Source organism: Herbiconiux aconitum (genome assembly GCF_024979235.1).
Taxonomy (GTDB): domain Bacteria; phylum Actinomycetota; class Actinomycetes; order Actinomycetales; family Microbacteriaceae; genus Herbiconiux; species Herbiconiux aconitum.
The window spans coordinates 574489-1030406 of the sequence record NZ_JANLCM010000001.1 but is presented as its reverse complement, the minus strand read 5'-3'; the positions used below and the strand labels follow the sequence as shown (position 1 = coordinate 1030406).

The following is a 455918-nucleotide window of genomic DNA, read 5'->3' as shown; positions in this document are numbered from 1 at the left end:
CTTCGGCGATTGCAACTTCGCTGAGCTGCTCGTAAACGGCCCTAAGTGAGAACCCGGCAGCCAGGATGCCCTGCGGAACGGTTGAGGTCTCGGTGAGTCCGGGCAGGACATTCGCCTCAAGGAACCACGGCACACCGGCGTCGTCGATGATGAGGTCGATGCGCGAGATGTGCCGCAAGCCGAGGGTTTCGTAGATGGACAGCGCGGTAGCACTCGCGCGAGCGGCGACGTCTTCTTCGAGCCGAGCCGGCACGTAGAAGCTTGTCTCGCCGGCGTTGTAGCGAGCTTCGAAGCTGTAGACGCCAGATCGTGGCTCGATCTCGACCGGGGGGAGTGCGAATGCGCCGTCACCCAGGTCGATGATGCCGATGGACACCTCGATGCCCCGCGCTCGCTGCTCGATCAGTGCCACCTCGCCATAGGTGTAGGCGTCGACAACGGCGCGAGGCAGGTCATCCGACGAGGTGATGACACCGACACCCAGAGCGGAACCGCCCATCGCGGGTTTGACGACGAGTTCCGATCCGAGGGAGCGTGAGACGAGGTTCAAGACCTGTGTGGCGCCGAGCTCACGGAAGGTGTCGCGCGGAAGCGTGAGCCAACGCGGAGTGGCAAACCCTGCGCGCTCAACCAGCACCTTGGCGGTCGGCTTCTGCCAGGCCAGACGAGAGGCCTTGGCTTGGGATCCGACGAAAGGGATGCCGAGCACATCGAGGAGCGCGCGCAACGCGCCATCTTCTCCGCTCGCCCCGTGCAGGGCGGGCCACACCACGTCGGGGCGAGTGTCATCCAGATACTGCAGGAGGGTGGCATCCGGATCCCGGAGGATGACCGTGTGGCCACGCTCGGCGAGGCTGTCCGCGACACGCCGACCTGACCGCAGGGAGACATCGCGCTCGTGGGAGATGCCACCGGCCAGAACGACGACGGTGCGAGGAGTGGAGGAATCGGTCATGATCTCAATCCAGATTGGGAGGAGGAGCGGAGAAGTTGCGGTCGCGCGCGGTGCCGAGGGGGCCGGTGGCGGAGAACGTTTCGAGGAGGTCGAGCTCGCCGTTGATCACGTTCTGCAGGCGACGGATGCCGACCCTGATCGCCTCGGGTGTCGGATAGCAGAACGAGAGCCGGATGTTGTTGCGTCCGCCGCCATCCGCGTAGAACGCTGTTCCGGGCGTGTACGCCACGAGTTCCTTCACGGCTCGCGGGAGCATCTGCTTGGAATCGAGATAGCTCGGAAGGGTGAGCCAGACGTAGAAGCCACCGTCAGGATCCGTCCATTGAAGATTGGGGAGGTATTCAGTTAAAGCCCCGATCATGGCCTCTTTTCGCTCCCGGTAAACACCGCGGAAGCGATCGACCTGCGCTCGCCAGTCGATGGTGTCGAGGTACTCCGAGATCACCAGCTGGCTGAACGAGCTGGGCGACAGCACGGCGGCCTCGTTGGCCAGGATCAGCTTCTCGCGGATGGCATGAGGCGCCAGTGCCCAGCCCACCCGGAAACCGGGAGCGAGCGTCTTCGAGAAGGTACCGAGATAGATGACGCCTTCTTGCTCAACCGACCGGAGGGCCGGGGGAGGTGGGGCATCGAAGTGCAGCAAGCCGTACGGGTTGTCCTCGAGCACGAGGATGCCGTTCTCCTTCGCGATCTGAAGCACTTCGAGACGGCGTTCCCAGGAGAGCGTCACGCCGGCCGGGTTCTGGAACGAGGGGATCGTGTACAGGAACTTGATCTTCTTGCCGAGCGCCTTCAGCCGCGCGATGTTCTCGCGGAGGGATTCGGGAATCATTCCGTTCGCATCCATCGCCACGTGATGGGTCTCGGCCTGAAAGGAACGGAAGATCACCATGGCGGTGACGTAACTCGGACCCTCGGCGAGAACGACGTCGCCCGGATCGATGAACAACTTCGTCACCAATTCGAGAGCATGCTGCGAACCGGTGGTCACCACAACATCGTCGGCACTGGCGCGGATGCCTTCCATCGCCATGACGTCGAGGATCTGCTCGCGAAGAACGGGCACCCCCTGACCGGAGCCGTACTGCAGAGCGACCGAACCCTGCTCGCGCATCACGCGATTCATCGACTCGATCACGAGTTCTTGAGGCAACGCGGAGACGGCCGGCATGCCGCCGGCGAGCGACACCACCTCGGGGCGGGACGCCACGGCGAAGAGGGCGCGAACCTCAGAAGCCGCGAGGCCGGCCGTTCGCTCGGCATAGTTGGCGTACCACGGGTCGAGATTGTTACCCGCGGACGAAGGGGGTTTCTGGCTACTCACTCGTACATCCCGACCTAGACCGAAATTCCATCGTATGACATGCAAAAGTGGCCCGCTGCACGAATGCGGCGGGCCACTTGTCACGAACTGGCCGTCAGGCCATTCGGAAGGGTGATGCGACTCAGATGAAGGCAGCGAGGTCGGCTTCGAGGGCCGCCTTCGGCTTGGCACCGATGATCGTCTTGACGACCTCGCCACCCTGGTAGACCTTCATCGCAGGGATCGACGTGATCTGATACTTCATGGCGGTCTGCGGGTTGTCGTCGACGTTCAGCTTGACGATCTCGATCTTGTCGGAGTGCTCCGAAGCGATCTGGTCGAGGATCGGGGAGACCGCGCGACACGGCCCGCACCACTCCGCCCAGAAGTCGACGAGGATGGTCTTCTCGGACTTCAGGACGTCGGCATCGAAACTGGCGTCAGACACTGCCTTTGCGTTGGACATTGTTCCTTCTTTCGTGTGGTCATCATCCGGTGCCCTGACACAGGCCCGGGTTCGTCTACTTGGCGGGAACCAAGTCGTCTATGTGGCGCTCCGCTTCGGCCTGGTCGAGAGCGGCGAGGAACTGCTCGGCGTCGAGGGCCGCCACTGTTCCGGACGCTGCCGCAGTGACCGCCTGGCGGTAGTGCGGGTCGATGACGTCGCCGGCGGCGAAGACACCGGAGAGGTTCGTCTTCGACGAGCGGCCGCGCACCGCGATGGTGCCGTCGGCCGTGAGGTCGAGCTGACCGTGCACGAGATGCACACGGGGGTCGTTGCCGATGGCCACGAACAGGCCCTGCACCGGGAGTTCCGACTGATCGCCGGTGACCGTGTTGCGGAGCGTCAGAGCTTCGACAGCGTTCTCACCGGAAATGCCGACGACCTCGGAGTTCCAGACGAACTCGATCTTCTCATTCTGGAAAGCGCGCTCCTGCATGATCTTCGATGCACGGAGCGTGTCCTTACGGTGTACGACGTACACCTTCTCGGCGAAACGCGTGAGGAAGGTCGCCTCCTCCATCGCCGAGTCGCCGCCGCCGACGACCGCGATCGTCTTGGCCTTGAAGAAGAAGCCGTCGCAGGTGGCGCACCACGAGACGCCGCGGCCGCTCAGACGCTCCTCATCGGCGAGGCCGAGCTTGCGGTAGGCCGATCCGGTGGCGAAGATCACGGAGCGCGCTTCGAAGGTTCCGCTGTAGCCCGTGTGCACCGTCTTGACATCGCCGTCGAGGTGAAGGCTCGTCACGTCGTCGAGGATGACCTCGGTGCCGAACTTCTCGGCCTGCTCCTGCAGCTTCATCATGAGCTCGGGCCCCTGGATGCCGTCAGGGAAACCGGGGAAGTTCTCGACCTCGGTGGTGTTCATCAGCTCTCCACCGGCTTCGACGCTCGAAGCGAGCAGAAGGGGCTTGAGTCCGGCTCGGGCGGCATAGATGGCTGCCGTGAATCCCGCGGGCCCCGACCCGATGATGATGATCTCGCGCATGTCGTTCCACTCCTGAGGATGATCGTGGGCACACCACCAGTGCACTCACTGATCGATACAACACATCCTAACCGCGGAGTATTCCAGTGGACCCGGCGGCCGGAGGCGTTCGCGGGGTGTGTTCGGGAGGGCTTCCGCTAGCGGTTCAGCCGGGCGCGGATGGGCGCGAGCGCCACTCGGAGCTCAGGGGAACGGACGAGGAACAGGGCGCCCAGATAGACGGCCGACATCACCGAGCCGATGACCACCAGGGAGACGATCGAACCCATCACCGAGGAGCTGCCGAACCCGTCGGCGTCGCCGAGCCCGAACACGATTGCGAGAACGACGCCGGCCGCAGTGGAGGGGATGGCCGCCCCGACGAACCGGAGGAAGCTCACCGCCACCGTGCGCCCGCCCACGCCTCCCAAGCGGGTTCGGATCAGCACGGCGGCCAGGATGGTCTGCAGGATGCCCGCGACCGAGAGGGAGACGGCCACTGCGACGCCCACGAGATCCTTCGGCACGAAGAAGAGCACGACGAGCGCGGCTGCGGAGAAGATCACGGCCTGGAAGACGGTGATGAAGAACGGCGTGCGGGTGTCGCCCAGCGAGTAGAAGGCGCGCTGGATGACGAAGAGCATGCTGAAGGCCGGCAGGCCGATGAGGAACCCGATCAGCACGTTGCCCATGGTGACGGTGACCGGGAACGAATCGGTGAAGAACCGGCTGAACGGATAGGCGCAGACGATCAAGCCGATCATGGCGAGAACCATGAAGGCCGTGATGACGCGCAACGACGCGGAGAGATTGGCGCGCACGCTCGCCAGATCTCCTTGATGAGCGAACTCGCTCATCCTCGTGAAGTAGGCGGTGGCGATCGACACCGCCACGATCGAGTGCGGCAGCATGAACACCAGCCAGGCGTTGGTGAGCACGTTGGTGGAGGCGTTGTCGCCGCCGGCCGCCGTGGCGACGACGTTCGTCTCCACGAGCCCGGCGAGCTGCGTGACGAGGAGCATGCCGAAGGTCCACCCGGCGATCTTGCCGGCCTGGCCGAGGCCCACGCCCCGCCACCGGAAGTCCGGGCGGTAACGGAGGCCGATCCGCTTCCAGAAGAGGAACAGCACGAGCGCCTGAATCGCCACCCCGAGCGTGGCGGTGCCGGCCAGCCAGATGACCTTGTCCGGCGTCCAGTAGGAGAAGGTGTCGCGCTCGATGGCGGTCGGCGCGAACACCAGGTTGAACCCGATCAGCCCGAGGATGGCGACCACGTTGTTGAGCACCGGGGCCCAGGTGAACGGTCCGAACGACCGTCGCGCGTTCAGCACTTCGCCGAGCACCGAGTAGAGACCGTAGAAGAAGATCAGCGGCAGCGTCCAGTAGGCGAAGGATGCGGCCAGGTCGAGCACGGATTCCGGTGTGTCGCCGGCCAGACCCGCGACGACCCGCACCAGAACGGGTGCGAGCAGAGTCGCGATGATGGCGGCACCGGCGAGCACCGTGAGCGCCAAGGTGACCAGCTTGTTGATGTAGGCGCTGCCGCCGTCGGTGTGCGACGACGCCCGCACGATCTGCGGCACGAGTACCGCGTTGAGCATGCCACCCGCCACGATGACGAAGATCGTGTTCGGCAGCTGGTTCGCGATGGCGAAGGCGTTGCCGCCGAGGCTCACCGCACCGATGGTCTGCACCAGGATGATGGCCTTGACGAAGCCGAGAACCCGCGAGACCGTCGTTCCGGAGGCCAGGAGGGCGCTGGCGCGACCGATTCCGGCGTTACTCATGGGGCGTCACTCCCGCATCCGGGGCCTCGACGGCATTCTCGGGATTCTCGGCGGCCGCCGCGTCGTCGGTTCGGCGCTTCTTGCGGCGCCGCAGGATGTTGCGCACGATTCCGAAGCCGAACACGATCACCACCAGCACTCCGAAGAGCACCGTGCCCCAGGTCTCCCATTCGGCGCTGACGTTCACGACCACGGGCGACGGGGTCGAGATGAGCACGCCCGTCGGGCTGAGCAGCTGGATGTTCAGGGTGACGGCCCCGTTCGCGACCGCGGTGACCGGAATCTGCGCCCCCTTGCGCGAGGTGGCCTCGATGGTCACCTCGACGTCGTTCTGCTCCACCAGCAGACGGCCGTTCGAGGGTGTGACGTGCACCAAGACCGTGACGGGGTAGGGCAACTCGTTGCTGAGGGTGACGGGGAGCGGTGCCTGGTTCGACAGCAGGTTGATGTTCGACCCGTCGATCATCTGCACCGAACCGAGCGTCTTCGCGGTGGCGTCGACACTGCCCTGCACGGCGACGTTCCATCCGCCCTCGTTCGGAACCCAGCTGTTCGAGAGTAGGGCGAGCAGATCGGCGCGGTTCTGGCCGGTGAGCACCTGCGGATCGGCGAGAACAGATGAGAAGGAGTCGATCGAGCCGGAGCCCCCGAGGAGTCGCTGGATCTGGCCGATGCGGTCGGCCGATTCCGGGGCGTCGATCAGCGTGGCGGCCTGCCTGGGGGTCTGTGCGAGCAGGTTCTGGAGCGGAGCGGTGCCGGCCCAGGGCAGGGACTGGAGTGCCCCGAGAACCTGGTCGAGGTCGGTGAGGTTCATTGCGGTGCGGTCGAGCACGGCGAGCACGGTTCGACCGGATGCGTCGGAGCCGGCATCCGTCGCACGCCCCGCGCCCGCCGCGATGGCGAGAGAACCGGAGAGCTGGGAGAGCGCCTGGCCGCGGCGCGCGTCGGAATTGGCGGCCAGCGCATCCTGGATCGCCGCCGACACACCGTGGTCGGCGACGAGGGCCGTCTGATCGCCCACCGACACGACGGCGTCGAGAGGGTCGCCTTCGGCGGAGAGCTGCGACGAGTCGATGATGCTCGTGGTGAGGCCCGACTGCGAGAAGAACGGCAGGTCGGCTGCGACCACGGAGCCGGTGCGGGGCCACGCGATTGAGGTGCTCGTGTAGTCCCAGTCGGTGAGTTGTTCGAGCGTGGGAACGGCGGGAGGCGGGGGCGTGGGATCCGTGCTCGGAGCGGGCGTCGCCGTCGGGTCGCCGGGTGCCGAGGGACTCGTTGTCGGGGTCGCCGTCGGTTCGATCAGCTCGTCGACGCCGATGAAGTTCGCCGGATCGAGCGCGTATGCGAAGGAGGTGGGCGCGAGGACGCCGGGTGCTCCCGCCTGGTGCTCGGCCGCGATGTCCGAATCGGCGAAGGTGAGCGGGATGATCGGATTCGAGGCTGCCTCGAGCCGCTCGAGCCAGCCGACGGCCGAATCGGGAGCGGTCGATCCGAGAGCGCGGATGGACACGATGATGCGCGGATCGACCGCGATCGTGACCGGGCGGTCGATGACCGCATCCAATTCGCGGGTGAGTACGCCGGTGTCGCTCGTGAAGGTCTCGAGGGCCGGGGCCTGGATGAGACCCGTGGTGCTGGCGATGCTCGTGAGTGGTGCGATGACGGTGACACCGGCGGCGGGCGGTGCGTCGGCCGTCGGATCGTTCCAGACGATCGTGGACCGCGTCTCGGCGGCCACCGCGCCGCCCTGGGTGAGGCGGGCACCGAGCCCGTAGCTGCCCCAGTCGCCGAGGGCCAGCTGGTCGGCCGGCACCGTGAGCTGCACCGAGTGGGTCGCACCGAGTGGAACGGCCGGCGAAGCGGCGGTGGCGAGCGTGACGAGATCCTCGTCGGCAGCCGCTGCGTCGCCGTCTGCTGCGCCGCCGCCGGCCACCCAGGAGTCGTAGGCGGTCGCGGATGTGAGCGGAGAGCGGTCGAGCACGATGTCGATCGTGCCGTCGGCGACCTGGTCGGGGCCCGGATTCGCGATCTCGACCGTGATGGCGAGATCGGCTCCGGGGGTGACGACGCCGTTGCCGGCGGGAGCGATGGAGAGGGCGACGGTCGGCGCGGCCGGGTCGGGGGCATCCGTCGCGCTCGCTGCCATCGGGGTCGCGAACACTGCACCGGCGATCAGCGCGCTTGCGGCGATCGCGGGCGCAACTCGAAACAATCGACGCGCTGGGTTCATAGGTAGTCATGGGTGCGCTGGTGGCCCCGCATCCGTACTGCCGATTCTAGGAGAAGCGGCCTGGGAGAACCGGGAACCGCCCTGGCCCGGCGGAAGGCGCGGCTAAAATGGGCCGGTGCAGTCGGTTCAGCAATCCCTCGAGTTCCTGGGGAACCTCGCGGCGAGTGGTCCTGTCGCGACCCTCGCGGCAGCGTTCGCCGACGCCGGCCACGAGCTGGCCCTCGTCGGCGGCCCGGTGCGCGACGCGTTCCTCGGCCGCCCGATCACCGACCTCGATTTCACGACGGATGCGACGCCCGACGAGATCCTGGCCCTCGTCACGCCCATCTCGCAGGCGCAGTGGGATGTGGGGCGCGCCTTCGGCACCATCGCCGCCCGCATCGACGGCGAGACCGTGGAGATCACCACCTACCGCTCGGACAGCTACGACGGCACCAGCCGCAAGCCCGCGGTGGAGTTCGGCGACAGCCTCGAAGGCGACCTACGGCGCCGCGACTTCACGGTCAACGCCATGGCGCTGCGCGTGCCCGAGCTCGTGCTGGTCGACCCCGCGCACGGCATGGACGACCTGATCGCCGGCGTGCTGCGCACCCCGGGCGCCCCCGAGGTCTCGTTCGGCGACGATCCGCTGCGGATGCTGCGCGCCATCCGCTTCAGCGCCCAACTCGGCTTCACCGTGGCCCCCGACACCGCGATCGCCATCTCGGAGATGCGCGACTCCATCGGCATCGTCTCGATCGAGCGGGTGAACGACGAGCTGTCCAAGTTGCTGAAGACGGATGCGCCGCGCGTCGGCGTCGAATTGCTGGTCGAGAGCGGGCTTGCCGAGCTGATCATCCCGGAGATCCCGGCGCTGCAGCTCGAAGCCGACGAGCACCACCACCACAAAGACGTCTACCAGCACAGCCTCACGGTGCTCGATCAGGCCATCGACCTCGAGAAGTCGCGCGCGGCCGCCGGAACGGGCATCGTGTCGCCCGACTTGGTGCTGCGGCTCGCGGCGCTGCTGCACGACATCGGCAAGCCCGCCACCAAGCGCAACGAGCCCGGCGGTCAGGTCAGCTTCCACCATCACGACGTGGTGGGTGCCAAGCTCGCGAAGCGGCGGCTGCGCGAGCTGCGCTTCGACAACGACACGATCGCCGCGGTCGGGCGCCTGATCGAGTTGCATCTGCGCTTCTTCGGCTACACCGACGGCGACTGGACGGATTCGGCCGTGCGGCGTTACGTGCGCGACGCCGGCGACCAGCTCGAGCGGCTGCACATCCTCACCCGCGCCGACGTCACCACCCGCAACCGCCGCAAGGCCGACCGACTGTCGTTCGCCTACGACGACCTGGAGGAGCGCATCGCGACGCTGGCCGCACAGGAGGAGATGGCATCCGTTCGGCCCGATCTCGACGGCGAGCAGATCATGGCCATCCTGGATCTCAAGCCCTCGCGCGCGGTCGGCGAGGCCTACGCCTACCTGCTGGAGGTGCGCCTCGACGAGGGCCCGCTCTCCGAGGAGGAGGCCACGGCGCGCCTGAAGGAGTGGTGGGCGGCGCGCTCCGCCGGATGACCGCGATGTCGGCGGCATCGGGGAGACTGGGCACATGACCCTCGATCTCCCGACCGTTCCCACCCCGGTCGCGTCGGAGATCCTCACCCGGGCAGCACTTTTTCCGCGTTTGCGCTACATGGGGTCGAAATACCGGCTGGCCGGCTCGTTGCAGCGCGTGTTCTCAGAGTTGGGCGGCTCGTCGGCGCTGGATGCCTTCAGCGGCTCCGGCTTCGTGTCCTACCTCCTCAAGGCGCAGGGCTATGCCGTCACCTCGAACGACTTCCTCACCTTCTCGTCGATCATCGCCCGCGCCACCGTGCAGAACTCCACCGTCACGTTGCCCGACGACGCGGTCGAGCAGCTCTGCGAGCCGAACGCCGACGGGCGCGACTTCATCGCCCGCAAGTTCGCGGGGCTCTACCTCTCGCCCGCCGACCTCGCCTTCCTCGACTCGGCGTGGAGCCACGTCGATCTGCTGGCCGGAGCCGAGCGCGACATCGCGATCTCGGCGCTGGTGCTCTCGGCCGCCCGCAAGCAACCGCGCGGGGTGTTCACCTACACGGGCAACCGCTACGACGACGGCCGGCGCGACCTGCGGCTGAGCATGGAAGAGCAGTTCCGGTTGCGGGTGGCCGACTACAACCGCACGGTGTTCGACAACGGGGCGTCGAGCGCGGCGCTGAACCACGACGTGGCCGACATTCCGGCGGGGCCCTACGACGTCGTCTACCTCGATCCGCCCTACGCACCGCCATCCGACGATGCCGATTACATGAAGCGCTACCACTTCCTCGAAGGTCTCTCGGTCTACTGGCGCGACCGCGTGATCATGGAGGAGACCAAGACGAAGAAGATCGCGAAGAAGTTCACGCCGTTCGCTTACAAACGCACGGTGGAGGATGCGCTCGCCGCCACCTTCGAGAAGTTCCGCGATTCCGGTGCGATCGTGCTCTCCTACTCCTCCAACGCGGTGCCCGGGCCGCAGCGCATCCTCGAACTGCTCGCGGCGGTGAAGCCGCACGTCGAGCTGCGCGAGATCGACCACTCCTACAGCTTCGGCACCCATGCGACGGCGGCGCGCAACTCGGTGCGCGAATACCTCTTCATCGGGCGCGATTGATGGGCGACATCCCCTCGTTCGACGAGTATCTGTCGACGCTCGGGCGGATGTCGCGGCACGTCGACCCGACCCTGCCCACCGCTGCGGCACAGGTGATCCACGACGCCACCGAGAGTCTCGCGCGTCTGGCGGAGGGGGGGATCGAGGCCGAGGACGGCTTGCTCGCCGGGCTCGACGGGGACGCCGGGGGCGGCCTCCACGTCGCGGGTCTTGCGGCGTGGGCGCACGCGCATCCCGAGTGGGTGCCGGCGCTCGGCCTCACCGTTGGCCTCTCGCAGGAGCGGCTGAAGAACTCCCTGCGGCACGAGTTCGACACCCCGAGCTGGGCCGCCCTCGCGCGCACCCGTCCGGTGGCGCTCGTGGAGTACCTAGACCGCGATTTCGGGCTCATCCGGCTGCTCGAAACGCAGCTCGGGCGAACATATACCTTCTCCGACATATTGGTGGCGCGGGCCGGTAGCCGCGTCGCCGCAATCAGCGCGGGCGCGTCGGGGCGGCGCCTCGAAGACGAGATCGAGGCCATCGCCTCCGACCTCGGGCTGAGCTACGGCACACGCACGCGCTTCTCGGGCCGCAATCGCCGCACGGCTCCCTGCGATCTCGTGGTGCCCGCCACGGGCGAGGCGCAGATCGTCGTGGCGGCCAAGGGCTTCGACTCCACGGGATCGAAGCTGACCGACGCCGTGCGCGAGATCGAGGAGATGGCCGACGTGCGGTTGCCGCAGCAGTTCGTGATCGCGGTGATCGACGGCATCGGCTGGAAGAGCGGTCAGGCCGACCTGCGGCGCATCCATGCCCTCTGGGAGTCCCATCAGATCGACGGCATGTATTCGCTGAACACGCTTCCCGTCTTCCGGGCCGATCTGGAGCGGGCGGCGCGGCTGCGCGACCTGCTCTGACCGCGGGCGAGGGCGCGAGGGCGCGGGGCCGCTACGCGGGGGTGTTCGCGGCGATGAACTCCTCGAGGCGCGTGCGAGCCACGTCGTCGGGCAGCTGCACCGAAGGCGACTTCATGAAATAGGCGCTGGCCGACTCGACCGGGCCACCGAGTCCGGCGTCGAGCGCCAGCTTGGCGGCGCGCACGGCGTCGATGATGACGCCGGCCGAGTTCGGTGAATCCCAGACCTCCAGCTTGTACTCGAGGTTGATCGGGGCGCCGCCGAAGCCATGGCCCTCGAGCCGCACGAAGGCGAACTTGCGGTCGTCGAGCCACGGCACGTGATCGCTCGGACCGATGTGGATGTCGCGCTCGGGCAGATCGATGTCGATGTTGCTGGTCACGGCCTGCGTCTTCGAGAGCTTCTTCGACTTCAGGCGCCGGCGTTCGAGCATGTTCTTGAAGTCCATGTTGCCGCCGACATTGAGTTGGTAGGTGTGGTCGATCTGGATGCCGCGGCTCTCCATCAGGCGTGCGAGCACGCGGTGCGTGATGGTGGCGCCGACTTGGCTCTTGATGTCGTCACCCACGATCGGCAGGCCCGCCGCCACGAACTTGGCCGCCCACTCCGGGTCGGAGGCGATGAACACGGGCACGGCGTTCACGAAGGCGACGCCCGCATCCAACGCCGCCTGGGCGTAGTGCTTGGCGGCATCGTCGGAGCCCACCGGTAGGTAGCAGACGAGCACCTCGGCACCGGACTCGCGGAGTGCCGCGGCGACATCCACGGGCTCGACGTCGGACTCCTCGATCATCTCGACGTAGTACTCGCCGAGCCCGTCGAGGGTCGGGCCGCGCTGCACGGTGACGCCGGTCGGCGCGACATCCGCGAACTTCAGCGTGTTGTTCTCGCTCGCCCAGATGGCCTCGGCGAGGTCGACGCCCACCTTGGCGGCGTCGACGTCGAACGCCGCCACAAACTCGAGGTCGCCCACGTGGAACGGCCCGAAACGGGTGTGCATGAGCCCCGGGATGCTCTCGTTCTCATCCGCATCGGCGTAATACGTCACGCCCTGGATGAGTGAGTTCGCGCAGTTTCCGACGCCGGCGATCGCGACCTTGATGCTCATTCGGTGCAGCCCTTTTGTTCTGTTGTTGTCGATTCGGTTGTTGTCAAAACTCAACGATTCTATCCATCGGTGCTGGGTGAGCCGACCGTGGCTCTCAGAACACGCGGAGGAACCACTCGACCGTGCCGATCGGATGCCGCTGTACTCCGCTCAGCACGAAGGTGTCGCCGTCGATGCTGAGCTGAGTGCGATGGGCGGCCATCGCGCGGGTCTTCTGCGCGAGGGTGCCGGTTTGCGTGAGGTCGACTTCCAGCAGGGCCCCGTCGGTGCGGGCGTCGGCTGCGGCGTCATTCATCCCAGCCTCCAGCCCCGAGCCTGGAGCGCGGGGCTCCACGATGGCGAAGTACGGAATGCCCAGGCGGCGCGCGACTTCGACCCCGGCGTCGTGCATCCGCACGTGGTCGGGATGCCCGTAGCCGCCCTGCGCGTCGTAGCTGACCATGGCCGACGGCCGGGTCTCGAATGCGGCCGCGAGCACGTCGTCGACGACGACGTCGAGCGGGGCGAGACTCAGCGAGGCGGGGCTCGCATCCCCGGCAGCCTCCGCGAATCCGTCGGCACCCCAGCGCATGCCGGAATCGGAATACACCCGCTCGGGCCGGCCGGAAGCACGCGCAGGCGCGGCACCGAGGAAGGCATGGGCGGGCTCGCCGAGCGCACCGAGCGCATCCGCCAGCTCGCCCACCCGATGCGGGCCAAGCAGTTCGGTGCCCTCGAGGCTCTCGAGTTCCCCCGGCACGACTTCGCCCCGTTCGCCGCGGGTGCCCGTGAGGATCGTCACCGGGACGTCGTTCCGCAGCAGCGCCGCGATCGTGCCTCCCGTCGAAATGGACTCGTCGTCGGGATGGGCGTGCAAAAAGAAGGGGCTGTCGCCGAAGGCGACAAGCGGATCGGTCATAGAGGTCATTCTGACTCCTCGGCATGCGCGCGGCGTTCGAGCAGGTCGTCATAGAAGGCCGCGAGGTGCTCGGCGGTGTGCGGCCAGCTGTGGGTTCTGCCGTGCCGGAGCGCGCCCGCGCGGAGCGCGGCGAGCCGGGTGGGGTCGTGCAGCAGCTCGTCGATCACCCGGCCCCAGACATCCGGAGACCTGTGGTCGATGAGGAGCCCGCTCACGCCGTCGTGCACCGACTCGACCAGCCCTCCGGTGGCCGCGGCGATGACCGGGGTGCCGCTGGCGGCGGCCTCGAGCGCCACGAGGCCATAGGTCTCGGAGTGCGAGGGGATGAGGAGAAGAGTCGCCTCGCGTAGGAGGCCCGCGGCGGCCTCGCGCGACTGGGCGGGCAGGAACGAAACGTCGTCGTGCAGGGCCAACGCGGTCACGAGTCCGTGCAACCCCGACGTGTACGCCTCGTGGCCCGGGCTCGTGCCGCCTGCCACGATGAGCCGCGGGCGCCGCCCGTGCGGGATGGCGCCGATGGCCCGGATGGCGAGGTCGACGCCCTTGAGTGGCTGGATGCGCGCCAGCACGAGCACCGTCGGCCGCGCGAATCGACGGAGATCGGCGCCGAGAGCGGGTTGAGACTCCGTCGGAGTCGTCAGACGAGCCGAATCTCCGTCGTTTCGGCTGCGCGTGAGGCGGTACGGGGGCGCGGCGGGGTGGAACAGGTGGGTGTCGACGCCGGGGGCGACCACCGCGACCCGGCCCGGGGCCGCAGCCGTCGCCCGGAGGATGGCGGCACGCTCGGCCTGCGTCGCCGCGATCGTGAGGTCGGAGTCGTGCACGAGTGCCGCCTCGGCCCGCAGCCGCACGGCAGGCTCCGGCACGTCTCCGGGTGCGAGCTGCTCGTTCTTCAGGGCCGCGACCGTGTGCAGGCTGAGCACGTGGGGCGCACGCTGAGCGCGAGCCACCGGAAGTGCCGCGGCGCCGGACAACCAGTAATGCGAATGCACGAGATCGAACGGCGGCAGTTCGGCCATCGCGCGGCCGAACTCACCGGTCAGTGCTGACAGCTCCGACTTCGGCACGGATGCGCGGGGCCCGGCCCGCAGGAACCGCACCGGCACGCCGTCGTCGGTGTGCGCATCCGCTCGCCCGTCGCCTGCGTCGCGCGTCAGCAGCTCCACGTCGTAGCCGCGTGCGCGGAGTGCGCCGGCGAGTCCGACCAGATAGACGTTCATCCCGCCCGCGTCGCCGCTGCCCGCCGTCGCCAGCGGCGAGGTGTGCAGGGAGACCAGTGCGATACGACGACTCACGTTCACACCTTCACACATCTACCCGGTCTGATAGGCTACCCAGGTTGTCTTGTGCCCAGTGGAATTCTCCACGCGGGTGCAGGACCGATGCAGAACCCTCCTGTCACAGACCGTCTGTGACCGTTCAAGTCCGAAGGAGGTGGGTTTGTGACGCATCAGTACGAACTCATGGTGATCCTCGATCCTGAGATCGATGAGCGCACCGTGGCTCCCAGCCTCGACAAGTTCCTCAACGTCATCCGCAACGATGGCGGCACTGTCGACAACATCGACATCTGGGGTCGTCGTCGCCTGGCCTACGAGATCAACAAGAAGACCGAAGGCATCTACGCCGTGGTGAAGCTCACCGCGAACGCCGACGCCACGAAGGAACTCGACCGTCAGCTGAAGCTGTCGGAAGCCGTCATGCGCACCAAGGTGCTGCGTGCCGAAGAGGCCATCGCGCAGGTCGCCGCCGCCACGAAGCTCGCCGAGGAGAAGGCCGCCCGCAAGGCTGCCAACCCCAAGGCCGCTGCACCGGCCGCTGCTTCCGCGTCGGCTCCGTCGGCTGCCGCTGCTCCGGCTGCTGCCGTCAAGGCTGCTTCCTCCGCTCCCGCCAAGCCCGCCGCGGCTGCTGCCGCTCCGGCCGAGGCCAGCGAGTAGTCCGTCATGGCCGGTGAAACCGTAATCACCGTGGTGGGCAACCTCACCGCCGATCCCGAGCTGCGCTACACGCAGAACGGGCTGGCCGTCGCGAACTTCACGATCGCGTCGACCCCCCGCACGTTCGATCGCGCGTCGAACGACTGGAAAGACGGCGAGGCCTTGTTCCTCCGTGCGAGTGTCTGGCGTGAATTCGCCGAGCACGTCGCCGGATCGCTGACCAAGGGCAGCCGCGTCGTTGCGACCGGTCGTCTGCGCCAGCGTTCCTACGAGACGAAAGAGGGCGAAAAGCGCACCTCGATCGAGCTCGAGGTCGATGAGATCGGTCCCTCGCTCCGCTACGCGACCGCGCAGGTCACCCGAGCCACCAGTGGTGGCGCCGGTGCCGGCGGCGGGTCGTTCGGTGGTGCAGGCGGCGGCGGAAACCGTGGTGGCCAGCCTGCCGTCGACGAGCCCTGGGCGGCATCCGCTCCGGCGTCGTCGGGCGCGGGCGGCGACGTCTGGAACACTCCCGGCAGCTACGCCGACGACACCCCCTTCTAAACTTCTCTTCTTTCAGAACAGGACAGTAAAACAATGGCTGGAAAGTCAAGCGGCGACCGCCGCAAGCCGCTCCGCGGCGCCAAGGGCGCGAAGAACGCCGCTCCCGCGAAGTCCATTCGCGTCGGAGTCATCGATTACAAGGACGTTGCGACCCTTCGCAAGTTCATCTCGGAGCGTGGAAAGATCCGCGCTCGTCGTATCACGGGAGTCTCCGTCCAGGAGCAGCGCCTCATCGCCCGTGCCGTCAAGAACGCCCGCGAAATGGCACTTCTGCCCTACGCCGGCTCGGGCCGTTAAGGAGCAGCATCATGTCGAAACTCATTCTCACCCACGAGGTGACCGGACTGGGCTCCGCCGGCGACGTCGTCGACGTCAAGAACGGCTTCGCTCGCAACTACCTCATCCCGCAGGGCTTCGCCGTGGCGTGGAGCCGCGGTGGCGAGAAGCAGATCGAGTCGATCAAGGCGGCACGCGCCGCCCGTGAGCTCGCCACGATCGAAGAGGCCCAGCACCTCAAGCAGACGCTCGAGAACGCCACCGTCAAGCTCACCGTCAAGGCGGGCCAGGGCGGTCGCCTCTTCGGTTCGGTGAAGACCTCCGACATCGCTGACGCGGTGTCGGCGGCCGGCATCGGCTCGCTCGACAAGCGCAAGATCGAGATCCCGAACGCCATCAAGGCCACGGGAACCCACGAGGCCACCGTGCGCCTGCGCGACGACCTCTCCGCCACGATCACCCTTCAGGTGGTCGCAGCAAAGTAGTCACTCCGAGAAGGGGTGTCAAGGGTTTTCACGACTCTTGACGCCCCTTTTTCGCGCCCGATTTCTCGAACGCTGTCCCCAGCCCTGTACACAGGGAGCAACGAGTTTTCGAAGCTTCAAGCACTGGTCGAAGGATGTCTCCACTCACAGACTGTGGGAATATTAAACCCCTGGTCAGAATCTTATTCGGGGTCACGTGGGCGAACTTGTCCACAGGCTAGTCCACAGATTACACACACCAGTTCCGGCGTTTCGCGCACATCTTCCACAGGCTTATCCACAAGGCTGTTTGTGTGGGTAGATGCCCTCTTCTTAGTCTTGGGCAGCGCCTAGGGGGAACCTCCGATGTCAGTGGTCGGAGTTATGAATGAGGCGTGCATCAGGTGCGCCGTCATGTCACGGCAGATCAGGAGTAATACGTGTCGATCGCCCATCTCGGACTCGCGGGGGAACAGCGGCCGGGGGAGACCCGTCAGGGCGACCGCACGCCTCCGCACGACCTGCTCGCCGAGCAGAGTGCGCTCGGTGGCATGCTGCTCAGCAAAGACGCTGTGGCCGATGTGGTCGAGGTCATGCGCTCGGTCGATTTCTACGTTCCGAAGCACGAGGTGATCTTCGAGGCCATCCTCAACCTCTACTCGCACGGCGAGCCCACCGATGTCATCGCGGTGACCGATGAGCTGACGAAGACCGGTGAGCTGAACCGCGCCGGTGGCGCCGAATACCTGCACACGCTCACGAGCCTCGTGCCCACAGCCGCGAACGCCGGCTACTACGCGTCGATCGTGGCGGAGAAGGCGGTGCTGCGCCGCCTGGTGGAGGCCGGCACCCGCATCGTGCAGATGGGTTATGCCAGCGAGGGCGAAGTCACCGACCTCGTCAACAACGCGCAGGCCGAGATCTATGCGGTGAACGGTGGAGTCGAGGTCGAAGACTACGTGCCGCTCACCGTGGCGGTGACAGCCGCGATCGACGAGATCGAGGCCGCGGCCGGCAAAGACGGGCAGATGACCGGTGTGCCCACCGGCTTCGCCGATCTCGACAACCTGACCAACGGTTTCCACCCCGGCCAGATGATCATCGTGGCGGCGCGACCGGCACTCGGAAAGTCCACCCTCGCACTCGACTTCTGCCGCGCGGCGTCGATCAAGAACGACATGCCGTCGATCTTCTTCTCACTCGAGATGGGGCGCTCGGAGATCGCGATGCGTCTGCTCTCGGCCGAGGCATCCGTTCCCCTGCAGAGCATGCGCAAGGGCCGTATCGAGGGCCGCGACTGGACCACGTTGGCCTCGACCCGTGGGCGCATCAACGACGCCCCCTTCTACATCGACGACAGCCCGAACATGACGCTCGTCGAAATCCGTGCCAAGTGCCGGCGGTTGAAGCAGAAGGTGGGCCTCAAGCTCGTGGTCATCGACTACCTGCAGCTCATGACGAGCGGCAAGAAGGTCGAGAGCCGGCAGCAGGAGGTCTCGGAGTTCTCCCGTGCCCTGAAGCTCATGGCGAAGGAGCTGCAGGTGCCGGTCATCGCCCTCTCGCAGCTGAACCGTGGGCCGGAGCAGCGCTCCGACAAGAAGCCCGCCATCAGCGACCTCCGCGAGTCGGGTTCGCTCGAGCAGGATGCCGACATGGTCATCCTGCTGCACCGCGAGGGCGCCTACGAGAAAGACAACCCGCGCGCCGGCGAGGCCGACTTCATCGTGGCCAAGCACCGCAACGGCCCCACCGCCACCATCACGGTGGGCTTCCATGGTCACTTCTCCCGCTTCGCGGACATGCCCCCGGCCTAGCCGGCGCAACCTCCGCCGCCGCAACGACGGAGAAAACCGCGGAAGATCGGAAACGACGGATGCTCAGCCCGAAACTCGTGCGCGGGTCCGTCGTTTCGGAGTCAGGTCACTCGAGAGGGGCGTCGACCGCGGTGCGGTAGACGTCGATGACCCGGTCGAGGAACGAGGCGATCACGTCACGCTCCTCGGGCGGCAGCTCGTCGACCAAGCGGGCGACCCCCACGATCACCGGCATCAGCTCGTCGATCGCCCGGTTCACGGAGGAACGGGTCGGCACCACCACGATCTTGCGCCGGTCGTGCTCGTGCCGGTGCCGTTCCACGTGACCGAGCGCCACCAGCCGGTCGACCACCAGCGTCGACGCCGCCGTCGTGACACCGAGGCGGGCCGCGAGGTCGCTCGGCGTGAGTGGGCCCTCTTGGATGAGTCGTTCCATCGCCGCCAGATCGGTCGGATTCACGGCGAGCACCGCTCCGAGCCGGCGCTCGAACGCGCGGGAGACGGAGTTGATCTCGCGCAACGAGTTGCTGATCTCGTTGGTCTCCGGAAGGCCGGTCGCGGGCAGCTCTTCGCGCGTCCAGACCTCGGTGAGGTTGCGCGCATCCGTCATGACTGACATGCTAATACTCTAGGTAGCTAAGTTGCTTAGCAAAAATGAAACGGAGACGACAGGATGCGCGCGATCGCCCGATTCGTGAGCGGACTGACCGCTCGCGGCACCGCTTGGATCACCCTCGGGCTCTCGGTCGTCGCCATCGCAGCGCTCTTCGCGCTGCTGCCCACGAGCTCTGCCGACAGCTTCCCGCCGAGCGGTCTGCCGGACTCCAGCGAAGCCGCCCAGGTCACCGCTCTGCTCGACGATTTCCCGAGCGCCGACACCACCGCCGGCGTGCTCGTCTGGAGCCGTGACGGCGCCGCGCTCACCGATGCCGACAGGGCCGCCATCACGGCCAACGCCGCCACCCTCGCCGAGCAGTCCATCGCCCCGCAGGCCGTGGTGCCGCAGTTCAGCGACGACGGTACGGCGGCGCTGGTCGCCGTGCCCCTCGACGCCACCGAGGCCGAAGACGACTTGGCCGCCACAGCGACGGACCTCCGTGCGACCGCGAACAATGACCTGCCGGAGGGTCTCGAAGCCCTGCTCACCGGGCCTGTGGGCTTCCAGGCCGACATCTCCAACGCCTTCGCGGGGGCCGACTTCCGACTGCTCCTCGTCACCGTCATCGTGGTCGCCGTGCTGCTCATCATCACGTACCGCAGCCCCGTGCTGTGGATCGTTCCGCTCGCCGTGGTCGGCATCGCCGACGGTCTCGCCCGCGTCGTCGTCACAGCCCTCGCCGAACCGCTCGGCATCACCATCGACGCCTCGATCGGCGGCATCCTCTCCGTGCTGGTCTTCGGCGCGGGCACCAACTACGCCCTGCTGCTCGTGGCGCGCTATCGCGAGGAACTGACGCGTGAAGAGAACCGGCATCGCGCCATGCTCACGGCGGTCACGAGTGCCGGGCCGGCCATCGCCGCGAGCGGCGGCACCGTCGCGCTGAGCCTCCTCACCCTGCTCCTCGCACAGCTCTCCGGCAACCGCGCGCTCGGTTTCGCCTGCGCCATCGGTGTGGTCATCGCCATCCTGTTCGCTCTGCTGGTGCTGCCCGCGGCGCTGGTGGTCTGCGGGCGCGGGCTCTTCTGGCCCTTCGTGCCGCGGGCTCCACGACCGGACGGCGACGCTTCGAGCGGCCAAGCCCACCAGCACGCCGCCGCCAAACAGGGTGTCTGGATGCGCCTCGGCCGGGGAGTCGCGCGCCGCCCGGCGGTCGTGGCGATCGTCGCCACCCTCGGCATCGGCGTGCTGGCCCTCGGGCTCTCCGGCTACCGCGTGGGTCTGTCGCAGACCGATCAGCTGCTCGGCGACCCGGAGTCGGTCACCGCGCAGGAGGTGATCGACGGCTCGTTCTCGGCCGGCCTCACCGGCCAGACCATCGTGCTCACCCCCGACGACGCGGCCGAACAAGCCACCACCCTCGCCGAAGGGGTCGACGGCGTCGAATCCGTGCGCCCCGGCGAGAGTTCGGGCGGCCTCACCCGCCTCGACGTCTCGCTCGCGAGCGAGCCCGAGAGCGAGGCTGCCTTCGCGACGATCGAGGGGCTGCGGGATGCCTATGCGAACGCCGACGGAGACGTGAGCCAGACCCTGGTCGGCGGCAGCGACGCCACCGCCCTCGACACGAACACCGCAGCGGCGGCCGATCAGGCACTGATCATCCCGTTGATCCTCGCCATCGTGTTCATCATCCTGGCGCTGCTGCTGCGCTCCCTGGTGGCGCCGGTACTGCTCATCGCCAGCGTGCTCGCCACCTTCTTCGCCAGCCTCGGCGCCTCGAACGTGCTCTTCCAGAACGTGCTCGGCTTCCCGGCCTTCGACTCCAACGTCATCCTCTTCGCCTTCCTCTTCCTGGTGGCGCTCGGCGTGGACTACAACATCTTCCTCACGACCCGCGCCCGCGAGGAGACCGTCGGGCACGGCACCAGGGAGGGCATGGTCAGGGCCCTGAGTTCCACCGGCGGGGTGATCACGAGCGCAGGCATCCTGCTCGCCGCCGTCTTCGCCGTGCTCGGCGTGCTGCCCGTGGTGGCGCTGACCCAGATCGGTGTGATCGTCTGCATCGGGGTGCTGCTCGACACCCTCGTGGTGCGTACGGTGCTGGTGCCCTCGCTCGTCTTCCTCACCGGAGACCGCTTCTGGTGGCCGTCGAAGCCGGCACTCGCGAGGCACTCAGCCAGAGCGCAATAAACTAAGGGCACGAGCACGACCTGAATCGAGGCCCCCGGAGTGACCGACTCACCCCGCACGACCGTGCGGTCGCCCTACTGGGGTGTGCCCGTGGCCCGCGCTGTGCCGTTCATCGTCACCGCCCTCGTCATCACCTTCTCGCCGAATCACTCCGCCCAGGCGGGACTCCTCGCCTACGGCGTCTTCGCCATCGTCTCGGGCATCATCGTGGGCACGCTGTCCTGGCGCACGGTGCCCGAGAAGTCGACCCGGGTGATCTTTGTCATCCAGGGCGTCTCCAACGTGCTGTTCGGCGCGCTCGCACTCGGCTTCAATGCCGGCGGCCTCGGCTTCTTCTTGTTCTGCGCCACGATGAACTCGGCGATCTGCGGCTTCCTCGAGCTCTACTCGGGCCTTCGGCAGACCAAGAATCCGGCCAGCCGCGACTGGGCCATCGTCGGGGCGCTCACGGTGGTGTTCGCCCTCGTGCTCATCTTCTTCCCGACCGACCCGGTGTTCGCCGTGGGGATGTTCGGTGCCTATGCCGCCATCGTCGGGCTGTTCCTCGTGATCGCAGGGCTCTCCCTGCGCTGGGGAACCCAACCGTCCCCCGCTACCCGAAGCGGGCGGCAACACCCCACAACGGGAAAGAGATCGTGAACGAACCCTCGAGGCGCGATCGGCTGAAGCCGGTCGAACTGCTCGTCCTGTCCGCCGTCATGTCGCTGTTCGTCGGACTGGTGGTGCTGCTGTCGACGCGCGAACTCATCCTCTCGGCCATCTTCTTCGGAGTGGCCTTCATCGTGTCGCTCGTGATCCTGGCGATGTTCTCGCTGTCGATCAAGCCGAACGACGCCGAGCAGCACGAGATCGACGACGACGAACAGCCGAAGCCCTCAGCGCACTGAAACGACGGAGCCTCAGGCGCGATGCGGCCTGAGGCTCCGTCGTTTCGGCGAATCGGCGCCGAACTCCGTCGTTTCGCGCTATTCGGCGGGGGGCAGGATGTGGTCGACGAGCTGCGACGCCAGGCCGGTGTAGCTGGCGGGCGTGAGCGCCACCAGGCGCGCCTTCGCCTCGTCGCCGATGTCGAGACCCTGCACGAACTCCACGAGCTCGGCCTGCCCGATGCGGTGACCGCGCGTCAGCTCCTTCAGGAGCGCGTACGGGTCGGCGATCGAGGAGCGCCCGGCGGTCACTTCGGCGCGCACGACGGTCTGGATCGCTTCGCCGAGCACCTCCCAGTTGGTGTCGAGATCGGCCGCAAGGGCGTCGGTGTTCAGCGAGATCTGCCCGAGCCCGCCGCGGATGTTGTCGAGGGCCAGCAGCGAGTGACCGAGCGCCACGCCGATGTTGCGCTGGGTCGTGGAGTCGGTGAGGTCGCGCTGCAGCCGAGAGGTGACGAGCGTCGCGGCCAGTGAGTCGAGCAGGGCCGAGGAGATCTCGAGGTTGGCCTCGGCGTTCTCGAAACGGATCGGGTTGATCTTGTGCGGCATCGTCGACGACCCGGTCGCGCCCGCGACGGGGATCTGCGTGAAGTACCCCATCGAGATGTAGGTCCAGACATCGGTGCAGAGGTTGTGCAGGATGCGGTTCGCGTGGCTGATGCGGTTGTAGAGCTCCGCCTGCCAGTCGTGCGACTCGATCTGCGTGGTGAGCGGGTTCCAGACCAGCCCGAGCGAGGTCACGAAGCCGCGCGAGATGGCCTGCCAGTCGGCGGTCGGATCGGCCACGAGGTCGGCCGCGAAGGTTCCGGTGGCGCCCGAGAACTTGCCGAGGTACTCGGTGGCCTCGATCTGCGCGCGCACCCGTGACAGGCGGTGCACGGTGACCGCGAACTCCTTGCCCATCGTGGTGGGGGTGGCCGGCTGGCCGTGGGTGTGGGCGAGCATCGCGTCGTCTCGGTGCGCGACGGCGAGGGCCCGCAGCTCGGCGATCACGGCGTCGAAGGCCGGCAGCCAGACCTCCGTCACGGCCTCCCGGATGGTGAGCGCGTAGGAGAGGTTGTTGATGTCTTCGCTCGTGGCGCCGAAGTGGGTGAGCTCCGCGATCTCGGTGAGCCCGAGATCGGCGAGTTTACGGCGCACGTAGTACTCGACGGCCTTGACGTCGTGCCGGGTGGTGGCCTCGAGCTCGGCGATCTGGTCGATGTCGGCCTGACCGAAGTCCTGGATGACCGACCGCAGCCGGCGCGAGAGTTCAGGATCGAGCGGGGTGGAGCCGAACATCGAGTGGTCGGTGAGGTAGAGCAGCCAATCGATCTCGACGTGCACCCGCGCCCGGTTGAGACCGGCCTCGGAGAGGAACTCGCCGAGTTCGGAGACCGCGGGGCGGTAGCGTCCGTCGAGCGGGCTGATGGGCTGGGGAGGCAATGGAGGCATGGTGTCTTTCGAGTGACGGGATGGTCGGTCGGGCGGCCGGATGCCGCGGAGGAGGTCGGAGCGTCAGAGGGCGAGCCGTGACCGGCGGAAGGCCGGTTCGAGCTGCCGGAGCAGGGCGCGGCAGGAGTGCTCGATCATGGTGAGCACCGAGTCGAACATCGCCGCATCGGAGTAGTAGGGGTCTGGCACATCCGATCGCCCCGCGTATTCCGGGTCGAAGCCGAGCAGCAGGCGCACCTTCGAGCGGTCTTCGTCGGTGCGGGCCCAGGAGCGGAGCACCCGCTCGTGACTGCGGTCGAGGGCCACCACGAGGTCGAGTGAATCGAACCAGCTGGGGTCGAACTGCCGCGCGCGGTGCGTGCTGCCGTCGAAGCCGTGCGACTCGAGGGCTGCGATGGTGCGGGGATCGGCGTGCTCACCGACGTGCCACTCCCCCGTGCCCGCCGAGCTCACCGACACCCGGTCGCCGAGCCCCGCCTTCTCGACCAGATCGCGCAGCACGATCTCGGCCATCGGCGAGCGGCAGATGTTGCCCGTGCAGACCATCGAGATGCGGAACGCCTCGTTCTGCGGCTCGTCGGGCGGAAGGGGCATGGTGTCTATTCTCGCATCGGCGCCGTCGACCCGCTGAGCGCTAGGAACGCTTGCCGGCGAGCGGGCGGAGGATGGCGCCGATGATGGCACCCAGGATGGCGAGCACCAGGCCGCCGAGCACGGCCCACCAGAAGTTCTCCACCGTCAGGCCGAAGCCGAAGAGCGAGGAGATCCAGCCGGCGAGCAGGAGCAGCAGAGCGTTCACGACCAGCGCGATGAGGCCCAGGGTGAGGATGTAGAGCGGGAACGCGACGATGCGGATCGCCGTTCCGATGATGCCGTTCACGACGCCGAAGATGAGGGCGACGAAAAGATAGGTGAGAACGGTGGAGAGCACTCCGTCGTCGGTGCCGAACGCGTCGACTTTCACTCCTGCGACGATCAAGGTGGTGAGCCACAGTGCGATGGCGTTCGCGACGAGGGAGACCAAGAATCTGCGCATGCCCCCACTATCCCAGACGCCCGCGATTCGCGAAACGCCCCTTCCGGGTGCAGAGTCGGAGCATGGTCCGTATCCCCTGGGCGCCCGGGTACCCCGTCGCCACCGCGCGCCTCGATCTCCGGCCGCATCGCCTCGACGACCTCGACGATCTGCACCGCTACCACTCCGACCCCGAGGTGGTGCGCTACATCCCGTGGCCGGTGCGCACGCTCGACGAGACGCGCACTGCGCTCGAGTCGCGCACCCACCAGGGCGTGGTGTTCGAGCCTGGGCAGTGGCTGGTGCTCGCGATGGAGGTTCGCGAGACCGGCCGGGTGATCGGCGAAGTGCTGCTGAAGTACGACAGTGAGACGGATGCGCGGGGCGAGCTCGGCTACGCGATGGCCGCCGACATGGCCGGCCAGGGCTATGCGACGGAAGCCGCACGGGCGGTGCTCGCCCTCGCGTTCGACGACTTCGGCCTGCACCGGGTGATCGCCCGCCTGGACGCCAGGAACGCGGCATCCGCTCGGTTGCTGCACCGGCTCGGGATGCGTCAGGAGGCCCTGTTCCGCCAGGACGAGTGGTTCAAGGAGGAGTGGACCGACACCCTCGTTTTCGCGATGCTGGGCGAGGAGTGGCGGGCGTCTGACGCTCCGGACCGAGCCTGAACATATTCCGGAGAAGCTTTCATACCGAGAACTAAGATGAACGGATGAGTTCCGACCCCGGCACCCCGTTGCACTTCCCGGTGAAGATGCGCCCCGAGATCCTCGCGCTCCCCGCTTACAAGCAGGGATTGGCCGCGCCGACCGGGTTCAAGCTCTCGTCGAACGAGAACCCCTTCGATCCGCTGCCCGGTGTGCTTGACGCCGTCGACGCCGCCACCAGGCAGCTTCACCGCTATCCGAATGCCGCAGCTCCGGAGATCACGGCGCGGTTGGCCGCGGAGTGGGGTGTCGAGAACGACGAGGTGATCGTGGCCGCCGGTTCGGTGGCGCTGCTCGTGCAGTTCGCTCTCGCCTCGGCCGGGCACGGCGACGAAGTCGTCTACTCCTGGCGCTCCTTCGAGGTGTACCCGTGGATGACGGTGCTTCCGGGCGCCACGGCGGTTCCGGTCGCGAACACGCCCGACCACCGGCACGACCTCGTGGCGATGGCGGCGGCGATCACCGATCGCACCCGGCTCGTGATCGTCAACTCTCCGAACAACCCCACCTCCACCGTGGTGACGAAGACCGAGTTCGAGACGTTCATGGCGGCGGTTCCGAGCGACCTGCTCGTCATCCTCGACGAGGCCTACGCCGAGTTCGTCACGGATGCGGATGCGGTGAACGGCCGGGAGCTCGTGGGCCGCTACCCGAACCTCGTCATCCTGCGCACCTTCTCCAAGGCCTACGGACTGGCGGGACTACGGATCGGCTACGGCATCGGCCCGGCTCCCATCCTCGGCGCCGCCCGCACCACGATCACGCCCCTCAGCCTCACCGACCACGCCCAGGTGGCCGCCATCGCCTCGCTCGACCGCAGCGAAGAACTGCACGAGCGCGTGGCGAACATCGCCGCCCGGCGCGAGACGGTCTGGCAGGCGCTCGTGGCGATGGGCTGCGACGTGCCCCGGCCGCACGGCAACTTCGTCTGGTTCCCGACCGGCGACCACACCACGGAGGCCCTCGAGGTCTTCCGCTCCCACGACATCACCGCGCGCGCCTACCTGCCCGACGGCGTGCGGTTGACGATCGGCGAAGAGGAATCCGTTGAGAACGTCCTCGCCGCCGCCGAGAAGATTGCGAGATTGATCGGATGAGCGACTTCGCCACCGACACCCAGACCGAGACCGTCCGGTTCCTGAACCCCGAGGGCGTGCTGGCTCCGAGCGCCACGGCCGAGGAATACGCCCCCTACCTCGATCGGCTCAGCGAGGCCGACCTGACGCAGTTCTACCGCCACATGGCGGTGGTGCGCCGCTTCGACCAGGAGGGCACCAACCTGCAGCGCCAGGGCCAGATGGCGCTCTGGGTGCCGAGCCATGGCCAGGAGGCCGCCCAGGTGGGTTCCGCCTTCGCCGCCAAGCCGCAGGACCACATCTTCCCCTCCTATCGCGAGCACGCGGTGGGTCTCGTGCGCGGGATCGACGTGCTCTCGATCGTCGAACTGCTGCGGGGCAACACGCACGGCGGTTGGGATCCGACCGATCCCACGAACGGCAACTTCCACGGCTACACGCTGGTGATCGGGTCGCACACGCTGCACGCCACCGGCTACGCGATGGGCATGCAGCGCGACGGCGTGGTCGGCACCGGCGACGACGAAGTGGATGCCGCGGTGCTCTGCTACTTCGGAGACGGCGCCACGTCACAGGGCGACGTGAGCGAGGCCTTCGTCTTCTCCGCGTCGAGCCAGACGCCGAACGTGTTCTTCTTGCAGAACAACCAGTGGGCCATCTCGGTGCCGGTGCGCGTGCAGTCGCGCACCCCTCTCTATCTGCGGTCGCGCGGCTTCGGCATCCCGAGCGTTCAGATCGACGGCAACGACGTGCTGGCCAGCTTCGCGGTGACGGCCAAGCACCTCGACGACGCGCGTGGCGGCCGCGGCCCCCAGTTCATCGAGGCGCTGACCTACCGGATCGGGGCGCACACCTCCTCCGACGACCCCACCAAGTACCGCGACGAGGCCGAGTACGACTACTGGGTCGCACGGGATCCGATCATCCGGTTCGAGAAGTATCTGCGGTCGCTCGGTCAGTCCGACGCGTTCTTCGCCGAGGTGCGCGCCGAGGCCGAGGACTTCGCCGCCGACATCCGCCACCGCACCCTCACGCTGACCCCGCCACCGATGTCGACCATCTTCGATCGCGTGTATTCCGAACCCCACCCCGTGATGGCCGAGCAGAAGCTCTGGCTCGAACGCTACGAGGCCTCGTTCGAGGAGGAGCAGGCATGAGCTCGATCGACACCACCGCACCCGGCACCGCACGCCCCGTCGCCCGGGTCGAAGAACTTCCGATGGCCCGGGCACTGAACGCCGGGCTCCGGCAGGCGCTCGCCGACGACCCGAAGGTGCTGCTGATGGGTGAGGACATCGCCACGCTCGGCGGCGTCTTCCGCGTCACCGAAGGCCTGCAGGCCGAGTTCGGCGACCGCGTGATCGACACCCCGCTGGCCGAGTCGGGCATCGTCGGCACCGCGATCGGCCTGGCCCTGCGCGGTTACCGGCCGGTCTGCGAGATCCAGTTCGACGGCTTCATCTACCCCGGCTTCGACCAGATCACCTCGCAGCTCGCGAAGCTCACCAACCGCGGCCAGGGCGCCTTCTCGATGCCCGTGGTCATCCGGGTGCCCTATGGGGGCCACATCGGCGCCGTCGAGCACCACCAGGAAAGCCCGGAGGCGTACTTCGCCCACACGGCGGGCCTGCGTGTGGTGAGTCCGTCGACCCCGAACGACGCCTACTGGATGATCCAGGAGGCCATCGCCTCGAACGACCCGGTGATGTTCTTCGAGCCGAAGAGCCGCTACTGGCCGAAGGGCCCGGTCGACTTCGCCGGAACCGCTGCCCCGCTGCACGCCAGCCGCGTGGTGCGCACCGGCACCGATGTCACTCTGCTCGCCCACGGCGCCATGGTGAGCGTGCTCATGCAGGCCGCCGAGATCGCGACCGAAGAGGGGGTGAGCGCCGAGGTGATCGATCTGCGGTCGCTCAGCCCCATCGACTACGGGCCCATCCTCGACTCGGTGGCCAAGACCGGCCGCCTCGTGGTGGCGCAGGAGGCCTCCGGCTTCGTGAGTGTGGGGTCCGAGATCGCCGCCACCGTCGCCGAGCGGGCCTACTACTCGCTGCAGGCACCCGTGCTCCGGGTGTCGGGTTTCGACACCCCCTTCCCGCCCGCAAAGCTCGAAACACTGTTCCTCCCCGACGCCGACCGCGTCATGGAGGCAATCGACCGGGCCATGGCCTACTGAGGATTCAGAAGATGACGACGTCGCAGTTCCACCTGCCCGATGTGGGCGAGGGCCTCACCGAGGCCGAGATCGTGTCGTGGAAGGTCGCCGCGGGCGACACCATCGAGATCAACCAGGTCATCGTCGAGATCGAGACGGCCAAGTCACTGGTCGAGCTCCCGTCGCCGTTCGCCGGCACCGTCGAGGGCATCCTCGTGGCCGAGGGCGCGACCGTCGACGTGGGCACGCCCATCATCTCGGTGGCCGCGACCGACGGGCAGGAAGCTCCGCCGCCGCCCGAACCGGTCGACCATCACAAGCTTCCGGCGCCCGGCGCCGACCTCACCGCGGTGCGGACGCTGGCCAGCACGGCGGAGCAGGTCTCCGCCGCCGAGGCAGAGCCGGAGGAGACCTCCGGCGCCGTGCTCGTGGGCTACGGCATCAAGGGTCAGGTCTCCAGCCGTCGCACGGGCCGGATGGGCGCGCGAGCGAGCATCCCCGCCATCGGCGAGGCCCCGGATGCGAAGGTGCCCACGCAGCGCCTGGCGCGCATCCATCAGCCCATCCCCGGCGTGCCGGTGATCGCGAAGCCCCCGATCCGCAAGCTCGCGAAAGATCTCGGTGTCGATCTCAACGAGGTCACCCCGACCGGGCTGATCGGTGACATCACACGCGATGACGTCATCCGGCACGCCGACCAGGCGAAGGTGTTCCACAACATCGAGACCCCGCAGTGGGCACCGGTGCGCGAAGAGCGCATCCCGGTGAAGGGCATGCGCAAGCAGATCGCGAAGGCGATGGTGGCGAGCGCGTTCACGGCGCCGCACGTCTCGCTCTTCGTCGACGTGGATGCGAGCCGCACCATGGAGTACGTCAAGCGGCTGAAGACCTCGGCCGATTTCGCCGGCGTGAAGGTGTCGCCGCTGCTCATCATGGCGAAAGCCGTGATCTGGGCCGTGCAGCGTAACCCCATGGTCAACTCGGCCTTCACCGAGAAGGAGATCGTGGTGCGCAACTACGTGAACCTCGGGATCGCCGCGGCGACGCCCCGCGGGCTCATCGTGCCGAACATCAAAGACGCCCAGGACATGTCGATGCGCACGCTCGCCGAATCGCTCGAGCAGCTCACGCTGACCGCGCGCGAGGGCCGCACCTCGCCCGCCGACATGGCCGACGGCACCATCACCATCACGAACATCGGGGTGTTCGGCATGGACACCGGAACCCCGATCCTCAACCCCGGCGAAGTGGGCATCATCGCCCTCGGCACCATCAAGCAGAAGCCGTGGGTGGTCGACGGCGAAGTGCGGGCGCGCTTCGTCACCACCGTGGGCGCCAGCTTTGACCACCGCGTCGTCGACGGCGACGTGGCGAGCCGTTTCGTGGCCGACCTCGCATCCATCCTCGAGGAGCCCGCCCTCCTCCTCGACTGAGGGGGTCAGGCGGCGGGCTTCTCCGACTGGGCGACCTGGGTGCGCCACCAGGGGGTCTCGATGAAGCCGCGCTTCAAGAAGAGCAGCTCCATCGACGCGGTCCAGCCCTCCACGCCGCCGAGCTGCGAGAGCGTCGAGGTGATGAAGCCGTAGAGGTCGTCGGTCGAAGGCACGATCACCTCGCAGAACAGCGAGTTCTCATCGAGCGTGGCGGCCAGGTAGCGGATGGCCGGATGCTTGGCGAGTTCGAGAGCGACGGCGTCCATGCGCGAGGGGGTCACCTTGACGGTGAGCAGTGTCTCGGCCCCCATGCCGAGCGCGGGCGCCGGCACCAGGGTGAGGATGTCGATGCACTTCGACGAGCGCAACCGCTCGAAGCGCCGGCGCACGCTCGACTCGTTCATGCCCACCCGGTCGGCGATGGCCTGGAAGGTCTCGCGCCCGTCGTCGCGCAGGGCCTCGATGATCTTCCAATCCGAGGCGTCGAAGTGCGCGGGGCTGCAGCTCTCGGGCTCGACGTGGCGCTGGAAGTCGCTGTCGACATCCGGCAATGCCAGTGTGTCGGCGAAGAGCTGGCGGCCCCAGTCGAACGAGACCTTGTAGATGTGCATCACGAGGTCGCTGCGCCAGCGCTCGACGCCCTCGATCGACTGCAGTTCCTCGAGCAGCTGCGGGTAGTGCGTCGCGCCACCCTGCACCACGAGCTCCGCGATGATGTCGTACTGCCCGGTGACCACGGTGATGAACCGCACGTCTTCGTGGGCGACGAGCTGCTCGGCCACCATCAGCTGGGTGCCGGGCGCGCAGTTGATGCGGATGAAGAAGGAGTCGACCTGGCCGGCCGCTCCGAGCGCGGGGTTCACCGCGACCTTGATGACTCCGGAGGCGATCAGCGACTGGCCGCGCCGCGCGACGGTGGCGGTCGACGAACCGACCATCTCGGCGATGGCCCGCCAGCTCGCTCGCCCGTCGTGCTGCATGGCGACCACGATCCGGCGGTCGAGGTCGTCGAGGGTGTCGAGAGCTCGCACCGTCAGAGCTCCGTCGTGCTGTCCTTGCCCGTGGGGGCCACGCGGTGCAGGAAGTCCCGAACTGTCGCTGTCCATAGCTCGACCTCTTCGATCTGCGGAGAATGCCCTGATTTCTCGAACACCACGAGCTCCGAGTCGGGAATGAGGCTCGCGATGGTTTCGCTACACGATACCGGCGTGATCCAATCCGTGCGCCCCACGGTGATGAGCGTCGGTGCGGTGACGCCGGGCAGCTGCGGCTTGAGGTCGTAGTTCGGCAGGTTCTTCGAGAACGCGTAGTTGTGCGCTTCGTAGCGGTAGGGGGTGGCCGCCACCTTCTTCTCGACGGATGCCGGGTCGTAGTGGAAGTCGTAGAGCGGCAGGATCTCGCGCCAGCAGTCGCGCAGGTCGTCGTCGTCGGCCACCCGTCCCTCGTCGATGCGGTCGAACTTCTCCATGTCGATGGTGACCCGGTCGGAGGCGAGCGCGTTCTCGCGGGCGAGGTGGGCGTTGCCGTTGTCGGCCGAGGTGTCGCGCAGCACCATGGCGGTCACCCGCTCGGGGTAGCGGACGGCATACTCCATCGACATGAAACCGCCGTAGGAGCCGCCGGCCATCACGATGGTCTTGGCGCCGATCCATTCGCGCAGCCCGTCGATGTCGGCCGCCCACTGCTCGTGGCTGAACTCGCCCGAACCCTCGCTCTCGCCCGAGCCCCGGGCGTCGAACACCACCACCCGGTACTCGTCGGCCAGCCGCCCGAAGCTCGCGCGCGGCTCGGCGCGGCTGCCGAGGCCGGGAGCGCCGTGGTGGGTGATGATCACCGGCGCCCCCTCAGGGCCGAGCACCTCGACGGCCAGTTCGTTGCCGTTGATGGTGACACGCTGGGCGGTGGTGGTGGCTGCCGCGAACTCCGGCGAGACCGCGGTGGTGTTCTCGTTCATGGGTGACTCCTGTCGTTCTGTGGATCTGGTGGGGCTGTCGTGCCGGTGGTGCGTGATCGCCCGCTCAGAGCGGGATGGTGCAGTCGTCGAGCCCGCGCGGGAACGCGGTGAGCGGTTCCGACCCGGCCTCGGTCACGAGGATGCTGTCGCTGATGCGGTAGCCGGCGTGCCCCGGGATGTAGATGCCCGGCTCGTTCGACACCACCATCCCGGGCGCGAGCAGCGTCGGGTCGCCGGCCTCGAGCCACGGCGGCTCGTGCATGCCGAGCCCGATCCCGTGCCCCTGGCGGTGCCGGATGAAGTGCCCGAGTCCGGCGTCTTCGATCACGGCGAGGCAGGTGGCATTGGCCTGACGGCATTCGGCACCTGGCCGGATGGCCACACCGCCGACCTCCTGCGCCCGCCGGATCGTCTCGTGGTAGAGCCGCTGCTCAGGCGACGGCGTGCCGAGCACGAAGGTGCGCTCGCCCTCCACGAAGCGGCCGCCCACGGCGCAGCCGAGCGAGAGCATGAAGGTGTCGCCGTCGCGCAGCCGGTAGCCCGAGGGCAGTCCGTGCGGAAAGGCGGAGTTGGCGCCGGCATAGACCAGGGCCCCGGCGAGGGGCGACACCACCACCACGTCGTCGTGCTCGGCGTACATCGTGCGCACGCCGGTGCCCGTGACGTGCGAGTTGAGTTCGGCTTCGCTCGGCAGCTGACCACCGGATGCCACGGCCTCTCGAACGAGGGACACCCCCGCCTCGAGCATCACATCGGTGACCCGGGCGGCCTCGCGGTGCAGGGCGATCTCCTCGTCGAACTTGAGGTAGCGCGCCTCGGTCACGATCGTGGTGGGCAGGTACGAGGCGTCGGGGAGCTGCGCGGCGGACGCCGTGAGCCGCTCGTTCGTCATGTGCGTGGTGAAGCCCACGCGCATCCGGGAGCCGCCCCCGATGCGGTCGACGACTCGCGCCAAGGAGGCGAACGGCGGTTCGATGCCCGGGAACTCGGCGTAGGAGACGACCTCGGCCCGTGCGTTCTGCCGAAGGGCGTTCTCGCGTTCCAGTTCGGGGGTCATCAGCACCACGCGACCGGAGCGTTCGAGCCACACGGCCACGGGGCGCTCGCAGGGGTGGTGGAAGAAGCCGGTGAGGTAGGCGACGTCTTCGGGGTCGTCGGTGAGGAGGGCGTCGAATCCGTTCTCCTCCAGCGCGGGCAGCAGACGCTGTTGCACGCGATCGAAGAACTCCGGCGCGAGACGCTGGGTGAAACGGGGCGGGCTGTCGATCAGGGTCACGGATGCTCCTACCGGGCTCGGTTGCGCGGGTTGCGCGCGTCGTTGTAGGCGATCGACAGCAGCGTTGCCGAGAGCACGAGAAGAAGGATGGCGATGGAGGGGAACAGGGTCAGCCACCAGGCGCTCGACATGGCTCCGGATTGCTGCGCCTCGTAGAGGATGCGCCCCCACGACCAGGTGGTCGGGTCGCCCAGCCCGAGGAACGCCAGCCCCGCGGCCGAGAGCACCGCGCGCGAGGCGGTGACGACCACCGAGACCACGATCACCGGTGTCACGGCGGGCACGATGTGGCGCGAGATGATCCAGAGCGGCGAGGTGGTCATCAGGCGTGCCGCGTCGACGTAGGGCAGATTCACGATGGTGAGCGCTTGCGAACGCACCAGACGGGTGACTTCGGGCCAGGAGAACGCGGCGACCACGGCGATGATCGTCACGGTACTCGGCCCCACGAGAGCCGCGACCAGGATCATCAGCGGCAGCACCGGCAGCGAGAGCGTCAGGTCGACGATCACGCTGATGAACCCGTCGAGCTTCTTGAAGTAGGCGCCGAGCACCGCCACCAGCGTGCCGAAGGCGATGGCGATGACGGATGCCGAGATCGCCACGAGCAGACTCTGCTGCGTTCCCCAGATCACCTCGCCGAGCACGTCGCGCCCGAGCGAGTCGGTGCCGAAGGGGTACTGCAGACTCGGTGCCTTCAGCACGTCGGTGCCATAGCTGCCCGGGTAGGGCGCGAGCAGCGGAGCGGCCACCGACACCACGACGAGCAGCCCGAGGATGACGAGCGACGCGATGCCGAGCGGCTCTTTGCGGAATACCCGCCAAGTGGCCAGGCCTGCCCGCCCGTTCTCGGTGGCGACGGGCTCCGCGGGGGCGGACATCCCGGCCGTGACGGCGGGGTCGAATTCGAGAGAGGTCATGATGTCTTCACCCGGGGGTCGAGGAATCCGTAGACGATGTCGGTGAGCATGTTGGCGAGCACCACGGTGATCGCGAGCAGCAGGAACGCGCCCTGCAGCACCGGGAAGTCGAGTTGGGTCACGGCCTCGTAGATGCCGCGGCCGATGCCGGGGTAGGCGAACACCGTCTCGGTGAGAACGGCGCCACCCACCAGGAAGCCGAGTTGCAGGCCGATCAGGGTGGTGGTGGGCAGCAGCGCATTGCGCAGCGCGTGCCGCCAGAGGATGCGCCGGTAGGGCAGGCCGTTGGCCTTCGCCAGCGTCACGTAGTCCTCACCGAGGGCGTCGATCAGCGTCGAGCGCATGGTGAGCACGTAGGAGCCCAGCTGGATCAGCATGAGCGACACGGCCGGCAGCACGAGATGGGACGCCACGCTCCCGTACCAGGCCGCGCCGTAGGCATCCGTGTCGTAGGCGCCGCCGATCGGCAGCCAGCGCAGGGTGAGGCCGAAGACGAACAGCAGCAGCACGCCGATCGACGGCACGAAGATCGACTGCCCGGTGACGCCGATCACCTGCACCAGCTTGTCGAGGAAGCCGCCGCGCTTGGAGGCGGCGAGCACGCCGAGCGGGATGCCGATGGCGGTCGTCAGCACGAGGGCCGTCATGGTGAGCAGCAGCGTCCAGGGCAGCCGCTGCAGCAGCACGTCCATCACCGGGATGGACTGCGTGAACGAGACCCCGAAGTTCCCCTGCACGAGCTGCACGAGGTAGAGGCCGTACTGCACGAGCAGGGGCTTGTCGAGCCCGTACTGGGTGAGGAGGGCGGCCCGCGCGTCATCCGTCATGTTCGGACTGGCGACGGCCAGTGCCGGATCTCCGGGGAGCAGCCGCAGCAGGAGGAACGTCACGGTCACGGCGAACCAGATCGTGAACAGTGCCCTGCCGAGGCGCCGGAGAATGAATGATGAACGAGGCACGCGGGCCGCCCTTTCCCTTTGTCGACCGGGTGGTTACTGCACCTTGTGGGCGCTGGCGAGTGACTCGGGGTTCACGATCGACAGCAGCTCACTCGGCTGGGTGATGAATCCGTCCCATTTGTCGCTGTGGGCGAAGTACAGATTCTGCGTGTACATGATGTTGTCGTAGACGTTGTCGTGCACGATCTTCGCCGCTTGACGCATGATGTCGATCTTCTCGTCCTGGTCACTCGTGACAGCGCCCTGGGCGATCAGGTCGTTCAACTCGGGGTCGTCGACGTAGGTGTAGTTGATCGCGCCGCCCGGCAGGTACGACAGGGTGAAGTTCGTCACCGGGTCGTCCATGATGGCGAAGTTGCCGGCGTAGATGTCGAAGTCACCCTTGTTCGTCTGCGCCAGGTAGGTGTTGCGCTCCGTTCCCTGGAGTTCGATGGTGATTCCGGCTTCGGCCGCCGAGTCCTTCACGAGCTGCGCCCACTGGCTGGTCACGCTGTCCTGCAGCGAGTAGATCAGCCGGAACGAGACCGGGAAGTTGCCGTTCGCGTCGGCGGTGTAGCCCGCCTTCTCCATCAACTCGCGCGACAGGTCGGTGTCGAACTCGTACTCGGTGAGCGAGTCGTCGTAGTAATCGCTGAGCACCGGCATGAGCGGGCTCGACCCGGTCGACACCGCCTGGTCCTGCAGCACGACCTTGCGGATCGCCTCGTAGTCGACCGCGTGCGCCAGCGCCTGGCGCACCTCGACCTTCGCGAGGTCGGGGTTCTGCATGTTGTAGGTCATGTGCGCGTAGCCGAGGCCCGTGACCTCTTCGACGGCGATGCCGGGAGAGTTCTTCAGCTGGTCGACCTGTGCGGGCGGCAGGGCGTTGGCGATCGCGTCGACCTCACCGCTCTGCAGAGCCAGGATCTCGGTGTTGACATCCGGGAACACGCGGTAGACGACCTTGGCCGGGATGGGGGTGCCGCCCTCGACCAGCGGGTAGTCCTCCACGCGGTCGAGTTCGTAGCTCTGCCCCACCTGCACCTTCTGCAGCGTGAAGGGGCCTGCGCCCACCCAGCCGCCGTCCGATCCGTCGTTCGGGAAATCGGCGACCGAGGCCGCCTTCTCGAAGACGTGCTTCGGCACGACGTTGCCCCAGAACCCGATCTCCTCGACGATCGAGGAATCGGGCTTGGTGAGCTTCACCTCGACGCGGGTGTCAGAAACGGCGGTGGCCGACTCGAAGTTGGCGAGCTGGCCGTAGAAGGTGCCCGACGGGGCATCCTTCTTCACCGCGTTCATGGTCCAGGCCACGTCTTCGGCGGTGACGGGCTCGCCGTCGCTCCAGGTCATGTCGTCGCGGATCTCGTAGTATCCCGTGGTGTCGTCGACGTAGCCCCACTTCGTGGCGAGCTCGGGCGTCTTCTTGCCCGTGTCGTCGATCGACATGAGGTGCGGGTACATCAGGTTGGTGATCCAGTAGTCGCTGCGGCTGTTGCCGATCAGCGGGTTGTAGTTCACCACATCCGTCGTGGTCGCGATGGTGAGCGTGTCGGTGCCGGCGGCTGCCGCGCTCGTCGACGCTTCGGGGGGAGCCGAGGGCGCACAGGCGCTCAGCGTGAGGGCGACGCTCGCTGCGAGCGTCGCGATTGCCAGACTTCGTTTACGCATTAAACCCAGACCTCCTTCAGGACCCGCATGGTGTTGCCTCCGACGACGGCGCGGATTTCGTCGTCTGAGTAGTCGTGCTTCACGAGCCAGCCGATGATGTTGAAGAACTCCTCGGCCGGGTTCTCGATGCCGTCGACGTATTCCACTTCCTCGTATTCGACGTGTCCGTGCGCCTGGCTGATCGAGAGGTTCGACGAGAAGGCGTGGTGCAACCCCACGTGGTCACCGAACAGCGTGTCAGGTCCGAAGCTGACGTGCTCGAGACCCACCAGGTCGACGCAATACTGGAAGTGGTCCATCACCGATTCGAGCGAGTGCGACGGATGCGCCGGAGAGAGCGTGGTGTGCGGCGCCGCTTCGATGCCGATCACGCCGCCGCGCCTCGCGCACTCGATGATGGTCTCGTCGGTCTTCATCCGGTTCGTGGGCCAGAGGCCGCGCGCCCCGGCGTGGGTGATCAGCACCGGGTACTTCGACGCCTTGATCACGTCGACGCAGGTGCGGTCGCCCGAGTGCGAGATGTCGATGGCGATGCCGAGCTTGTTCATGCGCTCGACCGCGCGCTCGCCGAAGTAGGTGAGTCCGCCGTCTCCGCGCTCCTTGAGGCCCGAGCCGAGCGTGTTCTGCTCCGAGTAGGCGATGCCCATCTGGCGCACTCCGAAGCCGTAGAGCACGTCGAGCCGGTCGACCTCGTTCTCGATCATGGTCGCGGCCTCGAGGGCGAAGACGTGGGCGACCTTGCCCTCGGCCTTGGCCCGCTCGATGTCCTTCACCGACTCGGCTTTGATCACGAAGTCCTGGTGGGCCAGGTCGGCCATCCGCACCCCGAGGTCGAAGAGCACATCCTGGTACTTCCAGCCGGCGTCGCTCGAGATGCAGCAGGTGCCGTCCATCCCGTTGTCGAAGACCGCGGTGATGCCCGAGCGCGAGAGACCCTCGTAGCCCGTTGGTTCGCGACCCTGGCGGATGTGGTCGCGCAGTTGCGTCATGTCTTCGGGAAAGACCTGCACGTGGTCGTGCAGCGAGATGACGGTCTCTTCGCTCAGGAGCTTGCGAGTGCGCTCCTCCTCCGCCGCGCTGAGACCGAGTCCCTGGTAGGCCGGCACGCGGCCGATCTGCTTCGCGTAGGTGAACTCCTTGTAGTCCTTTCCTGCTTCCAGGTAGTCGTAGGCGGTGTAGCCCTTGTAGGCCGCGGCGGGATCAAGCATCTGATCTCCTTTTCTTGGGAAAGTTCGGCGTTGCTGTAGACAACATCCTCGATTTCCGGCAAGTTTGTCAACACCAGTGATTCATATCGGCACAGATTTAGCATGCTTGAAACAATTCGGTAACGATGAGGGGCGATGATGGAGCCGTGGCAGACGAGATGACAACGGCCGGCACCCCCTCGCTGCGGGTGCGCGACCTCACCGTGACCTTCACCGGCGGCGGGCGCGAGATCCGCGCCGTGCGAGGAGTCGACCTCGACGTGGCCCGAGGCGAGTTCGTGGCGCTGCTCGGTGAATCCGGGTCGGGCAAGTCGGTGACCGCCCGCGCCATCATGGGCCTGACCGACGAACACACCCGGGTCTCGGCCGCCTCGCTGGAGGTCGCCGGCACCGACATCCTCGCGCTCTCCGAAGAGGAACGGCGGCTGATGCGCGGCGAGCGGATGAGTCTGGTGCTCCAGGATGCGCTCTCGGCGCTGAACCCCGTGATGACCATCGGCAACCAGATCGGCGAGCTGTTCAAGGTGCATCGGGGCGCGACGCGCAAGCAGGCGCGAGCGGCGGCGATCGAGCTGCTCGGTCTGGTCGGCATCCCGGCGCCGAGCAACCGGGTCGACGACTACCCGCACCAGTTCTCCGGCGGCATGCGCCAGCGCATCCTGATCGCCATGGCCATCGCGCTCGAACCCGAGATGCTCATCGCCGACGAGCCGACGACCGCGCTCGACGTGACCGTGCAGGCGCAGATCCTCGACCTGCTCGGGCGCCTGCGCGACCAGCTCGGCATGGGCGTGCTGCTCATCACCCACGACCTCGGCGTCGTGATGGAGGTCGCCGACCGCCTGGCAGTGATGTATGCCGGTCGCATCGTGGAGCGCGGAGACGCCGACACGGTGCTCGACTTGCCCGCGCATCCGTACACCCAGGCCCTGTTGCGCTCGGTTCCGGATGCCGCGGCGCGCGGACACGATCTGCTCACCATCCCGGGCTCCCCGCCGAGCCCCGCCCAGGCCCCGCCCGGATGCTCGTTCAACCCGCGCTGCCACATGGCCATCGACATCTGCCGCACCGAGCGGCCGCCGCTTCTCGACGTGGCGGCGGGCCGCGCATCCGCGTGCCACCGATCGGAGGAACTGCTGCATGAACTCGTCAGCTGACGTCATCGCCGGCGCTGCGCCGGGCGCTTCTGCCTCTGTCGGCCCCGACTCCACACCCGAGGGCCGCGTGGTGCTCGAGGCCACCGATCTCCGCCGCACCTTCACCGGCGGCTCGCGTCTGCGCCCCACGCACGTGTCTGCCGTCGACGGCGTGAGCCTCACCCTGCACGCCGGCGAGACGCTCGGCATCGTGGGCGAATCCGGCTGCGGCAAGTCGACCCTGGCCCGTATGCTCGTGGGTCTCGAGAAGCCCGACGGCGGCTCGCTGCTCTACCACGGCACGGATGTGACGAAGGGCCGGGCGAGCGATCGCAAGCTGCTGCGCCGCGGTGTGCAGATGATCTTCCAAGACCCGTACACCTCGCTCGACCCGCGGATGAACGTGGGCGACATCATCGCCGAACCGATGGCGGCGACGCGGTCGGCCCCCGCTGCGGCGCGGCGCGAGCGGGTGGCGGAACTCCTGGGACTGGTGGGGCTCGCTCCCGACATGATGGGGCGCTACCCGCACCAGTTCTCCGGCGGCCAACGCCAGCGCATCGGCATCGCCCGCGCGCTCGCGCTCGATCCTGACGTGCTGGTGTGCGACGAAGCCGTCTCGGCGCTCGACCTCTCGGTGCAAGCCCAGGTGATCAACCTGCTCGCCGACCTGCAGCGGCGGCTCGGGGTGGCGATCCTGTTCATCGCCCACGACCTTTCGGTGGTGCGGCACATCGCCGACCGGGTGGGCGTCATGTACCTCGGGAGGATGGCGGAACTCGGCGACACGGAGACGGTCTACGACTCGCCCGCGCATCCGTACACCCAGGCCTTGCTCTCGGCCACTCCGTCGCACAGCCGCGCTGATCGGGGCAAGCTCTCGCGCCGCCGTGTGCTCGGGGGCGAGCCGCCGTCGCCCGTGAACCCGCCCAACGGCTGCCGCTTCAACCCGCGCTGCTGGCTCGCCACCGACGAGTGCCGCACCGTTCAGCCGCCGCTGCGCTCGCTCGAGCTCCGCGACGTGGCCTGTCACCACGCCGAGCAGGCGCTCGCCGAAGCGATGGTGTGAGCCTGCTGAATGCCGCCGTGCTGATTTTGACAATCATTATCAATTAGCTAGCGTGGAGTCGTTCCCGAACTAGACAGGCACTCCCGTGAAACGACACGTTCTCTCCACCGCCCTGGCCGCCTCCGCGGCCGCACTCGCCCTCGGCCTCGCCGGCTGCTCCGCCGGCACCGTGGCCGAGACCCCCGACGCGAGTGGCGGCATCCGCATCGTCGCCTCCACCAACGTCTACGGCAGTCTCGCCGAAGCCGTGGGCGGCGACTTCGCCAGCGTCACGTCGATCATCGACAGCCCCGACAAAGACCCGCACGAATACCAGGCCGACGGCCAGAACCAGCTCTCGCTCTCGAAGGCGCAGGTCGTGATCGAGAACGGCGGAGGCTACGACGACTTCGTCGACACCATGCTCTCGGCCGCCGACAACTCCGAGGCGACCGTGCTGAACGTGGCCGACATCTCCGGGTACGACCAGGAGCCCGCCGACGGCGAGTTCAACGAGCACCTCTGGTACGACTTCCCCACCATGCAGAAGCTGGTCGACTCGCTGGTGACCGAGCTCTCGGCACTCGACGCCGACGACGCATCCGTCTTCCAGGCCAACGGCGAGAGCGTGAAGGCGCAGCTCACCAGCCTCGAGGCGACCGAGACCGACATCGCCGCGAAGTACTCCAGGTCGGGAGTGGCCATCACCGAGCCCGTGCCGCTCTACCTGCTCGACGCGGCCGGCCTCGAGAACCGCACTCCGGATGCTTTCAGTGAGGCGATCGAAGAGGACACCGACGTGCCGCCGACGGTGCTGCAGGAGACCCTCGCGCTCTTCGACAGCCACGCCGTGAAGCTGCTGGTCTACAACGAGCAGACCGGCGGAGCGCAGACGGATGCGGTGACCGAGGCAGCGAAGAAGAACGACATCCCCGCAGTCGGTGTCACCGAGACGCTTCCCGACGGGGTGGACTACTTCGGCTGGATGAAGTCGAACCTCGACGCCGTCTCGGCCGCGCTGGCCCAGTGACGGCCGGGCGGCGGCGGGCCAGCGGGCAGTAGGGTGTGACGGTGACCGATCCGGTGCTGACACTGCGCGACGCGAGTCTGTCGTTCGGGCCCCGCACCCTCTGGTCGCATCTCGATCTCGATGTGCAACCGGGAGAATTCGTCGCGGTGCTCGGGTCGAACGGATCGGGCAAGTCGAGCCTCCTGAAGGTCATCCTCGGGCAGCAGAAGCTCTCGACCGGGAGCATCTCCTTTCTCGGGGCGCCCGGCCGGCGCGGCGACCGGCGCATCGGCTACGTGCCCCAGCAGAAGCTCGCCGACGACGGCACCCCGCTGCGGGCGCGCGATCTCGTCGGGCTCGGACTTTCCGGCCACCGCTGGGGACTGCCGTTGCCCTCGGCAACCCGACGTCGTGAGGTGGATGCGCTGCTCGCGGCCGTCGGCGCCACCGACTACGCGAACGTCGGTGTCTCGACGCTCTCCGGTGGCGAGCAGCAGCGGGTGCGCATCGGCCAGGCGCTTGCCGGCGACCCGCGGCTGCTGCTCTGCGACGAGCCGCTGCTCTCGCTCGATCTCACGCACCAGCGCGCGGTGAGCGAGTTGATCGACCGGCAGCGGCGGGAGCGCGACTTCGGCGTGCTGTTCGTGACGCACGACATCAACCCGATCCTCGACATGGTCGACCGGGTGCTCTACCTGGCCGGCGGCGGCTTCCGCGTCGGCGCCCCGTCGGAGGTGCTGCGCTCCGAGGTGCTCAGCGAGCTCTACGGATCGCGGGTCGACGTCATCCGCACGCACGGCCGCGTGATCGTGGTGGGAACTCCGGATGGCGCGCACGGGCATCCCGACGACCAGTTCCACCACCACGACGAGCACGACGGCGGCACCTCCGGCCCGTCGACCTCCTCGACGGGCCTTCTCGGAGGACTGCCGTGAGCGGCGACTTCTGGGGCGAGATCTTCAACTTCGCCAACTACGGCGAGCTCGTGGCACTGCTGCAGAACTCGATTATCGCGGGTGCGGTGCTCGGAGTGGTCGGCGGGCTGATCGGCGTCTTCGTGATGTCGCGCGACATGGCGTTCGCCGTGCACGGCATCAGCGAGCTCTCGTTCGCGGGGGCCGCCGCGGGCCTGCTGTTCGGAGTGGGAGTGGTTCAGGGGTCGATCTTCGGGTCGCTCGTCGCCGCGCTCCTCATCGGTCTCCTCGGCACCCGGGCGCGCGACCGCAACTCGATCATCGCCGTGCTGATGCCGTTCGGACTCGGTCTCGGCATCCTGTGCCTCTCGCTCTACCCCGGCCGCTCGGCGAACAAGTTCGGCTTGCTCACCGGCCAGATCGTGGCGGTCGACGATCCGCGGCTGAACTCCCTGATCGCGATCTCGATCGTCGTGGTCGTCGGACTGCTGCTGGTGTGGCGGCCGCTCACCTTCGCGAGCGTGGATGCCGACGTCGCGTCGGCCCGCGGAGTGCCGGTGCGGGGGCTCTCGATCTTCTTCATGCTTCTGCTCGGCCTCGCCGTCGCGGTCTCGGTGCAGATCGTGGGGTCGCTGCTCGTGCTCTCGATCCTGGTCACCCCGGCGGCTGCCGCCCTGCGACTCTCGTCGTCGCCGGTGCTCGTGCCCGTGTTGAGCACGGTCTTCGCGGTGACCTCGCTGGTGGGCGGCATCATGCTCGCGCTCGGCGCGTCCGTTCCGATCAGCCCCTACGTCACCACCATCTCCTTCCTCATCTACGTGGTGTGCCGGGTGATCGCCTGGCGGCGCGGTGCCGGCACTGGAAGGATTCAGGATGCGGGGCTACCGTTGCCCGTGAGAGAGGTGGAGCAGTCGTGAAGAGGAACACCTGGCAGCGCGAGGCCGTGCGCAGTGCGCTCGGAACCCAGATGGGCTTCGTGAGCGCGCAGGGCCTCCACTCGTCGCTGAAGGGCACCGGCTCGCAGATCGGGCTCGCCACGGTCTACCGTGCGCTCGCCGATCTGGCGCAGGAGGGCGAGGCCGACTCGCTCCAGTCACCCGACGGTGAGGCGCTCTACCGGGCCTGCTCGATGGTGCATCACCATCACCTGATCTGCCGCAGCTGCGGCCTCACGGTCGAGATCGAGGCCGACGAGGTCGAGTCGTGGGCCCAGAAGACCGCCGCCCTTCACGGCTTCAGCCGCCCCGAGCACGTGGTCGACATCTTCGGCTTCTGCTCGGCCTGTGTGCCCCCGGCCTCACACTGACCCGTTCCGGGTGCCCCCGCTCTCAGCGGGCCAACGAGGGCAACTTCGCGACTGCATCGACGACCTCGGTTGCCATGTCACGGGTGTCGGCATCCTGCCCGGCCAGCTGATCGCGCGCGGTCTCGAAGGCACCGACGGCCTCGCGCCGCATCCGAGCGAGGGTTTCGATCGCGGTCTCGCGGTCGATCCCGAGTGTCGCTGCAGCCTTCACCACCTGGGGCTCGCCGATGGCCTCAAAGCGGTATTCGCCACCGATCTGCATCGCCGAATAGGTGGTGGCGGTCGATTTGTAGGGTGCGAAGGTGAGCAGGTCGTAGAGCGGCGCCAGGATGGCGCGGTCGCCGAGCAGAATGACCGAGTAGTTCTTCGCGTGGGCATCCGTGCATTCCAGCACGGTGTTGAACACCAGTGCGCTGAAAAAGGAACTCGCGCAGGATGCGCGGTCGGCGGGCACGGGCAGGGATTTGAACAGCGAGGCGATCGCTCCGACGCCAGGGCCACCATCGGTGCGTTGGTACTTCTTTTGCGGGGGCACCGCGAGCGACTGACAGAGGTCTTCCTGATGGATGCGTAGCCATCGGCCGTCGAGGTGCCGGCGATCGTAGCGACGGGTGACGAAGGCGCGGCGCGAGCCGAAGGTCAAGAGTTCGGATTGAGCGACGGTGAGACCGAGCGCTTCGGCTGCGCGCATGGACAGGAACTCCACCACGTCGAGCCGACGGAAAGAGCCGGCGACGGGTTTCAGGATGTGCGTGGTGGGCGTCGACCCGGTGGGCACGCCCCACACGCCCTCGGCCGAGCGGTGCAGCGCGATTTTCGGCTGGGCTCCTGCCAGGCTGAACCGTTGGGTGAGGCCGGGTGAGGGCATCCCTTGGCTGTACTCCTCGATGACGCCGTCGAGTTCGGTCTCGATGTCGAGTTCGCCGATGGGGGCGCTGCCACCGCGGGGTAGCGTTCCGTCAGGCGAAGCCGTTCCCCGTGGAACGATCTGGATCGCGCCGGCGACGTCCGCTCCCATGTGCCTGATGAGGGCGAACGGGTTCTTGGGCGACTCATCGTATTCTCGGCCTATCGCGGCGAGGGCGTCGTCGTTGTCGGGCAGAAGACCCGCGAGGAACGGGCGGATGCTCGCGTTGCGGTGGTGCGGGCGCGAGAGGGGCATCGAGAGTGAGAGCGGTGTCGCCGCCGAATCTGCCCGGTAGCCCTCGTCGTAATCGAACCCGAGGTCGCCGGCGGACGACTGGGAGACTGTGCCGCACATCCGGCCGTCCATGTAGACGTCGAGAGACTCGGTCATTCTGCTTCTCCTCCGAACAGACGGCGGAGCAGGTCGTCGTTGCCGCCGTCTCGGCCGTCGGGCACGACATCGAGCGTCATACCCAGCGCTCCGACCACGTCGAGAACGCGCGCGAGATCGACGTTCGGTTTGCCCTTCTCGAACGCCACCAGCCACTCCCGCGACACCCCGGCGCGCTCTGCGAGCTCGGCTTGCGTCAGTTCTCGCTCGAGGCGGAGCTCACGGACGTAGCCACCCAATTCCCGTGCGGATTTGAACATGCTTCTCCCTGGTGTGAACGATCATCCACCTCCGTGAATGTGGACGATCATACACAACGATACATGTGGACGATCGTCCACACAAGCCTTCCCGAGAGGCCGAGATTTGGCGGAAAGGCGGGGGTCGCCTACCATAGACAGGTTGGGTGGAATCCTCCGCCCATTGTGAGGTGCCCGCATGGTGCATCTCGCCGACAAGTCATCTTGGGTGAGGCAGTCGTCTCACGGTAACCAAATGGAGGAAACAATGGCAGCAGTCTGCCAGGTGACAGGAGCCGTTCCCGGCTTCGGTCACAACATCTCGCACTCGCACCGGCGTACCAAGCGCCGCTTCGACCCGAACGTGCAGAAGAAGACGTACTACGTGCCGTCGCTTCGCCGTAACGTGACGCTGACCCTGTCGGCCAAGGGCATCAAGGTCATCGACGCCCGCGGCATCGAGTCTGTCGTCAAGGACATCCTGGCCCGTGGGGAGAAGATCTAATGGCAAAGCAGCAGGACGTCCGTCCGATCATCAAGCTCCGTTCGACGGCAGGCACCGGTTACACCTACGTGACCAAGAAGAACCGTCGCAACGACCCCGACCGTCTCGTGCTGAAGAAGTACGACCCGGTCATCCGCAAGCACGTCGACTTCCGAGAGGAGCGGTAACCACATGGCCAAGAAGAGCAAGATTGCCCGTAACGAGCAGCGCAAGGTGATCGTGAACCGCTACGCGGCCAAGCGCCTCGAGCTGAAGAAGGCTCTCGTGAGCCCGACGTCGACCGACGAGGAGCGCGAAGCCGCTCGCCTCGGTCTGCAGAAGCTCCCCCGCAACGCATCGCCGATCCGTGTTCGCAGCCGCGACGCCGTCGACGGTCGTCCCCGTGGTGTTCTCACCAAGTTCGGCATTTCGCGGGTTCGTTTCCGTGACATGGCGCACCGGGGCGAATTGCCGGGCATTACGAAGTCCAGCTGGTAAATTACCCACGGTCATACCGACCAACCGAACTGGCCCTGGTGGCCGGGACCGTTCCAAGTAAACAGCTGCATCCGCAGCGAAAAGGTCCGAGGAGGACACCTTAAATGGCTGACAAGTCACTGAACAAGACCGAGCTCGTCGCAGCCGTCGCCGCCGCTTCCGGCCAGACGCAGGCTTCCGTCAACGAGGTTCTTGACGCTCTCTTCTCCACGCTGGCCGACTCGGTTGCCTCGGGCACCAAGGTCACGATCCCGGGCTGGCTCGCTGTCGAGCGCACCTCGCGCGCCGCTCGCACCGGCCGCAACCCGCAGACCGGCGCCACGATCGAGATCCCCGCGGGTCACTCCGTCAAGATCTCGGCTGGTTCGAAGCTGAAGGCTGCCGCCAAGTAAGACAGCAGTCCTTCGGAAGGGTGACGACTTCGGTCGTCACCCTTCCGTGTTTAACGTCAGGAACGGACGCGTAAGGTGGTCGAGTGCTGAGAGTCGTTCGGATCGCCGGACCAGCCACACTCGTGGCGGTCGCGTTCGCCGCACTCCTGGTAGCGCTGGCCATCGGCGGTGGCGCCGCCCCGCAGCTGCTCGAAGACCCGGGAGCCGTGGTGCGCTTCGGTCTGCCGACCTCCACGATGCTCGTGAACCTCGCAGCCTCCGGCATGATCGGCGCGATCGGCCTCGTGCTGTTCGCCATCCCGCCCGCCAGCGCCGCCTACGGCCGGGCACTCGACGTGGCGGCCGGCTCCGCCGCCGTCTTCACCGTCGCCGCCGCGTTCACCGGCTTCTTCAGCTATCTCAGCGTCACCGCCCGCGCGCTCAGCTTCGACGACACCTTCAGTCAGGGCCTCGGCCAGTTCCTCACCCAGATCGAGCTCGGTCAGGCCTGGCTGCAGACCACCCTCATCGGCGCTGTGGTCACGGTGCTCTGCTTCGCGGTTCGCAACCGCACCGCGCTCTTCTTCGTCGGGCTGCTCGCCGTCGCCTCGCTGGTTCCGATGGCGCAGCAAGGGCACGCCGCCGGCACCACAGGCCACGACGCGGCCATCACGGCGCTCGGTCTGCACCTCATCTTCGCGGCCGCCTGGCTCGGCGGTCTCACGGTGATCGCTCTGATCAGCCGCCAGATCGAGACCCCGAAGCTGGTCGACATCGTCACCCGCTACTCCAGTGTCGCCCTCGTCTGCTTCATCGTGGTGGCGGCATCCGGATATGTGAGCGCCGAACTGCGGATCGGCTCACTCGATCGCCTGCTCACCCCCTACGGCCTGCTGGTGCTGGTGAAGGTCGGCGCCCTCATCGCTCTCGGGGTGGTCGGTGCGCTGCACCGCCGCATCGTCATCAAGAAGCTCGGCGACACCGGACGCCGCCGCCACTTCTGGTGGCTGATCGTGGCCGAGCTCGGGTTCATGGGCATCGCTTCCGGCTTCGCCGCCGCCCTCGCGCGCACCGCGACCCCGGTGCCCGAGACGGTGCCCACCGTGCAGACGGCGGCCGAGATCCTCACCGGCTCGCCCCTGCCGCCCGAACTCACCGTGTCGAACTTCCTCACCCAGTGGAACTTCGACCTGATCTGGATTCTGGTCTGCGGCTTCGGCATCGTCTTCTACGTCGCCGGCGTGCTGCGTCTGCGCCGACGGGGCGACCGCTGGCCCTGGTATCGCACCGTGCTGTGGATCGCCGGCCTCCTGCTGCTGTTCTACATCACCAACGGCGGGCTCAACGTCTACGAGAAGTACCTGTTCAGCATGCACATGTTCGGGCACATGACCCTCAGCATGGCGGTGCCGCTGCTGCTCGTTCCCGCCGGGCCCGTGACCCTCGCGCTCCGGGCCATCCGCAAGCGCGACGACGGCACGCGGGGCATGCGCGAGTGGATCCTGCTCGCCGTGCACTCCCGCGCCGCGACCGTGATCGCGAACCCGATCGTCGCCGGCGTGCTCTTCGCCACCAGTCTCGTGGCCTTCTACTACACGCCGTTGTTCCGCTGGGCGACCGAAGACCACCTCGGCCACGAGTGGATGATCGTGCACTTCCTCATCGTGGGCTACCTCTTCGTGCAAGCGCTGATCGGCATCGATCCGGTGCCCTACAAGCTGCCCTATCCCTTCCGGCTGCTGCTCCTGCTCGCCACGATGGCGTTCCACGCCTTCTTCGGGCTCGCCCTGATGAGCGGCACGGGGCTGCTGCTCGCCGACTGGTTCGGCGCGACCGGTCGCACCTGGGGGGTCAGCGCCCTCGAAGACCAGCAGGCCGGGGGTGGCATCGCCTGGTCGATCGGTGAGATCCCGACCTTCATCCTGGCTCTGGTGGTGGCCGTGCAGTGGAGTCTCAGCGACAAGAAGGAGACGAAGCGCCGCGACCGCAACGCCGATCGCACCGGCGAGGCGGAGCTCGGGGAGTACAACGCGATGCTCGAGAAGCTCGCGTCGCGCGACGGTCGCTAAGCGCGGGGCGAGAACTGCACCGAACCGTCGGGCTGGATGGTGAGCGAGAAGGTCACCTCGAAAGGCACCGAGGCGTCGAGCGACGTGACGGTGCCGTCGAACAGCGAGCGGATGTCCACTGTGATGCGAGCAGCGCCCGCCGCGTTGGGCACGATCCAGTTGTCCTGCCCGGCCAAGATCGTGAGCGTCGGGTAGCTCTCGATCGACCAGGCGGGGTCGGAGGCGATACGGTCGTTGACGTCTTGCCCGAAGGGGCAGCCGGCCGGGTAGAGCGCCGTCTGTTCGGCGCAGTCGTCGAGGAACCCGTTCACCGAGGTCTGCACCTCATCGAGGAAGGTCGTGGTCGGCTGCACGTCGACGATCGCGCTGATCGACGACTTCGGCGCCGTCGCGGCCATCGCCGTCGGGTTCGCACCGAGGTATTCGGATGCGTGCGAGAGCACGTAGAGGCTCGGCACGAGAACCTGGAAGTCCTGGCTGGCGTGGAAGGCGGCCGGGTCGGCGGTCTCGACCTCTGCCCGGCCGGCGGTGAACGTCGAGGCATGAGAGATGGTCACGGTGGCCGTGGCGACGGGCGAACGCGCGAAGCGCCACTCCGGGAAGAAGAGCCAGCTGGTGCCGGTCTGCACCACGTCGAACTCCGACTGCGCGTAGGTGCGGTGCTGATCGAGGCCCGAGAGGGTGTAGCCGTAGACCATCCGGTAGCGCCCCGGCGCCATCTCGGTGTCGCTGAGCTGCTTCACGTCGTGGAGCCCGCCGAGCGCATCCGGGGTCACGAGGGCGGCCGACCCGGTGCCGGGCGCGTCGTCGGTGCCGAGGTCCACACCGGGGGTGGCCAGCGCCGCATCCACATCGTGGTGGGCGACCGCGTCGAGGTAGATGCGCACGAAGGCCGAAGCGCTGTAGAGCTCGCGGTTCAGGATGCCGATGGCCGAGAACAAGGCAGCCACGATGAGCAGGAACAGGCCCACCCAGATCACGACCGATCGGTGCAGCGCGGTGCGCTCGTCCCCATCCGCCGTACTCATGTCCACAGTTTAGGCGGGCTCAGTTTCCGGGCACCCGTGGGCGGGTAGATTGGACGGATGACCAGGCCCACCCTCTCTGCCGAGCAGCAGCGGGTGTTCGACAAGATCGAGGGCACCCGCAAGCACGTCTTCGTCACCGGCCGAGCCGGCACCGGCAAGTCGACGCTGCTGAACCACCTCTCCTGGAACACCGAGAAACAGCTCGTCATCTCGGCCCCGACCGGGGTCGCCGCGCTGAACGTGGGCGGTCAGACGATCCATTCCCTCTTCCGCCTGCCGATCGGGGTCATCGCCGACCACGACATCGAGCAGAACGGTGACGTGCGCAAGCTCCTCAACACCATCGACACCTTGGTGATCGACGAGGTGTCGATGGTGAACGCCGATCTGATGGATGCGATGGACCGTTCGTTGCGGCAGGCCCGGCAACGCCCGCTCGAAGCCTTCGGCGGCGTGCAGGTGGTGCTGTTCGGCGACCCGTACCAGTTGGCGCCCGTGCCTGGCGACGGCGACGAGCGCGCCTACTTCGCCGACCACTACCGCTCGATGTGGTTCTTCGATGCGAAGGTGTGGGACGAGACGGAGCTCGAGATCGTCGAGCTGACCGAGATCCACCGCCAGCACGACGACGATTTCAAGTTCATGCTCAACGCGGTGCGGTTCGGCATGGTCACGAAGGAGATCGCCGATGCGCTGAACGCCACCGGTGCGCGCTCGCCCGCTCCCGACACGGCCATCACCCTCGCCACGCGCAACGATGCCGTGAACCGCATCAACCAGACCGCCCTCGGCAAGCTGCCGGGCCGCGTGCTCTCGGCGAAGGCCGAGATCAGCGGCGACTTCGGCGGCCGCACCTACCCGGCCGACGTCAATCTCGAGCTGAAGGTGGGTGCGCAGGTGATGTTCCTCCGCAACGACGCCGATCAGCGCTGGGTGAACGGAACGGTCGGCACGGTCACGAAGATCGATTCGACGGTGTGGGTGGATGTCGACGGCGAGGTGCACGAGGTCGACCCGGTGGCGTGGGAGAAATACCGCTACTCCTACGCGCCGGAGTCGAAGCAGCTCTCCAAGGAAGTGATCGGCGAGTTCACCCAGTTCCCCCTCCGGTTGGCCTGGGCGGTCACCATCCACAAATCGCAGGGCCAGACCTACGACGAAGCGGTGGTCGACCTCGGATCGCGCGTCTTCAGCCCCGGTCAGACCTACGTGGCGCTCAGCCGTCTGACCTCGCTCGAGGGTCTCTACCTCACGCGACCGCTCCGGCCGAGCGACATCATCGTCGATCAGAACGTGCTGAATTTCATGCGCCGCAGATCGTCAGACCCCAGTTCGGGGGCGGCTCAAGGGGCCTGACCGGGCAACGCCAGCCGATACTCTTCTGTGAGGGGTGGGAGAGGGAACTCATGGCAACGTTGCTTTATCGCATCGGGCGATTCGCCGCTAGACGGAGCATCGCCGTCATCGTCGGCTGGGTCGTCATCCTCGGTCTGTTCGTCGGAGGAGCCCAGCTGCTCGGCGGAACGCTCTCGACCTCGTTCGAGATTCCGGGTACCGAGTCGCAGCAGGCGATCGACATGCTCGATCAGCGTTTCCCACAGGCATCCGGCGGCACGGCCAAGGTCATCTTCGTGGCTCCGACGGGCGGTCAGGTCAGCTCGTTCGAGTCGCAGATCGCCGCGGCCGACACCTCGCTGGCCGCGCTCGATCACGTGACGAGCGTCACCGGCCCCTTCGATGCGAACGTGACCGGTCAGGTCAACGACGACGGAACCATGGCGTACTCCACGATCCAGTACGGCGTGCCGACGACATCCCTCACGCCCGCCGACGACGCGGCCGTGGTGGCGATCGGCGACCAGGCGGCGACCGGCGGAATGACGGTGGCCTACGCGAACGTGGCCGATCCGCCGGCCGAAGGCATCGATTACACCGAGGTGATCGGTCTGGTGGTGGCGTTCATCGTGCTGCTGATCACCTTCGGTTCACTGCTGGCCGCCGGGATGCCGCTGGTCACCGCGGTGATCGGCGTCGCCATCACGACGACCACCATCACGATCGCCTCGGGATTCGTCGACATCTCATCGACCGCTCCCCTGCTGGCGACCATGCTGGGGCTCGCCGTCGGCATCGACTACGCCCTGTTCATCGTGTCGCGGCATCGGGCACAGCTCATCCGCGGGATGGACCCGAAGGAATCCGCGGCGATCGCCGTGTCGACCGCGGGCAGCGCAGTGGTGTTCGCGGCGCTGACGGTGATCATCGCGCTGCTCGGCCTCTCGGTGGTGCAGATCCCGTTCCTCACCGTGATGGGGCTCGGCGCCGCCATCTCGGTAGTCATCGCCGTGATCGTGGCCCTCACCTTGCTGCCCGCCATCATGGGCCTGCTGGGCAAACGGATGACGCCGAAGCCCACGTCGCGGGCCGCGCGACGTGAGCTCGCCGCCGACGGAACCCACCGCACCATGGGTGCACGGTGGGTGAAGCTCATCACCGCGAAGCCGATAATCACCGTCGGTGTCGTCGTCATCGGGCTCGCGATCGTGGCGCTGCCGGCCGGATCGATGCGGCTCACGCTGCCCGACGCGGGATACGACCCGCCCGGCTCGCAGTCGCGCGAGGGCTATGACCTGCTGGCCGAGGGTTTCGGGCCCGGGTTCAATGGCCCGCTCCTCGTGACCGCCGACATCTCGAAGACGCTCGACATCAGCGGCGCGCTCACCGCGCTGCACGACCAGTTCGCGGGGCTCGACGACGTCGAATCGGTGAGTCAGGGCATCCCGAACACCACGGCCGACATGGCGATCGTGTCGATCATCCCCGACAGCGCACCCGACAGCGTGCAGACCGAAGATCTGGTGAACACGATCCGGGGCATGGCGCCCGGCTTCGAGGAGGCCAACGGATTCACCTACCAGGTGACCGGCACCACCGCCCTCGGCATCGACGTCTCGGCGAGGCTCGCCGACGCGCTGCTGCCGTTCGCGATCGTCGTGGTGGGGCTGTGCATCATCCTGCTCACCATCGTGTTCCGCTCGCTGGCGGTGCCGATCTCGGCCACCATCGGCTACCTGCTCTCGGTGGGCGCCTCGTTCGGCATCGTGACCGCGGTCTTCGAGTGGGGCTGGTTCGCCGACCTCCTCGGCGTGGCGAAGGTGGGGCCGGTGATCAGCTTCTTCCCCATCCTCTTGATGGCGGTGTTGTTCGGGTTGGCCATGGACTACCAGGTCTTCCTGGTGTCGCGGATGCGCGAGGAGCACGTGAAGGGTGCCGACCCGCACACCGCGGTGCGGCACGGGTTCATCGGCGCCGCACGGGTGGTGACGGCCGCCGCCTGCATCATGTTCGCCGTGTTCGCGTCGTTCGTGCCGGGCGGCAGCGCGGTGCTGCAGCCGATCGCTCTGGGCCTTGCCGCCGGTGTGTTCATCGATGCGTTCCTGGTGCGGATGACATTCATTCCCGCGGTCATGATGCTGCTCGGCCGGCTGGCCTGGGCGCTGCCGGCGCCGCTCCGGCGCATCCTGCCGAACGTCGACCTCGAGGGCGAGGGGGTGCGGGAGATGCTCGACGCGACCGCGTGGCGTCCGCTCGACGAGGGCGAGCATCCGTTCGCCATCGCCGCCGAACGCACCATCGTCGAAGCCGCCGACGCCGCATCGTTCGGCGTGCGCGCCGAGCCCGGCGACCTCGTGGTGGTGACGGGGGCGGCGTCGACGCATCCGGATGCCGTGGTGGCCGCCATCGCGGGGCGCCAGCGGGTGCTCTCAGGCCATCTGCGCGTGCTCGACAATGCGCTGCCGTTCCAGGCGGCGGCCCTGCGTCGCCACTCGGTGTTGGTGGAGCGTCCGGTCGACCTCGACGCCCCCGCGGTGCGGCTCGCGCTGCCCCCCGGAGCGCTCAGCGTGCTCGAACGGCTCCGGCGCGACCTCGGCGAGGAACTCGACGACCTCTGGGGTACCGCCGCCGCGGCCGAGTGGACCTACCAGGTCGCGCTCGCTGCGGTGTCGAAGGCGCGTCTCGTGGCCATCGACGGCACGGGCATCCCGACCGCCCACCTCCAGCACGCGCTCGGCATCGTGCACGGAGCGTTGCCGCTCGGAACGACGCTCGTCGTCGCCCACCACGGCGCACGGCTCGAGGCGGGTGCACGACCGGTCGTGGTGGTCGAGCTGCAACCGGCGCCCCTGGTGCCGGAGCCCCTTCCTGAGATCGCGGAACTCGTGCCTGCCGCGGGGGCCCCGGATGCCTCCACTGCCGATGACCCATCGCCCGCCGGCGACGAACACCCGACCCAGAACCCGACCCCCGAGCCGGGTGCGACCAGCAGTGCGACCAGCACAGAGAAGAGGTGACCGCATGACGAGCCTGTCTTCCCTGGTGCGCCGCGGCGACACCGGATCCTTGACCCCCGTTGCCCGGCGCGTCGCCATCGTGCTCGCCGTGCTCACACCGCTGCTGATCGCCGGCGTGGCGGTGACCGCCCTGGTCTCGCCGACGCAGTCGGCCGCCGCGCCCTCCGGCCCAGCACTTCCGGCCGCCGTGGTGAATCAAGACGTCATGGTCGACGTGCCGCAGAGCGACGGCACGACCACACCGGTGCTCGCCGGCAAGCTGCTGGTGAGCGAGCTGACCTCCGGCACTTCGGGGCAGGGTTTCACGTGGAACGTGACGGATGCCTCCACCGCCGCCGGCGGACTGAAGTCGGGTCAGTACGCGGCGGTCGTGACCATCCCCTCGAACTTCTCGGCGTCGTACGTGTCGATCTCGGGCACCTCGCCGGTGCAGGCTGAGCTGCAGGTGCAGACCAACGGCGCCAACAGCTACGTCACCGAGATGCTCGCCAGCGCGCTCTCCACGAACCTCCAGGCGGCCTTGTCGACCCAGGCCACGAAGCAGTTCGTCACCACCACGCTCGGCGCGTTCACCACGCTGAACGGATCGATCGGCCAGGCGGCTTCGGCTGCCTCGGAGCTCGCGGGCGGGGCCGATCAGCTCACCACGGGAGCCGGGCAGCTCGCCACGGGTCTCGCGACGGCAGCCACCGGCGGCGCCGAGCTCAACACGGGTGCGCAGGCGCTGGCGGGTGGTTTGAACGAGATCTCAACGGCGACGGCCGACCTGCCGGAGTACGCCGACCTCCTGGCCGAGGGCACGGCCGGGGTCTCATCGGGCATCACCTTCCTCAAAGGGCGCCTTGCCGACGAGACAGTGAACTCCTACGGCATCGATCAATCGCAGAAGGATCTCGAGTCGACGATCGCGGCACTCCGCAGCGAGGTCGCGGGAGGCTTGCCGACCGACGAGATCGTACGGAGGCTCGACCGGATCGAGCTGGACGCTGCCGGCATCAGGGTGCGCTCCTTCGGGGTCACGCTCGGTCTCGGTCTCGACGCGCTCGGTGTCACGGCGCTCGAGGGAGCATCGAACCAGGTCAGTGCCGGGGCCGCGCAGTTCGCGGCCGACATCCCGCAGCTCACCGACGGCATCTCGCAGGCTTCCTCCGGCGCCACCCAGCTGGCGGCCGGCACAGCGGGCCTCTCCGACGGCCTGAACCAGCTCTCGGCAGGAGCGGCGCAACTCACCCCCGGGGCCGCACAACTCGCATCCGGAACCCACCAGCTGGCCGACGGTCTGCAGCAGGCCACCGACCAGATCCCCACGTACACCACCGCCCAGGAGGACACGATCTCGACCGTGGTCGCGAACCCCGTGGTGACCGAGCAGTCCGACATCGCTGCTCTGCCGAGTCCGGCGGCCGCGATCGCCGCCGTCGCCGTGCCGATGGCCCTCTGGATCGGCGCCTTCGCCATCTACCTCCTGCTGACGCCCTTCACCCGGCGCGGCCTCGCCTCCACCGCCTCCACCTTCCGGGTCGTGGTCGGCTCGCTCTGGCCGGCCGTCGTGCTCGGGCTCGTGCAGGCGGCGGTCGTGGCGACCGTGCTGTTCTTCGTGGGTGCCCATCCGGCACACGTCGCGGGGAGCATCCTGTTCTCCCTCTTCATGTCGTTCGCGTTCGTGACCCTGCACCAGGGGCTCGTGGCCCTGTTCGGACAGGCGGGGCGCTTGCTCTCGCTGGGGCTCGTCGTGGTGCAGATCGCGGCGGCCGCCGTCATCATCCCGAACGGATTGAGTTCCCCGCTCTACACCGGACTTTCGAGCCTGCTCCCGCTATCGCATGCCATCACGGGCATGCAAGCGTTGATCGGTGGCGGTTCCCTCGCCGTCGTGGCGCAGGAAGCCGTCGTGCTCCTGGTGTTCGCGGCGATCGGGCTCGCTCTCAGCCTCATCGCGGTGACCCGTCACCGATCGCGCAGCCTGGTGCAGATCGTGCCTCTGGCACCCTCGCCGGTCGCCACCTAAACTGGGCGCCATGGCGACCAGAGCAGCGAACATCTCGGCCATCGAGAAGGCCACCGAACAGCCGTGGGACGAGTGGATGTCGTACCTCGCCTCGATCGATGCGGCGAACCGGTCGCACGCCGAGATCGCCCGAGAGGTGTACGAGCGTCTGGCGGCGACGCATCCGAACAGCGGATGGTGGGCGCAAGGCATCACGGTGGCCTACGAGCAGGAGATCGGGCGGCGGGAGCCGGGTCAGAGCTGCGACGGAGACTTCACGGTGGGTGCGAGCAAGACCCTCAGCGCCTCGCTGGACGAGGCCCTCGAGGCGTGGGTGAGCTTGGCCGGCGATCGCACGGAATTCAGTGGCGTGCCGATCACCCGCGAGGGCCAGGCGAGCAGTTCGGGCAAGTGGCGCTACTGGCGGTGCGGACTCGACGACGGCACTCTCGTGGCGATCAACATCTACGAGAAGGCACCCGGCAAAGCGTCAGTCGGCGTGCACCACACGAAGCTCGAATCGGCGGTGGCCGTCGAGCACTGGCGCGGCTACTGGAAGGGGCTCCTGAAGGAGCTCTGAGCGCGCCGGCAGGCTTACGCCGCGGCCGATGCCTTGGCCTCGGCGAGGTCGAGAAAGAGCTCGGTGTTGAAGCGGTAGGCCACCATCACCTCGTCGATCACGCGGTCGCGTTCGGCGTCGTCCCAGTCGACCGTGTCGAGCTGGGCGCGATAGGTCTCTTTGAACTCCTTCGGCTTCGCGATGTCGCCGAAGAGGTAGAAACCCACGCCGTTGGTCTCGAAGCCGAACTGACGCTGCATCAGGGTGCGGATGATCTGCCCGCCCGAGAGGTCGCCGAGGTAACGCGTGTAGTGGTGGGCGATGAACCCGCCGTTCCAGGTGGCGGCGACCTCGTTGATCCGCTGCACGTAACGGGCGGTCGTCGGCAACGGTGTGACCTGCTCGCGCCAGTCCTCCCCGATCAGAAAGCGCAGGTCTTCTTCGATCGCGGGCAGTCGGGTGAGTTTCGGCGAGATGAAGGCGGCCGCGACGGGGTCGTTCTTCATGCGGTCGGCCGCTGCTTCGAGCGCCTCGTAGATGAAGTAGTGCTGGGCGACCAGCGCGATGTAGTCGTCGCGCGTTCCTTTACCGCTCATCAAGTCGGTCATGAAGCCCGCGCCCTCGCTGTCGCTGTGGCCGGTCCAGGTGCGCTCGCGGAGAGCTTGCGAGAAGGGGATTACAGCAGCCATACGCTCATTCCACGACGAGTTAGTGTTGCCTAACTTTAGCGGAGGAAGGCTCCGCGGTCTCTAGGGATTTCCCCCAAAACGGTCACGCGTGCGGCCGCGGCTCGATGCCGAGCACCGCGCAGGCCTCGTCGTAGAGTGCCACGATCTCGCGGCGCACCTCGGGGCGGTCGGCGATCGGGCCGTTCGGCCAGGCGACGGATGCGCGTTTCGTCACGCCACCGCCGGTCACCTCCCACACGCCCTCGTCGCCGTCGAAGCCGACCATGGTGCTGGCGTCCGCGGCCGGATCGACGAAGGCTCGCGCGATCAGGAGGTTGTCGTCGCTGTGGTCGCCGTTCATGTGGCGGAGGACGGCGTCGACGATGTCGGGAGCGAAAAGGGTCACGACGCCCAACGCTAGTCGAGAACGGTGTCAGTCGAGCAGCTGCGCCTGCAAGAAGTAGGTCGAGCGCGCGAAGGCCAGCGCGGCCGCGTTCTTGTCGAGCAGTTCGAGCATCGTGGCGTTGGCGAAGCCGTCGGCCGTCGCCGAGTAGGTGTACTGCGTGACGGGGGTGCCATGCTCCTTCAGGCGGCTGACGAACTCGTCGACGTCGATGTCTCCCGCCCATCCGGTGCCCTCTGGCCGGTGCATCAGCACGGCGCAGGGGATGATGCCGGCCTCCTCGTGGCCGAGCACCGCGTAGTAGGCGACCACCGCATCCGCCTCCCCGCGCTGGGCGAGCCGGAGAGCGAGACGCCCGCCGAGCCCGAGGCCGATCAAGCCCACGCGATTGGCGCCGTGACCGCGTCCGAGCGCGACTGCGTCGTCGAGGGTCGCGAGGGCGAATCCGTCGTCGATGCGGTCGGCGAGTTCGGCTGCGCCTTCAGGCTGGATGGTCGCGACGCCGTGGAAGAGATCGGGCACCGTCACGAAGAAGCCCTGATTCGCGAGCGAGCGGGCGTACGCCTCGAGGTAGGGCAGCCGCCCATAGGAGTCATGCACGAGCACGATCGTGGGGCGGCCCGGTTCGCCGTACTCCAGAGGCCAGCCCGGAGACGGGATGTCGACGAATTCGGCCACGGCTCCTCCGGTCGTTGCCTCGATTCTTGCACGGCTCGCGTGTTCCTGATCGAGTGGGCACGTTTCGTCGCACACCGAGGGTGATGGGCACGAATCGTGCCCACTCGATGCGAGGTCAGCGCGCGGCGAGGTGGTCGACGTGCATCTGGGTCTGGGTGAGGGCCGATGAGAGGAAGAAGCCGCGCATGTTGGCCCAGCCGGCGGTCCAGTGGATGCGTGACGCGATCTCCCAGATCGTGGCGTGTGGATGCGCGTCCAGCACCGCGGCGACCTGGGCCGAGCGGGTGAGATGGTGGCGTCGGGTGGCGGCGACGCGTTCCGCGAGGCCGCGGAAGCGGTAGCCGTGACCGGGAAAGACAGAGGTTGCGCCGGTGTCGAGGGCCGCCACCTGGTCGAGGGAGCGCAGGTAGTCGCCGATCGGGTCGGCAGCCGGCCCGCCGAGACCGATGCCCGGGTAGATCGAGGGCAGCACGTGGTCGCCGGTGAACAGGATGCCGTGGTCGAGGTCGTGGAGACACACGTGCCCTGGTGTGTGCCCCGGGGTATGGAGCACACGGATGCGCCGCCCCGGAATCGCCAGCAGCTCCCCGTCGTCGAGCAGCAGGTCGGCACGGAGGGAGGACTCTGCGCCGCCGCTGGCCGCGCGATCGGCGGCCGCGGCGAGTTCGGGCATCCGTTCGGCCGGAACCCCCCAGCCCGCTGCACGCTCGGCCTGGATCTCGGCGTGCTGCGGCATGGCTTCGAGCAGGCGGCCGAGCGACGCCTGCTCCTCGCGGTGCAAGGCGACGGGAACACCCGTCTCGCGACGCAGGCGCTCGGCCATGCCGAGATGGTCGCGATGCAAGTGTGTGACCGTGATGGAGGCGAGGGCGGGGGCTTCATTCACGACGCCGGCACTACCCGCGCTGCCGGTCTCGCGGGCGATCTCGCCGAGCAGGGCGGACAGCCGCGCCCGGTTCTCGTCACTGTCCAGCCCGGGATCGATGAGGTGCAGACCACCGTGGGCGTCTCGAACCAGGTAGCTCAGTGAGTAGTGCGGGGAGTACTCGTTCGGCATCGGCTGCGGCAGCACCCAGACGTCGTCGGCCGCGCGGGCCGGCGCCGGAGCGGTGCCGCCGCTGGTCTCGGCGGCGAATTCGGGTTCGCTCAGGGCCCGCATCACGGCAGGCGCGCGATGGTGTCGAGAAAGAGCCGGGCGTAGCGGGAGCGATCGACGTCGAGAGCGACGTCGACGAGGGTGGTGCCGGGCAGGGTGCCCGCGCTGCCCGATCCGGCGGCTGCACCGGCGTGGATCGCGTCTTCACCCACCCGCTGGCGGCGGTCGACGATGGTCTGACCGCGTGCGAACCCGGCGAGCTCGACACGCACCGGGCGACGCTCGATGCGGAGGGCGCCGGGGTCGACCAGGGCGCAGAGGGCTCCGGCATCGCCGATGTGACCGGTGTACGACGGGGCCGCGTCCGCGGCTGCAGCGCTTTCGTTCGGCGCATCCGGGTCGTCGCCCATCGGGAACTGCAGCAGTCTGCCCGCGAGGCGAGCGGATGCGCCGGGCGCGGCCAGGAGGGAATCGGCGTCGGCCCGGTCGATCGTGACCTGGTTGAAGACGTCGAGGCCGTACATGAAGGTCTGCACGCTCGAATCGAGCACGATGGCCGCGGCCTCCGGGTCGTGCCAGACGTTGAATTCGGCGACGGGAGTCGCATTGCCGACCCCGGCTGACCCGCCCATGAAGAGGATGCGTTCGATCTGCGGCGCGAGTTCGGGATGCTGGCGGAGCAGCAGCGCGAGGTTCGTCTGCGGGGCCAGCGCCACGATCGTCACCGGCTCGGCGGCGGAGAGCAGCAGATCGCGCAGCAGGTCGACCGCGTGCCGTGGGTCGGCCGCTCGGAAGGAGTGCGGATGGGCGAAGTCCGGGTCGGCGCTCAACTCCCCGAAGCCGTCGGAGCCGTGGGCGTGCGAAGCCCGCGCGGCCTCGATCAGCGGTCGGATCGCTCCGCCGGCCACGGGAACGGGCGGAGCGTCGGCGACGTCGAGCACGCGCAGGGTGTTGGCCACCACGTTCTCGAGGGAGGTGTTGCCGGCGACGCAGGTGATTCCGAGCAGCTCGATCTCGGGATGCGCGACCGCGAAGAGGATGGCCAAGGCATCGTCGACACCCGTGTCGACGTCGAGCAGAACGGGGTGCGTCACGCGCTCAATCTATCGCGATGCGGGAGTGCCTGAACCGGCCAGGGTGTGGCCGGTGCCCGGCTCCGTGGTGGTGCCCGTGACCTCGCGCACGAAGTGCTGCAGCCGCTGGTAGACCTCCTGTGACTCCGGGTAGCGGTAGTTCTGCTGCCAGGTGTGCAGGGTGTTGGCGTTGTCGCGATCGTAGATGAGCGCATCCACCCGCACCTGGTGCTCGCGCAAGCGGGCGATGAAATTGAGGTTCGCGGTGTAGAAGTAGTCGCGCTCGGAGGTGGTGACGAACACCGGCGGGAACTCCGAATCGAGCCACTCGATGGGCGAGAGGTAGTCGGCGGCGCGGCGTAGTTCGCCGCGGCTGCGCGTGCTGCGGAGGGGGCCGGGCAGCAGCATCCGGATGAAGCCGAGGCCCAGGATGAAGCCCCGCTCGAACATCACCGAGAAGTCGACCACGCTGCAGTGCTGCACGAGGCCGCGCAGATGAGTGCGAGGAACGGCCGGGGTGATGTCGTAGTGGTCGGCGAGCTCGTCGCGGAAGTGCGCTGCGGCGAGCAGGGCGGAGAGCTGGCCGCCGGCGGAGTCGCCGCCGAGCACGATGCGCTCCGGGTCGCCGCCGAAGTCAGCGATGTTGGCCGAGACCCAGGCAAGAGCGGCATTGGCGTCGTGCACCATGTGCGACATGGTGAACTGCGTCGCGCGCCGGTAGTTGACGTTCACCACCACCATGCCGCCGAGAGCCTGGCTGGCGCAGTACTTGGTGAGCGCGTCCTTGTCGCCGGAGGTCCAGCCTCCGCCGTGGAAGTAGACGTAGACGGGCAGCGGGGTGGCCGGATGATGGCCTGCGGTGCCCAGGCGCGGGCTGATGACGTCGAGCCGGTGCGCGCGGATGCCGTCGCCCACGAAGTCGATGTCGAGCCGGTAGTCGACTGCGGTGATCGGATCGACGTTGAACCGGGTGCGTTCGCTACGGCTCACGGTGTGCATCAGCAGCCGCCATACCCACACGGGAAGGCGCTGCACGAAGCCGGCGTTCTTGATGGAGGCCCAGCTCCACCGGCTGCGCCCGGGTGCGATCGTAGTCATCCCGTCACACTACGAGCCCCGACCGCACACCCCCTGTGCGCGCCCCGTGAGCCAGCCGCATGCGTCCTTGCTGAAATGAGAGAAGCTCGATAATCTCATTTGGTGTCCACTCCATTCGGCGACTACGTCGTCTACGTCGACGAGAGCGGCGATCACAGTCTCGTGAGCATCGATCGCGAGTACCCGGTCTTCGTGCTGGCGTTCTGCATCTTCCATGTACCCCACTACGTGCGTCGCGTCATCCCCGCCGTTGAAGATCTCAAATTCCGGTACTTCGGACACGACATGGTGGTGCTGCACGAACACGAGATCCGTAAGGAGAAGGCGCCGTTCCAGATCTTGCGCGACAGTCAGTTGCGGTGCGACTTCCTGGCCGATCTGACGCGCGTCATCGTCGAGGCCAGGTTCGGCGTGGTCGCGTCGTAGGGAGTTCAAGGCGCGGGTGGGAAATGACATCAGCCCATACGACGTCGCACTCATGTTCGGATTGGAGCGTGTCTTCCTGCAGCTGCAGTCGCGCGGCCAAGCGGGGCGCCGCACCTTCGTGATCTTCGAAAGCAGGGGCAAGTCGGAAGACTCTGCGCTGAAGGCGGAGTTCGAGCGCATCATGGCAACGACGAGGATGCGTGGGATGCCGCAGACGTTGGAATTCATGATTGCGAGCAAGCAGGTGAACAGTCCCGGTTTGCAGTTGGCCGACATGGTGGCACGGCCGATCGGCGTGCATCTCATCCGCCCGCAGCAGACCAATCGCGCCTGGGATGTCGTGTGCCGCAAGATCGCCCGATCGAAGACGGGTGAAGTACTCGGCTACGGGCTCAAGGTGTATCCGTGACGAACTCCGGTTAAAGCGAAATGCTCCCGACGAATCGAGAGCCTGACGCCGACCGGGATAGCCCAATCCACTTGAGATAAGCATACCTCATCTAGCGCTCGGTCAAACATCCGGATGCCACTGAGGGGTGGACTTCGGAGGCGCGCCGCAACAGAATCAAGCATGGGCCCGACCGAAGCCCGCATCCGCACCCCCGACCAGCGGCTGCGCGTGTTCGTCTCCTCCACGCTCAAGGAGCTCGCTCCTGAGCGTCGATCGGCGCGCACGGCGATAGAACGACTCCAGCTGGCACCGGTCATGTTCGAGCTCGGTGCTCGGCCCCATCCGCCGCGCGAGCTCTACCGCGCCTACCTGGCACAGAGCGACGTCTTCGTGGGCCTGTACTGGGAGCGCTACGGCTGGGTCGCCCCCGAGGAAGAGGTGTCGGGCCTCGAAGACGAGTACCTCCTCGCCCCGTGGTCGATGCCGAAACTCATGTACATCAAGCAGCCGGCACCGGCGCGCGAAGCCCGCCTCGACACGCTGCTCGATCGTGTGCGCGACGACGACACCGCCTCCTTCAAGTACTTCTCCGATTCGCGAGAACTCGGCCGGTTGCTCACCGCCGATCTCGCGACACTGCTCGCCGAACGGTTCGATCAGAGTCGGGGGATGTCGGCCGTGTCGCCGGTGCCCGCCGACCTCGCTCCGGGGGCGTCCGATACAGCGGGTGCGAAGGCGACATCGGCTCCGCCCGCACCCGCCGACGAAGCGCCCGCCGCCTTCTCCCCCACTCCCCCGGCTCGCTCCGTTCCGCTGCCCGCTCAGGTCACCGCGCTGATCGGCCGCGCTCGCGAGGTCGACGACGTGTCGGCCATGCTCCGCCGGCCCGGCACGCGGCTCATCACACTCACCGGCCCCGGCGGAATCGGCAAGAGTCGCCTCGCAATCGAAGTCGCCGAGCGACTCGCCCCCGACTTCGCCGACGGCGCCGCCTTCATCGATCTCTCCGCGGTGCACGACCCCGCGCTCGTGCCACTCGCCATCGCGCAGTCGATCGGCGTGCGCGACACCGGCGATGCCCCGCTCCTCGAGAAGGTCGAGACCGCACTGCGGGAGCGGCGCATCCTGCTCGTGCTCGACAACTTCGAGCAGGTGCTCGACGCTGCGACACTACTCGCCGCGCTGCTCGCGATGGCGCCCGGAGTCGTCGCCGTGGTCACGAGTCGTTCGCTACTGCACATCTCGGCCGAGAAGAGCTACGAGGTGGGCCCGCTCGGTCTGCCCGACTGGGAGCGGCACCCCAGTCTCGGCGAAGTGACGGGCTGCGCATCCGTCAGTCTCTTCGTGGAGCGCGTTCATGCCGTGAAGCCCGACTTCGAGATCGACGCCGACAACGTCGAGGCCGTCGCCCGGATCTGCGATGCACTCGACGGCGTTCCCCTCGCCCTCGAACTCGCCGCGGCCCGGATGCGTGTGCTCACCCCGACCGACATGCTCGCCCGACTCGACCGCCGGCTCCCGCTGCTGGTCGGGGGTGCGCGCGATCTTCCGGCGCGCCAGCAGACGCTCCGGAGCACGATCGAGTGGAGCACCCAATTGCTGGGCGATTCGGAGAAGGCGCTGCTCGCGCGCCTCGGCGTGTTCGAGGGCGGGTTCTCGCTGGAGGCGGCTGAGGCGGTGTCGGGCGCATCCGGCCCCCTGCCCGCCTTGCCCGACACGCTGTCGCTGGTCGGGCTGCTCGTCGATGCGAGCCTGGTGAGCCAGCACGACCGCGGCACCCGCTCACGCTTCTCGATGCTCGCCACCGTTCGCGAGTACGCGCTGGAACAATTGGGAGCCCAGCCCGACGATGCGCTCGACATATTGCTCGAACGGCATGCGGAGTTCTACATCGCCCTCGGTCGCGAGAGCGAGTTCGCGCTCGAGGGCCCCGAGCAGCGCGACTGGATGGCGCGGCTCACCGACGACCGCGACAACCTGCGGGCCACCGCCCGGCACCTGCTCGACACCGGCGAACTCGACCGGTGCGCCGACTTCGCCTGGACCCTCTACGTGTACTGGTGGGTGGGCGGCCACCTCGGCGAAGTGCGGGGGTGGATGCAGGAACTGCTCGACGCATCCGAGGGCCGGCCCTCTCCCCGCGCTCGGGCCATCGCGCTCTACTTCACCCAGGCGATCACCTTCTGGCAAGACCCGGACGGCCGCGTCGCGCAGGGTCTCACCGAGAGTGCCGAGCTGTTCCGCCAGGAGGGTGAACCCTCCGGTGAAGCGCTCGCGCTGGTGTCGCTGGCTCTCGCCGTGCTGGCGAACGAGACCCCCGACCCGGCGCGCGCGGACGACGCCCTCGAGACCAGCCTCGGTCTGTTCCGCGACAGTGGCGACCAATGGGGTGAGGCGATGGCCCTCGTGAGCCTCGGCCGCGTCGCCCTGCTGCAGCAGAAGACGCACGCGGCACTCAACCGGTTCGAAGAGAGCCTCATGCTGGCCCGCAAGCAGGGCGATCAACTCGGCGAGACGATCGCGTTGCACCACCTGGGCTGGGCGCGGCTGCTGCTCGGCGACGTGCCTGCAGCGGGCCAGGACTTCGGGCTCAGCCTCGAGAGTTCGGCGCGGATGGGTCATGACGAGGGAATCGCGTACGGTCTCGAAGGGCTCGTGGCCCTGGCCGCGATGGCCGGTGACGCCGACCGGGCCGGGCGATTGGAGGGTGCGGCCACGGTGCTGCGCGAGCGGTCGGGAATCTACAACGCGCCGGCATTCACGTTCCACGCGCCGCTGGTCGCGCAACTCCGGGCTTCGTCGCCCGAGGCGGCGCGGGCCTACGACCGCGCGCAGCGGGCGGGGCGCGAGGAGCCGACGGACGCAGTGGTGGGCTACGCGCTCGCCGGAGTCCCGTCGGGCGAAGCCGACGCCCGCGCCGCTGCGCCCCCGCCCGCAGCTACGCCCCCGCCCCTCAGCGAGAAAGACGCCTGATGAGCAGCCATCCGCCGCCCGAGCCCGCCGCCACCCCGGTGCGGCCGGGAACCGCATCGACACGCGGCGACCGCATCCTGCCCTACACCCGGGTGGTCTCGGCCATCATCATCCCGTTCCTCGTGGTGGCGAGCGTTCTGCTCTACATCCTGCCCGGCCGCACCGACGAGCTCTTCGCCTGGACCATCGTTCCGCCGATCACCGCCATGCTCCTCGGCTGCGCCTACATCGGTGGCATCTGGTTCTTCGCCGCCTGTCTCCGGCTTCGACGGTGGCATGCGGTGGGCTGGGGCTTTCCCGCCGTCTTCGTCTTCGCGAGCCTCTTGGCCATCTCCACCTTCCTGCACTGGGACAGATTCCATTTCGGGCATATCTCGTTCATCGTCTGGGTGACCCTCTACGTCACCACGCCCGTGCTGGTGCTGGTGGCGTTCATCCTGAACCGCCCGCAAGACCCCGGAACCCCGGATGCGCGCGACTACACGATTCCGCGCTGGTTGCGCGGCCTGCTCGCCGTGGTCGGGCTGATCGCCACGGTCACCGGGGTGGTGCTGTTCGTGGCGCCGCAGCTCGCGATCGACATCTGGGCGTGGGAGTTGACCCCTCTGACTGCGCGCGTGGCGGGAGCCATCCTGACCCTCCCCGGGGTGGTGAACGCGTGGTTGTTCGTCGACTCGCGGTGGAGTGCGTTCCGTTCGGTGGTGCAGGCAGAGTTGATCAGCCTGGTGTTCATCGTGGCGTCACTGATCATCCGCTGGAACGACCTGCTCTGGGATCGGCCGTCTGCACCCCTGTTCTTCGGGGGCATCGTGGTGTCGCTCCTGGCCTACGCGGCGTTCTACGTCTATTGCGAACGGCGACTAGCGGCGGCGGGTCGACCACAGGGCCCACGCGACCAGCAGGGGCTGGAACAGTAGGCGCACCGCGCGCTTGCGGTCGTTGTCGAGACCGAACGCGTCTCGGCCGTTCACCCACTGCGAGATGTTGCCCGGGAAGACCGCGGTCAAGAACAGGGCGGCCACGGTGCCAACGGCCTTTTGATGCTTCGACAGCACGGTGAGTGCTGTTCCGAGCGTGATCTCCACGGCACCGGATGCGAGCACGACGGCGTCTTTGTCGAACGGCACCCAGTCGGGCACCTGGGCTTGGAAGTCTTTGCGGGCGACGGTGAGGTGCGTGATTCCTACGGCCACCAGCGTGAGCCCGAGTGCGACCCGGGCGACGGTGCGGGCGACGGAGCGCTTCTGAGTCATGTGCCCATCCTGCACCCGCCGCCGGATGATGTCAGGAGTTTTCTGAGAGCGGATGACGGGAATCGAACCCGCGCTATCAGCTTGGGAAGCTGAAGTTCTGCCATTGAACTACATCCGCGTGCAGTCGAGAATAGCAGTCGGTTCGAGAAACCCTAGACGGAGACGGGTGTCGTGGCGCCCGCCGGTGCGGTCGTGTTCGCCGCCCGGCTCGGACCCGGATCGACCTTCGCCGGCCGCCGTCGCGACAGGCGCAACGTGGCCACGAACCACACGCCCAATCCCACCACGCCGACCGAGGCCCACGCGATGAAGAAGACGAGATCAACCCCCGCACGCATGCGACCTCCCCCGAATCCCCCAGACTGCACAGCCTAAATCGCCTTATCGCCCACCGCAATGGTGTCCTGATGCACCGTGCGGCTGTTCACGGCGGTCGGTGTTCGGGCGTCGGCCCCCATTACACTGACTGCGTGCTCCTCTCCGACCGCGACATCCGCACCCAGATCCGTGAGAACCGCGTCAGCCTCGAGCCCTACGAGCCGGCGATGCTGCAGCCGTCGTCGATCGACGTGCGGCTCGACCGCTACTTCCGGTTGTTCGACAACCACAAGTACCCGTTCATCGATCCGGCCGAAGACCAGCCCGAGCTCACGCGGCTGATCGAGACCAAGCCCGATGAGCCGTTCATCCTGCACCCCGGCGAATTCGTGCTCGGTTCGACCTTCGAGCGCGTCGGTCTGCCCGACGACGTCGCCGCCCGGCTCGAGGGCAAGAGCTCGCTGGGCCGGCTCGGCCTGCTGACCCACTCGACGGCCGGATTCATCGACCCCGGCTTCTCGGGCCACGTGACCCTCGAGCTGAGCAACGTGGCGACGCTCCCGATCAAGCTCTGGCCCGGGATGAAAATCGGGCAGCTCTGCTTCTTTCAGCTCTCGAGCCCCACCGAGCGCCCCTACGGGTCGAGCCAGTACAGCTCCCGTTACCAGGGCCAGCGCGGCCCGACGGCCTCGCGCTCGCACCTCAACTTCCACCGCACCGACGTCACTCCGGTCACCGAGGGCGCTCCCGGGGAGTGACGCCCCCGCGTCACCGGCACCGCCCGCCCGAAACGACGGAGGATGCCGTGCACTTCGGGCTGAGCATCCGTCGTTCCGGACAAATCGCCCGAAACTCCGTCGTTTCGACCCGGGCGGGGCGCCGGACGAGCGCGGCAGGCCGGCTCAGGCGTGCGGCAGGCCGGCCGCGCCGAGGCGGGTGGCGCCGCGCGAGCGGGCGCGCTGCTCCTCGAGGGCTTCGGCGAAGCCCACTTCCCAGGCGTCGTCGACATCGATGCCCAGACGTCGGGCCTCCTCCACGCTGAGTTCCTTCGGGAATCCGTGGGTGTCGGAGAGCCGGAAGACGTCGGCCCCCGTCAGGGTGCTGCCCGAGTATTCGGCCAGCGCATGCAGCCCGCCCTCGAGGGTGCGCCGGAACGCGTTCTCCTCTTTGACGAGCACCGCGATCACTTCGTCGCGCGAGGCGGCGACCTCCGGGTAGTCGGCAGCGTAGAGATCCGCGATCACCGGCACGACCGCCTCGAAGAAGTTCTCGGTGAGCCCGAGCGACAGCGCGAGACGGATCGCGCGGCGCAGCAGGCGCCGCATGACGTAGCCCTGCTCCTTGTTCGAGGGCCGCACGCCGTCGACGGCGAGGAAGGTCGCGCCGCGCAGATGATCGGCGATGATCCGCATCGAGGTGGTCTCGTCGTCGTAGGAGCGGCCGGAGAGATCCTGCAGCGCGACGATGATCGGCCAGAGCAGCGAGATGCGGAACACGTCGTCCGACCCGATCGACGCGGCCGCGATGCGCTCGAGGCCGCCGCCGAAGTCGACGTTACGGCGGGCGAGTTCCTCGAACGAGCCGTCGCCCAGCCGTCGATACTGCATGAAGACCTGATTGCCGATCTCCATGAACTGCCCGCCGTCGCTGGCCGGATGGGCGTGCCCGTACGACGCATCCTGGAACTCCGGCCCGAAGTCGTAGAAGACCTCGCTGTCGGGGCCGCAGGGGTCGCCGATCGGCGTGGCCGCGAGTGAGCCGCCGCGGCTCCACCAGTTCTCGCCGCCGTCGTAGAAGAAGATGCGCTCGCCGGGATGCACCCCGCGGGCATCGCCATCCGCCTGGCTGCCGATCACGGCGACCTCGGCGGTGATGCCCCGTTCGGCGAAGACCCGCTGCCAGATGTCGGCGGCCTCGGTGTCGCGCGGGATGCCGTTCTCCTCGTCGCCGATGAAGCAGGTGACGAAGATCTTCGAGGCGTCCAGCCCCACGACGTCGACCAGAAAGGTGAAGAACCAGCGGATCTGGTCTTCTTTGAAGTAGTCGCCGAGCGACCAGTTGCCGAGCATCTCGAAGAAGGTGGTGTGGCGGTTGTCGCCGACGTCGTCGATGTCCTGCGCCCGCACGCAGGGCTGGCTGTCGGTGAGGCGGTTGCCGTTCGGATGCTCGGCGCCGAGCAGATAGGGCAGGAGCGACTGCATCCCGCTGCCGTTGAACAGCGTGCTGCTGTCACCACGGGGCACGAGCGGTGCGCGTTCGATCACCGTGTGACCGTGCTGCTCGAGAAACGCTAGATACGAATTCCGGATCTCGTGGGCATCCATGTGCCCAGCATTACAGCTGGGGCAGCTGAAGCGCCAGCCACGGGCTGAACGCCCACGGGGTCAACGACACCGCGAGCTGCAGCTCGGCCGTGTCGGCCCAGCGCCACTCGGCCACCTCGGCCGGGTTCGCCAGCACCGCACCGGCCGCGCGGGCGGTGTAGACCGGGCAGATCTCGTTCTCGACGATTCCGGATGCGTCGATCGCGAGATAGCGGAAGTCGGGCAGCACGAGTTCCAAGCCGGCCAGTTCGAGACCGAGCTCTTCACGGGCTCGGCGGGTGACGGCATCCGCCAATTCCTCGTCGGGGCCGGGATGCCCGCAGAACGAATTCGTCCAGACCCCAGGCCACGCCCTCTTCGTGAGCGCCCGGCGGGTGACCAGGATGCGCCCGGTCTCGTCGAAGACATGGCAGGAGAAGGCGAGGTGCAGCGGCGTGTCGTCGGTGTGCACCTCGTGTTTGTCGGCGACGCCGATGGGCGCGCCGTCGTCGGAGAGCAGAACCACCTGTTCGGTATCGCTGGTCATTTCACTATTGTCCTTTATTACAAGGTTGCCATGTAAGTTGGAGTCGTGGACACTCACGATCTGCTCGCCGTGTCGCAACGCCGACACCAGCACGTCGAGCGCGTCTTGGCGGTCTTCTTCAGTGACTCCCACTATCGGGCGAAAACGCTGGGCGCGCCATACGCCGCGCTGTGGGAGACACTCGAGCGCAATGCCTCGGGGGGCAAGCGTGTTCGCCCGCGCATGGTCATGGCCGCCTACGAGGCCCTCGGCGGCACCGACCTCGATGCGGCCGCGCACGTCGGAGCGGCGTTCGAACTGCTCCACACGGCATTGATCGTGCACGACGACGTGATCGACCGCGATTTCGTGCGGCGCGGAGGGGTCAACGTCTCGGGCCGGTACCGCGACATCGCGACGACCGCGGGCATCCCGCTTCCCGATGCCGAGCATCGCGGTATGTCGGTCGCCATCATCGCGGGCGACCTCGCGCTCTTCAACGCCTACCGCCTGATCGATCGCTCAGGCGTCGACGGCATCCTGCGCACTCGGCTGCATGACCTGCTCGACGAGGCGATGTTCGTCTCGGCGGCGGGTGAACTCTACGACGTCGACTTCGCGCTCCGGAGGGCGAGCGCGACCGGGAGCGGAGGCGGCGCAGGAGGCGGTGCGGGCGGACCTGCCGAACTGCCCACCGTCGATGAGATCCTCGAGATGGAGCGCCTGAAGACGGCCGTCTACTCGTTCGAGACGCCGCTGCAGGCGGGAGCGGTGCTCGCTGGCGCGTCCGCCGCAGCTGTCGCAGCGCTCGGCACCTTCGGCCGCAACATCGGAATCGCCTATCAGGTCGTCGACGACCTGCTCGGCGTGTTCGGCGACGAACGCGACACCGGCAAGACCACCCTCGGCGATCTGCGCGAGGGCAAGCGCACCGTGCTGCTGGCCCACGCGGCTTCGCGCCCGGAATGGGCGGAGGTCGAGGGGTTCATCGGTTCCCCCGATCTCACCGCAGCCCAGGCCGGTCGCATCCGCGAGGTGCTCGAGAAGACGGGGTCACGCCGGTTCACCGAGGCGCTCGCCCGGGATTTCGCGAATCGGGCCTGGGAAGCGCTCGTCGATCCGGAATTGCCGGATGCGGCGCGCGAGGAATTCCGCCCCGTCGTGGCCTCGGTGCTCGGTAGGGTTCGATGACACGAGCACTCCCTGGAGCGCGGTCAGGCGCACCGGAGCTCGACGGCACGACGATCGGGGTGAGATGAGCGGCAAGAACTCGGGGCGCTGGGGCGGCGAGCCGAGCCTCTACGACCGGGTGGCCATGGAGGCCTCGTCCGTTGTAATCCGCCGCTACTCCACGTCGTTCGGGCTCGCCTCGCGCCTGCTCGCCCAGCCGGTGCGGCAAGACGTCGAGAACATCTACGCCCTCGTGCGCCTGGCCGACGAGGTCGTCGACGGAGTCGCGGCGTCGGCCTCACTCGACCGGGTGGAGATCGAACGACGCATCGATGCGCTCGAACGCGAGACCTGCTCGGCCATGTCCTGCGGCTACAGCACCAACCTCGTGGTGCACGCCTTCGGCTGGACCGCGCGTCGTGTCGGCATCGGCGAAGACCTCACCGCTCCCTTCTTCCGGTCCATGCGAGCCGACATCTCGGAGACCCGGCACACACCGGATTCGTTCGACGACTACGTCTACGGATCGGCCGAGGTGGTGGGACTGATGTGTCTCGCCGCTTTCCTCAAGGGCGTGCCGGTGACTCCGACGCAGCACGCCACGCTCGTCGACGGCGCGTGCCACCTGGGCGCCGCCTTCCAGAAGATCAACTTCCTCCGCGACCTCGCCGCCGACTTCGGCACGCTCGGCCGCAGCTACTTCCCCGGAATCGACGTGACCACGTTCACCGAGGCCGAGAAGAAGCGGATCATCGCCGACATCGACGAAGATCTGCGGATCGCGCGCGCCAGCCTCCCCGGACTTCCCACGACCAGTCGGCGGGCCGTCGTGCTCGCCCAGGGCCTGTTCGAGGAGCTCACCGGCCGCCTCCGCGACACGCCCGCAGCCGTACTCGCCCGCACGCGTGTTCGGGTTCCGAACCCGGTCAAGGCGAGAATAGCTGCAGGGGCGGCGCTCGGCCGGCTCCCGCGTTCGAGCTTGCCGAGACGCGCGACGGCAGAGCACACACCATCCGGCCCGGCCGGACGGTATGCAGAAGGAGACACGATCGAGTGACGACGACGGCGAAGACAGCGATCGTGATCGGCGGCGGAATCAGCGGACTGGCGAGCGCAGCGCTCCTGGCTCGAGAGGGTCATGCCGTGACACTGCTCGAGAAGAACGAACGGGTGGGCGGCCGCGCCGGCGTGTGGGAGCACGACGGTTTCCGCTTCGACACCGGTCCGTCCTGGTATCTGATGCCCGAGGTCTTCGACCACTTCTTCCGTCTGCTCGGCACCAGCGCGGCCGAACAGCTCGATCTGGTGAAGCTCGATCCGGGCTACCGGGTCTACTTCGAAGGCGAGTTCGCGTCGATCGACATCGCCGCTAGTCGCGACGAGAATCTGGAGCTGTTCGAGACGATCGAGCCGGGTGCGGGGGTGCGGATGTCGGGCTACCTCGATTCGGCGGCCTCCACTTACGAGCTGGCGAAGGAGTACTTCCTGTACTCGACCTTCGAGAAGGTGTCGCCGCTGTTCACCGGTGCCGTGCTGAAGCGGCTGCCTCGACTGACCCGGCTGCTGACCGAGCCGCTGGCCGGGTTCGCGGCGCGCACCGTGCGTGATCCGCGACTGCAGCAGGTGCTGGGTTACCCTGCGGTCTTCCTCGGCACTTCGCCATATGCGGCTCCGAGCATGTATCACCTGATGAGCCATCTCGACCTCGACGAAGGAGTGCTCTACCCGCGCGGCGGGATCGCCGCCGTGATCGACGCGATCGAGCGCCTGGCCGTCGCCGAGGGCGTCACGATCGTGACCGGGGCCGAGGTGTCGCGCATCGTGATGGAGGTCGAAAGCGCACCGCCGGCAGCGCCCGGCCCGGTCGATGTCTACGACTACGAGACCACCGAGTTCGACACCAACGTGATCGACCGCGACGAACTGCGACGGATGCTCTCGGGCGAGGAGCCTGCGCCGACGCGGTCAGCGAGCGGGGCAGCCGCAGCCGCGCCGGATGCTCGCGCCGTCTCGAACGCCGCCCCGGTCACCGACATCCCGACCCCCGCCTCCACCCGGCCGCGCGTCGGCGGCGTGCACTACACCGACGCCGACGGTCGTGCGCATTCGCTCGAGGCCGGCCTCGTGGTCTCCACCGCCGACCTCTGGCACACCGAGACCGCCATGCTGTTGCCCGAGCTCCAGACCTATCCCGAGGCCTACTGGCAGAAGAAGGTCGCCGGGCCGAGCGCTCTCCTCGTGATGCTCGGTGTGCGCGGCGAGCTGCCGCAGCTCGAGCACCACACCCTGTTCTTCACGAAGAGCTGGAAGAGCGACTTCGAGAAGATCTTCGGCACCGGCACCGGGGCGACCCCGCATCGCACGTCCGTGCCCGATCCGGCCTCGATCTACGTGTGCCGGCCGAGCGCCACCGACGACGCGGTGGCGCCGGAGGGGCACGAGAACCTGTTCGTGCTGGTGCCGATCCCGGCCGATCCCTCGATCGGCGCGGGCGGGATCGACGGTGCCGGTGACGCGCGGGTCGAGGCCCTGGCCGACGCCGCGATCGCCCAGATCGCCGACTGGGCAGGCATCCCCGACCTCGCGGAACGCGTGGTCGTGCGTCGAACCGTCGGCCCGGCCGACTTCGCGGCCGATCTCAATTCCTGGAAGGGAACAGCGCTCGGCCCAGCTCACACCCTGCGTCAGAGTGCCTTCTTCCGGGCCCGCAACGTGAGCACGAAGGTCGACGGCCTCTACTACGCCGGTGCGTCGACGACGCCCGGAATCGGGTTGCCGATGTGTCTGATCAGTGCCGAACTCGTCATCAAGCGGCTGCACGGCGACACCTCCACCGGGCCTCTGCCGGAGCCGCTCGGCGCCGTGCGTCCGGGCGCCCCGGTCGATCCGCAGCCCGGCGCGCCGGCCGACCGACGCTGATTCGAGCGGCCGATCATGGGCATCCTCTATCTCGCCGCGCTGCTCGTTTCGCTCGGGGGGATGGTGGTGCTCGATCGCCGCTTCCGGCTGTTCTTCTTCGATCGTCCACGGCGGGCGGCCGTGGTGCTGGCCGTGGGCGTGGCCTTCTTCCTGCTCTGGGATCTCTTCGGCATCGGGCTCGGAATCTTCTTCCGGGGCGAGACCGCATTCATGACGGGCATCCTCATCGGCCCGGAGCTGCCCCTCGAGGAGCTCTTCTTCCTCACCCTGCTCTGCTACCTCACGATGAACGTATTCCGCGGGGTGCATATGATCCTCTTGTCGGGGCGGGTCAGACGAGGGCAGGGGCTCGGATGACGTACTGGGCACTCAATCTGGTCTTCCTGGCGGTGGTTCTGGCCGTGGTGGTGGTCGCTTTCGTGGTCGTGCGCCGCCGGCCGACGGATGCGCGGCGCGGCGTCATGGCGGCGTTCGGCGTCACCCTCGGTGTGCTGCTGGTGCTCACCGCGGTGTTCGACAACGTCATGATCGCCATCGGGCTGGTGGGCTACGACGAAGCCCGCATCAGCGGGGCCTTCGTGGGCATCGCACCGCTGGAGGACTTCGCCTACGCGCTCGCCGCCGTGTTCTTGCTTCCGTCGTTGTGGCTGCTGCTCGACCGGCCCCGCGCCGCGCTGACGGGCGACCGCGAGTGATCCGCCAGCTCCTCCTCTCCTCCCGCCCGCTCTCCTGGGTGAACACGGCGTTCCCCTTTGCGGCCGGCTATCTGCTCACGACGCGAGAGCTCGACCTCGTCTTCGTGCTCGGCACCCTCTACTTCCTGGTGCCCTACAACCTCGCGATGTACGGCATCAACGACGTGTTCGACTACGAGTCCGACCTGCGCAATCCGCGCAAGGGCGGCGTCGAGGGCGCGGTGCTCGACCGCTCCCTGCACCGCGTGACGCTATGGGCTGTCGTGGTCACGAACGTGCCCTTCCTGGTGTTCCTGGTGCTGGTGGGCAGCCCGCTGTCCTGGCTCGTGCTGGCGGTCAGCGTGTTCGCCCTCATCGCCTACAGTGCACCGCGTCTGCGCTTCAAAGAGCGGCCCTTCCTCGATTCGCTCACCTCCAGCACCCACTTCGTGAGCCCCGCCGTCTACGGCCTCGTGCTCGCGGGCGCGGTCTTCACGCCGAGCATCTGGGCCGTGCTCGCCGCGTTCTTCCTCTGGGGCATCGCCAGCCACGCCTTCGGCGCGGTGCAAGACATCGTGGCCGATCGGGAGGGCGGCATCGGCTCCGTGGCCACGGTCATCGGGGCCGCCGCGACCGTGCGTTTCGCCTTCTCCGCCTATCTCCTCGCCGGCGTGCTGCTGCTGTTCACCTCGTGGCCGGGCCCGCTCGCGGCCCTGCTGATCCTGCCCTATGCCGTGAGCGTGCTGCCGTTCTGGTCGCTCCGCGACGCGGATGCGGAGCGCGCCAACGCGGGCTGGCGACGGTTCCTCGCGCTGAACTTCGCGACGGGGTTCCTCGTGACGCTGCTGCTCATCTGGACCTGGTTCCTCTATCCCGCGGGCCATTACGTGCTGGTGCCGTCGGGCTGAGCAGCTCCGTCTGCCTAGAATCGGTGGATGACGCGCCCGGCCTGGTGCTCGAACGGCGCGCCGGCGAATCGCGCACGTCGGCAGCCTTCAGCTTCGGTCACACCACCGACAGGGCGGTGCCGAGTGCGGGAGCGCCGATGGACGCCAGCATGCGCTTGCCCTTCGAGCTCGGAGTGCCGGCGGATGCGTTCCGTGTGCACATCCGCAACTGGCAGTTCGATTCGGAGGAGGCTTTTCCGACGCCGGTGACGATCACCGGTGTCTACGTCGGTGAGCAGGTCGTGGGAGGCGAGGCCGGGCCGAGCGGAGTCTTCGCGTCGACATCGACCGGTGTCGCCGGCACCGCGAACCTCTCCACCGACGGATTCGTGAGCGACTAGATCGAACCCGATCAGTTCTCGATCGACGCCCATACCGGCTACCTGCTCTCGCTCGGCTGGACGGCTCCCGCCGGAGCCGTGCTCGCCACGAATCCGGGGCTCTCCTGGATCACCACCGACGCCGGCTCCTCGCGGGCGAACGCCGACGGCGCACCGGGCGTGCTCGGCTACCTCAGCTACTTCGACGTCTGGATCGAGTACGTCTACTCGGGTCACGCGCCCCTTCTGGTAAGCATCGGCCATTCCCTCAACGCCCCCGGCAGCTATCAGACCGCCGCGTTCCCGACACGCGGCGAGCAGACCGCGTGGCCGCAGCAGTGGGCGTCGAGCAACGATGCGGCGGCTGTCTCGTTCGCCTCGCCGGGGGCCGAGACGACGGTGTTCGCGCCCGGCGCGGCGAAATGGGACGAGTTCGGCGAGCTCGATCCCGACATCGTCACGATCTGGGCGGCGTCGAACGACATCGCGCACGGCCGCCCCCTCGCCGACATCGAGCGGGACTGGGGCGCGGTGGTGACCCAGGTGCACACTCTCTGGCCCGATGCGACGGTGTACGCCCTCACCGAGCCGCCGCGCGACCTGGGGGGAGCGGCCGAGAAGACGCGACTCGACTGGAACGCCTGGCTCGCGCTCGGGCCGTACGGCGTCGACCGGGTGCTCGACGCCGACTACGCGCTCCGCGACCCGCTGAAGCCGTCGGTTCTCCGGCCCGACGTGAACGCCGACGGCATCCACTTCACGGCGCGGGGCCACTCGATCGTGGCGGGGTTGATCCCGGCGCCGCGCGTGGGTGAGGGCTAGATATCGCCGCGGGAGACCGCATCCCGCAGTCCTTCGAAGTCGCCGAGCGACTGATCGGCGTAGGCGAACGACCAGTCGACCACCGCCTCGTCGAACTCGCGGGAGCCACCGAGATATCCCGCGATGACGGGGGCGTCGAGGCTCTGCGCGTGGGCACGGGCGAGCACGGTGCCGCACCCGGCGACATAGGTGCGGAATTCCGATGGCGGAAGCGTCGAGGCGTCGATCGACCCCTTCATGTCGCGGAACTGCCGCACATAGAAGTCGCGGCCGCCGAAGCGCAGATGACCGAGGAAGGAGTCGGAGACGGCCTGCAGGATGCGCTGGTTGTCGACCACGCGCTGTCCCTCGGAAGCGTGGTCGTGCGCCGAGACCGCGCCGCCGAAGTTCTGCAGCACCGATCGCTGAGCTTCCTTGACTTGCAGGATCAACGGTTCGCCCGCCGGGCCGGAGAGGATGAGGATGTAGCACCGCGTGCCCACACTCCCGACGCCGACCACCCGCATGGCCACGTCGTTGAGGGTGAAGTGCGACAGCAGCAAAGCGATGTCGGCGGGCACGGTGCTGCGATACCGCTCGAACAGCGCCTCGACGTCGGACTCGACCGCTTCGGGCACGTGGGTGAGCACCGGGGGGTCTTCGATGATCAGCAGGGTGCCGTCGTCGTCGCGGGCCGTGATCTTCTCGAGGTAGGCGCGCGAGGTGCGTCGGCGTGCCTGGCGGGTGGCCTTGCCGAGCACCTTCTGGGCCGCCGAGTCGAGCTCGGGGTGCAGTTCGTCGGTGTCCACGCGGGTGTAGTAGCGCTCGAGGGCGTCGATCTTCATCATGTCGCGGAGTGCGGTGCGGTAGGCGGATGCCGTGGTGAGCGCCGCGCGACGAACCTGCTTCTCGCTGTGGCCGGCATCCCCGGCTCCGATGACGACGCTCGCGACGAGGCGCTTGACGTCCCATTCCCAGGGCGAGACCGCGGCTTCGTCGAAGTCGTTGAGGTCGAACACCAGTGTGCGCTGGGGGGAGGCGAACAGGCCGAAGTTGCTGATGTGCGCGTCGCCGCAGGCGACCACGTCGATGCCCGTCGAGGCGCCGGCGGCGAGATCGGCCGCCATGATGCCGGCGGTTCCGCGGTAGAACGCGAAGGGGCTCGTGAGCATCCGCTCGAGGCGCAACGGAACGAGGTGGTCGAGGCGCGTCGCATTCTGGGCGGCGAGGATGCCGAGCGGGTCGCGCGGGGCAGGTGCCGCGGTCAGGTCGCGGTGCGACGACCGCGGAATCTCGGCGCGCAGAGCCCGCCCGGCTGCCAGGGCCTCCGCGATGGTGAGGTGCCGGGCGCGGGTGCTCTGCAGGCGGCTGACGTGCGTGCTCATGTCGCAACGCTAGTGGCTCCGACGGGACCCGATCGTGAGCCGTTCACCGAGGGGCGGTAGGGTGCCGGTCGTGTCCGGTTCCGCATCCGTCTCCCCACCCGCCTCGGCACCGCTCGCCCGCCGGCTCGGCCTCGGCGACGCGGTGTTCATCGGACTGGGCGCCATGATCGGCGCCGGAATCTTCTCGGCCTTCAGCCCGGCGGCCACGGCGGCGGGGTCGGGGCTGCTGATCGGGCTGGTGGTGGCCGCGGTGGTCGCCTTCTGCAACGCGACCTCGTCGGCGCAGCTCGCGGCCGTGTACCCCTCGGCGGGGGGAACCTACGTCTACGGGCGCGAACGCCTCGGCCCGTGGTGGGGTTTCGCCGCCGGCTGGAGCTTCGTCATCGGCAAGACGGCGAGTTGTGCGGCCATGGCGCTGACGTTCGCGGCCTATGCGGTTCCGGATGCGTGGGCCCGGCCGGTCGCAGCGCTCGCCGTGGCAGCGCTGGTCACGGTGAACTACTTCGGGGTCACCCGCACGGCGCGGCTGGCGCGGGTGATCGTGGTGGTGGTGCTGGCGATCCTGGCGGTGGTCGTGGCATCCGGGGTCGTGGCGGGCGTGTCGGGCGTGTCGAGCTCCGGCGGCGACTCGGGCGGTGGTCTTGCCGGATTCAGCGGCGACGGTGTCGGCGGCTTCGGCCCGGGCGGGCTGTACGGCGTGCTGCAAGCGGCCGGTCTCCTCTTCTTCGCCTTCGCGGGCTACGCGCGGATCGCGACGATGGGCGAGGAAGTGCGCGACCCGGCCCGCACCATTCCCCGGGCGATCACGATCGCGTTCCTCGTGGCGGTCGTGGTCTACGCGGCGATCGCCGTGGTCACCCTCGGCGCTCTGGGGCCTGCCGGTGTGGCCACGACGCCCGATCCGCTCACAGCCACGGTCGAGGCAAACGGGTGGGCGTGGGCCGTTCCGGTCGTGACGGTGGGGGCGGCGCTCGCGTCGCTCGGGGCGTTGCTCGCCCTGATCGCCGGCATCGGGCGCACGACGCTCGCCATGGCTCGCGAAGGCGACCTGCCTCGCTGGCTGAGTGCGGTGCATCCGCGATACTCGGTGCCGCATCGGGCCGAGCTGGTGCTGGGGGCCGTCGTGGTGCTGCTGGTTCTCACGGTCGATCTGCGCGGGGCGATCGGGTTCTCCTCGTTCGGTGTGCTCCTCTATTACTTCGTGGCGAACCTGTCGGCGTTCACGCAGCCTCGGGCAGAGCGCCGCTACTGGCGCTGGCTGCCGGTGCTCGGAGCGGTGGGCTGTGTGGTGCTCGTGGTGACGCTGCCCCCGCTCGCGGTGGTCGTGGGCGCGGCGGTGCTCGCGGCGGGCATCCTGTTGCGCCTGGTGGTGCGTGCGCGGTCCCGCCTCCGCCCCTGAGTACCGAGGGGTTTCACGCGGACTTCTCCAAACGTGACGCCGACCGCTCCGCCAGAGAGGCGAGGTGGGCGGCTCGTTTGGAGAAGTCCGCGGCAACCACGTGCGTTCGCGCGGTCGGCCGCGGCGGAGCGCGCGTGGGGTGACGCGCCGTGGGCAGGCCGAAGCGGGGCGTCGTCGGTGGGCGACGCCCCGCGCGGTCGTGCTCAGCGCCGGGCGCTCAGCGGGTCGAACCCTCGCCGCACGCGCTGCGGCGCGTGAACGCGATCAGTCCGAGACCCACCAGCATCAGCAGCAGGAGGCCGCCGACGAGTGGCAGCGGGTTGCCTCCCGTGAGGGCGAGGCTTCCGGATGCGGTGCCCGAGCCGCCCGCGAGAGGCGAGCTCGAGGAGCCGGCGGGCACCGAGGTGCCCGCATCCGTCGGCGATCCCGGGGTCACCGGCGTGCCCGGGTCGACCGGGTTCGTCGGGGTTCCGGGGTCGGTCGGATCGGTCGGGTCCGTGGGACCAGTGGGGTCCGTGGGGTCCGTGGGGTCGGTGGGATCGGTCGGGTCGGTGGGATCGGTCGGGTCTCCCGGATCGGTCACCGTCGAGCCCGTCGTGGTGCAGTCACCGACGACGCAGACCGCGTTGCCGCCGACCGTGATGGGCAGCTCGATGCCGGGGATGATCTGGTTACCGCCCAGAATCCCGTCGTCTCCGCTGGTCACCGGGTCGCCGCTGCCGGAGCCGGTCGTCGTGGTGACGACCGAGTCCGAGGTGTCCGCGTCGCCGATCACCGAGACGGCGTTGCCGCCGACGGTCACCGGGATGCCCAGGTCGGGCAGCACCTGGTTGCCGGAGACGATGCCGTCTTCGCCCGTCGTGGTGGCGCCGTCTCCGGAGCCTGTGCCGCCCCCGGTGGTGGTGCTGACGTCGGAGCCGGTCGCCGAGGAGTCGCCGATGACGCTGATGCCGTTGCCACCGACCGTGACCGGTGCGGTGACGTCAGGGGCGACCTGGTTGCCGGAGACGATGCCGTCTTCGCCCGTCGTGGTGGCGCCGTCTCCGGAGCCTGTGCCGCCCCCGGTGGTGGTGCTGACGTCGGAGCCGGTCGCCGAGGAGTCGCCGATGACGCTGATGCCGTTGCCACCGACCGTGACCGGTGCGGTGACCGCGATGGGCAGCTGGTTACCGCCCGCCACGCCGTCTTCACCGGAGGTGGTGAGGCCGGAGCCCGTGACCACGGAGGGCGCCGTTCCTGTGGTGGTGTTCGAGGCTTCCGTCGATTCCGCATCGCCGATGACCGAGATGGCGTTGCCACCGACGATCACCGGGATCGACACGTCGACCGGCACCTGGTTGCCGCCGGCCACACTGTCGTCACCGGAGGTCTCGACCGGAGTCGCGGCCGGAGCCGGCGCGGGATCAGCGGGCGGAGCTGCAGGCGCAGCATCCGGGGCGGCCGCATCCGTCGACACCGCCGAGTCGGTGCTCGCCGAGTCGCCGACCACCGAGATCGCGTTGCCGCCGACCGTGATCGGCATGTCGACATCGACGATCGCCTGGTTGCCGCCGATCAGCGAGTCTTCACCGTCGGTCGAGACCGACACGGGAGGCTCCACGGGAGCCGAGTCGACCGAGGCCGACGAGTCGCTGCTCGACGAGTCCCCGATGACCGAGACACCGTTTCCGCTGAGGTCGATGGGCAGGTCCACCTGGATGATGGCCTGGTTGCCGGATGCCGCGCCTTCGTCGCCGCTGGTCTCAGCGGCGTTCGCGACTCCCGCACCGAGGGCACACAGGCCCCCGGTGATGAGGACTGTCCACAGCCCTCTCGAGACGTACTTGTTCATGGTGATATCTCCGTATCGATTGAATGAGGTGTGCTCCCGCAGGGGGAGACTTCGGTCCGTGCACCGCAAGGCGGTGCCGGGCTCATTCAGTCGGGAGAGACGTCGGTGTCGTAGCTGGGCGACGACGGTAACGCGTCATCGGATGCGCCGCCGGACAGCGTCGCGAAGGCTCGGGCAACGAATCCGCCGCCCGCGAGATCGGAACTCGTCGTGGCCCCACCGTGGGCCGTCATGGCAGCGCCGGCGTTCGACGAACTGGATGACGGCAGTGCGCCACCGCCGGGCCCGAACGGCCCGGAACCCCCGGGTGACCACGGCCAACCGCCTGAAGGCGTGCCGGAGGAACCAGCGGCTCCCGGAACGAGGCCCCAGCCCGCGGCGGCCCCCGAACCGCCCGCGCCCTCGTTCGGGGAGCCCTGGCCGCCCCGATCCGTTTCGCGAGGGGCGCCAAGCGCAGCCCGCAGCGCGCCCCACGAGGCAGAACCACTCGCCACCGGCGCAGAATCCACGGTGCCGGGACCCGATCCGGAACCGCCTTCCGCGCCGATGGCGACATCTTCTCCGCATCCGTCGTCCGGGCCCGCGGACCCACCCGGGGTTCCGGGTCCGGGCGACCCCGGCGATCCGGGCAGCGCCGGCAGAAGCCCGGTCGCGCCGCCCGTCACGGGATCGACGACCGTGTGCACCGTCGGCGAAACGACTGCGCCCACTCCCCCGAGTGCGACATCCACCACTCCGACGACAGGTGACGTCAGCGACCCGACGGGCGCCGAACCGATCACATCAGGCACGACCGGAAGAGCGGCGACCACACCGTCGACGGCGCTGGTCACCGGCTCCACGACGCTCGATACCGGATCGGACGCGGCGACCTCGCCGAGCGCATCCGTCACCTGGGGAACTGTTGCAACGACCTCGGCGACCGGCTCCGGCAGCACATCGGCCACCGGTTCGACCACGGGCGTGAGCACGGGGTCGAGCACCTGATCGCCCACGCCCGACACGATGTCGCCGACCGCGGAACCCGTCGAATCGAGGAGGTCGGAGACCGAACCGAGCAAGGAAGTCGACGAGGATGACGCGGGCGGTGTGCCCTCGTCGGCAGAAGCCGATGACGAACCGACCACCGCACAGAGCACCAGCCAGCCGGCCGTCACCCCGAGAGCTCCGAGCCCCAGGCGCAGAAGACGTCGTGACCGCTCTTCAGTTGCTTGTTCCACGACAGTCACCCCCTGCGCAGGAACCGGTCACCCCTCGTCGGATGCCCCGCCGCTATCGACTTTTCTCCCCTGAAAAGCCGATGTCAACCCCTTCATCCGATTCGAGGTGGGGATTTCTCACCGCGGCATCGCTCGAGACAGACACGCCAAAGGGGCCGCCGCGCTCAGCGATCGGCCCCTTCGAACGGGCGGGCGTCAGGCGATCAGGTAGTCGTGCAGCGACTCGTCGCGCAGCATCGCGAGAGCCCGGCGCTGGATCTGACGCGCGCGCTCACGGCTCACACCGAGGGCCTCGCCGATCTGGTCGAACGACATCGGGTCTTCCCCGTCGAGACCGAAGCGCATGCACACCACGCGAGCCTCCCGGGGCGGCAGGGTCGCCAGGGCGACGGCCAGATCGTGGTGCTGCAACGAGGCGGCAGCCGCGTCGAAGGGCTGCGCCTGCGAGGTGTCCTCGATCAGGTCGCCGAGCTCGGCGTCGTCGTCGCCGACGGGGGTGTGGATCGACACCGTGTCGCGACCGTGGCGCAACAATTCCTGCACCTTCGCGGGCGGGAGGTCGACGGCGCTCGCGACCTCGACGATCGAGGGCTCACGGCCGAGCTCGATGACGAGACGACGCTGCATCCGCGTGATCGACGAGATCTTCTCCGAGGTGTGCACCGGGATGCGGATGATGCGGCCGCTGTCGGCCAGCGCGCGGTTGATGGCCTGCTTGATCCACCACGAGCCGTAGGTCGAGAACTTGAAGCCGGCCTGGTAGTCGAATTTCTCGACCGCGCGCACCAGGCCGATGTTGCCCTCCTGGATGAGGTCGAGGAAGGGCAGTCCGCGCTCCAGGTAGCGCTTGGCGATCGACACGACGAGTCGCAGGTTGGCCTGGATGAGCTTGCGTTTGGCAGCCTTGCCGTCGCGTGCCAGCCATTCGAGCTCGCGCTTCAGCGTGGCGTCCATGACGGGGTTGCTGCCGAGCTTCGCGTCGGCGAGCACGCCGACCTCGATGCGGCGGCCGAGGTCGACTTCCTCCTCGGCGGAGAGCAGTGCGGTGCGGCCGATCTGGCGGAGGTAGTCCTTCACCGGATCCTCCGAGGCTCCCCGGATGTTCGCGAGGCGTGCCTCGGGCTCCCCCTCGTCGATCTCTTCGTCGGGGGCTGTAGTCGTTACTCCTGAGCGCGACATCTTCATCTCCGTAACTGATCCGTATCCCGGTTGTTCGTCACGTTATCGCCGCAACTGCAGACCCCCAAAATGGGGTCGAGGGGGTTGACAACGGGCAGTTTTAACGGCATGTAGCTAGTCCACCTAGCATTTCGCGGTTGAATGCATCGTGATTCTTCTAAGCTGGAGAGGCATTCGGAGCGCGATCCGAATGACGATGCGGAGGCCGGCGTGAGCAGCAGAGGGGTGCGGGTCGCTCGCGGCCTGACAGCTGCCGCTGTCGCTGTCTTCGTGGCCGCGTTCTCGCATGCGGCCGCAGGAGCGGAGGCCCCGGGTGCAGTCGGAGTCACGCTGGCGGTCGCGTTGTCTGCGGTGGTCTGCGTCGTGTTGGCTCGGCGACAGTTGTCGCTGCCCGCGCTGGCCGTTTCGGTGATGACCAGCCAATTCGCCCTGCATCTGTTGTTCGGGGTGGGCGCCGGTTCGGCCTCCGGAATTTCGCTCGGCCAGACCACCCATCACGGACACGTCGCGATGACAGTGGTGACGGATGCGGCGACCGGGCCCGCGCATCCGGGCCACGATTCCGGATGGATGTGGGTGGGGCACGCGCTCGCCGCCCTGGCGACCATCGCTCTGTTGCACCGCGGCGAACGCACGATCCGCGCACTCCTCGGCCTCGCGCGGGCACGTTTCGAAGCCGTCTGGTCACTCGTGCGCCTCGCGTTCGCGGAGCCCGGGTGGGTGGGGTCGCATTCGCGCGCGGTCGGTCTGCCGGTGATCGATCTGCTGCGCGACCTCGGCGTGCTGCTCGGCAGCCGCCGCCATCGTGGTCCGCCGGTGGCGGCCGCCGCACACCTCTAGACTCCGTCGGTCGACACCGGTGGGGTGTCGGTGTGCGCGCCTGCACACTTCTCATCTCACCGAAGGACCGATCGATGAACACACGTACCCTCGCGCGCGCCGCAACAGCCGGCGCCGCTGCCACCCTGCTCGCGACCGCAGCCGTCGTCGCCGGCGCGCCCCTCGCGGCCTCCGCCCACGTTCGCGTCGACCCGGGGCACGCCGCGCCGGGCAGTTACACCACCCTCACCTTCAAGGTGCCGAACGAGTCGGCCACCGCGAGCACGGTGCGGGTCGAGGTCGACCTGCCGGCCGACACCCCGTTCACGAGCGTCTCCTACCAGCCCGTGCCCGGCTGGAGCGCCTCGGTCGTGGTCGGCACGCTGCCGAGCCCGATCACCGCGGGCGACGCGACCATCACCGAAGCGCCCCTCTCCGTGGTGTGGACCGCGGATGCCGGCACCGCGGGTGTCGCGCCCGGCCAGTTCCAGGAGTTCCCGCTCTCGGTCGGGCCCGTGCCCGACACGGCGCAGGTGGTGCTGCCGGCGCACCAGGGCTACTCCGACGGCAGCACCGTCGACTGGGCCGAGCCCACGCCGGCCTCGGGGGAGGAGCCGGAACATCCGGCGCCGACCCTGTACATCACCTCCGCCCCACCTGCCGACGGGGTCGCGACGGTGACGGCCGGCGCGGAAGGCGGGTCGCCGGATGCGTCGGATGCCTCTGGCGCGGACGGCACCGCTTCGCTCGCACTGGGCTTCGGCATCGGCGGCCTGGCGCTCGGCACGCTGGCGCTCGTGCTGGCGGCCGTCGCGGTCCTGCGCCGGCCGGGCTCGCCGGACGCGACGGACGCCCAGTGACGCGCCCGACGGGCGTCCGGCGCGCTGCGATCACGATGCTGACGCTCGCACTCGTAGCCGGGGCGACGATCGGCGGCGCGGAGAGCGCATCCGCTCACGACTATCTCGTGTCGACGAACCCCGTCGCCGACTCGACAGTCACCGAGACGCTCAGCCAGGTGTCGCTCACGTTCAACGAGCCGCCGCTGGCGGATGCGAGCGCCGCGATCGCGATCGAGTTGCACGACCCGAGCGGCGCGAACGTCGCAACCGGCGCGGTGTCGATCGTGAACAGCACGCTGAGCATCGACGTCGCGCCCACCACCCCGGGGGCTTACACCGTGCTCTGGCAGAACGTGTCGGCCGACGGTCATGCGGTCTCGGGCGAGTTCGGGTTCGACTACGCCGGTCCGGCGGTGGGGGGCGGTTCCTCCACCCCTGAGCCCACCACGGCGGCGGGCAGTTCCGCCACCCCCGAGCCGGCAGCCGCCGGGACGGGCGCGGGTGGCATCCAATTCCCGCTCGTGCTGATCGGCATCGGCTCGGCGGTCGGTGTCGTGGTCATCGTGGCCGCGATCCTGCTGATCCTGCTCCGCCGCCGGTCGCGCCCAGGCCCCTGACCTGCCGCACCACCGAGTGACGTCACTTTCCGCGCGACGATCGACGGATTTCGCGCGGAAAGTGACGCCTCAGGCTGCGGCGCCGCTCAGAACGAGCACGCGGTCAGGGTGGCCACCGCGGGGCTCAATGACGCGGTCCCCCCGAGCAGCACGACGTTCTTCATGGCGTTCTTGCCGAGCAGAGCGAGAACGCCCTGAGGAACGCATCCGGTTGGCACGACGAACATCGGGGAAGACGTCTTCGCAGCCAGGACGCCGCCCGCAAGCGCGTCGGGAAAATTCGCGCCGGTGACCAGGTAGACGGTCGAGTAGTCGGGGCCGCCGAACTCGGTGATGTTCAGCGACACCTCATAGCGGTTCGCCCCTGATATGCGTGGCACCCACGCTTCAGGAAGGATCGTGTTCTGAACTCCCGTCGAGACCGAGAGCGGGCCACCCACGATGGTCACGACACCCACTCCCAGACTCCGTAGCAGCCCCGTCGTCAATCCGTCGGCGGCGGGCGTGGCGCCGTCGACGAGCAGAACCGGCATGCCGAGCGCACCCGCGACCGCCCCGGCGGATAGAGCGTCGGGGAAGTCGCGGCCCGTCGCCACCGCGGCTCCCGAGACCGTCGTGAATGCGTCGTCGACGACCGCGCGGCTGACGGCGTAGCGATCGACGCCGTCGATGCGAGTCACGTGGGCTCGCGGAACGAGACTGCTCACGCGGTCCACCACGGCCTGGGAGACGGAGGCGGTGCCGCCGATGACCTTGACCACCAGCGGGTCGAGCCGGGTGAGCGCGGCCGCCGCAGCAGCGGGCACGAAATCCGGCGCTACGAGCAGCAGGGGCCCGAAGCTCGCCGCAGCGGCCGGCCCGGCGCTCAGCGCGTCGGGAAAGCTCGCCCCGGAGGCCACGTAGACGACGTTCGACGCTGCCGGGCTGACGCGCTTCGCGATCTCGGCGGCGATCTCGTAGCGGTCGGCTCCCGCGATCCTCGACACCGTGATCGAGCCGAGTTCCGGCGGGGCGGGCGGAAGTCCGTCCGGGCCGCCCGCGTCCATCGGCATTGCTCCGGCGGAGGCCCCACCCAGCACGCCCGCCGCGACGAGACCCACGAGAAGCGCCGCCACCCCTCCGGAAAACCTCAAGCGCCTGACGCGTCCTGTGTGACGGCGTGCGGAAGCAGCTGATTGAACACCCATTGCGAACTCGATTCCCCATCATGGCCCTCTGCCCCCCAAGCAGTCCCCGACCCTGATGGCATGACGATATCGACCGGCATGCAATAAGTCGAGAATAGCTCGACGCCCCAGTTAGGGGGCCAGACGCGCAACGCTCTCGCGCAAGATGACAGATCATCGACTTCGCGCTAGGGTCTGCTCATGGCTAACGCGCGGCGGATCGGCATCCGCTCGGCTCCGACACCGGCGGTCGTCGCGGGTGCGGTGCTGTCGGCTGCCCTCACCGTCGGGATATCCGTCGGGCTCTCCGGATGCGCGGCGCCGGGGCCGAGCGACGGCCAGCGGGTCGCCGACTGGGTCGCTGAGCAGGAGCACGTCACAGGAGCCGACTCCTACGTATCGGAGGACCCCTGGAACCAGTTCCTCGACCTCACGATCCTGGTCGATCCTGCGATCTCCGACGACGATCTCGTCACGCTCAGCGAGGCCGTCGAGAACCGGGCGGAGGATGCCGGCTGGGAGCATCCGTTCCTCACGTACACCCTCGGCGACGGGCGCAGTTTCTCGAATCTCGGCGGTGCGCCCACGCTCGGCGTCTTTCTCGGCATCCGGAACGACGACGACTACGTGATCGCCAGCGCCCGGGGAGACGGTGACTGCGGGGGCATCTTCTGCGTCACGCTCGACGCCGATTCCCCCGAAGCTCTCCTGGTGGAGGTGAACGCCATGCTCGACCTCGCCCGCGAGAGCGGAGGCGTGCAGACCAACCTCGACTTCACGGCCACGAGCACCGACGGGCGTTTCCGGGTGAGTGCGGAGCCGCTCGCCCCGATCGACGACGCCGTGGAATTCTGGCGTCGCATTGCCCCCCGGGTGTCGATCGACCATGGCAGTGCCTGGTCGATCGAGCCCGTCGGAGACATCCCGCCGCACCAGTTCCTCGATCTCACGGTGCCCGACGAGGTCACGAAGGCGCAGGTCGAGACCTACGCGGCGACCCAGACGCGCGTCGAGGTGCGCGTCGAGGTCGCCTCGTGAGCCTTCCGAGAAGATCGGCTGCGTCGGCGGCTAGAAGATGCGGTTGCCGATCTCGGCCGGAGCCGCGAGCAGGCGCTCGATCTCGTCGTCGAGCCGCACCAGGGTGATGGATGCGCCGGCCATGTCGAGCGAGGTGCAATACTCCCCGACGTAACTGCGCGCCACCGTGATGCCTAGCGCGGCGAGCTTCTCATGGGCGATGCCGTAGACGAGATAGAGCTCGCTGATCGGCGTGCCACCGAGTCCGTTCACCATCAGCGCCACCCGATCGCCGGAGACGAACGGCAGGTCGGCCACCACCGGGTCGAGCAGCTCGTCGACCAGCTCGTTCGCCGGCGCCATCTTCGCGCGCCGCCGCCCGGGCTCGCCGTGGATGCCCACGCCCACCTCGATCTCGTCGTCGCCCAACTCGAACAACGGCGACCCCTTCGCGGGAGGCGTGCACGCCGTGAGCGCGAGCCCCATCGTGCGCGTGACGGAGTTGACCTTCTCGCCGATCCGCATCACCTCGTCGAGGTCGGCTCCCTCCTCCGAGGCCGCCCCCACCGCTTTCATCACGAAGAAGTTGCCGGCGACGCCACGTCGCCCGACCGTGTAGGTGGAGTCCTGCACCGAGACGTCGTCGTCGATGAACAGGGTGCGTACGTTCACGCCGTCGGCCTGGCTCATCTCCTGCGCCATGTCGAACGCCATCCGGTCGCCGGTGTAGTTGTTCACGAGCAGCACCACGCCCTTCGGCGATGCGAGCAGCTTCGTGGTCTCGTACACGTAGTCCATCGGGGGAGCGGCGAACACGTCGCCCGGACACGCGCCGTCGAGCATCCCCTTTCCCACCGTCATCACGTGGGCCGGTTCGTGACCCGAGCCCGAGCCCTGGATGATCGACACCTTGTCGTCGCGCGGCGCATCCGTTCGCATGATGAGGTTGTACTCCGGCACGTACTTCAGCGTGTCGGGGTTCGCGAGCGCGAGGCCTTTGAGCATCTCGGGCACGTACTGCTGCGGATCGTTGACGAACTTCTTCATGAGTTTCTCTCCCGTGTTTCAGTGAGGCAGGTCAGGGCTTCGTCGCCCAGACGGAATCGAGTCGTTCGAGGATGACGGCGACCGCGACGGCGCCGGCATCCGGTGAGCCGATGCTGCGCTCGCCGCTGTAGCTGGCACGGCCGCGCTTGGCGATCATCGTCGAGGTGGCGTCGGCAGACTCGCGCGCGGCGACGGCCGCGGCGGCCACCGCTTCGCCCGAGGTGGCCCCGGATGCGACGGCTCGCTCGAGCGCATCCGTCATCGGCACCAGGGCGTCGAGCAGGGTCTTGTCGCCGACATCCGCGTTTCCGCGCGCCTTGATGCCTTCGATCGAGGCGCGCAGCATCGCGACCACGTCGGTTCCCGAGATCTCGTCGCGACCCTTCGCGACGCCGCCGGCCCGGATGAACGCGGTGCCCCAGATCGGACCGGAGGTTCCACCGATGCGGCTGGTGACGGCCACCGCGATCTTCTGCAAGAAGGTGCCGATGTCGGTGCGGTCGTAGCTGTCCCAGTCTTTCGTCACCACCTCGAAGCCGCGCGCCAGGGAGTAGCCGAAGTCGCCGTCGCCGACCACCGAGTCGAGGTCGCCGAACTCCTTCTCGTTGTCGAGGCAGGTCTGCGCGATGGTGCGCACGACGAACTCGGTGTCGGCGAAGCTGGTTGATGTCATCGTTCCTCCGAAAGCGGTGGGCGGGGTCGGGTGCGGATCTCTTCGACGTCGCCGAGCGTGACGACGCCGTGCGGGTGGATGCCCAGCGGGTCCTCGAGCGCGGTGGCGGGCTCGTCGGGGTCGCCGAGCGAACTGACCACGAGCGACGCCCCGCTGAAGTCCTCGTCGACGGTGTAAGCGCTCACGGTGACGACGGTGCGGAGACCGGCGGCGAGGGCGGCGAGCATCCCGTTCGCGCTGTCCTCCACCACCACCGCGTCATCCGGGTCGGCGCCGAGACCCTCCAGGGCGAGCAGGTAGATGTCGGGCGCGGGCTTCTTGTGGGCAACGACGTCGCCGGCGTAGACCGCGAAACGCGCTGCGAGATCGGGCCCCACGGCGTGTTCGAGAACGGCGCGAACACTCGGCTCGGCCGAGGTGGAGGCGACGGCGAGCTGCCAGCCCGCGGCATCCGCTTCGGCCACGACCCGCGCGATGCCGGGCCGCGCGGGCAGTTTGCCCTGCTCGACGAGCTGAGTGTAGATCTCCGTCTTGCGCTTGTGCCACTTCGCGAGCATCGCCTTCTGGCCCTCGGGATCGGTCGGCAGCCCGTTCAACGCCACGAACTCGGGCGTCAGGAGGCTCGCCATCCGCTCCTTCCCGCCGCCGATCTTCACCTTCTCGGCGTAGTCGGCGTCGCTCCAGCGCACCGGAACGCCGAACTCCAGGAAGGTCTGGTTGAAGGCCGGCAGATGGCCGGTGCGCTCGGTGTCGGCGAGCACGCCGTCGCAGTCGAAGATGAGCGCGGGCACGGTCTCACCAGGCCTTGCCGGCGCTGCCGAACTTCGCCGCCAGTCCGGTGGTGAGCGCCATCACGTCGGTGCGCACGTGCGCGAAGAGCGACGGCGGGTCCCACTTGTTCTTCTCCTCCGCCGTCTTCAAGAAGGCCAGGTTCGACTTCATGTAGGTGATCTTGAGGTCGGTGGAGATGTTGACCTTCGCGCATCCGCGGGAGATCAGATCGGTGAACTGGTCGTCGGTCATCCCGCTGCCGCCGTGCAACGCGATCGGCACGCCGGTCGCCTCGACCAGGTCGGTGACACGCTGGAAGTCGAGGTCGGGCTTCGCCGAATAGACGCCGTGCGCGTTGCCGATCGACGGGGCGAAGACGTCGACGCCGGTCGTCTCGATGAAGGTGAGAGCCACCTGGAGCGACTGCCGATGCGACTCGGTGTCGCTGCCGATGCCGTCTTCGACACCCTGGATGGCCTCGATCTCTCCCTCCACGTGCGCTCCGTGCCGGCGTGCCTCGGCCACCACCTCGACGGTCTGGCGCTGGTTCTCCTCCACCGGCAGGGTGGAGGCGTCGAAGAGCACCGAGTTCCAGCCCCGGTTCAGGCACTGGGTAATGACCTCGCGCTCCGGGCAGTGGTCGAGGTGCAGGGTGACCGGCACCTCGATGCCGGCGGTCATCGATGTCCACATGGCGTAGAGCACGTCGTAGCCGATCGATTTGACGGTCTTCACGGATGTCTGCACGATCACCGGCGAGTTCGCCTCGACCGCGCCGGCCAGCACCGCTTCGAGCGTGAGGTCGTTCACGATGTTCACGGCCGGAACGCCGTAGCGCTCGGCGAACGCGCGATCGACGATCTCCTTCAATGACACGACGGCCATGAGAACCTCCTCGTCCCCGACTCAGGCTAGGCGCGGGGTGTCCCGCGCGACATGGGGCCTTACCCCACCCCCGAGGTAGGGCACCCCACTCGCGGGTCAGCGGCGGGCGAGGGCGCGGCGGTTGGGGGCGCCCGTCTTGCGCAGGATCGCACCCACGTGCTTCTCCACCGTCTTCACCGAGATGTCGAGGGCCGATGCGATCTGCTTGTAGGGCAGCCCCTGCTCCACGAGGGCGCGCACCTCCCGCTCGCGGGCGGTCAGATGCTCGCCGCCGGCATCGCCGACACCCGCCGAACTGCTGAACAGCTCGACCGTCATCAGCGAATCCCCCCGAGCGGCCGCGACCACGGCGCGGGCGAGCCCCGCAGCATCCACGTCGTGTTTCACGAATCCCACCGCACCGGCCTGCGCGGCCTCCCGCACGCCGTCGTCCGACACGGAGTCGACGAGCAGCACCGTCGCCGCCACCGGGTCGGCCGCGCGCAGGTAGGAGGTGAGGCGCACCCCGTCGATGTGCGGCATCCGCAGGTGGGTGAGCACCACGTGCGGGCGCAGCAACTCGTAGGCGTCGACCACCTGGGTGGAGTCGGCGATCTCACCGACGACCTGGATGTCGGGCTCGGCGAGGGCGAGCATGCGCACCAGTCCTGCCCGCACGACCGGGCTGTCGTGCACCACGAGCACCCGCCAGCGCGATCGCGCCCGGTCGATCGGGTCGGCCGGCGCCGACGGGATCTCGGCCCGGATGCGCGTGCCCCAGCCCGGCGTGGAATCGACCAGCAGAGAGCCGCCCAGGTGCCGCGCCCGGGCGACGAGCCCGTGCAGACCCAGCCCGCCGGGGGAGCCGTGGGCGGCCGAGGGGTCGAACCCGCATCCGTCGTCTTCGATCAGCGCGACCGTGCTGTCGCTGCCGTAGACCAGGCCCACCCGCACACTGCGGGCCCGGGCGTGCTCGATGACGTTGGTGAGCGACTCCTGCGTGATGCGGAACAGCTGCCGCGCCGCGTCGGGGTCGAGCGGCGTCGGCTCGCCGATCACCACGAGCCGGGTCGCGAGAGCGGCCGTGCTCTCCACCCACGCCAGTTCGAGGGCGATGGCTTCACCGAGCGAGTTGCCGTCGAGGAGGGCGGGCCCGAGGCCCAGCACCGTGCGCCGTGTGTCGGTGAGGGCGGCATGAGCGGATGCGCGGGCTCCGGCGACCGCGGATCGGGCCCCGGCGTCGGGTTCGAGCCGTCGCTCGGCGTCGTCGAGGTGCAGCAGTACCGCGGCGAGACCACGGCCGACCGTGTCGTGCACGTCGCGCACCATGCGTTCGCGCTCGGCCATGATGGCGGTGTCGCGCGCCCGCTCGGCGGCGAGGGCGTGCAGGCGGGCGTTCGTGATGGCGATGGCGGCGTGGGTGCCGAAGAGTTCGAGCAGGGCGGCGTCGTCGGCCGTGAAGCGGCGGCCAGGGTCGCGGCTGAACACGACGCAGCTGCCGATGATCGAACCGTTCCAGCGGATCGGCACCCCGATCACCCCGTGCAGCAGATCGCGTTCGGGGGCCGGGATGTGCCCACCCGGGATGTCGGCATATTCGGTGAAGATCACCGGGCTCCGCCGCCGCACCACCTCGCCGGTCACGCCCTCGTCGAGCGGGAACGTGCGCCCCGACTGGCAGCCCACCCCGAGGTCGACCTCTTTGCGGTAGGTGCCGGCCACCTCGTCGACCGTGCAGATGGAGCCGCTGTCACCCCCGAGCAGTTCCATGGTGTGTGCCAGGATGCGTTCGAGCAGAGGTTCGAGGCTGAACTGGCCGGCCAGGTCGGTCGCCATCGCGGCCAGGGTGTCGAGTTGCCGGCGCATCCGGTCGGGCAGTGGCGCTTCTTCATCCATGGGCGTGACCTCAGATGCCGGTGGGCGGCCTCGGTGCCGACCTCGTTTCCATCTTCTTCCGCGGAGGCGGGAGAATCCAGTGTTCCGGGCGAACCCGGTACGCTGGAGGCAGCGATCCGTTCGCTACGGCGGTGGGGCTCACCGTACCCAACCTCGACCAGGCCGAAGGGCCAGGGTCGACAACAGTCCCTATCTCAAGAGTTCAGCGCGCCTCGGCGTGCCCGGAGATAGGAGCCCAGCATGACCGATTCGCAGAGCACGAGTGGGGTTTCGTCGGCGGCGCTCGTGGTCGGTGTCGTGCCGGGCCAGCCGCCCGCGGTGGTGGCGACGGCCGCGCAAGTTGCTGCGCGCTATTCCGCGGAGCTGGTCTGCGGCTACGTCGACGCCGGACGGTATCCGATCGTCCGGGCTGACGGAACCACCGACGCGCAGTCGATCGACCCCGACCTGGCACTCGATCCGCCGGTGCTGTTCGACGAGGCGCTGACCCGCGAGATCGCGGTAGTTCTCGCGGCGTTGCCCGCGGGGTCGCCCGGGTCGGGCATCCGGTGGTCGATGCGATTCCTCAGTGGCGACCCGGCGCACGCGCTGGCGGGGCTGGCCGACGAGCTCGACGCGGCGATGATCGTGGTGGGCACCCGGGATGCCACGATGCGCGCGAGCATCGCCGAGTTCTTCGGCGGATCGGTGGCCGTGCACCTCGCCCATCGGCAGCATCGCCCCGTGCTCGTGGTGCCGCTCGACCCGCAGCCGCCCGAGGCCGGCTGGCCGGGGCCCGCCGACCCCACCGGGGGAGTCGGTGGTGGGGCCGCGGATGCCGCATCCCGCCCGACCGGGTCGGAGCAGGCATGACCGACGACGACGCCGTCACCAAACACCCCTGGACCGGCGACACCAACACCGAGCTGCCGATGGACAGCGATGTCGAGGCCGCCACTGTCGCCTCGCCCCGTCCAGCGCATCTGCGGATCGGTTACCTGGGGCTCGTCGCACTCGGCGGCATGGCCGGCACGGCGGTCCGTGAGGCGATCAGTCTCGGCATCGCGCCGATCGGCGGCTTTCCGATCGCGATCTTCGGAATCAACGTGCTCGGCGCCTTCGTGCTCGGTGCCCTGCTCGAGCTGCTCGCTCTGCGCGGGCCCGACGAGGGGCGGCGACGGCGCATCCGGCTGCTCGTCGGCACCGGCGTGCTGGGCGGCTTCACCACTTACAGCTCCTTCGCCACCGACACCGCGCAGCTCCTCGCCGACGGATCGGCCGGGATCGCCATCCTCTATGCGTTCCTCACCCTTCTCGCCGGAGCGCTCGCGACCTGGGCCGGAATCGTGGTGGCGATGCGGCTCGGGCGGCGGCGACCCCGCCGGCGACGCGAGGCGCGCTCGTGACGCCGCTCGTCTTCCTCGCCCTCTCGGCGGCGGGAGGAGTGGGCGCGGCGGCGCGCTTCTTCATCGACGGCGCGGTGAAGGCGCGCATCCGGGGCAGCTATCCCGTCGGCACGACGATCATCAACGTGACGGGATCGCTGCTGCTCGGGCTGGTGACCGGACTCGCTCTCTCGCACCTCGTCACCGACGACTGGCGGCTGGTGCTCGGCGGCGGCTTCCTCGGCGGCTACACGACGTTCAGCACGGCGAGTTTCGAGACCGTCCGGCTGGCGCAGAACCGGCGTTGGGGAGCGGCGCTCGCCAACGGGCTCGGCATGATGGTGGCATCCGTCGCGGCGGCCGGCCTGGGGCTCTGGCTGGGTTCGCTCGCCTGATCTCCCCGGGTTGGCGGGGACTTCTCCAAACGAGCCGCGTACCTCGCCGCTATGAGGTTGCGGTTCGCTCCTCGTTTGGAGAAGTCCGAGCCAACGGGCCGTGAATCCTACTCGGCGGGCGTCGCGGCGCCCTTCTCGGGCCCCGACTTCACGGGAATGAGCAGCAACAGCCCCACCAGCAGCACCAGCACGATGCCGAGGATGCCCCAGTACTGCACGTTCGCATCCGCACCGTAGATCGCGGCGCCGATGCCGATGAAGAGCGTGAACATCGCCGGAGCGAGGAACGTGGCGGCCTTGCCCGTGGTGGCGTAGAGGCCGAAGATCTCGCCGTTGCGGCCCTCGGGGATGCGCCGGGCGAGGAACGAGCGGCTGGCCGACTGCGCAGGGCCCACGAACGCGCAGAGGGCGAGGCCGAAGGTCCAGAACACGATCTGCCCACCGTCGTGCAAGAAGAATACGGCGGTGCCGCAGATGACGAGCCCGATCAGTGAGACCACGATCACGGGCTTGGCGCCGAACTTGTCGTCGAGCAGCCCCACCAGGATGGTCGACGCCCCGGCCACGATGTTCGCGGCGATGGCGAAGATGATGACCTGGCCCGACGAGAACCCGAACGAGCCTGCGGCAAGCACCCCGCCGAAGGTGAAAACGCCCGTGAGCCCGTCGCGGAACACGGCGCTCGCGATGAGGAAGTACGCGGTCTGCCGGCTCTCCCGGAAGAGCGAGCGGATGTCGCGGAAGAGGATGCGGTACGACTCCACGATCCCGACCCGCCCCGCCGCCGTCGCGGCCTCCTGCTTGGGCGAGCGGTACTCCGGAACGGAGAGCAGCACGGGTAGGGCGAAGAGACCGAACCAGATGGCCGAGACGAGAACGGTGACGCGGATCGGCAGACCGTCGCTGTCCGGCACCCCGAACAAGGCGGTGCCGCCGATCGGGTCGATGAAGCCGAAATAGACGATGAGCAGCAGCACGATGCCGCCCACGTAGCCCATGCCCCACCCGAACCCCGACACCTTGCCGATGGTCTTCGGGGTGGAGACCTGGGTGATCATCGCGTTGTAGTTGACGCTCGCGAACTCGAAGAACACGGTGCCGGCGGCCAAGAGGAAGAGGCCGAGCCAGAGATAGCCGGGGTCGGGGACCACGAAGAACATCGCCGCGCTCAGCGCGACCACGATGTAGGTGTTGACCGCGAGCCAGAGCTTGCGGCGGCCACGGCGGTCGGAGCGCTGGCCGGTGATGGGGGCGAGCAGGGCCACGAGCACGCCGGCGATCGTCATGGCGATGCCGAGTTGGGCCGAGACGGCGGTCTCCCCGCCGAAGGCGTCGCTCGTGAGGTAGACGGTGAAGACGAAGGTCGTTATGACGGCGTTGAACGAGGCGGAGCCCCAGTCCCAGAGCCCCCATGCCAGAACGTGCGAGCTCTTCGGGCGGGCGCCCGGCGCGGCTGGGGCCAGCGGCGGGGGCGAGAGTTCGCTGGACGCGGGTCCGTCGGTCATGCAGCCACAGTAGTGGCAGGCGGTGAACAATCCGTGTCGTTTCGCCCCTCGCGGCCCTTCGGGTTCAGGCGGGCACGGATGCCGCCGCGGTGCACTAAGATGAGTGAAACTCAGCAGTGATGCTTCGGAGGTGCTCATGGTCGCTTTGGTGGTGTCCAGCCTGGTGGTGCGCGTGGTCGGTACCGAGAGGGGAGCCGGGTTCCGGCTGGTGTTCGAGGGCGAGATCGCGGGCGACGTCGAGGGGGCCCCGACGGTCGGGAGTGCGGGATCGACGGATGCGTGCTCGGGCCCGAGCGGGTCGGGCACGGTGGTGGTCGCGATCGCTGCTCGGCGCGGTGCGGCACGCGCGGAGGCCCGCGGTGAGCTGGGGTCGATCGTGCAGAGGCGGTTCCGTCTCCAGTCGGGACTGCTGGGCGGAGCCGGAGAGTACGCGTTCCGCGTGTCGCTCGAGGAGCAGCGGCTCTATGACGGAAGTGTGACGATCGAGCGGGCCGGCGTGGGGTTCGCTGTGGCCGCCGAGAACCTGCTCGACTCGGCGACCCTGTGGTTCGACGACTCGGGAACCGCGGATGCGCCGGTGCTCAGCTGCAGCTTCTGGTGTCCGGCGGCTGCATCACCCGGCAGCCCGCCCAGCGCCGCAGACGGGGGTGCCGGAGCGATCTCCGATCTGAGTGCTGCGCTGTACCACAACGGCCGGCTGCTCGTCGGGCCGGAGGAATCGGGCGAGGGGAAGATGCCGGTCGAGTTGCGCATCATCGACCTGCTCGACGGGCCGGATGAAGCCAAGCCATTCCGGCATGTCCAGGCGCGTTTCCGGGGCGCGCGGGCCTTCGTGTCGGGGGTGGTGCCTGGCGTGCACGACCTCAGTGCGCATCCGGGGGTCTACGCCATCCGGGTCACACGGGGGCGGGAGGTGGTCGCGCGGGTTCCTTTCGAGATCGATTGGCATGGCGTGCTGCGCGAAGCGGGGTCGGTCGAGTGCCGCGCAGACGGGAGGCGCGTGATGCTGGTCGGGCGTGGGCGGCGCTTCGGCCCACCGCCCGCCCGTACCACCGCCACTCTCGATCCTGTGTATGCGCGCCATTTCGCGGCACTGCGTGGCCCCGAGCGGGTCGTCTTGGATGCGCTGCACCGCCGCGCGCTCGATCGACTTGTCTCCGATCTGGTGCTGTGCGACAGCTTTCGCCTCCTCGATGCCGAGGTAGAGCGTGCGGCGCTCCATGAATTGCTGACCAGGGTCGAAGAATTCGAGAGCGTGCTGCCGGGGGACTACCCGGTGGCGATCGGTGGCGAGGAGGTGCCCTTCGAGAGGATGCGGCCTTTCGTTCTCCTTCAACTCGCGGAGCTCGATGGGGGTGCTGCCGTCGTGCCGGCGCGCGGCTGACCGCGCGCGTCGATGTTCGCTCGCGGCGAGTGTGTCACAGGGAACTCTTACCTTTCGTCCAGGCTCGATGCGACCGGGCGCGCTGTGATGGATGAGCGCCGCAATGCGCATCCACTCTCAGCTAGGACACCCCATGAACGACTCGAGCCCCGACTCCGGCCCCGCCACCTCCGCTTCGACCGATCCGCACCATGCGTCTCAGCGCACTCTGTCGCGCCGCGGTCGCACGGCGCTCCTCGCAGGCGCCGCCGGGCTCGCTCTGATCACCGGGCTCGGCGTCACCGGTGCCGCGTTCGCAGCCGCCCAGCCGTCGTCGTCGCTCGCCCATGGCACAGGCGGCAACGGCGCATCAATCGTGCTGAACTGGGGGCACTCGCCGAACGGCAGCGCCCAGAGTGGACAGAGCGGCTCGAGTGGCCAGAGCGGCTCGAGCGCGCGGAGCCCCTACGGCACTCACGGGTTCAACCCGTCCCAGACGCGTGGTGGCGCCCGCACCTCGTCGGCGACGGATGCGGTGCCCGCGACGGCGGGGCAGTCCACCGGCGTCGTCACCATCGTGTCCGACCTCACCTACCAGAACGCCCGCTCGGCCGGCACGGGAATCGTGCTAACCCCTGACGGACTGATTCTCACCAACAACCACGTGGTCGAAGGCTCGACGGCGACCGAGGTCACCGATGAGAGCACCGGGCAGAGCTATAAAGCGACGGTGGTCGGAACGGATGCGACGCACGACGTCGCCCTGCTGCAGCTGCAGGGGGCATCCGACCTCGGCACAGCGCAGCTCGACACCGACGACGCCGCTCAGACCGGCGACGCGGTGACGGCGGTCGGCAACGCGGAAGGCACGGGCGACCTCGTCGCCGCCATGGGTACGGTCACGGCGACCGGCCAGAGCATCACCGCCCAGAGCGAGAGTGGAACCGACGGAGAGAACCTGACGGGCCTGATCCAGGTCGACGCCGACATCGTGTCCGGTGACTCCGGCGGCCCGTTGCTCGATTCCGACGGCGAGGTCGTGGGCATCGACACCGCCGCCTCCTCGTCGGGTTCACCCCAGGTCACCGGGTTCGCGATCCCGATCTCGACGGCTCTCGACATCGCCGCGCAGATCAACCAGGGCGCCGAGACCGACACCATCCAGATCGGTTACCCGGGCTTCCTGGGCGTCGAGGTGGGCTCGAGCCGCACGGGCGCGAGCGGAGCGGTCGTGGCCGGCGTCGTCGCCGGGACCCCGGCCGAGGATGCGGGACTCGCCGCCGGCGACACCGTCACCAGCGTGAACGGCACGGCCGTCGCATCCGGCGACCAGCTCTCGGCACTTCTGGCCGGGATGGAGCCGGGCGAGCAGATCACCCTCGCGTGGACCGATGCCTCCGGCGTCTCCCAGGAGGCGACTCTCCACCTGGTGGCGGGGCCTGCTGCGTAAAACGACGTAGAAGCAAACTTGAGCCGAGCTAACTCAACTTTTGCTGTGAAAACTTGACTTGCGACAGTCGGCCTGGAAAACTTGAACCCACAAGGCTCAAGTCTTGGCAGACTTTTCGCTAATCAGGTAAGACAACAGAAGGAGAACAGCCGATATGGCTCGTGCAGTAGGCATCGACCTCGGAACCACCAACTCGGTGGTCGCCGTGCTCGAGGGTGGAGAGCCCACCGTCATCGCGAACGCGGAGGGATTCCGCACCACACCGTCGGTGGTCGCATTCACGAAAGACGGCGAGGTTCTCGTCGGTGAGACCGCCAAGCGGCAGGCCGTCACCAACGTCGACCGCACCATCTCCAGCGTGAAGCGCCACATCGGCACCGACTGGAAGGCCGATGTCGACGGCAAGAAGTACACGCCGCAGGAGATCTCGGCCCGCATCCTGGCCAAGCTGAAGCGCGACGCCGAGAGCTACCTCGGCGACACGGTGACCGATGCTGTCGTCACCGTTCCCGCCTACTTCAACGACTCCGAGCGCCAGGCCACCAAGGAGGCCGGTGAGATCGCGGGCCTCAATGTTCTGCGCATCATCAACGAGCCCACCGCGGCCGCGCTCGCCTACGGCCTCGACAAGGGTAAAGAAGACGAGCTCATCCTGGTCTTCGACCTCGGTGGCGGAACCTTCGACGTCTCGCTCCTCGAGGTCGGAAAAGACGACGACTTCAGCACCATCCAGGTGCGTTCGACCGCCGGCGACAACCGCCTCGGTGGCGACGACTGGGACCAGCGGGTCGTCGAATACCTGATCAAGCAGTTCAAGGACACCACCGGCGTCGATGTCTCGAAGGACAAGATCGCCCTCCAGCGTCTCAAGGAGGCCGCGGAGCAGGCCAAGAAGGAGCTCTCCTCGGGCATGTCGGCCAGCATCACGCTGCCCTACCTCTCGCTCACCGAGAACGGCCCGGCCAACCTCGACGTCACGCTCACCCGCGCGAAGTTCGAGGAGCTGACCAAAGACCTGCTGGCCCGCACCGAGAAGCCCTTCAAAGACGTCATCGCCGAGGCGGGCGTGTCGGTGAACGACATCGCTCACGTCGTGCTGGTCGGTGGATCGACCCGGATGCCGGCCGTCGTCGAGCTCGTCAAGAAGCTCACCGGTGGCAAGGAGCCCAACAAGGGCGTCAACCCGGATGAGGTCGTCGCCGTCGGCGCCGCCCTGCAGGCCGGTGTGCTGAAGGGCGAGCGCAAAGACGTCCTCCTCATCGACGTCACCCCGCTCTCCCTCGGCATCGAGACCAAGGGTGGCATCATGACCAAGCTCATCGAGCGCAACACGGCCATCCCCACCAAGCGCAGCGAGACCTTCACCACGGCCGACGACAACCAGCCGTCGGTTGCCATCCAGGTCTTCCAGGGCGAGCGCGAGTTCACCCGCGACAACAAGAACCTGGGAACGTTCGAGCTCACCGGCATCGCTCCGGCACCCCGTGGCATCCCGCAGGTCGAGGTCACCTTCGACATCGACGCCAACGGCATCGTGCACGTGTCCGCCAAAGACAAGGGCACGGGCAAGGAGCAGTCGATGACCATCACCGGCGGCTCGTCGCTGCCGAAGGAAGACATCGACCGCATGGTGCGCGAGGCCGAGGAGCACGCCGCCGAAGACAAGAAGCGCCGCGAGGCCGCCGAGGTGCGCAACCAGGCCGAGACGCTCGCGTACTCGACCGACAAGCTCATCAAGGACAACGACGACAAACTGCCCGACGACGTGAAGTCCGAGGTGCAGGCCGACGTCGACGCTCTGAAGTCCGCTCTCGCGGGTGAAGACGACGACGCCGTGAAGACCGCGTTCGACAAGCTCAACGAGAGCCAGCAGAAGCTGGGCCAGGCGATCTATGCTTCTGCTCAGGCCGACGCTGCTGCGCCCGAGGCGGGCGCAGAGGAGCCGACCGAGTCGTCGTCTTCGGATGACGACGTGGTCGACGCCGAGGTCGTCGAAGACGAAGACGAGCCCAAGAAGGACAACTGAATTCATGACTGACGACAAGAACGGTCGCCCCGGAGACGATTCCGAGGGCCCCGAGGAGCCGATCATCCGCGACAAGCGGCGCATCGACCCCGAGACCGGTCAGGTTCGTCAGCCTGCTGCGGAGTCGGGGGCGCCTGAGGGCGCTCCCGACTCGGGCTTCATCCAGGCTGAAGGACCGGATGTGGAGACCACGTTGACCGATGCCGATCTCTCGTTCCTCTCGGGCCAGACGTCGGCCGACGAACTGGCTGCGGAGCGGCTCGCCGATCTGCAGCGTGTGACCGCGGAGTACGCCAACTACCGCAAGCGCACCGAGGCCAACCGCGAGATCGAGCGCGAGCGCGCGGTCGGCGAGGTCGTGAAGGTGTTGCTTCCGGTGCTCGACGACCTCGACCGGGCCGAGAAGCACGGCGACCTCACCGAGGGCGGCCCCTTCGCGGCCATCGCGACGAAGCTGCGCTCCAACGTCGAGCGGGTGGGCCTCAAGCCTTTCGCCGCAGCGGGCGAGGAGTTCGACCCGCAGGTGCATGAGGCGATCTTCCAGCAGCCGAGCGCCGACGTCGAGACGCCCACGATCGCTGACGTGGTCGAATCCGGGTATTACCTCGGGTCAACGCTGCTACGCGCCGCGAAGGTCGTAGTGGCGGTGCCCAATGGCTAGCCAGGACTGGTTCGACAAAGACTTCTACAAGGTGCTCGGGGTGTCGAAAGAGATCTCCGACGCCGATCTCAAGAAGGCTTATCGCAAACTGGCCCGGCAGTACCATCCCGACTCGAACCAGGGCGACGCCAAAGCCGAGGCCCGGTTCAAGGAGATCAGCGAGGCCTACTCGGTGCTCTCCGACACCGAGCAGCGCAAAGAGTACGACCAGATCCGCGCCATGGGCTCCGGCGCTCGCTTCACGGCGGGCGGCGGAGGCCAGGGCGGTGGTTTCGAAGACGTCTTCGGCGGCATGTTCGGCCAGGGCGGCGGCGGTGCTCGCGGTCAGAGCTACAGCTACCAGCAGGCTCCGGGCGGCTTCGACGACATTCTGGGCGGTATGTTCGGGCGCGGCGGCGGTGGGGGCTTCGGCGCCTACGGCCCCACTCGAGGCCGGGATGTCACGGCGCGCACCACGATCGACTTCATCACCGCGGTCAAGGGCGACACCATCAAGCTGCAGACAGCGGATGGCAAGCCGATCACGGTGAAGATCCCGGCCGGCGTGGCCGACCAGCAGAAGATCAAGCTGCGCGGCAAGGGCGAACCTTCGCCCGACGGCGGCGAGCCCGGCGACATCGTGCTCACGGTATCGGTGCGCAAGCATCCGGTGTTCGAGCGCGACGGACTGAATCTCCGCGTCAACGTGCCCGTCACGTTCGTGGAGGCGACGCTCGGAGCCACCATCGAGGTGCCGACGCTCGGTGGGCCTCCGGTGAAGTTGAAGGTCGCCGCCGGCACTCCGTCGGGCCGTGTGCTGCGCGTCAAGGGGCGCGGCGTGGAGTCCTCCAAGGGCAAGGGCGACCTGCTCGCGGTGGTGCAGGTGGCGGTGCCGAGTCATCTCTCGGCGGCGCAACGCGAGGCCCTCGAAGCGTTCCACTCCGTGGAACCCGCCGAGAACCCCCGCACCGAGCTCCTCGCCAAGGCGCGGGAGTAAGCAGTACTGGCCGCCAACCGTCCCAACCCTGAGTGATGGGGCGGTTGGCGGAAAGAGTTCGAGAGAAGGGAGCGAGACATGAGCGACGTGGATGAGAACTCGCCCCTTTTCGCGATCGCGGTCGCCGCCGAACTCGCGGGGATGCACCCGCAGACCCTGCGGCAATACGACCGGCTGGGGCTCGTGAGCCCCACGCGCACGGCCGGCAAGTCGCGCCGCTATTCGATGCGCAACGTCATGCAGTTGCGCGAGGTCGCCCGCCTCTCGTCGGAGGGTGTGTCGCTCGAGGGAATCGCGCGCATCCTGCAGCTCGAGGATCAGGTCGTCGAACTCGGCGCCCGCGTGCGCGAACTCGAATCGGCTCTGGCCGACGAGTTGCTCAACCGGCCGGGTCGCCGCGTCTTCGCCGCCGGCGTGGAGGGCGAGGTCATCTCGCTGAAGCACGGCACCCGCACCCAGCGCCGCACCGAACTCGTGATCTGGCAGCCCGACCGGCCCGAGTGAGCCGCGGCACCGCGTACGGTTGACGCGTGACAGAGTTCTCCTTCGACGCCCTGCGGCGCGCGCCCGACATCGAAGCCGACAACCTGTTCGCGGTCGACGCGAGCGACCGCCTCATCCTCGACGAAGCGGCGGCCGCCCTCGACGACACCGTCGGGCATCCCGGCACGGTCGCGGTGATCGGCGACAACTACGGCGCCCTCACACTCGGTGCCGCCGCAGTGCTCGACCTGCACGGCATCCGGGTGCACCAAGACGCCCGGTCGAGCGAGCTCGCGCTCGCCGCCAACGCCCGGCGGGTCGTCGACGTCGACCTCACCGGCCGCTACACCAACCACCCCCTCGGCCGCGAGCTGCTCGAGGGGGCCACCGTCGTGCTCGTGCAGCTGCCCCGCAGCCTCGCCGCGCTCGACGACATCGCCCGCGCCATCGCCGGCTACGCCGATCCGTCGGTCGTGGTGTACGCCGGCGGCCGTGTGAAGCACATGACGCCGGCGATGAACGAGGTGCTCAGTGCCTCGTTCGACGACGTGAGCGCCTCGCTCGCTCGCCAGAAGTCGCGCGTTCTGGTCGCGCGGCGCCCCCGCGACGGGGTCGGCGTGGCACTGCACCGGCGCGAATTCCACGCCGACCTCGATCTCTGGGTCTGCGCATCCGGCAACGCCTTCGCCGGCACGAAGATCGACATCGGCACGCGCCTGCTGATCGATCATCTCGGTGAGATGGCACCGGATGCGCACACGGCGATCGACCTCGGCTGCGGCACCGGCGTGCTCGCCGCCCTGCTGGCGCGCGACCGGGGCGAGCGCGGGTTGCGGGTCATCGCCACCGATCAGTCGGAGGCCGCCGTCGACTCAGCGCGGGAGACAATGCAAGCCAACGGCCTCGCCGACCGCGTCGACGTGGTGCGCGACGACGCCCTCGGCGACTTCGACGACAACAGTGCCGACCTCATCGTTCTGAATCCGCCCTTCCACGTCGGATCGACGGTGCACGCGGGCATCGCGCTGAAGTTGTTCGAGGCCGCGGGCCGGGTGCTCCGGCCCGGCGGCGAGCTCTGGACCGTGTTCAACTCGCACCTCTCCTACCGCGCGGCGCTGCAGCGGGCGGTCGGGCCGACCCGTCAGGTCGACCGCAATCCGAAGTTCACCGTGATGGTGTCGACCGGGCGCTGAGGCATACACGTCGAGTCTCCGCGGCGAGCCCGGTCGCCGGCCTCAGTTCGAGATCGACGGAACTCGCAGCCCGCGCACGGCGACCGTGCGCCGGGTCACCATCTCGGCCGATATCAGCACCGCGGCCACCCCGATGATGGCCGTGCCGATGACGGCGACCGGGATCATCGTGTCGGGCTCCAGGCGCGGGATGAGATCCATCGGCTCGGCCAGCCCGATCAGCATGAAGAACGCGGTGGCGTAGAGCACGGTGCGGATGCGCCACAGCCGGTCAACCCCGATGAGGGCGAGCAGGGTGAGCATCCACAACCCGTACCACGGGTGGATGACGGGAGACGCGATCACGATCACGGCGAAGCAACTGCCGAGCAGCCACAAGGGATCAGCGCGCCGCTTCGTGACGAGCAGGTAGACGGCGGCCGCGCATCCCGCAGCCAGCAGCACCATCTTCACGGCCACCTGCGCGGCGTCGCCCGATAGCCCGAGCCCGTTCGCGAGGCCGCCGATGCTGATGCCGAGGATGTTCGCGGGGGCATACCACGACGAGATCGTGACCGGGGTGGCGAGCGCGCCGATCCAGCCGACGCCGACGCCGATGCCCCAGCCCAGAAGCACCACACCGCCGATGCCGACGGCGGCCACCGCGCTCCACCGGCGGATGATCGCGGCCCAGCCGACATTCGAACCGGCCCAGATCAGGCCGATGATCGGCAGGGCGATGAGCGCGATCGGTTTGACGCCGATGGCGAGTGCCACGAAGACCGTGCCGAGGAGCGGGCGGTCTTTCAGCGCATAGTAGACACCCGCGACGATGAAGCCGAGCATCAGGGAGTCGTTGTGGCCGGCCACCACGAAGTTCATGAGCACGAGCGGGCTGGCGGCCACGATCCAGAGCACGCCGGCCTGGTTGAGCCCTCGGAGCCGCGCGATCCGCCAGGCGTAGAACGCCAGCATCGCGAGGCCCACGACGGCCAGGAAGCGGAAGGCGCCGATCGCGACCTCGGGAGGAAGAGCATCCGTCGACATCACGACGATCTTCTCGAGCCAGACGAAGACCGGTCCGTAGGGGGTCTGGGTGTCGGCCCAGAGCGGGTCGACACCGAGGCCGAACCAGCCGGGGAGGTCGGCCATGCCGGTGGTGTAGGGGTTGAGACCTGCCGCCATCAGCCGGCCTTGGCCGACATAGGCGAACATGTCGCGGCTGAACAGGGGGAGGGTGAACAGGAGCGGGATGCTCCACGCGGTCGCCGCGATCGCGACCTCGCGAACCTGCATCGAGGTGCGGCTCGCATCCGATTCGCGCGGTGCTTCCGCCGACGCCGGAAGGGTGCTGCCGCGCGAGGACCGTCGTTCGAGCAGGGAGACGCCGAGGGACACCCAGGCGGCGAGCAGCAGCAACGCGCCGACCACGACGAGCAGTCCGCTCAGGGTGGCCGCGCCGCGTGAGTTGCGCAGCAATTCGAACACGGCCCAGCTCCGGAGCACAGACGCTGGTCCGAGCCAGCCGACGCCCAACGACCCGATGGCGATGCTCACGGAACCGATGACTCCGAGCAGCAGACGCACGCGTGGAGAAAGGACATGCACGATTACGTCTTATCACGCCGAGTTGAATGGCTGTCGTACCAGTGGTGCGAGAACGGCCGTTCTGCTAAACTTGAGCCACGTCAACTCAACTTTGAAGGGGAAGTCTCGAGAATGGCCAATCAGCCCAATCAGAACGGCGAGGAGCAGAAGAGCGCCCTCGAGCAGTACGGCGTGAACCTCACCGAGATCGCGGCGAGCGGCAAACTCGACCCTGTGATCGGGCGTGACGCCGAGATCCGGCGGGTCAGCCAGGTGCTGACGCGGCGCACCAAGAACAATCCCGTGCTCATCGGCGAGCCCGGCGTCGGCAAGACTGCCGTGGTCGAGGGTCTCGCCCAGCGGATCGTGGCGGGAGACGTCGCTGAGTCGCTGAAGGGCAAGCAGCTCGTCTCGCTCGACCTGGCGGCGCTGGTTGCGGGGGCGAAGTACCGCGGCGAGTTCGAAGAGCGGCTGAAGGCGGTGCTGAAGGAGATCAACGACGCCGACGGCCAGATCATCACGTTCATCGACGAGCTGCACACCCTGATGGGCGCGGGCGGCGGTGAGGGTTCAGTGGCGGCATCCAACATGCTGAAGCCCATGCTCGCCCGCGGTGAACTGCGGCTGATCGGGGCGACGACGCTCGACGAGTACCGCGAGTTCGTGGAGAAGGATGCCGCGATGGAGCGACGTTTCCAGCAGGTGTTCGTGGGGGAGCCGTCGGTCGAAGACACGGTCGCTATTCTGCGCGGGCTCAAGGAGCGCTACGAGGCGCACCACAAGGTGGCCATCGCCGACTCGGCGCTGATCGCCGCCGCATCGCTGTCGAACCGGTACATCCCGGGTCGACAGCTGCCCGACAAAGCGATCGACCTGATCGACGAGGCCGCGTCTCGGCTCCGGATGGAGATCGACTCGGCGCCCGTCGAGATCGACGAGCTGCGGCGCGGCGTCGACCGCCTCCGTCTGGAGGAGTTGGCGCTGAAGAAGGAGAAGGACGACGCCTCCAAGGAGCGCCTCGCCGCGCTGCGCGAGACTCTTCGCACGCGCACGGCGACTCTGGCCGAGTTGCAGGAGCGCTGGGATCGCGAGCGCGCCGCCCTCAACCGCGTGGGCGAACTGAAGGAGAAGCTCGACCGGGCACGCATGCAGGCCGAGCGCGCGCAGCGTGAGGGCGACCTCGAGCGGGCCTCCCGGCTGCTCTACGGCGAGATCCCGGTGCTCGAGCGCACGCTGGCCGAGGCCGAGCGCGACGAGGAGTCGGAGGAGCAGGGCGAACGGATGGTCAACGACCAGGTCACGAGCGACGACATCGCCGCCGTGATCGCCGCCTGGACCGGCATCCCGCTTGCCCGGCTCACCCAGGGAGAGACCGAGAAGCTGCTGAACCTCGAGGCAGAGCTCGGAAAGCGGCTGATCGGCCAGAAGCGGGCCGTGCACGCGGTGGCGGATGCGGTGCGCCGCTCGCGCGCGGGCATCGCCGACGCGGATCGGCCCACCGGGTCGTTCCTCTTCCTCGGCCCGACCGGCGTGGGCAAGACCGAGCTCGCGAAGGCGCTCGCGGAGTTCCTGTTCGACGACGAGAAGGCGCTGGTGCGCATCGACATGTCGGAGTACGGCGAGAAGCACTCGGTGGCCCGGCTGCTCGGTGCCCCTCCCGGCTACATCGGCTATGAGCAGGGTGGTCAGCTCACCGAGGCGGTGCGGCGGCGGCCCTACTCGGTGATCCTCCTCGACGAGGTCGAGAAAGCGCACTCGGAGGTCTTCGACGTGCTGCTGCAGGTGCTCGACGACGGGCGGCTGACCGACGGGCAGGGTCGCACGGTCGACTTCCGCAATACCATCCTCATCCTCACGTCGAACCTCGGGTCGCAGTTCTTGGTCGACCCGACGTTGTCGCTGGACGAGAAGGAGGCGGCCGTGCAGGGCATGGTTCGCCAGGCCTTCAAGCCCGAGTTCGTGAACCGGCTCGACGACATCGTGATTTTCCAGACCCTCACCGAAGAAGATCTGGCCCAGATCGTCTCGCTCTACGTCGACCGCCTCTCGCGCCGCCTCGCGCAGCGGCGTCTGATGCTCGCGGTGACACCGGATGCGCGCACCTGGCTTGCTGAGCGCGGCTACGACCCGATCTACGGTGCGCGGCCGCTGCGGCGCCTGATGCAGCACGAGATCGACGACCAACTCGCGACCGCCCTGCTCTCGGGTGCCGTGCGCGACGGCGACACGGTGCGTGTCGATGTGGCGCCCGACGGTGACGGGTTGACGGTGGGGGCGGCGTAGCGACTCTTGAGTAGAAAGTACTCGCGCTGCCCACGGGGGTGTGACGTGCAGTCTTGAAATCGCCGATCGTCGGCGGTGAGAGAGGTTCGTCATGCGGCATCCGCGTTTCATTGTCGGCGTCTGCGCTTTCGGGGCGGTGCTCGCCATCGTCGCCGGAGTGCCCTTCGGTGCGGGGTCGATCGCACATGCGTCCTCTCCTGAAGCCGTCATCGAACCGCTGAATGCGGGATCGAGGGTGGCGGAGTTCGATTCGACGGGCGCAAATCCCATCGACGTGGTCGCGGGCGCCGATGGTTCGGTCTGGGTCGCCCTTTTCACGTCGAAGAAGGTCGTGCAACTCGACAAGGCGGGAAATCCGATGCGTTCCGTCGCGCTCGCGGAGTCGCCTTCGAGCCTTGCCACAGACGGAGCCGGAGGCGTGTGGGCGACCGAACTGAGCGGCAACGCGATCGCTCATGTGACCGCTGCGGCGACACCGGCAGAGTTTCTCATCCCGACGCCCTTCTCCTATCCGGCCTCGGTCTACGACAGCGGAGATCTCGTCTTCTTCGCCGAATCCACGAAGCACCTCGGCCGGTTGAACGAACTCACCGGGCACATCGACGAACTCGCCTTCACCGGGACCACCTCACCGGTGGTGGTGACTGGCATCGGCAACCAGGTATGGGTCGTCGACGACAGGGGCGATACCTGGGCGCTCGACCAGAACGGTGAGAACCCGGTGGCCGTCAACCTGCGAGGAGTGAAAGACCTCCAACTCACCGGTCTTGACGCAGGAACCGTTCGAGGGCTCACGACGACGAACGAGGGTGTCTTCGAATTCTCCCGATCGGCGACAGACCTGCAGAGCGCGAGGGTCGTCGGTGATCGGACGGAGATCACCGGGGTCGCCGCGCTGAACGGCGCCACATGGTTCGCCGACGCCGGGACGAACACGATCGGCTGGGTCACGGCGTCGGAGCAGGCGGAGTACGCGGTACCGAAAGCAGACAGCGGATTGTCCGGCATGACGGTCACCGAGGGGCGCTACATCTGGTCCGCCGAACGGTGGTCGGGCAAAGTGGTTCGGATCGACACCCAGGCTCCGGATGTCGAACGTGTCGGCGGCGCGGATCGGTACGAGCTCGCCGCCAACATCTCCAAGGCGAGTGACTACAGCGGGGGCGACAACACCGTCTTCGTGGTCAGCGGCGAGACCTTTGCTGATGCGTTGAGCGCGGGGCCGATCGCCGCTGCGCACACGGCGCCCGTGTTGTTGACCGCCCGAGCGACCTTGCCCGGAAGCACCAAGAGCGAGCTCATGCGGTTGACTCCGCGGCGGGTGATCATCGTCGCTGGGCCGGCGTCGGTGTCGTAGGCGGTGCTGGATTCGATCAAGGCCGCCGTGCCTGCGGCGACCGTCGAGCGGGTCGAGGGCGCAGACCGATACGCCGTCTCTCGTGCCCTGCTCATCGGTGATCTTGCCCGAGACGACTCTCCGACCCTTTACGTCGCGAACGGTGGCAACTTCCCCGATGCGCTGTCGAGCACGGCGGCGGCCACACACCTCGATTCCGCGACGTTGCTGGTCAACGGATCGGCCGCGAGTCTGTCGGCCGCGGAGATGGCGATAATCGGCAGGTTCGCGGGCGCGGGCAAGTCGGTGAAGATCGCGGGCGGGCCCAATTCGGTCAGCACAGGCATCGAGACGCAGATCCGAACCGTAGCCACCGTGCAGCGCCTCGGCGGTGCAGACCGCTACGAGGTCTCGCAAGCGATCGTGCGCGACGCGTTCACCGGGCCCACGTCGCGGTTGGTCTACCTGGCCAGTGGCGCGACGTTCCCCGATGCTCTGGCCGGTGGTGTCGGTGCCGGGCTGAACGACGCGCCGGTGCTCCTCGTGCATCCCGACTGCGTGCCTCAGCCTGTGGTCGACCTGATCGCGGGCGGCACCACCCGGAAGGTCACCCTCTACGGGGGGCCGCTCACCCTGAACGGCGAGGTCGAGAAGCTGACGGCCTGCCGCTGAGCGCGAATTGTTTTCTTGCTCAGCGCTGGCCTGCGCGGCGCAGCGCACGCCGGTGCGGGTCAGCGGACGCCGGCTCGGTGCTTGCGGATGCGGGAGAACGCGAACCAGGCGACTGCGGCCACCACGGCGGCGATGACGACCCACTGCAGGATGCCCGCGTACTCTTCCACGACGTGCCACTGCTCGCCGAGGAAGTAGCCCGCGAGAATCAACGTGGTGTTCCAGATGAGGCTCCCGGCCACTGTCAACAGCCCGAACTTCAGGAGTGGCATCCGTTCGATGCCGGCTGGGATCGAGATGAAGCTGCGGAAGATGGGCACCAATCGGCCGAAGAAAATCGCCTTGCTTCCGTGTCGGGTGAACCAGTCTTCGGTGCGGTCGACGTCTTGCACGTCGACGAGTGGAATGCGGCGGGCCAGTCGGCGCATCCGGTCTCGGCCGAGCCAGGCGCCCAAGCCGTAGAGAGTGAACGCGCCGAGGAGTGACCCGAGCGTGGTGAACACGATGGCGGCCACGAGGTCGAGTTCGCCCCGGCTGGCGGTGAATCCGGCGAGCGGCAGGATCACTTCGCTCGGGATCGGCGGAAACAGGTTCTCGGCGAAGACCGCGAGACCGGCGCCAGCGGCACCGAACGTCTCCATCAGGCCCACCACCCAGTCGCCGACCGCCCCCAAACCACTTCCGCCGCCGCTTTCGCGCGTGCCGACACTGACGCTCACCCCTGCGCTCATGCCCCCACGCTACGGATGCCGCCTGAGCCGCCCCTGAGCGTTCGCGCGCGCCCGAATCGCCAAAACACGCCGCTACCCCAGCGACCATTCCGTCGGATTCTGGCGATTCGGTGCGGAGTAGCGTTGGCGTGTGGATGCGGAGCAGCAAGCGGGAGCCGTGGTCGAAGCGCTCGCGGCGGTCGCCGACGCGGGGGATGCCGAGTTCCTGGGCGGGTTCTTCAAGACCGGGCCGGGGCAGTACGGCGAGGGCGACGTGTTCATCGGAGTGCGCGTGCCCGCGACCCGAAAGGTGGCGAAGGCCTTCCCGGGCATCGATCCGGCGGCCATCGACATCCTGCTCGACAGCCCCGTGCACGAGCACCGGCTGGCCGCGCTCTTTCTGCTGCGCGCCCGCTTCGACCGGGCCCGCGCATCCCGCACGGCCGATCCGTCGATCGAAGCCGCCGCCGTCGAGCAGTATCTCGCGGCCGTGCGACGCGGGCGGGTCAACAACTGGGATCTCGTCGACTCCTCGGCCGACCAGATCCTCGGCCAGTGGCTGCTCGACAAACCACGCGACCTGCTCTTCGAGTTCGTGCGCAGCGACGTGCTCTGGGAACGACGGGTGGGAGTGCTCGCGACCTTCGCGTTCATCCGGGGCGGCGACGCCTCGACCACGCTCCAGATCGCACCCCTCCTGCTCGACGATCGGCACGACCTGATGCACAAGGCGGTGGGCTGGATGCTCCGCGAGGTCGGCAAACGCGTCGATCGGTTGCTGCTCACCGGCTTTCTCGACGAGTACGCCGCACGCATGCCGCGCACCATGCTCAGCTACGCCTGCGAGCACCTCACCCCGGAGGAGCGGGCGCAGTACCGAGCGCTCCGCTGACCCCTTCCGCACAGAGGCTGAGGAGGAGGTCAGCCCCGCGGCTCAGACCTTCGGCGCCGGCTCCTCGACCTCGATCGCGACGGCCCAGGCGACCGTTCCGGCCAGCAGGCACAGCGCCCCGAAACCGGCGCAGAGTCCGCCCGCGACCGAGAGAACGCCCGCGGTCGCGAATCCCTCGTGGGCCGGGTCGGCGGCGAACACCGACGCCACGGCCCCGAGCACGATGGCCACGATGCCGAGGCCGAAGAGCCAGTGGCGGAGTTCGATTCGATGCTCCATTGCATCTCCTTCGTTCAGGTGTCACGAATTCTACGACGACCTGACGCCCAAGACAGCCCTACGACCGCACCAGCCGCGCGATCGCATCCGACGCCTCTTTGAGCTTCGCCTGCGCGACATCGCCGCCCTCGGCCACTGCCTCGACGACGCAGTGGTTGAGGTGGTCGTTCAGCAGTCCGAGCGCCACGGATTCGAGGGCGCTCGTCATCGCCGAGACCTGCGTCAGGATGTCGATGCAGTACTTCTCGTCGGCCACCATGTTCTGCAGGCCCCGCGCCTGGCCTTCGATGCGGCGCAAACGTTTGAGGTAGTCGTCCTTGTTCGTGATGTAGCCGTGCGAGGCGTGCTCGTGCTCGGCGGGCGCGTGGTCGCCGGGGGGTGCATCCGTTTCCATCGTCATGCTCCGATTCTCGCCGGTCGCAGATCGAGCCGGCGCAGCAATTGTGCGTTCGCGGCCACGATGATCGTGGACAGCGACATCAGGACGGCTCCCACTGCCATCGGCAGCACGAATCCGATCGGCGCGAGCACGCCCGCGGCGAGCGGCACCGAAATGAGGTTGTAGCCGGCCGCCCACCACAGGTTCTGCGTCATCTTGCGGTAGCTGGCCTTCGAGAGGGTGATGACCGAGAGCACGGAGCGCGGGTCGTCGCTGGCGAGGATGACCCCGGCCGAGGCGATGGCGACATCCGTTCCCGCTCCGATGGCGATGCCGACGTCGGCCCGCGCGAGCGCGGGGGCGTCGTTCACGCCGTCGCCCACCATCGCGACCTTGCGGCCCTCGGCCTGCAGTTCGGCGACCTTGGCGGACTTGTCGCCGGGCTTGACGCCCGCGAAGATGCGAGTGATGCCGAGTTCGGCGGCGACCGCGCGGGCCACCGGTTCGGCGTCGCCCGTGATCATGACGACCTCGATGCCGCGTGCTCGCAGGCCCGCGACGGCCTCGCGGGACTCGGGGCGGATCTCGTCGGCCAGGGCGATGAGTCCGATGACCTCGTGATCGCGCAGCACGTGCAGCACGGTCTGGCCCTCGTGTGCGCCGTTCGAACTCGCAAACGTGCGGCCATCCGAGGCGCTCTGGGCGCCGGAGGCGTTCACGTTTGCGGTTTCGAACGCGATCTCGGCAGCACCGTGCTGCTCCAGCAGGGCCGGTCCGCCGACGTGGATCGTCACACCATCGACGACAGCCGAGACACCGACCGCCGTGGAGGCCTGGAAACCGGTGGCGACGGGCACGACGAGTTCGCGCATCCGTGCCGCCTGCACGATCGCCCGGGCCAGCGGATGCTCGCTGTCGGCCTCGGCGGATGCGGCCAGTGCCAGCACCTCGGCCTCGTCGTGACCCGGTGCCGCGACGATCGTCGTGACCGCCGGCTCGCCCTTCGTGAGGGTTCCGGTCTTGTCGAAGAGCACGGTGTCGACGGTGCGCATGGTCTCGAGGGCGAGCCGGTCTTTCACGAGGATGCCCGCCTTCGCGGCGCGCTCGGTGGCGATGGAGACGACGAGCGGGATGGCGAGGCCGAGTGCGTGCGGGCAGGCGATGACGAGAACCGTGATGGTGCGGATGACGGCGTCGTCGGGGCTGCCGACGAGGGTCCAGACGATGGCGGTGATGACGGCGGCGCCGAGCGCGAACCAGAACAGCCAGCCGGCCGCGGTGTCGGCGATGCGCTGGGCGCGCGAGCTCGAGTTCTGCGCTTCGGCCACCAGACGCTGGATGCCGGCAAGCGCGGTGTCGTCGCCGACGGCGGAGATACGGATGCGCAGGGCGGTGTCGGTGGCGACGGTGCCGGCCACGACGTGGTCACCGGGGCCGCGGGAGACGGGGCGCGACTCGCCCGTGATCATCGACTCGTCGACATCCGCGGTGCCCTCGATCACGTCGCCGTCGGCGGGAACGAGGCCGCCGGGGCGCACGATGACGAGGTCGCCGATCGTGAGGTCGGCGGGCGCGACCTTGCTGACGGTGCCGTCGGCGTCGAGGCGTTCGGCCTCGTCGGGGAGCAGGGCGGCGAGCGAGTCGAGGGCCGAGGTGGTTTGGGCGAGGGAGCGCATCTCGATCCAGTGGCCCAGCAGCATGATCACGATGAGGAGGGCGAGCTCCCACCAGAACTCGAGCTGCTCGTCGAGGAGGCCGAGCGTCGCGCCCCAGGAGGCGAGGAAACCGACCGTGATGGCCAGAGCGATGAGCAGCATCATGCCGGGCTTGCGGGCGCGGAGCTCGGCGACGCCGCCGGAAAGGAAGGGGCGGCCGCCGAGCACGAAGAGCACGGTGCCGAGCACGGGGGAGATCCAGGTGGTCCAGCCCTCTTCGGGGATCTGGTAGCCGAGGATCATCGAGAACGTCGAGCTGAAGAACACCGTCGGCAGGGCGACGACGAGCATCACCCAGAAGAGCCGGCGGAACTGGCCGACGTGGTCGCCGTGGCCGCTGTGGCCGGAGTGGTCGTGACCCGCGTGCCCGCCGTGGCCGGCGTGTGCGTCGTGGCCGGCGTGGGCGTCGTGGCCGGCGTGGGCGCCGTGGCCCGCGTGGGCGTCGTGATCGGCGTGTGCGTCGTGGCCGGCGTGTGCGTCGTGGCCGGCGTGACCGGCGTGCCCCGCGTGCGCGTCGTGGTCGTGCCCGGCATCGGTCGTGGTGGCGTGCGGCTGCTCATCCCTGGTGCTCATGGCGCCAAGTTATACCCCCTAGGGGTATTAAGCAACCCGAGTTCGCTCCGAGCGAGAGGGAATCCGGTTCGATCTCGGTGGAGATGGCTCCCGGGCTCGAACCGGGCCCGATGGTACCGTGAGCGCGTGTCAGCTTCTGATCCGGCGACTCCCGACGAATCGCGTGCTGCAGCAGCGGCATCCGGAGCGGCAGCCGGCGAAGCCAGACGCGCGGCACGCCGCACCGACGCCGGCTCCCGGGCGACGGGCGTCATCGTCGTGGGCATGAGCATCGCGATCTGGTGGCCGGCCTTCACGCTCGGCGCGTGGGGTGACTTCTTCTTCGATCAGATGCTCACGGTGTGGGCCGCGTCGGTCGGCGCGTTGATCGTGGTGCTCATCCAGCCCCGCGGAAAGCCGCGGGTGGGGCGCGCGATCGCCCTGCTCATCCCGAGTCTCTGGCTGGCGCTCTCGTTCCTCACGGCCGACGCCGACCCCGACGACCTGGTTGTGGCACTCGTCGCCGTGCTCGGAGCGTTGGTGGCGATCCTCGCGGTTCCGGCAACGATCTGGGTGCTGGCGCGCATCATCTGGCCCGAGTTCGCCGAAGACATCTCGTGGCGCCGCCGTCTGGCCGTGATCGGTGCGGTGCTGCTGATCGCGGTCGCCTCGTTCTTCTTGGGCGCGAATCAGTCGAAGTTCCTCACCTGCGGCGACTTCACCATCAGCGGCAACTCCGAGCCGCCGGGCTGCACTCCGGGCGATCCGCAGTAGCGGGCGGCTCATTGATCTGCGGCAACTACAATCGGCTGCGTGAACAACGAGCACACCCGACTCTCCCGACGATTTCTCGGCACGCTGATCGTGGTGGTGTTCGGGGCTCTCGGTGCCCTCGCCTCGCTGGTCTTCCTCTATCCGGCCCACTCGGAGGCGACCGGGATCGTGCTCGACGTGACGCTCGCCATCAGCCTCGCGGTGTTCGTGGGGGCGGGGATCTTCGCCATCGTGACCTCCCGACGCATCACCGCGCTGAATCGGGCCAGCAGACCGAGGCGCTGAGTGGCGGGCCGCCGGGCGGCTCAGCCGGCCGAGACCACGGACAGCTCCGCCCGCAGGGCTGCGGCGAACGCATCGATGTCGGCCTCCGTCGTGTCGAAGGCGCACATCCACCGCACCTCGCCCGTGGCCGGGTTCCAGTCGTAGAACCGGAACGACTCACGTAAGCGGTCGGCCACCCCGGGCGGCACGATCGCGAACACCGCGTTCGACTGGGTCTGCTGCGTGAGCTGCACACCCTCGAGATCCGCCACCGCGGAACGCAACCGCTGCGCCATCGCGTTGGCGTGCGACGCCGAGCGCAACCACAGGTCGCCTCCGTAGAGCGCGATCAGCTGCGCCGACACGAACCGCATCTTCGACGCCAGCTGCATGTCGAGCTTGCGCAAGAAGGTGATTCCGGTGGCGGCAGCAGGATTCAGCACCACCACCGCCTCGCCGTAGAGCAACCCGTTCTTCGTGCCGCCGAGCGAGACCACGTCGACCCCGGCATCCGTCGTGAATGCCCGAAGGGGCAGCCCGAGCGAAGCCGCCGCGTTCGAGATGCGTGAGCCGTCGAGGTGGAGGGTCATTCCTCGCGCGTGCACGTGATCGGCGATCGCTGCGATCTCGTCGGCGGTGTACGCCGTGCCGAGCTCGGTGGTCTGCGTGATCGACACGGCGAGCGGCTGCGCGCGGTGCTCGTCGCCCCAGCCCCAGGCCTCGAGGTCGATGAGATCGGGGGTGAGCTTGCCGTCGGGTGTCGGCACGGTGAGGAGCTTGAGACCGGCGACCCGTTCCGGCGCGGCGTTCTCGTCGGTATGGATGTGGGCCGTCGTCGAGCACACCACAGCGCCCCAGCGCGGCAGCATCGACTGCAGGCCGATGACGTTCGCCCCGGTGCCGTTGAACACCGGGAACGCCTCCGCCTGCGCACCGAAGTGATTCCGCGCCACCTTCTGCAGCTCGGCCGTGTAGACGTCCTCGCCGTAGGCGATCTGGTGACCGCCATTGGCCGCAGCGAGCGCCTCCAGCACCTCGGGGTGCACCCCGGCGTAGTTGTCGGAGGCGAAGCCGCGCAGCTCGCGGTCGTGCAGGGGGAATTCAGCGGGAGTCTCGATCACCGCACAAGTCTCTCAAACCCCGCCCGCGCATCCGCTGACCGCGAGGGCGACGCGCCCGGCCCGACAGCGGAAGGTGCCCGCCTCCTACGCAATTGCTTCTTCCGCGCTACGTACCGGTACGCCCGACGTGCTCCGACGCGCTCCGGCGTCGATACATTCGCGACATGAGCAAACAGTTGAACCCTGAGGACGTGGCCGCTCACGCGCGGGAACTGGTCGGCGAATCGACCATCCCTGACCTCGAGCTGCTCTGCAGTCTCACGGTCACCGGCAACAACGAAGCGATCGCCGAAGAAGACTTCACCGACGCGCAACGCCTGCATCGCGAGGCGTACGGATCAGCGATCGAAGGCGGCTGGTCGAAGAGCCAGCTGCGCGCCCTGGGCATTCGAACGCCCAGCAGGCCGGTGCGATTCACGATCGTCGAACCTGGAGCGTCCGGGTCCTCAGCGATCCACGCGGTCGGCTGACACCCGGGCGAGTTCCGATCGTCCGCGAATTCCGAGCTTTTCGTACACGCGCTGCAGATGGGTCTCCACGGTTCTTACGGACAAGACGAGCCGGGCCGCGATATCTCGGTTGGAGAGCCCATTCGCGGCCAACGTCGCGATCTCGTTCTCACGCTCGGAGAGACGGTCTACCTTGACGTCGAGTGTCAGCGGGAGATGTTCGACGCCGCAGGCCGTCATCTGCTCGCCCAGTCGGCGTGTTGATGCGGCCGCCTCGCGCGGTGATTCGGTGGCGGCATGAAGGTGTGAGGCGTGCGCGAATGCTTCGGCGGCGATCATGTGCACTTCGATCGAGGCCGCGGCTTCGCCGATCTGGTCGAGCTCGTCGGCGAGGAGTCGGGTATCGGGCAGGTCGCCGGGAGACAGGGCTTCCAGGTGGGCGAGGGCTCGGGTGTAGCGAACGATCAGCCCGGCGTACTCGCCTTCCACGACGTCGGCAAGAGCATCCATACGAGTCGAAGCGGTCGCCGCCGATCGCACCCGCGCGGCATCGCCAAGTGCATGCAGGCTCGCCAAATAGAAGCCTTGGGCACCGAAAGTGTCTGCTGATTGAAGGAAGGCGGCAGCTGCTTGGGCGTGATGCCCGGCCGCGGCGGCGACCCACCCTTCCGCGTGCAGGAGTTTCCCGAAGCCCTGCCCGGGTGGCGGGGCGGGGGTGCCCTTCAGCACGTCGGCGGCGGCCGATGCGTCGCCTGCGAACGCGAGCGCTATAGCAAGATCGCTGCGTGCCGTGCGCCAGGTGCCGCCCGACAGGCCAAGATGCTCCATCATCTCGACGGCCAGCTGGAGCTCGTTGACGGCTTCGGGCGCACGCCCAGCGAAGATGAGCAATGTGCCCAGCGCCCACCTGCAGAGCGCCTGGGCTGCCGGTCGGCCGTACGCCGTGGCGGCATCACGGAACTGCTCGACCACGGCGACCGACTCCGAGATACGGCCGCGGAAGACGTTCACGTTGGCGCGGAGCACGTGGACGGAGGAGGTGTCTGCCCCGGTCGTGCTCAAGGCCGCTTCCGCGGCATCGAGTGACCTGCTCGCCACGCTGAGGCGGCCGGTGAGGAATGCGGCGGTAGCCACCACCAGTTGTGCCTGGCCCAGGGTCTCGCCGGTGAACTCTGCGAGAGCGGGTTCGACCAGGTGGGCGGCGCCGATGGTATCTCCCAGGGTGAAGAGCATGAAGCCTTTGAGGGCGTCGAGCCGGGGGCTCGGCACACCGAGGAGAGTGCCGGCGCTGAGTTCCAGGTCGGTCAAGATCTCCGGATCGGATGCGCGGTGAAGAACCTGCTGCGTCATGGCCCTCAGAGCTTCGCTGAACTGCTCGTCTCCCTCGGCTTCGGCGACCAGTCGGCGCAGTCTGTCCAGTGCGTCATCGGCTCGGCCGTTCTGGGCTTCGATAGCAGCCAAGGTCATGCCCGCCTCGAAGCCACCGTTCTGCTCGACGGCCGCGCTGGCCAATCGAAGCGAGAGAAGCGCGTCGGGGTAGCGCAATGACGTCGTCGCCGCCCTGGTCAGGGTTTCCGGCTCGATCGTGAGGCCCAGTGCGAGACTGTGCCGCGCGTAAGCGACGAGCTCGCCGGCACTCAGCTCCGCCGGCGCCACTCGACCGAGAACAGCTGTAGCCGCCGACGTCAACCGGCGCCGACGCAGCGCGGCGACGGTCTGCTGCAGGAGGAGCTCGACGAGACCGTCACGGAACCGCAACCGGGGCCCGCTCGCCTCCTCGAGGATCTCGAACACACCCGCCTCTTCGAACCGCTCGAGTTCCGCGACCGCGTCTCCTTCCAGCTGGAGTTCTGTTACGAGCTCGATCGCGGACTTCCAGGACAGCTCCGGAGTCAACGCGACGGTGTCAAGCAGCGTCGCCGCGAGCATCGAGCCTTCGGCCGCCCCGGCATGAGTCTGCAGCAGATGCCGCACCATCTCACTCGGCTGCGGCGGGGCGACCAGCCCCCAAACACCGTTGCGTTTGGCGAGTGCCCCGGTGGATTGCGCCTCCACCAGGGCGAGGCGGAGCGCGGCGAGATCGGAGCCCCTTCGAGCGGGGATGAAGGTGCTTGCTGCGGCGGGATCGAGACGGCCGCCGAGAATGGTCTGAGCCACGCCGAGAAGTGCTTGTGGAGGGATGGGCCGTAGCTCGATTCGCACGAACGAGCCGGCCTGCCACAGCTGGACGATCGCCTCCGGGAGCGGCCGATGATAGGCCGATGTCACCACCGGCAGGATCTCGCCCGACGTGACGGCTTTGCTGAAGCGCTGCGCGCCCTCGTCGTCGAAAGCGAGTGGGCGATCTGCTACCCACAGCCGCGCTCGGGTGCTTTCGTCGAGTTGCATGATGAGGGCCGTGACGAAGGTGGTGCGGCCCGAGCCAGGCGGGCCTTCGAGGAGCACTCCGGTTCCCGAATGGAGAGCAGCACGCGCGGCCTGGAACTCCGCCGCGCGAAAATCGTCGGAGAAAGGTCGCTGATCGCTGATCGTGTGCCCCATGGTTCACCCCTCGGTTTGGGTGATGCCAGTGTGGTGCCAAAGCACGCCCGTGCACCAGATCCCGAGACGTGAGTCGGCGCCAGCTCCGTATTGAGTAGTGACTACTCATGGTTGGTGGGTGTACAAAGAGTCACCCGGCGCGGTCGTGTCAGCGTTCGGATCACCGTTGGGGGACGGGATGGACCAGGCAACGACTCACTCAGAGCGAGACAGCTCCACGGTCACCGAGACGTCGTTGCTGAGATCTCCGCAGCGCCCCCCTCGCGGGTACGTACCCACGCTCGCGCTCTCGCAGTTCGGCATGTACCTCGCGCTCATCGCGCCGACCATCGGTGGACTGTCGGTGAAGATCCAAGGGCTCGTGGGGCTCGAAGCAGCTCCCGGTCAGCTCGGTTTCGTCACCGGCATCGGGGCGCTGTTTGCTTTGGTGGTGCAGCCTCTCGCTGGGCGGCTGTCGGACCGCACAACGTCACGATTCGGTATGCGCCGCCCTTGGATCGCCGTCGGAGTCATCGGCATGGCACTCGCTCTCGTCGGCTGTGCCCTCGCTTCGAGCATCCCGTTGCTGCTGGTCGCCTGGTGCGCAGCTCAGTTGTTCGCGAACTTCGCCTTCGCAGCACAATCGGCCTCGATCGCCGATCAGGTTCCTGAACCCAAGCGAGGCGGAGTGTCGGGCATCATCGGCGCAGCCACCCCCCTCGGTGTCCTCGTGGGCGCCGTGCTCCTGGCGCTGCTGCCGAACGACGTCTTGCGCTTCACCGTCCCGGCCGTCATTGCGTTGATCGTCGGACTCCTCTTCGCCTTGGCCCTGAAGGATCGTGTGCGCGCGACCAAGCCTGCGGAGCCACTCAGCGTGCGGCAACTGCTGAGCTCGTTCGTCTTCGACCCTCGAAAGAATCCCGACTTCGGCTGGGCGTGGCTGAGCAAGCTCCTCATCCTTCTCGGTTACATGAGCATCTCGACCTACCTCACGCTCTATCTCGCATCCGCCTACGGCATGGAGATCGATGAGCAGCTCGCGTTCAACTCCCTCGCCAACGTCGTCGGTGTGAGCGCGCTGATCGTGTTCAGCGTGCTCGGCGGATTCCTCTCCGACCGGGTCGGACGCCGCAAGCCGTTCGTGGTCGCGTCGGGGCTGGTCATCGCAGTGGGCGTTGCGCTGATCGCCGGGTCGCCCGCGTTCGGCGCAGCCGGCCTCGGAACCATCCTGATCGGGGAGGCCATCCTGGGCGCCGGTGCCGGTTGCTTCTTCGCCGTCGACCAAGCCCTCTGCATTGCACTCCTTCCCGACCCGGAGCACACCGCCAAAGATCTCGGGGTTCTGAACATCGCCAACACCCTGCCCAGTTCGATCGCTCCGCTCCTCGGCGGCGTGCTCGTCATCCCGCTCGGAAACGCCCTCTTCGCCGGCGGCGGTTACACCCTCTGGTTCGCCGTTGCCACCATCATCGCGATCGTCGGCGCATTCCTGGTCTTGAGAATCCGAGGAGTTCGCTGAGCCTCGCTGCGATTCGGGAGGAGCTGCGTCTCACGAAGCCCGCACAGGGGGGTCGTCGCGCGCTGCTCCTCCCGAAACGGCGAGACAGAGCCGGACACGGCTCGAGACGCAGGACAACGGCCCCGCGTCTCGAGCTCAGCCCTTCAGCGCATCGCGGAGCTTCACCCGCGCGCCCGTACGGAGCAGCGAGTTCGCGTAGATGCGCGAACCGATCGCGATCACGATCACCGTGGTCAGGGCCAGGATCCCGAGCGACAGGAGCGGCTCCCACCACTGCGCGTCTCCCAGGAACAGTCTCAGCGGCATCCCGACCGGCGCCGAGAACGGCACGTACGACATGATCGCCATCACGGTCTCGTTCGAATTGAAGAAGATCACGAGGAAATAGGGGATCATCACGAGCATCGTGACGGGCGAGGTGACCGAACCCACGTCTTCCTGCCGCGACACCAGCGCAGCCGTGGCCGCGTAGAGCGCGGCCAGAAGCACGAAGCCGAACACGAAGAACACGATGAACCAGGCGATCGCGGGGCTCAGGGCGCCGAGCAGCGCCGACTGCCCCGTTATGGTGAGGCCGAGTGCCGAGATCACGGCGATCACAGCGATCTGCCCGAACGCCAGGATGCTGTTGCCGAGCACTTTGCCCGCCATCAGCTCGCGCGCGGTGATGGTGGAGAGCAGGATCTCCACCACGCGGGTCTGCTTCTCCTCCACCACGCTCTGCGCGATCGTGGCGCCGAAGGTGATGGCCGACATGAAGAACACGATGCCGAAGGCGATGCCGATGATGTAGGAGAGGAAGCCGTCGTCGGACGCATCCGGGTCGAGCAGCTGCACCTCGGGCGTGACGCTGAGCAAGGAGACGACGGATGCGGGCGCCTCGCTGAGCGCGACCACCTGGTAGTCGAGTGCGGGCTGGCCGGGTGGGGTGGAGGCATCCGTTGCTCCGTCGGCGCGCGGCACGATCGCGGCGTCGACCGTGCCGTCGCGCACCAGCTGCTCGGCCGCGTCGACGGATTCGGCCGACGACACGTCGAGCCCTTTCACACCGTCGACCACGGCCGAGGTGGCCGGCACCACCGCGACCTTCGGCGCCGAACTCGTGGCGCTGAGCAGGCCGCCGACGATGATCGACGCGAGGATCGCGAGCATCAGGATGCCCGTGGAGATCAGGAAGGCCTTGCTGCGCAGGCGCATGGTGATCTCTCGCCGCGCGACGAGCCAGGTGCTGCGGGCGGCGCTCTGCGGGAGGGCTCCGGTGGGACGGCGGCGCGCGGGGCGGCCGGCCGGTGCCGGTTGGGCCGGCGTGGTCTGGGTCTGTGTGCTCATTTCACGACCTCCGTGAAGATCTGGGAGAGGGTGGGGTGAACGGGGGCGAAGCGGGAGACGGGCCCGGTTTCGAGGGCGCGGCGCAGCACCGACTGCGCCGCATCCAGCCCCCCGTCGCCGCGCTCGACTTCGAAGAGGGCGTAGGCGCCGTCGAGGTCGACCACATCGACGCCCGGCATCTCGCGCACCCAGCCGGCGTCGCCGGAGCCGCTCACCTCGATCTCGAATCGTGGTTCGGAATGTGTCGAACGCAGATCTTCGCGGGACCCGCTGGCCCGGATGCTGCCGTCGGCGATCACCACGAGGTCGTCGCAGATGCGTTCGACGATGTCGAGCTGGTGCGAGGAGAAGAGCACGGGTGCGCCGCCGGCCGCGTGCTCCGCGAGCACCGCCTGCACGGTCTGCACGGCCATCGGGTCCAGTCCCGAGAACGGCTCGTCGAGCACGAGCACGCTCGGATCGTGCACCAGGGCGGCGGCGATCTGCGCTCGCTGCTGGTTGCCGAGCGAAAGGCTCTCGACCGTGGCGTTGGCGCGCTCGCCGAGGCCGAGGCGGTCGAGCAGGTGGGTGGTGCTCTTCGTTGCGGCGGCGTCGGACATCCCGTGCAGCCGGCCGAGGTAGACGATCTGCTCGGCGACCTTCATCTTGGGGTAGAGGCCGCGTTCTTCGGGCATGTAGCCGAAGAGGGCGCGATCGGCGGGGGTGAGCCGGGTGCCGTCGAGGGTGACCGATCCGGAATCGCTCGAAAGCACCCCGAGGATGATGCGCATCGTCGTGGTCTTGCCGGCGCCGTTGCCTCCGACGAACCCCGTCATGCGGCCGTCGCCCACCGTGAAGCTCACGTCGTGCAGCACTTTCCGGGCCCCGAAGGAGCGGGAGACGGCTTCTACTTCGAGCATCGTGCCTGCCTTTCGTCGTGTCGTGACTCCACGCTAGGCGGGCTCCGGATGACGCACATCACCCGTGTGGCGGGCGTCGCCTCCGTCGCGCGGGGGAGATCGTGGTCGGCCCGACTCGGCTGACAATCCGCCCATTCGGCAGGAATCCACGCCGCCAGGGCATACCCTTCGGATACCGAGCCACAGTGGCTCCGATGGAGGAATCACCATGGGCGAGAAGTCCGCAAAAAAAGCTGTTGCCAAACCCGCCGCACGCTCACTCAAGGAGAAGCGCGCCGACAAGAAGGCCAAGAGCGACAAGTTCGATCACTCGGCCGACGCGGTCACCAACGTCAAGAAGAAGTAGCGCCTCACACCCGGCCGGGCACGGTGACGCCGTTCTCGTAGGCGAACACGACCGCCTGGATGCGGTCGCGGAGCCCGAGCTTCTGCAGGATCTTCGAGACGTGCGTCTTCACCGTGGCCTCGCCGAGGTAGAGCGCCGCGGCGATCTCGGCGTTGGATCGCCCGGCCGCGAGAAGCTCGAGCACTTCGCGTTCGCGCTCGGTGAGTTCGGCGAGCTGCGGGGCCGGGATGATCTCGGCTGGCCCATCCGAGAGGGCCTGCCCGCCTTGCCGCCCGCTTCGCCGCGCGCTGAACCGCTCGATCACCCGCCGGGTGACATCGGGTGACAGCAGCGCGTCACCACGCGCGATGATCTGCACCGCCGCCACGAGCTCTTCGGGCGAGGAGTTCTTGAGAACGAACCCGCTCGCCCCGGCCTCGAGGGCCTCGAAGAGGTAGTCGTCTCGGTCGAAGGTGGTGAGCACGAGGATGCCCGCGGTCGTTCCGGCCGCCACGAGTTCGCGGGTGGCGGCGAGTCCGTCGAGGCCAGGCATCTGCACGTCCATGCACACCACGTCGGGTGCGAGGGCCGTGACGAGGTCGACGGCTTCGCGGCCGTCGCGCGCCTCGCCCACCACCTCGATGCCGTCTTCGGACTCCAGGATGATCCGAAGCCCCACGCGCACGAGATCCTGATCGTCGGCGAGCACGACGCGGATGCCGTCGGTCGGCACGTCTGTCATCAGCTCGCCCCGCCCACTACGGCAGACATCGGCGGCGAGGGCGCTGCCGGCGACGGCGCCAGGGGCAACCGGGCGCGCACGAGGAAGCCGCCGCGTGGCTTCGGCCCGATCTCGATCTCGCCGCCGACCGCCGCGGCGCGCTCGCGCATGCCGATGTGCCCGAGGCCCATCGTGGGGCCGGCCGATTCGGGCGATCTCACCGGGGCGGCGGACGCTCCACCCACCCCGGAGTCTGACACCTCGATCTCCACCACCTCGTCGAGGTAGCGCAGTCGCACATCCGCGGTGGCGCGGGGCCCGCCGTGCTTACGCACGTTGGTGAGCGCTTCCTGCGCAATGCGGTAGACGTTCAGCCCCACGACCGCGGGGACGGCCTGGGGTTCGCCGATGGCCGAGTAGGTGACGGGCAGCCCGGATGCGCGGGCTTCGCCGACGAGTTCGTCGAGCTGGGCGATTCCGCGGGTGCTGGCCGAGCGGCTCGCGTCGTCGGCCGGGGTGAGAGGGTCGTCGCCTTGCCGCAGTGCCCCGAGCATCCGGTGCAGTTCGTCGACCGCTTCGCGCGCGTTCGACTCGATCACCGAGAGCGACTCCACCACGCGCGGATCGGTTTCGGCCGCGCCCTCCTTCTTCGCGAGAACGCGCCGGGCTGCGCCCGCCTGCACCCCCATGACGGAGACGTGGTGGGCGACGACGTCGTGCAGCTCGCGGGCGATGCGCACCCGTTCGAGCGTCACGGCTTGCCGGCTCGAGACCTCGCGTTCTCGTTCGAGTTCGTGCGTGCGCTGCTCGAGGGCTTCGCGCTGGCGAGCCGCCGTCCACGCCGAGTTGCCGAAGACGTAGGCGGCCCCGAAGTAGAGCAGGTTCGTGATGATCGAGATGAGTCCGATGGCGAGGAACTGCGAGGGGAAGCCCTCGTGCGAGACGTCGGGGGCGAGTTCGGGGTGGAGCGCCTGGAAGATCAGTGCGCCGACGAGCCAGAGCAGCATCCCGATGACGATGACGACGCGCACGACCTTCGCGAGCATCCGGTTGCGCCCCCAGGCGCCGACGGAATAGAGGGCGAGAAACAGGCAGATGTTGCTGAACAGCACCTCCCAGACCGACGCGTACTGCCCGATCACGAAGGCGGCAGCCACGACGAGGGCCACCGGTTCGGGCCAGCGCCGCCTCACCGCCAGTGGTGCCGCGATCGCCACCGCCCAGATGAGCATGCCCCACCACGGCGCCGGCGTTCGGTCGGCCGCCTGCACGGAGAGCGCAGCACTCCCGAGCGCCGCCAACACGAGCGCCGCCGCGACGATGGTGTCGCGCCGGTACCCCGCCGGCCCGGGCCGCGGCCGCACCCAGTCGTCTGCAGTCGAACTCATGCCCTCAACGCTACAGACGCATGCCCGACCAGCCATCCCTCTCGCGGATGATCATTCCGTCGCAGGTGAGTCGAAAAGAGCAGTCGCCACTGATGCGGATTCGCCGGACCTCGCAGATGCGGGAAGCGGCCGGATCGTGACGATGGCAGAGCCGCTTCCTGAACGGTGGGGGAAATCGGGCGCCTAGCGGGTGCCCCCTGTGCGCCCTTTCGACCCTGTGGCTTCGGCGCGGAGGCGGGCGACTTCGGCCTGGTCCGCGGCGGCCAGCGCCTCCTCGGCGCGGCGCGACGCACGGTAGCGGCTCGCCTTCATCCGGTTTCCGCAGCCGGCCATCGAGCACCAGCGCGCGGAGTTCGGCTTGCTGTGGTCGATCAAGAACTTGGTGCAATCGGGGTTCTCGCACGGGCGGAGGCGGCCCGGCAGATCAGTGGTGACCCGGCTCCACTCGAGCACGGCGCGAGCGGCGGGAAGGGCATCCGCCGGGCCGTCGAGCGACCAGCCGACACCCGCTGCGGTGAGGCTCGGGCGCTGGATCACCGACTCGACGAAAGGTGCCAATGCCGCTGCGGGCTTCTGCCCGCGGATGACCGCCTGCAGTTCGTCGCGTGCCGCTGCCAAGAGGAGTGCCTCCTCATCCGTTCCGGCGCCACCGATCGACTCGAGCAGTGGGCCGGCGGACTGCGGGTCGGCAAGCCCGTCGACGATTGCGCCGTCGACGCGGGGAGCGCTGTTCAGCACCGTCAGCAATGCCTCCTCGGATGCGCGTGGCCATTCCATCAACGTTCCTTCCCTCGTGCCTAACCACTATAATCCATTTGACAGGTTATTTGTAGATGGTCTATGGTCGAACTCCGTAACCAGTAAAATCGTCTTTAGGAGTTACTTTGTCGGAGACCATCGTCGATCGTCGTCCCACGCCGACGGCCGTCACGGAGGAGGGCCCCCCGCGCATCCCGCTCAACACCTTGGCGATCGGCCTCGGGCTCGCAGGTGTCGCCGAAGTCTGGTCGGCGGCAGTTCGGGTCATCGGACTCCCGGTCGGGCTGGCCGAGGTGTTCTGGGCCGTGGCCGCGATCGCCTGGATCTGGCTGATCGTCGCGCACCTCGTGCGCGGGCGCCGCAGCGGGCAGTCGCTGACCGAACAGTTGCGGCACCCGGCTCAGGGTCCGCTTGCGGCGATCGTGCCCGTGGTCGGCATGCTCCTCGGCAGCGACCTCGCGCGGTGGTTGCCGGCGGTCGGGACAGTTCTGGTACTCGTGTCCTTGGCGGCGGCCGCCTTGTTCGCCTCGTGGCTCGTGAGTACCTGGATCTCGGGCCGCATCGAATTGGGCGCCGTTCACGGAGGCTACCTGCTGCCGACGGTCGCTGCCGGATTCGTGGCCGCCGCCGCCGCACAGTCCATCGGCCTCACCGGTCTCGCTTGGGGCGCCTTCGGCGAGGGGATGCTGTTCTGGATCGTCATGACCACCGTCGTCATCCTCCGCTTCACGACCCGCCCGGCTCTCCCCGACGCGCTGGTGCCGACGCTCGCAGTGATCGTCGCGCCGCCCGCGGTCGGCGGCATTGCACTCTTCGCTCTCACCGACGACGCGGTCACCCCGTTCTCCCTCGCCTTCGCCGGGATCGGCGTGGTGCTCGTGCTCGTGCAGCTCTCGCTCATCCCGCGCTACCGTCGGCTCTCGTTCTCACTCGGCTTCTGGTCGTTCACCTTCCCCACGGCCGCCGTCGTCGCCTACACGATCGACTGGCTGTCGGTGGGCGCCGGAGATGCCGCGCCGATCCTGGTGTCTGTGGTGAGCGCCGTGCTCGCGGTGGCGCTGTCGATCTTCGTCGCGACCATCGGGTTCTTCTCGCTGCGGATCGCGGTCGACGCCCGCACGCGCCGTCGCGCCGAGGCTGTTCTCACCCGGGCCGACGACATCGGCGCTGCCACCACGCGCTGAGCCGCGCATTCCGGCCGGGCGTCAGGGCAGACGGATGCGCGCCCCGTCGAGCTCGCCGGCCGGGGCGTCCCACAGACCCACGACGGCGGCCGCCAGGGTGCCGACCTCGGTGTAGCCGGGGAAGGTCTTCTCGGGGGCGGCCGCGCGCATCCGGTCGTCGACCAACGCCTTGACCACGAACACCACTGCGGCCGCGCGCAACCCGCTCTCGCCTTGATCGCTGCGGAAGCCATGGGCCAGCGATCGCATCCAGGACTCCGAGGCAGCCTTGCCCGCGGCGTAATCAGCTGCGGACGCCGTGGGGGAGTCGACTGCCGTCGAGGAGACGATCGCCACCCGGCCGGCTTCCGATGCGACGAGCGCCGGGTAGAACGCGCGGGAGGTGTTGCGGAGGGTTCGGAACGAGCGCTCGATGCTCGACCAGGCGTCATCCGTCTGCCCCGGGATGCCGCGACCGCCGACCCAGCCTCCCACCAGATGCACGAGGCCGTCGACCGCACCCGAGGCGCTGAGGCGCAGTGCGAGCGTGTCGACGGCCGAACTGTCGCTGAGGTCGCAGACCTCGGTCGCGATGCCCGGCACGTGGAGGGCGAGCTCGTCGAGTCGGCCCGCGTTCGAGCCGAGGGCCACGACGGTCGCGCCCGCGTCGGCCAGGGCAGCGCAGGTCGCGGTTCCGGACGCGCTCGTCGCGCCGGCGACGACCACCCGACGCCCACCGACACCGAGACCTGTGAACTCGTGCATCTCGCTCATGCCTTCATCCTGGCCTCACTCCCGCGCCGCGTCGATGCCGAATTCCGAGCTCGTCGGCCCGCCGTGCCGCGACCCCGCTCGCTCGGCTCGCCGGGTGGCCCGATCGTGCGACCCTTCGCCCCGTTGCGGCGCATTTGCGCTACCCCCGGGAAGGCGCGGCGACGCCACGCGCGAGGGGGCAAGGGAGGCACGGGCGCACGACGCGGCGCTGGGGCACCACGCGCCGCGGGGCGAGGGCGCAGGGGCACTACGCTGCGCGCGGCGAGGGGGCGCGGCCGTCAGGCGCGACCCGTGATGCCCGCCGTCGACGCGATCACGTCGTGCATCTTCTTGTCGAGCGCCTCGTAGAACATCGAGAGGGGGAACTCGTCGTCGAGCACGGCATCCGTCAACCCGCGGGGCGGGCCGTCGAGCGGCAGCGCCGACGGGCCCTGCGCCCACACGGAGGCCGGGTTCGGCGTGAGCGTCGACGTGACCAGGTCGTAGGCGGCGAGCCAGTGCGCCGTCTTCGGCCGGTCGATCGAGCGCCAGTAGAGCTCATCGATCGCGTCGCCGAGCGCCGTCACCGCATCAGCCACGTCAGGCCAGTCGATGGTGAGCTTCGTGTCGGTCCAGTGCAGCACGCCGCGCTGGTGCAGCCAGGCGAACAACAGCTGCCCGCCGAGCCCGTCGTAGTTGCGCACCCGCGAACCCGTGATCGCGAACCGGAAGATGCGGTCGAAGAGCACCGCGTACTGCACCAGCTTCGCGTGGTCGAGCAGTTCGGCATCCGCGGGACTGAGCGGATCGCTCACCCCGAGTGGCTCGCCGGAATCGGCCGCCTGCGCCGTGAGCCGTCGCTCGATCTTCACGGCCTCCCGGAAAGCCGTGAGGTCGCACCGCAATTCCTCGAGCGAGTAGAGGAAATACGGCATCCGCTGCTTGATCATGAACGGATCGAACGGCAGGTCGCCGCGCATGTGCGTGCGGTCGTGAATCAGGTCCCACATCACGAAGGTGCGCTCGGCGAGCTCCTGATCGTCGAGCAGGCGCGACGCATCGTCTGGCAGCGTGAGTCGGGTGACGGATGCCGCCTCCCGCACCACCCGACGGAAGCGCGCGGCCTCGCGATCGGCGAAGATCGCACCCCAGGTGTACTGCGGGATGCGTGACGTCGCCACCGACTCCGGGAAGAGCACCGCGGAATTGGTGTCGTATCCCGCGGTGAAGTCGAGGAAGCGGATCGGCACGAACAACGCGTTCGAGTAGTCGCCCGCCTCGAGTTCGCCCACGAACCGCGGCCACAGCACCTCGATCAGCACGGCCTCGACGTGGCGGTCGGTGCTGCCGTTCTGGGTGTACATCGGAAAGACGACGAGATGGCGCGCGCCGTCGACCCGGTGGAGCTCGGGCCGGAACGCGACGAGCGACTCGATGAAGTCGGGCACACCGAAGTCGGCCGACGCCCAGCGCTCGAAGTCGGCCCGCAGTGTCACGAGGTAGTCGTGATCGTGCGGGAAGTGGTGGGAAAGGCGAGCGATGTCGGCCACGATCGTCGCCACCGATCTGCGGGCCGCCGGGTGGTCGACGGGGTCGGGAACCGACCCGTCCTTCACCTGCAACGGCTGAAGCGCCGTCACGGCCGCCTTCAACGAGACCCAGGCGGCGGAGTGCGTGAGCGCCGCGTCTTCGACGACCTCGGGTTCTCCGATGATGGCCTGGGATGCGAGCGTGGTGCGTGCGCGAGCGGACATGGTCGAACCTCCAATCGGTCGTCTCTTCGAGACTAGGCGCAACGCATCCGCGCTTCCTTGTTCGAGCATCCGCTTTCTTGCGCAGAAGGCCCGATCTGGCGGCGATTTCGTGCACGCACCGCACACCGCGGCCTCCCAGGCGTGCGAGAACGCCCCAGGTAGCATGGGACGCGATGGAGAAGCAGACGGCCGCGGCCACCACGACGGCGCCGGCCAGGGCGACTGCGGCCAGCCGTGCCACGAAGCCCGACCACTTCCTTCCGCACCTCCAGGGTCTGCGTGCCATCGCCGTTCTCCTCGTCGTGGTCTACCACTTCTGGCCCGGCCGCCTCACCGGCGGGTACATCGGTGTCGACGTCTTCTTCGTGATCTCGGGCTTCCTGATCACCCAGCAACTCACCCGCCAACTCGAGCGCACCGATCGCATCGCCCTGCCGAGCTTCTACGCCAAGCGCGCCCGCCGACTGCTGCCGGCCGCCGTCACGGTGCTGATCTTCGCGAGCCTCGCGACGCTGTTCATCATGCCGTTGTCGAGTCTGACCGAGAACGTGCGCGAGATCCTGGCCTCCACCTTCTATGTGGAGAACTGGGTACTGGCCCTCAACTCTGTGGATTACTTGGCGGCGGCCAACGAGGCGAGCCTCGTGCAGCACTACTGGTCGCTGTCGCTGGAGGAGCAGTTCTACCTGTTCTGGCCCGTGCTGCTGCTCGGCGCATCCGTCGTGGCCATGAAATTCCTCAAGGGCAAGCGCTGGCTCGCGCTGATCTCGGTGCTCGGCATCGTGGGCGTCGTCTCGTTCGTGCTCTCGATCGTGACCACCGCGGCCGATCCGGCCAGCGCGTATTTCGTCACCTACACCCGGGTGTGGGAGTTCGCGGTGGGCGGCGCGCTGGCACTGCTGCCACGGTGGCGGCCGGTGCGCGCGTGGCAGTCGAACATCCTCGGCTGGGGCGGCATCATCGTGGTGCTCGCCTGCGGCTACCTCTTCACTGCGGCGACGCCGTTCCCGGGCTACATGGCGGCGATCCCGGTGCTCGGCACCGCGGCCATCATCGTGGCGCACCACCGGGCGAAGCCGTGGGACGCCGGACGCGTGCTGAGCTTCCGCCCCATCGCCTTCATCGGCGACATCTCCTATTCGCTCTACCTCTGGCACTGGCCGCTCATCATCATCGCCCCCTACATTCCGGGGTGGGGCCTGAGCATCTGGAACCGCATCGCGCTGTTCCTCTTCTGTTTCGTGATCGCCTGGGCCACCAAGCGCTTCATCGAAGACCCGACCCGGCGTTGGACGTTCTTCACCAGCCGCCGCCCGCGCGTAACGATGATCGGCGTCGTGGCCGTCATGGCCGTGTCGAGCCTGTTCGCGGGCACGGCCTGGGCGGTGCAGCAGCCGAAGTACGACACCGAGGCCGCTCAGTTGGCCGACACGCTCGCGAACCCGCCGGAGTGCTTCGGTGCGGCCTCCGGACCGACGGACGGGCTGAACCCGATCGATCCGCTCTGCGTCAATCCCGCGCTCGAGGGCCAGATCATCCCGAGCCCCGGATTCGGCAACGCCGACCGCCCGCGGCACCCGGATTGCCTCAGCACCCTCAACGACCCCACGGTGCGCGACTGCCAGTTCGGCAGCGATGCTCCGGATGCGCCCCAGATCGCGCTGATCGGCGACAGCCACGCTTATGCCCTGATGGACCCGTTCATCGACATGGCCGAGCAGAACGGCTGGCACCTCACCACCTATCTCAAGGGCGGTTGCCCCTGGACGACGACGCCGCTCCTGGCCAAGGACGCCTTCGCGGCGTCGTGCGACAGCTGGCGCGCGTCGCTCACCGCGTCGCTCGCCGAGCATCCGCCGTTCGACGCCGTGTTCACCGCTGCGCTGACCGACCGCAACGTGCCGGGCACCTCCGACGACGAGCAGGCGGCCGCCGTCGGCTACGGCGAGGCCTGGCAACAGGTGCTCGACCAGGGAACGCCGATCGTGACCGTGGTCGACAACCCGGCGTGGGAGGACGACCCGAACAAGTGCCTCCGCACCGAGGCGGAAGCCGACTGCACCGAGCCGCGGGATGAGGGACTGGCGGAGTTCGATCCCATCGCGCTCGCCGCATCCGGAGCTGCCGGCCAGGGCCAAGACGTGACGCTGCTCGACTTCAGCGACACCTTCTGCACGGCCGAGGAGTGCCCCGCCGTGATCGGCGGTGCGAACGTCTACCGCGACACCGACCACCTCACCCGCACCTTCGCCTTCACGCTCGAGCCATTCCTCGCGCGGGCGATGACCGCCGCGATCGCGCGCTGAGCCGCCTGGCCGGAGCGGCGACATGCTGGGGGTGCTGACCGGATTCGGGATCATCGGGTTCGTGATCCTCGTGGGCTACGTGCTGCAGCGCTGGCACGTGCTGCCCCCGACGACGGGGCTGGTGCTCAACCGGGTGGCCTTCTTCGTGGCGATGCCCGCGTTGTTGTTCACGGTGCTCGCTCGCTCGCATCCGGCCGCCATCTTCTCGATGCCGACCCTCGCGTCGCTCTCGGCGATCGTGGTGGCGGCGGTGCTGTACATCGTGGCTTCGCGGATCTGGTTCCGCCAGTCGTTCGCCGAGACCACCGTGGGAACCGCGGGCGCCTCCTACGTGAACGCGAACAACATCGGGCTGCCGGTCGCCACCTACGTGCTCGGTAGCCCGCAGCTCGTGGTGCCCGTGCTGCTGCTTCAGCTGATTCTGATGGCGCCGGCCCTGCTCGCCGTGCTCGACATCAGCTCGCGCGGATCGGCGTCGGTGCGCTCGATCGTGACGCAGCCGCTCCGCAACCCGATCATCATCGCCTCGCTCGCGGGGATTCTGGTGGCGGTGTTCGGACTGCAGATTCCGGATGCGGTGATGGCGCCTTTCGAGCTGATCGGCGGGGCCGCGGTGCCGATGGTGCTGCTGGCATTCGGCATCTCGCTGGTGGGCCAGCGGCCACTGCAACCCGGCACCGGGAGGCGCGCGATCGTGGTGGCCAGCACCATCAAGATCGTCATCATGCCTCTGGTGGCATATGTCTTCGGACGCTTCGTCTTCCAGCTCGATCCGGAGCACCTGTTCGGCGTGGTGGCGCTCGCCGCACTGCCCACCGCGCAGAACATCTACAACTACGCGGCGCGGTATGAGCGCGGAGTCGTGCTCGCGCGCGACACGGTGCTCATCACCACGATCGGCGCGGTGCCGGTGCTGGTGGTGGTGGCGGCGCTGCTGGCGCCGTGATCCTCCCGAATCTCCAGCGGGCGGCTCAGGGGAGCTTGTCGTAGCGCTGGCGGGCCCGCGTTGCAGCGCGGGCCGCAGCGTCGGAGGCGCGTTGTGCCGCTGCGCGCTCCTTGCGCAGTGAGGCGGCGAGCATGTCGGCCGCGGAGACGGCATCCTGCAGCTCTTCGATCCGCTGCTTCAGTTCGCGGAGTTCGGATGCCTGCTCGCGGCGTTCGTCGGCGGTGTCACGGATGCGCAGATCGAGCGTCGCCAGCTCGGCCTCGGCGGCCTCGGCGTCTTGTCGCGCCTCTTCGGCCTCCTGTTTGGCCAGCCGCTTCGCCTCGCGGCGGGCCTCCCGGCGCGCCTCGAGCTCGTCTCCCTTGTGTCGCTTCGGTGCAGGGTTCTCGTCGCCCTCGTCGCGCCCGTCGGCCGTGCCTGGGGCGGACCCGCCGTGCGTGCCGCGCGCCGGGCCGTCGGCCGCGCGAGCGGGCCGGGCGGCCGCGGCCTCACCCAGAGCATCGGGCACCGCGACAGCGCCGGCGAGGTCGACGGGGTCGAGTCCTGATCCGCTGAAGGTGCGCACCAGGGTTCCATCGCGCACAGCGCCCGCCGCGGCTTCGTCGCCCATCGCCGCCTGGAGGGTCTGCTGCAGTTCGAGGGAGGCCGATTCCGAGACGGTCGTGCCGAGCTCGTCGCCGAGGTCGCGAGCCGAGCGGCCGATCTCGGCGAGCATCCTCTGCCGGTCGCGTCCGAGCTCGCGGATCGTGTCGCGATCGAGTGCATCCTGTGCCGCCCGCAATCGCTCTCCCAGGTCGAGGAGGGCGTCGACCTCCTCGAAGCGGTGCCGCACCAGGGCGTTCACCGCCCAGGCCGCCACCGAGGGCTTCGCGAGCGAGCGGATGCGCTTGGACAGTGCACGGTCGCCGTCGTCGGCGACCTCCTTCGCCCGGGCGTTGCGTGCGGCCGTGAACTCGCCGGGGTCGAGCGCGTAGAGCTCGCGAGCGATCGCGGCCAACGACTCCATCCGCCGCTCCCTCCGTGTCTTCGTGCACCGTGCGCACTCCGTCTGGCCCCGAGCATACGGTGGGCCGTCTGCGCAGGCGCGGTGCCGCGCATCCGGGTCGTTCATTGGCCGCACGACGACGTCGTGCTACGCATGAGTCATGACCGACCCGAAGCACGCGACCCCCTCCCACTCGACGCCCGAGGTGACCGGACGCATAGACGCCGTGCCGGGCGACGGCCGCGACGAGACCGAGAACGAACGACTCGACCGCAACTGGAACGAGATGCTCCAGGAGCTGCGGGTCATTCAGACGGGAACGCAGATTCTCACCGGCTTCCTGCTCGCGGCAGTGTTCCAGTCGCGGTTCGAGGAGCTCGACGACTACCAGCGCACCGTGTACCTCTGCCTCGTGGTGACGTCGACCCTCACCACCGTCTTCGGCCTGACGCCGGTGAGCCTGCACCGCGCCCTGTTCCGGCAGCGGAAGAAGGCGCAGGTCGTGCGGGTGACCGACCGCATCCTGACCTTCACGATGATCGGGGTCGCTCTCACGCTCGCCGGCACGGGCATGCTCATCTTCGACTTCGTGCTCGGGCGCGTGGGTGGGATCGTGGTCGGGGCCGTCATCTTGCTCGTAGTGGCCGGGTTGTGGATCGTGGTGCCGCGGATCGTGCGCCACTCGGTGCACATCGAGCCGCGCGCCTGAGGCCCGCTCACGCTCCCTCGGGGGTGTGTCCTGGCGAATATCGGCGAGTCGCGAGGAGGGATGGCGCGCGGTCAGGCGTGGGAGTGGGCGGGGGCGGGGCGGTCGGCGCGGCCGGGGCGGCTGTGAGGCCCGCGCGGACGAGTGCGGCCGTGGCTGTCGTGGCCTCGTCGAGCGGCACGCCGTCGAGCAGGTGGCTCGTGGCCAGAGCCGCCAGACCGTGCACGGCGGCGAAGGCCGCGAGCGCGAGGCGATCGGGGTCGCCGCCTATCACCTCGCCGGTGGCCTGGGCGGCACGGAGGAGATCAGCGGTCTTCGCGAGACCGGCGTGACCGACCTCGCGCAGCCGCGGGCTCACATCCGGAGAGCGTCTCGTGGCGTCCATCACCTGCACCAGCCCTCTGCGCTCCACGGCGAAGGCGACATGAGCGCGCGCCATCGCGCCGAGCCGGTCGCCCACCGTGCCCGGAGTCGCCAGGGCCGCGTCGAGCCGCTCGTTCAGGGCCACGAAGCCGTCGTACGCGAGTGCGTCGAGCAGCGCCTGCTTGTCGCGAAAATGCCGCCCCGGTGCCGCATGACTCACCCCGAGGTCGCGGGCCAGCTGCCGCAGCGAGAGGCTCTCGACGCCGTCGGTCTCGATCGTCTGTGCGGCGCGTTCGAGCAGGGCCGGGCGCAGATTGCCGTGGTGGTAGCTGCTCCCGCCGGCGTCGGCGCGGGTCGTGCTCATCCCCACATCCTATCGGCGATGTAGGCGGTGGCAACACTGTCGCGGCGCGCGGCGCGCGGCGGGTGTGGGCGGCGCCTCAGGCGACGAGGCGGCGCACCAACTCCTCCCAGCCGTCGGCGAGGCGGGGCACCGTGATGCCGCGCACGGCGCCGGGCGGAAGGATGAGGATGGCCTCGAGCATCGAGATGAGGTTGAACGCCAGTACGGGCAGATCGCCATCGACGTGGGCCTGCCGCAGCAGGCTCATCACGTGCACCTCCGTCACCTGGCGGGCCGGCACGCCGTAGCGCGCCTCCGGCGGCGCCTCGGACTCGCGCAGCAGGTCGCCCTGCGTGGTGAGCACCTCGATGCGCGCGCGACCGAAGGCGACGAGCCGCTCGATCGGATCAGCCCCTGGTCCGAGCGGCGGTGGGCCGGCCATCATGCGGATCTGGAAGTCACGTTCGGCCTCGTCGAGCAGCGACCGGAACACGCCCGTGCGCGATCCGAAGCGGCGGAAGATGGTGCCCTTGCCGACGCCGGCTTCGGTGGCGAGCAGGTCCATGGTGAGATACTCGATGCCGTCGCGGGCGATGACCACGCGGGCGGCGGCGAGGATGCGTTCGCGGTTGCGTGCAGCATCCGAGCGCTCCGGAGGCGGCGTTCCTCCCAGCAGGCTCACGCCAGGCCGGATGCTCGGGGGTAGGCCGAACACCGTCTCGGAGGGGGCGCTCGGCGAGTCCATGCACGGACTGTAGCACGCGCGGGAATAAACGGACCGCGGTCCGGTTGAATGGACCGTACACCGAGCTCGCCGGCATCCGGCAGCCACCTCTCACTTAGGAGAAGCATGACTGACATCCTCGTTCTCGTCGGCAGCCTGCGGGCCGCATCGACCAACCGCCAGCTCGCCGAAGCGGCCGTCGCACTCGCGCCCGAGGGTGCGAACCTCAGCATCTACGAGGGCCACGGCGCCTTGCCGCTCTACAACGAAGACGTCGACGTCGAGGGCCAGCTCCCGGCCGCCGTCGTCGAGTACCGCGCGGCCATCGCTGCCGCTGACGCCGTGCTCGTGGTGACCCCGCAGCACAACGGAACCATCCCCGCCAACCTCAAGAACGCCATCGACTGGTCGTCGCGTCCTTACGGAACGAGCGCCATCTCCGGCAAGCCCGTCGCCATCATCGGCACCGCCTTCGGCGAGCACGGTGGGGCATGGGCGCAGAACGAGGCCCGCAAGGCCTACGGCATCGCCGGCGCACGCGTGGTGGAGAGCACCTCCGTCGCCGTGCCCCTGTCGGTCGTGCGTTTCGCAGAGACCCACCCGCAGGACGACGCGGAGATCGTGGAGCAGCTGAACGTATTCCTCGCGGAGTTCGTCGCCGACCTCGAGTCCGAGTCCGAGGCCGTCGCCGCGTAGGCACCACCACCCGCCGGTTCGATCCGGACGACGAAAAGGGCGCCTGCACATCATGTGCGGGCGCCCTTTGTGGTGTCGACCGGCGACGGATGCGGGATGCACATCCGTCGGTCGGTCGGAGTTACTCCGCGGGAGTCGTCTCGGCGGCACCGTCACCGGCGGCCTGCTTGGCGACGGCCTCGGCGTAGTCCTTCTTCACGGACTCCATGTCGAGGGCGCGCACCTGCGAGATGACGTCTTCGAGCACCTGGCCGGGGAGGGCGCCGGGCTGCGCGAAGATCGGGATGCCGTCACGGTAGCCGACCAGCGTCGGAATGGAGGTGATTCCGTACGACGCGGCGAGCTGGCGCTGATCCTCGGTGTCGACCTTCGCGAAGGTGATGTCGCCGTGCTCGTTCGAAGCCTTCTCGAACACCGGGGCGAACTGCTTACAGGGGCCGCACCAGTCGGCCCAGAAGTCGATCAGGACGATGCCGTCCGCGACCGTCTCGTCGTGGTTCTCAATGGTCAAGGTCTTAGTGGACATAACGTCATTAACGACCTGGCCGCGCCGAAATTCCGGGCGTCGAGCGGATGCCCAGGATGGGCGCCCGCAGACGACCCTCAGCTGACATGCACCTCGGGCCGGTGTCGCCGGTCGCGTTCGGCCCGCCGCAGCACCTCGCGGGTCACGGGAGCGACCTCTCCGGTGCCGGTGACGAGGTATTTGAACATGTTGGAGATGGGGCTGCCCTCGGTCCACTCGAAGTAGATGTTGGGCACGACGCCGGTGATGTCGCGGATCTCGAGCAGCACGGTGGCGATGGTGTTCGGGATGTTGCCGCTCGTCACGCGCAGGATGCGGTAGCCGTGCGCCGTCTCACCACGCACCACCAGGTCTTCCTCGAAATCGGAGGAGTCGGACTGGTAGACCTCGAGGAAGATGACGGGGGAGCGCTGTGGGATGCCGCTGTCACGCCGCTCCTCGGCGATCTTCTGACTGTATTCGCGCCTCGATCCGTCGTCGGGCTCGTTGGCGATGATGCGGATCGAGTCGTACTCGTCGGCATCCGTCAGCACGAAGTCGACGGCCGCCGGATCGAGGGTGACGGATGTGGCGCGCAGCTGGAACGAGCGCTGCACCCGCGAGATGATCGAGACCACGATGATGCCGATGATGAACAGGGCGGCGATGCGCACGCCATCCGGTCGTTCGATGATGTTCGCGATGGTCGTGTAGAGGAAGACCACCGACACCACCGCGAAACCGACGGCGGCGGCGCGTTGCTTCTTGCGCACGGCGGAGAGGGTGACGGCGACGGATGCCGAGGTGATGAGCACGAGCACGCCGGTGGCGTAGGCCCCGGCCTGGGCGTCGACGTTCGCGCCGAACCAGAGCGTGATGATGACGGCGATCGTGGTGAACACGAGCACGAGCGGGCGCACGAGTCCGGCCCAGTGCGGGGCCATGCCGTAGCGGGGGAGGTACCGCGGAACGAGGTTGAGGAGTCCGGCCATGGCGGAGGCCCCGGCGAACCAGAGGATGGCGATGGTACTGATGTCGTAGACCGTGCCGAAGACCTCGCCGAGGTATTCGTGGGCGAGGTAGGCGAGGGCTCGGCCGTTGGCGGGGCCGCCGGCCTGGAAGGCCGCCTGCGGGATGAGCAGGGTCGTGACGACGCTCGACGTGATGAGGAACGCGCTCATGATGAGTGCGGCGGTGGTGAGGAGACGTCGGGCGCCCTGGATGCGCTTCTTCGGGTAGCTCTGTTCGTCGCCCGGGCTGCCCGTGATCTGCGGCATCACAGCCACTCCGGTCTCGAAGCCGGAGAGGCCGAGGGCGAGCTTCGGGAAGGCGATGAGAGCGATTCCGACCATCACCAAGGGGTTGCCGTGGCTGGCCGTGAGTGCGCTCCACCAGTCGTCGATGACGAGCGGGTTCTCGGCGACGTGGGTGAGGCTCACCACGATGACGACGGCGTTCAGCAGGAGGAAGACCGCCACGAGAACGACGGCGATGTTGATGGCCTCTTTGAAGCCGCGCAGGAAGACGACGGCGAGGGCGGCGATCAGCACGAGGGTGATGATGACCTGCTGGCCTTCGAACCAACTCGGGGCGAAAGGGTTCTCGATGGCGTGCGCCGTGGCATCCGCGGCGGAGAGCGTGATGGTGATCATGAAGTCGGTGGCGGCGAAGCCGAGCAGCACCAGCACCACCAGTTTGCCTCCCCACCAGGGGAGAAGTCGCTCGAGCATGGCGATCGAGCCCTCGCCACGGAAGCTCTCGCGAGCCACCCGGCGATAGACGGGGAGCGCGCCGGCGAGCGTGACGAGCACGAGGATGATGGTGGCGACCGGGCTCAGCAGCCCGGCCGCGAGGGCGGCGATGGCGGGCTGGTAGCCGAGGGTGGAGAAGTAGTCGACGCCGGTGAGGCACATGACGCGCCACCAGGAGTGCGTCTTCTCCGGTCGCGCCGCGCCCGGGCCCGGGTGGCGGCCGGTGTTGTCGGTGAGGCCGACGGTGAGCCAGCGGCGCAGGCGCGCCCTCGCACGCGGGTCGGCGGCCGGGGCCTCGCGCGGCACACCCGGTGTCATGTTCGAGCCGGCGCCGACCGTGGATGAGGACATGCTCCATGTATACCCGCTCCGGGTGACTCCGCGGTCGCGAGTCCGACGGCACCTTGACTCTCGCGCGAAAATGAGGAAACATCACTCTGTTATCAGACGACCACCGTTTGAAGAGGAGTTCTCATGCGTGCAAGCATCTCGGCCCGCGGTCGCGTTGCAGTCGGCTTGGCCATCGCGTTGGCCCTGATCGCGAACGCCGCAACGAACAGTGCATCGGCCGCAGCGCCCGCCCTCGGAACCACCGCCGTCGCCAGTGTCGACTCGGGCGGCGCCGCCGTGACAGCAGCATCTTCGGCGATCTCGGCGAATGGCCGATTTATTGCCTTCGTGACATCCGCCACGGTCACGGGGGTACCGTCCGGAAACAGGCTGCAGATCTATGTCAGAGACCTGCAGAACGAGACGACGCGGCTCGTGACGAGGGACTTCGAGCACCCGGATCGCGCCGGCAATGAGATTTCGTTCGACCCGGTGATCTCCGCGGACGGGCGGTTCGTCGCTTTCGCGTCGAAGGCGACGAACATCTCGACGGATGTGCGGTCGACGAGTGTGAACAGCCAGGTCTACGTGAATGATGCTGATTCCGGCACGACGCGTCTGGTGAGCGTGAACGCGTCGCACACGGATGGCGGCGATGCCCTCAGTGGCAAGCCTTCGATCTCGGGCGACGGCAGCCGAGTCCTCTTCGAGTCGTGGGCCGGCGACCTCGTGGCGGGACTGTCCAGCCCCGGTCAGCAGGTCTACGCAGCCCTGACAGCAACATCTGCGGTCGCGCTGGTCAGCCGGGCGGGACTGTCGGGCGCACCGGCGAACAACGGCGCATTCGCCGGATCCCTGTCTGCCGATGGAACGACGGCGGCGTTTACCTCAGCGAGTTCGAACATGACGCCCGACGACACGCACGGGAATTTGCAGATCTATGTGCGAAATCTCATGTCGGGCGCGAATCAGCTCGTCAGCGCAGGGGCCCATGGAGGCGGCGCAGGCGGTCAGTCGTATGGACCGTCGTTGTCGGCCGACGGGCGGAAGGTCGCCTACGCGTCGCGGGCGAAAGATCTCACCGGTGCCGTTCTCGATCCCGGGCTTCTCGATCAGGTCTTCGTTCGCGACTTGGGGGCATCGGTGCAATCGACCCTGGTCAGCGTTGACGTCGACGGGTCGCCTGGAAACAATGAGTCCATCCTTCCGGCGATCTCCGCCGACGGCTTCTCGACGTCGTTCACGTCGCTCGCCGATCATCTCATCGAGCCTCGCTCGACCACCGGGCATCAGATCTACCATCGAGATCTGCGAAAGCAGACGACTGTCCTCGTCAGTTCGATGGTGGCGGAGCCGTCGAAGCGCGGCGACCAGCGGTCGTACGGGTCGGCGATCTCGGGCGACGGGAGACTCATCGCTTTCGTCAGCGAGTCGTCCGGGCTGACGACGAGCAACGTACCCGCCGGAAGCGCCGTCGCTTACGTTCGTGCGATCGACGGCCCGAAGGTGATTCGGGTCAGCGGGGCCGACCGCTACGAAGTGTCCGCCAACGTGTCCGTCGACGGTCAGAAGGCCGGAGTGCCCGTCGTCTACGTCGCTTCAGGTCAGGTGTACCCCGATGCGCTCGCGGCTTCGGCCGCGGCGGGAATCCAGGGCGCACCAGTGCTGCTCGCAACTCACGACACCGTCCCGGCGGCGGTCCTGACTGAACTCGCCCGGTTGCGGCCGGGCAAGATCATCGTGCTCGGCGGCACGAACACGATTTCGGCGGCCGTCGAAGCGCAGCTCAAAGCCTACTCCCTGTCGGTCAACCGGATCGCGGGGGCCAATCGATTCGAGGTCGCCGTCGGTGTCTCGAAGGCCCTCATCCCCACTCGTGCGCCGGTAGCGTACGTGGCATCAGGGGAGGTGTTCCCTGATGCGCTCGCGGGTGCAGCGGCGGCCGGGCACTTCGGCGGGCCGATTCTGCTCGTCTCCAAGAACAGCGTTCCCGATGTGGTGAGCGACGAATTGCGACGGATCCTGCCCACGCGGATCGTGGTGCTCGGCGGGTCGACCACGATCTCCGATGGGGTCGTCGCCAGCCTCGGCGCGATCGCATCGACCAGTCGAATCGGAGGGCCCGACCGATTCGCGGTCGCGGCGGCGGCCTCCGCCGATGCCTTCCCCACCGGCGCCTTGACCGTGTACGTCGCGTCGGGCACCGTCTTCGCCGATGCCCTGTCCGGCGGTGCCGCGGCAATCGTCCGAAAGGGCCCGGTGCTGCTCGTCACGGCCGAGAGTATCCCCGCACCGATCGCTGCCGAACTGGACAGACTGAATCCCACCACGATCGTCTTGCTCGGCGGCACCACGAGTGTGTCCAGCGGCGTGCAAGCCGCGCTGGAGCGGTTCCTGGCCCGGGATCGATGATCCATGTCGATCCGAAAATGCTCGGCACTATCCCCTGCGGCGTTGCGGTGCGTTTCGCCGACCAGGGCTAACCGAAGATCATCGGGCGATCGTCATCTTCTTCGGCAGTGGCCGGCAGGTCGAGGTCGACCACGACCGGCACATGATCGGAGGGAGCGTCGCCCTTGCGCTCGTTGCGGTCGATGCGGGCTGCCGTCACCAGCTCGGCGAAGGGGTGGGATCCCATGATGAAGTCGATGCGCATGCCCTCGTTGCGGGGGAAGCGGAGCTGCTTGTAGTCCCAATAGGTGTAGCCGGTCGGCACGAGAGGGCGCACGACATCCGTAAGCCCGATCTGCTCGAACTCCGCGAACGCCGCGCGCTCGGGCGGCGAGACGTGGGTGGCGCCCTCGAAGAACGAGAGGTCCCAGACATCCGTGTCGAGGGGCGCGATGTTCCAGTCGCCCATCAGGGCCAGCGGCTGCGTGGGGTGGGCGGCCAGCCAGGCCTTCGTCTGCTCGGCGAGGTCTTTCAACCAGGCGAGCTTGTAGACGTAGTGGGGGTCGTCGAGCATCCGGCCGTTCGGAACGTACAGGCTCCACAGCCGAACGCCGTCGACCGTCACGCCGAGCGCGCGCGCCTCGAGTGGCAACATGCCGTCGTCGAGCGGCTTGCCGAACCCGGGCATGCCGGTGAAGGTGTTCGCCATTTCGGTCATCGGCAATCGGCTCGCGAACGCGACACCGTTCCACTGGTTCAGCCCGTGCAGCACGACCTCGTAGCCCGCGTCGTGGAACGCCTCGAACGGGAACTGTGACTCCTTGCACTTGATCTCCTGCATGGCGAGCACATCGACGTCTTCGCGCACCAGCCAGTCGACCACCCGCCCCACTCGCGCACGGATCGAGTTCACATTCCAAGTGGCAACACGCATGCGTCCACGCTATCGCTAGGCTGACCGCATGGGCGAAGACCCGACCCTCCGCGACCGCCTCGAACAGCACTTCGAAGAGCCGATCGCCCGAGTCACCACGATCACCCAGCACACGCTCGCACTCTTTCCTACACGGGTGTGGCGGCGCTTCCTCGCCGGCAACGGATTCCTGCTCTCGTCGGGCATGAGCTATCAGGCGCTGTTCGCCGTGTTCGCGGCCGTGTACATCGTGTTCGCCGGCGCGGGCATCTGGTTGACCGGCTCTCCCGAGACGATGGATGCCCTCATCCAGTTGATCAACACCTACGTGCCCGGCCTCATCGGCACCGACGGTTCGCCCGGTGTCATCTCGGCCGACGACCTCACCACCGTCACCGGCTCGAGCATGTCGGTGCTCACCGTCACGGGCATCGCCGCGTTCGTCGTGCTGGTCTGGACCGCCATCGGCTGGATCACGTACTCCCGCATGGCCGTGCGGGCCATCTTCGGCCTCCCGAAGGATCACCGCTCGTACGTTCTGTTGAAGGCGCGCGACTTCCTCGTGGCCCTGGTGCTCGGCGCGGCCCTGTTCGCCGCCGCCGTGCTGAGCGTCGCGAGCACCGCCGCCATCGACTGGCTGCTCTCCCTGCTCGACGAACCCCTCAAGGACTGGTCGTCGCTCCTCGTGGGCGCCGCAGGCCTGGCGGTGGTGTACCTGATCGACATGATCGCGCTGATGGTGCTGTTCCGCTTTCTCGCCGACGCCCACCTGACGATCAAGCGGATGTCGGGCGGAGCCCTTCTCGGCGGTGCGGCCCTGCTCCTGCTGCAGGTGCTCGGCGGGCAGCTGCTCGGCGGGGCGACGCGCAACCCGTTGCTGTCGACCTTCGTGGTGTTCATCGCGCTGCTGCTCTGGTTTCGGCTCACGAGCATCGTGACGCTGGTGGCGGCGTCGTGGATCGCGGTGGCCGTCGAGGATCGGGGTCAGTCGCTCTACGAGCCGACCCCCGAGGAGCAGGCTGCGCTCGAACACGACGCTCTCGTGCTCGCCGCCCAGGTGCGTCTCCGCCAGGCCACCCAGGCGTTCGAGGCCGCGTCGTGGTGGCGGCGACCCGCTGCCCGCTGGCGTCGCGATGCTGCGGAAGAGGAACTCGAGTCGCTGCAGCACCCGCCCCCGCCGACCGCCACCCTCCGCTAGCGTCCGGATGCGCAGCCCGGCGTCAGCGGCGCGCGGCCGGGTAGGTGAGGTGGCGGAAGAGGGTGAGTTCCCAGCCGCGCGAGCCCCGTTCCTCCTCGGCCTGGGGAGCAGGGTGCGCTGCCGATCGCGCGGCGACGGGGCGCTCCGTGCCGGCGGCGGGAGCGGCGCTGGCGGGGCGGCCGGTGTCGGCAGCTGCGCGCTCCGTCTCCAGGGGGCGCACCGGGCGTGCCGCCGGAACCGCGGTGACGGGGAGCGCTGGGCGCTCCGCCTCCACCGGGCGCACCGGGCGCGCCGCCGGAACGGCGTACGCCGTACGCGTCGGCCACCCCGACGGCACGACCCGCGCGCTACTCCTCATCGTGTGCATCCGAGCGGGCATCCGTCGACGTCGCAGCCGCGACCCGGCGCGAGCGAGCCTGAGCACGCCGCACCAGCACGAACGCCGCACCCAGGAGCAGGAGCGCCACCGCGATCGCGACGGGCAGCCCGACCGTGAGGCCGGTCGCGGCCAGCGCGCCCGAGCTCGTTCCGGAGCCCGACGAGGCCGCCGGCGCCGGCGTGGCCGGGGTGGTGGGGTCGGCGGGCGTGCCCGGATCTCCCGGTTGCCCGGGGTCGCCGGGCGCAACCACGGCGGCGAGCTGCGCGAGCGTCAGCGCGGGCACCAGCGCATCCCGCTTCTTCTGCAGGTTGCCCCACGGCATGTGCTGTCCGTACCGGGCGGTGGCCCAGTAGGGCGTGTTCTCCGCCACCGCGAGCGTGCGCTCCTCGACCGGGCCCGGGGTGTCCAGTTCCGGCGTCGGGATCATCTCGTACAGCAGCGGTTCGGTCTCGAACACGGTGCTGCCCACGCCCGCCGAGAGGTCGAAGCCGGGGCTGTGCACGTCGACCCGGTTGCTGACCGTCAGGGTGATCGGGTTCGCGGTGTCACCGGTGGCGGGGCGCGCATCCATCGTCATCCAGAAGTCCTGCGCGATCGACGGGTTCTCGGCGCAGCGGTTGGGGCCTGCGTTGTCGAAGGCGGCGAGCACAGTGCCCGATCCGTCGTCCGACACCACATCGACGTGCGCGACGCCCGTGAGGTCCCAGTTCTCCGCGGTGTCGCCCACGTCGTAGAACTCTTCGGCGAACACCATCGGGCCGGTGCAGAGCTTGTACTGCACCCGGGGCTCGATCGGCATGGTGGCCGCGTTCGAGACCACGACGTCGACGGTGGACGGGTTCGCGGCGTTCGGCGTGATGGTGATCGACGACGGCGGCAGGATGTCGGCCGTGAACGTCGTCGAGATCTCCTGCGTCATGGCGCCCGAGGCGTCGACCACCCAGAGCGTGGCCGTCAGCGAACCGGGCTGCACGGCGAACGGGCCGGTGCGGAACGTGTAGTTCGGGGCATCCGAAGGCGCTTCCGCCCGCTCCGTGGTGTCGGTGTAGACCTTGCCCGAGTCGGATTCGAGCCGCACCCGCAGGTCGCCCTTGCCGACGAAGGTGACGTCGAGCGAGACCGTGGGATTGCCGTCGAAGTCGTGGTTCACCCAGGGGTCGAGGTGCTGCGCGACCACGTCGGTCACCACGAAGTCGGCGGTGACCGCGTCGTCGGCCGTGGCGATGGTGAGCGTGTGGTCGCCCAGCGCGATGTCGGCGGGCAGCACGAGGTAGCGCCAGAGCGATCCGCTGTCGTCGACGACACCGGTCGTGACGGGTTCCGAGCCGGAGTCGAGCTTCACGGTGTACGGGGAACCCGGGGTCAGTCCGGCGGCGCGGACGGACGTGCCGTCACCGGCCCGCAGCCAGAACGGGTCGACGGATGCGACGGGTTCGTCCGACGCGGGCGGCACCTCGGGCGAACCCGGCGTCGTGACGGTGACGACCGTGTTGTGGCCGGTGTTGCCGTAGGAGATGCGGCCGAGGTAGCTGCCGCCGGGTGCGAGCCCCGACCAGGAGGCCGTGACCGTCGAGGTTTCGCCCGTGACCGTCGAGAGCGACGTCGGCGTTACCGCGAAGCTCCCGGTAGCGGCAGCGGGGTCGAGCACCGAGGTGGTGAGGGTGTACCCGAGGTCGCCGGTTCCGGCGAAGAAGTCCACCGCCACGATGTAGTGCCCGGGCTGCAGCATGTCCGCGTCGAGGTCGACGCGCTCGTCGGCGGAGCCGGTGGCCGACTGCCCGACCAGGTAGCTGTGGTTCAGGCTGTCGACCGAGTAGACGCTGAGGTCGAGGTCGGCCGAGTCGTCTGCAGCGTCGAGGTCGAAGCGCGCGAAGGTGCTGCCCTCGGGCACGTCGAACACGAAGGCCTGCGTCGAGCTGCCCGCGGCGCCGTTGCCGCGCGCCACCTGTCCGCGCGCGAGCCCCGAGGACGCGATTTCGTAGGTGGCGGTGTCGCCGCCGAGCACGGGCACGTCGACCGATCCGGTGGCCCCGTCGCCGACCGCTTCGGCGGGCGCGTCGAGCGAGATCGGGCGCACCGCCAGCGGGCTGCGCACGGAGGCTCCGGTGGCGTCGTCGGCCCAGTCGAGGTAACCGGTCGAGAAGGCGTCGAGCGGCGCATCCGTTCGGGTGAAGGTGACGGTGTAGCTCTGCTCCTCGCCGGCCGCGCCGAAGCTCAGCGTGGTGGGGGAGACGGCCACGTCGATGCCGGGCATCGAGACGGGCGCGGCGGTGTAGCTGCCGGCTGCCGTGGCCGTCACTGTGCGGGTGACGGTCTGCGTGCCCGGCAGGCCGCCGATGCCGATCGATGCCAGGTTGAGGTCGCTGGGGTCGAGCGGGTCGCTGCCGAAGCCGGTGTAGCCGAGTGCGTCGGTGTAGGCCATCCAGTCGTCGACGTCGTTGAGGTAGAGGAGGCCGGGCTCGAAGAAGCGCGTGGGGTCGACGTGGCCGGCGCCCTGCGCGAACGGGTCTTCAGCCGGGGCGCCGCTCGCGTCGAGCGTGTCGTAGGCGGTGGTCATCATCGCCGACTTGATCTCCGCGGGTGCGGCATCCGGATGCACGCCCAGGTAGAGCGCGGCGAGACCGGCGATGTGCGGTGAGGCCATCGAGGTGCCGGACATGAACTCCCAGGTGCCCGCTTCGCCCTCGGGGTTGGCCCCGGCGGCGAGGATGGCGACACCGGGTGCGGTGATGTCGGGCTTCAGCATGTCGCCGCCGTCGGCGAGGATCGGGCCGCGCGACGAGAACCCTGCCACCTGCGGGCTGGGCGCGGAGGGCGTGCCGGTGGTGTTGCCGTTCTCGAACGTGACGGTCGCGCCCGGGGTCGCCGCGTAGGCGGTGACGGCCTCGTAGGCGTCAGCGTTCACGTGCACGGTAGGAACCGTGTGGGCGTCGAGGTCGAGGGAGCTCTGCGTGGGGTTCACGAGCAGCATGCCGATGCCGCCGGCCCGAGCGACCTCGGCCGACTTCAGGGTGCGGTCGATGACTCCGCGCTCGCAGAGCACGATGGCGCCGGCGACGGCGGCCGGGTCGAGGGTGTCGGGGCCACAGAGCTGCGGGTCGGTCGCGCCGGCCGCGGCGGCGGCGGTGGCCGCCACCAGTCGTCCGCTGATCGTGCCGTCGGCCGGCAGCGTGATCGACGCGCCGACGAAGGCCTGGCCGTCGCCGAGGCGGGCGGTGGCGTCACGGGTGGGGATGGTGCTCGCGGCGACCGTGGTGATCCACGGCGAGGCGTTGTCGGCAGTCGACGCGGCGTCGCCGTCGTTACCGGCCGAGGCCGCGACGAAGATGCCCGCGGCCGCGGCGTTGAAGAAGGCCTGGTCGGTGAGCGAGACGGTGGTCTCAGCGGCTCCGGCGCCGATCGAGTAGTTGATCACGTCGACCCCGTCGGCCACGGCGGCGTCGATGGCGTGCAGGATGTCGCCGGTCGCGCATCCGTCGTCCAAGGGCGAGACGGGGTCAGGACCCTCCCAGCAGACCTTGTAGGCGGCGATCTTCGCGGCCGGCGCCACACCCGAGATCTCACCCAGTTCGGTGCCGGCGACGGTGGCGGGCACGTCGTGCTGTCCGGCGGCGGTGCTCGCGGTGTGCGAGCCGTGGCCCACCCCGTCGCGCGGGGAGAGGTATTCGCCGATGGCCGGGTCGCCGATGTTGCCGACGCCGAAGTTGTCGACGAAGAACTGCGCTCCCACGATCTTCGTGGAGCAGTCGTCGGTCGTGAACTGCACGCCGGCGACGCAGGTTCCGTGGAACTCGGAGCCATCGGCCTTGTCGAAGACGATCGTGTCGCCGTCTCGGTAGGGCGCGTCGCCCGGCGTGGTGCCGAGCGGATCGCCGGCGAAGGAGGGGTTCTCGGGCGCGACGCCGGTGTCGATCACGCCGACCACCACGCCCTTGCCCGCGTTCTCGACGCCGCCGATCGCGGCCCACACGCCGTCGTCGCCGTCGAGGCCGAGGAACTGCGTCGACGACTCCGGCTCGTCGAGCCGCAAGATCTCGTCGGGAACCACGGCCGCCACGCGCGGGTCGTCGGCCAGCTTCTGGGCCTGCTCCGCGCTGAGCTCGCTCGAGAAGCCGTTGGTGGCGAGCGTGTAGGAGGTCGTGACGGATGCGCCGACCTCGGCCGCGAGGACGTCCTGCGTGTCGGTGAGGTGGGCCGAGTAGCTCTGCGCTGCGCGGGAGGTGGCGTCGAGGTCGGAGCCGCCCTTGGCTCGGGTGGCGCGGAGGCCGGCGATGCCGCCGGCGTAGCTCGCGACCGCGGGGTCTTTGAGGGTGACGATGTAGCGGCCGGCCTCGTAGCCGCCGGCGGGCGGCGTGGCGGGGGTCGCGGCGGTAACCGCGCCGATCGTCGGGGCGCCGAGGGCGGTCGCAGCGACCGGAGTCGCAGCGCCGGCAGCACCCGTCGGCAGCAGGCAGCCGAGGCCGACGAGAGCAGCCGAGGAGAGCGCGGCGAGGGCTCCGGTCAGGCGGCGGGATCGACGCGGGCGTCGGGTGCGGGCGAGAGAACCGGTCACGGTGGAGACCTCCGGGGTGTTGGGCCGCAGCGCGCGGCGCCTCCCAGTTTGGGGGTCGCACGCATCCCGTTCATGGCCTCCGGCGGCCGCTGGCCGCAGGCTGCCACATCCTGAAACACAGCCGTAACGGCGGTGTCACACCGCGGTCACAACGCGGTCAGATCGGGGTCTGCCCGCGGTCTGTCCGCACTCAGACCCAGCCCCGGCGGGCCGCCTCCACGCCCGCCTGGAAGCGGTTGTCGGCGCCGAGCTCCACCATCAACTGATGGCTGCGCCGCCGCAGCGAGCGTGTCGACATGCCGAGCCGGCGGGCGATCACCTCGTCTTTCAGGCCCGCGCCGATCAGCGCCAGGATGGCCTGCTCCTCGCGGGTGATGCGGCGGGAGGGCACGGTCGCGGTGGGGGCGGGAGGGGGTGCGGGGTCGGCGGCGGCGGGGTTGAGCATCCGCTCGCGCGCCTCGGGCAACGGCAACGCCCGCGCCCAGTAGAACTCGAACAGATCGCAGAGCGCCGCCACCATCGGCGCCGCCTCGGTGACGATCGCGTCGCTCTTTCCCTCTTCGACGCTCAGCGAGACGAGCGCGGTCGTGCGGTCGGCTATTGCGAGCTTCACCGGCAGTTCGGAGACGATGCGCGCCTGCTCCCCGTGCTCGGCCAGCCGCTCCGCCTCCTCCCAGCTGTCTTCCCGGCTGAAGCTCTCGCCGGTGTAGACGGCGCGCCAGGAGACTCCGCGCCCGAGCACGACGGCCTCGAGCGGTTCCAACGACGACGACACGTAGGGCGGCCGGTCGAACACGAGCAACTCGCGGGTGGCCTGGTGCTGCAACCGCACGTACCAGCTGGCCACGGCGTCGCGATCGCTCAAGATGCGGGTCTCGGTGGTCTCCTCGTCGCTCGTCGCCCCCTTGTCGAACTGGTCGGCGAGAGTGGGGATGAGTTGCCGGATGCGCCCCACCCCCTCGCTCAGCTGCTCGACCATCGAGGTGAGCGAGTAGCGCGGATCGACCGGCACATAGAACCCGGCATCGCTGCGTTCCCGCGAGATGAGGCCGAGGTGCCGGAGCGCCTCGAGCTGCTCTGCGGCGGGGCCGTCGTCGAGGTCGAACCGCGCCGTGACGTCGGAGAGGAGCGTCTTGCCGCGGTGGATGACGAAGAGGTAGATCTGCTCGGCGGTGTCGGAGAGGCCCGCCAGAGCGAGCACGGAAGGTGTCGTTGTCACACCTCAAGCTAAGCGCGTTCCGCGGCCCCGGATAAACTGGCCCCGTGACCGACGCGCGAAGCCAACTCATCGACTACATCAAGACGGATGCCGTGTTCCACGGCGACTTCACCCTCACGAGCGGCAAGAAGGCGTCGTACTACGTCGACCTGCGCAGGGTCTCCCTCGATCACCGGGTGGCTCCGCTGATCGGCCAGGTCATGCTCGACCTCATCGCCGGCATCCGCGACGTCGACGCCGTGGGTGGGCTCACGATGGGCGCCGACCCGATCGCCGCCGCCGTGCTGCACCAGGGCGCCGCGCGCGGTCTCTCCTACGACGCCTTCGTGGTGCGCAAGGAACCGAAAGACCACGGTCGCGGCCGCCAGGTGGAGGGGCCGGATGTCGCGGGCAAGCGTGTGATCGTGCTCGAAGACACCTCGACCACCGGAGGCTCGCCGCTCGCCGCGATCGCCGCGCTCGAGAAGGCGGGCGCCGTCATCGCTGGCGTCGCCGTGGTGGTCGACCGCAACACCGGCGCCGGGGAGCGGATCGAAGAGGCCGGCTACCCCTACCACTACGCGATCGGATTGGCGGACCTCGGTCTGGAGTGACATGAGCCTGCCCCCGAACGACCCGCAGCGCCGCGACGACGCCGTCCCGCCCGCGGGTGCGGCGGGTGCGGCCACGGGTGGACACGGGGCACACGCCGCCCCGTCCGCGGGTGGCGAGCCGGCCGGTGGCGCGCGCCGGCCCGATGGGGCGCCGGCCGACGGCGGTACCCATGCGGCGCACGTGGCCCCGGGCGGTGCACGGCAGGCCGATGGAGCGCCGGTCGACGGCGGTACCCACGCGGCGCACGTGGCCCCGGGCGGTGCACGGCAGGCCGACGCGCCGGTCGACGGCGGTACCCACGCCGCGCACGTGGCCGACGGGGTGCCGGTCGACCACGGCGCATCCGCGACGGCGCCCGCGCACGTCGGCGCGCACCGGGCGCCCCCACCCACGCCGGTGGGCGGGGGACTCAGCCGCACGACGTGGCTGCTGATCGCGGGCGGTGTGGTGGTGCTCGCCGTGATCGTGGGACTGTTCTTCGTCGGGCTGAGGGTCGGGAGCAGTGGCGACGCCGCGCCGGCCGCAGGCGAGACCCCCGCGACATCCGCGACCGACGGCGGCGCAGCATCCGCCACGCCGACGTCCACCGAGACCCCGACGCCCACTGCGCCCGCGCCCGCCGCCGACGCCGCACCGGCGGGGCCGCTCGCCCCCGGAGTGCACGACTGGAACGCCCTGCACGGTGGGGAGTGCCTGAGCGGCTACACCTCTCCGTGGGAGCTGCAGTTCACCGTGGCCGACTGCGGCGGCGAGCACAACGCGCAGCTCGTGTCGAAGGGAGCGTTCGCCGAAGACGCGGCGGCGCCGTTTCCTGGCGAAGCCGAGCTGGTCTCGCGACTGAACCTGCTCTGCACCGCTCCGACCGTGCTCGACTACGCGGTGGCGCAGACCGTTCCCGACATCCAGTGGCAAGGCGCCTACCCTGCGAACGACGCCCAATGGGCGACCGGCGATCGCGCCTACTTCTGCTTCTTCTCCCGCACCTCGGGCGAGCCGCTCGGGGCATCGTTGGTCGCACCACCTGCCGGGTGAGTTTTCCTCCACAATGTCGGCGTGCCCCACTAGAGTGAGGTCACATGCATAAGGTCGCCCGCCTCCTCCGAGTCCCCGTGTTCGGGGCTCTCGTCGCGGTCGCGCTCGCCCTCGGAGTGGCGCCGGCCGCGTTCGCTGCGAGCGGGGCCCCGAGCGCGGAGACGGATGCGTCGAGCACGTCGGTCGACCGCGGTGGCGTCGCGCCGGTGGCCGCTGTGCCGGGCGATGTCAACGACTTCAGCTTCGCCTCCTTCGACGCCCGCTACGGCCTCGGCATCGACGCCGAGGGCCACTCCACCCTCACCACGGTGGAGACCTTCGTGGCTGTTTTCCCCGAAATCGACCAGAACCGCGGCATCCAGCGAGCCATCCCGCTGACCTACCAGGGGCATCCGACCCAGCTGTCGCTGACGTCGGTGACGGATGCGTCGGGAACGCCCCGCGAATACGAGAGCGAGACCGACGACGAGAACCTCATCGTCACGATCCGGGGCTCCGACTACGTGCACGGCGAGCAGAGCTACGTGCTCACCTACACCCAGAAAGACGTCACGGCGTTCTTCTCCGACACGAACGACGACGAGTTCTACTGGGACACGAATGGCACCCTGTGGCGTCAACCCTTCGCGGTGCACACCACGACCACCACGGTCCCGGCGAGCCTCGTGGGCGCGCTCACCGGCAGCACCGCCTGCTTCGTCGGGCCGGAAGGCTCCACCACGCCCTGTTCCATCGACCGCACCGACCAGGGCGACAGCGCGATCTTCACCACGCGCAACGAGAACCTGACGCCGGGCGAGAACGTGACCATCGGCATCGCGTTCCAGCCGCACACCTTCACCGAGCGCGACTCGTCCTATCTCGCGGCGGGCTCCAGCTGGGTGCAGCTGATCAGCACGATCCTCGCCGTAGCGGCAGCCGTCTTCGCGGTGATCTACCGCATCATCGGGTTGCGGGATGCGCCGGGCCGGCCGGTCATCATCCCCGAATACACGCCGCCGCCGGGCGCCGACATCCTCATCGCCTCAGCGGTGATGAAGAAGACCCCGCGCGCTGCCGCGGCATCGTTCGTCGACTACGCGGTGCGGCACAACATCCAGATCGTCGAGCAGGAGCAAGACGCGGTGTTCGGCTCGAAGACCGTCTACTGGCTACGGCTGCTCACCTGGCAGGGCCTCAACCCGAGTGAGATCGAGTTGGCGCGGGCGTTGTTCGGGCCCGAGCTCGCGCCCGGTACCTGGCGCGAGCTGAAGAAGAACGACACGAGCCTGTCGAAGTCGATCTACGCCGTCATGCAGGCCACGAAGAAGCGTGCCCTCGCCGAGGGCTACCTGAATTCGGGCATCCGCCTCGCCGGCAGCCTGCTGCTCATCGCCACGATCGTGCTGGCGGCGATCGGCTTCGTGAGTGGTGCGCTCTCGCTGAACGATGCCTACGGCGGCGGCTTGCCGATGCTGTTCTTCGTGCTCGGGTTCATCGCGGTCTTCGTGGTGGGTGGCGCAGCGTTCCGCAATCGACTGACCGCCAAGGGCTCGGAGCTGCGCGACTACATCCGGGGCATCGAGATGTACATCGACTGGGCCGAAGAAGACCGCTACAAGATGCTGCAGTCCCCAGAAGGAGCCTTGAAGACCGGCGTGAACGCGCCTGACTGGGGCCAGGTGGTGAAGCTCTACGAGAAGCTGCTGCCCTACGCGGTGTTGCTGGGCCTCGGGGCCGAGTGGGCGAAGGTGCTCGGCACCTACTACGAGAGCCTCGGCAACCAGCCCGACTGGTATGGCGGAGGCTCGGGAGCCTTCAACGCCTACCTCTTCGCATCGAGCATCGGAGCGCTCTCGTCGAGTGCCGCGTCAGCCTACTCGGGCAGTTCCTCGAGCAGTTCGAGCGGCTTCTCGGGCGGCGGCGGTTCGTCGGGCGGGGGCGGCGGCGGAGGTGGAGGCGGGGGAGTCTGACCTGACCAGACTCCCCGACCTCTCTCGCCCCCCGGGATGCGCGTTCGCGCGGTCGCGGCGGACGGGTCAGTTGGCGCCCAGTGCCGCGCCGACGACGGCGAACCCGGCCAGTGCCACCCAGAAGGCGGCGATGAGGAGCCAGCCGGCCAGGGTGACGTAGCCGAGGATGAGTCCGGCGAGCGTGAGACCGCGGCCGTCTTCACCGGTCTTCTTGATCTGATTGAGCGCGATGTGGCCGGTGATCACGGGGATCACACCGAAGCCCAGGATGCCGAGCACGAGCGTCACGATGCCGAGGATGTTGGTCTTCGGCTGCGGTGGGTAGAGCTGGGCGGGCTGCGGAGCGGCAGGCGGCGCAGGCTGCTGCGGGGCCTGGTGGCTGGGGTAGATGGGAACGGTGCCGGCGGCAGCGGGGGTGCCGGTGCCGGTCGCGGCCGCCGGAAGCGTGCCGGTCGCGGCGGGCGGCAGAGTCGCGGTCGCGGTCATCGCGCCGTCGAGGGTCTCGGTGGCGCCGGTCTCGGTGGAGGTGGAGGTGGGGGACTCGGGGGTGGGGGTGTTGTTCGTCATGGTTCAACGCTACGAAGGGCGCGGTCATCGGGCATCCGACCGCGGACTCATCCTGGTGGTACCGCGGGATGAGTGCGGGTCTCCCGAAACGACAAGTGGTGTCCGGGAGGACTGCCGATTGACCTCTTTCGGCGGTTGCTAGTCGGAGAAGGCGCTCGCGCAGGTCTGCTCGGCGGCTGTCTGGCCGGTGAGCCCGTCGATGACCTCCGGGGCTGCCTCGACCGGGGCGCCGGTGGCCGGCGCATCCGTCGATGGCACGGCCGGGTCGACCGGGGTCGCCGGGTCGACCGGAGTCGCCGGATCGGCCGGGGTCGCCGGATCGGTGGGCACCACGGTCGACCCCGTTCCGGTCGAGTCGTCGGCGAGAGTGAACGGCTGGTCGGCCTGCACTTTCGCGAAGAGCTCATCGGCGAGATCCTGCGAGGGAACCACTTTGCCCGGGAAGTCGGCCGAGGAACCCGAGGGGTACTGCACGAAGACGATGTTGTTGAGGTCGACGTCTTTCATGGTGAGCGCGAGCGACACCATCGAGTCGAGGCTCGACAGCGAGGTCGAGAGCTTGATGTTCGACGCCGCAGCCTGGGCCAGACCGTAGAGCTTCGAGATGTCGGTCAGGGTGTTCGCGCTCTTCAGCGTGCGCGCCATCGACGAGAGGTACTGCTGCTGCGAGGCGATGCGCGCCAGGTCGCTGCCGTCTCCGACGCCGTGACGGTTGCGCAGGAACGACAGGGCCATCTGACCCTCGATGGTGCTGGTGCCTGCGGGCAGGTCGAGGCCGGAGTCGGCGTCGAAGATCGGCTCGTTGAGGCACACCGGCACTCCGCCGACCGCGTTCGTCATCTCGATCACGCCGTCGAAGGAGGTGGCGGCGGCGTAGTTGATGTCGAGCCCGGTGAGGTTCTCGATGGTGGAGTTGACGCAGGCCAGGCCGCCGCGCTCCCAGGCGTCGTTGAGCGGCTGCGCGCTCATCGCATCGAAGACCTCCCCGGTGTCGGGGTCGGTGCACTCAGGGTGCGAGATGACGAGGTCGCGCGGAAAGCTCACGACCACGGCGTTCTTGTGGTCGGCCGAGACGTGCAGAAGGATGTTGACGTCGTTCAGGGTCGCATCCCGCTCGCCGAAGCTGTCGCCCTGGTTCGGGTCGTTGTCGGTGCCCACGACGAGCAGATTGAACCCGCCCTCGAAGGCGCCGAGAACCGGCGGGGGCGGGGGTGCCGCCTCGGTTCCGCCGCCGAGGTCGACGGCGTTGGCCGTCACCTGCTGGGCGAGGTTGTTGATCGCGTAGGCGGCGACCGAGCCGATGCTCACGAGTGCGACGGCGAGCACCACGGCGAGCCCCTTCAGAATCGCCGAGAACGGCGATGGGGTGCGTTGACGACCGTGCCGGATGGGCCCGGAGCTCTGCCGCCTCGGGCGTCCGCCGCTGTCGTTCAAATGGGTGTCCTTCGGTTGTGATCCTTTTCGACGGTCGAGCATAGTCGACGGATTCGCCAGTCCATCGGGGGTTTTCCCAGGTGGAGCAGTCGGGTGTCCGGTCGCCAAGTAGCGCTAAGTCGTGCCTGAACCGCGCTCAGGGGCGACTTAGAGCGACCTCGCGGGCGCACGCCCTGGCAGGAATTCGACGAAGGGTGGCATTGCGCCTACTCGTGGCGGTTTTCCCGTGCGCATAGCGTTACTGCCATGACAGTTGCATTCGTAGTCCTCGGCATCCTGGCCCTCATCGGCATCGTCGCCACCGTGCGGAGCGTCGCGCTCGACGGCTACCGTCGAGCCCCGCTTCGCGGCTCCTCCACGCGGAACGGGGAAGGTCACTTCGCCGCACATTGACCCTCCTGACCCCCTTGCGGGGGTGACTAAACCGGTATAGCGTCGCTCTAAACCGGTTCAGACCGGTAACTCGACGGCGAGTTGATCGCCGCACCGAGCAGCACCGGGAGGTCGGCGATGAAGCGCAAAGCGACGATCAACGACGTCGCCAAGGCGGCCGGCGTCAGCAAGGGCCTCGTCTCGTTCGCGCTCAACGATCGCCCCGGCGTCTCACCCGAGACCCGCGATCGCATCCTCACCGTCGCCCGCGATCTCGACTACCGGCCGAGCCTCTCGGCACGATCGCTCTCCACCCGAACCTCCTACGCCTTCGGCTTGGTCATCGCCCGCGATCCTGAGATCCTCGGCGCCGACCCCTTCTTCCCCTCCTTCATCGCGGGCGTCGAGCGCGTGCTGCTGCACGAGGGCCGCGCGCTCGTGCTCAGCGTCGTCGCCGACGAGCAGCACGAAGCCACCGTCTACCGCACCCTCACGGCCGACGCGCGGGTCGACGGCGTCTTCATCACCGACCTGCGTCACGACGATTCGCGCATCCCGCTGCTGCGCGAACTCGGCATGCCCGCTGTCACCCTCGGTCGCCCTGAGGGCGCCCAGCACGGCGACGCGGATGCCTTCCCCGCGGTTTGCCTCGACGACACCCCCGGTATCGTGGCCGCCGCCCAGCACCTCATCGATCTCGGACATCGCCGCATCGCGCACGTCATCGGGCCGCGCCGGATGCTGCACGCCACCCGTCGCAACGGCGCCTTCGCCGCGACGCTCGAGGCGGCAGGGCTGCCGGCCGACCTCGTGATCGAGACGGACTTCACCGCCGCACAGGGCGCATCCGCCACCGAGGCCCTGCTCGACCTGGCCGATCCGCCCACCGCCATCGTCTACGGCAACGATCCGATGGCCATCGCCGGCATCGGGGTGGCGCACGAGCGAGGGCTGAACCTGCCTGGCGACCTCTCGATCACAGGCTTCGACGACTCCGAGCTCGCCCGGTACGTCTACCCCGCCCTCACCTCCGTGCGCACCGATCCCCTCGCCTGGGGCGAAGCAGCGGCCCGCACCCTTCTCCGGCTCACCACCACCGGTGTCGCCGACGACGTCGATCTCGAACCCGCGCGTGTCATCACGCGTTCCTCGACCGGGCCCGTCCGGGCCTGACGAATCGCGGCCTCCGTGGCCGCCACCGAAAGGAGCACCATCGTGCAGAAATCCTCAGCGAAGAGGTCGAAGCGCGTTCTGGCCGTCGCCCTGGCGGCCGTCGCGGGAATCGGCCTCGCAGCCTGTTCGGGCGGAAGCGGAGGCGGGGGCGGCAGCGCCGCAAGCGACCTCACCGCCACCGGCCCCATCACCATCTGGTACTCCAACAACGCCACCGAGCTCGAGTGGGGCAAGCAGATGGTGGAGGCCTGGAACGCCGAGAACCCCGATCAGGAGATCACCGGCCAGGAGATCCCGGCCGGCAAGTCGAGCGAAGAGGTGATCGGCGCCGCCATCACGGCCGGCAACGCCCCGTGCCTCGTCTTCAACACCGCCCCGAGCGCGGTGGGCCAGTTCGAGAAGCAGGGCGGGCTGGTGAACCTCAGTGAGTTCGACGACGGCGCCTCCTACATCGAAGAGCGCTCCGGAGACATCGCGAAGCAGTATCAGAACGCCGACGGCGACTACTTCCAGCTCCCCTGGAAGTCGAACCCCGTCGTCATCTTCTACAACAAGGATCTGTTCACCCAGGCCGGTCTCGACGCCGAGAACCCGAAGCTGTCGACCTACGACGACTTCCTCGCCACCTCGAAGACCCTGGTGGATTCGGGCGTCGCGCCCTTCGCCATCCTGCCCGCTCCGACGAGCGAGTTCTTCCAGATGCAGTTCGACTTCATGCCGCTCTATGCCGCGGCCACCGGCGGTACGCCGTTGATCGAAGACGGCAAGGCGACCTTCGCCGATGACAAGGGCACCGAAGTGGCGCAGTTCTGGCGCGACCTCTACGACCAGAAGCTGGCCGGCCAGGAGGCCTTCCAGGGTGACGCCTTCGCCGACGGGCAGGCCGCCATGGCCATCGTGGGCCCGTGGGCGATCTCGGTCTACGACGGCGTGAACTTCGGCTCCGTGCCGGTGCCGACGCCCGAGGTGACCGACGCGAGCGAGGTCTGGACCTTCAGCGACGCGAAGAACGTCGGCCTGTTCAGTGCTTGCGAGAACAAGGGCACCGCGTGGGATGTGCTGAAGTTCGCCACCAGCGAGGAGCAGGATGGCGCCTTCCTCGAAGCTACCGGCCAGATGCCGTTGCGTCAGGATCTGCCGACCGTCTACGCCGACTACTTCCAGGCGAACCCGGCCTACCAGGCCTTCGGCGACCAGGCCAGCCGCACGGTCGAGGTGCCGGGAGGCCCGAACACCGTGCAGATCATGCAGGCGTTCCGGGATGCCTGGAGCAAGTCCGTGATCTTCGGAGAGGGTGAGGTGGGCCAGTCGCTCACCGATGCCGCCACGAAGATCGATCAGCTGGCGTCGCAGCCCTAGGCCGTGCGATGACTTCCACCGTCAGTGATCCCCGCGCCCCGGTGCCCTCGCGCACCGGGGCCGCGGGCCCGGATTCAAGCAAGGGCAAGGGCAACGGCAACGGCAACGGTAAGGACCGCGCCAAGCGCTCCGTCGCGCACCGCATCTTCGGGCGTCAGCCCCTCGGCCTCTTGTTCAGCTCCCCCTACTTGGTGTTCGTGCTCGCAGTGTTCGCGTTCCCGATCGTGTACTCGGTCTGGATCTCGTTCCACGACTTCTTCTTCGCCGCCCCCGGCGCCAACCCGGCCCGCCCCTTCGTGGGTCTCGACAACTACGTCGCCGCTTTCAGCAACCCGGCGGTCATCCGCTCCTTCGGAAACGTCGGCATCTTCCTGCTCATCAACGTTCCGCTCACGGTGGTGCTCTCGCTGCTGCTCGCGAGCGCGCTCAACAAGGTGGTGCACGCCCGCACCTTCCTGCGGGTGAGCTTCTACGTGCCCTACGTCACGGCGAGTGTCGCCGTCGTGGCGGTGTGGCTGTTCCTGTTCAACGGCAACGGACTCGTCAACTCGCTCCTCGGGCCGCTCGCCCCGAGCCCGTCGTGGCTGATCAACGAGAACCTGGCCATGCCGGTGATCGCCATCTACGTCACCTGGAAGCAGCTGGGGTTCTACATCCTGCTCTACCTGGCGGCGCTGCAGAACGTGCCCAAAGAGCTCTACGAGTCGGCTGCGACCGACGGGGCCGGGCGCATCCGTCAGTTCTTCTCGGTCACGGTGCCGGGTGTTCGGCCGGCGACTCTGCTGGTGCTGCTGGTGTCGACCGTCACAGGAGCCAACCTCTTCACCGAGCCCTACCTGCTCACCGGTGGTGGTGGCCCCAACGGCGCCTCCGCCAGCCCGGTGCTGCTGATGTATCAGCTCGGAATCCAGCAGGGGCAACCGGATGTCGCATCCGCCATCGGTGTGGTGCTGGTGATCGGTGTGCTGATCATCGCCTTCCTGCAGAACCGACTCGTGGGGGAGAGGGACTCATGAACCGCATCTCTAGGCCGCAGGCCGTCCTGCGTGGCGTCGTGCTCGGATTGGGCGCGCTCGTCTTTCTGTTCCCCTTCTACTACATGGTGGTCGGGGCCCTGCAGAAAGATCCCGACCCCACCCTCGCGGGCGCCTTCCCCAATCCCGCGAACCTCACCTTCGACAACTTCGTGAACGTGAACGAGCGGATCAACCTCGGCACCGGCCTCATCAACTCCGGCATCTTCACCGGCGGTGTGCTGCTGTGCACCGTGATCTTCGGTGTGCTCGTCGGCTACGCGCTGGCCATGCTGAAGTGGCGTGGCGCTCGCGCGACCTTCGCGCTGGCGCTGCTGGTGCAGGTCATCCCCTTCCAGCTGCTGCAGATCCCGCTCTACGTGCTGATCGCCCGCGACTACGGTCTCGCCGACACGCACGTGGGCATGATCCTCCCGTTCGCCATCAACTCGACGGCGGTGATCATCTTCCGGCAGTACTTCCTGCAGCTGCCGAAGGAGCTGTTCGAGGCGGCGCGGATCGACGGGGCGGGCGAGATCCGCCTGCTCTGGAGCGTCGCCCTGCCGCTCGTGCGCCCGGCGCTCGTGACCGCGGTGCTGCTCACCTTCATTGGGCCCTGGAACGAGTTCCTCTGGCCCTTCCTCATCACCAAGGATGCGGCTCTGCAGCCGCTCGCGGTGTCGCTCGCCAACTACATCTCCACGGTCGCCGCGTCGACCGACAACCCGTTCGGGGCGATCCTCGCCGGCGCGGTGGTGCTCGCGGCTCCGGTCGTGGTGCTGTTCATCGTGTTCCAGCGCTACTTCGTCTCGAACGACCTCGGATCGGGAGTGAAAGGATAATGATGACCCCCGCAACCACCACAACAGTCCCCTACCGCCTCGAGCGGGTCGGGATCGTGATGGAGCCTCTGCCCGGCGACGAGCTCGAAGCCGAGGGGGTGCTGAACCCCGCCTCCGGCCGAGGGCCCGATGGCGTGCTGTACTTGCTGCCGCGACTCGTCGCATCGGGCAACGTCTCGCGCGTCGGGCTCGCCCGCGTGCTGCTCTCCCCGGAGGGCGTGCCCACCGGGGTCGCGCGCGAAGGAGTCGTTCTGGCACCCGACCGCGGCTTCGAGCGCGGGGCGCACAACGCCGGGGTCGAGGACCCGCGGGTCACCTTCCTGCCCGATCTCGGGCTGCACGTCATGACCTACGTGGCCTATGGGCCGCTGGGGCCGCGCACGGCGATCGCCGTCTCCTCCGATCTGCGCACCTGGAATCGGCTCGGGCCGGTCACCTTCGCCTACGACGACGCGCTCGACATCGACCTCGGGCTCTTCCACAACAAGGACACGGTGTTCTTTCCCACACCCGTCGCAGCCCCCGACGGCACGCTGTCGTTCGCGGTGCTGCACCGGCCCATGTGGGATCTCGGGGAGACCAAAGCCGGCGAGGGTGTGCGGTTGCCGGCGGGGGTGACGGATGCGCGGCAGAGCATCTGGATCAGTTACGTTCCCGTCGCAGCCGTGGCCCGCGACCTCGCGGAGCTCACCCGGTGGACCAGGCACCGCTTCCTCGCCGGCCCCGAGTTCCCGTTCGAGGAACTCAAGATCGGCGGCGGCCCCGCGCCGCTCCGGGTGCCGGAGGGGTGGCTGTTGATCCACCACGGCGTGACCGGCACCATCGACAGCGCGTTCTCGCAGCAGCAGAAGGTGAACTACGCCGCCGGCGCGATGCTGCTCGACGCCGACGACCCGTCTCGGGTCATCGCCCGCACCGACGTTCCGCTGCTCGAACCGGAGACCGAAGACGAGCGCAGCGGCATCGTGCCGAACGTCGTCTTCCCGACCGCGATCGAGGAGATCGACGGCCAGCACTACGTCTTCTACGGCATGGCCGACTCGAAGATCGGGGTCGCGCGCCTCGTGCACACCTGATCCCTCCCACCCCTCTCGCTCCTCTCGAAAGGCACGTTCGATGACGAACTCGCTCGCTCGACGGATGACCGCTGGCGCGGCATCCGTGACCCTCCTGATCGGGGGGCTCGCGGTGGCGAGCTCGCCCGCCGCCGCTTCGCCCGCGCCCGCGGCTTCGCCCGGGTCGCTCACCAACACGGCGCACCTCGACTTCCTGCTCGACGAGGTGTCGCCGGCCGCGGTAGCGGGGCACTCGAGCTACCGGCTCGACACCGAACCCGCGCTCACCCTGCCCTGGACCTACGCCGACGCGCGTGACGGCGGCACCTTCGAGCGCGTGGGCGGCGGTCCGCTCGATCCGGCCACCGGCGACTACGGGCAGGGCGCGTTCAACAGCGACGACGTCTCGCGCGCCGCCGTGGTGTACCTGCGGCACTGGCAGCAGACCGGCGACGACGCGAGTCGCGAGAAGGCCTACCAAGTGCTGCGGGCGCTGGCCTACTTCCAGACCACCGACGGACCGGATGCCGGCAACGTGGTGCTGTGGATGCAATCCGACGGCGAGCTGAACCCCAGCGCCGAGCCGGTGGAGCTGCCCGATCCGAGCGACTCGGAGGAGAGCTACTGGCTGGCCCGCTCGCTCTGGGCCTTCGGGGAGGGCTACGCGGCATTCCGCGACGACGACCCCGCTTTCGCGGCGTTCCTCCAGGAGCGGATGCAGCTCGGTGTCGCCGCGGTCTCGCGAGAGGTTCTCGACACCTACGGGCAGTACGCCGTGGCCGACGGGGTGTCGGTGCCGGCGTGGCTGATCGTCGACGGAGCGGATGCGACGGCCGAGGCCGTGCTCGGGCTCGCGGCCTACTCGTCGGCCGCGCCCGACGACGCGGTCACGCGCGACGTTCTGGCGAAGCTCGCCTCCGGCGTCGCGGAGTTGGCCCGCACCACGACCGACGGCGACGGCGCGACGTCGTGGCCCTACGGCGCGATCCTGCCCTGGGCCGAATCGCGGTCGATGTGGCACGCGTGGTCGTCACAGATGGCCGGGGCGCTGGCACGCGCATCCGTCGTGCTGGAGGACAGCGCTCTGCTGGAACCGGCGATCACCGAGTCGGCGCGGTTCGCCCCGACACTGCTGACCGCGGGCGGGCCCGACAACGCCTGGTACCCCTCGCCCACCGAGCGGGTGCAGCTCGCCTACGGCGCCGACTCACGGCTGCAGAACCTGCTCGCCACGGCGGAGGCGGCGGAGCTGCCCGGGCTCGCCGACCTGGCCGGCCTGCAGGCGGCCTGGTTCTTCGGATTGAACCCGGCGGCGACGCCGATGTACGACCCGGCGACGGGTGTGACCTACGACGGCATCCAACCCGACGGGTCGATCAACCGCAATTCGGGGGCCGAGAGCACGATTCACGGGCTGCTGTCGATGCTGGCACTGGATGCGCATCCGGAGGTCTCGGCGATCGCCCAGTCGCTGACCACGCTCGACGCTCGCGACGGCCTGCGGGTCGTGGAAGCGGAGGATGCGCCCTCGACCACCGGTACCGTCGTGACCCCGGAGTCGACGTGGACGGAGGAGTCGTCGTGGAGCGGCTCGTACCTCGCGCTGACGCAAGGACAGAAGGCGACCTTCTCGTTGGGAACGGCGGCGAACGGGCTGCCGCGCGTCGTCGAACCCGTGATCTGGAACGTCGAGAAAGGCACGGCGCCGACACCGCGCTCCCTGTGGAGGAGTGGATGGCTGCCGCTCGGAGTGCTCTCGTCGTCGGTGGGCGAACCGGGCATCACCGCGGCATCCGGGGCCCTGCTGCCGGGGCGCCTGACCGTGCCGCTGCCCGCCTCGCGCGACCAGGTGGAGGTGCGCGCGCTCGCCGGAGAGGTCGACGTGGATGCGCTGCTCGTGCGGCCGGCGGTCGGAACGCTCTCGGCGTCGGGTGCCGGTGCTGTTTCGTCGGCGCAGCTCGCGCAGAACGCGCTCCGCGTGCCGCAGCGGGTGACGCTCGGCGCCTCCTCGCTGTCGCAGACCCTGCGCAGCTACGACGCCTCGGGGGCCCTCGTCTCAGAGAGCACGATCGCGGGCCCGACCACGGTCTGGCTCCGCCCCGGCGGCTTCGCCCTGGCGCTCGCGCAACCCTGACCCGACGCCCACTCTCCCCGGAATGACGCTCTGACTCGTCCTTAACTGGGCGAAAAGCGCGAATCCTGCCCCGTTCGGGACGAGTGGGATGCGGGGCGGGAGTGCCCTCGGTCGCGGCCCGGCGGTACGGTGTTCGCCATGGACACGCAGGATGGCGCAGGGGGTGAGGGAGCGGCGGGAGGAGCGAGCGAGCTGGTGGGGGCGCGGGTGGTGCTCGCGCCCGTGGTTCCGGCCGACGTCGACGAGCTGCGGCGCATCCGGCTGACGCCCGAGGTCGCGGCGCGGTGGGGTGCAGACGACACCGCCGACCCGTGGCCGTGGGACGACCCCGACACCGTAGTGCTCACCGTGCGACTCCGGCACGACGGGGTGATCGTAGGCATGATCCAGTACAGCGAAGAGACCGATCCCGCGTACCGGCACGCCTCGATCGACATCTTCCTCGACCCCGCGGTGCACGGCCGGGGTCTCGGGCGTGACGCCGTGCGCACCCTCGCGACCCATCTCATCCGCGACCGCGGCCACCACCGCCTCACCATCGACCCCGCGGCCGATAACGATGCTGCGATCCGCGCCTACACCGCGGTCGGGTTCCGACCCGTCGGCATCCTGCGCCACTACGAGCGCGACCCCGACGGCCGCGGTTGGCACGACGCCTTGCTCATGGACCTCCTGGCCACAGAGCTGCTTTGACGAAGCAGTTTCAGGAGGAGGAGAGCGTGACGACGCCACGTGCAGGCCTTCGTGTCGCGCAGCTCCTCCCGAAACGGAGGAGCACGGTCGAACCGCTTGGGGTCAGAGCTCGGACTCGATGGGCTCCGTCAGGAGGAGTTCGGCCACCGAGCCGAGGATCTCGTCGGGGCGGAACGGGTAGCGGTCGATCTCGGCCTGATCGCTGATGCCGGTCATCACGAGGATGGTGTGCAGTCCCGCCTCGATACCCGCCACCACATCGGTGTCCATCCGATCGCCGATCATGCCGGTGTTCTCGGAGTGCGCGCCGATGCGGTTCATCGCCGAACGGAACATCATCGGGTTCGGCTTGCCGACGATGTAGGGGTCTTTGCCGGTCGCCTTCGTGATGAGCGCGGCGATCGCGCCCGTCGCGGGCAGCGGTCCTTCGGCGCTCGGCCCCGTCGCATCCGGGTTCGTCACGATGAACCGCGACCCGTCGCCGATCAGGCGGATCGCCTTCGTGATGGCCTCGAAGGAGTAATTGCGCGTCTCGCCGATCACCACGTAGTCGGGCGCCGTCTCCGTCATGATGAACCCGGCCTCGTGCAGCGCGGTGGTGATGCCGGCCTCGCCGATCACGAACGCGCTGCCGCCCGGCATCTGGTCTTTGAGGAAGGCGGCGGTGGCGAGCGCCGAGGTCCAGATGAACTCCTCCGGAACCTCGAGACCGGATGCCCGCAACCGCGCCGAGAGGTCGCGCGGCGTGAAGATGGAGTTGTTGGTGAGCACGAGGTAGGGCTTTCCCTGGTCGCGCCACTGCTGCAACAGTTCGGCGGCACCGCGGATGGGCGCGTTCTCGTGCACGAGAACGCCGTCCATGTCGGTGAGCCAGCATTCGATCTCGTCCCGTGCCGCCATCTGGAACTCCTTCTCCCGGTCGTGCTCCCAGGGTACAGGGGCGTTGTGGGGCGGAACATCGAGGCGGCGGGCGACGGATGTGCGCCCTCCTCCGCCTCGCCGATAGAGTTCTGAGGCGGCCTGGTCGGGGGGCCAACCGAACACCGAGGGGATCCACATGTCGCGCAACACGATGCGCCTTCTGATCGCGGGCGCCGTGGCGCTGACTCTGGCCGCAACGGTCTCCGGATGCGTGGGGTCGGGTTCGGCAGCGCCGGGCACCCCCGCGGCCACCCCCGTCGCCTCGACACCAACGCCGTCGCCGATGCCCGTCGAGGAGGTCGTGGCCCTCGATCCGTTGGCTGAACCGCTGGTCGGCGCGGGTCACGCGCTCGTCGCCGGGTCGGAGGGATTCGCCCCGGTCGAGGCACGCACCCAGCTCGACATGGCCACCGCCACGCTCGAGACCGACGTGCTCGTGGTGCAGACGTCGATGGCCGGGGGCCCGGCCGCGAGCCAGGCTTCCCCTCCGGTCGACGAGGCGCGCATCACGGCCGACATCGCAGCCCTCTTCGCGGCTGCGCAGTCGGTGCGGCAGGGCGTGGTGGAGACCGCCATCCGGGTCGTCAACGACGAAGCCCCCGACGCCGACCCCGCCCTGCGCGACGACCTCTACCTCGCGATCGTCGCTCAGCAGAGCCAGGCCGTCGCGACCGACGACACCCCGCGCCAGGTGCTCGAACTGGTGGCGAAGGTGCGTGCGGCGCAGGACTCGCAGGCAGCCTACGTCGCCGAGCAAGCGCGCCAGGCGGCCTCGTCCGGCGGCGGCGACGGCGGCGGGTCGGGCGGTTCCGGATCGTCGATGCCCATCCCCGTCTTCCCCTCGATTCCGGAGTTCGACATCTGCGACTGGGGCCGCGGCCTGACCTGGCCGATCTGCCACCAGGACCCCACCACGCTCGAGATGATCTGCGCCGAGGAACTCCGCTTCCCGCAGTGCGGCTAGGCGGGCGGCAGCCGCAGCAGCCGCAGCCGCCGCAGCCGCCGCGACATCCCTGACGCCTGCTCGGCTGCCTCGCGCGGAGGTGACGGCTCCCTCTTCCGAGCGGAGGTCGGCTGGCGATAGAGTACGCATGCGTGGGGCCGCTCCGATTCGAGGAGAACCGATGGCAGCAGGTCCCACCCCGCCGCCGCGCCGGCATCGAGGGCATCGCCTGGCGCTGACCGCGATCGTGGCGTTCTCGATCGCGACCGCGGTCTCCGGATGTGTCGGGCCGGGTTCCGCCGAACCGGCACCGACGGGCCCGGCCGCGCCGGCCACCGTCGCGCCCTCGACCCGCGCGCCGGGTTCGGGCGACACGCCGACGCCCACCCCCACATCGACGCCCGGGCCGAGCAGCGCGCCCGTCGCCATCGATCCGGTCGCCGAACCGCTGGTGGCAGCTGGACGGTCCCTCTCGGAGGGAACCGCAGGGCTGGCTTCCCTCGACTCCCGCGCCGCCCTCGACCAGGCGACCGCGACGCTCGAGGCCGACATCGGCGCCATGAGCGCGTCCGGCGCACGCGTCGACCAGGCGCGCATCGCCGCCGACATCGACGGACTGCTGGCGTCGACGCATGCCGTTCGCCAAGGAGTGGTGGAGAGCGCCATCCGGGTCGTCAACGACGAAGCCCGGAACGCCGACCAGGCGCTCCGCGACGACCTCTTCCTCGCGATCACCGATCAGCAGGCGCAGACCGCAGCAACGGCCGACACCCCGCGCCAGGTGCTCGACCTCGTGTTGAAGCTGCTTGCCGTGCAGGACTCGGAGGCGATCTTCGCCGCGCAGCAGGCTCCGGCCGAGGAGCAACGGCCCGATGGCGGGGGATCGATGGATGCGCCGGCCATGCACACCTTCCCGCCACCGGCCGGCGAGGATGGGTCGGAGACGTACTGCCCCGACCCCGGCCGCCCCGACTACTGCCTGCCGGTCGGTCCGCTCGTGCCGGTGGAGTGAGGGGCAGCTGAACGACGACGCCCCCGCGCCCAGCGCCTCAGGAAGAGGGCCGGACGCAGGGGCGTCGGATACAGCGTCGAGGCTACGCGGCGCGGCGGCGGCGCACCAGGTAGAGCGTCACACCTGCGGCCAGGAGCAGTGCCGCACCGGTGAGAGGCAGCGCGACCTGGAGGCCGGTGGCCGCGAGCGACTTGCCGTCACCCGAACCGGCGGCCGAGGCCGTCGCCGCGGGGGTCGGGGTCGAGCCGTCGCCGGCCGGGGTCGTGGCCGGCGGGGTGGAGCCGCCGTCACCCTCGCCCGAGCCGGGCACCGGCACCTCCACGGGCAGCACCTGGGCCACCGATCCGTCGCCCGCGAGAACGACGGCGCGCTGCTGCGGGTGCTGGAAGTCGAACATCCCGTCGAGCACTCCAGCGCGCTCGTCGAACGACGAGTCGCCGATGCGTCCGGTCGACCAGTTGTCCTCGATGAACTTCAGGATCGAGGTCTGCTCGGTAGCGGTGTGATCGATGTAGTTCTGCTTCGCGAAGGGCGAGATGACGAGCAGCGGCTGGCGCGGGCCGGGGCCGCAGCGGTTGGCCAGTCCGTCGAGGTCGACGGTCGCGGCATCCGTGCAGATCGCGGAGTTGCCGGATGCCGCCGAACCGTTGAGGATCGGCGATGCCACGTGGTCGTACCAGCCGTCGGAGTCGTCATAGGCGAACACGATCGCGGTGCTGGGCCACGACGAGGACTGCTCGATGGCGTTGACCTCCTTGACGACCGCGATCTGCTCGTCGGTCGGGTTAGACGAACCGGGGTGGCCGTCCTGGGCAGTCGCTGCCTTCACGAACGACACCGCGGGAAGGGTGTCGGTGTCGAGCGCCTGGTAGAACAGGCTCATGTCGTAGTTGTGGTTGGCCTGACCGTCGTGGCCCACCTCGGCGGGCGACGCCGGCGGCAGGTGGTGCGGGTTGGAGGTCGACTCGTAGTACTGGAAGGGCTCGTGGTGGGCGGAGTACGCCGGGATCGCCACGTTCACACCTTCGGCCGTGATCGGCACAGTGTTGCCGCACACCGCGTATCCGGAGGGGCTGTCGGCCGCGGTCACCGAGGGGGCGAATCCGTCTTCGAACCAGCCCCAGCTCACGTTGCGCTCGTTCAGCAGATCGCCGACGTTCTTGCCCTGCATCTGGGTGAGGTTGCCGGTCTTCGTGTGGTTCGAGTCGGCGCAGTCGTCGTAGAACGGGTCGGGGTCGCTCGTGACCGTGCTGGTCGCATCCGACACCGGCGCGCCGGTGACCGAGTTCACGCTCAGCGCGCCACTGGTGTTGCCCGAGACGAGGTTCAGGGCACCCGGGGTCGACGGGCCAAAGCCGGTCGAGAAGCTGTTGTCGCTCATCGAGTAGTTCTGAGCGAGGTTCCAGAGGCCGGTGACGGTGTTGCCGTCGTAGTAGTCCATCACGATGCCGTCGGTGTAGTAGAGACCGAGGGTGGAGCAGGAGCTCTCGGTCGACTCGACGAACTTGTCCATGGCGCCGGCGTTGTAGGCCTTCTGCTCGGAGCCGTAGGAGTGGCTCTGGTCGCAGGTGAGCGCGTGGTCCTGGTCGAGGCGCTGCGGCTGGAACGCGTTCGGGTTGGCGGTGAGCAGCTCGGGGTGGCTGACGTAGTTGTTCGGGATCGGTGTGTCGGCGGCGGCCGTGAACGGGGTGCCGTCGGTGTTGGCCGCGTTCGGGTAGGTGCCGAAGTAGTGGTCGAACGACTCGTTCTCGTTGTAGATCACGACGACGTGCTTGATCGGGGTCGTCGTGGCGGCCGAGTTGTCGGTCGGCTCGGCGGCGAACGCGCCGGCGGCGTTCGTTCCGAGACAGGCGATTCCGGCGAGAGCCAGAACCGCAGCGGCCGCGACAGCTCCGCGGCGGCGAGGGGGACGGGGCATTTCTTCTCTTTTCGTGATGGTGGTGTTGGTGTTGGTGTTGGTGTTGGTGGTGTTCGTGTCGGTCGTGGAGAGGATCGGGTTTCGAGGGGGCATCAGGCCAGCAGGCCGCTGCCGAACCAGTCGTCGGCGCCCTGCACGCCCGGGAGCGCGAAGAAATAGCCGCCGCCGAAGGGCGAGATGTAGTCGGAGAGCGCTTCATCGGCGAGACGCTTCTGCACGGTCACGAACTGGCGCTCGAGGTCTTGGTTGAAGGTCGTGAACACGAGACCCATGTCGAGGTTGCCGTTCACGTCGAGACCGGCGTCGTAGTTGTAACCGCGGCGGAACATCCGTGAACCCGTCGATTCGGGCGTGCGCGGATTGGCCAAGCGGATGTGCGCACCCATCTGGATGGAGTCGGCCGCCGGATCGGACGAGAAGTCGGGCTCGTCGAACTCGTGCTTGCCGGTGAGGGGCGCGCCGACGTCGCGGCTGCGCCCGATCATGCCCTCCTGTTCGCGCAGGTTCACGCGGTCCCAGAATTCGACGAGCATCCGGATGCGCCGCACGACGTGGTAGGTGCCCCCGGCCGTCCAGGCGGGTTCGCTGCCGTCGGTCGCGGCCCACACCAGGGCGGCCATCTCGTCGGGGTCGCTCGGATCGGGGTTCGCGGTGCCGTCCTTGAAGCCCATCAGGTTGCGCGGGGTGCCCGAGGGGCGCGGTGGTGACACGAATCCCTCGGTGCGCCAGCGCAGCTGCATACCGCCGCGCGTGGTGCGCATGAGGTCGCGGAGCGCGTGGGTGACGGTGTCGCGGTTGTTCGCGCAGATCTGCAGCAGGAGGTCGCCGTCGCACTGGCTGCGGTCGAGGTCGTCGTTCGGGAAGTCCTCCATGGTGCGGAGGGCGCGCGGCTTCTGGGCGGCGAGGCCGAAGCGGTCGGGGGCGGTGGGGGTGGTGCTGGTGCCGCCGGCGCTGCCGTTGGCGCTGCTGCTGCTGCCGCCGTTGCCGTTGGTGCCGCTACCGCCGCCGAAGAGGGAGGCGCCGAGCGAGACCGTGATCGTGAGCCCGTCGGGGTCGATCACCGGCCCCAGCACGCCGGAGTCCGCGGGCGGAGCGGTGATGCCGACGGGGGCCGGCGCCCCACCCGTGGTGAGAAAGCGCGCGCGTTCCGTGAGTGTGCGCAGCAGCGCCTCGAGTTCTCCGCGGTCGGCGGCCGTCACGTCGAAGGCTGCGAACGCGGCCGCTGCCTGAGGCGGCGTGAGGATGCCCTGCTGCGTGGGGCCCTCGAAGGGGAAGGACGCCGACGGCGCAGCCGCGGTGGCGGCGCCCGTGGGCGGCGCGGCTTCTGTGCCCGGGGCGTGGCCGGGCGCTCCGGGGTGCGGAACCGCCCAGACGGGTGCCGCGGGAGCCACGGCGATGGCGCCGGCCGCCGCGACTCCCGCGCCGACGCCGGCCCCGAGCAGTCCGGTGAGGAATCCCCGCCGCCCTACGCCGCCACGAGCCGCACCCTGTTCATCTGCCGCCCTGCGCGCGCTCTCGCCTTCGTTTCGGGAGGAGCTGCCGGCGGCGACGCCCTCCTGGAGGCTTCGTTCGCTGCTCCTCCTCCCGAAACGGCCGCGCTTGGTGCCTTCAGGAGCAGTGCGAGCCGTGTCCGGGCCCGGAATGTCGGCTTTCGAGACGTCGTTCGGCATGGCTTCGTCATTGCGGGCGAATCTGCTCGCAGGCAAAGGCTCCTGGAGGCTTGCTTCGCTTGTGGTTCGCCCGAGACGTCCGGCTGGCGTCGTCGCGGCTGCGGCGGCGTCGTCGTCGGGAAAGCGTGTGGGGTCGGCAGCGGGGTCGGGTCGGGTCATCGGGCACTTGCTCTCGGGTCGCAGATGGCGGCAATGGGGGCGAGCAGCTCGACCGTCTGGTCGAGCGCGGCGTCGAGCGCTGCCCGCGACGGGCGGTCGAGGCTCGCGAGCGGGGTCCAGCTGCCATCGGGGTGCTGGTACGACGCTATGAGGGCGGCGACTCGGGCGAGCGCCGCCTTCGTGTCGGGGAGCGCCGGGTAGCGCGTCGACAGGATGCTTTCGAGGGGTGCGAGCGCTTGGACGGTTCCGGCCACGTTCGCGCCGATGGTGGCGAGGTTCGTCTGCGAGCCCGCATCCGTCGATCCGGTGAGTTCGAATTGGATCGCGTTCTCGAGGATCTCGTGCGCCCGCAGCCCGACGTCGAGGGCGTTCACCCGGCTCTCGGCGAACGCGGCGCCGAGCGCGTCGACGTCGTTCACCAGCTGCGCGGTGACGGGAGCGATCGTCGCGGCGGGCGCACCGCTCCAGAGCAGGGCCTCCACCTTGTGGAACCCGGTGAGCGAGGGGTCGTCGAGCGCCGACATCCCCGGCGCAGGGGTTCCGTTGATGGCGCCGTCAGCGTCGCCGAAAGCGCCGTACGCCGCCCCGAGTGATTCGTATTCGAGATGCGCCGTGAGCCAGACGCCGCGCGCGGCCGCGAGATCTCCGGATGCGACGGCGGAGTCGAGCGCGCGGGAATCGGCGGCGAGAACGGGCAGTCGTGCGGCTATCCAGGCGGCGTACTGCTTGGCTGCGGGAAGCAGGTCGGCGCGGGTGACGAGCTGGATCGCGGGCGTCGCGTCGGCCGGCGTGCCTGCACCCTCGATGGTGACGTCGGGCCCGGGCACCGGATCGTTCTCGGCCGGGATGCAGACGAAACGGTAGTCGCCGTCGCCCAGCACCACCGAGAGCGTGCGCGTGGCATCGATCGCCAGGGCTTCCACTTCGCCGTAGACGGCGCCGCTGCCGGCATCCGTGAGGTACACGTCTTCGCTGCCGTTGGTGGAGTTCGACACCGAGAAGGTGGTGGCGCCGCCGTGCGGTGACGCCCAGCCTGCGCCGCAGTCGTCGAAGCCGGCGCTCACGGGCACCAGCGGCGAGCCGTCGGCGGTCGTGTCGTGCGACGGCGCCCCGGGAGCGGAGCGGCCCGCGACACTCGTCGCGATCCCCACGGCGCTCCCGGCGACGAGAACGAGCGCGAGCAACCCCAGATACGGCCGGCGCGATGCGCGCCGATCGAGCTGGGGGTGCGACATCGGGAACCTCTCGGACGGGGGGAGCGGATGCCGCGACGACGGGGCGAAGGCAAAACTATGTCCCGGCCGCGATAGTTAGTTGCCATTAGCTAATTAATTCGTCCCACGCTCGCGGAGAATTCACCGGACGTTAAGCAAGTTCCCGTGGCGACGGAATGCGAATCCGCTGGGAGTGGTTTAGGTCATTACGACCTTAAGGGTTATAGTCAGTAGAACCTTTAGATTCATCCCTCCCGAAGGGCTCCCGATGACCGATCTCACGAACCGCGAAGCGATGATCTCGCTCGCCGTCTCGACGGTGATCTTCGCCCTCCGCCCCGACCGACCGACCGAGTTGCCGTCGCTCTGGCTGCCGCTCGTGCGGCGCATCCGGCCCCCCTACGAAGGTCAGTGGGCGCTCCCCGGCGGCCCGCTGCGGGCCGACGAAGACCTCGAATCGTCGGCCGCCCGCACCCTCGCGGCCACGACGGCGCTCGCGCCGAGCTACCTCGAGCAGCTCTACGCCTTCGGCACCCTCGACCGTTCGCCGATCGAGGCCCGGCTCGCCGCCGAGCAGGGCCGGCAGGAGCGGGTCGTCTCGATCGTCTACTGGGCCCTGGTGAACTCGGATGAGGTCACCCAGTCCGCGGGCAATTCCGCGAGCGAGAACGTGGCCTGGTTCTCGGTCGACGACCTGCCCGACCTGGCCTTCGACCACGACGTCATCATCGAGTACGCGCTCTGGCGGTTGCGCACCAAGGTCGAGTACAGCCGCATCGCGCACGCCTTCCTCGGCGACACCTTCACCCTCGCCGAACTCCGCGAGGTGCACGAGGCGGTGCTCGGGCGCTCGCTCGATCCGGCGAACTTCCGGCGCCAGCTCGAGTCGTCGAACACCATCGTGCCCACCGGCAAGCGGGTCACCGGCACCAGCTACCGCCCGCCCAAGCTGTATCGCTACAACAACAGCGCCGCACCCGTCGATCGCGGGCCGCTGGTGCGAACCGACATCACCTCGAGAAAGCCGCGATCATGACCTCCACCCTGTCGGTCGACGACGAAATCCAGCTGATCACCGCGGGCACCCCCGGGGCCTCCGGCTCGACCTGCACGCCCGAGCTCGCCGAAGGCCCCTGGGTGTTCGACCTGCAGGCGCCCTCCTACGGGCCGGGCGCCTCGATGGCCGACCCGATCCCGGCGGAGACTCCGCGGCAGGGGCAGCTGCCCGAGGAGTACAAGTCGGCTTCGAAGGTCGAACTGGATGCGCGCATCCGCCGCGCGAAAGAGACCCTCGGCGACCGCGTGGTCGTGCTCGGCCACTTCTACCAGCGCGACGAGGTCGTGCAGTACGCCGACTTCGTGGGCGACTCGTTCCAGCTCGCGAACGCCGCGCTCACCGTGCCGGAGGCGGAGGCGATCGTGTTCTGCGGAGTGCACTTCATGGCCGAGACGGCCGACATCCTGGCCCGGCCGTCGCAGGCCGTGATCCTGCCGAACCTCGCGGCGGGCTGCTCGATGGCCGACATGGCCGACATCGACTCGGTCGAGGAGGCCTGGGCCCAGCTCGGCGAGATCTACGGAACCGAAGCGGATGCCGACGGCCGGGTTCCGATCATCCCGGTCACCTACATGAATTCCTCGGCCGCGTTGAAGGGTTTCTGCGGCCGCAACGGCGGCATCGTCTGCACCTCGTCGAACGCCGCGACGGTGCTCGAGTGGGCCTTCGAGCGCGGGCAGCGGGTGCTCTTCTTTCCCGACCAGCATCTCGGCCGCAACACCGCCAAGGCGATGGGTGTTCCGCTCGAGCGGATGCCGATGTGGAACCCGCGCAAGCCGCTCGGGGGCTCCTCGGCCGCTGAACTGCTCGACGCGCAGGTCATCCTCTGGCACGGCTTCTGCTCGGTGCACAAGCGCTTCTCGGTGGCGCAGATCGAGAAGGCGCGGGCGTCGCATCCGGGAGTTCAGGTCATCGTGCACCCCGAGTGCCCGATGCCCGTGGTCGACGCGGCCGACGCATCCGGTTCGACCGACTTCATCGTGAAGGCCATCCAGGCGGCTCCGGCCGGTTCGACCTTCGCCATCGGCACCGAGATCAACCTCGTGCAGCGCCTCGCCAACGAGTACCCGCAGCACACCATCTTCTGCCTCGACGACGTGATCTGCCCCTGCTCGACGATGTACCGCATCCACCCCGGCTACCTCGCCTGGGTGCTCGAGGAGTTCGTGGCCGGACGCGTCGTGAACCAGATCACGGTGGGCGACGACGTGGCGGTTCCCGCACGCGTCGCCCTCGAGCGGATGCTCGCGGCCCGGCCATGAGCACGCAGCGTGCGGATGCGCCGGAGCGGCGGATGCGCGTCGTGATCGTGGGAAGCGGCGTCGCCGGGCTCGTGACCGCGCTCGCGCTGGGCGACCGGCACGACGTGACGATCGTGACGAAGTCGACGATCGACGAGAGCAACACGCGCTACGCGCAGGGCGGCATCGCGGCGGCGGTCATGCCGGGCGACACCGTGGCCTCGCACGTGGCCGACACCCTCGTGGCCGGTGCGGGGCTCAGCGACCCTGCGGCCGTGCAGGTGCTCTGCGCGGAGGGGCCCGAGCGCATCCGCGACCTCATCCGCTGGGGTGTCGACTTCGACCGGCAGCACGACGACCCGACCGCCGACTTCGACGCCGGACTCGAGGGCGCGCACTCCTTCCACCGCATCCTGCACGCCGGCGGCGACGCCACGGGATACGAGGTGGAGTGGGCGCTCGTGCGAGCGGTGCGCGCCTCCGCCGCCCGGGTGCTCGAGCAGACCTTCGTGGCCGATCTGGAGGTGACCGACGGATGCGTCACCGGGCTCACCGTGCTGCGCGACGGCGTCACCGAGACAGTGTCGGCCGACGCGGTGGTTCTGGCGAGCGGCGGCATCGGGCAGCTCTACCCGCACACCACGAACCCTTCGGTGACCACGGGCGACGGCGCCGCCGCGGCCCTCCGTGCGGGGGCGGTGCTGGCCGACGTGGAGTTCGTGCAGTTCCACCCGACGGCGCTCGCCGTGCCCGGTTCGTTCCTGGTGTCGGAAGCCGTGCGTGGCGACGGCGCGGTTCTGCTCAATGCGGCGGGGGAGCGGTTCATGGTGGGCGAGCATCCGCTGGCCGAACTCGCGCCGCGCGACATCGTGGCGCGAGCGATCGCGTCGGAGATGGTGCGCACGGGAGCGCCGGTGGTGCTCGACGCGACGTCGATCGGGGCTTCGGAGCTGGAACGACGGTTCCCCACCATCTCCGCCGCCAGCCGCGACCACGGCTTCGACTGGGCCCACGAGCCGGTGCCGGTGGCGCCGGCCGCCCACTACTGGATGGGCGGGGTGGCGACCGATCTCGATGCGCGCACCTCGCTGCCCGGGCTCTTCGCGGTGGGCGAGGCGTCGTGCACGGGGGTGCACGGCGCGAACCGGTTGGCGTCGAACTCGTTGCTCGAGTCGCTCGTGTTCGCGCATCGCGCGGCGGCGGCGATCCGGGCGGATGCGGCGGGTTCGGGTTCGGCGCGTGGCGTGCCTTCGTGGACGGGCCTCCCGAACACGGTGCCACTCGAGCAGCTCGCGCCCGCGTCGCTCGCCCACACCGCGGTGCCCGGCGACCTCGAATCGCCAGAATCCGACGGAATGCCCGTCGCCGATACGGCGTGTTTTGGCGACTCGGCGAACGGGTCGCAGGGCGGCTCGCAGGATGGCTCGCCGACGCGCGAGCCGAGTCGCGCGGAACTGCACGCGCTGATGTGGCGGAACGCCGGCGTGCACCGCGACGCCGACGGACTCCGCGAGGCCCGTGACGTGCTGGCCGGGTGGGATCTGCCGGTCGACGCCGACGCATCCGTCGAACGCCGGGAGACCGCTAATCTCCTGCAGCTGGCTCGTGTGCTGGTGGAAGTGGCGCTCGCCCGCGAGGAGTCGCGTGGCGCGCACTTCCGCGCCGATCACCCGGATGCGGAGGTCGAGTTCGCGCACCACATCACGGTGCAGGTGGCCCCGCGCCTCACATCCGCTGACCCCGCCTCCGGGTTCGAGGCCGCAGGTTCAGTCGGGGCCGCGACCGAAGTCGTCGCGCCGGCGCCCGCATCGGACGGAGCTGACGCCCGTTCATCCGCGGCTCCCACCGGCGATGGCGCGTCCGTCGCCGCCGCGACCGGGCCGGCGCCGGCGCCACACCGCGCATCCGCCCGCACGCCTGCGGTTCCCACTCCCGATGGCGCATCCGTCACCCCCGCCCCCGCGCCGGCGCCCGCATCCGTCAGCCCCGCCCCCGCGAGAACAGGTCACCGTCTAGTGCTCACCGCCCAGATCATCGACGACGTCGTCACGCGCGCCCTGGCTGAGGATGCGCCGTGGGGGGACATCACCTCGGAGCTGCTGATCTCCGCAGATGCGGTGGTGGAGGCCAGGCTCGAGGCCCGCGAACCCGGTGTGTTCAGCGGCCCTGACGTGTTCGCCGCGACGATGACGGCGGTCGATCCGCGCATCGTCACGGCCGTGCACGCCCCCGTCGGCAAGCCGTTCGGCATCGGCGCCGTGTTGGCCACCGTCGCGGGGCCGGCGCGCGGAGTGCTGCGCGCTGAGCGGGTGGCTCTCAACCTGGTGCAGCGGATGAGCGGCATCGCCACACTCACCGCGGAGTACGTGGGGTTGGTGGCGCACACCAAGGCCCGCATCGTCGACACCCGCAAGACCACCCCCGGCCTCCGCGCGCTCGAGCGCGCGGCAGTGCGCGATGGCGGCGGGCACAACCACCGCTACTCCCTCTCCGACGCCGTCATGGCGAAGGACAACCACCTCGCCGTGCTCGCGGCCCAGCACGGTGGCGATGTCACGGCCGCACTGCTATCGGTGCGCGAGCGGATGTCGCACACCATGCATCTCGAAGTGGAGGTCGACCGGCTCGACCAGATCGACGCCGTGCTCGAGGCCGGCGTCGACACGATCATGCTCGACAACTTCAGCCTCGCCGACCTCCGCACCGGAGTCGCGCACATCGCCGGTCGTGCGCTCGTCGAGGCGAGCGGCGGCGTGAACCTCGGCACGGTGGCGGCGATCGCCGAGACCGGGGTCGACATCATCTCGGTCGGCGCCCTCACCCACAGTGTGCGCTCCCTCGATCTCGGCCTCGACGTGGGTTTCCGGTCGTGACCACATCGTTTGTGACCCGTCGCCGTCACGCACTGCGTGCGCGCCCTCGCCCTCGGCGGGGGCTTCGCGCCGAGTCTTCGCCCATGGCGCCTCGTACACTTCTGCGTTTCGTCGCTCATCCGCGGGCTTTGGCGGATCGCGGCCGTGCGATTCGCACCAAAGCCCGCGGCCGAGCGGCGGCCGCGCGGCGCATCCGGACCCGCCCATGATCTACCTCGACGCCGCCGCCACCACGCCCGTCAAACGGGCGGTGCTCGAGGCGATGTGGCCCTATCTCACCGGAGATTTCGGAAATCCGTCGAGTCATCACGGGGTCGGAGAGTCGGCCTCACGCGCGCTCGCCGCAGCCCGCCGCACCGTGGCCGAGTGGCTCGGCTGCCGGCCGAGCGAAGTCGTGTTCACCTCGGGTGGAACCGAGGCCGACAACCTCGCGGTCAAAGGCATCGCGCTCGGCGACCCGCGCGGGCGGCACGTCGTGCTGAGTGCGATCGAGCATCCGGCGGTCGTCGAATCGGTCGACCACCTGCGGAGAGTGCACGGCTTCGAAGTGAGCGTCGTCCCCGTCGATTCGGAGGGACTCGTCGACCCGGATGCGTTCGCCGCGGCCCTGCGCCCCGACACCACACTCGCCACGGTGATGTACGCGAACAACGAGATCGGCACGGTGCAGCCGGTGGCTCGCCTGGCGGAGCTCGCTCACGCATCCGGGGTGCCGTTCCACACCGATGCCGTGCAGGCAGCCGGGTGGCTCGACACCCGGCTCGACACGCTCGGGGTCGACGCCCTGAGCCTCTCCGGTCACAAGCTCGGCGCACCCAAGGGCATCGGTGTGCTCGCGGTGCGGCAGCGGCTGCCCCTCGAACCGGTGGTGCACGGCGGCGGGCAGGAACGCGGACACCGATCGGGCACCGAGAACGTGGCCTTCGCCGTAGGGCTGGCAGCGGCGGTGCAGCTGGCTTCGCCCTCAGAGGTGGCTTCGGCAGCGGCGCGCACCACCGGGCTGCGCGACGAGTTCATCGGACGGGTGCTGGCCGAGGTTCCCGGTGCACAGCTGACGGGGCATCCGTCGTCGCGGCTGCCGTCGGTGGCGTCGTTCTGCTTTCCGGGCACGAGTGGAGAGGCCGTGCTGCTGCAGCTCGAAGAGCGGGGTGTGATCGTGTCGAGCGGATCGGCCTGCGCAGCCGGCAGCGACGACCCCTCGCCGGTGCTGCTCGCGCTCGGCCTGTCGCCGCAGGTCGCGCAGACCGCGGTGCGCTTCACGCTCTCGCCCGACACCACCGCCGACGAGCTGGCGGCGGCAGCGGATGCGCTCCGTGCGTCGGTCGCGGAGGTCGCATCGCTCGGTTGACCGCGCGCACTCGGGGCGGCATCCTTCGGCGGCGGGGCCCGGTTGGACGGCCGGCGAAGGGTGGATGAACGCCGAGTGACCGGTCGCGGCGCACACCGCGGTGCGCCGTAGCATCGGAGCATGTCCGACCCGAGCACGCAGATCGACGTGCTTGCGGCTCGGCGAGCACTCGAGGCGGTGACGCACTCGGTGGCGGCCCGCGCATCCTTCGTCGCCGCGTATGACGGACCCGGCGAGGCCGTGGGGGTGCTGCGCCAGTTTCTCGCGCGGGCCGACGATCCGGCCGCTCGTGAAGCCGACCGCCTCCACATGGAGAAGCTCGCCCGCACCGCGTTCGCCCGTGCCGATTCGCCCAAGGCGGCGAAGCGTGCCGACGAGGCGCTCGCCGTGTTCCACACCGAAGACCACACCCGCACCGCCCAGCTGTCCGGGCTCGTGAAGGCCCTCGCCGCTCTCACCCGCGCTGACGCCGACCCTCCTCGCTGACGCGTCCGTCCGCCCGAGCGTCGTCCACTCCGGACAACTCCAAACGTGCTGGCAACCGTCGCCTTATAGGGGCGAGGTCACGGTGACGATTGGAGTTGTCCATGACGATGTGCGCAGCCGCCCGGATGGGTGCGCGCCGTGCACGACGGGGTCAGGCGGTGAGCCAGACCGCATCGGGCGCGTCGACCTCGACCGTGGTGGCCGCACCGTGTGCACCTGCCCCAGGTGCACTCGCCGCATCGTGTGCACCTGCCGCACCGCGTGCACCTGCCGCAGGCGCACCTGTTGCACCGTTCACGTCGAGCACCTCGAGCCCCCGCGTCGCACCCGCCACCGCATCCACCACATCTACCACCCGCACCCGCGTGCCCGGCCCGACCCCGCCCTCGGCGAGGCGGCGCAGCAGCGACGAATCGCGGTCGTTGATGCGCACGACCAGTCCCTCGTGTCCGGCCGGCGCGTCCTCCAACAGCACCGCTTCGAACACCGGCACCACGCCCGCTGCCGAGGGGATCGGATCGCCGTGCGGATCTTGCGTCGGCCTCCCCAGCCGCTCGTCGATCGCGTCCAGCAACCTCTCACTGATCGAGTGCTCGAGCACCTCGGCTTCGTCGTGCACCTCGTGCCACTCGTATCCCATCTCGCGCACGAGCCAGCTCTCGATCAGCCGGTGCCGCCGCACCACGCCCATCGCGCGCATCCGCCCTTCAGCCGTCAGCGTCAGCGGACCGTAGGGCACGTGCGTGATGAGTCCGCCGGCCGCGAGCTTCTTCACCATCTCGGTCACCGACGACGGAGCGACGCCGAGTCGCCCGGCGAGCACCGACGGGCTGATCGGATCGGGCTGCCACTCGGTGTGCGCGTAGATGGTCTTGAGGTAGTTCTCGGCCGCGACGTCCTGTCCGGCCACATACCGCGAGGCGTGGGCGGCGGAATCGGATGCGGAGGTCGTCATGATCGCTCCAGCCTAGGACGTCGGAACGAACGGCCTCAGACCTCGCTCGTCGCCTCGTCACGCGGCAGCAGCATCCCGCCAGACCCCATCGCGTGCGTCACGTCGATCGCGATCACGACCCGCTGCGGGTTCTCGCGCGGCTGACGGTAGCGCACCGCATACCGCGCGACGGCATCGGCCACGGCCGACGGGTCGTCGAGGATGCGCGCCGTACCGCTCAGAGTCAGCCAGCGTGCGCCGTCGAGTTGGCTGACGCTCGCGCGGCCGTCGCGCAGCACGTTGCGCACCTTCTGGCTCGGACCGTTCGTGATGATGCGCACCGTCGCACCGTCGAAGGTGAAACCGACCGGCACGACGTGCGGTGAACCGTCTTTGCGCAGTGTCGACAGGGTCGCGAGATGTCGGTCGCGCACGAACTCGTCGCCTTCGGCGCTCAGCAATCCCATCTCGGCATTATCGCAGCCCGCCCGATGCGGCAACGGGATGCCTGTGCTAATTTTTAGGCATGCCTAAAAATGCGATGGCGCAGAAGGCGGCGAGATCGCCGAGAGCGCGCGACCTGCCCGGCTCGCGCCCTCGCTGGTGGCACAGCATCGCGATGTTCGGGCCGGCCTTCGTCGCGTCCATCGCCTATGTCGACCCCGGCAACGTCGCCGCGAACCTCACCTCGGGCGCGCAGTACGGCTACCTCCTGGTCTGGGTGCTCGTGTTGGCGAACGCGATGGCGGTGCTGATCCAGTTCCAGTCGGCGAAGCTCGGAATCGTCACCGGCAAGACGTTGCCCGAGCACGTCGGTGCGCGCACGCGATCCTGGGGTCGTCGCGCCTACTGGTTGCAGGCCGAGATCGTGGCGGCCGCCACCGACATCGCCGAAGTTCTCGGGGGCGCCATCGCGCTGAACCTGCTCTTCGGTGTGCCCCTCGTGATGGGCGGGGTGATCGTGGGCCTGGTCTCCATGGGGCTGCTGCTCGTGCAGAACGCGCGGAGGCAGCGCACCTTCGAGTTCATGATCATCGGACTCCTCGCCGTGATCGCCTTCGGCTTCCTGGCCGGCGTCTTCGTGTCGAACGTCGACTGGTTCGCGGCCGCCGACGGCCTCGTGCCGCGCTTCGAGGGAGCCCCCACGGTGCTCCTCGCCGCGAGCATGCTCGGAGCGACGGTCATGCCGCACGCCATCTACCTGCACTCGGCCCTCGCCCGCGACCGCCACCATGTGGAGTTCGCGGCGCTCGCCGAGAAGAGCGACTTCACGGGCGAAGCAGTGCGGGCGTCGCGAGCGGATGCGCCGGTGCGAGCGGATGCGCCGGTGCGAGCGGATGCGCCGGTGCCAGCCCGCGAGGAAGCCCGCCCCGCCGAGGCCCCCACCCCGCCCCTCGCCGAGGCCCCCACCCCGCCCCCCGCCCCCACGCACGGCGCCTCGAACGAGCGCCTCCACCGCCTGCTCCGCGTCACCCGCGCCGACGTCGTGGTGGCGCTCGTTCTGGCCGGCGCGGTCAACATCGCCATGCTGCTGCTCGCCGCGTCGAGCCTGCGCGGCGTCGACGGCACCGACACCATCCCCGGCGCCTACGCCGCCATCCAGTCCGCGCTGGGCCCCGCGATCGCGACCATCTTCGCGGTCGGGCTCCTCGCATCCGGTCTCGCGTCGACCTCGGTGGGCGCCTACGCGGGTTCGGTGATCATGAAGGGGCTGCTGCGCATCCGGGTGCCCATCATCGCCCGCCGGGTGGTGACGCTCATCCCCGCGCTGATCGTGCTCGGCGTCGGCATCGACCCGACCTGGGCCCTGGTGCTCAGCCAGGTTCTGCTCAGCATCGGCATCCCGTTCGCGCTGATCCCGCTCATCCGACTCACCGGCAACCGCGCCCTGATGGGCGAGTTCGCCGACCGGATGCCTGTGCGCATCGTCGCCTGGACCGTCGTGGCCCTCATCGTGTGCCTCAACGTCGTGTTGATCTTCCTCACGGTGACGGGGGCGGGCGTCGCGGCCTGAAGGCACCCGCCGTCAGGGTTCCGTGAGGACCGGCCGCACCCGAGCGCATCCGACACCGTCCGTTCACCACTTGGACGTATCGTCTGCATCCATGCCCCTCATCGACAATGCGGTCTACGTGACCGGACGCCGTGCCGACGACCCGAAGAGTCTCGACGAGACCTACGAGCTGATGGACCGCCTGCACGGTATGGCGTGGATCGGGCTCTACCGGCCGGATGCCGACGAGATCCGTTCGGTCGAGACCGAGTTCGACCTGCACCACCTCGCCGTCGAAGACGCCCTCACCGGTCACCAGCGCGCCAAGCTCGAGCGCTACGGCGACACCCTCTTCGTGGTGCTGCGGCCGGCCCGTTACCTCGACGCCGCCGAGGAGGTGGAGTTCGGCGAGGTGCACGTGTTCATCGGACCGGGCTTCGTGGTGACGGTGCGGCACGCCGAATCGCCGAACCTCGGCGCGGTGCGGCATCGCCTCGAGGCGAACCCCGACCTCCTCGCGCTCGGCCCGGAGGCGGTGCTCTACGCGATCGTCGACGAGGTGGTCGACGAGTACGGCCCCGTGGTGGCGGGCCTTCAGAACGACATCGACGAGATCGAGAAGCAGCTCTTCGGCGGCGAGGCGGATGTCTCGCGCCGCATCTACGACCTGCTCGGTGAGGTGATGGAGTTCCAGCGGGCCGCGCATCCGCTCGCCGGCATGCTCGAAGCCCTGCTGCGTGGGGCCGAGAAGTACCAGGTCGACCTCGAGGTGCAGCGGGGGCTCCGCGACGTGCTCGATCACGTGCTCGCCGTGGTGGGGCAAGCGGATGCGTTCCGCGCGACCCTGCAGAACGCCCTGACGGTGCACTCCACCCTCACGACCCAGCGGCAGAACGACGAGATGCGGCGCATCTCGGAGGCGAACCTGACCCTCGCGGAGGACACGCGCAAGCTCTCGGAGGCGAGCATCCAGCAGGGCGACGAGGTGAAGAAGATCTCGGCGTGGGCGGCGATCCTGTTCGCGCCGAGCCTGATCGCCGGCATCTACGGCATGAACTTCGACCACATGCCGGAGTTGCACTGGGTCTTCGGCTATCCGCTCGCCTTGGCGGCCATGGTGGTGATGGCCGTGGTGCTCTACAAGGTCTTCAAGCGCAACCGCTGGCTCTGACCTTCGCGAGGTGCGCTCCCCGCGCCGGGCGGCGATAGCCTGGGGGCGTGAGCGATGAGAGCGGGGGCGCGCCGCCCAACCCGAGCGTCGAGTTGAGCGCCGGCGGGGTGGGTCCGTGGGTGGGGGAGCTGCCGGACGCGCCGCAGTACGACCCCGAACTCCTCGCCCGGGGTGACACCCGCAACGTGATCGATCGCTACCGCTACTGGCGCATGGACGCGATCGTGGCCGATCTCGACGAGCACCGGCATCCGTTCCACGTGGCCATCGAGAACTGGCAGCACGACCTCAACATCGGGTCCATCGTGCGCAGCGCCAACGCCTTCGCGGCCGACACGGTGCACATCATCGGCCGCAAGCGCTGGAACAAGCGCGGCGCGATGGTGACCGACCGCTACCAGCACGTGTCGAATCATCCGGATGTCGCATCGTTCGTCGCCTTCGCACGCGACGCCGGGCTGCCGATCGTCGCCATCGACAACGTGCCCGGAAGCGTCATCATCGAGACCTTCGTGTTCCCGTCGCGCTGCGTGCTGCTGTTCGGGCAGGAGGGCCCTGGCCTCTCGCCCGAGGCGCTGGCGGCGGCGGATGCGGTGGTCGAGATCTCGCAGTTCGGATCGACCCGCTCGATCAACGCCTCGGCGGCCGCGGCGGTCGCGATGCACGCCTGGATCACCCAGCACGTCGCCTTCTAGTGCCTCACCCCGCGGTGGCGGTGGGGGACTCCTCCGGCTCCACGTCGGCCGGGATGCGCGACCGGGGGCGCCAGACCAGCGTCGCCACGAGAACACCCGCCACCACGACCGCCCCACCCAGCAGGTCGCCGACCGTCGGCACCTCGCCGAGGATCAACCACGCACTGATGAACCCCGCCACCGGCACGAGCATCGAGAACGGCGCCACCCGGCTCGACGGATTGCGCTTCATCAGCGTCACCCAGATGCCCGACCCCACGATGGTGCCGAGCACCACCGTGTAGAGCAGACCGAGCACCGCGGGCAGGGCCTCGAGCGTGAATGTCGTCGCCAGGGACGCGCCGATGCGGGCCGGCCCCTCGATCAGCAGCGACAGGGCGATCATCGGAATCGGCGGCACCACCGACATCCACAGCGTCAGCCCCAGTGGGCTCACCGGATTCGCCTGACGGCTGCACACGTTGCCGAATGCCCAGCCGAGCGCTCCGCAGAGCGTGAGGATCACCGGCAGCAACGCCGACGCCCCCGCCCGCTCCGCGGCGATGATGCCGAGCCCGGCGACGGCGATGAGGATGCCGACACCCTGCACCAGGCTCAGACGCTCGCGCAGCCAGACGGCCGCGATCACCACGGTGAACGGGGCGGATGCCTGCAGCACGAGAGAGGCGAGCCCCGGCGGCATCCCGGCGGCGAGCCCTGCGTAGAGGAACGCGAACTGCAGGATGCCGAAGCCCAGCCCGTAACCGAGCAGCCAGCGCACCTTCACCCCGGGCCACTTCACGAACAGCACGGTGGGGATCGCCAGCACGAGAAAGCGCAGCCCCACCAGGAAGAACGGCGGGTATTGCTCGAGCGAGAAGTGGATGGCGACGAAGTTCACGCCCCAGAGCAGCGCGACGAGTCCGGCAAGCAGTCGATCGCGGAGGGGCATGCCTTCAGCCTCGCGCGCTCACTCCGGCCCCACAAGCAACCGTTGCTACACCGAGGATGTGGCGCAGCTTCAATCAGAGCTGGCGGCGCGGACGGGGCTCATCTTCCGTGCTTGGCAAGGATGGTGTCGAGGTCGATGCGCTTCAGCGTTCCGGTCCAGTCGAACTCACGCGCCGCATCGATCGCCGAGTCCTCGGCGAGCACCTTGCCGTTGCGCTCGATGGTCACACCGGCGGGCGCGACGTCGTTCAGGATGCGCAGGATCTCGTCGTTCACGGCCTCGGCGTCGAAATCGGCGCCGTAGCGAGCGTAGACATCCGCGTTGACGGTGTAGTTCAGGATGGTGATTTCGGTGTTGGTCACCTCTCCATCTTCGGGGCATCGGCGTCGAAGGGCCAGGTGCGGCGCCTAGAATCCTCGGGTGAGTTCTGCATCCGTGTCCCCGCAGGCCGGAGGCGCGCGGCGCACCGGCACCGCTCCCGTCGTGCTTGCCATCGTTCTCGACGCGGCTCTCATCGTGCTGTTCGTGGCGATCGGGAGGCAGAGCCACGACGAGGATTCCGCGATCGTCGGCTTCCTCACCACCCTCTGGCCCTTCTTCGCGGGCGCCGCGATCGGCTGGGTCGCGTCGCTCGCCTGGCGGGCGCCGCTCCGCCTGGTGCCCACCGGCGTCGTGGTCTGGGGTGCCGCCGTGGTCGCCGGAATGCTGCTGCGCATCCTCTCGGGGCAGGGCGTGCAGTGGAGCTTCGTCATCGTCACCGCCGTGGTGCTCGGTGTCTTCCTCGTGGGCTGGCGTGCCGTCGCGGTGCTGGTGCGTCGCATCCGTCGCCGCTAGCCTCCGCTTCGGGAGGAGGTGCACGTAACGAAGGCCCTCTGCGTGCTTCGTTCGTCGCAGCTCCTCCCGAAACGACGACCGCCGCGTACAACGCTCCGTATGCGCAGCCCGCGCACAGCCGCGCGTTCCTAAGATGAGGCATGCGACCAAGACTGTGGGCCGCGGCGTCGGGAGTGGTCGCCGCAGGGACGGAGCTCGCGACCGCCGAACTGATCGCCCTGTTCGCGGGCTCGGAGACGAGCCCCCTGTTCGCCGTCGGCTCCTTCGTCATCGACCTCGCGCCCGCGGGTGTGAAAGACACGGTCATCCAGCTCTTCGGCACCGGTGACAAGGCCGTTCTGCTCATCATCCTCGGCGTCGTGGTGCTGGTGCTCGCCGGGCTCGTCGGCCTGCTCGAACTCCGCCGCCCACCATTTGGAACAGCGCTCCTGATCGTGGTGTCCGGCGTGGCCGTGCTGGCGGTCACCACGCGGGCCGGCGCAAGCGGGCTCTCGGCCATCCCGACCGTCATCGGCATGATCGTGGGCGTGCTGGTGCTCCGGATGCTCATCGGGCGATTGCGCCGCTGGCAGGCTTCGCAGACGTCGCAGACGTCGCAGATCTCGCAGGCGTCGCAGACCTCACAGACCTCACAGGCGTCGCAGACTTCGCCGACTCCGCCCGTGCAGGCGCCAATCCGCGCCCAGGCAGCGGTCGACCGGCGCGGCTTCCTCATCCGCGCCGGCATCGCCGCCGTCGCCGCCCTCGTGGTGGGGGGCGTCTCCCGCACGATGAACGCGGCGGCCAGCGCCGTGAGCGCGGCGCGCGCCGCCATCACGCTCCCGCCCCCTGCCACGCCCGCTCCCGCGATCCCCGCCGGCGCCGACCTCGGGCTGAAGGGCCTCGTTCCGTACGTCACACCCAACGCCAGCTTCTACCGCATCGACACCGCGCTGCAGGTTCCTCAGGTCGAGGCCGAGGGCTGGAGCATCAAGGTCACCGGCATGGTGGAGCAGGAGATCGAACTCAGCTGGGACGAGCTGCTCGCCCTCCCGCTCGAAGAGCACGTCGTGACTCTGGCCTGCGTCTCGAACGAGGTGGGCGGCAACCTCATCGGCAATGCGGTCTGGCTCGGGTATCCGATCCGCGAGCTCTTGGCTCAGGCGAAGCCCACCGCGGGTGCCGACATGGTGCTCTCCACGAGCACCGACGGTTTCACGGCCGGCACCCCCCTCGAGGTCCTGCAAGACCCGGAGCGGGTCGGCATCCTCGCCGTCGGCATGAACGGCGAACCGCTGCCCACGGAGCACGGCTACCCGGTGCGGATGGTGGTCGCGGGGCTCTACGGATACGTCTCCGCCACCAAATGGGTCATCGAGCTGAAGGTCACGCGCTTCGCCGACGCGGAGGGTTACTGGATTCCGCGTGGCTGGTCGGCGCTCGGCCCGATCAAGACCGAGTCGCGCATCGACGTGCCGCAAGCCGGCGCATCGGTCGCCGCCGGCACCGTGGCGGTGGCGGGCGTCGCCTGGGCGCAGCACACCGGCATCGAGAAGGTGGAGGTGCAGATCGACGGCGCCGACTGGAACGAGGCCCGCCTGGCCGACACCGCGAACATCGACACCTGGGTGCAATGGGTCTACGAGTGGGACGCGAAGCCCGGCTCCCACACCATCGCGGTGCGGGCGACCGACAGCTCCGGCGCCACGCAGACCTCGGACAAGGCGCCTCCGGCTCCCGACGGCGCGACCGGCTGGGACACAGTCAGCGTCAGGGTGAACTGAGCCCATCCACCCCTGTCGTCGGCATTCCCTAGAGTAGTCACGAGGTGGGGACGTGAGGGAAGTCGATGAGGGCGCGACGACGAGTCGTCGCCGACCCGGTTTCGCCGGTGCGCCTCGACTGCCCCGGCAGCTGGTCGACCGGCCGCGACTGGTGCGACGACTCGACTCGGATGCGCCGCTCACCATCGTGCGGGGGGTGGGAGGCGCGGGCAAGACCGTTCTGATGGCCGAGTGGGCGCGCACTCGATCGGCATCCGACCGCCCCGGTCAATGGGTGTCGCTCCGACGTCAACCCTCCACCCGGCTCTCCTTCTGGCGCGATGTCGTCGACGCCGTGATCGACTCCGGCATCGAGACCGACGACTCCACGCTCGCGAACCTGGTGGCGTCGCTCAGCCGCTCCGACGACCCGCGCGCCACGCTGGTGCGGGCCTTCTCGCGGCTGCCCGACGGCATCCATCTCGTCATCGACAACTACGAGCGTGTCGACGACAGCGACGTGCACCTCGACCTGCTCGACGTGCTCGAGCACTGCCACGACGTGCGCGTGACTCTCGCCACACGGTCGATGGCCGGGTTGGATGCCGCGTTGCTGTCGTTGCGGGTCGACACCGAGATCGTGGGGCCGGCGGCGTTGCGGTTCAGCGACCAGGAGGTGGCGGAACTGTTCGTCAGCGCCGGCACCACCGCGTCGCCGGAGGTCGTCGCCGCCGTGCAGCACGCCACCGACGGGCTCGCCCTGCCGGTGCGCGCGGCGGCCACGACGCTCGTGAGCGAGGGACGCATCCTCGAGCCGCGCGATGTGCGGGTTCCGGATGCCGTGGTCGCCTACATCGCCGAAACGGTGGCCCACGTCGCGCCCGACGAGCGGGTGCGCTCGTTCCTGCTCAAGGTCTCCGTGCCCGAGGGGGTCAGCGTCGGCCTGGCCCGCGACCTCACCGGCGAAGAGCACGCCGAGGAGTACCTGAACCAAGCCGAGTCGAACGGCCTGGGCCTCTGGTCGAGCGGGCCCGAGGGTCTGGTCTTCCGATTCTCGGGCGTGGTGCGGTCGGCGCTCTACGGCGAACTCGTGGCGCAACTGCCCGAACAGGTGCCGGTGCTGCGCCGTCGCTATGCGGCCTGGGCGCGTTCGCAAGGGCTGGCCTTCGTGGCGCTGTCGAACGCCGTCGAGGCCGGCGACCTCGAATTCGCGTCCCGCATCGCGCTCGAGTGGTGGGCGCAGTTGCTCGAGGTGCACCTCATCGAGGCGGTCGGTGTGCTGCGCGGGGTTCCGCTGCGCTCCATCCGGCACTATCCGCTCCTGGCCATGGTGCTCGGCCTCGGCTACGACGCGCTCGGTGACAACCGGATGCGCGCGATCGAGCTCTTCACGCTCGCGATCGCTGCCTCCCGGGTGCGGGCGAGCAAGACCGACTCGGCTGAACGCTTCGTGCTGGTGGCCGGCGAGAGCGCCGCCTATCGCTTGAGCGGCCGGTTCGAGCAGGCCGGCAAGTCGGGGGAGAACGCCCTCCAGATCTTCGAGGAGCTCGCGCCCGCCGATCGCGATGCCCTGGAACGCAACGCCTACCATCTGCTCGCCCACGCCGGCGTCTCGCTGCTCTACGCCGGACGACCCGATCGCGCCCTCGAAGCCTTCCGTGCCGCCTACAGTGCGAGCATGCAGGTGCCCGAGCTGCGCGCCCGCCTGCGCCCGTTGTCGTTGATCGCCGGCACCCTCGCCTTGAGTGGCGAGATGGTGGAGGCGCGCGAACCCATCTCGCGCCTGAATCGGATGGACTGGCCCGAGGGCTGGCGGACGGGGCATCCGGGTGCCCTCTATCGGCTGGCCCAGGGCTTCGAGGCCCTCGAGCGATTCGATCCCACCGCGGCACAGGCCCACGTCGATGCCGTCGAGCGGTACCTGCCGGGTAGCGAGCATCGGGGAGCCTTCCTGCTGTTGCAGGCGCTCATCGACCTCGCGACGCACCGGCATCGGGCCGGGAGTGTCGAGCTGCAGGTGGCGCTCGAGCGCGGAACGGGCAGCGAGATCCCCCGCGTGATCGGTGAGTGGCTGTCGGCGCTGCTCGCCGTCGAATACCTCGCCTCCGGTCGGCCGGCGCGAGCAGAGGCGGTGCTCGCAGGCCAGCCCGCGGAGGCACCCGCCGTCATCCTGGTGCGTGCTCTGACAGCACTGCTCGGCGACGACCCCGCTGAGGCCCTGCGACTGCTGAACGGTGTGCGGCAGCGCGGCTGGATGAGCCGGCACATCGAAGTGGCCCACAGCCTGGTGCGGGCGGCGGCCCTGCTCCGTCTCGGCAACGTCGACCTGGCGGCCGACGTCACCGACGAGACGGTGGCGCTCATCCTCGATCGCGACCTGCGGTTCGACATCGTGTTCATCCCGGACGTCGACCGTGAGGCGTTGGCCGCGAATGCCCGCGCGCACGAGCTGGTGTCGAGTGTCTCCTTCTTCGATTCGGTCGCCGGGCAGCGGTCGTTCCTGCCCTCGGTGCTCGCGCGCACGCGGCTCACCGATCGCGAGGCGACGGTGCTGCACCACCTCGTCGAGACCGGCAGCACGGCCGAGATCGCGTCGGCGCTGTTCGTGTCGATCAACACGGTGAAGAGCCAGCTGCGCAGCCTCTACCGCAAGCTCGGCGTCGCCTCACGGGAGGAGGCGCTGGTCGCCGCTGCGGAGCGCGGGTTGCTGGAAGGCTGAAGTCGGCCCTGGTGCTCGAGTAAACCTCATGTCATGATGGATGAGAATAAATCATCTTCATGACGAGAGGCCCTTCCGTGCACACCCTTCCCACTTCATCCGGGCGCCGCGCCCGGTTCGCCGCCGTCACCGCCGCGGCGGCTTTCGGCCTCGCCGTACTGGCTGCCCCGTCAGCCGCTCACGCCGCGCCGAACACCGCCGTCAACGACGTCTACACCGTGCCCGCGGGCTCCGTGTTCACTGCCGCCGCGGCCGTCGGCCTCCTGGCCAACGACGTCGAGCTCGACCCGACCGTGCTGATCTCCATCAGCGGCGACCCGGTGCACGGCGCGATCACGTCGATCGGCAACGACGGCGCGTTCAGCTATTCACCCACCGACGGGTTCGTCGGTGACGACACCTTCAGCTACTGCATCAAGATCGAACAGACGCTGCCCTGTGTCAGCCTCAGTGCCACGGTCACGCTGCACGTCGAAGGCGCCATCGAGCGAATCGGCGGCGCCGACCGCTACGCCGTCTCCGCCGGTGTGTCGGCCAAGGAGTTCGCCCCCGGGGTCGCAACCGCCTACGTGGCGTCCGGTGAGGTGTTCCCCGATGCGCTCTCGGCTTCGGCGGCCGCCGGTGCCGGCGGCGCGCCCGTCCTGCTCGTCGGTCGAGACGGCATCCCCGCGGTCATCACGGCTGAACTCACCCGGCTGAAGCCGCAGAACATCGTCGTGCTCGGTGGCACCAACACCATCACCGCCGGTGTCGAGACCGCGCTCGATGCGTACGTCACCACGGGTGCGGTCACGCGAATCAGCGGAGCCGACCGCTATGCGGTCTCCGCGGGCATCTCGCTGGCGACCTTCGGACCGAACCGTCCGGTCGCCTACATCGCTTCGGGTGAGGTCTTCCCCGATGCCCTGTCGGGTTCTGCGGCCGCTGGAACTCTGGGTGGGCCGGTGCTCCTGGTGCAGAAGAACTCGATCCCGGCCGTGGTGGCGACCGAGTTGGCGCGACTCGTGCCCAGCAAGATCGTGGTGCTGGGTGGCACGAACACGATCGCCGACTCCGTCGTGGCGACGCTGCAGATGACCGCGGTCACCAACCGTGTCGCGGGCGCCGACCGGTTCGTGGTCTCGGCCAACGTGTCGGCTGGTGCCTTCATGCCGGCCGACACCCACACGGTGTTCGTCGCGTCGGGTGAGGTGTTCCCCGATGCCCTCTCCGGTGCTGCGGGAGCGATCGCGAACCACGCCCCGGTGCTGCTCGTCACGAAGAATGCGATCTCGACGCAGGTGGCGACCGAACTCGACCGGTTGAACCCGACGCGGATCGTCGTGCTCGGTGGCACGAACACCATCTCCGACGCGACCTACGCGCAGTTGGCGACGCACCTGGGCTGATCCGGGCAATCGCCCGGCGCGACCTCCGCCTTCCTGCCTCAGCCGATGAGGGAGGGGCGGAGGTCACGCAAGGTGCGGTGGCGCGTCATCCGTCTCGCCCCGAGGAGCGAGACCAGAAGCGCGCCGAGCAACCAGCAGAGCAGGGCGGTCGCGTCACCCGCGGCGAGGTCGAGGTTGCCGCCGTACATCAGCTGCCGGATGCCGTCGACCGCGTGACTCATCGGCAGGATGTTGTGCAGCACCTGCAATGGCCCCGGCAGTGTTTGCCACGGGAAGGTTCCGCCCGCGGTCACGAGTTGCAGCACCATCAGCACGAGCCCGAGGAACTGGCCCACACTGCCGAGCAGGATGTTGAGCGCCAGGATGATAGTCGCGAACGTCGCCGAGGTGAGCACCATGAAGCCGAACATGCCCCAGCCGTGCTCCACGTGGTAACCAAGGGCGAGGGTGATGATGCCGAAGACGGCAGTCATCTGCAGGGCGCCGAGGATGGCGGGCGTGAGCCAGCCGGCGGTGGTGACGGTGAGCGGCTTCTTCAGTGCCGTCAGCGCCCGGCGGGAGAGCGGCTTCACGATCAGGAACAGGGCGTAGATGCCGATCCACGCCGCGAGACTGATGAAGAACGGAGCCATGCCGGCACCGTAATTGCTCGCCTTGGTGACAGCGCTGGTGTCGAGCGCTACAGGATCGGAGATGGTCTGAGCGGCGGCCTCGCGCTGGTCGGCGGTCTGGTCGGGCACGTCGGCGAGGCCGGATGCGAGTCCGTCCCGCAGCGTGTCGGCCCCGCCGTTCAGCGCGTTGAGTCCGTTCGAGAGGTCGAGTGAGCCTTGGGCGATCCGGGTGATTCCCGTCGAGAGCTCGGAGGCGCCGGACGCCGCGCTGGCGATGCCGTTCGCGAGGGTCGGCGCGTCGTTCGTCAGCTTCTGGGTTCCTGCGGCGACCTGGCTGCTGCCGCTCGCCAGGTCCTGGGCGCCGGCCGCGACCTTGCTACTGCCGTCGGCCAGCTGATCGATCTGGCTGTTGACAGTCTGCACCTGCGCGTTTCCTTGCACCACCGCGTCGCCGAGTGGGTCGAGTACGGCGAGTACCCGATCGATCTGATCCTGACTGAAGCCCGCATCGGTGAGCTGCTGAACGATGTCGGCCCGCGCGGCAGGTACGTCGGCCGCGGCCTGGCCGGTGGCCGATGCGATCTGGGCCGCCTTGTCGGCCAGCTGCCGATTTCCGTCGGCGACCTGCTGGGCGCCGACCGTGAGGTCTTGCGCGCCGGCCGCGACCTTCTGGGCACCGTCGTTGAGCGCGGCGGCCTGCGCGGGGAGGTCGGCGGAGCCCGCCTGCAGTTGCTGCAGGCCGTCGTTCAGTTGCAAGGCCCCGATGTTCGCCGATCCGGAGCCCTCGGCCAACGTCAACGCGCCTTCGGCCGCGGTGGTGCTGCCATCGGCGAGTTTCGAGGCGCCGTCGACGGCTTCGCCGAGGTTCGTGCGCACTGTCGCGAAGCCGTTCAGGAGGGTGAGAGCGGCTTGCTTGCCGACGCGCTCCGTGATGCTCGCACGCACCTTCTCCGCCACCTGGCCCGCGATCGTGGTGGCGAGGAAGCTGTTCGTGTCGTTGGTGGTGAGCTTCACGACGGCTTGCTCGGGAGCGTTGCCGCTCGCCGAGGTCAGCGCGCTCGAGAACCCGGCGCCGAGGGTGAGGATGAAGTCGAACTCGCCGTCGCGCACGCCTTGTTCGGCGTCGGCGGCGGTGGTGACCTGCCAGCCGAAGGAGGCATCCTTCAGCAGTTGGTCGCGCACTTCGTCGCCATAGTTCACGGCCTTGCCGTCGAGGGTGCCGCCGGTGTCCTCGACCACGAGTGCGACCGGCACGTCTTTGAGGTTTCCGTAGGGGTCGTTGTTGGCCCAGAGGTAGAGGCCCGCGTACAGCACGGGCACGAGCATCAGCGCCACGAGGGCGAGCCGTGCCATGGAGGAGGCCGTGAGGCGTTTGAGCTCCGAGGCGACGAGGTGGACGATCTTCACGCGAAAGGCTCCGATTCGGGTTGCGTGGTGGATGCGGGTGCGGCGGGCGCAGGTGCGGCGGGTGCGGTCTCGGCCGGCGCGGCCGCGGGGGGTGCAGCAGCGTGCGCGGCGCGTGCAGGCGGGGTGGGGGCAGTGTGAGGCGGCGTGGCCTCGGAGGGTGCGAGTTCGGGCGCGGCCCCGGCGGGTGCGGGTGACGCGGTTGCGGATTCACCGGCTTCGGCGGACCCGGCATCGGCAGGTGCAGGTGTGGCTTCCGGGGATGCGGGTGCGGGTGTGGGTGTGGGTTCAGTCCCAATGGGCGTGGGTGTGGGTGCGGGTGCGGGCGACGCGGTTGCGGCTGTGGCTTCGGCAGGTGCGACTGCGAGCGCAGCTTCGGGCTCGGAGGCGGCCGGGCGCGGCGGCAGCAGGGGCGCGATGATCTCGGCCGAGGCCGCACCGCACACGACGAGCACTGCGAAATCGCGGTCGGCGAGGTCGGTCGCCACCGCCAGCCATTCGCGCGGGTCGCCGCCGTGCCGGTCGGGACTCGTGATCACGACTCCCCGCACCCCGCGCCGGAACGCGGCCACTTCGGCCAGGATGCGCACGCGCACAGCGGGGGGCACGTCGCCCATCCGCACCGCCGCGAAGGCCGCGCCGCCGGCTTGATCGATGACCGCGGCGACGGTGTCGCGCGAGGTGGACCGCCCGGCATACATCAGCTCTTCGATCACGACTGAGCGCAGCAGCAGATCGGGGGACGGGTCGCTCACATCGGGTGCGTCGACGAGCGCGATCCGCTCACGCGCCGACGCGGCATCCGCGACGCCGTCGAGCGTGACGGAGCCGCTGTCGGGCACCATTCTTCCGCTCGCGATGAGCGAGAGCACGGTGGGCTGGTCGCCGGTCTCGGCCGCGACGACGGTGACCCTTCCGCTCTCGAACACGAGAGAGGTTTCGGGCAGCGGGATGCCGTTCTTCCCTTTGCTGACGGCCTCGACGACGATTCTCATGCCGTGCGGCCTTTCGTCTGAGGAGCGGTCGCCCGTGGGGCGCACAGCTGCGCGGTGGATTCGATCAATTCGTTCGCGTCGCGCCACGACAGCCCGGCGACCGACAACCCAACCGCCATCACGAGGCGTCGCCCCTCCTGCTCGGAGAGGTCAGTGCGCACCGCCTCGTCGAGCACGGCGATCGCGGCGTCTTCGATGAGCCGGGCGAGACTCTCGACCGGAACGTCGTCGCGGAACCAGCCGCGCCCGACACCGTCGCGGGCCGCCCGGCGAACGGATGCGCGCACGGGGCCGAGCGCATCGGCCACGGTCTTCTCGAGCGGGCCGTGCACCGCGAGCTGCGCGAGCACGCGCACCTGCTGCACCTCGCCCCACATCGCGGCGCCGATGAGGGCGAGATGGATGCGCGGATCGGGGTCGTGCACGTCGGCGAGCGCCGCGGAGATGCGGGCACCCCCGCGCGTGAGCAGTTCGGCGAGCAACTCATCGCGCGAGCCGAAGTGCCCGTAGAGTGCGCGCCGCGAGAGACCCGCCTCGGTGGCGACGGCGTCGAGCGACGCCTCAGGGTCGCGGCGGAACACGACGGCCGCGGCGGCGACGATCGCTTCGCGATTCTCGGCGGCATCACGTCGTGGGGCGCGGGGGGAGTGGAGGGCGGTCGGCATGTATCCACTGTACTACTAACGTTCACACACGTGTGCAAGTTAGTAGGAGCAAGCGCTGCTTCGCGGAGGGTCATCGTGCGCCTCGAGATCGCCCCCTGAGAGGCGTGACCGAACGACGGAGTTTCGGGCCCTGCAACGGAACCGACGGAGGCTCGGTCCGTATTGCCGCCGAGCCTCCGTCGTTTCGGAAGGAACGCCGCGCTACTTGGCCGTGCCGTCGACCGCGTGCGGCTCGATGGCCGCGATCTCCGACGGCGTGAGCGGCGCCGCATCCAGCGCTGCCACGTTCTGCTCGAGCTGCGTGACGCTCGAGGCGCCGATCAGCGCCGACGTCACCTGCGGGTGCCGCAGCACCCAGGTGAGGGCGAGCTGCGCCAGCGTCTGGCCGCGGCCGGCCGCGATCTCGTTCAGCGCCCGCACGCGCGCGAGGTAGGTCTCGTCGATCCGCGACGCCGGCAGGAACCGCGAGGTCGCCGCCCGCGAACCCTCGGGCACGGTGCCGTCGAGGTAGCGGTCGGTGAGCATGCCCTGGTGCAGCGGCGAGAACACGATGCTGCCCGCGCCGACCTCGTCGAGTACCGGCAGCAGCCCGCCTTCGACGTGCCGGTTGAACATGGAGTACGAGGGCTGGTGGATGGTGAGCGGCACCCCGAGCGACGCGAGGATGTCGGCGGCCCGGCGGGTGTCCTCCGGCGAGTAGTTCGAGACGCCGACGTAGAGCGCCTTGCCCGAGGTCACGGCGGTGGCGAGGGCCCCCATGGTCTCCTCGAGCGGCGTCGACGGGTCGAAGCGGTGCGAGTAGAAGATGTCGACGTAGTCGAGCCCGAGCCGCCCGAGCGACTGGTCGAGCGAGGCGAGCACGCTCTTGCGCGAGCCCCACTCGCCGTAGGGGCCGGGCCACATGAGGTATCCGGCCTTCGACGAGACGACGATCTCGTCGCGATACGCCGCGAAGTCCTCCGCGAAGATGCGCCCGAAGTTCGACTCGGCCGATCCGGGAGGCGGTCCGTAGTTGTTCGCCAGGTCGAAGTGCGTGATGCCGAGGTCGAAAGCGCGGCGCAGGATCGCGCGCTGCGAATCGGTCGTGCGCTCATCGCCGAAGTTGTGCCAGAGACCGAGCGAGAGAGCGGGCAGGAGCAGGCCGCTGCGGCCCGAGCGGTTGTACTGCATCCGGTCGTAACGGGTGGGGGCGGCGGGGTAGCTGCCGTCAGGCATCGGTTGTCCTTCCAGTGGTGCGGGGTCGAAATCGACCCCTCTCGATCATGCCAGGCGAACGGATGCGCTCACTCCGCCGAGCGCGCCGGCGCCGGTCCGGTGCTCTCCCGCACCACGAGTCGCGTCTCCACCATGAACGTCTCCGGCGGCGTCTCCTGCCCCTCGATCTCGGCCACCAGCACCTCGATGCCGGTCTGCCCCACCACGTCGAAGCGCTGGTGGATGGTGGTCAGTGGCGGCCAGAACGAATCCGACTCGGCCATGTCGTCGAAGCCGACGACGCTCACCTCGTCGGGCACCCGCCGCCCGGCTTCGTGGAACGCGCGCAGGATGCCGAGGGCCATCTGGTCGTTGCCGGCGAACACCGCGGTCACGTCGTCGCGCTTCAGCAACTCGACGCCCGCCTCGTAGCCGGACGCGGTGGTCCAGTCCCCGCGCACCACGGGGGGCACGGAGCATCCGGCCTTCTCCAGCGTCGCGCGCCAGGAGGCCTCACGCCGTGTCGCGGAGTAGGAGTCGCCGGGGCCGGCCACGTGCCAGACGGTCGAATGCCCGAGGTCGAGCAGGTGCTGGGTGGCGAGCAGTGCGCCCATCGCCTGATCGGTGTCGATCACGGGGTAGTCGTCGCGCCCGCTCGAGTCGATGACGACGACGGGCAGGCCCACCGGCAGTTCGACGTCGGCCTGGCTCACGAAGTGCGCTTCGATCACGATCACGATGCCGTCGACCGCTTGCTCGGAGAGTCGGGCGAAGGCCTTGGTGACGTGCTCCTGGGTGGGCTCCTCGACCGGGATGAGGGTGATCGAGTATCCGGCTTGCGCGGCCGCGATGGAAATGGATTCGAGCGTTCGCATGTTGCCGAATGACGACAGAGTGAACATGATCACGCCGATCGTGCGGTACTGGCCCGAACGCAAGGCGCGCGCTGCGCGGTTGGGGCGGTAGCCGAGCTCCCGCATCGACGCCAGCACGCGATCGCGCGTGGCCGGTTCGACGTTGGAGAGGCCGTTCGACACCCGAGACACTGTCTGGGTCGAGACGCCGGCGTGGCGTGCCACATCGGCCATGGACGGCCCGCGATGCCTTACCGAGCCGGCTCGGACTGTGTCGGTCACGTGATGCACTCCTGTGTGTCTGGATTTGCTGTGATTTGCCTGGTCAACTTGCATGGTTACGTGAACATGTTAGGCTCGCTCCGGTTATGTTGACGTAAACATGATCCCACACAGTTTTTCATAGAAGAGGATTTGGACAATGGCGTCGGTGAGTGTCACACGATCCCGCCCCCTCCGCCGTGCGCGACGGGACTGGCGCGGCTGGGGTTTCGTAGGCCCCTTCATGGTGGTCTTCCTGGCGGTGCTGGTCGCTCCCGTGATCTATGCGATCGTGCTCAGCCTGTTCCGCACCCAGTTGGTCGGCGGATCGGGATTCGTGGGCCTCGGCAACTACGGTCAGCTCTTCCAAGACCCGAAGTTCTGGGAGTCACTGTTCCGCGTCACGCTCTTCCTGGTCATCCAGGTGCCCATCATGCTGGCCCTCTCGCTCTTCGTGGCCCTCGCCATCGACAGTGCGAGGCTCCACGGATCGAGCTTCTTCCGCATCGCGATCTTCCTGCCCTACGCCGTTCCCGGTGTCGTCGCCGCCCTCATCTGGGGCTTCATCTACGGCAACCAGTTCGGCCTGACAGGCAGCATCAACGACCTGATCGGCTTCGACCTGCTGCAGCCCTTCTCCTCCGACTGGATCCTCGCGTCGATCGGCAACATCGTCACCTGGGAGTTCCTGGGCTACAACATGCTCATCTTCTACGCGGCGCTGAAGGTCATCCCGACCGACCTCTACGAGGCCGCCGAGCTCGACGGTGCGGGCCAGTTCCGCATCATCTCGGGCATCAAGCTGCCGGCCCTCCGCAGCTCGATCGTGATCGCCACCGTGTTCTCGATCATCGGCAGCTTCCAGCTGTTCAACGAACCGAACCTGTTGAAGGCGCTGGCGCCCAACGTCATCTCGAGCTACTTCACTCCGAACATGTATGCCTACAACCTCTCGTTCGCCGGCCAGCAGTTCAACTACTCCGCCACCGTCGCGATCGTGATGGGAATCATCACCGCCGTCATCGCCTACATCGTGCAATTGCGCGGTTCCCGTCAGGAGGTGCGCTGAGTTGAGCGCCGTCACCACACCCCGAACCCGCACGCGCCGCCGCCCGGCCTTCGTGCAGAACCGCAAGCCCACGAAGCACACCCGCACCCGCAAGTCGATCACCCTCACCATCCTGATGGCGATCTTCGTGATCTACTCCGTGGTGCCGCTGGTCTGGCTGATCGTCAACGCCACCAAAGACCAGGGTGATCTCTTCTCCACCTTCGGTCTCTGGTTCGGCCCCGACTTCAACCTGTTCCAGAACATCGGCGAGACGCTGACCTACCGCAACGGCATCTTCGTGCAGTGGTTCGGAAACACGCTCCTCTACGTGATCGTCGGCGCCGGCGGGGCGACCTTCCTCGCCACCCTGGCGGGCTACGGCCTCGCGAAGTTCAACTTCCCGGGCCGCAAAGCGGTCTTCGCGGTGGTGCTCGGCGCCGTCGCCATCCCGGGAACCGCGCTCGCGGTGCCGACCTTCCTCATGTTCAGCCAGATCGGCATCACGAACACACCGTGGGCGGTCATCCTGCCCTCGCTGATCAGCCCCTTCGGCCTCTACCTCGTCTGGACCTTCGCCTCAGACGCGGTGCCCACCGAAGTGCTCGAGGCGGCACGGATGGACGGGGCCGGCGAATTCCGCACCTTCTTCACCATCTCGCTGCGATTGCTCGCCCCCGGGATCGTGACGGTGCTGCTGTTCGCCGTGGTCGCCACCTGGAACAACTACTTCCTGCCCTTGATCATGCTCTCCGACCCCACCTGGTATCCGCTCACCGTCGGCCTCAGCCAGTGGAGCGCGCAGGCCTCCGGTGTCGCGGCGCAGCCGATCTACAACCTGGTCATCACCGGCGCGCTCCTCACGATCGTGCCGATCGTGATCGCCTTCCTCTTCCTCCAGCGCTTCTGGCAGTCCGGCCTCAGCGCGGGAAGCGTCAAGCAATGACGGCAATCCAAACCCCTACAACGAAGTAAGAACACTCCCAACGAAGTGAAAGCACCGAAAGGAACACAGATGCGCAAAATGACTCTGCGCCGCGTGGCACTCGCCACGGCTTCGACCCTGGCGCTCGGCTTGAGCCTGGCTGCCTGCGCCTCGGGCGGCGGCAGCTCGGCCGGTGGCAGCGGCTCGGCCGACGACATCCAGGCCGCGCTCGAAAAGGGCGGCTCGATCACCTACTGGAGCTGGACCCCCTCCGCCGAGGCCCAGGTCGCGGCCTTCGAGAAGGCGTACCCGAACGTCGACGTCAACTACGTCAACGCCGGCACCAACACCGACGAGTACACCAAGCTGCAGAACGCCATCACCGCCGGCTCCGGCGCTCCGGATGTCGCACAGCTGGAGTACTACGCCATCCCGCAGTTCGCCCTCTCCGACTCCCTCGTCGACCTCAGCTCCTACGGCTTCGCCGACTACGAGAAGGACTACAGCGCGGGCCCGTGGAGCTCGGTGGCCTTCGACGGCAAGGTCTACGGCCTGCCCCAGGACTCGGGCCCCATGGCGATGTTCTACAACAAGACGGTCTTCGACAAGTACGGCATCGAGGTGCCCACGACGTACGACGAGTACATCGCGGCCGCCGAGAAGCTGCACGCCGCCGACCCGAACGCGTACATCACCTCCGACACCGGCGACCCCGGCTTCGCCACGAGCATGATCTGGCAGGCCGGCGGCCAGCCGTTCACCGCCAAGGGCACGGATGTCTCGATCAACCTGCAGGACGACGGCTCGAAGAAGTGGGCCGACGAGTGGAACAAGCTGAACGAGGGCAAGCTCCTCTCCACCACTCCCAGCTGGAGCGACGAATGGTACAAGGCACTCGGCGACGGCAGCATCGCGACGCTGCTGACCGGTGCGTGGATGCCCGGCGTGCTCGAGTCGTCGGTGCCGCAGGCATCCGGCAACTGGCGCGTGGCCCCCATGCCCACCTACGACGGCACCCCGGTGACCGCTGAGAACGGTGGTGGCGGCCAGGTCGTGCTGAAGCAGTCGAAGAACCAGGCTCTCGCGGCCGGCTTCCTGCAGTGGCTGAACCACGACCCGGCGTCGATCAAGGTCTTCCTCGCCTCCGGCGGATTCCCCTCGACCACGGCCGACCTGGAGTCGCCCGAGTTCCTCGCCGACGCCCCCGAGTACTTCGGTGGCCAGACCATCAACGAGACCCTCGTCGACGCGTCGAAGAACGTGCCCAGCGGATGGCACTACCTGCCCTACCAGGTGTATGCGAACAGCATCTTCGGCGACACCGTCGGTCAGGCCTACGTGAACAACAGCGATCTGAACAAGGGTCTCAAGACCTGGCAGGACCAGCTGGTGGCCTACGGCAACCAGCAGGGCTTCACCGTCAAGTAACACCCTCGAGGCGCGACGGTCTTTCCGGCCGTCGCGCCTCGCCCCCTTCGAAAGGCTTCAGGATGTATTCCGCCCGACTCGTGATCGACCCCGGCACCGCGTTCGCCCGTGTTCCGCGGCGGATCTTCGGCACCTTCGTGGAGCACATGGGCCGCAGCGTCTACGAAGGCATCTACGAGCCCGGGCACGCATCCGCAGACGACGCCGGCTTCCGTCGCGACGTGCTCGCGCTGGTGCGCGAACTCGGCGCCACGACCGTGCGCTACCCCGGCGGCAACTTCGTCTCGGGCTACCGCTGGGAAGACGGCGTCGGCCCCCGCGAGTCCCGGCCCGTGCGGCTCGACGCCGCCTGGCACAGCACCGAGACCAACCAGGTGGGCTTGCACGAGTTCGCCGACTGGGCCGACCAGGCCGGGCTCGAACTGATGTACGCCGTGAACCTCGGCACCCGCGGCATCGCGGAGGCGGCCGACGTGCTCGAGTACGCGAACCACCCGGGCGGCACGGAGCTCTCCGAGCGCCGGCGGGCGAACGGCAGCGACGCGCCCTTCGGCATCCGGCTCTGGTGCCTCGGCAACGAGGTCGACGGGCCGTGGCAGATCGGCCACAAGACCGCCGACGAGTACGGCCGCATCGCGGCCGAGAGTGCGCGGCTGATGAAGTTCATCGACCCCGACATCGAACTCGTGGCCGCCGGTTCGTCGAACGCCGAGATGCCGACCTTCGGCGAGTGGGAGCGCACCGTGCTCCAGCACACCAGAGGGCTCGTCGACCACATCTCGGTGCACGCCTACTACGAGGAGTCCGACGGCGACGCCGCGAGCTTCCTCGCCTCCGGCACCGGCCTCGACCGCTACCTCGAGACCGTCGCCGCGATCATCGACGAGGCGGGTGCGGGGCCGGGCTCCGAGCATCCGGTGGGCATCAGCGTCGACGAATGGAACGTCTGGTACCAGCGGCGCTGGAACGAGATCGACAAGCCCCGCGTGATGACCGGTGAGTGGCCCGAGGCCCCGCGCCTCATCGAAGACGCCTACTCGGTGACGGATGCGGTGGTCGTCGGCTCGCTGCTGGTCTCGTTGCTGCGGCACGCCGACCGCGTGTCGATGGCCAACCTCGCGCAGCTCGTGAACGTGATCGCCCCGATCCGCAGCGAGCCGAACGGCCCCGCCTGGCGCCAGAGCACCTTCTTCCCGTTCCAGCGCACCGCGCAGCTGGCCGAGGGTCGTGTGGTCGACCCGGCGGCGCATCCGGATGCCGTGGTTCCGGTGCACGAGACCGCCCGATACGGCACCGCACCCTTGCTCGACGCCGTCTCGACCGTGTCCGACGACGGCACGATCGCGCTCTTCGTCACCAACCGATCGCTCACGGAGGCTGCGTCGGTCTCAGTGACCATCGCGGCGGAGGGGGTGCGGATCGTGCGCGCCCAGACCCTCAGCACTCCGCCGGGCGGCGACCGTCACACCATCAACGACGCCGACTCGCAGCCGGTCGGGTTCACCGACCTCGGCGAGGACGCGCGGATCGCCCCCGCTGCGGACTCCGATTCCGGCGTCGGCGCATCCGTTCTCCACCTCACGGTGCCCGCCCTCTCCTGGTCGGCCATCGAACTCTCTTCCGCCCCCGAAACCGAGGACGACCATGTCTGAATTCCGCATCGGCGACGAGCACTTCCTGCTCGACGGCGAACCGTTCCGCATCCTCTCGGGTGCCCTGCACTACTTCCGCGTGCATCCGGATCTCTGGCGAGACCGCATCCGCAAAGCCCGCCAGATGGGCCTGAACACCATCGAGACCTACGTGGCCTGGAACGCGCACGCACCCCGTGAGGGCGAGTTCGACCTCACCGGCTCGCTCGATCTCGGCCGCTTCCTCGACGACGTCGCGGCCGAGGGGATGCACGCGATCGTGCGCCCCGGCCCCTACATCTGCGCCGAGTGGGACAACGGCGGCCTGCCGGCCTGGCTCTTCGAGTCGGGAACGGTCGGCGTGCGCCGCGACGAGCCGCAGTACCTGGCGGCGGTCGAGAACTACCTCGAGCAGCTCGCGCCCGTGCTCGTTCCGCGGCAGATCGACCAGGGTGGCCCGATCATCCTGGTGCAGATCGAGAACGAGTACGGCGCCTACGGGTCAGACCCGGTCTACCTGCAGAAGCTGGTGGAGATGAACCGGAAGATCGGTCTCACGGTGCCGTTCACCACCGTCGACCAGCCGACGCCGCAGATGCTCGAAGACGGCAGCCTGCCCGGCCTCCACAAGACGGCCTCGTTCGGCTCCCGTTCGCTGGAGCGGCTCGCGACCCTGCGCGAGCACCAGCCCACCGGCCCGCTGATGTGCTCCGAGTTCTGGGACGGCTGGTTCGACTACTGGGGTGCCCACCACCACACCACGTCGGTCGGCCAGTCGGCCCAGGACCTCGACGACCTGCTGGCGGCCGGAGGCTCCGTGAACATCTACATGTTCCACGGCGGCACGAACTTCGGCTTCACCAACGGCGCCAACGACAAGGGCGTCTACCAGCCGATCGTCACCTCCTACGACTACGACGCCCCACTGGATGAGGCGGGCAACCCGACCGAGAAGTACCACGCCTTCCGCGAGGTGCTCGCAAAGTACGGCTCGGTCTCCGGCAGCGCCCCGGAGGTCGCCGGCCCGGCGCGCGCTCTCGACGTGCCGCTCGCGCGCTCGGTGGCGCTCTCATCGGTGGTCGACCGTCTCGGTTCGTGGTCTCCGCGCGAAGAGCTGCCCACGATGGATTCGCTCGGCCGCTACACCGGATTCGCGATCTACCGTGCGGAGATCGACATCGTCGGCGCCGCGGTGCTCGAGATCGACGAGGTGCGTGACCGGGCCCAGGTGTTCCTCGACGGCACGCCGATCGGCGTGTTCGCCCGCGACCACCACGACCGGTCGATCGCGCTTCCGATGGATGCGCGAGGCGTGCTCGAGATCCTGGTCGAAGACCAGGGGCGAGTCGACTACGGGCCCCGTATCGGCGAGCCCAAGGGGCTCATCGGCGGGGCGCGCATCAACGGCGAGCCACTGCTGCGCTGGTTGGTGCTGCCGCTCGAACTCGATCCGACGGCGGGATCGTCGGTGTCGAATGAGACGCACGCATCTGCCGAGAACGCGTCCGGAGGGTTCGCGGATGTCATCGCCGCTCTGTCCGCCGTGGCCCCGGGCGAGGCATCCGTCGTCTCCGGCCCCGCGTTCGCCCTGGGTCGTTTCGATCTCCCGCCGGTGCGGGCGGGCCAGTCGGAAGACCTCTTCCTCGACACCCGTTCCTGGGGCAAGGGCGTGGTGTGGGTGAACGGATTCTGCCTCGGCCGCTACTGGTCGCGCGGGCCGCAGCACACCCTCTACGTGCCCGCCCCCGTGCTGCGGGAGTCGGGCAACGAGATCGTGGTGTTCGAGCTGCACTCGGCGGCATCGGCGGCGAGCTTCGTGCCGGCAGCCGACCTGGGTCACACCGACTTCTAGCGTCACCGCGGCCGAATGGCGGCCGCGGTGCGCGTGGCCGGCTGTGAGTTCGCGGTGCCCGGATTGACAGCGTGCACCCGATGAGCGAATGATGCACCCTGTGGGCGAATGCCACGATCGTCGAAGAAACGGGAACACCGATGACTGCGAGTGCCGGAACAGCGAGCGCCGGCGCACCGGGTGACGCGGATGACGCGCGAGTGGCGTCGGTGGCGAAGGAGCTCGTGGCGTTCCGCTCGGTGCTCCGCGGGCAGGGAGAGCTCGTGCTGGGCGGTCGGGTCGTGCTGCTCGGCGACGACGACGATGCCGAGGTCGTGGCGCGGGCGCTGCTCGCGATCGGTGTGCAGGAGCTGACTCTCGCGGCCGACCATCCCGCCGCACGCGTGGTCGCCGCCGAACTGCTCGGCGACCGCTCGCGTGACGTGGCCGTGGCGGCGGGCCCTGCGCTGCTCGTGAAATGGCAGAGCGCGCACGGTGTGGTGGATGCCCGCCCCGCCTCGGCCGATGCCGGCTCCGACGTTCTGCCCCTCGACCGCGGACTGCTCGCCCACGGCGCCTGGGTTGTGCGCTGCCGTCGCTCGGCTCCCGGTGGCCCGCTTCTGGTGACCCAGGCCTACGCGTAGGGGTAGGTCGAGGGCCAGGCCTAGGCCGACGGGTGGAGGATGATCTTTCCGCGGTGCTCGCCCGACATGCTCGCGCGCTGCGCCTCGGCGGCGGCGGTGAGCGGATAGCGGGCGCCGATCTCCACCTCGAAGTCGCCGAGCTCTATCAGCTCGAGGGTCACGGCATACGATTCGGCGCGCAGCCGCAGCTCCTCGGGCGTCAGCGGGAGGGGATTGCCGCCCGACCAGGCCTGGATGCCCAGTTCGGCGGCCCGTGCGCCCACCACGACGGTGCCGATGTGCGAACGGTCCGAGACCAGTGCGAAGGAGGCCTCCAGCGCCTCGTCGGTGCCGGCCGCATCCAGCACCACGTCGATCGGGCCGGGAGCGGCGGCGCGGATGTTCTGCAACAGGCCGGGGCCGTACTCCACCGGGATCGCGCCGAGCTCGCCCATCCGCGCCTGGTTGCGCTCACCGCCGGTGGCGATGACGGTCGCGCCCCAGTTGCGGGCGAATTGGATGGCGGCCTGCCCGACCGCGCCCGATCCGGCGTGGATGAGCACCACCGAGCCCACCTCGACGCCGAGTGTGCGCAACGCCTGGTAAGCGGTGGATGCGGGCACGCCGATGGCCGCCGCCTCGTCCCACCCGACGCCGGCGGGCTTTCGCACCAGACGGCTCGCGGGTGCGACGATGTGCGTCGCGTAGGTGCTGTGCCCGTTCTGCACCACCACCTCGTCGCCGACGACCCAGTCGTCGACGTCGGCGCCGACGGCCACGACGACTCCCGCGGCATCCGCTCCCGGCACGCGCGGAGACCTCAACGGAGCGCTGGAGCGGGCGCCCGACCGCAGCATCGAATCGATCGGGTTGACCCCGATGGCCCGCGTCTCGACGACGACGCCATCCGAGGGCGCAGAGGGCATCGGCACCTCGACGAACGAGAGCACCTCCGGCCCGCCGAATTCGCTGTACTGGACCTGTGCGCTCATGCCTCCATTCTCCCTTGCCGGGAGGCGGGCGAGAAAGAGGGCGGCGTCAGCCCTTGATGGCGCCGCCGAGGCCTGCGCTGCGGAGGAAGAGGCGCTGGAACACCACGAACAGGGCGATCGGGATGAGGGTCGAGATCGCGAGGGCCGCGAGATACACGTCGAGCTCGATCGTCTGCTGCAGCGCCGGCAACCGCACCGAGAGCGGCTGGATGGAGGGAACCGTCAGCACGAGCATCGGCCAGAGGTAGTCCTTCCAGGCCGCGATGATGGCGAACACCGACACCACCCCGATGATCGGCCGCGACATCGGCAGCACGATCGACCAGAACAGCCGGAAAGGGCCCGCCCCGTCCATCCGCGCCGCCTCGAAGATCTCACGCGGCAGGTTGTCGAAGAAGCGCTTCACCAGCACCACGTTGAACGCGGAGGCCCCGGCCGGCAGCCACACGGCCCAGAAAGTGTTGAGGAGCGACGTGCCGATGAGCGGCGGATGCAGGATCGTGAGGTAGAGCGGCACGAGCAGCACCACGGCCGGCACGAAGAGCGTCGCGAGCACCAGCCCGTAGACGATGCGACCGTAGCGGGGCTGCAGCACGCTCAATGCATAGCCGCCCGTTGCCGCCACCAGCAGCTGCACCGCCCACGCGCCGGCCGCCACGATCACCGTGTTCATGAACTGCACGTCGATGTGGATGGTGGTCCACGCCGTGACCAGGTTCTGCCAGTCGATGCCGTTCGGGAAGATGGCCATCGGCGTGCGCAGTGTGTCCTGCGTCGGCGTGACCGCGGCCTTCAGCAACCAGAGCAGCGGCCCGAGCCCGGCGATCACGAGCAGGGCCAGGAGCACACCGTGGATCGTGCGCGTGGTGCGGCGGATCGACGGGCGGCGCCGGTCGGAGATCGAGATGATGCCGCGATCGCCCGAGCCGCCTCCGTCATCCTGGCCGCCGCCCTTGCCGCGCCGGCGCTTCCGCCGGCCGCGTCCGTTCCCGCCGTCGCCGGGCGGTTCGTTCATGATCGTGGCCTCGAGGGGCACGAAAGGGGGCGCCGGGGTCTCGGTGGTCGAAGTCAATTGGAGCTCCAAGACTTGGTGAGACGGAAGTAGATGAGCGAGAAGATCGCCAGGAACACGGCCAGCATCACGCTCAACGCGGTCGCCGCCCCGTAGTTGCCGCCGAGCGAGTTCTGGAAGGCGTAGCGGTAGATCAGCAAGAGGATCGTCGACGTCGAGTTCGCCGGCCCGCCGTTGGTGAACAGGAACGGTTCGAGAAAGACCTGCGCCGTGCCGATGATCTGCAGGATGAAGGTGATGAGCAGCACCCCGCGCAACTGCGGCAGGGTGACGTGCCAGACCTTCTTCCAGATGCCCGCGCCGTCGATCTCGGCGGCGTCGTAGAGATCCGGTGACACGCTGGTGAGCGCTGCGAGGTAGATGATGATCGTTCCGCCCGCCGCCGCCCAGGTGGCTTCGAGCACGAGTGAGGGCATCGCGGATGCCGCGCTCTGCAGCCATGGCTGAGGCGGTATGCCCACCCAGCCGAGCACCGTGTTGAACGGCCCGTTGGGGTCGGCGTTGTAGAACACCTTCCAGAGCAGCACCGCCACGACCGGCGGCACCACGACGGGAAGATAGGCGAGCGCGCTGTAGAGGCCGCGCATCCGTTTCACCTCGCTCATCAGAACGGCGACGACGAGCGGAACGGGATAGCCGAAGAGCAGGGCGAGAAAAGCGAAGTAGAGGGTGTTCAGTGCCGCCTGCCCGAGCTGCGGATCGGAGAGCACCTTCACGTAGTTGTCGAGCCCGATGAAGGTGGCCGGGCTCACCAGGTTGGTCTTCTGCAGGCTCATCACCACTGCTTCGACGATCGGCTTCCAGGAGAAGACGCCGAAGATGACGAGCAGCGGCAGCATGAACAGGAGGTTCGAGAGGCCGCCCCGCCGCACCCACGAGACGGGGGTGCGTCTCGGGGTGCGGGCGGGGCGTTGGAGGGTGGTCATCAGCCGGCGTCGACCAGAGCCTGCACGTCGGAGTTCGCCTGGGCGAGCAGTGCGTCGATGTCGGCGTTCTGGTCGGTGAGCACGGCCTGCACCACGGTGTCGAGCGCCGCGTAGAGCTCCTGTGTCTTCACCGTCGGCTCGCCCACGAGGGTGCGGCCTTCGTTGCCCTCGGCGAAGTACGACACCTGGTCTTGCGGAACGTTGATGTAGTCGGCGATCCACTCCCGTGACTGGTCGAGGGTGGCCTGGTCGAAGATCGGCAGCGCCGGGGTGCCGACCGCCTGCTCCTGGTCGGCGAGGATCTTCGCATCCGCGACGGCCGCATCCTGGTCGACCAGCTTCGACACGTCGTAGAAGTCGATCCACTTGACCGCGGCGTCCTTCTGCTCGTCGGTCGCCTTCGCGCTCACCACGTTGAGCGTTCCGCCGCCCATGATGGCGGCGTCGGGGGAGTCGGTGATCGGGATGGCGGCGAGGCCGTAGATCGCCGGGTCGAGGTTGTTCTCGCGGGTGAGGCTGGTGAAGATGTCTGACCCGGAGGTGTACATGCCGATCTGCCCGGCCGCGAAGGCCTGATTGATGGTGCCCCAGTCGAAGAGGAAGTTCGAGCCCATGGAGTTGTCGGTCCAGCGCAGCTCCTTGAGGAACTCCAGCGTCTCCTTCGTGGCGTCGTTGTCGAGAGTGACGGTGGTGGTGTCGCCCTCGCCTTCCTCCATGCGCCCGCCGCGCGAGACGGCGGCGGCGGTGGTCTGCCAGCCGCCCGTGTTGCTCTGCGTCATCTGCATGTAACCGGCCTGGCCGGTCTTCTCGGCGATCGCCTTGGCGTCTTCGCGCACCTCGTCCCAGGTGGTGGGCGGGTCGTCGGGGTCGAGGCCGGCCTGCTCGAACAGGTCGCGGTTGTAGTGCAGGCCGATGGCATATGCCTCTCGGGGAATGCCGTAGATGTTGCCCGCGTCGTCTTGCGCCGTGGCGAGCACGCTGGGGTTGAACTGATCGAAGTAGGGCAGCGCCTCCACCTGGGTGGTGAGGTCGGCGAGCTGTCCGTTCGCGATGAGGGTGCGGCCATCGGTGAGGGGGATGCGGAACACGTCGGGCAGCGTGCCGCCCGCGAGCTGTGCGGTGAAGGTGGTGGCCTTCCACTCGTACTCGACCGGTTCGACGTCGATGTCGGGGTTGAGTTCCTCGAACTCGGCGACCCGGGCGTCGAAGGCGTCGAACGCCGCCTGCTCGGTGCCGGGGATGAGGGAGGCGACGGAGATGCGGACTTTACCGTCGTCGGGTGTTCCGGCGTCGGCCGAGCAGGCGCTCAGCAGACCGGCGGAGGCGAGGCCGACCGCGGCGATCGCGATGGCTTTTCGTGGAGACTTCATTGTCTGTGCCCTTCTTGGTGTGGTGCGTGGATTGCGGATGGTGCGTGGTGCGTGGTGCGTGGTGCCGGGTTGGTGTGGTGCGCGGATGCGCGTGCTAGGCGGGATGGTGGGCCGGCCGGAGCCAGGCGGTGGCGTCGGGCGGGAGCTGCCCGTCGATGAGGTCGGTGCTCGCGAGCAGGAGTTCGCGATGTGCGGGGAGCGCGGCGGGCGCATCTCCGAAGTTCGTGACGCACACGACGTCACCGCGCGAGAAGGCGAGCACCTCGGGCGCGGCATCGAGCCATTGCAGTAGGCCGTCGCCGAGGTCGGGTTCGTTGCGGCGGATGCGGAGGGCTGCACGGTAGAGGGAGAGCATCGACGCGGGGTCGGCCGACTCGGACTCGACCGTGTAGGCGGACCAGTCGAGGGGTTGAGGGAGCCAGGTACGGTGGGTGCCCGCCGGGGGCGCGGTGTCGTCGGGGAGCCGGGTGTGCGGGGCGACGGCAGGCCGATCGGTCGCGGCCTGCGCCTCGGCCTGTGGGGTGCTGAAGCCGAAAGGAGGGTGGGTGCCCGCCCAGGGGAGCGGGACGCGGCATCCGTCACGCCCGGGATCGACGCCTCCCGAGCGTGCGTGCATCGGGTCGTGCAGCAGCTCGCGAGGGATGTTCTCGGCTTCGGGAAGGCCGAGTTCGTCGCCTTGGTAGAGGTAGAGCGATCCGGGGAGGGCAGCCGTGAGCAGGGCGGCCGCTCGCGCCCGGCGGGTACCGAGCGCGAGATCGGTGGGGGTGCCGAAGCGCTTCGTGGAGAAGGCGAAGGCGCTGTCGGCGCGACCGTAGCGGGTGACCGGTCGGGTGACGTCGTGGTTCGACAGCACCCAGGTGGAGGGGGCGCCGACGGGGGCGTGGGCGGCGAGCATGGTGGTGATGGATGCCCGCAGTTCGCCGGCGCTCCAGGCGCGGCTCATGAAGTCGAAGTTGAAGGCGGTGTGCATCTCGTCGGCCCGGAGATATTTGGCGAAGCGTTCCGAGTCGGGGAGCCAGATCTCGCCCACGAGCACGCGGCTGCCCTCGGTGCTCCCTGCGTACTCCTCCGCTACGGCGCGCCAGCCGCGGTAGATGTCGTGCAGTTCGTCGCGGTCGGTGTTCGGATGCTCGCCGGGGCCCGGATTCTCCGGCACCTCGGGGAGCGTCGCGTCTTTCACGAGCAGGGCGGCGGAGTCGATGCGCACGCCGGCCACGCCGCGGTCGAACCAGAAGCGCAGGATGTCTTCGTGCTCGCGGCGGATCTCGGGATGGTCCCAGTTGAGGTCGGGCTGCTCGGGAGAGAACAGGTGCAGATACCACTCGCCCGGGGTGCCGTCGGGGTTCGTGGTGCGGGTCCAGGTGGTGCCGCCGAAGTTCGAGACCCAGTCGGTGGGGGGCAGCTCGCCGCCGGTGCCCCGGCCTTCGCGGAACCAGAATCGCGCACGGGCCGGGCTGCCGGGGGCAGACGCGAGGGCCTCCTGGAACCACGGATGCTCGTGCGAGACATGGTTCGGAACCACGTCGATGATGGTGCGGATGCCGCATTCGAGTGCATCCTGGATCAGCGCCTCCGCCTCCGCCAGGTCGCCGAACGCGGGGTTGATGGCCCGGTAGTCGCTCACGTCGTAGCCGCCGTCGGCGAGCGGTGACGGATACCACGGGGTGAACCAGAGGGCGTCGACGCCCAGGTCTTTCAGGTAGCCGAGCTTGCTGCGCACACCGGCGAGGTCTCCGGTGCCGTCGCCGTCGGCATCCGCGAAGCTGCGCACGTAGACCTCGTAGATGACGGCGCTGCGCCACCAGTCGGCGTCGGTCGCCGCCGTCGTCGCAGCCGCAGGGGGGAGGGTTTGCGTGGTCACGCCCCGAATGTAGCTTCAGGACTAATCGAGCGCAAGAACTCGACAAAAAGCAAGCAACTTACGCATTCTTGCGGTTGCTTGCGCTTCGCGGCGCACTCTGGCCTCGCCGGGGCCCCGGACTTTTCCAAACGGGGTGGCCCCCGCGCCCCTATGTGGTCGGGCTTCGCAGCTCGTTTGGAGAAGTCCGAGGCAAACCGGCCGAATCGGCGATCAGACGCGGGGGCGGGCGGGCCCGGTGGAGCCGCGCACCACGAGCTCGGGCTCGAAGAAGTACTCGTCGGGGTCGGTGGCTGTGCCGTCGATCTGCGCCACGAGCAGGTCGATCACCATCCGCCCCATCACCTCGATCGGCTGGCGCACGGTGGTGAGCGGGGGATCGGTGCTCGTCATCAGCGCCGAGTCGTCGAATCCGATCACCGAGATGTCGCCCGGAACCGAGAGTCCGGCGCGCTTGACCGCACGGATCGCGCCGAGCGCCAGCGGGTCGGATGCGCAGATGATGGCGGTCACTCCGGCTTTCACGAGGCGGGTCGCCGCCGCCTGCCCGGCCTCGAGCGAGTACTGGGAGTGGGCCACGAGTTCGGGCGGGAAGGTGCCGCCGGCGAGCCGGTCGGCCGAGGCGAGCTTGCGGAGCGAGGGCACGTGGTCGGCGGGGCCGAGCACGAGTCCGATCCGTTCGTGGCCGAGCTGGGTGAGGTGCCCCCAGGCCTGTTCGAGCGCGACCGCATCGTCGGTGGAGACGGTGGCGAAGCCGAGCCCCGGAATGGGCGCGTTGGTCACGACGGTCGGCAGTTTCAGGTCGATCAGGCGGCGGTAGTGCTCGTGCGGCGCATCCCTCTGGGTGTACTGGCCGCCGGCGAAGACGACTCCCGAGACGTGCTGCTGCAACAGCAGATCGAGGTAGTCGCTCTCGGAGATGCCGCCCGCGGTGACCGTGCAGAGCACCGGGGTGTACCCGTGCTGGGCGAGTGCGATGCCCACCACTTCGCCGAACGCGGGGAAGATCGGGTTCTGCAGCTCGGGCAGGAAGAGCCCCACGAGCCGCGCCCGCTCGCCCCGCAGCTTGCTCGGTCGCTCGTAGCCGAGCACGTCGAGGGCCGTGAGCACGGCCTGGCGGGTGCTCTCGCTCACCCCGGGCTTCTCGTTGAGCACGCGGCTCACCGTGGCTTCGCTCACGCCCACCTTGCGGGCCACCTCGGCGAGTCGTCGCGACATGCTGCAATCTTACGCAATCCGCGCAATTTCTTGCAGCCTGCTCTCACCCGGGCGGCAGCTCCACCGCCGGAATCTCGCAGCCTTGACCCGTACCCTGGATGGGTGACCACGCCCGACTCCCGCACCTGGCGGCTCCTCGCGCCCAAGAAGCCGCCGCGCCTGCCGCCCAAGGGGGAGCGATGGGGCGGGATGCTGCGGCCTGCGACCCTGATCACGCTGGGCATCGTGGGCGCCATCATCGCTACGGTCTGGATCGGGGTCGCCGTCTCGCGGCCGACCGCGCCCACGACGCTCGAGGGCGTGACGGCCGAGGTCATGACCGAAGTCGACACCGTCACGGGTCTGCTCGGCGACCCGGTCGAGCCGGCGGATGACGCGACCCAGGTCATCCCGTGCCCCGACGGCGGCGCGGGTCAGCAGTACGTCGTCACCCGCACCGAGTCGTTGCCCGCTTCCGTCAATCCGCGCGACGCGATCGACGTGGTGACCGGAGCCTACGAGCAGCGCGAGTGGAAGGTCAGCTCCTCGCCCTTCGGCAGTGAGGGTGGTCGCGAGGCGCTCCTGATCGGCAAGAACCTCGTGCCGATCGAACTCACTCTGGTGCCCGACGGCACGACGCTGCAGGCGACGATCCACAGCGAGTCGCGCTGCACCGCCGCGCCCTGAGTGCCGCCATCCGCGCCCTGAGGTGCGCCGAAACGACGGAGGGCTCGGCGAGAACCGGTCTGTGACTCCGTCGATTCCGTCGGCCGGCCCCGAACTCCGTCGTTTCAGCTCCGTCGTTTCGACGAGCGGCCGGGTCAGTGCACCAGGGCCGCGCGGCTCCAGGTGTCGAAGTCGGTGGTCGCGAGCGTCGCATCCCGGCCCGGCAGCAGGTCGCGTGCGCCGAGGCGGCTGCCGAAGTAGGCGGCGAGCGGATCGGCCGCGACCTCGCGCGGATCGTTCGCGAAGGCGAGGCGCCGCCGCACGAATCCGTCGAGCTGCCCTTCCTCGGGTCCGGCGTTCTCCACGATGCCGCCGACCGGGGCCGCGAGGGCCGCTCGCACGACCGCTGCCGCCACATCATCGGCCGCCATCGGCCGGATGAACGCCTCCGCCACCCGCACCCGGTCGCCGTCGACCGCGGCATCTGCGATGCTGCCGATGAACTCGAAGAACTGGGTGCCGTGCACGATGGTGAAGGCCCGCCCCGACTCGCGGATCAGCCGCTCCTGCGCGTGCTTGGCCCGGAAGTAGCCGCCCTCGGTGGCGGCGAGGCGTTCGGTGCCGACCACCGAGAGCGCCACGTGGTTGGCGACCCCGGCGGCCGCGCCGTAGCTCAGCAGGTTGAGCGTCGAGGTCTCGAAGAAGTCGAGTGCGCCGGCCTCGTCGGTGTAGGAGGAGTTGGAGGTGTCGACGACGGTCTGGGCGCCCTCGAGGGCATCCGCCAGTCCGTCGCCGGTGTAGGAGTTGACGCCGGTGGCACGCGCGGCGGCCACCCCTTCGTGTCCGCCCGCCTGCAGCAGGGCGACGGTCTTGGCGCCGATGAGCCCGGTGCCGCCTACGACGACGATCTTCGACATGATCTGGTCCTTCCGGTCGAGGGCGGCGGCCACTCCGCTGCCGACGCCAGCTACGACCGGGCAGCCCCCTGATCTGTGACCGGACGCGTGATCGGTGACCGGACGCGGTCGATCACCCGCGCGCCGGACGGCGAAGACCCTGGCGAACCCTAGTGACAGGCGGTCAGGGCCGCGGCCGCGCGGTTGAGCGTGGCCGTTCCTCCCAGAACCGAGACCTGGCTGGTGCCCCAGTGCGCCATGGTCTGAAGAGTCGTCGAGGGCACGCAATCGGTGTGCGCGAGCAGCAGGGGAGCATGGTTGACCGCCGCCAGCACCCCGCCGGCCAAGGCGTCGGGGAACGTGAGTCCCGACGCCAGGTAGGTGCGGGTCGCCGTGCTGAAGTAGTGCGCGTTCACCGAGGTCGCGGCTTCGAAGCGGTCGGAGCCGCCCAGCCGGATCGTGTCGGGAACGAGCGCGGTCACGTCGGCTTCGATCCCGGGCGACACGCTCGCCGGCCCGCCGACGATGGTCACGTGCGAGACACCGAGGCTCTCGAGCAGGCTCGCGGTGGCGGCATCCAGGGTGGCCGCGGTGCCCGGCACCAGGATGACCGGGGCGCCGATGGAGGCCGCCGACGAGACGGCCGACAGCGCATCCGGGTAGTTGGCGCCGGTGGCGAGGAAGGCCGTCGATGCGCCGCTCGGGAAGCTGGCCGCCGCGAGCGCGCGTGATGCCGCGTATCGATCGGGCCCCGAGAGCCGAGTGACCCTGTCGGAGTAGAACTTCGCTTCGAAGTGGGCCTGCCACTCGGCGGAGACGGAGTTCTCCCCACCGACGATGACGATGCGGGGGGCTCCGAGCCGGTTGATCTCCCCGTCGACGGAGTCGTCGACGGTCGGTGGCACCAGCAGCAGAGGTCCGCCGGCCGCGGCGGCGATCGGCGCGGCGCTCAGCGCATCGGGGAAGTTCATGCCCGAGGCGATGTAGACGACCGGCACCGGATCGAAATAATACGTCCACTCGCGGTGCGCGGCGATCGACATGGCGATCGCGCCGCGGAAGCGGTCGGGTCCGGAGGTGCGGCTCGAGAGCACGCCGGGAATCGTCGTCGTGTCGGCGAACGTGCCCGTCATGATCAGGTCGATGTCGGCGGCGAACGGGTCGTCGGTGGCGCGGGACACCAGATGGAGGTTCGTGAAGCCGTCGTGGTCGGTGAAGACCGACGTCAGCGGCGGGTCCACGGGCGCGCGTGCCGTCAGCACGAATCCCGCCTCGTTCAGCGAGGTGCTCAGGTGCAGACCGGAGTGTGCGGGGCCACGTGGCTGCGAGATCTGCCCCATTTCGCGCTCGTCGGTGGCCGAGGCGAGCTCGGCCTCGTTGTCGGGGTTCCAGGTCATGCCCGTCGGCGTCTGGATCTTGATCGCGCCTCCGGGAACGACCCAGTCGTCGTTCTCCGGGAGGGTGTACTGCTTGAGCAGCGAGAACTCGCTCGACTCCGCCCGCGCGAGGTCTTTGCTGAACGACGTCGTGCCGTCGGCCGGGACGATCCGCAGAAAACCACCCAGCCCGACGTGGCTGACCTTGGCGAGGGGATCATCGGGATCGGCGGTCTGCTCGTACACCCCGTAACGGAGCTGGGACGTTCCCTCCGGGGTCGCCATCGACGTCAGCGCGCCCGCCGGGATCGGCACCGTGACGGAGTTCGTGGCCGGGTCGATGGTGGCGGGGATGGTCGCGGTGTACTGGTCGCTCGCGAATCCGACGTCGATCGAGTCGAGATCGAAGAGTGTGGTCTGCGCCGGCAGGAGGAGGGTGAACGTCTCCACCGAGCTCGGGATCGCAGGCAGCACGTCGCCTGGGCCCGTGTCGTACGACGCGTCGAGGAAGAAGGTGTCGGGTCGATCGGGCAGCACCACCGTCCCGGTCGACGCCTCGGCCGGACTCGAGCCGAGGGGGCCGAGGGCGCTGATGAGCACCGCCGCGATCGCCGTCGTCGCGATCAATCCGATTCGCCTCGCCGGGACGCGCCCGAAGTACTGGTGCTGCATGGAAGTTCCCCCGGTCGTGTCTGATGCTGGCCAGATCCTATCTCCCGGAGACGGCTTCGCTACAACTGACGATCTGTGTGCGGGCCGGTGCCCGTATCCGACGCCGACTTCAGCTCGTCGACCAGCAGGGTGTCGGCGCGGAAGTGCCCCGAGCGATAGGCCGCCCGCCCCACCATGTGCGCGGAGACGGGCGCGGTGAGGCTCTGGAAGAAGATGATCGCGAGCGCCAGCGTGATCGTGCCGACCGACGGGTTCGTCACCGCGACATCCGCCACGATCGCGATGATTCCGAGGATCTGCGGCTTCGTGGCCGCGTGCAACCGCGAGAGCACGTCAGGAAAACGGAGGAGGCCCACTCCCGCCGCGAAGCACATGACCGCCGCGAGCAGCACGAGCACCGACGTGATCACGTCGCGCAGGTCGAAGTCGAAACCGAGGTCGAGCGGGCCGGTCATGTGTCGTCCCTCGAGGCGAGGAAACGGGCCGCGCTCACCGATCCGACGATGCCGAACAGGGCGAGTCCGAGCAGCACCGGCAGGGTGTCGGTGTGCCGGTTGATCGCCATCTCGGCGCCGATCGCGCACATGGAGGTGGCGACGAGCACGTCGGACGCGATGATCCGGTCGAGCGCCGAGGGGCCCCGGATGATGCGCCAGACCGCCCCGACGGCCCCGGCCGCGAACAGAAGCCCGGCGATGACGACGACGACGATCATGGGGTGCTCCCTTCTGGCGCATCCAGTCGCGCCAGGTCGTCGGACGACCCCGCCGCGAGGATCAGCCGGCGCTCCGTGGCGAGAACCGAGCGCTTCAGCGCGGGCAGGTCGTCGACCGACCGCACGTTGAACGCGTGCAGGTAGAGGATGGCCGCCTCACGGTCGACGTCGATCACGATCGATCCGGGCACGAGCGAAACCGCTTCGGCCGTGAAGGTCATCACGAGGTCGGATCGCGTGCGCAGCGGCACAGCGATGATGGCGTTGCTCGGCCGGTAGTGCGGCTTGATGGCCGACCAGGCGATCTGGAGCGACGCCAGCACGATGTCGGCGAGCAGCCTCAGCACGAAAGCCGCCGCACGCAGGATGTTGAACCGCCCGCTGAGCGCCACCGCCGGCAGGTAGAAGACGATCGACACGAGCAGCGCGAGCAGCAGACCGGTCAGGAGCGAGAGCCAGGTGAACTCGCCCCAGAGCAGCATCCAGAGGAGGACGAGCCCGAGGAAGGGCACCAGGCTGCTGGCGATGCGCGCTCTCACGGGGCACCCCCTGTCAGGCTCCCCGGCACCCCGGCGGGGAACACGGAGTCGACGTAGGTCTCGGGCGTCGCCACGTTTCCGGCCGCCCGCTGGGCGAGGTCGAAGAGCGGCCCGGCGAACACCGTGAGGCAGAGGGTCAGCGCGATAAGCCCCGTGGCCGCGCCCACCATGAGGCGGGAGGTGCCGACCGCGGTGGCGACGCCCGTCGCGGTGCCGTTGGTCGACTCGGGGCTCTCCTGCAGCGATTCGATGAGCGGCGACTCGTAGCCCTCCACGTCTTCCTTCGGCCGCCAGAACGCCATGTTCCACACCCGCATCAGCGCGTAAAGCGTGAGCAGCGAGGTGGCGACGCCGGCCCCGATCAGCACGTACACGAGAGGCGACGGCGATTCAGCGCCCGCCTCGAACAGGCCGATCTTGCCGAGGAAGCCCGAGAACGGCGGGATGCCGCCGAGATTCAACGCTCCGATGAAGAAGAGGATCGCGACATACGGCGCCTTCTTGAGCAGACCTCCGAGCCGCGTGATCGACGTCGACCGCCCCACCCGCTCGATCAGCCCCACCACGAGGAACAAGGCCGTCTGCACCGTGATGTGGTGCACGATGTAGTAGATCGTGGCACCGGTGGCGAGCTCGGTGCCGATCGCGACGCCGAAGATCATGTAGCCGATGTGGCTCACCAGCGTGAACGAGAGCAGCCGCTTCACGTCGGCCTGCGCGAGGGCGCCGAGGATGCCGACGAGCATCGTCAACCCGCCGATGATGAGCAGCGGCACCGTCAGGGGCACGTCGAAGAAGAGCAGCTTGTCGGTGCGGATGATGGCGTACACACCCACCTTCGTCAGCAAGCCGGCGAACACGGCGGTGACGGGTGCGGGCGCGGTGGGATACGAATCCGGCAGCCAGAACGACAGCGGGAACACGGCTGCCTTCACGGCGAATCCGATCAGCAGAGCGGCGCACAGGATCACCTGCACATCGAGCGGGAGCTCCCGGATGCGATCCGAGAGCAACGCCATCGTCACCGTGCCGGTCGCGCCGTAGATGAGCGCGATCGCACCGAGGAACAGCAGCGACGAGACCAGACTCACCACGACGTAGGTGACGCCCGCCCGGATGCGCGACCCGGTTCCGCCGAGCGTCAGCAGCACGTAGCTGGCGGCGAGCAGCATCTCGAACCCGACGTACATGTTGAACAGATCGCCCGCGATGAAGGCGTCGAACAGTCCGCCGGCCAGGATCAGGTAGGTCGGATGGAAGATCGAGACGGGGGTGTCGCGGTCCCGATCCGCGATGCCCTGCCCCACGGCGAACACGAGCACGCCGAGCAGCATCAAGGCCGAGACCACCACCATGATCGCGGCCAGCCGGTCGACCACGAGCACGATGCCGAAGGGCGGGGGCCAGGCGCCGACCTCCACCACCGCGGGCCGGCCGGTGCGATCGACGTAGGCGAGGAGGATGGCGGCCGTCACGGTGACAGCGCTCAGCGCGGTGACACTGATCGCGATCTGCAGGCGCCGGTAGCGACCGAGGATCAGCGTGATCGCCGCTCCGACGAGCGGGATGATGACGAGCAGGGGGACGAGGGCGTTCATCGCATCACGTCCCGGTCGCGCTCGCTGGGGTCAGCGGAATCCGGCGAGCCGCCCGAGCCGCCCGACGCATCCGTGTCGTCGCTGTCGCTGTCGTCGTGGTCGCTGCCGAGCACCGTGCGCACCGCCTCGTCGTCACCCTCCAGGTTGGCGTGGAAGACGAGCGCCGCGTCGGCTTCGGCCGCATCCATCTCCTCTTCGTCGCTCGTGACGTCGTCGCCCTCGTCGCCGAGGTTCGAGAGCCACCAGGAGCGGTAGATGAGAGCCAGGATGAACGCGGTCACGCCGAAGTTGATCACGATGGCTGTGAGCATGAGCACCTGCGGCACGGGGTCGACGATGTCGGCGGGCTGGGTGGCTCCGTCGATGATCGGTGATTCGCCCGAGCGGCCCGACATCAAGAAGATGAGGAGGTTCGTGGCGTTGCCGACGAGCAGGAAGCCGATCAGGATGCGCGTGAGACTGCGTTCGAGCATCACGTAGACCCCGGCGCCGTACATCACGGCCATCAGCACCACGAGGGTGAGGGAGGCGCTCACGAGCCACCACCTGCGCTCGTCGCGCGCCCCGCGACGCGACCGCGGGTTTCGGCCTCGTCGGCCACCACCGCGTGGTCGTCGGGCGCGGCCGCCACGTCGTCTTCGGCCAGCTGCCGGTCGACCTCGCCGCCGAGTGCTCGCAGGATGTCGAGCACCACACCGATCACCACGAGATAGACGCCGATGTCGAAAATGGTGGAGGTGCCGAAGGAGATGTGCCCGAGGATCGGCACGTCGGCCTCGAAATACGCCGACTGCAGGATCTCGCCGCCGAAGAACAGCGACCCCACCGCCGTGCCCGTCGCGAGCAGCATTCCGGCGCCGAGGATGACGCCCGGGCCGATCGGGAGGGTCTCGCCGATCTCGTAGCGCCCGCCCGCGAGATACCGCGCGATCAACGCCAGCCCGGCCAGGATGCCCGCGGCGAAGCCTCCGCCCGGGGCGTTGTGCCCCGCGAAGAGCAAGAAGATCGACACCACGATGGCGGGATGGAAGATGAGCCGCACGAGCACCTCGAGGATGAGCGACCGGTTCTCGGGCGAGAGCGTCTTGCCGCCCAGCAGCCACGAGTGCTGACGGGAATCCGGGTCGTCGGTCTCGGTCGAGGTGTGCGGGTCGTCGACCAGCCGGGTGCGCTGCCCGCCGCTGCGGCGCTTCCGCGACTCGCGAAGGCGCGGCACGGTGAAGTTGCGGCCGGTGACGAAGATGAGGCTGGCGACACCGGTGGCGACGACGACGAGCACCGAGAGCTCATTCATGGTGTCCCAGGCGCGGATGTCGACCAGCATCACGTTCACCACGTTCTTGCCGTGTCCGACGTCGACCGCGAGACGCGCGAGCTCTTCGCCGAGGCCGGGTGCCTGCCGGGCGCCGAGCGCGATCAGGCCAACGAGCCCCATGGTCACGCCGACGAGTGTGCCGATCAGGATGCGCCAGCCTTTTCGTACCGGGGTGTTGTGCTGCGCGATCTTCACCGGCAACCGCCGCAGCACCAGCACGAACACCACGATCGTGACGCTCTCGACGAGGGCCTGGGTGAGTGCGAGATCCGGAGCCCCGTGGAAGGCGAAGAGCACCACCAGGCCGAAGCCGGTCGCACCCACCAGCAGCACGGCGGCGAGTCGGTGCGAGGCACGGGCCGCCATCACCGCGGCGACCGCCATCGCGGCGGCCACGAACACCTGGGCCGGGTAGTCCCACGCCACGAACTCGGTCGGCCAGGTGCGGTTCAACGCCGTCGCGGCGCCGAGACACAGCACGAAGACGAGGAGGATCGTGCCGATGTACTGCGGCAGACCGCCCCTCTGAGCCGTCAGTGTGACCCGGGCGGCGAGTTGGTCGACTCCGCGCAGGATCGACCAGTAGCTGCGAGAGGCGTCGATGAGGGGCGGGACCTTCTTCTGCAGCTTTGCCACCGGCTTGCGGAGGGCGAAAAGCGCCAGGCCTGCCGCGATGATGAGGGCCGAAATGCCGAGGGCGGGCTCGAGGCCGTGCCAGAGGGCTAGGTGGTAGTCGCCGCCGCCGGGGACGGTGTCGGCGTAGGTCTCCAGGGCGTGGCCGATGGGGGCGGCTGCGAAGCCGCCGGCGATGGTGGCGAAGGTGAGGATGATGGGGGCGATCAGGATGAGCTGGTCTGGCTTGTGGGTCGTTGGCTCCGGCTGCAGCTTCTGGGGGGTTGGCTCCGGCTGCAGCTTCTGGGGGCTCTGCCCGTGAACGCCCACCACACCGGAGCCCCCAGAAGCTGCAGCCGGAGCCGGTTTTGAGGCGAAAGCGCCCCAGAAGAACCGGGCGCTGTAGGCGACCGTGAGGATCGAGCCCAGACTGACGCCGGTGAGGGCTACCCAGCCCCAAGGGGTGTCGGCCTCGAGAAAGGCGGTGAGGACTGCCTCCTTCGCTACGAACCCCAGGAGTGGGGGGATGCCCGCCATGCTGGCCACCGCGATGAGCGCTACCGCCGCGAGCAAGGGTCTGCGGCGGCCGAGGCCTGAGATCTCTCGGAGGTCTCGGGTGCCCTCGTCGTGATCGACGATGCCGACCACGAGGAAGAGCGTGGCCTTGAAGAGGGCGTGGGCCAGGAGGAGGGCAGCTCCGGCCAGGGCGGCATCTCTGGTGCCGAAGCCCACGACGACGGTCAGGAAGCCGAGCTGGCTCACGGTGCCGTAGGCGAGCAGCAGCTTGAGGTCGTTCTGGCGGAGGGAGCGCCAGGCGCCGAGGAGCATGGTCCAGACGCCGAGGCTCACGAGAAGCGGTGTCCACCCCGGGGTGTCGGCGAAACCGGGGGCGAGGCGGGCGATCAGGTAGATGCCCGCCTTCACCATGGCCGCCGCGTGCAGGTAGGCGCTCACCGGTGTGGGTGCGGCCATGGCGGCCGGCAGCCAGAAGTGGAAGGGCACGAGCGCCGACTTCGAGAGAGCACCGACCAGGATGAGGATGATCGAGGTGGTGACGAGCGCGCTCCCGGGCGGCGGGTCGCTGACGAGCCGCGCGATCGAGCTGGTGCCGGCATCCACCGTCAGCAGCACCACGCCGACGAGCATGGCGAGGCCGCCGAAGGTGGTGACCAGCAGCGCCTGCAGTGCTGCGCCACGGCTCTCCTTGCGGTCGGTGTAGTGACCGATGAGGAGGTAGGAGAGCACGCTGGTGATCTCCCAGAACATGAACATGATGTAGATGTCGTCGGCGGTGACGAGACCGTACATCGTGCCGGCGAAAGCGAGCAGCAGGGCGGCGAAGCGGCCGAGGGCAGGTTCGCGGGGCGAGAAGTAGCGAGCGCAGTAGATCAGCACGAGGGCGCCGACACCGGTCACCACGAGCGCGAGCAGCCAGGCGAGCGTGTCGACGCGGAACGACAGCGCGATGCCGAGCTGCGGAATCCACTCCACCGTCTCGGTCGTCGCCCCGCCCGCCAGAACCGTGCCGGTCTGCGTGAGCGTGAACACGAAAGCCGCCGCCGGAAGGGCCGCGATGAGGTAGAACACCCGGGTCGAGAGCAGCCTCGTCAGCAACGGAGTGAGCGCTGCAAGCCCTGCGAACAACAGCAGGACCAGGATCACGCGGATCTCCTCGTGTCGGGGAGAGGGGCAGGCCCCCAGTCTACCGGGGGTCGGTCAGAAGCGCCGCGGCAGCGGTCATGCCGGGGCGCCCGCGGGCCGTCCAGACGGCCGAAATGCGCATCTCGATCGACGGAGTTTCGCGCGAATTTGCGCGAACGACGGAGTCTCAGTCCGCTGACAGGCAGAGAGCCCGTCGTTTCGGGCGGCCCAGAGCCAGGCGCCGACGACCGTACCCTTGAGGGGTGGCTGACGACACCCCCTTCCTCGATGTGGCCGGGCTCGACCCGCTGAGCGAACGCGTGTACCTCGACCTGCTCACGCAGGGTCGCTCGAACGCCGCGCACGTGTCGGAGAAGTTCGATCTCGGGCTGCCGGCGGCATCCGCGATGCTCGAAGACCTGCGCGAGCTCGGCCTGGCGTCACGCCTGGAGGGCGCGGAGCGCGACTACACGCCGGTGGACCCGGGCTACTCGCTGCGCGCCATCGCCGACCGGATGGGCGATCAGGTGCTGCGCATCCGCGAATCGCTGCCGAAGCTGGTCGAACTGTTCGAGCGGGTGCCGCCGACCGGGATCGATCAGACCCAGACCACGGTGCTGGCCGACGCGGATGCGGTGGCCGCGTGGTACACCCGCCTGCAGCACCAGGCGCGCACCGAGTTCCTCGCCTTCGACCGGCCGCCCTATGTGTCGGCCTCGCTCGATCCCGTCGAGGCCACCGCCCTCGGTCGCGGCGTCGAGTGGCGCGCCATCTACACGATCGAGAGCTTCGACGACGGCACGACCTGGGACGAGGTGGCCGACCTCGCCGCGCAGGGGGAGCAAGCCCGCATCGCCCCCGACCTGCCGACCAAGCTCGCCATCGTCGATCGCCGCACGGCGCTCGTCTCGCTCACGCTGGAACCGGGGCGCATCTCCGCTCTCGTCACCTCCTCGCAGCCACTCGTCGATTCGCTGCGCCAGCTCTTCGAGTTCCACTGGGCGAGGTCGCTGCCGCTCGGTGACGCCCTGGCGCAGCTGGAGAACGGATCGGCGCCCGCGGAAGGGGCGGTGAAAGGCGCGGGCCGCATCCGTTCCGCCACGGCGGAGGAGCGCACCCTGCTGTCGCTGATGGCCGTCGGCATGAAAGACGACGCGGTCGCCCGGCAGTTGCAGATCTCGCCGCGCACGCTCCGTCGTCGCAGCCAGGAGTTGATGGCCGAGCTCGAGGCGAGCACACGATTCCAGGCCGGCCTCGAAGCTGCCCGGCGGGGCTGGCTGTAGCGCTGCGTTTCCGCCGTGTAACGATCGCGTTTCCGCACCTGGCCACTTGCGGCAGATGGCCTAGCTAGGCCAACACGGCCTCGACGCCGTTGCCCACAATAGGACGACCGGCGAACCCGACCCCCCGAGCGGGGGTGCCTTCCGCCACCCGCATCCTTCGACCAAAGGACTCCGTGAACACGTCTCCTGCACCGATCCGTGCCTCTCGCCCTTCCCGGCCCTCCCGACGAAGCGGCCTCCGCTTCTGGGCTGCCGCGACCGCCACCATCCTGGCCACCGGCATCGGAGCCGGCGCCATGGTGGCCGGGCCCGCGGCGGCAGCGGGAACCGCCGCGCCGTCATCCGCATCGACGGCCGCGACGGCGGCACCGACCGACCCCACCGACACCACCGACCCCGCTGCCTTCGCCGACGGCCGCTACATCGTCACCCTGAAGAGCGACGCCGTCGCCGCCTACCGTGGTGGCCTCGCGAAGTTCCCCGGCACCCAGCCGGCGCCCGGCGACGACCTCGACACCGGATCTCGTCGCGTGGCCGACTACTCGAGCTACCTCGCTTCCGTGCAGGAGCAGGTCGCCGACTCGGTGGATGCCGACATCACCACCTCTTATACCCTCACCACCAACGGCTTCTCGAGCACCCTCACCGCCGGTCAGGCGAAGACGCTGGCCGCCGATCCGCGGGTCGCTCGCGTGGTGCCCGACGAACTGCTGCACCTCACGGCCACCCCGTCGACCGACTACCTCGGCCTTTCCGGCGCCGACGGCGTGTGGGCCCAGACGGGCGGCGTCGAATCGGCCGGAGACGGCATCGTGGTCGGCATCATCGACAGCGGCATCGCCCCCGAGAACGCTTCGTTCGCGGGCGAGGCGCTGGCGACGACGCCCGGCGCCGACCCTTACCTCGACGGCGATGCCGTGGTGTTCGACAAGGCCGACGGCAGCACCTTCCACGGAGCCTGTGAGACCGGCGAGCAGTTCACGGCTGACGACTGCTCCACCAAGCTCATCACGGCGCGCTACTTCGTCGACAGCTACGGTCCCGACACCATCGGCCGTGACCGCGGCGAATACCTCTCACCGCGCGACGGCAGCGGCCACGGTTCACACACCTCGAGCACCGCAGCCGGTGACGCGGATGTCGCAGCCGAGGTCGCGGGCCGTGACCTCGGTCTCATCTCCGGTGTCGTGCCCGGCGCCAAGGTCGCCATGTACAAGGCCTGCTGGACCGGTCCGACCCCCTACGACGACGGCTGCCAGACCGGCGACCTGCTCGCCGCGATCGACGCTGCAGTCGAAGACGGCGTCGACGTGATCAACTACTCGATCGGCGGCGGCGCCGCCCAGACCACCATCTCGCTCACCGACGAGGCCTTCTTGAACGCGGCCTCCGTCGGCGTGTTCGTGGCAGCCTCGGCGGGTAACGACGGCCCCGAGGCGTCGACCGCCGACAACGCGGCCCCGTGGATCACCACGGTCGCCGCCTCGACCATCCCCTCCTACGAGGCCACGGTGCGCCTCGGAGACGGCCAGGTCGTGCTCGGCGGGTCCATCACGGTGCCGACCGGCGCACCCGTATCGGGTGCCTTCGTCGACGCGACGGCTGCCGCGGCCGCCGGAGTGGTCGATCCGCAGCTCTGCGGCCCCGACACGCTCGACCCCGCGAAGGTGAAGGGTGCGATCGTGCTCTGCGACCGCGGCGTCGTCGACCGGGTCGCGAAGTCGGCCGAGGTGAAGCGGGCCGGCGGCATCGGTCTGGTGCTCGTGAACACGCATCCGGATTCCGTCGATCTCGACACCCACACCGTGCCCACGGTGCACGTCGACTCGGCCGGCGCCGAACTGCTGCACGCCTACGCGGCGACCACGGGCGCCACCGTCACGCTCGAAGACGGCAACCCCGACGCCCTCCCGTCGCCCCCCACGCCCCAGGTGGCCGGGTTCTCGTCGCGCGGGCCGATCCTCGCCGACGGTGGCGACATCCTGAAGCCCGACATCGCGGCTCCGGGTGTCGGAATCCTCGCCGCGTTCGCCAACTCCGAGGGTCAGGACGGCCAGTACGCGCTGCTGTCAGGCACCTCGATGGCCTCCCCCCACATCGCCGGACTCGCCGCGCTCTACCTGGGCGAGCATCCGGATGCCACCCCCGCCGAGATCAAGTCGGCCATGATGACCACCGCCTACGACACGGTCGACGGATCGGGCGCACCGATCACCGATCCGTTCGCCCAGGGCGCCGGTCAGGTCGACCCCACGCGGTACTTCGACCCGGGCATGCTGTTCCTGAACGACGTCGACGACTGGTACGGCTACGCCGAGGCGATCACCGGGCTCGAGCTGGGTGTCGACACGGTGAGCCCCTCCGAGCTCAACCTTGCGTCGATCAGCGTCGGGGCGCTCGCCGGAACCGAGACGATCACCCGCACGGCCACGTCGACCCGGGCCGGGAGCTTCACGGCGTCGCCGGTCGAGGTTCCGGGCATCGACGTGGTGGTCTCGCCGAGCACCCTCGACTTCTCCGCCGCCGGCGAGGAACTCGAATACACGGTCACGTTCACCCGAACGGATGCGCCGCTCGACGAGTTCGCCACCGGCCAGCTGATCTGGACCGACGGCGACGAGACCGTCACCACGCCTCTGGCCGTGCGCCCGGTGACGCTCGGTGTGCCGCGCGAGGTCGCGGCCGAGGGCACGGACGCCTCCGTCGACATCCCCGTCTCCGTGGGAACGACCGGCGACATCGACGTCACGAAGGCCGGACTGGTGAAGGGCGACGTGCTGCACGGCACCGGAACGGCGTCGCCCGACGGCACTCCGACGGCCCGCGACCGCTTCGTGGTGCAGGTGCCTGAGGGAACCACCTTCTCGCGCTTCGCACTCGACTCGCTCGATGACACGGCCGACCTCGACCTCTACCTGTCGCTCTACGACGACAACGAGCAGGTCACCCCCATCAACGAGGCCGCCACCGCGAACCCCGACGAGACGCTGGATGTGCCCGGGCTCTCACCCGGCCGCTACATCGCGGAGGTCGACTTCTTCTCGGGTCAGGGCGATCTCGACTACACGCTCACGAACTACTTCCTCGGTTCGGAGACGAACGAGGGCGCCTTCGCGGTGACGCCCGAGAAGCTCCACATGACCTTGGGTGAACCGGCGGCGGTGACCGCGTCGTGGAACGGGCTCGAGCCCGGGGCGAGCTATCTCGGCCGCGTCGGCTTCGGCGACTCCGGCCGCAGCACGAACATCACCGTCACCACGCCCGGTGACCCCGTGGCGCCGACCGGTGAGCTCGCGATGACCGTCGACCCGCAGTGGGCCCGAGCGGGAACGGATGTCGCGGTGCACGCATCCGGCCTCACCCCCGCCGAGCCCTACACGATCACGGTCGGTGGCGGCGCGGATGTCGTCGTGCACGGACTCGGCAGTGCGGCAGGACGCGCGGACAAGGCGGTGCTGCTGCCGGCCGGTCTCGCCGACGGCGCCTACCCGGTGACGCTCGAATCCGCGGCCGGCACGGTCGAGGGCACGGTGAACGTCGCGAAGCTCCTCGTGTACAGCACGTTCGAGGTGACGCAGTACGACTCCGACGGAGCGGCCACGACCGCGCTCGAGACCAGCTACGTCGGCACCGGTGAGATGCGGGTGATGCTCACCGGAGCGGCCGGAACCGTGCTCGACGAGCGCATCACGGTGTCGTCCGATCCCATCTTCTGGGCCGACACCGTGCGCTCCTCGGCCGCGAACACCCCGGCCGGTGTGTACACCGCCGACGTGTGGGCGGTGGCGGAGGACGGCTCTCTCACCCAGCACTTCGACTACGTGTTCACGGTGGCCGCGTCGAAGCCGAGCGATGTCACGATCACCCAGAACCCGGGTGACCCGAACCTCGCCGACCTCGCCTTCACCAACCGGTCGGGCAACTACTTCGAGGTGCGGTTGCGCTACAAGCTCTGCTCGGGCCCCGTGGTGTTCTCGACCGTCGACATCAACAAGGAGCGGATCGAGAAGACCTTCGACATGACGGGTGCCACGTACGTGGAACTCATCCGGGCCGACGGCGTGGTGCTGGCGACCTACCAGAACAGCGGTCCGGCGCGCTGCGCCGACGAGCCGAAGATCTCGCAGGACTGGTGGGTGACGTTCAGTGAAGCGCCGACCGTGACCGAAGAGGGCAAGCCGGTCTCGATGGTCTTCAGCAACCGCGTCGCGACCTGGAGCCACGGCTTCGACTTCAGTGCAGGAGTCGGCGACAGCATCCGGGAAGGCCAGTTCTACTACCAGCAGACGCCGCACGAGTTGGTGACGGAGCCCAGCCTGGTGGTGACGGTGCCGCTGTCGGTGCCGGAGAACGAGGCCATCTGGACGCGGGCGTTCTACGAATCGTCGTCGCCCGACATCCACCTCACCGCCCACCGGGTGATCTACGCGCTGCCGGTGACCCTGGCGATGCTGCAGCCGGTGACGGATGCGGGCGGGCCGGGCACGGGTGAGCCCGGTGAGCCGGGCGACCCGGGTGGGCCGGGTGCCGGCGATCCGGGTGCGGATCTGCCTGGTGCGGGCGGATCGGGCCAGGGGAGCGTCGGTGCCGGCGGGGCATCCGGCGACCTCGCGGCCACCGGTTCGGGTGCGCTCTCGGGCGTGATCGCGAGCATCGTGTTGCTCCTCGCGGGAGCAACGGCGGTGCTGGTGCGCAGCCGGCGGCGCCGCGCCTGAGGGGTGCGGTTCCGCTAGGCGGTGCACGAGCGGGGTGTCCTTTCGAGAGGGCACCCCGCTTCGGCGTGTGCTGACCGTTTCGATTGGTGTCCCGAGCCGCCGGTGCGGTGTAATCGACGAGGGCCGACCGAGGAGGATGCATGGGATCGCTGGTGATGGACGACGCCGTTCGCTGGGTGAAGCGTCAGGTGGAGGAGGGGCCTCTGCCGTCGGCGGTGTTCGGGGTCGCGACATCCGCCGGTCCGCAGCACGTCGAGGCCTTCACCGGTCGCGACGCGCGCATCGCCGAGGTCGACGACCACTACGCCCTGTTCTCGGTGACCAAGCCGTTGTCGGGCATCGCGCTGGCGCGATCCGTCGAGCGGGGAGACTTGTCGTTGCGGGCATCGCTCGGCTCCGCGTTCCCGGATGCGCCCGGCTCGACCGCGGCGCAGCCCTGGCGAGCGGGCGTGCGGCTCGAGCACCTGCTCTCGCACACCGGAGGGCTCAGCGAGCCGCCGCTGGACTCGCCCCTCGACCTCGACGAGCAGCTCGACCTCGCCCGACCCGACTTCCTGCCCGGCTCGATGGTGCGCTACTCGAACATCGCCTTTCACGGGGCTGCGCGCATCCTGACTGCCGCGACGGGCCGTGACCTCCACGACGAGATCGAGGCGCTGAGCCCGGTCGGTGGCGGGTCAGCGCTCACCTTCGATTCGGCGAGCGATCCGCACGAGGTCTACGGTCAGCGCGAGGGGGGGCTCGACTACGCCGCGATGGCGCGCCACCGGCATCCGGCCGCCGGCGTGAACGGAACCGCGGCGGGCCTGCTCGAACTCGGCAGCTCGCTGCTGCGGGCGCACGGCGGCGCTCGCGGAGAGGTGCTGCACCCCGAGACGTTGCGTGGGATGCTCGTGCCGCGCACCATCGGGGTGCCCGAGCCGATCCCCGGTGATCCGCGGCGGGACTTCGGGCTGGTCTGGAACATCCGGCAGTCCTCGACGGCGCTGCTGCACCGCAACGCCTTCGGGCACGAGGGCTGGTCGGGTACGCAGTGGTGGATCTACCCCGAGCTCGACCTCTGCTTCGTGCTGATGACGAACCTCCTCGACGTGCGTCTCTACGGGGTCGACCCCGATGAGCTGAACAATGCGGTGGTCGCGGGCAGGTGAGCTTCTGGTCCACCTTTCACGGGGCTGCCGCGCGCTTCGCGCTTGCCGACGGTGGGTCGTGGCTGGGTTCCTAGGAAGTGACGGATGCGTTTAGCTTGGCCGTGTAGGCATCCATCTGTTCGTCCCGGCCACGGTCCATTTCGGGCAAGCGCGGAGCGCGCGGCAGCGGGTCGGCTTGGCGGGTCGAGTGTCGGTGGCACGTGATTGAATAAATCTCATGAAGAGCTTGTTCGTGGCCCGCACCGAGGAGCTCGACGCCCGCCTCGATGCCGTCATCGACGAGCTTCGCGAGGTCGACCTCCTGACGGCCGGGTTGGATGCGCGGCGGGCCCGGGGCCTGGCCGCGACGGCCCAGATCGCTGACGAGCGGGCGGCTCTGGTGTCGCCGGTCGGCCGGGAGTTCTCGGCTGCCCGGGAGGGTGAGCGCACACTGGTCGCGGTGGAGATCGCCACTGCGACATTGCGGTCGGAGCGCACCGTGGCGCGGCTGATCAATGAGGCCGAGCAGTTGGTGCGCGATTACCCCACCACCCTGGCCGCGCTTGAAGACGGGACGGTGTCGGCGTTGCACACCCGGCACCTCGTCGCGCACGCCTGCACTCTCCCCGCGGACGCCCGGCCCGAGTTCGAAGCCCGGCTGCTCGCCGAGGCGGCAGTGTTGCCGGCGCACCGCTTCGCTGAACGGGCCCGCCGGATGCGCGAAACCGCCCACCCCGAGTCGATCGTCGTGCGTCACCGGCAGGCGCGGGAGGAGCGGAGCGTGTGGCTCTCGCCCGAGTGTGACGGGATGGCGACCCTCACCCATCACCTGCCCGCGGTCGACGCGGTCGCGATCGACGACCTGCTCGATAAGATCGCCCGCGCCGAACGCTCCGACACCGACCCGCGCACCCACCCGCAACGCCGCGCCGACGCCCTCACCCGCCTCATCCTCACCCCCGACAACCCGGCCCGGCCCGCATCCATCACCGCGGCCGTGCTCGTGACCGTGCGGGCGGCAACCGTCGCGGGAGTGTCGGATGAACCGGGCGAGCTGCACGGTTACGGTCCGATCGACGCCGACACCGCCCGACAGATCGCGGCGACCGCACCCACCTTCCTGCGGGTGCTGACCCACCCGGTGACGGGGGAGCCGACGGTGGTCACCCGGCACTGGGGCCGCGCGGCCGCCGACCACCTGCCCACGCGCGACGCAGTCACCCGCCCCACGACCGGCGCCGGCCGTCGCACTGGCGCTGCTGCCCCCTTGACCACTGGCGCCACCCGCCCCACCGCCCGCACCGGCCGCCACACCGAGGGCACCACCCACCCCACCACCGGCACCGGCCGCCACACCGACGACAACACCCACCCCACGACCGGCGCCGACGGACACGACGAGGCCGGGCGCGACCGCTACAGCGCCCCACCCGAACTGCGACTCGTGCTCGCTGCGATCGACCAGACCTGCCGATTCCCCGGCTGCGGGCGCCGCGCCAACCGCTGCGAACTCGACCACACCCGCGACTGGGCCCACGGCGGCGGCACCACCGCCGAGAACCTCACCTACCTCTGCCCCCGCCACCACCACCTCAAACACGACACCGGATGGACCGTCGAGCCCGACCCCGACCGACCCAGACACCTCAATTGGCGCAGCCCCCACGGCCGCCACCACCACACCGCACCCCCACGCGCCCACAGCGGCTGAGCACGGGTGGCGAAGCTCACCTCACACGTCCACTTCCGATTCCTTGGCCCTCTTCGCCGCGCCGTCGGTGGGAACTCGACATCCTCTCGACCGGATGGCCCGTCCGCGCGAAGACTGGATCGTCATCGCCGTGAACGGCGGACAGGCTGCCGATTCCTCGGCCCTCTTCGCCGCGCCGTCGATGCCAAGTCGACATCTTGTCGGCCGGATGCCCCGCACGAACTGGATCGGCATCTCATCGCCGTGAACGACGGATACGTTTTGGCGGCCGCTCCCACTGTCTGATCCCATGAGCTCAGCGTCTGGCGGCGGCGGGCGCTCGGTAGTCTCGGGAGATGAGTTCCATCACCGTGCACGAGGTCGCGTCCGCCGCCGATGGGCCGTACGGAGTGGCCGTGACCGACGACGGCGCCGTATGGTGCACCCTCGTGCACGCGGGCGCGGTGCTGCGGCTGATTCCGGATGCATCAGGTGGCAAAGCCTCCCCCACGGTGACGCGAATCGAGCTTGCAGGTCTACACGATGCGGGCACGGACGCGGGCACGGGTGTGGATGCGGGCGCGGACTCGGGTGCGGATGCGGGCACGGGCGCCGGCGCAGGAGCGAGTGCGGGCGCGGGCGGGGACGCCGGCGCAGGTGCGGGCGGCGGCCGCCACGCCCGCGGCGACGCCGCCGGAGGAGCGCAGACCGCGCAGATCGCGGCCGCCGGCGACGACACCGTGTGGGTGACGGACACGGCCGGCGACGCCGTGCTGCTCGTCGGCGCAGGCGGCGTGCTTCGCCGCATCGAGGTGCCCACCCCCGGCGCCCAGCCTTTCGGCATCGCCACCCAGGCCGACGGCACCACCTGGTTCACCGAACTCGGTCGCGACGCCCTCGGACACATCGACCTCCTCGGCCGCGTCACGGAGTTCCCCTCCGGCACGAGGGAGGGCTTCGTGTCGATGATCGCCTCCTCCGGCGAGAGTCTCTGGTTCACGGCGAACCAAGCCAATGCGATCGGTTACATCCGGGGCGGGGATTCGGCGGTGCAGCTGTTCGAGATCCCCACGCCGCATTCGGGCCCGGTGGGCATCACAGTGGGCGAGGACGGCGCAGCCTGGTTCTGCGAGATCCTCGCCGGCGCCATCGGCCGCGTCGACCGCAACGGCGCTTTCAGCGAGTTCCCGCTCCCGTGGCCGGAGTCGAAGCCGCACGCCATCTGCGTCGATCCGTCGGGCGGATTCTGGGCCACCCTCTGGGGCTCGAACCAACTGGCCCACATCGCCCTCGACGGCACGATCGACGTCGTCGATCTGCCCGGCGCCCACTCCGAGCCCCACGGCTTGGCGGTCGCCCCCGATGGCACCGTCTGGGTGGCGATGGAGTCGGGCGCACTCCTCGCCGTCACCCCCTGACCCCTCTCACCCACCTCGCGACTCGCCAATATTCCGCCCTTTCGCGCCGAAAGGAGGGCGGATTTTGGCGAGTCGCGAGGAGGAGAGAGGGGAGGGTGAGGCGACGGGCGACGGGCGACGGGCGACGGGCGAAGGGTCAGGGCAGAGCGGCCGCCAGGGCCTTCAGCACCTGCTCGGGCGTCGGGACTCCGGATGCACGCATCCGCTCGACACCGGACGCATCCGTGATGACGATGGTCGGCGTCGCAACGATGCCGCGCGCCTCGCTCTCGTCGGGGGCATCAGCCACGTTCACCTCGCGCCACTCCACGCGTGAACCGACGAGCGGCGCGACGACGTCGAGGGTTTGGCGCGTACTGGTGCAGGCGCCGCAGAAGCTCGACGAGTACAGCGTGACGCTCAATTCGGCCATGACAAACCTCCGCGATGCACAACCGCCGCGGGGCCTCCGGGATTCCCCGAAGCGCCCCACGATAGAATCGATTGTCAACCGGCACAGTCCGTCGGGCACTGACATCGGAATCCACACGGAACCCGGAGGGAATCCACATGCCAGCGATCGTCTTGATCGGCGCCCAGTGGGGCGACGAAGGTAAGGGTAAGGCGACCGACCTCCTCGGCAGCCGCGTCGACTACGTCGTGAAGTTCAACGGCGGCAACAACGCCGGCCATACCGTGGTGGTGGGCGACAAGAAGTACGCATTGCACCTTCTGCCCTCGGGCATCCTGACGCCGGGCGTCACCCCCGTCATCTCCAACGGCGTCGTGGTCGACGTCGAGGTGCTCTTCAACGAACTCGAAGCCCTCGGCTCCCGCGGCGTCGACGTCTCGCGCCTGTTGGTCAGCGCCAACGCCCACGTCATCACCGCCTACCACCGCACCATGGACAAGGTGACCGAACGGTTCCTCGGCAAACGCCAGATCGGCACCACGGGCCGCGGAATCGGCCCCGCCTACGCCGACAAGATCAACCGTGTCGGCATCCGCATCCAAGACCTCTTCGACGAAGGCATCCTGCGTCAGAAGGTCGAGGGCGCGCTCGACCTCAAGAACCACATCCTGGTGAAGGTCTACAACCGCCGGGCCGTCGCGGCCGACGAGGTCGTCGACGACCTGCTCTCCTACGCCGAACGACTCCGCCCCATGGTGGCCGACACCTCGCTGGTGCTCGACCGCGCGCTGAAAGACGGCAAGACCGTGCTCTTCGAGGGCGGCCAGGCCACGATGCTGGATGTCGACCACGGCACCTATCCCTTCGTGACCTCCTCGAACGCCACCTCGGGCGGTGCGGCCACCGGATCGGGCGTCGCACCGAACCGCATCGACCGCGTGATCGGTGTCGTGAAGGCGTACACCACACGCGTCGGGTCGGGTCCGTTCCCCACCGAGCTCTTCGACGAGTCGGGCGAGTTCCTGCGCTCGCAGGGCTTCGAATTCGGCACCACCACGGGTCGCCCGCGTCGCACCGGCTGGTACGACGCACCGATCGCCCGCTACACCACGCGCATCAACGGCGTCACCGACTTCGTGCTCACGAAGCTCGACGTGCTGACGGGCTTGCCCACCATCCCGGTCTGCGTCGCCTACGACGTGGAGGGCGTGCGGGTCGACGAGGTGCCGGTCTCGCAGACCGACTTCCACCACGCCGTTCCGATCTACGAAGAGTTCGAGGGGTGGACCGAAGACATCACGGGCGCGCGCACCTTCGACGACCTGCCCCCGGCGGCCCAGCGGTACGTGCTCGCACTCGAGGAGATGAGCGGATCGCGCATCTCGGCCATCGGTGTCGGCCCTTCGCGCGACGCCATCGTCGTGCGTCACGACCTGCTCGAGTAACGCTCCACCACAGGCTCGAAGAGCGTCTTCCGTCGCGCTGGCGGCGCACGCTACGGTGGCGTCATGAAGACGACGATCGCCGGAACGACGATGCCCATCCTGGAGCTGACCCTCGACGCCGGTGAGGCGATCGTGGCCGAGGGCGGTGATGTGGCCTGGCTCTCGCCGGGGTTCCACATGGACACCTCGACGGCCCACGGCACGGGCGGCCAGGGCGGCTTCATGAGCGGCCTCAAGCGGGTGCTCGGAGGTGCGCAGCTGTTCCTCACGAAGTACACGGCGCCGGCCGGGGGTGGGATGGTCGCATTCGCGGCGCAACTGCCGGGCACCATCCGCGAGATCGCGATCGACCCCGCCGACACCTTCATGATCCAGGCCGGCTCCTACACGGCGAGCACCACAGACGTCGAGGTCTCGGTGGGCCTGCAGAAGAAGCTCGGCGCGGGCATCTTCGGCGGCGCCGGAGTGGTGTTCCAGAAGCTCAGCGGCAACGGCACCGCCTGGGTGCAGCTGGCCGGCGAGCTCGTCGAATACGACCTCGCCGCCGGGCAGTCGCTCCTCATCCACCCCGGGCATCTTGCGATGTTCCGAGCCGAGATGCCGCTGGAGTTCGCAACGGTGAAGGGCATCAAGAACAAGTTCTTCGGCGACTCGCTCTTTCTCGCCGAACTGCACGGCCCGGGGCATGTCTGGCTGCAGTCGATGACGGCGGCGAAGCTCGCCGCGGCCATCGAGCCCTACCTCCCCGACAAAGGCTCCGACAACAAGTAACCGTCAGTCGAGCGAGCGGCGACGGATGACCTCGGCGTACCAACGTGCGCTGCTCTTGGGGGTTCGCGTCTGCGTGGTGAAGTCGACGTGCACCATTCCGAACCGTTTCGAGTATCCGTACGACCACTCGAAGTTGTCGAGCAGCGACCAGAGGAGATAGCCCCGCACGTCGGCGCCGTCGTCGATCGCGCGCTCGACTTCGAGCAGGTGGCGCCGCACGTAGTCGATCCGATCCTGGTCGTCGACGCGGCCGTCGATCATCCGGTCGGGAAAGGCCGCGCCGTTCTCGGTGATCATCGTGGGCAGCTCGGGGAACCGCGCGTGCAGACTCATCAGCAACTCGTGCAACCCGCCGGGGTCGATGCCCCATCCCATCTCGGTGAACGGCCCGGGCAACTCGAGGAACTCGACGTCTTCGGCGCCGGGCCACGGCGACCCCGCTGCGGGGTGGTGGCCGTCGGCGTTCTGGCGGTGGCCCGTGCCGTCCCAGCGGCGCACGCGACTCGTCGTGTAATAGTTCACCCCGAGCACGTCGAGGGGTTGATGGATGGTGGCCAAGTCGTCGCCCTCGACGAAGCCCCAGTCCGTCACGTCGGCCGTGGTCTCCAGCAGCGCTTCGGGGTAGTGGCCCTCGAGCATCGCGCCGAGGAAGATCTCGTTGCCGAGCGCATCCAAGCGGCGCACGGCATCAGCGCCGGTCGGTCCGTCGGGTCGGAAGACGTGGAGGTTCAGGGAGACCGAGACTGACGCGTCCGCTTTCACCACCGACCGCAGCGCCTGAACGCTCAAGCCGTGGGCCAGGTTGAGGTGATGCGCCGCGCGCAACGGCTCTTCGCGGCCGTGCCGCCCGGGGGCATGGGCGCCGGAGCCGTATCCGAGAAACGCCGAGCACCAGGGCTCGTTGAGCGTGGTCCAGGTGTCGACCCGGTCGCCGAGTGATTCGCCGGCGGCTGCGGCGTAGTCGGCCATCGCCTGGGCGGTGCTGCGCGAGAGCCAGCCGCCGTCGTTTTCGAGAGTCTGCGGCAGGTCCCAATGGTAGAGCGTGGCGACCGGGCGGATGCCGCGCTCGAGCAACCCGTCGACCAGCCGCGAATAGAAGTCCAGGCCTTTCGGATTGATCGGGCCGACGCCGTTCGGAACCACGCGGGGCCAGGCGATCGAGAAGCGATACGCCTGCAGACCGAGCTCCTGCATGAGATCGAGGTCGGACTCCAGACGGTGGTAGTGGTCGTCGGCGACGTCGCCGGTGTCACCGTTCTCGACGAGTCCGGGCGTGTGGCTGAACGTGTCCCAGATCGACGGCTTCCGGCCGTCTTCGGAGACCGCGCCCTCGATCTGGTAGGAGGCGGTCGCGGAGCCGAAAAGGAATCGAGCGGGAAGAACCATGCGAAAAGCATCGTGGCTTAGCATTGACTTTGTCAACTGACGTTACAAATACGTGGGAGACCACGAAAGACACTTCGAAGGCGAAGAAGGAGAAGCATGACCTCGAATGCAATCACCACCGACGATCCCCGGCTCACCGCCGTTCGGCCCTCCCCGCGCCAGGTGGCGTGGCAGGCGATGGAGTTTTATTCGTTCATCCATTTCGGTATGAACTCGATGACCGATCGGGAGTGGGGGCTCGGTCATGAAGACCCGGCGCTCTTCGATCCTTCGTCGCTGGACGTGGATCAGTGGATGCAATCATTCGCCGCTGCGGGCATGACCGGCGTGATCCTCACGGCCAAGCACCACGACGGCTTCTGCCTGTGGCCCAGCCGCGTCACCACTCATACCGTCGCTGCGTCGCCCTGGCTTGACGGCCGGGGAGACCTGCTGCGCCTGGTGGCCGATTCCGCTGCGCAGCACGGCCTGAAACTCGGCATCTACCTGTCGCCGTGGGATCGCACGGAGTCGAGCTACGGATCAGGAACCGCCTACGACGACTTCTTCGTGGCCCAACTCGAAGAGGTGCTCGGCGAGTACGGACCGGTCTTCTCCGTCTGGTTCGACGGCGCGAACGGCGAGGGCGCGAACGGGCGCGTGCAGGAGTACGACTGGGATCGCTACTACGCCACCATCCGACGGCTGCAACCGGATGCCGTGATCAGCGTCTGCGGCCCCGACGTGCGCTGGTGCGGCAACGAGGCGGGTCACACGCGCGCCAACGAGTGGAGCGTGGTGCCGGCCATCCTGCGCGACATCGAGCAGATCGCCGACAAGTCCCAGCAGGTCGACGACGGGGAGTTCTCGCGCGAGGTGCGCAGCGACGACGACGATCTGGGCAGCCGCTCGGCGCTGGAAGGTCAGCTCGACGAGCTCATCTGGTATCCGGCCGAGGTCAACACCTCCATCCGTCCTGGCTGGTTCTATCACGGCGAAGAAGACGATCGCGTGCGCACCGACACCGAACTCTTCGAGCTCTGGTGCGACGCCGTGGGCGGTAATGCGACCCTGCTGCTGAACGTTCCACCGAACGAGCGCGGTCTCCTCGCCGACCCCGACGTCGAGGCGTTGCAGGGTGTGGGGCGACTGATCGCGGAGTTCGCAGCACGGGTGCTTCCGGCCGATCCGACGGTCTCCTCGGGCGGCATCGAGTCCGACGACGGGCGGCCCGAGCCGCTTCGTCCGGAGCTGACCCAGGCCTTCGGCCGCGGTCTGACGGATGCATCGTGGCGGCCCGCCGAGCACGACCAGACCCCGAGCATCGTGCTCGAGCTGCGCTCGACGGCCGCAGTCGACGCGGTCGTTCTGCGGGAGCGGATCACACTCGGGCAGCGACTCGAGCGGGTGACCGTGCTCGGCATCCGGAACGGGCAGGAGGTGCTGCTGGCTGAGACCCAAGCGGTCGGCTACCAACGCATCCTGCGATTCGAACCGACGGATGTCGATGCCGTGCGCGTGCAGGTCGACGCCGCGCGCGGGCGTCCGGCGTTGCAGTCCGTCGCCGTGGTGGGAGGTGCCGCGATGCATTGAGGCGAGTCGCTGCGCTCCGCGGCGGCGACCCGCGGTTGGATGGTGTCGTGCATCCCCCTCGCGACACCGCGGCTGAGTCGTCATCGATCGTGGCCTGGCCCACGCTCCACCCCACCACGCAGGCCGCCTACAACCAGATCCTCTGGAACCACGGTCTGGCCAAGGCGGATGTCGCGCGCCGCCTCGGCGTCTCCCGAACCCGGATGACCACGGTGGGTCGCGAGCTCGAACTGGCGGGTCTCGTGAGCGCGGGCGGCCGCGGGGCGCACCAGGCGTTCGGCCGGCCGGGCGACATCCTGGTGGCCGTGCCCGATCGATACCATTTCCTCGGCGTGCACGTGAGGGCGCGACAGCTGGTGGCGGCCGTCATCGATATGGAGAACGTCGTGGTGTGGGGGGCCGACGCGATCGTGTCGAGCCTCGACGCGTCGGTGTTGCTCGAGCAGTGCGAACGCTGGCTCGCGGAAGCACGATCCTCGGGGTTCCGGGTGGCGGCCCTCGCCATCTGCGGGTCGTTCGAGCAGCTGGACGATGCGCCGGTCGGGCTCGATCTGCACAGCATCATCGGCGAGAGCGATCGCATCCGGTTGTCCGAGCGCATAGGCGGTCCGGTCTGGGTCGAGGACGACATGGTGGCTCTGACCGCGTTCGAGCAATGGCCCCGGCTCGACGACGGGCAGGACAGCCTGGCGTTGGTCTCGGTCGGCGCTCAGATCGGGTTCGGCCTCGTCGCCGACCGCAAGATCATCGTCGGCGCCCACCGCACGGCGGGCCGGTTCGCGCACGTGCCGGTGGCGCCCGACGGTCCGCTGTGCCCGCTCGGTCATCGCGGCTGCCTCTGGAGTGTCGCATCGGTCGCGTCCATCCTCGCCCAGAGCGGAGCGGGGTCGCTCGAGGAGGTGGCGGAACGGGCTGCGACCGACGCGGATGCCGACCGGATCCTGAGTGCTGCGGCCCGTGGACTCGGTGCTGCCGTGGGTCACGTCGCGAATCTCGTCGACCCCGACAAAGTGGTTCTGACGGGCGACGCGCGACAGCTGCTCGAAGGCCGCGACGACGAGTTCGCGGGGGGCCTGCACGACGTCGCTCTGGGCGCTCTTCCGCTCGTCGAGCTGGCCGACTTCGGCTTCACGGAATGGGCCCGTGCGGCCGCGGCGCTCGGGCTCTACCGGACTCTCGGTGGAGACGGCATTTAGAAATCGACTTTGTACCGCCACTTGACAAAGTCGCGGGGCTCGGGTGATGCTGGGAGCCGTTCGCCAGGCTGGCGGGCGCTGATCCCCTGATTCGAGTCAAAGGAGACTTCATGCGCAAGACGAAAAAGCTGGCTACCGCAGCAGTCGTGGCGGTAGCCGCCATCACGATGGCCGGTTGCACGGCGAGCGACGGCGGGGGTGACGACGGTGGCGTCGTGACCCTGCAGTTCTGGAGCTGGGCTCCCGGTTCGGACGAGATGGTGGAGGCCTTCAACGCCTCGCACCCGAATATCAAGGTGGTGCACACGGATGCGGGCGGCGGCGAACAGTCCTCGGCCAAGCTGCTCACCGCGGTGCGGGCGAACAACGCTCCCGACATCGCCGCCATCGAGAACACCGCGCTGCCGCGACTGATCGTGGCCGGGGTGCCGATGGACATCACCGACGAGGTCGCCGACGTGAAGGACAAGTTCGCTCCAGGCACCTGGGAGCAGACCACCTTCGACGGCCACACCTACGGGGTTCCGCAGGACATCGGACCGATGGCGCTGCTGTACCGTTCCGACATCTTCGCCCAGTACGGCATCACGACACCGCCTGTCACCTGGGACGACTACAAGGCCGACGCCGCGGCCATCAAGGCGCAGAACCCCGATCTCGTCATGGCGTCGATCACGACCGACGGCTGGGGCTGGTTCGCCGCGGTCGCCGAACAAGCCGGTGACCACTGGTGGTCGGTCAAGGACGGCAAATGGACCGTCGATATCGACGGCGCCGGGTCGAAGAAGGTCATGGACTTCTTCCAGGGCATGTACGACGACGGGCTGATCTCGACCGACCCGATCCTGACTCCGACCTACAACCAGCAGCTGAACGAGGGCACGATGCTCTCCTGGCCCTCGGCCGTCTGGGCGCCCGGCGTGATCTACGGCGTCGCGCCGGAGACCGCGGGCAAGTGGGAGCTCTCTCCGCTTCCGCGGTGGGACGCCGACGACGCGGCCGTCTCGTTCCAGGGCGGGTCGTCGGTCGCCGTGATCTCCGGCAGCAAGCACCCGAAGGAAGCCGCTGAGTTCGTCAAGTGGCAGAACGCCTCCGAAGAGGGCGCCACGATGATCCTCAACGTCGCCAACGGCTACCCGGCTGCCCTGTCCGGTCAGGAGATCGCGACCGAGCAGAAGCCGCCGGCATTGATGCCGCAGCAGACCGACTACTACCAGGTCGCCGCCGACATCGCCGCCGACACGGTGCCGGTCACCTGGGGACCGAACACCGATGTGGCTCAGAGCACACTCACCGACGCGTTGAACGCCGCCGTGCAGAACGGCACGTCGTGGTCGGATGCGCTGACGACCACCCAGAAGGCCGTCGTGGACGACTTGAAGAAGAAGGGGTACGAGGTCGCCGAAGGTTGACGACGTCACCCCCACCCCGACTCAGAAAGGACACGTCGACGTGATCGAAACAATCACTGCTCCGGTCGCCGCGCGGGCGGTGACGACGCCCAAGCGGCGCCGTCGCCGGCCGAGCCTCGCGCCCTACTTCCTCAGTGCGCCGGCGATCGTGCTGTACATCGCCTTCACGGTGATCCCCGTGGTCTACACCCTCGGGATCAGCTTCTTCGCCGAGCGGCTCACCGGAGGCGGCACCCTCGGCATCCGCGAGACGACCTTCGTCTGGTTCGAGAACTACCTCGACGTGGTCTCCGACTCCCAGCTGATCGCCGGGCTCGGCCGGATGGCCATCTACGGCATCATCGCGGTGCCGATCATGCTGGGGCTCGCCCTGCTGTTCGCGCTGCTCCTGGACTCGCCGGGTGTGCGGCTCCAGCGCTTCGGCCGAACCGCCATCTTCGTGCCCTACGCCGTGCCCGGCGTCGTGGCCGCACTGATGTGGGGGTTCATGTACCTGCCGAGCACGAGCCCGTTCTCGTACGTCACCGAGCAGCTGGGCCTCGGCGCGATTCCGTTCCTCGAGCCCCAGGGAATCTACGGTGCGCTCGCGAACATCTCCATCTGGGGAGGGGTGGGCTTCAACATGCTCGTCATCTACACCGCCCTCCGCAGCATCCCGCGCGAACTCATCGAGGCCGCCCGTCTCGACGGGGCCGGCGAGGTGCAGATCGCCCTGCGCGTCAAGGTGCCGCTGGTTCGCCCCGCGCTGGTGCTCACGGCCATCTTCGCGTTGCTCGGTGCGCTGCAGCTCTACGGCGAGCCACTCGTGCTGAAGCCGCTCACCGACACCATCACGAGCACCTGGGCGCCCCTGATGAGCATCTACCAGGATGCCTTCGCGCTCGACAACCTGCCGGTCGCGGCCGCGGCATCCGTCGTGCTCGCCATCGGAACGGCGGCCATCTCGGTCGCGGTGCTGCTGACCGTGCGCTGGACGACCCGACGGGGGATGCGATGACTGCCACCGTATCTCGCCCCTTCGCCCCGGTGCGTCGGGCCTCGACGCAGAATCGGGCCCGGTGGGTTCCGACAATCATCCTCGTGGTCGGCGCGATCTACGCGCTGATCCCGGTGGCCTGGGTTTTCGTGGCGTCGTCAAAGGCACCCGGCGAACTGTTCAGTTCCTTCACCTTCGCCCCCGGCACCGGCCTCTGGGACAACCTCGTGGCGCTGTTCAGCTACAGCGACGGCGCCTACCTGATGTGGGCCGGCAACTCGCTGCTGTATGCCGGAGTGGGCGGCGTGCTGTCGACCTTGGTGTCGGCCGCGGCCGGCTACGCGCTGGCGAAGTTCGACTTCGTCGGCGGGCGCATCTTCTTCGTGGCGCTGCTGGTGGGTCTCCTCATCCCGGGGATCACGCTGGCGGTGCCGCAATATCTGCTGCTGTCGGATCTCCACCTGGCGGGAACCCAGCTGTCGGTGCTGCTGCCGTCGATCATCAGCCCCTTCGGCATCTACCTCTGCAAGGTGTACGCCCAGGGTGCGATCCCGGGCGAGATGCTCGAGGCCGCGCGCATCGACGGAGCGAGCGAGTTCCGCATCTTCCGCGGCGTCGTGCTCCCTCTTATGTTCCCGGGCATGGTGACGGTGTTCCTGCTGCAGTTCGTCGGCATCTGGAACAACTTCCTGCTCCCCTACATCATGCTCTCGAGCACGAACACCTTCCCGCTGACGGTCGGACTGAACTCACTGCTCGATCGCGGTTCGGGATCGCCCGCACTGTATTCCCTCGCGATCATCGGCGCCGCCGTCGCGATTCTGCCCCTGATCGCCCTGGTGTTGTTCCTGCAACGCTTCTGGCGACTGGATCTCATAGCTGGAGGAGTAAAAGGATGACCTGGTCCCACCGTGACGGCCGCTGGCCGACCGATGGCCTGAGCTACGGAGCCGACTACAACCCGGAGCAGTGGTCTCCCGACGTCTGGCGCGACGACGTGAGACTGATGCGGGAGGCCGGCGTGAACCTGGTGTCGCTCGGCATCTTCTCCTGGGGACTCGTGGAGATCGCCGATGGCGAGTTCGACTGGGACTGGATGGACGAGATCGTCGACCTGCTCGGCGAGAACGGCATCGCGATCGACCTCGCCACACCGACGGCGGCGCCTCCGGGATGGCTGCTGTTCGAGCATCCGGAGTTCCGGCCGGTCGACCACGACATGCAGCCGCACTGGCCCGGCGCGCGGCTCGGCTGGTGCCCCAGCAACCTGGTGTTCCGGAGCTATGCGACGCGGATCGCCCGCGCGGTGGCCGAGCGCTACGGCGAGCGCGACCACGTGGTGATGTGGCACGTCGGCAATGAGTTCGGCGGCGGCAACGCCCGCTGTTACTGCGATGTCTCCGCGGCCGCATTCCGGCGCTGGCTCCGCGACAAGTACGGCTCGCTCGAGGCGCTCAACGATGCCTGGGGTAGCGCCTTCTGGGGCCACAGCTACCGCGACTTCGAGCACATCCTTCCCCCACGGGGAGACGACTCGAAGAACCCGTCGCTGGTGCTCGATTTCGACCGGTTCTCCTCCGACGAACTGCTGCAGCACTACCTGGCCGAACGCGCCGTGCTGAAGGAGATCACGCCCGAGCTGCCGGTGACCACCAACTTCATGGTGGGCGCCGAGGCCGACGTCGTCGACTACGCCCGCTGGGCGCCGCACATGGACGTCGTCGCGAACGACCATTACACGAGGTCGCCCGACCCGCTGCCCCAGCAGGACGTCGCCTTCTCCGGCGACCGGATGCGCCCCATGACGACCGAGCGCCGCCCGTGGCTGCTCCTGGAGCACTCCACGAGTGGAGTCAACTGGCAGCTCCGCAACCGGGCCAAAGACCCCGGCGAGTTGATCCGGAACAGCCTCAGTCACATCGCCCACGGAGCCGACGGCGTTCTGTTCTTCCAGTGGCGCGCATCACGCGGCGGTGCCGAGCAGTTCCACTCGGCAATGGTGCCGCACGCGGGCGAAGACACCCGGGTCTTCCGTGAGGTGTGCGCTCTCGGTGGGCACCTCCGTGCGCTGGCACCCGTTCAGGGAAGCCGCGCTCCTCAGGCTCGCGTGGGCATCCTCTTCGACGACGAGGCCGGCTGGGCCCTGGCGAAGGGGGTCAAACCCAATAACGCCATCGCCTACGGCAGGATCGTGCGGGATTGGCATCGGGCGTTCTGGCGACGCAACCTCAGCATCGACGTGCTGCCCCCCTGGAACGACTTCTCGGGCTACGAAGTGCTGGTGCTTCCGGCCCTCTTCCTGGTCGACGACGACACGGCGCGCCGGGTGACCGAGTTCGCCGACGCCGGCGGCACGGTGATCGTGGGCATGGCGTCAGGCATCGTCGATGCGAACAACCAGGTGCGCCTCGGCGGCTACCCGGGAGCGTTCCGGGCCCTTCTCGGCGCGTGGAGCGAGGAGATCCTGCCGCTGCAGCAGGGCGACCGGTTCCGGCTCGACAACGGCTGGACCGGAACCGAGTGGACCGAGCACGTTCGCATCGACGACGCCGAGGTGCTCGCGCAGTATTCCGGAGGACCGCTCGACGGACTCCCCGCGGTGACGTCTCGCACCGTCGGCGACGGCGGACGTGCGCTGTACGTGTCGGCCGCCCTCGACGCCGATTCCATCGACGCCTTGGTGGAGACCCTGGCGGCGACCGGGTGGTCGTCGCCCGTGGCCGAAGGTGTGGAGACCTTGGAGCGCGAGAGCGCCCATGAGCGCTTCACCTTCTTCATCAACCACGGCACTGCCGACGTGAGCGTGCCGGCGACCGGCGAGGAATTGCTCACCGGTCAGGCGGTCGACGGATCTCTCGAGCTGCTCGCCGGAGAGGTGCGGGTCGTTCGTTCGCCACTCGCCCTCCGACCATGACGGAGGCGATCACCGAGGCGGCCGATCGGTGGAGCTGGCCGGAGCTGCACGACGGCCAGCGCGCGGTGCTGCGGGAGGTGGTGGTGCACGGCTCGCGGTCGCGCGCCGACCTCGCCCGGCGCACCGGATTCTCGCGAACCAGTCTCTCCCGGTTGACCCGCGACCTCGTGGAGCTGCAGTTCATCGTGGAGGGCGAGATCAAACCGAGGAGCGGTCGCGGCCGCCCCTCGGAGATGCTCGATCTGCGTCCGGAATCGGCGCATTTCGCCGGTGTCAAGCTCACCGGCGAGGCGTTGTATGCCGTGGTCACCGATCTGCACGCCGTCGTCGTCGAGCGGGTGGAACACCCGTTGCCGGCGTCGAAGGCGGCCGCCGACGTGGTGGAGCTGATCGGGCGTGTGGTCGCCGACTTCCGCACCCGTCACCGGCGGCTCGCCTCGCTGGGCGTCTGCCTCGCCGGAGACGTGGAGGAGATGAACGGCCGGGCCGAAGTCATCGACTCCCCGTTCCTCGGGTGGGATCGCGTGCCGCTTCAGGGCATGGTGGAGAAGGTCAGCGGGTTGCCGACCGTCATCTCCAACGACGTGCAAGCGCTCACGGTCGCGCACCACTGGTTCGGCGCGGGGGTCGGCCACAGCTCGCTGGCGGTCGTCTCCTTCGGTGCGGGCATCGGCGCCGGTCTGGTCGTTCGGGACGAACTGGTCTGGGGAGCCCGAGGGCACACCGGCAAGGTGGGCCATCTGCTCGTGTCGAACGGCGAGACGGCGCCGGTGTGCGACCACGGTCATCGCGGCTGCGTCTCGGCGTGGGTGACCGTGCCCGCCGTGATCGCCAACGCCGGCGCGGCCGACCTCGAGGATGCGCTCCGCCGCGCCGAAGAGGGAGATCCGCGGGCCGTGGCCGCGGTCGAGGGCGGCGCCCGGGCGCTCGGGGCAGCGGTGGCCTACCTCGTCGACCTCATCGACCCGCAGAAGGTCATCGTGACCGGCGAGGGGCTGCCGATGGCTCGCCTGGCCGAAGCCGCGTTCCACCAGGGGGTCGAGGAGCACCTCGATCCCTCGTCGGAGCTCGGCCTGCTCGATTTCTGGGACTTCGATTTCGCCGACTACGCCTGGGCGGCCTCGATCTCCGCCATCCGCCGCGTGGTGCAGAGGGAGACCACCTGATGCCCACTCACTTCTCATCCGAACTCTGGGAGCACTTCACCGCATGACCGATCTCATCTCGCATGCCGCCGATCTGCGCGGCCCGACCTCTTTCCCTCCGATCGCCGACGGCTTCGCGTTCGGCGGCGACTACAACCCCGAACAATGGCCGGAGTCGGTCTGGGCCGACGACGTGGAGTTGATGCGCCGCGCCGGTGTCACGACCGCGACCGTGGGCGTGTTCTCCTGGGGCCTTCTCGAACGCGCCGACGGCGTCTTCGAGTGGGGCTGGCTCGACCGGGTGCTCGACCTGCTGCACGAGAACGGTATCGGAGTCGCCCTGGCCACCCCCACGGCCGCACCTCCGATGTGGCTGATGAAGGCGCATCCGGAGATCGCAACCGTCGACGAGAACGGCGTGCGCACGGCGTCGGGAGGGCGCCTGGCGTGGTCGCCGAGTTCTGCCGTGTTCCGGCGCTACGCGCTGCGGATGGTGCGAGCGCTCGCCGAGCGCTACGCCGACCACCCGGCGCTGAAACTCTGGCACGTGAGCAACGAGCTCGGCAACGAGAACGCGGCGTGTTACAGCGACGAGACCGAAGCGGCCTGGCAGCACTGGCTCGCCGAGAAGTATTCGGGCATCGAGCTCGTGAACGAGGCCTGGGGAACCGCCTTCTGGGGCCATCGCTACGGAGCCTTCGATGAGGTCCAGGTGCCCCGGTTCGCCCGCACCAAGCACAACCCGGGCCTTCTGCTCGACTTCTCGCGGTTCTCCTCCGATGCGCTCCTCGCGCATTTCCAGGCCGAGCGGGCCGTGCTGCGAGAGGTGACGCCGACGATTCCGATCACCACCAACTTCATGGTGATGGGGGAGCCCGGCGCCGACGACTACTCGCGATGGGCGCGCGAGGTCGACATCGTGGCCAACGACCACTACCTGCGTCGAGACGACCCGCATCCGGCCGGCGACCTCGCGTTCAGCGCCGACCGCGTGCGCGGCATGGCCGGCGGCGCCCCGTGGCTGCTGATGGAGCATTCCACCGGTGCCGTCAACTGGCAGGGCATCAACCTGGCTAAGACCCCCGGGCAGCTCGCTCGCAACAGCCTCGCCCACATCATGCGGGGGGCGGATGGCGCCTTGTATTTCCAGTGGCGCCAATCCAGCGCGGGTGCCGAGCAGTACCACTCGGGGATGCTGCCGCATGCGGGAGCGGACACGAGGATCTTCCGCGAGGTCACCGAGTTCGGCGCCCTGTTGAAGCGCATCGCGCCGGCTGCCGGAACGACGGTGCAGAAGGCACGGGTCGCGATCCTCTTCGACGATCAGTCCGCCTGGTCGTTGCGGGCGACGCGCGGGCCGAGCGACCGGCTGCACGCCGTCGACCTGCCCAAGGACTTTCACCGCGCCTTCACCGCGCGAGGCATCGCCGTCGACGTGCTGCCGTCGAGCGCTCCACTCGACGGCTACGACGTGGTGCTCGCTCCCACCCTTCCGCTCGCCGACGATTCCGTCGCGCGAGCGCTGGCCGACGCGGCCGAACGCGGCGCCCACGTGCAGGTGGGCTTCCACTCGGGCGTGTTCGACCAGAGCGGTCGCGTGCTGACGGGAGGGTACCCGGGCCGATTCCGCGAGCTGCTCGGCGTGCGGGTCACCGAGGTGCTTCCGCTGCTGCCGGAGCAGAGCGTCGCCACGGATGCCGGATGGCGCGGCGAGCTGTGGACCGAGGATCTCGAGACGCCGGATGCCGACGTCGTCGCCCGCTACAGCGAGGGCGTGCTCGCCGGAGTTCCGGTGCTGACCCGCCGACCCGTCGGCGCCGGATCGGCGAGCTACCTCGCGACCCGGCCCGATGAGCCGGGCATGGGCGCCATCGTCGACGGACTCGTCGCCCTCGCGGCGCTGCAGCCGATCGCCCCGATCGAGCCCGGGCTCGACGTGACGCGACGCATCGGCGACACGGGGAGCTTCCTGTTCGCGATCAACCACGACCTCGAGAATCCGCGCACTGTCGGCGCATCGGGCGTCGATCTCGTCAGCGGCCGACCGGCCGACGGCGCTTTCACCGTGGCGCCGGGGGGCGTCGCCGTCATCCGGGAGGGCTGATGAAATTCACCGACGGATTCTGGCAATTGCGGCCGGGCGTCTCGGCGCTCTACGCCCAGGAGGCCCACGACATCGTCGTGAGCGAGGGGGCTCTCACGGTGACGGCGCCGACGAAGGTGATCGAGCGTCGCGGCGACGTGTTGAACCGGCCCGTGCTGATGGTCTCGCTGAGCTCGCCGCTCGAGGGTGTCGTTCGCGTTCGGATCGAGCACCACCGGAGCGGCGCCGTGCGTGACGGGTTCGACCTCGTGGGCGCGGAATCCGGAGTCGGTGACGCCGTCATCGACGAGAACGGAGACGGCCTGCTCACGACCGGCGAGCTCAGCGCGCGGGTGACCTCCGACGGCGGATGGCAGGTCGAGTTCTGCCACGGCGACCGGGTGCTCACCGCATCGGGTGCGAAGTCGGTGGGCTACCTGCGATTGGCGCCGGATGCGGAGGTCGATCCCGGGATCGTGGCGAACGCGCGCACCGGCTCGCCCGCTCCCGACGACGACGCCTACGTGCAGGAGCAGCTCGATCTCGGGGTGGGCGAGCTCATCTACGGGCTCGGTGAGCGCTTCGGACCTCTGGTGAAGAACGGCCAGTCCGTCGAGGTGTGGAACGCCGACGGGGGCACGTCGAGCGAACAGGCCTACAAGAACGTTCCGTTCTACCTCAGCAGCCGCGGATATGGCGTGCTGGTGAACTCGTCGCGGCACGTGTCGTTCGAAGTGGGTTCCGAAGCGGTGGAGCGGGTGCAGTTCTCGGTGGGCGGCGAAGCGCTGGAGTACCTGATCATCGACGGGCCGACTCCCGCCGAGGTGCTCGAACGCTACACCCGCCTGACCGGTCGCCCTCCGAAGGTGCCGGCCTGGTCGTACGGTCTGTGGCTCTCGACGAGTTTCACCACCGACTACGACGAGGCGACCGTGACGAGGTTCGTCGACGCGATGGCGCAGCGCGATCTGCCGCTCAGCGTCTTCCATTTCGACTGTTTCTGGATGCGCGAGTTCAACTGGTGCGACTTCGAGTGGGACCCGGCGGTCTTCCCCGATCCGGAGGGCATGCTCGACCGCCTCCATGCGAAAGACCTGCGGATCAGCGTCTGGATCAACCCCTACATCGCCCAGAGGTCGCCTCTGTTCGCCGAGGCGGCCGCCGCGGGTTATCTGCTCCGGCGACCCGACGGCCGGGTCTGGCAGTGGGATCTGTGGCAGGCCGGCATGGGCATCGTCGATTTCACGAACCCGGATGCGGTGACTTGGTTCCAGTCCCACCTGCGCCGACTCCTCGACCAGGGCGTTGACTGCTTCAAGACCGACTTCGGCGAGCGGATTCCGACCGATGTCATCTGGCACGACGGCTCCGACCCGGAGCGCATGCACAACTGGTACACGCAGCTCTACAACCAGGCCGTCTTCGACGTGCTCTCGGAGACCCGCGGAGAGGGCGACGCCGTGGTCTTCGCCCGCTCGGCGACGGTCGGCGGGCAACGGATGCCCGTGCACTGGGGCGGCGACTCCACCTCGACCTTCGCATCGATGGCCGAGACGCTTCGCGGCGGACTCTCGCTCGCGCTGAGCGGCTTCGGCTTCTGGAGCCATGACATCGGCGGATTCGAGGGCACGCCCGACGCCGGGGTCTACAAGCGCTGGACGGCCTTCGGATTGCTGTCGAGCCATTCCCGTTTCCACGGCAGCGGCTCCTACCGGGTGCCATGGGCCTTCGACGAGGAGGCGGTGGACGTCACCCGGCGATTCACGCATCTGAAGCTCCGCCTCATGCCCTATCTCTATGCGGCGGGACTGGAGGCGAGCGCCAGCGGTCTCCCCGTGATGCGCCCCCTGCAGCTGGCCTACCCCGACGATCCGGCGGTGGGTTACCTGGAACGCCAGTACCTGCTCGGCCCCGACCTGCTCGTTGCCCCGGTGCTCCAGGCCGACGGCGTGGTCGATTTCTACCTGCCCGCGGGCCGCTGGACCAGTCTGCTCGACGGCTCCGTGGTCGACGGGGGAGGCTGGCGTCGGGAACGGCACGGGTACGAGTCGCTCCCGCTGTACGTGCGCGAGGGTGCGACCCTCGCTCTGAGTGAGCGGATCGACCGCCCTGATCATCCCTATCTCGACGGACTGGTGCTCGAGGTGTATCCCGGCGCCGACGGCGAAAGCGGCCTCACGGTCACCGAACCGGAGGGCCGACAGGCCGACTTCCGCGTCGTGCGCGACGGCTCGACGATCCGCGTGGTCAGCGCTCTCGAGAGCGGCTGGAGCGTGCGCCTCCCCGGTGGGGCGCCGGTGGCGGCCCGGGCGGGCGAGGTGGTGCTCACCCGCGAGTGAGGAGGAGCGCTCGCCAGCCGACCGGTCGCCCGGTCAGCCCCCGGCGCGGGGCGGTGCCGTCGTCGCGCGCCGGATGAGACGGGTCGGCAGCCGGATGTGTGTCGAGTCGGGCGTCTCGCCGTTCATCAGCTCCACGAGCAGCCCGGCGGCCGCCGCTCCCATCGTCTGCATCGACTGACGGATGGTGGTGAGCGGCGGGGTGAGTCGAGCCGCCTCCGGCACGTCGTCGAACCCGATCACCGACAGATCTCCCGGAACTTCGAGCCCCAGTTCGGCGGCCGTCTGGATGATGGCGATCGCCGACAGGTCGTTGGCGGCGAAGACGGCGGTGGGGCGATTCGGCGACGAGAGCAAGGAGGCCGCCGTGCTCCGTGCGGTCTCGTGCTCGTAGAGCCCGACGCGCACGAGAGCGGGGTCGAAAGGGATGCGCGCCATCTCGAGTGCACGCCGGTAACCGGCATCCCGCAGCACCGACGAACGGAGGTCGGGGCGGCCGGCGACGAACGCGATGCGGGTGTGACCGAGTTCGATCAGGTAGTCGGTGGCCTGCAGGGCTCCGCCGAAGTTGTCGGACTCGACGGTGGGCAGGTCGGCGCGCCCGGTGTGCGGGTCGACGGCGACGATCGGCACCTCGGTGTTCACTCCGACCACGGTGGGGGTGACGATGATCGCGCCGTCGATGAGCGTGCCGCTGAGGCGGCTGAGCGACCGCTGCTCCCATCCGGCGCCCTCGTGCTGGCGGGAGGCGCTGTAGGCGAGGAGGTCGAGACGGGATTCGTGCAGCGCCGACGCGACGCCCTTGAGGATCTCGGCACTGAACGGCTCGAAATCGGCCACCAGCACGCCGATCACCCCGGTGCGCCGCGAGCGCATGCTGCTGGCGATGAGGCTCGACTCGTAGCCCAGTCGCTCGACCACCTCGAGCACACGGCGCGAGGTCTCGGTGGAGATGCCGTAGCGCCCGTTCACCGCCTTCGAGACCGTCGACACCGAGACGCCGGCCGCCGCGGCGACATCCTGGATGGTGGTTCGACGCGTCATGAACACACCCTATCCTCAGGATGGAAATTGTTTTCGAAAACGTTTGACACTTTTCCTTGCCCGGGCGAAACTTCTGTCACTGAGGGTGACGCACACCGCCCGAATGCACTTCACATCCCTGGCACCTCGACGACGATGGTGCCGCTCAACGAAGAGAACAGGTTGACACCATGAAGGCACGAAAGATCCTTGCCGGATCTGCGATCCTCGCACTGGGGGCGCTCGGTCTGAGCGCCTGCGGCGCCGGATCGGATTCCGGCAGCAGCGACGGAGCAGTGACGATGAGTCTCTGGCAGAACTCCACCACCGGCCCCGGCAAGGCGTTCTGGGACAAGACGGCAGCCGACTTCGAGGCCGCCAACCCGGGCGTGAAGATCGACGTGACGTCGGTTCAGAACGAGGACCTCGACGGCAAGCTGCAGACCGCGATGAACTCCGGCGACGGCCCCGACATCTTCCTCCAGCGCGGCGGCGGCAAGATGGCCGCGATGGTCGCAGCAGGCCAGCTCATGGACATCACCGACAAGATCTCCGCCGACGCGAAGACCCAGATCCCCGAGGGTTCGTTCAAGGCCGAGCAGCTCGACGGCAAGACCTACGCGATGCCGGTCGCCGTTCTGCCGGGCGGTCTCTTCTACAGCCAAGACCTCTTCACCGCTGCGGGCATCACCGAGACGCCGGCCACGATGTCCGACCTCGAAGACGCCGCCCAGAAGCTCAAGGCCTCGGGCGTGCAGGGCATCGCGCTCGGCGGCAAGGACGCCTGGCCCGCAGCCCACTGGTACTACTTCTTCGCGCTCCGCGAGTGCAGCCCCGACACCCTGGCCAAGGCGGCCGACGAGAAGAGCTTCGACGACGAGTGCTGGGTGAAGGCCGGAGAAGACCTCGAGGCCTTCGCCGCGACCAACCCCTTCAACGAGGGCTTCCTCACCACCTCGGCTCAGCAGGGCGCCGGCAGCTCGGCCGGCCTCATCGCCAACCACCAGGCCGGCATGGAGCTGATGGGTGCGTGGGACCCGGGAGTGATCGCTTCGCTCACCCCCGACACCAAGCCGCTGCCCGACCTCTCCTGGTTCCCCTTCCCCGAGATCGAGGGCGGCGAGGGTGAGCCCGGCTCGATCCTCGGCGGTGTCGACGGCTACTCGTGCGGCGCGGATGCTCCGCCGCAGTGCGTCGACTTCTTGAACTACATCGCCACCCCCGAGGTGCAGGAGGCGTACTACGTCGCCTTCAACGCACCGCCCGTCAACACCGAGGCGCAGAAGGCGGTCACCGAGCCCTACCTCCAGGAGATCCTGAAGGCCTACAACGCGGCGCCCTACGTCTCGCAGTGGCTCGACACGGTCTACGGCCTGAACGTGGGCAACGCGCTGAACGTCGGCGTGGTCGACCTGCTGGCGGGCAAGAGCTCGCCCGAGCAGCTGGTGCAGACCGTCAACGACGCGGCCAAGAAGGCATAGGAAACCCGACATGCAGGTTCGCGAGACGACGGTGACCGAGCCCGACTCGGCGGCGGATCTCGAGACGACCGGGGGCGGTGGCACCACGCCGCCGCCCCCGGCGCCTGTCCGAAAGCAGCCGCGCAAGCGGATCAGCTGGACGACGCGGCTCGAGATCGCACTGCTGGCCGGGCCGGCGTTGGTGATCTTCGTCGCCTTCGTGATCTTCCCGGTCGTGGTGGCCGGCTACTACGGCTTCTTCAGCTGGCAGGGCTACGGTCCGGCCGTCGACTTCGTCGGACTGCGCAACTACATCACCATCCTGCAAGACCCGTCGTTCCACGCGGCCCTCCTGCACAACGGCATGATCGCCGTGCTCTCGCTGGTGTTCCAGGGCCCGGTGGCCATCCTGCTCGCCCTGCTGCTGAACCGGCGTCTGCGTGGCCAGTCGATCATCCGGGTGCTCATCTTCGTGCCCTACGTGATCTCCGAAGTCGTGGTGGGCACCGGCTGGAGCCTCATGCTCCAGACCAACGGAGCACTGAACGGCCTGCTCGAGAACATCGGTCTCGGCGGTCTCGCTCAGGACTGGCTGGCCAACCCCGATCTCGCGATCTGGACCCTGATGGGCATCATCACGTGGAAGTACGTGGGCTTCGCGGTCATCCTCTTCCTCGCGGGCCTGCAGGGCATCCCCGAAGAACTGACCGAAGCCGCATCGATCGACGGCGCGTCGTTCTGGCAGATCCAGCGGAGCATCGTTCTGCCGCTGCTCGGCCCGACCCTGCGCATCTGGGCCTTCCTCTCCATCATCGGATCGCTGCAGCTGTTCGACCTCGTCTACATCATCTGGGGTCAGTACGTCTCGTCGACGGCCGGCACCTCCACCATGGTCACCTACATGGTCACCAACGGCCGCAACGCCGGCAGCTACGGCTACGGCAGTGCCGTCGCGGTCGTGCTCTTCGTCATCTCACTCGTCGTCGCCTTGGTCTACCAGCGGTTCGTGCTCCGTCGCGACACCGAAGGCGCTCTCACCGGAAAGGGAGGCAAGCGCGGATGACCGCCACCATCGCCTCGACCCCCGCCGGCCGCACGACCGCCGCGGCACCCCGCCCCACCCGCCGACGCCGCCGTCCAAGCGGCAAAGCTCCGATGCAGGGCGGCAACACCCTGGTCTACTTCGTCGCTCTCGTCGTCATCGCCCTGATGCTGGCGCCCGTCGCCTACATCATCTTCGGCGGTTTCCGCACGAACTCGCAGATCACCGTCGACCCCGCCGGACTGCCGAACCCCTGGAACGTGCAGAACTACATCGACGTGCTCACCGGCGGCCTGTTCTGGAACCAGGTGCTGAACTCCACCATCGCGGCCGTCGTCACCACCTTCGGCGTGGTGGTGCTGGGCCTCATGACCAGCTACGTGATCGCCCGCTACCAGTTCCGCGGTCGGGGCCTCATGTACTCCGTGTTCGCGGCCGGACTGATGTTCCCCATGACGGTCGCGATCACGCCGCTCTACATCGTGGTGAAGAACATCGGCCTCATGAACTCCCTCGGCGGCGTCATCCTGCCGCAGATCGCGTTCGCCCTGCCCACGACGATCATCATCCTCGTGCCCTTCCTCCGCGCCATCCCCCGAGAGATCGAGGAGGCTGCTTTCATCGACGGATGCAGCCGGCTCGGCTTCTTCTGGCGCATGGTGGTGCGGCTGGCGATGCCGGGCGTGATCACGGTGGGCATCCTCGCGTTCATCGCGAGCTGGAACAGCTACCTGCTGCCGTTGTTCATCCTCAACAACGAGGCGACCTTCACCCTGCCGCTCGGCGTGCAGTCCTTCTCGTCGCAATACTCCGTCGACACCGCGAAGGTGCTCGCCTTCACCTCGCTGTCGATGATCCCCGCCCTGGTGTTCTTCAGCCTGTTCGAGCGCCGCATCGTCGGCGGCCTGACCGGCGCCGTCAAGGGCTGACCCGCAGTCTTTCGCAGAAAGTGGAAATCACATGACCGTTCCGCACTTCCCCGACGTCTCCGATCGGGTTCATCGGCTTCATGGCCGCATGACGCTCGAGGAGAAGTTGGCGCAGATCGTCGGCTACTGGGTCGATCAGGGCGGTGAGGTCGTGGCGCCGCTGGCGGGGGAGATGTCGACCTCCACCGGGTATGCCGATGCGACGACGGATGGCATCGGGCACCTCACGCGGGTGTACGGCACCCGGCCGGTCGATCCGGTCGAACGGGCCGGCTGGCTCTGGGCCGAGCAACGACGGCTGAAGGAATCGACCCGCCTCGGCATCCCCGCCCTCGTGCACGAGGAATGCCTCACCGGTCTCGCCGCCTGGAAGGCCGCCACCTTCCCGACGCCTCTGGCCTGGGGCGCGGCTTTCGACCCCGAGCTGGTGGCCGAGATGGGCCGGTTGATCGGCGAATCGATGCGGCAGCTCGGCATCCACCAGGGCCTGGCCCCGGTGCTCGACGTCGTGCGCGATCCGCGCTGGGGCCGGGTCGACGAGTGCATCTCCGAAGACCCCTACGTGGTGGGCACCATCGGCACCGCCTACGTGCGGGGGCTGCAGAGCGCCGGCGTGCATGCCACGCTGAAGCACTTCATCGGCTACTCCGCCTCGCAGGCGGGGCGCAACCACGCTCCCACCCATCTGGGTCGCCGTGAACTCAACGACGTGCTGCTGCCACCGTTCGAGATGGCGGTTCTCGACGGCGGGGCGCGGTCGGTGATGAACTCCTACGCCGAGATCGACGGCGCACCCGTGGCGGCGACCCCCGAATACCTCACCGGCATCCTTCGCGAGCTCTGGGGCTTCGACGGCGTCGTGGTCTCCGACTACTTCGCGGTGGCGTTCCTGCAACTGATGCACGCTGTGGCGGCGGATGGCGGCGAAGCGGCCGAACTCGCCCTGGCGGCGGGAATCGACGTCGAGCTGCCGACCGGCGACGCCTTTCTGCAGCCGCTGGCCGACCGCATCCGCTCCGGCAAGGCCGACGAGGCGCTCGTCGACCGGGCCGTGCTGCGCGTGCTGGCGCAGAAAGAGGAGCTCGGGCTCCTGGATGCGAGCTTCGACGACGCCCCCACCGAGATCGACCTCGACTCGCCCGCGCACCGCGCCGTCGCGCGCCGGCTCGCCGAGGAGTCGATCGTGCTGCTGACCAACGACGGGGTGCTGCCGCTCGCGTCGGGCGATCGGCCGGCGCCCGCATCCGTCGCCGTCATCGGACCGAACGCCGACTCCGCCGAGGCACTGATGGGCTGCTACTCCTTCGTGAACCATGTGCTCGCGCACCATCCGGGCGTGCCGATCGGCTTCGACATCCCCACCGTTCTCGACGCCCTGCGAGCCCAGTTGCCGCAGACCGCCATCCACTCCGCGGAGGGTGCCGCGGCAGAGGGCGACGACCGTTCGCACTTCGCGGCGGCGGTGGATGCCGCCAAGCACGCCGAGGTCGCCGTGCTCGTCGTCGGCGACCGGGCAGGCCTCTTCGGGCGCGGCACGGTCGGCGAGGGCAACGACGTCGAGAGCCTCGAGCTGCCCGGCGTGCAGCGCGAGCTCGTCGAGGCCGTGATCGCGACCGGCACACCGGTGGTGCTCATCGTCTGCTCCGGCCGCCCCTACGCGATCGACTGGGCGGTGACCGGGCCGAACCGCCCGGCAGCCGTGCTTCAGGCCTTCTTCCCGGGTGAGGAGGGCGGCAACGCCCTCGCCGGAGTGCTGACCGGCAGCGTGGTGCCCTCGGGTCATCTCCCGGTCTCGCTGCCGCGCTCGGCCGGCGCCCAGCCCTACTCCTACCTGCACCCGATCCTCGGCGGCCCCTCCGAGGTGACGAGCGCCGACAGCACACCGGTGCTGCCGTTCGGGCACGGCCTGAGCTACACCACCTTCGAGCGCACCGAACTCGTGGCCGATTCCTCGGTGGTCGCGGGGGGCACGTTCAGCGCAACGGTGCGCATCCGGAACAGCGGCGAGCGCGATGCCACCGATCTCGTGCAGCTCTACGCCCGCGACCTGCAGGCGAGCGTCACGCGCCCGGTCGCCCAGCTTCTCGCCTACCAGCGAGTCTCGCTGCCGGCGGGCGCGGAGGTGGTCGTGCACTTCGACATCCCCACCACCCGACTCGCCTTCACAGGTCTGGAGTACGAGCGCATCGTCGAGCCCGGCGAGGTCGAGCTGTGGGTCGGGCCGTCGGTGGCCGAACGCGACACCTCCGCGAGCATCGAGATTCTCGGTCCGGTGCATACCGTCACCCTCTCCGACGAGCGGATGAGCCGGGTCGCCATCGAGGGAGCGCTTGCTCCCGAGGGGTCACCGCAGCCGGCGGGGGTGCTCGGATGACGCGGGCTGCACTCGTGGTGCGCGGCGGCTGGGAGGGACATCAGCCCGTCGAAGCGACGTCGCTGTTCGTCCCCTTCCTCGAGCGCGAAGGCTTCACGGTGCGCATCGAGGAGTCGCCCGAGGTCTACGCCGACGCCTCGATCATGGCGGGGCTCGACCTCATCGTGCAGAGCGTCACGATGTCGCAGATCACCGCCGGCGCGCTCGCCGGACTCCGCGAGGCGGTCGCCGGCGGTGTCGGGCTGGCCGGCTGGCACGGTGGGATCGCCGACTCGTTCCGGAACGAGTCCGACTACCTGCAGCTCGTCGGCGGTCAGTTCGCCACCCACCCCGGCAAGGCGCCCGACGAACGCGTCGGCGAGGCGAGCGACAACTTCCTGGCGCACACGATCGAGCTCACCCCGGCCGGGCGCGAGCATCCGATCACCGCGGGAATCGACGACTTCGAGCTGGAGACCGAGCAGTACTGGGTGCTGCACGACGACCTGATCGACGTGCTCGCCACCACCACGCATCCGGTGCGGCCCTGGCATCCGTGGCACCGCCCGATCGTGTCGCCGGCCGTCTGGACGAGGCAGTGGGGCCAGGGGCGCATCTTCGTGGCCAGCCCCGGGCACGACGTGGGAGTGCTGCAGAACGAGAACGTCCGCACCATCATCGAGAGGGGGATGCTGTGGGCAAGTCGCATGGCATAGGCATCGTAGGGCTCGGGGTCATCTCGCGCGCCTATCTGGAAACACTGGTGAAGCATCCGCGGCTGACGCTGGTGGCTGTCGCCGACCTCGACCCGGAGCGGGCACGGGCGACCGCCGAGAACACGGGAGCGAGCGCGCTCGGCGTCGACGAGATGCTGCGGCATCCCGACGTCGACACGGTGCTCAACCTCACCATCCCCGCCGCGCACGCCGAGGTGGCGCTCGCCGCGATCGGGCAGGGCAAAGACGTCTACGGCGAGAAACCGCTCGCCACGACCCTCGCCGACGGCCGCTCGATCCTCGCGGCGGCCACCGCGGCCGGCGTGCGCGTCGGCAGCGCGCCCGACACCGTCCTCGGCACCGGCACGCAGACCGCTCGCGCCGCGGTCGACTCGGGAGCCATCGGCCGACCGGTCTCGGCCACCGCGACCTGGTTCGCCCCGGGTCACGAGGCGTGGCATCCGAACCCCGACTTCTACTACGCCCCGGGCGGCGGACCCCTCCTCGACATGGGGCCCTACTACATCACCTCGCTGGTGCAGATCCTCGGACCGGTGGTCTCGGCCACCGGCGCCTCCAGCCGGCTGCGACCCCGTCGGGTGATCGCGACCGGCCCGCGCGTCGGCGAGGAGATCCCGGTCACCGTCGACACGCACGTCACCGGCATCCTGGAACACGCGAGCGGCGCCCTCTCGACGGTGACGATGAGCTTCGACGGCGTGCGCACCGAGGCGAATCCGATCGAGATCCATGGCGAGAGCGGATCGCTCTCGGTGCCCGATCCGAACATGTTCGACGGCGAGGTGCGGCTGTTCGGGATCGGTGACGAGAGCTGGACCGTGCTGCCCCCGAGCGCGGGGTTCGTCGACGGAAGCCGCGGCGCGGGCCTCATCGACTTCGCGCTGGGCGACCGCGATGCGCCCCTGGCCAGCGGCGCCCTCGGCCTGCACGTGCTCGAGGTGATGACCGCGATCCTCGATTCCGCGCAGTCGGGCCGGCGCATCACGGTGGAGTCGCAGGTCGAGCGCCCGCCGCTCGTGCCGCTGACGCCGTCGTCGCAGTGGCTGTCCTGAACCCGCGCGAGGAGACGACGATGGGCACCGACAGCGACACCGACACAGGCACCGGCACCGCGACGGCCACCGCCCGCACTGTCAGCGCCCGCGTCGTGATCGATCTCGACATCCCCGGTGCGACGATCAGCCGCCATCTCTACGGCCACTTCGCCGAACATCTCGGCCGGTGCATCTACGGCGGTTTCTGGGTCGGGGTCGATTCAGAGGTGCCGAACGAGGGCGGCATCCGTCGCGACGTCGTCGACGCGCTGCGCGACATCCGCATCCCCAACTTGCGTTGGCCGGGCGGATGCTTCGCCGACGAGTACCACTGGCGTGACGGGATCGGGCCTCGGGAAGACCGGCCCCGGATGGTCAACAGCAACTGGGGCGATGTGGTGGAGGACAACAGCTTCGGCACCCACGAGTTCCTCGCACTCTGCGAGATGCTCGGCGCCGAGCCCTACGTGAACGGCAACGTGGGTTCGGGCACCGTGCGCGAGATGAGTGAATGGGTCGAATACCTCACCCGAGGCGGCGATTCGCCGATGGCGTTGCTCCGCCGTGCGAACGGTCGCGACGAGCCGTGGCGGGTTCCCTTCTGGGGCATCGGCAACGAAGCCTGGGGGTGCGGCGGAAACATGCGCGCAGAGGCATATGCCGATCTCGCCCGCCAATACGCCACCTACCTGCGCGACCACGGCGACAACCGCCTCTACCGGATCGCCGCCGGCGCCGCGGATGACGACTACCGCTGGACCGAGACGATGATGAAGTCGATCAGCTGCATCGGCTGCGGCGACGGCCCGAAAGACATCTACCAGGCCATCTCGTTCCACTACTACACGATCCCCGGGCCCTGGGAGGACAAGGGCGACGCCACCCGCTTCAGCACCGACGACTACTACGCCACGATGGTGAAAGCCCGACGCATCGAGGAACTCATCCGGGGCCATGCCGCCGTGATGGACGTCTACGACCCCGCGAAGAAGATCGGGCTCGTGCTCGATGAGTGGGGCACCTGGTGGAATGTCGAGGCCGGCACCAACGCCGGCTTCCTCTACCAGCAGAACACCCTGCGCGACGCGCTGGTGGCGAGCGTGCACTTCGACGCTTTTCACGCGCACGCCGATCGCTTGGTGATGGCGAACATCGCGCAGACGGTGAACGTGCTGCAGGCCATGATCCTCACCGATCCGAACAGCGGGGCCCTCGTGCTCACCCCGAGCTACCACGTCTTCCAGATGAACGTCGGCCACCACGACGCGACGGCGCTGCGGGTGCATGTGGATGCGCCGGAGCTGCATCGCGACGTCGACGGGAAACGGCTCGACCTGCTCTCGGCGTCGGCCTCGACATCCGGCGACTCGGCGCTGATCTCGCTCACGAACCTCGACGCCGAGCGCCCGCTCTCGGTGCTGCTCGATCTTCGCGGGCGTACGGTGACGGGGCAGAGTGCGCGCATCCTGACCGCCGACTCCCTGCAAGCCCACAACACCGCCGCGGAGCCGAACGCGGTGGCCGTGCGCGATCACGAGGTGGAGCTCGTCGACCAGCCCTACGGGTCGGGCGTTCGTGTCGAGGTGCCGCCACACTCCTACGTGACCGTCTCCGTGACGCTGGGCTGAGAGCTCACCGTGAGTTTGTTGTCGAAGGCGGTTTATGGAGAAGGGTCGGCGTGTCGGCACTATCACGGTCGCCCTGTCTGCTTGCGGCCTTTGACATTCGCGATCCGATTTGAATATGTTGTTGTCAACCACTTTTAGTACTGAATCTGCACTGGAGCACACTCATGTCCCTGACCCCCACTCGTGAAGACAAGTTCTCGTTCGGTCTGTGGACCATCGGGTACAACGGCACCGACCCCTTCGGCGGGCCCACCCGCGCGCCCCTCGACGTGGTGGAGGGCGTGGAGAAGCTCTCCGAGCTCGGCGCCTACGGCCTCACCTTCCACGACGACGATCTCTTCGCCTTCGGCTCGACGGATGCGGAGCGCCAGACCCAGATCGACCGCCTGAAGCAGGTGCTCGCCGACACCGGCATCGTGGTGCCGATGGTCACCACGAACCTCTTCTCGGCCCCCGTCTTCAAAGACGGCGGGTTCACCTCGAACGACCGCGCTGTGCGCCGCTTCGCCCTGCGGAAGGTGCTGCGCAACATCGATCTCGCCGCCGAGCTCGGCGCCAGCACCTTCGTGATGTGGGGCGGCCGTGAGGGTGCGGAGTACGACGCGGCCAAAGACATCCGGGCCGCTCTCGAGCGTTACCGCGAGGCCGTGAACCTGCTCGGCCAGTACGTCACCGACAAGGGCTACGACATCCGGTTCGCCATCGAGCCGAAGCCGAACGAGCCGCGCGGCGACATCCTGCTGCCCACGGTCGGGCACGCCCTGGCCTTCATCGAGACGCTCGAGCGCCCGGAACTCGTGGGCGTGAACCCCGAGGTCGGGCACGAGCAGATGGCGGGCCTGAACTTCACCGCGGGCATCGCACAGGCGCTCTACCAGGGCAAGCTCTTCCACATCGACCTCAACGGTCAGCGCGGCATCAAGTACGACCAGGACCTCGTGTTCGGTCACGGCGACCTGCAGAACGCCTTCTCCCTCGTCGACCTGCTGGAGAACGGCGGCCTCAACGGCGGACCGGCCTACGACGGCCCCCGTCACTTCGACTACAAGCCGTCGCGCACCGAGGGCCCTGAAGGTGTCTGGGACTCCGCGGCCGCCAACATGCGCACCTACCTGCTGCTCAAGGAGCGTGCGGCGGCGTTCCGCGCCGACCCTGAGGTGCAGGCGGCTCTCACCGCCTCGCGCGTGCCGGAGCTCTCGGTGCCCACGCTCGGTTCGGGCGAGGGTTACGACGAGCTGCTCGCCGACCGTTCGGCCTACGAGGAGTTCGACGCCGAGGCCTACTTCAACGGCAAGGGCTTCGGCTTCGTGCACCTGCAGCAGCTCGCGATCGAGCACCTCACCGGGGCTCGGAGCTAACCGCTCCCCGCGCGAATCGCATCCAGGGCGGCGAGCATGGCTGAGAAGACGGGGAGTGAGCTGCGGCGCACGAACCTCTCGGCTGTGCTCACCCTGGTGCACAGCCGCGGGGTGGTGACCCGGGCGGAGATCACTCGGGAGACCGGTCTGAACCGCTCGACCGTCGGCGCGCTGGTGGGGGAGTTGGTGGAGCTCCGGCTCGTGCGCGAATCGGAAGACGCCGCCCATCACGTGGGGCGGCCCAGCCTCCTGATCGAGCCGGAGCGCCGCACGGTGGCTCTCTCGGTGCATGCCACTCCGGATGCCGTGACCATCGGGTTGGTCGACCTCGGCGGACACGTGATCAAGCGCATCCGGTGTGGCACGGTGCGGGTGCCGCGGCCCGAGGAAGTGGTGAACATCGTGACGGCCGTCGTCGCCGGGATGCGGACGGAGCTCGACAGGTCGTATTCGACGGTCGGCGTCGGGCTCGCCGTGCCCGGCCCGAGGCATTCCGTTGCCGGCGTGCCCGATGCCGCGCCCGACGTCGATTGGCAGGCGGCGCCTCTCGCCGAACGTCTCGAGCGAGCGCTCGGACTCCCGGTCTTCGCCGCGGGCGACGCCGTGGTGGGTGCACTCGCCGAGAGCACCTTCGGCGCCGCGCGGGGGATGGACGATCTGGTCTTCGTCACCGGCGGACCGGCGGGGGTGACCGCCGCGGTGATCGGGGGCGGCACCCTGCTGACGGGTGCGAACGGCAGCGCCGGCGCTGTCGGGCACCTCCTCGTCACCCCCGGCGGCGCACTCTGCCCCTGCGGCAGCCGCGGTTGCCTCGACACCGAGCTCTCGGAGGAGGCTCTGCTCGAGGCGCTCGGCGCGACGGCAGGCGCCGACCTGGCCACGGTGCTGGGTTCGCGTCGCGGCGATCCCGTGGCACGGGCCGTCGTGCACCGAGGACTCGATCACCTGGCCGTGGCTGTGCGCACCGTGGTGAACCTCGTCGATCCGCAACTCGTGGTGCTCGGCGGCTATCTCGCGGCGATGCACGACCTCGCTCCAGATCGGCTGCGGACGGAACTCGGCCGTTCGGTGATGCGGCGCGCGGGCCAGGGTGCGGGTCTCCGCATCACTCGCGCCGGCCTCGGCGACGACCTTCTCGTCGTCGGCGCGGCGCAGCTGGCCCTCTCTCGGGTGCTCCGCGACCCCGCGCAGCTCCCCGCCCGCGCGCCGGCGGTCTAGCGCGAGGCGTATCGGCGATACGCCGTTTATGGTTGCAACAGTAACACCTCGGTGTTATCGTTGATCACATGAGTACGCGATCGCGGATCATCGAGGTGACCGCCGCCCTGCTGGCCCAATCGCCCACCGGCGACGTCTCCACCCGTGCGGTCTGCGAGGCCGCGGGCGTGCAGCAGCCGGCGCTCTATCGCCTGTTCGGCGACAAGGACGGTTTGCTCGCCGCCACGGTCGATCACGTCTGGGAGCAGTACCTCGCAATGAAGCGCGCTGCGGAACGCTCGGCCGATCCTCTCGACGATCTCAGGGCCGGATGGGACAGTCACACCGCTTTCGCCCTCGCACATCCGAACGCCTATCGACTGCTGTTCGCCACCACGCTCACGACGCGGCCCGAATCGGCCGACGAGGCGATGCGGTTGCTCCGCGAGGTGCTCGACCGCCTGGCGGCCGACGGCCGGCTCCGGGTCGTCTCGACGACGGCGGCGCAGATGGTGATGGCCGCCAACACCGGGGTCGCCCTGGCGCTCGTGCTTCAGCCCTCGCTCTATCCGGATGCCGGGCTCTCCGCCCTGGTGCGTGACGCGACGCACCGCGCCATCCTGCGCGACGTCGACGCGGTCGACCACGCTTCGGATGCCCGCACCGCGGCCGCGAACACTCTCACCTCCGGGCTCGGCGAGCTCGTGCCCGCAACCTTCAGCCCTGCGGAGGCGGGGCTGCTCGGCGAATGGCTGGCCCGCGTGCCGGCCGCCGAAGCCCACTCCACCCAGAAGTGAACGACCCGGAAGGAAACACCATGACCGACACCGAAAACCCCTCCATGCCCGCCGTACCCGCCTCGCCCGCTGCCCGGGTGGCGCTCGTGACCGGCGCGTCGGGCGGCATCGGCCGCGCCGTGGCCGAGCGTCTGGCCGCCGACGGCATGGCGGTCGGCGTGCACTACTCCGGCAACCGGAACCGTGCCGAGGAGACCGTGGCCGCGATCGAAGCGGCCGGCGGCCGGGCCATCGCGGTGGGCGGCGACGTCGCCGAAGAGCCTGACATGTCGGCCGCGTTCGACGCGGTCGAGGCAGCGTTCGGCGGCATCGACGTCGTGGTGAACACAGCCGGCATCATGCTGCTCGGCCCCGTCGCCACCTTCGACCTCGACGACCTCGACCGGATGCACCGGGTCAACATCCGGGGAACCTTCGTGGTGTCGCAGCAGGCGGCCCGCCGGGTGCGCCCCGGTGGCGCGATCATCAATTTCTCGAGCTCCGTGATGCGGCTGCAGTTCCCGAACTACGCGGCCTACGTGGCCAGCAAGGGCGCCGTCGAGGCGATGACCCTGGTGCTGGCGCGGGAGTTGCGCGGCAAAGACGTGACGGTCAACGTCGTGGGCCCTGGCCCCACCGCGACCCCGCTCTTTCTCGAGGGCAAAGACGAGGCGACCATCGAGCGCCTGGCGAATGCCGCGCCGCTGGAGCGGCTCGGCACGCCCGACGACATCGCCGAGACGGTGTCGTTCCTGGCCGGGCCCGCCCGCTGGGTGAACGGGCAGGTCATCTACACCAACGGCGGCGCCGCCTGATGAGCGAGACCTCCTCGACCTCCTGACGGTGATCGCGGCGCGCTGCCCCGCGGACCTCCGGTCCTGGGTCAGGACGCCTCGGTCGCCGCATTCGGGTAGGCACTGAAGAACCGGGTCGCCAGGTCGAGGTCGCCCTCCGCCTCGACTCTGCCGAGCTCGACGGCCGTCGCGACGGAGATACTGCCGAATACGAGGGCGCGCAGCTGCGCGACGGTCACCGCGATGGTCGCATCGGGATGCTCCGCGCGGCCTCTCCGCACCGTCACGCCTGCGGGAGTCACCGCCAGGGCGAACTCGTCGCCGGGCAGACGGATGCCGATGCTCGCCCGCAGCGTCGACCCGGTCGGTGGTGCGTAGAGCGCTTCCAGCAGGAGCATGACGGCGTCGGCGCTCATCTCGGTGCCCGGCTTCGTCGGAACGCCGGCGCCCCAGCGTGACAGTGCGATCAGTACCGGCCGGAGTTCCCGGCCGCGATCGGTCAGCTCGTAGACGTGGGTGCTCGTCGGAGGGCCGAGTTCGGTGCGTCGCACGATTCCATCGGCCTCGAGTTCTTTCAACCGCTGGCTCAGAACGTTCGGGCTGGCGTGGGCGAGACCGGTCCGCAGATCGCCGAAACGCTTGGGTCCGAAGATCAGTTCGCGCACCACGAGCAGCGCCCAGCGCTCGCCGACGGCGTCCATCGCCAGGGCGGCGCCGCACGCGTCGTCGTAACTTCTTTCGGCCATAGGGGAATTGTACGAGCCGTAGGAGGCTTGGTTGCTAAGTACAATCAATCAGTCCTAAACAAGGAGTACTAATGGATGCATTGCTGCAGGCCGTTCTCGACGCGAACGGCGGAATCGCCCGCTGGGAGACGGCGTCGACGATCACGGCCCGGATCGAATACGGCGGTCCGTTCTGGGAGTTCAAGGGCCAGCCGGAGTTCGCCGGGCACGCGCAGGTGGAGGCACGGGTTCACGAGGAGTGGATCCGGTTCACGCAGGAGGGCAGCGGCGTCGTCATGGTCTACGACAAGAACGCCGACACCGTCACCGTCTCGACCGCCGAGGGCGCCGTCATCGACTCGCTCGACCATCCGCGCGCCACGTTCGACGGCTACGACAGCAACGCGCCGTGGACGCAGGCGCAGATGGCCTACTTTCGCGCCTACGCCACCTGGCACTACCTGGTCGAACCGCTCATCTTCACGATGCCCGGCGTCGAAGCGCACGAGATCGAGTCGTGGAACGAGGGCGACGCCACCTGGCGCGTGCTCAGCGTGACCTTCCCCGACACCATCGACACGCACAACGCCACTCAGCTCTACTACTACGACGAGCAGCTCCGATTCCGCCGGATGGACTACGCCCCGGTCGTCAACGGAGGCTCACCTACGGCGCATTACATCCGTGAGTCGATCGAGCTCGGCGGGCTCCAGGTGCCGACGAAGCGGCACATCCACATCCGCAACGACGACCGCACCCCCGACCTCTCGTGGGTTCCGATCACCCTCGACCTCCAGGATGTCGCCGTCGCCTAGGTGGGGTCAGACGACGGAGTAGCCCTCGGGCAACGTCGCGCGGCCGGTGAGACTGAACAGCAGGATCTCACCGTCTCCACGCGCGGCTGCGACGCCGGCAGCGAGGTGGAGCGTCGCCGAGATCGCATCGGGCGACTGCCCGTGCGGCTGTCCGGTCGCGCGGGAGATGTCCATCGAATGCACCACGAGCTCGAACACCCGCGTGCGGAGGTACTCCGGCAGTGCGATGCCGAGGCCGCCGATCGACACGATCCGCTCCGGCGGGGCCGAGTCCACCAGCGTCATGGCGCGACTGAGGGCATCCGAGATCGCATGCGCCGGATCGGCGCCGAGCCAGATGCCCGCTTCCACTCCTCGGGCGGCCACGGCAGCCGGATCGGTCAGGTCGCGGTAGACCCGCGCGTAGTACGACTCGGCGTTCTGCACGTTCGGATACCCCGGGTCGTCGAGCAGCAGGTAGCTCTCGACGGTCAGGATGGCCCGTGTGGTGTGCCCGACGAGGGAACGCAACGTCCATTCCCCGAGCGCGACGGACTCCCACTGACTGTCGTCGATGCGCGTGACGAGGTCGTGGAATGCGGAGGCGGATTGGAAGAACATGGCGGCACTGCCCATGGCACCATCGTGGCACAGCTCCCGACCGACCGGATGCGCCCGGCGGGCCCGATCTCGGCGCGCGCGCCGCACCCGGGGCGCCCCGATTCGCCCGGCATCGGATGCCAGACTGGACGCATGCCAGCAACACGCCCCGAACCCGGCATCCTGCAGGGTCGCTACATTCGTCTCGAACCGCTCACACCCGAACTCCTCCCGGAGCTGCACGGGGCGATCGGCCACCCGGAGGTCTTCGCCGGAGGCTATGGCGGCGGCCCGGCGGGCTACCGCGCGACCGCGGACGAGTTCGCGGAATGGGCACGGGGCTACTACCAGTGGCAGGGCGGCAACGCCTACGCCATCCGCCTGGTCGGTGGCCGCAACGACGGCACCCTGGTGGGAACCACCACGCTCGGCGACATCGATCCGGCCCTCGAATCCGCGCACATCGGCTGGACCGCCTACGACCCCCGGGTATGGGGCACGGTCGTGAACCCTGAAGCAAAACTCCTCCTTCTCGGTCTGGCCTTCGACAACGGCTTCGGCCGCGTCAAGATCCAGGCCGACGTTCTGAACACACGCTCGCGCGCCGCGATCGCGAAACTCGGCGCGACCTTCGAAGGCATCATGCGGCGCGATCTTCCGCGCGCCGACGGCACCTGGAGGGACTCCGCCGTGTTCTCGATCATCATCGACGAATGGCCGGCGGTGCGGGCCGCATTGCGTGAACGTGTGGACAACCAAGGCGGAGGCGTTCCTGTGGAATTCGCGAACTCCTGACGAACCTTCTGAGTGAGGGCCGAGAACACGCATCCGCCTTTTGGCCGAGCCGTTCGATTGATGGTGGACTAGGCCGTATGGAACCTCTCTACACTGCAATCGCGCACGCATCCGGTGGCGGACGGGACGGACACGTCCGGAGCGAAGACGACCGACTCGATTTCGACACCCGCCCGCCGAAGGAGATGGGAGGCTCGGGAGAGGGAACCAACCCCGAGCAGCTCTTCGCCGCCGGCTATTCCGCCTGCTTCCTCAGCGCCGTGCACGCGGCCGGCCGCGAGTTCAAGCTCGACACCACGGATGCCGCCGTCTCGGCGAGCGTGTCGATCGGCAAGAACGAGACCGGTGCCTTCGGCCTCGCCGTCGAACTCGACGTCTACGTGCCCAACGTCACTCCCGAGCAGTCGCGGCAGCTGGCCGACCGGGCCCACGAGCTGTGCCCCTACTCGAACGCGACCCGCGGCAACATCGAGGTCGCGGTCAACGTGGTGGAGTAGCGCCCGATCCTGCCAATTCGAGGCGCCCGACTGCCAGACCGGCGGTCGGGCGCCTCGGGCCGGTTCGCGATGTCGTACCCCCGCGATAGGGTCGCGGAGTGACTCAGCTCCACCCCGTTCAGACCCGCGCCAGCCGCGGCCGACTCTTCGTCGCCCTGCAGTTCTCGGCGCTCGGCCTCATCTGGGGGTCGAGCTTCTTGTTCATGAAGGTGGCGCTCGGCGGCGTCTCGTTCGGCCAGGTGGCGTGGACCAGGTTGATGCTCGGCGCCCTGACCCTTGCGATCCTGCTGCTCGTGATGCGCACGAAGATGCCGCGCAACCCGGCGGTCTATCTCCACTTCGTGGTGATCGGCGCCTTCGGCTGCGCCGTTCCGTTCCTCCTCTTCGCCTGGGCCGAACAGTACGTCACCTCGGGGCTGGCCAGCATCTACAACGCCGTCACTCCCATCACCACAGCACTCATGGTGACGCTCGCCTTCAGCGTCGAGAAACTCGACCGCTCACGGGTGCTGGGCGTGCTCGCGGGAATCGTGGGCGTCGTCGTCATCATCGGGCCGTGGTCGTTCGTGGCCAACGAAGCGGCCGGCGGCGACCTCGCACTCGAGCTCGCCGGCCAACTCGCCTGCCTCGGCTCGGCCGTCTGCTACGGCTTCACCTTCGGCTACATCCGTCGTTTCATCACGAACCGCCACCCGGTGACGGGGGTCACCGCGGCCTTCCTGCAGGTGGGCATGGGGGCGCTCATCCTGCTGGTGCTCACCCCCTTCGTGGCGGTCGGGCCGATCGGTCTCGACCTGCCGATCGTGCTGAGCCTGCTGGCCCTCGGCATCGCGGGCACCGGGGTGGCCTACTACTGGTACATGAACGTGCTGAACGCGTGGGGGCCCACGGCGACGTCGACGGTCACCTACCTCACCCCCGTCGTGGGCGTTGCCCTCGGCATCATCCTGCTCGGCGAGACCCTGAGCTGGAACGCCCCGCTGGGCGCAGCGCTGGTGTTCCTCGGCATCCTGCTCGCGCAGGGTCGACTCCGGCTGCCGCGTCGGCGTAACGCGCAGAACGGAGTCAGCGAGGCTGGCTAGGGTTGAGGCATGGTGAACGCGGATTCAACGGTGCCCACGGGTGGTTTCGACAACTCGGCGGATGTCTATGCGCGGCTGACGAGCATCCGTCAATCGATCGACAACATCGACGCTGCTCTCATCCACATGCTGGCCGAGCGCTTCAAGTTCACGCAGACGGTGGGTCGCCTGAAAGCCGAGCACGGCCTTCCGCCGGCCGACCTCGATCGCGAGGCGCGTCAGATCAAACGGTTGCGCGCGCTGGCGGAGGAGTCGCACCTCGACCCGGCGTTCGCGGAGAAGTTCTTGAACTTCATCGTGGCGGAGGTCATCCACCACCACGAGCGCATCGCCGCCGACTCCGAGTAGCCTCACCCCCCCTGCCGCACCCCCTCGCACCCGGCCCGGGGCTCCGAAACGACGGAGTTTCGCGCCGCAGAACGGAAACGACGGAGGCTCAGGCCGAATCCGGCGCAAGACTCCGTCGTTTCCGGGACGGGGTGGGGGTGGGGACGGCGTGGGGTGGCGGGTGGGGCGTCAGCCGCCGACGACGGGCCCGAAGGCGGCCGGCAGCGCCGCACGGTGCGTGCCACCGAGCTCGGCGAGCGGCACCTCGAAGAGGCCCTGCACCTCGAGCGAGCCCGACTGCGCATCCGTCACGCCGATGCGCAGCACCGGAACGCCGCGACCCTCGCACAGGCCCTTGAACTTCACGTCGTCTTCGCGCGGAACCGCCACCAGCACGCGAGCCGTCGACTCGCTGAACAGGGCATCGGATGCCGACACCCCGTCGCGCTCGATGATCTCGTCGAGCCACACCCGCGCCCCGATGCCGAACCGCAGCACCGACTCGGCAAGAGTCTGCGCGAGGCCGCCGTCGGAGAGGTCGTGGGCCGAGTCGATGAGTGCTTCGAGAGCGCCGGCGCGGAGCAGGCCCGAGAGCTGCTCTTCGGCGGCGAGCGACACGATCGGCGGGCGACCGCCCAGGTGGTCGTGCACGACGCCGGCCCAGGCCGATCCGTCGAGCTCTGCGCGCGTGACGCCGAGGAGGTAGAGGTTCGACCCTTCGTCTTGCCAGCCCGACGGGATGCGCCGCGCCACGTCGTCGATCACGCCGAGCACCGCCACCACCGGGGTGGGGTGGATCGGCTGCGACCCGGTCTGGTTGTAGAAGGAGACGTTGCCGCCGGTGACCGGGATCTCGAGTTCGAGGCATCCGTCGGCCAGGCCCTCGACGGCTTGCGAGAACTGCCACATGACCTCGGGGTTCTCGGGGGAGCCGAAGTTCAGGCAGTCCGAGACGGCGACCGGCGTGGCGCCGGTGACCGACACGTTGCGGTAGGCCTCGGCCAGCGCGAGCTGGGCGCCGCGGTAGGGGTCGAGCTGGCAGTAGCGGCCGTTCGCGTCGGAGGCGAGCGCGAAGCCGAGGCCGGAGACCTCGTCGACCCGCACCATTCCGCCGTCGTCGGGGAAGGAGAGGGCCGTGTTGCCGAGCACGTAGCGGTCGTACTGGTTGGTGATCCAGTCTTTCGACGCCATGTTCGGCGAGCCGACCACGCGCAAGAACTCGTCGCGAAGATCTGAACCGGAGGTCGCGCGCGGCAGTCGCACCGCCGAATCGGCCTGCAGTGCGTCGATCCAGGTCGGGTAGGCCACGGGGCGCTCGTAGACCGGACCGTCGACCGCGACGGTGCGCGGCTCCACGTTCACGATCTCTTCGCCGTGCCAGTTGATGACGAGGCGGCCGGTGTCGGTCACTTCGCCGAGAACGCTGGTCTCGACATCCCACTTCGCCGTGACGGCGAGGAATCCCTCGAGCTTGTCGGGCGTGACGATCGCCATCATGCGCTCCTGGCTCTCCGACATGAGGATCTCCTCGGCGGTGAGCGTGGGGTCGCGGAGCAGAACGCGATCGAGTTCGATGAACATTCCGCCGTCGCCGTTGGAGGCGAGCTCCGAGGTGGCGCACGAGATGCCGGCTGCGCCGAGGTCTTGGATGCCCTCCACCAGATCGCCCGCGAACAGCTCGAGGCAGCACTCGATGAGCACCTTCTCGGCGAAGGGGTCGCCCACCTGCACCGCCGGGCGCTTGGTGGGGCCGCCGGCCGAGAAGGTGTCGGACGCGAGGATGGATGCTCCGCCGATGCCGTCGCCGCCGGTGCGCGCCCCGAAGAGAACGACCTTGTTGCCCACGCCGCGCGCGTTGGCGAGGTGCAGGTCTTCGTGCCGAAGCACCCCCACGCTCAGGGCGTTGACGAGCGGGTTGCCCTGGTAGACCTTGTCGAAGTAGGTCTCGCCGCCGATGTTCGGAAGGCCCAAGCAGTTGCCGTAGAACGAGATGCCGCTGGTGACGCCGTGCACCACGCGCGCCGTGTCGGCCTCGTTGATGTCGCCGAAGCGCAGCTGGTCCATCACGGCCACCGGGCGGGCGCCCATCGAGATGATGTCGCGCACGATGCCGCCCACGCCGGTCGCTGCACCTTGGAAGGGCTCGATGTAGGAGGGGTGGTTGTGCGACTCGACCTTGAAGGTCACCGCCCAGCCCTCGCCGACATCCACGACGCCCGCGTTCTCGCCCATGCCCACCATGAGGTTCTTCTTCATGGCCGGGCTGACCTTCTGGCCGAACTGGCGCAGATAGATCTTCGACGATTTGTAGGAGCAGTGCTCGCTCCACATCACCGAGTACATCGCCAGCTCGCCCGACGTGGGGCGACGGCCCAGGATCTCGCGGATCTTCGCGTACTCGTCGGCCTTCAGGCCGAGTGCCTCGTAGGGCTGTTCCCGATCGGGGGTCGCAGTGGCGTTCTCGACGGTATCGGCATTGCTCACGCGGCCAGGACTCCTTGAGTTGCGGGGGTGGGATGCGGGGTGGGAATCCCCTCGATTCTACCGGCCTGGATACCACCCCAGGGCCGGGCCCAGTCGCTCGGCCAGGTCGTGCAGGATCTGCACGTAGTCGTCGTGCTCGAAGGAGAAGGGGAGCGCGAACGCCACCTCGTGGATCTCGCGGAAGGCGGGATCGGCGTAGAGGGCGTCGGCGATCTCGGCGGAGGTGCCGATCAGGTCGGCGGCGAAGAGCATCCGCCTGGGTCCGACGGGCACGCCGACCCGGCCGGATCTGCCGGCGACATAGGCGGCGTACTTCGCGCGCTGCTCGGCCGTGGCGGAGTCGGTGGGGATGACGACGAGTCCCTGCGAGACACGCGCGCGGGCGCCATCCGGATGCGCGGCCCGATACGCCAGCACCTGGTGCTGCTGGTTCTCGGCGAAGTCGTTGCCGAGCTCGCCCTGCACCACGCTCGAGGTGAGGAAGTGGAAGCCGTTCTGGGCCGCCCACTCGGCCGAGCGCGTGCTGCCACCGCCGTACCAGAGGCGGTCGACCAGGCCGGCGGAGTGCGGCTGGACCGTGTCGGCGAAGACCTCGCCGCCCTGCGTTCCGGCGAAGCTGCTCACGACGTCGCCGCGCACGAAGTCGCGGAAACGCAGGAGCCGCCCGTAGTCGAAGTCCTCCTCCTCGAAGGTGTTCGGGTAGATCGCGTCTTTGTAGCGATCGATGTTCATCGGCGGGCCGGCCGAGAACCCCGGTGTGATCCGGCCGTGCGAGAGGAGGTCGACCGTGGCGAGATCCTCGGCGAGGCGGAAGGGGTTCTCGGCGCCGACCGGAGTGACCGCGGTGCCGAGCTCGATGCGGCTGGTGCGCTGGGTGGCGGCCGCGAGCACCGCGACGGGGGAGGAGATGCCGTACTGCAGGTGGCGGTGCCGGAGCCACGCGCTGTCGAACCCGAGCTCTTCGCCGAGCTCGATGATGCGCAGCGTGCTCTCGTGGCCGGCCGCCGGATCAGCGGGGTCGAACAGGCCGATCGTGAGGAAGCCGAGTCGCTGTAAGGGGTCTCCGGGGTGCGGCACGATTCGACGGTAGTCCACAGTTGCGGAGAACCGCGAAGCTTTCCACAGTTGCGCCGAATCGGAGCAAACTCCCGGGTGGTCGGCGTAACGTCGAACGCAGATTCTTGCTCATCCCGTTCAGTTCCGGAAGAAGTTGATCAGCATGGCCCGAAAGTGGCAGCGCTGGGTTCCCGCGATCGCGGCCCCGGCCGTCGTGGCAGTTGCCGTCGTGGGCGGCGTTTTCGCCACCAGCGCGTCGGCCGACCTACCGGAGAAGACCCCGCAGCAGGTGCTCGAGCTCGCCGCTTCGACCGACGTGCAGTCCTTCTCCGGCACGGTGGAGCAGAGCTCCGACCTCGGTCTGCCCGACCTGTCGAGCGTGCCCGGTGGGTCGTCCATGGGTGGCTCGGGTGGCTCCGGTTCCGGCGGTTCCGACTCCGGCACCGCAGCAGAGAACGACGCATCTCTCGGCTCCGCTCTCGAACTGCTCACCACCGATCACTCGGCTCGGGTCTACGCCGACGGTTCCGACAAACTGCGGGTGCAGATCCTCGATCAGCTGGCCGAGCGGGATGCGATCCGCAACGGCGACGACGTCTGGCTCTACGACTCCAGCGACGACACGGCCGTGCACACCACGTTGCCCGACCCGTCGACCTGGGGTGCGGGTGAGGCGCCCGCACCGCTGCCCACCGACGTCGCGACGCCGGGCCAGCTCGCCCAGAAGTACCTCGACGCGGTCGACCCGAGCACCGAGGTGACACTCGGCGCCGACACCGAGGTCGCGGGCCGCTCGGCCTACGACCTGGTGCTCACGCCGCGTGGCTCCGAGACCCTGGTCGGTTCGGTGTCGATCGCGGTCGACTCCGAGACCGGCTTGCCGCTGCAGGTCGAGGTGCTCGCTCGCGGCGCATCCTCACCGGCCTTCAGTGTCGGCTTCACCGACCTCTCGCTCGACGCCCCCTCGGCCGACCTCTTCGACTTCACGGCGCCCGAAGGCACCACCGTCACGGAGAAGCCGTTCCCCACGCGCGATGAGCTAAAGGGCGACGCACCAGCTGGTGCCGGCCAGACGCATCCAGAACCCGTCGTAACGGGCGAAGGCTGGGGTTCGATCGTCTCGCTCGCTGTCGGAGATGAAGCGTCAGAGCTCACTTCGTCGCCCCTGATCGCCCAGCTGCTCACGCCGGTCGACGGTGGTCGGGCCCTCCAGACCACCCTGGTCTCGGTGCTCCTGACCGACGACGGACGCGTGCTCGCGGGCGCCGTGCCGGTGGAGGCGCTGCAGGCCGCGGCCGATGCCGCGCCGGTCGCCCCGGCTCCGGCGGCCACGGCCGCTCCCGCTCCGGCCGAGTGAGCGCAACCGCCGTCGCGCCCGCCGCGCGCGGCGAGTTCGCGATCGAGACCTCCGGACTCACGAAGCGCTTCGGCAAGCAACTCGCGGTCGACGGTGTCGACCTCGCGGTGCCGCAGGGATCGGTGTTCGGATTCCTCGGGCCGAACGGATCGGGCAAGACCACCACGATCCGCATGCTCCTCGGCCTCGCCTCGGCGACCGCGGGCGACATCCGGGTGCTGGGGCAGGAGATGCCGCGCCGCTTGGCGACCGTGCTGCCCGGGGTCGGTGCGCTGATCGAAGGGCCCGGCTTCTACCCCTTCCTCTCCGGGGCGTCGAACCTCCACCGACTGGATGCGGCCGACGGATTCGCGCCCGGAGCAAGCCGTTCCGCCCGCGTCGACCACGCCCTCGAGCGAGTGGGCCTCACCCACGCCGCCGGCAAGAAGGTGCGCGCCTACTCGTTGGGCATGAAGCAGCGGCTCGGCATCGCCAACGCGCTGCTCGCCCCGCGCGAGCTCATCGTGCTCGACGAGCCCACCAACGGACTCGACCCTCAGGGCACCCGCGAGGTGCGCCACCTCATCCGCTCGCTCGCCTCCGAGGGCACGACGGTCTTCGTGTCGAGCCACTTGCTGGCCGAGATCGAGCAGATGTGCACGCACGCCGCGGTGATGAGCGGCGGCCGTCTCGTGGCACAAGGCACCCTCGACGAGCTGCGCCTCGCGGGCCAGACCCGCGCCCGCGTCGTCGTGCTCGCCCCCGACGCGCAGCGAGCCTCCCGCATCCTCGCCGACCTGGGCCTCCCGCCCGACATCGACGCCGCGCCGGGTGGCGCGAACGGCCCACTGTCGCCCGCGGAAGAACTGTTTGCGCGACCCGGCAGCGACAGCCCGGGGGAGACCGTGCTGAGTGCAGCGCTTCCCGAGAGCGTGGCTCCCGAAGACGTGGTGGCCGCGCTCGTCGCGGGCGGGGTGCGGGTGCGCGGATTCGCGGTGCAGCAGGCCTCGCTCGAAGACCTCTTCGTTGCACTGACCGGGGAGGGGTTCGACGTTGTCCAGTGAATCAGTGACAGACCCCCGCCCCGCCGACCTCCTGGCCCGGCGATCGAACCGCTCGCTCGGTTGGGGGTTCTTCGCGTCGGAGCTCTCGGTGCTCTTCCGGCGCCGCCGCACCTGGGCGATGCTCGCCGCCCTCGCCGCCATCCCGATCCTCATCGCCGTGGCCATCCGCGTCACCGACGGAGGCGACGGCCGCGGCCCTGCCTTCCTCGACCGCATCACCCAGAACGGGCTCTTCGTCGGGATGACGGCGTTGGTCGTCTCCATTCCCCTGTTCCTCCCGCTCACCGTCGGCGTGGTGGCCGGCGATTCGATCGCGGGGGAGGCGAGCACCGGCACGCTCCGCTACCTCCTGGTGTCGCCGGTGGGGCGCATCCGCCTGCTCGTCGTGAAATACGCCGCCGCCGCGGTCTTCTGCCTGGCCGCGACGGTGACCGTGTCGCTCGCCGGCATCCTGATCGGCATCGCCCTGTTTCCGATCGGTCCGGTGACCCTGCTCTCGGGCGACAGCATCGGCGTGGGCGAGGCCCTGCTGAGGTCGCTGCTGATCGCCGCCTTCGTCACGCTCGGGCTGCTCGGCCTCAGCGCCATCGGCTTGTTCATCTCGACACTGACGGATGCTCCGGTGGGCGCGATGGCGGCGACCGTCGTGATCTCGATCGTCTCGCAGGTGCTGGGTCAGCTCTCGCAGACCGAGTGGCTGCATCCGTGGCTCTTCAGCTACTACTGGCTCGACTTCGCCGACCTGCTGCGGCAGCCGATCGAGTGGTCGTCGTTCGGCGGCAACGCCCTGCTGCAACTGGGCTACGTCGTGGTGTTCGGCGCGCTCGCCTACGGGAGATTCGCGTCGAAAGACGTGCTCTCTTAGCGCGACGCCCTGAGAGCTGCTGCCGGAGGCCCGGTGCTCGTGGCCGCCATCGCGCCGTAGCCCTACTCGTCTTCGAGCCGGAACCCCACCTTGAGCGTCACCTGGAAGTGCGCGACCGCCCCGTCTTCGAGTTCGCCGCGGGTCGACACGACCTCGAACCAGTCGACGTTGCGCAGCGTCTTGGTGGCGCGGGCGAGACCGTTGCGGATCGCGGCATCCGTGCCCTCGGGCGAGGTGCCCACGATCTCGGTGATGCGGTACGTGTTGTTGCTCATGGTCGACCTCCATTGGTGCGATGAACTGACTCTCCGAGCCTAGGCGGATGGCCGACGCGCGAAAAGAGGTCGCGTGCCTCCATGAACCCCAAAGATTTCCGCAGCTTCGGCTCAAGATCGCACGAAGGCCACCACAACGCCGGCGCTCGTTCGACCGATGGCGTCGAAGATTAGGTCCGGTACCGCAGAACAAAATGCCTGATCGTTTGTAGTAATGAGAAACACGTGGCCCCCGACCGGGGGAGGCGCCCGACTGAAGCTGGGAGCCTCGAAACGCCCCTGAAACGGGAGCGGATTCGGGAGTAGTGTCACTCTCGGATCGGTGGTCACCCGCCACCGGTCCCACAATCCCGGACGGTAGCGGTCACCCCCCGCAGCCGTCCGCGGCATCACCCAAGCGTCCCCAACGCTCGATGCCGCGGTGGTGCGTGCAGCTCACCCCCAGCGTCCCCAACGCTCTGCTGCACGCACCACCCCTTTCTCTCAGCTGAACATCGTCTTCGACCCGAGGAACACATGTCTACGAAGTCACTGGCTTCGCCTGCCCGAAAACGACAACTGGGCGCCGAGCGCAGCACCGAACCCCTCTCCACCGTGCACGCGATCCCGAGCGACACGAAGATCACCTGGGGCCGCCTGGCCATCGTGATCACCGTCGCCGCGTGGATCACCTACGTCGTCTCCACCGTCGTGCGGCAGTTCCTGAACAACGGCACCGAGAGCTTCCGGTTCACCACCGAAGCCATCTCCTACCTCGTGGTCGTGACCTTTCTCACCTTCTCGGCCCTGATGTACCTCGTCGCTCGGCAAGGCGCACTGCAGCGCTTCCGCGACCACGTGCGGGTGCCGCGAGCCGAGCTCGACAAGCACTTCTCGGCGGCGCACCAGACCATGACGGTGCTCGTTCCCTCCTACAGTGAAGAACCGGCCGTCGTGCGCAAGACACTGTGGTCGGCCGCGCTGCAGGAATACCCCTCGCTCCGCGTCGTGCTGCTGCTCGACGACCCGCCCTTCCCCTCCGATCCGGGCGTCGCCGCACAGTTGGAGGCATCGCGCCGAATCGCGTCCGACATCGCCGACGACCTGCGCGCACCGCGGGACCGCGCCGTCGATGCGCTGCTGAGTTTCGAAGGGGGCCAGCTGCTCGGCGACGCGGTGCACGCATCCGACGTGCGCCGGCTGGCGGGCGCCTACTCCGACGCGGCTGACTGGCTGCAGACGATGGCCGACCACGAGGAGCGCACCGACCACGTCGACACCTTCTTCGTGGAGCAGGTGCTCGGCGCCCTCGCCGGCGACCTGCGTGTCACTGCCGACGCCCTCGATCTCGCCCTCGACGTCGACGAGTCGCCCTCGGCCGAGCGGATGCTCGAACTGCACCGCCGCCTCGTCTGGATCTTCTCGGCCGAACTCGAGACCTTCGAGCGCAAGAAGTTCGCGTCGCTCTCGCACGAGGCCAACAAGGCCATGAACCTCAACTCCTACATCGGACTGATGGGCGGGCGGTTCCGCCGCGAGCAGAGCCCTGACGGCGTCATCCTGCGCCCCGTCGACGCCGACGAGACGGCCGATGCTGTGCCCACTGACTATTACGAGGTTCCGGATGCCGGCTACCTCCTCACCCTCGACGCCGACTCGTTGTTGCTGCGCGAGTACTGCCTCCGGCTCGTCTACTTCCTCGAGCAGCCGCACAACGAGCGGGTCGCCGTGACGCAGACCCCCTACTCCTCGTTCCGCGGTGCGCCGACCCGCATCGAGCGCCTCGCCGGCGCCACCACCGATCTGCAGCACATCCAGCACCAGGGCATGACGCACTACGGCGCGACCTTCTGGGTGGGCGCGAACGCGGTCATCCGGAAGCCCGCTCTCGAAGACATCGTTGAGATCGAGACGGTGGGCGGATTCGAGGTGCGCCGCTACGTGCAAGACCGCACCGTCATCGAAGACACCGAGTCGAGCGTCGACCTGGGCCTGCACGGCTGGACCCTCGTCAACTACCCCGAGCGCCTCAGCTACAGCGCCACCCCGCCCGACTTCGGATCGCTGATCGTGCAGCGCCGGCGCTGGGCGAACGGGGGCCTGCTCATCCTGCCGAAGTTCTGGCGGCAGATCCGCGCCCGCCAGCGCGCCGGGCATCCGGTGGGCATCGCGGAGATCCTGTTGCGCGTGAACTACATGGCCTCCATCACCTGGGCGAGCTTCGGCCTGGTGTTCCTGCTCGCCTACCCCTACGACAGCCGGCTGCTGAGCCCGGTGGTGTTGATCGCGGCGCTGCCGTACTTCATCGCCATGGGCAGCGACCTGCGCTACAGCGGGTACACGTTCACCGACATCTTCCGCATCTACGGCTTCAACCTGATCCTGCTCCCGGTGAACCTGGCGGGCGTGTTCAAGTCGCTCGAGCAGGCGATCTCGTCGAAGAAGATCCCGTTCGCTCGCACGCCGAAGGTGCGCAACCGCACGGCGGCGCCGCTGCTCTACGTCGTGGCGCCGTACGCCATCGTCGTGTTCTCGGTGCTCACCTTCTGGCGCGACTTCGGCGCCCAGAACTGGGGCAACGCGGCGTTCGCTGCGCTCAACGCCTCGCTCGCCAGCTGGGCCATCCTCGCGAACATCGGCATCGGGCCGTCGCTCGTGGATGTCTGGCTCGGCCTCACCAAGTGGCTCTACGTCGACCGCAAACCGGCCGCGGTCGCGTCGGGAGCCGGAGCGGGTGCGGGAGAAGCAGCAGCGGGAGCGGGTGGTGCCGCGGCAGCCCCCTCGCTCGCGCTGTCGGCCGGCGCCCCACCGGCCAGTGCTGCCGGGTCTGCGTCGCAGCCCGAACTCGACTTCGACGCCGTCGACTGGCGCTCGGTGCTCTACCACGGAAACCCGGCCGACCCGGCGACGGCGGTCTCGCGCTCGACGCGACGCCGCGCATCCGGAGACCGTGACGCGCGGAAGGATCGCAGCACGCGCAAGGAGCGAGGTGCCCGCGGCGGCCTGGGAGGCGGCAACGGTCCTGGTGCCGCCGGCACGCACGGCCGAGAGACGGTCGGCGCCGAGCGGAGCGCGGCATGAGCGGCGTCACCCCGGCTTCCCCGAGCACCGTCATGCCCGCCGCATCCGGCCCGCACGCCGGCAAGCGACTCTCGCCACTGCGGGTCAGCATCGCCGTCGGCGCCATCGCGGCCCTCTCGCTCGGCACCTTCGTCGCCGTGCAGAGCTTCGACTCCGCGCACGCCGACACGGTGAGCCCCTGGTTCGCGGGCTACGTCGACGTCACGGCCACACCCACCTACGCCTTCGAGACCCCGGCGCAGCCGGCCGATCAGGACGTGGTGCTCTCGTTCGTCGTCGCTTCCACCGACGATCCCTGCGTTCCCACCTGGGGCACGGCCTACACCCTCGACGGCGCCTCCAAAGACCTCGACCTCGACCGCCGACTCGCCCGCCTGCGCCAGGCCGGGGGCGACGCGGTGGTCTCCTTCGGCGGCCAGCGCAACGACGAGCTGGCCAGCGGATGCACCGATCCCGCTGCGCTCCAGTCGGCGTACGCCTCGGTCATCGATCGTTACGAGCTCTCCACCATCGACCTCGACATCGAGGGCTCGGCGCTGAGCGACTCGGCGGCGGGGGAACGGCGGGCCACCGCGATCGCCGCACTGCAGCAGGCCCGGCGGGACAAGGGAGACGACCTCGCCGTCTGGCTCACCCTCCCGGTCGCCCCCTCGGGTCTGACCGAGGAGGCCACCGACACCGTCGCCCAGATGCTCGACGCGGGGGTCGATCTCGCCGGCATCAACGTGATGACGATGAACTACGGCTCGAGCCGCGGCACCGAGTCGATGGCCGACGCCTCCATCGACGCCCTCAAGGCGACGCACCGCCAACTCGACGCGCTCTATTCCCAGGCCGACATCGAGCTCTCCGACGCGACGCTCTGGTCGAAGATCGGCGCCACACCGATGGCGGGCCAGAACGACGTGAAGGGCGACGTCTTCGGTCTCGCCGATGCGTCGGCCCTCAACGCCTTCGCCCAGCAGCAGGGACTCGGGCGCATGTCGCTCTGGTCGCTGAACCGCGACGCCACCTGCGGACCGAACTACGTCGACCTGAAACGGGTCTCAGATGCCTGCAGCGGCATCGACCAGGGCGACCAGACGTTCGCGGGGCTGCTCTCGGCAGGCTTCGCCGGGCATCCGGATCTCTCCGCCTCCTCGGTGACCACGCCCGACGCCGACCAGCCCGTGGTCGACGACCCTGCCACCAGCCCCTACCCCATCTGGGCGGCGGAGTCGTCGTATCTGAAGGGCACGAAGATCGTGTGGCACGGCAACGTGTACCAGGCCAAGTGGTGGACCCGCGGGGACACCCCCGACGACCCGGTGCTGAACGAGTGGGAGACCCCGTGGACCCTGGTGGGCCCCGTTCTCCCGGGCGAGAAGCCCTACCAGGCGCTCACGCTGCCGGCGGGCACCTATCCCGACTGGGCCGGCGCATCCGTCTACGACAAAGACGACCGCGTGCTGTTCGACGGTGTGCCCTACGAGTCGAAGTGGTGGAACCAGGGTGCAAGCCCCGAGGCCGCCAGCGCCGACCCCGACAGCTCGCCGTGGGTGCCGCTCACAGACGACGAGATCTCCGAGCTGCTCGCCACCCCCGCCGCCTGAGGAGCACGCGCGGCACCTGCTTCAGACCTCGATCGATGCCGTCGTCGTCTCCGAAGACGGAGTCGCCCGGCGCCACTGCCGTGCCGCTTCAAGGTGCCGCCACCACACCCGCGGACCTCTCAGACGGACGGGCGCGGTTCACTCTCGAAGTAGAGGTGGCTGTGCAGGCGGCACCCCTCGTTGAAGGCTGCATCGCAGGAGGGGCAGGCGGTGACCTCGAGGTAGTCGGCGATGCTGATCTCGGCTTTGCACTCGCCGCAGAGGATGGCGCGCGAATCCCACTGCGCCCGCGGCCACTGCTCGGCCGGGTGTCCGGCCGTCTCGGCGTGGCAGAGGTGGCAGGGGTAGTAGCGGCCGCAGCAGAAGAACTTGATGGCGATGATGTCGACGGCCGAGCCGTAGTGGATGCACCGGGTCTGGTCGTCGATGGTCGGCCCGAAGACCGCGGGGCCGGCACTCATTCGGCACCCCGGGCGATCAGGGCGTCGCCGAGGTCATCGGCGTGCTTCAGCGACATCACGAGCAGCGGCATGACCAGGATGCGCAGCCGAGGCTTTGCTCCCCGGGCACGCTGGGCGTCGCGGATGCTCGACGCGTACCCGGCGATGACAGGCACGACGGTGATCGTCATCGCCATCAGCAGGCCGACCCGAGCCGGATCGACCCCGATGCGGCGGAGCGGCGCCAGCCCGCGCTCGACCGCGTCGAGCAGGGCGCTGGTGCGGGTGGTCAGCGTGAGGAGGGTCGCGAGCATCACGACGGTGACCACGCGGCCGGTGTTCGTGGCCGCGACCGGCAGGGGAAGGAAGATGACCTGGGTGATGAGGGTGATCGCCACGATCCAGCGCAGTTTCCAGAGCTGGCGCGCGATCTCGAGCGGGCCGAACCCGGCGGCGAAGTAGCCCACGACCACGAGCGCCGAGGCTCCGGCGATGGACCAGGCGTTGTTCGCGAAGACCGTGATGGCGATGGCCAGGAGCATCAGGCCGAGCAGCTTCGGCCCGGCGGGCAGGCGGTGGACGATGCTCGTGCCCGGACGGTAGAGGGTGATCATCCGAGATCCCTCCGATACCGCGCGATGACGGGCGCCGGATCGTCGACCTCGAACAGACGGCCGTCTTCGAACCGCACCGCGACGTCGCACCGAGCGGCGAGTTCGAGGTCGTGGGTGACCAGCACGAGCTGCTGGGGGATCTCGTCGAGCAGCAGCGAGCTGATCAGTCGGCTGTTGCGGCCGTCGAGCAGAGCGGTCGGCTCGTCGGCCACGATGAGCGCCGGGTCGGTGATGAGCACTGCGCTCAGGGCGAGCAGCTGCTTCTGGCCGCCGGAGAGGCTGTGGGCGGGAGCATCCGCCCGTTCGGCCAGTCCGTAGCGCTCGAGTGTCGCGGTCACCCGGCGGGCTATTTCCTCCCGGGTGAGGCCACGGCGGCGCAGCGAGAACGCGACGTCTTCGGCCACAGTGGGCATGATGATCTGCGCGTCCGGATTGCTGAACACGGAGCCGACCATCCGCAGCACCCGCTTGCGTTCGGCGACGAGGTCGTGGCCGTGGATGCCCACCCGGCCGCGGGTGGGTGCGACCAGGCCGCCGAGCAGGCGCGCGAAGGTCGACTTGCCCGATCCGTTCGATCCGATCACGGCGATGCGCTGCTGGGGCAGCGTCAGGGTGACGTCGCTCAGGATGCTCACCCCGGCCAGGTCGACGCCCACGCCCTCGAACACGAGCTCCCGCGGCGGCGGGGTGCCGTCGGAGGGGGCCGGGATCGAGGGGAACGGCGTGGTCATCGAACGATCGCGTCGATCTTCGCTGCGGGCGCGACGCGCACCTGGTCGCCGAAGGCCCGCGGGTAGGCACGCCACAGCGCCATCGTGATGAGGGTCGCGACGACTGCCTTGATCACATCGCCCGGTAGGTAGACGGTGCTCGCGAGCGCCGTCGCGCCGAGCGGCAGGTGGGTGACGAGGGCCTGAACGGGCACCCCGACAGCGTAGATCACGAGGATGCCGCCCACGACCGAGCCGAGCGCCGTGCGCCACCAGGTGGGGCGGCGGTGCCCGGCGTGCACGATGGCGCCGGTCACGAAGGCGCCGAGGATCCACCCGAAGAGGTAGCCGGCCGAAGGACCCACGAAGACGCCGGCGCCGCCGTGTCCGCCGGAGAGGAGCGGCAGCCCGACGAGCACGAGCAGCAGGAACACCACCACCGCCGCGGCGCCGCGCCAGGCGCCGAGCACCGCACCGGCAAGCATGACGCCGAGGGTCTGGGCGGTGATGGGAACCGCGTTGCCGAAGATGGGGATGGCGCCGGGGATGCCGAGCACCGCGATGATGGCGGCGAAGACCGCGATCCTGGCCAGATCCCGAACGTCGAATTTCATCTGCTGCTCCATCCTGAACACTGTTCACTTGAACGGTGTTCAGGTTATAGGATGACACGATGACGGTGAAATCGGAAAGGTCAGAACCGCGCGCTCCGCGCCGATCGAGCGGCGATGTCGTCGTGGCGGCGCTCGGCATCCTCGACCGTCAGGGCCTGCCCGATCTCACCATGCGCAACCTCGCCGAGAGCCTCGGTGTGCAGGCCAGCGCCCTCTACTGGCATTTTCCGAACAAGCAGACCCTCTTGGCGGCGGTCGCCGACGAGATCGTGTCCCGCACGCGAACCCGCCCGGTTGCCGCCGACGACTGGCGCGACGCCGTGCATTTCGACGCGATGGCGTTGCATGATGCGCTCTTGGCGTTCAAAGACGGCGCCGAGGTGGTCTCGAGCGCCCTGGCCCTGGGCCTCGGAGCGCGTGAAGCGGGTCGGCGCCTCGCGGCGTCGATCGAGCGCGGCGGCTTCGACCGGATGATCGCCGAGCGCTCCGCAGAGGCCCTGCTCCACTTCGTGATCGGCCAGACCTGGCACGAGCAGCAGCGACTGCAGGCCGACAGTCTGGGTGTGGTGGTCGAGCCGTTCGCCACCGACCCCGCCGAGGCCTCCGGCGCAACGCCCGAGGGCCCCGCGGTCTTCGAACTCGGGGTCGACCTCTTCCTGGCGGGCCTCGACGCGCGTGAGCCCGCCGCGCCTAGTCGAGGAGCGCGCTGAGTTCGCTCCACTCGGCCGTCGGCAGCCCTCGGTGGGCGGTGAGCACGTGCAGGGCCACGTGGTCGGCGCCCGCGTCCCAGTGCTCGCCGATGCGGCGACGGATGTCGTCGAGCGAACCCCAGGCCACGGTGGCGTCGATCAGACGGTCGCTGCCGCCCGGAACCAGATCGTCGTCGCCGAAGCCGAGCCGGCGAAGGTTCTGCTGGTAGCTCGGGAAGCCGATGAACATGCCGATGCCGCGACGGGCGATCTCGCGTGCCTTCGAGGGGTCGGTCTCGAGCACCACCGCCTGATGCGGCGCGATGAGGCCGTCGGGGCCGAGCAGGTCGCGGTTGACCGCGTTCGACTCCGGCGTGACGAGGAACGGATGGATGCCGGCGGCCCGGCGACCGGCCAGCGCGACCATCCGCGGCCCGAGTGCCCCGAGCATCCGGTCGCCGACGCCGACGCCGACGCCGACGCCGAGCGGAGCCGGGGCTCCGTCGAGCTCGTCGAGGTAGCGGTTCATCGCGCTCAGCGGTGTGCCGAACTCTTGGCCGGCCGAAGCCGCCGCATCCGCGTTGCTCACCCCGAGGCCCGCGATGAGCCGCCGGCCGTGGCGGTCGGTGAGCCGTTGGTGCTCGCCGGCCGCGACGCGCGCATCCGGGCTCCAGATGCTCATCACCCCGAACGCGACCGTCGAACGCGGGGCCGCGGAGAGGAGGCCGTCGGCATCGTGCCAGATGCCTGGGCCGTTCGCGCCGGCGATCCAGAGGGCCCGCCAGCCGTCGGCGTCGAGTGCCGCAGCGGCGTCGTGGATCTCGGCCTTGCTGGGCCCTCGCAGCTCCAGGCTCCAGATGCCCAACCGGCCGAGCGGCGGCGTCGTGCTGGTGCTCATGCCGTCCAACCGCCGTCGAGCGTCACGATCGATCCGGTCATGAAGTGCGCTTGGTCGGAGGCGATCCACGCCACGAGAGCCCCGACATCCTTGGGCGCTGCGAACTGCTTGAGGGAGGTCAGGCTCGCCATGTAATCGCCGGCCGGGCCGTCGGACGGGTTGCCCTCGGTGTCGATCGGGCCGGGCTGCACGATGTTCGCGGTGATCTTGCGCTCGCCGAGGTCGCGGGACAGACCGCGGGTGAAGGCCACCAGGGCCGCCTTGCTCATGCCGTAGACGGAGCCGCCGGGAAACGGGATGCTCTCGGCGGTCACGCTGCCGATGGTGATGATGCGACCGCCGTCGGGCAGGTGCTTCAGGGCTTCATGGGTCGTGTAGAGCGTGCCGCGGATGTTGAGATCGATGGTCTGCTCGATGTGCTCGTCGGAGGCGTCGGAGAAGGGCTCGAACCATCCGCCGCCCGCGCTGTTGACGAGGATGTCGAGAGATCCGAGCGCCGCCACCGCTTCGGTGACTCCCTGGCGGGCCCCGGCCGATTCCGCGTTGTTCGCGCGGATGGCGACGGCGCTGCCGCCCGCCTCGGCGATCTCCCGCACGACCGACTCGGCGCGCTCGGGCGACGACCAGTAGGTGATGGCGACGCGGGCGCCCTGGCGGGCCAGCTCCTGGGCGATGCCGGCGCCGATGCCCCGGGAGGCTCCGGTGACGAGGGCGGTCTTGCCGGCGAGGGGAAGGGTGGTGGATGCGGTCATGATGAACTCCTATTTCTGTTCCGTTCGGTACACAAAAGTCGTGGGGGTACGCGGGAATTCCCGAACCCGCTAAATGTGTTCTAAGAAGTACAGAAAAGGGAGTCGCCATGGCAGAACGCGGTAGACCCCGGGAGTTCGCGCTCGACGACGCACTCGACCGGGCGATCGAGATCTTCTGGCGCCAGGGCTACGAGGGCACGACGCTCGACGACCTGACGGAGGCGATGAAGATCAGCCGTCCGAGCCTCTACGCGGCGTTCGGCAACAAGGAGGAGACCTTCAAGCGAGCGGTGGAGCGCTATGCGGTGGTGGACATGGCCTACACCGCCGATGCGATCGCCGAGCCCACCGCGCGGCAGGTGGCCGAGCACTATCTGCGCAGCAACGTGATCGCGATCACCGAGACGGACAGGCCACCCGGCTGCCTCTCCGTGCAGGGCGGCCTGTCGGGCAGCCCCGAGCACCACCGTGTCGTCACCTTTCTCAACGACAGCCGCGCGGCCGGCGAGGCGAAGTTCGCCGAGCGCTTCCAGCGGGCGATCGACGAGGGCGACCTGCCCGCGAGTGAAGACGCCGAGGCTTTGGCGAAGTACCTCGCGATGGTGACGGCCGGTCTCGCCGTGCAGGCGGCGGCGGGTGCGCCCCGCGCCGTGCTCGCGCGTGCGGCCGAGCGGGCCCTCCTGGCCTTCCCCGCCTAGGCGCGCGGCAGCGGCGACGCCGGTTGATCAGCGGATGAGGATGCCGCGACGCTCCGACCAGTGCGCGCCCGAGCGGAGTCGCTCGGCCACGATCCTCTCCACCGCGGTGCGCGGAACCACACGAGCGGGATCGAGCACATCGGCCACGGGCCGACGGAAGACGAACTTGGCGACGGCGTGGTCGGCGGCTGCCGGCTCCGAGGCATCCGGTTCTGCGGGAAGCGTTTCGAAACGGCTCGCGAAGGCGACGATGTTGCTCTCCGCCGGGAGGGCCAGCAGTGCCGGGTCGAAGAGCCAGGTGTGGCAGACGATCGGGCCGGCGCCGAAGAGCTCACGCGCCTGCCGTAGGGAGTCGTCGACCGCGCGCGGGTCGAGCGGCCCGCCCTCCGGGATGTGCAGCGCGCGACCCTCCGGGGAGGCCCAGCGCTCGAACTGCAGCCGCCCCAAGGCGATCACGTCAGCCCGGGCGAGGCCGACGAGCCACGACAGGTCGACGGATGCGCCATAGGCGTCGATCTTGCGCCCGACGTCGGCGAGAGTGGCCGCCGTGACCTCGTCGGAGAGGCCGAGCCGACGGTGCCGTTGCACGGCGACCGGCTCGACCGCGAGGAACGCGGCGGCGAGGTGCGCCACGTCGCGGCCCTCGTCGGGCCGGGGGTCGGGGCGACGGATGCGACGGGTCGCCGTCTCCGCCTCGGCCTCGCCGACGGCTCGGTCGGCCCTCGCGTCACCCTCGATCGCCGACGCGAGCCACTCCACGAACGCAGGATCGGCCGCGACATCCGGGGCCGCGACGTCCGGAGCCGCGAGGCCCAGCAGCGAGACGCTCACGACGCGAGCAGCCGCAGGATGCGCGCGACCTCGACGGCCACGGCCTCCCGCCCCGGCGCGATGTACTTGCGCGGGTCGACGAGCGCGGTATCCGCCGACAGTGCGTCGCGCACCGCGCCCGTGAAGAGGCCGTTGAGATGCGTGGAGATGTTGATCTTCGTCATGCCCGCGTGCACGGCCGCGATGAGCTCGTCGTCGCTGAGACCCGACGAGCCGTGCAGCACGAGCGGCACCTCGACCGCGGCGGCCAGTTCGCCGACGAGCGACCGGTCGACGGTCGCCACCCGTGACGTCATGGCGTGCGAGGTGCCCACCGCCACGGCGAGCGAGTCGACACCGGTGGCGGCGACGAACGCGGCCGCCTCCTCGGGGCGGGTGCGCACTCCGGGCGCGTGCACGCCGTCTTTGCCGCCCACCTCACCGAGCTCGGCCTCCACCCGCACCCCGTTGGCATGGCAGAGATCCACCACCGAACGGGTGGTGGCGACGTTCTCGTCGTAGGGGAGTGCTGATCCGTCGAACATCACGCTGTGCACCCCGAGGCTCACTGCGAGTTCGACCAGCGCGACGTCTTCGGCATGGTCGAGGTGCACGATGGCCGGCACCGATGCCGCCCGCGCGAGGGCGAGACTCGCCAGCGCGATCGGCTCGAGCCCGCCGTGGTAGCGCGCCGCGTTGTGGCTGATCTGCAGCACCACCGGCAGCTCGGCCCGCTCGGCACCGGCGACGATGGCTTCCGCGTGTTCGAGCAGCACCACGTTGAACGCGCCGAGACCGCGCTGCGCGCGACGGGCTTGATCGACGAGATCGGGGTGGGTGGTGGTGGTTGTCGTCATGGTCACCTCGGGGTCGGGGGGTAAGCGGTGGGGAGGGCGAGAGGAAAGCTTCCGCCGTCAAGACGCGCAGCGAGGCGCGGGAGATCGGCGGGGTCGATCACCCCGGCGATCGGTGCCAGCACGGCGGCGGCTCCCGTGATGGCTGCGCAGCGGAGCGCCTCGGGGAGGGGAAGGCCGTCGGCGAGTGCGGCCACCAGTCCGGCTGTGGCCGCGTCGCCGGCGCCGGTGGGATTGCCGGAGACCCCGGGAACACCGTCCTGCGCCACGCGGTCGCCGTCGGCTGAGGCGCCGATCAGTCCGGCCGACCCCCGCGAGATCACGAGGCATCCGGCGCCCCGCGCGAACAGCGCCGCGAGCCCCGCATCGAGCGTCGACGTGCCGGTGGCTTCGAGAAGTTCCGATTCGTTGGGCTTCAGGATGTCGGCTCCCGCGTCGGCGGCGGCGACGAGCGCCTCACCGCTGGCATCCACCACCACGAGAGCACCGGCCGACGTGCCGGCGGCCACGAGCGAAGCGACCTGCAGAGCCGTCGTCGCCGGCGGGAACGAACCGGCGATGACGAGGATGTCCTGAGGCCCGCAGTGCTCGACGATCGCGGACTCGAGCGCCCGCCAGACGCCGTCGTCGAGCGCGGCGCCCGGCTCGGAGTAGAGCGTGGGATGGCTGCGCCCGTCCACCACGGCGACCGTGGTCCGGGTCTCGCGCCCGGTGGGCACGGACACTGTGTCGATGCCGGCGGCTGCCAGTTCGTCGTCGATCCACCCTCCGCTCGCACCGCCGAGAGGCTGCACCGCCATCACCGGGCGGCCGAGCGCGTGCAGCACCCGCGCGACGTTGATGCCCTTGCCCCCGGCGCGACGGGTCGCGTCGACGACGCGCACGGTCTCGCCGAGCCGCTGTACGTCGACGCGATAAGTCACGTCGATCGCGGGGTTCGGGGTGATCACGACGACGCGAGCCATGTTCCCCTCCTCATCACCCGGGCGACCCGTGAGCCGGCCAGTTCGAGCAGATCGGCGGTCGCACCGGGCACCAAGGCGCGCGGTGCGAGCCCAAGCGACCGCGCGGGAACGGTGTTCGTAGCCGCGACGATCTCGGGCAGGTCGACGCCGCGCCGGAGGAGGCGGCTGACCGCCCCCGCGACAGGTGTGCTGCTGCCGGCGAGCGACGAGCCGTCGGCCAGCATCGCAGCGCCCTCCGACACCACGACCTCGGAGCCGGCCAGGCGATACCGCCCGTCGCCGAGCCCCGTTGCGGCCATCGCGTCCGACACGAGCACGTAGCGAGCGGATGCCGCGCGCCGGGCCACATCGATCGCCTCGTCGTCGACGTGCCGGCCGTCGCCGATCAGTTCCACCACGAGTCGTTCGTCGGTGAGAGCGATCCCCACGGGGCCGGGGGCCCGATGGTGCAGTGGCGGCATCCCGTTGAAGAGATGGGTCACGACGGTGGCGCCGGTGTCGACCGCTTCACGCACCCGGTCAGCGGATGCGGCGGTGTGGCCGATCGCGACCGTCACGCCGGCCGCGCGTAGGCGGGCGATCGCCTCCAGCGCTCCGGGGAGCTCGGGAGCGAGGGTGACCATGAGCAGTGTGCCGTCGGCCGCATCGAGCAATTCGTCGACCGACCCCGCCGCGGGTTCGCGGAGGAGCAACGGGTTGTGAGCGCCACGGCGTTCGACCGAGAGGAACGGGCCCTCGAGGTGCAGACCGGCGAGCGCACCGGCTCTGACGAGCGGGGCGAGTTCGCGCATCCGTTCGATCGTGGTCGTGCGCTCGCCGGTGGCGAGGGAGGCCACCACGGTCGTGCTTCCCGTGTGGGCGTGGTGTTCGATCGCGGGAGCGGGGTCGGTGCCGAGGGCGCTGAACTCGGCGCCCATCGCTCCGTGCACGTGGGTGTCGATGAAGCCGGGCATGACGGTCTCGAGATCGAGCACGCCATCGTGCTCTCCGGCGGTCGGGACGCCGCCGTCGCCGCCGGCCACGATCACGCCGTCGGCCACCTGCAGCCAGCCCGGGCCGTCGTGCCCTGCCCCGTCGACGAGTCGGCGAGCCCGTATGAACACACCGCCGCTCACGAAGACCGCCCCGCGGCGAGGTCGGCTGCGAGGTCGGCGGCCAGATAGGCGGCGCCGAGTGCGCCCGCCTGATCGCCGTGCCGGGCGGCGACCAGCTGCGGCGCGCGGAGGTGCCCGATACGCTCCGCCACCGCGACGCGCAGCGGATCGAAGAGCAGTGGCCCGGCCTGGGCGAGCCCGCCCCCGACCACGATCGCCGTGGGTGCGACCGTCACCACGATGCCCGCGAGGGCGTCGGCCAGCACCGAGATGGTGTCGGCCCAGACGGCGATCGCCGACTCGTCGCCGGCCGCCACCCGCACAGCAACCGCGCGGGCGTTCGGCTCACCGGCCCGGCGTGCGGTCGCCGACGCCGACGCCACCTCTTCGACACGGAGTCCGGCGAACGGCCCCGAGCGGAGCACGATCTGGCCGATCTCACCGGCCCAGCCGCCCGAGACCAGCGGATGCCCGTGCACCAGGAAGGCGGCGGCCACACCGGTGCCGATGGGCACGAAGGCGACCGACCCGTCGACATCGCGGGCGGCGCCGGAGCGCACCTCGGCCAGGGCGCCCGCACGCACGTCTTGCCCGAGAGCGACAGCGGTGCCGAGCCTGCCCTCGGCCAGGGCCCGGATGGGGGCGTCGCGGAGGCCCACGTTGGATGACCAGAGGGCGAGGCCCCGCGCTTCATCGACGATGCCGGGCACGGCCAGGCCGATCGCCGCATCCGTCGCGCCGCCGAGCGATTCGACCAGACCGGCGACCGCTTCGACGATCCGTTCCCCCGTCGGGTCGGGCGTGGGAGTGTGCACTCGGAGCTCTGCCTCGATCGGGCCGGCGAGAGCGGCGGCTCCGTCGGCTCCGGCGCCGGCATCCGCGATCGATACGCGGATGCCCTTGATGGTCGTTCCGCCCACGTCGATGCCGATCATCGCTCGCGCCTCCTCCGCGCCACTCGTCGCTCGGCCACCCGTCGCCGCGCCGTCGTCTTCGGTGCCACCATCGTCGTCAGGCCAGGATGACAGATCGCGTGAGCGCGCGCGGGTTGTCCGGGTCGAGGCCACGCGAGAGGGCGAGGCCCACGGCGAACCGCTGAGCGACCACGAGGGCCGCCTGCGGGTCGAGTTCGTGGTGCACGAAACGCGCTCCGGTCTCGGCGATCTCCTCGGCGAGGCCCACAGGCGCTTCACCGAGACTCCAGACGAGCCGGCCAGGTTCTGCGATGGCGATCGGGCCGTGACGGTAGTCCATGGCCGGGTAGGACTCCGACCAGAACTGCGCGGCCTCGCGCGTCTTGAGCGCCGCCTCGAAGGTGAGGCCGACCGCCCAGCCGAGGCCCACAAAGCTGCACTGGTTCGCCGTGAGCAGGTCGTCGATCGGGATCTGCAGGGCGCGCTCGCCATCGGCGATGATCGACGCGATGTCGTCGCCCACGTGCACCCGCAACAGGGTGAGTGCCGAGGTGGCGAAGCGGGTCTGCACCACGGAGCGCTCATCGGCGAAGGGGAGGGCGATGGTCTCGTCGGCGTGCAGTGCGGCGGGGGAGTCGCCCACGGCCGTGATCAGTGTCGTCGGTGTCGAGTCGAGCGCCTTGAGCAGCTCGATGATCTCGGTTGTGGTGCCCGAGCGCGAGATCGCGACGACGCGGTCGTACTGACGGGAGGCGGGGTATTCGCTGCCCGCGAAGGCGTCGGTCACGCCCTGCCCGGCGCTCTCCCGCAGCACGGCGTACGACATGGCGATGAACCAGCTGGTGCCGCATCCGACCACCGCCACGCGTTCCCCGGCGCGCGGCAACTGCCCGGCGACGTCGGCCACCAGCTCGGCGGCGAGTCTCCAGGTGTCGGGCTGGGAGGCGATTTCCGCTTCGACGAAGGTGGAGGGCATGAGACTTCTTTCGGTCACAGGAGCTGTCCTGAGCGAAGACAGAACAGGAATGATTGATATCTCTGTATTTGAGCAGAATCAATCACAACGCGCAAGATCATCTGTGCGAAAATGGAGCACCCAACGAAGGATCGGCCGCCAGATGACCCAGCAGCAACGTCTCAACGTCGTACTCGAACTCGTCTCCGAGCGCGGCAGCGTGTCGATCGCGGAGGTGAGCGATGCGCTCGGGGTCTCGACCGCGACCGTGCGGCGCGACCTCAACACCCTCTCCGATCAGCGCCTGGTCACGCGCACCCACGGCGGGGCCTCGGCTCTCGGGTCGGGCTACGAGCTGCCCCTGCAGTACAAGATCGCGCGGCAGGCCGAGGCCAAGGTGGCGATCGCGCGGGCGGTGTCCGATCTGATCGCTCCCGGCGACTCGGTCGGGCTGAACGGCGGCACGACGACGAGTGAGGTCGCACGGATGCTGGGGCGCAGCGAGCGACTGCGTGGCGGGGCGGATGCCGCGGGTGTCACCATCGTGACGAATGCACTGAACATCGCGTACGAGATGTCGGTGCGCGAGCACATCAAGATCGTGGTCACCGGCGGGGTGCCCCGGCGGCAGTCCTACGAACTGGTCGGCCCCCTGGTGGCGGCATCGCTCCGCGACTTCAGCATCGACATCGCCGTGCTGGGGGTCGATGGGTTGAGCGGCACCTTCGGGGCCACGACGCTGCACGAGGGCGAGGCGGAGGCGAGCCGCGAGATCGCGGCGGTCTCCCGCCGGCTCGTGATCGCGGCCGACGCCACCAAGCTCGGTCGCAGCACCTTCGCGCGCATCTGCCCGCTGTCGCGGATCGACGTGCTGGTCACGGATCAGCCGGTGTCGCGCGAGCTGGCCGGAGAATTCGACGCCGCGGGTGTCGAGGTCATCGTCGCCCCCGCATCCTGACCCGCCCGACGTCGGGGCCGCCACCGCTCGCGTGTTACAGGGTCGTTAACAATTCTCTGCACGCTTTGTGAGCGCTTCGTCGAAAGCTAGTGTCTGGACATGCTCATTTCAGCACCAGTAGTGACAAATACGCGCAAGTGTTGCAGGATGTCGTCATGCACGAAGATGTGAGGGCGCTGCGCCCGACGATTCCAGTCACCGACGGCAACGCCGTCCCGGTCGCCGTGATCGGCTTCGGCCAACGCGCCGCGATCGCCCAGCACGTGCCTGAGGCGCGGCCCGGTGCGCGCGTGGTCGCCGTGGTCGAGCCCGACCCCGTCGGCCAGGAGCGGGCGCGCCAGGCCTACCCCGAGGCGACGGTCCACGCGAGTATCGGCGACCTGATCGCCGCGCGCCAGGTGACGGCCGCGATCGTCACCACGCCCGACCACACCCACGAGGCCATCGCGGTCGCGCTGCTGGAGGCCGGCATCGCCGTCTACCTCGAGAAGCCGCTCGCGATCAGCCTCGAAGGCGCCGACCGCGTGCTGAGCACGGCCGCCGAGACCGGCACCGTGCTCTACGTGGGCCACAACATGCGGCACTCCGCCGTGGTGCGCACCATGCGCGCCGTGATCGACCGCGGCGAGATCGGGCAGGTCAAGGCCGTCTGGGTGCGCCACTTCGTGGGCAACGGCGGCGACTACTACTTCAAGGACTGGCACGCCGACCGTTCGAAGACCGGCACCCTGCTGCTGCAGAAGGCCAGTCACGACATCGACGTGGTGCACTACCTCGCCTCGAGCTACACGCGCCGCGTCGTTGGCATGGGCGATCTCATGGTCTACGGCGACGTCACCGACCGTCGCGACCGCCGCGGCGAGCTCATGACCGACTGGTTCTCGTTCGACAACTGGCCGCCCGCGAGCCAGATCGGCCTGAATCCGGTCGTCGACGTCGAAGACGTGTCGATGATGATGATGACGCTCGAGAACGGCGTGATGGCGAGCTACCAGCAGTGCCACTTCACTCCGGACTACTGGCGCAACTACACGGTGATCGGCACCGAGGGCCGGCTCGAGAACGTCGGCGACACGGCCGGCGGGGTCGTGAAGGTGTGGAACCGTCGTCACGAGTGGCAGGTCGCCGGTGACCTCGAGTACCCGATCGAGGGCGTGGAGAGCGGGCACGAGGATGCCGATCTGCTCACCATGACCGAATTCTTCGACCACCTCATCGACGGCCGACCCACCCTGGTCAGTCCGCTGGCCGCCCGCGAGGCCGTGGCCGCCGGAGCGCTCGCCGCGGCATCGCTCCGCGACGGTTCACGCCCCCTCGACGTGCCCCTGCTTCCTGCGCACGTCGCCGCACACTTCGCTCCCGCAGCATTCCTTTCACCATCCCTCTCCCCGAACACCACTGGAAGGACCTTCTGATGAACTCCTCGTTCCCCCCTCCCGCGCGACGTAGAGCCGCACGCCGCCTCGTCGCCGGCGCCGCCTTCGCCGTCGGCCTGGCGCTGGTCGCGAGCGGTTGCGCCGGCTCCGGCTCCGGTGCGGGCACCGGCTCCTCGGGCGAGTACGCAGCCCCGGCCAAAGACCTCTCGGCCGACATCACCTACGGTGTCTGGGACCAGCAGCAGGTGGCGGCGATCGATGAGAACATCGCCGCCTTCAACGAGATCTACCCGAACATCAAGGTGACGGTGAACGTCACCCCGTACGCCGAGTACTGGACGAAGCTGCAGACTCAGGCCTCCAGCGGCACCCTGCCCGACGTGTTCTGGATGAACGGTCCGAACATCGGCCTCTACGCCTCGAACGACCAGATCCAGCCCATCACCGGCGAGGTCGAGGCGGGTGACATCGACCCGGCCAACTACCCGAAGTCGCTCGTCGACCTCTACACCATCGACGACGTGCAGTACGGAGTGCCGAAGGACTTCGACACGATCGGCATCTGGGCGAACAAGGCCCTGTTCGAGAAAGCCGGTGTGGCGCTGCCCACCGGCGACTGGACCTGGGACGAGTTCCAGCAGGCCGCGAGCGCGATCTCCACGGCGCTGAAGGCCGACGGAGAATACGGTGCAGCCGGCGGTATGGATGGCCAGACCACCTACTACGACACCATCTTCCAGGCCGGCGGCCAGGTCATCGACGACGGCAAGTCGGGCTATGCCACCCCCGAGACGGAGGCCGGCCTTCAGTTCTGGACCGACCTGATCGCCGATGGTGCATCGCCTTCGATCCAGCAGCTCACCGACACCACGGCCGACCAGTGGTTCGTGTCGGGCAAGCTGGCGATGTACTGGGGCGGCAGCTGGTTCCGTTCGGCCCTCACCGACCCCGCTCTGGCCGCCGACGTGACGGTTCTCCCGCTCCCGATCGGTGAGAAGCAGGCGACCGTCATCCACGGTGTCTCGAACGTCGTCTCGGCGAAGTCGAAGAACATGCAGGCAGCTCAGGCATTGCAGGTCTTCCTCGCCAGCAAGGATGCCCAGCAGCAGCAGGGCGACGCCGGATCGATCATCCCCGCCTTCACCGGAACCCAGAGCGCCTTCACCGACTCGATGCCCGACGCCGACCTCCAGGTCTTCCTCGACGCCGTCGACTACTCGGTGCCGCTGCCGGTGAGCAACAACACGGCGGTCTGGAACGCCTTCGAGACCGACCTGCTGCCGCAGGCGTTCTCGGGTGAGCGGCCGGTCGACGAGGTCGCGACCGAACTCTCCGATCAGATGGACGCCGCTCTCGCGAAGGAGTGACCCGATGACGACTGACGCACGCCGCACGGTTCCGCCCGCCTCGTCCCTCCGGGGCGGGGCCGGGCGGGGCCGGGCAGCCGCCCCGTCCGGCCCCGATGACCTCGACCCGACCCGGCCGACCGGCTCCGACTCGCCGCGCTCGGACAAGCGCCGCCGCGGCGACGGCTTCTGGCCGTGGCTGTTCGTCGCCCCACTCGTGCTGGGCGTCGTGGTGTTCTACCTGTGGCCGATCGTGCAGACCGCCTGGATCTCGCTCACCGAGACCGGCCCTTTCGGAGGCTCCACCTTCTCCGGCATCGTGAACTACCTCACGCTCTTCGCCGACCCGCAGCTCTACCTCTCGCTGGTGAACACCATCATCTACACGCTGATCGTGCTGCTCGGCGTGCCGATCTCCGTCTACCTCGCGAGTCTGCTCAACCTCCCGGGTCTCCGTTTCGCGTCGCTGTACCGCGTACTCTTCTTCCTGCCCTACGTCGCGATGCCCACCGCTGTGGCGATGGTGTGGCGCATCATCTTCAACGGCGACTACGGCATGCTCAACTACCTGCTGAGCCTCGTGGGCATCCAGGGGCCGTACTGGATCTCCACGCCGGGATTCTCCATCGTCGCCGTGGCGATCGTCGGTCTGTGGTCATCGCTCGGCTTCAGCCTGATCGTGCTCTCGGCAGGCCTCAAGAACATCCCCCCGGAGCTTTACGAAGCGGCCGACCTCGACGGCGCGTCGCGCTGGCGGCAGTTCCGTTCGATCACGGTGCCACTGCTGTCGCCCACGATCTTCTTCGTCACGATCGTCACCGTCATCTCGAGCTTCCAGCTCTTCGACCTGCTCTACGCCATCCTCGGCAGCAGCAACCCCGTGCTGCCGCGGAGCATGTCCCTCGTCTACTTCTTCTATCGCGAGGGCTTCGTCAACAACGACAAGGGCTTCGCGGCCGCCATCGCCATGGTGATCTTCTTGATCATCGGCCTGGTGACCGTTCTGCAGTTCCGGTTCCAGAGGAAGTGGGTGAAGGGTGACTGAGGCCATCCCGGTGCGGGCCATGAGCCGCCGCCGTCGTCAGCGCCGCCGTGGCGGATCGCACGTCGTGGCGCACATCGTGCTCGGTGTGGGCGGACTGATCATGGCGTTCCCGTTCATCTGGCAGATCATCATGTCGCTGTCCACGACCGCCGAGGTGCAGAGTGTGCCGCCCACTCTCTGGCCGGCCGAGTTGCAGTGGGACAACTACGTGCGGGTCTTCGAGCGCCTGCCGTTCCTCGACCAGTTGCAGACCTCGGTGCTCATCACCGTCATCCGCACGGTCGCGCAGATCCTGTTCTGCACGCTCGCGGGCTATGCCTTCGCCCGGATGCGCTTCCGCGGCCGCGCGATCCTGCTCGCCCTCGTGCTGTCGATCCTGATGGTGCCTTCGCAGGTGTACCTGCTGTCGCAGTACCAGATCGTGCAGGGTCTCGGCCTTCTCGACAGTCTCGGCGGGCTGGTGCTGCCTGGGCTCTTCAGCGCCTTCGGTACCTATCTGATGCGCACAGCGTTCCTCGCGATGCCGGTGGAGCTGGAGGAGGCCGCGCGGCTGGACGGCGCGAATCCGTTCACCATCTTCTGGCGCATCATGCTGCCACTCGCGAAGCCGACCATCAGCGTGCTGGCCATCACCACCGCGCTCTGGTCGTGGAACGAGCTGCTCTGGCCGCTCGTGGTCACCACCTTCAGCGAGCACATGCCGCTCTCGGCCGGGCTCGCGACGCTGATCGGCGACCGCACCACCGACTTCCCGCTCGTGATGGCGGCGAGCCTGCTGGCCATGGCACCGATCTTGATCCTGTTCATCCTGCTGCAGCGCCGGGTCATCAACGGCCTCGCCTCCAGCGGACTCAAGTGACCCAGTCATTCCCGTGATTGAAGGAGAACCATGAAACGCATCCTCGGTCTGCCTGCGCTCGCGCTGGCCGCCGTCTGCCTGACGGCGGTCGCTGCGCCGGCCGTCGCGGCGGCTGCCGACGCCCCGCCGGGCGCGACCACCGTCTCGTACGAGGCGAGTGACGAGGTGATCGCGAACCCGCAGCGCGGCTTCGACCACACCAACAACACCCACTACCAGGCCGACGGATCGGGCTACACGCCGCTCGACGAGGCCACGCTCGAGGGCTACCGCGCCGAGGGCATCACGCAGATCGTGCGCGTGTTCTACCTCGAGAAGTTCGTGGCGAATCCGGTGCTCGACGACGCCTACCTGGCGCTGCTGCAGGCCGACTTCGACACGGCGCGGGCCGCCGGCATCTCGGTGATCGCGCGCTTCGCCTACGTGCAAGGCGGCGACTGGCCGTACTCGCCGCCGTACGGCGACGCGTCGCTCGACGTGGTGCTCGCGCACATCCACCAGCTCGGACCCATCTTGCGGGCGAACGCCGATGTCATCCCGGTGGTGCAGAACGGATTCGTCGGGCTGTGGGGCGAGGGCTACTACACCGATCACTTCGTGGCCGACCCGGCCGATCCGGGCGTCGTCACCGCCGAGGACTGGGCGAACCGCTCCGCCGTGACGCAGGCGCTGCTCGACGAGCTGCCCGCCGACCGCGGCGTGCAGGTGCGCACCATGCTCTCGAAGCAGGAGTTGCTCGGGGTGCCGGCGAGCGCCGACAGCGCGGTGACCGCCGAACAGGCCTTCACCGACACGCCGATCGCGCGGGTGGGCCACCACAACGACTGCCTGCTCGCGGCGCCTGACGACTTCGGCACCTTCCTCTCCGACCCCATCACGCTCGACCAGGAGTATCTCGAGGCCGACAGCCTGTACGTGCCGGTGGGCGGCGAGACCTGTGCCGTCAATCCGCCCCGTTCGGAGTGGGAGAGCGCCTCCGCCGAGATGGCGCGCTACCACTACAGCTACCTCAACGCCGACTACAACCAAGACGTACTGGACACCTGGGGTGAGGCGGGCCTGAAGGAGACGGCCCAGCGGCTCGGCTACCGGTTCGTGCTGACCTCGAGCACGGTGACGCCGGGCGCTGACGCCGGCACGGCCACGGTCTCGCTCGACGTGCGCAACGACGGTTGGGCCGCGCCCTACACGCCACGGCCGGCGGTGCTCGAGCTGACCGCTGCCGACGGCACGGTCACCGACGTGCCGTTCACCGGCAACGCCGACGCGCGCCGGTGGTTGCCGGGAACGACGACCACCGTCACCGCGTCTCTCGCTGAGGTGCCCGCCGGCACCTACTCGCTCGCCCTGGCGCTCCGTGCTCCGGATGCGGGCACCGCTGCCGACCCGCGCTTCGCCGTGCAGACGGCCAACGTGGGCACCTGGAACACCACCACGGGTGTGAACGAGCTCGGCCAGACGGTCACGATCGCGGCGGCGGATCTCGCCGCGCCGGTGACTCCGGCCGACCCGGGCTCCGGCTCGGGTGCCGCGCTCGCCGCCACAGGTGAGGGCCCGGTGGCGCCGATCGCCGGAGGGCTCGCGCTTCTCCTGCTGGCGCTCGGGGCGGGCCTCGTGATCACCCGGATGCGCGCTCGTCGCGTGTGACCCCGATCCCGGCCCCCGGCGTCTACTCGCCGGGAGCCGGGATCGTCGCTAGCGTGCGCTCGGCTGGGCTCGGCTGGGCCCGGCCCAGCGCCGCTCGTCGCGTCGGCTCGCGTCAGAGCGTCTCGTCGCCGAACGCGATCCGCTCGTCGACGAGCCCGTTCTCATCCCGGATGACGTGCTCGCGCCGGGCTCGCCGCGCCTCGTGACGACCGGCGTCGATCGCGTCGGCCTTCGTCTTGAACGGCCCGACCGCGCCGTGCTCTCCGTCGACGCGGTTGTACCAGGCGCCGCCCTCATGGAATGTCTCAACGTCTCCGCCGGCCATGTTTCCTCCTCGAATCGATTGCCTACTGTCCTACACCGGTTGCGAGCGAAGGTCACGCGGTGTGCCGAAGTCCATCGGTCGGGGCGGGATTCCGACCCGCCCCAGCCGAACTACGCTTGACCGGTGGCCCGCGCATCCGAACTCCTCCGCCGCCTGGCCTGGGGTCGGGGGGCCGGTCTGCCGCGCGACGTCGTGGTGTTGGGGGTCGTCGCCTTCTTCGTGATGCTCGGCTTCGGCGTCGTCGTGCCGGTGCTGCCCGTCTACGTGCGGAGCTTCGGGGTCGGCTACTTCGAAGTGGGCGCCGTCGTGTCGGCGTTCGCGGTGATGCGACTGGTGGCGAACCCCTTCGTCGGCAAGCTCATCGACTTCGGTGGGGAACGGATCATCCTCGCCACCGGCATCGGCATCGTCGCCCTCTCGAGCGCCCTGGTCGGCCTGGCCGACACCTATTGGCAGGTGCTCGTGCTTCGCGGGGCCGGTGGCATCGGATCGGCCATGTTCTCCGTGTCGGCGATGACCCTGCTGCTCGCCTCGGTCGAACCGAGGCTGCGCGGCCGGGCGGTCGGCTTCTACCAGGGCGGATTCCTGATCGGCGGCATGGCCGGCCCCGCGGTGGGCGGCCTGCTCGCCGGAATCTCGCTGCACGCCCCGTTCTTCTTCTACGCGGCCACCCTCGTGGTGGCGGGCGCTGTGGGGCTCGCCCTGCTCGGACGCCATCACCGCGATCCGACGGCCGCCGCTGAGCCGGCGCGGCCGTTCCGCGAGGTGCTGCGCGACAAGGGTTATCAGGCGGCCCTGCTCGCGAATCTCGCGCAAGGGTGGTCGGCGATGGGTGTGCGGAGCGCGCTCATCCCCGTGCTCGTGGTCGAGGTGCTGCACGGCGAGCCGGCCTGGACGGGCATCGCCTTCGCCATCGCGGCCGTCGCGCAGACCCTGACGTTGCTGCCCGCGGGCCGTTTCGTCGACACCGTCGGGCGCCGGCCGGCCATCATCGGGTCGTTCGCCGTGGGCGCCGCGATCATGCTGGCCATCCCGTTCGTCACCGAGCTCTGGATGCTGATCGTGCTGCTCTGCCTCTACGGGGTCGCGGCGGCCTTCATGGGCACCGCACCGGCGGCTGCGGTCGGTGACGCGGCCGGGGCGCGAGGCGGGCAGCCGGTCGCGGTGTTCCAGGCCTTCGCCGATGTCGGCGCGATCGCCGGGCCGCTCGTGGCGGGCCTGCTCGTCGACGCCTTCTCGTTCCCCGCCGCGTTCGGGTCGGCCGTCGTGCTGATGGCCGCGGCTTCCGTCTTCGCGCTCCGGATGCCGCGGCAGAGAGTCCTCACGCCCGCCTGACGCGTTTTCGGGAGGAGGAGAAGCGAACGAAGGCCGTATACGGGGTCGCTTACGCTCAGCTCCTCCCGAAATGATGGCGTCGCCTTACAGCGCAGATGCTCGGCCGCCTCACAATACGGAAATCGCCCGATGAGGAGCACCCACCTCAGCGAGGACTGTGGAGAGTGCGCATCAACCGAGCGCACCCATTCCCTCTGGAGACCACCATGTTCTTCCTCCTGCTTCTCGCAGCCCTCGCACTTTGGATCGCCTTCCTCGCGATCCTGGCCGCCACCAGCCCCGGTGGCGGTAACGACGACCGGCCGCGCCTCCCCGATCACGGCTTCTTCACCCGGCTCTGAGCGGCGCGACCCCCTTCGCGCCTCATGACGCCTCCGGGGACTCATCGCCCTTCCCAGACTCGCCGTCCGGCCGTCAGCCGCGGAGGATCCAGGTGTCTTTCGCGCCGCCCCCTTGCGAGGCGCTCACCACCATGCTGCCCGCGGGGGCCACCCGGGTCAGGGCGAACGGCGCCACGTCGAATCCTGAATCCTCCGTCGCGAAGACGAACACGCGCAGGTCGACACGGCGCGGCTCCAGCACGGCTCCGAGGTCGCCGATGCGCGCATCCACCTCCACCAGGGTCGGATGCGACGACAGCGGCACCACCTCCTGCGCCACCCAGTCGGCGGGCGCTGCGGCGATGGCCGAGCGGCGCTCCGCCACAGCGGCGGCCGGCACCGAAGGGCCGACCAGCACTCCGGCTCCGCCGTCTCCGCCCACCGGCTTCGTCACCAACTCGCCCACGCGTTCGAGCACGGCGAGCAATTCGATGTCGTCGACGGTGCGATAGGTCGGAACCTGCTCGAGCAACGGGCGCTCGCCGAGGTAGTAGGCGATCACGGCGGGCACGTCGCAGTACATCGCCTTGTCGTCGCCGACGCCGTTGCCGGGGGCGTTCGCCAGAGCGACGCCACCGGATGCCGCGACCTCCATGATCTCGCGGCCGATCGCGCGTCCGGCGCTGTCGACCGCATCCGGCAGCTCGACATCCAGGCGCAGGTAGAGGGCATCGACCGGCACTCGTTGCGCCCGGGCGAACACCCGACCGTTCTCGACGATCACGTCGTCGAGTCCGAGCAGGGCGAGTCCGGCGCCCTCCGCGATCGCGCGGTGCTCGAACCATTCCGCACTCGACGGTCCGCTGGAGAGCAGCGCCCCGGATGAGCCGTGACCGAGCACCGAACGGCGCAGCATGGCATATCCGTCGGCCGGCGAATACAGTCCCTCGGGTCGGGGCACGTCGGGCGCCACCTCGTCCATCAGCTCGCGGATGGCGATCGCATAGCCCACGCCGACAGGGTTGCGGAGATTGTCTTCGAGCACCCGCCAGTCGCCGAACTCGTTGCGCACGAGGTCGAAAGCCATGATCGGCGCGCGCACCCCGCCGCGCGGCAGCATCCGGGCCGACTCGATCCAGCCGGGAGAGCGCTCGAGAGTCGCGTGGGTCACCGCGCCGTCGTAGACGATGCGCTGCTCCCCGTAGACGTCTTGCAAGAAGGATTCGAGTGCGCGGGCGCGCTGGGTGACCCCCGCGACGATCCGCGTCCACTCGTGCGCGGTGATGACGCGCGGCACGAGGTCGACGTCGAAGTCGTGCTTGCTTCCGGCCGCATTTCCGACCGTCATCCCGCGGGCGCGTACCCAGGCCCGTCCTTCGCGCATCCGGAGTGCCAGCCGCTCGGGAGCCAGTCCTTCGTAGTGCCGCGCGATCCGTTCGTATGCGGGTCGCGGCCGCGCCCCGGGCCCCACGGCCTCGTCGCCCGCCCGGGTGCGGTAGCCGCGCAGCGCTGCAACGGCCGGTGGTGGTCCACCCGCCGGACCGTGCGTCTCCTCCACCACGAGCCGCACCACGGCGTCGAGCGATCCGGTCTCGGCGAACGCCGCACGCTGCCGGTCGGCCGAGTTGCCACGGGCGAGCAGGGTCTCGGCGAGGTCGACCACCTCGGCGTGGTCGCCGAGCTCTTCGAGCTGCGGACGCAGTCGCCCGATCAACCGGCGCACCACCTGTGCTGCCGGCAGGGGGCGCGGATGCGCGGTGTCGTCGAGCAGATCGCCGCTCAGACCGGTGCGTGCCGCCTGCCACATGGCGGCACGGTGCACGGGTGCGGCGGCCAGCACCGCGGGCCGCCCGGCCGCGATGTCCATTTCGGCGGCGCGAACCGCCGCCCGGAACAATCCGGCGATCAGCACCGCGTCATCCACGATCGGGCAGGCGTCGCACACTCTCAACTCGAGTGTCGGCGCGTGAGCCGAGGGGCGCACTTCGAAGTAGGCCATCTTCGCGTCGGCGATCACCCCGGTGGCGATCAAGTCGCTCAGAAGCTCGTCGTACTCGGCGCCCGATCCCATCTCGCCGGTTGCTCCGGCGCTGGGCCAGCGCTGCCAGATGATCGATCGGATGCTCGAATACCCGGTGTCCTGACCATTCCAATAGGGCGAACTGGCCGAGAGGGCGAGCAGAACCGGGAGGTCGCGGGCGACGCGCTGTGCGATCTCCACGGCGAGGTCGCGATCCGAGACGCCGACGTGCACCTGCGTTCCGCAGATCAGTTGCTCGTCGACCAGCAGGCGGTACTGCTCCTGCATCCGGGCGAAGCGCCCCGAGGAGGTCAGCTCGAAGTCGGCGAACTCGGAACGGGGGGCGGTGCCGACGCAGGCGATGCCGACGCCCTCCGGAGCCGCCGCTGCCACAAGCCCGGCGCGGAGCTGCAGGATGTCGGTGCGGAGCCCGTCGAGGGTGGTCTGCACCGCCGTGTTCGTCTCGACAGTGGTGCGCTGCAACTCGGCGGAATAGCTCGCGCCCGGAAGCCGCGACAGAATCTGCGGCGCGCGCGCCGACAACTTTCCGCTCTGGAGGTCGATGAGGTGCAGTTCCTCCTCAGCGCCCAGCGTCAGCTCAGCGGCCATGCCCACACCCTACGGCGGGAGGGGCCTGCGCGTCTCCCCTCCCGCCGAATCCGGCCACCCGGCTCCCCGAAGGGGTCAGCTGACGGCGCGCACCGCGGCGATGATCACGTCGGCCACCTCGCGCGAGCGCGACACGGCGATCGAATGCGACCCGCCTTCGAGTTCGGTGACGGATGCGCCGACTCGCGCCGCCGCCGCCCGCTGCGAGTCCGGGTTGATCGCGTTGTCAGAACCGGAGAGCGCCCACCAGCTGGGAACGCGCTTCCAGGCCGGCTCGACGGCCAGCGGCTCACCGAGCGCCAAGGCGGCTGCCGGACGCTGGTTGGCGGCGCCGAACACGGCCTCCTCATCGGTCACGTCGGCGGCGAAGGCGGAGCGGTACTTGTCCTGCTGAATCGTGAACTCGGGCAGTTCGCTGCCCGGGAAGGTCCACGGCTGCAGGGAGCTCACCAATTCGGAGTCGGGGAACCCGGCCGTCGACTCCTGCACGCTCATGCCCTTGTCGAGGCCGAACGAGGCCACGTAGACGAGACCCTTCACGTTCTCGGCGCTGCTGCCGGCGTAGGTGATGACCGGCCCGCCGTAGCTGTGACCGACGAGCACCACGTCGCCTGGGGTTTGGGCCACGACGCTCGCGACGTACTCGCCGTCGAAGCTCAGGCCGCGCAGAGGGTTCGACACGGTGCGCGATTCGATGCCGGCCTCGCGGAGGTGGGAGGCGACCTTCGACCAGCTGGAGCCGTCGGCGAAAGCACCGTGGACGAGGAGGACGGTGGGAGTGGACATGAGGGATTCCTTCCGGTGACAGACAGAACGTTCGTTCTTGTTCAGAGTGTTGCACACATTCGTTCCCCGCACCAGTCGAATCTCACTGTGTAGTTTTGATGAACTCGCCGATAGACTGTTCACCTCAACTGAACTTTGAAACAGGGAGCAGGTGTCAGCGTCGATGACCTCTAAGAAAATCGCCTTCGTCGGAACCGGAGCGAACGGGGCGGGGATCGCCGCCGATCTCACCCGCGCCGGCCTCGACGTCACCTTCATCGAGCAGTGGCCCGCGCACGTCGATGCGATGCGTGAGCACGGCATCACCGTCGTGATGCCCGACCGCACCGAAGTGACGCCGGTGACGGTCTACAACCTCTGCGAGGTCGCGACCCTGCGCGACCCGTTCGACATCGTCTTCATCGTGGTGAAGGCCTACGACACCCGCTGGGCCTGCGAGCTCATCAAGCCGCTCGTGAAGCCCGACGGACTCGTCGTGGGGCTGCAGAACGGCATGTCGCTTGACGACATCGCCGACATCATGGGGCCCGAGCGCACCGTGGGCGCCGTCATCGAGGTGGCCTCGAACATGTACGAACCCGGCATCACGAACCGCGAGACCCCGCCCGAAGAGGCGTGGTTCGCGATCGGCGGCATCCACCCCGCCGTGGTGGGCCGCGAGCAGGAGGTGGCCGACGTGCTGCAGTTCGCCGGCACCGTCGAGATCTCCGACGACATCCGTTCGTCGAAGTGGATGAAGCTCATCGTGAACGCTGCGGAGCTGGTGCCCTCGGCCATCCTCGACATGCAGCTCGCCAAGGCCGTCGAGGTGCCCGGCATGTACGAATTCATGCTGAGCTGCGGTCGGGAGGCTGCGCGCACGGCGATGGAGACGGGCATCCGGTTGCGTCCGATCTTCGGGATGCCCGAGGCCGACCTCGCGAACCCCGACCGCTTCGCCGAACAGTTGTTCGAGCAGGTGCTGACGCGCTTCTCGTCGCCCGACACCCGCACCACCTCGCTCCAGGACTGGATCAAGGGCCGCCGCAACGAAGTGCACGAGATCAACGGTCTCGTGGTCGACGAGCAAGCCCGCATCGGCGGCTCGGCTCCCGCCAACGCCCTCACGGTCGAGCTCGCCCGTCGCATCGAGGCGGGGGAGCTCGACCGATCGCCCGAGAACATCGACCTGATCCTGGCGGCGAGGGTCTAGCTCAGGGGTAGAGCCCCCGCAGGCGGTGCGCCTCCGTCACCCGGGCGACGGCCAGACTCGTGGCTGCCGCGCGCAGGGTGATGTCGAGCTCGGCGGCGTGGGTGGTGACTCCCGCCCAGGCGGCGAGCATCCGTTCGCCCAGGCGTGCTTCGACGTCGCGGGCCTCCCAGCGGTAGGACTGGTTGGCCTGCACCCACTCGAAGTAGGAGACGATGACGCCGCCGGCGTTCGCGAGGATGTCGGGCACCACGAGCACGTCGTTCTGCTGCAGGATGCGGTCGGCCTCACGGGTGGTGGGTCCGTTGGCGCCCTCCACCACGATGCGCGCCCGCACCCGCGCGGCGTTGCCCTCGTGCAGAACTCCTTCGACGGCGGCGGGCACGAGCAGGTCGACGTCGAGTTCGAGCAGCTCTGACGCGGCGAGCGCATCGGCGCCGGCGAAGCCCAGCACGGTGCCCTCCTCGTCGACATGGCGGGCGAGCGCGTCGACGTCGATGCCGCCGGGAGCTGTGGAGTGCACCGCCCCGTACTGGTCGGCGATCGCCACCACGCGAACACCGCGCTCGGCCAGGAAGCGGGCCGCGTCGCGCCCGACCTTGCCGAACCCTTGCACCGCGGCGCTGGCCCCCGAGACCGCGATGCCGGCCCGTTCGAGAGCGGCTCCGGCGATGTGCACGACTCCGCGCGAGGTGGCACTCGGCCGACCGAGCGACCCGCCGAGGCTGAGCGGCTTGCCGGTGACGACCCCCGGCACGGTGTGGCCCTGGGTGACCGAGTAGGTGTCCATGATCCAGGCCATCGTCTGTTCGTCGGTGCCGATGTCGGGGGCAGGGATGTCTTGCTGCGGCCCGATGATCGGCAGGATCTCGCTGGTGTAGCGCCGGGTCACACGCTCCAGCTCGGCCTGGCTGTACTGGCGCGGATCGATCGCGATGCCGCCCTTCGCGCCCCCGTAGGGCACGTCGAGCAGGGCGCACTTCCAGGTCATCCACATCGCGAGCGCCCGCACCTCGTCGAGTGTCACCGAGGGGCTGTAGCGGAGACCGCCCTTTGCCGGGCCGCGCGAGATGTTGTGCTGCACGCGGTAGCCGGTGAGCACCTGGGTGGAGCCGTCGTCGCGGCGCAGCGGCACGCTCACGGTGAGTTCGCGGCGGGCCGCGGCGAGCATCGCGTGGATGCCCTCGTCGTAGCCGAGAAGCGCGATGGCGTCGGCCAGCTGGGCCTGGGCATCCGCCAGCGTGTTGTCGTGCGCGGGAGCGGAGAGCGTCGACGAGGCGGCCGATGAGGTCGAGGCATGGATGACGGGCAGGGGAGAGGTGAGGGTCATGATGCGGCCAGTGCTTTCCGCACCACGGCGAGGCCGTCGCGGAGCAGGTCGTCGGAGATGGTGAGCGGCGGGAGGAAGCGGATGACGTTGCCGTACGTTCCGCAGGTGAGCAGGATGACGCCCTCTGCGTGGGCGGCGCGGGCCACGGCTGCGGTGAGTACCGCATCCGGTTCTCCCGTGTCAGGATCGACGAGTTCGATGGCGATCATCGCGCCCCGCCCGCGCACGTCTCCGACACGAGGGTCGGCGGCACGGAGGGCGTTGAGTTGCCCGCGCAGCACCGTCTCGATCGCGCGCGCCCGGCCCGACAGATCGTCGTCGACGTAGCTCCGGATCGTGGCGAGCGCTGCCGCACAGGAAAGAGGATTGCCGCCGTAGGTGCCGCCGAGTCCGCCGACGTGCGAGGAATCCATGATGTCGGAGCGTCCGGTGACGGCCGAGAGCGGCAGGCCGCCGGCGATGCCCTTCGCCGTGACGATGAGGTCGGGCACGATGCCCTCGTGCTCGGAGGCGAACATCGCGCCGGTGCGGGCGAATCCGGTCTGCACCTCGTCGGCGATGAACACGACGTCGTTGGCGCGGGCCCAGTCGGCGAGCGCGGGCAGGAAGCCGGGGGCAGGAACGATGAACCCGCCCTCACCCTGGATGGGCTCGATGATGAGCGCGGCGAGGGTGGAGGCACCGATCTGCTTCTCGATCTGCGTGATGGCGCGCGCGGCCGCTTCGGCGCCCGAGAGGCCGCCGTCGCGGAAGGGATACGACATCGGAGCTCGGTAGATCTCGGGAGCGAACGGCCCGAAGCCGCTCTTGTAGGGCATCGACTTGGACGTGAGGCCCATGGTGAGGTTGGTGCGGCCGTGGTAGGCGTGATCGAAGGCCACGACGGCCTGCTTGCCGGTGAAGTGACGGGCGATCTTGATCGCGTTCTCGACGGCTTCGGCGCCGGAGTTGAACAGGGCGGTGCGCTTCTCGTGGTTGCCGGGGGTGAGGGCGTTGAGCACCTCGGCCAGCTCGACGTAGCCTTCGTAGCCCGTGATCGTGAAGCAGGTGTGAGTGAACTGCGCGACCTGGCGGTTGACCGCCTCGACGACAGCGGGTGCGGAGTTGCCGACGCCGGTGACGGCGATCCCCGAGCCCAGGTCGATGAGGGAGTTGCCGTCGACGTCGAGAACGATTCCGCCTCCCGCGGCCTGCACGAAGACGGGCAGCGTGATGCCGACCCCGTTCGCGACGGCTGCCGACTTGCGTTGCTGCAGCGCGACGGAACGCGGGCCGGGGATCGCGGTCACGAGCTCGCGGCGCTGCGGCAGCTCGGGGCCGCCGAGTGGCGCCGGCGGCGGTGGGCTCGCGGAGGTGGGGGTTTCGGTGAGCGTCATGCGTATCCGTTCTCAGGATTCGAGGGGAGGGAAGTACCCTGACGGTAGGCAGCGCGACGCGAGCCCGTCAGTGCCGGATCGTCCTGATCTCATCTGCGATCTGACGGAGTGGCAGGCTGCCGCGTACGCTGGGCGCATGCCCGCCACCCTCTCGGCGCTCCTCGCGCACCGCCCCTTCCTGCTCCGCGGCCTCGCAGCCATCCCCGAGCAGCCGGTGCCGATCGCCTGGGCGCACGGTTCCGACCTCGACGACCCGTCGCCGTTCCTGGTCGAAGGCCAGATGCTGCTCACGACCGGGGGGCAGTTCTCCTCTGACGGCTCGGCCGATTTCGCCGAACGCTACGTCGCCCGCCTGCAGGCCGCGGGGGTCGTGGCACTCGGCTTCGGCACCGAGGTGGTGCGTGCGGGTACGCCCGTCGAGCTCGTCGAGGCCTGCGCTCGACTCGGCATGCCGCTCGTCGAGGTGCCCTACCAGACCCCGTTCATCGCGATCGCCCGCTGGGTGGCCGAAGTGCAGTCCACCGAGGCGCGGTCCCGCGTCGACTGGGCCCTCACCACGCAGCGTTCGGTCTCGCTGGCGGCGCTCGCCGGAGGAGGGCTCGCGGCCGCGGTGCGCACGACGGCGAGCGGGTTGGGGTGCGACATCGCGGTCTTCGACCCCGACGCCGAGGTGTCCACGGCCGACTCCGCGTTGTCGGCGGCATCCCGCCGGGCCTTCGCGAGCATCCGGCCCGAGGTGCAGAATCTGCTGCAGAACCAGCGGCGTGCGCGGGTCGACGTGGAAGTCGGAGGCCGGCACGTCTCGTTGCAGACCCTCGGCAGCAGCCGGCGCCTCCGTGGGGTGCTCGCCCTGGCGAAGGCGGGCCCGTTCGACGCGGCCGAGCTGTCGGTGGTGACCACCCTGATCGCCCTCGCCGAGGTGTCGCTCGAGCGCAGTCAGGACCAGCGGATGAGCCTCCGCGCCCTGATGGTGCAGTTGTTCGAGCTGCTGCGCGACGGGAGGGTGGATGCCGTGCGCAAGGCGCTCGGCGACATCCCGACCGGCCTTCCCGACCGCCGCTTCGTGGTGGTGTCGCTCCGCAGCGACGAGACCGGGCCGGCGCTGCGCGACACCCTCGAGCGACGGGCGTCGGATCGCCGCAATCGCCTCTTCGTCGTGGAGCACGGCGATGTCTTCGTTCTGCTCGCCGATGAACGCCGCTGGCCGGAGCTCCGCCGGTTGCTCGCCGCCCGGCAGGTGCGCGCGGGTGTCTCGGGTGGGGTGGACTGGGACAGCCTGGATGCCGGACTCGTGCAGGCGGCCCGCTCCCTCGACCGGGCCGGGGAGCACGAGATCGTCGACTTCGCCACCCTGGTGTCGTCGAGCTTCTTCGGGCTGCTCTCGGCGACGGCGGTGGCGGATGTCGCCCGCTCACGCCTGCACGACCTGCTCGAGAGCGCGGAGGGGCGACAGCGTCTGTTCGAGGCCACGGTCTGGCTGCGGCACAACGGGCAATGGGATCCGGCGGCGCGCGAGCTCGGCATCCACCGGCACAGCCTGCGGTCGCGGGTGGAGGGGGTCGAGCGGGCGCTCGGGCTGTCGCTGGATCGCTTTCAGGATCGGGCCGAGCTCTGGGCTCTGCTTGCCGCGATCGACATGGCGTCGGGGGATGCGCCGCAGGCCTAGGCGATCGGGGTCGGGGTCGGTGTCGGCGCGGGCGTCGGTGCGGCGTGCGGTAGTCGTGCATCGCAGCATATGATGCATTGCATGGTAAACGATGTCGGTGCGCAACTCCGGAAGGGTGTCGTCGAGTACTGCGTTCTCGGCATCCTGCGGCGAGCTCCGGCCTACGGCTGGAAGATCTCGGAGCAGCTCGTCGAACTCGGCCTGATCGGCAGCATCGGCACCCTCTATCCGTTGCTGGCGCGTCTGCGCGAGCAACGGCTGATCGTGGCGCACGCCGACGAATCCGATTCCGCCCGGCCGCGCAAGTACTACACGCTGACGCCAGAGGGCCGGGAGCAGCTCGAGCAGTTCCGGCGGCAATGGGAACCGTTCGCGGTGGCCGTCGACCGGATGACCGCGCTGGAGTGACAGCGTTGTGTCGCGGCGGTTCGCCGCTCTGCCGGCCGTGCCGAGCCGGGCTGCCTGTCCTGCCTGTCCTGCCCTGACCGACTTCACGAGAGAAGAGTCCGATGACCACCAGTCAGTCCCGAAGCGTCGCCGCTCAGCGTTACCTGGGCGAGCTGGATGCGGCCCTTGCGGCAGCGCCCGCAGCCCTCAGAACCGAGATCGTCTCCGACATCGGTGCCTCGCTCGACGGCCTGAGCGACGCGGAGGCGCGGGCGCGGATCGAGGAGTTGGGCGACCCGCGCGCGATCGCGGCCGACGCGTCGGCGCAGGTGCGTTCGATGAATCCCGATCGGGCGGCGTCGAAGGTCTACCCCACGATCACCGCCATCGTGCTGATCGTCGGATGGTACGTCGTGCCGGTTCTCGGCTGGATCGCGGGCCTCGTGATGATCGGCGTCGGATCGGAGTGGACCTCGGCCGTGCGCCGACGCTCGATCTTCACCTCGATCGTCGCCGCGGTCGTGGCGATCGGGGCTCTGCTGTTCTTCCGCACCACCGAATTCGGGTTGGTCGGGCTCGCGATCTTCTTGGTGGTTCCGTTCATCACGAACATCTTCGTCGGCGCTTCGTTGCGGGCGCAGTGGGGTGCTCGCGGGCCCGTCTAGGTCGGTCGGTAGGGTCGCTGCTCGCGGTGTGCGGGCCGGGCCGGGTCTGCCGGTTGGTCGGCGGGCCGCTGCGTTCGGTGAACGTGCCCGGAGGAGCGGTGGGCCGATGGGAAGTCGGTCGGCTGCTCATCAGGGCCGGAGGTACGCGTTGACGATGAGGTCGCCGCGCACCGCGCGCAGGGTGTCGAGGAGGCGCGTGATCAGACGGTCGGTGACGGTGGAAGAGGCGACGAGGTCGTGCAGCCCAAGCGGCGGGAGCGGAGCGCACCGGATGCGCACCACCTCCCACCCCGCCGCCCGCAACAACCGGTCTTTGCTTCGGTCGGAGTCTTCGCGGGGGCCGACGTGCTCGAGCCCGAAGCGGCCGACCGTGTCGTATTCGAGCGCCACCCGCAACTCGGGGATCACGATGTCAGGCCACACCTCGAACCGACCGTGGAAGGGTCGCGCGACGGAGACCGCGTTGGGCGCGGGATCGTATTCGAGGCGCGCCGCGAGCTTCTGACGCAGCAGTGCTTCGGCGGCCGAGGCGGGTGCGGGCGCGTGGGAGCTGCGGAACGCCTCCCCGGGTGCCCTCAGCGGTTGCCGGTCTCGGGCCGAGCGGCTCGATCGTCCGCCTGCCGCTGACCGGCTGGCGCGCTGGCTCCCGGCTGGTCCTCCGGGCCGCGCCCACCCTGCGGGTCGTGGGGCTGGCTCGCTCTCGGCTGGCCGGCCGGCCCGCTCGCCCCCGGCTGGTCCTCCGGTCTGCGCCCACCCTGCTGGTCGTGCGGCCGGCTCGCTCTCGGCTGGTCGCCCGGCGCGCTCACCTCCGGCTGATCGGTTCGACCACCCGGTGTGGGCTGACCGGGTCGGCTGCCCGGCAGCGCCTGGTCGGGCGACCCGCTCGCCACCACCGGATCGCGGGGTGGGCGCTTGCCGAGGTTCGCCGCCGGGCCGAATGTCTGCGGGTGACGAAGTTGGCGCAGATGGTGGGGGTGACGAGTCCGGCGCGGGTGGCGCCTCCGGCGCGGGGGGCTCGAATGGTGGCGGTGACGCATGCGGCGCAGGTGCGGGTGACGCAACCGGCCAGAGTGCGGTGGGGCGGATGCGACGGGGCGCGGCCAGGTCGGTGCAGACGGGACACCAGGTCGAACGCCGGCGCACCCGACCGGGGCGGGAACGCTGCTCCTCGGGCGTCGCCACGAAGAGGTGCCCCGTGTCGCACTGCCAGGTGAGGTACACATCGGCGGCCGGCGGAATCTGCGTGAGGGTGATCTCGCGATTGAGGTCGGGGTGGTACTGCCGCACCAGCATCGGGAACTTCGCCCACTCGGCGCGGTAGGTTCCGACCGCATATGGCACCGCGAGCTCTTTCGACCGCTGCCGGCGCGCCCACCAGGCCTCGATGTTCTCGGGCACCGCGCATCCTCCTTCCGCGATCGATTCGGTTGGGCAGACGCTATCCCGCACCTCCGACATCCACCCGTCACCGATGTCGGCGGCCGCGGCTAGGGTTCGGGCATGGAGGCTCAACATCGGCGGTGCGGCATCCGCAGCGCGACCGGCGCGCAGACCGACGCGGTGTGCGGCGCCCCGGTCGACGCATCCGCCCCGCTCCCGCTCTGCACCCGGCACCTCCTCGCGGCCTACGAGTGGGTGGTCGGAGACGTGGGCGTGACGGATGCGCTGCCCTCGCCGTGTCTGGCGTGCGGGTCGCGGCTCGGGGTGCGGTATCCGTCGGGCTGGCTGTGCGCGGTGTGCGAGTGGCGTCTGGGCGAGCGGCCGGATGACGACGAGGAGCTCGTGGTGCGGGTCGACGTGGTCTACTACGTGCGATTCGGCGATCGCATCAAGATCGGCACCTCCGCCAACCCGCGCGGTCGGCTCGCGCAGTTGCACGTCGACGAGCTGCTCGCGCTAGAACGAGGCACGCGTCTGCTCGAGCAGCGCCGGCACGTTCAGTTCGCCGCGCACCGCCTCGGTGGCGAGTGGTTCGCGCCGCACGATGAGCTCGACGCACACATCCGCGCCCTCGCGGCCGGCGTCGACGACCCCTGGGCCCTCTACGACCGCTGGCGCAGCGAGGCCCTGGCGCTCGCCGGCTCCCGCCGCCCCTGACCCACCCCCGCACCTCGAATTCCGCGGACAACTCCAATCGTCGTGGAGACCTCAGCGACTGGAGGCTGCGGTAGGCGCCTCGTTTGGAGAACTCCGGCGCCTACGCGAAGAGTTCGGGGTGGCGTTCGAGCTCGAGGCGGGTGCGGCGGATGTGGGTGACGAGCATCCGTTCGGCGTCATCCGGGTCTTGGCGCCGGATGCAGTCCACCAGCAGGTGGTGCTCCATGTGCGTCACCCCGATGCCCTCCACGCCGACGAGCGTCGCGTAGGCCCGCCGGTAATGCTGCGTGGTGTTCCAGAGGCGGTGGATGATGTCCCACAACGCCCCCCGCGGCGCGCCCGAGTAGCTCGAGAGGTGCAGCTCGCGGTCGTGCTCCACGAAATAGTCGACGTCGGTGTTCGCCGCCATCCCGTCGGCCAGTGCGTCGAGGTGGTCGATGGTCTCGGCCGAGAGATTCGGCATGCTCATGCGCAGGAGCAGAGGTTCGAGCCGTTCCCGGATCGAGTACACCTCCACGCACTCGGCGAGCGTGAGCCGCGAGACCCAGGCCCCCGAATTGGCCACCATCGTGATGAGACCGTCGGCGTGCAGCATCCGGATCGCCTCACGCACCGGGATGCGGCTCGCCCCGAAGCGCTCGGCGAGGTCTTCTTGCCGGATGCGGGTGCCGGGCGCGAGCTGCCCGCCCAGGATCTCGTGCCGCAGGCTGTCGGCGATGCGATGGCTCGCCACGTTCACGGGGTTCGCCGCGGTGGCGGGGTTCGCCGCGTCGCTGAGGGCAGTCATCCGTCGAATCCTACTCGCGGCCCGGCACGAGGCGGACGCGATCGCGGCCGCTCACTCCGCCGGCCGCGCCGGATGCCACAGCACCACCGGCGCATCTCGCTCGTACGCCTTGCCCGCGGGGTAGCTCACCAGCTCGAACTGCATGCCCCAAGGGCTGAGGAAGTAGACCCAGCGCTGCCCCTCCGAGGCGTTGCGACTCGCGGTCGGATCTCCGAGCACCCGGATGCCCGACTCCCGCAGGTGGTCGACCGCGGCATTCAGATCGTCGACGTAGAACGCGATGTGATGCCCTCCGATGTCGCTGTTGAGCGGCTCGGGGCGTTGCGAGGGGGTCGGAGCGTATTCGAACACCTCGAAGTTGGGCCCGAATCCGCAGCGGTAGAACCGGATCTCGTTCACGACGCTCCGCGGATCGACGTTCAGGTGCTCGCGCATCCAGTCGTCCCCCTCGTCGCGCCGCATGGCGGGCAGCGAATACACGAAGTCGCACCCGATCACGTCGACGAAGAAGCGGTGCGCTTCGTCGAGGTCGGGGACGGTGAAGCCGATGTGCTCGGCGCCGCGCAATCCAGGTAGTGGCATCCTCGACCTCCAAGCATCAATGTATCCAAACAAAACGATACAAGACCATAAGGACGAAGGAAAGGCTTGTAATGGATACATTCACCGCGTACTCTGACTCTCGAGAGCGCATCTCTCACTTGCAAAGGAGAAAGTGGAATGCCCCGCGAGAAACGTCTGCAGCCTGGATCGAGTTGGGTCGAGCTGCGCACCACACCCAGCGACTGGAAGAACGCCGATCCGGCGCTCCTGTCGACCATGCTCGGGCAGCTCCACCTGATCCGCGCCTTCGAAGAGGAGGTGCTCGACCTCGCCGGCGCCGGCCTCGTGCACGGCCCCGCACACTCGTCGATCGGCCAGGAGGGCGGGGCGGTCGGCTCGATCGTGGCGCTGCGCTCCAGCGACGGGGTGAACGGATCGCACCGCGGTCACCACCAGTTCCTCGCCAAGGCCCTCGCCCACGTCGCGCCCGACGGCCTCGACCTCGCCGCTCTGGTGACTCCCGCCGTGCAGACGGTGCTGCAGCGCACCCTCGCCGAGATCCTCGGCCTCGCCCAGGGCTACTGCCGTGGCCGCGGCGGTTCGATGCACCTGCAGTGGTTCGAGGCCGGCGCGCTCGGCACCAATGCCATCGTCGGCGGTGGCGTGCCGCTCGGAGCCGGCAACGCCTGGGCCCAGAAGCACGCCGGCACCACCGACCTCACGGTGAGCTACTTCGGCGACGGCGCCACCAACATCGGCTCGGTGCTCGAGAGCATGAACCTCGCCGCGGCCTGGAAGCTGCCGTTCTGCTTCTTCATCGAGAACAACCTCTACGCCGTGTCGACGAAGGTCGACGAGGTCACCGCCGAGCCGCGCCTGTCCGCACGCGCCCTCGGCTTCAACATCCCGGCCTGGCGCGTCGACGGAATGGACCCGCTGGCCGTGCACCTGGCCATGGAGAAGGCGACCGAGCGGATGCGCGCCGGCGACGGCCCCGCCGTCATCGAAGCCGAGGTCTACCGCTACTTCCACCAGAACGGCCCCTACCCGGGCAGCGCCTTCGGCTACCGCTCCAAGGAGGAGGAGGCCGAATGGCGCGCCCGCGACCCGCTGCTGCGGGTGGCCAAGGAGATGACCGCGCTGGGGCTCATCGACGACGAGGGCGTGGCCGCTGTGCGTGCCCAGGCGCAGGACGCCGTGCGCCGGGCCTCCGCCGAACTCACCGAAGCCGACCCCGAGGGCAAGGCGGGCGTTCGACGCATCCGCCCCGATCTCTGGCCCGACCCCGGGTTCGTCGACGTGGGCATCCGGGGCGACCTCTCCGAGATTCAGGATGCGCGCACCCAGGAACAGGATGCCTACGCCGGCGAGTCGGCCCAGGGCAAGTTCGTCGACGCCGTTGCGGCCGTGATGGACCGCCGGATGGGTGAAGACGAGCGGATCGTGGTACTCGGCGAAGACATCCATCGCCTGAAGGGGGGCACGAACGGCGCCACCAAGGGCCTGGCCGAGAAGTATCCGGGCCGTGTGCTCGGCACCCCGATCAGCGAGAACGCCTTCGCGGGGTTGGGCGGCGGCATCGCCCTCGACACCCGCTTCCGCCCGGTGGTGGAGTTCATGTACCCCGACTTCATGTGGGTGGCGGCCGACCAGGTGTTCAACCAGATCGGCAAGGCCCGGCACATGTTCGGCGGCGACAACGCCGTGCCACTGGTGCTGCGCACCAAGATCGCGATGGGCTCGGGCTACGGCTCGCAGCACCTGATGGACCCGGCGGGCATCTTCGCCACCAGCCCCGGCTGGCGCATCATGGCCGCCTCCACGCCCTACGACTACATCGGACTGATGAACGCGGCGCTCGCGATCGACGACCCGGTGCTGATGATCGAGCACGTCGACCTCTATGCCGAGTCGGGTTCGATTCCGGAAGACCTGGACTACCAGATCCCGTTCGGCAAGGCGGCCGTGCGTCGCGAAGGGTCGGACGTGACCGTCATCAGCTACCTCTCGATGGTGGGAGAAAGCGCTCGCGCGATCGAGCAGGCCGGCATCGACGCCGAGCTGATCGACCTGCGCTTCCTCGACCGCGCCTCGATCGACTGGGACACCATCGGCCGGAGCATCGAGAAGACCAACGCGGTGCTGATCGTGGAGCAAGGTGCGCAAGGCACCTCGTATGGAGCGTGGCTGGCCGACGAGATCCAGCGCCGCTACTTCGACTGGCTCGACCAGCCGGTGCAACGGGTGACCGGGTCTGAGGCGTCGCCGAGCATCTCGAAGGTGCTCGAGCGGGCTGCGATCGCGCGGGCCGATGAGGTCGTCGCGGGGCTCGAACGCGTGCGCGCCGGGTTCGGCGGCGCGTCGGCTGCTGCTGCTCGGAAGGGGGCCTGAGATGGCCCAGATCATCCGGATGCCCAGCGTTCTCGCGGGCTCCGAAGAAGCGGCGATCGCCAACTGGCTCGTGACGGAGGGTCAGGTCATCGCTGTCGGCGAACCGCTCGCCGAGATCGAGACCGAGAAGGCCATCGTGGAGTACAACGCCGAAGAAGCCGGGATCGTGGGGCGCGTGCTGCTCGCGGCCGGCGAATCGGGCGAGATCGGTGCCCCGATCGCAGTGCTGATCGCCGAGGGCGAGACCGCCGCCGACATCGATGCCGCCCTCGGTGGGTCGCCTGCTGCGCCGGCTGCTGCCGCTGCGGCCGACACGGCTTCGGAGGCAACGACGGATGCGCCGGCCACCCCTGCTGCGTCACCCACCGCCTCCGGCGCTTCCGCGCTCTCGGCCCCCGCCGGTGCGGCTGGCACCGTGGAACCTGAGTCGGGCGCCTCGGCGCGCGACCCGGAGTCCGGCGCGCCCGTGGCCGAGGCCGCATCGGTGGCGCAGGCCGCGTCGGCCGCCGACACCCTCGACCCGGCAGCGTCCGCCTCAGCGACCGCGACGACCACCGGGTCCGCGCCCGTCGCATCCGGCCAGGGGGCCGCATCCGGCCAGGGTGACCCATCCGGCGAGGGTGACGCATCCGGCACCGCGCCCGGTGGCACCTCCGCGAGCCGCGTGGGTGACGCATCCGGTGATCGCTTGTTCGTGAGCCCGATCGCCCGCAAGCTCGCGCGGGAGCGGGGACTCGACCCGGCCACCATCGCGGGCTCCGGCCCCGGCGGCCGCATCGTGCGCCGCGACGTCGAGGAGGCGCTCGCCTCCGGAAGCGTGACCGCCGCTGCACCGGCCTCCCCGGCGTCCGCGTCCGCGAGCCCCGCCGCCTCCGGAGTACCTGCTGCGCCGGCCGCACCCGCGCCCGCGAGCGCCGCATCCACGGCCACCACCGGCGACTGGGACCTCATCCCGCACACCGGGATGCGCCGCGCCATCGCGCGTCGGCTCACCGAGAGCAAGTCGACGGTGCCGCACTTCTACCTCACCGCCGAGCCCCGGGTCGACGCTCTGCTCGCGCTGCGCGCCGAGGTCAACGCCCAATCACCGGTGCGCGTCTCGGTGAACGACTTCGTGGTGAAAGCCGTCGCTGCGGCATTCGCCGAGGTGCCTGAGGCGAACGTCACGTGGTCTGACGAGGGGATGCGCAAGCACCACGCGGTCGACATCGCCGTGGCGGTCGCGACCGACGGCGGCCTCCTCACACCGGTGGTGCGCGGCGTCGACTCGAAGAGCCTCACCGCGGTGAGCTCGACCATCCAGGAGCTCGTGGCCAAGGCGAAAGACAAGCGACTGAAGCAAGACGAACTCGAGGGCGGCAGCTTCTCGGTCTCGAACCTCGGCATGTACGGCACGGTCGAGTTCTCGGCGATCCTGAACCCGCCGCAGTCGGGCATCCTCGCGGTCGGCGCGGCGAAGCAGCAGGCGGTCGTGATCGACGGCGAACTCGCCGTGGCCACCGTGATGCGCTGCACGCTCTCGGTCGATCACCGTGCCGTCGACGGCGCGCTCGCCGCCCAGTGGCTCGCGGCGTTCACGAAGCGCATCGAGAACCCGCTGAGCATCCTGCTCTGAGCGTCAGCGAACGAGCGAGCGACCGGGCGACCCGCCGCGGCTGCGTCAGGCCAGGCGGTCCATCGCCTGCAGCACGTCGACCGCGGAGGTGAGTCCGCTGGCGTTGCGCTCCGGATGCCCGGATTCGGGCATCTCCTGCGAGAATTCGCGGCGCCCCACCACGAACCAGAGGCCTTTGGCCGGCACGGTGCCCTGGTTGATGTACATGTGAGGCCGAACCGAGTCGAAGCTGAGCGAGTCGCCCGGATGCAGCGTGAAGGTGTCGAAATCGAGGCGCACGGTGAGCTCCCCCGACAGCAGGTAGGCGTACTCGACTCCGCTGTGGCGCATCATGCGACCCTCGATCGAGCTGGAAGCCCCGGGGTCGTAAGTGACGAGCAGCGGATCGACCGACCCGTCACGGCTCGCGGCCAGGCGCTCCCACCGCACCCCGTTCTCCATCTCGAGCACAGGGTTCTCGGAGCCTCGCTGCAGGAGTCCGGGCATCCCGCCCACGCCGGCGTCGCCGCCGAGGAGCGGGTGCACGTCGCCGCCGTCGCCCGAGGCCGATCCCGACCCGGAACCGGCGACCGTGGCCGAGCGCCCTTCCGACCCGCCGGCGGTGCCCCGCGCCCCGCCCGAGCCGCCGACCACGCCGGGACCCGGCGCATCCGACCCGCTCAGCAGGTCGTCGAAGGAGATGCCGAGGTGGTTGACCAGCGCGTAGAGCGTGCTCACGGAGGGCTGGGTCTTGCCGGTCTCGACCTGGGAGATGAGACTCGCCGAGACACCGAGTGCTGATGCGACGCTACGAAGGCTGATTCCCCGGGCGATTCGCGCTGCGCGCAACCGGGGTCCGATGTCACCGGTGATGATTTTTCTCCTTGCTCAGGAGCCGCGAGAGCCGTCGCCATGAATGGCCTGTGCAGCATGGGTATACGAGGAGGCGACCTTGCCCCCGTGGGCTCGATTGTATGCTACAGCCCCACTGCAGTCGGTTGTTTCCCAACATCCGCATGGATTCGCCCTTCTGTCTCAATTTGGATCAGCCGGTGTGTTGTTATGCTGAACACATTGACAAGCTAGACTGAACATGTTCAACTGACTCGCAGAGCTCGGCGACGACGCGAGCGGTGAGGCCTGCACGAAAGGAACGAATCAATGGCGAATCGTATGAGCGGCAGAGTGGTCGTCGTCACCGGAGGCGCCAGCGGCATGGGCCTCGGAATCGCGACGACGCTCGCGGGCGAAGGCGCGTCGGTCGTGATCGCCGATCTGAACGCGGATGCCGCGGCGGCAGCTGCGGCGTCGATCGAGCAATCGGGCTCCCGTGCGATCGGTGTGCGTTCGGATGTCTCGGTGCGCGACGACGTGAGGAACGTCGTGGAACAGGCCGTGCAGGCCTTCGGTCGCATCGACGTCTGGTTCAACAACGCCGGGTTCAACGCCCCGCTGCAATTCCTCGACGTCACCGAAGACAACTGGCGCGCCATCATGGAGGTCAACGCGCTCGGCACGCTGATCGGCATGCAGGAGGCGGCGAAGCAGTTCATCGCGCAGGGTGGCGGCGGCAAGATCATCAACACCTCGTCGATGGCGGGCCGGCAGGGCTTCCCGGCCTTCGCCCCCTACTCGGCGTCGAAAGCGGCCGTCATCTCGCTCACCCAGTCGGCCGCGAAGGCCCTCGCCGAGCACGACATCACGGTGAACGCCTTCGCCCCCGGCATCGTCGACACCCCGCTCTGGATCAAGCTCGACGAAGATCTGCTCGCGATCGGCGAGACCAAGCAGGCCGGCGAGGCGATGAACGAATACGGCGCCGGAATCATCCGCGGCCGCACCGCCCAGGTCGCCGACATCATGGGCACCACCCTCTACCTGGCCTCCTCCGACTCCGACTACCTCACCGCCCAGGTGATCATGATCGACGGCGGGATGGTGCTCGTTTGACCATCCAGGATCTGTCGACCGGCTCGGACTTCGTGACCACCCCGCCCCAAAGGAGTACTGCAACCATGCCCACAGCTACCAGCGGAACCAATGCGGTCGATTGGGAGACGAGAGTCGACTTCGATCGCCTGCGCAGCGAGCGCCTGGCCCGGCTGAAGGCGGAGCTCGACGGCTCCCACTTCGGCGCCGTGCTCGCCTTCGACTTCTCGAACATCCGCTACATGACGTCGACGCACATCGGCACCTGGGCGATGGACAAGCTGATCCGCTTCAGCCTGCTCACCCGCAAGACCGACCCGATCATTTGGGACTTCGGCTCGGCCGCGAAGCATCACTCGCTCTTCAACCCCTGGCTCGACACCACGACGGCCGAAGCGGATGCCGATCCGCACGCCCCGCACCACGGCGCCGTGCGACCGCGCGCCGAGTCGGGATCTCGCGCCGGCATCTCGACCCTGCGCGGAGCCTTCAGTCCCGACGCCGAGATCGCCGACCGGGTGGCCGCCAAGATCAAGAGAGAGCTCGAGAAGTTCGGGGTGGCCAACGAGCCGCTCGGCGTCGACGTGATCGAGCTGCCGGTGTTGTTCGCGCTGCAGAAGCTCGGCATCCAGGTGGTCGACGGCCAGCAGGTGTTCATGGAGGCCCGCCGCATCAAGACCGGCGACGAGATCTCGCTGCTCACTCAGGCGGCGTCGATGGTGGATGCGGCCTACGAGGATCTCTACGAGTTCCTGCGCCCCGGCGTCAAAGAGAACGAGTGCGTCGGGCTGGTCTCGAAGAAGCTCTACGACCTGGGCTCGGAGTACGTGGAGGGCGTGAACGCGATCTCCGGCGAGCGCTGCTCACCGCATCCGCATGTCTTCTCCGACCGCCTGATCCGGCCCGGTGACCCGGCGTTCTTCGACATCCTGCATTCCTTCAACGGCTACCGCACCTGCTACTACCGCACCTTCGCGGTAGGGTCGGCGAGCTCCGCGCAGCGGGATGCCTACACCCGAGCCCGCGAATACATGGACCGCGCGATCGCTCTGGTGCGCCCCGGCGCCACCACGGCCGACATCGTGAAGGTCTGGCCCACCGCCCAGGAGTTCGGTTTCGCCGACGAGGAGGCCGCGTTCGCCCTGCAGTACGGGCACGGGGTCGGTCTGTCGATCTGGGAGAAGCCGATCTTCTCGCGCCTGGTCTCACTCGACCATCCTGAGGAGCTCAAGGAGGGCATGGTGTTCGCCCTCGAGACCTACTGGCCCTCGGCCGACGGCATCGGCGCGGCCCGCATCGAAGAGGAAGTGGTGGTGACCGCCGATGGCTGCCAGGTGATCACGAAGTTCCCGGCCGAAGAACTTCTGGTCGCCGGCCCGCGCTACTTCTCGGTCGGCGGCTCGTTGCCGCTCCTCCGGGACTCTCAGTCGCACCTCAACACGGCGGCCGGTCGCGGGGAGCCGGGCGCGTGACCGACGGGCCGGGCCCGACAGGGTCACCGATCGGATTTGTGGGGCTCGGCTCGATGGGATCGGCGATCGCCGGCCACCTCATCGACGAGGGCTACGAACTGGTGGTCTGGAACCGCTCCGAGTCCGCCGCCGACGAGCACGTGGCCCGTGGTGCCGTTCGTGCCGCGTCGCTGGCCGAGGTGCTGGCCACCGGCACGGTCTTCTCCATCCTGTCGAACGAATCCGTCGTCTTCGACCTCTTCGACGGGGATGCGCTCTCCGCGGCTCCCGAGGGAACCGTGCACGTCGACATGGCCACCATCGGCGTCTCCGCGGCCACCCGCCTGGCCGAGCTGCACGAGCGCAACGGCGTCGGATACGTGGCGGCGCCCGTGCTCGGCCGGCCGCCGGTCGCGGCGGCGGGGCAGCTCACGGTGCTCGCCGCGGGCGATCCGGTGCTCGTGGAACGGGTGCGCCCCGTGCTCGAGACGATCGGCCGTCGGGTGTGGGATTTCGGCACCGACCCGAGCGCGGCGAACGCGGTGAAGATCGGGGCCAACTACCTCATCATCCACGCGCTGCAGGCGTTGGCGGAGGCGATCACGATGCTCGAGAAGCGCGACATCGACACCCAGCGTTTCGTCGAGCTGATGAGCGACAGTCTCTTTCCCGGCGTCGTCTACTCCGGCTATGGCAAAGCCATCGCGACCAGCTCCTACTCGCCGCCCGGGTTCACCACCGAGCTCGGTTTCAAAGACCTCATGCTGGCGCTCGATGCCGCCCACTCGACCGGCGTCTCGTTCCCGTCGGAGAACGCCCTCCGCTCGGTCTTCGAATCGGCGCTCTCGGCCGGTCAGGAGAACCTCGACTGGGCCTCCATCGCCGAGGTCACCCGCCGCCGTTCGCTCTAGCCCCGCGCGTTGTCGCTGACGCCCCACTCGACCAGCGGCTGGAGCGCCTCCATCAGCCGGAACCCCCGGGTCGAGAGCGTGTAGCGGGAGTGGGCAGGTGTGGTCGGCACGACCGTGCGCTCCACCAGACCCTCGGCCTCGAGCTCTTTGAGGCGCTGGGAGAGCAAGCGGTCGGACAGCCCGTCGACCGAACGGATGATCTCGCCGAACCGTCGAGCGCCGCGGGTGATGCTGAGCAGGATCGCTCCGGTCCAGCGCCGGCCCACGAGTTCGATCGCCGTCTGGAACCCGCGGCACTCCTCCTCCGCGAGGATCGGAGGCTGCGGACGGGGATCGGTGGCGATGATGCTCATGGTTACCAATAGTAAGTACCTAATCTGACTTTTCGCTGGGTTCGGCGGAGCGCGCAGGATGTCGGACATGGTCGACTACGGACACCCTTTGACATTCGGAATCAGCATCGATCCGGCGGCCGCCGATTTCGCGGAGTCGCTGGCTCTCGCGCAGCAGGCGGACCGCTTGGGACTCGAGTACCTCGCGGTGCAGGATCACCCCTACCAGCCGTCCCACCTCGACGCGCTCACGCTCATGTCGATCCTGGTCGACCGCACCGAACGGATCGCCGTCGTCTCCGACGTGCTCGACCTGCAGCTGCGACCGCCGACCATCCTCGCCAAGGCGGCCGCGTCGCTCGCCACGATGGCGGGCGGTCGCGTGCACCTCGGCGTCGGTGGCGGCGCGAGTGCGCAGGGCGTGGCCGCGATGGGCGGAGTGCCGCGCCGTGGTCGCGAGATGGTGGAGTTCACCGACGAGGCGGTGCAGATCCTGCGGCGCGCGTTGCGCGGCGGCGTCGTGCAGGCCGACACCGAGCAGCACCGGATCGCCGGCTACCAAGCCGGGCCGGTTCCCCCGCAGCCGGTGGAGGTGTGGGTCGGCAGTCAGATGCCGCGGATGCTCGGCGTGACGGGCCGCTCGGGCGACGGCTGGGTGTGCCCGCTCAACATCTACATCGCGCCGGAGGAGGTGCCCGAGCGGCAGGAGATCATCGATACCGCCGCGCGGAAGGCCGGTCGCGACCCGCGGGAGGTGCGGCGCATCTACAACGTGACCGGTGCGATCGGCGCCTTCCGAGGGGGCAACGGGCTGGTCGGCCCGGTGTCGCTGTGGGTGGAGACGCTCACGGAGTGGGCGGTCGAGCTCGGCTTCGACACCTTCCTCTTCTGGCCGGCCACGGATGCGCCGGGTCAGCTGGAGATCTTCGCCTCCGAGGTCGTTCCCGCTGTGCGGGCGCGCGTCGCAGAACGGCGGGCGCAGGCATGACGCGTCGTGACGGTTTGTCTCGCACCGACCTCCCTGTCACGCTCCGCGATCGAGCCGTGGTGCCGGGCGACTCCCGGTATGCGAGCCTCCGTTCGACCTACACCACGCAGTCGTCGCCGGCTGTCGTGCTGCTCCCCGAGAGCGAAGCGGAGGTCGCTGAGGCGCTCCGCTTCGCCGGCGGCACCGACTTCCGGCTCTCCATCCGCAGCGGCGGTCACGGGCTGAGTGGCCGGTCGTCGAACGACGGCGGCATCGTCGTCGACCTCTCGGCGATGAACGCGGTCGACGTCGTCGATCCGGATACCCGCCTCGTGCGGGTGCAGGCCGGCGCGCGCTGGGCGCGGGTGGCCGCGGCCCTCGAGCCGCACGGTCTCGTCATCAGCTCGGGCGACCATGGCAACGTCGGCGTCGGCGGGCTCGCCACCGCGGGCGGTGCCGGCTGGCTCGCCCGCAGCTACGGACTCACGATCGACCGCATCCGCGCCGCCACCGTCGTGCTGGCCGACGGCCGCATCGTGCGCACCGACGCCGAACACGAGCCCGAGCTGTTCTGGGCCGTGCGTGGAGCGGGCGACGCGGTCGGGGTGGTCACCGAGTTCGAGATCGAGGCGGTGCGCCTCGACACGATCGGCATCGCGCAGATCGCGATCGAGGCCGACCGCGGCGGGGCGACGCTCCGGCGCTGGTCGGAGCACCTGGCGGAGGCTCCGCGGGAGCTCACCACCAACGGGATGCTCTTGGCGAACGGCCCTACGTTCGTGCTGCAGCTCACGGCCGTGGTGGCAGACGGCGAGCCCGACCGCATCCGCTCACTGGTCGAGCCGGTGGCGCGGCTCGGAGTGCGCACCCTCGCTCTCGAGGCGCAGCTCGGCCCCTACTCGATGCTGGTGCCCACGGCGCATCTGCATCCGAATCTCGGTCAGCAGGTGTCGACCACGACGAACGCGCTCTTCCCGACGCTCACGGACGACAGTGCAGGTGCCCTCATGGAGGTCGCGGCTCAGCCGGGTTCGCCACTCGTGCAGCTGCGCTCGCTCGGCGGGGCGGTGAACGACCTCGACCGCTCTGCGACGGCGTACTCCCATCGCGACCAGGAGGTGCTCGCGGTGCTGAGCACCTTCCCGCCGGCCGGCATCGGTCAGCTGAGCGCCGCCGTGCGGCCGCTCTGGCCGCACGCGGAGGGCGCCTACCGCAACTTCGAGAGCCACCCCACCGATGCGACCTTCGAGCGCGCCTTCCCCGGTGCCGTCGGCGCCCGCGTGCGAGCGCTGGCGACCCGCTACGACCCTACGGGCCTCTTCGCCCGCGCCCGCTGACCCGCACGACCTCAGCGCGGCGACTGCCAGATCTCGAGCTGGATGCCGTCGGGGTCGCGGAGGTAGGCCCAGCGGGAACCGGCCAGCGCACCCTCGTCGATCGAGACGGGGGGACCGCTGAAGACCGCGCCCTTCTCGTTCAGGTCGGCGTACGCCGCGTCGATGTCGGAGACTTCGAAGCAGACGTGGGCGGCCCCGACGTCGCAGTTGCGGCGGTCGAAGTCGTCGCCGATCGGCTCGTGGTACTCGAGGAACTCGATGCGCGTCGATCCGATGGCGATCATCGAGAAGCTGAGTTCGGCATCCGGAACCTGCACACTCCGCGCGAGGTCTTCGCCGATGCCGTGGTTGACCGGGCCGGGTTCCAGATCGAACATCCGCGCATACCAGTCGCGTGACCGTCGGATGTCGCGAACGGTGATGCCCACGTGGTGCACCCCTTCGAGTACGAACGCCATCGTTGTCTCCTCGTGTCGCTCGGCAATGAGCAATGAATAGTCCTACTGAACATCAGAGTGTACAGTAATCATGAACTTTCCAAGCAAAGGAGCACGGGATGAAGGCAGCGGTCTTTCACGCAGCACACGACATCCGGGTCGAGGACGTCGCCGACCCGGCCGGAGCGGGCCCGGGAGAGGTGCTGGTGCGACCGTACTGGTGCGGCATCTGCGGCACCGACCTGCACGAATACGCGATGGGTCCGATCGTCATCCCGAGCACCCCGCACGCCCTCACCGGGGCACAAGCCCCACAGATCCTCGGGCACGAGTTCTCGGCCGAGGTGCTCGAAGTGGGCGCCGGCGTCACGAACGTGACGGTCGGCGACCGCGTCTCGGTGATGCCCCTGCTCTCCTGCGGCACCTGCTACTACTGCCGCCGCGCGCTCAACCACCTCTGCCAGCGGATGGGCTGCATCGGTCTGAGCTTCGCCTGGGGCGGGATCGCCGAGCTCGCGGTCGTGCCCGCCACCCACGTGAGCGTGTTGCCCGAGACGGTGAGCGACCTCCAGGGCGCGCTCGTCGAGCCCGCCGCCGTGGCCGCCTACGGTGTCGACACGGCGAACGTGCGCCCCGGCGACACGGTGCTGATCACCGGCGCCGGCCCGATCGGAGCCCTCGCCGCCCTCTACTCCGCGTCGATCGGCGCCAACGTCTTCATCTCCGAGGTCAACCCCTTCCGCGCCGATCTCGCCCGCGGTCTCGACGTGGGCACGGTCATCGACCCCACCCAGGTCGACGTTCCCGCCTTTCTCAAAGACGCCACGGACGGCGTCGGCGTCGATGCCGTGGTCGAGTGCTCGGGCAACGAGCGCGCGCTGCAGGCCGCCATCGCCTCGGTGCGTTCAGCCGGCCGGATCTCGCAGACGGGCCTGCACACGAAGGCGGCCTCGATCGATCCGATGGTGCTGTCGGAGCACGACATCACCCTCACCGGAACCTGGTGCTACCCGGTCACCGACTGGCCGCGCATCATCGACCTCATCGCCCGCGGACGCTACCCCGTGGAGAAGGTCGTGACGGCCCAGGTCGGCATGGCCGACGTGGTGTCCGGTTTCGAGACCCTGCTCTCGCCGCGCGGCGACCAGGTCAAAGTCCTGATCAACGCACGCTAGAGAGGAAGCAGCACATGAAGGCATTGCAGTTCGTCGAAGAAGGCGTGGCCGAGGTGCGCGACATCCCGGTGCCCGAGATCGCTGCCGACGAGATCCTCGTCGCCTCGCGCCGGGTCGGAGTGTGCCACTCCGACATCGAGCTGCTCGAGGGCCGCTACATCATCCCCTTCTCCTACCCCGTCATCCCGGGCCACGAGTGGTCGGGCGAGGTGGCCGCGATCGGCGACGCCGTGACCGACTTCGCCGTGGGCGACCGGGTCGTGGGGGAGTGCGTGATCGGCGACGACCACTTCGGCTTCTCGATCTCCGGAGCCGCCGCCGACTACTTCGTGGTGAAGCCCGCCTGGCTGCACAAGCTTCCCGACGAGTTGGGCTTCGACGCCGGTGCCCTCGTCGAGCCCTTCTCGGTGGCCTATTACGCGCTGCTCCGGGCGGGCAACGTGGATGCCAGCGACGTGCTCGTGGTGCTCGGCGCCGGCCCGATCGGGCTGGCCGTCACGGCGGCCGCCCATGCTCTGGGGGCAGTGACGATCGTGGTGGAGCCGAGTGAGGCCCGCCGCGCAGTGGCGCTCGAGCTCGGCGCGAACGAGGCCGTGCATCCGGATGCCGTCGCAGACATCCTCGACCGACTTTCGGGCGGGCGAGGCGCCGACGTCGTAGTGGAGTGCAGCGGGCGCCCGGAGGTCATGGCCACGGCCCTCGAACTGGCCGGCTTCGGTGCCCGGATCGCCTTCATCGGCATCGACGTGGGCCGCTCGGCTCCGGCGCAGCTCGGCCTCGTCCAGTCGAAGGAACTGCGGATCACCGGCACCATCGGTTCGCCCGGGGTGTGGCCCGAGACGCTGCGCTTCCTCGCGAACAGCGGCATCGACCTCAGCCCGCTGATCACGCAGGTGCTCGGCGCCTCGGAGGCGACGGATGCGGTGGCCAAGGCCAAGGCGCAGACCGGCGTCATCAAGGCTCACATCGAGTTCAACGCTCCCGTTCCGGTCGCATAGACCGGAGAACTCCAATCCTCGCGGCGACCGGCGCTCTCTTCGGGCCCGGTCACCGCGAGGATTGGAGAAGTCCACACTTCAGGGGATGATGCGCGCCTCGCGGTAGCGGTCGACCTTGTCGAAGAACGACTCCGGCGTCGAGCGGAAGCCCTGGAAGCCGGCCAGCCGGCTCTTGTCCATGCTTGTGAAGCACTCGAGGTTGCGGCCGAGGTCGCCGTCGGTGTGCCACCAGCTCGCGAGCCGGTTGACGTCGGCCTCGACCAGTGAGTTCTCGGCGGCGATGGCGGTCCACTCGGCCGCGGCGTGATCCATCCGCGACGCCAGGGGAGCCGGCGAACCGTCGAACCCGGCCCACTCCACGCCGAACTTCTCCGCGATGCGCGGCCAGAGCCAGCGCCAGCGGAACACGTCGCCGTTCGCGATGTTGAAGGCCTCGTTGCGCCCCTCCGCATGCGTGGCCGCCCACACCAGCTGCTCGGCGAGCAGGTCGGAATCGGTGACGTCGGTGACGCCGTTCCACTGCATCTCGGAGCCGGGGAAGCGGAACACCTCGCCCGTGCGCTTGCAGATCGTGGCGTAGACCGAGAGGGTCAGCGCCATGTTCATCGCGTTGCCCACCGCGTAGCCGAAGACGGTGTGCGCGCGGTGCACGCTCCAGGTGAAGTTGTCGCGTTCCGCTGCGGCGAAGAGCTCGTCCTCCTGCGCGTAGTAGAAGTTGGGGGTCGACAGCCGCGGCTCCTCTTCGTGGAAGGGGGTGTCGGCCATGACGCCGGTCGCGTAGTCGTCGAAGGGGCCGAGGTAGTGCTTGAGGCCTGTGAGCAGCGCGACGTGTTCGACTGATCCGTGGCCGCCCGCGGTCACCGCGTCGAGGGTGTTGCGCACGATGGCGCTGTTCACCCGGATGTTCTCGCTCTCGCTGTCCTGACGCATCCAGGCGGTGATGAACACCAGCTGCGGTTGCACGCCGGCGACGGCCGTCGCCAGGCTCGCGGGGTCGAGCAGATCGGCGGCCAGCGGGATGACGCCCTCCACCGGGGCGTTCGCGCTGCGGGAGAGTCCGTACGTCTGGAAACCTTCGTTCAGGAGCGCACGGCAGAGCGACTGCCCCGCGATCCCCGTCGCTCCGATGACCAGTGCTCGTCGTTGAGCGTCGTCTGTTGACATGTGTGTGCCTTCCTCGTGCTGTTCACAATAAATGTACACAGCAGCTGTACGGTTTGTCCCGGCGGCCAGCGATATTTGCCGGGATTCCGCGAGATTCGCGATTTTCCGGAATCGTTACCGAAAGTTGTTGTGAACACTACGGCCCTTCTGTAAAGCTATACTCAACGATGAGTTCGACGAAGACCCTCGATTGATCATGGAGAGAGCATGAGCGCAACGGTGCGGCATGAACCGGGACTGAAGAGTTCCCGATGGACGATATCGCGTGGTCTCCTGACCGTGGGAATCGCCGTCGTGGTGCTCTTCGTGCTGAGTGCGATCCTCGCCCCTTCGAGCGTGTCGCAGGGGGCGGTGCTCGGGATGCTGCCCTTCGCCTCCATCCTCGCCTGCGTCGGTCTCGGCCAGATGCTGGTCGTGCAGCAGGGCGGCATCGACCTCTCGATCCCCGGCGCCGTGTCGCTCGCCATCGTGGTGGTCAGCAAGGTGCCGAACGGCGACAACTCGGTGCTCCTGCCCGCGATCCTGCTGGCCGTGCTGCTCGCGGTGCTCGCGGGCGTGCTGAACGGCATCCTGGTCGGCTGGTTGAAGCTCAACGCCATCATCGCGACGCTCGGCACGAACGCCCTGCTGTTCGCGGTCGTGATCGGCATCTCCGGCGGAAGCCCGACCACCACCACCCGCCTCCTGCAGAGCATCGCCGGCGGACTCACCTTCGGCATCCCGAACTCGGTGTTCTTCGCGGTCGGCGCGTTCCTCATCCTCACGATCCTGCTGAAGAAGACCGTGGCCGGCCGCCGCTTCGAGGCGATCGGCGCGAACCCGGTCGCCGCTCGGGCCACGGGCCTCCGGGTGCGGGTGCACCAGAGCGCCGCCTACGTCTGGGCGCAGCTGCTCTACTGCCTCGCCGGCATCCTGCTTGCGGGCATCACCGCGCAGCCCACCGCGTTCCAGGGCAACACCTACCTCATTCCCGGTGTCGCGGTCGTGGTGCTCGCCGGAACCTCCCTGCTCGGTGGCCGGGGCTACCCCCTCGCCACCATCGTCGCTGCGCTGTTCCTCAGCCAGCTCGACCAGTTCGTCCTGGCCGTCGGCGTGCCCTACGCGGTGCGCTCGATCGTTCAGGCCGCTGCCCTCGCCGTCGGCGTCGGCATGTACACGATCAACTGGGCCGCCCTACGAGCCCGGTTGTTCCGCCCACGGGTGAAGGCACCGGCCTGAGGCCGCTGCGCTCCCTTCACCCGCACCCGATCCGTCCGGATCACATATCCACCCGAAACTTCGACGAGGACGTCGAAAATGACAGCGGCAGAGGCGCCGCTCGATGTGAGAGGAAACCAAGAGATGGTAATCCGAAAGAGAATCGCGACGATGGCTGCGGTCGTCGGTGTCGCGGCTATCGCACTGACGGCCTGTAGCAGTGGCGCCCCGTCGTCGAACGGTGGCGGATCGGAGACCGGTGCTCCGGTCGCCGGCGCGCCCGACTGGTGCGGACCGAACGAGATCACTCTGGGCCTCCTCGACGGCTTCGGCGGCAACAGCTGGCGCAAGATCACCACCGCGGCCGGCGCCGACGAGGTCGCCAAGTGCCCGAGCGTCACCGGCTACGAATACGCGGATGGTCAGGGCGACACCCAGAAGTCGATCGCCGACATCCAGGGCATGGTCGCGAAGGGCGTCAACGCCCTCGTCGTCTTCCCGGATGCGGGCGAGGCCATGCTTCCCGCTCTGCGCTCGGCCTTCCAGGCCGGCGTCGTCACCGTTCCCTACCGGGTCAACCCGGGCGGCAAGGACGGCGTGGACTACGACGCCTGGATCGGCGCCGACTTCACCACCGACGGCAAGAACTGGGGCGACTGGATCAAGACCAACTTCCCCGACGGAGCCAACATCCTCTTCCTCTCGGGCCCCAAGGGCAACAGCCAGGGCGAAGACGAGCTGGCCGGCATGAAGACGGTGATCGGCGATGACTCCTACAAGTTCATCGGCGAGCAGCCCTTCGAGCCCACCAACTGGGACCCCGCGGTCACCCAGCAGGTGCTCACGAGCGCCATCGCGAAGAACCCGCAGATCGACGTGATCGTCTCGGACTTCGGTCCGTCGCTGGTCGGCGCACTGCCGGAGTTCACGAAGAGCGGCCGGTCGATCCCGGCTCTCGTCACCTCCGACGGCAACGTGCTCGGCTGCTTCTGGAAGGACAACGAGGCGGCGAACCCCGACTTCAAGATGATGACGGTCGCCACCGGTAACGACAACGTGCGCCTCGCGGTGCAGTACGCGGTGGCGAAGGCCACCGGCGGCACGCTGCCCGACACCACCACCTTCGACGCCCCGGTGTTCGAGGACTCGGTGTCCGGCACGCCGAACCCGGTCGAGTGCCGCGACGATCTGCCCGGCGACATCTTCCTCTCGGCGGAGATGTCTCCTGAAGATCAAGCAGCACTCCTGAAGTAACCACCCCGACCGACAGCCGTCGGGCCGGCCCACCAGGTGGGAGGCCGGCTCGACGGAAGTCGTCGATCAGTCGTCACCGATCAGTCGTCAAGGATCAAAGGCAAACTCAGTGGACACACAACTCGAAGACGTCGACACCTCCGTCGCCGTGCTCTCCCTCACCGGGATCTCGAAGTCGTATTCCGGGGTCGCGGCACTCACCGACGTGTCGCTCGACGTGCTGCCCGGTGAGGTGCACGCGTTGCTCGGTGAGAACGGCGCAGGCAAGTCGACGCTGATGAACGTCGCATCCGGAACCGTGCAGCCCGACGGCGGCACCATCCGGGTGAACGGAGAGCCGATCGAGACGCTGAGCCCCGCCCTCGCGGCCAAGCTCGGCATCGCGATCGTGCATCAGCATCCGGCCGTGCTGCCCGACATGACGGTGCTCGAGAACCTGCGGGTGGCCCTGCCCGCCTCGGTGTTCGAGGGCAAGGGTTCGCTCGAACAGTACGCGTCGACGATCCTCGGCGAATCCGGACTCCGGGTGCACCTCGGTGATCGTGTCGAGACGCTCACGGTGGCGCAGAAGCACCTGCTCGAGATCACGAAGGCGCTCGCGCTTGAGCCGAAGGTGCTGGTGCTCGACGAGCCGACGGCGCCGCTCGGCCAGGATTCGGTCGACCTGCTCTTCGCCCGTGTGCGGGCCGCCGTCGCCCGCGGCACCGCGGTGGTCTACATCACACACCGGATGGCGGAGGTGCGGCAGCTGGCCGACCGCGTCACCGTTCTTCGTGACGGCAAACTCCGCGGTGTCGCGAACGTCGACGACGTCTCCGACGACGAGTTGCTCACGATGATCGTCGGTCGTCAGATGGAGTCGACCTTCCCGCCGAAATACGAGGCGACGGATGCCGACGAGATCAACCTCGTCGTCGACGGGCTCACGGGAGACGGCTTCACCGAGGTCTCCGCCGCTGTGAAACGGGGCGAGATCCTCGGCATCGCGGGCGTGGTCGGCAACGGGCAGAGCGAGTTGCTGCGCGCACTCGCGGGCCTGCAGCCCTTCAGCGGTCGGGTGGTGGTGAACGGCCGGGAGTCGAATTCGTCCTCCCTGCTCGAGAAGGCGGCCTACATGCCGGCCGACCGCCACTCCGAGGGACTGATGATGTCGCTCACCGTGCGCGAGAACGCGGCGGTCGCAGCCCTCAAACGCTTCAAGCGCTGGGCACTGCTCAGCCACACACGCGAGGTCGAGACGGTGGGTGGCACCCTCGACTCCCTCAGCGTGAAGGCGGCGTCGATGGATTCGGTCGTCTCCTCCCTCTCCGGCGGAAACCAGCAGAAGGTCGTGATGGCTCGCGCCCTGCTCTCCGAGCCGTCGCTCGTGATCGCCGACGAGCCCACCCAGGGTGTGGATGTCGGCGCCCGCCTCGAGATCTACAAGATCCTGCGCGAGGTCTCGGCCTCGGGCATCCCGGTGGTCGTCGCCTCCTCGGATGCGAAGGAGCTCGAAGGGCTCTGCGACCAGGTGATCGTGATGTCGCGCGGCAACGCGGTCGACACCCTGCTCGGCGACGGCATCACGGAGTCACGGATCGTGCAGGCGGCCGTGACCTCGACCGCGCACACCGCGAACACGCCGCTCGCCACGACCGACAAGATCGTGCGCTCGACGCCGTTCCGCCGCTTCGTGCAGGGCGACTGCGCGCCCTCCGCGTTGCTCGTCGGTGTGATCGTGCTGCTCGGCGCTTTCATCTTCAGCCAGAACGCGCGCTATCTCTCCGACTTCAACATCTTCTCGGTGCTGATGCTGGTTTCGGCGCTGGGCTTCATCGCCCTCGGCCAGACCATCTCGTTGCTGATCGGCGGCATCGACCTGTCGGTGGGGCCGTTGGCCGGGTTCCTGGTGGTGGTCGGGTCGTTCTTCGTGAACGACGACAAGCCTTTCGGGGTGGTGGGGCTCGGCATCCTGCTGATGTTCGTGCTCGCGATAGCCACCGGGTTGATCAACGGATCGCTGATCCGCTTCGGCAAGTTCACGGCCATCGCCGCGACCCTGACGCTGTACATCGCCCTGCAGGGGCTCAGCTTCCTGCTGCGGGACTCGCCTGGCGGCTACATCGCGGCCGGGTTCACCGCGGTGATGACCACGCGGGTCGGCCCGATCCCGGTCGTCTTCATCGTGCTCGTGCTGCTGGCCGTGGCGCTCGAACTGCTGCTGCGCAAGCGCCGCTGGGGCTGGCGGCTGCGGGCGACCGGGTCCGACGAGGAAGCGGCTCGGCGCATCGGCGTCAACGTCAACAAGACCGTCGTGCTCGCCTACGCCACCACTTCGGTGCTCGTGTTCCTCGGCGCGATGGTGCTGATGACGCAGATCGGCGTCGGCGACCCCGCGCAGGGTGTGAGCTACACGCTCTCCAGCATCACTGCGGTGGTGCTCGGCGGAACCTCTCTGCTCGGTGGCCGCGGAACGTTCATCGGCAGTCTGTTCGGGTCGATCCTCATCATCCAGGTGCTGAACGCCACCACCTTCCTGGGGCTGTCGCAGATGTGGCAGTACATCTTCCAGGGTGTGCTGATCCTGGTCGCCGCCATCTTCTACTCGATCGCGCGCCGCCGCAGGAAGACCCTCGTATGAGCGAGAACATGCGTGCAGCCGTCTACCACGGCGACCACGACATCCGGGTCGGCCGCGTTCCGATGCCGTCGCGTGCGCCGGGGGAGGTGCTCATCCGGGTGACCCGGTCGGGGCTCTGCGGCACCGACGCGACCGAGTGGGCCGTGGGCCCCAAGGTCTTCCCGGTGGCCGTGGCGCACCGGGTCACCGGTCACCTCGGACCGATGATCCTGGGTCACGAGTTCGTCGGCGAGGTGGTGTCCGCCGATGACGAGAGCGGCTTCCGCCCCGGCGATCGTGTGGCGAGCGGCGCCGGTGTCTGGTGCGGCGAGTGCAAACGCTGCCTCGAGGGTCGCACCAACATGTGCGAGCGCTACTACACCTACGGTCTCAGCACCGATGGCGGGATGGCCGGCTACGTGTCGACGCCGGCGCGCAACCTGGCGCCGATTCCGGCGGGCCTGTCCGACGACCACGCCGCTCTCGCGCAGCCGCTGGCCGTGGGCATCCACGCCGCCCGGCGCTCGGGTGCGGTCGACGGCGACCGGGTGGTGATCATCGGGGGAGGAGCGATCGCGTCGTTCGTGCTCGCCGGGCTCAAGCACCTGGTCGATGCCGAGGTGCTCGTGGTGGAGTTCGCCGGACCGAAGCAGGATCGCGCGCTGCGCTTCGGCGCCTCGGCGGTGCTGAGCCCCGGCCCCGATCTGGCGGCGGAGGTGGTGGATGCGTTCGACGGCGCCCGACCCGACGTGGTGATCGAGGCCAGCGGAGCGCCAGGGCAACTCGCCACGGCCGTGTCGCTCGTGCGCGACGGCGGTCGTGTGCTGGCCGTGGGGCTGCCGAAGGCCAAGCCCGAACTCGATGTGCACTCCCTGGTGTTCCGCGAGATCACGATCGACTCCTCGCTGGCCCACGTCTGCGACTCCGATCTGCGGCCCGCGCTCGCCATCCTCGCCGAGGGTGTGGTGGGGCCGGAGCTGCTCGAGAACGTGGTGGCGCTCGACGAACTCGGTGAGCAGCTCGAGCGGCTCGTGCAGGGCAAGCTCGACGGCAAGGTGCTGATCGACCCCTGGCGCTAGCCGCGCCGGACTTCTCCAAACGTGCTCCGCACCGCGACGCCCTGTCGGCGCGCTCGCCGTTTGCCTTGGAGAAGTCCGCGGCTACCGGGCCACGGGGCGGGTGGCCTCGGCCAAGAGCTCGAGCACGTGCTGGTACTCGGCCCCGGTGGCGCGGGTCATGCCGAGCTCGCAGGTGCGGTTGCAGCTGGCGTGGGCGGTGGCTCCGGATGCGCGCACCTCGGCCGCCTGCGAACGGGTCGCCGACGCGGTGAGCTCCGGATGCAGCATCCCGCGGTCTCCGGCGAAGGCGCAGCAACCCCAGTCGTCGGGCACCACGACGGTCTCGGCCACGGCCTCGGCCACCGCGGTGAGCTGCGGGTTGATGCCCAACCGGGTCGACGAGCAGGTGGGGTGCAGGGCGAGCTTCTCGATGCGCTCGTGCTCGGGCAGGGCCGGGAGGATGCGGGTGGCGACGAAGTCGACCACGTCGACCACACGCATCCGTGGTGCTCCGGTGGCAGCGGGCGCCGGGTCGGCCTCGATGGTGTGCAGCAGGCCCTCGGTGCAGGAGGAGGCGTCGCAGATGATGGGTAGCTCGCCGTCGCGGGTGGCGGCGCGCAGGCTCGCGAGCACGCGGTCGCGCATGATGGCGGCGCCGTCGGGCAGGCCCTTCGACGACCAGGGGGTGCCGCAGCAGAGTGAGTCGATGTCGGTGGGAACGAGCACGGTGACGCCGGCCTGCTCGCAGAGCTGCTCGAAGCTGCGCTGCACGCCGGGGCCGATCGCGCCCCCCGCGGCATCCGCTGGTCCGAACATCGCGTTGACGCAGGCGGGAACGTAGACCGCCTCGGGCTCAGCACTCGGCGGCAAGGCGGGGCGTGATCGCCGTGCCCCGCCGGCCGGCAGCTCACCCGACCACAGCGGCAGCACGTCGTCGCCCACCACGACCCGGCCGAGCCGGTTCGGGATCGCGATGACGGGCGACGGCACCTTGTCGGCGACGGTGAGTGCGGTGCTCGCGATGCGGGTCGTCGCGCCCCAGTGCTGGGCCGCGGTCTTCCACACCGCCTTCTCGACGCCCGAGTGCTCGGACTTGCGCAGGCGCCGTACAAGGTCGCCCGTGTTGATGAGAACCGGGCAGGCGGTCTGGCACATGCCGTCGACCGCGCAGGTCTGCACACCCTGGTAGCCGTAGTCGCGCTCGAGTTCCTCGGCGAGAGCGGTGTCGCCGTCGGCGGTGGCGCTCGCGATCGCGCGCTTCACGACGATCCGCTGGCGGGGTGTGAGGGTGAGGTCACGGCTCGGGCACACGGGTTCGCAGTAGCCGCACTCCACGCAGCGGTCGGCTTCGACCTCGATGGTCGGGGTGCGCTTGATGTCTTTCAGGTGCACCGCGGGGTCGTCGGTGATGATGACGCCCGGGTTGAGCATCCCGCTCGGGTCGCAGAGGACTTTGAGCTCGCGCATCACGGCGTAGAGCTCGTCGCCGTACTGCCGCTGCACGTACGGGGCCATCACTCGGCCGGTGCCGTGCTCGGCCTTCAGCGATCCGCCTTCGCCGAGGATGAGGTCGACCATGTCGTCGGTGAACGCGGCGTAACGGTCGAGCCCTGCGCCCTCGAACAAGTCGGTGAGCATGAAGTGGATGTTGCCGTCTTTGGCGTGGCCGAAGATGACGTTGTTGTCATAGTCGTAGCGGCCGAAGAGGTCGATCAGGCGCTCGCAGGTGCGGGCGAGCGACTCGACCGGAACCACGACGTCTTCGAGCAGGGCCGTGGTGCCGGAAGGGCGGGCGCCGGCGACGGTGGCGTAGAGGCCTTTGCGCAGGTGCCAGAGTGCGGCTCGGGTGGCGGGGTCGGTCGAGAGCACGGTGGGGGTGCTGGTGCGCAGCACGTCCAGCGCTTGTTGGCCGGTCGCCTGGGCCGCGCTCAACTCTTCGGCGGTCGCGGCTTGGTATTCGACCAGCAGGGCGGCCTGCTTGTCGACGGTGAGGTCGCGGATGAGGGGATGCGCATCCGCTTCTGCCTTGCCCACGCGCAACGACTGCGCATCCATCAGTTCCACGGCGGCGGCACCGCTCGCGACGATGCCGGGGAGGGCTTCGTTGGCCGCCAGCAGGTCGTCGAAGACGAGCAGTCCGGTCGCGGCCCTCTCGAGCAGTGGGAGAGTCTGGAACACGGCCTCGGCGACGAAACCGAGTGTGCCTTCGCTGCCGATCACGAGGTGGGCCAGTAACTGGGCGGGGGTGTCGTGGTCGAGGAAGGAATTGAGGCCGTAGCCCATGGTGTTCTTCATCGAGAACTGGTGCTGCAGGATGCGCACCGACGAGGCGTTGCCGCGCACGCGGTCGCGGAGGCGCAGGAGGCCGGCGGTGAGGGCGGGTTCGTCGTGTGCGAGCCGGGCGTCGGCATCCGTCGCCCCGGTGTCGACGACGGTGCCGCTCGGCAGCACGACGGTCATCGACTCGAGGGTGCGGTAGGTGTTGCCGGTGATGCCGCAGGCCATGCCGCTGGAGTTGTTGGCGACGACGCCGCCGATGGTGCAGGCCGACTCGCTCGCCGGATCGGGCCCGAGCTTGCGGCCGTATCGGGCCAGGCGGGCGTTGACCTGGCGCACGGTGGCGCCGGGTTGCACGCGCACGCGGCGGCCGTCGTCTTCGACCTCGATGCGACGGAAGTTGCGGCGCACGTCGACGAGCACGCCGTCGGTGACACCCTGGCCGCTCAGGCTCGTGCCGCCCGAGCGGAGAGTCACGGGAGTGCCCGTGCGGGCTCCGGCGCGGAGGAGGCGGCCCACCTCGGCGGCGTCTTTGGCCACCACCACGGCTTCGGGAATGAGAAGGAAATGCGACGCGTCGTGGGCGTTCGCGTGGAGGTCGATCGGGCGGGTGGAGAGGTCGAGAGGGTGCGCCTCGTCCCTGTCGAAACGGGCGGCGATGCTCGGTGCGGGCATGGGTTCCTCTCGGTACTCCTCATATTGTTCAACAAGTTGACAACGCGAACAAGCCGAGGAGCCGCTCGATTGCCTTTCACGTGAGTTATTCCTGACTCCATACAAACTGATGAAGCCTCGAATGAGCCGGATTTATCGGGCTCGTTGACATTGCTGAATGCAGACACTTAGCATGAGCGCGTATTAGTCGCTATGAACAACAAATTGAGCGACGCACAACTCAAAGGAGAGTTCTGGATGAAGCAACAGATCATGCGGGGAGGGGGGCTTGCGCTTGCGGCCGGACTCGCCGTCGGAGTCGGACTCGCAGCCACCCCCGCCTACGCCGACGAGGCGGATCCGTACAAAGTGCTCGTGGTCGGGCAGACCCTCGGGTACCGCCACGGCCACATCCCGGTGACCACCCAGGCCACGATCGCGCTCGGGGAGGCGAACGGCTTCACCGTCGACGTGTGGGACCCGGCGCAGCCGGAGCTGAGCCTGGCCAGCTCGCCCTTCACCACCGCGGAGAACCTCGAGCAGTACGCCACGATCGTGTTCGCCTCCCCTGTCGACGGGACGAACAGCCAGAACCCCGCCTCGCCGCGACTGCTGGACGACACCCAGCTCGCCGCGCTGCAGGGCTACATCCGCAACGGCGGCGGCTACCTCGGCATGCACGCCGCGACGGATGCGATGCACGCGGTGCCGTGGTACAGCCAGCTGAGCGGTGGCAGCGCGCGTTTCCGCAACCACCCCGCGCAGCAGAACGCGACCATGCGGGTCGAGGACCCCGGGCACCCGTCGACACTCGACCTGCCCGCCGAGTGGAACCGCTTCGACGAGTGGTACAACTTCACGACCAACCCGCGTAAGGACGTGCACGTCCTCATCACGCTGGACGAGACGACCTACAACCCCGGTAATGGGCGTATGGGGGCGGACCACCCGATCTCCTGGTGCCAGAACTTCGAGGGCGGCCGTTCCTGGTACGAGGCTGCCGGTCACACCGACCAGTCCTGGGCCGACCCGGTCTTCCTCACCCACTACCTCGAGGGCATCAAGTGGACCGCGGGCCTCACGAGCGGCGGCGGTGACTGCGTCTCGTTCCGCGAGGTACGCGGAGTGCTGGCGAACGTCGGCGGAGACGCCGCCGTGACCTCGGCCGTGTCGAACGGACTCGACGCAGCCCAGGGTCAGGCTGACGCCCGCAACGCGACCGGGGCGGTAGCGACCCTCCTTCAGCTGGAGGATGTCGCCGCGGAGCTCGGTTCGGCCGACCTCGACGCCAAGATCGACGACCTCCTCGTCTGGCAGCGTAACGTCGCCCGCGGTGCGGCGCCCGACGACGCCGAGGGTATTCCCCTCGAGGTCGCCGTGGTGGATGACCCGGGCGCGCTGACGCTGACCGTCGGCAGCTATGGCGACGCAGTCGGCCTCACCCGGGTCGCGAGCCCGACGGATCGCTGGCGCTACACCGGCGACCTGCCCGAGGTGACCATCACCGACTCGCGCAACGCGTCTCAGGCCGCGGGTGGTGGCTGGGCTGCCGCAGGGCAGTCGTCGGAGTTCACGGCCGCGACCGCCACGCTGACGCCTGACCACCTCGGCTGGGAGCCGCGCCTCGTGGGCACCCGACCCGGAGTCACCCTGGGCAGCCCCTCGGTGACGAAGCTCGATGGCGGAACCGGTCTCGCCTCGTCGTCGCCGCTCGCCTCAGCGGGTAACGCCGACCGTCGAGGGACCGCCACCGTTTCGGCCGGTCTGGTTCTCGATCTGCCGGTGGCCGCGACCGAGGGCGACTACTCGGCTCGGGTGACGCTGTCGCTGTTCCCCGTCGACTGAGTCGACACGTCGAGGGGGCGGGCCGGATGTGGTCCGCCCCCTCGATGGGCCGGATGCGGTCACGAGGCCGCACTGAGCATGAAGGATCGAGAATGCTAACTGGTCAATTCCGCCGGGGCCTGGTGCGCACCGGGGTCGCCCTGATGGCGGGCCTGCTCATCGCGGGGTCGGCAGCGACGTCGGCATCGGCGGCGGAGGGCGACACGACGTGGTCGATCGCGCCCTCGTCCGAGTCCGGGGCGGACGGCCGCGTGTCGATCCGCCAGACGATGGATCCGGGCGTCGGCCTGACCGACCATGTCGCCGTCACGAACTACGGGGCGGAGGAGGCCGACCTCCTGGTCTACGCGAGCGACGGGATCGTGGCGCCGAACGGCGACTTCGACCTGCTCTCCGCCGACGAAGAGGCGAAAGACGGCGGCTCCTGGATCGGGTTCACCGATCCCGCGAGCGGCCAGAAGGCGGTCGACGTGGTCGAACTCCGCGTTCCCGGGGGCGCGACGACGATCGTGGAGTTCCAGATCGACCCTCCGGCGACCGCGACGCCGGGCGATCACCCGGCCGGCGTGGTGGCCGAGCTTGCTGGCGCGGACAGCGCGGGGGTCGGATTCTCGGCGCGCGTCGGGGTGCGCCTGCACCTCCGGGTGACCGGCGAGCTGGCGCCGGCGCTGACCGTGAAATCGCAGAGCGCCACTCTCGACTACGCGTGGAGCCCCTTCCAGCCGAGCCGGCTCCGGATCGAGACCGTGGTCGTGAACTCCGGCAACGTGCGGCTCGGCCTCGAGCCGGTGGTCACCACCGCGGGGCCGTTCGGGCTGCTGCCGACGTCGACCGAGGCGGAGCCGGTGCGCGAGGTGCTCCCCGGCCAGGAGGTCGCGCTCACCGAGGAGGTCGAGGTCTGGCCGCTGTTCTGGATCACCGGCTCCCTCAACATCGTGCCGACGATCGTCGGCGACGACACGGTGCCCGCCGATCTGACGACGACGTCGACCGAGTTCGGCATCCCGGCGATCCCCTGGCTCGAGGCGATCGCCTTCGTGCTCCTCGTGGGTCTGGTGGTGCTGGCTATCGTGCTCGTCCGACGTCGGCGCGTGGTGCAGCGTCGGCGGTTCGCCGCCGCCGTGGAGGCCCATGTGGCCGCCCTGGGGCAATAGGCTGGATCATCACCACGACCCGCCTGAGGGGAGCAGCATGATCCGTCAGGTGAGCCCCGTCTCCGTGGTCGACGCCGTGAGCGACGATCTCCGGCGCCGACTGTTCGCCGGCGAGCTGCGCGGCACCGCGCTCACCGAGGTGGCCATCGCGGCGGAGTACGCGATCTCCCGCTCGACAGGAAAGGCCGCCGTCGAGAAACTCGTGACCGAAGGGCTCCTGCAGCGCGGCACCCACAAATCCCCGCGGGTGCCCGATCTCGGCCCCGACGACGTGCGCGACATCTACAGCACCCGGCTCCGGCTCGAGGGCGAGGCTCTGCGCGAACTGGCGGCGGAGAGGCGGGTGCCCGAGGCCGCGACCGAGGCCAACGGGCGCGTGCGCGCATCCGGAAGCGGCCCGGCACTCGGCTCGGTCGAACCCGACATGCTTTTCCATGCGGCCCTCGTGCAGGCGGTCGGCAGCCCGCGGCTCGAACGGATGTATCGCTCGCTCGTCGACGAGGTGCGGCTGTGCATGTCGCAGGTGCAGGGCCGGAGCCTGCTCGGCGTCGAGCAGATCGCCGCCGAGCATCAGGAGATCTTGGAGAGCATCGCGGCCGGCGACGCCGAGCAGGCCGTGGCGCGTCTGCGCGGTCACCTCGGCCGGGCGAGCGACCGCCTGGCTGCAGCGATCGCCAGTGCCGACGCGGTGTCGGTCGACGAAGCGGTCTGACCGCTACGAGCCGACGTTCCGGCCGCCCCACGCTGCCCGGCCTAGCTCGACGTGCCCTCCGCCGCCCCAGCCGCCGCCGCGCCCGATCCCGCCGCCCCCGCAGCCTGCGCCCGGCGCCGCTCGAGACCCTCGAGGATGAGGTCGAGCGAGAACGCGAACTCCTCGTCGTCGTCGCACCCGCCGAGCGCGCCCTCATGGGTGGCTTGGAGCGCGAGCTCGGCGAGGTGCGGATGCGACGTGGCCCACGCCGCGGCCTGCGCCTGGGCCTCAGCCGCCGTCGGCCGGGTGCCGGGGGAGTCGTCGAACAGGTCTTGACTGAATCCGAGTACGCGGCTGCCGAGCACGTGCAGCGTGTGGTGCGAGAGATCGACCGAGAATCCTCCGGCGCGCAGGATGCCGAGCACGCGATCGAGGTGGTCGAGCGCCGCCGGCGTGGGCTCCGCTCGCGCCTCCAGCACGCGCGGAAGCCAGGGGTGCTGAAGTGTCGTCTGCCGCGCGGCGAGGATCTGCCGGCGGAGCGTCACGGCCCACCCCTCTCCAGGCCTCGCGTCGACCACCGCGATGCGGCTGACGGCCATATCGGAGATCGCGGCGAGCAGGTCGTCCTTGTCGCGTACGTGCCGGTAGACGGTCATCGGATCGACGCCGAGCTGCTCACCGAGCTTGCGCATGCTGAGGGCCTCGCTGCCGTGGCGATCGGCATAGGCGAGCGCTGCTTCCACCACCTTGCCGCGGGACAGGCGATCGGTGACGGCGCGGGTCAGGGGTGGGGTCGCATCCGGTGCATCGAGGGCAGGCATCTCCCGAAGTCTACGGCGTCGGGTCTTGACTCTCTACGGTGTAGATGCCAATGTCTACAGTGTAGATCTACACCGTAGACACGATCGTGGAAGACAAAACCGAACGAGGGAGAACCCGATGCCGTCCCGAGACCCACGCTTGCCACCGCGCTGGATCATCCGCGTGATCTGGCGCGGCCACCGCGCCCTCTACCGCGTGACCGGAGGCCGTCGCGGTCTCTCCGCACCAGGCCGTGACGATCGCTTCGGCATGCTGCGGCTGCACACCGTCGGCCGCCGCACGGGCGAGCCTCGACTGGCCATTCTGGGCTACGTCGACGACGGCGATCGGATGGTGACACTCGCGATGAACGGCTGGGGCGACCCGCCGCCGGCTTGGCTGCTCAATCTGCGCGCGCATCCGGATGCCGAGGTCGACCTGGTCGACGGTCGCCGAGCCGTGCGTGCTCGCGTGGCCGAGGGCGAAGAACGTTCCCGACTGTGGGCCGTCGCCGGCGCGCATCGCGGCTGGGGCGACGACCTCGACCGCATGGCGCGGCTGCGCACGAAGGAGACCGCGGTGGTCGTCTTCGAGCCACGGCAGCCCGCCTGACGACCGAGCAGCGGATGCTCCGAGCGGGTCGTGCTGGATCGGCGCGCCTTCCGCGTTCGATACGCTGGAACCCATGTCCAAGGTCCTCACCAGTCTTCCCGTCGGCGAGCGCGTCGGCATCGCGTTCTCCGGGGGTCTCGACACCTCCGTCGCCGTCGCCTGGATGCGCGAGAAGGGCGCCGTGCCGTGCACCTACACGGCCGACCTCGGGCAGCCCGACGAGCCCGACGTCGAAGCGGTGCCCGGCCGCGCCGGAGAGTACGGCGCCGAGATCGCCCGCCTGGTCGACTGCCGCGCTCCGCTGGTGGAAGAAGGGCTCGTGGCGCTCGCCTGCGGCGCGTTCCACATCCGCTCCGGCGGCAAGACCTACTTCAACACCACGCCGCTCGGCCGCGCCGTCACGGGCACGCTGCTCGTGCGGGCGATGAAAGAAGACGACGTCGAGATCTGGGGCGACGGCTCCACCTACAAGGGCAACGACATCGAGCGGTTCTACCGCTACGGCCTGCTCGCCAACCCGCGCCTGCGCATCTACAAGCCCTGGCTCGACGAGGCATTCGTGACCGAGCTCGGCGGCCGCACCGAGATGAGCGAATGGCTCGTCGCGCGCGGCTTCCCCTACCGCGCCTCGGCCGAGAAGGCCTACTCCACCGACGCCAACATCTGGGGCGCCACCCACGAGGCCAAGACCCTCGAGCAGCTCGACACGGGCGTCGAGATCGTCGAACCCATCATGGGCGTGCCGTTCTGGCGCGACGACGTGGAGATCGCCTCCGAGGTGGTCACCGTCACCTTCGAGGCCGGTCGTCCGGTGGCCCTGAACGGCGTCGAATACACGGATGCCGTCGCTCTCGTTCTCGAAGCCAACGCGATCGGCGGCCGTCACGGCCTGGGTATGAGCGACCAGATCGAGAACCGCATCATCGAGGCCAAGTCGCGCGGCATCTACGAGGCGCCGGGCATGGCCCTGCTGCACATCGCCTACGAGCGCCTGCTGAACGCCATCCACAACGAAGACACCGTGGCCAACTACCACGTCGAAGGCCGGCGCCTCGGACGCCTGATGTACGAGGGCCGCTGGCTCGACCCGCAGTCGCTCATGCTGCGCGAGTCCATCCAGCGCTGGGTCGGCTCGGCCATCACCGGAACCGTCACCCTGAAGCTCCGCCGCGGCGACGACTACTCGCTGCTCGACACCTCAGGCCCGGCGTTCAGCTATCAGCCCGACAAGCTCTCGATGGAACGCGTCGGCGACGCCGCCTTCGGCCCGCTCGACCGCATCGGACAGCTCACCATGCGCAACCTCGACATCGCCGACAGCCGCGCGCGGCTCGAGCAGTACGCCCGGCAGGGCATCGTCGGCGGTGCCACCGCTCAGCTGCTCGGCGAGCTCGAAGAGGGCGAGGCCGCATCGATCAGCGCCGGGCCCACCGAGACCTCTCTCGAAGCGGCGACGGATGCGGCGAACGAGGCCGCAGCGTTCGACCTCGGCACCGACTGAACCGCCGCCTCGGCTTGATATTCTTGCAACACCCACAGAACTGGAGAGGCTCATGGCCGCAATACTGCTCGGGATCGTCGGACTGATCACTCTCGTCGGCGGCGTGCTCGGCATCGCCGCGCTCGTCGAGATGGTGCGTTCGCCTTACAAGAGCTGACCGTTCGCGCGAGGTGGCCCGTTAGCTAGCGAGGCAGCACGCCCGCCAGCAACTCGGCCAGGTGCACGCCCTTCGTGCCCGCGAGCTGCTCGGCCTGGGTTCGGCACGACAGACCGTCGGCGAGCAGGATGCTCCCCTCGGGCGCCGAGCGAAGCCCCGGCAGCAGGGAATTCTCCGCCACCGCGACCGACACGTCGTAGTGGCCGCGCTCCATCCCGAAGTTCCCGGCGAGGCCGCAGCATCCGCTGATCGTGGTCGTCTCGGCGCCCAACGATGTCAGCAGCTTCGCGTCGGGCCCGAATCCCATCACCGAGTGATGGTGGCAGTGCGGCTGCACCACCACGCTCCGGCCGCTCAAGTCGGGTGCGACCCAGGCGGCGCCGGGGCCGACCGGCTCCTCGGCCGCAAGCAGTTCGGCCAGCGTATAGGTGGCGGATGCGATGTCGCGCGCCCGCGGATCACCGGGCAGTAGTTCGAGGAGATCGGAGCGAAGCACCGCCGTGCACGACGGTTCGAGGCCGAGAATCGGGATGCCGTCGGCCACATACGGATGGAACACCTCCACCAGGTGCGCCAACTTCTTGCGCGCCCCGGTGAGCTGGCCCGTGGTGATCCAAGTCAGTCCGCAGCACACGGCCTGGTTCGGCACCACGATCTCGTAGCCGGCCGACTCGAGCACCGACACGGCGGCGCGGCCGATGGTGGGGGAGAAGTTGTCGGAGAAGGTATCGACCCAGAGCAGCACACGCTTGCGGGCGGGGGCAGCGGCGCCGCGGTCCGCGCCCGCGGCGCGGTCGGCGCTGACCGGCCGCGCTTTCCACCAGGCCCGGAACGGCCGCCGCGCGAACGGCGGGATCGCACGCCGCGCATCCATTCCGCCCGCCAGCAGCACCAGCTTCTCGAACGCCCGCACCGAGAGCACCGCATTCGCGACTGCCGAGACGCGCGCACCGGTGGCAATGCGCGCCCAGCGCGGCAGCCACCCCAGTGTGTAGTGCGTGACGGGCCGGATGCGCCCGCGGTAGCTCCGGTGCAGCACCTCGGATTTGTAGGCGGCCATGTCGACTCCGGCCGGACAGTCGCTCGCGCAAGCCTTGCAGGAGAGGCAGAGGTCGAGCGACTCCTCCACCTCGGGTGCTCGCCACCCGCCTTCGATCAGGGTGCCGTTGATCATGTCTTGCAGCACGCGGGCGCGGCCCCGGGTGGAGTCCTTCTCGTCTTTCGTGGCGAGGAAGCTGGGGCACATGAACCCGCCCGAGACGCTGTTGTCGGCCCGGCACTTGCCGATCCCGACGCACCGGTGCACGGCCTTCGTGAAGTCGCCGTCGTCGTGGGCGAAGGCGAGACCATTGATCGCGGCGATGGGCAACGCGTGCGGGCGGCGCAGCTCGGCGTCGACGGATGCCGGACGCACGATCACCCCCGGATTCAACACATCCGCCGGGTCGAAGAGGTGCTTGAACGCGCCGAAGACATCGAGCATGCGCGGCGAGTACATGTGTCGCAACAGGTCGCTGCGGGCGCGACCGTCGCCGTGTTCGCCCGAGAGTGAGCCGCCGTGCGAGGCGATCAGGATCGCGGCATCCTCCATGAACGACCGCAACACGTCGCCGTCGGTGTCGAGTGGGATGTCGAGACGCACGTGCACGCATCCGTCGCCGAAATGGCCGTAAGGCAAGCCGTGCAACCCGTAGCGGCCGAGCAGGTCGTCGAAGTCGCGCAGGTAGGCGCCGAGTCGCTCGGGCGGAACCGCGGCGTCTTCCACCCCGGGCCAGGCCTGCCGGTTCGCCGGGGTGCGGCCGGCCAGGCCCGCGCCGTCTTCGCGGATGCGCCAGAGGGCACGGGCCTCAGGCCCGGCGGGCAGGATGCGAACGGCGGCGGTTCCGGCGTCGCGTGCGAGGCGCTCGGCGCGATCGAGCGCGTCGCCGGGTTCGCGGTCGGCCACCTCGACCAGCAGCCAGCCCCCGCCGGCGGGCAGGGTGGGCGCGGCCAACGGCCCACTGTGTCGTACGACGGCGTCGATCAGCCGCGCATCCAGCCCCTCGATCGCCATCGGGTGGTGCGGAAGCAGGGCGGGCACCGCATCCGCCGCCGAGGCCATGTCGGGGTAGCCGAGCACCACGAGCACCGGATCGCGCGGCAGGTCGACCAGCCGCACGGTGGCGCCGAGTACCGCGACGCAGGTGCCCTCGGTTCCCACCAGCGCCTTGGCGAGGTCGCGCCCGTTCTCGGGCAGCAAGTGTTCGAGCGAGTAGCCCGAGATCTGCCGCCCGAAGCGGCTGAGCTCGGTGCGAATGACGTCGAGGTTTGCATTCACGAGCGAGTCCAGGCCGTCGACGAGGTCGATCCCGGATGCCGCGCCGGTACCCGCGCCGCCGCGCCCCGCCGTGAAACGTCGACCCCGCCCATCGGCCACGTCGAGGGAGATCACGTTGTCGGCGGTGCGTCCGAACGCGAGCGCGCGCGGACCACAGGCGTTGTTGCCGATCATGCCGCCGAGGGTTGCACGCGCCCAGGTGGAGGGGTCGGGGCCGAAGCGGAGGCCGTGGGGGGCGGCCGCGTGCTGAAGGCTGCCCAGGGTGGTACCCGGTTCGACGACGGCGGTGCGCGCATCCGGGTCGATTCTCAGCACCCGGTCGAGGTGGCGTGAGAGGTCCATCACGATGCCGGGACCGATCGCGTTGCCGGCCACCGAGGTGCCCCCGCCGCGCGCTGTGAGCGGCACGTCGTGGGTGCGTGCGAAGTCCACCAGCCCGGCCACCTCGTCGGCAGCGCGCGGAAAGACCACCACCTCTGGCACGACGCGGTAGTTCGAGGCGTCGCTGGAGTACTCGGCGCGGCGACGCCGGCTGTCGTCGACCTCGGCGAATCCACTGGCCCGCAGCTGGGCGGCCAACTCACGGCCCTCGCCCTCGGCTGCCCGAGCTGCGGTAGTGCCGGCCGACGATGATGTCATGGTCAGCATGCTACGGCGAGCCGCAGCGACGGCTCGTCGACCCGGTGTGCGACACCCCGGGCGGGGAGATGGTCGCGGTTCGGCGGCGGGAGCCCATTGCCTCACGATCGGCGACGCGGTTCGGTTCGGTGGGGCACTGCGTGACCGCGGGTGCCATCCGCCGATGCGGCTCAGCTCGGAAGGGCACAGTGTCGGTCGCGGGTGCCGCCCGCGAGTGTGGTTCAGCGTGGCGGGGCGGCGGAGCTCTCACGGGAGCCGATGACCACCGTGGCGTCGAACTCGTCGTCGTGCACGATGCGCGGATGCAGTCCAGCCGCCGCGAAGATGGCCGCTGTCGTGGGAGCCTGGCGCTCGCTCGTCTCGATCAGGAGGTGACCGGTGGGGGAGAGCCAGCTCGGCGCATCCGTCGCCACCCTCCGCTGCACGTCGAGACCGTCGTCGCCGCCGTCGAGGGCGATGCGGGCCTCGTGCAGGCGCGCTTCGGGAGGCATGGTGGCGATGGCGTCGCTCGGTACGTAGGGCGCGTTGACGACGAGGAGGTCGATGCTTCCGCGGAGCTCGCCGGGGAGTGCGTCGTAGAGGTCGCCCTCGAACACGCGGCCGGGGCCGGGGAGATTGCGGCGGGCGCTCCGTACGGCGGCGGGGTCGATGTCGGCGGCGTACACCGTGACCCGGGGGTCGGCGGCGCGTTGATCGGCGCGGGCGTCGGCGGTGCTGGAGGCGCCCGCGTCATCGGCGGTGGGGTGGGGGGCGGTGGTAGCGGCGCCCGTTTCTGCGGCGGCGGCGGCGGCCGCGATCGCGGCACCCACCGCGCCCGATCCACAGCAGAGGTCGAGCACCACCGCGCCCGGGCGAAGCAGCGTGAGCGCCTCAGCGACGAGCAGCTCGGTGCGCCGGCGCGGAACGAAGACGCCCGGATCGACCGCGATCCGCAACCCCGCAAACTCGGCCCAGCCGAGGATGTGTTCGAGCGGCAGTCCTTCGACCCGCTGGGCGACCATGCGCTCGAGCGCGTCAGCCGAGTCGGCCGCGTCGAGCAGCAGCGCGGTCTCGTCTTCGGCGAACACGCATCCGGCGGCCCGCAGCCGCATCACGATCGCCGCGACATCGGCCTGCCCGCTGCCCGCAGGCGGGGCGGATGCGTTCATCTCACTCATGCGAGCGTCACTCTACGCCCGCGCGGGGCGCGCCCCAATTTCGGGAGGAGGAGAAGCGCACGAGCCCCTGCATACGGCCTTCGTGTTGCGCAGCTCCTCCCGAAACGGAGGCGCGCGGCGCCGCACCGGCGCCCAATGCCGCACCGGGCGCTGCCCTGCGCATCCTCGCGGCTACGCCTGGGCCGGCAGCGACGACTCGATCAGCGCGACGATCTCTGGCGCATCCGGCTCGACCGTCGGGCGGAAGCGGTGCACCTGCCCGTCGGGCGTCACGACGAACTTCTCGAAGTTCCACTTCACGCGGCCCGCCTTGCCCGCCGCGTCGGGTGTCTTCGTGAGCTCGCCGTAGAGCGGATGCGCCGACTTGCCGTTCACCTTCACCTTGTCGAACATCGGGAAGGTCACACCCCACGTGGTGCTGCAGTACTCCTTGATCTTGTCGGTGTCGGAGAGCTCCTGCAGAAACTGGTTGCTCGGAAAGCCGAGCACCGTGAAACCGCGCTCGCCGTAGGTCTTCTGCAGCTGCTCGAGCTTCTCGTATTGCGGCGCCAGCCCGCACCGCGAGGCCACGTTCACGATGAGTTTCACCGGGGCGTAGTCGGCGAGGGTCGTCGTGGCTCCGTCGATGGTGGTGAGGGGGATCTGGTTGAGGTTCTCGGTCACGAGCGCTCTTCTTTCGATCAACTGTTCCGTCAGGTAGACTTACCGGTAACTCTACTGCCGTCGAGCCGAGTCGAGAAAGAGGTTCTGATGCGCGAACGAATACTCGAAGCAGCCTCCGAGCTTTTCTACGCCGAGGGCTTCCGGGCCGTCAGTGCCGAGAAGATCATCGGCCGGGTGGGCACCACCAAGGTCACCTTCTACCGGCACTTCCGGTCGAAGGACGACCTCATGGTCGCCTACCTCGAACGCCGTGCGGCCGACGAGCGCGCCGCCATCGAGCAGGTTCTCGCGGTCGCCGACGGCGATCCGCAGAAGGCGCTCGCGCGTGCCATCGAGACGCTCATGGCGGCAGCGTGCCGGCCGGGCTACCGGGGCTGCCCCTTCATCAACGCGGCGGCCGAGTATGCCGATCCTGCGCATCCGGTGCGCCTCGTCGTGGCTGAGCACCGGCGCTGGCAACTGCACGCCTTCGAGCAGCTGCTCGCAACGCTGGGCGTCGACGACCCCGCCGCGGCCGCAGGCGAGTTGATGCTGCTGCGCGACGGAGCGGCGGTGGGCGGCTACCTCGACGACCCGGATGCGGTCGCCCGCGCCCTCGCGTCGGCCGGCCTGGCGATCGTGAAAGCCCGCGCCGCAGCCGCTTTCGCCTGAACCTGCCCCGACGGCCGGAGCCCGGGACCCGGACAGCTCCGAAACGTCGCGGCGTCCGGCGCCGTATACGGGGTTCCCATCAGGATCGGCGGTTTCCACGCCGTGCGGTCTACCGGAAGTACGCGAGCTCGATCTCGGTCATCATGGTGACGAACGCGAAGAACAGCAGCACGCCGGCCACCACGATCCCGGCGATCGCCTGTCCGCGGCCGCGCAGCCGGCCGCCTACGGTTTCGCGCAGCCCACTGATGCCGAAGACCAGCGCGAAAGAGAACAGCGTCAGCGCAATCACCAGGTGGATGCCCGCCAGGACCCATCCCACCTCGGGAGCGGTGCCCGGGCTCAGCGCATACGCGGAGACCATGGTCATCACGAGGTTGGCGAAGAGGATGGACAGCGCGAACCAGAGCGACCGAGCGGCGGCCTTGCTCGCGGGAATGCGTTGCGGGGCGGGGTAGGAGGTGCCCTTGGGTGTGATGTAACCGGACATGGCGCCAGCATATCGACAGCTGAAGAACTTCAGATTCGCTGCTGACTCTGCGGGTCGCGGGCGCCGCAGCGTCGCGTCGGCCGGTGTGCGACTCGAGTCTCCCAGGTGCGCTGAATAGCATGACGACAATGGACATCATCGTCGACATCGTGCTGATCGTGATCGCCCTGCTGGCCGTGCTGAGCGGATGGCGGCGCGGCGCTCTCGTCACCGCGGCCTCGCTCGCGGGCATCATCGGCGGAGCGCTCCTGGCCACGGTGATCGCGCCACCGGTGGTGGACTGGCTCGCCGGAATGGGCTGGAACACTGCCCTGCAACGCACCATCGCTGCGGGCGTGCTCCTTCTTCTCTGCATGGCGGCGGCGGTCGGCGTGCTCACCCTCGTGGCCGGGCTGCTGCGCCGCGTGATCGGGTCGGTCAAGATCGGGCGAGGGCTGGACGCGATCGGCGGCGCCGTGCTCGGGCTGCTGACCTGGGGCGTCGTGGTGTGGCTGCTCGCGGGCTTCCTGCAGACCACCGGGCTCATGCCCGTCACCCAACTCGTCGCCTCTTCGCGGGTGGTCTCGACGCTCAACACGCTCTCGCCGGTGCCCTCGTCGACCGCGCTCGGAACCCTCGATGCGGCGCTCAACGATTCCGGGTTCCCGCAGGTCTTCGCATTCGGCGGAGAGAGCATCCAGGCCGCGCAGCCGCCGGAGCCCGGCATCCCGGATGCCGTCAACGCCGCCGCCGGAAGCGTGGTGCGCGTGCTCTCCTCAGCCCCGGCCTGCGGTTCTGACGCCGAGGGAAGCGGGTGGGCGGTGGCCGCCGACCGCATCGTCACGAACGCCCACGTCGTGGCCGGCTCCGAAGACCTCTACGTGCAGGTTGGCGGGGTCGGCGAGCTGCTGCCTGCCGAACTCGTCGTGTTCGACCCGGTGCGCGACCTCGCGGTGCTCCAGGTGCCCGGGCTCCCGGTCGCTCCGCTCGCGCTCGGAAGCGAGCTCGCCGCATCCGATCCGGCAGTCGTCGCGGGCTATCCCGAGAACGGTGGCTACTCGGTGATGCCGGCCCGCGTGCGCGAGGTGATGGATGCGGTGGGTCGCGACATCTACGAACAGGGCGAGGTGACGCGCGAGATCTACTCGCTTCGCGGCACCGTGCGCCCGGGCAACTCGGGCGGACCGCTGCTCGACGAGGGCGGTGCGGTGGTGGGCGTGGTCTTCGCGCGATCGACGATCGACGCCGACACCGGATACGCCATGACACTCGACGAGATCGCTCCCGTCGTGGCGGCTGCCGGGGCCACCGAGCCCGTGGCGTCGGGAGCCTGTGCGAGCTGAGTTACGAGTCGGTCGTCGGTCGTTCACGAGAAGATGTGTACGGCGTCCACATTCTCTGTTATCGTGCTCTCGTCGCCACCCGATCGGGGCGGCCGACCGACCTGGAGGAGTCTGCCATGAGCACTGTTCTGAACCCGTACATCAACTTCCGAGGTCAGGCGAAGGAGGCGGGCGAGTTCTACCAGTCGGTCTTCGGCGGCGAGCTCATCGGCAACACCTTCGACGAGTTCCAGATGCCCACCGAGCCGGGCGAGGGCGGGCTCATCATGCACTCGCAGCTCACGACGCCCGGGGGTCTCACGCTGATGATCTCGGATGTGCCGACCGGCATGGAGTACAACCCCGGCAACAACATCAGCGTCTCTCTGAGCGGAGAAGACGACGCCGAGCTGCGCGGCTACTTCGACAAGCTCGCCGAGGGCGGAACCGTCGGCGTGCCCCTCGAGAAGGCGCCGTGGGGTGACAGCTTCGGCCAGCTGGTCGACAAGTTCGGCATCGGCTGGCTCGTGAACGTCGCCGGCCAGAAGTAGCGCGGGACCGCGCCGCGCCGGCGGCGGTCTGCGGGGCGAGCGAGTCGATAGCCTGAACCCATGGAAACACTCTTCTCCGTTCTGCACGTCGTCGGCGCCGTCTTCATCGTCGGGCCCATGGCCATCCTTCCGATGACCGCGCTGCGCGCCATCCGCGCCGGCAACACCGCCCAGGTGCGCACGCTGGCGAAGTCGACCATGATCTTCAGCTATCTGTCGCTGATCGTGTTCGTGCTGGGCTTCGGCCTCGTCGGAATGGCCGACGAGAAGTATGCACTGTCGCTCACCACCCCTTGGGTGCTGTGGTCGATCATCGCCTACGTCGTGGCGATCGTGCTGAACCTCGTCGTCGTGGTGCCGTCGATGCGTCGCGCCGGCGCGGCCGCCGAGCCTTCCGGTGCGGCCACCGCGGGCGCGGGCGGTGTCGCGACCGCGGGGGGCGCGGCCACGGCGGGTGGCACGAACCAGCGCTCAGGATACCCCGCGATCAGCGCCGGCTCGGGCATCGTCAGCCTGCTGCTCGTGCTCGTCGTGGTGCTCATGGTGTGGAAGCCGTAAACCCGATTCGGGGGCATGCTGGGGGGCATGACGACGACAGCGCAGTCGACCGGCGAGCCGGAGACGCAGCCTGAACTCAAGAAGGTGATGGGGCCGAAGCTCCTGTTGCTGTTCATCATCGGCGACATCCTCGGCACCGGCATCTACGCGCTCACCGGGCAGGTCGCTGCCGAGGTGGGTGGGGCCGCGTGGGTGCCCTTCATCATCGCCTTCGTGGTGGCCACCATCACCGCCTGCTCCTATCTCGAACTGGTCACGAAGTATCCGCAGGCGGCCGGTGCCGCGCTGTATGCGCACAAGGCCTTCGGCATCCATTTCGTCACGTTCTTGATCTGCTTCACGGTGATGTCGTCGGGCATCACCTCGGCATCGGCGGCCGCCGGTGCGTTCGCGAGCAACTTCGCGATCGGCTTCGGCCTCGGAGACGGGCCCGGGATCGCGCTGCTCACCGCCCTGGCGTTCATGATCCTGATCGCCGCGGTGAACCTCCGGGGCGTCGCCGAGAGCGTCGGTCTCAACGTGGTGTTGACGCTGGTGGAGCTCTCGGGTCTGCTGCTGGTGATCTTCATCAGCGCCTTCGCCATCTTCGGGGGCCAGGCCGACTTCTCGCGGGTGGTCGCCTTCGCGACGCCCGACGACAAGAACGTCTTCCTCGCCATCTCCACCGCCACCTCGCTCGCCTTCTTCGCAATGGTGGGCTTCGAGGATTCGGTGAACATGGCCGAGGAGACCAAGAACCCCTCGAAGATCTTCCCCAAGGTGATGCTCACGGGGCTCGGCATCACGGCGGTGATCTACGTGCTCGTGTCGATCGTCGCGGTCGCCATCGTGCCGGTGGGGGAGCTCGCCGGAAACGACACCCCGTTGGTGACGGTGGTGCAGACGGCGGCACCCGACTTCCCGATCTCGGCGCTCATCCCGTTCATCTCCCTGTTCGCGGTGGCGAACTCGGCGCTCATCAACATGATGATGGCGAGCCGGCTGCTCTACGGCATGAGCAAGCAGGGCGTACTGCCGCCGTTCCTGTCGAAGGTGCTGCCGAAGCGCCGCACGCCGTGGGCGGCCATCCTGTTCACCACGGTGATCGCGCTGGGGCTCACCTCGTACGTCTCGATCGACCCGGCCAACCCGATCGCGGTGCTGCTCGGGGGCACCACCTCGTTGCTGCTGCTCGCGGTGTTCTCGGTGGTGAACGTGTGTGTGCTGGTGCTGCGCCCCAAGCGCGTCGAGCACAAGCACTTCCGAACGCCGACGGCCCTTCCGGTGATCGGGTCGATCGCGTGCATCGCCCTGGTGCTGCCATGGACCTCGGGCCGGCCGCCGCAGCAGTATGCGATCGCGGGCATCCTGCTGGTGCTCGGCATCGTGCTCTGGGTCATCACCTATCTGCATCGTCGCTCGAGCGGATACGGCGGCGCCGCCGAGCTCGACACGCGCGCGCTGGCCGTGGTGAACCAAGACCCTGCGGAGGTCGAGGAGACGAAGTGAACGGGCGCCCCAACCGACGCGCTATCCGGCGGGGTTCCCGCCACGATTGCGGTTCTGGGCGACCACTGCCGCGCGGAAGTGGTCGAGCATCTCGGCGCTGAAGAGCGCGAACGTCACGGCGCCGTCGAACGGGGAGGATCGCACCGTGTCGACCGCGATCTCCGCGGCGCTCTCGGCCGGCCAGCCGTAGACGCCGGCGCTGATCGCCGGGAAGACGACGGATGCCGCGCCCAGCTCGGCCGCCACCTCGAGCGACCGGCGGTAGGCCGACTCGAGCACGGCCGACCGGTCTTCACGCGCGCTCCAGACGGGGCCGACCGTGTGGATGACCCACCGCGCCGGCAGCCTTCCGGCCGTGGTGGCGACTGCGTCGCCCGCGGGCATCCCGTCGGGAAAGCGCGTGCGGCGGATCTCCCGGCACTCCTCGAGGATGGCGGGCCCGCCGCGGCGGTGGATGGCGCCATCCACGCCCCCTCCGCCGAGCAGTGAACTGTTGGCGGCGTTCACGATGGCGTCGGCGGCGATCGTCGTGATGTCGCCCTGCAGGAGTGTGATGTCGGCCGTCATGGCGCCGACTCTACGGGACCTAAACCGCCAACAGCGCGGTGAGCGCCGACGTGAACATCGCCAGTCCGTCGACACCCGACCGCATCGCGGCGGCGGTGTCGGGACCGAAGCCGGGCTCGATCGCGTGCTCGGGGTGCGGCATCAGGCCCACCACGTTGCCGCGCTCGTTGGTGATGCCCGCGATGTCGTTCAGCGAGCCGTTGGGGTTGACACCCACGTAGCGGAAGGCCACCAGGCCTTCGCCTTCCAGTCGCTCGAGCGTCGAGGCCGACGCGATGTAGCCGCCCTCTCCGTTCTTCAGCGGAATGGTGATCTCCTGGCCGGCGGTGTATCCGTTGGTCCACGCCGTGGAGGTGTTCTCGACGCGCAGCACCTGGTCTCGGCAGATGAACGAGCCGTGGTCGTTGCGGATGAGCCCGCCCGGCAGCAGGTGCGCTTCGGTGAGCATCTGGAAGCCGTTGCAGATGCCGAGCACCGGCACGCCGCGCTCGGCGGCTGTGACGACCTCGCGCATGATCGGCGAGTGTGAGGCGATGGCCCCGCAGCGCAGGTAATCGCCGTAGCTGAAGCCGCCCGGCAGCACGATCGCGTCGACGCCCTGCAGATCGTGGTCGCCGTGCCAGAGGGCGACGGCTTCGGCGCCCGCGAAGCGCACCGCGCGCTGGGCGTCGCGGTCGTCGAGCGAGCCGGGAAAGGTGATGACCCCGACGCGGGTCATGCCAGGGCTCCGGATGCCGCCGCGCTGTGCGCGCCGGTCTCGTCGACCACGGTGATGCCCACGACGTCTTCGATCACCGAGTTGGAGAGCAGCTCGTCGGCGATCTCGCGCACTGAGCTGAGCACGGCCTCGTCGACCGGACCGTCGACGGTGAGTTCGAAGCGCTTGCCGACGCGCACGCCGGAGAAGGTGTCGTTGCCCAGTCGGGTGAGGGCGCCGGCCACGGCCTTGCCCTGGGGGTCGAGAAGTTCGGCCTTCGGCATGACGTCGACGACGATTTTCGGCACGGGGAGCTCCTGCGGATCGGCGGGAAAAGTATGGTTCCAGTCTACCGGTCGCGATCGTGGCCGGGTCCGGCCTCCGTCGAGGGTGAAATCGGGGGCGGAGCGCCCTGTTCGAGGGTGAAATTCGACCCATTTCGCTGTCAACGGCTTGTAGCCTGGCGGTTGAGCGCATACAGTTTTTGGCCCCCGAAAGGGTGACAAAACGTCAGCTCCTCCGAATTAACCTGCGCGAAATGTTCACTCTTTCTTTCGTTACGGTCGGGCTCCTAACATGGCCGAATCCCTGTGATCCGCGAGCTCTAGGAGATCCATGTCAAAGTCAGCCACGAGGTCCGCCAAAGCGGCTCTCGCGACGATCCTCGGGGGCGCGCTCTTCGCCGCACCCCTCATCGGGGTCGCGTCATCCGCTTCCGCCAGCGTCGACGGAACCGGTGTCGTGATCAACGAGGCCTACTTCAACGGCGGCAGCGCCGGGGCGAGCTACCTCAATCGCTTCGTCGAGCTTTACAACCCGGGCGACGAGGAGGTGTCGCTCGACGGCACCTCGATCCAGTACCGCAAGGCCGACGGCGCAGCCGACCCGAGCGGCGTCATTCCGCTCAGCGGTTCGATCGCGGCCGGCGGCCACTACCTGGTGCAGTCGGCGTCGAACGCGGCGAACGGCGAAGCGCTCCCGACGCCGGATGCAGTGGGCAACGTCGCCTTCGCCGGTGCGGGTGGAACGATCTTCTTCGCCGACCAGACCACGCCGCTCACCGCACCGGCCACGGGATCGCTCGTCGACAACCCCGACGTGATCGACCTGCTCGGGTACGGCAGCTCCTTGACCTTCGAGGGCACGGCAGCCCCCGCCGCCTCCGTGACGACGTCGGTCAACCGCACCGACGGGGGAGACACCAACGACAACGGAGCCGACTTCGCAGCCGCCGCTCCGACGCCCCAGAACGCGGCGTCGGACGACCCGACGGACCCCACCGATCCGACGGATCCCACCGACCCGACCGATCCCACCGACCCGACCGACCCCGAGTCCCACACCATCGCGGAGCTCCAGGGCACCACCGACACCTCGCCGTTCGCCGCCTCCCCGGCGCCGACGGTCACCACCACGGGCGTCGTGACCGCGGCCTACGGCACGGGCGGCTTCAACGGCTACTACGTTCAGACCGCGGGAACCGGCGGTGCAGTCGACCTCGGCACGCACACCGCGTCCGACGCGATCTTCGTCTACTCGGCGAGCACCGCGGCATCCGTCGCCGTGGGCGACTACGTGCAGCTCACCGGCACGGTCTCCGAGTTCCAGGGCCTCACCGAGCTGAACGTCACCTCGGCCGACGGCCTGGTGAAGCTCGATGCCTCGACCGTCACGGCGCCGGCGCCGGCCACGGTCTCCCTCCCGGGCGACATCGCCCAGCGGGAGTCGCTCGAGGGCATGCTGCTCGCACCACAGGGCGCCTTCACGGTGAGCAACACCTACTCCACGAACCAGTACGCCGAGATCGGGCTCGCCTCGGGCTCGTCGCCGCTGCTGACCCCCACCGAGATCGCCCGCCCGGGCAGCCCCGAGTACGCTGCGGCAGTGGCCGACAACGCGGCCCGTGCCGTGACGCTCGACGACGGCGCGAGCATCAACTTCCTCGGCGCCGACGCGAACAAGGACATCCCGCTTCCCTACCTCACCGCGAACCCCACGATCACGGTCGGCTCGGCAGTGACCTTCACCGGTGCAGTGGTGCTCGACTTCCGCAACAGCATCTGGAAGTTCCAGCCCACCGCGCCGCTCACCGCCGAGGGCACGGCTCCGGCCACGTTCTCGAACGTGCGCGCCGCGGCTCCGGGCGAGGTGGGTGGCGACATCCAGATCGCCGGCTTCAACGTGCTGAACTACTTCACCACCACCGGTGACGAGCTCTCCGGATGCTCGTACTACGCCGACCGCGACGGCGACCCGGTCACCGTGAACACGGGCTGCGACGCCCGTGGCGCGGCGGAGGACGAAGACCTCGCCCGCCAGCAGGCGAAGATCGTCGCGGCCATCAACGGCCTCGGCGCCGAAGTGGTCTCGCTCGAGGAGATCGAGAACTCGGTGAAGTTCGGCTTCGATCGCGACGACGCGCTGAGCACGCTGACGGATGCCCTCAATGCCGCTCTGCCCAACGGCGAGAGCGACTGGGACTTCGTGCCCTCGCCCGACGCCGACCAGCTGCCGCCGGTGGCCCAGCAGGACGTCATCCGCACCGCCTTCATCTACAAGGCCGACGCGGTCGAACCGGTGGGCGACTCGCACGTTCTGGTCGACCCGGCCTTCGCGAACGCACGCCAGCCGCTGGCGCAGGAGTTCGAGCCGGTCGACGGGGATGCGGATGACGCGTTCATCGCGATCGTCAACCACTTCAAGTCGAAGGGCTCCGGATCGGGCGCCGACGCCGACCAGGGCGACGGCCAGGGCGCATCCAACGCGTCGCGCGTCGCTCAGGCCAACGCGCTGCTCGCCTTCTCGAACCAGCTGCAGACCGACCTCGGCACGAGCGACGTGTTCTTGATCGGCGACTTCAACGCCTACTCGAAGGAAGACCCGGCCGTCGCCATCACCGACGCCGGCTACGTCGACCAGGGCACGAAGACGGGCAAGTACAGCTACTCGTTCGACGGCCAGAGCGGTTCGCTCGACCACGTCTTCGCCTCGGCCTCGGCCGATGCGAAGGTGTCGGGCGTCGACATCTGGAACATCAACTCGGGTGAGTCGATCGCGCTGGAGTACAGCCGCTTCAACTACAACGCCACGAACTTCTACGACGAGAGCGTCTACCGCTCGAGCGACCACGACCCGGTGGTCGTGGGCTACTCGTTCGGCGAGGCGCCATCGACGGTCGATCTCAACCTGCTCGACATCAACGACTTCCACGGTCGCATCGACGCCAACACGGTGAAGTTCGCCGGAACCGTCGAACAGCTCCGGGCGGCGGGCGGAGACGCCAACACGCTCTTCGTCTCCTCGGGCGACAACGTGGGCGCCTCGCTGTTCGAGTCCTCCATCCAGCAGGACCAGCCGACCATCGACGTGCTCAACGCACTCCAGCTCGACGCGAGCGCCGTGGGCAACCACGAGTTCGACCAGGGCTTCGCCGACCTGACCGGCCGCATCGTCGGCCCGGATGGCGACCGCAACGCGCTCTGGGACTACCTGGGCGCCAACGTCTACGACAAGGGCACCACGACGCCGGCCCTGCCGGAGTACGCGCTCTACGACAAGGCCGGCCTCAGCGTCGCGGTGATCGGTGCGGTCACCCAGGAGACGCCGACCCTCGTCACCCCGACAGGAGTCGCTGACCTCGACTTCGGAGACCCGGTCGAGGCGGTGAACCGCGTGGCGGCCGAGCTGACCGACGGTGACGAGTCGAACGGCGAAGCCGATGTGATCGTGGCGAACTACCACGAGGGTGCACCCGACAGCGAGTCGGCCACGGTCGACCTCGAGACCGAGCTCGCCAAGAGCACGGTCTTCGCGAAGATCGTGAACGACACCGCGGCATCCGTCGACGCCATCTTCACCGGACACACCCACCAGAGCTACGTCTGGGACGGCGCGATCCCCGGTGAGACCGGCAAGACCCGCCCCGTGCTGCAGACCGGCAGCTACGGCGCGAACATCGGTCACGTGGTGCTGACGCTGGATGCCGAGAACGGCGACCTCGAGTCGTACACGGCCGAGAACGTTGCTCGCCTCGCGGCGCCGGCCGGGAGCACCCCGGCGGAGACCGCGGCGAACAGCGCGGCACTCGACGCGCAGCTCGTCGCCGACTACCCGCGGGTGGCCGAGGTCAAGACGATCGTCGACGCGGCGCTCGCTTTCGCGGCCGAGGTCGGCAACCAACCGGTCGGTTCGGTCACGGCCGACATCACCACGGCGTACACCGGCGGCTCCTACGTGGGCGGCAAGTACACCGGCGGCACGCGTGACGATCGGGCATCCGAATCGGCGCTCGGCAACCTGGTGGCGAACTCGCTCGTCGAGTCGCTCTCACCCGCCGACCGCGGTGGTGCGACGATCGGCGTGGTGAACCCCGGTGGCCTGCGAGCCGAACTGCTCTTCGCCGGCAACACGGCGACGAACCCGGCGAACACCGACGGTGTCATCACCTACTCCGAGGCGAATGCCGTGCTGCCGTTCGTGAACAACCTCTGGACGACCTCGCTCACGGGCGCGCAGTTCAAGACCGTTCTCGAACAGCAGTGGCAGACGAACGCCGACGGCACCGTTCCCTCACGCGCCTTCCTCAAGTTGGGGCTGAGCGACAACGTGCGGTACAGCTACGACGACTCCCGTGCTGCGGGCGATCGCGTGACCGGCATCTGGATCGACGGCCAGCCGATCGACGCGGCCACGTCGTACCGCATCGGCTCGTTCAACTTCCTGCTCACCGGAGGCGACAACTTCCGTGAGTTCGTGAACGGAACCGACACCCGTGACTCGGGTCTCGTCGACCGCGACGCCTGGATCACGTACCTGGGTGCGAACGAGGATCTCGCACCGAGCTTCCAGCGCAACGCGGCCAAGGTCACCAACACGCCGGCCGCTCCGGTCGAGCCCGGTTCGACGGTCTCCTTCGATGTGGCCAACCTCGACCTGACGTCGCAGGGCAGCCCGCAGAACACGCAACTGACGGCATCCTGGACCGGGTCGGCGGCGACTTTCGCTCCGATCACGGTCACGAACGGGGCGGCCACCGTGTCGCTGACCGTTCCGGCCGACGCGCCGGTCGGCGCCGGTGAGCTGTTGCTCACCGCGCAGCCGAGCGGAACCGAGGTGCGGGTGCCGATCACGGTGGTCGCAGCGATCGACACCGATCGGATCGCGGGAGCGAACCGCTACGAGGTCGCGGTCAACACCTCGAAGGAGGGCTGGCCGACGGGTTCCGACACGGTCTACGTGGTCTCGGGTGAGGTGTTCCCGGATGCGCTGTCCGCGGCTCCGGCCGCTGCCGGCGTCGACGCGCCGATCCTGCTGACGACGCCCACCGGCATGCCCGATGTCGTGAAGGCGGAGCTCGAGCGGCTCGACCCGTCGAAGATCGTGATCGTCGGTGGCCTCAACTCGGTGAGTGCATCCGTCGAGACGACGCTCAAGACGATCGCCGACGACGTGACGCGCATCGCCGGCGCCGACCGCTTCGAGGTGTCGCGGAACGTCGCCGAGGCCGCCTTCCCCGATGGCGCGCCGTTCGCGGTGCTCGCCACCGGAGGGACCTTCGCCGACGCCCTCTCGGCGGGAGCAGCGGTCGACGGCGCAGGGCCGGTCATCCTGGTCGACGGTTCGAAGCAGTCACTCGATTCTGCGACTTCGGCTCTGCTCACCGATCTCGATGTCGCCGACATCGTGATCGCGGGTGGGTCGGCTTCGGTGTCGTCGGGAATCTACGAAGACGCCTGGGGCATCACGCACACGGTGCGGCTCGGCGGCGCCGACCGCTACGCGGTGTCGCGCACGGTGAACGCGCACTTCTTCGAGGAGGCCGACCGGGTGCTCATCGCCACCGGCGTGAACTTCCCGGATGCGCTGGCGGGGTCGGCCTTCGGCCCCAAGATCGATGCGCCGCTGTTCACGGTGCCGGGCACCTGCGTGCCGGCAGCCACTCTGGCGCAGATCCGCGACCTGGGTGCGGAGCGAGCGACGCTCCTCGGCGGTGTGAACTCGCTCACCGAGGCGGTGGCCGACCTCACGGTCTGCCCGTAGCGCTGTAATGCACAGAATCCGGGGCACCGAGCCCGTATACGGCACCGGTGCCCCGGATTCTGTGCGTAATCGTCAAGTCCCTGCCGGGCGGAGCAGGATCGTGTTGTTCCACGGGTCGCTCACCGTCACCGAACGGCCGTCGTCGGCCGTCTGGAGACCGCGGTGCCGTAGGCGCTCCTCGGTGGCCGCCACATCGTCGACCGACGGCAGCACGATCTCGACCTGACCGAGCCCGAGCGTCTGTTGCCGGCGCCCGGCGCCGCGCGAGTTCCACACATTCATGGCCATGTGGTGGTGGTAGCCGCCCGCCGAGACGAAGAGCGCCTGCGCGCCGAGCGCCGTGGTCACCTCGAACCCCAGGGAGTCGACGTAGAAGTCGCGGGCCTGCGGCACGTCGCCCACCGAGAGGTGCACGTGCCCGACGCCGGCCGCCCCGATGCGCGGGTCGGCGACCAGTTCGGGGGTGAGGTTCTGCTGCAGAAAGGCGTTCGGATCGAGGAACAGCGTCGACATCTCGATCTGCCCGTGGGTCCAGCTCCATTGGGTGCGGTCGCGATCCCAGTAGAGTTCGACGCCGTTTCCCTCGGGGTCGTCGAAGTAGAACGCCTTCGACACCAAGTGGTCGGAGGAGCCGGTGAACGAGTTCGGGAAGCGGGTGGCCACCGAGTAGACGGCTGCGGCGAGGGCTCGCTCGCTGTCGAAGAGGATGGCGGTGTGGAAGAGCCCGGCCGAGCGCGGTTCGGGGTTCTTCAACTCGGGTGCGTGCTGCAGGATGACGGAGGGAACCCCGCCCCGCCCGAGCACCGCGCTGTCGCCCTGCTGGGCGATCACGTCGAGCGTCACGGCGTCGCGGTAGTAGGCGGTCATGGTGTCGAGATCGCCGACGCGCAGGGTCACGGCACCCATGGTGGCGTCGGCGGCGAGCAGCTCGGATGGGTTCGTCATGATGCTCCCTACAACAGTTGTAGCCACAACTAAATTCCGGATGCGCCGCGCAGGTGCGGTCAACCCCTATTCTGAGCGCATGGCGATCCCGAAGCTCCTCACCGGTGGCCCTTTCCGTTTCGGCTTCGTGGCGACGCTCGGCGTGCTGCTCGCCCTGCTGCTCGGCCTGGCGATCTCGTCGATCGCGACCGCGCTCACCCTGATCTTTGTGGCCCTGTTCGTGTGCCTCGGCCTCTACCCGGTGGTGCAGTGGCTCGAAGCGCGCAAGTTCTCGCGCACGCTCGCAGTGCTCACGGTGATGGCGGGGTTCGTGCTGCTGATGGCCCTGCTGCTCTGGCTCATCATCCCGGTGGTGGTCGAGCAGCTGACCGAGTTGTTCACCTACCTGCCGCAGGGTTTCAATCAGATCGAGAAACAGGACTGGTTCATCACGGTGAACGAGTCGTTCGGCGGGGCCCTCACCCCCGCGGTGGAGTGGCTGCAGAAGACCGCGAGCGATCCGAACACCTGGTTCGCCATCGGTGGCGGAGCGCTGCGGGTGGGCGTGAACATCCTGAACGGCACCTTCAACGTCATCTTCGTGGCCGTGCTGACCCTCTACTTCGTGGCGGGCCTCGAGAGCATCAAGGCGGCCGTCTACTCGCTCGTGCCGGCGTCGAAGCGCGAGGGGTTCATCAGCCTCTCCGAGGAGATCACGAAATCGGTCGGGTCCTACCTCGGCGGCATGGTCATCCTGGCGGCGATGAATGCCGCCTTCACGTTCATCCTGCTCACGGCGTGCGGAGTGCGCTACGCCGGCATCATGGCGGCGCTGGCATTTCCGATCACGCTCATCCCGTTGGTCGGCAGCGTGATCAACCTCGTGCTCGTGACCTTCGTCTCGCTCTTCACCTCTCCGGGCACGGCGCTTCTGGTCGGCATCATCATGCTCGTCTACGTGCAGGTGGAGGCCTACGTGCTGACGCCACGGATCGTGGGCAAGGCGATCAGTATTCCGGGCTCACTCGTGCTGATCGGCGCGATGGTGGGCGGCACTCTGCTGGGTCTGCTCGGTGCGTTGATCGCGGCACCCGTGACCGCGTCGATCCTGCTCATCATCAAGAAGGTCGTGGTGCCGCGGCAGAACTTGGCGTGATCTCACCCATGTGAAGTAAAGCTATTGCCTTTAGCTTTAAAGCTAGCTAGAGTAGCTTTCATGAACGCCACCGATCACACCAGCATCCTCCGCCACCTCGACCGCGGGGAGGGGCGGCTCGCCTACGGGCTCGCCGGCTCCGGCCCGCTCGTGGTCACCTCGCCCGGCATGGGCGACCTCCGCTCCACCTACCGTGAGCTGTCGCCACAGCTCGTGAACGCCGGATTCCGCGTCGCCGACGCCGAGCTGCGCGGCCACGGCGACAGCGACGCCACCTTCTCCTCCTACGGCGACTCCGAGACCGCCGACGACCTCATCGCGCTGATCGACGAGCTGGGCGGCCCCGCCGTCATCGTGGGCAACTCGATGAGTGCGGGCTCTGCCGTGCTCGTGGCCGCGCGCCGCCCCGACCTGGTCGCCGGCCTCGTTCTCGTCGGACCGTTCGTGCGCAATCCGCCGATGAACCCGCTTCTGGGTGGCCTGTTCCGGGTCATGATGGCTCGGCCGTGGGCTGCCGCGGTCTGGAACGCCTACCTGCCGAGCCTCTACGCCGGGCAGAAGCCGGCCGACTTCGCCGAATACCGCGCGTCCGTTCGCACGGAGATGCGCCGCCCCGGCCGTGCCGCCGCCTTCTCACGCACCACGCGCACGAGTCACGCCGAAGCCGAGCAGCGCGTGGGTTCCGTCGTGGCGCCCGCGCTCCTGGTGATGGGCGAGAGCGACCCCGACTTCCGCGACCCGGCGGGCGAGGCGCGCTGGATCGAGTCGCAGTTCGCCCGACCGGGACAGGCCGGCGCCGAGATCGTGATGGTTCCGGATGCGGGCCACTACCCCCACGCGCAGCGCCCGGAGATCGTCACCCCGGCCGTGCTCGCCTTCGTCACGGGTCTGCCGCTCGCCGCAAACGGCGGGTTCGAGCGTGCCTAGGGCCGGCGTCACCAAAGACCGCGTTGCCGAGGAGGCCGAGCAACTCGCCGACGAGGTGGGGCTCGAATCGATCACCCTCGCGGCGGTCGCGGGCCGGCTCGGCATCAAGCTGCCGAGCCTCTACAAGCACATCGACTCCCTCGGCGGGCTGCGCGCCACCGTCGGTGAGCGCGCCACGCGCGAGCTCACCGACGTGATGGTGCGCGCCACGGTCGGCAAAGCCGGCCCCGACGCGGTCGCGACACTGGCGCGCGCCTTGCGCGACTGGGCTCGGGAGCATCCGGGGCGCTACGCCGCCACGATCGCAGCTCCCCGCGTCAGCGCGGGAGCCGAACCAGGGCAGGTGCAGGCGGCAGAAGACGCCGTGCGCGTGATCTTCGACGTGCTCGCGGGCTTCGGCCTGCAGGGCGACGACGCGGTCGACGCCACCCGTGGCCTCCGCGCCGTGCTGCACGGTTTCGTGGCCCTCGAAGCGGCGGGCGGATTCGGGATGCCGGCCGACATCGACCGCAGCTTCGACCGTCTGCTCGGGGCCTACATCCGCTCCCTCACGGCCTACTGACCCGTCAGCGGCGGCCGAGCGGTGCGACCTCCGGGGGCACGCCGCCCGAGGTGAACGCTTGCCGCGGGGTTCGAGCGGACTGGAGCGACACGATGTCGCGGCCGAAGAACACCGCGCTCAACCACACGAGAGCCACCCGAACCTTGCGTTCCCAGGTGGGCACGGCGAGCACGTGGTAGCCGCGGTGCATCACCCAGCCGAGGAACCCCTTGATCACGATCCCCTTGTATTGGAAGATGCCGTGCCCGAGACCGAGTGTCGCCACGGTGCCGAGGCTGTGGTGGATGTAGGGCTTCGGCTCCTCGCCCCGCAGGGTCGCCGCCAGGTTCGAGGCGAGTCGCTTGCCCTGGCGCACGGCGTGCTGGGCGTTCGGCACCGTGCGAGCGCCGGGAACGGGCGACGCCAGGTCGGGCACGGAGGCGTTGTCGCCCGCACCCCAGGCATCCGGGATCGCCTTTTCGTCGGTGCCCACCCGCAGGTCGGCGCGCACCTGCAGCAGCCCGCGCTGGTCGACCGGCAGGTCGGTGTGCTTGGCCACGACGGGGTTGGCGGCGTTGCCCGCCGCCCAGATGAGCAGCTCGGTGTCGTACTCCTCGCCGGTGGAGAGCACGATGTGCCCGCCCGCCGCCGAGGTGAGCTGCGTGTTGAGGTGTACGTGGGCGCCCCGCTGCTCGAGGTGCTGCACCACCCACCGGCCCGGTTCGTCGGTGACCTCGGGCAGGATGCGCCCCATCGCCTCGACCAGGTGGAAGTCCAGCTCGTCGAAGCCGAGCTGCGGGTAGCGCTTCAACAGCGCCGTGGCGAAGGAGAGGAGTTCGCCGAACACCTCGACGCCCGTGAAGCCGCCTCCCACGATGGTGGTCGTGAGCAGTCGCCGCCGCTCGGCTCCACGCGGCAGGGTGGAGGCGCGCTCGAAGGCGGTGAGCAGCTGATCGCGCACGGCGACCGCCTCCTCGACCTGCTTCATCCCGATCGCCTCCTCGGCGATGCCCGGTATCGGGAAGGTGCGGGTGACTGCGCCGGCCGTCACCACCACGATGTCGTACTCCAACGGGTAGTCGGGCCCTTCCAGTGGCCGGACGGTCACGGTCTTGTCGGCGTGCCGGATCTCGACGACGCTCCCCGCCACCACCGTGGTGTGCTTCAGGTGCCGCCGCAGCGACACCGCCACGTGCCGCGCCTCGACCGATCCCGCCGTCACCTCGGGCAGGAACGGCTGGTAGGTCATGTACGACCGGGGATCGACCAGGGTGACCTCCACCTCGCCCTGGCGCAGCTTCTTCTCCAGCCGCCAGGCCGTGTAGAAACCGGCGTACCCGCCACCGACGATGAGGATCTTACGCATGTTGACCTCCGTTTTCGTGTCACCTATTAAGACCGATCAGAGGCCGTTTCTGTGACCTTTTCGGGGAACTCTCGGGCAGGCATCCGGCCTGCCTGCCGCCGGCTCATTCCGGCCAGTCGGAACCTCGGATCACGTCGACGAAGTCGCTGCGCCGGAAGCCGGGCACGAAATACTCCAGCACGTCGGCGTTCACCGTGCCGAAGGTCGAGTCGGGGCGGTGGGCGAATCCGTCGGTGAAGGCCTGCAGGATGCGGTTCTTGAAGTCGGGTCGCGGATGCACGGCTGTCACGGCCTCGATCGTTGCAGCGTCGAGGTTGCCGAGCCGCATTCCGAGAACGTCGGTCTCGACGCCCGCGGTGGTGGAGGCGATCACCGGGTCCATCCGCCACGGAACCTCGGGGGTGGTGTGCAGTGCGATCGAGGTCCAGACCAGCGCGGCGTCGGAGGCCGAGTAGCCGTGCTCGAGAAGGAAGGCCTTCGCCAGATCGGCGCCGTCGAGCTCGAAGCGCTGCTCCTCGCCGCGGTAGGGCTCGACGAGCCCCGTGTCGTGGAACAGCGCCGCCACGTAGAGCAGCTCGGGGTCGGGGGCGAGGCCGAGGGCGCGTGCCTGCAGGCTGCCGAACAAGAAGACCCGGCGCGAGTGATCGAAGATGAGCGGGGGAGTGGTCTCACGGATGAGGGCGGTGGCGTCGTTCGCGAGAGCGGTGTCGGGAATGTCGACGCCGGCGATGGACTCGATCATGGGGGCTCCAATCGATGGGTGCGGTTCGGACACTTCGAGCCTCGCTCGCACCGGGCATCCGTGGCCCCGCCTGCGCGGCCACACACCCCTCGGATCGGGACGGGCTGACAGAACGATGGCGCCACGACGCGGCTCGGCGGGGCGCGCCCGGGCGCCCGGGCAGGCGAGGCGCGCAGCGCTGCGGGACGCGCGGCTCAGGCCTGGGTGGTGCGGAACCGGCGCTGGTAGCGGCTCGGGGAGACACCGAGCCGGGCCACGAAGGCGCGCCGCAGGGTCTCGGGGCTGCCGAATCCGGAGCGCTCGGCCGCGTCGGTGACGCTGTGGCCGGCATCCAGGATCGCCTTCGCGGCATCGAAACGGATGCCCTCCACATACTTCGCGGGAGTCGTGCCGAGCTCGTCGTGGAACAGTCGCGAGAGGTGCCGCGGACTCACGGCCGCCTGCCGGGCCAACGCGCCGAGCGTGTGGTCGGCGGCCGGGTCGGCGGCGATCCCGTCGACCAGCGAACGCAGAACCGGGGTGCGCGGCGCGGGCCCGGCGAGCGAGGCCGAGAACTGCGACTGGCCGCCCGCGCGCTGCATGTAGACCACGAGCGATTGGGCGACGCGGCGGGTGAGGGCGGCGCCGTGGTCTTCCTCGACCAGAGCGAGGGCCAGGTCGATGCCCGCCGAGACGCCGGCCGAGGTGTAGACGGTGCCGTCGCGCACGAAGATGGCGTCGGGGTCGACCTGCACCGACGGGTAGAGCCTGCCGAGCAGGGCAGCGTGGCGCCAGTGCGTCGTCGCCCGCCGGCCCTCGAGCAAGCCGCCGGCGGCGAGGATGAACGCACCTGTGCAGATCGACGACATCCGGCGGGTGCGGGCGGAGAGGATGCGCGCCGCGTCCAGCAAGGCGGGCGGGATGACTCCCGTGGGCAGCGCGTCACCGCCGCTGACCATGACCGTGTCGGCCGCCGTGATGTCGGCTGCCGCGCCGTCGACGGGCAGGCGCATGCCGACGGAGGTGGCGACATCCTGACCGTCGGGCGAGACGAAACGCAGCTCGTAGTCGGCGCCCATCAGGTTCGCTTCGCTGAACACCTCGGCCGGCCCGGTGACGTCGAGCAGTTTCATGCCGTCGAACACGAGCAGCACGACGCGACGGGGCATGCCGTCAGCCTGCCCCGTCGCCCCGACGCCGTCAATTCGACCCCGCGCCTCCGCGGTGGCGGGGCGCGGGGTCGGGTGCGGGCTACTCGACGAGCTTGCCTGCCGTGGAGACGTCGCGCATGAGGGCGGCGATCGACTCCGGGATGGGCGGGATCGACTCGCGGGTCACACCGGTCTCGGGGCTCCAGACCAGGTTCACCTGCAGCTCCGGGTCGGTGTCGGGGAAGTCGCTGCGGTTGTGGCACCCCCGCGTCTCCCGGCGCTCGAGCGCCGCTTGCAGCGTGGCGCGGGCAGCGAGCGCCGCCGACTTGAGGTCGAAGGCGTGCGCGAGATCCTGATAGCCCGCGATGTCGGGGTGGATGCCCACGGCGGCGATGCGCGCCTCGATCGCATCGAGTTCGGCCAGGCCCGCCAGCAGGCCCTGCTCGTCACGCACGACGCCGGCGTGCTCGGTCATCGTGTTGCGGATGGCGCGTTGCAGAGCGCGAACGTTCTCGGGCCCGTCGGAGGCGAGCAGTGCCGCGATCTCATCGCGGGCGACGGAGACCGCGGCGGCCGAACGCTTCTGCGCCGGCAGCCCGGCCGAGTACGCAGCAGCGGCCTGGCCCACGATGCGCCCGAAGACGAGCAGCTCGATCAGCGAGTTGCCGCCCAGCCGGTTCGCGCCGTGCAGGCCGCTGGATGCCTCGCCGATGGCATAAAGCCCGGGCACGTCGGTGCCGTGGTCTTCCGGTCGCACCCAGACGCCGCCCATCGAATAGTGCGCGGTGGGCGCGATCTCGATCGGCTCCTTCGTGATGTCGAGCATCTGCAGCTCGAGCATCGTCTGGTAGACGCGGGGCAGGCGGGTCATGATGGTCTCGCGGGGCAGGTGCGAGACATCCAGCCACACACCGCCGTTGGGGGTGCCGCGGCCCTCCTTGATCTCGGTGTAGCAGGCCAGGGCGACGCGGTCGCGGGTGGAGAGCTCCATGCGCTCGGGGTCGTACTTCGCCATGAAGCGCTCGCCGAGGGCGTTCGTGAGGATGCCGCCCTCGCCGCGCGCCGCCTCGGAGATGAGGGTGCCGGCCGCGTTCTCGGGCTCGATGATGCCCGACGGGTGGAACTGCACGAGCTCGGGGTCGCGCAAGCGCCCGCCGGCTTCGACGGCCAGGCGGAACGAGTCGCCGGTGTTCTCGTCGCGGCGGCTGGAGGTGCGGCGCCAGATGCGGTTGTGTCCGCCGGCGGCGAGGATGACGGCGTCGGCGTGGATGAGGTAGCGAGTTCCGTCGTCGAGGTCGAAACCGTAGGCGCCGAACACCGCGCCGTCGTCGTTCACCAGGATGCGGGTGATGTAGACGCTGTCGAGGATCGGGATGTCGAGCTGCGCGGCCCGGTTGATGAGGGTGCGCTGGATCTCGAGACCGGTGTAGTCGCCGGCGAACGCGGTGCGGCGGAAGGTGTGTGCGCCGAAGAAGCGCTGCGAGATGCGGCCGTCCTCCTCGCGGGCGAAGGGCATGCCGTAACGCTCGAGGTCTTCGATGCCGCGCGCGGCGCCTTCCGTGACGATCTCGACGGTGTGCGGGTTGGCGAGGAGGTACGACTCCTTGAGGGTGTCGGCGGCGTGCTGCTGCCAGCTGTCCTCCACGTCCATGGTGCCGAGGGCCGCGTTGATGCCGCCCGCGGCGAGCGAGGTGTGCGCATCCGACTTCGGACGCTTGCCGACGGCGAGCACGTCGACGCCCTGCTCGGCGAGTTCGATCGAGGCGCGGAGGCCCGAACCACCCGTACCGATCACGAGCACGGTGGTGGAGATCTGTCGTTCTGAAGTACTCATGCCCTCCACGCTAAGCATCGACTTCGAATTACTCCAATGCATATGACTGCTGGTGACCATGCGTTTAGGCTATGGAAATGAACCTCGAACAACTCCGCAGCTTCGTCGAGGTGGCCCGTGTGGGCAACTTCACCCACGCGGCCGAACTGCTGCATCTCGCGCAGCCTTCCCTGAGTCGCCAGATCGCGTCGCTCGAGCAAGATCTCGGCGCCGAGCTGTTCCACCGCGCCCGATCCGGGAGCACGCTCACGACGGCGGGCGAATCACTGCTGCCCTTGGCCCGACGGATGCTCGCCGACGCCGACTCGGTGCGGCGCGAGTTGAACGAGCTCGCCGGACTCCAACGCGGCCGGGTGCGACTCGGCGCGACCCCGACGCTCTGCATCAGCCTGGTGGCGGAAGTGCTGAGCGCATTCCACGCGGCGCATCCGGCCATCGAATTGCACCTCTCGGAGCAGGGCTCGCGGCGGCTGCTCGACGAACTCGCCGCCGGGGAACTCGACCTCGCGCTCATCACCACCTCCGACGCGACATCCGCCGAGCGGTTCACGGTGAGCCCGTTGCTCGTCGAGGAGCTGGTGGTGATCTCGTCGGCAGGCGCGGTACCCGTCACGACCCGCGCATCCATCGGCCTCGCGGATGTCGCGGCCCTGCCGCAGATCGTGTTCAGCTCGACCTACGACCTCCGCAGCACCACGGATGCGGCCTTCCACGCGGCCGATCTCGCACCCGAGGTGATTCTCGAGGGCGCGGAGATGGATGCCGTGTTGCGGTTCGTCGAGCGCGGCCTCGGCGTCGCGATCGTGCCCGCGATGGTGCTCATCGACCGTCCGGGTCTTCGCTCGGTGCGCCTCGCTGCTCCGACGCTCACCCGCACGATCAGCCTGGCGCGCCCCTCCGACGTGGCGCCCACCTCCGCCGTGCAAGTGATGCAGCGCACCATCGCCACCACGGCCACGGCGTTCGCCGCCCGCGCGGGCGCCACCATGCGCCTTGCCGCCCCCGCCTGGAGCCCTGAGGGGCGCGGAGTGGTGGCGCGGTGAGCGGCGCGGCGTCAGGCGCGCAGGGTGTGACTCCGGCCGCGGAACTCGGCCACCACCTCGCCCGCCTCGTCGGTGACGCGCACGTCGTAGAGACCCGTGCGGCCGCTCCGGATGCGCCGCTCGGCGGTCGCCGTCAACGTCTGCCCCAGGCGCACCGGCCGCAGGAAGCTGATCTCGGCGCCGGCGCCGAGGGTCGTCTCCGCCCCTTCGTTGCAGGCGACCGCGAAGGCGGTGTCGGCCACGCAGAAGATGATGCCGCCGTGCACCACGTCGAAGCCGTTCAGCATGTCGTCGCGGATGCGCATGCTCACCACGCCGTGCCCCGGCCGCGATTCGAGCACGGTCATTCCGAGTGCGGCCGATGCGCGATCGCGGTCGATCATGGCCTCGGCAGCGGGGTTGGGGGCATCCGTCGTGTCCATGGACTGAACGTACGGTAAGTACCCCGGCACGGCAAGCGACCATTCGCCAGGCCCCGACGGTAGCCTGATGCGATGAACGTCGACCGCGTCGATCGCGCCATCATCTCGGAGCTGACCCAGGACTCCCGTCTGTCGATCCGCGAACTCGCCGGCCGCGTTCACATCTCGCGCACGGCGGCGCACAACCGGGTGCAGCGGCTGATCTCGGAGGGTGTGCTCTCGGGCTTCGCCGCGACCGTCGACCGCAAAGCCTTGGGCCTGCACGTGACCGCCATCGTGATCGTGAAGGTGGGCGACGTGGTGTGGTCGGATCTCGCGACGGCGCTCGCCGCACTGCCCTACGTCGAGAACGTGCAGGCCGTGAGCGGCGACATCGACTTCGTTCTGACGGTCAGTGCTCCGGATCACGAGCGGCTGAGCGAGGCCATCATGCGGCAGATCCACGCGCTGCCGGGCGTCGTGTCCACGCGCTCGCACGTGGTGCTCGACGAACATCCGGGAACCGCGCCCGGCGTCATGATGGACGTTTGGCCCATCTGAGCCCTTCCGGCAAGACGAATGGCATGGATTTCGGGCCGTTCCGACCGTCTGTACAGACCTTCTCCGTGGCTCTCGCATCGCTCGTGGCGCTGCTGCACGATGACATCATGAACGACGACGTCGCCGCTCGCGCCGAACCCGTGCGCCCCACTCAGAAGCCGATCCGCCTGATCGACGAGAAGGGCGTGCCGGTGGAGGGCGCGGAGCGTGCCGGCTTCGTGCTTCCCGAGCCCGAGATGCTGCTCGATCTCTATCGCGGCATGGTGCTGGCCCGCCGTTTCGATGTTCAGGTCACCGCTCTCACCCGGCAGGGCCGGCTCGCCACCTACCCCTCCGCGTTCGGGCAGGAGGCGTGCGAGATCGGAGCTGTGCGGTCTCTCGGTGAGCAGGATTGGCTGTTCCCGACCTACCGCGACAGCATCGCGCTGCTGACGCGCGGGGTGCCGCCGGAGCAGATCCTGTCGTCGTTCCGCGGTGACTGGCACATGGGATTCGACCCCTACGAGCACCGGATCTCCCCGCAGGCCACCCCGCTGGCCACCCAGGCCCTGCACGCGGTCGGGCTGGCCACGGCCGCAAAGCTGAAGGGCGATGACGTGGTGGCGCTCACCCTGCTCGGCGACGGAGCGACCAGCGAGGGCGACGCGCACGAGGCCTTCAACTTCGCCTCGGTGTGGCAGGCACCCGTGGTGTTCGTGGTGCAGAACAACGGTTACGCCATCAGCGTGCCGTTCGCGAAGCAGTCGCACGCCCGCACCCTGGCAGACCGCGCGATCGGCTACGGCATGCCCGGCTACTTCGTCGACGGCAACGACGTGGCCGCGATGCACGCCGTCACGTCGGCGGCCGTGCAGAACGCGCGATCCGGAGGCGGACCGACACTGATCGAAGGCCTCACCTACCGCATCGAGTCGCACACGAACTCCGACGACCCGACGCGCTACCGGTCGAAAGACGAGGTGGCGCACTGGAAGACCCTCGATCCGGTGGCGCGTCTCGAGACCTACTTGCGCGCATCCGGAGCTCTCGGCGACGAACTGCGTCAGGAGATCGCAGATGCCGCGGAGGAGCTCGCCGGGGCCACGCGGGATGCGATGAACACGAACCCCGTGCTCGATCCGCTCGAACTCTTCGACCACGTGTACGCCGCCGAGCGGCCCGCGCTGCGTGAGCAGCGGGCGTTCTTGGAGCGGGAGCTGGCCGCCACCGTTTCGACCGCATCCGTTTCGAGCGGATCCGTCTCGACCGCATCCGTCTCCGCCGAACCCGGGAGCACCTCATGACGATCCTCGACGACAACGCACTCGGCACCAGCGCTGCCACCGGCAGCGCGCTCACGCCTTCGCCGTCGGCGGTCGCCTCACCCGGGACGCCCGCCGCGCCCGCCCCGCTCAGCATCGCCGGCGCACTCAACGCCGCCCTGCGCGACGCCCTGGCCGACGACCCGTCGGTGGTCGTGTTCGGCGAAGACGTCGGCCCGCTCGGCGGTGTCTTCCGGGTGACGGATGCGCTGCACGCGACCTTCGGTGAATCGCGCGTCTGGGATTCCCCGCTCGCCGAATCCGGCATCGTCGGCACCGCGATCGGCATGGCGATGTACGGCCTGCGGCCCGTCATCGAGATGCAGTTCGACGCCTTCAGCTACCCCGCTTTCGAGCAGATCACCTCCCATCTCGCGAAGATGCGCAACCGCACGCGGGGTCGTGTCTCGCTGCCCGTGGTCATCCGCATCCCCTACGCCGGTGGCATCGGCGGGGTCGAGCACCACTCCGATTCCTCGGAGGCGTACTGGACGCACACCCCCGGCCTCACCGTCGTCACCCCGTCGAACCCGGCGGATGCCTACTCGATGCTCCGCGAGGCGATCGCGAGCGACGACCCGGTGATCTTCCTCGAGCCGAAGAGCCGGTATTGGTCGAAGGACGCGGTCGCCCTGCCCGTGCGCACGGCGCCGATGACGCGGGCGCAGGTGCTGCGCGAAGGCACCGACGTGACGCTGATCGCCTATGGTCCGACGGTCAAGACAGCCCTCGAAGCGGCGACCCTCGGCGAGGCCGAGGGGCTCTCGGTCGAGGTCGTCGACCTGCGGAGCCTGTCACCCTTCGACGACGAGACAGTGGGCGCTTCGGTGCGCAAGACCGGTCGCGCCGCCGTCATCCACGAGGCCGCCCAGTTCGGCGGCTACGGTGCCGAAGTCGCCGCGCGGGTGACGGAGCGGCAGTTCTTCCACCTCCAGGCGCCCATCCTCCGCATCGCGGGATTCGATGTACCGTTCCCCTCTCCCCAGCTCGAGGAACATCACCTGCCGACCGCCGAGCGCGTGCTCGCCGCTCTCGACACCTGGGAGTGGTGACCGGATGGCCAGCGAATTCCTGCTGCCGGATCTCGGCGAGGGCCTCACCGAGGCCGAGATCGTGTCGTGGCTGGTGGCTCCGGGTGACGTGATCGCCATCGATCAGCTCGTGGTGGAAGTGGAGTCGGCCAAGTCGATCGTGGAGCTGCCGTCGCCCTACGGCGGGCGCGTCGAGCGGCTGCACGGTGCGCCGGGCGACGTGGTGACGAAGGGGTCGCCGCTCATCACGGTGGTGCCGGTCGATGCGCCGGTGGCGCCGGTGGCGGGGGTGGCGCCGGCAGCGGCGGTGCCCGCGGGTGCGGTCGCATCGCCGGTCTCTGCGGCGGATGCCGCGTCTCCCGCTTCGCCGACGGATGCCGCATCTCCCGCCTCGGCAACGGATTCCCGGCCCCCGGCCTCGGCGGCGGATGACGCAGCGGCAGCCGGGGGCACCGATGTCGTTCCCGGCACCGCGGTGCGAGTTCCGGATGCGCCGGCTACGGTCGCCGGATCGGGTGCGGTTCTCGTGGGCTACGGCACGAAGGAGTCCACGCTGCGCTTGCAGCGGCCCGCCGGTGGACGCTTCGGCCGCGGCGCGCCCTCACCCGCGCCGGCCGCGAGCGGGAGCGCTGCCGCCCTGAGCGGCGCGGCCGCACCCGCACCGGCTGAACCCGCGAGGCCAGGCGACGCCCTGCTCGACCCTTCCCGCCGCTCGCCGGTGGTCTCGCCGATCGTGCGCAAGCGCGCCCGCGACCACGGTTTCGACGCCGGCGCCCTGCTCGGCAGCGGCGCGGGCTCTCTCGTCCTCCGCCACGACGTCGAGGCCGCGATCGCCGCGCGCGCGGCCGACGCGCGAGCCGACTCGTCCCAAATCGTGCCATCCAGCCCGTTTTACCCCGATTCGGGACGAATGGATTCGGGAGGAGTGGATTTGGGAGGAGCGGGTGCGGGAGGCGTGGCCTCTGGTGGCATCGGGGTGGGGGATGTGCGCATCCCGATCACCGGGCTGCGGAAGGTGGTCGCCGCTCGCCTCGCGCAGTCGCGCCGCCTCATCCCCGAGGCCACGATCTGGCTCGATGTCGACGCCACCGAGCTGTTCGCCGCGAAGGAGCGCCTGCAGAAATCGACGGGGGAGCGCTTCAGTCTCACGGCTCTGATCGCGCGGTTCGTGGTCGCGGGTCTCCGGCAGTACCCGATCCTGAACTCCTCGGTCGATGACGAGACGAACGAGATCGTGCAGCACGGCTCGATCAACCTCGGTCTCGCGGCGCAGACTCCGCGCGGACTGATGGTGCCCGTGGTGCACGGTGCGCACGACCTCACCACGCGCACTCTGCGCGACGAGATCACGGCGCTCGTCACCCGGGCCGAGAAGGGCGACTTCCCGCCCAGTGCGCTCTCGGGTGGCACCTTCACGCTCAACAACTACGGCGGCTTCGGTGTCGACGGATCGGCCGCCATCATCAACCACCCCGAGGTCGCGATGCTCGGAGTCGGCCGCGTGATCGACCGCCCCTGGGTGGTCGACGGCGAGATCGTGGTGCGCAAAGTGGTGGAGCTCACCCTCGTTTTCGATCACCGCGTGTGTGACGGCGACGTCGCATCCGGCTTTCTCACCTACGTGGCCCGCTGCGTCGAGGAGCCCCTGCTGCTGCTCGGCAACCTCTGACGGCGGCGCCTCTCGAGTCGCCAAACACGCCGCTACGGGTGCGCTCGTTGCGGCGTGTTGTGGCGATTCGGTGCGGCGGGAGCGCTCAGGCCCGTGCGGTGCCGAAGACGGGGCTGCGCTTCTCTTGGAACGCGGCGAAGCCCTCGCGGTAGTCGTCGCTCAGGCAGAGCGTGCCCTGAGCCTCGTTCTCGTCGTCGAGCGAGGTCCAGAGTCCGATCCGCTCGTCGCGCAGGCGCCGCACGAGCTCCTTGCTCGCGAGGAACGCGCCCGTCGGACCTTCGGCCACTCGGGTCACGCGCTCGCGGGTGAAGGCGTCGAGTTCGCCGGCGGGAAGCACGCGACTGAACAGACCGGATGCGACGGCCTCGGCCCCCGACATCAGCTCTCCCGTGTAGATGAGATCGAGCGTGCGGTGGGCGCCGAGCCGCTCGAAGAACAGCGCGTGGCCGCCGGAGTCGAGGGTGGCTCCGAGGTTCGCGAACGGAGAGCCGATCTTCGCGGTGTCGGCCACGTAGACGACATCGGTCGCGATGAGGAAACCGAGTCCCACGCCGAGGCAGGCGCCCGTGGCCATCGCGAAGGTGGGTGCGGGGAAGGCCGCCATCCGGCGGAGCACCGGTGTGACGACGTCGGCGAGGTAGCCGCGAGCATCATCCGTCGCCGGGTCGACGTGCGAGATGTCGCGCCCGGCCGAGAACGCCCGGCCTTCGCCGCGGAGGAGGAGCACCCGTACGCCGGCCGCCTCGGCCTCGGCATAGGCTGCCGCGAGCTCGGCCAGTGCGGTCTCGTCGACGGCGTTGAGCTTCTGCGGGGCGTTCAGCACGACCTCGGCGATGCCGTCGGCAATGGTCAGTTCGACTGTCATGACGCTCCTCGGGGTTCGAACCTCTACGCGTCGTAGTCGACGCTGACTTCAGCAGAAGTGGGGATGGACTGGCAGGTGAGCACGTAGCCGCGTGCGAGTTCGTCGGGCTCCAGGGCATAGTTCTCGACCATGTCGACCTCCCCTTCGACGAGCTTCGCGCGGCAGGTTCCGCAGACCCCGCCGGCGCAGGCGAACGGCACGTCGCGGCGCACCCGCAAGGCGGCGTTGAGGATGCTCTCCTGGGAGTGCTCGGGACTCGTCACCGTAGCGGTGGTGCCGTCGAGACGGAACTGGATGGTGTGAACAGCGTCGCCGGCATCCGTGGCGACCGGCCGACCGGCCTGCCCCGCCGGGCGTTCGGGCGCCCCGGTGGTGAACAGCTCGAAACGGACGTCGTCGGCCGGCACGCCGAGCGCTGCGAGCTCGTCGCGGCAGAGTTGCACCAGGTCGAACGGCCCGCAGAGAAACCACTCGTCGATCGTCGCCGGCTGCAGCAACGTCGTGAAGATGGCCCTCACGCGCTCGGCGTCGAGCCGCCCCGACAGCAGCTCGGAACTCCGCTTCTCCCGCGTCAGCACGTGGTGCAGCGCGAGACGCGCGGTGTAGCGGTCTTTGAGGTCGGCGAGCTCGTCGACGAACATCGTGTCCAGCGCCGTGCGGTTCGTGTACACGAGTTCGAACACAGCGGCGGGATTCTCGCGCAGCGTGTGCTCGATCAGCGACATCATCGGCGTGATGCCCGAACCCGCCGCCACGCCCACGAAATGCCCGGGCGAATCGAGAGGTGCCTGAGCGGTGAAGCGCCCCTCCGGACTCATCACCTCGAGCTCCATCCCGGCGACGAGGTTCTCGACGGCCCAGCTGGAGAAGAGCCCTCCGAGGTCGCGCTTGATGCCGACCTTCAGCGATCCGCGGCTCGGTGCCTGGCAGATCGAGTAGCTGCGGCGCACGTCTTCGCCCTCGAGGCTCGTGCGGATGGCGATGTACTGCCCGGCAGCGTAGTCGTAGGCGTCGGCGAGGGCGGGCGGCACCTCGAACGACACCTCGATCGCGTCGTCGGTGAGGGGGCGCACTTCCGACACGGTGAGGGTGTGGAACGCGGCACGGCGGCGCGCGGCCGGGGCAGTGCCGGGCGGCGTCTCGGTGAGGGACATCAGTATTCCTTGGTGTGCATCAGTGCTCGTTGAAGTATCAGTGCTCTTTGAAGTAGTCGAACGGCTCCTGGCAGCGCTGGCAGACGTAGAGTGCCTTGCACGAGGTGGAACCGAAGCGGGAGAGCTGGCGGGTGTGCATCGACCCGCAGCGGGGGCAACGGATGCCGAGCCCGAGACTCACAGTGCCGTCGCTGCGGCGGGGGCCGGGGGCCGCGATGCCGTACTGCTCGAGCTTCGTGCGGCCCTCGTCGCTCAGCCAGTCCGTGGTCCAGGCGGGGGAGAGCACCACCTTCACCGACACGTCGTCGTATCCGTTGCCGTGCAGCACGCCCACGATGTCGTCGCGCATGGCGTCGACGGCGGGGCAGCCGGAATAGGTGGGGGTGATCTCGACCGTGACCGACCCGGAGGCGGTGGCGAAGGTGACCCCGCGCAACACGCCGAGATCTTCGATGGTGAGCACCGGCACCTCGGGGTCGACCACCGTGGCCGCCAACTCCCAGATGGCCCGCTCGGCGCCGCTCTGCGGCCGCGGACGTGCCTCGAGCTCGAGGGCGTCGAGAGTGTCGCGGTCGTTCTGGGCGTCAAGAGTGTCGCGGCTCTCCGGGGCGTCGCGGGTCTCGCGAGCGTCTCGGGTGACGAGGGCGTTCCGGGTTTTGCGGGCGTCGACCTCGGCGTCGTGGTCACGGCCCGGGGCCGCATGGTCCATCGCCGCGGCCATGATCACCACGTCACCCCCGGATGCGCGCGGGCCAGCACCTGCATCTCGGCCAGCATCGGGCCGAGAGCCTCGGTGTGTCGGCCCTCGCGGCCACCACCCCAAGCGAACGGAATCGTCGGCACGGCCAGTCCGGCGTCGGTGATCAACCTCGGCACGAGTTCGTCAAAGGCCGCGCGCAAACTCTCGGGGTCGACGGCGACACCCTCGAGTGCGCCCCCGGCATCCGCTTCGGGTTCGGGGCTGAAGAGCTCGCCCACGAACGGCCACATCGCGTCCACGCCCCGCTGCATCCGCCGATGCGACTCTGCGGTGCCGAGACCCAGTCGCAGCAGCCACTGCACGCTGTGATCGAGGTGGTAGTCGACCTCTTTGGTGGCCTTCGCGGCGATGGCCGCCAGCGTCGGATCGGTCGAGCGTTGCAGCGCGCGGTAGAGCGCATCGAAGTAGGCCGAGGCGAAGAGTTGCCGCGCGATGGTGTGGGCGAAGTCGCCGCTCGGCTGCTCGAACAACTGCCGGTTGCGGTAGTCGGATTCGCCGCGGAAGTAGGCGAGATCGTCTTCGCTCCTGCCCCACGCCGAGCCGGCGTAAGTGAGGAAGCTGCGGGCGTGGCCGAGCAGGTCGAGACCGATGTTGCCCAGAGCCACGTCTTCTTCGAGTTCAGGGGCATTCGCGATCCACTCGCCGAGTCGATGCGCGAGCACGAGCGCGTCGTCGCCGAGGCCCAGTGCGTAGCGCGCGACGGGCTCGGAGGCGGCCGTCTCCGCCGAGGCGATCGACGCGGCGATCGCCTCAGGGGTGAGGGCCGTGGAGACGGCTCGGCTGCTCTTCGGAATCACAGGTGCGGCACCGTCTCTGACGCGGTGTAGTAGGTCGCGTGGCGGTATTCCTTGCCCTGTGGCGACTCGAAGAACTCGCCCTTCGCATCCGGATCGGACGCCGTGATGGCCGAGGCGGGCACCACCCAGATGGAGACCCCTTCGCCCCGGCGGGTGTAGAGATCGCGAGCGTTGCGCACCGCCATCGTGGAGTCGGGAGCATGCAGTGACCCGGCGTGTACGTGCGACAGTCCCCGCGACGAGCGCAGGAAGACCTCCCAGAGAGGCCACGTCTCGCGGGTGCCGGAGTCTCCGGGACTGGTCATGACGCGATCCTCTCGGCGGCGGCGCCAGTGGCGGCGCCTGCGGGGGTGGCGGTGGCGACGGCGGCGTCGGCGATGGCGCCACCGGATGCACCGGATGCGCCCGATGCGCCCGCTTGCTTGTCGGCGTAGGCCCGCGCCGCCTCGCGCACCCAGGCGCCGTTCTCGTGGGCGGTGCGGCGGCGCGATACCCGGACGGTGTTCGCGGGACCGCGGCCGGCCAGCACCTCGTAGAACTCGTTCCAGTCGAGCTCGCCGAAGTCGTAGTGGCCGCGCTCGTCGTTCCAGCGGATGGCCGGGTCGGGCAGCGTGATTCCGAGGATCTCGGCCTGCGGCACGAGCATGTCGACGAAGCGCTGACGCAACTCGTCGTTCGAGAAGCGCTTGATGTTCCAGGCCATGCTCTGCTTCGAGTTGGGGGAGTCTTCATCCGGCGGGCCGAACATCATCAGCGCCGGTGCGTACCACCGGTTCACCGACTCCTGGGCCATCGCGCGCTGCTCCTCGGTGCCGTTCATGAGGGCGAGCAGGATCTCGAATCCCTGCCGCTGATGGAACGACTCCTCCTTGCAGATGCGCACCATCGCCCGGCCGTAGGGGCCGTAGGAGGCGCGGCACAACGGCACCTGGTTGCAGATGGCGGCACCGTCGACGAGCCAGCCGATCGAGCCCATGTCGGCCCAAGTGGGAGTGGTGTAGTTGAAGATGGAGGAGTACTTCGCACGGCCGGTGATGAGCTGGTCGAACATCTCTTCTCGGTCGATGCCGAGCGTCTGGGCAGCGGAGTAGAGGTAGAGCCCGTGGCCGGCCTCGTCTTGCACCTTCGCCATCAGGATGGCCTTGCGCTTGAGGCTCGGGGCGCGCGTGATCCAGTTGCCCTCGGGCTGCATGCCGATGATCTCGGAGTGGGCGTGCTGCGAGATCTGACGGATGAGCGTCTTGCGGTAAGCCGCCGGCATCCAATCGGTCGGCTCCACCCGGCTCTCGCTGGCGAGCAGTTCTTCGAAACGTCGCAGACCAGAGCCGTCAGGGTCGTCGTCGGGGGTGACCATGGTGCCTCCTCGTTCAGGACGGACGCATCGCCCTACTTACCGATCGTTCAGTAAACGATAACACCGTTCGATGCGGGGAACAAGCGGTGCGGTCGGCTAAAGTCGGGAGCCATGAGCCAGCCACGACACACCGATCCGCCCGCGCCGCGCGGTGGCAACGGGCGGTCGGGGCGCGCTCCCTATGACCTCGCGACGGTGCTCGACATCGCGGTCGCGGCATTCAACGAGTTCGGCTACGACGCGACGTCGATGGGCACGCTCGCCGAACGTCTCGGCACGAGCAAATCGGCCATCTACTACCACGTCAGCAGCAAAGAAGACCTGCTGCGCCTCGCCCTCGAGCGCGGCCTCGGCGAGCTGGAGGGCGTGCTCACGCTGCCCGGCGCGCAGGAGGGATCGGCGGATGCGCGACTCGAGTTCGTGCTGCGCGGCGCCGTTCGGGTGCTGTGCGAGGAGCTTCCCTCGGTGACGCTGCTGCTCCGCCTGCGCGGCAACACCGAACTCGAGCGCGAGGCTCTCGCGCGCCGTCGCGACTTCGACCACGCGGTGGCCGCACTGGTCGAGGAATCGCACGCCGAGGGCACACTGCGGGCCGATGTCGACGCCCGCACCACGACGAGGCTGATCTTCGGCATGATCAACTCGATCGTGGAGTGGTACAAGCCGGGTGGCCCGCTCGCGCCCGACCAGCTGGCCGACGACGTCATCACGGTGGCCTTCGAGGGCCTGCACCCGCGCCCCTCGGCCTGAGCTGCCGCATCATCCGGACTTCGCCAATCCTCGCGCCCACCGCGCCTCCCTGCGGGCGCGGTTCGCTCCACGTTTGGAGAAGTCCGGGCACCGACGACGGGTGGGCTACTCCTTGGAAACGAGCGTGAGCACGTCGTAGGTGGCCACGACCTCGTCGCGCTGGTTGTGCAGCACTGCGTCCCAACGCACCTCGCCGTAGTCCTCTTTCTCGCGCGGCGTGATCTCCTTCGCGGTGAGGGTGACGCGGATCGCGTCGCCCGGGGAGACCGGCGTCAGGAATCGCAGGTTCTCGAGACCGTAGTTCGCGAGCACGGGGCCCGGCGCTGGGTCGACGAACAGGCCCGCCGCCCACGAGATGAGCAGGTAGCCGTGCGCGACGCGGCCGGGGAAGAACGGATTCGCGGCCGCCGCCTCCTCGTCGGTGTGGGCGTAGAACGTGTCGCCGGTGAATTCCGCGAAATGCCCGATGTCGTCGAGCGAGATCTCGCGGGCCTCCGAGTCGATCGCGTCACCGAGGCGCAACCGCGAGAGCGGCTTGCGGAACGGATGCTCGGCGCCAGAGGCGCCAGTGGCCCCGGCGGGGTCGACGCTACCGGTGGACGCGGTGGACGCGGTGGACGCGGTGGACGCGGTGGACGCGGTGGACGCGGTGGACGCGGTGGACGCGGTGGACGCGGTGGACGCGGTGGACGCGGTGGACAGGCTGGACGCGGTAGACGGGCTGGACGCGGTGGACGGGCTGGACCACGACGCCCCAGCGCCCGACAGATCCGCCTGCACGCCCGCACCCGCGCGCCACTGGCCGGTCAAGGCTGTCAGCACGGCCGGCGACCCCTGCAGAGCTGTGCGGCGCATGTAGTGCTTCACCGCGCGGATGCCGCCGAGCTCCTCGCCGCCGCCTGCGCGACCGGGGCCGCCGTGCACGAGATGCGGCACGGGGGAGCCGTGGCCGGTGCTCGAGCGGGCGTCGTCGCGGTCGAGCACGAGCACCCTTCCGTGGAACGGCGCGATGCCCGTCACGAGGGTGGCGACGGTCGACGCATCCGCGCTCGCCACCGTGGCCACGAGGGAGCCGCCGCCGCGATTGGCCAAACGCACGGCGTCGGCGAGGTCTCGGTAGCCCACGACTGAGGCGACCGGCCCGAATGCCTCGACTTCGTGCACCGCGTCCGCATCCGCATCGTCGAATCGAAGCAACACGGGCGAGAGGAACGCGCCCGAGGGCGCTGCAGAGACCGTGCCATCGGCGCGTGTGACGCGGGGTTCGTCGAGCGAGCCGTAGGCGATCCTTCCCCCACCGGCCAGCAGCGCCTCGACGCTGCGGCGCACCTCCGCCTTCTGCTCCGTGCTCGCCAGCGGGCCCATCGTGACCCCCTCGGCGCGAGGGTCGCCGAGCGTCACGCGTGCGTCGATGCGGGCGCCGACGGCGTCGATCACCGCGTCCATCACCGAGACAGGCACGATGACGCGACGGATGCTCGTGCACTTCTGACCCGCCTTGGCCGTCATCTCGGTGACCACCGAGGCGACGAAGGCGTCGAATTCCGGGGTGCCGGCGACCGCATCCGGGCCGAGGATCGCGGCGTTCAGCGAGTCGGTCTCGCAGGTGAGGCCGACACCGCCGGAGAGCACGTTCGCGTGACCGGAGAAGATCGCGGCGGTCGACGCCGATCCGGTGAATCCGACCACATCGCGCACGTCTAACAGGTCGAGGAAGCCGTGCACCGATCCGCTCACGAGTTGCAGCGAGCCCTCGGGCAGAAGGCCGGAGTCGACGATGGCGCGCACCGCCGCTTCGGTGAGGAAGGCGGTGGGTGTCGCAGGCTTCACGATGCTCGGCACTCCCGCGAGGAAGGCGGGTGCGAACTTCTCGAGCATCCCCCACACCGGAAAGTTGTAAGCGTTCACCTGGAAGGCGACGCCCGGGATGCGCGCGTAGAGGTGCTGCCCGCCGAACGACCCGTCGCGAGCCAGGTTCTCGGGCGCGCCGTCGACGATCGCGAAGGCGTTGGGCAACTCCCGCCGGCCCTTCGACGAATAGGTGAAGAGCACGCCGATACCGCCGTCGACGTCGACCAGACTGTCGCGTCGGGTGGCGCCGGTGCGGGCGCTGACCTCGTAGAGACCGGACTTGACCTCGTCGGAATTCAGGTGCTGCGCGAGGGCCTTCAGGATGAGCGCCCGCTGGTGGAAGGTGAGGTGCCCGAGCGACGCCTGGCCGACGGTGCGGGCGTAGTCGACGGCCGCAGCGAGGTCGAGTCCGTCGCTGCCGACGAGCGCGACCGGTTCGCCGGTGGAAGCGTCGAACGTCGGGACCGGTTCTGCCGACCCCTTCGCCGGCTCCTGCCACTCGCCTTCCAGATAGCTCTGCAGGATGCGGACGCCGGCGGTGGTCAGCGCATCAGCGGTGGGAGTCGGGGTGGTGCGCGAAGCGGGGGAGATCGTGGACATCAGGTGGCCTTTCCGAAGACTTGCCGAACGTTCAGTAGCATGGTGGGCACTCCGAGAGACGAGGATGCAGGATGACCGGCACCGACAGCCTTCAGCCGTGGACGATCGAACTCGGCGAGCTCGACCGCAAGATGGGAGTCGTGGTTCTCGAGCAGTCGGCCGAGCGGGTGGTGGCCACGATGCCGGTCGAAGGGAACACCCAGTCGTTCGGGCTGCTGCACGGCGGCGCGTCGATGGCCTTCGGCGAAGCGCTCGGCTCCTGGGCGGCAGTGATCCACGCCTCGACCCTCGGTAAGACGGCGGTCGGGCTCGACGTCAGCGGCACCCATCACCGAGGCGCACGCTCGGGATTGGTGACCGGCACGGCGACGGCTCTTCATCTCGGCCGCACCACGACCTCGCACGACGTGGTGCTGACCGATGACGACGGAAACCGGCTCTGCACGGTGCGCATCACGAATCTGATCATCGACAAGCGCTGAGACGAGCGGGGCGGTCGCCACGGTCGCAGCGAACCGACTGCTCGCGACATGGGCGTCGATCACTCCGGCCACGTGAAGAACCCCTCGCCGCTCTTGCGCCCGAGCTTGCCTTCGGCCACCTTCTCGCGGAGCAATGGCGGAACCGCGAACCGCTCGCCGAGTGTCGACTCGAGGTATTCGGCGATGCCGAGTCGCACATCCAGGCCCACCAGATCGGTGAGGTGCAGCGGGCCCACCGGGAACTTGTACCCGAGCACCATCGCGGTGTCGATGTCGTCGGCGGTCGCGACGCCGTCTTCGAGCATCCGGATCGCCTCGAGTGCGATCACCACCCCGAGGCGCGAACTCGCGAACCCCGGGGAGTCCTTCACGACGATCGGCGTCTTGCCGATGGCCTCGACCCAGCCGCGGGCGGCGTCGATCAGCTCGGAGGCGCTCCGGCCCCCGCGAACGATCTCGACCAGGCTCGACGCCGGAACCGGGTTGAAGAAGTGCAGGCCGCAGAAGCGCTCGGGGCGATCGAGGGTGGCTGCGATGTCGTCGATCGAGAGTGAGGAGGTGTTCGAAGCGAGCCACGCGTCACCGGGCAGCACAGCCTCGACCCGGGCGAGTACCTCCAGCTTCAGCGCCAAGTCTTCGGGCACTGCCTCGACCACGAGTCCCGCGCCGGCAAGAGGGTCGGCGGACGTGGTGAACGACATCCGCAGCTCGAGGGCATCGAGGCTCTCAGAGGTCGCCTCGCGGTCGATGCTCGCTCGAGCGGCGCGCAGCAGTTCGGATCGAGCCTGGGCCGCCGCAGCATCGTCGCGCTCGAGAACGGTGACCGATGCCCCCGCCAGCAGGAAGGCGTGCGCGATGCCCACCCCCATCCGCCCGCCGCCGGCCACGCCGACGTAATCGGGCACGCCGATCGCGCCCGGGCCCTGGGTGGCCGCCGCCGTCACCGCTTCTTCCTCTCCAGGAACGCGGTCATCCGTTCGAACTTCGCCGGCGACTCGAAGAGCACCGACTGAGCGATTTCGTCGACCTCCGGATGCGCCGCGCGGGGCGCGTGGAACACCGACTTCGTGAAGCGCACCGCCAGTGGGTCTTGCCGCGCGATGCGGTCGGCCAGGGCGTCGGCTGCGGCGAGGAGGGCGGCCGGCTCGTGCACCTCGGTGACCAGGTGCAGCGCGAGGGCTTCCTCGGCATTCAGCACGCGGCCCGCGAGCAGGATCTCCTTGGCCACCGGTTCGCCGACCAGCTCCGCGAGCCGCCAGCTCGCGCCCGCGGCGGCGATGATGCCGAGCGAGGTCTCCGGGTTGCCGATTCTCGCGGTGGTGCTGGCGATGCGGAAGTCGGCCGCGTAGGCGAGTTCTGCTCCGCCGCCGAGGGCCCAGCCGTCGATCGCGGCGATGACCGGCATCGGCAGCGCGGCGATCCGTGCGAACAGGCGGGAGTTGATGCCGGCCAGAGCGTCCGCTCGCCGCCGCTCGCGCAGTTCGGCGATGTCGGCGCCCGAAGCGAAAACGCCGCCAACGCCGCTGATGATGAGGATGCGCGGGCCGGCTTCGAGCTCGGCGCACACGGCGTGCAGTTCGTTTACCAGGGCGCGATCGATCGCGTTGCGTGTGGCGGGGCGGTCGAGGCACACGTGCAGCCGGTCGGCCCGATCGTCGACCCGACGCAGGGCTGAATCGGTGCCATCCACTACGCCGGCCTCATCCGCGTTCGCCATGGCACCCTCACTGCGCTCTACTTACTGACCATTCGTTCAGTAAGAATGCCATGACCCACCGACGCCGTCAATCGACAACGCCGTATCGCGTCCCGTTCCCCCCTCGCGCACGCATCGGGCGCCGCTCGGAGGGTGACCGTTCGTCCCTCACCCGGGCTACACTCGTCTCGTGGGCGCATCCGGGCGGGTCCGGACTTCGTAGGGGATGACGAAGCTCTGCCCACGAGCGAGCTTGGTGGGGGCTCTGCTCAGAGGAAGAGAGATTCTCGTGAGCGACCCCTCCGACCGATCTGCGGAAGGCCGACCTGCGGAAGGCCGATCTGCGGAAGGCCGACCTGCGGAAGGCCGACCTGCGGAACAGCAATCCGCGGAAGAGCGATCCGCGATCGCGCGCGAGCTGCAGGATGCGGTGTCCCGCGCCGATTGGACCGCCGTGCAGACACTCATGGAACGCAACTGGTCGGCGCTCATCATCGCCGATCCGGCCGTCATCCGTGACGCCGTCGCGGCCCTGCCCGACGCTGTCGTGGCCGCGAATCCGCGCTGGATCTCGGCCCACAACTACCTCAGCTACCTCCCGGTCGGCGATGCTCCCCGGCCGCTGCGCTTTCGCGACACCGCGCCTCCCGGACTCTCCACAGCGCTCATCGACGTTCTCGTCGAGCTCACCAGCCGTGCCGCCGCGGCGCGCGTCGCCGGACGTCTCGACCGGGCGGTGCGGTGGGTCGACGAAGCGCGCGAGGCTCTCGGCGACGCCACCGACGAGGCCGTGGTCGAGATGCGGTACTCCCTGCCCGACCTGCACAGTCAATGGGGCAAGGTGCGCGAAGCCGCGGGGCAGAGCACCGAAGCATTCCGCGAATATCAGGATGCTCACGACCTCGCCGCGGTGACCGGCAACGAACTCATCTACCGCAGCTCGGCCGGCAGCCTCGCCTGGCTGCACACGATCGCCGGGCAGACCGCCGAGGCGGAGGCCTGGCTCGACCGGGTGCCGCGCGGCGACGCGCCCGACGGGCCCCCCGACTGGACGTCGAAGCGCTACGGCGTCACCGCGCACCTCAGCCGAGCCCTCGGGCACATCGACCGGCTCGAATACGACGAGGCCGGCGAGGTGCTCGACGTCTACGCCGACGTGGCCACGGCGCCCGAATACTGGGCCGTCATCCTCTATCTCCGTGCCCGGCTCGCCCGGCACACGGGTGACGCCTGGCGGGTGCTGACGCAGATCGACTCGGCCGTGCAGAGCAGGCCGCCCGAGCTGACCGCGGAAGGAATCAGCGCACACTTCATCGCCGTGGCACGGGCTGAGCTGCACATCGAGCTGGAGCAGCCGGCGCGGGCGCGGCAAGCGCTCGCGGGGCAGCGATCCATTCCGCCGTCGTCGTACTATCTGCAGCTCGAGCAGGCGAAGGTCGACATGCTCACGGGCGACCTGCAGGCGGTGGCTCGCATCGTCGAGCCGCTGCTGACCGTCGCGACCTCGGCGCAGCGGGTGATCGCCGAAGCCCTCGTGCTGAACGCGGTGACTCGGCTGCGTGGCGGATGGGGGCGTGAGGCAGCGGAAGGATTCCAGCAGGCCCTGACACTGATCCAGTCCGCGCGACTCTATTCGGCGCTGACCGTCATTCGCCGTGCGGACTTCGACGCGCTCGTGGCGGCGGTTCCGGGGTCGGCGATCACGCCACAGGTCCGGCTCGCACTCGACCGGGTGCGGGCTCGGGGGAGCTTCCTGCCGGAGATGGACTCGACCGTGCCGCTGTCGCCGCGCGAACGCTCGGTGCTCGCGGAGCTGGTCTCCGGGGCATCCGTCGCCGAGATCGCGAACCGGTTGTTCGTGAGTCAGAACACCGTGAAGTCGCAGCTGCGAAGCGTCTACCGCAAGCTCGGGGTCGCCAACCGCGCCGAGGCCGAGCAGGCCGTCGGCCGCTTCGGGCTCCTGGACTGAGCCTGCGCCCCACCCCACCCCACCCGGCCCTGCCCCGCCTCGCCGCGCGCGCCCAGCCCGCCCCACCCCGCCCTGCCCACCGGTGTCGAAACGACGGAGATCAGTCGTGAATCGGCGCGCAGACTCCGTCGAACCCGGCCTAGCGTCGAATTCTCCGTCGTTTCGGCGGGACTACTCCGCCGGGCCGTCGGGGGTGGGGGCGGGAGTGGGTGCCGGGGTCTCGGTGGCCCCGCTGCCCTCGGTGCCCGCCCCATCCTCGCCGGCCGCAGCCGACGCCTTGGTGAAGACGTCGGTGATGAAGGTGTTCAGCGCCTCGGTGTCGTCGAGTGCTCCGGTGTAGGCCGTGCCGTCGATGACGACGAGCGGCACCGTGGTGAGCGTCGTGACATCGGAGTTCGGGATGCTCTTCTGCGCCCGAGCGGTCGCATTCCCCACCCAGTCGTCGAATTCGTTGCCCGTGATGCAGGTGGCGATGGCCGGATCGGTCGCTCCCGCTTTCTGCACGAGGGCGACGAGGGCGTCGTTGGTGAGGCCGCCGTCGGGGAGGGTGGGCTGCGCGGCGACCAGCGCGTTGTGCACGACGAGCGCCGCATCCGGGGTCGTGTTCGCCACGCAGGCGATCGTGTTGGCGGCGCGGGTGGCGTAGCTGTCGGAACTCCCAGCACCCTCGAGGGCCACCGGGTGCAACTCGATGCTCGCGTAACCGGCTGAGACGTAGGACTGCAGGGCCGATCCGTTCGCCGTCTCGAACTTCGCGACGTCGGGGCTGGAGTAGTCGACGTACTCGGTGACGCGCAGCACGGTCGCAGTGTCGAGGTCGGAGGCGACAGGTTGAGCATCCGGCTGGATCGCCGCTGTCTTCGTGGCGACGGGCGGCGCCGGGGTCGCCCCCTCGGCGGCAGAGGCGTTCGCTGGATCACCCGTGAAGATGATGCCGTCGCTCAACATGTTCAGCGGGCCGACGAAGGTGGCGCGGATGCCGTTGTAGACCGCGAGGCCGGTGCCGGCGAGAGCCAGCGCGACCACGACCGAGAGGCTCGTGATGAGGATGACGCGGTTGCGCTTCTTGCGCCGGCGCTCCTCTTCGCGCTGGATGCGGGCGATCTCGCGGGCGAGCGCCTGTCGGTCCTTCTTCGCGAGCCCGTCGTACATGCTCTTGTCGGACTTCGCTGGGCTCATGCCGCGGGTGCTCCTTGCTCGTGCCGGCTGCGTCGGCTGATCGCCGAGGTGCTTCGCATCCTGTGTCTGATCGGCAGGAAGCCGCGACGAATAGACGCTAGGGAGGCAGTCTATGAGCCCGCTATGGATTGAGTGGGAAAATGACCGACATGGCTCTTCCGCGCGTCGACACCGTCGTCACCTATCCGTCCGGTTCGCTGGTGTCGTCGGGCACCGTCGTGCACGTCGAACCGCTCGGCGACGGGAGGGTGGTGGTGCTTCTCGACGAGACAGCGTGCCATCCGGTCGACGCGGCCTGGCCCGACCAAGGGGCGGATCGGGCGACGCTGACGGTGGGTGGGCACGACCATCCCGTGGTCGACTGCGTGGTGGGGGCCACGGATGGCGCGCAGCTCTTCCTCGGTTCGGCCGTGCCGGTGCGCCCGGGCGCCGACGGCTGGGCGTTCGTGGTGGCGCACGTGCTCGCGCCCGTCTCCGCCACCGAATCGCCACATTCCGACGGAATGGCGGCAGCGATAGCGACAGATTCTGGCGATTCGATGGCGACGTCGATCGCAGCGACGGGCGGTGGACTCGTCGAGGGCGCGGCGGCGCGCGTCGAGGTTGACGCCGCGCACCGGCGGGCGCTGTCGGCGGGGCACACCGCCTGCCACCTGGCATCGCTCGCGCTGAACGAAGCGCTCGCCGGCGCCTGGACGAAGGATGTCGCACGCGACGGCCGCGGCAACCCCGACTTCGACCAGCTCTCCATCGAGACGTCGACCATCGAACCGAACGGATCGCTCGACGTCTACCGCATCGGAAAGTCCCTGCGGAAGAAGGGCTTCGCGCCGGCGGTGCTGACCGAGGGGTCGGGCGGCGGCGACGCCCCGCTCGAGGCGCTGGCCGCTGCGGTCGACGCGCGGCTCGCGGAGTGGAGCGCATCCGGGGCCCGCGTCGAGGTGCAGCGCGACGGCGACGATCGCGGTCTGAGCGCGCGTCGCACGTGGACCTGCCACCTGCCCGAAGGAGCAGTCAGCATCCCGTGCGGCGGAACGCATGTCGCCTCTCTCGCCGAGTTCGCGTCGATCCGGGTCGCGTTCGACCTCGTCGAGCAGCCGGGCGCTCTCGAACTCCGGATGCGCACGACCGCCACCCTGGCAGTGGAGGACTGAGTCCGATGCGCGAACCACGGGTGCGCCGCCGTGCGCGGCTCGGGGGTGCCGGATGCCGGTGCTGAGCGCGGGAATCCTGCCGTGGCGGCGGAGCGACGGCGGCGTCGAGGTGTGGATCGCTCACATGGGCGGGCCCTTCTGGGCACGCAAAGACGAGGGGTCGTGGTCAGTCGTGAAGGGCGAGTACGGCGCCGACGAAGAGGCGCTGGCCGCCGCGCGGCGCGAGTTCGCCGAAGAGACGGGTTCGCCTGCGCCGGAGGTCGAATACGTGGTGTTGGGAGAGTTCCGGCAGCCGTCGCGCAAGGTGATCACGGTGTTCGCGGCGGAGACATCCGCTGTGCCGGATGCGGTCGTGAGCAACACCTTCGAGCTGGAGTGGCCGCCACGTTCGGGCCGTCGGCAGGAGTTCCCGGAGATCGACGACGCGCGTTGGTTCCCGCTCGCCGAGGCGCGCGTGAAGATGCTGGCGGGCCAGCGCCCGGCCCTCGACGCCCTCGAGCGCCTCACGGCCGGCTGACCCACTCGGCCTTCCGAGGCACCGACGCTCCCCCGAGGCGCCGACTACGCAGGCACCGGCGCCGACGCGAGCGGCAGCGCCTCGAGGCCCGCTCGCAAGCGGATGAGGTCGAGGGCGTGGGCGTCGAGCCGCCGGTCCTCGTCGGAGACGAGGGTCAGCGCGGGCACCGGTCGCGAACGCCCGGTCGCGGCATCCGGCTCCACGAACACGCTCATGCACTGCGTCGTGAGCTCCAGCGCCCGCGGCGTCGACGGCGGCGCCGACCGCACGTGGATCGCGATGTGCATGCTCTGCGGCCCGGTGTGGATGAGGCGCGCGGCCACCTCCACGATGTGCCCGATCCGGATCGGCCGGTAGAAGTGGATGCCCCCCGAATACACGGCGACCGCCGACTCCGACGTCCACCCCGCAGCGCACGCGAAGGCGGCCTCGTCGATCCAGCGCATCACCGTTCCACCGTGGGCGTTGCCACCCCAGTTCGCGTCGCCGGGAGCGGCCAGGAAACGGAACACGGTGCTCGGAGTCGTGCCCTCCGGCGAATACGCCTGCTGCTGCATGGCGTCGCGGATGGCGCGGCGCGGGGCGAGCCGTTCCTCGGCGCGGGCATTGAGCATCCGATCGCTCGACGACGTCGGCGACCACGGAGGAACCTCCTGCGGTCGCCCGTGATCGTCCACCGCGACGAACACGAGGATGCAGTGCGTCGCCGGCACGAAATCGCGACTGCGCACATCCGCTGCGTCGACGGTGACGAGCACCTGCATGCTGGTGCGTCCGGTGTGGATGATGCGCGCGTGCGCTTCGATGATCTCTCCGGATGCGATGGGCCGGGTGAAATGCACGTTGCCCACGTAGGCGGTGACGCAGTACGACGAGCTCCAGCCGACGGCGCAGGCGTACCCCGCTTTGTCGATCCACTCCAGCACCCGGCCGGCCGCGACCGTCGTGCCGCCGACGGCCGCATCCTGGGGCGCCGCGAGGAATCGAAGCGTGATTCTGTCGTCCATGTTGTCAGGATTGCAGGTCACGTGCCGACTTTTCGTGAATCGATAAGAGAAGAATCGACAATCTTTCCTTGGCGTCAAGCTCGCCGGTTCACTGCTTGCGTGCCTCGATGAGCGCCCGTTCGCTGTGCGACACGAATGATCCGGTGGCCTGGATGCGCGCATGCACGGCCGCGAGCCGGTCGCGGTAGCGCTCCACCGCGAAGTCGGGCACCGTCCAGAACACTTTGCGCAGGAAGTACACCACCGCCGCCACGTCGAAGAACTCCACCTTCGTCGACTCGTGCAGCGCATCCACCACCCGGAGCCCCGCTGCCTGAGCGCCGACCACGAGATTCGCGAGGCTGCGTGAGGTGTTCTCGTCGACGGGCTGCGGGCCGAGAAAGAATTCGTACAGCTCGCGGTTCGATCCTGCCGCCACCTGCTGGGTGAGGACGGTGCCGCCGGGGTGCAGCACGCGGGCGATGTCGACCCAGTTCGTGGACTGCGGATGCCGACTCAACGCCAGATCGAACCGCTCGTCGGCGAACGGCAGGTGCGCGTTCTCGGCGACTTCCACGACCTCGCCGCGGAACAGTTCCAGGCGCTCGCGGGCCAGCGTGAGGTTGGGCGGATAGCCCTCGGTGGCCCAGACAGTCTGGGGGATGCGGCCGTCCCGCGCGCCGGCGGCCGCGAGCGCGCCGGCGAACACTTCTGCGCCCCCGGTCTGGATGTCGAGCACCGCGTCGGCCGAGGCGATCCGGTCGGCCGCGAGCCCGGCGTATCCCCACGACGGACGCTCCTCGGTCGCGCGGCCCTCGAACCACGAGAAGTCCCAGCCCGCGGTCGGCACCGCAGCGCCTTCGCCGAGCAGGTCGTCGAAACTCCGGTCGGAACTCATGTGTCAATTCTGTCCCGCCGCGCCGGGCCCGCGCTGCCTTTCCGCCGTCTCAGACGCGCACGACCGCCGGCCCGCCCAGGTCGAGCAGCACCTCGTAGTCGGCATCCTGCGTCACCACAGGCAGGTCGTTGGCGAGGGCGACGGACGCGATCCACAAGTCGTTCACATTCACGCGACGCCCGGCTTCGAACAGCCGGAAGCGCAGCCGCGCCCACTGGGCTGCGGCGCGGTCGTCAATCACCAGTGCCTCGACGTCTGAGATGCCTTCGAGGGTGGCGAGCCTGCGCGCTCGGGTCTCGGTGTCGCGCGCGGCCAGCACTCCGGCGCGCAACTCGGCCACCGTGATGACCGAGACGAAGGAGCGCATGGGCAGCTTCGAATGATCGAGCACGCGACGGGATCCGGTGGCGATGAAGACGCTCGTGTCGAGCAGACCCCGCTCGAGTCGCTCGCTTGTCACGCGATCGGGCCGAGCTCGTCGGTGGTGTCGCCCGCGAGCTCGGCGAGATCGTCTCGCAACCCCGCGTCGGCCGGAGAGTCGAGCAGCACGATCAGGTCAACCGGGCCGATCCACTCCCGCCTTCCGGAACGCACCGGCACGAGCGACGCCACGGCGACCCCGTTGGCGGTGATGGTGATGTCTTCACCGCCCTGCACGCGGCGCACCACGTCGGCGGTGTGATTGCGGAGCTCGCGGACAGGAACGGCGGTCATTCTTACAGTGTAGCCATCCGTAGCACGCCGTAGCAAGCGCGATTGAGGTTCGTTCGAGCCGGACAAGGAAGATGGATTGTTGGACTCAGTACAATTAACCTATGCTGGCCCCATGACAGACTTCGTCGTGGAAGGCGTGGGGCGGCGACTCGTCCCCTACGCCGAAGGCCTCGAGCTGCAATCGCGGCTGCACGACCAGGTGCTGGCAGGGGATGCGCCTGACACGGTCGTGCTGCTCGAGCACGAAGCCGTCTACACAGCAGGCAGGCGCACCGAGGACTCCGAGCGCCCCGTCGACGGCACCCCCGTGATCGAGGTCGACCGAGGCGGAAAGATCACCTGGCACGGCCCGGGCCAACTCGTCGGCTACCCGATCCTGCGCTTGCCCGATCCGATCGACGTGGTCGCCTACGTGCGCTCGCTCGAGAGCTTGCTGCTCGACGTGGTGATCGAACTGGGCGTCGTCGCGCACCGGGTCGAGGGCCGCTCCGGCATCTGGACCACCGTCGCGGGCACCACCTGCAAGCTCGGCGCTATCGGCATCCGCGTCGCCCATGGCGTCACGACGCACGGCTTCGCGCTCAACTGCAGCAACAGCCTCGAGCCCTACGAGCGGATCGTGGCCTGCGGCATCCGCGACGCCGGCGTCACGACCATCAGCGAGGTGCTCGGGCGCCGGGTCGATCCGGCCGACGTGGTCGACTCGGTGATGGCCAAGTTCGAATCGCCGGGCGACCGGATGCGCGACCTGGTGCGCGTGGGCCACGAGGTCGTCGCGGCGGGCGTGCGGTGAGCGGGGGTTGCGCACCGGCCGGTGGAGCGACCGCCACGACTCCGGGGAGCGCGCCCGCGCACGCGCCCGAGGGGCGCAAGATGCTGCGGCTCGAGATCCGCAACGCCGAGACGCCCATCGAACGGAAGCCTCCGTGGATCAAGACGAAGGCCAAGTTCGGCCCCGAATACCGCGAACTGCAGGCGCTGGTGAAGACGCAGGACCTCCACACGGTGTGCCAGGAGGCGGGCTGCCCCAACATCTTCGAGTGCTGGGAAGACCGTGAGGCGACGTTCCTCATCGGCGGGTCGCAGTGCACGCGCCGCTGCGACTTCTGCCAGATCGACACCGGCAAGCCCGCCGACTACGACACCGACGAGCCGCGTCGTGTCGCGGAGTCGGTCGTCTCGATGAAGCTGCGATATGCAACTGTCACGGGTGTCGCGCGTGACGATCTGCCCGACGAGGGTGCGTGGCTGCACGCCGAGACGGTGCGCAAGATCCATGAGCTGAACCCGGGAACGGGCGTCGAGATCCTCGCCACCGACTTCTCGGGCAACCCGTCGTTGCTGCAGGTGGTGTTCGATTCGCGGCCCGAGGTGTTCGCCCACAACGTGGAGACGGTGCCGCGCATCTTCAAGCGCATCCGGCCCGCCTTCCGTTACGAACGCTCGCTCGACGTGCTGACGCAGGCTCGGTCGGCGCGGTTGATCACGAAGTCGAACCTCATCCTGGGCATGGGCGAGACCCGGGCCGAGATCTCGGAGGCGCTGCGCGACCTGCACGACGCCGGTTGCGACATCATCACGGTCACGCAGTACCTGCGGCCGTCGCCGCGACACCTGCCGGTGGCGTCGTGGGTGCGGCCGGAGGAGTTCGTCGACATCAAGGAGGAGGCCGAGCAGATCGGGTTCCTCGGTGTTCTTGCGGGTCCGCTGGTTCGCTCGTCGTATCGCGCGGGGCGCCTCTGGGCGCAGTCGATGCGCCGCAAGGGCTGGGAGATCCCCGAGGCGCTGGCTCCGCTCGCAGAGGCGGCCGACGCCCCCGCGGGATTCGCCCAGGCCGTCTGAGGCGCTTCGTCGAGCCGACCCCCGGCTCGCTGCTGCACTGCCACGTCTGCATTGCCACGCCAAGCCCCGCCCTGTCGATTTTCGGGAGGAGCTGCGCAACACGACGGCCCGCACAGGGGTTCGTCTGCTCCTGCTCCTCCCGAAGCGCTCAGCCTGCCGGCTCCGAGCCGGCCGCACCGGCCGGACCACCCGCGGGCGCCGGCTCCAGCGTCGGCACCGGCCCCACGACCGGCTTCTGCCACGGCCAGCGCCCGGTGATCTCGAGCTCCAGCGAGAAGCTGAGGAAGGTGCGGATGAGCACGATCGCCCCCAGCACGGCGACGCTCTCCAGCGTCGGGGCCACGGCCACGGTGCGGATGATGTCGGCCGCCACCAGCAGCTCGAGCCCCAGCAGGATCGCGCGCCCGAGTAGCCGCCGGAACTGGGTGTACACCGGATGCTGCCGCCTCAGCCCCCGCGTCAGCGCGTTGAGAGAGGCGTACAGCGCCCCCACCACGATCGCCGTGACACCCGCGGCGTCGATCACCTGGCCGACGATCTCGATGATCCCGTAGAAGTCCATGTCCGCCCGCCTGCTCCGTCGTCACGCGTCCCGCTGCGTCGCGCCGCGCTCCGTCGCGCCGCGTCCTGCTCTGTCAGAAGCGTGGCAGCGTGCGCACCCCGATGGCAAGCAGGATGCCGGGCGTCGCCGTCAGTACTGCAGCCGCTCGCCTTCCGGGATCACCCGCAACCAGGTGAACCCGTATCCGTCGAGCGCCACCGTCGCCCGGCCTGACGCATCCGCCCGCGTCGACTCGCCCGTGAGCAGCTCGCTCAGTTCGCACCCGGCATGTGCTCGCCCGAGATCGAGCGGCACCGTCACGGGCGACGCCGCGAAGTTGTGCAGCACCACGACCTGCCGGTCGTTCCAGGTGAGCGAGTGCGCCAGCACCGACGACGACTCGACCGGGAGCACGGAGAACGCGCCCCAGCCGAATTCGGGCGCGTTGCGGTAGTGCTGCACGAGCATCCGGATGAACGAATACAGCGACGACGGGTCGCGGCGCTGCTCCTCCACATTCACGTGCTCCGGCGCGTATCCGCCCGTCACGACGGCGTTGCGCAGCCGCGAGGGTCGCGCGGCCGAGAATCCGCCGGTCGCGCCCGAGCTCCACTGCATCGGCGTGCGCACGGCCATCCGCCCCTCGGCGTCGAGGTTCTCGCCCATGCCGATCTCCTCGCCGTAGAACAGCACGGGCGTGCCCGGCATCGAGAAGAGCAGGCTGTAGACGAGACGGATGCGCCGCGGATCGCCGTCGAGCATCGGTGGCAGGCGCCGCACGAGACCACGCCCGTACACCTGCATCCGTTCTTCGGGCCCGAAGGCGGCGAAGACCTCCTGGCGCTCGGCATCGCTCAGTTTGTCGAGGCTGAGCTCGTCGTGGTTGCGCACGAAGTTCGCCCACTGCGAATCGGGCGAGCCCGCGGGGCGTGACTGCAAGGCGGCAATGAGCGCAGACGCATCCTGCCGCGCCAGCGAGAGATACATGTTCTGCATCGAGATGAAGTCGAATTGCATCGTGAGTTCGTCGCCCTCGACACCGCCGAAGAACAGTTCCTGCTCCTCTCGGGGCAGGTTCACCTCGCCGAGCAGCACGCCGTCGCCCGAGCGCCGGCCGAGGAACGAACGGAGCGACCGCAGGTAGCCGTGCGGATCGGGCAGCAGGCGAGATCCGTCGATCACGCCCGACTCGTCGAGCAGGAACGGAACCGCGTCCACGCGGAACCCCGACAGCCCCAGCTGCAGCCAGAACCCCATCACCTTCGCGATCTCGTCGCGCACCAGAGGATTCGTGATGTTGAGGTCGGGCTGGTGCTTGTAGAAGACGTGCTGGTAGTACTGCCCGGTCTTCTCGTCGAGCTGCCAGTTGCTCGTCTCCTGATCGGGGAACACGGGCGCACCGTCGCCGGTCGGGGGCGAATCGCGCCAGACGTAATAGTCGCGGTAGGGGTTCGTCTTGCTGGAACGGGCCGCTTTGAACCACGGATGCTTGTCGCTGGTGTGATTGATCACCAGGTCGGCGATCACGCGCATCCCGCGGTCCCGGGCGATCCGGATGACCTCGACGAGGTCGCCGAAGTGTCCGAGCCTCGGATCGACGCCGTAGAAGTCGATGATGTCGTAGCCGTCGTCGCGATCGGGCGTCGGATAGAACGGCATCAGCCAGACGCAGGTCACACCGAGCTCGGCCAGATAGTCGAGACGGTTCGCAAGGCCCGCGAAATCGCCGACGCCGTCGGCATTCCAGTCCATGAACGTTTCGACGTCGAGGCAGTAGATCACCGCGCTCTTCCACCACAGGTCGCTGGTATCGGTCACCTTCATGATCTCAGTGTGTGCACCCTTCCGCCGGAATGCACGAGACCGGTGCCGGGTTCTCTCCTGCATGACTTCGAACGAAAGCGCAACTCCTGCCGCCGCATCCGGAACCTTCGCCATCGGAGGCGACCTCACCGTCAACCGGCTGGGCTTCGGCACCATGCAGCTCACCGGTCCGGGCGTCTGGGGTGACCCGGCCGACCGAGCCGCCGCCATCGCCGTGCTGCGTCGCTCGGTCGAGCTCGGCGTGAACCTCATCGACACCGCGGATGCCTACGGTCCGTTCGTGACGGATGCCCTCATCCGCGAGGCCCTGCATCCCTACGCTTCCGATGTGGCCATCGCCACGAAGGTCGGCTTCACCCGCCAGGGTCCGAACCAGTGGACCCCGGTCGGCCGCCCGGAGTACCTCCGCCAGCAGACCGAGCTGAACCTGCGCCACCTCGGCGTCGATCGCATCGACCTGCTGCAGCTGCACCGCATCGACCCGAAAGTGCCGCTCGAGGATCAGATCCGTGAGCTCGCGGCATTGCAGAGCGAGGGCAAGGTGCGTCACATCGGGCTCTCCGAGGTGACGGTCGACCAGGTGGTGGCGGCTCGCGCGATCGCCCCGATCGTCTCGGTGCAGAACCTCTTCAACCTCACCGACCGCAGCGCGACCGAGCTGCTCGACTACTCAGAGGCCGAGGGTATCGCCTTCATTCCGTGGTTCCCGCTGGCCACCGGGGAGCTCTCCGGCGCCGGTTCTCCGCTCGCGGCCCTCGCGGCGACGCACGGCTCCACCCCTTCGCAGCTTGCACTCGCCTGGTTGCTGCACCGCTCGCCGGTGATGCTGCCGATTCCGGGCACCTCGTCGCTGCAGCATCTCGACGAGAACGTGGAGGCGGCGCGCATCCAGCTCTCCGACGAGGAGTTCGCGGCGCTCAGCGCCCTGAGCTGACAGGCGGGCCGCGTAGGCTCGAAGCACAATGCGACGGATCGAACTCACCCCGCGCCCTGACTGGCGGTCCCGCTTGGACGCGGTGGGGTTCAGCTTCTACGACCTCGAGTCGGAGGGCGGTCGGCCCTACTGGAACGAGTCGGCCGCCTACGTCTTCACGATGCCTGAGATCGAGTTGCTCGAGCAGGCCACGACGGAGCTCTTCGCCCGCTGCATGGAGGCCGTGGAGTTCGTGGTGCGGCAGGGGCGCTTCGACGAGTTCGGCATTCCGGAGCGGTTCCACGAGCTGGTGCGCGCATCCTGGGACGACGACGACCCCACCGTCTACGGCCGCTTCGACCTGGCCTACGACGGAGCCGGCACGGTCACGCTGCTCGAGTTCAACGCCGACACTCCGACGTCTCTGGTCGAGACGGCTGCGGCACAGTGGCAGTGGCTCGAGGAGCAGACCGCGGCCGGTTCGCTGCCCGTCGGCGCCGACCAGTTCAACGGCCTGCACGAGCTCTTGATCGAGCAGTGGGAGCACATCCGCACCGCTCGCTGGGGTCTCGCACCGGGTGCGCGGCTGCACCTGGCGTCGCTGCATGACACGGGTGACGGGGAGCTGATCGTCGAGGACTTCGACACCGTTGCCTACATGGCCGAGACCGCGGCGGCAGCGGGCTTCGATCCGAAGCTGATCTTCATGGAAGACGTGAGCTGGAGTGTCGACGACAACGTCTTCCTCGACGGTGACGATGAGCCCATCCGCCGCATCTTCAAGCTGTATCCGTGGGAGTGGATGCTCGCCGAGCAGTTCGGTGGGTTCCTCCCGGCCAGCCGCGGGGCGACCCAATGGGTCGAGCCGGCCTGGAAGCTGCTGCTCAGCAACAAGCAGCTGCTGGTGGTGCTCTGGGAACTGTTCCCCGGGCATCCGAATCTCCTGCCCGCCTTCGCCACTCCGGATGCGCTGGCCGGCCGAGCCCATGTCGCCAAGCCGCGACTGGGCCGGGAGGGCGCGAACGTGCGGCTCGTCGATGCCTCCGGTGGGGTCATCGCATCGGCGCCCGGTGCATACGGCGACGAGGGCTTCGTGTTTCAGGAGCGGGCGCGGTTCGCGCCGATCCCGGGCAAGACCGCGGTGATCGGGAGTTGGATCGTGGGGGAGACCCCGGCCGGCATCGACCTGCGCGAGACCAGCGGACCGATCACCGGCGACCTCGCCGAGTTCGTGCCGCATTACATCGATCCGGACCAGCCCGACCCGGCCGATCGCGATCCGGACGACTCCGACCCGCAGCCCCCGCATCCACACCCCACCGAGGAGACGTCGTGAAATCGGCCCGATCCACCCGTCTGACCCTCTCGGGCATCGCCGCCGGTCAGCGTGCCGGTCTGGCCCGCCCCTCGCGGGCCGCAGTCCAGCGCGGCGTGGCGGTCGCATCCATCGCGGGTGCGGTGCTCGCGCTCTCAGGCTGCGCGCCGACCGACGAGGGCATCGTGCTCGAGGGCGCCGACGGCGAGAAGTACGTCGTGCCGCAGAACGCGGAGCGGCCGATGTACGACTCGAAAGAGGACTGCATCGCCGACGTCACCGAGCAGATCGCCGTGCTGCAGCGCCAGGGCGAAGACATCGTCGACACGCCAGAGGAGCTCTGCGAGCCCTCCAGTCGCTACCCCACGGCGCACTATTCGGGCCTGTGGCTCGGCCCGTTGCTGTTCGCGGGGTCGCGTTGGGCGTCGCCGCGCGTCTCGGGTTGGGCCCCGGTTCCGAGCGGTGGATTCGCGGCGCCGGGTTCGAAGATCCAATCCGACGTGGTCTCGCCCGCCCCGGCGGGTGCGAAGGCGGGCGATCGCGCGCCCCTGAAGGGCGGCTTCGGCGGTTCGGGCAAGTCGGGTTTCGGTTCCTCCGCCGGTGGGTGAACCTCCCCGGATGTCGGACGGGGCTGAGAGGATCGACCCATGACCGATCCCGCCTCACCCGACCCGCACGACGGCACCTGCTCCTGGGCCACCGGGTCCCCCGCGATGCGCGCCTACCACGACGCCGAATGGGGCGTGCCGAGTCGCGACGACAGGCACCTCTTCGAGATGCTGACGCTCGAAGGCGCGCAGGCGGGGCTGTCGTGGTCGACCATCCTGAACCGTCGAGCGGGTTACGCGAGAGCCTTCCGCGACTTCGATGTCGAGGCGGTCGCGGCGATGACCGACGACGAGCTGGAGGCGCTCATGCTCGATGAGGGCATCATCCGCAATCGTCTGAAGATCTTCGGCACCCGCAAGAACGCGCTCGCCCTCATCCGCGTGCAGGGAGAGTTCGGCAGCTTCGCCGACTACCTGTGGGGCTGGGTCGGCGGCGAACCGATCGTCAACCATCCGAAGGGTCTGGGCGACCTCCCGCCCACCACCGAACTCTCCGACCGCCTGAGCAAAGACCTGAAGAAGCGCGGCTTCACTTTCGTCGGCTCCACGATCGTGTACGCCTATCTCGAGGCCACCGGCGTCGTCGACGACCACGTCGACAGCTGTCCTGCGAAACGGCGGTGAGACGGGAGAGAAACGGCAGCGGTTAGGCTCGAAGCATGGTCATTTCTGCCGACACCTTCTCCGTTCCGCAAGCGCGCAAGCTCGTCACCGAACTGCCCGGGCCGAAGTCGCGGGAGCTGCACGAGCGTCGCCGCAAGACCGTCTCCCGGGGCGCCGGCACGCTCGCCGACATCTACATGGACCACGGATCAGGCGCCATCCTCGTCGACGTCGACGGCAACCAGATCATCGACCTCGGCTGCGGCATCGGGGTCACCACGATCGGTCACGCGCATCCGGATGTCGCCAAAGCCGCCGCCGAGCAGGCCGGCAAGCTCACCCACACCCTGTTCACGGTCACGCCCTACGAGAACTACCTCAAGGTCGCCGAGAAGCTCGCCGAGATCACGCCCAGCGACTTCGAGAAGCGCTCGATTCTCGTGAACTCCGGTGCTGAGGCCGTCGAGAACGCGGTGAAGATCGCCCGCAAATATACGGGCCGCCGTGTCATCGCCACGCTCGACCACGCCTTCCACGGCCGCACCAACCTCACCATGGCCATGACCTACCGCCCGTGGCCCGAGCGCGCGGGCATGGGCCCGATGCCGGGCGACATCTACAGTGTGCCGATCAGCTATCCCTTCCGCGACCCGGATGGCATGACGGGCGAAGAGGCCGCCGAACGCACCATCGACTACATCACCACCCACATCGGCGCCACCGAACTGGCGGCGCTCTTCGTCGAGCCGATCCAGGGCGACGGAGGAATCGTCATCCCGGCCCCCGGCTTCTTCAAGCGCCTGAGCGAGTTCTGCACCGAGAACGGGATCGTTTTCGTGGCCGACGAGATCCAGGCGGGCATCGCGCGCTCGGGCGCCTGGTATTCGATCGAGCACCACGGCGTCGTGCCCGACCTCGTCACCAGCGCCAAAGGTATCGCCGGCGGCTTCCCGCTCGCCGCCGTCACCGGCCGCGCCGAGATCATGGACTCCGTGCAGCCCGGCGGCATCGGCGGCACCTTCGGTGGCAACCCGGTCTCGACGGCGGCAGCGCTCGCCGTCTTCGACCTGATCGAGCGCGAGAACTTGATCGCCGAGGCGCAGCGCGTCGAACGCGCCTTCTTCGCCCGCATCGGTGACTGGGCGTCGAAGTACTCCGTGGTGGGCGAGGTTCGCGGAAAGGGCGCGATGTTCGGGGTCGAGCTCGTGCATCCGGGCACCAAGAAGCCCAACCCCGAGGCGCTCACGGCAGTCATCAAGCACGCCACCTCGAACGGCGTCATCGTGCTCGATGCCGGCAGCTGGGACAGCGTGCTCCGCTTCCTCCCGAGCGTCGTCATCAGCGAGGAGCTGATCGACGATGCCGCCACGGTCATCGAGCAGAAGCTGGCCGAGCTCTCCGCCTGACCGCGCTCCGCGCCTGAGCCGCGGACTTCTCCAAACGTCGCGCCGACCTCGGCGGTATAGCCGGGGGGTTCGCACGACGTTTGGAGAAGTCCGGACTCATTCCGCGGGGTCGGCCGCCGGGGTCGACGGGGGAGTGGGGCCGGGGTCGACCGGCGGCGCCGGGTCGACGGGCACGACCGGCGGCACCGGGGCGTTCGGAGTCGAGGTCGGCGGCGCCGTGGGGGTCGGCGTGGAGTCGGAATCGGATTCCGAATCGTCGTCGTCGAAGCGCGACGACGAGCCGTTCACCAGCGCCCGATCGGGATCGGGGAAGTCGCCGCCGCCGAGCACGTCGTCGTTCGCGGTCATCACCGAGCGCCAGATGCGATGCCGCACCGTGCTGCCCGCATAACCGTTCGGATCGACCTCCGTCATCGACACATTGCCGTTGACGTTGCCCACCCAGACCGCGGTGGCGGCGGCCGTGGAGGCGCCCACCATCCAGGTGTCCTTCTCGTTGTCGGTGGTGCCGGTCTTGCCGATGTGGGTGATGCCGTCATCCGGATCCGAGGCGGTCGCCGTGCCGCTCTCGATCGGCCCGAGCATCGCGTAGGCGAGGGTCGACGCGATCGACGGATCGAGCGCCTGGGCGCAGTTCGCCTGCGGGGGCGTGAGCTCGGTGCCGTCGGGGCCCTCGATCTTGTCGATCGCGACCGGTGCGCAGAACAGGCCGTTCGCCGCGATGGCTGCATAGGAGGCCGCCATCGTCACCGGCGCGATCTCGTTGGTGCCGAGCACCGACGAGGGCTGGGTGTCGAGGTCGGCGCCGTCGGCGCGGTGCACGCCGAGCGAGGCTGCGGTGTCTTTGATCTTGCAGAGGTCCATCTGCTGCGCCATCGCCACGAAGGCGTTGTTCACCGAGTTGGTCAGAGCACTCTGCACCGACATGGTGCCGGGCCGGGAGCTGCCGTCGTTCGCCGGCTCCCACGGGCCGCCGAGCGTCTGGCAGGAGTTCGGGAAGGTCGACATGTCCCACTCCCGCTCGTTGCCGCTCACGCGGTCGGAGAGGGTGTGGCCCTGTTTCAGCCATTCGGCCAGCGCGAAGACCTTGTAGGTCGAGCCGACCTGGAACCCTGAGGAGCCCCCGTAGTCGATGTCGGTGTTGTAGTTGACCGCGGTCGCACCCGGCGCCGCGGTGTCGGGGTCGTCGTCGAAGGTGGTGTTCTGGGCCATGGCGAGGATGCGGCCGGTGCCGGGCTGCACGGTGACGATCGTCGAGCCGAGGTCGGCCCCGTCGTAGCTGGCCGGGATGTACTCCTGCATGGTCTCGTTCGCGTTGGCCTGCAGATCGGTGTTGAGGGTGGTGTAGATCTTGTAGCCGCCCTGCTTGAAGTTCGACCAGCGCTGATCCGCGGAGTCGCCGAAGCTGGGGTCGTTCTTCACGATCCAGGTCACGTAGTCGCAGAAGTAAGCTGCCCCGTTCGCCGCAGCCTGACATCCGGTCGTGGGCTCGGTGATGTTGGGCGTCACCGGCGTGGCAACCGCCTCGTCGTATTGCTGCTGGGTGATCGCCTTGTGCTTGAGCATCGAGGCGAGTACGTCTTCATTGCGCCGAGCCTCGTTGTCCGGGATGTTCTCGGGCTCGTCGATCCGCAATCCGTTCGGTTCGTTCACGGTGGCGGCGAGCGTCGCGGCCTGGGCGAGGCTCAGATCGCGGGCGCTCACGCCGAAGTAGTACTCCGCGGCCGCTTCGATGCCGTAGACCGAGCCGCCGAAGTTCGCGATGTTGAGGTAGCCGAGCAGGATGTCGTCTTTGGAATACTGTTTCTCGAGCGCGATCGCCAGCCGCATCTCCTGCAGCTTGCGGTCGAGCGACTCGGTGGTGGCCGACTCGTAGGCGGCTTCGCGCTGGGCGGGGTCGTCGATCATCTCGGCCTGCTGCACCAGGATGTTGCGCACGTACTGCATGGTGATGGTGGATGCGCCGCTCTCGACGCCGCCCGACGTCACGTTGCCCACGGCGGCCCGGAGGCTCGACGCGATGTCGACGCCGTGGTGGTCGTAGAAGCGCGGATCTTCGGTGGAGACCACCGCATCCTTCACATACTGCGACACGTCGTCCCACTCCACTTCCTGCCGGTTCTGGTCGAACACGGTAGCCAGGAGAGTGTTCGATCCGTCGCTGTTGGTGGCGTAGATCTCCGACTTCTGCGCGAGGGTCGTGGGTCGGATGTAATCGGGCAGGCTGTCGAGCACATCCACCGACCGGGAGGCGTAGACACCGGTGACGGCCATCGCCGGCACGGCCAGCACGGTCACGAGCAGAGCGGCCACCACACTGAGCAGGGCGATCATTCCGACCGGGCGTTTTGTGCCGTCGACGACGCGCTGAAAGCGCTCGGTGAAGCGGTTGAGACGTTCGGGCATATGCGCCAGGGTACGACGTCGCGATTTGAAGACCCTGAATCAACCTGGGTGTTGCATGTGCCGGCGGTGAAGAGTAAGCCCGAAGGGGTGACGAGAGGATGCCCATGACCCCGAGCATCGAGCTGCTGCAGGATGCGTTCACACGCATCCGAGACACCGTCCGCCGCGCCGCCGGCGGCCTGAGCGAGGAGGAGCTGGCGGTCCGCGTCGACCCCGAGGCCAACTCGGTGGCTTGGCTGGTCTGGCACCTCACCCGGGTGCAGGACGACCACCTCGCCGACGTCGCCGGCACCGAGCAGGTATGGACGGCGGAGGGCTGGTTCGACCGCTTCGGTCTTCCCTTCGCTCCGGATGCGACGGGTTACGCGCAGTCGTCGGCCGAGGTCGGGCAGGTGGCCGGCATCTCCGCCGAGCTTCTCATCGGCTATCACGAAGCGGTTTACGCGTCGACCGTCGCCTACCTGCATTCACTCGGCGACGCCGATCTCGGTCGTGTGGTCGACCACAGCTGGAATCCACCGGTCACACTCGCGGTGCGCCTGGTGAGCGTGCTCTCCGACGACCTGCAGCATGCGGGGCAGGCATCCTTCGTGCGGGGGCTGGTGACCCGGCGGAGCTGACCGGGCCACGCTGACCGGCCAGATCGACCTCGCCACGCTGACCTGGAACCGGCTTGTTTGCAATATAGCGCCATTGCTAGATAGTGTGTAGCTATATTGCTAATGAGCGAAGGAGCGACATCATGCGGGTGGCCATCACGGGCGGTACCGGGTTCGTCGGGCGTCACCTCGCGGAGCGGCTCGGCGCTGCCGACACCGTGGTCGTGTTACGCCGCACGGGCGTCGCGATCGACGACGTCGAAGCGCTCGCCGAGGCATTCGCCGGCTGTGATGCCGTCGCCCACTGCGCCGGCATCAACCGGGAGATCGGCGACCAGACCTTCGACCACGTGCACGTCGAGGGCACCCGCGCCGTCGTCGAGGCAGCTCGCCGAGCCGGCGTGAAGCGCATCGTCATGCTCAGCTTCCTGCGCGCCCGTCCTGACTGCGGGTCGGGGTACCACGAGACGAAATGGGCCGCCGAAGAACTCATCCGGCATTCGGGCATCGAGCACACGATCCTCAAGTCGGGCATGATCTACGGCCCGGGCGACCACATGGTCGACCACGTCACCCGAGCCGTGCGCACCTTCCCGGTGTTCGCGACCGTCGGTTACCGCGAGCGCACCGTCCGGCCCATTCCGGTCGAGGAGGCGGTCGATGTGCTGGTCGCCGCCTTGGAGGGCCGCATCCCCGACCCCACCGTCGCCGTCATGGGAGCCGAAGAGCTCGAACTCGGGGCCGCCGTCCGCCGCATCGCCGGAGTCGCCGGCCGTCGGCCGTTGTACGTGCGCGTGCCGGTCTGGTCGATCCGCGTTCTCGCCCAGCTGACCGAATGGGCGATGGTGGTTCCGCTCGTCGCGAAGGCGCAGGCGCGGATGCTGGGTGAGGGTGTCAGCGAAGCGGCGCCGTGGGCGCCCGAGCTGCCCGACGGCATCCGTCCGGCCCAGCGGTTCACCGAGGCGCGCATCCGCGCTGCACTGCCTGAGGGGCGCTTCGGGTGGAGCGACCTGCGGATTGCGCGGGCGATCGCTCGGCGGAGTGACTCGACGGCGAAGCGTCCGGTCCGCCCGGCGGCCGAGCTGTAGCGCCGCTGCCGCGCCTACTCCTCGAGCGCTGCCGCCTTATCGAGCAGCACCTGGCGCTGACGGTCATTCGCGACGAGGCCCGCCGCCGTCGTGAGCTCCGAGCGGGCCTCCTGCACCCGGCCCAAGCGGGCGAGCAGCTCGCCACGAACGCTCGGCAGCAGGTAGCTGCCCGCCAGCGCACCCGACGTGGATATCTCGTCGACGATGCGCAATCCGGATGCCGGCCCCACCGCCATCGACACCGCCACGGCACGGTTCAGTTCCACGACCGGGTTCGGCGCGATGCGGCCGAGGGCTTCGTAGAGCACCACGATCCGCTCCCAGTCGGTGTCGTCGACCGACGGAGCCACGGCATGGCATTCGGCGATAGCGGCCTGCAGGGCGTACGGCCCGCGCCCGCGACCGAGCGCATCCGCTCGCTCCAGTGCGGCGACCCCGCGGCCGATCTGGGCGCGGTCCCAGCGCGCGCGATCCTGGTCGGCCAGCAGCACGGGGCTGCCGTCGGCGCGCGAGCGGGCTCCGAACCGCGAAGCTTGGAACTCCATCAGGGCCACGAGAGCATGCGCCTCCGCTTCGCGCGGCACCAGACCCGCCACCATGCGGCCGAGCCGGAGTGCCTCTCCCGCCAGCTCGGCACGCATCCAGCGGTCTCCGGATGTCGCGGAGTACCCCTCGGTGAAGATGAGGTACACCACGCCCAACACCGACCCGAGGCGCGCCGACCATTCGCTCGGATCGGGCGTCTCGAACGGCGTCTTCGCCGCAGCGAGGGTCTTCTTGGCTCGCACGATCCGCTGCTGCACCGTCGCCACCGGCACGAGGAACAGTCGCGCGATCTCCTCGGTGCTGAGGCCCCCGACCACACGCAACGTGAGCGCCACCTGCGCCTCGCGCCCGAGCACCGGGTGGCAAGCGGTGAAGACGAGGCGCAGCACGTCGTCGTCGATGGGCTCGCCGGCGTCGGTTGCGTCTCCGAGCTCTGCGAGATCGTGGGCGATCGCTCGGTAGCGGTCGTCGAGACGCTCGCGTCGTCGCCAGCCGTCGATGGCCTTGCGCTTCGCGACGGCGGTGAGCCAGGCACCGGGATTCTGGGGCACCCCGGCCGATGGCCACTGCGCCAGTGCGTCGATCACGGCCTCTTGAGCGAGGTCTTCGGCGAGCGAGAAGTCACCGGTCACCTTCGCGAGTGTGGCGACGATGCGCGCGCTCTCGATGCGCCAGACGGCGTCGACGGTGCGGTGGATGCTCGCACCGTCGACGCCGTTCGGGCCGGGGTTCATGACGCTCAGCCCAGCGCGCCCTCGCCGCGCCATTCCTTCTCTTTCTGGATGTACTCGTTGTCGGAGAAGGCTTCGAAGTCGCTCTCGTCGGTGATGCGGCGCACCTCGAGCTTCGACCCGGCGCCGAGCGGTGCCCGGCTCGCCCACTGGGCGGCCTCCTCGCGGGAGGACACCTCCACGATCCAGAACCCGTTGAACAACTCGTGCACCTCGCCGTAGGGGCCGTCGGTGACGACCGGGGTCTCGCCGCCGAAGTCGACGACGAAGCCCTCTTGCGCATCCGTCAGTCCGTCGCCGCCGATCAGCACTCCGGCCTTGACCATCGATTCGTTGTAGGCGCCCATCGCGTTGATGATCTCGGTGAAGTCCATCGACTTCGACGCCTCGATCGCCTCAGCGGTGCTGCGCATGATCAGCATGTACTTCATGGTGTCTCTCCTCGTTCCGGCGGGGCCCCTGCGGCCCCTTCTACTCAGGCGTCGAACGGGAGCGACCGGGATCGACATCGCCCCCGAAAAAAGTTTCACGTGATCTCACGACTCGAAGCGGGCGGCCCTTTCCTCATCGAGGGCGTAGCGGATGCGGGACCGCATGTCGTCTGACATCTCCGGCAGTTCGGTGGGGGCGAACCAGCGTGCCTCCGTGTTTTCGCCGTCGGCCGGGAAAGGGTCGCCGGATTCGTAGCGCATACGGAAGGTGAGGTCGAGGTACTGCGACTGGTCGCCATTCGGGTAGGTGACCATCGGGATGGTGTGCACCCATGCCAGGTGCACCGGATGCGCCACTACGGCCGCCTCCTCGAGCACTTCGCGTGCAGCGGCGACGGCGGGCTCCTCGCCGGGGTCGACGATGCCGGTCACCGGAGTCCACGCGCCCGTGTCGCTCCGTCGCACCAGAAGCAGTTCGTCGCCGCGCGTCACCACGGCAGTGATGCCGGTGAGCCACAGCGGAGCGTGCCCGATTTTCTCGCGGAGGGCCAAGACGAAGTCGGGTGTCGGCATGCTCCGAGCCTATCGAGCCGTTTCACGACGGTTGGCATCTTCGTCGGGTACTCCGCCGCGACGACGAACACGAGTGCTGATGCGTCTTTTGCACCTCTCGCCGGCTGAGGTTATCCGTTTGAGTGACGCTGGCCGGCAGTCGTGCCGGTCGGCGCCGCGGGGGCGCGGGCCGCGGCGTCATCACGAGTGTCGTGGCCGGCGAGCGCGCCGAGCGGTGCGGGGGAGGGTCGTTTCACGCGCCCTGCCGCCCGCCCCGCGTCCAACTGCCAATGGGCGCGCGCGGGAGTGCGGGGGAGGGTCGTTTCAGGCGCCCTGCCGCCCGCTCCGCGTCCAACTGCCAATGGGCGCGCGGGGGAGGATCGTTTCACGCGCCCTGCCGCCAGCCCCGCTGTCTACCCGTCGGCGGGGGCGCGGGCGGGTGCGGTGTGGTGGTGGCGGCCGTGGGGGCTGCGCCAGTTGAGGTGGCGTGGCCGGTCGGGGTCGGGCTTGACGGTCCAGCCGGTGTCGTGTTTGAGGTGGTGGTGGCGGGAGCAGAGGTAGGTGAGGTTCTCAGCGGTGGTGGCGCCTCCGTGGGCCCAGTCGTGGGTGTGGTCGAGTTCGCAGCGGTTGGCGCGGCGTCCGCAGCCGGGGAATCGGCAGGTCTGGTCGATCGCAGCGAGCACCAACCGCAGCTCGGGTGAAGCGCTGTACCGGTCGCGCCCGGCCTCATCGCCCCCGTTGGCGCCGGTCGTGGGTCGGGTGGCTGCGTCGCGCGTGGGCAGGTGGTCGGCGGTCGCGCGGCCCCAGTGCCGGGTGATCACCGTCGGTTCCCCGGTCACCGGGTGGGTCAGCACCCGCAGGAACGTCGGGGCGGTCGCCGCGATGGCCCGGGCGGTGTCGGCGTCGATCGGCCCGTAACCGTGCAACTCGCCCGGCTCATCCGACACCCCCGCGACCGTTGCCGCCGGCACGGTCACGAGCACGGTGGCGGTGATCGACGCGGGTCGGGCCGGGTTGTCGGGGGTGAGGATCAGGCGGGTGAGGGCGTCGGCGCGGCGTTGCGGGTGGGTGCGCGGGTCGGTGTCGGAGCGTTCGGCGCGGGCGATCTTATCGAGGAGGTCGTCGATCGCGACCGCGTCGACCGCGGGCAGGTGGTGGGTGAGGGTCGCCATCCCGTCGCACTCGGGCGAGAGCCACACGCTCCGCTCTTCCCGCGCCTGCCGGTGACGCACGACGATCGACTCGGGGTGCGCGGTCTCCCGCATCCGGCGGGCCTTCTCGGCGAAACGGTGCGCCGGCAACACGACCGCCTCGGCGAGCAGCCGGGCTTCGAACTCCGGCCGGGCGTCCGCAGGGAGGGTGCAGGCGTGGGCGACGAGATGCCGGGTGTGTAACGCCGACACCCGGCCGTTTTCGAGGGCGGCGAGGGTGGTCGGGTAGTCGCGCACGAGCTGCTCGGCCTCATTCATCATCCGCGCCACGGTGCGCTCCGACCGCAATGTCGCCGTGGCGATCTCGACCGCCACGAGTGTGCGTTCACCGTCCCGCGCGGCCGAGAACTCCCGGCCGACCGGCGACACCAACCCGGCCCGCTCGTCAGCGATCACCGCCGCCGCGGCCAGGCCCCGGGCCCGCCGCGCATCCAACCCGGCCGTCAGGAGGTCGACCTCGCGGAGCTCGTCGATGACGGCATCGAGGCGGGCGTCGAGCTCCTCGGTGCGGGTCACGAACAAGCTCTTCATGAGATTTATTCAAGCATGAGCCACCGACACTGGGATGATGCCCGACGCCGACCGGCTGCCGCGCGCTTCGCGCTTGCCCGAAATGAAACCTGGCTGGGACGAACGCATGGATGCGTACACGGCCAAGCTAAACGCATCCGTCACCTACTCAGGGATCCAGCCACGACCCATCGTCGGCAAGCGCGAAGCGCGCGGCAGCAACGTAGACGATGGGACCGCCTGAGACTCAGCTCAGCTGGTTCTTCTCCACCCAAGCGAGGTACTCCGGCGTCACCGTGCCGGTCACGTACTCGCCCGTGAAGCAGCTCATCTCCAAGTCGGTGACGTCGGAACCGAGAGTGATGGCACGACGCATGTCTTCGACCTCCTGGTAGATCAGGTGGTCGGCACCGATCGCCGCCGCGATCTCAGGGATCTTGCGATCATGAGCCACGAGCTCGTGCCGCGACGGCATGTTGATGCCGTAGACGTGCGGGTAGCGCACGGGAGGCGCGGCCGAAGCGAACGTCACCTTGTTGGCGCCGGCCTGCCGGGCCATATCGACGATCTCCTTCGACGTCGTGCCGCGCACGATCGAGTCGTCGACGATGAGGATGTTCTTGCCCTTGAACTCCGACGACATCGCGTTGAGCTTCTGCCGCACCGACTTCTTGCGGGCAGCCTGCCCGGGCATGATGAACGTGCGACCCACGTAGCGGTTCTTATAGAACCCCTCGCGGTATTCGACGCCGAGCTTCTGGGCCACCTGCATGGCGGCCGGACGCGACGAATCCGGAATCGGCATCACCACATCGATGTCGCCCATGGGCGTGTAACGGGCCACGGTGTCGGCGAGGTAGTTGCCGAGCCGCAGGCGCGCCTCGTAGACCGAGATGCCCGACATCACGGAGTCGGGACGGGCCAGGTAGACGTACTCGAACGAGCACGGCACCAGCACCGGGTTCGGCGCACACTGCTTCGTGATGAGCTCACCGTCGAGCGTGATGAACACGGCCTCTCCGGGAGCGACATCGCGAAGCACGGTGTAGCCGAGGCTCTCCATCACGAGAGACTCGGATGCGACGACGTACTCCATCTGCCCGCTCTCGAGCAGGCGGCTGCCGATGGTGAGCGGCCGGATGCCGAACGGGTCGCGGAACGCGAGCAGCCCGTGCCCCGCGATCATGGCGATGGCGGCGTAGGAACCCTCCACCCGCTCGTGCACGCGGGAGACGGCCGTGAAGATCTGGTCGGGGTCGAGCGAGAGGCCGGAGACCTGCGACTGCAACTCGTTGGCGAAGATGTTGAGCAGCAACTCGGTGTCGGAGTCGGTGTTGAGGTGCCGACGGTCGATGTTGTAGAGCTCGCCGGTGAGTTCACGCGTGTTCGTGAGGTTGCCGTTGTGCACGAGGATGATGCCGTAGGGCGCGTTCACGTAGAACGGCTGCGCCTCCTGCTCCTGCGAGGCCGAGCCGCGCGTGGCGTAGCGCACGTGTCCGAGGCCCATGGTGCCGAGCAGCGACCGCATGTCGCGGGTTCGGAATCCCTCGCGAACCTGACCCTTCGCCTTCACGATGTGGAAGGTGCGGCCCTCGGCCGTGGCGATGCCCGTCGAGTCCTGCCCACGGTGCTGAAGCAGCAGGAGGGAGTCGTAGACGAGTTGGTTGACCGGGTCTGAGGAGACGATGCCCACGATGCCGCACATTGCATCGATTCTACCGTGCGCCCGGGGCACCCCGTCATCGCGCCCCGGGCCCCGCGGCATCCATTCGCGCCATTCATAAGAAGCGGCAAGGTGCGCGCAAGACCCCTGATAAGCGAGCTGCCTACGGTCGACCTGTCCGACACCCGCCCAGGCCGACGGCCGGCCCTCGAGGGAGATCATGAAACTCGTCAGAATCGCACGACGCATCCGTCCACGAACGTGGCTGATCTGCGGCCTCGCCGCACTGCTCGCGGTGGGCGGCGGCACCACCTGGCTGGTGCTCTCGCTCACTGCGACCTCGGCCTCCGCTTCCGCCTCCGTCGACGCGGAGGGACAGCGCATCATGAACGTCGCCGCCTCTCTCGAGACGCTCGAGAAGACCGTCGACGCATCGGGCACCATCGCTCCGGTGGTCGACGAAGACGTCGACTTCGAAGTGGCCGGCACCGTTACCGCCGTGAACGTCACGGCCGGGTCGACGGTGACGGCGGGCGACGTGCTCGCCACCGTCGACACGCTCACGGTGCAGGCCGATCTGCTCGAGGCGCAGGCGACGCTCGCCACCGCGCAGGCAACGCTCTCGACCGCCGAGGCCGACGATGACGGAACGGATGCGGCCGCCGCACAGATCGCAGCCGACGAATCCGCCGTCGCCGTTGCGCAGGCCGCCGCCGACAAGGCAGCGGCCGCGGTGAGCGGAGCCACCCTGACCGCGCCGGTTTCGGGACTCGTCACCGCCGTAAACCTCACGGTAGGCGACACGGTGACCGGCACGGGCAGCAGCGGCAGCGGCGTCGGCGACGGCTCCGATTCGGGCACCTCCGCCCCGTTCACGATCGTGGGAACCGACGCCTGGCAGGTGTCTCTCTCGGTGGGCGAGACGGATGTGCCGAACGTCGCATCCGGAGACCAGGTGGAGCTCTCGACGGATGACGGCACCGCCTTTTTCGGCACGGTCAGCTCGGTGGGCCTCTTGCCGTCCACCACCTCGGGAGCCGCGGCCTACCCGGTGACCGTGACGGTCACGGGTTCGCCCGAGGGGTTGCACGACGGCGTCTCGGCGACCGCCAAGATCGTCTACGAGCGCCGCACCGACGTTCTGACCGTGCCGAGCGGTGCGGTGACGACTGCCGACGACGGCACGACGAGCGTGACGGTGGTCGACGCCGACGGCGGGGAGGCCACGAAATCGGTGGCCGTGGGTGAGACCGTCGGAAACCTCACCGAGATCACCGACGGGCTCAGCGAGGGCGACCTCGTGAAGGTGACCGTGTTCACACCGACCGGCGACGGCGGAACCGGCGGCACGGGTCAGTTCCCCGGCGGCGGAACGCTGCCCGACGGTTTCGACCCGAGCCAGCTCCCCAGTGGCGGAACACTGCCCGACGGCTTCGACCCCAGCCAACTCGGCGGGCAGCTGCCCGGAGGGGCGGTGAACGGTGGTTGAGCGCACGGTCGACCTCGGGGTCGAGGCGGCATCCGCCGAACCTGTCATCCAGCTCACCGCGGCCCGCAAGCTCTACCGCTCGGGCACCATCGAGTTCGAGGCCCTGCGCGGCGTCGACCTCGAGATCACCGAGGGGGAGTACGTCGCGATCATGGGCCCCTCGGGCTCGGGCAAGTCGACGTTGATGAACGTGCTTGGCTGCCTCGACACGCTGACGTCGGGCAGCTACCGGCTGGCCGGTCACGACGTCGACGACCTCGATGAGGCCGAGCTGGCGCAGATCCGCAACGAGCGCATCGGCTTCGTCTTCCAGCAGTTCAACCTGCTGCCCTCGCTCGAGGCCTGGCGCAACGTCGAACTTCCGCTCGTCTACGGGCGGGTGCCGGCGGCCGAACGCCGCGAGCGGGCCGAGCGCGCGCTCGACCGCGTGGGCCTCGGCGATCGCTACGGCAACCGGCCGGGTGAGCTCTCGGGCGGACAGCAGCAGCGCGTGGCCGTGGCGCGGGCACTCGTCGGCGAGCCGACCCTCCTGCTCGCCGACGAGCCCACCGGCAACCTCGACTCGGTCTCGACCGAAGACGTGCTCGGTCTCTTCGACGAGTTGCACGAGCTGGGCCGCACGATCGTGCTGATCACCCACGAGCGCGAGGTGGCCGAGCGCGCCCGCCGCATCGTGCGCGTGCGCGACGGGCTGCTGCTGCCCGACACGGATGCGGTCGAGCGAGCGGATGTCGCCGCGGGGGTGCTCTCGTGAACTGGACCGAGACCCTCCGCACCAGCTGGTCGGCCGTGCGCTCGCATTCGCTGCGCTCGCTGCTGACCGTGCTCGGCATCCTGATCGGCATCGCCGCGGTCATCCTCACCGTGGGCCTCGGCCTCGGCACCCAGAAAGACGTCAGCGCGCAGATCAGCTCGCTCGGCAGCAACCTGCTCATCGTGTCACCGGGGTCGAGCACCGACAGCTCGGGCCTCCGCGGTGGCTTCGGCACCGGCGCCACCCTCACCACGGCGGATGCGGATGCGCTGGCCTCCGCGGTCAACGCGCCCGACATCGAGGCGGTCGCGCCCGAGAAGTCCACCTCGCTCTCACTCGAAGCGGGAGACGCGAACTGGACCACGACCGTCACCGGAACGACCCCGTCGTGGCTCGACGTGCGCTCGCGGGAGCTGCTTGCCGGGGAGTTCATCGACGGCGAGGATCAGGACTCCGCGGCATCCGTCGTCGTGCTCGGCTCGGAGACCGCCACCGAGCTCTTCGGCACCACGAACGTGGTGGGGCGCACGGTGAGCGTCGACGGGCGGAGCCTCGAGGTGATCGGTGTGCTCGCATCCGCCGGGTCGGACTCCTCGTCGAACCTCGACGACCTCGCGATCGTTCCCCTCTCCACGGCGGCGAGTCAGCTGATCGGCGGCGCGGGCGGTGATTCCGTGTCGACCATCTACCTCAAGGCGACCTCCGACGGGCAGCTGTCGGCCGCCTACCAGGAGGCGCAATCGGTGCTGTTGAATCTGCACGGCATCACGTCGACCGACGGCGCCGACTTCACGATCTCGAGCCAGGATGCACTGGTCGACACCGCGACCTCGATCTACCGCACACTCACCGTGCTGCTCACCGGAATCGCGGCGCTGTCGCTGCTGGTGGGCGGGATCGGCGTGATGAACATCATGTTGGTCTCGGTCACCGAACGCACCCGCGAGATCGGGTTGCGCAAGGCGCTCGGGGCGCCACCGTGGGCCATCCGGCGGCAGTTCCTTGCCGAGGCCGCGATTCTCGGACTCTCCGGCGGCCTGCTCGGTGCGCTGCTGGGCATCGGGGCGGCCTTCGCGTTACCGGGCGTGATCGGGTCGTCGATCGAGGTCTCGCCGGCCGCGGTGGGCGTCTCGATCGCCGTGGCGATCGGCATCGGGCTCGTGTTCGGGGTGTATCCGGCCACCCGGGCGGCCCGGCTTGCGCCCATCGATGCACTGCGCAGCGAGTGACCACCTTCTCCTCTCACAGCTAAGGAATTCAGGATCATGACAATCTCACGCGTTTCACGGGTCATCCGGCCCCGATCCATCCGATTCGGCGCTGCGCTCGGCGCTGTCGGGCTGGCGGGCGTGCTCGCCCTGTCGGCGTGTTCGTCTTCGGGCTCGGCGTCGGATGCCGCGTCGCCGGCGCCGAGCGGGTCGGCCGCGGGGCCGGGGGCGGCCGAGGGCGCCCCGGCCTTCGGCGGCGGCGGTGTGTCGGGCGAGATCGCAGCGATCTCCGGCACCACCTTGCAGGTGCAGGACACCGAGTCGCAGACGGCGGTCAGCTACACCGCTGACACGGCGATCACCCGAACCGTCGAGGGGGCGCTCTCCGATGTGAGCGCGGGCGTGTGCGTCACCGCGTTCACGGGGGGTGCGCCGACGACCGACGGCAGTGCGGCGGATGAAGACGACGCCGTGCCAGACGACGGCTCGGCGGCATCCGTCATCATCACCGCCGCGGTCGACGGAACCTGCTCGACCGGCGCCTTCCCCGGCGGCGGCACTCGTCTCGATGGTGCGCCCGACGGATTCGACGGGGGCACCCCTCCCACCGACGTGCCCGAGGGGATGACTCCGCCGAGCGACCTCCCTGAAGGTGTGATGCCGACCGCGCCCGGCGACGGCGCCGGTGGTGGCGCCTTCGGCGGCCTCACGACGGGTCTCGTCACGGCGGTCTCGGGCACCGGGTTCACCGTGGAGGCCACTGCAGCCGACGGAACGGTCTCGACCAAGGAGGTGACGGTCGACGACTCCACCGCATTCACCCGCACCGAGTCGACCGACGCGACGGCCCTGGTCGTGGGCGCATGCGTCACGGCGATGGGAGAGGCCGACGACAAGGGATCGGTCGCCGCCACGTCGCTCGCGATCGAGGCCGCGGGTGCCGACGGATGCTCGGCCGGCTTCGGCGCACGCGGGCCCGGTGGCGGGGCCCCGGGCACGTCGAGCACGTCGGGCACGTCGACCTCGGGAAGCGGAAGCTGATGGCCCGCCGCACCCGCCGACCCGCACCCGACGCCGAGCCCCTGTCGCCCAAGCGACTCGCAGCACGGCGGCGGCGCACCAAGCGCATCCTGGCCGTCAGCATCACCACCGTCGTGCTCTGCGCGTTCGGCGGGGGAGCGGTGTTCGCACTCACGCAGGGCTCGGGTGCCGAATACCGCACGGCCTCTGCCGAGAACGGCTCGGTCGACCAGCAGCTCTCCCTGAGCGGCACGGTCGCCTCGGCGACGCGTCGTGACTCGGCCTTCCACGTCGGTGGCGCCGTCGACGCCGTCTCGGTGAAGGTCGGTGACACCGTCACCGCAGGTCAGCAACTCGCCACCCTCGACACCGGTGACCTGCAGGATGCGGTCGACTCCGCCCAGGATGCGGTGACGAAGGCAGAAGAACGTCTCGCCGACGACCTCGAGACCCAGGCGTCGGGTGGTTCGTCGGATTCGTCGGGCGTGCCCGACACCGGCGCCACGGGTGGCGCGCCCGACGGCATGACGGCGCCGGATGCGGGCGGATCGGGCTCGGCTCCCGGAGGTGGAGCGGCTCCCGGCGGCGGAACCGCTCCGGGTGGCGGCACCGACGACCCCGGCGACGGAGACTCGGGCGGCGGCGCAGGCGGGCCCGATCAGGCCGCCATCCAGGCCGCGGTCGATGCCGTCACCGCCGCTCAAGAGGCGGTGCTCGCCCAGTACTCGACGGCGTCGGCCGCTCTGGCTGCCACGCAGGAGACGATCGCCGCCTCCGACGAGACCTGCCGGCCCTTCCTCGAAGCCACGATCGACGAGCTCACCGGTGGTGACGGCGGTGGTGAAGGCACCGACGGAACTGAAGGCACCGACGGAACTGAAGGCACCGATCCCGGGGCCGACGACGGCGGGTCCGCCGACGACCAAGCCGCGCTCGACGCCATCAAGGCCGATCTCGCCGCCTGCCAGTCGGCGATCACCGAGGTGCAGACCGAGCAGTCGCAGGTGAACGATGCGCAGTCCGCGTTGACCCCGCTCATGGACGCGCTCGACGCGGCCGTCGCCTCCCTGCAGGCAGCAGTCGCCGGCACCTCGGGCTCCGGCTCGGCCACCCCCACTCCCACCCCCACTCCCACCCCCAGCGCCGCCCCGGCAGCCGCCGAACCGGCCGCCGCCGTCGCCGACGGTGCCTCCACGGGAGGGACGATCGTTCTGGCCTCCTTCACCTCCACTTCCACCCCCACCGTCGCCGAACCCGACGCGGGCTCCGGCGGCGCGGGCATCGACACCGGCGCATCCACCACCATCACCGCTGAGACGATCGTCGCCGACCAGGCGCAGATCGACCTGGCCACCGCCGACCTCGCTCTCGCCCGGCAGAAGCTGGCGATGGCGACCCTCACCAGCCCCATCGCGGGCACGGTCGCCGCGGTCGGCCTGGCGGTCGGCGACACCGTGACCGCGGGCTCCACCACCGCCGTCATCTCGATCATCGGCGATGACGGGTTCGTCGTGGAGTCGACCGTCACCCTCGCGAAGGTGAGTGCTCTCGCTGCCGGACAGAAGGCATCAGTCGACCTTCCGAGCTCCGGCACCACCGTCACCGGCACCGTGAGTGCGATCGGTGTGCTGAATGTCTCGGAGGACTCCTCCACCCCGAGCTATGAGGTCACCATCGCCCTCGACCCGACAGAGGCGCCGCTGCTGAACGGCGCCTCTGCCCGGGCCACGGTCGCAATCGCCTCCGAGGGCGACGTGCTGACCGTGCCGACCTCGGCCGTTCACCGCTCCGGGTCGGACTACACGGTCGATCTGATGGTCGACGGATCTCCGCAGTCGACAGCGGTCGAGATCGGTGCGATGGGCGCCGAGCGCACCGAGATCACCTCGGGACTGACCGAGGGCGACACGGTGGTGCTGGCGGATGTCGGCGCCGAGATCCCCAGCGACGACTCCGGCGAATCGGGCGGGGGCCTCACGGAACTCGGCGGCAGCGGCCCGACGGTCACGGTCGTTCCCGGATCGGGCCACTCCTTCCAGATGGGGGGTCCCACCCTCGCGCTGACCTGAACCCTCCTGCGCTCGCGCGTCGTGGTGACGGCGCGTGCGAGTGGGGAGGGGTCGAACTAGCCTGGAAGCACATCCCCCTTTCGAAGGAAACCTCCATGCAGATCGACCTCACCGGCAAGGTGGCCCTCGTCACCGGCTCCACCCAGGGCATCGGACTCGCGATCGCGAAGCAGCTCGCTGCCGCCGGAGCGGAGGTCGCCGTGAACGGACGCTCGGCCGAGAGTGTCGAGCGCGCCCGCATCGCGATCCTCGAGGCGCACCCGGCCTCCCGGGTCACCCGGGCGGTGGGTGACGTGTCCGACGAGACGGAGGTGGCGCACCTCGTCGCCGCCTTGCCCGTGGTCGACATCCTCGTCAACAACCTCGGCATCTTCGGCTCCAAGGCCCCGCTCGAGATCAGCGACGACGAGTGGCGCCGTTACTTCGAGGTGAACGTGCTCTCGGCCGTGCGCCTCACCCGCGCCTTCCTCCCGGGCATGATGGAGCGGGGTTGGGGGCGCATCCAGTACATCGCGAGCGACTCGGCCATCGTCACGCCGGTGGAGATGATCCACTACGGCGTCTCGAAGACCGCTCTTCTCGGCGTCTCACGCGGTTTCGCCAAAGCGGCAGCCGGATCGGGTGTCACCGTCAACTCGGTCATCGCAGGTCCCACCCATACCGAGGGCGTGGAGGACTTCGTCTACGAACTCGTCGATCGTGAGCTCCCGTGGGAGCAGGCGCAGCGCGAGTTCATGCGTCTGCACCGCCCGCAGTCGCTCATCCAGCGGCTGATCGAGCCCGAGGAGATCGCGAACATGGTCACCTACCTCGCCTCGCCGTTCGCCTCCGCGACCACGGGCGGCGCGCTCCGTGTCGACGGCGGCTACGTCGACGCCATCCTGCCGTGACCGGATCCCGCGGGCGTGGTGTCGGCGAGTTGTCTGTTCGACACGCGTTGTGGATAGGATGAGGCCGATCCGAGCCGGGGGACTCGCGCGTCACTGACGACGTCGACCCCGGGAAGCGACTCCCGCTCTCGGTCCTCACGACCGAGAGGCTCCTGTGTCCCGCAGAACCCATCGCGCCAGCCTGCTGGGCGCGCTCACCGTCGCCGTCGTGCTCGGCGCATCCGTTTCCGTTCCGCTCAGTGCGCAGGCCCTGCAGCGGAGCGACGCGGATGCCTCGGCAGCGGTGTCGACGACGCCCACCGGTGAGACCGATCCGCAGCCCGAGCCGACCCCCGATTCCCCGATCGTGATGGGCGACTACCCGCTCCAGGCCTACGCGGCCGATGCCGCCGTGCTGCCGGTCGAGCTCGCCGACGCGATCCAGGCCGATCTGAGCATCTCGCCCGAGGAGTACCTCGCCCGCGCCGAGGCCGCAGCGACCGCCGCCGACGTCGTGGACGAGTTGAACGCATCCGGCACTTCCGTGCTCGCCTCGCGGATGGAGGGCACGCAGCTCGTGGTGACCGTCGGCTCCGACGCCGAGATCCCGGCCGTCGAAGCCGTGGGCGCCACCGCCGAGATCGGCGCGGCAGCCGAGCGCACCACCGGGCCCAGCGACTTCTCGTTCCTGAAAGACCTCGTCGGCGGCCAGGGCTACTACACGCCGTTCGGCGATGGCGGATACCGTTGCTCGGTCGGGTTCAACGGCCGCGACAAGACGAACGCCTCGCGGCAGTTCCTGACCGCGGGGCACTGCTACGAGCCCTCCTCCTCATCGGGCGGCTCGGTCTACGAATTGATGCAGAGCGCACCCGGTGGGCCGTACTACGCCGGTGCCTTCCTCGCTTCCCCCGTAAGCGGCTCGGCTTACCTCGGCAACGGCTACGACGCCAGCGTCTACTCGCCTAGCGGTGACTGGACGCTCCGTCCTGCGGTCGGCACGTGGAACAACAACCAGGGCCCCGTGACCTCGGGAACCCCCATCACCGTGCGCGACTACACCAAGACCACAGTCGGTCAGGTCATCTGCAAGTCGGGCAGCACCACGGGCTGGACCTGCGGCACCGTGGATTACGTCGACGCGGTGGTCGACGTCGACGACCACCAGATCAACTCCTACATCTCGGGCATGTGCGCGCTGCCCGGCGACAGTGGCGGCGCGGTGGTTTCGGGCAACTATGCAGTGGGCCTGCTCTCTGCCGGAAGCTACCAGAGCAACTGCAACGAGCCCGGCCAGGAGACGGCCAGCGTGCCCATCGACTCGGTCTACGAATCCGTGCTCGACGTCGAGCCGAACTTCGAGTTCGCGGTCGAGGTCGCCAAGCCCACCAGCAGCACCATCGGCGGCGGCGTGCCGCTCTACCGCGGCAACCAGGCCACCGGCTACCTGCCGAGCGGCGGCACCCGCTTCACCGTGCACCTGACCGTCGACGGCAGCCACGAGTACACGATCCCGGTGGCGGCCAACGCCACGTGGTCGGCGAACATCGCGCCCGACCTGGCGAACGGATCGCACAGCTTCAGCATGTATGCCAGCTACGGCAGCGGAACCGACAAGTCGGGAACGACGACGGGCACCTTCCAGGTCGCCGACCGCCCCACCGTCGACCGCATCGAGGGTGCCACCCGCTTCGACGTGGCCGTGTCCATCGCCGACAAGGCCTACCCCACCACGGCGCCGGTCGTCTACGTGGCCACCGGCCTCAATTACCCGGATGCGCTGAGCGCCGGCCCCGCTGCCGTGAAGCAGGGCGGGCCCTTGCTGCTGGTGTGGCCCGACAGCGTGCCGCAGAACGTGGCCGACAAGATCTCCTCGCTCGATCCGGATCGTGTGGTCATCGTCGGTGGAACCGCTTCGGTGAACGCCGGGGTCGAGGAGACGTTGAAAAACCTGGTTCCCGACGCGGAGGTCGAGCGGCTCTCCGGGGCCGACCGATACGAGGCCAGCCGCAACGTGGTCGAGTCGGCGTTCGACACCGGTTCCACGCACGCCTACGCCGCGACCGGCGCCAACTTTCCCGACGCTCTCTCCGCGGGCGGCGCCGCTGGATCGAAGGGCGAGCCGGTGACCTTGGTCTACGGCCCCGCCCCGACGGCCGACAGCTCCACCATCTCGATGTTCAAGGCCCTCGGCACGAACTCGCTGACCGTCGTCGGCGGCACCAACTCCGTGTCGACCGGGCTCGAGAACTCGCTGCGCACGGGAATCCCCGCGACGGTGGATCGGGTGGCGGGCTCCGACCGCTTCCAGGCGTCGATCAACCTGAACCGTTCGGCGTTCACCTCGGCCACCACCGTCTACCTCGCCACGGGGCTGAACTTCCCCGACGCCCTCGCGGGTGGGGTGCTGGCCGGCAAGACCGACGGCCCGCTCTACGTGGTGCCCGGCGACTGCGTGCCGCGCGGTGTGCTGGCGGACGTCGCGACGCTCGGCGCCACGAAGGTGACACTGCTCGGCGGCCCGAACTCGCTCAGCCCGGCGGTGCAGAACCTGGTGTCCTGCGCCTGGTGAGCCGGATGCGGCGGCGGATGCGCGGGCCGGGTCGGCGCATCCGGCCCGCGTCCGCGAGAATGGACGCATGAGCAACAGTTACGCCGAAGCCGGAGTCGACACCGAAGCGGGCGACCGCGCGGTCGAGTTGATGAAGGCGGCGGTGCAGCGCACCCATGGCCCTGAAGTGCTGGGCGGGGTGGGCGGCTTCGCCGGACTCTTCGACGTGTCGGCGCTGAAGGGTTTCGCGCATCCGCTGCTCGCCACCTCGACCGACGGCGTGGGCACCAAGGTCGCCATCGCCCAGGCCCTCGACAAGCACGACACCATCGGGCAAGACCTGGTGGGCATGGTGGTCGACGACATCGTGGTGGTGGGGGCGAAACCGCTGTTCATGACCGACTACATCGCGTGCGGCCGCGTCGTACCCGAGCGCATCGCCACCATCGTCGCCGGCATCGCGCGGGCCTGCTCCGCGACCGGAACCGCGCTGGTCGGCGGCGAGACGGCCGAGCATCCGGGGCTCATGGGCCTCGACGACTACGACGTGGCCGGCGCTGCGGTGGGTGCTGTGGAATCGGATGCGGTGCTCGGTGCCGAGCGGGTGCGCGATGGCGACGTGGTGTTGGCCCTCGCCTCGTCGGGGCTGCACTCCAACGGCTACTCCCTGGTGCGCAAGATCCTGGCCGATGCCGGGCTGGCCTACGACTCCGTCTCGGCCGAGTTCGGCGGCGTGGTCGGCGAAGTGCTGCTCGAGCCCACCCGGTTGTACACCGGCCCCCTCGTGCGCGTGCTGGCCGCCCCGGCGCTCTCCGGCGCCATCCATTCCCTCTCGCACGTCACCGGCGGCGGCATCGCGGCGAACCTCGCGCGCGTGCTGCCCCGCGGTTCGTGGGTGGAGGTCGACCGATCGACCTGGTCGCCCTCCCCGGTCTTCCGCGTGCTGTCGTCGATCGCCGGCGCCTCCCTCGAGAGCAGCGAGGCCACCTGGAACCTCGGCATCGGATTCTTCGCCGTCGTCTCGGCCACCCAGGCGGCGGCCGTCACCGCGGCGATCGAGGCCGAGGGCATCCCGACCTGGCAGGTGGGCACGGTGTCGACCGCTGCCCGTTCGTTCGAGGGCTTCGAGCAGGGCGCCAAGGGCGTCGACGGCGGCGCCGTGCGCCTCGTCGGGGAGTACGCGGCCGGCTGACCGGGCCGGAGCGCGCAGGAGGACCCGATGGCCGCACCGATCAACTCGGAAGAGGCGCTCGAACGCTGGGACCTGCTCGCCGCCGAACTCGGCGACCCCGCCATCGCCCGCTCGCGCATGATGGGGCGCCCCATCCTCACCCGTGAGGGCACGATGTTCGCGTGCCTCAACGGTGACAGCGTCGGCTTCAAGCTCGGTGCGGCGACCCCGGAGCACGAGGGGGCGCTTCTCGTGCCGGGCGCGGAGCTGTTCGACCCGTCGGGCAAGGGGCGTCCGTTCAAGGACTGGGTGAGCATCCCGGTGGCCGAGGCAGATCAGTGGCTGCCGTTCGCGCAGTGCGCGGTGATGCACGTGATGGAGGCCGGCCCCGGCAGCGCTCCCGGTTCCTGAGGCTACGCGCGGAGCCCGGCCAGCAGGAGGCCGACCATCCGCTCGGCTCGGCCCGACGCTTCGGCGCTCGACCGTGCGCCGCTGTGGCAGAGATCGGCGACCGCCCCGAGGAACTCGTGCGGCGAGACGGGCGCGATCTGCTCGCCGGCGTCACGTGCCGACTCCAGCAGACGGCTCAGCGTCGGAACGAGGCGGGTGGAGAAGTACCCGGCGAGCGGCTCGTACGCGGAATCGCCCGAGTGCAGAGCCGCCGAAAGTCCGCGTTTCGTCGCGACGAACTGCGTGTACCTCATGACCCAGCGATCGAGAGCCTCGCCAGGGGGATACGCGGCCTCGATCTCGACGGCCGCGTCGACGCAGGCGTCCATTTCGCGGCGGAACACGGCGGAGATGAGGTCTGATCGCTGAGGGAAGTGACGGTAGAGCGTGCCGACCCCCACGCCGGCTCGTTCGGCGACGGTGCGCACGGGGGCGTCGACCCCCGACTCCGCGAAGACGTCTTTCGCCGCGTCGAGCAGGGCGTCGACGTTCTGGCGGGCGTCGGCGCGCATCCGGCGCGGTTCGGCGCTCTCGGGAGACGGCATGCGGGCATCCTCTTGTAACGGAACGCTGTTCCGTGTATCGTCGAGCTGACAAGCGGAACAATGTTCCGGTTAAGAGCTGGTCATCTATCCGGAATGACGTTCCGAATCCTGATGATCATAAGACGATCTCCCGGAGGAGACAACATGCAGTACCGAACTCTCGGCCGCACCGGCATCAAGGTCACCCCGTTCGCGCTCGGCGCGATGATGCTGGGCCAGATGGGGAATCCTGATCGGCAGGAGGCCATCCGCATCATCCATCGCGCGCTCGACGGCGGCATCAATTTCGTCGACACGGCCGACCGCTACGGCGACTCGGAGCAGGTCGTCGGCGAGGCACTCAGAGGTCGCCGCGACGACGTCGTGCTGGCGACCAAGTTCTGGGGGCCCGTCGATGACGACGTCAACCACCGCGGCGCTTCACGCCGATGGATCGTGCAGGCCGTGGAGCGATCACTCCGCAACCTTCAGACCGACTACATCGACCTGTATCAGCTGCACCGACCCGATCCGGAAACCGACATCGACGAGACGCTCTCGGCGCTGACCGACCTCGTGCGGCAGGGAAAGGTGCGGGCGATCGGCTCGTCGTCGATGCGGGGGTCGGAGATCGTCGAAGCGCAGTGGATGTCGGAACGCCGCGGTTTCGAACGCTTCCGCACCGAGCAGCCCAACTACTCGATCCTCGACCGGGAGATCGAGCGGGAGATCCTTCCGGTCGCGCAGCGCTACGGCATGGGCACGCTCGTCTACAGTCCGCTCGCCGGCGGAACGCTGACCGGGAGGTATCGTGCGGGCCAGGAGAACGACGTCTTCCGCTCCACGCGCACCGGGATGAATCACTTCCGCGACGAGCGGCGGCTCGCCGTGGTCGAGCAGCTCATCGCGCTGGCGGCGGAAGCGGGGCTCAGCCTCGCGCATCTCGCGATGGCGTTCGCCATCGCTCATCCGGGCGTCACCTCGGCGATCGCCGGTCCGCGCACCATGGAGCAGCTCGACGACACGCTCGCGGGGGTCGACGTTTCGTTGTCAGACGACATCCTCGACCGTATCGACGCCATCGTCGCCCCGGGCGAGAGCGTCGGCGCCATGGACATGGTCTACCGCGGGCCGGAGGTCGGAGCCCCGGCACTGCGGCGGCGGCCGGTCGCGCAGCGTTCGGCGGCGTGACGAGTCGATATCGGCAGAACGCCGGTCACCCCTTGGGGCGGCCGCCGTTCGCGATCTCGTGGGTGTCTTCCTGGAGCTGCGCGCGCAGCAGCAGAGTGGCCCAGGTGCGGTAGGGCGCCCAGCCGGCGGTCAGCTCGGCCAGGGTCGTCGCATCCGGAGTCGCGTCGAGGCGGTAGGCGTGAGCGATCGCCTTCGCGAGGCGAGGTTCGTGCACGGGCGCGTGGTCGGGATCGCCGGCGCCGCGCAGCAGAATGAGTTCGGCCGAGAACGGGCCGACCCCCGGTAGGGTCTGCAGCAACTCGAGCGCCTCGTCGCGGGGGAGAGCGCGGAGGGTCGCGCTGTCGAAGACGTGGCGCTGCGCTGCGTCGGCAAGAGCGTGCAGGCGCTCGACCTTCGCCCGGGTGAGCCCGGGGCCGCCGGTCAGCTGCACCAGGGCCGCGGGCGCCGGAAAGGCCTGATGCGCGACCCCGTCGATCACCACGGTCTCGCCGAGTTCGGCTGCGAGTCGCTGCTTGACGGCCGCGGCCTGGCTCATGCGCATCCGCTGCCCGATGATGGCCCACGCCGCCGCCTCGTACCACGACCAGAAGCACACGGGCCGGAGCCCCGGGTAGTGGGCCTGGGCGGCGCCGATCACCGGGTCGCGTTCGCCCACGTCGGCGAATCCGCTGCCGTCGACGTCGAGCGACAGGATGCGTTCGACCTGCGCCCGCACGACCGAGAGCTCGGCGCGCCGCACCGGATGCTCGGCGAAGACGCGGCCCCGCACCTCATCGCCGACCTGCTCGACGCGCACGCCGATGACCTGCCACGACCCTTCGAGAGCGAAGGCGGCATCGAGGGTGCCGGCCGAAGCGGCTTCGTACCCCGCGGGCGTGAACCCTTCGAGGAAGCGGATGCACGACTCGAGCGAGAACGCCCCTCGCGGTGCGATCGCGAACGATCCTCGTGGCTCCGTCATCGACTGCCTCCCTCCGGCCATCTTGGCGGATGCCGCCGACATCGCCGCACCGACACCGAGCGAGTAGCCTGGGTGGATGACCACACCTGCACTCGCACACCTGTCCGGCGGCCCTCTCGACGACCAGACCATCGCCCTCGACGACGGCGCCCCCGAGGAGCTCGTGCTGCCCTACAGCGAGGGCCAGCTGGTCTACCTGCTGGTCTCGCAGTCCGATGGCACCGACGGGCCCGCGACGGCGCGGTACCGCTTCAACGAGGTGTCGGAGATCCTGGTCGAGGGCACGTACAACGAGCACTGAGTTGGCTGCCTCGGGCGCCGTGCTTCGCGCGGCGTCCTCAGGCGTCGCCGGTCCCAGCCCGGCGCCGCGCGACATGTTCGCGTGAGATCGCTAGCACGGTCTCGCGCTCACCCTGGGTCGTCGAAAAAGGCCCGCAGCTTACATTCCACGTCCCAACTGTGTGGGAAACGAGACCGCTGGCTGCGGGCCTTTTTCGACGCTCACGCAGCTAGAAACGCCAGCAGGGCCTCGTTGACCTCCAGTGCGTGGGTCCAGAGCATGCCGTGGGGGGCACCCTCGATCTCGACGTAGCGGGCGTTCGCCAGCAGCGCCGAGAAGGGGCGGCCGGTCGCGTCGATCGGCAAGATGCGGTCGGCGGTGCCGTGCACGATCAGCGTGGGCACGTCGAGCGCCGCGATCTTCGCGATGTCCTTCCGGAAATCGCTGGCCCAGGTCGTCGGCACAGCGGCCGCAGCATACGAGCTGGCACCGGCAGCCACATTCCAGCTGTTACGCACGGCCTCCTCGCTGATGCGTGAGCCGAGGTTCTCATCCAGGTTGTAGAAGTCCTGGTAGAAGCCGGTGTAATAGGCGTAGGGGTCGGCCCGCACTTGGTCGGCGATGCCTTCGAAGAACTCCAGCGGTCCGGCGCCGGCAGGGTTGTCGTCGGTCTTGATCAGGTAGGGCTCGAGCGAGGCGAGGAACACGGCCTTCGCCACCCTGTCCGATCCGTAGTTGCCGAGATAGCGGCCCACTTCGCCGGTGCCCATCGAGAACCCGGCGAGCACCGCATCCCGCACGTCGAGGGCTTCGAGCACGGTGTCGAGGTCGGCCGCGAAGGTGTCGTAGTCGTAGCCCGTGGTGGGCCGGCTCGACTGGCCGAATCCGCGACGATCGTAGGTGATCACCCGGTAGCCGGCGGCGAGCAGCGCAGCGGTCTGGCGCTCCCACGAGTGGCCGTCGAGCGGAAAGCCGTGGATCAGCACGACTGTCTGACCGGCTCCGTGATCTTCGTAGTAGAGGTTGATGTCGGTCGAGTTCTCTTGGCCGACGGTGATGAACGCCATGGTCCTTCTCTCTTCTCGATCTTCACTTCGAACTTCGGTGCGGATGCGTTTCCACGCTACGCGCCGAAGGTGGACTCGCGGTGAAATCATTCCCTTCGCGACCGGCACCCGGCAGAGTGGTGTGATGTCGAGGATTCACGATCTGGCGGAGAGTCTGCGCGACCCGCGCGCCCCGTTGCTGCACGTCGCCTCCGACAACCGGCGCGAAGGGCATGATCCTCGCCCGGTGGTGGTGATGATCCACGGCATCGCCTCGTCGTCGGCGACCTTCTTCTTCGTCACACCGCTGATCGAAGAAGAACACCGCGTCATCACCATCGACCTGCTCGGCTTCGGCGGGTCGCCGCAGCCCGAGAAGGCCGAGTACACCCTCGAGGAACACGTGGCTGCGATCGCCCACACGGTGCGTTCGCTGCACCTCGAGGCGCCGTTCACGCTGGTCGGGCACTCGCTCGGCTGCCTGATCGGAAGCCGCTACACCGCCACCCACGAATCACATGTGGACAAGCTCGTTCTGGTGAGCCCGCCGGTGTACCTCTCGCCGTCGGAGATCGGCGATCCGCGGGTGAGGCTCCGGATGCAGGGCTACCTGCAGGCGTATCACTACTTTCGCGAAAACAAAGACTTCACCATCGCCCACGCCGCCCTCGTCTCGCGGTTCCTGCCCGTGGAACACGTGATGGAGATCACCGAACAGAACTGGAACCCGTTCGTGAAATCGCTCGAGCACTGCATCGAGTCGCAGACGGTGATCAGCGACCTGGCCCGGGTGGACGTGCCGGTCGAGGTGGTCTACGGACGGCTCGACGAATTCCTCGTTCCGGCAAACCTTGCGATCATCGAGAAGATGCGCAACGTCACCAGCCACGTCGTGAACGTGAGCGACCACATGATCCGCAAGCCGATGGCGCGGGTGGTCGCCAGCGCCATCGGCTGAGCGGATGCGCACTGTCGAGCAGTCGGGTGGCGCGAGACTCAGGCCCGGATTGCGTCGACGATCGCCTGCGCGAGTTCGCGCGGTTTCGTGAACTGGGGCCAGTGACCCGTCGGCAGTTCGACGATGGACGAGCGCGCTATCAGCGGCACCTCGGCGAAGTAGGGGATGCCGGCGGCGATCGCCTCCTCGATCTCGGCGCGGCTGAACGTGGAGCTGATCAGGGTGATCGGCACCTCGTAACGCGCCGGATTCGTGACGTGCTGTGCATCGCGCGCAACCCGGGCGGGCTCGGGCACGGCGATCTCACGGAACCAGGCGAGCTGGTCGTCGGTGAGGTCGCGCAGATCGGTCTCGTCGAAGTCTTCCCACGGCGGCAGCGGCGCATCCGCTCCCGTCACCTCGAGCTGAGGGTTGATCGCGATGCCCTCGGGTGTCGGGCCGCTGTCGACGTAGACGGCTCGTTCGATGCGGTCGGGGCGCGCGTCGACCACCCCGTGGATGATCGCGCCCCCGCCGGAATGGCCGACGAGCACGACCTTCTCTTCGGCATCCACTGCGTCGACGAGCGCTACCACCTCCGCCGTCTGCGACGCGAGGGTGACGCCCGAGCGGTCGTCGTCGACCGAGGCCAGACCCTCGAGTGTGGGGGTGTGCACGGTGAGGCCGGCCTGCTCGAGAGTCGGCACCACCTCGCCCCAGGAGTCGCCGCCGAGCCAGAAACCTGCAATGAGTATGACGTTCATGCGGGCGACTCTACGCGGAACCACCGACATCGGGCCCGACTTCTCCTCAGAGCGGGTGCTCGCCCGTCAGACGCTCGAGCAGCTCGCGGTAGCGCAGCACGGTCTGCTCCACGATCTCGTGCGGCAGGGTCGGGGGAGTGCCCGTCTGATCCCAGTTCGCCGCGAGCCAGTTGCGCACGATCTGCTTGTCGAAGCTCGCCGTGCGCTCGCCCGAATCGTAGGCCGAGGCATCCCAGTAACGGCTCGAATCGCTCGTCAGCACCTCGTCGGCGAGCGTGATCTCGCCCGTCTCGGGGTCGCGGCCGAATTCGAACTTGGTGTCGGCCAGGATGACGCCGCGCGCTTCGGCGATGGTGGCTGCCCGTCGGTAGATGGTGAGCGACAGGTCGCGCAGCGCGGTGGCGTCGTCCACGCCGACGAGCTCGACGGTGCGCTCGAAGCTGATGTTCTCGTCGTGTTCGCCGAGCGGCGCCTTGTAAGCGGGGGTGTAGATCGGCTCGGGCAGGCGGTCGCCGTCGCGCAGGCCCTCCGGCAGTGCGATGCCGCACACGCTCTGCGTGGCCTGGTATTCCTTCCAGCCACTGCCCGAGAGGTAGCCGCGCACGACGCACTCGATCGGGAACATGTCGAGCGAGCGCACCACCATCGAGCGGCCCGCGAGCTCCTCCGGAACGGGAGGAAGCGCATCCGTCTGCGCCACCAGGTGATTCGGCACCTCGGTCAGCTGGTGGAACCACCAGCGGCTGAGCGTCGTGAGCAGTTCTCCCTTGCCGTGGATTCCCGGTTCGAGCACGTGGTCGAACGCGCTCACGCGATCGCTGGCGACCACGAGCAGGGCGGCGGGGCGGGCATCCGGGGCCGTCGCATCCGGCACGTAGAGATCGCGCACCTTGCCGCTGTAGGCGTGACGCCAGCCCGGCACGACGGTGCTCCCGTTCGCGGCGCTCACCGTGCCACCTTGGCGGCGATGTCGCTGCGGTGCTGCGATCCGTCGAGGTGGATGCCTTCCAGCACGCCGTAGGCGCGGTCGCGTGCGAGCCCGAAGTCGGCTGCCGTGGCCACGACGCTGAGCACGCGGCCGCCGGTGGCCCGGAGCACCTCGCCGTCGCGATCGGTGGCGGCGTGCATCACGCTGACGCCTTCGACTCCGGTTGCACCCGGGCCGAAGGCGTCGAGGCCCGTGATGATGCGGCCGGTGACCGGCGATCCGGGGTAGTTCTCGCTCGCGAGCACGACGGTGACGGCGACGTCGTCGCTGAACTCGGGGCGCTGGTGGTCGCCGAGGGTTCCGGTGGCGGCGGCGAGCAGCAGGCCACTGAGCGGGGTGACGAGGCGCGGCAGCACCACCTGCGTCTCGGGGTCGCCGAAACGGGCGTTGAACTCGATGACGCGGATGCCCTTCGGCGTGAGGATGAGCCCGCAGTAGAGCAGGCCGATGAACGGCGTGCCCTCGGCGGCCAGCTGGCGCACGGTGGGAAGGGCGATGGTGTCGATCACCTCGTCGACGAACACCTTCTCGCTGCCGAAGCGCTCAGCGATCCACGGCAGCGGCGAGTAGGCGCCCATGCCACCGGTGTTCGGGCCTTCGTCGCCGTCGAGCAGGCGCTTGTAATCCTGAGCGGGAGAGAGCGGCGCCACGGAGTGTCCGTCGCTGAGGAGGAAGAGAGAGACTTCCTCGCCGTCGAGGAACTCCTCGATCAACACCTCGCCGTGCTCCAGCCAGTGCGCCGCGTGGGCGACGGCCTCGGCGAGATCGTTAGTGACCAGCACACCCTTGCCCGCGGCCAGCCCGTCGGCCTTCACCACGTAGGGCGCTCCGTAGTCGGCGAGGGCGGCTTCGGCCTCGGCGAGGGTCGAGGCGTTCAGGGCACGGCCGGTGGGCACGCCCGCGGCATCCATGATTCGCTTCGCGAACGTCTTGCTGCCCTCGAGCGCCGCGGCCTCTTTGCCCGGGCCGAACACCGGGATGCCTCGCGTGCGCAGTGCGTCGGCGACACCCGCGACGAGCGGCGCCTCGGGGCCCACCACCACGAACTGCACGTCTTCGGAGATCGCGTAATTCGCCACGGCCTGCGGGTCGTTCGCGTCGAGCTCGACCGTCGGCACGTCGGCGGCGATGCCGGCATTGCCGGGCGCAGCCACGATCTCGTGCACCGTGTCTTCGCGGAGCAGGGCGGTGATGATGGCGTGCTCGCGCGCGCCCGAGCCGAGGACCAGGATTTTCACCCTCCTAGCCTAGGGCGTGCACCCGGCAGTACCGTGGGGGCCATGACCCTACGGATCGAGCGGGTGACGGATGCCTCGACCGTGCTGCGTGGTGCGCACCTCTTCGACGAGGCCGTCGATGCAGCCGCGACCTCTCGCTTCCTGGCGAGTCCGACGCACCACCTGCTCTTCGCCTACGACGACGAGGTGGCCGACCCGATGCATCCGGTGGGCATGATCTCCGGTGCCGAGCTCACGCATCCTGACAAGGGCACGGAGATGTTCCTCAACGAACTCGGCGTCGACGAGGTCGCGCAACGACGGGGCATCGGGGGCGCGCTCGTGCGCGAGCTGGCCGCTCTGGCGCAGTCGCGCGGATGCACCGCGATGTGGGTGGGCACCGAGCCCGACAACGTGGCGGCGCTCGCGACCTACCGGTCCACCGGCCCTGTTTCGAGCGAGCCGTTCGTGGCGTTCACCTGGGAGTTCTGAGGGGAGCTGCCGTTCCGCTCGCGCTCGTCCGACCGCCGCAGGCCGGCTGCATCCTTCATGCATCGCGAACTCCTGCATCCTGAGCTTCGGCGACGAAATCGACGGAGAACCCGCCCGTTGCGACGGATCGACGGATGCTCTGACCTGTCTGCCGGGATACTCCGTCGGTTCGACGCCTGGCGGCACCGCGGTCGGCGGTAGCGTGGACGTATGGGCAAGTCGAGGATCGGCGAATCCGACGGGGCTGCAGCCGTCGCCGCGGCAACGAGCGACTTCGACGGGGCGTCGCGGGAGGTTCGCGCCACAGCGGTGCGCTACCTCCTGCAGCGGCTGGCGGATTCCGCCGAGGGCAACTCGGTGGAGGTGCGCGTGCCGCCGTTCGGCGCGGTGCAGTGCATCGAGGGCCCCGGTCACACCCGGGGAACGCCGCCGAACGTGGTGGAAATGGATGCGCGCACCTGGCTCGATCTCGCCACCGGCACCCTGACGTGGGTCGACGGCATCGCGGCGGCGCGCATCCACGCCTCCGGCCAGCGCGCCGACCTCACCGGCTACGTGCCGCTCGCCCGCTGACCGCAGATCGACGAACGACGGACGCCGGTCACAGGTGGATGCGGGACAATGGAGGGGTGAGTGACCATACCGACCAGCCACCCGCCCAGCGCAGCGAGCCCGGGCACACGACCGAGTCGATCGGCTCGGTGTCGGTGCGGCGCGCCCCCCGCTACTACCGGTTCATGGCCGTCGGGTTCGCCGTGGGGTTGCTCGTCACGATCATCCTGACGTTCGGATTCCCCGAGCAGGATGACTTCAACCGCCTGCAGGTGTTCGGCTTCGTCGGTGTGTTCCTGGTGGCGTTGTTCGTGGCGATCGGTGCCATCGTCGCCATCGCGCTCGATCGGGCCAGCCGTAAGCGCGCCCGCACCGTCGAGGCGGAGCGGATCGAGGAGCACGAAGAGCACGGTCCGCTCGAGGTGGCTGACTTCGTGCAGATCACCGAAGAGCCGGCTGCGCCGATGCCCGAAGAGTCGGCTGCGCCGATGCCCGCTCCGACGCCGACAGCGTCGGCTGACGGTGGTGCTGCAACGTCCACGCCTGAGCCTGAAGGCCCTCGCGACCGCGATTGACGGATGACCCCCTCGGGGGTTTCACGCTCCGGACGTACCCGGGCCTGGCTCGGGTGCGGATCTGGCCAACTCAGGCGCGCTTCTGCTCGTCTTTCGGCTCGAAGCTCTCGTCGCCCTCGTCGTCTTCGTCGATCCATTTGGAGTAGTCCGGCTCATCGGCCTTCGCCGTGAGTTCACGCTCCAGCGCCGAATAGTTCGTGTCGGGGCTGAAGTACTTCAGCTCGCGCGCGACCTTCGTGTGCTTTGCCTTTTGACGGCCACGCCCCATGCGAGACCCCCTCACGATTCGGGCCGGGGACATGCGCCACCCGGATGAGACGAATAACTACGAAAACTTGGGTCAGTTTAGCATGCAGGGGTCACTCGGCTTTCAGCCGCGACCGCGTTTACGTGCCGCGACGGCGGATGCGTGCGGTCGCCGCACGACGGCGCGCATCGGTTCGCCGCGTCGCTCCTGCCCGGGCAGCGGTCGGGACCGTTTTCCGTAGAGCAATTCGGAGGAATCCAGCAACCACGGCACCAGCGCCAGAGTCACTCCGTGCACCAGCATCAGCTTCTTTCGGATGCGCCGCGCCTTGTGGTTGTGGAGGATCGTCTCCCACCAGTGGCCCACGATGTAGATGGGCGTGTACACGGTCACGACCTCCGAACCGTGCTCGGCCCGGTGCTTCAGGATGTACTGGCAGAGCGGCTCGGCGACGTCGCGATAGGGCGACTCGATGATGTTCAGCGGCACCTCGATGTTCATCGCCTGCCAGTCTGCTTCGAGTTGCGCGGTCTGCTCGTCGTCGATCGCGAGGTGCACCGCCTCGATCGAGTCGTGGCGGGCCGCGATCGCGTAGTCGAGCGCCTTGAGAACCGGCTTCTGCATGCGCCCCACGAGCACGATCGCATGGTCGCCGGTGGCTCCGAAGGTAGTGGTCGGGTCGACCTCGACCTCTTTGTTGACGTCGCGGTAGTAGCGGTTGACGCCCATCATGAGCAGGAAGAGCACCGGCATGATGGCGAACACGAGCCACGCGCCGTGGGTGAACTTCGTGATGGTGACGACGATCAGCACCACGGCCGTGAAGACCGCTCCGACCGCGTTGATGGCGAGGGAACGGATGACGGCGCCGCGATCCGGGGTGCCCTCGCGCAGCACGCGGATCCAGTGCTTCACCATTCCCGTCTGCCCGAGGGTGAACGACACGAACACGCCGATGATGTACAGCTGGATGAGCTGGGTCAGGTTGGCCTGGTAGACGATCAGGATGGCCGTCGCCGCGAGCGCCAGCACGATCATGCCGTTCGAGAACACCAGACGGTCGCCGCGGGTGAGGAGAGCCTTGGGAGCGTAGGAGTCCTTCGCGAGCACCGAGCCGAGCAGCGGGAATCCGTTGAACGCGGTGTTCGCCGCGAGCAGCAACACCGCCGCGGTGGCCGCCTGGATGACGAAGAACATGATGCTGTTGTTGCCGAAGACGGATGCCGCGACCTGGGCCATGAGGCTGCGTTGCGGTGTTGTCGCGCAATCCGCGAAGCCGATCAGGTGACAGGCGTCTTCGGCGTAGTGCACGTTGGAGATGAGCGCGAGGGCGGTGAGGCCGGCGAACAGGCAGATCGCGATGCTTCCCATCAGCACCAGGGTGCGTTGGGCGTTCTTGATCTTCGGGGTACGGAACGCGGGCACGCCGTTCGAGATGGCCTCGACGCCGGTGAGGGCGGAACATCCGCTGGAGAAGGCGCGCAGCAGCAGCAGGATCATCGCGGCCTGGGTGAGCTGCTCGGCCTTGACGCCGAAATCGGCCGACTCCGCGATCGGGGCGTCGCCGAACGCGGTGCGGGCGAGGCCGATCACGATCATCACGGCGACACTGGCGACGAAGACGTAGGTGGGGATGGCGAAGGCCTTGCTCGACTCACGCACCCCGCGGAGGTTCACGGCCATCAGGAGGATGACGAACCCGACCGCGATCTCGACCCGATAGGGATTCAGCTGAGGGATGGCCGAGATGATGTTGTCGACGCCGGATGCGACCGACACCGCCACCGTGAGCACGTAGTCGACGAGCAGAGCGGATGCGACGACGAGGCCGGCCTTCTCGCCCAGGTTCTTGTGGGCGACCTCGTAGTCTCCGCCGCCGCTCGGATACGCCTTCACGAGCTGGCGGTATGAGGCGACCACGACCACGAGAAGCAGCACGACGGCGGCGGCGACCCAGGGGGCGAAGGTCAAAAAAGAAAGTCCTCCGATGAGGAGGATCATGAGCAGTTCTTGGGGCGCGTATGCGACGGAAGAGAGGGGGTCGCTCGCGAAAATTGGTAGGGCTAGCCGCTTGGGGAGGAGTTGGCCCTCGAGCTTGTCGCTGGGGAGCGGATCGCCGATCAACCAGCGTTTCGCCGAGCGGGTTTCATTAACCACGAGTGACGACACTACTCCCGCGCGGGGCACTGTCAAGTTGAAAGAGGGGCGGTTTATTCCCGCCCCTCTTCCGCTGTGTGTTCAGCTGATGCGAACCCGTGTGACGGCTACTCGTCTTCTGGGATCTCGCTGTCGGTGTACTCACCGGACTCGGGCTCGGGAACGTTGACGTTCTCGTCTTCAGTGTCGGTGTACTCGCCGTCGCGTTCGCCGCGTCGTTCCTGCTTCTCGGTCATGAGATCCTCCTCGATTTCTCGCCGTACGTCGTGTTCGTGACGGTACCACTCGGGTGCGCGGTGGGCTAGAGGGGGCGTGGTCACTCCCGACGGACGTCGGCGGGGGACTTGTCGGGGCGCCAACCCCGCCACGAGGGCTGGCGGAGGCGCTCGGCCCCGGGCTGACCACTGCCGGTCCACTCCGCGAACTCGACCTCGCCGACGAGCTTCGGCGTCACCCAGTGGGCGTCGCGGGCGTCGAGCGAGGGCACATCATCGAAGGGAGAGGTCTTGCGGGCGAGCTTCGCGAGCTTCGCGGTGACCGCCTCCAGATCCTTGTCACTGAACCCCGTACCGACGCGACCGACGTACTGGAGCACGCCGTCGGCATCCGGAACTCCCATCAGGAGCGAACCGACCTGCGACGCCCGACGGCCCTTGCCGGGCCGCCAGCCGCCGATCACGACCTCCTGCGCCAGGTGATGCTTCAGCTTGATCCAGGTGCGGGAGCGGCGACCCAGCGCGTAGGCGCCGTCACGACGCTTCGCCATCACGCCCTCGAGGCCCAGCTGACGGCTGGAATCCATCGCGTGCGCGAGGTCGCCGTGGAAGGCGGGAGGCAGGTGCAACGGGCCGTCGTCTTCGGGCGCGACATCCGCGAGCACCGACCGACGTGCGGTGTACTCCTCTTTCACCAGCGACGAACCATCGAGCTCCAGGATGTCGAAGAGCATCAGATCGACCTTCACCTTCGCGCGCGCCGCCTCGACGTCGCGCGGCTTGCTGAGGCCCATGCGCTGCTGCAGCCGGCCGAAGTTCGGGCGACCCCGGTGATCGAGTGCCACGATCTCGCCGTCGAGCACGAGCGAGCGGCCGGCGAAGACGCGGGAGAGGGCATCCGTCAGTTCCGGGTAGCCGGAGGTGACGTCGTTCCCGTTGCGGGTGCGGAGCGTCACCGCGCCGTCATCGATGGTGATGAGGGCCCGGATGCCGTCCCACTTCATCTCGAAGGCCCACTCGGATTCGTCGTCGATGTCGGCTTCGCTGCCCAACGTTGCGAGCATGGGGGCGAGTTTGCCGGCTCGCGCAGCCGTGGACAGGCCGGTGTCCGCGTCGGCCGGCTTCTCCACCATCTTGTGGATCAGCCAGTTCTTACCGCTCCCGTCAGACGCGGTGTGGATGAGCACCACCTTGCGCGGATCGCCCAACCCGCCCGACGGCTGCCCGTGCAAGGTGACGATGATCTCTTTACCGTCGCGCCACTTCTCCAGTTCGTATTCGCCGAAATCCCAGATCAGCACGTTTCCGGCACCGTATTCCCCCGACGGAATACTGCCCTCGAAGGTGCCGTACTCCATCGGGTGATCCTCGGTCTGCACCGCCAGGTGGTTGACCTTCGGGTCGTCAGGCACGCCCTTCGGCAGCGCCCAAGAGACGAGCACGCCATCGTGCTCGAGGCGGAAATCCCAGTGCAGAGCGCGGGCGTGGTGCTCCTGGATGACGAACGATCGGCCGTCGGAGGTCGGCGGCGCCGCCTCGGGCACAGGCTCAGGTGTCTTGGACTGGTCGCGCTTGGCGCGGTAGGTCGCGAGGCGGTCGGAGCCGGCGCCGGCGGCCTGCGCGCGCGCCGGTGGCTCGGGATGCGCCTCCGTCTGCTCCTCGGGACCCCGGTTCGAGTGCCACACGCCGCCCGGTGCGTCGAGTGCACCCGGCGCCTCGGCGCTCTCGGCGAGCGGATCGGCGCGCCGCTTCATCCGGTCGAGCACCTCGTCGAGCTCCAGCTGCCGCAGATCGCGACTCGCGAGCTCCCGCCAGGTGCGCGGCACGGCCACCGTCGGGCGTGACCGCCCGCGCAAGGAGTACGGGCACACCGTGGTCTTGTTGGCGTTGTTCTGACTCCAGTCGACCAGCACCTTGCCGACGCGGAGCGTCTTCTTCATGTCGCTCACCACAAGATCGGGATGATCGGCCTCGAGAGCGCGTGCGAGCTCGTGCGCGACCGCCGACACCTGGTCGGAGGTCTGCGACCCGTCGAGCGCCGCATAGAGGTGAATGCCCTTGCTGCCGCTCGTGACCGGAACGGGTTCGAGGCCCATTCCCTGGAGGATCCCCCGCGCCAGCTTGGCGACCTCGACGCATTCGGGCAGACCCGTGCCCTCGCCGGGGTCGAGGTCGATGACGAAACGGTCGGGGTTCTTCTGCCGGCCGTGCGCATCCACCCGCCACTGCGGAACGTGGATCTCGAGCGCGGCGATCTGCGCCAGCCAGGCGAGGGTAGCGGCGTTGTTCACGAGAGGATAGGTGTTGACGTGATCGGAGTGCTGGATGTCGACGCGCTTCACCCAGTCGGGCGTTCCCTCGTCGAGGTTCTTCTGGAAGAAGACCTGTCCTGGATGCTCGTCGGTGCCGACCCCGTGCACCCAGCGTTTGCGGGTGGCCGGGCGGTTGCGCGCATGCGGAATGAGGAATGACGCGATCTCGGCGTAGTAGCGGAAGACATCCGCTTTCGTCGTTCCGGTCTCGGGATAGAGCACCTTCTCGAGGTTCGTGATGCGCAGGCGGTGCCCGCCGACGGTCACGGTCTGCTCGTTCGCCTTCGATGTCCCGGTGCCGGCCATGCTCCATCCTCTACCCAAGAAGGGCCGGTGCGGGGTCTAATTGACTATGCGATCGATCTGGAAAGGCGCCATCACCTTCGGCCTCGTCAACGTGCCGGTGAAGGTCTACAGCGCGACCGAAGACCACGACATCTCGCTGCACCAGGTGCACGAGAAGGACGGCGGGCGCATCCGCTACCAGCGCCGCTGCGAGATCGACGGCAAGATCATCGACTACCAGGACATCGCGCGCGCCTACGACGACGGCGACCGCACCGTCATCCTCACCAAAGACGACCTCGCCTCGCTTCCCGAGGAGCGCAGCCGCGAGATCGAGGTGGTGGAGTTCGTGCCGAGTGAGCAGATTGATCCGATCATGCTCGACAAGAGCTACTTCCTCGAGCCCGACTCGAAGTCGCCGAAGGCGTATGCACTGCTGCGCAAGACGTTGGAGAGCACGGATCGCACGGCGATCGTGCACTTCGCCCTTCGGCAGAAGACGCGGCTCGGTGCGTTGCGAGTGCGCGGCGACGTGCTGGTGCTGCAGTCGCTGCTCTGGGACGACGAGGTGCGCGAGGCCGCCTTCCCCGCGCTCGACGAGCCCACCCGGGTGTCATCGCAGGAGCTCGACATGGCGATGTCGCTGGTCGACCAGTTCGCTTCCGACTTCGCGCCGGAGAAGTTCACCGATGACTATCAGGAGCAACTGCGCACCCTGATCGAGGCGAAGCTCGCCAAGGGCGACTCGGTCGACACCGACGAGACCTTCGGGCGGGAGCCCGGCTCGGGCGACGAAGGCGGTGAGGTGCTCGACCTGATGGAGGCGCTGCGGCGCTCGGTCGACAAGAGCCGGTCGGGCTCGTCGTCGGGCGGATCGGGCGGCTCGGATGCCGCGAAGAAAGCGCCGGCCAAGAAGGCTGCGGCGAAGAAGCCCGCCGCGAAGAAGGCGACCAAAGCTTCCTGACAGTCAGTGAGTTGAGATTAACTCACTGACTGTGGCACAGTGTCTCCACGCGGCGACCGGCCGCGCCCGACCCAAGGAGATCTCTGTGTCACAGTCCGCATTGCGCACCCCGCCCACCGGAACCGACTACCCCGGCAAGATGCTCGGCATCGTCGGCCTGATCGTCGCGATCCTCGCCAATCTGGTGGGATTCGTGATCAGCGTGATCGCGTATTCGCAGTCGAAGAAGGCCGGCTACAAGAACATTCCCGCGATGATCGGCATGATCGTCGGCGTCATCCTCTTCATCGTCTCGATCGTCGCCACCATCATCTCCATCGCGGCGGGCATGGCGGTCTCGGGAATCAGCGGCTACTGAGCCGAACGGCCACCGAGCCGAATGCGGAGGCCGCCGTCTGCTCGCAGTGCGGCGACCTCCGTCATGCGCTAGGCGTCGGGGCCGAGCACGCGCAGGGCGAGGGTCGCGGACGCGACCCTCGTGCCGGCTTGGCTGACCAGGATGGTGATGTCGTACGAGCCCGGTACCGCGGTGATCGTGCCGTGCAGCAGGCCGGTCGTGCGGTCGATGGTGAGACCCGCCGGCAGTGACCGGCCCTTCGGTGCCGAGATCTCGAAAGTGGGACTCGTGATGCCGCGGGTGTGGATGGGCGCTGTGTAGGGCTCGCCCTGACGCGCATCCGGAAGGGTGCTCGTGGTTATCTCAGGAGCCACGGTGCCGAAGGCGGACATCACGGTCACAGTGCCATCGGCCGCGTTGGCGACGAAGGCGTCGCCGCTGCCTGTTTCCACCGCGAGAGCGGAGGGATCGGCGCCGATGCCATCGGCGCCATCCAGGACGGCGACTCGGGTGTAGTCGTCGGCGTCGAGCACGGTCACCGTGTCACTGCCGGCGTTCGCCACGTAGAGGCGACGCCGAGACTCGTCGACCGCGACGGCAGAGGGCTCGTCGCCGATGGCCGAAGCCGAGCCGAGAAGTCGGTCGGCTGCGTAGGTTCTGGTGTCGACGACCGAGACGGTGTCGTCGCCCGCGTTGGTGATGAAGGCGTGATGCGTCGTCGTGTCGATCGCGACACCGCGCGGGTCGTGGCCGATCGCCGAGCTCAGGTCGTTCAAGACCATCACCACCTTCGACACCCTGCTGTCGATGACCGACACCGTGTCATCGCCGGCGTTGGCGACCAGGATGCGGTTGATGCCGCTGTCGACGGCGATGCCCGCGGGCCCGTGCCCGATCCCGCGCACGACGTCGAAGGGGATGATGGAGACCACGCGGTCTGTCGTCGTATCGATCACCGCGACCTGCCCGTCGCCGTATTCCGTGACGTAGGCGCGATTGCGGGACTCGTCGACGGCGACCCCGAGCGGTTCGTTGCCGATGCCGGAACGGGGATCGTGAGCGATCACCGAGGTCACCTCGGCCGTCGTCGTGTCGATCACCGACACGGTGCCGCTGCCGCTGTTGGCGACATAGGCGCGGTGCTTCTTCTGATCGATGGCGATGCCGGACGGGCCGTCGCCGATGCCCTTCGCCAGGTCGTGGGGAATCACCCCGGTGACCGTATTCGATTCGGTGTCGATGACGGAGACCGTGCCGTCGCCGGAATTGGTGACGAAGGCGCGGTCGAGGGCCTGATCGACGGCGATGCCCGCGGGCGCCGCGCCGATTCCGCCAGCCGAATCGTGGGGGATGACGGTGCTGGAGGGGTCGGCACTCGCGGGGAGGGGCGCCGCGAGCAGAGTGAGTGCCCCGGCGGAAGCAAGGACGGAAAGGACGGGTCGGAAGGTAAAGTGAGTAATGCTCATGAGGCACGCTAGCACGCACCCGTCAAAATCCGGAAGCGTCCCTCTACGGCGAGAGCCCCCAGCGCGGGTAGAGCACGGCGAACGCGCGGTCGAATCCGTACTCGATCGTGGCCGACTCGTGGCCGGTGCCGGGCGAGATGAACAGGTGCGCATCCATCCCCGCCGCCGAGGCCGCGGCGTAGAGCGTGCGCGACGCGGTGAGGTAGGGCTCGTCGTCCGACCCGTCGGCGAAGATCGCGACGGTCTCGGCATACAGGGCCGCCGTGACCGGATCGGCAGCTCCCGCCGCCAGCACGGTCAGCGGCTTGGCGGCGTCGAAGGCCGCCTCGTCGCCCCCGAAGCCGTCCTTGAGGGTCTCCGATTCGCCGCCGAGATCAGGCTCGAGCTCGCCGGAGATGTCGATCACGTTGCCCCAGACCTCGGGGAACTGCGCCGCGGACTTGATGGCGCACTCGCCGCCGTTCGAGAAGCCGGCGATGGTCCAGAACTCCCGCGACGGCAGCACGTTGAAGGTCGCGGCGATGAAGGCCGGCACATCCTGGTTCACGTACGTCTGCGCATCCCCCTGGTAGCCGTCGACGCAGAGGGGGTTGTTGCCCGAGTTGCCGCCCAGGTGATCGACCGAGACCACGATCGGGGCGAGTCCCGCGTGCTCGGCCGCGAACCGGTCGAGGCTCGTGCCGATGTCGGCGACGTCGGGCGCGCCGGGCTGCCCGCTCAGAAAGACGACGACGGGCAGCGCCGGCGCATCGGCCAGCCGGGCGGCGGGCGGCAGGTAGACCACCGCATCGCGCGGCGTGAACGCCGGGTCGGAGGCGGGGATCTCGATCGAGCCGTGGATGCTGTGCGCCGGCGCCGGCGTCGACGCCGGCGGGTTCCAGGATGCATAGAGCGGCCCCGGGGAATTCGTGGACGGCGGCGCCAGCGCGCTCACCTCCAACGGCGTCTCGATCGAGATGTCGAGAAGGTCGCCGAGGTTCTTGAGCACCCCGAAGTCGGCCGAGATGCCGAGGGTCGCCGTCCACGCGAACAACCCGATGCCGAACACCGCGACCACCTTGCGCCACCAGCGCGAGCGCCACAGATTCGCGATGGCGAGGGCGACGGATGCGCCGGCCGCCACGATCCAGAGCCGCGCCGCGAGCGTCATCGGCGAGTTGAACGCGTCGAGCACGTCTTGCACGATGAACGTCGCGAGCAGGGCGAGCAGGACGCCGGCGCCCAGCGCGATCGCCGCCGTCAACACCCAGAGGCGGGACGGCCGGCGCAGGAGCAGGAAGGCGAAGACGAGGATCGCGAGAGCGTAGGTTCCCCACAGGAAGGCGCCGTCGACGATGCGGATCGACAGGAACCAGTCGGTCATTCCGACCCGCGACCGGGCTCGACCATGCCCGTCTCAGGCATGCCGAGGAAATCGGATTCGTCGTCGTCATCCGGTTCAGTCGGCTCGACCGGTGCGGCCGCGTGACGGCCACCGCTCTCGCTCTGCGGGCGATCGCCATCCGCGCCATCCGCCGCCCCGACTCCGACGCCGCCGACCGTGCCGCGATACGCCGCCCGCACCGACAGCGCCACTCGCGCCTCGTGGAAGAGCGGCTCGTAGAACGTCTTGCGATAGCCACTGTTCGTCGTCACCGACACCAGGAAGTTGAGCGACGAGACGCAACTGAGGAAGATGGCGGTCTTCAGCAGCGCCCAGGTGAACGGGAACTCCACGCCGAAGAGCGTGAGAGTGGTGGCGCGCGAGCCCACCCACTCCTCGAGAACTTCCGACGAGAAGGCCAGCGCGCCCAGAACGAGCAGGAAGACACAGGTGAGCACCGCGAAGATGAGCGCCTGGAATCCGAGGGCGAGCACGAAACCCGCCTCGATGTTGGTGCGCTCGATCCGGCCGAGTGGGGGCACGGCGCCGGCCGCACGCGACTCGAGCTCCGGCAGCCCGGCCTCGCGCACCGAGCGCACGCGGTCGTCGGGCGAGATGCTCCGGTTCAGCGCCCGCATCTCGGTGCGGGTGATCGGCACCGCGAACAACAGTCCCAGCACGATGAAGAAAATGCCCACCGCGACGATGCGCGCAGGCTGCATCGTGCTGGTGACCTCCCAGAGCGGCCGGGAGAAGAAGGCGAACACGACGACGAGCATCAGGATGGGCAGAGCCCGCGTGGCGAGCGTGCCGATGGCCGCGAGCTGCCGGAGCGCGGTGCGCGCCGCGGAGCCCAACAGCGACCCGATGCCCACCCAGGTCAGCAGCGCCGCGAGGGCGACGGCGCCGAGGTTGACGACGAGGGCAGCCCAGAAATCGATTCCGGAGCCGGTGAGCCCGGCCACGAACGGCGTGCCGACGACGCAGATGATGAGCAGCGCCACGGTGACGGGGATGCCTGCCCCCGGGAAGCGCCGGAGCAGCGCTGCCGAGATGACCGCCACGACGATCGGAACGGCGACGACGGCCAGCGCCAGGAGCGCGACCAACAGGAGATAGAGCAGTGCGAGCGCGTCGGATTCCTCGTCGATGACGAGGTGCACGCGGATGAGGCCCGACAGGCTGACGTCGACCAGCAGCAGGAAGACCAGGAACGGTGCGATGCGCAGGGCGAGCCGGTCACCCCAGGCACGCGCCGGAACGAAATACGGCAGGCCTTTGGAGCGCAGCCAGCGCTCTGCGTCGCGCTCCGTCTCGCGCTCGGCGTCCCTGTCGCTCTCGGTCGCCATCGTCCCCCCTTAGAATTGTCGTCGATCCAGTGCGAGCAGCCGGCCGCGCGGAGATATCGGAGTCAACTTCATGCCTGCATCCCGTCTCGATTCTGTCATCGCCTTGGCCAAGCGCCGGGGATTCGTCTTCCCGACGGGAGAGATCTACGGCGGCACCCGCTCGGCGTGGGACTACGGCCCCCTCGGCGTGGAGCTGAAAGAGAACATCAAGCGCCAATGGTGGAAGTTCATGGTGCAGGGCCGCGACAACGTCGTAGGTCTCGACTCCGCCGTCATCCTGCCCCGCCAGGTGTGGGAGGCCTCCGGCCACGTGGAGGTCTTCTCCGACCCCCTGGTCGAGTCGCTGCACACGCACAAGCGCTACCGTGCCGACCACCTGCTCGAGCAGTACGAGGAGAAGCACGGGCATCCGCCGGTCAACGGCCTCGCCGACATCCGTGACCCCGACACCGGCCAGCCCGGATCGTGGACGGAGCCCAAGAACTTCTCGGGCCTCATGAAGACCTACCTCGGCGCCGTCGACGACGAGAGCGGCATGGCCTACCTCCGCCCCGAGACCGCGCAGGGCATCTTCGTCGACTTCAACGCGGTGCTGAACTCGTCGCGGCAGAAGCCGCCGTTCGGCATCGGGCAGATCGGCAAGAGCTTCCGCAACGAGATCACACCCGGAAACTTCATCTTCCGCACCCGCGAGTTCGAGCAGATGGAGATGGAGTTCTTCGTCAAGCCGGGCGAAGACGAAGAGTGGCACCAGTACTGGATCGACCAGCGCTTCCAGTGGTACACCGACCTCGGCATCGACCCCGAGAACCTGCGCCTGTTCGAGCACCCGAAAGAGAAGCTGTCGCACTACTCCAAGCGCACTGTCGACATCGAGTACAAGTTCGGCTTCACCGGATCGGCCTTCGGCGAGCTGGAAGGCGTGGCGAACCGCACCGACTTCGACCTCACCACGCACTCGAAGGCATCCGGAACCGACCTGTCGTACTTCGACCAGACCACCGGCGAGCGCTGGACGCCCTATGTCATCGAGCCCGCTGCGGGTCTGACCCGCTCGCTGATGGCGTTCCTGGTCGACTCGTTCCACGAAGACGAGGCGCCGAACACCAAGGGCGGTGTCGACAAGCGCACCGTGCTGAAGCTCGACCCGCGGCTCGCCCCGGTGAAGGCCGCCGTGCTGCCGCTGTCGCGGAACGAGGCGCTCTCGCCGATGGCCCGCGAGCTGGCGGCCGATCTGCGCAAGAACTGGAACGTCGACTTCGACGACGCCGGAGCCATCGGCCGTCGTTACCGCCGGCAAGATGAGATCGGCACGCCGTTCTGCATCACCGTCGACTTCGACTCGCTCGACGACAAGGCGGTGACGGTGCGCGAGCGCGACTCGATGGCGCAGGAACGCGTCTCCCTCGACCGTCTCCCCGCCTACCTGGCCGAGCGCCTCATCGGGGCCTGAAGACGGTCGGTCAGCCGGCCAGGCGGGCGACGAGGGCCTCGTAGGCGGGGTCGATGACTTGGAGCGACGGGGTCGCGTCGTGCCAGTCGACGATCTCGCGAGCGGCCTCGTGGAACGGCACCACGGCACGGAACTCGGGCACCAGCGCCTTGATCTTCGTGTTGTCGAACACCACGGAGTGCGAGAAATCGCCCAGGAACTGCCCCGACCACTCGGGGGCGGCCGCGGCGATCTCCTGACTCGTCGCGTAGCGGATCGTCGGCGTCGTGCCGGCCGCGCTCGCCACCATTCCCACGATCTCGTTCCAGGTGTAGACGAAGTCGGAGGTGATCTGGAAGGTGTCGCCGTAGGCGAGCGGATTCGCGAACAGGCCCACGAAACCGCGAGCGAAGTCGTCGGTGTGGGTCAGCGTCCAGAGCGAGGTGCCGTCGCCGTGCACCACGACCTCCTCGCCGCGGCGCATCCGGTCGACCGCCGTCCAGCCACCGAACATCGGCAGCGACCACTTGTCGTAAGTGTGCGAGGGGCGAACGATGGTGACCGGGAAGCCGCGCTCGCGGTAGGCCTCCACGAGCAGGTTCTCGCAAGCGATCTTGTCGCGCGAGTACTGCCAGAACGGGTTGCGCAGCGGCGTCGACTCGGTGATCGGCAAGCGGCTGACGGGCTTCTGATAGGCGGAGGCGGAGCTGATGAACACGTACTGGCCGGTGCGGCCCTCGAATCGGTCGATGTCGCGCTGCACCTGCTCGGGGGTGAACGCGACCATGTCGATGACGACGTCGAACTCGCGCGATCCGAGCACCGCGTCGACCTGATCGGCGTCTTCGATGGCGGCCGTCAGCACCTCCGCACCGTCGGGCTGCTCGCGCCGCGACGAACCCCGATTGAGGAGCGTCACCTCCATCCCGCGCTGCACGGCGAGCGCACTCGCCGCAGATGAAATGATGCCCGTACCACCGATGAACAGAACCTTTGCTGACGACATAGGGAGCACGATAGCGCTTCAGGATGTCCGCGCGTTTTTGCCTCGTGCACAGTCGGCGTTATCGTGTGAATCGTTTGACCCCACCACCACTCGACGAGAGACGGACTGTGCAGTACGGCGCTGACTACAACCCCGAACAGTGGGACGAGGCAACCTGGCACGACGACGTGCGGCTGATGCGGGAGGCCAAGGTGACCATGGTCAGCCTCGGAATCTTCGCCTGGTCGCGCATCCAGCCGGATGAGAACACCTTCGACTTCGAATGGCTCGACACGGTGATCGAGCTGCTGCACGCGAACGGCATCGCCGTCGACCTCGCCACCGCCACCGCATCACCCCCTGCCTGGGCCGTGGAGAACTATCCGGCGATCCTGCCGCAGGACGAGAACGGCGCCACCTACTGGCCGGGCAGTCGCCAGCACTACGCCCCGAGCTCGCCCGACTACCGTCGGCTCGCGGCCCGTCTCGTGACCGAGATCGCGAATCGCTACGCCGCGCATCCGGCGGTCGTGCTCTGGCACGTCAACAACGAGTACGGCTGTCACGTGCACTACGACTACTCCGACAACGCCGCCGTCGCCTTCCGAACGTGGCTGCAGCGCAAGTACGGTTCGATCGACGCCCTCAACACCGCCTGGGGCACCGCGTTCTGGTCGCAGCGCTACGGCTCGTTCGGGCAGATCGTGCCCCCGCGCAAGGCTCCCTACAGCCACAACCCGGCGGGTGCGCTCGACTTCAAGCGGTTCACGTCCGACACGCTGCTCGAGCTCTTCACCATGGAGCGCGACATCATCCGGGCCGCCGGAGCGACCCAGCCGATCACCACGAACTTCATGGGCGCCTTCCCGCCGCTCGACTACTGGAAGTGGGCGGCCGAAGTGGATGTCGTGAGCGACGACAACTACGCCGACCCGAACGACCCCCAGTCGTTCCGTTCCGCCGCGTTCTCCCGCGACCTGATGCGGTCGCTGAAGCCCGGCACGCCCTGGATTCTGATGGAACAGGCCACGAACGCCGTGAGCTGGCGGCCGAGCAACGCACCGAAGGCTCCCGGGCAGATGGCGGCTCTCTCGATGCAGGCCGTCGGGCGCGGTGCCGACGGCATCCTGTTCTTCCAGTGGCGCCAGTCGCGCCGGGGGAGCGAGAAGTTCCACTCCGCGATGGTGCCGCAGGCCGGCACCGAGACCCGCACCTGGCGCGAGGTCACGGCCCTCGGCGACGCACTCGACCGCCTGCCGGAGCTGCCTCGGGGCGACTCCCGCGCATCCGTCGCCATCGTGTTCGAGTGGGAGAACCTGTGGGCGCTGTCGAATCCCGACCACCCGGTCGCGCTCGACTACGTGCAGCTCGTGCAGCGCTGGTACGCGGCGCTGCACCGACAGAACGTGTCGATCGACGTGGTGCAGACCACGAGCGACCTCTCGGGCTACTCGCTCGTGGTGCTGGCGCACGGCTATCTGCTGACGGATGCAGGCGCCCAGAATCTCGAGGCCTTCGTGCAGCGCGGCGGACACCTGCTCGTCACCGCCTTCAGCGACATCGTCGACGAATCGGATGCCTTCCGTGAGGGCGGATTCCAGGTGGGCCTCCGCGATGTGCTCGGTGTGTGCGTCGAGGACTTCGGCGCCCTCGTGCCGCCGGCTCCGTCGGGCGGGTCTTCCGCACCAGGAGAGAACCACGCCGAGGTGGCGGCGGTGTTCGGGTCGTTGCGCGGCGAATACCTCGCTGAAGAGCTGCAGGTGATCGACGACGGGCGGCCGGTGGAGGTGCTCGGCCGGTACATCGACGGGCGACTCGCGGGCGCACCGGCCTTGACCAGCCGGGCCACCGGCAGCGGCGTCGCGCACTACCTCGCGACCATTCCCGACGACGAGGGGATGCTCGCCGTCACGCGCTGGGCGCTCGAAGACGCCGGGGTGCAGCCGGTGCTGTCGACGCCGAGCGAGTGGGTCGAGGCAGCGCGCCGTGGCGACGTGCTCACGGTGATCAACCACGGCCGTGAACCGGTCGAGGTGGAGGTGGAGGGCACGGATCTGCTGAGTGGCGCCTCCGTCAGCCGGCTCGAACTGGAGCCTTTCGGCTGGGCGCTGCTCCGCACGGAGGCTGCGGAAACGACGTCACCCTCCGACTGAACCCGGCCGCGAGGCCGCCCTACTTCGTGTCGGAGTCGTCTGGGGCGTCGGGGTCGGGGCTGCGGTCGCCGTCGATCGAGTCGAGCGTGCCGAAGAGCTGACCGTTGAGGTCTTGCGCCTCCTGCAGGGCCGTGTACGCCTCGGCGTAGGTGTCGGGCTCCGGCTCGCCGGGAACGCCGTACTTCGCGATCACCAGACCGAGCAACCCGCGCGCCGGGTTGCTGATCGGCTTCGCGCGTTGCTCGGCGTTCGAGTTGTCGAAGTCGACCTCGGGGTTTGGCGGCGTGTACTGCGGCATGGTCTGCGGCCACTCGGCCGCCGGTCGCGGCTTCTTCAGGTTGATCGCGTCGAAGAGCGGGCGCGACGCGACGTCACGGTGCGTCAGTGGCTTGAGGCCGTGCAGCTTGGTGAGCGTCGAGATGACCGACCCGTGGTCGTGCTGCTCGTTGACGATCGTGTTCTTCGCCGTGTAGGCCGAGATCGCGATCGCCGGCACCCGGCAGCCCAGTCGGTCGAAGGTGAAGTCGAACTCGCCCTCGTTGCCGTTCACCGGTGGCACGGCCGAGGGCGGTGGCACGTGGTCGTAGGTTCCGCCGTGCTCGTCGAAGGTGACGAAGAGCATCGTGTTCATGGCGTTCGACCCGGTCTCCGAGTCGCTCTTGCGAATGGCGGAGTAGATCGCATGCAGCAGGGCATCGCCGGCGCGCGCATCCGACACCGCCGCATCCACCACCTCGCCCACGTCGCCCTCGTCGCTCGCGCGGAGGTGACCGTAGGGCGGATGCATGTCGTTGTGGTTGTAGATCATCCGCGGCTCGATGAAGGCGTAGTCGGGCAGGTTGCCCGTCGCCACGTCGTCGTAGAACTGCTCCATCACCCGGAAGTTCGTCTTCCAGAACGGCTCGAGCACCGGAGCGTGCAGCACACCGGTCATCGAGATGAGCTGGGCGGAGTCGTAGTAGACGCGCCAGGTGAGGCCCGCCTCCTCGAGGCGGTTGAAGATGGTGGGAGCGTCGGCATCCGGATCGAGCCACTTCGCGTATCCGCCCTCGCCCTTGTTGGTGACGAAGCCGTGCGAGGTGGAGGCGTGGAAGAACGAGCGGTTGCAGAAGGTCTGCGAGGGCACGGCCGAGAACCAGTGGTCGAAGACCGCGAAGTTCTTGGCGAGGGTGCTGAACACGGGCAGCATGTCGGGAGTGAACCCGCCCATCGCCAGCTCGTAGTCCTTGGGGCCCGGCTCCTTCTTGTTCTGGGTGAGACGCCGGTAATTGATGATGTAGTCCTCGACGAACCCCTTCATCGTGGGGGATTCGTTCGGACCGGGCGCGTTGTACGGATACTGCAGCCCGTTCGCGTGCAGGTCGCGATTCGTCTCGGGGTCGACCTTGCCGAAGAGCTGCGTGTTGACGTGCGAGTACTCCTCGCCCGGGTCGGGGCGCGGGCTCGACATGATCTCGTCGGTCGAGCCGCCGTAGGCGTGCGGTTTGATGACCTCGTCGGTGCCGGGCACCGGATTCGAGTGGTCACCCTGGTGCAGGCCGTCGTACTTCTGACCCGGCGCGAGCTCGCCGTCGGTGTAGAGCCAGCCGAGCAGATTGTCGAACGACCGATTCTCGTACATCAGCACCACGAGGTGCTCGAAGCCCGGCTCCTTCACCTTCTTCTCGGCGGCGAAGTCGAGGTCGACCTCGTTCGCGTAGACGCCGACTCCGATCGACGCTCCAGCGAGGCCGCCGGCTGCGGCTCCGGCCGCGCCGACGGCGGCCGCCTTGAGGAAGGCGCGGCGGGAGGCCAGGCCTTCGGCGTGGTCCTTCTTGCCGTCGTCCTTCTTCCGGCCGAACGGCGGGGTCATGCCGACCCGCCCGGCGGAGTCCAGGCCGAGACGGCGTCGAGCCGCGCGACCTCATCGGGGCTGAGCTGCACCCGGGCAACGGCCAGGAGATCGGCGACCTGCTCCACGCGCGACGCGCTCGCGATCGGCGCGACCACGGTGGGCTTCGCCACGAGCCAGGCCAGCGCCGTGGTGGCGATGGAGGCGTCGTGCGCGCGCCCGATCTCCTCCAAGGTGTCGACGATGGCGAGGCCCTGCGTGCTGACGTACTGCGACGCCCCCCGTGCCCGGGCCCCGTCGGCGTGGTCGCTCTTCGCGCGGTACTTGCCGGTGAGGAACCCGCTGGCCAGCGCGTAGTAGGGAACCACGCCCAGGTGCTCGCGCTCGGCGATCGGCGCCAGGGTGTCTTCGAAGTCGTTGCGATGCACGAGATTGTAGTGAGGCTGGAGGGCGACGGGGCGCACGTATCCGTTCGCCTCGCAGATCGCGAAGTACGCCTCGATGCTCTCCGGAGCGAAGTTTGACAACCCGATGTACCGAGCCTTGCCGGCTCGCACCACCTCGTCGAAAGCCGCCGCGGTCTCTTCGAGAGGCGTCTCGGGGTCTTCGAAGTGGGCGTAGTAGAGGTCGATCCGGTCGGTCTGCAGGCGGGCCAGCGACGCATCGACCGCGCCGCGGATGGTCGCGCCCGAGAGCCCGCGGAACTGCGGATGCCGGGACACCTTCGTGGCGATCACGGTCGCGTCGCGCGATCCGCGGCTGGTGAACCACTCGCCGATGATGGTCTCGGACTCGCCACCGACGTTTCCGGGCACGCTCGCCATGTAGGAGTCGGAGGTGTCGATGAAGTCGCCGCCGCCCGCGGCGTGGGCGTCGAGGATGGCGAGCGAGGTGTCTCGATCGGCCGTCCAGCCGAACACATTGCCACCGAGGGAGAGAGGGAAGACGTCGAGATCGCTGTCGCCGATGCGTGCCATGGTTCGACGTTACTACGACCGTCTCCGTGCGCTTCGGCGATCGACTTGACATTGACGTTGCGTCAACTCCTACGGTGGAACTGTCCGCATTTCAGGAGAGTTACGGGAGGGAGCATCCGATGGACTGGTCGATTCAGGAGGTCGCCCGGCTGGCCGGCACGACGAGCCGCACACTGCGCCACTACGCGCAGCTCGGCATCGTGCACCCCAGCCGGATCGGCGCCAACGGCTACCGGTACTACGACGAGAGCGCTCTCGTGACCCTGCAGCGCGTGTTGCTGTTGCGCGAGCTCGGGCTGGGGCTGCCGGCGATCGCGGGTGTGCTCGAGAACGAGACGGATGCGCCTGGCGCACTCCGCAGTCACCTCGAGTGGCTGCAGAGCGAGCGCGACCGGCTCGGCCGGCAGATCGCATCCGTGCGGGCGACGATCGAGACGATGGAAGGAGGTGAACAACTCATGGCAGAGAACATGTTCGACGGATTCGACCATACCCAGTACAAGGAGGAGGTCGAGGAACGGTGGGGAGCGGCGGCGTACGCCGCGAGCGACCGCTGGTGGAGCTCGATGTCGGCCGAGGAGAAGGCGGACTGGCAGAAGCGCGTCTCGCAGCTCAACGCCGACTGGCAGTCGGCGGCGGCGCGTGGCGTCGACCCTCGAGGAGAGGAGGCGCAGGCACTCGCCGGGCGGCACTACGACTGGCTGGCCGGGGTGCCCGGAACACCGGGCGCGTCGACCGGCGGGCCGACGAAGGAGTACTTCGTGGGCCTCGGCGAGATGTACGTGGCCGACGAGCGCTTCGCGGCGAACTACGGCGGCGCGGCGGGTGCCGCCTTCGTGCGCGACGCGATGGCGGCGTACGCCGACGCCCACCTCGGGTAGCCCCCCGCCCTCCTCGCGTTCGTCGCGAGGAGGGCGGCGGTCAGCGGAGGGGCTTGCGCATCTCGAGCTCGCGGAGGGAATGGTCGAGGGGGTAGGGGCGGATGACGCCCGTCTCGACGAAACCGCGGTTGCGGTAGGCGGCGACAGCACGCGGGTTCGACTCGTTCACCTCGAGAGTGAGGGTGTCGCCGCGGCCGAGTGCCCATTCCTCGATGCGGTCCAGGAGCGCATCCGTCACTCCTGCTGCGGTTCCGCGGTGGTCGGGAGCCACGTAGACGCCGTAGAGGAAGGCGCCCGCGTGTCCGCGTGGCACCTTCGACATCATGGTGCCGACCCAGCGCCCCTCGGTGGTGATGGCGGCGACCGTGATGGAGTCGGCCGAGGAGCCGTCGCGCGCCCACGCGCGCCATTCCCACTCGCGGCGGCGGAGGGCGTGCTCCACGGTCTCGAGATAGGCGAGCGGGGTGTCGGCGAGCATCTCGAGTCGCAGGGCGCGCACCTCCGGCCAGTCGGACTCGACCGTGCGACGGATGACGACGCCCTGCGCGGGCCGGGTGTGCTGGAGGCGCTCGGCGTGCTCGGTGTGCTGGGCGCGCTCGCTGTTCCGCTCGGACATGCAACGACTATACGTTTGGACGAGCTGAGGGGAGAGTGCGAGCATGACCATCTGGACCTGTGCGACCTGCGCGATCGAGCATCCGGACACCGCGGAACCGCCCGAGATCTGCGCGATCTGCACCGACGAGCGGCAATGGGTGCCGGCCAGCGGTCAGCGGTGGGTGACCCGCGAGGGGCTCGCCGCCGAGGGCTACCGCATCGTGGTGCGCGGTCTCGAGCCCGACCTCTTCGCCATCGAGACCGACCACGAGCTCGGCATCGGGCAGCGCGGCCTCCTGCTGCGAACACCGGCCGGGAACCTGTTGTGGGAGCCGCCGGGATTCATCGACGAGAACGGCATCCGATCGATTGCCGAGCTCGGTGGTGTGGCGGCGGTGACGGCGAGCCATCCGCACCTCACGGGGTCGTCGATCCAGTGGAGTCACGCATTCGGTGGGGCGCCGGTGTACGTGGCGGAGGCGGATGCGCGGTGGATTCAGCGGCCCGATCCGGTCATCCAGCTGTGGTCGTCGTCGATCGAGCTGCTGCCGGGCGTGCGGATGCTGCAGCTCGGCGGGCATTTCCCCGGCAGCGACATCGTGCTCTGGTCGGCCGGCGCGGGTGGGCGCGGTGCGCTGCTGACGGGCGACACGCTCATGGTGGGGGCGGACCTCGCCTCGGTGTCGGTGATGCGGAGCTTTCCGAACTACATCCCGATGCCCGAGCGGATCGTGCAACGCATCCTCTCCGCAGTGCAACCGCTCGAATACGACCGGATCTACAGCGCCTTCCGCTCGATCGAGACGGATGCGCCGGCGATCGTGTCGCGGAGCCTGTCGCGGTACATCCGCTGGGTGCGCGGCGACGAATCCGAGGACTGAGCGCGCCGGGTCGGAGTCACTGCCACGACTGCGCTTGCAGGTGCGCGCGGAGGCGCGCGTCGGTGGTGAGCGAGATCG

General features: G+C 68.9%; 410 protein-coding genes, 1 tRNA gene and 3 pseudogenes (2 of these 414 only partly in view). 230 read left to right on the top strand and 184 right to left on the bottom strand.

The window, feature by feature from the left end:
• From N1027_RS04675 to N1027_RS04650, 6 genes are all read right to left on the bottom strand, one after another.
• Nucleotides 1-955, bottom strand: partial view of a D-alanine--D-alanine ligase family protein gene (locus N1027_RS04675; protein WP_259505680.1) — the 5' portion only. Its footprint begins 20 nt before the window's first position; only the first 955 of its 975 coding nucleotides appear in the window; its start codon is at nucleotides 953-955; its stop codon lies off the left edge, out of view.
• 4 nt (nucleotides 956-959) lie between these two features.
• Entirely contained in the window at nucleotides 960-2279 is a 1320-nt protein-coding gene (locus N1027_RS04670) for an aminotransferase-like domain-containing protein (protein ID WP_259505678.1), read from the bottom strand.
• 121 nt (nucleotides 2280-2400) lie between these two features.
• Nucleotides 2401-2724, bottom strand: a complete 324-nt coding sequence (trxA, locus tag N1027_RS04665; RefSeq protein WP_259505676.1) for a thioredoxin — start codon at nucleotides 2722-2724, stop codon at nucleotides 2401-2403.
• A gap of 55 nt (nucleotides 2725-2779) precedes the next feature.
• Nucleotides 2780-3748 (bottom strand): thioredoxin-disulfide reductase, encoded by a 969-nt coding sequence (gene trxB / locus N1027_RS04660; RefSeq protein WP_259505674.1) that lies wholly within the window; start codon nucleotides 3746-3748, stop codon nucleotides 2780-2782.
• Nucleotides 3749-3885: 137 nt separating this feature from the next.
• Nucleotides 3886-5514 (bottom strand): murein biosynthesis integral membrane protein MurJ, encoded by a 1629-nt coding sequence (gene murJ / locus N1027_RS04655; RefSeq protein ID WP_259505672.1) that lies wholly within the window; start codon nucleotides 5512-5514, stop codon nucleotides 3886-3888.
• The gene (locus N1027_RS04650) at nucleotides 5507-7744 is read right to left on the bottom strand and encodes a DUF6049 family protein (protein WP_259505670.1); all 2238 of its coding nucleotides are present in this window, start codon (nucleotides 7742-7744) and stop codon (nucleotides 5507-5509) included. Before N1027_RS04650 ends, murJ begins: the two co-directional genes overlap by 8 nt.
• Before the next feature lie 115 nt (nucleotides 7745-7859).
• Between N1027_RS04650 and N1027_RS04645 the strand changes: the two genes are divergently transcribed.
• Genes N1027_RS04645 through N1027_RS04635 form a run of 3 tightly spaced genes read left to right on the top strand, consistent with a single transcriptional unit; the run spans nucleotide 7860 to nucleotide 11306 of the window.
• Entirely contained in the window at nucleotides 7860-9305 is a 1446-nt protein-coding gene (locus N1027_RS04645; protein ID WP_259505668.1) for a CCA tRNA nucleotidyltransferase, read from the top strand.
• A 34-nt stretch (nucleotides 9306-9339) separates the two neighbouring features.
• Nucleotides 9340-10407 carry a DNA adenine methylase gene (locus N1027_RS04640; protein WP_259505665.1) on the top strand — a complete coding sequence of 356 codons (1068 nt, stop codon included), beginning with the start codon at nucleotides 9340-9342 and terminating at the stop codon, nucleotides 10405-10407.
• Nucleotides 10407-11306: a hypothetical protein gene (locus tag N1027_RS04635; RefSeq protein WP_259505663.1), complete on the top strand. Its 900-nt coding sequence runs from the start codon at nucleotides 10407-10409 to the stop codon at nucleotides 11304-11306. The genes N1027_RS04640 and N1027_RS04635 overlap by 1 nt, the downstream gene beginning before the upstream one ends.
• Before the next feature lie 31 nt (nucleotides 11307-11337).
• Here the strand turns inward: N1027_RS04635 and N1027_RS04630 are convergent, their stop codons facing one another.
• From N1027_RS04630 to N1027_RS04620, 3 genes are all read right to left on the bottom strand, one after another.
• Entirely contained in the window at nucleotides 11338-12414 is a 1077-nt protein-coding gene (locus tag N1027_RS04630; RefSeq protein ID WP_259505661.1) for an inositol-3-phosphate synthase, read from the bottom strand.
• Between the two features lie 94 nt (nucleotides 12415-12508).
• A complete protein-coding gene (locus N1027_RS04625) occupies nucleotides 12509-13312 on the bottom strand; it encodes a PIG-L family deacetylase (RefSeq protein WP_259505659.1) in 804 nt (267 codons plus the stop codon).
• A 5-nt stretch (nucleotides 13313-13317) separates the two neighbouring features.
• On the bottom strand, nucleotides 13318-14607 hold the full coding sequence (locus N1027_RS04620) for a glycosyltransferase (RefSeq protein ID WP_259505657.1): 1290 nt from the start codon (nucleotides 14605-14607) through the stop codon (nucleotides 13318-13320).
• Nucleotides 14608-14775: 168 nt separating this feature from the next.
• On the opposite strand from N1027_RS04620, the pseudogene rpsF reads away from it, so the two are divergent.
• From rpsF to dnaB, 5 genes and pseudogenes are all read left to right on the top strand, one after another.
• Nucleotides 14776-15120 (top strand): annotated as a pseudogene (rpsF, locus tag N1027_RS04615) (30S ribosomal protein S6); the annotation flags it as partial.
• 135 nt (nucleotides 15121-15255) lie between these two features.
• Nucleotides 15256-15792 (top strand): single-stranded DNA-binding protein, encoded by a 537-nt coding sequence (locus N1027_RS04610; RefSeq protein WP_259505654.1) that lies wholly within the window; start codon nucleotides 15256-15258, stop codon nucleotides 15790-15792.
• Nucleotides 15793-15825: 33 nt separating this feature from the next.
• On the top strand, nucleotides 15826-16089 hold the full coding sequence (gene rpsR, locus N1027_RS04605; RefSeq protein WP_022895757.1) for a 30S ribosomal protein S18: 264 nt from the start codon (nucleotides 15826-15828) through the stop codon (nucleotides 16087-16089).
• 11 nt (nucleotides 16090-16100) lie between these two features.
• Nucleotides 16101-16553: a 50S ribosomal protein L9 gene (rplI, locus tag N1027_RS04600; protein WP_259505652.1), complete on the top strand. Its 453-nt coding sequence runs from the start codon at nucleotides 16101-16103 to the stop codon at nucleotides 16551-16553.
• A gap of 419 nt (nucleotides 16554-16972) precedes the next feature.
• Nucleotides 16973-18346, top strand: coding sequence for a replicative DNA helicase (gene dnaB / locus N1027_RS04595; protein WP_259505650.1), 1374 nt, complete (start codon nucleotides 16973-16975; stop codon nucleotides 18344-18346).
• Nucleotides 18347-18452: 106 nt separating this feature from the next.
• Here the strand turns inward: dnaB and N1027_RS04590 are convergent, their stop codons facing one another.
• Nucleotides 18453-18965, bottom strand: a complete 513-nt coding sequence (locus N1027_RS04590; RefSeq protein ID WP_259505649.1) for a MarR family winged helix-turn-helix transcriptional regulator — start codon at nucleotides 18963-18965, stop codon at nucleotides 18453-18455.
• Nucleotides 18966-19019: 54 nt separating this feature from the next.
• On the opposite strand from N1027_RS04590, the gene N1027_RS04585 reads away from it, so the two are divergent.
• Genes N1027_RS04585 through N1027_RS04575 form a run of 3 tightly spaced genes read left to right on the top strand, consistent with a single transcriptional unit; the run spans nucleotide 19020 to nucleotide 22021 of the window.
• Entirely contained in the window at nucleotides 19020-21134 is a 2115-nt protein-coding gene (locus N1027_RS04585; RefSeq protein WP_259505646.1) for an MMPL family transporter, read from the top strand.
• Nucleotides 21135-21173: 39 nt separating this feature from the next.
• On the top strand, nucleotides 21174-21773 hold the full coding sequence (locus N1027_RS04580; protein WP_259505645.1) for an HdeD family acid-resistance protein: 600 nt from the start codon (nucleotides 21174-21176) through the stop codon (nucleotides 21771-21773).
• Nucleotides 21770-22021 (top strand): hypothetical protein, encoded by a 252-nt coding sequence (locus N1027_RS04575; protein WP_259505644.1) that lies wholly within the window; start codon nucleotides 21770-21772, stop codon nucleotides 22019-22021. Before N1027_RS04580 ends, N1027_RS04575 begins: the two co-directional genes overlap by 4 nt.
• A gap of 78 nt (nucleotides 22022-22099) precedes the next feature.
• Here the strand turns inward: N1027_RS04575 and purB are convergent, their stop codons facing one another.
• The 3 genes from purB to N1027_RS04560 form a co-directional block, all read right to left on the bottom strand.
• Nucleotides 22100-23494: an adenylosuccinate lyase gene (purB, locus tag N1027_RS04570; protein WP_259505642.1), complete on the bottom strand. Its 1395-nt coding sequence runs from the start codon at nucleotides 23492-23494 to the stop codon at nucleotides 22100-22102.
• A 63-nt stretch (nucleotides 23495-23557) separates the two neighbouring features.
• On the bottom strand, nucleotides 23558-24088 hold the full coding sequence (locus N1027_RS04565; protein ID WP_259505640.1) for a low molecular weight protein-tyrosine-phosphatase: 531 nt from the start codon (nucleotides 24086-24088) through the stop codon (nucleotides 23558-23560).
• Nucleotides 24089-24128: 40 nt separating this feature from the next.
• Nucleotides 24129-24530: a phage holin family protein gene (locus N1027_RS04560; RefSeq protein WP_259505639.1), complete on the bottom strand. Its 402-nt coding sequence runs from the start codon at nucleotides 24528-24530 to the stop codon at nucleotides 24129-24131.
• Nucleotides 24531-24592: 62 nt separating this feature from the next.
• Here N1027_RS04560 and N1027_RS04555 point away from each other — a divergent pair, with 62 nt between their 5' ends.
• The 5 genes from N1027_RS04555 to N1027_RS04535 are packed head-to-tail and all read left to right on the top strand — an operon-like array spanning nucleotide 24593 to nucleotide 29883.
• Nucleotides 24593-25180 (top strand): GNAT family N-acetyltransferase, encoded by a 588-nt coding sequence (locus tag N1027_RS04555; RefSeq protein WP_259505637.1) that lies wholly within the window; start codon nucleotides 24593-24595, stop codon nucleotides 25178-25180.
• A 44-nt stretch (nucleotides 25181-25224) separates the two neighbouring features.
• Entirely contained in the window at nucleotides 25225-26316 is a 1092-nt protein-coding gene (locus N1027_RS04550) for a histidinol-phosphate transaminase (RefSeq protein ID WP_259505635.1), read from the top strand.
• Nucleotides 26313-27452 carry a thiamine pyrophosphate-dependent dehydrogenase E1 component subunit alpha gene (locus tag N1027_RS04545; RefSeq protein WP_259505633.1) on the top strand — a complete coding sequence of 380 codons (1140 nt, stop codon included), beginning with the start codon at nucleotides 26313-26315 and terminating at the stop codon, nucleotides 27450-27452. The genes N1027_RS04550 and N1027_RS04545 overlap by 4 nt, the downstream gene beginning before the upstream one ends.
• Nucleotides 27449-28471: an alpha-ketoacid dehydrogenase subunit beta gene (locus tag N1027_RS04540; protein WP_259505631.1), complete on the top strand. Its 1023-nt coding sequence runs from the start codon at nucleotides 27449-27451 to the stop codon at nucleotides 28469-28471. The genes N1027_RS04545 and N1027_RS04540 overlap by 4 nt, the downstream gene beginning before the upstream one ends.
• Nucleotides 28472-28482: 11 nt before the next feature.
• Entirely contained in the window at nucleotides 28483-29883 is a 1401-nt protein-coding gene (locus N1027_RS04535) for a dihydrolipoamide acetyltransferase family protein (protein ID WP_259505629.1), read from the top strand.
• A gap of 5 nt (nucleotides 29884-29888) precedes the next feature.
• Here the strand turns inward: N1027_RS04535 and N1027_RS04530 are convergent, their stop codons facing one another.
• The 7 genes from N1027_RS04530 to N1027_RS04500 form a co-directional block, all read right to left on the bottom strand.
• Nucleotides 29889-30914 carry an Lrp/AsnC family transcriptional regulator gene (locus N1027_RS04530; protein ID WP_259505627.1) on the bottom strand — a complete coding sequence of 342 codons (1026 nt, stop codon included), beginning with the start codon at nucleotides 30912-30914 and terminating at the stop codon, nucleotides 29889-29891.
• Nucleotides 30915-30916: 2 nt separating this feature from the next.
• A complete protein-coding gene (locus tag N1027_RS04525; RefSeq protein ID WP_259505625.1) occupies nucleotides 30917-31837 on the bottom strand; it encodes an alpha/beta fold hydrolase in 921 nt (306 codons plus the stop codon).
• A gap of 64 nt (nucleotides 31838-31901) precedes the next feature.
• Nucleotides 31902-33113, bottom strand: a complete 1212-nt coding sequence (locus tag N1027_RS04520) for a M24 family metallopeptidase (protein ID WP_259505623.1) — start codon at nucleotides 33111-33113, stop codon at nucleotides 31902-31904.
• An 8-nt stretch (nucleotides 33114-33121) separates the two neighbouring features.
• Nucleotides 33122-34033 (bottom strand): ABC transporter permease, encoded by a 912-nt coding sequence (locus N1027_RS04515; RefSeq protein ID WP_259505622.1) that lies wholly within the window; start codon nucleotides 34031-34033, stop codon nucleotides 33122-33124.
• A complete protein-coding gene (locus N1027_RS04510; protein ID WP_259505620.1) occupies nucleotides 34030-34992 on the bottom strand; it encodes an ABC transporter permease in 963 nt (320 codons plus the stop codon). The genes N1027_RS04515 and N1027_RS04510 overlap by 4 nt, the downstream gene beginning before the upstream one ends.
• 33 nt (nucleotides 34993-35025) lie before the next feature.
• Complete coding sequence (locus N1027_RS04505) at nucleotides 35026-36642, bottom strand: ABC transporter substrate-binding protein (protein ID WP_259505618.1); 1617 nt, start codon at nucleotides 36640-36642, stop codon at nucleotides 35026-35028.
• The gene (locus tag N1027_RS04500) at nucleotides 36642-37850 is read right to left on the bottom strand and encodes a dipeptidase (protein ID WP_259505616.1); all 1209 of its coding nucleotides are present in this window, start codon (nucleotides 37848-37850) and stop codon (nucleotides 36642-36644) included. The genes N1027_RS04505 and N1027_RS04500 overlap by 1 nt, the downstream gene beginning before the upstream one ends.
• A 158-nt stretch (nucleotides 37851-38008) precedes the next feature.
• Between N1027_RS04500 and N1027_RS04495 the strand changes: the two genes are divergently transcribed.
• The 6 genes from N1027_RS04495 to N1027_RS04470 all read left to right on the top strand — a co-directional run bounded on the left by N1027_RS04495 (nucleotide 38009) and on the right by N1027_RS04470 (nucleotide 43263).
• On the top strand, nucleotides 38009-39007 hold the full coding sequence (locus N1027_RS04495) for an ABC transporter ATP-binding protein (RefSeq protein WP_284438858.1): 999 nt from the start codon (nucleotides 38009-38011) through the stop codon (nucleotides 39005-39007).
• The gene (locus N1027_RS04490) at nucleotides 38991-40055 is read left to right on the top strand and encodes an ABC transporter ATP-binding protein (protein WP_308199775.1); all 1065 of its coding nucleotides are present in this window, start codon (nucleotides 38991-38993) and stop codon (nucleotides 40053-40055) included. The genes N1027_RS04495 and N1027_RS04490 overlap by 17 nt, the downstream gene beginning before the upstream one ends.
• An 85-nt stretch (nucleotides 40056-40140) precedes the next feature.
• The gene (locus tag N1027_RS04485; protein ID WP_259505614.1) at nucleotides 40141-41064 is read left to right on the top strand and encodes a metal ABC transporter solute-binding protein, Zn/Mn family; all 924 of its coding nucleotides are present in this window, start codon (nucleotides 40141-40143) and stop codon (nucleotides 41062-41064) included.
• A gap of 41 nt (nucleotides 41065-41105) precedes the next feature.
• Nucleotides 41106-41978 (top strand): metal ABC transporter ATP-binding protein, encoded by an 873-nt coding sequence (locus N1027_RS04480; protein WP_259505611.1) that lies wholly within the window; start codon nucleotides 41106-41108, stop codon nucleotides 41976-41978.
• Nucleotides 41975-42874 (top strand): metal ABC transporter permease, encoded by a 900-nt coding sequence (locus N1027_RS04475; protein ID WP_259505609.1) that lies wholly within the window; start codon nucleotides 41975-41977, stop codon nucleotides 42872-42874. The genes N1027_RS04480 and N1027_RS04475 overlap by 4 nt, the downstream gene beginning before the upstream one ends.
• Entirely contained in the window at nucleotides 42871-43263 is a 393-nt protein-coding gene (locus N1027_RS04470) for a Fur family transcriptional regulator (protein WP_259505607.1), read from the top strand. Before N1027_RS04475 ends, N1027_RS04470 begins: the two co-directional genes overlap by 4 nt.
• 22 nt (nucleotides 43264-43285) lie before the next feature.
• On the opposite strand, the gene N1027_RS04465 is transcribed toward N1027_RS04470, so the two are convergent.
• Nucleotides 43286-44560 carry a HipA domain-containing protein gene (locus N1027_RS04465; protein WP_259505605.1) on the bottom strand — a complete coding sequence of 425 codons (1275 nt, stop codon included), beginning with the start codon at nucleotides 44558-44560 and terminating at the stop codon, nucleotides 43286-43288.
• Nucleotides 44557-44820, bottom strand: a complete 264-nt coding sequence (locus tag N1027_RS04460) for a helix-turn-helix domain-containing protein (protein WP_259505603.1) — start codon at nucleotides 44818-44820, stop codon at nucleotides 44557-44559. The genes N1027_RS04465 and N1027_RS04460 overlap by 4 nt, the downstream gene beginning before the upstream one ends.
• Nucleotides 44821-45067: 247 nt before the next feature.
• Between N1027_RS04460 and rpmB the strand changes: the two genes are divergently transcribed.
• The 5 genes from rpmB (at nucleotide 45068) to N1027_RS04435 (ending at nucleotide 48221) form a co-directional block, all read left to right on the top strand.
• On the top strand, nucleotides 45068-45304 hold the full coding sequence (gene rpmB / locus N1027_RS04455) for a 50S ribosomal protein L28 (RefSeq protein ID WP_092550451.1): 237 nt from the start codon (nucleotides 45068-45070) through the stop codon (nucleotides 45302-45304).
• Complete coding sequence (gene rpmG, locus N1027_RS04450) at nucleotides 45304-45471, top strand: 50S ribosomal protein L33 (RefSeq protein WP_022897487.1); 168 nt, start codon at nucleotides 45304-45306, stop codon at nucleotides 45469-45471. The genes rpmB and rpmG overlap by 1 nt, the downstream gene beginning before the upstream one ends.
• Before the next feature lie 4 nt (nucleotides 45472-45475).
• Complete coding sequence (gene rpsN, locus N1027_RS04445) at nucleotides 45476-45781, top strand: 30S ribosomal protein S14 (protein ID WP_092550454.1); 306 nt, start codon at nucleotides 45476-45478, stop codon at nucleotides 45779-45781.
• 104 nt (nucleotides 45782-45885) lie between these two features.
• Complete coding sequence (locus N1027_RS04440; RefSeq protein ID WP_022897485.1) at nucleotides 45886-46173, top strand: HU family DNA-binding protein; 288 nt, start codon at nucleotides 45886-45888, stop codon at nucleotides 46171-46173.
• Nucleotides 46174-46256: 83 nt separating this feature from the next.
• Nucleotides 46257-48221: a bifunctional copper resistance protein CopD/cytochrome c oxidase assembly protein gene (locus N1027_RS04435; protein WP_259505590.1), complete on the top strand. Its 1965-nt coding sequence runs from the start codon at nucleotides 46257-46259 to the stop codon at nucleotides 48219-48221.
• Here N1027_RS04435 and N1027_RS04430 read toward each other — a convergent pair.
• On the bottom strand, nucleotides 48218-49249 hold the full coding sequence (locus N1027_RS04430) for a hypothetical protein (protein WP_259505587.1): 1032 nt from the start codon (nucleotides 49247-49249) through the stop codon (nucleotides 48218-48220). The genes N1027_RS04435 and N1027_RS04430 overlap by 4 nt on opposite strands.
• Nucleotides 49250-49306: 57 nt before the next feature.
• Here N1027_RS04430 and N1027_RS04425 point away from each other — a divergent pair, with 57 nt between their 5' ends.
• Genes N1027_RS04425 through N1027_RS04410 form a run of 4 tightly spaced genes read left to right on the top strand, consistent with a single transcriptional unit; the run spans nucleotide 49307 to nucleotide 56168 of the window.
• Entirely contained in the window at nucleotides 49307-50605 is a 1299-nt protein-coding gene (locus N1027_RS04425) for an ATP-dependent DNA helicase (RefSeq protein WP_259505579.1), read from the top strand.
• A 50-nt stretch (nucleotides 50606-50655) separates the two neighbouring features.
• Nucleotides 50656-53601: an MMPL family transporter gene (locus tag N1027_RS04420; RefSeq protein WP_259505577.1), complete on the top strand. Its 2946-nt coding sequence runs from the start codon at nucleotides 50656-50658 to the stop codon at nucleotides 53599-53601.
• 4 nt (nucleotides 53602-53605) lie between these two features.
• A complete protein-coding gene (locus N1027_RS04415) occupies nucleotides 53606-55609 on the top strand; it encodes a YhgE/Pip domain-containing protein (RefSeq protein WP_259505575.1) in 2004 nt (667 codons plus the stop codon).
• Nucleotides 55610-55619: 10 nt separating this feature from the next.
• A complete protein-coding gene (locus N1027_RS04410) occupies nucleotides 55620-56168 on the top strand; it encodes a hypothetical protein (RefSeq protein ID WP_259505573.1) in 549 nt (182 codons plus the stop codon).
• A 14-nt stretch (nucleotides 56169-56182) separates the two neighbouring features.
• On the opposite strand, the gene N1027_RS04405 is transcribed toward N1027_RS04410, so the two are convergent.
• The 6 genes from N1027_RS04405 to N1027_RS04380 form a co-directional block, all read right to left on the bottom strand.
• Nucleotides 56183-56836, bottom strand: coding sequence for a biliverdin-producing heme oxygenase (locus N1027_RS04405; RefSeq protein WP_259505572.1), 654 nt, complete (start codon nucleotides 56834-56836; stop codon nucleotides 56183-56185).
• 82 nt (nucleotides 56837-56918) lie between these two features.
• The gene (locus tag N1027_RS04400; RefSeq protein ID WP_259505571.1) at nucleotides 56919-57221 is read right to left on the bottom strand and encodes a DUF2470 domain-containing protein; all 303 of its coding nucleotides are present in this window, start codon (nucleotides 57219-57221) and stop codon (nucleotides 56919-56921) included.
• A 27-nt stretch (nucleotides 57222-57248) separates the two neighbouring features.
• Nucleotides 57249-57896, bottom strand: a complete 648-nt coding sequence (locus N1027_RS04395; protein WP_259505569.1) for a dienelactone hydrolase family protein — start codon at nucleotides 57894-57896, stop codon at nucleotides 57249-57251.
• 115 nt (nucleotides 57897-58011) lie between these two features.
• Complete coding sequence (locus N1027_RS04390; protein WP_259505566.1) at nucleotides 58012-59055, bottom strand: MBL fold metallo-hydrolase; 1044 nt, start codon at nucleotides 59053-59055, stop codon at nucleotides 58012-58014.
• Entirely contained in the window at nucleotides 59055-60086 is a 1032-nt protein-coding gene (locus N1027_RS04385; RefSeq protein ID WP_259505565.1) for a nucleoside hydrolase, read from the bottom strand. The genes N1027_RS04390 and N1027_RS04385 overlap by 1 nt, the downstream gene beginning before the upstream one ends.
• 9 nt (nucleotides 60087-60095) lie before the next feature.
• The gene (locus tag N1027_RS04380) at nucleotides 60096-61163 is read right to left on the bottom strand and encodes an alpha/beta hydrolase (RefSeq protein WP_259505563.1); all 1068 of its coding nucleotides are present in this window, start codon (nucleotides 61161-61163) and stop codon (nucleotides 60096-60098) included.
• 102 nt (nucleotides 61164-61265) lie between these two features.
• Between N1027_RS04380 and N1027_RS04375 the strand changes: the two genes are divergently transcribed.
• The 4 genes from N1027_RS04375 (at nucleotide 61266) to N1027_RS04360 (ending at nucleotide 65870) form a co-directional block, all read left to right on the top strand.
• Entirely contained in the window at nucleotides 61266-61589 is a 324-nt protein-coding gene (locus N1027_RS04375) for a DUF3800 domain-containing protein (protein ID WP_259505561.1), read from the top strand.
• 16 nt (nucleotides 61590-61605) lie between these two features.
• Nucleotides 61606-61998 carry a DUF3800 domain-containing protein gene (locus N1027_RS04370; protein WP_259505559.1) on the top strand — a complete coding sequence of 131 codons (393 nt, stop codon included), beginning with the start codon at nucleotides 61606-61608 and terminating at the stop codon, nucleotides 61996-61998.
• A 162-nt stretch (nucleotides 61999-62160) separates the two neighbouring features.
• Nucleotides 62161-64953 carry a DUF4062 domain-containing protein gene (locus N1027_RS04365; protein WP_259505557.1) on the top strand — a complete coding sequence of 931 codons (2793 nt, stop codon included), beginning with the start codon at nucleotides 62161-62163 and terminating at the stop codon, nucleotides 64951-64953.
• Nucleotides 64953-65870 (top strand): hypothetical protein, encoded by a 918-nt coding sequence (locus N1027_RS04360; protein WP_259505555.1) that lies wholly within the window; start codon nucleotides 64953-64955, stop codon nucleotides 65868-65870. The genes N1027_RS04365 and N1027_RS04360 overlap by 1 nt, the downstream gene beginning before the upstream one ends.
• Here N1027_RS04360 and N1027_RS04355 read toward each other — a convergent pair.
• From N1027_RS04355 to N1027_RS04345, 3 genes are all read right to left on the bottom strand, one after another.
• Nucleotides 65814-66206, bottom strand: coding sequence for a DoxX family protein (locus tag N1027_RS04355; protein ID WP_259505553.1), 393 nt, complete (start codon nucleotides 66204-66206; stop codon nucleotides 65814-65816). The genes N1027_RS04360 and N1027_RS04355 overlap by 57 nt on opposite strands.
• A gap of 47 nt (nucleotides 66207-66253) precedes the next feature.
• Nucleotides 66254-66324: transfer RNA gene (locus N1027_RS04350), tRNA-Gly, on the bottom strand.
• Between the two features lie 34 nt (nucleotides 66325-66358).
• On the bottom strand, nucleotides 66359-66544 hold the full coding sequence (locus N1027_RS04345; protein ID WP_259505551.1) for a hypothetical protein: 186 nt from the start codon (nucleotides 66542-66544) through the stop codon (nucleotides 66359-66361).
• 132 nt (nucleotides 66545-66676) lie between these two features.
• Here N1027_RS04345 and dcd point away from each other — a divergent pair, with 132 nt between their 5' ends.
• Nucleotides 66677-67282, top strand: coding sequence for a dCTP deaminase (dcd, locus tag N1027_RS04340; RefSeq protein WP_259505549.1), 606 nt, complete (start codon nucleotides 66677-66679; stop codon nucleotides 67280-67282).
• Nucleotides 67283-67426: 144 nt separating this feature from the next.
• Here the strand turns inward: dcd and N1027_RS04335 are convergent, their stop codons facing one another.
• Together N1027_RS04335 and idi are read right to left on the bottom strand one after the other, a co-directional pair.
• Nucleotides 67427-68848, bottom strand: a complete 1422-nt coding sequence (locus tag N1027_RS04335) for an alanine--tRNA ligase-related protein (protein ID WP_259505547.1) — start codon at nucleotides 68846-68848, stop codon at nucleotides 67427-67429.
• Between the two features lie 10 nt (nucleotides 68849-68858).
• Nucleotides 68859-69374, bottom strand: coding sequence for an isopentenyl-diphosphate Delta-isomerase (idi, locus tag N1027_RS04330; protein WP_259505545.1), 516 nt, complete (start codon nucleotides 69372-69374; stop codon nucleotides 68859-68861).
• Between the two features lie 45 nt (nucleotides 69375-69419).
• Between idi and N1027_RS04325 the strand changes: the two genes are divergently transcribed.
• From N1027_RS04325 to N1027_RS04290, 8 genes are all read left to right on the top strand, one after another.
• Nucleotides 69420-70544 carry a polyprenyl synthetase family protein gene (locus tag N1027_RS04325; protein ID WP_259505543.1) on the top strand — a complete coding sequence of 375 codons (1125 nt, stop codon included), beginning with the start codon at nucleotides 69420-69422 and terminating at the stop codon, nucleotides 70542-70544.
• 64 nt (nucleotides 70545-70608) lie between these two features.
• Nucleotides 70609-71580, top strand: a complete 972-nt coding sequence (locus N1027_RS04320; RefSeq protein WP_259505541.1) for a phytoene/squalene synthase family protein — start codon at nucleotides 70609-70611, stop codon at nucleotides 71578-71580.
• Nucleotides 71577-73442, top strand: a complete 1866-nt coding sequence (gene crtI, locus N1027_RS04315; protein WP_259505533.1) for a phytoene desaturase family protein — start codon at nucleotides 71577-71579, stop codon at nucleotides 73440-73442. The genes N1027_RS04320 and crtI overlap by 4 nt, the downstream gene beginning before the upstream one ends.
• Before the next feature lie 15 nt (nucleotides 73443-73457).
• Nucleotides 73458-73799, top strand: a complete 342-nt coding sequence (locus N1027_RS04310) for a lycopene cyclase domain-containing protein (protein ID WP_259505531.1) — start codon at nucleotides 73458-73460, stop codon at nucleotides 73797-73799.
• Nucleotides 73796-74137: a lycopene cyclase domain-containing protein gene (locus N1027_RS04305; RefSeq protein WP_259505529.1), complete on the top strand. Its 342-nt coding sequence runs from the start codon at nucleotides 73796-73798 to the stop codon at nucleotides 74135-74137. Before N1027_RS04310 ends, N1027_RS04305 begins: the two co-directional genes overlap by 4 nt.
• A complete protein-coding gene (locus N1027_RS04300) occupies nucleotides 74134-75024 on the top strand; it encodes a prenyltransferase (RefSeq protein WP_259505527.1) in 891 nt (296 codons plus the stop codon). Before N1027_RS04305 ends, N1027_RS04300 begins: the two co-directional genes overlap by 4 nt.
• A 23-nt stretch (nucleotides 75025-75047) precedes the next feature.
• Nucleotides 75048-75404 carry a hypothetical protein gene (locus N1027_RS04295; protein ID WP_259505525.1) on the top strand — a complete coding sequence of 119 codons (357 nt, stop codon included), beginning with the start codon at nucleotides 75048-75050 and terminating at the stop codon, nucleotides 75402-75404.
• 78 nt (nucleotides 75405-75482) lie between these two features.
• Entirely contained in the window at nucleotides 75483-76205 is a 723-nt protein-coding gene (locus N1027_RS04290; RefSeq protein WP_259505523.1) for an SGNH/GDSL hydrolase family protein, read from the top strand.
• Here the strand turns inward: N1027_RS04290 and N1027_RS04285 are convergent.
• Nucleotides 76202-77569 (bottom strand): DUF2252 domain-containing protein, encoded by a 1368-nt coding sequence (locus N1027_RS04285; protein ID WP_259505522.1) that lies wholly within the window; start codon nucleotides 77567-77569, stop codon nucleotides 76202-76204. The two genes, N1027_RS04290 and N1027_RS04285, sit on opposite strands and share 4 nt — an antisense overlap.
• A gap of 70 nt (nucleotides 77570-77639) precedes the next feature.
• Between N1027_RS04285 and N1027_RS04280 the strand changes: the two genes are divergently transcribed.
• A complete protein-coding gene (locus N1027_RS04280; protein WP_259505521.1) occupies nucleotides 77640-78968 on the top strand; it encodes an APC family permease in 1329 nt (442 codons plus the stop codon).
• A gap of 217 nt (nucleotides 78969-79185) precedes the next feature.
• Here the strand turns inward: N1027_RS04280 and N1027_RS04275 are convergent, their stop codons facing one another.
• From N1027_RS04275 to N1027_RS04265, 3 genes are all read right to left on the bottom strand, one after another.
• Nucleotides 79186-80799 (bottom strand): chaplin family protein, encoded by a 1614-nt coding sequence (locus N1027_RS04275; RefSeq protein ID WP_259505519.1) that lies wholly within the window; start codon nucleotides 80797-80799, stop codon nucleotides 79186-79188.
• Nucleotides 80800-80885: 86 nt separating this feature from the next.
• Nucleotides 80886-82019 (bottom strand): hypothetical protein, encoded by a 1134-nt coding sequence (locus N1027_RS04270; protein WP_259505517.1) that lies wholly within the window; start codon nucleotides 82017-82019, stop codon nucleotides 80886-80888.
• Between the two features lie 195 nt (nucleotides 82020-82214).
• The gene (locus N1027_RS04265; RefSeq protein ID WP_259505516.1) at nucleotides 82215-83198 is read right to left on the bottom strand and encodes a sigma-70 family RNA polymerase sigma factor; all 984 of its coding nucleotides are present in this window, start codon (nucleotides 83196-83198) and stop codon (nucleotides 82215-82217) included.
• A 210-nt stretch (nucleotides 83199-83408) separates the two neighbouring features.
• Here N1027_RS04265 and N1027_RS04260 point away from each other — a divergent pair, with 210 nt between their 5' ends.
• The 3 genes from N1027_RS04260 to N1027_RS04250 all read left to right on the top strand — a co-directional run bounded on the left by N1027_RS04260 (nucleotide 83409) and on the right by N1027_RS04250 (nucleotide 85476).
• The gene (locus N1027_RS04260) at nucleotides 83409-84038 is read left to right on the top strand and encodes a hypothetical protein (protein ID WP_259505514.1); all 630 of its coding nucleotides are present in this window, start codon (nucleotides 83409-83411) and stop codon (nucleotides 84036-84038) included.
• A gap of 74 nt (nucleotides 84039-84112) precedes the next feature.
• Nucleotides 84113-84877, top strand: a complete 765-nt coding sequence (locus N1027_RS04255; RefSeq protein ID WP_259505512.1) for a YcnI family copper-binding membrane protein — start codon at nucleotides 84113-84115, stop codon at nucleotides 84875-84877.
• Nucleotides 84874-85476 (top strand): copper resistance CopC family protein, encoded by a 603-nt coding sequence (locus tag N1027_RS04250; RefSeq protein WP_259505510.1) that lies wholly within the window; start codon nucleotides 84874-84876, stop codon nucleotides 85474-85476. The genes N1027_RS04255 and N1027_RS04250 overlap by 4 nt, the downstream gene beginning before the upstream one ends.
• An 86-nt stretch (nucleotides 85477-85562) precedes the next feature.
• Here N1027_RS04250 and N1027_RS04245 read toward each other — a convergent pair whose 3' ends face one another.
• On the bottom strand, nucleotides 85563-86591 hold the full coding sequence (locus N1027_RS04245) for a cell wall-binding repeat-containing protein (protein WP_259505509.1): 1029 nt from the start codon (nucleotides 86589-86591) through the stop codon (nucleotides 85563-85565).
• 252 nt (nucleotides 86592-86843) lie between these two features.
• Here N1027_RS04245 and N1027_RS04240 point away from each other — a divergent pair, with 252 nt between their 5' ends.
• Complete coding sequence (locus tag N1027_RS04240) at nucleotides 86844-87680, top strand: hypothetical protein (protein ID WP_259505508.1); 837 nt, start codon at nucleotides 86844-86846, stop codon at nucleotides 87678-87680.
• Nucleotides 87681-87710: 30 nt separating this feature from the next.
• Here N1027_RS04240 and dhaK read toward each other — a convergent pair whose 3' ends face one another.
• The 5 genes from dhaK to N1027_RS04215 form a co-directional block, all read right to left on the bottom strand.
• A complete protein-coding gene (gene dhaK, locus N1027_RS04235) occupies nucleotides 87711-88706 on the bottom strand; it encodes a dihydroxyacetone kinase subunit DhaK (protein WP_259505506.1) in 996 nt (331 codons plus the stop codon).
• A gap of 31 nt (nucleotides 88707-88737) precedes the next feature.
• The gene (dhaL, locus tag N1027_RS04230; protein WP_259505505.1) at nucleotides 88738-89379 is read right to left on the bottom strand and encodes a dihydroxyacetone kinase subunit DhaL; all 642 of its coding nucleotides are present in this window, start codon (nucleotides 89377-89379) and stop codon (nucleotides 88738-88740) included.
• A complete protein-coding gene (locus N1027_RS04225; RefSeq protein WP_259505503.1) occupies nucleotides 89376-90170 on the bottom strand; it encodes an HAD-IA family hydrolase in 795 nt (264 codons plus the stop codon). Before N1027_RS04225 ends, dhaL begins: the two co-directional genes overlap by 4 nt.
• 4 nt (nucleotides 90171-90174) lie before the next feature.
• Entirely contained in the window at nucleotides 90175-91035 is an 861-nt protein-coding gene (locus tag N1027_RS04220; RefSeq protein WP_259505502.1) for a class II fructose-bisphosphate aldolase, read from the bottom strand.
• Between the two features lie 96 nt (nucleotides 91036-91131).
• Entirely contained in the window at nucleotides 91132-92910 is a 1779-nt protein-coding gene (locus N1027_RS04215; protein ID WP_259505501.1) for a hybrid sensor histidine kinase/response regulator transcription factor, read from the bottom strand.
• Nucleotides 92911-93150: 240 nt separating this feature from the next.
• On the opposite strand from N1027_RS04215, the gene N1027_RS04210 reads away from it, so the two are divergent.
• Genes N1027_RS04210 through crcB form a run of 3 tightly spaced genes read left to right on the top strand, consistent with a single transcriptional unit; the run spans nucleotide 93151 to nucleotide 94669 of the window.
• Nucleotides 93151-93762 (top strand): universal stress protein, encoded by a 612-nt coding sequence (locus N1027_RS04210; protein WP_259505500.1) that lies wholly within the window; start codon nucleotides 93151-93153, stop codon nucleotides 93760-93762.
• Complete coding sequence (locus N1027_RS04205; RefSeq protein WP_259505499.1) at nucleotides 93759-94295, top strand: fluoride efflux transporter FluC; 537 nt, start codon at nucleotides 93759-93761, stop codon at nucleotides 94293-94295. The genes N1027_RS04210 and N1027_RS04205 overlap by 4 nt, the downstream gene beginning before the upstream one ends.
• On the top strand, nucleotides 94292-94669 hold the full coding sequence (gene crcB, locus N1027_RS04200) for a fluoride efflux transporter CrcB (RefSeq protein ID WP_259505497.1): 378 nt from the start codon (nucleotides 94292-94294) through the stop codon (nucleotides 94667-94669). Before N1027_RS04205 ends, crcB begins: the two co-directional genes overlap by 4 nt.
• 107 nt (nucleotides 94670-94776) lie before the next feature.
• On the opposite strand, the gene N1027_RS04195 is transcribed toward crcB, so the two are convergent.
• Nucleotides 94777-96174, bottom strand: a complete 1398-nt coding sequence (locus tag N1027_RS04195; RefSeq protein WP_372499672.1) for an MFS transporter — start codon at nucleotides 96172-96174, stop codon at nucleotides 94777-94779.
• Between the two features lie 103 nt (nucleotides 96175-96277).
• On the opposite strand from N1027_RS04195, the gene N1027_RS04190 reads away from it, so the two are divergent.
• The 7 genes from N1027_RS04190 to N1027_RS04160 all read left to right on the top strand — a co-directional run bounded on the left by N1027_RS04190 (nucleotide 96278) and on the right by N1027_RS04160 (nucleotide 104326).
• Nucleotides 96278-97558: a hypothetical protein gene (locus tag N1027_RS04190; protein WP_259507988.1), complete on the top strand. Its 1281-nt coding sequence runs from the start codon at nucleotides 96278-96280 to the stop codon at nucleotides 97556-97558.
• Nucleotides 97559-97691: 133 nt separating this feature from the next.
• On the top strand, nucleotides 97692-98987 hold the full coding sequence (locus N1027_RS04185; protein ID WP_259505493.1) for a S1C family serine protease: 1296 nt from the start codon (nucleotides 97692-97694) through the stop codon (nucleotides 98985-98987).
• Between the two features lie 154 nt (nucleotides 98988-99141).
• Nucleotides 99142-101013 carry a molecular chaperone DnaK gene (dnaK, locus tag N1027_RS04180; protein ID WP_259505491.1) on the top strand — a complete coding sequence of 624 codons (1872 nt, stop codon included), beginning with the start codon at nucleotides 99142-99144 and terminating at the stop codon, nucleotides 101011-101013.
• A gap of 4 nt (nucleotides 101014-101017) precedes the next feature.
• Nucleotides 101018-101674, top strand: coding sequence for a nucleotide exchange factor GrpE (locus N1027_RS04175; RefSeq protein ID WP_259505489.1), 657 nt, complete (start codon nucleotides 101018-101020; stop codon nucleotides 101672-101674).
• Nucleotides 101667-102650 carry a DnaJ C-terminal domain-containing protein gene (locus N1027_RS04170; protein WP_259505487.1) on the top strand — a complete coding sequence of 328 codons (984 nt, stop codon included), beginning with the start codon at nucleotides 101667-101669 and terminating at the stop codon, nucleotides 102648-102650. The genes N1027_RS04175 and N1027_RS04170 overlap by 8 nt, the downstream gene beginning before the upstream one ends.
• Nucleotides 102651-102728: 78 nt before the next feature.
• A complete protein-coding gene (locus tag N1027_RS04165) occupies nucleotides 102729-103154 on the top strand; it encodes a heat shock protein transcriptional repressor HspR (RefSeq protein WP_259505485.1) in 426 nt (141 codons plus the stop codon).
• Nucleotides 103155-103180: 26 nt separating this feature from the next.
• Nucleotides 103181-104326, top strand: a complete 1146-nt coding sequence (locus N1027_RS04160) for a class I SAM-dependent methyltransferase (protein ID WP_259505484.1) — start codon at nucleotides 103181-103183, stop codon at nucleotides 104324-104326.
• 42 nt (nucleotides 104327-104368) lie between these two features.
• Here the strand turns inward: N1027_RS04160 and mptB are convergent, their stop codons facing one another.
• A complete protein-coding gene (gene mptB / locus N1027_RS04155) occupies nucleotides 104369-105913 on the bottom strand; it encodes a polyprenol phosphomannose-dependent alpha 1,6 mannosyltransferase MptB (protein WP_259505483.1) in 1545 nt (514 codons plus the stop codon).
• 111 nt (nucleotides 105914-106024) lie between these two features.
• Between mptB and N1027_RS04150 the strand changes: the two genes are divergently transcribed.
• From N1027_RS04150 to N1027_RS04140, 3 genes are all read left to right on the top strand, one after another.
• Entirely contained in the window at nucleotides 106025-108175 is a 2151-nt protein-coding gene (locus tag N1027_RS04150) for an ATP-dependent Clp protease ATP-binding subunit (protein WP_259505481.1), read from the top strand.
• A gap of 91 nt (nucleotides 108176-108266) precedes the next feature.
• The gene (locus N1027_RS04145; RefSeq protein ID WP_259505480.1) at nucleotides 108267-109532 is read left to right on the top strand and encodes a cell wall-binding repeat-containing protein; all 1266 of its coding nucleotides are present in this window, start codon (nucleotides 108267-108269) and stop codon (nucleotides 109530-109532) included.
• A 3-nt stretch (nucleotides 109533-109535) separates the two neighbouring features.
• Entirely contained in the window at nucleotides 109536-110183 is a 648-nt protein-coding gene (locus tag N1027_RS04140) for a cell wall-binding repeat-containing protein (RefSeq protein WP_259505478.1), read from the top strand.
• A gap of 59 nt (nucleotides 110184-110242) precedes the next feature.
• On the opposite strand, the gene N1027_RS04135 is transcribed toward N1027_RS04140, so the two are convergent.
• A complete protein-coding gene (locus tag N1027_RS04135) occupies nucleotides 110243-110914 on the bottom strand; it encodes a DedA family protein (protein WP_259505476.1) in 672 nt (223 codons plus the stop codon).
• A 130-nt stretch (nucleotides 110915-111044) separates the two neighbouring features.
• Here N1027_RS04135 and N1027_RS04130 point away from each other — a divergent pair, with 130 nt between their 5' ends.
• Nucleotides 111045-111785 (top strand): DNA alkylation repair protein, encoded by a 741-nt coding sequence (locus N1027_RS04130; protein ID WP_259505474.1) that lies wholly within the window; start codon nucleotides 111045-111047, stop codon nucleotides 111783-111785.
• Between the two features lie 42 nt (nucleotides 111786-111827).
• Here N1027_RS04130 and N1027_RS04125 read toward each other — a convergent pair whose 3' ends face one another.
• From N1027_RS04125 to N1027_RS04115, 3 genes are read right to left on the bottom strand one after another with little or no spacing between them, the layout of a single operon-like run.
• A complete protein-coding gene (locus N1027_RS04125; RefSeq protein ID WP_259505472.1) occupies nucleotides 111828-112064 on the bottom strand; it encodes a hypothetical protein in 237 nt (78 codons plus the stop codon).
• 58 nt (nucleotides 112065-112122) lie between these two features.
• Nucleotides 112123-112458, bottom strand: a complete 336-nt coding sequence (locus N1027_RS04120) for a metal-sensitive transcriptional regulator (RefSeq protein WP_259507899.1) — start codon at nucleotides 112456-112458, stop codon at nucleotides 112123-112125.
• A 2-nt stretch (nucleotides 112459-112460) separates the two neighbouring features.
• Complete coding sequence (locus N1027_RS04115) at nucleotides 112461-114731, bottom strand: heavy metal translocating P-type ATPase (RefSeq protein WP_259505471.1); 2271 nt, start codon at nucleotides 114729-114731, stop codon at nucleotides 112461-112463.
• 126 nt (nucleotides 114732-114857) lie between these two features.
• On the opposite strand from N1027_RS04115, the gene N1027_RS04110 reads away from it, so the two are divergent.
• The gene (locus N1027_RS04110) at nucleotides 114858-115484 is read left to right on the top strand and encodes a hypothetical protein (RefSeq protein WP_259505469.1); all 627 of its coding nucleotides are present in this window, start codon (nucleotides 114858-114860) and stop codon (nucleotides 115482-115484) included.
• A gap of 39 nt (nucleotides 115485-115523) precedes the next feature.
• Nucleotides 115524-115769 (top strand): hypothetical protein, encoded by a 246-nt coding sequence (locus tag N1027_RS04105; protein WP_259505467.1) that lies wholly within the window; start codon nucleotides 115524-115526, stop codon nucleotides 115767-115769.
• Nucleotides 115770-115789: 20 nt separating this feature from the next.
• Here the strand turns inward: N1027_RS04105 and N1027_RS04100 are convergent, their stop codons facing one another.
• A complete protein-coding gene (locus N1027_RS04100) occupies nucleotides 115790-116869 on the bottom strand; it encodes a threonine aldolase family protein (protein ID WP_259505465.1) in 1080 nt (359 codons plus the stop codon).
• A 164-nt stretch (nucleotides 116870-117033) separates the two neighbouring features.
• Here N1027_RS04100 and N1027_RS04095 point away from each other — a divergent pair, with 164 nt between their 5' ends.
• Complete coding sequence (locus N1027_RS04095) at nucleotides 117034-117339, top strand: hypothetical protein (protein WP_259505464.1); 306 nt, start codon at nucleotides 117034-117036, stop codon at nucleotides 117337-117339.
• Here N1027_RS04095 and N1027_RS04090 read toward each other — a convergent pair.
• Nucleotides 117316-119292 (bottom strand): helix-turn-helix transcriptional regulator, encoded by a 1977-nt coding sequence (locus N1027_RS04090; RefSeq protein WP_259505462.1) that lies wholly within the window; start codon nucleotides 119290-119292, stop codon nucleotides 117316-117318. The two genes, N1027_RS04095 and N1027_RS04090, sit on opposite strands and share 24 nt — an antisense overlap.
• 745 nt (nucleotides 119293-120037) lie before the next feature.
• Here N1027_RS04090 and N1027_RS04085 point away from each other — a divergent pair.
• Complete coding sequence (locus N1027_RS04085; RefSeq protein ID WP_259505460.1) at nucleotides 120038-121357, top strand: MFS transporter; 1320 nt, start codon at nucleotides 120038-120040, stop codon at nucleotides 121355-121357.
• Between the two features lie 135 nt (nucleotides 121358-121492).
• Here the strand turns inward: N1027_RS04085 and N1027_RS04080 are convergent, their stop codons facing one another.
• A complete protein-coding gene (locus N1027_RS04080) occupies nucleotides 121493-122686 on the bottom strand; it encodes an ABC transporter permease (protein ID WP_372499671.1) in 1194 nt (397 codons plus the stop codon).
• On the bottom strand, nucleotides 122683-123585 hold the full coding sequence (locus N1027_RS04075) for an ABC transporter ATP-binding protein (protein WP_259505459.1): 903 nt from the start codon (nucleotides 123583-123585) through the stop codon (nucleotides 122683-122685). The genes N1027_RS04080 and N1027_RS04075 overlap by 4 nt, the downstream gene beginning before the upstream one ends.
• Before the next feature lie 208 nt (nucleotides 123586-123793).
• On the opposite strand from N1027_RS04075, the gene N1027_RS04070 reads away from it, so the two are divergent.
• On the top strand, nucleotides 123794-123931 hold the full coding sequence (locus N1027_RS04070; protein ID WP_259505458.1) for a hypothetical protein: 138 nt from the start codon (nucleotides 123794-123796) through the stop codon (nucleotides 123929-123931).
• A gap of 4 nt (nucleotides 123932-123935) precedes the next feature.
• On the opposite strand, the gene N1027_RS04065 is transcribed toward N1027_RS04070, so the two are convergent.
• From N1027_RS04065 to N1027_RS04055, 3 genes are all read right to left on the bottom strand, one after another.
• Entirely contained in the window at nucleotides 123936-124652 is a 717-nt protein-coding gene (locus N1027_RS04065; RefSeq protein ID WP_259505456.1) for a response regulator, read from the bottom strand.
• Entirely contained in the window at nucleotides 124652-126019 is a 1368-nt protein-coding gene (locus N1027_RS04060; RefSeq protein ID WP_259505454.1) for a sensor histidine kinase, read from the bottom strand. Before N1027_RS04060 ends, N1027_RS04065 begins: the two co-directional genes overlap by 1 nt.
• 183 nt (nucleotides 126020-126202) lie before the next feature.
• On the bottom strand, nucleotides 126203-126796 hold the full coding sequence (locus N1027_RS04055) for a CGNR zinc finger domain-containing protein (protein WP_259505452.1): 594 nt from the start codon (nucleotides 126794-126796) through the stop codon (nucleotides 126203-126205).
• Between the two features lie 107 nt (nucleotides 126797-126903).
• Here N1027_RS04055 and N1027_RS04050 point away from each other — a divergent pair, with 107 nt between their 5' ends.
• A complete protein-coding gene (locus N1027_RS04050; RefSeq protein ID WP_259505450.1) occupies nucleotides 126904-127962 on the top strand; it encodes a TDT family transporter in 1059 nt (352 codons plus the stop codon).
• 21 nt (nucleotides 127963-127983) lie between these two features.
• On the opposite strand, the gene N1027_RS04045 is transcribed toward N1027_RS04050, so the two are convergent.
• Both N1027_RS04045 and N1027_RS04040 read right to left on the bottom strand, forming a co-directional pair.
• Nucleotides 127984-128715, bottom strand: coding sequence for an SDR family oxidoreductase (locus N1027_RS04045; protein WP_259505448.1), 732 nt, complete (start codon nucleotides 128713-128715; stop codon nucleotides 127984-127986).
• A 278-nt stretch (nucleotides 128716-128993) separates the two neighbouring features.
• Nucleotides 128994-130448 (bottom strand): DUF6421 family protein, encoded by a 1455-nt coding sequence (locus tag N1027_RS04040; RefSeq protein ID WP_259505446.1) that lies wholly within the window; start codon nucleotides 130446-130448, stop codon nucleotides 128994-128996.
• 173 nt (nucleotides 130449-130621) lie between these two features.
• Between N1027_RS04040 and N1027_RS04035 the strand changes: the two genes are divergently transcribed.
• Nucleotides 130622-132754 (top strand): acyltransferase family protein, encoded by a 2133-nt coding sequence (locus N1027_RS04035; protein WP_259505445.1) that lies wholly within the window; start codon nucleotides 130622-130624, stop codon nucleotides 132752-132754.
• 22 nt (nucleotides 132755-132776) lie between these two features.
• Nucleotides 132777-133700 (top strand): AEC family transporter, encoded by a 924-nt coding sequence (locus tag N1027_RS04030; protein ID WP_259505444.1) that lies wholly within the window; start codon nucleotides 132777-132779, stop codon nucleotides 133698-133700.
• Nucleotides 133701-133725: 25 nt separating this feature from the next.
• Here the strand turns inward: N1027_RS04030 and N1027_RS04025 are convergent, their stop codons facing one another.
• Entirely contained in the window at nucleotides 133726-134703 is a 978-nt protein-coding gene (locus N1027_RS04025; RefSeq protein ID WP_259505443.1) for a hypothetical protein, read from the bottom strand.
• 139 nt (nucleotides 134704-134842) lie between these two features.
• Between N1027_RS04025 and N1027_RS04020 the strand changes: the two genes are divergently transcribed.
• On the top strand, nucleotides 134843-135391 hold the full coding sequence (locus tag N1027_RS04020) for a DUF6328 family protein (protein ID WP_259505442.1): 549 nt from the start codon (nucleotides 134843-134845) through the stop codon (nucleotides 135389-135391).
• Between the two features lie 7 nt (nucleotides 135392-135398).
• On the opposite strand, the gene N1027_RS04015 is transcribed toward N1027_RS04020, so the two are convergent.
• Nucleotides 135399-136115 carry a TetR/AcrR family transcriptional regulator gene (locus tag N1027_RS04015; protein ID WP_259505441.1) on the bottom strand — a complete coding sequence of 239 codons (717 nt, stop codon included), beginning with the start codon at nucleotides 136113-136115 and terminating at the stop codon, nucleotides 135399-135401.
• Nucleotides 136116-136191: 76 nt separating this feature from the next.
• Entirely contained in the window at nucleotides 136192-136839 is a 648-nt protein-coding gene (locus tag N1027_RS04010; protein ID WP_259505435.1) for a TetR/AcrR family transcriptional regulator, read from the bottom strand.
• Between the two features lie 105 nt (nucleotides 136840-136944).
• On the opposite strand from N1027_RS04010, the gene N1027_RS04005 reads away from it, so the two are divergent.
• Nucleotides 136945-137514: an NAD(P)H-dependent oxidoreductase gene (locus tag N1027_RS04005; RefSeq protein ID WP_259505433.1), complete on the top strand. Its 570-nt coding sequence runs from the start codon at nucleotides 136945-136947 to the stop codon at nucleotides 137512-137514.
• Between the two features lie 121 nt (nucleotides 137515-137635).
• Here N1027_RS04005 and trxA (N1027_RS04000) read toward each other — a convergent pair whose 3' ends face one another.
• Together trxA (N1027_RS04000) and N1027_RS03995 are read right to left on the bottom strand one after the other, a co-directional pair.
• Complete coding sequence (gene trxA, locus N1027_RS04000) at nucleotides 137636-138040, bottom strand: thioredoxin (protein WP_259505432.1); 405 nt, start codon at nucleotides 138038-138040, stop codon at nucleotides 137636-137638.
• Between the two features lie 77 nt (nucleotides 138041-138117).
• Nucleotides 138118-140088 carry an APC family permease gene (locus tag N1027_RS03995; RefSeq protein WP_259507895.1) on the bottom strand — a complete coding sequence of 657 codons (1971 nt, stop codon included), beginning with the start codon at nucleotides 140086-140088 and terminating at the stop codon, nucleotides 138118-138120.
• A gap of 156 nt (nucleotides 140089-140244) precedes the next feature.
• On the opposite strand from N1027_RS03995, the gene N1027_RS03990 reads away from it, so the two are divergent.
• Complete coding sequence (locus N1027_RS03990) at nucleotides 140245-142512, top strand: cell wall-binding repeat-containing protein (protein ID WP_259505429.1); 2268 nt, start codon at nucleotides 140245-140247, stop codon at nucleotides 142510-142512.
• Nucleotides 142513-142579: 67 nt separating this feature from the next.
• Here the strand turns inward: N1027_RS03990 and N1027_RS03985 are convergent, their stop codons facing one another.
• Nucleotides 142580-143425 (bottom strand): exodeoxyribonuclease III, encoded by an 846-nt coding sequence (locus N1027_RS03985; protein WP_259505428.1) that lies wholly within the window; start codon nucleotides 143423-143425, stop codon nucleotides 142580-142582.
• Nucleotides 143426-143453: 28 nt separating this feature from the next.
• On the opposite strand from N1027_RS03985, the gene N1027_RS03980 reads away from it, so the two are divergent.
• A complete protein-coding gene (locus N1027_RS03980; RefSeq protein ID WP_259505426.1) occupies nucleotides 143454-144602 on the top strand; it encodes a YihY/virulence factor BrkB family protein in 1149 nt (382 codons plus the stop codon).
• Between the two features lie 22 nt (nucleotides 144603-144624).
• Here N1027_RS03980 and N1027_RS03975 read toward each other — a convergent pair whose 3' ends face one another.
• The 3 genes from N1027_RS03975 to N1027_RS03965 form a co-directional block, all read right to left on the bottom strand.
• Nucleotides 144625-144960, bottom strand: a complete 336-nt coding sequence (locus N1027_RS03975; RefSeq protein ID WP_259505424.1) for a hypothetical protein — start codon at nucleotides 144958-144960, stop codon at nucleotides 144625-144627.
• Entirely contained in the window at nucleotides 144950-149533 is a 4584-nt protein-coding gene (locus N1027_RS03970; RefSeq protein WP_259505422.1) for a S8 family serine peptidase, read from the bottom strand. The genes N1027_RS03975 and N1027_RS03970 overlap by 11 nt, the downstream gene beginning before the upstream one ends.
• A 190-nt stretch (nucleotides 149534-149723) precedes the next feature.
• A complete protein-coding gene (locus N1027_RS03965) occupies nucleotides 149724-150752 on the bottom strand; it encodes a helix-turn-helix domain-containing protein (protein WP_259505420.1) in 1029 nt (342 codons plus the stop codon).
• Nucleotides 150753-150796: 44 nt separating this feature from the next.
• Here N1027_RS03965 and pyrE point away from each other — a divergent pair, with 44 nt between their 5' ends.
• Genes pyrE through N1027_RS03950 form a run of 3 tightly spaced genes read left to right on the top strand, consistent with a single transcriptional unit; the run spans nucleotide 150797 to nucleotide 154330 of the window.
• A complete protein-coding gene (gene pyrE, locus N1027_RS03960) occupies nucleotides 150797-151345 on the top strand; it encodes an orotate phosphoribosyltransferase (protein ID WP_259505418.1) in 549 nt (182 codons plus the stop codon).
• A 1-nt stretch (nucleotide 151346) separates the two neighbouring features.
• Nucleotides 151347-152378: a hypothetical protein gene (locus tag N1027_RS03955; protein ID WP_259505416.1), complete on the top strand. Its 1032-nt coding sequence runs from the start codon at nucleotides 151347-151349 to the stop codon at nucleotides 152376-152378.
• A gap of 44 nt (nucleotides 152379-152422) precedes the next feature.
• Nucleotides 152423-154330, top strand: a complete 1908-nt coding sequence (locus N1027_RS03950) for a DUF2207 domain-containing protein (RefSeq protein ID WP_259505415.1) — start codon at nucleotides 152423-152425, stop codon at nucleotides 154328-154330.
• Between the two features lie 66 nt (nucleotides 154331-154396).
• On the opposite strand, the gene N1027_RS03945 is transcribed toward N1027_RS03950, so the two are convergent.
• Together N1027_RS03945 and N1027_RS03940 are read right to left on the bottom strand one after the other, a co-directional pair.
• Complete coding sequence (locus tag N1027_RS03945; RefSeq protein WP_259505413.1) at nucleotides 154397-154897, bottom strand: DUF4190 domain-containing protein; 501 nt, start codon at nucleotides 154895-154897, stop codon at nucleotides 154397-154399.
• 138 nt (nucleotides 154898-155035) lie between these two features.
• Nucleotides 155036-156331 carry an LCP family protein gene (locus N1027_RS03940; protein WP_259505412.1) on the bottom strand — a complete coding sequence of 432 codons (1296 nt, stop codon included), beginning with the start codon at nucleotides 156329-156331 and terminating at the stop codon, nucleotides 155036-155038.
• A gap of 246 nt (nucleotides 156332-156577) precedes the next feature.
• Here N1027_RS03940 and N1027_RS03935 point away from each other — a divergent pair, with 246 nt between their 5' ends.
• The 8 genes from N1027_RS03935 (at nucleotide 156578) to N1027_RS03900 (ending at nucleotide 164972) form a co-directional block, all read left to right on the top strand.
• Nucleotides 156578-156724, top strand: coding sequence for a hypothetical protein (locus N1027_RS03935; protein WP_259505410.1), 147 nt, complete (start codon nucleotides 156578-156580; stop codon nucleotides 156722-156724).
• Between the two features lie 117 nt (nucleotides 156725-156841).
• A complete protein-coding gene (locus N1027_RS03930; RefSeq protein WP_259505408.1) occupies nucleotides 156842-157876 on the top strand; it encodes a LacI family DNA-binding transcriptional regulator in 1035 nt (344 codons plus the stop codon).
• Between the two features lie 42 nt (nucleotides 157877-157918).
• Nucleotides 157919-159235: an ABC transporter substrate-binding protein gene (locus tag N1027_RS03925; protein WP_259505407.1), complete on the top strand. Its 1317-nt coding sequence runs from the start codon at nucleotides 157919-157921 to the stop codon at nucleotides 159233-159235.
• Between the two features lie 8 nt (nucleotides 159236-159243).
• Nucleotides 159244-160251 carry a carbohydrate ABC transporter permease gene (locus N1027_RS03920; protein ID WP_259505405.1) on the top strand — a complete coding sequence of 336 codons (1008 nt, stop codon included), beginning with the start codon at nucleotides 159244-159246 and terminating at the stop codon, nucleotides 160249-160251.
• The gene (locus tag N1027_RS03915; RefSeq protein ID WP_259505403.1) at nucleotides 160248-161090 is read left to right on the top strand and encodes a carbohydrate ABC transporter permease; all 843 of its coding nucleotides are present in this window, start codon (nucleotides 160248-160250) and stop codon (nucleotides 161088-161090) included. The genes N1027_RS03920 and N1027_RS03915 overlap by 4 nt, the downstream gene beginning before the upstream one ends.
• The gene (locus N1027_RS03910; RefSeq protein WP_372499669.1) at nucleotides 161090-162166 is read left to right on the top strand and encodes a glycoside hydrolase family 130 protein; all 1077 of its coding nucleotides are present in this window, start codon (nucleotides 161090-161092) and stop codon (nucleotides 162164-162166) included. Before N1027_RS03915 ends, N1027_RS03910 begins: the two co-directional genes overlap by 1 nt.
• 40 nt (nucleotides 162167-162206) lie before the next feature.
• Nucleotides 162207-164279 (top strand): hypothetical protein, encoded by a 2073-nt coding sequence (locus tag N1027_RS03905; RefSeq protein WP_259505399.1) that lies wholly within the window; start codon nucleotides 162207-162209, stop codon nucleotides 164277-164279.
• A 138-nt stretch (nucleotides 164280-164417) separates the two neighbouring features.
• Entirely contained in the window at nucleotides 164418-164972 is a 555-nt protein-coding gene (locus N1027_RS03900; protein WP_259505397.1) for a GNAT family N-acetyltransferase, read from the top strand.
• A gap of 102 nt (nucleotides 164973-165074) precedes the next feature.
• On the opposite strand, the gene N1027_RS03895 is transcribed toward N1027_RS03900, so the two are convergent.
• Nucleotides 165075-165872: an HAD-IIA family hydrolase gene (locus N1027_RS03895; protein WP_259505395.1), complete on the bottom strand. Its 798-nt coding sequence runs from the start codon at nucleotides 165870-165872 to the stop codon at nucleotides 165075-165077.
• A 157-nt stretch (nucleotides 165873-166029) separates the two neighbouring features.
• Here N1027_RS03895 and N1027_RS03890 point away from each other — a divergent pair, with 157 nt between their 5' ends.
• Together N1027_RS03890 and N1027_RS03885 are read left to right on the top strand one after the other, a co-directional pair.
• On the top strand, nucleotides 166030-166857 hold the full coding sequence (locus N1027_RS03890; RefSeq protein ID WP_259505393.1) for a hypothetical protein: 828 nt from the start codon (nucleotides 166030-166032) through the stop codon (nucleotides 166855-166857).
• A 160-nt stretch (nucleotides 166858-167017) separates the two neighbouring features.
• On the top strand, nucleotides 167018-167848 hold the full coding sequence (locus tag N1027_RS03885; protein WP_259505391.1) for a hypothetical protein: 831 nt from the start codon (nucleotides 167018-167020) through the stop codon (nucleotides 167846-167848).
• Between the two features lie 82 nt (nucleotides 167849-167930).
• Here N1027_RS03885 and N1027_RS03880 read toward each other — a convergent pair whose 3' ends face one another.
• From N1027_RS03880 to N1027_RS03870, 3 genes are all read right to left on the bottom strand, one after another.
• Nucleotides 167931-169859, bottom strand: coding sequence for a phospholipase C (locus N1027_RS03880; RefSeq protein WP_259505389.1), 1929 nt, complete (start codon nucleotides 169857-169859; stop codon nucleotides 167931-167933).
• A complete protein-coding gene (locus N1027_RS03875) occupies nucleotides 169859-171436 on the bottom strand; it encodes a Dyp-type peroxidase (protein ID WP_259505387.1) in 1578 nt (525 codons plus the stop codon). The genes N1027_RS03880 and N1027_RS03875 overlap by 1 nt, the downstream gene beginning before the upstream one ends.
• Before the next feature lie 155 nt (nucleotides 171437-171591).
• On the bottom strand, nucleotides 171592-172830 hold the full coding sequence (locus N1027_RS03870; protein WP_259505385.1) for an EfeM/EfeO family lipoprotein: 1239 nt from the start codon (nucleotides 172828-172830) through the stop codon (nucleotides 171592-171594).
• A 247-nt stretch (nucleotides 172831-173077) separates the two neighbouring features.
• On the opposite strand from N1027_RS03870, the gene N1027_RS03865 reads away from it, so the two are divergent.
• From N1027_RS03865 to N1027_RS03835, 5 genes are all read left to right on the top strand, one after another.
• Nucleotides 173078-173845: an NUDIX hydrolase gene (locus N1027_RS03865; RefSeq protein WP_259505383.1), complete on the top strand. Its 768-nt coding sequence runs from the start codon at nucleotides 173078-173080 to the stop codon at nucleotides 173843-173845.
• Nucleotides 173842-175128: a quinolinate synthase NadA gene (gene nadA / locus N1027_RS03860; RefSeq protein ID WP_259505381.1), complete on the top strand. Its 1287-nt coding sequence runs from the start codon at nucleotides 173842-173844 to the stop codon at nucleotides 175126-175128. The genes N1027_RS03865 and nadA overlap by 4 nt, the downstream gene beginning before the upstream one ends.
• Complete coding sequence (gene nadB / locus N1027_RS20095) at nucleotides 175125-177980, top strand: L-aspartate oxidase (RefSeq protein ID WP_308199774.1); 2856 nt, start codon at nucleotides 175125-175127, stop codon at nucleotides 177978-177980. Before nadA ends, nadB begins: the two co-directional genes overlap by 4 nt.
• A 205-nt stretch (nucleotides 177981-178185) precedes the next feature.
• Nucleotides 178186-179328: a cysteine desulfurase family protein gene (locus tag N1027_RS03840; RefSeq protein ID WP_259505379.1), complete on the top strand. Its 1143-nt coding sequence runs from the start codon at nucleotides 178186-178188 to the stop codon at nucleotides 179326-179328.
• A gap of 120 nt (nucleotides 179329-179448) precedes the next feature.
• Nucleotides 179449-179814 (top strand): hypothetical protein, encoded by a 366-nt coding sequence (locus N1027_RS03835; RefSeq protein ID WP_259505377.1) that lies wholly within the window; start codon nucleotides 179449-179451, stop codon nucleotides 179812-179814.
• A 151-nt stretch (nucleotides 179815-179965) separates the two neighbouring features.
• On the opposite strand, the gene N1027_RS03830 is transcribed toward N1027_RS03835, so the two are convergent.
• Together N1027_RS03830 and N1027_RS03825 are read right to left on the bottom strand one after the other, a co-directional pair.
• Entirely contained in the window at nucleotides 179966-180769 is an 804-nt protein-coding gene (locus N1027_RS03830; protein ID WP_259505376.1) for a metal-dependent transcriptional regulator, read from the bottom strand.
• A gap of 35 nt (nucleotides 180770-180804) precedes the next feature.
• Nucleotides 180805-181215, bottom strand: coding sequence for a PPOX class F420-dependent oxidoreductase (locus N1027_RS03825; protein ID WP_259505375.1), 411 nt, complete (start codon nucleotides 181213-181215; stop codon nucleotides 180805-180807).
• 59 nt (nucleotides 181216-181274) lie between these two features.
• On the opposite strand from N1027_RS03825, the gene N1027_RS03820 reads away from it, so the two are divergent.
• The 3 genes from N1027_RS03820 to N1027_RS03810 all read left to right on the top strand — a co-directional run bounded on the left by N1027_RS03820 (nucleotide 181275) and on the right by N1027_RS03810 (nucleotide 184607).
• Nucleotides 181275-182762, top strand: a complete 1488-nt coding sequence (locus N1027_RS03820) for an Nramp family divalent metal transporter (protein ID WP_372499667.1) — start codon at nucleotides 181275-181277, stop codon at nucleotides 182760-182762.
• A 91-nt stretch (nucleotides 182763-182853) separates the two neighbouring features.
• Nucleotides 182854-183912, top strand: a complete 1059-nt coding sequence (locus tag N1027_RS03815) for a magnesium and cobalt transport protein CorA (protein WP_259505373.1) — start codon at nucleotides 182854-182856, stop codon at nucleotides 183910-183912.
• 47 nt (nucleotides 183913-183959) lie between these two features.
• Nucleotides 183960-184607 (top strand): TrmH family RNA methyltransferase, encoded by a 648-nt coding sequence (locus N1027_RS03810; RefSeq protein ID WP_259505372.1) that lies wholly within the window; start codon nucleotides 183960-183962, stop codon nucleotides 184605-184607.
• A 4-nt stretch (nucleotides 184608-184611) separates the two neighbouring features.
• Here the strand turns inward: N1027_RS03810 and N1027_RS03805 are convergent, their stop codons facing one another.
• Nucleotides 184612-185538: an EamA family transporter gene (locus N1027_RS03805; RefSeq protein ID WP_259505370.1), complete on the bottom strand. Its 927-nt coding sequence runs from the start codon at nucleotides 185536-185538 to the stop codon at nucleotides 184612-184614.
• A 98-nt stretch (nucleotides 185539-185636) separates the two neighbouring features.
• Nucleotides 185637-185900: a hypothetical protein gene (locus N1027_RS03800; RefSeq protein ID WP_259505368.1), complete on the bottom strand. Its 264-nt coding sequence runs from the start codon at nucleotides 185898-185900 to the stop codon at nucleotides 185637-185639.
• Nucleotides 185901-185958: 58 nt separating this feature from the next.
• Here N1027_RS03800 and N1027_RS03795 point away from each other — a divergent pair, with 58 nt between their 5' ends.
• From N1027_RS03795 to N1027_RS03780, 4 genes are all read left to right on the top strand, one after another.
• Nucleotides 185959-186372, top strand: a complete 414-nt coding sequence (locus N1027_RS03795; protein ID WP_259505366.1) for a DUF3054 domain-containing protein — start codon at nucleotides 185959-185961, stop codon at nucleotides 186370-186372.
• A 140-nt stretch (nucleotides 186373-186512) separates the two neighbouring features.
• Nucleotides 186513-188135, top strand: a complete 1623-nt coding sequence (locus N1027_RS03790) for a molybdopterin-dependent oxidoreductase (RefSeq protein WP_259505365.1) — start codon at nucleotides 186513-186515, stop codon at nucleotides 188133-188135.
• A gap of 52 nt (nucleotides 188136-188187) precedes the next feature.
• On the top strand, nucleotides 188188-190833 hold the full coding sequence (locus N1027_RS20090) for a LuxR C-terminal-related transcriptional regulator (RefSeq protein ID WP_259505363.1): 2646 nt from the start codon (nucleotides 188188-188190) through the stop codon (nucleotides 190831-190833).
• A gap of 59 nt (nucleotides 190834-190892) precedes the next feature.
• The gene (locus tag N1027_RS03780) at nucleotides 190893-192221 is read left to right on the top strand and encodes a cell wall-binding repeat-containing protein (RefSeq protein WP_259505361.1); all 1329 of its coding nucleotides are present in this window, start codon (nucleotides 190893-190895) and stop codon (nucleotides 192219-192221) included.
• Nucleotides 192222-192259: 38 nt separating this feature from the next.
• Here the strand turns inward: N1027_RS03780 and N1027_RS03775 are convergent, their stop codons facing one another.
• The 5 genes from N1027_RS03775 to N1027_RS03755 all read right to left on the bottom strand — a co-directional run bounded on the left by N1027_RS03775 (nucleotide 192260) and on the right by N1027_RS03755 (nucleotide 198178).
• Nucleotides 192260-194239, bottom strand: coding sequence for a YhgE/Pip family protein (locus tag N1027_RS03775; RefSeq protein ID WP_259505360.1), 1980 nt, complete (start codon nucleotides 194237-194239; stop codon nucleotides 192260-192262).
• Complete coding sequence (locus N1027_RS03770; RefSeq protein WP_259505358.1) at nucleotides 194236-195231, bottom strand: hypothetical protein; 996 nt, start codon at nucleotides 195229-195231, stop codon at nucleotides 194236-194238. The genes N1027_RS03775 and N1027_RS03770 overlap by 4 nt, the downstream gene beginning before the upstream one ends.
• On the bottom strand, nucleotides 195228-195896 hold the full coding sequence (locus tag N1027_RS03765; protein WP_259505356.1) for a TetR/AcrR family transcriptional regulator: 669 nt from the start codon (nucleotides 195894-195896) through the stop codon (nucleotides 195228-195230). Before N1027_RS03765 ends, N1027_RS03770 begins: the two co-directional genes overlap by 4 nt.
• Before the next feature lie 201 nt (nucleotides 195897-196097).
• Nucleotides 196098-197111, bottom strand: coding sequence for an aldo/keto reductase (locus N1027_RS03760; protein ID WP_259505354.1), 1014 nt, complete (start codon nucleotides 197109-197111; stop codon nucleotides 196098-196100).
• 68 nt (nucleotides 197112-197179) lie between these two features.
• Complete coding sequence (locus N1027_RS03755; RefSeq protein WP_259505352.1) at nucleotides 197180-198178, bottom strand: LacI family DNA-binding transcriptional regulator; 999 nt, start codon at nucleotides 198176-198178, stop codon at nucleotides 197180-197182.
• Between the two features lie 187 nt (nucleotides 198179-198365).
• Between N1027_RS03755 and N1027_RS03750 the strand changes: the two genes are divergently transcribed.
• The 6 genes from N1027_RS03750 to N1027_RS03725 all read left to right on the top strand — a co-directional run bounded on the left by N1027_RS03750 (nucleotide 198366) and on the right by N1027_RS03725 (nucleotide 205712).
• Entirely contained in the window at nucleotides 198366-199274 is a 909-nt protein-coding gene (locus tag N1027_RS03750) for a carbohydrate ABC transporter permease (protein ID WP_259505350.1), read from the top strand.
• Nucleotides 199275-199389: 115 nt separating this feature from the next.
• Nucleotides 199390-200199 (top strand): carbohydrate ABC transporter permease, encoded by an 810-nt coding sequence (locus N1027_RS03745; protein WP_259507883.1) that lies wholly within the window; start codon nucleotides 199390-199392, stop codon nucleotides 200197-200199.
• Between the two features lie 69 nt (nucleotides 200200-200268).
• Nucleotides 200269-201606, top strand: a complete 1338-nt coding sequence (locus tag N1027_RS03740) for an ABC transporter substrate-binding protein (RefSeq protein ID WP_372499666.1) — start codon at nucleotides 200269-200271, stop codon at nucleotides 201604-201606.
• 62 nt (nucleotides 201607-201668) lie between these two features.
• Complete coding sequence (locus N1027_RS03735) at nucleotides 201669-203258, top strand: alpha-N-arabinofuranosidase (RefSeq protein WP_259505349.1); 1590 nt, start codon at nucleotides 201669-201671, stop codon at nucleotides 203256-203258.
• The gene (locus N1027_RS03730; RefSeq protein ID WP_259505347.1) at nucleotides 203251-205089 is read left to right on the top strand and encodes a glycoside hydrolase family 35 protein; all 1839 of its coding nucleotides are present in this window, start codon (nucleotides 203251-203253) and stop codon (nucleotides 205087-205089) included. Before N1027_RS03735 ends, N1027_RS03730 begins: the two co-directional genes overlap by 8 nt.
• Before the next feature lie 140 nt (nucleotides 205090-205229).
• Nucleotides 205230-205712 (top strand): hypothetical protein, encoded by a 483-nt coding sequence (locus tag N1027_RS03725; RefSeq protein ID WP_259505346.1) that lies wholly within the window; start codon nucleotides 205230-205232, stop codon nucleotides 205710-205712.
• Between the two features lie 20 nt (nucleotides 205713-205732).
• Here N1027_RS03725 and N1027_RS03720 read toward each other — a convergent pair whose 3' ends face one another.
• The 6 genes from N1027_RS03720 to N1027_RS03695 form a co-directional block, all read right to left on the bottom strand.
• Complete coding sequence (locus N1027_RS03720) at nucleotides 205733-206683, bottom strand: NADP-dependent oxidoreductase (protein ID WP_259505344.1); 951 nt, start codon at nucleotides 206681-206683, stop codon at nucleotides 205733-205735.
• A 46-nt stretch (nucleotides 206684-206729) separates the two neighbouring features.
• Nucleotides 206730-207755 (bottom strand): carbohydrate ABC transporter permease, encoded by a 1026-nt coding sequence (locus N1027_RS03715; protein ID WP_259505343.1) that lies wholly within the window; start codon nucleotides 207753-207755, stop codon nucleotides 206730-206732.
• Nucleotides 207752-208681, bottom strand: a complete 930-nt coding sequence (locus N1027_RS03710; protein WP_259505341.1) for a carbohydrate ABC transporter permease — start codon at nucleotides 208679-208681, stop codon at nucleotides 207752-207754. Before N1027_RS03710 ends, N1027_RS03715 begins: the two co-directional genes overlap by 4 nt.
• Complete coding sequence (locus tag N1027_RS03705; RefSeq protein WP_259505339.1) at nucleotides 208681-210051, bottom strand: ABC transporter substrate-binding protein; 1371 nt, start codon at nucleotides 210049-210051, stop codon at nucleotides 208681-208683. The genes N1027_RS03710 and N1027_RS03705 overlap by 1 nt, the downstream gene beginning before the upstream one ends.
• Before the next feature lie 94 nt (nucleotides 210052-210145).
• Nucleotides 210146-211912 (bottom strand): glycoside hydrolase family 13 protein, encoded by a 1767-nt coding sequence (locus N1027_RS03700; protein ID WP_259505337.1) that lies wholly within the window; start codon nucleotides 211910-211912, stop codon nucleotides 210146-210148.
• 210 nt (nucleotides 211913-212122) lie between these two features.
• Nucleotides 212123-213127: a LacI family DNA-binding transcriptional regulator gene (locus N1027_RS03695; RefSeq protein WP_259505336.1), complete on the bottom strand. Its 1005-nt coding sequence runs from the start codon at nucleotides 213125-213127 to the stop codon at nucleotides 212123-212125.
• A gap of 102 nt (nucleotides 213128-213229) precedes the next feature.
• Here N1027_RS03695 and N1027_RS03690 point away from each other — a divergent pair, with 102 nt between their 5' ends.
• Complete coding sequence (locus N1027_RS03690) at nucleotides 213230-213793, top strand: hypothetical protein (protein WP_259505335.1); 564 nt, start codon at nucleotides 213230-213232, stop codon at nucleotides 213791-213793.
• A 134-nt stretch (nucleotides 213794-213927) separates the two neighbouring features.
• On the opposite strand, the gene N1027_RS03685 is transcribed toward N1027_RS03690, so the two are convergent.
• From N1027_RS03685 to N1027_RS03650, 8 genes are all read right to left on the bottom strand, one after another.
• The gene (locus tag N1027_RS03685; RefSeq protein ID WP_259505334.1) at nucleotides 213928-214689 is read right to left on the bottom strand and encodes an SDR family oxidoreductase; all 762 of its coding nucleotides are present in this window, start codon (nucleotides 214687-214689) and stop codon (nucleotides 213928-213930) included.
• Nucleotides 214690-214838: 149 nt separating this feature from the next.
• Nucleotides 214839-216671, bottom strand: a complete 1833-nt coding sequence (locus N1027_RS03680; RefSeq protein ID WP_259505333.1) for a cell wall-binding repeat-containing protein — start codon at nucleotides 216669-216671, stop codon at nucleotides 214839-214841.
• Between the two features lie 104 nt (nucleotides 216672-216775).
• Nucleotides 216776-217171 carry a monovalent cation/H(+) antiporter subunit G gene (mnhG, locus tag N1027_RS03675; protein ID WP_259505332.1) on the bottom strand — a complete coding sequence of 132 codons (396 nt, stop codon included), beginning with the start codon at nucleotides 217169-217171 and terminating at the stop codon, nucleotides 216776-216778.
• Nucleotides 217168-217431: an MrpF/PhaF family protein gene (locus N1027_RS03670; RefSeq protein ID WP_259505331.1), complete on the bottom strand. Its 264-nt coding sequence runs from the start codon at nucleotides 217429-217431 to the stop codon at nucleotides 217168-217170. The genes mnhG and N1027_RS03670 overlap by 4 nt, the downstream gene beginning before the upstream one ends.
• Nucleotides 217428-217970, bottom strand: a complete 543-nt coding sequence (locus N1027_RS03665) for a Na+/H+ antiporter subunit E (RefSeq protein WP_259505329.1) — start codon at nucleotides 217968-217970, stop codon at nucleotides 217428-217430. Before N1027_RS03665 ends, N1027_RS03670 begins: the two co-directional genes overlap by 4 nt.
• Complete coding sequence (locus tag N1027_RS03660; protein ID WP_259505325.1) at nucleotides 217967-219568, bottom strand: Na+/H+ antiporter subunit D; 1602 nt, start codon at nucleotides 219566-219568, stop codon at nucleotides 217967-217969. The genes N1027_RS03665 and N1027_RS03660 overlap by 4 nt, the downstream gene beginning before the upstream one ends.
• Nucleotides 219565-220104 carry a sodium:proton antiporter gene (locus N1027_RS03655; protein WP_259505323.1) on the bottom strand — a complete coding sequence of 180 codons (540 nt, stop codon included), beginning with the start codon at nucleotides 220102-220104 and terminating at the stop codon, nucleotides 219565-219567. Before N1027_RS03655 ends, N1027_RS03660 begins: the two co-directional genes overlap by 4 nt.
• Nucleotides 220101-223157, bottom strand: a complete 3057-nt coding sequence (locus N1027_RS03650; protein WP_259505322.1) for a Na+/H+ antiporter subunit A — start codon at nucleotides 223155-223157, stop codon at nucleotides 220101-220103. Before N1027_RS03650 ends, N1027_RS03655 begins: the two co-directional genes overlap by 4 nt.
• Nucleotides 223158-223399: 242 nt before the next feature.
• On the opposite strand from N1027_RS03650, the gene N1027_RS03645 reads away from it, so the two are divergent.
• The 6 genes from N1027_RS03645 (at nucleotide 223400) to N1027_RS03620 (ending at nucleotide 233372) form a co-directional block, all read left to right on the top strand.
• A complete protein-coding gene (locus N1027_RS03645) occupies nucleotides 223400-224419 on the top strand; it encodes a helix-turn-helix domain-containing protein (protein ID WP_259505320.1) in 1020 nt (339 codons plus the stop codon).
• A 173-nt stretch (nucleotides 224420-224592) separates the two neighbouring features.
• On the top strand, nucleotides 224593-229134 hold the full coding sequence (locus N1027_RS03640) for a S8 family peptidase (RefSeq protein WP_259505319.1): 4542 nt from the start codon (nucleotides 224593-224595) through the stop codon (nucleotides 229132-229134).
• Nucleotides 229135-229274: 140 nt separating this feature from the next.
• Complete coding sequence (locus tag N1027_RS03635; RefSeq protein ID WP_259505318.1) at nucleotides 229275-230285, top strand: serine hydrolase domain-containing protein; 1011 nt, start codon at nucleotides 229275-229277, stop codon at nucleotides 230283-230285.
• A gap of 217 nt (nucleotides 230286-230502) precedes the next feature.
• The gene (locus N1027_RS03630) at nucleotides 230503-231975 is read left to right on the top strand and encodes an HNH endonuclease signature motif containing protein (RefSeq protein ID WP_259505316.1); all 1473 of its coding nucleotides are present in this window, start codon (nucleotides 230503-230505) and stop codon (nucleotides 231973-231975) included.
• A gap of 94 nt (nucleotides 231976-232069) precedes the next feature.
• The gene (locus tag N1027_RS03625) at nucleotides 232070-232222 is read left to right on the top strand and encodes a hypothetical protein (RefSeq protein ID WP_259505314.1); all 153 of its coding nucleotides are present in this window, start codon (nucleotides 232070-232072) and stop codon (nucleotides 232220-232222) included.
• A gap of 88 nt (nucleotides 232223-232310) precedes the next feature.
• Nucleotides 232311-233372 (top strand): Vgb family protein, encoded by a 1062-nt coding sequence (locus N1027_RS03620; RefSeq protein WP_259505307.1) that lies wholly within the window; start codon nucleotides 232311-232313, stop codon nucleotides 233370-233372.
• A 136-nt stretch (nucleotides 233373-233508) separates the two neighbouring features.
• Here the strand turns inward: N1027_RS03620 and N1027_RS03615 are convergent, their stop codons facing one another.
• A complete protein-coding gene (locus tag N1027_RS03615; RefSeq protein WP_259505305.1) occupies nucleotides 233509-233784 on the bottom strand; it encodes a glutaredoxin family protein in 276 nt (91 codons plus the stop codon).
• A gap of 137 nt (nucleotides 233785-233921) precedes the next feature.
• On the opposite strand from N1027_RS03615, the gene N1027_RS03610 reads away from it, so the two are divergent.
• Nucleotides 233922-235208, top strand: a complete 1287-nt coding sequence (locus tag N1027_RS03610) for an adenylosuccinate synthase (RefSeq protein ID WP_259505303.1) — start codon at nucleotides 233922-233924, stop codon at nucleotides 235206-235208.
• Nucleotides 235209-235271: 63 nt separating this feature from the next.
• The gene (locus tag N1027_RS03605) at nucleotides 235272-235979 is read left to right on the top strand and encodes a TIGR00266 family protein (protein ID WP_259505301.1); all 708 of its coding nucleotides are present in this window, start codon (nucleotides 235272-235274) and stop codon (nucleotides 235977-235979) included.
• 3 nt (nucleotides 235980-235982) lie between these two features.
• Here the strand turns inward: N1027_RS03605 and N1027_RS03600 are convergent, their stop codons facing one another.
• Complete coding sequence (locus N1027_RS03600) at nucleotides 235983-237365, bottom strand: GH1 family beta-glucosidase (RefSeq protein WP_259505299.1); 1383 nt, start codon at nucleotides 237363-237365, stop codon at nucleotides 235983-235985.
• 96 nt (nucleotides 237366-237461) lie between these two features.
• On the opposite strand from N1027_RS03600, the gene N1027_RS03595 reads away from it, so the two are divergent.
• From N1027_RS03595 to yicI, 9 genes are all read left to right on the top strand, one after another.
• A complete protein-coding gene (locus N1027_RS03595) occupies nucleotides 237462-238937 on the top strand; it encodes an alpha-L-fucosidase (protein WP_259505297.1) in 1476 nt (491 codons plus the stop codon).
• A gap of 47 nt (nucleotides 238938-238984) precedes the next feature.
• Nucleotides 238985-240133, top strand: a complete 1149-nt coding sequence (locus N1027_RS03590) for an ROK family protein (RefSeq protein WP_259505296.1) — start codon at nucleotides 238985-238987, stop codon at nucleotides 240131-240133.
• A gap of 110 nt (nucleotides 240134-240243) precedes the next feature.
• A complete protein-coding gene (locus tag N1027_RS03585; protein ID WP_259505294.1) occupies nucleotides 240244-241545 on the top strand; it encodes an ABC transporter substrate-binding protein in 1302 nt (433 codons plus the stop codon).
• A 40-nt stretch (nucleotides 241546-241585) separates the two neighbouring features.
• Nucleotides 241586-242542 carry a carbohydrate ABC transporter permease gene (locus N1027_RS03580; protein WP_308199773.1) on the top strand — a complete coding sequence of 319 codons (957 nt, stop codon included), beginning with the start codon at nucleotides 241586-241588 and terminating at the stop codon, nucleotides 242540-242542.
• On the top strand, nucleotides 242539-243420 hold the full coding sequence (locus tag N1027_RS03575) for a carbohydrate ABC transporter permease (RefSeq protein WP_259505292.1): 882 nt from the start codon (nucleotides 242539-242541) through the stop codon (nucleotides 243418-243420). The genes N1027_RS03580 and N1027_RS03575 overlap by 4 nt, the downstream gene beginning before the upstream one ends.
• Nucleotides 243417-245435 carry a beta-galactosidase gene (locus N1027_RS03570; protein ID WP_259505290.1) on the top strand — a complete coding sequence of 673 codons (2019 nt, stop codon included), beginning with the start codon at nucleotides 243417-243419 and terminating at the stop codon, nucleotides 245433-245435. Before N1027_RS03575 ends, N1027_RS03570 begins: the two co-directional genes overlap by 4 nt.
• Nucleotides 245432-246601 carry an ROK family transcriptional regulator gene (locus tag N1027_RS03565; RefSeq protein WP_259505288.1) on the top strand — a complete coding sequence of 390 codons (1170 nt, stop codon included), beginning with the start codon at nucleotides 245432-245434 and terminating at the stop codon, nucleotides 246599-246601. The genes N1027_RS03570 and N1027_RS03565 overlap by 4 nt, the downstream gene beginning before the upstream one ends.
• A gap of 43 nt (nucleotides 246602-246644) precedes the next feature.
• Nucleotides 246645-248684, top strand: coding sequence for a beta-galactosidase (locus tag N1027_RS03560; protein WP_259505286.1), 2040 nt, complete (start codon nucleotides 246645-246647; stop codon nucleotides 248682-248684).
• Nucleotides 248684-251002 carry an alpha-xylosidase gene (gene yicI, locus N1027_RS03555; protein ID WP_259505284.1) on the top strand — a complete coding sequence of 773 codons (2319 nt, stop codon included), beginning with the start codon at nucleotides 248684-248686 and terminating at the stop codon, nucleotides 251000-251002. The genes N1027_RS03560 and yicI overlap by 1 nt, the downstream gene beginning before the upstream one ends.
• Nucleotides 251003-251035: 33 nt before the next feature.
• Here the strand turns inward: yicI and N1027_RS03550 are convergent, their stop codons facing one another.
• Entirely contained in the window at nucleotides 251036-252043 is a 1008-nt protein-coding gene (locus N1027_RS03550) for a LacI family DNA-binding transcriptional regulator (RefSeq protein WP_259505282.1), read from the bottom strand.
• 170 nt (nucleotides 252044-252213) lie between these two features.
• Here N1027_RS03550 and N1027_RS03545 point away from each other — a divergent pair, with 170 nt between their 5' ends.
• The 11 genes from N1027_RS03545 to N1027_RS03495 all read left to right on the top strand — a co-directional run bounded on the left by N1027_RS03545 (nucleotide 252214) and on the right by N1027_RS03495 (nucleotide 265351).
• Nucleotides 252214-253503, top strand: coding sequence for an ABC transporter substrate-binding protein (locus N1027_RS03545; protein WP_259505280.1), 1290 nt, complete (start codon nucleotides 252214-252216; stop codon nucleotides 253501-253503).
• 10 nt (nucleotides 253504-253513) lie between these two features.
• On the top strand, nucleotides 253514-254545 hold the full coding sequence (locus N1027_RS03540; RefSeq protein WP_259505279.1) for a carbohydrate ABC transporter permease: 1032 nt from the start codon (nucleotides 253514-253516) through the stop codon (nucleotides 254543-254545).
• Complete coding sequence (locus tag N1027_RS03535; RefSeq protein WP_372499664.1) at nucleotides 254542-255453, top strand: carbohydrate ABC transporter permease; 912 nt, start codon at nucleotides 254542-254544, stop codon at nucleotides 255451-255453. Before N1027_RS03540 ends, N1027_RS03535 begins: the two co-directional genes overlap by 4 nt.
• Nucleotides 255454-255484: 31 nt before the next feature.
• Nucleotides 255485-257827, top strand: a complete 2343-nt coding sequence (locus tag N1027_RS03530; protein ID WP_259505277.1) for a beta-xylosidase/alpha-l-arabinosidase — start codon at nucleotides 255485-255487, stop codon at nucleotides 257825-257827.
• Nucleotides 257824-258522 carry a ThuA domain-containing protein gene (locus N1027_RS03525; protein WP_259505276.1) on the top strand — a complete coding sequence of 233 codons (699 nt, stop codon included), beginning with the start codon at nucleotides 257824-257826 and terminating at the stop codon, nucleotides 258520-258522. The genes N1027_RS03530 and N1027_RS03525 overlap by 4 nt, the downstream gene beginning before the upstream one ends.
• A complete protein-coding gene (locus N1027_RS03520) occupies nucleotides 258501-259595 on the top strand; it encodes a Gfo/Idh/MocA family protein (protein ID WP_259505274.1) in 1095 nt (364 codons plus the stop codon). Before N1027_RS03525 ends, N1027_RS03520 begins: the two co-directional genes overlap by 22 nt.
• Before the next feature lie 20 nt (nucleotides 259596-259615).
• Complete coding sequence (locus N1027_RS03515; RefSeq protein ID WP_259505272.1) at nucleotides 259616-261205, top strand: alpha-N-arabinofuranosidase; 1590 nt, start codon at nucleotides 259616-259618, stop codon at nucleotides 261203-261205.
• A gap of 164 nt (nucleotides 261206-261369) precedes the next feature.
• Nucleotides 261370-262563, top strand: a complete 1194-nt coding sequence (gene xylA, locus N1027_RS03510) for a xylose isomerase (protein ID WP_259505270.1) — start codon at nucleotides 261370-261372, stop codon at nucleotides 262561-262563.
• Between the two features lie 36 nt (nucleotides 262564-262599).
• Nucleotides 262600-263781 carry an ROK family transcriptional regulator gene (locus N1027_RS03505; RefSeq protein WP_259505267.1) on the top strand — a complete coding sequence of 394 codons (1182 nt, stop codon included), beginning with the start codon at nucleotides 262600-262602 and terminating at the stop codon, nucleotides 263779-263781.
• Nucleotides 263782-263849: 68 nt separating this feature from the next.
• Nucleotides 263850-264557: a TetR/AcrR family transcriptional regulator gene (locus N1027_RS03500; RefSeq protein ID WP_259505266.1), complete on the top strand. Its 708-nt coding sequence runs from the start codon at nucleotides 263850-263852 to the stop codon at nucleotides 264555-264557.
• A gap of 20 nt (nucleotides 264558-264577) precedes the next feature.
• Nucleotides 264578-265351 (top strand): SDR family oxidoreductase, encoded by a 774-nt coding sequence (locus N1027_RS03495; protein WP_259505263.1) that lies wholly within the window; start codon nucleotides 264578-264580, stop codon nucleotides 265349-265351.
• Nucleotides 265352-265419: 68 nt separating this feature from the next.
• Here N1027_RS03495 and N1027_RS03490 read toward each other — a convergent pair whose 3' ends face one another.
• The gene (locus N1027_RS03490) at nucleotides 265420-266076 is read right to left on the bottom strand and encodes a winged helix-turn-helix transcriptional regulator (protein ID WP_259505262.1); all 657 of its coding nucleotides are present in this window, start codon (nucleotides 266074-266076) and stop codon (nucleotides 265420-265422) included.
• Nucleotides 266077-266147: 71 nt separating this feature from the next.
• On the opposite strand from N1027_RS03490, the gene N1027_RS03485 reads away from it, so the two are divergent.
• Nucleotides 266148-266870, top strand: a complete 723-nt coding sequence (locus tag N1027_RS03485) for a hypothetical protein (protein WP_259505259.1) — start codon at nucleotides 266148-266150, stop codon at nucleotides 266868-266870.
• 6 nt (nucleotides 266871-266876) lie between these two features.
• Here the strand turns inward: N1027_RS03485 and N1027_RS03480 are convergent, their stop codons facing one another.
• Nucleotides 266877-267485 carry a maleylpyruvate isomerase family mycothiol-dependent enzyme gene (locus tag N1027_RS03480; RefSeq protein ID WP_259505257.1) on the bottom strand — a complete coding sequence of 203 codons (609 nt, stop codon included), beginning with the start codon at nucleotides 267483-267485 and terminating at the stop codon, nucleotides 266877-266879.
• A 117-nt stretch (nucleotides 267486-267602) separates the two neighbouring features.
• On the opposite strand from N1027_RS03480, the gene N1027_RS03475 reads away from it, so the two are divergent.
• The 4 genes from N1027_RS03475 to N1027_RS03460 all read left to right on the top strand — a co-directional run bounded on the left by N1027_RS03475 (nucleotide 267603) and on the right by N1027_RS03460 (nucleotide 270171).
• On the top strand, nucleotides 267603-268244 hold the full coding sequence (locus N1027_RS03475) for a GNAT family N-acetyltransferase (protein WP_259505255.1): 642 nt from the start codon (nucleotides 267603-267605) through the stop codon (nucleotides 268242-268244).
• A 77-nt stretch (nucleotides 268245-268321) separates the two neighbouring features.
• Nucleotides 268322-268741 carry an organic hydroperoxide resistance protein gene (locus tag N1027_RS03470; RefSeq protein WP_259505254.1) on the top strand — a complete coding sequence of 140 codons (420 nt, stop codon included), beginning with the start codon at nucleotides 268322-268324 and terminating at the stop codon, nucleotides 268739-268741.
• Nucleotides 268742-268839: 98 nt separating this feature from the next.
• On the top strand, nucleotides 268840-269823 hold the full coding sequence (locus N1027_RS03465) for a DMT family transporter (protein ID WP_259505252.1): 984 nt from the start codon (nucleotides 268840-268842) through the stop codon (nucleotides 269821-269823).
• 9 nt (nucleotides 269824-269832) lie between these two features.
• Nucleotides 269833-270171: a chorismate mutase gene (locus N1027_RS03460; protein WP_259505250.1), complete on the top strand. Its 339-nt coding sequence runs from the start codon at nucleotides 269833-269835 to the stop codon at nucleotides 270169-270171.
• A gap of 168 nt (nucleotides 270172-270339) precedes the next feature.
• On the opposite strand, the gene purL is transcribed toward N1027_RS03460, so the two are convergent.
• Both purL and N1027_RS03450 read right to left on the bottom strand, forming a co-directional pair.
• On the bottom strand, nucleotides 270340-272634 hold the full coding sequence (purL, locus tag N1027_RS03455; protein WP_259505249.1) for a phosphoribosylformylglycinamidine synthase subunit PurL: 2295 nt from the start codon (nucleotides 272632-272634) through the stop codon (nucleotides 270340-270342).
• A 57-nt stretch (nucleotides 272635-272691) separates the two neighbouring features.
• Nucleotides 272692-273711: an LLM class flavin-dependent oxidoreductase gene (locus N1027_RS03450; RefSeq protein WP_259505247.1), complete on the bottom strand. Its 1020-nt coding sequence runs from the start codon at nucleotides 273709-273711 to the stop codon at nucleotides 272692-272694.
• 142 nt (nucleotides 273712-273853) lie between these two features.
• Between N1027_RS03450 and N1027_RS03445 the strand changes: the two genes are divergently transcribed.
• Genes N1027_RS03445 through N1027_RS03435 form a run of 3 tightly spaced genes read left to right on the top strand, consistent with a single transcriptional unit; the run spans nucleotide 273854 to nucleotide 276955 of the window.
• Complete coding sequence (locus N1027_RS03445; protein ID WP_259505245.1) at nucleotides 273854-275047, top strand: LolA family protein; 1194 nt, start codon at nucleotides 273854-273856, stop codon at nucleotides 275045-275047.
• A complete protein-coding gene (locus N1027_RS03440) occupies nucleotides 275044-276090 on the top strand; it encodes an ABC transporter ATP-binding protein (protein WP_259505243.1) in 1047 nt (348 codons plus the stop codon). Before N1027_RS03445 ends, N1027_RS03440 begins: the two co-directional genes overlap by 4 nt.
• A gap of 31 nt (nucleotides 276091-276121) precedes the next feature.
• On the top strand, nucleotides 276122-276955 hold the full coding sequence (locus tag N1027_RS03435) for an ABC transporter permease (protein ID WP_259507876.1): 834 nt from the start codon (nucleotides 276122-276124) through the stop codon (nucleotides 276953-276955).
• 62 nt (nucleotides 276956-277017) lie between these two features.
• Here the strand turns inward: N1027_RS03435 and N1027_RS03430 are convergent, their stop codons facing one another.
• Complete coding sequence (locus N1027_RS03430; protein WP_259505242.1) at nucleotides 277018-277230, bottom strand: dodecin; 213 nt, start codon at nucleotides 277228-277230, stop codon at nucleotides 277018-277020.
• Between the two features lie 516 nt (nucleotides 277231-277746).
• Between N1027_RS03430 and N1027_RS03425 the strand changes: the two genes are divergently transcribed.
• Nucleotides 277747-280290, top strand: coding sequence for a glycosyltransferase family 2 protein (locus tag N1027_RS03425; protein WP_259505240.1), 2544 nt, complete (start codon nucleotides 277747-277749; stop codon nucleotides 280288-280290).
• A complete protein-coding gene (locus N1027_RS03420) occupies nucleotides 280287-281882 on the top strand; it encodes a chitinase (protein WP_259505239.1) in 1596 nt (531 codons plus the stop codon). The genes N1027_RS03425 and N1027_RS03420 overlap by 4 nt, the downstream gene beginning before the upstream one ends.
• Before the next feature lie 119 nt (nucleotides 281883-282001).
• Here the strand turns inward: N1027_RS03420 and N1027_RS03415 are convergent, their stop codons facing one another.
• From N1027_RS03415 to N1027_RS03400, 4 genes are read right to left on the bottom strand one after another with little or no spacing between them, the layout of a single operon-like run.
• The gene (locus tag N1027_RS03415; RefSeq protein ID WP_259505237.1) at nucleotides 282002-282343 is read right to left on the bottom strand and encodes a CHY zinc finger protein; all 342 of its coding nucleotides are present in this window, start codon (nucleotides 282341-282343) and stop codon (nucleotides 282002-282004) included.
• A complete protein-coding gene (locus N1027_RS03410) occupies nucleotides 282340-282936 on the bottom strand; it encodes an energy-coupling factor transporter transmembrane component T family protein (protein WP_259505235.1) in 597 nt (198 codons plus the stop codon). The genes N1027_RS03415 and N1027_RS03410 overlap by 4 nt, the downstream gene beginning before the upstream one ends.
• Complete coding sequence (locus N1027_RS03405) at nucleotides 282933-283667, bottom strand: energy-coupling factor ABC transporter ATP-binding protein (RefSeq protein ID WP_259505233.1); 735 nt, start codon at nucleotides 283665-283667, stop codon at nucleotides 282933-282935. Before N1027_RS03405 ends, N1027_RS03410 begins: the two co-directional genes overlap by 4 nt.
• Nucleotides 283664-284260, bottom strand: coding sequence for a biotin transporter BioY (locus tag N1027_RS03400; protein ID WP_259505232.1), 597 nt, complete (start codon nucleotides 284258-284260; stop codon nucleotides 283664-283666). The genes N1027_RS03405 and N1027_RS03400 overlap by 4 nt, the downstream gene beginning before the upstream one ends.
• A 59-nt stretch (nucleotides 284261-284319) precedes the next feature.
• Here N1027_RS03400 and N1027_RS03395 point away from each other — a divergent pair, with 59 nt between their 5' ends.
• Nucleotides 284320-284970: a TetR family transcriptional regulator gene (locus tag N1027_RS03395; protein WP_259505230.1), complete on the top strand. Its 651-nt coding sequence runs from the start codon at nucleotides 284320-284322 to the stop codon at nucleotides 284968-284970.
• Here the strand turns inward: N1027_RS03395 and N1027_RS03390 are convergent.
• Nucleotides 284951-285847 carry a TIGR03620 family F420-dependent LLM class oxidoreductase gene (locus tag N1027_RS03390; protein WP_259505228.1) on the bottom strand — a complete coding sequence of 299 codons (897 nt, stop codon included), beginning with the start codon at nucleotides 285845-285847 and terminating at the stop codon, nucleotides 284951-284953. The genes N1027_RS03395 and N1027_RS03390 overlap by 20 nt on opposite strands.
• Nucleotides 285844-286599: an SDR family NAD(P)-dependent oxidoreductase gene (locus tag N1027_RS03385; RefSeq protein WP_259505227.1), complete on the bottom strand. Its 756-nt coding sequence runs from the start codon at nucleotides 286597-286599 to the stop codon at nucleotides 285844-285846. Before N1027_RS03385 ends, N1027_RS03390 begins: the two co-directional genes overlap by 4 nt.
• Before the next feature lie 107 nt (nucleotides 286600-286706).
• On the opposite strand from N1027_RS03385, the gene N1027_RS03380 reads away from it, so the two are divergent.
• Nucleotides 286707-287297, top strand: coding sequence for a TetR/AcrR family transcriptional regulator (locus N1027_RS03380; RefSeq protein ID WP_259505226.1), 591 nt, complete (start codon nucleotides 286707-286709; stop codon nucleotides 287295-287297).
• 27 nt (nucleotides 287298-287324) lie between these two features.
• On the opposite strand, the gene N1027_RS03375 is transcribed toward N1027_RS03380, so the two are convergent.
• The 6 genes from N1027_RS03375 to N1027_RS03350 form a co-directional block, all read right to left on the bottom strand.
• Nucleotides 287325-288128, bottom strand: coding sequence for an acyltransferase domain-containing protein (locus N1027_RS03375; RefSeq protein ID WP_259505224.1), 804 nt, complete (start codon nucleotides 288126-288128; stop codon nucleotides 287325-287327).
• The gene (locus N1027_RS03370; RefSeq protein WP_259505223.1) at nucleotides 288125-288964 is read right to left on the bottom strand and encodes a class II fructose-bisphosphate aldolase; all 840 of its coding nucleotides are present in this window, start codon (nucleotides 288962-288964) and stop codon (nucleotides 288125-288127) included. Before N1027_RS03370 ends, N1027_RS03375 begins: the two co-directional genes overlap by 4 nt.
• A 2-nt stretch (nucleotides 288965-288966) precedes the next feature.
• Complete coding sequence (locus N1027_RS03365; RefSeq protein ID WP_259505222.1) at nucleotides 288967-289926, bottom strand: 1-phosphofructokinase family hexose kinase; 960 nt, start codon at nucleotides 289924-289926, stop codon at nucleotides 288967-288969.
• Nucleotides 289908-291029, bottom strand: coding sequence for an N-acetylglucosamine-6-phosphate deacetylase (locus tag N1027_RS03360; protein ID WP_259505220.1), 1122 nt, complete (start codon nucleotides 291027-291029; stop codon nucleotides 289908-289910). The genes N1027_RS03365 and N1027_RS03360 overlap by 19 nt, the downstream gene beginning before the upstream one ends.
• An 8-nt stretch (nucleotides 291030-291037) precedes the next feature.
• On the bottom strand, nucleotides 291038-291955 hold the full coding sequence (locus tag N1027_RS03355; RefSeq protein ID WP_259505219.1) for an ROK family protein: 918 nt from the start codon (nucleotides 291953-291955) through the stop codon (nucleotides 291038-291040).
• A gap of 76 nt (nucleotides 291956-292031) precedes the next feature.
• Nucleotides 292032-292910, bottom strand: a complete 879-nt coding sequence (locus tag N1027_RS03350; RefSeq protein WP_259505217.1) for an SIS domain-containing protein — start codon at nucleotides 292908-292910, stop codon at nucleotides 292032-292034.
• 142 nt (nucleotides 292911-293052) lie between these two features.
• Between N1027_RS03350 and N1027_RS03345 the strand changes: the two genes are divergently transcribed.
• The 6 genes from N1027_RS03345 (at nucleotide 293053) to N1027_RS03320 (ending at nucleotide 300120) form a co-directional block, all read left to right on the top strand.
• The gene (locus N1027_RS03345; protein ID WP_259505208.1) at nucleotides 293053-293847 is read left to right on the top strand and encodes a DeoR/GlpR family DNA-binding transcription regulator; all 795 of its coding nucleotides are present in this window, start codon (nucleotides 293053-293055) and stop codon (nucleotides 293845-293847) included.
• A 155-nt stretch (nucleotides 293848-294002) separates the two neighbouring features.
• Complete coding sequence (locus N1027_RS03340; RefSeq protein WP_259505206.1) at nucleotides 294003-295262, top strand: Gfo/Idh/MocA family protein; 1260 nt, start codon at nucleotides 294003-294005, stop codon at nucleotides 295260-295262.
• Entirely contained in the window at nucleotides 295262-296590 is a 1329-nt protein-coding gene (locus N1027_RS03335; RefSeq protein WP_259505205.1) for an ABC transporter substrate-binding protein, read from the top strand. Before N1027_RS03340 ends, N1027_RS03335 begins: the two co-directional genes overlap by 1 nt.
• A 4-nt stretch (nucleotides 296591-296594) precedes the next feature.
• Nucleotides 296595-297614, top strand: coding sequence for a carbohydrate ABC transporter permease (locus N1027_RS03330; protein WP_259505199.1), 1020 nt, complete (start codon nucleotides 296595-296597; stop codon nucleotides 297612-297614).
• Nucleotides 297607-298473 (top strand): carbohydrate ABC transporter permease, encoded by an 867-nt coding sequence (locus N1027_RS03325; protein ID WP_308199772.1) that lies wholly within the window; start codon nucleotides 297607-297609, stop codon nucleotides 298471-298473. The genes N1027_RS03330 and N1027_RS03325 overlap by 8 nt, the downstream gene beginning before the upstream one ends.
• A 30-nt stretch (nucleotides 298474-298503) precedes the next feature.
• On the top strand, nucleotides 298504-300120 hold the full coding sequence (locus N1027_RS03320) for a DUF4832 domain-containing protein (protein WP_259505197.1): 1617 nt from the start codon (nucleotides 298504-298506) through the stop codon (nucleotides 300118-300120).
• A 112-nt stretch (nucleotides 300121-300232) separates the two neighbouring features.
• Here N1027_RS03320 and N1027_RS03315 read toward each other — a convergent pair whose 3' ends face one another.
• Nucleotides 300233-300445 (bottom strand): DUF2188 domain-containing protein, encoded by a 213-nt coding sequence (locus N1027_RS03315; RefSeq protein WP_259505194.1) that lies wholly within the window; start codon nucleotides 300443-300445, stop codon nucleotides 300233-300235.
• Nucleotides 300446-300568: 123 nt separating this feature from the next.
• Between N1027_RS03315 and N1027_RS03310 the strand changes: the two genes are divergently transcribed.
• Together N1027_RS03310 and N1027_RS03305 are read left to right on the top strand one after the other, a co-directional pair.
• Nucleotides 300569-301780, top strand: a complete 1212-nt coding sequence (locus N1027_RS03310; RefSeq protein WP_259505192.1) for an MFS transporter — start codon at nucleotides 300569-300571, stop codon at nucleotides 301778-301780.
• A gap of 206 nt (nucleotides 301781-301986) precedes the next feature.
• The gene (locus N1027_RS03305; RefSeq protein ID WP_259505190.1) at nucleotides 301987-302121 is read left to right on the top strand and encodes a hypothetical protein; all 135 of its coding nucleotides are present in this window, start codon (nucleotides 301987-301989) and stop codon (nucleotides 302119-302121) included.
• A 73-nt stretch (nucleotides 302122-302194) separates the two neighbouring features.
• Here N1027_RS03305 and N1027_RS03300 read toward each other — a convergent pair whose 3' ends face one another.
• Both N1027_RS03300 and N1027_RS03295 read right to left on the bottom strand, forming a co-directional pair.
• Nucleotides 302195-304729 carry a carboxylate--amine ligase/circularly permuted type 2 ATP-grasp protein gene (locus N1027_RS03300; RefSeq protein ID WP_259505189.1) on the bottom strand — a complete coding sequence of 845 codons (2535 nt, stop codon included), beginning with the start codon at nucleotides 304727-304729 and terminating at the stop codon, nucleotides 302195-302197.
• Between the two features lie 75 nt (nucleotides 304730-304804).
• The gene (locus N1027_RS03295) at nucleotides 304805-305515 is read right to left on the bottom strand and encodes an alpha/beta fold hydrolase (RefSeq protein WP_259505187.1); all 711 of its coding nucleotides are present in this window, start codon (nucleotides 305513-305515) and stop codon (nucleotides 304805-304807) included.
• A gap of 163 nt (nucleotides 305516-305678) precedes the next feature.
• Here N1027_RS03295 and N1027_RS03290 point away from each other — a divergent pair, with 163 nt between their 5' ends.
• Nucleotides 305679-306707, top strand: coding sequence for a ketopantoate reductase family protein (locus tag N1027_RS03290; protein WP_259505185.1), 1029 nt, complete (start codon nucleotides 305679-305681; stop codon nucleotides 306705-306707).
• 1 nt (nucleotide 306708) lies between these two features.
• Here the strand turns inward: N1027_RS03290 and N1027_RS03285 are convergent, their stop codons facing one another.
• Together N1027_RS03285 and gabT are read right to left on the bottom strand one after the other, a co-directional pair.
• On the bottom strand, nucleotides 306709-308034 hold the full coding sequence (locus N1027_RS03285; protein WP_259505183.1) for a Glu/Leu/Phe/Val family dehydrogenase: 1326 nt from the start codon (nucleotides 308032-308034) through the stop codon (nucleotides 306709-306711).
• Nucleotides 308031-309410, bottom strand: coding sequence for a 4-aminobutyrate--2-oxoglutarate transaminase (gene gabT / locus N1027_RS03280; protein WP_259505176.1), 1380 nt, complete (start codon nucleotides 309408-309410; stop codon nucleotides 308031-308033). The genes N1027_RS03285 and gabT overlap by 4 nt, the downstream gene beginning before the upstream one ends.
• Nucleotides 309411-309546: 136 nt before the next feature.
• On the opposite strand from gabT, the gene N1027_RS03275 reads away from it, so the two are divergent.
• From N1027_RS03275 to N1027_RS03265, 3 genes are all read left to right on the top strand, one after another.
• A complete protein-coding gene (locus tag N1027_RS03275; RefSeq protein ID WP_259505175.1) occupies nucleotides 309547-311076 on the top strand; it encodes a PucR family transcriptional regulator in 1530 nt (509 codons plus the stop codon).
• An 81-nt stretch (nucleotides 311077-311157) separates the two neighbouring features.
• Nucleotides 311158-311484 carry a PadR family transcriptional regulator gene (locus N1027_RS03270; RefSeq protein ID WP_259505173.1) on the top strand — a complete coding sequence of 109 codons (327 nt, stop codon included), beginning with the start codon at nucleotides 311158-311160 and terminating at the stop codon, nucleotides 311482-311484.
• A gap of 101 nt (nucleotides 311485-311585) precedes the next feature.
• On the top strand, nucleotides 311586-312128 hold the full coding sequence (locus N1027_RS03265; protein ID WP_259505171.1) for a DUF1700 domain-containing protein: 543 nt from the start codon (nucleotides 311586-311588) through the stop codon (nucleotides 312126-312128).
• Between the two features lie 129 nt (nucleotides 312129-312257).
• Here N1027_RS03265 and N1027_RS20085 read toward each other — a convergent pair whose 3' ends face one another.
• Entirely contained in the window at nucleotides 312258-313526 is a 1269-nt protein-coding gene (locus N1027_RS20085; protein WP_259505169.1) for a zinc-ribbon domain-containing protein, read from the bottom strand.
• Between the two features lie 102 nt (nucleotides 313527-313628).
• Between N1027_RS20085 and N1027_RS03255 the strand changes: the two genes are divergently transcribed.
• Nucleotides 313629-314225, top strand: a complete 597-nt coding sequence (locus N1027_RS03255) for a GIY-YIG nuclease family protein (protein ID WP_259505167.1) — start codon at nucleotides 313629-313631, stop codon at nucleotides 314223-314225.
• A gap of 100 nt (nucleotides 314226-314325) precedes the next feature.
• Here the strand turns inward: N1027_RS03255 and N1027_RS03250 are convergent, their stop codons facing one another.
• A complete protein-coding gene (locus N1027_RS03250; protein WP_259505166.1) occupies nucleotides 314326-315012 on the bottom strand; it encodes a GntR family transcriptional regulator in 687 nt (228 codons plus the stop codon).
• A 51-nt stretch (nucleotides 315013-315063) separates the two neighbouring features.
• Nucleotides 315064-315594, bottom strand: a complete 531-nt coding sequence (locus tag N1027_RS03245; protein WP_259505164.1) for a VOC family protein — start codon at nucleotides 315592-315594, stop codon at nucleotides 315064-315066.
• A 138-nt stretch (nucleotides 315595-315732) separates the two neighbouring features.
• Between N1027_RS03245 and N1027_RS03240 the strand changes: the two genes are divergently transcribed.
• Entirely contained in the window at nucleotides 315733-317946 is a 2214-nt protein-coding gene (locus tag N1027_RS03240) for an alpha-ketoacid dehydrogenase subunit alpha/beta (RefSeq protein WP_259505162.1), read from the top strand.
• 1 nt (nucleotide 317947) lies between these two features.
• The gene (locus tag N1027_RS03235; RefSeq protein ID WP_259505160.1) at nucleotides 317948-319561 is read left to right on the top strand and encodes a 2-oxo acid dehydrogenase subunit E2; all 1614 of its coding nucleotides are present in this window, start codon (nucleotides 317948-317950) and stop codon (nucleotides 319559-319561) included.
• Between the two features lie 45 nt (nucleotides 319562-319606).
• On the opposite strand, the gene N1027_RS03230 is transcribed toward N1027_RS03235, so the two are convergent.
• Nucleotides 319607-320389 (bottom strand): helix-turn-helix domain-containing protein, encoded by a 783-nt coding sequence (locus N1027_RS03230; protein ID WP_259505151.1) that lies wholly within the window; start codon nucleotides 320387-320389, stop codon nucleotides 319607-319609.
• A gap of 324 nt (nucleotides 320390-320713) precedes the next feature.
• Here N1027_RS03230 and N1027_RS03225 point away from each other — a divergent pair, with 324 nt between their 5' ends.
• From N1027_RS03225 to N1027_RS03215, 3 genes are all read left to right on the top strand, one after another.
• Entirely contained in the window at nucleotides 320714-321490 is a 777-nt protein-coding gene (locus N1027_RS03225) for an SDR family NAD(P)-dependent oxidoreductase (RefSeq protein ID WP_259505142.1), read from the top strand.
• Nucleotides 321491-321555: 65 nt separating this feature from the next.
• Complete coding sequence (locus N1027_RS03220) at nucleotides 321556-322941, top strand: M24 family metallopeptidase (RefSeq protein WP_259505140.1); 1386 nt, start codon at nucleotides 321556-321558, stop codon at nucleotides 322939-322941.
• Nucleotides 322938-323831 (top strand): NAD(P)-dependent oxidoreductase, encoded by an 894-nt coding sequence (locus N1027_RS03215; RefSeq protein ID WP_259505138.1) that lies wholly within the window; start codon nucleotides 322938-322940, stop codon nucleotides 323829-323831. The genes N1027_RS03220 and N1027_RS03215 overlap by 4 nt, the downstream gene beginning before the upstream one ends.
• On the opposite strand, the gene N1027_RS03210 is transcribed toward N1027_RS03215, so the two are convergent.
• Nucleotides 323828-324184 carry a winged helix-turn-helix transcriptional regulator gene (locus N1027_RS03210; RefSeq protein WP_259505136.1) on the bottom strand — a complete coding sequence of 119 codons (357 nt, stop codon included), beginning with the start codon at nucleotides 324182-324184 and terminating at the stop codon, nucleotides 323828-323830. The genes N1027_RS03215 and N1027_RS03210 overlap by 4 nt on opposite strands.
• 67 nt (nucleotides 324185-324251) lie before the next feature.
• Here N1027_RS03210 and N1027_RS03205 point away from each other — a divergent pair, with 67 nt between their 5' ends.
• The gene (locus N1027_RS03205) at nucleotides 324252-325151 is read left to right on the top strand and encodes an LLM class flavin-dependent oxidoreductase (protein ID WP_259505134.1); all 900 of its coding nucleotides are present in this window, start codon (nucleotides 324252-324254) and stop codon (nucleotides 325149-325151) included.
• Entirely contained in the window at nucleotides 325148-326467 is a 1320-nt protein-coding gene (locus N1027_RS03200) for an FAD-binding oxidoreductase (RefSeq protein ID WP_259505132.1), read from the top strand. The genes N1027_RS03205 and N1027_RS03200 overlap by 4 nt, the downstream gene beginning before the upstream one ends.
• An 11-nt stretch (nucleotides 326468-326478) precedes the next feature.
• On the opposite strand, the gene N1027_RS03195 is transcribed toward N1027_RS03200, so the two are convergent.
• On the bottom strand, nucleotides 326479-326925 hold the full coding sequence (locus N1027_RS03195; protein WP_259505130.1) for a VOC family protein: 447 nt from the start codon (nucleotides 326923-326925) through the stop codon (nucleotides 326479-326481).
• A 98-nt stretch (nucleotides 326926-327023) separates the two neighbouring features.
• On the opposite strand from N1027_RS03195, the gene N1027_RS03190 reads away from it, so the two are divergent.
• Together N1027_RS03190 and N1027_RS03185 are read left to right on the top strand one after the other, a co-directional pair.
• Entirely contained in the window at nucleotides 327024-328079 is a 1056-nt protein-coding gene (locus N1027_RS03190) for a 2,3-butanediol dehydrogenase (RefSeq protein WP_259505126.1), read from the top strand.
• Between the two features lie 14 nt (nucleotides 328080-328093).
• Nucleotides 328094-329077, top strand: a complete 984-nt coding sequence (locus N1027_RS03185) for a zinc-dependent alcohol dehydrogenase (RefSeq protein ID WP_259505124.1) — start codon at nucleotides 328094-328096, stop codon at nucleotides 329075-329077.
• Nucleotides 329078-329155: 78 nt separating this feature from the next.
• On the opposite strand, the gene N1027_RS03180 is transcribed toward N1027_RS03185, so the two are convergent.
• On the bottom strand, nucleotides 329156-330241 hold the full coding sequence (locus N1027_RS03180) for an SDR family oxidoreductase (protein ID WP_259505122.1): 1086 nt from the start codon (nucleotides 330239-330241) through the stop codon (nucleotides 329156-329158).
• A 279-nt stretch (nucleotides 330242-330520) separates the two neighbouring features.
• Between N1027_RS03180 and N1027_RS03175 the strand changes: the two genes are divergently transcribed.
• The 5 genes and pseudogenes from N1027_RS03175 (at nucleotide 330521) to N1027_RS03160 (ending at nucleotide 336370) form a co-directional block, all read left to right on the top strand.
• Nucleotides 330521-331459 carry an ABC transporter permease gene (locus N1027_RS03175; protein WP_259505121.1) on the top strand — a complete coding sequence of 313 codons (939 nt, stop codon included), beginning with the start codon at nucleotides 330521-330523 and terminating at the stop codon, nucleotides 331457-331459.
• Between the two features lie 150 nt (nucleotides 331460-331609).
• A complete protein-coding gene (locus N1027_RS03170) occupies nucleotides 331610-332692 on the top strand; it encodes a substrate-binding domain-containing protein (RefSeq protein WP_259505119.1) in 1083 nt (360 codons plus the stop codon).
• Nucleotides 332693-332879: 187 nt separating this feature from the next.
• Nucleotides 332880-333320 (top strand): annotated as a pseudogene (locus N1027_RS20260) (ATP-binding cassette domain-containing protein); the annotation flags it as partial.
• Nucleotides 333321-333422: 102 nt separating this feature from the next.
• On the top strand, nucleotides 333423-335312 hold the full coding sequence (locus N1027_RS03165) for an ABC transporter permease subunit (RefSeq protein WP_443669354.1): 1890 nt from the start codon (nucleotides 333423-333425) through the stop codon (nucleotides 335310-335312).
• A complete protein-coding gene (locus tag N1027_RS03160) occupies nucleotides 335309-336370 on the top strand; it encodes a zinc-dependent alcohol dehydrogenase (protein ID WP_259505115.1) in 1062 nt (353 codons plus the stop codon). The genes N1027_RS03165 and N1027_RS03160 overlap by 4 nt, the downstream gene beginning before the upstream one ends.
• Before the next feature lie 81 nt (nucleotides 336371-336451).
• On the opposite strand, the gene N1027_RS03155 is transcribed toward N1027_RS03160, so the two are convergent.
• On the bottom strand, nucleotides 336452-339301 hold the full coding sequence (locus N1027_RS03155; protein ID WP_259505104.1) for an FAD-binding and (Fe-S)-binding domain-containing protein: 2850 nt from the start codon (nucleotides 339299-339301) through the stop codon (nucleotides 336452-336454).
• A gap of 237 nt (nucleotides 339302-339538) precedes the next feature.
• Here N1027_RS03155 and N1027_RS03150 point away from each other — a divergent pair, with 237 nt between their 5' ends.
• The 3 genes from N1027_RS03150 to N1027_RS03140 all read left to right on the top strand — a co-directional run bounded on the left by N1027_RS03150 (nucleotide 339539) and on the right by N1027_RS03140 (nucleotide 342991).
• A complete protein-coding gene (locus tag N1027_RS03150; RefSeq protein ID WP_259505098.1) occupies nucleotides 339539-341125 on the top strand; it encodes a ThuA domain-containing protein in 1587 nt (528 codons plus the stop codon).
• Between the two features lie 92 nt (nucleotides 341126-341217).
• Nucleotides 341218-342279 carry a DUF916 domain-containing protein gene (locus N1027_RS03145; RefSeq protein ID WP_259505097.1) on the top strand — a complete coding sequence of 354 codons (1062 nt, stop codon included), beginning with the start codon at nucleotides 341218-341220 and terminating at the stop codon, nucleotides 342277-342279.
• Nucleotides 342280-342316: 37 nt separating this feature from the next.
• Nucleotides 342317-342991 carry a GntR family transcriptional regulator gene (locus N1027_RS03140; protein ID WP_259505095.1) on the top strand — a complete coding sequence of 225 codons (675 nt, stop codon included), beginning with the start codon at nucleotides 342317-342319 and terminating at the stop codon, nucleotides 342989-342991.
• A gap of 41 nt (nucleotides 342992-343032) precedes the next feature.
• On the opposite strand, the gene N1027_RS03135 is transcribed toward N1027_RS03140, so the two are convergent.
• Nucleotides 343033-343791, bottom strand: coding sequence for a TetR/AcrR family transcriptional regulator (locus tag N1027_RS03135; protein WP_259505093.1), 759 nt, complete (start codon nucleotides 343789-343791; stop codon nucleotides 343033-343035).
• A 118-nt stretch (nucleotides 343792-343909) separates the two neighbouring features.
• On the opposite strand from N1027_RS03135, the gene N1027_RS03130 reads away from it, so the two are divergent.
• Together N1027_RS03130 and argG are read left to right on the top strand one after the other, a co-directional pair.
• Nucleotides 343910-344383, top strand: a complete 474-nt coding sequence (locus N1027_RS03130) for a nitroreductase/quinone reductase family protein (RefSeq protein WP_259505091.1) — start codon at nucleotides 343910-343912, stop codon at nucleotides 344381-344383.
• 73 nt (nucleotides 344384-344456) lie between these two features.
• Entirely contained in the window at nucleotides 344457-345884 is a 1428-nt protein-coding gene (gene argG, locus N1027_RS03125; protein ID WP_259505089.1) for an argininosuccinate synthase, read from the top strand.
• Nucleotides 345885-346066: 182 nt separating this feature from the next.
• Here the strand turns inward: argG and N1027_RS03120 are convergent, their stop codons facing one another.
• The 3 genes from N1027_RS03120 to N1027_RS03110 all read right to left on the bottom strand — a co-directional run bounded on the left by N1027_RS03120 (nucleotide 346067) and on the right by N1027_RS03110 (nucleotide 350817).
• Nucleotides 346067-348997, bottom strand: a complete 2931-nt coding sequence (locus tag N1027_RS03120; RefSeq protein WP_259505087.1) for an FAD-binding and (Fe-S)-binding domain-containing protein — start codon at nucleotides 348995-348997, stop codon at nucleotides 346067-346069.
• A 221-nt stretch (nucleotides 348998-349218) separates the two neighbouring features.
• Entirely contained in the window at nucleotides 349219-350145 is a 927-nt protein-coding gene (locus N1027_RS03115; protein WP_259507872.1) for a HemK family protein methyltransferase, read from the bottom strand.
• Nucleotides 350146-350325: 180 nt separating this feature from the next.
• Nucleotides 350326-350817, bottom strand: coding sequence for a glutathione peroxidase (locus tag N1027_RS03110; RefSeq protein ID WP_259505085.1), 492 nt, complete (start codon nucleotides 350815-350817; stop codon nucleotides 350326-350328).
• A gap of 87 nt (nucleotides 350818-350904) precedes the next feature.
• Between N1027_RS03110 and N1027_RS03105 the strand changes: the two genes are divergently transcribed.
• Complete coding sequence (locus tag N1027_RS03105; protein WP_259505083.1) at nucleotides 350905-351468, top strand: TetR/AcrR family transcriptional regulator; 564 nt, start codon at nucleotides 350905-350907, stop codon at nucleotides 351466-351468.
• Between the two features lie 109 nt (nucleotides 351469-351577).
• Here the strand turns inward: N1027_RS03105 and N1027_RS03100 are convergent, their stop codons facing one another.
• A complete protein-coding gene (locus tag N1027_RS03100; RefSeq protein ID WP_259505080.1) occupies nucleotides 351578-351958 on the bottom strand; it encodes a hypothetical protein in 381 nt (126 codons plus the stop codon).
• Nucleotides 351959-352086: 128 nt separating this feature from the next.
• Between N1027_RS03100 and N1027_RS03095 the strand changes: the two genes are divergently transcribed.
• The 4 genes from N1027_RS03095 (at nucleotide 352087) to N1027_RS03080 (ending at nucleotide 355856) form a co-directional block, all read left to right on the top strand.
• A complete protein-coding gene (locus tag N1027_RS03095; protein ID WP_259505078.1) occupies nucleotides 352087-353280 on the top strand; it encodes a MarP family serine protease in 1194 nt (397 codons plus the stop codon).
• A 116-nt stretch (nucleotides 353281-353396) separates the two neighbouring features.
• Complete coding sequence (locus N1027_RS03090) at nucleotides 353397-353810, top strand: VOC family protein (RefSeq protein ID WP_259505077.1); 414 nt, start codon at nucleotides 353397-353399, stop codon at nucleotides 353808-353810.
• A 60-nt stretch (nucleotides 353811-353870) separates the two neighbouring features.
• Nucleotides 353871-354368, top strand: a complete 498-nt coding sequence (locus N1027_RS03085; protein ID WP_259505076.1) for a DUF2269 family protein — start codon at nucleotides 353871-353873, stop codon at nucleotides 354366-354368.
• Nucleotides 354369-354395: 27 nt separating this feature from the next.
• Nucleotides 354396-355856: an APC family permease gene (locus N1027_RS03080; RefSeq protein WP_259505074.1), complete on the top strand. Its 1461-nt coding sequence runs from the start codon at nucleotides 354396-354398 to the stop codon at nucleotides 355854-355856.
• Between the two features lie 21 nt (nucleotides 355857-355877).
• Here the strand turns inward: N1027_RS03080 and N1027_RS03075 are convergent, their stop codons facing one another.
• From N1027_RS03075 to purS, 3 genes are read right to left on the bottom strand one after another with little or no spacing between them, the layout of a single operon-like run.
• Nucleotides 355878-356423: an O-acetyl-ADP-ribose deacetylase gene (locus tag N1027_RS03075; protein WP_259505067.1), complete on the bottom strand. Its 546-nt coding sequence runs from the start codon at nucleotides 356421-356423 to the stop codon at nucleotides 355878-355880.
• 19 nt (nucleotides 356424-356442) lie between these two features.
• A complete protein-coding gene (gene purQ, locus N1027_RS03070; protein ID WP_259505062.1) occupies nucleotides 356443-357141 on the bottom strand; it encodes a phosphoribosylformylglycinamidine synthase subunit PurQ in 699 nt (232 codons plus the stop codon).
• A complete protein-coding gene (gene purS, locus N1027_RS03065) occupies nucleotides 357138-357428 on the bottom strand; it encodes a phosphoribosylformylglycinamidine synthase subunit PurS (protein ID WP_259505060.1) in 291 nt (96 codons plus the stop codon). Before purS ends, purQ begins: the two co-directional genes overlap by 4 nt.
• Before the next feature lie 307 nt (nucleotides 357429-357735).
• Between purS and N1027_RS03060 the strand changes: the two genes are divergently transcribed.
• The gene (locus tag N1027_RS03060) at nucleotides 357736-363159 is read left to right on the top strand and encodes an ExeM/NucH family extracellular endonuclease (protein ID WP_259505058.1); all 5424 of its coding nucleotides are present in this window, start codon (nucleotides 357736-357738) and stop codon (nucleotides 363157-363159) included.
• A gap of 72 nt (nucleotides 363160-363231) precedes the next feature.
• Here N1027_RS03060 and N1027_RS03055 read toward each other — a convergent pair whose 3' ends face one another.
• Entirely contained in the window at nucleotides 363232-364104 is an 873-nt protein-coding gene (locus N1027_RS03055; protein ID WP_259505056.1) for a VOC family protein, read from the bottom strand.
• Between the two features lie 79 nt (nucleotides 364105-364183).
• Between N1027_RS03055 and N1027_RS03050 the strand changes: the two genes are divergently transcribed.
• From N1027_RS03050 to N1027_RS03040, 3 genes are read left to right on the top strand one after another with little or no spacing between them, the layout of a single operon-like run.
• Nucleotides 364184-365239, top strand: coding sequence for an AI-2E family transporter (locus tag N1027_RS03050; protein ID WP_259505055.1), 1056 nt, complete (start codon nucleotides 364184-364186; stop codon nucleotides 365237-365239).
• A gap of 60 nt (nucleotides 365240-365299) precedes the next feature.
• On the top strand, nucleotides 365300-366166 hold the full coding sequence (locus tag N1027_RS03045) for an alpha/beta fold hydrolase (RefSeq protein ID WP_259505053.1): 867 nt from the start codon (nucleotides 365300-365302) through the stop codon (nucleotides 366164-366166).
• Entirely contained in the window at nucleotides 366159-366728 is a 570-nt protein-coding gene (locus tag N1027_RS03040) for a TetR/AcrR family transcriptional regulator (RefSeq protein WP_259505051.1), read from the top strand. The genes N1027_RS03045 and N1027_RS03040 overlap by 8 nt, the downstream gene beginning before the upstream one ends.
• Nucleotides 366729-366732: 4 nt before the next feature.
• On the opposite strand, the gene N1027_RS03035 is transcribed toward N1027_RS03040, so the two are convergent.
• The 4 genes from N1027_RS03035 to N1027_RS03020 all read right to left on the bottom strand — a co-directional run bounded on the left by N1027_RS03035 (nucleotide 366733) and on the right by N1027_RS03020 (nucleotide 371779).
• Nucleotides 366733-368073 (bottom strand): NAD(P)/FAD-dependent oxidoreductase, encoded by a 1341-nt coding sequence (locus N1027_RS03035; protein WP_259505049.1) that lies wholly within the window; start codon nucleotides 368071-368073, stop codon nucleotides 366733-366735.
• Between the two features lie 103 nt (nucleotides 368074-368176).
• Nucleotides 368177-368815 (bottom strand): HD domain-containing protein, encoded by a 639-nt coding sequence (locus tag N1027_RS03030; RefSeq protein ID WP_259505047.1) that lies wholly within the window; start codon nucleotides 368813-368815, stop codon nucleotides 368177-368179.
• Nucleotides 368816-369009: 194 nt separating this feature from the next.
• A complete protein-coding gene (locus tag N1027_RS03025; protein WP_259505045.1) occupies nucleotides 369010-369963 on the bottom strand; it encodes a GlxA family transcriptional regulator in 954 nt (317 codons plus the stop codon).
• Nucleotides 369964-370045: 82 nt separating this feature from the next.
• Nucleotides 370046-371779 (bottom strand): L-aspartate oxidase, encoded by a 1734-nt coding sequence (locus N1027_RS03020; RefSeq protein ID WP_259505044.1) that lies wholly within the window; start codon nucleotides 371777-371779, stop codon nucleotides 370046-370048.
• A 77-nt stretch (nucleotides 371780-371856) separates the two neighbouring features.
• On the opposite strand from N1027_RS03020, the gene N1027_RS03015 reads away from it, so the two are divergent.
• Nucleotides 371857-372822, top strand: a complete 966-nt coding sequence (locus tag N1027_RS03015) for a LysR family transcriptional regulator (protein ID WP_259505042.1) — start codon at nucleotides 371857-371859, stop codon at nucleotides 372820-372822.
• 11 nt (nucleotides 372823-372833) lie between these two features.
• Here N1027_RS03015 and paaI read toward each other — a convergent pair whose 3' ends face one another.
• Nucleotides 372834-373244, bottom strand: a complete 411-nt coding sequence (paaI, locus tag N1027_RS03010) for a hydroxyphenylacetyl-CoA thioesterase PaaI (protein WP_259505040.1) — start codon at nucleotides 373242-373244, stop codon at nucleotides 372834-372836.
• A 72-nt stretch (nucleotides 373245-373316) separates the two neighbouring features.
• Between paaI and N1027_RS03005 the strand changes: the two genes are divergently transcribed.
• From N1027_RS03005 to N1027_RS02990, 4 genes are all read left to right on the top strand, one after another.
• Nucleotides 373317-373784: an Lrp/AsnC family transcriptional regulator gene (locus N1027_RS03005; RefSeq protein WP_259505038.1), complete on the top strand. Its 468-nt coding sequence runs from the start codon at nucleotides 373317-373319 to the stop codon at nucleotides 373782-373784.
• A 65-nt stretch (nucleotides 373785-373849) separates the two neighbouring features.
• Nucleotides 373850-375067: a pyruvate dehydrogenase (acetyl-transferring) E1 component subunit alpha gene (gene pdhA, locus N1027_RS03000; protein WP_259505036.1), complete on the top strand. Its 1218-nt coding sequence runs from the start codon at nucleotides 373850-373852 to the stop codon at nucleotides 375065-375067.
• Nucleotides 375064-376137 (top strand): alpha-ketoacid dehydrogenase subunit beta, encoded by a 1074-nt coding sequence (locus N1027_RS02995; protein WP_259505034.1) that lies wholly within the window; start codon nucleotides 375064-375066, stop codon nucleotides 376135-376137. The genes pdhA and N1027_RS02995 overlap by 4 nt, the downstream gene beginning before the upstream one ends.
• A gap of 4 nt (nucleotides 376138-376141) precedes the next feature.
• On the top strand, nucleotides 376142-377785 hold the full coding sequence (locus tag N1027_RS02990; RefSeq protein WP_259505025.1) for a dihydrolipoamide acetyltransferase family protein: 1644 nt from the start codon (nucleotides 376142-376144) through the stop codon (nucleotides 377783-377785).
• Between the two features lie 85 nt (nucleotides 377786-377870).
• On the opposite strand, the gene N1027_RS02985 is transcribed toward N1027_RS02990, so the two are convergent.
• The 6 genes from N1027_RS02985 to paaA are packed head-to-tail and all read right to left on the bottom strand — an operon-like array spanning nucleotide 377871 to nucleotide 382715.
• Entirely contained in the window at nucleotides 377871-378650 is a 780-nt protein-coding gene (locus tag N1027_RS02985) for an enoyl-CoA hydratase/isomerase family protein (protein ID WP_259505017.1), read from the bottom strand.
• Nucleotides 378651-378673: 23 nt separating this feature from the next.
• Entirely contained in the window at nucleotides 378674-379804 is a 1131-nt protein-coding gene (paaE, locus tag N1027_RS02980) for a 1,2-phenylacetyl-CoA epoxidase subunit PaaE (protein ID WP_259505015.1), read from the bottom strand.
• A 37-nt stretch (nucleotides 379805-379841) separates the two neighbouring features.
• Entirely contained in the window at nucleotides 379842-380525 is a 684-nt protein-coding gene (gene paaD, locus N1027_RS02975; protein WP_308199771.1) for a 1,2-phenylacetyl-CoA epoxidase subunit PaaD, read from the bottom strand.
• A gap of 2 nt (nucleotides 380526-380527) precedes the next feature.
• The gene (gene paaC, locus N1027_RS02970; protein WP_372499711.1) at nucleotides 380528-381358 is read right to left on the bottom strand and encodes a 1,2-phenylacetyl-CoA epoxidase subunit PaaC; all 831 of its coding nucleotides are present in this window, start codon (nucleotides 381356-381358) and stop codon (nucleotides 380528-380530) included.
• Nucleotides 381358-381666, bottom strand: a complete 309-nt coding sequence (gene paaB, locus N1027_RS02965; RefSeq protein WP_259505012.1) for a 1,2-phenylacetyl-CoA epoxidase subunit PaaB — start codon at nucleotides 381664-381666, stop codon at nucleotides 381358-381360. Before paaB ends, paaC begins: the two co-directional genes overlap by 1 nt.
• Nucleotides 381663-382715: a 1,2-phenylacetyl-CoA epoxidase subunit PaaA gene (gene paaA, locus N1027_RS02960; protein ID WP_259505010.1), complete on the bottom strand. Its 1053-nt coding sequence runs from the start codon at nucleotides 382713-382715 to the stop codon at nucleotides 381663-381665. Before paaA ends, paaB begins: the two co-directional genes overlap by 4 nt.
• A 111-nt stretch (nucleotides 382716-382826) precedes the next feature.
• On the opposite strand from paaA, the gene N1027_RS02955 reads away from it, so the two are divergent.
• Nucleotides 382827-383465 (top strand): TetR/AcrR family transcriptional regulator, encoded by a 639-nt coding sequence (locus N1027_RS02955; RefSeq protein WP_259505008.1) that lies wholly within the window; start codon nucleotides 382827-382829, stop codon nucleotides 383463-383465.
• A 105-nt stretch (nucleotides 383466-383570) separates the two neighbouring features.
• Here the strand turns inward: N1027_RS02955 and paaZ are convergent, their stop codons facing one another.
• A complete protein-coding gene (gene paaZ / locus N1027_RS02950; protein ID WP_259505002.1) occupies nucleotides 383571-385916 on the bottom strand; it encodes a phenylacetic acid degradation bifunctional protein PaaZ in 2346 nt (781 codons plus the stop codon).
• Between the two features lie 71 nt (nucleotides 385917-385987).
• Here paaZ and N1027_RS02945 point away from each other — a divergent pair, with 71 nt between their 5' ends.
• Nucleotides 385988-386398: a PaaI family thioesterase gene (locus tag N1027_RS02945; RefSeq protein WP_259505001.1), complete on the top strand. Its 411-nt coding sequence runs from the start codon at nucleotides 385988-385990 to the stop codon at nucleotides 386396-386398.
• A 59-nt stretch (nucleotides 386399-386457) separates the two neighbouring features.
• Here the strand turns inward: N1027_RS02945 and N1027_RS02940 are convergent, their stop codons facing one another.
• Together N1027_RS02940 and N1027_RS02935 are read right to left on the bottom strand one after the other, a co-directional pair.
• On the bottom strand, nucleotides 386458-387267 hold the full coding sequence (locus tag N1027_RS02940) for a 3-hydroxyacyl-CoA dehydrogenase family protein (RefSeq protein ID WP_372499710.1): 810 nt from the start codon (nucleotides 387265-387267) through the stop codon (nucleotides 386458-386460).
• A 71-nt stretch (nucleotides 387268-387338) separates the two neighbouring features.
• The gene (locus N1027_RS02935; protein ID WP_259504997.1) at nucleotides 387339-388115 is read right to left on the bottom strand and encodes an enoyl-CoA hydratase/isomerase family protein; all 777 of its coding nucleotides are present in this window, start codon (nucleotides 388113-388115) and stop codon (nucleotides 387339-387341) included.
• Nucleotides 388116-388405: 290 nt separating this feature from the next.
• Between N1027_RS02935 and N1027_RS20215 the strand changes: the two are divergent.
• Nucleotides 388406-388468, top strand: a pseudogene (locus N1027_RS20215) (pentapeptide repeat-containing protein); the annotation flags it as partial.
• A 56-nt stretch (nucleotides 388469-388524) separates the two neighbouring features.
• Entirely contained in the window at nucleotides 388525-390063 is a 1539-nt protein-coding gene (locus N1027_RS20080) for a helix-turn-helix transcriptional regulator (RefSeq protein ID WP_259504995.1), read from the top strand.
• Nucleotides 390064-390234: 171 nt separating this feature from the next.
• On the opposite strand, the gene N1027_RS02925 is transcribed toward N1027_RS20080, so the two are convergent.
• Entirely contained in the window at nucleotides 390235-391242 is a 1008-nt protein-coding gene (locus N1027_RS02925; RefSeq protein WP_259504992.1) for a DsbA family protein, read from the bottom strand.
• 140 nt (nucleotides 391243-391382) lie between these two features.
• On the opposite strand from N1027_RS02925, the gene N1027_RS02920 reads away from it, so the two are divergent.
• Nucleotides 391383-392396 carry a metal-dependent hydrolase gene (locus tag N1027_RS02920; protein ID WP_259504990.1) on the top strand — a complete coding sequence of 338 codons (1014 nt, stop codon included), beginning with the start codon at nucleotides 391383-391385 and terminating at the stop codon, nucleotides 392394-392396.
• A 52-nt stretch (nucleotides 392397-392448) separates the two neighbouring features.
• Complete coding sequence (locus tag N1027_RS02915; RefSeq protein WP_259504983.1) at nucleotides 392449-392913, top strand: NUDIX hydrolase; 465 nt, start codon at nucleotides 392449-392451, stop codon at nucleotides 392911-392913.
• Between the two features lie 44 nt (nucleotides 392914-392957).
• Here N1027_RS02915 and N1027_RS02910 read toward each other — a convergent pair whose 3' ends face one another.
• From N1027_RS02910 to N1027_RS02895, 4 genes are all read right to left on the bottom strand, one after another.
• A complete protein-coding gene (locus tag N1027_RS02910) occupies nucleotides 392958-393920 on the bottom strand; it encodes an acyl-CoA thioesterase (RefSeq protein WP_259504982.1) in 963 nt (320 codons plus the stop codon).
• Between the two features lie 88 nt (nucleotides 393921-394008).
• Nucleotides 394009-394797, bottom strand: a complete 789-nt coding sequence (locus N1027_RS02905) for a class I SAM-dependent methyltransferase (RefSeq protein ID WP_259504981.1) — start codon at nucleotides 394795-394797, stop codon at nucleotides 394009-394011.
• Between the two features lie 49 nt (nucleotides 394798-394846).
• Complete coding sequence (locus N1027_RS02900) at nucleotides 394847-395257, bottom strand: type II toxin-antitoxin system VapC family toxin (RefSeq protein ID WP_259504980.1); 411 nt, start codon at nucleotides 395255-395257, stop codon at nucleotides 394847-394849.
• Nucleotides 395254-395511: a type II toxin-antitoxin system Phd/YefM family antitoxin gene (locus tag N1027_RS02895; RefSeq protein ID WP_259504979.1), complete on the bottom strand. Its 258-nt coding sequence runs from the start codon at nucleotides 395509-395511 to the stop codon at nucleotides 395254-395256. Before N1027_RS02895 ends, N1027_RS02900 begins: the two co-directional genes overlap by 4 nt.
• A gap of 112 nt (nucleotides 395512-395623) precedes the next feature.
• Here N1027_RS02895 and lipB point away from each other — a divergent pair, with 112 nt between their 5' ends.
• Both lipB and lipA read left to right on the top strand, forming a co-directional pair.
• Nucleotides 395624-396304 (top strand): lipoyl(octanoyl) transferase LipB, encoded by a 681-nt coding sequence (gene lipB, locus N1027_RS02890; protein WP_259504978.1) that lies wholly within the window; start codon nucleotides 395624-395626, stop codon nucleotides 396302-396304.
• A gap of 80 nt (nucleotides 396305-396384) precedes the next feature.
• Nucleotides 396385-397353, top strand: a complete 969-nt coding sequence (lipA, locus tag N1027_RS02885) for a lipoyl synthase (protein ID WP_259504977.1) — start codon at nucleotides 396385-396387, stop codon at nucleotides 397351-397353.
• Between the two features lie 148 nt (nucleotides 397354-397501).
• Here lipA and N1027_RS02880 read toward each other — a convergent pair whose 3' ends face one another.
• Both N1027_RS02880 and N1027_RS02875 read right to left on the bottom strand, forming a co-directional pair.
• Entirely contained in the window at nucleotides 397502-397915 is a 414-nt protein-coding gene (locus tag N1027_RS02880) for a DUF1622 domain-containing protein (RefSeq protein WP_259504976.1), read from the bottom strand.
• A gap of 129 nt (nucleotides 397916-398044) precedes the next feature.
• Nucleotides 398045-399718, bottom strand: coding sequence for an alpha-amylase family protein (locus tag N1027_RS02875; RefSeq protein WP_259504975.1), 1674 nt, complete (start codon nucleotides 399716-399718; stop codon nucleotides 398045-398047).
• A 61-nt stretch (nucleotides 399719-399779) separates the two neighbouring features.
• Here N1027_RS02875 and N1027_RS02870 point away from each other — a divergent pair, with 61 nt between their 5' ends.
• The 5 genes from N1027_RS02870 to N1027_RS02850 are packed head-to-tail and all read left to right on the top strand — an operon-like array spanning nucleotide 399780 to nucleotide 404563.
• Nucleotides 399780-400652: an aldo/keto reductase gene (locus N1027_RS02870; protein ID WP_259504973.1), complete on the top strand. Its 873-nt coding sequence runs from the start codon at nucleotides 399780-399782 to the stop codon at nucleotides 400650-400652.
• 28 nt (nucleotides 400653-400680) lie between these two features.
• Nucleotides 400681-401967 carry a glutathionylspermidine synthase family protein gene (locus N1027_RS02865; protein WP_259504971.1) on the top strand — a complete coding sequence of 429 codons (1287 nt, stop codon included), beginning with the start codon at nucleotides 400681-400683 and terminating at the stop codon, nucleotides 401965-401967.
• Complete coding sequence (locus N1027_RS02860; protein WP_259504969.1) at nucleotides 401964-402554, top strand: hypothetical protein; 591 nt, start codon at nucleotides 401964-401966, stop codon at nucleotides 402552-402554. The genes N1027_RS02865 and N1027_RS02860 overlap by 4 nt, the downstream gene beginning before the upstream one ends.
• A 39-nt stretch (nucleotides 402555-402593) precedes the next feature.
• Nucleotides 402594-403178, top strand: coding sequence for a DNA-3-methyladenine glycosylase I (locus N1027_RS02855; protein ID WP_259504967.1), 585 nt, complete (start codon nucleotides 402594-402596; stop codon nucleotides 403176-403178).
• A gap of 35 nt (nucleotides 403179-403213) precedes the next feature.
• The gene (locus tag N1027_RS02850; RefSeq protein WP_259504963.1) at nucleotides 403214-404563 is read left to right on the top strand and encodes an aminotransferase class III-fold pyridoxal phosphate-dependent enzyme; all 1350 of its coding nucleotides are present in this window, start codon (nucleotides 403214-403216) and stop codon (nucleotides 404561-404563) included.
• 96 nt (nucleotides 404564-404659) lie between these two features.
• Here N1027_RS02850 and N1027_RS02845 read toward each other — a convergent pair whose 3' ends face one another.
• Entirely contained in the window at nucleotides 404660-406969 is a 2310-nt protein-coding gene (locus N1027_RS02845) for a transglycosylase domain-containing protein (protein ID WP_259504961.1), read from the bottom strand.
• Nucleotides 406970-407073: 104 nt separating this feature from the next.
• On the opposite strand from N1027_RS02845, the gene N1027_RS02840 reads away from it, so the two are divergent.
• Nucleotides 407074-407589, top strand: a complete 516-nt coding sequence (locus N1027_RS02840; protein ID WP_259504959.1) for a mycothiol transferase — start codon at nucleotides 407074-407076, stop codon at nucleotides 407587-407589.
• 122 nt (nucleotides 407590-407711) lie between these two features.
• Nucleotides 407712-408656: an NAD(P)H-binding protein gene (locus tag N1027_RS02835; RefSeq protein ID WP_259504956.1), complete on the top strand. Its 945-nt coding sequence runs from the start codon at nucleotides 407712-407714 to the stop codon at nucleotides 408654-408656.
• A gap of 14 nt (nucleotides 408657-408670) precedes the next feature.
• On the opposite strand, the gene N1027_RS02830 is transcribed toward N1027_RS02835, so the two are convergent.
• The 4 genes from N1027_RS02830 to N1027_RS02815 all read right to left on the bottom strand — a co-directional run bounded on the left by N1027_RS02830 (nucleotide 408671) and on the right by N1027_RS02815 (nucleotide 412658).
• Complete coding sequence (locus N1027_RS02830; RefSeq protein WP_259504955.1) at nucleotides 408671-409936, bottom strand: RNA polymerase sigma factor; 1266 nt, start codon at nucleotides 409934-409936, stop codon at nucleotides 408671-408673.
• Nucleotides 409937-409941: 5 nt separating this feature from the next.
• Nucleotides 409942-410364, bottom strand: a complete 423-nt coding sequence (locus N1027_RS02825) for a YciI family protein (protein ID WP_259504953.1) — start codon at nucleotides 410362-410364, stop codon at nucleotides 409942-409944.
• Between the two features lie 105 nt (nucleotides 410365-410469).
• Nucleotides 410470-410937 (bottom strand): NUDIX hydrolase, encoded by a 468-nt coding sequence (locus N1027_RS02820; RefSeq protein WP_259504952.1) that lies wholly within the window; start codon nucleotides 410935-410937, stop codon nucleotides 410470-410472.
• A gap of 392 nt (nucleotides 410938-411329) precedes the next feature.
• Complete coding sequence (locus N1027_RS02815) at nucleotides 411330-412658, bottom strand: HNH endonuclease signature motif containing protein (protein WP_259504950.1); 1329 nt, start codon at nucleotides 412656-412658, stop codon at nucleotides 411330-411332.
• A gap of 37 nt (nucleotides 412659-412695) precedes the next feature.
• Here N1027_RS02815 and N1027_RS02810 point away from each other — a divergent pair, with 37 nt between their 5' ends.
• Nucleotides 412696-412881 (top strand): hypothetical protein, encoded by a 186-nt coding sequence (locus tag N1027_RS02810; RefSeq protein WP_259504947.1) that lies wholly within the window; start codon nucleotides 412696-412698, stop codon nucleotides 412879-412881.
• 3 nt (nucleotides 412882-412884) lie between these two features.
• Here the strand turns inward: N1027_RS02810 and purF are convergent, their stop codons facing one another.
• Nucleotides 412885-414342: an amidophosphoribosyltransferase gene (gene purF, locus N1027_RS02805; RefSeq protein WP_259504946.1), complete on the bottom strand. Its 1458-nt coding sequence runs from the start codon at nucleotides 414340-414342 to the stop codon at nucleotides 412885-412887.
• Nucleotides 414343-414520: 178 nt separating this feature from the next.
• On the opposite strand from purF, the gene N1027_RS02800 reads away from it, so the two are divergent.
• From N1027_RS02800 to N1027_RS02760, 9 genes are all read left to right on the top strand, one after another.
• On the top strand, nucleotides 414521-415789 hold the full coding sequence (locus tag N1027_RS02800; RefSeq protein ID WP_259504944.1) for an efflux RND transporter periplasmic adaptor subunit: 1269 nt from the start codon (nucleotides 414521-414523) through the stop codon (nucleotides 415787-415789).
• Complete coding sequence (locus N1027_RS02795) at nucleotides 415782-416543, top strand: ABC transporter ATP-binding protein (protein WP_259504943.1); 762 nt, start codon at nucleotides 415782-415784, stop codon at nucleotides 416541-416543. The genes N1027_RS02800 and N1027_RS02795 overlap by 8 nt, the downstream gene beginning before the upstream one ends.
• Entirely contained in the window at nucleotides 416540-417772 is a 1233-nt protein-coding gene (locus N1027_RS02790) for an ABC transporter permease (protein WP_259504942.1), read from the top strand. Before N1027_RS02795 ends, N1027_RS02790 begins: the two co-directional genes overlap by 4 nt.
• Nucleotides 417773-417808: 36 nt before the next feature.
• On the top strand, nucleotides 417809-418792 hold the full coding sequence (locus N1027_RS02785) for a DUF5666 domain-containing protein (RefSeq protein ID WP_259504940.1): 984 nt from the start codon (nucleotides 417809-417811) through the stop codon (nucleotides 418790-418792).
• On the top strand, nucleotides 418792-420840 hold the full coding sequence (locus N1027_RS02780; RefSeq protein ID WP_259504938.1) for an efflux RND transporter periplasmic adaptor subunit: 2049 nt from the start codon (nucleotides 418792-418794) through the stop codon (nucleotides 420838-420840). Before N1027_RS02785 ends, N1027_RS02780 begins: the two co-directional genes overlap by 1 nt.
• 95 nt (nucleotides 420841-420935) lie before the next feature.
• Nucleotides 420936-421730 carry an SDR family NAD(P)-dependent oxidoreductase gene (locus N1027_RS02775; protein WP_259504937.1) on the top strand — a complete coding sequence of 265 codons (795 nt, stop codon included), beginning with the start codon at nucleotides 420936-420938 and terminating at the stop codon, nucleotides 421728-421730.
• 154 nt (nucleotides 421731-421884) lie between these two features.
• On the top strand, nucleotides 421885-424281 hold the full coding sequence (locus N1027_RS02770; protein ID WP_259504936.1) for a cell wall-binding repeat-containing protein: 2397 nt from the start codon (nucleotides 421885-421887) through the stop codon (nucleotides 424279-424281).
• A 67-nt stretch (nucleotides 424282-424348) separates the two neighbouring features.
• Nucleotides 424349-425452, top strand: a complete 1104-nt coding sequence (gene purM, locus N1027_RS02765; protein WP_259504934.1) for a phosphoribosylformylglycinamidine cyclo-ligase — start codon at nucleotides 424349-424351, stop codon at nucleotides 425450-425452.
• A 27-nt stretch (nucleotides 425453-425479) separates the two neighbouring features.
• Nucleotides 425480-425842 (top strand): TfoX/Sxy family protein, encoded by a 363-nt coding sequence (locus N1027_RS02760; RefSeq protein ID WP_259504933.1) that lies wholly within the window; start codon nucleotides 425480-425482, stop codon nucleotides 425840-425842.
• Nucleotides 425843-425844: 2 nt separating this feature from the next.
• On the opposite strand, the gene N1027_RS02755 is transcribed toward N1027_RS02760, so the two are convergent.
• Nucleotides 425845-426426, bottom strand: coding sequence for a TetR/AcrR family transcriptional regulator (locus tag N1027_RS02755; RefSeq protein ID WP_259504932.1), 582 nt, complete (start codon nucleotides 426424-426426; stop codon nucleotides 425845-425847).
• A 144-nt stretch (nucleotides 426427-426570) separates the two neighbouring features.
• Here N1027_RS02755 and N1027_RS02750 point away from each other — a divergent pair, with 144 nt between their 5' ends.
• On the top strand, nucleotides 426571-427596 hold the full coding sequence (locus N1027_RS02750) for an aldo/keto reductase (RefSeq protein ID WP_259504931.1): 1026 nt from the start codon (nucleotides 426571-426573) through the stop codon (nucleotides 427594-427596).
• A gap of 25 nt (nucleotides 427597-427621) precedes the next feature.
• Here N1027_RS02750 and N1027_RS02745 read toward each other — a convergent pair whose 3' ends face one another.
• Nucleotides 427622-428641: a DNA-3-methyladenine glycosylase family protein gene (locus tag N1027_RS02745; protein ID WP_259504928.1), complete on the bottom strand. Its 1020-nt coding sequence runs from the start codon at nucleotides 428639-428641 to the stop codon at nucleotides 427622-427624.
• Here N1027_RS02745 and N1027_RS02740 point away from each other — a divergent pair.
• On the top strand, nucleotides 428634-428858 hold the full coding sequence (locus tag N1027_RS02740) for a response regulator (RefSeq protein ID WP_259504926.1): 225 nt from the start codon (nucleotides 428634-428636) through the stop codon (nucleotides 428856-428858). The genes N1027_RS02745 and N1027_RS02740 overlap by 8 nt on opposite strands.
• Before the next feature lie 200 nt (nucleotides 428859-429058).
• Here N1027_RS02740 and N1027_RS02735 read toward each other — a convergent pair whose 3' ends face one another.
• Nucleotides 429059-429904 (bottom strand): alpha/beta fold hydrolase, encoded by an 846-nt coding sequence (locus N1027_RS02735; protein WP_259504924.1) that lies wholly within the window; start codon nucleotides 429902-429904, stop codon nucleotides 429059-429061.
• 124 nt (nucleotides 429905-430028) lie between these two features.
• Between N1027_RS02735 and N1027_RS02730 the strand changes: the two genes are divergently transcribed.
• The gene (locus tag N1027_RS02730) at nucleotides 430029-430841 is read left to right on the top strand and encodes an alpha/beta fold hydrolase (RefSeq protein WP_259504922.1); all 813 of its coding nucleotides are present in this window, start codon (nucleotides 430029-430031) and stop codon (nucleotides 430839-430841) included.
• Nucleotides 430842-430879: 38 nt separating this feature from the next.
• Here N1027_RS02730 and N1027_RS02725 read toward each other — a convergent pair whose 3' ends face one another.
• The 3 genes from N1027_RS02725 to purD are packed head-to-tail and all read right to left on the bottom strand — an operon-like array spanning nucleotide 430880 to nucleotide 433810.
• A complete protein-coding gene (locus N1027_RS02725) occupies nucleotides 430880-431584 on the bottom strand; it encodes an alpha/beta fold hydrolase (protein WP_259504920.1) in 705 nt (234 codons plus the stop codon).
• Between the two features lie 46 nt (nucleotides 431585-431630).
• On the bottom strand, nucleotides 431631-432533 hold the full coding sequence (locus tag N1027_RS02720; protein ID WP_259504916.1) for a phosphoribosylaminoimidazolesuccinocarboxamide synthase: 903 nt from the start codon (nucleotides 432531-432533) through the stop codon (nucleotides 431631-431633).
• Nucleotides 432530-433810 (bottom strand): phosphoribosylamine--glycine ligase, encoded by a 1281-nt coding sequence (purD, locus tag N1027_RS02715; protein ID WP_259504908.1) that lies wholly within the window; start codon nucleotides 433808-433810, stop codon nucleotides 432530-432532. Before purD ends, N1027_RS02720 begins: the two co-directional genes overlap by 4 nt.
• A gap of 42 nt (nucleotides 433811-433852) precedes the next feature.
• On the opposite strand from purD, the gene N1027_RS02710 reads away from it, so the two are divergent.
• The 3 genes from N1027_RS02710 (at nucleotide 433853) to N1027_RS02700 (ending at nucleotide 435408) form a co-directional block, all read left to right on the top strand.
• Nucleotides 433853-434281 carry a GNAT family N-acetyltransferase gene (locus N1027_RS02710; protein ID WP_259504906.1) on the top strand — a complete coding sequence of 143 codons (429 nt, stop codon included), beginning with the start codon at nucleotides 433853-433855 and terminating at the stop codon, nucleotides 434279-434281.
• Nucleotides 434282-434491: 210 nt separating this feature from the next.
• The gene (locus N1027_RS02705; RefSeq protein WP_259504904.1) at nucleotides 434492-434854 is read left to right on the top strand and encodes a sterol carrier family protein; all 363 of its coding nucleotides are present in this window, start codon (nucleotides 434492-434494) and stop codon (nucleotides 434852-434854) included.
• A 56-nt stretch (nucleotides 434855-434910) separates the two neighbouring features.
• A complete protein-coding gene (locus N1027_RS02700; protein WP_259504894.1) occupies nucleotides 434911-435408 on the top strand; it encodes a hypothetical protein in 498 nt (165 codons plus the stop codon).
• A 70-nt stretch (nucleotides 435409-435478) separates the two neighbouring features.
• Here N1027_RS02700 and N1027_RS02695 read toward each other — a convergent pair whose 3' ends face one another.
• From N1027_RS02695 to N1027_RS02680, 4 genes are all read right to left on the bottom strand, one after another.
• Nucleotides 435479-435676 (bottom strand): DUF3073 domain-containing protein, encoded by a 198-nt coding sequence (locus N1027_RS02695; RefSeq protein ID WP_259504892.1) that lies wholly within the window; start codon nucleotides 435674-435676, stop codon nucleotides 435479-435481.
• 102 nt (nucleotides 435677-435778) lie between these two features.
• Complete coding sequence (locus N1027_RS02690) at nucleotides 435779-437812, bottom strand: APC family permease (protein WP_259504890.1); 2034 nt, start codon at nucleotides 437810-437812, stop codon at nucleotides 435779-435781.
• Between the two features lie 107 nt (nucleotides 437813-437919).
• On the bottom strand, nucleotides 437920-438048 hold the full coding sequence (locus N1027_RS02685) for a hypothetical protein (protein ID WP_259504887.1): 129 nt from the start codon (nucleotides 438046-438048) through the stop codon (nucleotides 437920-437922).
• An 80-nt stretch (nucleotides 438049-438128) separates the two neighbouring features.
• The gene (locus N1027_RS02680; protein ID WP_259504886.1) at nucleotides 438129-440645 is read right to left on the bottom strand and encodes an ATP-dependent DNA ligase; all 2517 of its coding nucleotides are present in this window, start codon (nucleotides 440643-440645) and stop codon (nucleotides 438129-438131) included.
• A gap of 46 nt (nucleotides 440646-440691) precedes the next feature.
• Between N1027_RS02680 and ku the strand changes: the two genes are divergently transcribed.
• Together ku and N1027_RS02670 are read left to right on the top strand one after the other, a co-directional pair.
• Entirely contained in the window at nucleotides 440692-441588 is an 897-nt protein-coding gene (ku, locus tag N1027_RS02675; protein WP_259504885.1) for a non-homologous end joining protein Ku, read from the top strand.
• Between the two features lie 85 nt (nucleotides 441589-441673).
• Entirely contained in the window at nucleotides 441674-441946 is a 273-nt protein-coding gene (locus N1027_RS02670) for a hypothetical protein (RefSeq protein ID WP_259504882.1), read from the top strand.
• A gap of 68 nt (nucleotides 441947-442014) precedes the next feature.
• Here the strand turns inward: N1027_RS02670 and N1027_RS02665 are convergent, their stop codons facing one another.
• Genes N1027_RS02665 through N1027_RS02655 form a run of 3 tightly spaced genes read right to left on the bottom strand, consistent with a single transcriptional unit; the run spans nucleotide 442015 to nucleotide 446103 of the window.
• Nucleotides 442015-443391, bottom strand: coding sequence for a putative Ig domain-containing protein (locus N1027_RS02665; protein ID WP_259504881.1), 1377 nt, complete (start codon nucleotides 443389-443391; stop codon nucleotides 442015-442017).
• Between the two features lie 43 nt (nucleotides 443392-443434).
• Entirely contained in the window at nucleotides 443435-444754 is a 1320-nt protein-coding gene (locus tag N1027_RS02660) for an alpha/beta hydrolase (protein ID WP_259504880.1), read from the bottom strand.
• Nucleotides 444751-446103, bottom strand: coding sequence for a hypothetical protein (locus N1027_RS02655; protein ID WP_259504879.1), 1353 nt, complete (start codon nucleotides 446101-446103; stop codon nucleotides 444751-444753). Before N1027_RS02655 ends, N1027_RS02660 begins: the two co-directional genes overlap by 4 nt.
• A gap of 70 nt (nucleotides 446104-446173) precedes the next feature.
• Between N1027_RS02655 and N1027_RS02650 the strand changes: the two genes are divergently transcribed.
• On the top strand, nucleotides 446174-447556 hold the full coding sequence (locus N1027_RS02650) for a glycine--tRNA ligase (RefSeq protein ID WP_259504878.1): 1383 nt from the start codon (nucleotides 446174-446176) through the stop codon (nucleotides 447554-447556).
• 10 nt (nucleotides 447557-447566) lie between these two features.
• On the opposite strand, the gene N1027_RS02645 is transcribed toward N1027_RS02650, so the two are convergent.
• Complete coding sequence (locus tag N1027_RS02645; protein WP_259504876.1) at nucleotides 447567-448541, bottom strand: SDR family oxidoreductase; 975 nt, start codon at nucleotides 448539-448541, stop codon at nucleotides 447567-447569.
• A gap of 107 nt (nucleotides 448542-448648) precedes the next feature.
• Between N1027_RS02645 and N1027_RS02640 the strand changes: the two genes are divergently transcribed.
• Nucleotides 448649-450673: a beta-galactosidase gene (locus N1027_RS02640; RefSeq protein ID WP_259504874.1), complete on the top strand. Its 2025-nt coding sequence runs from the start codon at nucleotides 448649-448651 to the stop codon at nucleotides 450671-450673.
• A 19-nt stretch (nucleotides 450674-450692) separates the two neighbouring features.
• Here N1027_RS02640 and N1027_RS02635 read toward each other — a convergent pair whose 3' ends face one another.
• Both N1027_RS02635 and N1027_RS02630 read right to left on the bottom strand, forming a co-directional pair.
• Nucleotides 450693-452525 carry an alkaline phosphatase family protein gene (locus N1027_RS02635; protein ID WP_259504867.1) on the bottom strand — a complete coding sequence of 611 codons (1833 nt, stop codon included), beginning with the start codon at nucleotides 452523-452525 and terminating at the stop codon, nucleotides 450693-450695.
• Nucleotides 452522-453481 carry an aldo/keto reductase gene (locus N1027_RS02630; RefSeq protein ID WP_259504866.1) on the bottom strand — a complete coding sequence of 320 codons (960 nt, stop codon included), beginning with the start codon at nucleotides 453479-453481 and terminating at the stop codon, nucleotides 452522-452524. Before N1027_RS02630 ends, N1027_RS02635 begins: the two co-directional genes overlap by 4 nt.
• A 119-nt stretch (nucleotides 453482-453600) precedes the next feature.
• Here N1027_RS02630 and N1027_RS02625 point away from each other — a divergent pair, with 119 nt between their 5' ends.
• Complete coding sequence (locus N1027_RS02625) at nucleotides 453601-454362, top strand: MerR family transcriptional regulator (protein ID WP_259504864.1); 762 nt, start codon at nucleotides 453601-453603, stop codon at nucleotides 454360-454362.
• A gap of 40 nt (nucleotides 454363-454402) precedes the next feature.
• On the opposite strand, the gene N1027_RS02620 is transcribed toward N1027_RS02625, so the two are convergent.
• Entirely contained in the window at nucleotides 454403-454978 is a 576-nt protein-coding gene (locus N1027_RS02620; protein ID WP_259504863.1) for a GNAT family N-acetyltransferase, read from the bottom strand.
• A 43-nt stretch (nucleotides 454979-455021) separates the two neighbouring features.
• Here N1027_RS02620 and N1027_RS02615 point away from each other — a divergent pair, with 43 nt between their 5' ends.
• A complete protein-coding gene (locus N1027_RS02615) occupies nucleotides 455022-455840 on the top strand; it encodes an MBL fold metallo-hydrolase (RefSeq protein ID WP_259504861.1) in 819 nt (272 codons plus the stop codon).
• 16 nt (nucleotides 455841-455856) lie between these two features.
• On the opposite strand, the gene N1027_RS02610 is transcribed toward N1027_RS02615, so the two are convergent.
• Nucleotides 455857-455918, bottom strand: the 3' portion of a protein-coding gene (locus N1027_RS02610) for an RNA polymerase sigma factor (protein WP_259504858.1). 1279 nt of this gene lie beyond the right edge of the window; 62 of the gene's 1341 nt are visible here — the last part of the coding sequence; its start codon lies beyond the right edge, outside the window — the gene reads right to left on this strand; its stop codon occupies nucleotides 455857-455859.

What these genes read in the sequence shown, in the direction of transcription:
- trxA (WP_259505676.1), bottom strand. Translation starts at nt 2,724, where the DNA reads ATGTCCAACGCAAAGGCAGTGTCTGACGCCAGTTTCGATGCCGACGTC.
- trxB (WP_259505674.1), bottom strand. Translation starts at nt 3,748, where the DNA reads ATGCGCGAGATCATCATCATCGGGTCGGGGCCCGCGGGATTCACGGCA.
- murJ (WP_259505672.1), bottom strand. Translation starts at nt 5,514, where the DNA reads ATGAGTAACGCCGGAATCGGTCGCGCCAGCGCCCTCCTGGCCTCCGGA.
- N1027_RS04650 (WP_259505670.1), bottom strand. Translation starts at nt 7,744, where the DNA reads ATGAACCCAGCGCGTCGATTGTTTCGAGTTGCGCCCGCGATCGCCGCA.
- N1027_RS04640 (WP_259505665.1), top strand. Translation starts at nt 9,340, where the DNA reads ATGACCCTCGATCTCCCGACCGTTCCCACCCCGGTCGCGTCGGAGATC.
- N1027_RS04635 (WP_259505663.1), top strand. Translation starts at nt 10,407, where the DNA reads ATGGGCGACATCCCCTCGTTCGACGAGTATCTGTCGACGCTCGGGCGG.
- N1027_RS04630 (WP_259505661.1), bottom strand. Translation starts at nt 12,414, where the DNA reads ATGAGCATCAAGGTCGCGATCGCCGGCGTCGGAAACTGCGCGAACTCA.
- N1027_RS04625 (WP_259505659.1), bottom strand. Translation starts at nt 13,312, where the DNA reads ATGACCGATCCGCTTGTCGCCTTCGGCGACAGCCCCTTCTTTTTGCAC.
- N1027_RS04610 (WP_259505654.1), top strand. Translation starts at nt 15,256, where the DNA reads ATGGCCGGTGAAACCGTAATCACCGTGGTGGGCAACCTCACCGCCGAT.
- rpsR (WP_022895757.1), top strand. Translation starts at nt 15,826, where the DNA reads ATGGCTGGAAAGTCAAGCGGCGACCGCCGCAAGCCGCTCCGCGGCGCC.
- rplI (WP_259505652.1), top strand. Translation starts at nt 16,101, where the DNA reads ATGTCGAAACTCATTCTCACCCACGAGGTGACCGGACTGGGCTCCGCC.
- N1027_RS04590 (WP_259505649.1), bottom strand. Translation starts at nt 18,965, where the DNA reads ATGTCAGTCATGACGGATGCGCGCAACCTCACCGAGGTCTGGACGCGC.
- N1027_RS04585 (WP_259505646.1), top strand. Translation starts at nt 19,020, where the DNA reads ATGCGCGCGATCGCCCGATTCGTGAGCGGACTGACCGCTCGCGGCACC.
- purB (WP_259505642.1), bottom strand. Translation starts at nt 23,494, where the DNA reads ATGCCTCCATTGCCTCCCCAGCCCATCAGCCCGCTCGACGGACGCTAC.
- N1027_RS04565 (WP_259505640.1), bottom strand. Translation starts at nt 24,088, where the DNA reads ATGCCCCTTCCGCCCGACGAGCCGCAGAACGAGGCGTTCCGCATCTCG.
- N1027_RS04560 (WP_259505639.1), bottom strand. Translation starts at nt 24,530, where the DNA reads ATGCGCAGATTCTTGGTCTCCCTCGTCGCGAACGCCATCGCACTGTGG.
- N1027_RS04555 (WP_259505637.1), top strand. Translation starts at nt 24,593, where the DNA reads ATGGTCCGTATCCCCTGGGCGCCCGGGTACCCCGTCGCCACCGCGCGC.
- N1027_RS04550 (WP_259505635.1), top strand. Translation starts at nt 25,225, where the DNA reads ATGAGTTCCGACCCCGGCACCCCGTTGCACTTCCCGGTGAAGATGCGC.
- N1027_RS04545 (WP_259505633.1), top strand. Translation starts at nt 26,313, where the DNA reads ATGAGCGACTTCGCCACCGACACCCAGACCGAGACCGTCCGGTTCCTG.
- N1027_RS04540 (WP_259505631.1), top strand. Translation starts at nt 27,449, where the DNA reads ATGAGCTCGATCGACACCACCGCACCCGGCACCGCACGCCCCGTCGCC.
- N1027_RS04535 (WP_259505629.1), top strand. Translation starts at nt 28,483, where the DNA reads ATGACGACGTCGCAGTTCCACCTGCCCGATGTGGGCGAGGGCCTCACC.
- N1027_RS04525 (WP_259505625.1), bottom strand. Translation starts at nt 31,837, where the DNA reads ATGAACGAGAACACCACCGCGGTCTCGCCGGAGTTCGCGGCAGCCACC.
- N1027_RS04515 (WP_259505622.1), bottom strand. Translation starts at nt 34,033, where the DNA reads ATGACCTCTCTCGAATTCGACCCCGCCGTCACGGCCGGGATGTCCGCC.
- N1027_RS04505 (WP_259505618.1), bottom strand. Translation starts at nt 36,642, where the DNA reads ATGCGTAAACGAAGTCTGGCAATCGCGACGCTCGCAGCGAGCGTCGCC.
- N1027_RS04500 (WP_259505616.1), bottom strand. Translation starts at nt 37,850, where the DNA reads ATGCTTGATCCCGCCGCGGCCTACAAGGGCTACACCGCCTACGACTAC.
- N1027_RS04495 (WP_284438858.1), top strand. Translation starts at nt 38,009, where the DNA reads ATGACAACGGCCGGCACCCCCTCGCTGCGGGTGCGCGACCTCACCGTG.
- N1027_RS04490 (WP_308199775.1), top strand. Translation starts at nt 38,991, where the DNA reads ATGAACTCGTCAGCTGACGTCATCGCCGGCGCTGCGCCGGGCGCTTCT.
- N1027_RS04465 (WP_259505605.1), bottom strand. Translation starts at nt 44,560, where the DNA reads ATGACCGAGTCTCTCGACGTCTACATGGACGGCCGGATGTGCGGCACA.
- N1027_RS04460 (WP_259505603.1), bottom strand. Translation starts at nt 44,820, where the DNA reads ATGTTCAAATCCGCACGGGAATTGGGTGGCTACGTCCGTGAGCTCCGC.
- rpmB (WP_092550451.1), top strand. Translation starts at nt 45,068, where the DNA reads ATGGCAGCAGTCTGCCAGGTGACAGGAGCCGTTCCCGGCTTCGGTCAC.
- rpmG (WP_022897487.1), top strand. Translation starts at nt 45,304, where the DNA reads ATGGCAAAGCAGCAGGACGTCCGTCCGATCATCAAGCTCCGTTCGACG.
- rpsN (WP_092550454.1), top strand. Translation starts at nt 45,476, where the DNA reads ATGGCCAAGAAGAGCAAGATTGCCCGTAACGAGCAGCGCAAGGTGATC.
- N1027_RS04440 (WP_022897485.1), top strand. Translation starts at nt 45,886, where the DNA reads ATGGCTGACAAGTCACTGAACAAGACCGAGCTCGTCGCAGCCGTCGCC.
- N1027_RS04430 (WP_259505587.1), bottom strand. Translation starts at nt 49,249, where the DNA reads ATGAGTACGGCGGATGGGGACGAGCGCACCGCGCTGCACCGATCGGTC.
- N1027_RS04425 (WP_259505579.1), top strand. Translation starts at nt 49,307, where the DNA reads ATGACCAGGCCCACCCTCTCTGCCGAGCAGCAGCGGGTGTTCGACAAG.
- N1027_RS04420 (WP_259505577.1), top strand. Translation starts at nt 50,656, where the DNA reads ATGGCAACGTTGCTTTATCGCATCGGGCGATTCGCCGCTAGACGGAGC.
- N1027_RS04415 (WP_259505575.1), top strand. Translation starts at nt 53,606, where the DNA reads ATGACGAGCCTGTCTTCCCTGGTGCGCCGCGGCGACACCGGATCCTTG.
- N1027_RS04410 (WP_259505573.1), top strand. Translation starts at nt 55,620, where the DNA reads ATGGCGACCAGAGCAGCGAACATCTCGGCCATCGAGAAGGCCACCGAA.
- N1027_RS04405 (WP_259505572.1), bottom strand. Translation starts at nt 56,836, where the DNA reads ATGGCTGCTGTAATCCCCTTCTCGCAAGCTCTCCGCGAGCGCACCTGG.
- N1027_RS04390 (WP_259505566.1), bottom strand. Translation starts at nt 59,055, where the DNA reads ATGCGGGCCCTGAGCGAACCCGAATTCGCCGCCGAGACCAGCGGCGGC.
- N1027_RS04380 (WP_259505563.1), bottom strand. Translation starts at nt 61,163, where the DNA reads ATGACTACGATCGCACCCGGGCGCAGCCGGTGGAGCTGGGCCTCCATC.
- N1027_RS04365 (WP_259505557.1), top strand. Translation starts at nt 62,161, where the DNA reads ATGGGCCCGACCGAAGCCCGCATCCGCACCCCCGACCAGCGGCTGCGC.
- N1027_RS04360 (WP_259505555.1), top strand. Translation starts at nt 64,953, where the DNA reads ATGAGCAGCCATCCGCCGCCCGAGCCCGCCGCCACCCCGGTGCGGCCG.
- N1027_RS04355 (WP_259505553.1), bottom strand. Translation starts at nt 66,206, where the DNA reads ATGACTCAGAAGCGCTCCGTCGCCCGCACCGTCGCCCGGGTCGCACTC.
- N1027_RS04345 (WP_259505551.1), bottom strand. Translation starts at nt 66,544, where the DNA reads ATGCGTGCGGGGGTTGATCTCGTCTTCTTCATCGCGTGGGCCTCGGTC.
- N1027_RS04335 (WP_259505547.1), bottom strand. Translation starts at nt 68,848, where the DNA reads ATGGATGCCCACGAGATCCGGAATTCGTATCTAGCGTTTCTCGAGCAG.
- idi (WP_259505545.1), bottom strand. Translation starts at nt 69,374, where the DNA reads ATGACCAGCGATACCGAACAGGTGGTTCTGCTCTCCGACGACGGCGCG.
- N1027_RS04320 (WP_259505541.1), top strand. Translation starts at nt 70,609, where the DNA reads ATGAGCGGCAAGAACTCGGGGCGCTGGGGCGGCGAGCCGAGCCTCTAC.
- N1027_RS04310 (WP_259505531.1), top strand. Translation starts at nt 73,458, where the DNA reads ATGGGCATCCTCTATCTCGCCGCGCTGCTCGTTTCGCTCGGGGGGATG.
- N1027_RS04305 (WP_259505529.1), top strand. Translation starts at nt 73,796, where the DNA reads ATGACGTACTGGGCACTCAATCTGGTCTTCCTGGCGGTGGTTCTGGCC.
- N1027_RS04285 (WP_259505522.1), bottom strand. Translation starts at nt 77,569, where the DNA reads ATGAGCACGCACGTCAGCCGCCTGCAGAGCACCCGCGCCCGGCACCTC.
- N1027_RS04275 (WP_259505519.1), bottom strand. Translation starts at nt 80,799, where the DNA reads ATGAACAAGTACGTCTCGAGAGGGCTGTGGACAGTCCTCATCACCGGG.
- N1027_RS04265 (WP_259505516.1), bottom strand. Translation starts at nt 83,198, where the DNA reads ATGTCGCGCTCAGGAGTAACGACTACAGCCCCCGACGAAGAGATCGAC.
- N1027_RS04255 (WP_259505512.1), top strand. Translation starts at nt 84,113, where the DNA reads ATGAACACACGTACCCTCGCGCGCGCCGCAACAGCCGGCGCCGCTGCC.
- N1027_RS04240 (WP_259505508.1), top strand. Translation starts at nt 86,844, where the DNA reads ATGGCTAACGCGCGGCGGATCGGCATCCGCTCGGCTCCGACACCGGCG.
- dhaK (WP_259505506.1), bottom strand. Translation starts at nt 88,706, where the DNA reads ATGAAGAAGTTCGTCAACGATCCGCAGCAGTACGTGCCCGAGATGCTC.
- dhaL (WP_259505505.1), bottom strand. Translation starts at nt 89,379, where the DNA reads ATGACATCAACCAGCTTCGCCGACACCGAGTTCGTCGTGCGCACCATC.
- N1027_RS04220 (WP_259505502.1), bottom strand. Translation starts at nt 91,035, where the DNA reads ATGGCCGTCGTGTCATTGAAGGAGATCGTCGATCGCGCGTTCGCCGAG.
- N1027_RS04215 (WP_259505501.1), bottom strand. Translation starts at nt 92,910, where the DNA reads ATGGATGAAGAAGCGCCACTGCCCGACCGGATGCGCCGGCAACTCGAC.
- N1027_RS04210 (WP_259505500.1), top strand. Translation starts at nt 93,151, where the DNA reads ATGACCGATTCGCAGAGCACGAGTGGGGTTTCGTCGGCGGCGCTCGTG.
- N1027_RS04205 (WP_259505499.1), top strand. Translation starts at nt 93,759, where the DNA reads ATGACCGACGACGACGCCGTCACCAAACACCCCTGGACCGGCGACACC.
- N1027_RS04195 (WP_372499672.1), bottom strand. Translation starts at nt 96,174, where the DNA reads ATGACCGACGGACCCGCGTCCAGCGAACTCTCGCCCCCGCCGCTGGCC.
- N1027_RS04185 (WP_259505493.1), top strand. Translation starts at nt 97,692, where the DNA reads ATGAACGACTCGAGCCCCGACTCCGGCCCCGCCACCTCCGCTTCGACC.
- dnaK (WP_259505491.1), top strand. Translation starts at nt 99,142, where the DNA reads ATGGCTCGTGCAGTAGGCATCGACCTCGGAACCACCAACTCGGTGGTC.
- N1027_RS04175 (WP_259505489.1), top strand. Translation starts at nt 101,018, where the DNA reads ATGACTGACGACAAGAACGGTCGCCCCGGAGACGATTCCGAGGGCCCC.
- N1027_RS04170 (WP_259505487.1), top strand. Translation starts at nt 101,667, where the DNA reads ATGGCTAGCCAGGACTGGTTCGACAAAGACTTCTACAAGGTGCTCGGG.
- N1027_RS04165 (WP_259505485.1), top strand. Translation starts at nt 102,729, where the DNA reads ATGAGCGACGTGGATGAGAACTCGCCCCTTTTCGCGATCGCGGTCGCC.
- N1027_RS04150 (WP_259505481.1), top strand. Translation starts at nt 106,025, where the DNA reads ATGGCCAATCAGCCCAATCAGAACGGCGAGGAGCAGAAGAGCGCCCTC.
- N1027_RS04145 (WP_259505480.1), top strand. Translation starts at nt 108,267, where the DNA reads ATGCGGCATCCGCGTTTCATTGTCGGCGTCTGCGCTTTCGGGGCGGTG.
- N1027_RS04135 (WP_259505476.1), bottom strand. Translation starts at nt 110,914, where the DNA reads ATGAGCGCAGGGGTGAGCGTCAGTGTCGGCACGCGCGAAAGCGGCGGC.
- N1027_RS04125 (WP_259505472.1), bottom strand. Translation starts at nt 112,064, where the DNA reads ATGGAGCATCGAATCGAACTCCGCCACTGGCTCTTCGGCCTCGGCATC.
- N1027_RS04120 (WP_259507899.1), bottom strand. Translation starts at nt 112,458, where the DNA reads ATGGAAACGGATGCACCCCCCGGCGACCACGCGCCCGCCGAGCACGAG.
- N1027_RS04115 (WP_259505471.1), bottom strand. Translation starts at nt 114,731, where the DNA reads ATGAGCACCAGGGATGAGCAGCCGCACGCCACCACGACCGATGCCGGG.
- N1027_RS04095 (WP_259505464.1), top strand. Translation starts at nt 117,034, where the DNA reads ATGAGCAAACAGTTGAACCCTGAGGACGTGGCCGCTCACGCGCGGGAA.
- N1027_RS04085 (WP_259505460.1), top strand. Translation starts at nt 120,038, where the DNA reads ATGGACCAGGCAACGACTCACTCAGAGCGAGACAGCTCCACGGTCACC.
- N1027_RS04080 (WP_372499671.1), bottom strand. Translation starts at nt 122,686, where the DNA reads ATGAGCACACAGACCCAGACCACGCCGGCCCAACCGGCACCGGCCGGC.
- N1027_RS04075 (WP_259505459.1), bottom strand. Translation starts at nt 123,585, where the DNA reads ATGCTCGAAGTAGAAGCCGTCTCCCGCTCCTTCGGGGCCCGGAAAGTG.
- N1027_RS04070 (WP_259505458.1), top strand. Translation starts at nt 123,794, where the DNA reads ATGGGCGAGAAGTCCGCAAAAAAAGCTGTTGCCAAACCCGCCGCACGC.
- N1027_RS04065 (WP_259505456.1), bottom strand. Translation starts at nt 124,652, where the DNA reads ATGACAGACGTGCCGACCGACGGCATCCGCGTCGTGCTCGCCGACGAT.
- N1027_RS04060 (WP_259505454.1), bottom strand. Translation starts at nt 126,019, where the DNA reads ATGAGTTCGACTGCAGACGACTGGGTGCGGCCGCGGCCCGGGCCGGCG.
- N1027_RS04055 (WP_259505452.1), bottom strand. Translation starts at nt 126,796, where the DNA reads ATGGAATGGCCACGCGCATCCGAGGAGGCATTGCTGACGGTGCTGAAC.
- N1027_RS04045 (WP_259505448.1), bottom strand. Translation starts at nt 128,715, where the DNA reads ATGAGCGAGATGCACGAGTTCACAGGTCTCGGTGTCGGTGGGCGTCGG.
- N1027_RS04040 (WP_259505446.1), bottom strand. Translation starts at nt 130,448, where the DNA reads ATGTCCGCTCGCGCACGCACCACGCTCGCATCCCAGGCCATCATCGGA.
- N1027_RS04035 (WP_259505445.1), top strand. Translation starts at nt 130,622, where the DNA reads ATGGAGAAGCAGACGGCCGCGGCCACCACGACGGCGCCGGCCAGGGCG.
- N1027_RS04030 (WP_259505444.1), top strand. Translation starts at nt 132,777, where the DNA reads ATGCTGGGGGTGCTGACCGGATTCGGGATCATCGGGTTCGTGATCCTC.
- N1027_RS04025 (WP_259505443.1), bottom strand. Translation starts at nt 134,703, where the DNA reads ATGGAGTCGTTGGCCGCGATCGCTCGCGAGCTCTACGCGCTCGACCCC.
- N1027_RS04020 (WP_259505442.1), top strand. Translation starts at nt 134,843, where the DNA reads ATGACCGACCCGAAGCACGCGACCCCCTCCCACTCGACGCCCGAGGTG.
- N1027_RS04015 (WP_259505441.1), bottom strand. Translation starts at nt 136,115, where the DNA reads ATGAGCACGACCCGCGCCGACGCCGGCGGGAGCAGCTACCACCACGGC.
- N1027_RS04010 (WP_259505435.1), bottom strand. Translation starts at nt 136,839, where the DNA reads ATGGACTCGCCGAGCGCCCCCTCCGAGACGGTGTTCGGCCTACCCCCG.
- N1027_RS04005 (WP_259505433.1), top strand. Translation starts at nt 136,945, where the DNA reads ATGACTGACATCCTCGTTCTCGTCGGCAGCCTGCGGGCCGCATCGACC.
- trxA (WP_259505432.1), bottom strand. Translation starts at nt 138,040, where the DNA reads ATGTCCACTAAGACCTTGACCATTGAGAACCACGACGAGACGGTCGCG.
- N1027_RS03995 (WP_259507895.1), bottom strand. Translation starts at nt 140,088, where the DNA reads ATGACACCGGGTGTGCCGCGCGAGGCCCCGGCCGCCGACCCGCGTGCG.
- N1027_RS03990 (WP_259505429.1), top strand. Translation starts at nt 140,245, where the DNA reads ATGCGTGCAAGCATCTCGGCCCGCGGTCGCGTTGCAGTCGGCTTGGCC.
- N1027_RS03985 (WP_259505428.1), bottom strand. Translation starts at nt 143,425, where the DNA reads ATGCGTGTTGCCACTTGGAATGTGAACTCGATCCGTGCGCGAGTGGGG.
- N1027_RS03980 (WP_259505426.1), top strand. Translation starts at nt 143,454, where the DNA reads ATGGGCGAAGACCCGACCCTCCGCGACCGCCTCGAACAGCACTTCGAA.
- N1027_RS03975 (WP_259505424.1), bottom strand. Translation starts at nt 144,960, where the DNA reads ATGAGGAGTAGCGCGCGGGTCGTGCCGTCGGGGTGGCCGACGCGTACG.
- N1027_RS03955 (WP_259505416.1), top strand. Translation starts at nt 151,347, where the DNA reads ATGAGCCTGCCCCCGAACGACCCGCAGCGCCGCGACGACGCCGTCCCG.
- N1027_RS03950 (WP_259505415.1), top strand. Translation starts at nt 152,423, where the DNA reads ATGCATAAGGTCGCCCGCCTCCTCCGAGTCCCCGTGTTCGGGGCTCTC.
- N1027_RS03945 (WP_259505413.1), bottom strand. Translation starts at nt 154,897, where the DNA reads ATGACGAACAACACCCCCACCCCCGAGTCCCCCACCTCCACCTCCACC.
- N1027_RS03935 (WP_259505410.1), top strand. Translation starts at nt 156,578, where the DNA reads ATGACAGTTGCATTCGTAGTCCTCGGCATCCTGGCCCTCATCGGCATC.
- N1027_RS03930 (WP_259505408.1), top strand. Translation starts at nt 156,842, where the DNA reads ATGAAGCGCAAAGCGACGATCAACGACGTCGCCAAGGCGGCCGGCGTC.
- N1027_RS03920 (WP_259505405.1), top strand. Translation starts at nt 159,244, where the DNA reads ATGACTTCCACCGTCAGTGATCCCCGCGCCCCGGTGCCCTCGCGCACC.
- N1027_RS03915 (WP_259505403.1), top strand. Translation starts at nt 160,248, where the DNA reads ATGAACCGCATCTCTAGGCCGCAGGCCGTCCTGCGTGGCGTCGTGCTC.
- N1027_RS03910 (WP_372499669.1), top strand. Translation starts at nt 161,090, where the DNA reads ATGATGACCCCCGCAACCACCACAACAGTCCCCTACCGCCTCGAGCGG.
- N1027_RS03905 (WP_259505399.1), top strand. Translation starts at nt 162,207, where the DNA reads ATGACGAACTCGCTCGCTCGACGGATGACCGCTGGCGCGGCATCCGTG.
- N1027_RS03900 (WP_259505397.1), top strand. Translation starts at nt 164,418, where the DNA reads ATGGACACGCAGGATGGCGCAGGGGGTGAGGGAGCGGCGGGAGGAGCG.
- N1027_RS03895 (WP_259505395.1), bottom strand. Translation starts at nt 165,872, where the DNA reads ATGGCGGCACGGGACGAGATCGAATGCTGGCTCACCGACATGGACGGC.
- N1027_RS03890 (WP_259505393.1), top strand. Translation starts at nt 166,030, where the DNA reads ATGTCGCGCAACACGATGCGCCTTCTGATCGCGGGCGCCGTGGCGCTG.
- N1027_RS03885 (WP_259505391.1), top strand. Translation starts at nt 167,018, where the DNA reads ATGGCAGCAGGTCCCACCCCGCCGCCGCGCCGGCATCGAGGGCATCGC.
- N1027_RS03880 (WP_259505389.1), bottom strand. Translation starts at nt 169,859, where the DNA reads ATGCCCCCTCGAAACCCGATCCTCTCCACGACCGACACGAACACCACC.
- N1027_RS03875 (WP_259505387.1), bottom strand. Translation starts at nt 171,436, where the DNA reads ATGCCGAACGACGTCTCGAAAGCCGACATTCCGGGCCCGGACACGGCT.
- N1027_RS03870 (WP_259505385.1), bottom strand. Translation starts at nt 172,830, where the DNA reads ATGTCGCACCCCCAGCTCGATCGGCGCGCATCGCGCCGGCCGTATCTG.
- N1027_RS03865 (WP_259505383.1), top strand. Translation starts at nt 173,078, where the DNA reads ATGACCGATCTCACGAACCGCGAAGCGATGATCTCGCTCGCCGTCTCG.
- nadA (WP_259505381.1), top strand. Translation starts at nt 173,842, where the DNA reads ATGACCTCCACCCTGTCGGTCGACGACGAAATCCAGCTGATCACCGCG.
- nadB (WP_308199774.1), top strand. Translation starts at nt 175,125, where the DNA reads ATGAGCACGCAGCGTGCGGATGCGCCGGAGCGGCGGATGCGCGTCGTG.
- N1027_RS03840 (WP_259505379.1), top strand. Translation starts at nt 178,186, where the DNA reads ATGATCTACCTCGACGCCGCCGCCACCACGCCCGTCAAACGGGCGGTG.
- N1027_RS03835 (WP_259505377.1), top strand. Translation starts at nt 179,449, where the DNA reads ATGTCCGACCCGAGCACGCAGATCGACGTGCTTGCGGCTCGGCGAGCA.
- N1027_RS03830 (WP_259505376.1), bottom strand. Translation starts at nt 180,769, where the DNA reads ATGACGACCTCCGCATCCGATTCCGCCGCCCACGCCTCGCGGTATGTG.
- N1027_RS03825 (WP_259505375.1), bottom strand. Translation starts at nt 181,215, where the DNA reads ATGGGATTGCTGAGCGCCGAAGGCGACGAGTTCGTGCGCGACCGACAT.
- N1027_RS03820 (WP_372499667.1), top strand. Translation starts at nt 181,275, where the DNA reads ATGCCTAAAAATGCGATGGCGCAGAAGGCGGCGAGATCGCCGAGAGCG.
- N1027_RS03815 (WP_259505373.1), top strand. Translation starts at nt 182,854, where the DNA reads ATGCCCCTCATCGACAATGCGGTCTACGTGACCGGACGCCGTGCCGAC.
- N1027_RS03805 (WP_259505370.1), bottom strand. Translation starts at nt 185,538, where the DNA reads ATGCCCCTCCGCGATCGACTGCTTGCCGGACTCGTCGCGCTGCTCTGG.
- N1027_RS03790 (WP_259505365.1), top strand. Translation starts at nt 186,513, where the DNA reads ATGCGACCAAGACTGTGGGCCGCGGCGTCGGGAGTGGTCGCCGCAGGG.
- N1027_RS03780 (WP_259505361.1), top strand. Translation starts at nt 190,893, where the DNA reads ATGACGAGAGGCCCTTCCGTGCACACCCTTCCCACTTCATCCGGGCGC.
- N1027_RS03770 (WP_259505358.1), bottom strand. Translation starts at nt 195,231, where the DNA reads ATGAGAATCGTCGTCGAGGCCGTCAGCAAAGGGAAGAACGGCATCCCG.
- N1027_RS03765 (WP_259505356.1), bottom strand. Translation starts at nt 195,896, where the DNA reads ATGCCGACCGCCCTCCACTCCCCCCGCGCCCCACGACGTGATGCCGCC.
- N1027_RS03760 (WP_259505354.1), bottom strand. Translation starts at nt 197,111, where the DNA reads ATGCCTGACGGCAGCTACCCCGCCGCCCCCACCCGTTACGACCGGATG.
- N1027_RS03755 (WP_259505352.1), bottom strand. Translation starts at nt 198,178, where the DNA reads ATGGCCGATGTGGCACGCCACGCCGGCGTCTCGACCCAGACAGTGTCT.
- N1027_RS03750 (WP_259505350.1), top strand. Translation starts at nt 198,366, where the DNA reads ATGGCGTCGGTGAGTGTCACACGATCCCGCCCCCTCCGCCGTGCGCGA.
- N1027_RS03745 (WP_259507883.1), top strand. Translation starts at nt 199,390, where the DNA reads ATGGCGATCTTCGTGATCTACTCCGTGGTGCCGCTGGTCTGGCTGATC.
- N1027_RS03740 (WP_372499666.1), top strand. Translation starts at nt 200,269, where the DNA reads ATGCGCAAAATGACTCTGCGCCGCGTGGCACTCGCCACGGCTTCGACC.
- N1027_RS03735 (WP_259505349.1), top strand. Translation starts at nt 201,669, where the DNA reads ATGTATTCCGCCCGACTCGTGATCGACCCCGGCACCGCGTTCGCCCGT.
- N1027_RS03730 (WP_259505347.1), top strand. Translation starts at nt 203,251, where the DNA reads ATGTCTGAATTCCGCATCGGCGACGAGCACTTCCTGCTCGACGGCGAA.
- N1027_RS03725 (WP_259505346.1), top strand. Translation starts at nt 205,230, where the DNA reads ATGACTGCGAGTGCCGGAACAGCGAGCGCCGGCGCACCGGGTGACGCG.
- N1027_RS03720 (WP_259505344.1), bottom strand. Translation starts at nt 206,683, where the DNA reads ATGAGCGCACAGGTCCAGTACAGCGAATTCGGCGGGCCGGAGGTGCTC.
- N1027_RS03710 (WP_259505341.1), bottom strand. Translation starts at nt 208,681, where the DNA reads ATGACCACCCTCCAACGCCCCGCCCGCACCCCGAGACGCACCCCCGTC.
- N1027_RS03705 (WP_259505339.1), bottom strand. Translation starts at nt 210,051, where the DNA reads ATGAAGTCTCCACGAAAAGCCATCGCGATCGCCGCGGTCGGCCTCGCC.
- N1027_RS03695 (WP_259505336.1), bottom strand. Translation starts at nt 213,127, where the DNA reads ATGTCGCGACGACTCGCCGAGGTGGCCCGCAAGGTGGGCGTGAGCGAA.
- N1027_RS03685 (WP_259505334.1), bottom strand. Translation starts at nt 214,689, where the DNA reads ATGTCGAAGATCGTCGTCGTAGGCGGCACCGGGCTCATCGGCGCCAAG.
- mnhG (WP_259505332.1), bottom strand. Translation starts at nt 217,171, where the DNA reads ATGACCGGCCCGCTCGACCTCGGTTTCGACTTCGACCTGCGCGACGTG.
- N1027_RS03670 (WP_259505331.1), bottom strand. Translation starts at nt 217,431, where the DNA reads ATGATCGTCGTCGTCGTCATCGCCGGGCTTCTGTTCGCGGCCGGGGCC.
- N1027_RS03660 (WP_259505325.1), bottom strand. Translation starts at nt 219,568, where the DNA reads ATGAACGCCCTCGTCCCCCTGCTCGTCATCATCCCGCTCGTCGGAGCG.
- N1027_RS03635 (WP_259505318.1), top strand. Translation starts at nt 229,275, where the DNA reads ATGGGATCGCTGGTGATGGACGACGCCGTTCGCTGGGTGAAGCGTCAG.
- N1027_RS03630 (WP_259505316.1), top strand. Translation starts at nt 230,503, where the DNA reads ATGAAGAGCTTGTTCGTGGCCCGCACCGAGGAGCTCGACGCCCGCCTC.
- N1027_RS03625 (WP_259505314.1), top strand. Translation starts at nt 232,070, where the DNA reads ATGGCCCGTCCGCGCGAAGACTGGATCGTCATCGCCGTGAACGGCGGA.
- N1027_RS03620 (WP_259505307.1), top strand. Translation starts at nt 232,311, where the DNA reads ATGAGTTCCATCACCGTGCACGAGGTCGCGTCCGCCGCCGATGGGCCG.
- N1027_RS03615 (WP_259505305.1), bottom strand. Translation starts at nt 233,784, where the DNA reads ATGGCCGAATTGAGCGTCACGCTGTACTCGTCGAGCTTCTGCGGCGCC.
- N1027_RS03610 (WP_259505303.1), top strand. Translation starts at nt 233,922, where the DNA reads ATGCCAGCGATCGTCTTGATCGGCGCCCAGTGGGGCGACGAAGGTAAG.
- N1027_RS03605 (WP_259505301.1), top strand. Translation starts at nt 235,272, where the DNA reads ATGAAGACGACGATCGCCGGAACGACGATGCCCATCCTGGAGCTGACC.
- N1027_RS03600 (WP_259505299.1), bottom strand. Translation starts at nt 237,365, where the DNA reads ATGGTTCTTCCCGCTCGATTCCTTTTCGGCTCCGCGACCGCCTCCTAC.
- N1027_RS03595 (WP_259505297.1), top strand. Translation starts at nt 237,462, where the DNA reads ATGACCTCGAATGCAATCACCACCGACGATCCCCGGCTCACCGCCGTT.
- N1027_RS03585 (WP_259505294.1), top strand. Translation starts at nt 240,244, where the DNA reads ATGCGCAAGACGAAAAAGCTGGCTACCGCAGCAGTCGTGGCGGTAGCC.
- N1027_RS03575 (WP_259505292.1), top strand. Translation starts at nt 242,539, where the DNA reads ATGACTGCCACCGTATCTCGCCCCTTCGCCCCGGTGCGTCGGGCCTCG.
- N1027_RS03570 (WP_259505290.1), top strand. Translation starts at nt 243,417, where the DNA reads ATGACCTGGTCCCACCGTGACGGCCGCTGGCCGACCGATGGCCTGAGC.
- N1027_RS03565 (WP_259505288.1), top strand. Translation starts at nt 245,432, where the DNA reads ATGACGGAGGCGATCACCGAGGCGGCCGATCGGTGGAGCTGGCCGGAG.
- N1027_RS03560 (WP_259505286.1), top strand. Translation starts at nt 246,645, where the DNA reads ATGACCGATCTCATCTCGCATGCCGCCGATCTGCGCGGCCCGACCTCT.
- yicI (WP_259505284.1), top strand. Translation starts at nt 248,684, where the DNA reads ATGAAATTCACCGACGGATTCTGGCAATTGCGGCCGGGCGTCTCGGCG.
- N1027_RS03550 (WP_259505282.1), bottom strand. Translation starts at nt 252,043, where the DNA reads ATGACGCGTCGAACCACCATCCAGGATGTCGCCGCGGCGGCCGGCGTC.
- N1027_RS03545 (WP_259505280.1), top strand. Translation starts at nt 252,214, where the DNA reads ATGAAGGCACGAAAGATCCTTGCCGGATCTGCGATCCTCGCACTGGGG.
- N1027_RS03540 (WP_259505279.1), top strand. Translation starts at nt 253,514, where the DNA reads ATGCAGGTTCGCGAGACGACGGTGACCGAGCCCGACTCGGCGGCGGAT.
- N1027_RS03535 (WP_372499664.1), top strand. Translation starts at nt 254,542, where the DNA reads ATGACCGCCACCATCGCCTCGACCCCCGCCGGCCGCACGACCGCCGCG.
- N1027_RS03530 (WP_259505277.1), top strand. Translation starts at nt 255,485, where the DNA reads ATGACCGTTCCGCACTTCCCCGACGTCTCCGATCGGGTTCATCGGCTT.
- N1027_RS03525 (WP_259505276.1), top strand. Translation starts at nt 257,824, where the DNA reads ATGACGCGGGCTGCACTCGTGGTGCGCGGCGGCTGGGAGGGACATCAG.
- N1027_RS03515 (WP_259505272.1), top strand. Translation starts at nt 259,616, where the DNA reads ATGGGCACCGACAGCGACACCGACACAGGCACCGGCACCGCGACGGCC.
- xylA (WP_259505270.1), top strand. Translation starts at nt 261,370, where the DNA reads ATGTCCCTGACCCCCACTCGTGAAGACAAGTTCTCGTTCGGTCTGTGG.
- N1027_RS03505 (WP_259505267.1), top strand. Translation starts at nt 262,600, where the DNA reads ATGGCTGAGAAGACGGGGAGTGAGCTGCGGCGCACGAACCTCTCGGCT.
- N1027_RS03500 (WP_259505266.1), top strand. Translation starts at nt 263,850, where the DNA reads ATGAGTACGCGATCGCGGATCATCGAGGTGACCGCCGCCCTGCTGGCC.
- N1027_RS03495 (WP_259505263.1), top strand. Translation starts at nt 264,578, where the DNA reads ATGACCGACACCGAAAACCCCTCCATGCCCGCCGTACCCGCCTCGCCC.
- N1027_RS03490 (WP_259505262.1), bottom strand. Translation starts at nt 266,076, where the DNA reads ATGGCCGAAAGAAGTTACGACGACGCGTGCGGCGCCGCCCTGGCGATG.
- N1027_RS03485 (WP_259505259.1), top strand. Translation starts at nt 266,148, where the DNA reads ATGGATGCATTGCTGCAGGCCGTTCTCGACGCGAACGGCGGAATCGCC.
- N1027_RS03480 (WP_259505257.1), bottom strand. Translation starts at nt 267,485, where the DNA reads ATGGGCAGTGCCGCCATGTTCTTCCAATCCGCCTCCGCATTCCACGAC.
- N1027_RS03475 (WP_259505255.1), top strand. Translation starts at nt 267,603, where the DNA reads ATGCCAGCAACACGCCCCGAACCCGGCATCCTGCAGGGTCGCTACATT.
- N1027_RS03470 (WP_259505254.1), top strand. Translation starts at nt 268,322, where the DNA reads ATGGAACCTCTCTACACTGCAATCGCGCACGCATCCGGTGGCGGACGG.
- N1027_RS03460 (WP_259505250.1), top strand. Translation starts at nt 269,833, where the DNA reads ATGGTGAACGCGGATTCAACGGTGCCCACGGGTGGTTTCGACAACTCG.
- N1027_RS03445 (WP_259505245.1), top strand. Translation starts at nt 273,854, where the DNA reads ATGGCCCGAAAGTGGCAGCGCTGGGTTCCCGCGATCGCGGCCCCGGCC.
- N1027_RS03430 (WP_259505242.1), bottom strand. Translation starts at nt 277,230, where the DNA reads ATGAGCAACAACACGTACCGCATCACCGAGATCGTGGGCACCTCGCCC.
- N1027_RS03425 (WP_259505240.1), top strand. Translation starts at nt 277,747, where the DNA reads ATGTCTACGAAGTCACTGGCTTCGCCTGCCCGAAAACGACAACTGGGC.
- N1027_RS03420 (WP_259505239.1), top strand. Translation starts at nt 280,287, where the DNA reads ATGAGCGGCGTCACCCCGGCTTCCCCGAGCACCGTCATGCCCGCCGCA.
- N1027_RS03415 (WP_259505237.1), bottom strand. Translation starts at nt 282,343, where the DNA reads ATGAGTGCCGGCCCCGCGGTCTTCGGGCCGACCATCGACGACCAGACC.
- N1027_RS03410 (WP_259505235.1), bottom strand. Translation starts at nt 282,936, where the DNA reads ATGATCACCCTCTACCGTCCGGGCACGAGCATCGTCCACCGCCTGCCC.
- N1027_RS03405 (WP_259505233.1), bottom strand. Translation starts at nt 283,667, where the DNA reads ATGACCACGCCGTTCCCCTCGATCCCGGCCCCCTCCGACGGCACCCCG.
- N1027_RS03400 (WP_259505232.1), bottom strand. Translation starts at nt 284,260, where the DNA reads ATGAAATTCGACGTTCGGGATCTGGCCAGGATCGCGGTCTTCGCCGCC.
- N1027_RS03395 (WP_259505230.1), top strand. Translation starts at nt 284,320, where the DNA reads ATGACGGTGAAATCGGAAAGGTCAGAACCGCGCGCTCCGCGCCGATCG.
- N1027_RS03390 (WP_259505228.1), bottom strand. Translation starts at nt 285,847, where the DNA reads ATGAGCACCAGCACGACGCCGCCGCTCGGCCGGTTGGGCATCTGGAGC.
- N1027_RS03385 (WP_259505227.1), bottom strand. Translation starts at nt 286,599, where the DNA reads ATGACCGCATCCACCACCCTTCCCCTCGCCGGCAAGACCGCCCTCGTC.
- N1027_RS03380 (WP_259505226.1), top strand. Translation starts at nt 286,707, where the DNA reads ATGGCAGAACGCGGTAGACCCCGGGAGTTCGCGCTCGACGACGCACTC.
- N1027_RS03370 (WP_259505223.1), bottom strand. Translation starts at nt 288,964, where the DNA reads ATGACGACAACCACCACCACCCACCCCGATCTCGTCGATCAAGCCCGT.
- N1027_RS03365 (WP_259505222.1), bottom strand. Translation starts at nt 289,926, where the DNA reads ATGGCTCGCGTCGTCGTGATCACCCCGAACCCCGCGATCGACGTGACT.
- N1027_RS03355 (WP_259505219.1), bottom strand. Translation starts at nt 291,955, where the DNA reads ATGATCGGCATCGACGTGGGCGGAACGACCATCAAGGGCATCCGCGTA.
- N1027_RS03350 (WP_259505217.1), bottom strand. Translation starts at nt 292,910, where the DNA reads ATGCCCTCCACCTTCGTCGAAGCGGAAATCGCCTCCCAGCCCGACACC.
- N1027_RS03345 (WP_259505208.1), top strand. Translation starts at nt 293,053, where the DNA reads ATGACCCAGCAGCAACGTCTCAACGTCGTACTCGAACTCGTCTCCGAG.
- N1027_RS03340 (WP_259505206.1), top strand. Translation starts at nt 294,003, where the DNA reads ATGCACGAAGATGTGAGGGCGCTGCGCCCGACGATTCCAGTCACCGAC.
- N1027_RS03335 (WP_259505205.1), top strand. Translation starts at nt 295,262, where the DNA reads ATGAACTCCTCGTTCCCCCCTCCCGCGCGACGTAGAGCCGCACGCCGC.
- N1027_RS03330 (WP_259505199.1), top strand. Translation starts at nt 296,595, where the DNA reads ATGACGACTGACGCACGCCGCACGGTTCCGCCCGCCTCGTCCCTCCGG.
- N1027_RS03320 (WP_259505197.1), top strand. Translation starts at nt 298,504, where the DNA reads ATGAAACGCATCCTCGGTCTGCCTGCGCTCGCGCTGGCCGCCGTCTGC.
- N1027_RS03315 (WP_259505194.1), bottom strand. Translation starts at nt 300,445, where the DNA reads ATGGCCGGCGGAGACGTTGAGACATTCCATGAGGGCGGCGCCTGGTAC.
- N1027_RS03305 (WP_259505190.1), top strand. Translation starts at nt 301,987, where the DNA reads ATGTTCTTCCTCCTGCTTCTCGCAGCCCTCGCACTTTGGATCGCCTTC.
- N1027_RS03300 (WP_259505189.1), bottom strand. Translation starts at nt 304,729, where the DNA reads ATGGCCGCTGAGCTGACGCTGGGCGCTGAGGAGGAACTGCACCTCATC.
- N1027_RS03295 (WP_259505187.1), bottom strand. Translation starts at nt 305,515, where the DNA reads ATGTCCACTCCCACCGTCCTCCTCGTCCACGGTGCTTTCGCCGACGGC.
- N1027_RS03290 (WP_259505185.1), top strand. Translation starts at nt 305,679, where the DNA reads ATGACCTCTAAGAAAATCGCCTTCGTCGGAACCGGAGCGAACGGGGCG.
- N1027_RS03285 (WP_259505183.1), bottom strand. Translation starts at nt 308,034, where the DNA reads ATGACCCTCACCTCTCCCCTGCCCGTCATCCATGCCTCGACCTCATCG.
- gabT (WP_259505176.1), bottom strand. Translation starts at nt 309,410, where the DNA reads ATGACGCTCACCGAAACCCCCACCTCCGCGAGCCCACCGCCGCCGGCG.
- N1027_RS03275 (WP_259505175.1), top strand. Translation starts at nt 309,547, where the DNA reads ATGCCCGCCACCCTCTCGGCGCTCCTCGCGCACCGCCCCTTCCTGCTC.
- N1027_RS03270 (WP_259505173.1), top strand. Translation starts at nt 311,158, where the DNA reads ATGGTAAACGATGTCGGTGCGCAACTCCGGAAGGGTGTCGTCGAGTAC.
- N1027_RS03265 (WP_259505171.1), top strand. Translation starts at nt 311,586, where the DNA reads ATGACCACCAGTCAGTCCCGAAGCGTCGCCGCTCAGCGTTACCTGGGC.
- N1027_RS03255 (WP_259505167.1), top strand. Translation starts at nt 313,629, where the DNA reads ATGGAGGCTCAACATCGGCGGTGCGGCATCCGCAGCGCGACCGGCGCG.
- N1027_RS03250 (WP_259505166.1), bottom strand. Translation starts at nt 315,012, where the DNA reads ATGACTGCCCTCAGCGACGCGGCGAACCCCGCCACCGCGGCGAACCCC.
- N1027_RS03245 (WP_259505164.1), bottom strand. Translation starts at nt 315,594, where the DNA reads ATGCCACTACCTGGATTGCGCGGCGCCGAGCACATCGGCTTCACCGTC.
- N1027_RS03240 (WP_259505162.1), top strand. Translation starts at nt 315,733, where the DNA reads ATGCCCCGCGAGAAACGTCTGCAGCCTGGATCGAGTTGGGTCGAGCTG.
- N1027_RS03235 (WP_259505160.1), top strand. Translation starts at nt 317,948, where the DNA reads ATGGCCCAGATCATCCGGATGCCCAGCGTTCTCGCGGGCTCCGAAGAA.
- N1027_RS03225 (WP_259505142.1), top strand. Translation starts at nt 320,714, where the DNA reads ATGAGCGGCAGAGTGGTCGTCGTCACCGGAGGCGCCAGCGGCATGGGC.
- N1027_RS03220 (WP_259505140.1), top strand. Translation starts at nt 321,556, where the DNA reads ATGCCCACAGCTACCAGCGGAACCAATGCGGTCGATTGGGAGACGAGA.
- N1027_RS03210 (WP_259505136.1), bottom strand. Translation starts at nt 324,184, where the DNA reads ATGAGCATCATCGCCACCGATCCCCGTCCGCAGCCTCCGATCCTCGCG.
- N1027_RS03205 (WP_259505134.1), top strand. Translation starts at nt 324,252, where the DNA reads ATGGTCGACTACGGACACCCTTTGACATTCGGAATCAGCATCGATCCG.
- N1027_RS03200 (WP_259505132.1), top strand. Translation starts at nt 325,148, where the DNA reads ATGACGCGTCGTGACGGTTTGTCTCGCACCGACCTCCCTGTCACGCTC.
- N1027_RS03195 (WP_259505130.1), bottom strand. Translation starts at nt 326,925, where the DNA reads ATGGCGTTCGTACTCGAAGGGGTGCACCACGTGGGCATCACCGTTCGC.
- N1027_RS03190 (WP_259505126.1), top strand. Translation starts at nt 327,024, where the DNA reads ATGAAGGCAGCGGTCTTTCACGCAGCACACGACATCCGGGTCGAGGAC.
- N1027_RS03185 (WP_259505124.1), top strand. Translation starts at nt 328,094, where the DNA reads ATGAAGGCATTGCAGTTCGTCGAAGAAGGCGTGGCCGAGGTGCGCGAC.
- N1027_RS03180 (WP_259505122.1), bottom strand. Translation starts at nt 330,241, where the DNA reads ATGTCAACAGACGACGCTCAACGACGAGCACTGGTCATCGGAGCGACG.
- N1027_RS03170 (WP_259505119.1), top strand. Translation starts at nt 331,610, where the DNA reads ATGGCTGCGGTCGTCGGTGTCGCGGCTATCGCACTGACGGCCTGTAGC.
- N1027_RS03165 (WP_443669354.1), top strand. Translation starts at nt 333,423, where the DNA reads ATGGCGGAGGTGCGGCAGCTGGCCGACCGCGTCACCGTTCTTCGTGAC.
- N1027_RS03160 (WP_259505115.1), top strand. Translation starts at nt 335,309, where the DNA reads ATGAGCGAGAACATGCGTGCAGCCGTCTACCACGGCGACCACGACATC.
- N1027_RS03155 (WP_259505104.1), bottom strand. Translation starts at nt 339,301, where the DNA reads ATGCCCGCACCGAGCATCGCCGCCCGTTTCGACAGGGACGAGGCGCAC.
- N1027_RS03150 (WP_259505098.1), top strand. Translation starts at nt 339,539, where the DNA reads ATGAAGCAACAGATCATGCGGGGAGGGGGGCTTGCGCTTGCGGCCGGA.
- N1027_RS03145 (WP_259505097.1), top strand. Translation starts at nt 341,218, where the DNA reads ATGCTAACTGGTCAATTCCGCCGGGGCCTGGTGCGCACCGGGGTCGCC.
- N1027_RS03140 (WP_259505095.1), top strand. Translation starts at nt 342,317, where the DNA reads ATGATCCGTCAGGTGAGCCCCGTCTCCGTGGTCGACGCCGTGAGCGAC.
- N1027_RS03135 (WP_259505093.1), bottom strand. Translation starts at nt 343,791, where the DNA reads ATGCCTGCCCTCGATGCACCGGATGCGACCCCACCCCTGACCCGCGCC.
- N1027_RS03130 (WP_259505091.1), top strand. Translation starts at nt 343,910, where the DNA reads ATGCCGTCCCGAGACCCACGCTTGCCACCGCGCTGGATCATCCGCGTG.
- argG (WP_259505089.1), top strand. Translation starts at nt 344,457, where the DNA reads ATGTCCAAGGTCCTCACCAGTCTTCCCGTCGGCGAGCGCGTCGGCATC.
- N1027_RS03120 (WP_259505087.1), bottom strand. Translation starts at nt 348,997, where the DNA reads ATGACATCATCGTCGGCCGGCACTACCGCAGCTCGGGCAGCCGAGGGC.
- N1027_RS03115 (WP_259507872.1), bottom strand. Translation starts at nt 350,145, where the DNA reads ATGAACGCATCCGCCCCGCCTGCGGGCAGCGGGCAGGCCGATGTCGCG.
- N1027_RS03105 (WP_259505083.1), top strand. Translation starts at nt 350,905, where the DNA reads ATGCGCGAACGAATACTCGAAGCAGCCTCCGAGCTTTTCTACGCCGAG.
- N1027_RS03100 (WP_259505080.1), bottom strand. Translation starts at nt 351,958, where the DNA reads ATGTCCGGTTACATCACACCCAAGGGCACCTCCTACCCCGCCCCGCAA.
- N1027_RS03095 (WP_259505078.1), top strand. Translation starts at nt 352,087, where the DNA reads ATGGACATCATCGTCGACATCGTGCTGATCGTGATCGCCCTGCTGGCC.
- N1027_RS03090 (WP_259505077.1), top strand. Translation starts at nt 353,397, where the DNA reads ATGAGCACTGTTCTGAACCCGTACATCAACTTCCGAGGTCAGGCGAAG.
- N1027_RS03085 (WP_259505076.1), top strand. Translation starts at nt 353,871, where the DNA reads ATGGAAACACTCTTCTCCGTTCTGCACGTCGTCGGCGCCGTCTTCATC.
- N1027_RS03080 (WP_259505074.1), top strand. Translation starts at nt 354,396, where the DNA reads ATGACGACGACAGCGCAGTCGACCGGCGAGCCGGAGACGCAGCCTGAA.
- N1027_RS03075 (WP_259505067.1), bottom strand. Translation starts at nt 356,423, where the DNA reads ATGACGGCCGACATCACACTCCTGCAGGGCGACATCACGACGATCGCC.
- purQ (WP_259505062.1), bottom strand. Translation starts at nt 357,141, where the DNA reads ATGACCCGCGTCGGGGTCATCACCTTTCCCGGCTCGCTCGACGACCGC.
- N1027_RS03060 (WP_259505058.1), top strand. Translation starts at nt 357,736, where the DNA reads ATGTCAAAGTCAGCCACGAGGTCCGCCAAAGCGGCTCTCGCGACGATC.
- N1027_RS03055 (WP_259505056.1), bottom strand. Translation starts at nt 364,104, where the DNA reads ATGACGAACCCATCCGAGCTGCTCGCCGCCGACGCCACCATGGGTGCC.
- N1027_RS03050 (WP_259505055.1), top strand. Translation starts at nt 364,184, where the DNA reads ATGGCGATCCCGAAGCTCCTCACCGGTGGCCCTTTCCGTTTCGGCTTC.
- N1027_RS03045 (WP_259505053.1), top strand. Translation starts at nt 365,300, where the DNA reads ATGAACGCCACCGATCACACCAGCATCCTCCGCCACCTCGACCGCGGG.
- N1027_RS03035 (WP_259505049.1), bottom strand. Translation starts at nt 368,073, where the DNA reads ATGCGTAAGATCCTCATCGTCGGTGGCGGGTACGCCGGTTTCTACACG.
- N1027_RS03030 (WP_259505047.1), bottom strand. Translation starts at nt 368,815, where the DNA reads ATGATCGAGTCCATCGCCGGCGTCGACATTCCCGACACCGCTCTCGCG.
- N1027_RS03025 (WP_259505045.1), bottom strand. Translation starts at nt 369,963, where the DNA reads ATGCCCCGTCGCGTCGTGCTGCTCGTGTTCGACGGCATGAAACTGCTC.
- N1027_RS03020 (WP_259505044.1), bottom strand. Translation starts at nt 371,779, where the DNA reads ATGAGTACTTCAGAACGACAGATCTCCACCACCGTGCTCGTGATCGGT.
- N1027_RS03015 (WP_259505042.1), top strand. Translation starts at nt 371,857, where the DNA reads ATGAACCTCGAACAACTCCGCAGCTTCGTCGAGGTGGCCCGTGTGGGC.
- paaI (WP_259505040.1), bottom strand. Translation starts at nt 373,244, where the DNA reads ATGGACACGACGGATGCCCCCAACCCCGCTGCCGAGGCCATGATCGAC.
- N1027_RS03005 (WP_259505038.1), top strand. Translation starts at nt 373,317, where the DNA reads ATGAACGTCGACCGCGTCGATCGCGCCATCATCTCGGAGCTGACCCAG.
- N1027_RS02995 (WP_259505034.1), top strand. Translation starts at nt 375,064, where the DNA reads ATGACGATCCTCGACGACAACGCACTCGGCACCAGCGCTGCCACCGGC.
- N1027_RS02990 (WP_259505025.1), top strand. Translation starts at nt 376,142, where the DNA reads ATGGCCAGCGAATTCCTGCTGCCGGATCTCGGCGAGGGCCTCACCGAG.
- N1027_RS02985 (WP_259505017.1), bottom strand. Translation starts at nt 378,650, where the DNA reads ATGACAGTCGAACTGACCATTGCCGACGGCATCGCCGAGGTCGTGCTG.
- paaE (WP_259505015.1), bottom strand. Translation starts at nt 379,804, where the DNA reads ATGTCCCTCACCGAGACGCCGCCCGGCACTGCCCCGGCCGCGCGCCGC.
- paaD (WP_308199771.1), bottom strand. Translation starts at nt 380,525, where the DNA reads ATGGCCGCGGCGATGGACCATGCGGCCCCGGGCCGTGACCACGACGCC.
- paaB (WP_259505012.1), bottom strand. Translation starts at nt 381,666, where the DNA reads ATGACCAGTCCCGGAGACTCCGGCACCCGCGAGACGTGGCCTCTCTGG.
- paaA (WP_259505010.1), bottom strand. Translation starts at nt 382,715, where the DNA reads ATGGTCACCCCCGACGACGACCCTGACGGCTCTGGTCTGCGACGTTTC.
- N1027_RS02955 (WP_259505008.1), top strand. Translation starts at nt 382,827, where the DNA reads ATGAGCCAGCCACGACACACCGATCCGCCCGCGCCGCGCGGTGGCAAC.
- paaZ (WP_259505002.1), bottom strand. Translation starts at nt 385,916, where the DNA reads ATGTCCACGATCTCCCCCGCTTCGCGCACCACCCCGACTCCCACCGCT.
- N1027_RS02945 (WP_259505001.1), top strand. Translation starts at nt 385,988, where the DNA reads ATGACCGGCACCGACAGCCTTCAGCCGTGGACGATCGAACTCGGCGAG.
- N1027_RS02940 (WP_372499710.1), bottom strand. Translation starts at nt 387,267, where the DNA reads ATGGGGGTGGGCATCGCGCACGCCTTCCTGCTGGCGGGGGCATCGGTC.
- N1027_RS02935 (WP_259504997.1), bottom strand. Translation starts at nt 388,115, where the DNA reads ATGGCGAACGCGGATGAGGCCGGCGTAGTGGATGGCACCGATTCAGCC.
- N1027_RS02925 (WP_259504992.1), bottom strand. Translation starts at nt 391,242, where the DNA reads ATGAGCCCAGCGAAGTCCGACAAGAGCATGTACGACGGGCTCGCGAAG.
- N1027_RS02920 (WP_259504990.1), top strand. Translation starts at nt 391,383, where the DNA reads ATGACCGACATGGCTCTTCCGCGCGTCGACACCGTCGTCACCTATCCG.
- N1027_RS02915 (WP_259504983.1), top strand. Translation starts at nt 392,449, where the DNA reads ATGCCGGTGCTGAGCGCGGGAATCCTGCCGTGGCGGCGGAGCGACGGC.
- N1027_RS02910 (WP_259504982.1), bottom strand. Translation starts at nt 393,920, where the DNA reads ATGGACGACAGAATCACGCTTCGATTCCTCGCGGCGCCCCAGGATGCG.
- N1027_RS02905 (WP_259504981.1), bottom strand. Translation starts at nt 394,797, where the DNA reads ATGAGTTCCGACCGGAGTTTCGACGACCTGCTCGGCGAAGGCGCTGCG.
- N1027_RS02895 (WP_259504979.1), bottom strand. Translation starts at nt 395,511, where the DNA reads ATGACCGCCGTTCCTGTCCGCGAGCTCCGCAATCACACCGCCGACGTG.
- lipB (WP_259504978.1), top strand. Translation starts at nt 395,624, where the DNA reads ATGACAGACTTCGTCGTGGAAGGCGTGGGGCGGCGACTCGTCCCCTAC.
- lipA (WP_259504977.1), top strand. Translation starts at nt 396,385, where the DNA reads ATGCTGCGGCTCGAGATCCGCAACGCCGAGACGCCCATCGAACGGAAG.
- N1027_RS02880 (WP_259504976.1), bottom strand. Translation starts at nt 397,915, where the DNA reads ATGGACTTCTACGGGATCATCGAGATCGTCGGCCAGGTGATCGACGCC.
- N1027_RS02875 (WP_259504975.1), bottom strand. Translation starts at nt 399,718, where the DNA reads ATGAAGGTGACCGATACCAGCGACCTGTGGTGGAAGAGCGCGGTGATC.
- N1027_RS02870 (WP_259504973.1), top strand. Translation starts at nt 399,780, where the DNA reads ATGACTTCGAACGAAAGCGCAACTCCTGCCGCCGCATCCGGAACCTTC.
- N1027_RS02865 (WP_259504971.1), top strand. Translation starts at nt 400,681, where the DNA reads ATGCGACGGATCGAACTCACCCCGCGCCCTGACTGGCGGTCCCGCTTG.
- N1027_RS02855 (WP_259504967.1), top strand. Translation starts at nt 402,594, where the DNA reads ATGACCGATCCCGCCTCACCCGACCCGCACGACGGCACCTGCTCCTGG.
- N1027_RS02850 (WP_259504963.1), top strand. Translation starts at nt 403,214, where the DNA reads ATGGTCATTTCTGCCGACACCTTCTCCGTTCCGCAAGCGCGCAAGCTC.
- N1027_RS02845 (WP_259504961.1), bottom strand. Translation starts at nt 406,969, where the DNA reads ATGCCCGAACGTCTCAACCGCTTCACCGAGCGCTTTCAGCGCGTCGTC.
- N1027_RS02840 (WP_259504959.1), top strand. Translation starts at nt 407,074, where the DNA reads ATGACCCCGAGCATCGAGCTGCTGCAGGATGCGTTCACACGCATCCGA.
- N1027_RS02835 (WP_259504956.1), top strand. Translation starts at nt 407,712, where the DNA reads ATGCGGGTGGCCATCACGGGCGGTACCGGGTTCGTCGGGCGTCACCTC.
- N1027_RS02830 (WP_259504955.1), bottom strand. Translation starts at nt 409,936, where the DNA reads ATGAACCCCGGCCCGAACGGCGTCGACGGTGCGAGCATCCACCGCACC.
- N1027_RS02825 (WP_259504953.1), bottom strand. Translation starts at nt 410,364, where the DNA reads ATGAAGTACATGCTGATCATGCGCAGCACCGCTGAGGCGATCGAGGCG.
- N1027_RS02820 (WP_259504952.1), bottom strand. Translation starts at nt 410,937, where the DNA reads ATGCCGACACCCGACTTCGTCTTGGCCCTCCGCGAGAAAATCGGGCAC.
- N1027_RS02815 (WP_259504950.1), bottom strand. Translation starts at nt 412,658, where the DNA reads ATGAAGAGCTTGTTCGTGACCCGCACCGAGGAGCTCGACGCCCGCCTC.
- N1027_RS02810 (WP_259504947.1), top strand. Translation starts at nt 412,696, where the DNA reads ATGCCCGACGCCGACCGGCTGCCGCGCGCTTCGCGCTTGCCCGAAATG.
- purF (WP_259504946.1), bottom strand. Translation starts at nt 414,342, where the DNA reads ATGTGCGGCATCGTGGGCATCGTCTCCTCAGACCCGGTCAACCAACTC.
- N1027_RS02800 (WP_259504944.1), top strand. Translation starts at nt 414,521, where the DNA reads ATGAAACTCGTCAGAATCGCACGACGCATCCGTCCACGAACGTGGCTG.
- N1027_RS02785 (WP_259504940.1), top strand. Translation starts at nt 417,809, where the DNA reads ATGACAATCTCACGCGTTTCACGGGTCATCCGGCCCCGATCCATCCGA.
- N1027_RS02780 (WP_259504938.1), top strand. Translation starts at nt 418,792, where the DNA reads ATGGCCCGCCGCACCCGCCGACCCGCACCCGACGCCGAGCCCCTGTCG.
- N1027_RS02775 (WP_259504937.1), top strand. Translation starts at nt 420,936, where the DNA reads ATGCAGATCGACCTCACCGGCAAGGTGGCCCTCGTCACCGGCTCCACC.
- purM (WP_259504934.1), top strand. Translation starts at nt 424,349, where the DNA reads ATGAGCAACAGTTACGCCGAAGCCGGAGTCGACACCGAAGCGGGCGAC.
- N1027_RS02760 (WP_259504933.1), top strand. Translation starts at nt 425,480, where the DNA reads ATGGCCGCACCGATCAACTCGGAAGAGGCGCTCGAACGCTGGGACCTG.
- N1027_RS02755 (WP_259504932.1), bottom strand. Translation starts at nt 426,426, where the DNA reads ATGCCGTCTCCCGAGAGCGCCGAACCGCGCCGGATGCGCGCCGACGCC.
- N1027_RS02750 (WP_259504931.1), top strand. Translation starts at nt 426,571, where the DNA reads ATGCAGTACCGAACTCTCGGCCGCACCGGCATCAAGGTCACCCCGTTC.
- N1027_RS02740 (WP_259504926.1), top strand. Translation starts at nt 428,634, where the DNA reads ATGACCACACCTGCACTCGCACACCTGTCCGGCGGCCCTCTCGACGAC.
- N1027_RS02735 (WP_259504924.1), bottom strand. Translation starts at nt 429,904, where the DNA reads ATGGCGTTCATCACCGTCGGCCAAGAGAACTCGACCGACATCAACCTC.
- N1027_RS02730 (WP_259504922.1), top strand. Translation starts at nt 430,029, where the DNA reads ATGTCGAGGATTCACGATCTGGCGGAGAGTCTGCGCGACCCGCGCGCC.
- N1027_RS02725 (WP_259504920.1), bottom strand. Translation starts at nt 431,584, where the DNA reads ATGAACGTCATACTCATTGCAGGTTTCTGGCTCGGCGGCGACTCCTGG.
- N1027_RS02710 (WP_259504906.1), top strand. Translation starts at nt 433,853, where the DNA reads ATGACCCTACGGATCGAGCGGGTGACGGATGCCTCGACCGTGCTGCGT.
- N1027_RS02705 (WP_259504904.1), top strand. Translation starts at nt 434,492, where the DNA reads ATGGGCAAGTCGAGGATCGGCGAATCCGACGGGGCTGCAGCCGTCGCC.
- N1027_RS02695 (WP_259504892.1), bottom strand. Translation starts at nt 435,676, where the DNA reads ATGGGGCGTGGCCGTCAAAAGGCAAAGCACACGAAGGTCGCGCGCGAG.
- N1027_RS02685 (WP_259504887.1), bottom strand. Translation starts at nt 438,048, where the DNA reads ATGACCGAGAAGCAGGAACGACGCGGCGAACGCGACGGCGAGTACACC.
- N1027_RS02680 (WP_259504886.1), bottom strand. Translation starts at nt 440,645, where the DNA reads ATGGCCGGCACCGGGACATCGAAGGCGAACGAGCAGACCGTGACCGTC.
- ku (WP_259504885.1), top strand. Translation starts at nt 440,692, where the DNA reads ATGCGATCGATCTGGAAAGGCGCCATCACCTTCGGCCTCGTCAACGTG.
- N1027_RS02665 (WP_259504881.1), bottom strand. Translation starts at nt 443,391, where the DNA reads ATGAGCATTACTCACTTTACCTTCCGACCCGTCCTTTCCGTCCTTGCT.
- N1027_RS02660 (WP_259504880.1), bottom strand. Translation starts at nt 444,754, where the DNA reads ATGACCGACTGGTTCCTGTCGATCCGCATCGTCGACGGCGCCTTCCTG.
- N1027_RS02655 (WP_259504879.1), bottom strand. Translation starts at nt 446,103, where the DNA reads ATGGCGACCGAGAGCGACAGGGACGCCGAGCGCGAGACGGAGCGCGAC.
- N1027_RS02650 (WP_259504878.1), top strand. Translation starts at nt 446,174, where the DNA reads ATGCCTGCATCCCGTCTCGATTCTGTCATCGCCTTGGCCAAGCGCCGG.
- N1027_RS02645 (WP_259504876.1), bottom strand. Translation starts at nt 448,541, where the DNA reads ATGTCGTCAGCAAAGGTTCTGTTCATCGGTGGTACGGGCATCATTTCA.
- N1027_RS02635 (WP_259504867.1), bottom strand. Translation starts at nt 452,525, where the DNA reads ATGACCCCGCCGTTCGGCCGGAAGAAGGACGACGGCAAGAAGGACCAC.
- N1027_RS02630 (WP_259504866.1), bottom strand. Translation starts at nt 453,481, where the DNA reads ATGGCACGCATCGGCGACAGCGATCTCGACGTCTTCCCTCTCTCCCTC.
- N1027_RS02625 (WP_259504864.1), top strand. Translation starts at nt 453,601, where the DNA reads ATGGACTGGTCGATTCAGGAGGTCGCCCGGCTGGCCGGCACGACGAGC.
- N1027_RS02620 (WP_259504863.1), bottom strand. Translation starts at nt 454,978, where the DNA reads ATGTCCGAGCGGAACAGCGAGCGCGCCCAGCACACCGAGCACGCCGAG.
- N1027_RS02615 (WP_259504861.1), top strand. Translation starts at nt 455,022, where the DNA reads ATGACCATCTGGACCTGTGCGACCTGCGCGATCGAGCATCCGGACACC.